The sequence below is a fragment of the Rhizobium sophoriradicis genome (assembly GCF_025200795.1).
GTDB classification, from domain to species: domain Bacteria; phylum Pseudomonadota; class Alphaproteobacteria; order Rhizobiales; family Rhizobiaceae; genus Rhizobium; species Rhizobium sophoriradicis.
In genome coordinates, this window is the sequence record NZ_CP104152.1 from 3347672 (window position 1) to 3710000 (window position 362329).

Below are 362329 nucleotides of genomic sequence, written 5' to 3' on the forward strand. Positions count from 1 at the left end.
GTCGCGGCGATCTTCCAGAAGGATCCGCAGGTGCTGATCGCCCACCCGGACGCCGGCATCGAGAAATTCGAAGACCTCGCGAAGCTGAAGACGCTGTTTCTCGGCAAGGACGGCTACCTCACCTATTTCGAATGGATGAAGGCGAATTTCAAAGGCTTCAAGGACGAGCAATACAAGCCCTACAATTTCAGCCCGGCTCCGTTCCTCGCGGACAAGGAGTCCGCGCAGCAAGGCTACCTCACCTCGGAGCCCTATGAGATTGAGAAGCAGGCCGGCTTCGAACCTAAGGTCTTCCTGCTCGCCGACAACGGCTACTCTCCCTATTCGACGATGATCACCACGACGCAAACGATGATCGACAGTAAGCCGGATGTGGTTCAGCGCTTCGTCGATGCCTCCATCGAGGGCTGGTACAACTATCTCTACGGCGACAACCGCAAGGCGAACGAACTGATCAAGAAGGATAATCCTGAAATGACGGATGGTCAGATCGCCTATTCGATCGCCAAGATGAAGGAATACGGCATCATCGAGTCCGGCGACAGCCTGGACAAGGGCATCGGCTGCATCACCGATGCCCATTACAAGGCGTTCTTCGAAGAGATGGTCGCGATCAAGGTCTTCAAGCCGGAGACGGATTACACCAAGGCGTTTACGACGAAATTCGTCTGCAAGAGCACCGGCATGGCGATGAAGAAGTAGGCTGGCCGCACCCCCCAATGATCCGCCGCGGGTCGCGGCGGATTGCAACTTCCCGCATGAACGAGACAGGCAATGCCGTTAGCAGAAGCCCAGGCCGTATTCCCGCAAGAGACGCGCAAGCGGCCACTGGTCGTCATGCGCTCGGTTTCGAAGGTCTTTTCCAGCGGAACCGTCGCACTTTCGGACATGTCGCTCACCGTCGAAAGCGGCGAATTCGTCAGCCTCCTCGGCCCTTCCGGCTGCGGCAAGTCGACGGCGCTGCGCATCATCGCCGGCCTCGGCGACGTGACATCGGGGGCGATCGACTGGCCGAGTTCGCGCATCAATTCGAAAGGCCTGCCGGAGGGCGATATCGGCTTCGTCTTCCAGGAGCCAACGCTGATGCCCTGGAAGAACGTATTCGACAATGTCCACCTGCCGCTGAGGCTGAGGCGTGTTTCGAAAGCGGCAGCCTCCAAGCGGATCATGGATGTACTGACCACGGTCGGTCTGCAGGATTTCGCCAAGGCCTATCCGCGCGAACTTTCCGGCGGCATGAGGATGCGGGTCTCGATCGCCCGCGCGCTGGTGACGAAACCGAAACTTCTGCTGATGGACGAGCCCTTCGCCGCACTCGACGAAATCACCCGTCAGAAGCTCAACGACGACGTGCTGCGGCTCTGGAAGACGACCGGCATCACCGTCATCTTCGTCACCCATTCCGTCTTCGAGTCGGCCTATCTCTCGAACCGCATCGTCGTGATGAAGGCAAGGCCCGGCCGGGTGCACGCAGACGTCCCGCTAACGACCAGCCTGGAGCGCGATGCCTATTACCGCAGTTCCGAAGAATACAGGAAGGCCTGCGAGACGGTCTCCCATTCGCTCATCGGCGCAATCAATTCGGCTGGAGATCATTGATGAGCGACGAGACCGGCGCATCGCCCCATCCGGATGCCGCGAGCGCCAGGCGCCGCGATCTCGCCTTGCGGATCGCCGTTCCATTGCTCGTCATCGCTCTCCTCCTTCTGATCTGGTACGCCTATGTGAAACTGTCAGACGTGCCGCCTTATATCCTGCCGGGGCCAGCGGCTGTGGCGAACGCCTTCGTGACCGACTGGGCCACGCTTGCGCCCGCCTTCTGGGTCACCACCAAAATCACCTTCCTGTCGCTGATGCTGGCACTTGTCGGCGGCGTCGGCTTTGCGATCTTCCTCGTGCAATCGCGCTGGATCGAACTCGCCTTCTATCCGCTCGCGGTCATTCTGCAGGTGACGCCGATCGTCGCGATCTCGCCGCTGATCCTGATCTATGCGCCCTCGACGCAGGTGGCGCTTTTGATCTGCGCCTTCCTCGTCGCCTTCTTTCCGATCCTGTCGAACATGGTCCAGGGGCTGAAAAGCGTCGACCACAATCTCATCAATCTCTTCGAACTCTACGGCGCCTCCCGCTGGCAGACACTGCTCTATCTCAAGCTGCCCGCCGCCCAGCCCTATTTCATGACAGGCCTTAGGATCGGCGGCGGCCTGGCGCTGATTGCCGCCGTCGTCGCGGAATTTGCGGCAGGATCGGCGGGTGCGGGTTCCGGGCTCGCCTTCCGGCTTCTCGAAGCTCAGTACCGGCTCAACATCCCCCGCCTCTTCGCCGCGCTGCTGATGCTTTCGCTTCTCGGCGTCGCGATCTTTGCCCTCACCTCGTTCATTTCCTGGCTTGCCCTGCACCGCTGGCACGAGAGCAGCCTGAAACGGGAAAACTGATGACCTATCCCTTCATCTCTCCGCCCAATGCCGGCCGCTTCGCACTGTGCAACGCGACGCTTCCCGCCGCCGCCACCGTCGGATTTGACGCGCCTGCCGTCGAAGGTCTGATCAAGGCCGATATCGTCATCACCAATGGCGTCATCTCCGCACTGCTGCCGGCGGGCGGAACGCCGGCGGAATTCGCGAGATCCGACCTGAAGGAGGGCATGGTCTGGCCGTGTTTCGCCGACATGCACACGCACCTCGACAAGGGGCATATCTGGCCGCGCAACGCCAATGCGGACGGCACTTTCATGGGCGCGCTGGAGGCCGTGCGCACGGACCGCGAAGCGAACTGGTCAGCGGCGGATGTCTGGAAACGCATGGAATTTTCGCTGCGCTCGGCCTATGCGCACGGCACCAGCCTGATCCGCACGCATCTCGACTCGCTGGCGCCGCAGCACCGCATTTCCTTCGAGGTTTTTGCCGAGATGCGCGAGGCATGGAAGGACCGGATCGCGCTGCAGGCTGTAGCGCTCTTCCCGATGGAAAATATGGCGGATGCGGCCTTTTTCGCCGACCTGGTTGCTGTCGTACGCGAAAAAGGCGGACTGATCGGCGGCGTCACCCGGATGACCGCCGATCTCGACAGCCAGCTCGACGTGCTTTTCAGGGCTGCCGCCGACAACGGCCTCGATGTCGACCTCCACGTCGACGAGACCGACGATCCCGCTGCCGAGACCTTGAAGGCGATTGCCGAGGCCGTGCTGCGCAACCGGTTCGAAGGCCAGGTAACGGCCGGCCATTGCTGCTCGCTCGCCCGCCAGGACGAGGAGGCCGCAAAGCGCACGGTCGAGCTCGTTGCAAAGGCCGGCATTTCCATCGTCTCGCTGCCGATGTGCAACATGTATCTGCAGGACCGCTACCCCGGCCGGACACCGCGCTGGCGCGGCATTACTCTCTTCAAGGAACTGGCCGCGGCCGGTGTGGCAACGGCGGTCGCCTCCGACAATACTCGCGACCCCTTCTACGCCTACGGCGATCTGGACCCGGTGGAGGTATTCCGCGAGGCGGTGCGCATCCTGCATCTCGATCACCCATTGGATACGGCCGCGCGCATCGTCACCACTTCGCCCGCCGATATTCTCGGCCGCTCCGATATGGGCCGCATCGCCGTCGGAGCCCCGGCCGATCTCGTGCTCTTCAGCGCCAGGCGCTGGAGCGAATTTCTTTCCCGTCCGCAGTCAGACCGCGTCGTCCTTCGCCGCGGCAAGGTGATCGACCGCAGCCTGCCGGACTATCGTGAACTCGACAGCGTCGTTGGAGCCTGACATGCCGGATTATCAGACGATCAAGAAGGAACTCGAAGGCATCGCCGTCGAGGACAATCCGGCGCTGGTGCGCCAGAAGAGCCGGGACTTCTACTGGTATTCGCCGATCCTGAAGGCGCAGCTCGACAATGTGACGGCCGATCTCGTGGTCACGCCAAAGAATGAGGAAGAGGTCATCCGCACGCTGAAGGTTGCTTTCGCCCATGGGGTGCCGGTCACTCCCCGCGGCGGCGGCACCGGCAATTACGGCCAGGCGATGCCGCTCTCCGGCGGCATCGTGCTGAACCTTGCGGCCATGAACAAGATCAAGGAAATCCATCCCGGCCGGGTGATCTGCGAGCCGGGCATCATCATCGCTCAGCTCGACAAGCAGACCAAGGCCCATTCCGGGCAGGAGCTACGCTTCCACCCTTCGACCGCGCAGATGGCGACCGTCGGCGGCTTCATCGCCGGCGGCTCCGGCGGCGTCGGCTCGATCACCTGGGGAGGCCTGCGCGATCTCGGCAATATCCTGCGTCTGCGCGTCGTCACGATGGAAGCCGAACCTCGGGTGCTCGACCTCACCGGCTGGGACCTGCAGAAGGTCAGCCATGCCTATGGCACCAACGGCATCATCACTGAAATCGAAATGCCGCTGGCGCCCGCCTATGACTGGGTCGACGTGCTTGTCGGTTACGACGACTTCATGGCGGCCGTGCGCTTCTCGGATGCGCTCGCCAAATGCAACGGCATCCTCGTCAAGGAGATCGCGCCGATCGCCGCACCCATACCGCATGATTATTTCACGCGCCACAAACCCTATATCCGCAAGGGACAGTCGGTCGTGGTGCTGATGATCGCGCCGCATTCAATGGATGCTTTCCTGGCCTTCGCCGCCGCGCATAAGGGCGAGGTCGTCTTCCGCTCCGACACGGTCGAAAGCATGAAGGGCATTCCGCATGCCTATGAGCTTGCCTGGAACCACACGACGTTGCGCGCCCTGAAGGTCGATCCCAACTTCACCTATCTGCAGGTTCAGTATCCGGGGCCGGATCACGTGGCCAAGGTCGCCAAGATGGTCGAGATCTTTGGTGACGAAGTGCCGGGCCATCTCGAATTCATCAGGTTCGACGGGCAGATCCAGTGCTCCGGCCTGCCGCTGGTGCGTTACACCTCGGAGGAACGCCTCGAGGAGATCATCAGGATTCACCAGGATCACGGCTGCCCGATCTTCAACCCGCACCGCTACACGCTCGAGGAAGGCGGCATGAAACGCACCGACAAGGTGCAGCTCGCCTTCAAGCACGAGACCGACCCGAGGGGGCTCCTCAATCCCGGCAAGATGATCGCCTGGGAGAACCCCGATTTCGATTTCGATGCCGGCAAGAACTATCTCTTCCCAGGGCTTGCGAGCGTCATGGAGGCCTCATGAGAGTTCTCGTCCTTCACTCGCATCCGGTCGAGGAAAGCTACGGCAAGGCGCTTTACAAACAGACGCTGGAAAGCCTTCGCAAAGCCGGTCACGAGGTGGATGGCTGCGATCTCTATGCCGAGAAATTCGATCCCGTGCTGTCACGCAACGACCGGCTCGCCTATCACGACTATCCCGGCAATTCCGCACTGGTGAAGCCCTATGTCGATCGGCTGAAGCAGGCTGAAGGACTGGTACTGGTGACACCCGTCTGGAACTTTGGCTTCCCGGCAATCCTCAAAGGCTATTTCGATCGCGTCTGGCTTCCGGGCGTCTCTTTCGACCTTGTCGACGGCAAGGTGGAATCGCGGTTGCGCCATATCACCAAGCTCGCCGCCGTGCTGACCTACGGAACAACCCCATTCCGCGCCCTCGTGGCCGGCAACCCGCCGAAGAGGATCGTCAAGCGCGTGCTGAGGGCGCAGATCAATCCGCTGCGGCCGGTTACCTTCCTTGCTCATTACGACATGAACAATTGCACGCCTGAAACGCGGGCGCGGTTTCTGGAAAAGGTGCAGACATCGATGGAACGGTTCTGAAACGGGTCGCCCCAGAGACGTCACAGTACTTTGGCGGCGGTGACCTCGACTTCGACGAGGAAATCCGGCCGAGTGAACCCGCCGACGATGATCAACGTAGAAACCGGCTTCGGATCGAGCGTGTAGCGATCGCGCACCGCCATATAGGCCGGAAAATCCTCGCGCTTCGTCACGAATGCCGAAATGCGGATGACATCCGCAAAACTCATCTCCGCATCGGCAAGAATGGCCTTGATCGCTTCGAAACAGAGCTCCGCCTGCTTGCCGATATCTTCCGGCACCTTCTCGTCGAGACCGATGCCGAGCTGGCCTGAAACGACGAGCAGCGACGCGCCCGGCGGCACCAGCAGCCCATGATTGTAATTTCCAAACGGACGGCGGACGGACGGCGGATTGAAAATCTTCTTCATCGGCATTTCCATAGCGCGATTTCCTTCAACTCCTCAGCCAAACCCTCTCCGACGTCAAGCGCCTCGCTCTTTCCGCTCGGCAGCGGCCGCAAAGACGGCGCTGGCGTCGCTGACGATTTCCACATGGGCATAGGCCGCGCGCGCGGCGGCCGCGCCGTCGGCGCGCATGATCGCCGTCACGATCACGTCGTGCTCGTCATAGGATTTCGCCAGCCGGCCGGACAGCCGGAACTGCGCGCGGCGAAAAGGCGCAAGCCGGGCCCTGCTCTGCGTTACCAGCTCATAGATGTGCTCATTGTGCGCGCCGCGATAGAGCCGGCTATGAAATTCGGTATTATAGGCAGCATACTCTTCGTCGGCGCCCTGACGCACGAGCCGGGCGGAGGCGCGGTGCTCGATTTCCAACAGGCGCCGCTCCTCGATCGTCATCCGCTCGGCGGAAAGCCGAGCGCAAATGCCCTCGAGCTCCGCCATCGCCTCGAACATCGAATGCAGATAGGTTTCCGTCACATTGGTGACGACGGCGCTGCGGTTCGGCTCGCGCTCGACAAGCCCCATCGCTCCGAGTTCCCGGAGCGCCTCGCGCACAGGGGTGCGCGACACATCGAACCGGGCGGCCAGCGAAATTTCGTCGAGCTTGTCACCCGGCAGCATCTGCCCGGTCACGATCATGTCGGCGATTGCCCGCACCATCTGCTCGACGGTCGTTCCTGCCCGGATGATTTCCCGGCGCCGGATCTGCTTCGATGGGTCACTCTGGTCGTTGGTCATGCTGCATACACATGCATTGCCCACGACACAAAGTCAAATATGGAGCAATACACTGTTTTCATTTGCAAAATTGAATTAATCCGCGACCGGAAACAAGTCCACTTTCTATATAATGTGGAATTTTCGCCAACTTTATAGGCTTTGCATAAATTTTATACTGTGAGTCCGTTAAATTGCATACACTTGCGACATCCGTCAAACGGCTTCGAAATTTCCATCGTAAAATCAATCCCTTAATACCTGGCACATCCATTGCATACACTTTACCGTATCCAATGAACCGGCAGAACGCCATAAGGGGAGCATTCCAGTGACCAAACTCCTTTCCATGAACCGCCGCAATTTTCTTCAGGCCTCTGCTGCCGCTGCCCTTGCCGGCGCTGCGCCCGGCCTGCTTTCCTCGCGCGCCCTTGCCCAGAGCGCCCTTACCGTCGGCTTCATCTATGTCGGTCCGAAGGACGACTATGGCTACAACCAGGCCCATGCCGAGGGTGCAGCCGCCGTCAAGGCGCTGCCTGGCGTCACCGTCGTCGAGGAAGAGAACGTGCCGGAGACGGTCGACGTCCAGAAGACGATGGAATCGATGATCAACCTCGATGGCGCGGCTCTGCTTTTCCCGACCTCCTTCGGTTACTTCGATCCGCACATGCTGGCGATGGCCGCCAAATATCCCGATACCCAGTTCCGCCATTGCGGCGGCCTCTGGCAGGAGGGCAAGCATCCGGCCAATACCGGCTCTTACTTTGGTTACATCTTCCAGGGCCAGTATCTGAACGGCATCGCGGCCGGCCATGCGACGAAAAGCAAGAAGATCGGCTTCGTCGCCGCCAAGCCGATTCCGCAGGTGCTGCAGAACATCAATGCCTTCCTGCTCGGCGCACGCACCGTCGATCCGACCATTACCTGCCAAGTGATCTTCACCGGCGAATGGTCGCTCGCCGTCAAGGAAGCCGAAGCCACCAACGCGCTGGTCGACCAGGGCGCCGATGTCATCACCTGCCATGTCGACAGCCCGAAGGTCGTGGTCGAGACGGCGGCGGGCCGCGGCGCCGTCGTCTGCGGCTATCATGCCAACCAGAGCCCGCTCGCGCCCGAGAAGTACCTGACCGGCGCAGAATGGGCCTGGGGCAATGTCTACAGCGACTTCGTCAAAAAGGCGCAGGCCGGCGAAAAGCTCGGCAACTTCGTGCGCGGCGGCCTGAAGGACGGCTTCGTCAAGATGAGCGCACTCGGCCCCGGCGTTTCCGTAGCCGGGCGCAAGGCCTTCGAGGCTACCCATACCGAGATGATGAAAGGCGGCTTCTCGGTCTTCAAGGGACCGCTCAAGGACAACAAGGGCGGCACGGTCGTGACCGCCGACAAGAGCTACGCCGAAGACGCGATCGAGCTCGAAAGCATGAACTATCTGCTCGAGGGTGTCGTCGGATCCACGGCGTAAACCGCGAAGGGGAAGCGCCATGACCGTCCAGGCCAATGATCCCGCAATATCCATCGCCGAAAACCCGGCTTCGCTGCGTCCGATCCTCGAATGGATCGCGCGAAAAGCTGAACCTCTTGCCATCGGCTTTGCCGCCATCCTGATCGGTCTTGCGCTCTTCTCCCTGTTCATCCTGGCGATCGGCAAATCGCCGGCAGTGCTTTTCCAGCTCATGTATACCGGCGGCTTCGGCAGCTGGTTTTCGGTGCAGAACAGCTTAAGCCGTGCCGCACCCCTGCTCCTGACGGCACTCTGCGTCGCCCTGCCCGCCCGCCTCGGCCTCGTCATCATCGGCGGGGAAGGAGCGGTCGTGCTGGGCGGCGCTGCCGCCGCGGCCATGGCCATGCCGCTCGCGGGTTCGGCGCCGGTCTTGCTGACGCTCGTTCTCATGGGAGTTGCCGCCATGGTGGTCGGCGGCATCTGGATCGGCCTTGCCGGTTTCCTGCGCCATTACCGCGGCGTCAACGAGACCATCTCGTCGCTGCTGCTCTCCTATATCGCCATCGCCTTGATGAACCAGTTCGTCGAAGGGCCGCTGCGCGATCCTGCAAGCCTCAACAAGCCGTCGACCAAACCGCTGCCGGCTGAGTACATGCTCGGCAACATCCCCGGCATGGACGTGCATTGGGGCCTTGTCATCGGCATTGTCGCCTGCATTCTCTCCTGGATCCTGATCGAAGTGACGAGCTACGGCTTTGCCGCCCGTATTGCTGGCGGCAACGTCCGCGCGGCCCAGATTCAAGGCTTGCCCGTGGGCAGGCTGATTTCCGGCTTCACGGCGATCGCCGGCAGCTTCGCCGGGCTTGCCGGCATGATCGAGGTCGCCGCCGTCCAGGGCAGCGCCAACGCCTCCCTTGCCGCGGGCTACGGCTATACCGGCATCCTCGTCGCCTTCCTGGCCAGACACAATCCGCTGGCGATCGTCCCCGTCGCGATCCTGCTCGGCGGCATCGACGCTTCGGGAGGCCTGATCCAGCGCCGCATGGGGCTGCCTGATGCCACCGTGCTGGTGCTGCAAGGCATGCTCTTCCTCGTCATCCTGTTCTGCGAGACCTTCTACGGCCGCTTCAAGGTCTTCAATCCCGACCTCTGGAAAAGGAGCCTGTGATGGAAGAGACAGGCATCGGCTTCTGGGGCGTGCCCCTCGCCATCCTCGCAGGCGCCATCCGTGTGTCCACCCCTTTCATTTTCGTCAGCCTGGGCGAGACGATCACCGAGCGCTCCGGCCGCATCAATCTCGGCCTCGAAGGCACGCTCGTCTTCGGCGCGATGACGGCCTATGCCGTCGCCGTCATGTCCAACTCCCCCTGGCTCGGCGTGCTCGCGGCCATGGCGACAGGCGCGGTCTTCGGCCTTGTCCACGGCTGGATCTGCAAATGGCCGAAGGTCAACGATATCGCGATCGGCATCGCCATGATGCAGTTCGGCCTGGGGCTCGCCTTCTTCCTCGGCAAGCCCTTCATCCAGCCGGCAGCGCCGCATCTGCCGGCAATTCCGCTCGGCTCCTGGTCCAGTTTGCCGCAAATCCAGGCGGCGCTGAATATCAACGTGCTGTTCCTCCTCGGGGCCGCCCTCGCCTTCGTTCTCTGGTGGGCGTTCAAGAATACCCGCGTCGGTCTCGTCCTGCGCGTCGTCGGCGACAGTACGGATGCAGCACGGGCCATGGGCATCGATCCGGATCGCGTGCGACTGCTCGCCACCGCTGTCGGCGGCTCGCTGGCGGCGATCGGCGGCGCCTATCTCTCGCTCTATTATCCCGGCTCCTGGAACGAGGGGGTCTCCTCCGGTCAGGGTCTGATGGCCGTGGCCCTCGTCATCTTCGCCCGATGGAATCCTATCGGCTGCTTCCTTGCCGCCCTGCTCTTCGGCGGCGCCGGCGCGCTCGGACCGGCGCTGCAATCGGTTGGGGTGAGCGAGGGCTATTATCTCTTCTATGCCGCCCCTTACGTGCTGACGCTGGTCATCATGATCGCGACCTCTTCGCCGACACGTTCGCTCGCCGGTGCGCCCGGGGCGCTTTCCCTGACAAAGTAGCATGAAAGGAGCCAAGCCATGAACGGTCTCGGCGGATTGAACAAATCGGAACATGGCGTCGCCATCGGCCTCGTCCAATTGCAGCTTCCCGTTACCGTCACGAGAGAAGACCTCGCCCGCCAGACACAGGTGATCGTCGATCTCGTCGGTAAAGCGCGACGCAACCAGCCCGGCATGGATCTGGTTGTTTTCCCTGAATATGCCCTTCACGGCCTGTCGATGGATATCAATCCCGCGATCATGTGCACGCTCGACGGGCCGGAGGTCGCAGCCTGCAAGAAGGCTTGCAAGGGGAACGCGATATGGGGCTGCTTCTCGATCATGGAGCTGAACCCTGAAGGCATGCCCTACAATTCCGGCATTGTCATCGACGATAAGGGCGAGCTGAAGCTCTATTATCGCAAAATGCACCCATGGGTGCCGGTCGAACCATGGGAGCCTGGCAATGCCGGTATCCCGGTCATCGACGGGCCAAAGGGTGCAAAGCTCGCGCTCATCATCTGCCATGACGGTATGTTCCCGGAGATGGCGCGCGAATGCGCCTACAAGGGTGCGGAAATCATGATCCGCACGGCCGGTTACACCGCGCCAATCCGCGAAAGCTGGAAATTCACCAATCAGTCGAATGCCTTCTGCAATCTGATGGTTACGGCGAGCGTCTGCATGTGCGGCTCGGACGGCACCTTCGATTCCATGGGCGAAGGCATGGTCTGCAATTTCGACGGCACGATCATCGCTCACGGCGCCTCTGGGCGCGTCAACGAGATCATCACTGCCGAAGTCCGTCCCGATCTGGTGCGCGAAGCACGCCTCGGCTGGGGCGTCGAAAACAATATCTACCAATTCGGCCATCGCGGCTATGTCGCTGTCTCCGGCGGCGCGGGTGACGCGCCCTATACCTACATGCACGACCTCGTCGCCGGCAAATACCACCTTCCCTGGGAGGATCGGGTGAAGGTCACGGACGGTACGTCCTGCGGCTTCGAGAAGCCGACGCGGCGCTACGGTGAAACATTCAAGCTCGCGGGCGAATAGGAGAAGAAGACGATGGACGCCATGGTCGAACCCAAAGGACATTATATCAACGCGGACCCCTATGCCTGGCCCTATAATGGCGATCTGAGACCTGATAACACCGCTCTCATCATCATCGACATGCAGACGGATTTCTGTGGCAAGGGCGGCTACGTCGATCACATGGGTTATGACCTGTCGCTCGTCCAGGCGCCGATCGAGCCGATCAAACGCGTGCTGGCTGCCATGCGCGCCAAGGGCTATCACATCATCCACACGCGCGAAGGCCATCGGCCCGATCTTGCCGACCTGCCGGCCAACAAACGCTGGCGCTCGCAGCGGATCGGCGCAGGGATCGGCGATCCGGGTCCTTGCGGGCGCATCCTGACCCGCGGCGAACCCGGATGGGACATCATCCCCGAACTCTATCCGATCGACGGCGAGACGATCATCGACAAGCCGGGCAAGGGCTCCTTCTGCGCCACCGACCTTGAACTGATCCTCAACCAGAAGCGCATCGCAAACATCATCCTGACCGGGATCACCACCGACGTCTGCGTCTCCACCACGATGCGCGAGGCCAATGACCGCGGTTTCGAATGCCTGCTTCTGGACGATTGCTGCGGCGCGACCGACTACGGCAACCATCTCGCCGCCATCAAGATGGTGAAGATGCAGGGGGGCGTCTTCGGCTCGGTCTCCAATTCCCAGACGATTGTGAGCCAGCTGCCATGAGCACGGTCCGCGACACACCGCTCCCACAGGCGGGCCGAGCCGTCGGCATCGATACGCTCGACATGACGATGCGCTTCGGCAGCTTCACGGCGCTCGACCATGTCTCGATCAAGGTGCCCGCCGGCAGCTTCCATGCTTTGCTCGGCGAAAACGGCGCGGGCAAATCGACCCTCGTCAAATGCATCATGGGCTTCTACCACGCCACCTCAGGAGCGCTTTCCGTCGACGGCCGCGAAGTGGCCATCGCCTCGCCCAAGGACGCCGCCATCTATGGCCTCGGCATGGTCTATCAGCACTTCACGCTCGTCCCGTCGCTGACCGGCGCCGAAAACCTCGTCATCAGCCGCGCCGAAGTGCCCGCCATCATCAATTGGGCGAAGGAGCGGAAGGACCTTGCCGCCTTCATGGAGCGCATGCCGTTCAGGATCCCGCTCGACCGGCCGGTGAGCGAGCTCGCCGCCGGCGAGAAGCAGAAGCTGGAGATCGTCAAGCAGCTCTATCTCGGCCGCTCCTTTCTCATTCTCGACGAACCGACCTCGGTTCTGACCCCTGCCGAAGCCGATGAGATGCTCGGTCTCATCCGGGGGATGACCGAGCGCGGCGAACTGACCGTGCTGATGATTTCGCACAAGTTCCACGAGGTGACGAAGTTCGCCGATGCCGTCTCGGTCCTGCGACGCGGCAGGCTGGTCGGCACCGGCAAGGTCGGCGACCTCTCGACATCGGAGATGGCCGCCATGATGATCGGCGACGTGAAGCTTGCAGAGCTCGACAGCCGCGTTCCCGTTTCCGAAAACGCCAGGCCCGTCCTTGCGGTGGAGCAGGTCAAGGCGCCGGACCGCTCTGGCCTCAAGACCATCGCGATCGACAATCTCATGGTCCGCTCCGGCGAGATCGTCGGCATTGCCGGCATTTCGGGCAACGGTCAGAAAGAGCTGACGGAGATCCTTGCCGGCCAGCGGCCGGCCGACAGCGGCCGCGTGAGCGTCAATGGCAACACCTATGGCGCGACGCGCCCCGAGACCCGCAGAAACAATGTCCGCTTCATCCCCGAGGAGCCGCTGCAGAACGCCTGCGCCCCGCGCATGACGGTGAGCGAAAACCTCGCCTTCCGAACCTTCGACCTGAAGGCGGACGGCAAGGATGCGATCTGGCTGAACAAGGGCAAGATGAAAAAGCGGGCGGCGGCGCTGATTTCGGACTTCAAGGTGAAGACCGCCTCCTCATCCTCGCCGATCGCGGCACTTTCAGGCGGCAACGTGCAGCGCGCCGTGCTCGCTCGCGAATTGACCGGAAAGGTTGACCTGCTGATTGTCTCGAATCCCTGTTTCGGCCTCGACTTCTCGGCTGTCGCCGAAATCCGGGCTCGCATCATGAAGGCCCGCAATTCCGGCACGGCCGTCCTGCTGCTGTCCGAAGACCTCGACGAGCTCCTCGAGATGTCCGACCGCATCATGGTCATTTCCGAAGGCCGGCTGGTTTACGAGACACCGGCGCGCGCGGCCGATATCGCCGTGATCGGCGCCCACATGGCGGGGCATCATTGATGGCCGAGATCAAGGCAGAACCCTTCGCTTTCCCGGTAAAGCACGATCATCTCGCCCTTATCGTCATCGATATGCAGCGCGATTTCGCCGAGCCCGGCGGCTTCGGCGCAAGCCTCGGCAACGACGTCAGCCGCATCGGCAGGATCGTACCGGATGTCAAGCGGCTCATTCAGGGCTTCCGCCATGCCGGGCTGCCGGTCATCCATACGATGGAATGCCACCGCCCCGATCTTTCGGATCTGCCGCCAGCAAAACGCGACCGCGGCAATCCCATCCTCAGGATCGGCGACGAAGGCCCCATGGGCCGCATCCTCATCGCGGGCGAGCCGGGAACGGCGATCCTGCCGGAGCTTGCTCCGATCGACGGCGAAGTGGTCATAGAAAAGCCCGGCAAGGGCGCCTTCTATGCCACTGGCCTCGGAGAGATACTGCAGCAGAAGGGCATCAAGCAGCTTGTCTTTGCCGGCGTGACGACGGAGGTCTGCGTACAGACGACCATGCGCGAGGCGAACGACCGCGGCTATGAGTGCCTTCTCGCTGAGGAGGCGACGGAAAGCTATTTCCCCGAATTCAAGGCGGCAACAATCGCCATGATCCGCGCCCAGGGCGCGATCGTCGGCTGGACCGCCCATGTCGACGACATTTTGGAAAGCATCGCCCATGCCTGAAACAACCCGCGACCTGCTGACGTCAGGCGGCTGGAAGGAACTGGAATTCGGCCCCTTTCGCGACGACGTCACCATCCATTGGATCCGCCCCTTCGAAGGCGACCAGCCGGGCGTGGCGCTCCTGAAATACGGGGCCGGCGCCAGCGTTCCGCGCCACCGGCATTCAGGGCTGGAAACGATCCTGGTTCTGGATGGCATACAATCCGATGAAGCTGGCAACTACGGCCCCGGCAGCTACATCGTCAATGCGCCTGGCACCGAACATTCGGTCTGGAGCGATACCGGCTGCGTCGTTCTCATCCAATGGGATCGACCGGTGAAGATCTTAGAAGAGCCCGCAACGCCTGGGCCCTAACGTCATGTTGCATTGAGATCCGCCCAGACAAACCTGCTCTCACCTCGAAGTTGTTCGCTTCTGAATCTCGCGCCGCCAAAAAAAGACGCATTGGAATCAGGGCGCTAATGAGGACTCGGAAAGCGAGCATGAGCGGCTTGCTAAGTCGTTGAAAAATGATTCGTTTCGCTCGGAACGATTCGCCGCCGAATCACTTGAATCGCTTGAGTTGTGTCGGGAGCATCCCAAGCCATGGCGGGTCCGAGAGCGAATTGGAAGGGCTATATCAGATTCGGGGAGGTGTCCTGCCCGGTGGCGCTCTATACGGCGGCCTCCTCGTCGGAACGCATCGCTTTCAACACCCTTAATCGTAAAACCGGAAACCGGGTCAAACGCGAATTCATCGACAGCGAGACCGGGGATCCGGTCGAGCGCGACGACCAGGTCAAAGGCTATGAGGTCGAGAACGGCCAATATGTCGTGCTTGAGCCCGACGAGGTTGCGGCAGCGATCCCTGAGAGCGACAAGACATTGAAGATCGAGGCCTTCATTCCCTGTTCGCAGATCGACACCACCTACTTTGACAAGCCCTATTATCTCGCCCCCGACAAGATCGGCACGGATGCCTTTCTGCTCCTGCGGGACGGCATGAAGAAGGAAGGGGTCGCGGCAGTTGCCAAGACCGTGCTCTTTCGTCGGCTGCGCACCGTTCTCATCCGGGCGCATGGCAAGGGCCTGATCGCCTCGACCCTGAACTTCGACTACGAGGTCCGCTCGTCCGAAAAGGCGTTTGAAGAGATGCCAGACCTGAAAATCGAAGGCGAAATGCTCCAACTCGCCGAACATATCATCGGCACCAAGAAGGGCAGCTTCGACGCCAGCACCTTCGATGACCGCTATGAGGCTGCAGTCGCCGAGCTGGTCAAGGCGAAGATCGAGGGCCGCACGCTGCCGAAGCGGAAAGCGCCGGCCGCCTCCAAGCCGAGCGACTTGCTGCAGGCCTTGCGCGAGAGCGCCGGTATCGGCGCGAAGGAAACGAAGCCGAAGCGGACGGCGGCGAACGCCAACAGAGGTGCTGGCCGTCAGAAGGCAGCCAAGCCTGCCGCGAAAACGAAGCAGGCTTCGGCACCGAGGCGCCGGGCCGGCTGATCGGAGGTCACAGTCATGGCTCTACGTCCTTATTGGCGAGGTTATCTCAAGCTCTCGCTCGTCACTTGCCCGGTGCAGATGATGCCGGCCACCTCCGAAAGTGAGAAGGTCCGCTTCCACACGCTCAATCGCCAGACCCAGAACCGCGTCGTCAGCCACTACGTCGATTCCGTTACCGGCAAGGAGGTCAAGGAAGAGGACGAGGTTAAAGGCTATCAGCGCGGAGAGAACGAGTACGTCATTCTCGAGGACGAAGAGCTCGAGAACGTTGCTCTCGAAAGCACCAAAACGATTGATATCTCTACCTTCACGCCCCGCGAAAGCATCGATTGGATCTGGCTCGACACGCCTTATTATCTCTCGCCGAATGATCCGGTCGGGCAGGAAGCCTTCTCCGTCATCCGTGACGCGATGGAGGCCCAGAATATGGTGGGGATTTCCCGCCTGGTGATCTCGCGACGCGAGCGCGCCGTCATGCTCGAGCCGCGCGGCAAAGGTATCGTCCTGTGGACGCTGCGCTACGGCGACGAGGTCCGCGATGAAGACAGCTATTTCGAGGCAGTCGGAGACGAAAACGCCGATTCCGACATGATGCCGCTCGTCCAGCAATTGATCAAAAAGCAGACGAAGGACTGGAGCCCGAAGATGGTGGCCGACCCGGTACAGGAGCGCCTGCTTGAGATCATCGCCGCCAAAAAGAAGAGCCTCAAGAAACCTGCCAAATCCAAGGGCAAATCTGCGCCGTCGGCTCCGCCGACCAACGTGGTCAACATCATGGATGCTTTGAAGAAATCGGTTGCAGCTGAAAAGCGGACCGGCAGATGACCCGCCGCGCCAAACCGTTGCTCCAGGACGCGCACCTTCTCAAGTCGAAGCCGGCGCGGCGGCGCGATCCCACACAGCCTCATCTTCCGTTCGACCCGATGCCCGATCGGGTAGAGCCATGCCTGGCGCTGCTGAAGAAGGTGCCGCCCAAAGGACCGGATTGGGCATTCGAGGTGAAATGGGACGGCTATCGACTTGCCATTCACATCGAGCCGAAAGGGGTGCGGATCATCACCCGCGGCGGCCACGATTGGACGCACCGGTTTCCGACGATCGCCGAGGCGGCGAGGAAGCTCGGCGTCGGAACCGCCATCCTTGATGGCGAAGCGATCGTGCTCGACAAGGAGGGGCATTCGGATTTTGGCGCCCTGCAGCGCTCGCTCGGTGGACGGGGTGGGAAACGCTCGTCGACCGAGTCCGTGTTCATGGCATTCGACCTTCTCTATTTTGACGGCCATGATCTGACGGGAACGGAACTCTCGGTCCGCCGCCACCTGCTGGAAGATTTTCTCGATGGCGTCACCGGCGCAATTCGGCTGTCGGACGAAGTCTTTGGCGATGGCGCCGAGCTTCTGGCGAATGCCTGCTCGATGGGGATCGAGGGCATCATCGCCAAGCATCGGGATCAGCCCTATCGCTCCGGCCGCACCGGCGACTGGCTGAAGATCAAATGTGTCCAGAGCGAAAGCTTCATGATCATCGGCTACGAGCAGTCGACAGTTGCGCGCGGTGGGATCGGCAGCCTGCTTCTTGCAGCGCGCAAGGAGCATGACTGGGTCTATGTCGGCTCGGTTGGAACGGGGTTTAATGCCAGGAATGCGGCGCACCTGCGCATGTCACTCGATAAACTCAGAACCAAGCGGCCGGCTGTAGCACTCAAGGGCAAGAACCTGGTCTTCGCCCAGCCAACATTGATTGCGGAGATCGAGTTTCGCGGATGGACCGATGACGGCAGTTTGCGCCATGCATCCTATAAGGGCCTCCGTGAAATCCAGGACAATGCGGCGGTTTTCGACATGAATGAGAAACCGCCTGAATGAACTTCCAGCGGTGGCGATATGGCTCAAGACTTCGGCACCGTGCTACCCAAGGGAGTTCCTAAGGAGGCGCACGGCCTAAGCCATCGAAAAGCGCGGGCATTAGCCCACACCTGAGAATAGTTTGAAGAAAAACGTGTGGTAGCGGAGGAGGGATTTGAACCCCCGACACAAGGATTATGATTCCTCTGCTCTGACCTACTGAGCTACTCCGCCACTGGTCAAACGATACCTGCTCGCGAAGCGCTGCGGGCTCGTGGGATGAGCGGCTTATAAGGTGCGCTTCGGCTTTGTGTCAAGCGCATGATGGAGAAAAACGCTGGGGCTTGGCCACCCGCCCTCTCCTATCGATTTCAGGCGGCGACGGGGCTGGCCAAGAGGGCCTTGAGCGAGGCCTCGGCCGAGGGTTCACGCTCGGAACGCTCGATGAAACCGCCGCCGAAGACGCGGGCGTCGTCGCCGGGTGCGGAATAAAGCGCGCAAGCCTGGCCGGGAGCAATGCCGGCCTCGCCGACCGTCAGGTCGACATAGGTGCCTGTGGCATCGACATGCAGCACGGCGGGTGCCGGTGCCCGTGTCGATCGGACTTTGGCGTAGCAGGCAAAGCCATTGCCGGAAGCGGCCTGCACGAGCGTCTCGTCGCCCAGCCAATTGACGTCGCGCAGATAGACGCGGTGGGTTTCCAGAGCCTCCTTCGGACCGACGATGACGCGGCGCGAGCGGGCATCGAGATAGACGACATAGAGTGGTTCGCCGGTGGCGATGCCGATGCCGCGGCGCTGGCCGATGGTGAAATGCAGGATGCCTTCATGGCTTCCAAGCACGCGGCCGTCGAGATGGACGATCTCACCGGCGAGCGCCGCATTCGGCTTCAGCTTTGTGATGATATCGGAATATTTGCCCTGCGGCACGAAGCAGATATCCTGGCTGTCGGCCTTCTTGGCGACGACGAGGCCCATCTCTTCGGCAAGGCGGCGGGTCTCGGCCTTCGGCAGGCCGCCGAGCGGAAAGCGCAGATAGTCGATCTGCTCCTGCGTTGTGGCGAACAGGAAATAGCTCTGGTCGCGGTCGGCGTCGGCCGGACGGAACAGCGCGCGGCGGCCGGGATGTTCGGGCGAAGGGTTCGGCCGCGAACGGATATAATGGCCGGTTGCCAGCGCATCGGCGCCGAGTTCCTTGGCCGTTGCCAGGAGATCGGCAAACTTGACGGTCTGGTTGCAGGAGACGCAGGGAATCGGCGTTTCGCCTGCCACATAGCTTTCGGCGAAGGGATTGATCACCGTCTCGCGAAAGCGCTTCTCGTAATCGAGCACATAATGCGGAATGCCGAGCGTTTCGCAGACGCGGCGGGCATCGTCGATATCCTGGCCGGCGCAGCAGGACCCGGCGCGGTGAACGGCGGCGCCATGATCGTAAAGTTGCAGCGTAATGCCGAGCACGTCGTAACCCTGCTGCTTGAGAAGGCCGGCCACGACGGAGGAATCGACGCCGCCCGACATGGCGACGACGACACGGGTCTCTTCCGGCTTCTTGTCAAAATCCAGTGTGTTCAACGGTGGTGCCAAATTCTGCGCGCTCATCATCCGCCCTTGCGCTGCAACTGCGGCGGATTGCTGTATCAGGCGGGATCGGCCGCCTTTCGATCAGCGATCGATATAGAAAGGATTGTATCGGGACGCAAGGGGCGGCTTCGGGCGGCCGATCGTTTCGCCCGCGAGAAAGGAAAGGCGCGGCCGAGGCCACGCCTTAAAGCGGGGTGCGGCTCAGGTGCCGATCAGCTTGTTGCAGGCGAATGCGATGCCTGGATTGGCGATGACCGCGGTCATGAACGCCAGTCCGATTATCGAGAATGAATAGCGTTTCATATACATCCTCCTTCCAGCCCGTGCATTATGCCGCGCCGGCCGCCGTTCTCAAAATAACGAATGCTTGAGCACCGACCGGCTCAACCGGAAATCGTCGAGCGAATAATTATCGCCCTATGGAACTATTCTTTCGATCATGCGTTTGCTGCTGGCATCAATGTCGCAATCGAATGCTGCGGAGGGTTTCATGGCCAGGTTCGGCACGACGGCGGATTACAACAGGATCAGACACTGGATCGAAGAGCGAGGCGGCCATCCCGCTCGCATCAAGGACGCGACCGACAGCGAAACCGTCCGCGTCGATTTTTCCTCGGAAACGCAGGAGGAGATTTCCTGGGACGAATTCTTCCAGGGTCTCGACGGCAGCAGGCGCGCCTTCCTTCATCGCACCAAGGCTGACGACGATAGAGCCCGTTTCGGCAAGATCGTCCGCCGCAAGCGCTTGCCTCACTGAAATATACCCATTGCTGACGCAGAAAACCCGGCGCCGTTTCCCGCGCCGGGTTTCCCTGTTTCCTTGGGAGGAGGAAACTCAGTCGATGTTGAATGTCAGCAGCTTTGCCTGGCGGATTGCCTGGTGGGCCGTCAGCTGTTCGAGCACGCCATCCTCCACCTCGCCGTCGACATAGAGCAGCGCGATGGCGTCGCCACCCTGCTTGTCGCGCCCGAGCTGGAAGTTGGCGATGTTGACGCCGGCACCACCAAGCGTCGTGCCGATGAAGCCGATCATGCCAGGAACGTCGGTATTGGTGATGTAGATCATGTGCGAGCCGACATCGGCATCGAGATTGATGCCCTTGATCTGGATGAAGCGCGGCTTGCCGTCCGAAAACACCGTGCCGGCGATCGAACGTGTCATGCTCTCGGTCGTCACCGTCAGCTTGATATAGCCGTCGAAGACACCCGTCTTGTCGCGCTTGACCTCGGAGAGAACGATGCCCTTTTCCTTGATCATGATCGGCGCCGAAACCATGTTGACGTCGGCGACCTGCGGGCGGATGAGGCCGGCAAGCACCGCACTCGTCAGCGCCCGCGTGTTCATGTTGGCGGTGATGCCGTCATAAAGGATCTCGATTTCCTTGATCGGCTCTTCGGTGACCTGGCCGACAAAGGCGCCGAGAACATCGGCAAGACGGATGAAAGGTTTCAGGATCGGCGCTTCTTCCGCGGTGATCGACGGCATGTTGATGGCGTTGGAGACCGCACCCTTGACGAGATAGTCCGACATCTGTTCGGCCACCTGCAGGGCGACGTTTTCCTGCGCTTCGGTCGTCGAAGCGCCGAGATGCGGCGTGCAGACGACGTTCGGCAGGCCGAAGAGCGGGCTTTCCTTGGCGGGCTCGACCTCGAAGACGTCGAAAGCAGCACCCGCGACATGGCCGGACTTGATGGCTTCGGCGAGAGCCGCTTCATCGACCAGGCCGCCGCGGGCGCAATTGATGATGCGCACACCGGGCTTGGTCTTTGCCAGCGCTTCCTTGTTGAGGATGCCGCGCGTCTTGTCGGTCATCGGCACGTGCAGCGTGATGAAATCGGCGCGGGCGAAAAGCTCGTCCAGCTCGACCTTGGTGACGCCCATTTCCTCGGCGCGCTCCTTGGAGAGGAACGGGTCATAGGCGACGACATGCATCTTGAGGCCGATGGCGCGGGCGCAGACGATCGAGCCGATATTGCCGGCGCCGATGACGCCGAGCGTCTTGCCGGTAATCTCGACACCCATGAATTTCGACTTCTCCCACTTGCCGGCCTGCGTCGAGGTATCGGCGGCCGGAAGCTGGCGGGCGACGGCGAACATCAGCGCGATCGCGTGTTCTGCCGTGGTGATCGAGTTGCCGAAGGGCGTGTTCATGACGATGATGCCGCGGCGCGAGGCAGCCGGGATATCGACATTGTCGACGCCGATGCCGGCGCGGCCGACAACCTTGAGGTTCTTCGCCCCTTCGATGATCTTTTCCGTCACCTTGGTGGCGGAACGGATGGCAAGGCCATCATACTTGCCAATGACTTCGAGCAGACGATCCTTGTCCTTGCCGAGCTGCGGTTCGAAATCGACTTCGACGCCGCGGTCGCGGAAAATCTGGACGGCGGTTTCCGACAATTCGTCGGATACGAGAACGCGAGGTGCCATTGTGGCCTCCTTCAAATGTGTTCAGCGATGAATGAATGGAGATACGGGCTCCGCCCTGTGGCGGAGCCGGATGCGATCACGTCAAGCTGCCGCCTGAGCGAGCTGCGCCTTCTGCGTTTCGAACGCCCAGGAAAGCCAGGGCATCAGCTTCTGCATGTCGGACGCCTCGATCGTAGCACCCGCCCAGATGCGCAGCCCCGACGGCGCGTCGCGGTAATGGCCGATGTCATAGGCGACACCTTCCTTTTCCAGGAGGCCGACCAGGCCCTTGGCGAAATTCGCCTGGCCGTCGGCGTCGAGAGCCGCGATGTCTTTGTCGACGATCTTCAGGCAGACGGAGGTGTTGGAGGCCGTTTCCGCCTTGACGGCGAGATTGGCGATCCAGTCGTTTGCCGCGACGAAATCGTGAATGACCTTGGCATTGGCATCGGCGCGCCCGATCAGCGCCCTGAGGCCGCCGAGCTCCTTGGCCCAAAGCAGCGCATCGATATAGTCCTCGACGCAGAGCATCGACGGCGTATTGATCGTCTCGCCCTGGAAGATGCCTTCCGTCAGCTTGCCGCCCGAGGTCATGCGGAAGATCTTCGGCAGCGGCCAGGCCGGCGTATAGGTGGTGAGGCGCTCGACGGCGCGCGGCGAAAGAATGATGACGCCATGTGCGCCCTCGCCGCCCAGAACCTTCTGCCAGGAGAAGGTGACGACATCGAGCTTGGCGAAATCGAGTTCCTGCGCGAAAGCCGCCGACGTGGCATCGCAGATCGTCAGGCCCTTACGGTCGGCGGGAATGAAATCGCCGTTCGGCACGCGCACACCCGAAGTCGTGCCGTTCCAGGTGAAGACGACGTCGCGATCGAAATCGACGGCGGAGAGATCGGGAAGCTCGCCGTAACCGGCTTCGAGCCTGCGCACATCCTTGAGCTTCAGCTGCTTGACGACATCGGTGACCCAGCCGGCGCCGAAGCTTTCCCAGGCGAGCATGTCGACGCCGCGTTCGCCGAGCATCGACCAGAGCGCCATTTCGACGGCACCGGTGTCGGACGCCGGAACGATGCCGATGCGGTAATCCGCCGGCACTTCGAGAATTTCACGGGTAAGGTCGATCGCCTGCTTGAGCTTGGCCTTGCCGACCTTCGCACGGTGCGAACGGCCAAGGGCCGCGTCGGAAAGGGCTTCGAGCGACCAACCGGGGCGCTTCGAGCAGGGGCCAGAAGAGAAATGGGTATTGTGCGGACGGATGTCCGGCTTTGCGGTCTTCGCCATGATGCTATCCTCTCAGATAGAAAGCCCTTCGTTGGGGAAGGGTGTCCCGCCGCCGTGTGTATGGATCGGAGACGTCATAGTCAAGATCGAAGTGTCGCAACCGGTAGATATTTTGACGCAGACGGGGTGGCGGATATGAAAAAAGCCGCCCGGGTCGGGGCGGCTTTTTCATGCGAAGGGTTCGGCTTTACTTGTAGACCGGCTGCTGCAGCGGGATTTCCGGCGGCGGTTCGTAGCTCGCCTGGGCGCAGCCGCCGAAGAGATAGCGGGCACCGACGCGGGCTTCGTGGACGCTCAGACCCTTGTCGCGGCCCGGGCCGCCGTTATCGGCATAGCCGAACATGTTGCCGCCGTCGATATGCAGGTAGCGGTAGCCGACATCGGCCTTGATGTTGCAGGTGACGTCGACCGAGGCGCCGGCCATGAGGGCGTAAGTAAAGCGCCAGTTGCCCTTGCCGCCATGAGTAACCTGATCGTCGCAGAAGCTGCCGTCATCGGCGCAGGCGACGTTGCGCAGGTTCTTCCACTTGACGTAGGAACCGCCGATACCGGCGCCGACATAAGGCGTGACATAGCCGTAGGTGCCGAGATCGACATAGGCGTTGGCAAGCAGCGTGTAGGCCGTCAGCGAAGAGCGGTCGCTCGAGGTGCAATCCACCAGCGGGAAGCCGCACTGACCGACCGTCGAGCCGCGGAAATCGGCCTGGGTGAGATAATCGAAGGTCAGATCGGTGCGCAGGTAGCTGTTGATCTGGTAACCGACACCGCCGCCGATCGTCCATGCGTCGTCGAGGTCAGCGTCGTCGAAATCGACCTCCGTCGCATTGCTGCCCTGGAAATAGCGGGCGCCCCGCAGATCGGTGAAGGCATAACCGACATCGCCGCGCAGGTACCAGCCGGTTGCCTCGGTGACCGTCACTTCCGGCGGCTGCTCCGGGATCGGCTCAGCAGGGGCGAAGTCCGCGGAATAGGCGTTTGTCGCGATCAACAATGCCGCAAAGATGCCGGACAAGCTTCTTTTCATGGATCCCACTCCAAAATCCGTTGCGTCGGCAGGCACACATCGCCGCCAAACTGATACGCTTCGGATGGATAATGAATGGGAAACGTTAAAAGCTGCTTAACCACGATTATTTACTTTAGGAAACAGGGATTGCCGCAGTAAAAGTCTTCGAGGCTGCGACCTGACGAACCATTGGGCTGGAAAGCGCACCCAGCTCTTCCGGTAGTCTTCGCCCGGCCGCGACACGGCATATGATCATCACCAGCGGTGATAAATTGGCGAGGACGTTCGCCCCACCCACTCTCACCAAGTCAGTTTAGGCCGTGACTGGCATTGTCTGGTTTCGCTAGCGGATGGCGTCGCGGACACGGGCGTCTGCGCTGTGAATGGGTTTCTCCTGCCCACCCCACCCTCCGTCCTGCTCGGCCTTGAGCCGCGCATCCACACCGCATCCATCAGCAGCAGTCGCATGGATCCCAGGCTCAGGGCCTGGGATGACGGAGAGTGTGGTGGCATTCTCGCCAAACGCGCCGTCAGCGTACAGAGACACACCACAACGGGTGCTTCATTAGGTCGGCACTTACTACACCCTTCATTCCTGTGCCCGTCACAGGAATGAAGGGTGGATGGGCTGATACTTGCGCTAGATTTTCTGCCGTAGAGCGTAGTGTCGAACGAATTTTCCCAAGCAAAGCACGCCGACCAGCCCATCAGCCACACGGCATGCCCTTAGCCCTCATCCTGAGGGGCACCTCAAGATGAGGGCTTAAGAGAGTGCCTCGCTCATTCTCTAAGCATCAGCCCAAACACCCAATGAATGTCGCCAAGCCTAAGGTCGAGCCCAATGTGGCCTCACAGGATCAAGCGGCCGTCCGGACGTTCGAGATCGTGCCGATCAGCTCGTTGACGATGCGCTCGATCTGGGCGCGATCGTCGCCCTCGGCCATGACGCGGATCAGCGGCTCGGTGCCGGAGGGGCGGATGACAAGCCGGCCGGTCTTGGCAAGCTCGGCTTCAGCATCGGCGATTGCCTTCTGCACCTGGATATCCTCCAGCGGCTTGCCGCCGCTGATGCGGACATTGCGCAGCAGCTGCGGCACCGGCTCGAAGCGGCGGCAGACCTCGCTGACGGTCCGGCCGGTGCGCTTGACGGCGGCAAGGATCTGCAGTGCGGCAACCAGTCCATCGCCCGTCGTGCCATAATCCGACAGCACGATATGGCCCGACTGCTCGCCACCAACATTGTAATTGTGCTGGCGCATATGCTCGACGACGTAGCGGTCGCCGACCTTCGTGCGGGCGAGCGCCATGCCGCGGTCGTCGAGAAAGCGCTCGAGGCCGAGGTTGGACATGACAGTGGCGACAATGCCATTGCCACGCAGCTGCTGGCTCTCGGCCCAGCTCTCGGCAATGACCGCCATAAGCTGGTCACCGTCGACGATCGAACCATTCTCATCGACGATGATGACGCGGTCCGCGTCGCCATCGAGCGCAATGCCGATATCGGCACGCACCTCATCGACCTTCTTCTGCAGCGCGACCGGGCTGGTGGAGCCGCAATTAAGATTGATATTGGTGCCGTTCGGCTCGTTGCCGATGGTGACGACGTCGGCGCCGAGCTCCCAGAGCACGGCAGGCGCCACCTTGTAGGCGGCGCCGTTGGCGCAGTCGATGGCGATCCGCAGGCCCTGAAGGGTGACGTCGCGCGGCAGGGTGCGCTTGGCGTGTTCTATATAACGATCATGCACGCCATCGACGCGCTTGGCGCGGCCAATGTCGTCGGACTTGGCGAGCTGCGTGCTCAGGTCCTTTTCGAGCAGCTCCTCGATTTCGGCCTCGATGTCGTCGGACAGCTTATAGCCGTCGGGACCGAACAGCTTGATGCCGTTATCCTCGTAAGGATTGTGCGAAGCCGAAATCATCACGCCGATATCGCAGCGCAGCGAGCGGGTCAGCATGGCAACCGCAGGCGTCGGGATCGGGCCGAGAATGAAGGCATCGAGGCCGGCGGCGGTGAAGCCTGCGACCATGGCGTTTTCGAGCATATAGCCGGAAAGACGCGTATCCTTGCCGATGACGACGCGATGGCGATGATTGCCGCGGCGGAAGATGGTACCGGCGGCAATGCCGACCCGCATGGCGAGATCCGGTGTCATCGGGAAGACATTGGATTGGCCGCGAATGCCGTCGGTCCCGAAATAGCGTCTTTTCATCTGCACTCCTGCGCTTTCCGCGCGCCATTCAAGGCAGCGCACCGTTCCAAGCGAATCCGGCTTCAATGGAATGTCGTCAATCCACGAGCGTGATTCATGCTTGCCTCAATTCAGCGGAATGCCACAAAATGCGGCGAACGGCACGTAAATTAGCAAGAAAAATGATTATATCCCGTTACCAAATAGAAAAGGCCGGATCTCCCGCTTGGGAAATCCGGCCTTGTTCAAGATGGCGCTAGCGGCTCAATGCGGCTGCGGTTCGAGGCCGGCTTCGGGCTCGTCACCCTTGGTGGCCGGCCGCGCGCCCGCCTTTGGAACAGCCGAGCCGCGGCTTGGCGGTGAATCATCCCCGAGATCGCGAGACGGCTTCTCGCCGCGGATCAACGCCTTGATCTCTTCGCCGGTCAGCGTCTCGTATTCCAGCAGGCCTTCGGCGAGAGCGACGAATTCGTCGTGCTTTTCCGTCAGGATCGTACGGGCCTGCGTATAGGCTTCGTCGATCAGGCGGCGCACTTCATTGTCGATCTTCTGTGCGGTCGCTTCCGAAACATTCTTCGACTGCGAAACCGAGTGACCGAGGAAAACTTCCTGCTGGTTCTCGCCATAGGCGACCTGACCGAGCTGATCGGAGAAGCCCCATTGCGTGACCATGGCCCGGGCAAGCTTGGTCGCCTGCTCGATATCCGAGGAGGCACCCGACGTGATGTTTTCCTTGCCGAAGGTGAGTTCTTCGGCGACACGGCCGCCCATCATGATGCAGAGGCGCGACACCATCCACTTATAGCTCATCGAGTAGCGGTCGCCCTCGGGAAGCTGCATGACCATGCCGAGCGCACGGCCGCGCGGAATGATCGTCGCCTTGTGCAGCGGATCGGCGACAGCGACATTGAGCGCGGTAATGGCATGGCCGGCTTCATGATAGGCGGTGAGCTTCTTCTCCGCCTCGGTCATCGCCGAGGAGCGGCGCTCGGCGCCCATCATGATCTTGTCCTTGGCGTCTTCGAACTCCTGCATGGTGACGACGCGCTTGTTGCGGCGGGCGGCCATCAAGGCGGCTTCGTTGACGAGGTTCATCAGGTCGGCGCCGGAAAAACCGGGCGTGCCGCGGGCAAGAACCTTGAGATCGACATTCGGTGCCAGCGGCACGTTGCGGGCGTGCACCTTGAGGATGCGCTCGCGGCCGACGATGTCGGGGTTCGGCACCACGACCTGACGGTCGAAACGGCCGGGGCGCAGCAGCGCCGGGTCGAGAACGTCGGGACGGTTGGTGGCAGCAATCAGGATCACGCCTTCATTCGCCTCGAAGCCGTCCATTTCGACCAGCAGCTGGTTCAGCGTCTGTTCGCGTTCATCATTGCCGCCGCCGAGGCCGGCGCCGCGATGGCGGCCGACCGCATCGATTTCGTCGATGAAGATGATGCAGGGGGCATTTTTCTTCGCCTGTTCGAACATGTCGCGTACGCGGCTTGCGCCGACGCCGACGAACATTTCGACGAAGTCGGAACCGGAAATCGTGAAGAACGGCACATTGGCTTCACCGGCGACCGAGCGGGCGAGCAGCGTCTTGCCGGTACCCGGAGGGCCGACGAGCAGCACGCCGCGCGGGATCTTGCCGCCGAGACGCTGGAATTTCTGCGGATCACGCAGGAATTCGACGATTTCCTCAAGATCCTGCTTGGCCTCGTCGACGCCGGCGACATCATCGAAGGTCACCCGGCCATGCGCTTCGGTCAGAAGCTTGGCCTTGGATTTCCCGAAGCCCATCGCGCCGCGCGAGCCACCCTGCATCTGCCGCATGAAGAACAGCCAGACGCCGAGAATGAGAAGCATCGGCAAGAGCGTGCCGAGATAGCTCAAAAACCCCGAGGAACCGTCCGTTTCCGGACGGGCGGAAACCAGGACATTCTTCTGCTGCAGGCGATCGAGGAGGCTGTCGTCGATTACAGGGGAATAGGTCTGAAAGGTGGTGCCGTTTTCAACATAGCTTCCGGAAACACGGTTGCCCGTGACCACGACATCCTTCACGCGGCCCGCATCGACCTCACGCAGAAACTGCGAATAGGGAATTTCGCGGGAGCCAGTCTGTGCCGGAGCCGTCTGAAACATACTGAACAAGGCGATCAGCAGAAGCGCGATGATCGCCCACAAGGCAAAATTACGTAAGTTAGGGTTCATTGAACTCCCCAGCACTGGAACAGCCGCCTCATGGCGACGGTCTTATTCTTTCTAACATAGGGTTGCGCCGTGCTGTTGCCAAGGCAATCCCCCAGGTCAGATGGTTTTTCCGTCAATACTTCTAAAAGGCAGCCCCGCATAGGGCGCCATCGCGAAAACCGCCGAAAGCCTGTCGGCAAAGATGAAATTGAATCGTGTCAAAAAGCGGTCGAAGGGTGCGAAATAGGGTGTCAGATGGATCGAGCCGACAGATTGCAGAGATAGAGGGTGTCCATCGACGGCAAAAGCCGGCGCGGAGGCGACGGCACGTTTCCACGCCGCCTTGGGCAGGCCCCTGCTCCACTCCCCCTCATTCCTGTGCTCGTCACAGGAATCCAGCGCGCCCAAGTCCTTGGGCGCGGAAGACTCGTCCTGTTTTGTAGAGTCATCCACCGCGCCGACGCGCGGTGGCTGGATTCCTGTGACATCCCTCGGGCGAGGCCCTGAGGACACAGGAATGAGGGAGTAGTGAGTGGCCTGCGCCTCTATCGTTACGGTCTCTCCGGAGCCGTTTACGGCTTCAAACCTCCCATCCCACACCCCCGCCTCTCCCGGCCGTAAAATCATCGGTACGATCCCCCGGCTCTCCCGCGTGAAATAAAGCCCGTCCCGCCTGCGATCGAACACGACTCGACCGATAGTCATCCGACCCGGTTCCCCGCCGGTGGCAAATGAGAGAAGGCGCGCCATCTGCGCCCTCCCCGGCACGAATGGCTGTCCGCCGAAGACGGCCGTCAGGCGGCCGAGCGCATAGTCCAGAACTGCGCGATCCTGCCGCAACCCATCAACAGATACCTGCCCAAGCAGGCCACCATGAAGCCTGAAATGGCGGTCCAGCCAATCAGCGGCCCGGGACGACAGAGCCCGCCGCGCTTCCCAGGCCGCGCGAATATCCGTCTCCATCGCAGGATCGGCCGACCGCCGCCGGCGGATCCGCACGCGCTCATACTTCACATCCTCATTACTGGGATCTTCGATCCAAGGCACGCCGCGCTCTCTTAGGAAAGCCCGAATGTCGGCGCGGCTGGAAAAGAGGAGCGGCCGCAAAATCCAGAACCGCCGGTTGAAGAGCACCGCATCGGCGATACCTGACGAAACCTGCTCGGTTCGCATGCCGCGCATCTGCAATGTTTCGCGCTGATCGTCGAGGGTATGGCCGGTGGCGATGAGATTGGCGCCGAGCCTCTCCGCCGATTCCGCCAAGAGATCGTATCGCGCTTCACGGGCCGCGGCCATGACGCCGGTTTTCGGCTTGTCGCCCTGCCAGGCTGCGATGATGTGGGGAATGCCGAGCGACGCGCAGAGCGCGGCAACCTGTTGCGCTTCGTCCGCGGAGCCGGCCCGCAGACGGTGATCGACGGTGGCAGCACAGAGGGAAATCTTGAGATGAGGCGCGGCCTTCACGGCTTCGTCGAGGAGGAGAAGCAGGCCGGTGGAATCGCTGCCGCCCGAGATCGCGACGAGAATGCGCGCAGGACTTTGAAGCGATGCTAGAAACTGGAGGATCGCCGCATGAGGCGATGCGGCTTCCGGAGACATTCCGGAAGACCTCAGCAGGCGAGGCGTTTCTGTTCGCTCGCAACCTTGCTTATGACGGCGCGTGACGCTTTGGGGTAGCGCTTCGAGACTTCGCGCAGCGTCGCGCAGGCCGTTTCCTTATTGTCGAGGGCAGCAAGCGACATGCCGAGTTTCAGCAGCATTTCCGGCGCCTTTTCCGAGCTGCCGTATTTCTGATGCGCGTTGAGGAAAGTCTTGGCCGCCTCGTTATATTTACCCTGCGAATAAAGCGCTTCGCCGAGCCAGAAGTTGGCGTCGGCCGCCCGCGCGCTGCTCGGGTAACGGGCAATGTACTGGTTGAATTCCTGCTCTGCGGTGCCGTAATCGCCCGACAAGACGTGGCCGTAGGCTGCCTTGTACTGATCCGCCTCACTGCCGAGCGATGCCGTCTGCTGCGGTGTGCGGCCACTGGCATCGGGAATCGGGCCGGAGCCGATGCTGGCATTTTCGTCGACGGTTCCACCGACCGGGTTGCCGTTCTGATCGAACTCGATCGAGCCGAGCTGCTTCGGCGGCTGGCCGAGGCCGGTATTATCAGGCACGTCGGTGGAGGGAGCCGTTTCGGCCCCCTGCGGTGCTTGGATTACCCTGGCGACATCATCCCCGCCGGAAGCTGCCGGAGCGGCATCGGTCTCGCTCTTCTTGACAGGAGCCTTGGCGCCACCGCCGCCGGCTCCGGTTTTCTCGAGCTGCTGGAAGCGGAATTCATTGTCTTCCTGCTGCTTGCGGATCGTCTCCTGCATCTGCAGCAGCTGGAAGCTCATCTCCTCGATCCGGCCGTTCAGCTGCCGCAGCTGCTCTTCGAGCTGCTGCACGCGAACCTCGGCGTCGCCGCTCTGCACCTTGACAACAGGCGCCGCCGCCTGGTTTCCCGCGGATCGACCGCCAAGATGCAGCCCGAAGAACGAGGCCGAATAGGCGGCCCGCTCGCTCCCCGTCATAGCCGCGAGGCACAGCATGCCTGCCACGACAAGTTTCTTCATATGTATCGTCCTGTCCCAGTGATTCTTCGCGCTTTAAGCGCGAACAGGAGATTTTTCCAATTGCTGTCAAAAAGCAACGGAGTCTGGCCAAAGTGTGGTCAAAAAGAAAGGCGGCCCCTCGCGGGACCGCCTTCCGAAAACGAATTGTATCCGAAGATTACATGCCGGCGCCGCCGAGCACGGTGACCGCGCGGCGGTTCTGCGACCAGCAGGAAATATCGTCGCAGACGGCGACCGGACGTTCCTTGCCGTAGGAGATCGTCTTCATGCGCTGCGCCGGAACACCGCGCGAAGCGAGGTAATCCTTGGCGGCAGCAGCACGGCGGGCGCCGAGCGCGAGGTTGTATTCGCGCGTGCCGCGTTCGTCGGCATGACCTTCGACGGTGATCTGGTAATTCGGGTAACGGCCGAGCCACTGCGCCTGACGGTCGAGCGTCTGCGAGGCATCGGCGCGGATCGACGAAGAGTCGGTATCGAAGAAGATGCGGTCGCCGACATTGACCGTGAAGTCCTGGGCCGAACCCGGCGTTGCAGCCCCACCCGCGCCGGCGCCGAGGCCGAGATCACCGGCGCTGTTCGGCGGCTTTTTGGCGCAGCTTGCAAGCGCGAGACCGGCGACAAGCGCGATCATGACGGGGTTGCGGGCGAAATTCTGCATGCGGCTCATTGCCGGGGTGTGAATTCGGCTCATGGCCGGGTCTCCTTGCGATTTCAGGGTTTCCGGACAGTAACCGCACTCGGTTAACCGCCCCTCAAAGATTATGGTTAACAATTTACTGATTTGTCCCGTAGCAGCCCGGTTTCCATGATTCTGGGGCGACAAGAAGGCACTGCCGCATTCTTACTCCAGAAGCGGCGACCAGGCCGGGTCGGAACCGTAGGTCGGTGTCTTGACCAGTTGTTCGTTGTAGCCGGTCAGATCGATTGAATAGAGCTGCGGGCCGCCAGAGCCTGCTGCCTGGCGGAAGAACATCAGCACGCGGCCGTTCGGCGCCCAGGTCGGCCCCTCATTGTGGAAGCCGGTCGTCAGGATGCGCTCGCCCGAACCGTCCGGCTTCATCACGCCGATCGAGAACTTGCCGCCGGACTGCTTGGTGAAGGCGATGAGATCGCCGCGCGGCGACCAGACCGGCGTCGAATAGGAGCCGTCGCCGAAGGAGATACGGGTCTGGCCGGAACCATCGGCATTCATCACATAGATCTGCGGCTTGCCGCCGCGGTCGCTTTCGAAGCTGACACGCGCACCATCGGGCGAATAGGAGGGCGAGGTGTCGATCGCTGCCGTCGAGGTCAGCCGCGTCGTCGTGCGCGAGCGCAGGTCCATCGTATAGATGTTGGAATTGCCTTCCTGCTGCAGGCTCATGATCACCTTCTGGCCATCCGGAGAAAAGCGCGGCGAGAAGGTCATGCCCGGGAAGTTGCCGACGACCTCGCGCTGCCCGGTTTCGAGTTGCAGCAGATAGACGCGCGGCTGCTGGTTGGCAAAGGACATGTAGGTGACTTCCTGCCGGCTCGGCGAGAAACGCGGCGTCAGCACGAGATCGCTGCCGTCGGTCAGCATGCGCACGTTGAAGCCGTCCTGATCCATGATCGCCAGCTGCCGTTTGCGCTGCTGCTTGGTGCCGGATTCCGAGACGAAGACGACGCGGGTGTCGAAATAACCCTCTTCACCGGTGATCTGTTTGTAGATCGCATCGGCGATGATATGGGCGACACGGCGCCAGTTCTCCGGCTGGGTATAGAATTGCTGACCGGTCATCTGCTGGCCGGCAAATGTATCCCAGAGGCGGAACTCGGCGCGCAGGCGGCCGTCTGCCTCCTGTGTGACACGACCAGTTACGAGCGCCTGTGCATTGATGACCTTCCAGTCCTCGAAGCGCGGCGAAGCGTCCGGATTAGAAATCTTCTCGATGAAGGCTGTCTTGTTGATCGGCGCAAACAGACCGGAACGCTGCAGGTCGGCGGCGATCACCTGCGAGACCTGCGCGCCCATGTTGCCCTGAAGGAAATCCGTCACAGCAATCGGCAATGGCTGGACGTTGCCCTTGTTGATGTTGATCTCGACCAGCGCATTCGCCGGTGTCGCGAACGCAGCAATGGTCATGAGACCGGCAGCGACCACAATCGCGCGGAAGAAGGAACACTTGTTCATGGAGTAAAAGCCTTTCAGCATTTAAATTCCCAGATCGCTCGGGTCGAAATTGACGACGACTTCGCTCCAGGCATCGTATTTGTCTTTTGGAAGGGAGGAGAAAGGTGCCGATTTCATTATGGCGCGATAAGCGCCGCCGGCGAGTGCCCGGCGCGTCGACTCATTATCACCACCGACTGCTTCGACCTCCGGCTCGCCGACAATATTGCCGTCCTGGTCGAGATTCATGTGGACCTTGATGCGAACGTCGCCCATGCCTTCCATGCCGGGGATGACCGTCCAGTTGCCGGCGATGGCGCTCTTCAACGCATCCATCTCGCTCATCGACAGCTTGGAACCACCATTGCTCTTCTTGGCGCCCAGCGATGCCTCCTGCGTCGAACGCTTGGCGCCGCCGGCGGAAGGATCGGTCTTGTTCAGCAAGGCTGAAATCTCGTCCGCATTGAAATCGCTTTTCATCGATGAAGCCGATTTCGCCGTTTCCTGCTTCTGGTCTGCCTTCTTCTTCTCGGTCGGCTTGTCAGCGGTCTTCGGCTGATCCTGGGCTTTTTCCGGCGGTTTTTCGGCTGGCTTCTGGGGTTCCGGCGGCTTCACCTGCGGCTTGGCGACGGGGGTCGGCACGTTGTCCGGCAGCGCCTCGGCTTCCGGCTTCGGCGGCTCCTCGGGCTTGGCCTGTTCTTCCGGCGGCTTTTCCTCCGGCTTGGGCGGCGTCACGTCGACGGGTTTCGGCGGCGGAATGGAGGCGACTTCTTTCGGCTGCTCGACTTCTGTTTCCTCCTTGACGATATCCTTGACATCGTTCGGGACAGGATCGGTCTTCGGCAGCGGCTTATCGCTCGAATTCGCTGCCGCAGCTTCCGTATTGCTGGGCTTGGCGTTCGGAACCGGCGGCGTCTTCAGGTCGATATTGTTGTCGCCGGCATTTTCGGCCGGCTCCGCGATCGGCGGCCGTGTGGTGGGCACCGGCGCGGAAGTCTCCCTCTTCGGAGCCTTCTTGTCACCCTGCTGCATCTGGGTGATGGATTCCACCGGTACGAGATCGACTGGCATCGCCTCGAAATCCTCCACCTTGAAGGATTCCGGCGCGCCGAGCGATACCATCGCCCAGGTCAACACCAGGCAGTGCAGTACAGCAGATGTGACGACGCTGGTCTTCATCTTGAACGCTATTGGTCCTTTTTCTGCTGCGTCACGAGGCCGATATTCTTGAAACCGGCCCCCTGGATGCGAGCCATGACGTCGGCGATGACGCCGTAGGGCGCTGTCGCGTCGCCGCGCACGAAGATACGTTCGTTATAGCCGGTCGTGGCGATCGCCTCGAGTTTGGCGGCGATCTCGGCGGCCGGGATCGGCGTTTCCTGCAGGAACACCTCGCCGTCATTCTTGACGGAGATGGTGATCGGCTGCGTCTCGGAATTCAGCGCCTTGGCCTGCGTTTCCGGCAGATCGATCGGCACGCCGACGGTCATCATCGGTGCCGCTACCATGAAGATGATCAGAAGCACCAGCATGACGTCGACGAGCGGCGTCACGTTGATTTCGGAGATCACGGCCTTGTTCCGACCGCCGCGACGGCGGCGTCCGCCGCCCCCGCCGCCATTGCCTCCAACAGCCATACCCATGTCAGAATACTCCGTTGGTTACTGAGCAGCAGCGCGCGGCTGCAGCTTCTCGTCGATCTGGCGCGAAAGTATGGCGGAGAATTCGTCCGCGAAACCTTCCATGCGCGCCGAGAGCTTGCCGGCATCGGCGGAGAACTTGTTGTAGGCAATAACCGCCGGAATAGCGGCGACAAGGCCGATCGCGGTGGCAAGCAGCGCTTCGGCAATGCCGGGCGCGACGACCGCGAGGTTGGTCGACTTCGAACCGGCGATCGCCTGGAACGAGGTCATGATACCAACGACGGTGCCGAACAGGCCGATGAACGGACCGGCCGAACCGATCGTCGCAAGCGACCCGAGGCGGGCACCGAGATATTCGGTTTCACGGGCGAGCGTCACATCCATCGCGCGATCGATACGCATCTGCAGGCCGATCGGCGAGCGGGCGCCGCGTTCGAAGGATTTCTTCCACTCGCGCATGGCCGCGACGAAGATCGACGCCAGACCGGTATTGTTGCGCTCCGACAGGGAGCGATAGAGTTCTTCGAGCGACTGGCCTGACCAGAAGACCTGTTCGAATTTGTCGAACTGGCGCCGTGCGCGGCCATAGGCCAGGTATTTGTCGATGACGATCGCCCAGGTCCACACAGAGGCTGCGATGAGCCCGAGCATGACGAGCTTGACGACGATGCCGGCCTGCATGAAAAGCGACCAGAGGCTGACGTCCGTCGTGGCTGCTGCCAATCCTACTTGTTCCATTGATCCAAAATCCCCGAATCCAAACGCCCGGTGCTGGACCGGGCGGCACAAAGTGATCTCGCAAGAAGTGTCCGGCGGCCGCCGCCCAAAGCCCTGGTCAAGCTTCCAAGCTCATCTCCCGCCTTCTTGCCGTCAAATTTGGTCAAAGGAAGGCGTGCACCGCACAAACTCCGACTTTCCCAGTAAGACACTATTATGGTTAATAGATCGTTAGTGCCGGACTATGACAGCAAGCCTGTATTCGGGAGATTTTATTCCTGGATTACTTGACCGGAGCAGATCCGGCAGCCGAAAGAGCGTGCATCCTCCGGCGCGGGAATTCCTTCACATAAAGCTCAAGTTTTTACAAGGCCGAATCTCGGCCGATTCGGCGCTATAGCGGCGTGCTGCCTTCCAGGAATTTCGCCGCCAGCGTCTCCGGCAGCCGCCGCGGCCGCCCTTTGGCATTGATGACGGCGATGATCACCTTGGCGGCGATCAGCAGCGTCTCGCCCGCGCGGATCTGCTGATTGAGCACCATCTTGGCGCCGCCGGCCTTCTCCGTGTGCGTCAGGATCGTCAGCACATCGTCCATGCGCGCCGGGCTCTTGAAGTCGATCTCCATCCGGTGGACGACGAAGACGAGGCCCTCCTCGTCGGCGCTGACGAGCTCGCGCTGCTCGACGCCGAGGCAGCGCAGATAATCGGTGCGGCCGCGCTCGAGAAAATGCAGGTAGCGGGCGTGATATACAAGGCCGGAGAAATCCGTGTCCTCATAATAGACCCGCTGGACGAGACGATGTCCGGTCTCCGTCAGCTCTCCCGAAATGGAAAAAGGGCGTTCCGTCATAATTTTCTCCAAACTGCGGGGCCCTCTTTGGCGCAACGCCTCTCGGCAGGCAAGCATTGATTGCCCGGTAGGCATGCATTGAATGCGCCGCCGGCAGGCATTGAATGATTGTCATAATTCCTAACTATTCCCGATAATGAGCGAACGATCAGGAGACGATGTGATGAAGATTGCGGTTATGGGCGGAGACGGTTTCATTGGTTGGCCAACCTCGCTGCATCTCTCCGATGCCGGTCACGACGTCCATATCCTCGACAATCTGTCGCGCCGCTGGATCGATACCGAGCTCGGCGTTCAGTCGCTGACACCGATGGATTCGATCCAGGAGCGCACCCGCATCTGGCATGCCGAAACGGGGCGACGCATCCACTTCAATCTGATCGATCTCGCCAAGGATTACGAACTCCTGAAGAACTGGCTCTCAGAACATCGCCCCGATGCCATCATCCACTTCGCCGAACAGCGTGCCGCGCCCTATTCGATGAAGAGTGACCGCCACAAGAATTACACTGTTAACAACAATGTAAGCGCCACGCACAACCTTTTGAACGCGCTGACCGAGCTCAACCTCGACGCCCATCTCATTCATCTCGGCACCATGGGCGTCTACGGCTATTCGACGGTCGGCGCGGCGATCCCGGAAGGGTACCTCCCAGTCGGCATTGAAACGGCGGGCGGCGAGACGGTCAGCCAGGAAATCCTCTATCCCTCCAATCCCGGCTCGATCTACCACATGACCAAGTGCCTGGATCAGCTTCTCTTCCAGTTCTACGCCAAGAACGATAGCTTGCGGATCACCGACCTGCACCAGGGCATCGTCTGGGGCACGCATACAGAACAGACGCGCCGCCACGCGCAGCTCATCAACCGTTTCGACTATGACGGCGATTACGGCACGGTGCTGAACCGCTTTCTCATCCAGGCGGCGATCGGCTATCCGCTGACCGTGCACGGCACCGGCGGCCAGACCCGCGCCTTCATCCATATCCAGGATTCGGTGCGCTGCATCGAGCTGGCCCTCAAGAATCCTCCCGCCCGCGGCGCCCGCGTCGAGATCTTCAATCAGATGACGGAGACCCACCGGGTACGCGACCTCGCCGAAATGATTGCGAGGATCAGCGGCGCCAAAATTGCCTGGCTGCCCAACCCGCGCAAGGAAGCCGCCGAAAACGAACTGATCGTCCGCAACGAAAAGTTCCGCAATCTCGGCCTCGAACCGATCACGCTGGAAACAGGCCTGCTCGGCGAGATCGTCGACGTCGCGAAGAAATTCGCCTATCGCGTCGACCGTGCCCGCGTGCCGGCCGTCTCCGCCTGGACCAGGGATATTGCCGCGACGATCAACCACGATCCGGAAGGCAAGCGGCTGAAGTCGGTGTCATGAGTGCTGAGCGGTGACGAAGGCTAGAAAGGCCCCGGCTTGCTCCCTCTTCTCCCCAGCGGGGAGAAGAGACATGCAGCAACGCCTTGCCGTCTATCCTCCGCCGGAGCAAGACATATCGAGGCAGTCGAACCCGATGAACCGCTCGTCCGTATTCGCCTACGTCACCCTCGTCACCAACGCCGACTACGCCATGGGCGCCACCGCCCTGGTGAACTCGCTTCGCCGAACCGGTACCACCGCCGACATCGTCGTCCTCCATACCGGCGGCGTCGATGCAACCGCCCTCGCCCCACTGGAAGCCCACGCCTGCCGCCTCATCGAAGTCGAGCACCTGCCGCTCTCCGACGCCTTCAACCAACGCCACGCCCGCGGCCAACTCCATTCCGCCGCGCCTTTCACCAAGGGCCGTAAGCCCGCCTTTCATTCGCCGCTCGACAATTTCTGCAAGCTCAGGCTTTGGCAGCTCGTCGAATACGAACGCTGCGTCTTCATCGACGCCGATGCCGTGGTGCTGAAGAACGTCGACAGGCTCTTCCTCTATCCGGAATTTTCCGCCGCCCCCAATGTCTATGAAAGCCTCGCCGACTTCCGTCGCATGAACTCCGGCGTCTTCGTCGCCACGCCGTCACATGACACATTCCGGCTCATGCTCGAAAGCCTGGACAGACCGGACACCTTCTGGCGGCGCACCGATCAGACCTTTCTCGAGACGTTCTTCCCGGATTGGCACGGCCTGCCGGTTTATTTCAACATGCTGCAATATGTATGGTTCACCATGCCGGCGCTTTGGGACTGGAAGAGCGTTTCGATCCTGCACTACCAATATGAAAAACCGTGGGAAAAGGATCATCCCAAGGCAGCACAGCTACAACCCTTGATCGATTTGTGGCATCGTTTCTACAATGATAGCTATGTGCCGGAGATCGCGGCGCTAGACAATCCGGAAGGGGCAGCATGAAGGTATTGGTATCCGGCGGAACCGGTCTCGTCGGCCGTTATGTCGTCGAGGAGCTCCTGACCGCCGGCTATCAGGTGATCGTCGGTGGACGCCGTGCGCCGCGTGCCCGCCTCTTCTCCCGCCCGGTCGAGTTCGCAGCGCTTTCGCTCGATCCCGATAAGGACCAGATCGACATTTTCGACGACGCCTATTTCTTCGTCCACGCCGCCTTCAGCCACGTTCCCGGCAAATATCGCGGCGGCGAGGGCGATGACCCGAAGAGCTTTCAGAGGTTGAACCTGGATGGCACTGTCCGGCTTTTCGAAGCGGCCAAACGCGCCGGTACGCGCCGCTGTGTCTTCCTGTCCAGCCGGGCGGCCTACGGCGAACACCCTGCGGGAACCGAGCTTACCGAAACGATGCTGCCGAAGCCGGAGACGCTCTACGGCCAGATCAAACTCGACGCCGAAGGTGCGCTGACCCATCTCTCGGCACCGGGTTTTGCCGGCGTCAGTCTGAGGGCAACCGGCATCTATGGCGATCTCTCGCCGAACAAATGGGACGGCCTCATCGACGATTATCGCGCCGGCCGACCAGTCGCTCCCCGGGCAGGCACGGAGGTTCACGGCCGCGACCTCGGGCGCGCGGTGCGGCTGATGCTGGAGACGGAAAGCACGCGCATCTCCGGCGAGATCTTCAACGTGTCGGACATCGTCGTCGACACCCGCGACATCCTTGCCCCCATCCGCCGTGAGACGGACTGTCGCCATGCGCTGCCGGCTCCGGCCGACGGCACAAAGCTCAATCCGATGAGTACGGCGAAAATTCGCGCGCTCGGCTGGATGCCGGGCGGAATCCCTCTGTTCGAGGAAACGATGCGGCGGCTGGCCGCCGCGCTGGCGACGTCGCCGGCCTGCGAATCGGCGCAGGAACGATAGGCATCCCCTGACGATCGGCGGCCGCGGGCTGACACGGCGTGAAAACGCCGCGCCCGTGTACCCTGCATTTGCATCGGGCCTCCAGCCGACTATGCTCGGCCGACCCTCTCACATCTGGCAGATCAATGACCGCACGAGAACTGAAAGCGCAGTTGCGCAATGAACGGCTGGCCGCCCGCGACGCTATCGCTCCTGAGGAGCGCATCTCCAAAAGCCTTGCAATGGCGGATCATGCCGGCGAGGCCGTCGCCTTTGCACCCGGCACTATCGTCTCCGGTTTCCTGCCGATCCGGTCCGAGGCCGATCTGCGGCCGCTGATGGCCCGGTTCGCAGCGCGCGGCGCACGGCTGTGCGTGCCGGCGATCCTCGACAAGCAGACCATCGCCTTTCGGGAACTGAAGGAAGGGCTGCCTCTCATTGAGACCGGCTTCGGCACGGTGGCCCCCGGCGCGGAGGCTGCCATTCTCCACCCCGAGATCATGCTGGTGCCGCTTTCGGCCTTCGATGCCCGCGGCCATCGCATCGGCTACGGCGCAGGCTACTATGACCGTGCCATCAGCCGGCTAAGAGAGAAAGGCCTGCATCCGAAGCTGATCGGCATTGCATTCGACTGCCAGGAAGTGGCACATGTGCCCGACGAGCCGCACGACATAAGCCTGGATGCCATCCTGACAGAAAGCGGCCTGCGCTTTTTTGCCTCTTGGATTGGATAGGGAATGCGGCTGCTTTTTTTGGGTGACATGGTCGGCAAGACGGGACGCACGGCGGTCTGGGACCGCCTCCCCGGCCTGATCTCCGACCTCAGGCTCGATTTCGTCGTCGTCAACGGCGAAAATGCCGCCGGCGGCTTCGGCATCACCGAGGACATCTTTCTGGAAACGATCAATGCCGGCGCCGATGTGGTGACGACAGGCAATCACGTCTGGGACCAGAAGGAAGCAGTCGCTTTTGCCGGGCGCCACGATCAGTTTCTGCGGCCGGCCAACTATCCCCAGGGCACGCCCGGCCGCGGCTCCGGTCTCTTCTATGCCAGGAACGGGGCGCGCGTGCTGGTTGCCAATGTCATGGGCCGGGTCTTCATGCATCCGGAACTGGACGATCCCTTCAAATCGGCGGAGGTGATCCTCGACGCCTGCCCGCTGAAGGAGCAGGCCGATGCGATCATTTTCGACTTCCATGCCGAAGCGACCAGCGAGAAGCAGTGCTTCGGCCATTTCGTCGACGGCCGCGCCAGCTTCGTCGTCGGCACCCATACCCATGTGCCGACCGCCGATGCACAGATACTGAACGGCGGCACGGGCTATATGTCGGATGCCGGAATGTGCGGCGACTATGATTCCTCCCTCGGCATGGACAAGGAGGAGCCGCTCAACCGCTTCATCTCCAAGATGCCGAAGGGCCGCATGGAAGCGGCGAGCGGCCCGGCGACGATCTGCGGCGTCGGCGTCGAGATTTCCGACACGACCGGACTGGCCGAAAAGATCGCGCCGCTCCGGCTCGGACCGCGCCTGGCCGAGACGGTTCCGGAGTTCTGGCGGTAAGGCTGCCTCGACACAGACCCCACACACGATTGTGAGCATTCACGGTCTGGACCGCTGCGACCTCTTGCCGCATTCTCCGGCCTTCTCGTGAAAGCGCCGGAGGGGTGGCATGAAGCCGCAACATCTTGTTCTCGCGATCGCATGCATAGCCGCCCTTGTCGTGTCGGGTCCCGCAGCAAGGGCGCAGCAACAGCGGCCGCCCGTCAGCCAGTGCCAGGCAATCGCGCAGACCATCCCGAAGGCGACCTTCGCCAGCTTTTCCGGCGCCCAGCCGGTCGTACCGGCCGGCTCCGAGGGCGAGGACGTCAAACTGACCTTCCTCGGCCACTCCACCTTCGAGATCGACACTCCCGCCGGCATCATCATCGCGACAGATTATAACGGCTGGTACCGGCCGGCGACGCTTCCGGACGTCGTCACGATGAACAAGGCGCATACGACCCACTTCACCTTGACGCCTGAGCCGGGCATCAAGCATGTGCTGCATGGGTGGAGCGATGTTCCCGGCGAGGCAGCCAAAATCGATCTTGTGGTCGGCGACACCCATATCCGCAACGTCACCACGGATATCCGCTTCAGCTATGGCCTCGGCGGCTCGCAGCAGAATGGAAACTCGATTTTCGTCTTCGAAATTGCCGGCCTTTGCATCGGCCATCTCGGCCATCTGCATTACGAACTGACGGATACCCATTATACCGAGATCGGCCGCCTCGACGTCGTCATGGTGCCGGTCGACGGCGGCCTGACCATGGGCGCCGACAGCATGAGCCGTGTGATCAAGCGCCTGCGCTCGTCGCTGATCCTGCCGATGCACCGCCGCGGTCCGCCGGTCAATTCCTTCGTCTCCATGTTCGGCAAGGACTTCGATGTCGCTTATGCGCCTGATGACAGCATCACCGTCTCCATCCGCACGCTGCCGAAGAAGCCACTGATCTACGTGATGAAAGGCGTGCAGTAAAAAAGGTCCGGCGGGTCCCGCCAAACCTTGCGCATCAGGCAAATTGCAGGTGACGTTTCACGCCGACGTCGGGCATCTTGTCGTCGTCAAGATTGGCCTTGGCGATCTCCCACCCGAATTTCAGGGTGCTGCCGGTGGAAACCCAGATGTCGGCATCGTCGACATGCAGGGAAAGCATAGTGAGTTTCGGATCTTTCTTGCCGCCGTCATACCAGGCCGCAACCATCGAACTCCAATATTCCTCGATTTTGGAAGGGTCGGGGCGTATCTCGATCACGCCGGAGAGGCAGGCGTGGTAGTCGTGATCCTTGCCGATGACGCAGAAATGCGCGCGGCTGCCGGGCTTGATCACGCGCACGATATCGGCGTCGGTCTTGGTGTAGAACCAGATCGTGTTGGTGGTGGGATCGGCATGCGGCGCCATCGGCTGCATGTGCATATCCAGTCCGGAAATTCCGAGCATGCCGGCATGAACGCCGTTGACCTGATCCCAAAGCTGACGTGCCGGTTGCTCCCGCGCCTCGCTGAGACTTGCCATGACCGTTCCTTTCCGTTGGATGGAGTTCGATTGAAAACGTCATCCTTTCGCCTTTGTTCCGAACTGCTTTTCCCTTGAACGGGTGCCGTTTCGCTCTTATAAGGCGCCCCATTCCGAACAATGAGACGTGAACAGGGGTGCCATGGCTGGCCATTCACAGTTTAAAAACATCATGCACCGCAAAGGCCGTCAGGATGCCGTGCGGTCGAAAATGTTCTCCAAGCTCGCGCGCGAAATCACCGTTGCCGCCAAGGCCGGCCTGCCCGACCCGTCTATGAACGCCCGTCTTCGCCTGGCGATCCAGAACGCCAAGGCCCAGTCCATGCCGAAGGACAATATCGATCGCGCCATCAAGAAGGCAGCCGGCGCCGACGGCGAAAACTATGACGAAGTCCGCTACGAGGGCTACGGTCCCGGCGGCACGGCGATCATCGTCGAAGCCCTGACCGACAATCGCAACCGCACCGCCTCCAACGTCCGCTCGATCTTCACCAAGGCCGGCGGCGCTCTCGGCGAGACCGGTTCCGTTTCCTTCTCCTTCGACCATGTCGGCGAAATCACCTACAAGCTTTCCGTCGGCGACGCCGACAAGGTGATGGAAGCCGCGATTGAAGCCGGCGCCGACGATGTCGAGACCGACGAAGAGGGCCACTACATCACCTGCGCCTTCGAAGCCCTCGGCGAAGTGGCGAAAGCGCTGGAAACGAGCCTCGGCGAAGCCGAAACCGTCAAGGCTGTCTGGCGCGCCCAGAACAATGTGCCGGTGGACGAAGAAAAAGCCCAGTCGCTGATGAAGCTGATCGACAGCCTGGAAGATGACGACGACGTGCAGAACGTCTATTCCAATTTCGAGGTCTCGGAAGAAGTGCTGGCCAAGCTCTCGGCCTGACTTTTCAAAACGATTCCATGAAAAACCCGGCCTCGGCGCCGGGTTTTTTGTGCCGAGCTGCGCGTTGCCTACGCAGCCACCCGCATGAAATTCTCCAGTCCCGCAAACAGCTCCACCGACCTCAGCCGCGCCTCGATATCATGGATCGGCATCGAGATGATCACCTCGTCGGCCTGCGTTTCCTTAATGAATTCCGTCAGTTTCGCCTCCGCCGTCCCCGGTGATCCCACAACGGCATAACGCAGCGTGTGTTCGACGTTCATCTTCTCCATCGGCGACCAGAAAGCCTCCATATCGGCCACCGGACGCGGGAACGGACCGCGGACATTGCGGCGCAGGTTGACGAACTGCTGCTCGGCGGAGGTGAAATGATAGCGCGCCTCCTCGTCCGTCGCCGCCACCGCGCCCATGACGCCGACCATCACATAGGGCTTCTCGAGCGTTGCCGAGGGCTGGAAGCGATCGCGGTAGATCGCGATCGCATCGAACAGCATGCCGGGCGCGAAATGCGAGGCGAAGGCGTAGGGAAGCCCGAGCATGGCGGCAAGCTGAGCGCTGTAGAGGCTGGAGCCGAGCAGCCAGATCGGAACATGTGAACCATTGCCGGGAACGGCGAGGATGGCCTGGTTCTCGACCGGCGTGCCGAGCAATTGCTGCAGTTCGACTACGTCGTTCGGAAAGCTGTTGGCGCCTGCCTCAAGGTTGCGCCGTAGCGCCTGTGCCGTGCGCATATCCGTCCCCGGCGCACGTCCGAGGCCGAGATCGACGCGGCCGGGGAAGAGCGCCTCCAATGTGCCGAACTGCTCGGCGATGACGAGCGGAGAATGATTGGGCAGCATTACGCCGCCGGAGCCGATGCGAATGCTTTGCGTCGCCGCCCCGACATGACCGATGACGACTGATGTGGCCGCACTGGCGATGCCCGGCATGCCGTGATGTTCGGCGAGCCAGAAGCGCTTGTAACCGAATTCCTCAGCCTTGCGGGCCATTCGCGCCGAGCTTTCGAGCGACTGGCGCACGGTGCTGCCTTCGGCAACGGGGGAAAGGTCGAGGATGGAGAAGGGAACCATGGAAAACCTGCCGGCCAGTTGAAGGATGCAGCCTATGTAGGTTCGCACCCGCACCATTCCAAACCATGCAGGCAAAACAAAGGGCCGCGCGAACGCGACCCAGGCCGGATGCCGGAAGCAATGCCTAGCGGTGACGGCGCAGCACATGCACCTCGGCGCTCGGCCTATGATCGCCGTGCGGCAGCGTGAAATTGCCGAGCTGGCGATCCATTTCCAGGGCCTCCGTCGCCAGCCGGTGGATCGCTTCCGTCGTCTCCTCGACCATCGAGGCATTCTGCTGCGTCATCGCGTCGAGTTCGGCGACGGCGCTGTTGATCTCCCGCAGTGTGTTGGCCTCCTCGCGGGTCGCACCCATGATCTCGTGGATCTGACCGTTGATTGCCTCGACATGCGCGCCGATGCCGGTCAGCGCGACCCCTGCCCTTTCCACAAGCGACACGCCGCTTTCGACCTCATGCGTCGATTTCTGCAGCAGGCTGGAGATCTCCTTGGCCGCGCTCGACGAACGCTGGGCGAGCTCGCGCACTTCCATGGCGACGACAGCAAAACCCTTGCCCGATTCACCGGCGCGGGCCGCCTCGACACCGGCATTCAGTGCCAGAAGGTTGGTCTGAAAGGCGATATCGTCGATGACGGAGATGATCGTATTGATCTGGCGTGAGGAGGTCTGGATCGCCTCCATCGCCGCGATCGTCTCGCGCATGATCTGGCCGGAGCCGGTGGTCTCCTTCTTGGCGTCGCGGGCGATGCGCTCGGCCTGTTCGGCCCGCTCGATCTGCCGGCGCACGGACTGGGTGATGGCGCTGATTGCATTCGCCGTCTCGGTGATCGAGCCGGCCTGACGCTCGGTGCGCCCGGCAAGCTCGTCGGCGCCGGTACGCATCTCCTCGGAGCTGGCCCGCACCGCCATCGAGTTACCGCCGATGGCGGTCATGGTTTCGCTCAGCGTCGCGAGCGCCTCGTTGAAATTGATGCGCAGGCTTTCGAGCTCGTTCGGGAAGCGCCGCTCGATCTGATAGGCGAGATCCCCGCTCGCCAGATGATGCAGGCCCTCATCGATCGCCTCGACCACCTGCTGCAGCGTCTTCGCCTCGGCCTCGCGCTCGGCAAGGTTCTGCTGGCGGTCTTGCTCTGCCTGTAGGCGCGTCTCTTCGCTGGCGGCTTCCAGTTCACGGCTTTCGATCAGCGACTGCCGGAAACGAGCGAGCGCATTCGCCATCGTACCGATCTCATCCTTGCGGTTCAGGCTGCCGATCTCGCTGTCGAGCTTGCCATCGGCGACATCGCGGGTGACGCCGGCAAGCCGCGCAAGCGGCGAGAACAGAAGATTGGTGACAAGCCCGGTGGCGATCGCCATGACGACGAGCACGCCGATGCCGATCATCGTCAGCAAAGCGGCGATCTCGATCGAGCCGGCGTTGAGCTCGCTCAGCAGCACGCTTTCGACCACGAGGAAGCGGTCGCCGCGATAATCGATGCCGCGAACATAGGCGCGCGCGGAGCCGTCCGCCCTGTCGAAATCGGCCACCGTCATCGCCGAACTGGCAAGCGCATCCTTGATGAAGGTGAAGGGGGCGGCATCGAGCGTCGCAAGCTTGCCGCCGGCATCGAGACCGATAGCGGAACCATCGGCGGAGACGATCGCCGCCCGCGCGGTGCTGCCCTGAACGATGCCCTTTGCAAGGATGCTGGTGACGATGTCGTCACGCACCTTGAACAGGATGATGCCCTTGGCCGCGCCGAGCTTGACGATCGGCACGGCATAGAAGATCGCCGACCTGCCGCTGGCGGCATCGACGCGCAGCCCCGAAAAGCCTGTCGGCGCGGCATCATCGGTCGCCTTGGCGGTATTCTCGATCGCCTTGGCAAAAGCGATGCCGGCGCCGGTCGTCTTCCAGGCGTCCGTCTTCAGATTCTCGGCAAAGTCGTCCAGCTTCTTGTAGGAATAGAGGACGGTACCGTCGAGATCGGCGATCAGCAGATCGCTGAACGCGGTATCCTCGAGGTCGCGGGCGACCTCGCCCTGCGTCTTTTCATGATTCGAATAATAAAAACCGCTCGGCCCTTCCGGCTTCATCAGCTTCTCGCGCTGATCGGCCGGGTTGGGATTGGCCGTGATAAAAACCTTCTTCAGCTCGGCACGGGCATCGCCGGAGGTTTTCTCGATGGTCTTCCAGCCGCTCTTCAGACTGGTGATCGACATCTGCAGCGCCTCGATGCGGGCGATGGAATTGGCCTGGTTCTCGAGCTGCGCCAACTGGTCCTGCAGCATGTCGCCGCGGAAGATCAGCACGCTCTCCTTGGCCTTCAGCGCCTGCTCATCGGAGATGCGGCTGCTGGCGAAATAGGCGAGCACGTCGATCACCGCGATCGACAGCACGGTCATCAGGATGAATGTGGCAATGACCTTGAAGGACAGGGATTGAAATCTCCGAGCCATGTACGACGAACCCCTTCTGAACGCGCCTGCCGGCGCGGGCAGGCAACGCATGCCTGATCGACCGGTCTTCAAACAGAACATCGGGGGCTTATCTCTTTGCGACACGAGACCCCCTTCGTATTTGACACTAGAATTCAAGCATCTGTTTTAATTCGCGGTAAATGGAGCGGCTTAAATCCGAGAGTGTTTTTGTTTTGTTCACATATCGATGGCAGTTATTTCGCAGTCGCTATAGGTTGAACCATGCAAAATACGATTCGCATCGTCGGCATCGATCCCGGCCTTCGCCGCACCGGCTGGGGAATCATCGATACACTGGGCAATTCCCTGCGGTTTGTGGCCTCCGGAACCGTGACCTCCGATGGAGACATGGATCTCGCCTCCCGCCTCTGCCAGCTGCATGACGGCCTGGCGGAGGTCGTCCATACTTACAAGCCGGATGAAGCCGCCGTCGAACAGACCTTCGTCAACAAGGATGCGGTAGCGACCCTGAAGCTTGGCCAGGCCCGCGGCATCGCCATGCTGGTGCCGGCCCGCGCCGGGCTGCGGGTCTCCGAATATGCGCCGAACGCGGTGAAGAAGGCCGTCATCGGTGTCGGCCACGGCGAAAAGCACCAGATCCACATGATGCTGAAGATCCTGATGCCAAAGGTCGAATTCAAGGGCGACGATGCCGCCGACGCCCTGGCGATCGCCATTTGCCACGCCCACAATCGCGGCAGCAATCGGATGCGGCAGGCGCTGGCCGGCTAATCCGTTCTTGACTTGTTCCGGCGGCAAGGATAATTCTTACTTTGAAGGAGCAATAAGATGCGCGTCACGTCCAAAGGCCAGGTCACTATCCCCCGCGACCTCAGAGAGCTTGCCGGCATCGAGGCCAACAGCGAGGTCATCTTCTCGATCGAGGGCGGCAAGCTCGTTCTCGCGCCGAAGAACGGCAAGCAGGAGATCGAGGATCGAGGTCGGCTCGACCGTTTCCTGCAGACAATCCGTCGTCTCGAAGGAACCGGTGATCAGGAGATCGATGCCGAAGGCCTCATGTCGATGACCCGTGATCGCTGATGGCGACCCTTGTCGATACAAACATCCTTGTCGACCTGGCCGTGGTCAGTTCGGACTGGCATGGCTGGTCGCGTCAGAAGATGCTCGATGTCTTCAGAGAGGGGCCAGTGCTCATAAACCCGATCATCTATTCCGAATTTTCCGTCCGCTACGGCGATGTGGATGAGGTCGATCGCCTGCTTCCCCAGGATGAATTCCGCCGTGAGAATCTGCCTTGGCCGGCGGCTTTTGCCGCGGCTCAAGCCTTTCGGCTTTACCGTCGCGCCGGCGGGGAACGCGAACGGATACTGCCCGATTTCCTCATCGGCGCCCATGCGGCGATCCGGGGCTATAGAATTTTGACCCGGGATCCCAGCGGATACAGGTCTTATTTCCCCTCCGTGGAACTTATCACGCCCGAAACGCACTCTTGAGAGACCGCGCCCCATGATCGGCAAGCTGAAAGGCACAATAGACGAGATCGGCGAAGATTATGTGCTCGTCGATGTGCACGGCGTCTGCTACGTCGCTTACTGCTCCGCCCGCACGCTATCCAAGCTCGGCTCGGCCGGCGAGGCCTGCGTGCTCTTCATCGAGACCTATGTGCGCGAGGACCAGTTGAAGCTCTTCGGCTTCACGACCGCATTGGAGCGGGAATGGTTCAACCTGCTCCAAAGCGTCCAGGGGGTCGGCGCCAAGGTGGCGCTTGCCGTGCTCTCGACCTTGACGCCGGGCGAACTCGCCAATGCGATCGCCCTGCAGGACCGCGCCGCCGTTTCCCGCGCGCCGGGCGTCGGCCCGAAAGTGGCGATGCGCCTCGTCACCGAACTCAAGAACCGGGCTCCCGCCTTCGCCGGGGAAGCGATCAATATCGCCCTCAAACAGGAACTCGGCGAAGGCGTCGCCGCCGCACCCGTGGCCGACGCGGTTTCCGCGCTGACCAACCTCGGCTACAGCAGAGACCAGGCGGCAAATGCCGTTGCTGCGGCGATGAAGACGGCCGGCGAAGGTGCAGACAGCGCCAAGCTGATCAGGCTGGGATTGAAGGAACTGGCGCGGTGACTTCCTTGAATATATCGCAATTCCTTACTAAACTTGAATGGTAAGGAGATCCGAATGAATATCTACTACGGTACAATGACATCGAAGGGCCAGACAACAATTCCGGCGGAAGTTCGTGAATTGCTCAATCTGAAGTCTGGTGACAGGATCCGCTACATCAATCGCGATGGCGAAATCATCATGAAGGCCAAGAACAAGCGCGCCATTGACCTTGCCGGCAAATTTCACGATCCGAAACGGCGGGCGATCACATTGAAGGAAATGGACGAGGCTATCGGAGAAGCCATCGCCGCTCATGTGAATAGTGCAGGATGATTGGCCTCGACACCAATATCCTGCTGCGCTTCCTCCTGAAGGATGATGCCGCCCAGACAGAAAAAGTCACAGCACTGTTTGAGAACCTCTCCGATACCGCACCTGGCTATATTAGCTGCATCACGCTGATAGAATGCACGTGGTTCCTGCGGCAACGGATCAGGCTGAAGAGGGAACAGATCGTGGAGGCAATTTCGGATTTGTTGGACTCAGCGGATCTGATCCTTGAAGATGAAAGAGTGGTCGAGGAGGCGCTCGGAATCATGGTGCGAACAAATGCCGAATTTGCGGATGTCTTCATCGCTCTTCGCAACCGTGACGCCGGTTGCGTGACAACCAAGACATTTGACGCCCAAGCTGCAAAAACGATACCTGGAATGGAACTTCTTTGATGAGCGAACCCGCCCGCCTGATATCGCCGGAAAAGCGGGGCGAAGACCTTGATGTCACGCTGCGCCCGCAATCGCTGGACGAGTTCACCGGCCAGGCGGAGGCGCGCGCCAATCTCAAGATCTTCATCGAAGCGGCGAAGAACCGTGGCGAGGCGCTGGACCATGTGCTCTTCGTCGGCCCGCCCGGCCTCGGCAAGACGACGCTGGCGCAGATCATGGCAAAGGAGCTCGGCGTCAACTTCCGCTCGACATCAGGCCCTGTCATCGCCAAGGCCGGCGATCTCGCGGCGCTGCTGACCAATCTCGAAGAGCGCGACGTGCTCTTCATCGACGAGATCCATCGCCTCAATCCCGCCGTCGAGGAAATCCTCTATCCGGCCATGGAAGACTTCCAGCTCGACCTCATCATCGGCGAAGGCCCAGCCGCCCGCTCGGTGAAAATCGATCTGTCGAAATTCACGCTGGTGGCCGCGACCACCCGCCTCGGCCTGTTGACGACGCCGCTGCGCGACCGCTTCGGCATCCCGGTGCGCCTGAGCTTCTATACCGTCGAGGAGCTGGAACTGATCGTGCGCCGCGGCGCGCGGCTGATGAACCTGCCGATCACCGAAGAAGGCGCCCGCGAGATCGCCAGACGCGCCCGCGGCACGCCACGCATCGCCGGTCGGCTGTTGCGGCGCGTGCGCGACTTCGCCGAGGTGGCAAGGGCGGAAGCCGTCACCCGCGAGATCGCCGACGAGGCGCTGACCCGCCTTCTGGTTGACAATGTCGGCTTCGACCAGCTCGACAAACGTTACCTCAACATGATCGCCGTCAATTTCGGCGGCGGCCCGGTCGGCATCGAGACCATCGCCGCCGGCCTTTCCGAGCCGCGCGACGCGATCGAGGACATCATCGAGCCCTATATGATCCAGCAGGGTTTCATTCAGCGCACGCCGCGCGGCCGTGTTCTGACCGCAATCGCGTGGAAACATCTGGGAATGCAACCGCCCAAGGAAATGGAGGCTGCGCAGTTCCGGCTGTTCCAGGAGGACGACTGAGTGATCACCCGCCGCGGTTTTTTCAAATTTGTCGGCGGCGGTATCGCGGGCGTCATGTCGCTGGGTGGTTATGCCTTCGCCTATGAACCGCTGGCGCGGCTCGGCATCGCCCGTTACCGGCTGACGCCGCCGGGATGGACACCGGGGCTGAAACTCCGTGTCGTCGCACTCGCCGATATCCATGCTTGCGAACCTTGGATGTCGGCAAGCCGCATCACCGCAATCTGCCACAGGGCGAATGAACTCGAAGGCGACGTGACCGTCCTGCTCGGTGATTATGCCTCGGGCATGAACATGGTGACGCAATACGTGCATTCGAGCCAGTGGTCGAAGGCGCTGGCCACTCTGCGAGCCCCTCTCGGCGTCCATGCGATCATGGGCAATCATGACTGGTGGGAGGACAGGACTGCCCAGAAGAACGGCGGGATGGAAACATTCGGGCACCGGGCGCTTGCCGAGGTCGGCATCCCGGTCTACGGCAACCGCGCCGTTCGGCTCGAAAAGGATAGCCGCGGCTTCTGGCTCGCGGGCCTTGAAGACCAGCTGGCGCTGCTGCCCGGCAGGAAATGGGGCCGCACGCGCATGCTCGGCCTCGACGACCTTGATGGAACGATGGCGCAGGTGACCGACGATGCGCCCGTCATCCTGCTCGCCCATGAGCCCGATATCTTTCCGCGCGTGCCCGAGCGCGTCTCGCTGACGCTGTCCGGCCACACCCATGGCGGGCAGATCCGTTTCCTCGGCCGTTCGCCGATCGTCCCCTCGCGTTACGGCAATCGCTACGCCTATGGCCACATCGTCGAGGAGGGCCGGAATATCATCGTGTCCGGCGGCCTCGGCTGCTCCATCGCGCCGGTCCGTTTCGGCGTGCCCCCGGAAATCGTCGTGATCGATCTCGGATAAGAATGACATGAGCAAGCGCACTCACATCCGCCTGACTGTGGGCGCTGAACGTTTCAACCATCGCATCGCCGGCCTCGCCTTTCGCGACGGCCATGTGCTCGTCCATCGTGCCGTGCACGAGCCCTTCTGGACCTTTCCTGGTGGGACGGCGGAAATCGGCGAGAGCTCGGAAAAAACGCTGAAACGGGAGATGATGGAGGAACTCGGCGTCAACGTCACAGTCTCGCGCCTCCTCTGGATCGTCGAGAATTTTTTCCACTACGAACAGCGCGACTGGCATGAACTCGGCTTCTATTATCTGATGGAAATTCCGCCGGAATTTCCCTTTCGGCCGCGCGAGATCATCCATCGCGTCGAAGACGGTGACAACCATCTCGAATTCAAATGGGTGGCGGCAACGCGCACAGCCCTGACCGCGCTCGACATCCCGCCCTATTTCATCGCCGATGAAATCGAGAGCCTGCCCGCAGCACCCCGTCATCTCGTCTGGCGCGACGGCGATCTCGATGAGAAGAGCTGACGCAAGCAATTCAAAGCGCGTGAAGAGGAGATGCGCCGATGCCGACTTTCGACCCCGTCAGGCCATTCCGCAAACTCGCCTATAACAACGCCCTTGCCAACCGCCGCCTGCTGCAAGCTTGCGCGGCATTGACGCCCGGTGAATTCGAAGCGCCTCGCACCGGCTTCTTCCCTTCGATCAAGGAAACCTTGAACCACATCGTCACGGTCGACTGGTTCTATGTCGATGGCCTGGAAGGTGGCACGCTCGGGTTCCAGGCCTTCGAGGTCGACCAACCCTTCGACGACGTTTCCTCGCTGGCAGAAGCGCAGGCGAAGGTCGATCAGCGCCTGGTGGCACTTTGCGAGGCCCTGACGCCAGAAAAACTGGTCTCGACCGTGAGCCTCCACCGCGGCGACCGCATCCAGCAGGAGCGGATGGAAGACGTGCTCGCCCACCTCTTCCAGCACCAGACTCATCACCGCGGCCAGGTGCATGCGATGCTCGCCGGCACCAGCATCGCCCCGCCGCAGCTCGACGAATTCATCGTCGCCGATGATGCGAAATTTCGCGGCGGGGAACTCGCCGGACTCGGCTGGAGCGAGGAAACGCTGATGCGTTAAGGTCTTTCCTGGTCAGGATGCTTCAATCTGACCAGGAAAGCTCTAGTTCCGAAGCCGCTTTTTCAGCCCGTCGATGATCGTCTTGGTGAGAAGGTCGTAATTCTCGTCGAAATGGTGGTCGCCGGGCAGCTCGATGACCTCGGCGCCGCTGTCCTTCAGCGCCGGACAGGCGACGTCGTCGTCATCGTCCTTGCCGTAGATGCATTGCACGAGTTTGGGATCGACGTTCTTCAGATCGGCGACCGGATCGCCTCCCGCCCCGCCCGTCTTCTGGCCGAGCCAGCCGAGAACGGAGATGACGTAGTCGACTTCGTGCGAGAGCGACAGCAGCGACATTTGCGCCACCGCCGACTTCTCGGCCGGTTTCAGCAACTGGTAGGTCGCAGGCACGACATCGGCGCCGAAGGAATACCCGACGAGCAGCACATGCTTCACCTTCCACTGTTTGCGGTAGAAATCGATGATCTTCGAAAGATCGCCGGCGGTCTCCTCCGGCTTGCGCTCCGACCAGAAATAATGAAGCGAATCGACGCCGACGACGGGAATGCCTTCCTTCTGCAGGGTGCCGCCCACCTCCTTGTCGATGTCTCGCCAGCCGCCGTCGCCGGAATAGATCACCGCCATCATATCGAGGGCGGGGGTGGCCTCGAGGATCGCCAGCGGCAGACCGAGCGGATTGCCGAAGGCGCCGGAGGCGGTAACGAGGTCATCGAGCGTATCGGCAAAGACCGTCTGCGCGTCGTCGGTGGAATCGCGGATCTCGATCGCGGAATGGACTTTCTTCAGCGCTTCGGCATGCGCCCTGCCATCCTTGTCGGCGTTGGGCGTAAAGACCGCTATAACCGGATCCGGCAGCGCGCCGTCACTCAGCCCATAGACCATGCGTTCGCCGACGGCCTTCTTGGAAGCGGGCGTGCAAAGTTCCTTGGTTAGCGGAATTCCGGCCTTCGGATCGACGGCGAGCGTCTGACCGATCGTCGCATCCGGCGTCTGCGCCGCAATCGCCAGCGCCAAGGCCCCGCCCTCGCCGATGCCGGCGACAATCGGCAAATGATAGGCGTTGTTGCCGGTCGCACGCTGCACCTGCTGGCTCAGCGATTCGATATCCGAGACCATGTAGAGGCAGCCGTCATTGAGGCTGACATCATATCGGCTGAGCGCCTGGATATAGGAAGGAAAGTCGACACCGATGACGACGGCGCCTTCGGAAACCAGCCTGTCGGCCTCGGCCTTCTCAAAATCGCCCCAGCCGGCGGCATCGGAAATCAGCATCACCGTGCCCTTCACCTCCCCTTCCGGCAGGAAGATGTGAGGCGACGGGATGAGCCCGCTTTCGAAGCTCTGCGTGGTTTCCTCGGCGGCATCAGCCGGTGCGGCCGCGAGCATGCAGGCGCATGCCGTGGCAAGAAGGATTGTCCTGATCATTTTCTCACTACCCCTTTCAACCCGCCCCCGATCAGAAATGTCGCGTCCATCAACGCGATCATCGGATTGCCCCCTCCGGAGACCGCAAGATAGCGCGGTTGCCAGTGCGGATGAAACTTGGATTTGAATGCCCGAAGGCCTTTGAAGTTGTAGAAGCGCTCGCCGTGCTCAAAGACGGTGCTGCCGATGCGGTCCCAGACGGGTGCCGCCTCGCGTTTCGACATGCCGGAGAGAGGCGCCATGCCGAGATTGAAGTGGGTGAAACCCTGGCCGCGCAGATACTCCATGATCTGCACGAAGAGAAAGTCCATCGAGCCCTTCGGCGCGTCCGGGGAGAAACGCATGAGATCGATCGTGCCCTCCTCCCGCGATTCGGTGACGAGGATATTGGCAAAGGCAACGATCTTGCCGTCCTTCTTCAGAATGCCGACCGGTTGCGAGGAGACATAATCGGGATCGAAGGCGCCGAGCGAGAAGCCCTTTTCCTTGGCGTTGTGGTGCTCGAGCCAGGCCGAGGAAACCGCGGCGAGATCATCGATGACCACGGGCACGTCCTGCGGTTCGATTACGGCGAATTCCAGCCCGTCGCGCTGCGCCCGGCTGGCAGTCTGCCGGAGATTTGCCCATTTGCCGCCCTTCATCTCGAAGGTCCTGAGATCCGCCACCGCCAGTTCGCCGAGCTTGAAGGCACGCAGGCCGGCATCGGCGCAATGGGAAAGCAAGGCCGGCGAGATTTGGTAAAAAACGGCGCGGCAGCCCGCCGCCCGCGCCGCCTCGACGAAACGCCAGACGAGTTCCTGCACGGCGCGATGATCGCCTACAGGATCGAACAGCGCGATCCATGAGCGGCCCTGCCGGCCGTACATGATGAAGGCGTCGCCTTTCTCCGAAAACATGATGCTCTTGTCGGCCATCCGCACCAGATTGGCGTCGGCATTGCCCTGCTTCCTGACGATATCGACGGCACGCGCCAGCGCCTCCTCCGTCGCCGGCTCCGGCCGGAAGGCCGCAGGCCGAAGCAGGCTGAAGATGGCAATGGCCGACGAGATGATGGTGATGCCGAGCACGGCGCGCAGTCCCCGTGGCGCTTCGGCGGTGAATTCGAACTGCCACCAGAGCTGGTTGCTGTATTCGACATCGCGATAGACGAAGAGCAGGATGACGACGGCGCCGACGACGATGACGGCGATTGCCATCAGCCAGGATGCCGTCATTGCCTGGTTGAGCAGCGACGCATGGCGGGTAAAGAGCCGGCGGCTGACGAAGAGCCCGAAGATGAGGAAGGCGAGAAGAGCGGCTTCGACCAGCGCAATCGCCTTCAACAGCGACAAGGTCAATGCCGCAACGGCCGAGAACACGGCCACCCACCAGGCGCCGTCGAGCCTCTGACCAAGGCCGCGCGCGGCGACCACCAGCGCCAGTCCGAGCAGGCTGGAGAGGAAATGCGCGCCTTCGACCATCGGCAGCGGCAGATAGTTGGACAGAAATTCCAAATTCTGATCCGGCGTCGGTGTGACGCTCGAAAACACCAGCATGACACCGAGCAGCAGGGCCAAGGTCGAAAGCAGCTGCGGCATCAGCCGACCACCGATGCGCCGGACGCTGGAGGCGGCCGGGTGATCCACAAAACGACGCAGCTCCGTCGCTGAGACCGCGAGCACGGCGATCAACAGCGGCAATACATGATAGATGAGCCGGTAGAGCACCAGCGATCCGAGCACCGCATCGATATTCACCGCGCTGCCGAGCGAGGCGATAATCACGGTCTCGAACACGCCGAGCCCGGCCGGAACGTGGCTGAGCACGCCGAGACCGACGGCGATCGCATAGACAGCCAGGAAGGCCGGCCAGCCGATGGCCGTCTGCGGCAAGAGCACATAGAGCACCGAGGCCGAGGCGGCGATATCGAAGGCCGTAACCAGGAATTGGCGCGACCAGGTGCGCGAATCCGGCAGGCGGATCGCGACCGCGCCGAGATCGAGCACGCGGCCTTCGCGGCCGATGATCAGCACAGCCCCGAGAATGGCGAGGATCGAGCCGGCAATCAGCCGGAGAAGGAAGGCGCTGACACCGATCAGCGGCCCGATCTCGCTGGCGATGATAATGAGGGCGATCGCCGCGACCCCTGCAAGCCCGAGACCGAAGGACAGGGTAACGAAGGCGATGATCCGACCGATATCCTCTGGCGACAGACCAAGGCGCGTATAGGCGCGATAGCGGATCGCGCCGCCCGAAAGGGCGCCGAAACCGGCGGTATTGCCGACGGCGTACGCACTGAAGGCCGTCAGCGCCACATGCGGAAACGGCAGCTTCTTGCCGATATACTCGATGGCGTTGAGATCATAAAAGACCAGCGAGAGGAAGCTGAGCGCGGTGAAGAATAGCGCAAGCAGGATCGCGCTCGGCCTGGTCGCCGCCAGCGCACCGACGACATCATCATAGCGAACCTCGTTGGTGAGCTGCATGATCGCATAGCCGACGAGACAGAAGACAATGAGTGTTGCGGCTGCCGTCAGTGGCGTCCTGTACCGCCTGAAAAGCGCGCGAAAAGAAAACCCGTCCGTCGCTTGCATCTCTTCCAAATTGCCGTGACCCGACATCTCGTACCTGCGCAATTTCCAAACTCGGCGGGAATCATTTTTCGAAGACGTAACATGACAGGCATATAAGCTCTATGAAGCCATGCCGCCGCTACCCCAGCCCCGCCGCCTGCGCCTCAATCATCCTCAATTGGGGCGAATTTGCGCAGACAAACTGTATTGGCACATTGCATTTTCGTAAGCTTACGAAGAGTTTGCGGTGATGACCAAAATTTTAGACGCGAGCGAAGGATGAGACATGCAGGGTGACTTGGCCTTCCTGATCCTCATCCTCGGCAGATTGCTGCTCGGCGTCTTTTTCGTTGCCGCCGGTATCCATCATTTTTTCGTCATCGTGCCGATAACCGACGCCATCGAAGCCCGCGGCATACCTTGTGCGAAATGGGTGCTGCTGTCCGGCAGCGTCTTTCAAATTGCTGCCGGCCTCCTCATGATGCTGGGTCTCTTCGTCGCCGCGGCAGCGTTCGGCCTCATCATCTTCACGCTTGCCGCCTCGGTGATGCTGCTGAATTTCTGGGAGATGGAAGGCACAGCTCGCGACAGCGCCATCAACAGCTGGAAAAGCAACATGGCCATCGTCGGCGGCCTGCTCACCGTAGCTGCCGGAGCGATGTAAGGGCTCACGTGGCCGGCTCACCGCCGGCCCGTGCATAAGCAGCGTAGCGTGCCGCGGCGGCATCCACCTCCACCGTGCGATCGCCGGCCACCTGCACCGTCGGCACGGCGAATTCGATGCCGTTTTCCTTGAAGGCATTGCGGATCATCGCCAGTGCGTTGCGGCGGATAACGAACTGTTCGCCGGGCTTCGTCATCATCGACAGGCGGAGCTCGATGGCGAATTCGCCGAACTGCTCGACGCCCTTCATCTTCAGCGTTTCGATGATGTGCGGGCCGAATTCCGGGTTTTCGAGCAACGTCTGACCGATCTGCTTGATCACCTTCTTCGCTTTAACGAGATCGGTGTCGTATGTGACGTTGAGGCTGATCTTGTCGATCGTCCAATCGCGATTGAGGTTCTTCACCGCGCCAAGTTCGCCGAACGGCACGGTGGTCAGTGGCCCGCGATGATGCCTGAGCTTCACCGAGCGCAGGCTGAAAGCCTCGACCACGCCCTTGTGGCTGCCGCTTTCGATATATTCGCCGACACGGAAGGCATCGTCCCAGAGATAGAACATGCCGCTGATGACATCCTTGACGATCGTCTGGGCACCGAAACCCACAGCGACGCCAACGACGCCCGCGCCGGCAATCAACGGCCCGATCTCGATGCCGAGGCCCGAGAGCACCATCAGAACCGCAATGACGGCGATGACCACGGCAAGGATATTGCGGAAGATCGGCAGCAGCGTCTGAAACCGCGCATGTCTGGCCTTCTCCTCGTCCGTCGCGCCGCCCTCCAGGGGCGAGCCGAGCAGCTTGCCGTCGATATAGGCTTTGACGACGTGCCAGAGCAGATCGGCAGCAAGCAGGATGACGATTCCACCGATGACGCCGCGCGCGATCTTATCGACCATTTTGTCGCCGGCCGCCATCGTGTCGGCGCCGACACCGAGCAGCTGGCCGAGCCAGATGGCGGCGAATGCGATGATCAGTGCCCGCACGCCGCGGTCGAGCAATACGGTGGCGATCCGCCGCGTGGCAAGGAAGCTTGCCTCGGTCTGCTGCAGCGACTTCACCGCAATCGTCGAGACGGCGAGCACGCGCGGCAGCATCAGCACATAGATGCCGAGCCAGAGCAGCCAGTTGAACCCGGTGACCCACAGCCCCCAGAGCAACAGGAAATACACGGTGAGCGCCCAGGAAATCCCATGGCCGCGTTTGTCGTCCTTCTGAGGCCGCGACCAGACAGCTTCGATCGCGATCAGCAGCAGCCCGATGCCGAGGATATAGCCGACGAAGAGCCGGGCGCTCGGAGAAAAGCCGAGCGGCTCCATCGACTGGATGGCTGCCCAGCCAAGCATGAAATAGATGACGAAGATCGCAGAGCGGCGATACCAGAAGAGCGCGACGGCGCGTGAGGGCATGGTCAGCGCGATCACGCCTTGCCGCTCTTCCTCGGCCCGCGCCAGCCCGATGAGATCGACCAGAACACCACCCAGGCAGATCGTAAATCGCTGGACGACGAGCGCGACGACGCAGACGATGGCGATGCTCTGGCTGAGCGGCGGCCAGCCGAGGCTGAGAAGCGTGAGCATCGTTGCCGCAGCGAAAATCAGCGCCGGAATGACGCGCGGCGCCAGATGCATGCCCGCCATATGCGCCAATCGCTCGCGGCGGCGGCGGAAAGCGTAGCGGGCAAAGCTTTCGACGATCCCGCCGAGCAGAAAGATCGCCAGGAACTGCGCCCACATACGCGCAAGACCATTGGCGGCGATTTCGCTGGAGAACAGCGAGGAGGCATTGCCGATCTGCGAGGGCAATGTCATCGCCGCGTCAGACACCATCGAGATGTGCCGACGGGCGTGCTGCAGCAGACCCGACAGCACCGACATCTGGTTTTGGGTCGCCGAATTGGCGGCGGGCGTTGCGGCCATCTGCGTCGCCATCCACTGCTTGACCTCGGGCGTCTGCATGAGTTGCATCATCTCGCGCACCTGCGCCGGCGGGGCAGCCGCGGCCGGTGCTTGCGCCTGAGCTGTCTGGGCGAAGCCTGGCGAACCCGCCGCGAAAATCATAACGAGTGCCAACATGCCCGATATGGCGGCCTTCAAGGCCGCCGCCGCGCCACGCTCCATGACCGCCTCCAATGGAGTGTCGGCCACTTGGATGGAAGCAGCCCCGACATTTCCCTTTTTAGCAATGGATACTCGTGACCGCTGCCGCCAGCAAGCGGTAGGAACACCATACCGACGGCTAGGAAAGGCAGGGGCGGCGCGGGACGCCTGGCTTCAGGATTTGGGAGCCGGCTTCTCCACATGGCCGCCGAAGCCGGCGCGCATTGCCGACAGCACCTTGTTGGCGAATTCGTCGTTATCGCGCGAGGAGAACCGGCCGTAGAGCGCCGCGCTTAGAACCGGCGTCGGCACGCTCTCGTCGATTGCCGCCATGATCGTCCAGCGGCCCTCGCCGCTGTCCGAGACGCGGCCGGCAAATTTCGACAGCGCGGGGTCGGCATGCAGCGCATCGGCCGTCAGATCGAGCAGCCAGGAGGTGATGACGCTGCCGCGACGCCAGACTTCGGCGACATCCTGCAAATTGAAATCGTATTGGAAATGTTCGGGATGGGCGAGCGGCGCCGTCTCTGCATCGGCCTCATGGGAGGCAGCGCCGATATTGGCGTGTTTCAGAATGTTGAGGCCTTCGGCATAGGCGGCCATCAGGCCATATTCGATGCCGTTATGCACCATCTTGACGAAATGGCCGGCGCCGTGCGGGCCGCAATGCAGATAACCCTGCTCCGCCGTGCTGGCCGCTGCCGCTTCGGCTGTGCGGTTCGGCGATGCTTCCGTCTTGCCGACGCCGGGGGCGAGCGTCGCAAAGATCGGAGAAAGATGCTCGACGGTGCCCTTTTCGCCGCCGATCATCAAGCAATAGCCGCGCTCCAGGCCGAAGACGCCGCCGCTGGTGCCGACATCGACATAATGGATGCCCTTGGTGATGAGCTCGGCGCCGCGGCGGATGTCGTCGTGGTAATAGGAATTGCCGCCGTCGATGACGATATCGCCGTTCTGAAGCAGCGGCACCAGGCTCGAAAGCACCTTGTCGACGATCGCCGCCGGCAGCATCAGCCAGATCGCCCGGGGGTGGTTAAGCTTCGAGACGAATTCCTCGAGCGACGCACTCCCGGTCGCACCGAGACCCGCAAGCGCGGCAACGCTTTCCGGCCTGGTGTCGTATACGACGCATTCGTGACCGCCCCGCATCAAGCGCTGGACCATGTAATTGCCCATGCGGCCCAAACCAACCATGCCAAGCTGCATATCAATCTCCTGGAACCGAAATGAAGTATCGACTCCGGAAACTAGCACCCGCAGTGTGACAGGCAAGCGAAGTCTCGGCCATATCCGCGCCTGCGACGATCGCGCCGCGGCGGGACGACGTCGGACCGAAGCGCCCGATGCCCGCTCATTCCTCACTCATCGGGCGCGCTGGCCGGTTCACCCTTCATCTCACTGAGGAACATGCCCTCGCGCAGGTTGATGCCGTACTCGACGAATGCCTTCATGCAGCAAAGCATCTGCGTCCAGCCTTCACAATTGAGATAGGTGCCGCGCCGGCCGGCTTCGTCCTCGCGCCAGCCGTTTTCGGCAATCGTCACCAGCGTGCCGCCATCCTCCAGCGGTTGGAAATTCATCTCCACCAGCGTTTTATAGCTCGTCTTGTCCTCGCCGGTTCCACCGTCCCAGCGAAGCACGATGCGGCTTTCCGGCACGAGTTCGACGACCTCGACCGGCGCGTCCTTCCACCAGGTCACCGTCGTGCCTTGGACGAGCGGGGCGCTCGCCCCGCCGATCGTGGTGAAATAGCTGCTGAGCTTCTTCGGATTGACGACGGCGTCGAACACCTCTGCGACGGGACGGCCGATGCGGCCGGAAATGCGGATTCCGAGAGACATGGCATTGCTCCTCTTCTTCATTGTGTCTGGACCCATTATGTTATAAAAATATAACATGTCAAGCGAATCAACCGATGACCCTGTTTTCAAGGCGCTGGCGCATCATCGCCGCCGCGAGATCCTCGATCTGCTCAAGGATGGCCCCCGCACCACAGGGGCCCTTTGCGACATGTTTCCTGACATGGATCGCTGCACGGTGATGCAGCATCTGAAAGTGCTGGAAGAAGCCGATCTGGTCATCGCCAGGAAGGAAGGGCGCGAACGCTGGAACCATCTGAACAGCCTGCCGATCAAGCAGATCTACGATCGCTGGATCAGCGCCTACGCCGGCCATGCCCTGTCGATCCTCGATCGGCTGAGAAGCGATCTCGAAGGCCAGCCGGAACAATGACCGGGCACCCCACCTTGCCTCCCGGCCGGCCGCAATCCTATGCTGACCAAAAGACAAGAGACGGGACAGAGATGACGATATCGGGGGCCGGCATACGCCGCATGCGGCTGCTGCGCAGCATGAAGCAGCAACACCTCGCCGAACTCCTCGGCGTCAACCAGGCGACCGTCTCGCGCTGGGAGCGAGATCAACGTGCCCTGTCGCCGGAGCAGGCCGTCAGGCTGGAACGAATTTTCGCCGCGCCGCACCATGCCGTGGCCGATGCCGCATTGAAACGGCTGGTCGAGGACTGCCTCCGGCCTGTGCATCTGATCTGCGACAGCACCCACCGGCTGCTGCCCGCCTCCCGTCCTCGGCAGTCGGAATGGCGTGCACCGATCGGCGCTTTTCTCGGCCGCTCTCTTTTCCCCTACGCCTCCGCCGAGATCGCCGCCGCCGAACAATCGCTGGAGGCATGCGGCTGGCATGACGGCAGGCTCATGTCGTTGACATTCGATACCGGTGCCAACGGCAATGCGCGCCTGCCCATTGCCGCCGGCCGCGTCATCTGGGAACGGATCATGTTTTCCGACGGCAGCGCCGGTCGCCTCGTCACCACAGTCACCGAGCCTGCAGCTTTCCTGCACCCTCATGCATAATTTATGCGTTGTCTGAAAATGCCGGTCTTAATAGCCTCCGCCGTGGAAACGGTCTGGAGAAAATGCGATGACGATACTGGTGACGGGAAGCGCCGGCCACCTCGGCGAAGCGCTGGTGCGCGTCCTGAAGGCGCAAGGCCGATCGGCGCGCGGCGTCGACATCAAGCCTTCGGATTTCACCGACGCGGTCGGTTCCATCGGCGACCGCGCCTTCGTCCGGCAGGCGATGTCGGGCATCAGCTACGTCATCCATGCCGCCACACTGCACAAGCCGCATGTGGCCACTCATGGCAATCAGGAATTCGTCGACACCAATATCGGCGGCACGCTGAACCTGCTTGAAGAGGCGGCGGCCGCGCGCGTTGAAAGTTTCGTCTTCACCAGCACCACTAGCACCTTCGGCGCGGCATTGACGCCGGCCGCCGGCCAATCGGCCGCATGGATCACCGAGGACGTGCTTCCGATCGCGAGGAACATTTACGGCGTAACGAAGCTCGCTGCCGAAGGTCTGTGCGAACTCTTCGCTCGCAAATTCGGATTGCCGGTCGTTATTCTGAGGACGTCGCGTTTCTTTCCCGAAAGCGACGACGATCCCGACATTCGCAAGGCCTATTCGCCGGCAAATGCCCAGGCCAACGAGTTGCTCCATCGCCGCGTCGATATCGCCGATGTGGTCGGCGCCCATCTGATCGCCCTCGAAAGGGCACGTCCGATCGGCTTCGGTCGCTACATCATCTCGGCCACCACGCCGTTTTCACCAGACGATCTCGCCGACATCAGGCGCGACGCGCCTGCGGTCGTCGAGCGGCTCTTTCCGGGAGCCCGCGGCCTCTATGCCGAACGCGGCTGGAAGATGTCCCCGGCACTCGACCGCGTCTACGTCAACGAGCGCGCACGGCGCGAACTCGGCTGGCAGCCGCGCTATGATTTCCGCTTCGTGCTCGATTGCCTGGGGGAGAATCGCGAATGGCGCAGCCCATTGTCGCTCGAGGTCGGCTCCAAAGGCTATCACGACGAAATTTTCGCCGAAGGCCCCTATCCGGTCGATTAATGCATGTCGCCCGGAAGTGTGCAGCGGTTCCGGGACAACGACATGCATCAGCGCGTCGCATGAATCAAATTTGATGCGACGCGCTTTAGGACGCTGAATCGCCGAAGCGAGAATGCGTCCTCCAGATATCACGATGCCGTCATAAAGGAAGTAGTCGCACCTGCGAAAAAAAGGCGGACGCGCGCCGCGTCGCCTGTCGATCTGCTGCCTTTGCCGGCGATGGAGAGAAAGTGCGATCCACGACGACCGATGGATGTTTACGATCCTGGGCGCCTACAAACGTAGGTGGGCACCGTGTGTCCAGGCCCACGGGCCTGGCCAGGGACAGCTCCCTTTGGATCGAGTATGGCCCCAGGGATTGTGGTTCCTGTCGAGAGGCGCAGACCGCATCGCGATATATAAGGTCGTTTGCGCCGGCGCGCCAGTGGCGACCGCAGGCCGCGCCGATTTAATTGAGATCAGTTGAGCTCGGGGGCGGTGCGGCCGTTCAGCTTGTCGGTGATGCCCCGGATGCGGCTCGACACCTCGCTGAGTGCCGCCGCCAGCGTTTCCTCGGTGCGGGCGGTTGCGGCAAGCACGGTATCGCGGTTGCCGCGCAGCGACTCGAGCTCGGATTCCAGCCCGGCGATGCGGCGCGTCAGCTCGGCAATCTCGTCCATGATCATGATGCCGGCCATGACGGTGATCCGGAGGTCGCCGATCTCGCCGAACTGATCCTTGAGATGGCCGACATAGCGATCGAAACGAGTGGCGAGGTCGGTCAGATGATCCTCCTGCCCTTCCTCGCAGGCCATGCGATAGGCCTTGCCGTCGATCGTCACCGTCACCTGCGCCATGTCATATTCTTTCTCATCAGCGATCCAGAACCGCGCGGATCGTTTCCATGGCCGTCACCAGCCGCCGCGATACCTCGCGGTTGACCTCTTCCAGCCGGTTGGCACGGAATTCGGCCTGGTCGAGCTCCTGCGCCAGCCGGGATCGGTCGGCGTGCACGCGCCGGACCTCGCCCTCGATCTCGCCCTGCTCGCGCTGCCGCTCGATGCGCATGTCGACGGCGTTTTCGAGGCTCGAAATCGCCTGTCTCAGCTCGTTGAGCGCTGCTTCCATGGTTTTGCCTGTGGGCATCATGCCTTTCCGATTCCCGCGCAGGATCCGCGAATCGGCACTCTGCACCGATCCTGTGATTTCAAAAAGGATATGCAGCTCGCCAACGGCCCGTCAATAAATCTCCCCACCCGTCCGCCGGCCTATCTTGTGGATGAGCGTTTTATCGGTGCCTCCCGCATAAAATTTGTCTTTTGTATAATCGCGCGAGCAAATGTCAAAAATCGCCGCAACCCCGCCGGATTCGGCCCGCCATTTATTGACTCGCCCGTCTTAACTGCTATGTCTCTGCCGCTTTCACTTGATGGTCTTGGAGGCTCGAGGCCATCCCCCGACACCCGAGCTTGCGGAAAAGCGATGACCTCTCCCGAACAAAACGACCGGATGGCGAATGCGATCCGTTTCCTCGCCATGGATGCCGTTGAAAAGGCAAATTCCGGCCACCCCGGCATGCCGATGGGCATGGCTGACGTGGCAACGGTCCTGTTCACCAAATATCTGCGCTTCGACCCCAAGAAGCCGCACTGGCCGAACCGCGACCGCTTCGTGCTGTCGGCCGGCCATGGCTCCATGCTGCTCTACTCGCTGCTCTATTTGACCGGCTATCCCGACATGACGGTCGAGGATCTGAAGCAGTTCCGCCAGATCGGCTCGAAGACTGCCGGCCACCCGGAATACGGCCATGCCACCGGCATCGAAACCACCACGGGCCCGCTCGGCCAGGGCATCGCCAACGCCGTCGGCATGGCGATCGCCGAACGCAAGCTGCGCGATGAATTCGGTCCGGAGCTGCAGGACCACTACACCTACGTCATCAATGGCGACGGCTGCCTGATGGAAGGCATCAGCCATGAAGCCATCGCCCTTGCCGGTCACCTGAAGCTGAACAAGCTGATCCTCTTCTGGGACAACAACTCGATCACCATTGACGGCGCCGTCTCGCTGTCGGATTCGACCGACCAGATCGCCCGCTTCAAGGCGGTTCACTGGAACACGATCGAGATCGACGGCCACGATCAGGCCGCCATCGCCGATGCGATCGAAGCCGCCCACAAGTCCGACCGCCCGACCTTCATCGCCTGCAAGACGGTCATCGGCTTCGGCGCTCCGAACAAGGCCGGCAGCCACAAGGTTCACGGCAGCCCGCTCGGCGCCGATGAAATCGCAGCGACCCGCAAGGCTCTGAATTGGGATTACGAGCCCTTCGTCGTTCCCTCCGATGTTCTCGACGCATGGCGCGCGGCCGGCACCCGCTCCGACAACATCGTCAAGGCGTGGGAAGAAACCCTCGCCAATTCACCTGTCAGGGCCGAGTTCAGCCGCCGTATTGCGGGCGATCTGCCGGAAGGCTTCGACGCGGCGATCACCGACTACAAGAAGAAACTCGCCGAGACCAAGCCGACCGTCGCCACCCGCAAGGCGTCTGAGGATGCGCTCGAAATCATCAACGGCTTCCTGCCGGAGACGCTCGGCGGCTCCGCCGACCTGACGCCGTCGAACAACACCAAGACCAGCCAGATGGTCTCCATCACCCCGACGGATTTCAAGGGCCGTTACATGCACTGGGGCATCCGCGAGCACGGCATGGCATCCGCCATGAACGGTATCTCGCTGCACGGCGGCCTCATCCCTTATGGCGGCGGCTTCATGATCTTCTCGGATTATTGCCGCCCGCCGATCCGCCTCTCGGCGCTGATGGGCATTCGTGTCATCCACGTCCTGACGCATGACTCGATCGGCGTTGGCGAAGACGGCCCGACCCACCAGCCGGTCGAGCAGATCGCCGGCCTGCGTGCCGTTCCGAACCTGCAGGTCTTCCGTCCGGCCGACGCCGTCGAGACGGCGGAATGCTGGCAGATCGCCATCAAGAGCAAGAACCGCCCGTCCGCGCTGGCTCTCACCCGCCAGAACCTGACGACCGTCCGCACCGAGTATAATGAGAAGAACCTCTGCGAGCTCGGCGCCTATACGCTCGCCGGCAACGCCGATGCCAAGGTGACGATCTTCGCTTCCGGCTCCGAGGTCGAAATCGCCGTCGCCGCCCGCGCGACCCTCGAAGCCAAGGGTGTTTCGGTGCGCGTCGTGTCGGTCCCCTGCACGGAGCTGTTTTTCGAGCAGCCGGACGCCTATCGCAAGGATATTCTCGGCAACTCGCCGGTCAAGATCGCCGTCGAAGCCGCCGTCCGCGAAGGCTGGGACGCTTTCATCGGACCGGAAGGCAGCTTCGTCGGCATGAAGGGCTTCGGCGCCTCCGGCCCGGTCAAGGACGTCTACAAGCATTTCGGCATCACTGCCGACGCCGTCGTTGCGGCTGCGGAAGCAAAGCTTTAAAGAGGGCGCCTGAGGCGCTCTCCATCTCCTCAATTCCAGGCCCTCTCTATCGGGCCCTATTCTATCGGGAGTGAATGAACATGACAGTCAAGGTTGCCATTAATGGTTTCGGCCGCATCGGCCGTAACGTCCTCCGCGCTATCGTCGAATCCGGCCGCACCGACATTGAAGTCGTCGCCATCAACGACCTCGGCCCGGTCGAGACCAACGCCCACCTGCTGCGCTACGACTCGATCCACGGCAAGTTCCCGGCAAACGTGAAGGTCGAAGGTGACACGATCACCGTCGGCAACGGCAAGCCGATCAAGGTCACGGCGATCAAGGATCCGGCGACGCTTCCGCACCGCGAACTCGGCGTCGACATTGCCATGGAATGCACCGGCATCTTCACCGCCCGCGACAAGGCTGCCGCCCATCTGACGGCCGGGGCCAAGCGCGTTATCGTCTCGGCCCCTGCCGACGGGGCCGATTTGACGGTCGTCTACGGCGTCAACCATGACCAGCTCACCAAGGAGCACATGGTCATCTCCAACGCCTCCTGCACCACCAACTGCCTGGTGCCGGTCGTCAAGGTTCTCGACGACGCCGTCGGCATCGACCACGGCTTCATGACGACCATCCACTCCTATACCGGCGACCAGCCGACGCTCGACACGATGCACAAGGACCTGTATCGCGCCCGCGCAGCTGCCCTCTCCATGATCCCGACCTCGACGGGTGCTGCCAAGGCCGTCGGCCTCGTGCTGCCGCACCTGAAGGGCAAGCTCGACGGCACCTCGATCCGCGTTCCCACCCCGAACGTCTCGGTCGTCGACTTCAAGTTCGTCGCCAAGAAGGCGACCACGGTCGGCGAAATCAACGAAGCCATCCAGGCTGCGGCAAACGGCAAGCTGAAGGGTATCCTCGGCTACACCGACGAGCCGCTCGTCTCCCGTGATTTCAACCACGACAGCCACTCCTCGATCTTCGCGACCGATCAGACCAAGGTCATGGAAGGCAACTTCGTGCGCGTCCTGTCGTGGTACGACAACGAGTGGGGCTTCTCCAGCCGCATGTCGGACACGGCTGTCGCCTTTGCCAAGCTCATCTGAGAGCCTGACGAACGAATAATCGCAAGCGGCCCGGGAAACCGGGCCGTTTTGTTATAGGCGCCACGCCGGATCGATTGCGAAACCTGATATGGTGCACCAAGCCCTAACCGCATTGCGGCCGGGCAGATAGGGAGAGATGCATGGATTACTTTACCGTTGAGATCGCCGGCCGCGCCATTGCCAGCTTTCGCTCGAAAAACCATGAGGAAGCGACACATTTCTTCGAGGCGGAAGATTTTCGCGACGACTTGACCATCCTGGAGTCCGAGGGCAAGCCCCTGTGGGATCGCAAGGCCGCGCTCAGCCTGCGCAAGGCGACCGCCGAGGAAGCCAGTGAAGTCGAGCACGCCTATGAATTCGATGACGATCCGCAAAGGACCATCGACGACGAATTCGTCGTTTTCCTGGTTCCGGTCGAGGATCTGACTGACGATGGTGACGACACCTCAGACTGAGCATCGTCTTCCTGTTTTGAAAGCCACTTCGAAGCGACGGGTTCGGTAGCCGCCAGGATGGAATCACGGTTGGCAATCCGCTGTCCAATCGTGATAGACTGAGGCTGAAATGACCCAAGCGGAGGCGATAAATGGCAGTGCCGCAAAAACGCTTGTCCCACACCAGCCTCAAGCGACGGCAGCGGTTTCATCCCAAGCGGGACGTCCGACCTGCCGTGCTGGCAAAGGCTGATCGTCTGGTGATCCGTTTTGTCGCGGCGATCGGCCTTGCGTTTCTCGCCGTCATCATACTTCAGGCAGTGTTGGGATAGCACTCGCTCAATCCGGCGCTGCAATCCCCTCCTCCCGTCATCGGGCAAGACGAACGGGGCGTGAACGCAGGAGCGTGCCTTATCCTGTCGCCATTCGCAGATAACGGCAGGAAAAATCGATCTTCCTGGCTTTCGCCCTGCTCTTGCCTGATTTGCTTATACATTCTTTGTAGAGAATTTCTCCCGTAGCATTTCCGTGTCGGTCGCCGTCCGGCAGCCGTTCAGCAGCATGATGCAGAACGAGACGAGGTTAAGCCGCAAGGCCTACCCTTCTCTGCCGTTTTGCCGTTTACTGATGGACCGACGCGCGTGGTGGAGGGTGGAAATAGACGGATCGGCCGGAGGGTGGCCATATCCGCGAAGTGGAAAGGGGCGGGCATGGAAGCGTTCTATATCGTGGTGCTGGTTGCGACGGCGCTCGTGCTTATGGCCGCTTTTTCCAGCCTTCTCGCCTTCCGCTTCGGCGCGCCGCTGCTGCTGCTGTTCCTGATGATCGGCCTTGCCGCCGGCGTCGATGGCCTTGGCATCGAGTTCAGCAACAACTATCTCGCCTATATTCTCGGCTCCATAGCGCTCGCGGTCATCCTCTTCGATTCCGGCTTCGGTACACCGATACAGGCCTTCCGGCTCGCGGCCGTTCCCTCTCTCACGCTCGCCTCTGTCGGTGTGCTGATCACCGCCTCGCTCTTTGCCGTCGTCGCCATGTGGCTTTTGAATTTCACCTGGCTCGAAGGTCTGCTGCTCGGCTCGATCGTGGCGTCGACGGATGCCGCCGCCGTCTTCTTCCTGCTGCGCATCGGCGGCATCAATATCCGCGACAAGGTGCGCTCGACGCTCGAAGTCGAATCCGGCACCAACGATCCGATGGCGATCTTCCTCACCATCGCCCTTGTCGAAGTGCTGGCGAGCGGCGAGCGTTATGCCGGCATCAATATCGGCATGCTCGCCATGTTCGTGCAGCAGATGGGCCTTGGCGTCATCCTCGGCCTGCTCGGCGGCATGATGATCGTGCTGATCGTCAGCAAGCTCGATACCGATCGCGGCCTGACGCCGATCTTCGTGCTGGCTCTCGCCCTTCTCGTCTTCTCCTTTACCGGCGCGGTCGGCGGCAGCGGCTTCCTTGCCGTTTACGTCGCCGGCATCTACGCCGGAAACCGCAAGATGCAGGCGATCGGCACCATCAAGCGCTTTCAGGACGGCATGACCTGGCTCGCGCAGATCATCATGTTCCTGGTGCTCGGCCTGCTCGCCACGCCGTCGCAATTCCCGGTGATCATCGTGCCGGCCATCCTGCTCGCCCTGTTCCTGATCTTCATCGCCCGGCCGCTGGCGATTTGGCTGTCGCTGCTTCCCTTTGATTACACCCAGCAGGAAATCGGTTTCGTCGCCTGGGTCGGTCTGCGCGGCGCCGTCTCCATCCTGCTCGCCATCATGCCGATCCTCGGCGGGCTGGAAAACGGCCAGATCTTCTTCAACACGGCCTTCATCATCGTGCTGGTCTCGCTGCTGCTCCAGGGCTGGACGATCAAACCGGTTGCCAAGAAGCTCGGCCTGATCATTCCGCCGCGCATCGGCGCCGTCGACAAGGTCGAGGTCGACCTGCCGGGTGCCGCCAACCATGAACTGCTCTCCTATCGCGTCATCAAGGATAGCCCGGTGCTGCGCGGCGAGCGCATTCCTCGCTGGGCAACCCCCTCGCTTGTCATCCGCGACGGCAAATCGATGCGCTATCAATATGCCGGGCGGCTGCGCGAGAACGATCTCGTTTATCTTTTCATCGTACCGAGCTATTCCCGCCTGCTGGACCGGCTCTTCGCCAGCCGTGCACCGGTGGACGAAGACGATGCCGAATTCTTCGGTGCCTTCGCGCTCTCGCCTGCCCGCCCCGCCGCCGATCTCGACGCCGCCTACGGTCCCGGCCTGCTCAACGAATCCGAAAAGGGCCTGACGATCGCCGAATTGATGCGCCAGCGCCTCGGCGGCAAGGCCGATTATGCCGACCGCGTCCGTCTCGGCTCGATCATTCTCATCGTCCGCGATCTCGACGAGCACGACCACGTCACCTCCGTCGGCATGTCGCTCGAAGCGGTCGAACCGGCAATCACTCTGCCGATCTTCATCAATCTCAAGGACATCATCCAGCGCATCCGCGACCGGCTGAAGGGACGCCGGAACCGCGATGCGGCGGCCTCCGAAAACGCGCCGAAAGCATCGGCCGGACGCGAGGAAGCCAGACGCGAAAACGGCCGTTGAACGCCTTGCGTCACGAATGATCCTTGCTATGGTCGGCGCAACTTCCGCCAACCAAGACTGGATCCTCCCCATGCCTGCTTTCAAGACCCTCGACGATCTTTCCGACATCAGCGGCAAGCGCGTGCTCGTCCGCGTCGACCTCAACGTTCCGGTCAAGGATGGCAAGGTCACCGATACGACGCGCATCGAGCGTGTGGCGCCGACGATCCTCGAATTGTCCGACAAGGGCGCCAAGGTGATCCTGCTCGCCCATTTCGGCCGGCCGAAGGATGGCCCGTCGCCTGATCTGTCGCTGTCGCTGATCGCCCCTTCCGTCGAGGAAGTGCTCGATCATGCCGTGCTGACTGCCTCCGACTGCATCGGCGACGCCGCCGCCTCGGCCGTCGCCGCGATGAATGACGGCGATATTCTGCTGATGGAAAACACCCGCTTCCACAAAGGCGAGGAGAAGAACGAGCCCGACTTCACCAAGGCGCTTGCCGCCAACGGCGATATTTATGTCAACGACGCCTTCTCCGCCGCTCATCGCGCCCATGCCTCGACCGAGGGCCTTGCTCACCATCTGCCGGCCTATGCCGGCCGCACCATGCAGGCCGAACTGGAAGCACTGGAAAAGGGCCTCGGCGCCCCGGCCCGCCCGGTGGTCGCCATCGTCGGCGGCGCCAAGGTCTCCACCAAGATCGACCTCCTGATGAACCTGGTGAAGAAGGTCGACGCGCTGGTCATCGGCGGCGGCATGGCCAACACCTTTATCGCCGCCCGCGGCACCAATGTCGGCAAGTCGCTCTGCGAGCATGATCTTGCCGAAACCGCCAAGCAGATCATGATCGAGGCGGCGACATCAGGCTGCGCCATCATCCTGCCGGAGGACGGCGTCGTCGCCCGCGAATTTAAGGCGGGTGCCGCCAACGAGACAGTCGATATCGACGCCATTCCCGCCGATGCCATGGTGCTCGACGTCGGGCCGAAATCGGTCGAGGCTATCAACGCCTGGATCGAGCGCGCCGCAACGCTCGTCTGGAACGGGCCGCTCGGCGCCTTCGAAATCGAGCCCTTCGACACCGCAACGGTTGCTGCCGCGAAATACGCCGCTGAGCGCACTGCAGCCGGAAAGCTCACCTCGGTTGCCGGTGGCGGCGACACCGTTTCGGCGCTCAACCATGCCGGCGTTGCCGACGATTTCACCTATGTCTCGACCGCCGGTGGCGCCTTCCTCGAATGGATGGAAGGCAAGGAGCTCCCCGGCGTCGCCGTCCTCAACGCCGCCAGATAAGACCGAGCGCCTTGGCGCGAAAAAACGCATTCGGCGTCGCACCTTGCAATAGGCGGTGCGGCGCCGCCAACGCAATTTGGCAGGTTTTACATGTGGATAGACCGCGGTGGCGAGGAGCCTTCCGTGGTCTTTTGCTCAAGCGTCGGAAAAAATCCCATTTTTTCAAACGATTGAATTGATTTCAATCGTTTCAATGACTTAGCCTTCCATTTTCCTCACTATAAACTTCTGTTATCGCCGTCCTATATTCTTAAACCGCCGATGTTAACGCTGTGGAGAGATCGAATGAGCGAACGACTGGAAGACATTGCAGTGCAGATGGTTGCGGGCGGCCGGGGACTGCTTGCGGCTGACGAATCGACCTCCACCATCAAGAAGCGTTTCGACACGATCAATCTCGAATCGACCGAAACCAGCCGCCGCGACTACCGCGAGATGCTCTTCCGCTCCGACGAGGCGATGAAGAAATATATCTCCGGCGTCATCCTTTTCGAAGAGACGCTTTTCCAGAAGGCCGCCGACGGCACGCCTTTCGTCGACATCATCCGCGCTGCCGGTTCCATTCCCGGCATCAAGGTCGATACCGGCGCCAAGCCGATGGCCAAATTCCCCGGCGAAACCATCACCGAAGGCCTCGACGGCCTCGGCGAGCGCCTTGCCCGCTATTATGAAGCCGGCGCCCGTTTCGCCAAATGGCGCGGCGTCATCGCCATCTCGTCCTCGCTGCCGACCCGCGGCTCGGTCCGTGCCAACGCTCAGGCGCTCGCCCGCTATGCAGCTCTCTGCCAGGAAGCCAAGATCGTACCGATCGTCGAGCCGGAATGCCTGATGGACGGCAAGCCGGGCGACCACAATATCGACCGCTGCGCCGAAGTCACTGAATCCACCCTGCGCATTGTTTTCGAGGAACTGGCCGAAGCCCGCGTCAGCCTCGAAGGCATGATCCTGAAGCCGAATATGGTCATCGACGGCAAGAACGCCCGCAAGGCATCGGTCGAGGAAGTTGCCGAGCGCACCGTCAAGGTTCTGAAGGCGACCGTTCCCTCCGCCGTTCCCGGCATCGCCTTCCTTTCCGGCGGCCAGACCACGGAAGAAGCAACTGCCCACCTTTCCGCGATCAACGGCCATGACCTGCCCTGGCTCGTCACTTTCTCCTATGGCCGCGCCCTGCAGGACAGCGCCCTCAAAACCTGGAACGGCAAGCCGGAAAATGTCGCCGCCGGCCAGCGCGAATTCACCCACCGCGCCGAGATGAACAGCCTTGCCGCCAAGGGCAGCTGGAAGAAGGACCTGGAAAAGGCCGCTTGATTTTTGGACTTGGTTCGGGCGGGGGCAGCGAACGCAGCGTTGCCGCTCCCGCCCGGTCCCCTCGCCTCCCTCATTCCTGTGCACCTTAGGGCTTCGCCCAACGGAGGTCACAGGAGGGAGCATATGGTGAGTGCCGGCCGAATGAAGCACCCGGTGCGGTGTGCCTGTGTACGCCGGCCGCGAGTTTGGCGAGAACGCCAACCTCACCCTCAGTCATCCCAGGCCTTGAGCCTGGGATCCATGCGACTGCTGCTGACGGATGCGGTGTGGATGCTCGGCTCAAGGCAAGCTCAAGGCGGAGCATGACGGACCGTGGGGTCGGCACGAGAAACCATTCACAGCGCACGCCCGTGTCAGCGACGCCATCCGCTAGCGAAACCAGACAATGTCACGGCCTCAACTGACTTGTGAGGGGAACGTGGAGAGACGCCGCCCTCTCCATTGCCGCCGAGGAAGTTGCGGGGACAATCAGTCCGGCGCGTAAGACGCTCACCCTCTCATTGTCACGGCGACAAGAAACCGCTTCATTCCCTTAAAAACCATGCTTACTCATAACGGCCCGTCACCACTGGAGCCGCCATGAACACCCTCTCCTACGTCACCGTCGACGTCTTCACGTCCACCCGCTTCGAGGGCAATCCGCTTGCCGTCATTTCCGATGCCCGGGGCTTGAGCGATGCGGCGATGCAGAAGATCGCCACCGAGTTCAACTATTCCGAAGTCACCTTCGTCCTGCCGCCGGAAGATCCGCGGAATTCGGCCCGCGTGCGCATCTTCACGCCGACGATGGAAATACCCTTCGCCGGCCATCCGAATGTCGGCACCGCCTATGTGCTCGGCCGGCAGGCGGAGATCTTCGGCAAGCCGGTCGGCGACAGGCTACGCTTCGAGGAAAAGGCCGGCATCGTCGAAGTCGACCTGAAACGCAACCACGGACAGATCGAGGCCACCGCCATCCGCGCGCCGCGGCCGCTGACGGTCGGCGATACTATTGCCGAGGAAACCGTCGCCCGCTGCATCTCGCTCGATCCCAGCGCCGTCGTCACCACCACCCACGCGCCGGTCTTTGCCTCCGTCGGCCTGAATTTCGCCGTCGCCGAATTGAAGGGGCTCGAAACCCTGGCCGCCGCCCGCCCGAACCTCGCCGGCTTCCAGGCGGCCGCAGGCCGCCATACGACGAGCGGCCACGACTTCTCGCTCTTTGTCTATGCCAGATCGGCCGAGAACCCGTGGAACATTTGCGCCCGCATGTTCGCGCCCCTCGACAACGTGCCTGAGGACCCGGCTACCGGCAGCGCTTCGGCCGCACTCGGCGCCTATCTCGTGTCGCTTGCGCCGGAAGCCGATATGGACGTCCGCATCACCATCGAACAAGGCGTTGAAATGGGCCGCCGTAGCATCATTGACCTTGATGTCTTAAAATCGCGGGGCATCGTCACCGATGTCGTCATCTCGGGACGCTGCGTTGCCGTCATGTGCGGAGAAATCATCCTGCAAGACTGATTGCCCCGGATAGAGTACCAGCTCACATCAGGAAATCGCGCGATAAGAGCGCCACGGCCCAAACGCCGAAGGCGATCAGCGCGATCTTCCAGAAATCCATGCGCCGCCGGAGGCCGGGGAACCCGAGGGGCTTGATCACCTGTATCGCCATGGCAAGCATGAGCAGCAAGGCTATCAGCTTTGTCATGCTTTATTTTTTCCATTTTTCGGAATGTCACAGGACGGACATTTTTCCGCGCGAACAAGAGCATCTCGACACGCCGTAAAGAGATTCCGGGGCACAATCAATCATCTTGAGGCTGGCCAGACGCAGGTCTCGCCTTATGTCCGTTTACAATTGCTGAGACCGAGCTGGGGAAATGAAGAGAAATCTGCTGTCCGTCGCCGCGTTGCTGTTTGGCACGCTCTTCCTTTTCATGGGCAACGGCCTACAGGGCATCCTGCTCCCGGTGCGCGGTAATATCGAAGGATATACCACGACAACGCTCGGCCTGCTTGGCACCTCATGGGCCGGCGGCTTCGTCATCGGCTGCCTGGTGGCGCCGAAACTGGTGCGCCGCGTCGGCCATGTCAGAGCCTTTTCCGGCTTCATCTCGATCATCGCCATCATCGCGCTGGTGAGCGGCATCATCATCGATCCAATCTGGTGGGTGGTCCTGCGCACCGTCACCGGTTTCTCCACTGCCGGCACGTCGATGATCATCGAAAGCTGGCTGAACGAGCGTGCGAGCAACGAAAGCCGCGGCGCAATATTCTCCCTCTACATCTGCATCACGCTGATCGGCGTCGTCGCCGGCCAGATGATGATCCCGCTCGAGGACGTGCGTACGCCGGTGCTGTTCATGATCTGCGGCATATTCTATTGCATCGCCATGCTGCCGACGACGCTTTCGACCGCCGCCTCGCCGCAGCCGCTGAAGGCCGTTCGCCTCGACCTGCCGGCGCTCTACCGCAATTCGCCCGTCTCCTGCCTCGGCATCCTGCTCGTCGGCATCGCCAACGGCGCCTATGGCACGCTGGGCGCCGTCTTCGGCGCCGGCGCCGGTCTTTCCGACACCAGCATCGCCGTCATGATGAGCGCCACCATCTTCGCCGGCGCCATGATGCAGCTGCCGGCCGGCCGACTTTCCGATCGGATCGACCGGCGCTACGTGCTCGCCGCCATGTCGGCGATCGCCGCCCTCGCCGGCCTGCTGATCTTCATGCTCCACCCGACATCGCCCGCCTTGCTGATCGGGTTGGTTGTCCTTTACGGCGCGGTGGCCAATACGCTCTACCCGATCGCCGTCGCTCACGCGAACGACTTCGCGGCATCGGAGGATTTCGTCAAGGTCTCCGGCGGACTGCTGCTCCTCTACGGCATCGGCACCGTCATAGGCCCGACGCTCGGCGGCCCCGTGATGTCGGTCATCACCCCGCACGCGCTGTTCCTCGTCACCGCCGTCGCCCATGTGCTGATCACCGTTTATGCCATTATCAGAAGCCGCATCCGCGCCGCCGTCCCGGCCAGCGACCGCGACGCCTATACGACGATCCCGACCGGCACTTCGCCGATGCTGACGCCGCAAAGCATGTCGCTCGCCGATCGCGGCACCGGCAAGTCTCCCGAAAGCGGCGATTCTGCTGTAAAGTTCGGATAAAGCGTCCCGCAAACCGCGCCCGCGATTTGCTCCGTGGCTAGCCAAACCAGAAATGCTCTCGGTACGGGTGGACTTGCGCCAGATCGGCCTAAATCTCGATTCCGTATCGCCTGTATTTTCCGGCATCATGTTGCCAACAGCACGGAGGAGAACCAATGAGCTTTATCGATGACGACAGACCGCAGAAGAAAACCGCCCACGAGGTCGGCGCCGATCTCTCCATGCTGTCGGTGGATGAGCTGAAGGCACGGGTGGAATTGCTGAAAGCAGAGATCGCCCGGCTCGAAGCCGAAGCCGCCCGCAAGGCCTCCGGACGGCAGGCGGCTGAAAGCTTCTTCCGCACATGATCGGTTAAAAGCCTCGAAAAACAAGACCATAGGCAGGCAAAATGAGCCTGCCTCAAGTCTTCATTCGGCACAATGTTAATAAATTATTAAGCTTTATAAGGTATTACTGTATTCATCCAGAATTTCTCTGGATTTCAGACAGTTTTCCACGCGGTGAATTGGTCTGATTTTTCTCCCTGTTTTACCTTGAGAGCCGCTTTTGCGGCTCTTCTTTTTGCTGCGGCCGGCGCATTTCCATGAAACTGTGGAGATTAACCCTTTCTTAAGAAACGGCTTGCGCATTTGCGCTAATGATACCATCTTAAAGTCATAAAGACCGGACGCGGAAACTTTTCCGTCGGAGCCGGCGTTACCTGACCATAAGTAGCTGCGTGCAACAGGGACTATTGCGATGTCGGAAGTTGGATTGAACACGATCAGTTTTGCGGGCCGCGCGGCTGCATCCTCGCAGTTCAAGGCGCTTTATGCCGAAGGCATGTCGCTGGTCGAAGAGACCGCCGCCTATCTCGACGGCCAGGGCCGCGCAGCCTCCAAGGTTTTGCCGCGCATGGCGTCTGTCCTCTACGCCGCTGAATCGATGCGGCTGACCACCCGCCTGATGCAGATGGCCTCCTGGCTGCTGCTGCAGCGCGCCGTCAACAACGGCGAGATGTCCCGCGACCAGGTGCTGGCCGAAAAGAACAAGGTTCGCCTCGACGGCTTCAACGTCGACCGCGCCGCACCGGGCTGGGGCGATCTGCCGGAATCCTTCCGCGATCTCGTCGAGCGCTCCCTGCGCCTGCAGAACCGCATTGCCTTGCTTGATCGCGAAATCTATCGTCCGGCCGAGGCCGTGATCGTTCACGATAATCAGAATAGCGTCCAGGCTCAGCTTTCCCTGCTGCAGACGGCTTTCGGCAACAACTGACCAGTTCATGAGAGAATTCATATGTAACCGGCTGCGCTCCGCGCGGCCGGTTTTTTGTTGCCGATGTGCCTCAGCATTCGTACAACGCAAAAAAGCCCGGCAAAGCCGAGCTCTTTCAAATTCCGTCGAGCAGAAGCGATTAGAGGCCGAGGCCGCCGAAACGCTTGTTGAACTTGGAGACGCGGCCGCCGCGGTCCATGAGCTGCTGGTTGCCGCCCGTCCAGGCCGGGTGCGACTTGGAATCGATCTCGAGATTCATGACAGCGCCTTCCGAACCCCAGGTCGAGCGGGTTTCGTATTCGGTGCCATCGGTCATGACTACCTTGATCGTGTGATAGTCGGGATGGATGCCTGCCTTCATAACAATCTTCCTGCGATACCGGAGTTCAATTTGCCGCATGCAGTTGCGGCCACCGAACCGATTGAATAAATGAAGCCGCAGTCGTGATGGCTACGGCTTCCCATTAGGATGGCGTGCCTATACATGAAGGACGCCGGGATAACAAGTGCCAACAGGCCGCATTAGCGGGTCCTTGAGGCGATCGGAGACGATTTGGCAGAACAGGCACAAGCTGGGGAAAACAAAAGGCGCTCGCTGCGTCCGCTTGGGCGGCTGACGCCTTATGTCATGCGCTATCGCGGCTTGGTGGCCGGAGCGCTGATTTCACTGGCGCTTGCTGCCATCACCTCACTGGCGCTGCCGCTCGCCGTGCGCCGCATGATCGATCATGGCTTCACCCAGTCCGATGGCCGCTTCATCAACAGCTACTTCGCCATGCTGATGGTCATGGCCATCGTGCTCGCGATCGCCAGCGCGCTACGCTACTATTTCGTCATCACCATTGGCGAGCGCATCGTCGCCGATCTTCGCCGCGATGTCTTTGCCCATGTGACACGGCTGTCGCCCTCCTTCTTCGACGTCAACCAGTCCGGCGAAATCATCTCGCGGCTGACGGCCGACACGACGCAAATCAAATCCGCCGTCGGCGCCACCGCCTCGGTAGCGCTCAGGAACCTCATCCTCTGTCTCGGCGCCATGGGCATGATGGTCGTCACCTCGCCGAAACTTTCCAGCCTCGTCATCGGGGCGATCCCGCTGATCGTCTTCCCGCTCGTCGCCTTCGGCCGCTCGGTGCGCAGGCGTTCCCGCGCCGCTCAGGATACGCTTGCCGAAGCCTCCGCCTTCGCCAACGAGACGATCGCCGCGACCCGCACGGTACAGGCTTTCAACGGCGAGGATGCCGCAGCGACACGCTACGGCGGCGCCGTCGAATCTGCCTATGACGCTGCCCGCGCCGCCATCCGCTCGCGTGCCTTGCTGACGGGTATCGCCATCACGCTGATCTTCGGCAGCGTCGTCGCGGTCCTCTGGGTCGGCGCTCACAGCGTCCTTGCCGGCACGCTTTCGGCCGGCACGCTCGGTCAGTTCCTGCTCTATGCCGTCATCTCCGCCGGATCGCTTGGCGCACTGTCGGAGGTCTGGGGCGAACTCTCGCAGGCGGCCGGCGCTGCCGACCGTCTGACCGAGCTTCTCGACGAGGTCTCGCCGATCGCCGCCCCTGCCAGCCCCGAAGCCCTGCCCTCGCCCAGCCGCGGCCGCGTCGAATTTTCCGGCGTGCATTTCGCATATCCCTCGCGCCCCGGCAAATCGGCATTGCACGGCTTAAGCTTTGCGATCGCGCCCGGCGAGACCGTCGCCATCGTCGGCCCCTCCGGCGCCGGCAAGAGCACCGTCTTTTCGCTGCTGCTGCGCTTCTACGATCCGCAGCAGGGCAGCGTGACGATCGACGGTGTCGACGCGCGGCTGACGACACCGGACGAGTTGCGCCAGCGCATTGCCATCGTGCCGCAGGACGTCACCATCTTTGCCGCTTCGATCCATGACAACATCGCCTTCGGCCGCCCCGGCGCCTCGCCGGAGGAGGTCCGCGCCGCAGCCCTTGCCGCCCAGGCCGACGAGTTCATATCCCGGCTGGAGAGCGGCTATGAGACCGAGGTCGGCGAACGCGGCGTCACCCTGTCGGGCGGCCAGCGGCAGCGCATCGCCATTGCCCGCGCCATCCTGAAGAACGCGCCCGTACTGTTGCTCGACGAGGCGACGTCTGCCCTTGACGCCGAAAGCGAGACCCTGGTGCAGAAGGCGCTCGACGGGCTGGTCGATGGCCGCACGACGCTCGTCATCGCCCATCGCCTGGCCACCGTCTTGAAGGCCGACCGCATCCTCGTCATGGACCAGGGCCGCGTCGTCGAGGAAGGCACGCATCAGAGCCTGATCCGCCACGGCGGCATCTATGCGCGGCTGGCGCGGCTGCAGTTCGACGCCGCGAACGAAGATGTACTCGCCGCCGCGAAATAGCCGGCAGCCGCTTTTCTGAGGACAGCAACTAAAGTCTGACCTCTCTTGAACCTTCTCGCGGTTGTCTTTCGCACCGCCCGCCCTACCCTCTTCATGCCCCTGGGTAGGGGATGGTTGTTGAAATCCTTGGGAGGAGATAGGAATGGCGCTTTCCGATATGACGCGACGCACGGGCCTTGCGCTCGCTTTCGGCCTGGCTGCAACGCTCGGTCTCGGCACGGCTTCCGTTGCCGCGGATTTTCCGGATCGCGCGATCACCATGGTCGTGCCCTTCGCGGCCGGCGGCTCGACCGACGTCGTCGCCCGTATCGTCGCGCAGAAGATGTCGGAGGATCTCGGCCAGCAGGTGATCGTCCAGAATGTCGCCGGCGCCGGCGGCAATCTCGGCGCCGGCAACGTCGCCCGCGCCGACCCCGACGGCTACACCATTCTAATGGGCACGGTCGCAACCCACGCCCTCAATCCGCTGATCCTCAAATCGACCCCCTATGATCCCGAGAAGGATTTCGCGCCGGTCTCGCTGCTCGTCGTCGTGCCGAACGTGCTGGTCGTCAATCCGGAACTGCCGGCAAAGACAGTGCCGGAACTGATCGCGCTCCTGAAGGCCGAGCCCGACAAATACAGTTACGCCTCGTCGGGCAACGGCACGCCGCTGCATCTGTCCGGCGAACTGTTCAAGAGTATGGCCGGCGTCAGCATGCAGCACATCCCCTATAAGGGCGCCGGCCCCGCCTTGAACGATGTCATCGGCAATCAGGTGCCGATCATGTTCGACAACCTGCCCTCGTCGTCCAGCCACATAAAGGCTGGCACGCTGAGGGCGCTGGCGGTGACGACGGCTGAGCGCGCACCCTCCTTCCCCGACGTGCCGACGGTCGCGGAATCCGGCATTCCAGGCTATGAGACCTATACTTGGAACGCCCTCTTCGCGCCGGCAAAGACGCCGAGCGAGGTGGTAACGCGCCTCAACGCCTCGGCCAAGAAGGCGCTCGCCGATCCCGCCGTTGCCGAACGGATGAAGGAGTTCAGCGCCACCATTGTCGGCTCCACGCCGGAGGAACTCGCAGCCCATGTGAAAGCCGAGCTCGCCAAATGGGGGCCGGTCGTCAAGGGCGCGAACATCCAGATGGAATGACGCGGCGGCGTTCGCCGCACATCACGGGCGGCCAATGGAAACCATGTTGATGGACGCTGCCGCGCGGCATGTCTTCCACGCACAAGAAAGCGCGCCGACCTGGCGCATCATGCTTTGCGAAAATCGACGACGATTTTCGGGCGATTGCGTCAGGCACCCCAATTCTCATTAAGGTAGTGGAAAAGCTCGCCATTTTGCTCTAGCCTCCTCAATGCTGATGGTACAATTCAGCGTTTCGGGAGACATCCATGTACAAATTCGAAGTTTACAAGGATAAATCAGGCGAATTCCGCTTCCGCTTCAAGGCATCGAACGGGGAAACCATGTTCCTGTCCGAAGGCTATAAGGCGAAGGCCTCGGCCATGAGTGCCATTGAATCCATCAAGAAGAACACGCCAGGCGCCGACATCGTCGATCAGACGAAGGCCGAAGCCTGAGCAGGACGGCACGGGCGGCGTAAGCGCCGCCCTGCCTTTTTTGCGCCCTTGAGCGGCGCTGGTGCCTTTGAGCCCGGCTCACCTGCTATCGGATTTCCGGCGCCGTTTTCTTTTTCAAGTATTTTTCAAAGCCATGTCGAAAGGACCGCCGCTCGCGCCTCATTGTCTTGGAACGGCAGAGCCGCTCCACCGGGCATAACGGCTTTCGTCGGCCTGCCTGGAGCAAGCCAACAACGAGATCAGGAGTTTTCCATGCAATATGCTCTCATCATTCGCGAAGCCCCCGAAGATTTCGCCCGCCGCAGCGATCCTGCCTATCGCGACGGTTGGGTCGCCTACAGCAAGGCGCTCGCGCAGGCAGGAATCATGACCGGCGGCGCTGGTCTGACAGCTCCCGAGACCGGCACGATCCTGCGCCGCAAAGGCGAGGATCACGATGTCCAGGACGGGCCCTATCCGGAAGGCAAGGAACAGCTCGGCGGCTTCTATCTGATCGAGGTCCCCGATATGGACACCGCGTTGGAATGGGCGACCCGTGTTCCGATCTCCGACAAGGGTTCGGTCGAGGTGCGCCCGCGCCTGCAGATGTGAGGCGGGAATGTCAGCCGATGCCCGACGCGCTGCCGAACAGGTGGCGCGTCAGTCCTATGGCAAACTGATCGCCTTTCTCGTCGCCCGCTCGCGTGATGTGCCGGCGGCGGAAGACGCGTTGTCGGAGGCGTTGGCGTCGGCCTTGCGCGTCTGGCCGGAGCGCGGCATTCCTGGCAATCCCGAAGCCTGGCTGCTGGTGGCCGCTCGCCGCAACCTCATGCAGGCGGCCCGCCACCGCATCGTCGCGGCCAACGCCCAAACGACGATATCGCTCGCCTTCGAGGAAGCGGAGGAGCGCATGAACGAGGCTGGCAATTCCGTCTTTCCCGATGAGCGGCTAAAACTGCTCTTTGCCTGCAGCCATCCCGCCATCGACAGCTCGGTGCATACGGCGCTGATGCTGCAGACTGTTCTCGGCATCGAGGCGAGGACCATCGCACGGGCCTTCGTTGTTTCGCCGCAAGCGATAAGCCAGCGGCTGGTGCGGGCCAAGGTGAAGATCCGCGATGCCGGTATTCCCTTCACCGTTCCGCCTCGGCCCACCCTGCCGGAGCGGCTGGCCGCCGTGCTTTCTGCGATCTACGCCGCCTATGGCATCGGATGGGATGGCCTTGACGGCGAGGAGGCGCACCAGTCGCTTGCCGCCGAAGCGATCTGGCTCGGCCGGGCGCTGCTGACGCTGCTGCCGGACGAGCCGGAAGCGATCGGCCTCCTGTCGCTGATGCTTCACTGCGAAGCCCGCCGCAATGCCCGACGCCGCGGCGACGGCCGATATGTGCCGCTGGACGAGCAGGATACGGCGGTCTGGAACGCGATCATGATCGCCGAGGCAGACGCTCTGCTGCGCAAAGCCGGAGGCTTCGACCGTTTCGGCCCCTTCCGGTGTCAGGCGGCAATTCAATCGGTGCATGCAACCCGCCGCCTTTCCGGAACGACCGACTGGCAGGCGCTGACGACGCTCTACGCCGCGCTGTTGGTGATGAAGCCGACGCTCGGCGCACGCGTCGCCGAGGCGGCGGTGATCGGCAGGGCCTCGAGTGCCGACGAAGGCCTCGACCGGCTCGACAGGATCGATGCGAGCGCCGTCTCGGCCTATCAGCCGTACTGGGCCGTGCGTGCCTTTCTTCTGGCACGGGCGGGCGACAATACCGCCGCGGCTGACGCTTACGTGACGGCGATCGGCCTCAGCGACAGTCCAGCCGTTCGAGCCTTTCTCGCCGACAGGCTCGAGGAGTGCCGGCAGACAATATAAAGCTGATTATTTCTCGGTCAGCTTCAGCTCGATGCGGCGGTTGGTGGCGCGCGCCTCCGGCGTATCGCCGGGTGCGATCGGCTGGAACTCGCCGAAGCCGGCGGCAACGAGCCGATCAGCCGGCACGCCTTGACCGATCAGGAACTTGACGACCGACGTCGCACGCGCCGAGGAAAGCTCCCAATTGTCGCGATACCGTCCCGTTCCGCCGAGCGGCACGTTGTCGGTATGGCCGTCGACGCGCAGCACCCAGTTGATCTCAGGCGGAATTTCCTTGGCGAGGTCGAGCAGGGCGGTCGCAAGCTTTGCCATCTCGGTCTGCCCCTCCGGATTGAGATCGGCGCCGCCCGAGGGAAACAGCACTTCCGATTGGAAGACGAACCGGTCGCCGACGATGCGGATATTCTCGCGGTCCGAAAGGATCTCGCGCAGGCGGCCGAAGAAGTCGGAACGGTAGCGGTTCAGCTCCTGCACGCGTGCGGCGAGCGCCACGTTGAGGCGGCTGCCGAGATCGGCAATCTTGGTCTGCGAGACCCGGTCTTTCTCCTCCGACGCCTGAAGGGCTGCTTCGACGGCGGCGATCTGGCTGCGAAGTGCGGCGATCTGCTGGTTCAACAGCTCGACCTGGCTGAGGGCCCGCTCGCTCACCTGTTTCTGCTCGTCGAGCTCCTGCGTCATCGCGCCGATCCGCTTCTGGGCCGCGTCCTGGCCGCCCGAACCGGCGTTCAGCAGCGCCTGCAGCCGCGAACGGTCGCCCTCGGCAGTGGCAAGCGAGGCCTGCAGGTTGGCGACCGAATCCTGGAGATCCTGGTTGCTGCCCTTTTCGAGCGCCAGAAGCTGCGTCAGTTCGTTGATCTGGCTGTTGAGGCGATTGAGCACCTCATCACGTCCGGTGATCTCGCGGCTTAGGATGAACTGCCCGACGACGAAGACCGTCAGCACGAACATGATCGAGATCAGCAGCGTCGACAGCGCATCGACGAAACCCGGCCAATAGTCGACCGTGCGTTCGCGGCGGCGGTTGCGGGCAAGAGCCATGGCTACTTGCCCTCGCTCTTCTCTGTGTGGCTTGTGCGGTCGCGGTGGCGTTCGGCCTTGTCACCGGCTCGCTCCTGCAGGCCGATGCGTTCGGCCAGCCGGTCGAGCGTGCGGCGCATTGCTTTGGCCTCGTCCTGCTGTGCCTCGATCCAGTCGCGCAGCATCTGCTGCTCGTTGCGCATGTTCTTGACGAGCCCCTGGATGCCTTCGGCAAGGCTCGCCATGGCGGCGACCGAGCGCTGGCTGCCGACGCCGCCCTCTTCGGAGGCCTTGCGCAGATATTCGGTGAGCGCACGCATGTCCTCCGAGGACGAGCCGGATACGGCGTCGAGCGCCGGCGCAAGATCGGAACCGACATCGGTAACGGAGGAGAGCCAGTTTTCCAGCTCCGTGTAGAAGCGGTTCTGCGCGCGGCCGGCCTGCAGGTCGAGGAAGCCAAGAATGAGCGAACCGGAAAGACCGAGCAGCGACGACGAGAAGGCCTGGCCCATGCCCGAAAGCGGCGCGGACAGCCCCTCCTTCAGTGCCGAAAGCACGTCCCCCGTACCGTTCGAACCGGCATCCAGCGATTGAATGACGTTGCTGATCGAACCGATCGTGCCGATGAGGCCCCAGAAGGTGCCGAGCAGGCCGAGGAAAACCAGGAGGGCGATCAGGTAGCGCGAGACGTCACGCGATTCATCGAGGCGCGTCGCGATCGAATCGAGGATCGAACGCAGCGCCGTCGTCGATAGCGCCAACGACGTCTTGCGATTGCCGATCAGAGCCCGCATCGGCGCCAGCAGCCGCGGATTGCGATTGACCTTGTCGGCGCTGCCGGCGGCGCGGAAGGAGTTGAACCAGCGCACTTCGGGGCGAAGCGCCAGCACGTGATTGAAAACAAGGATGATGCCGACCGCGAGAACGCCGACGATCAGGCCGTTGAGGCCCGGATTGTGCATGAAGGCGGTCTGCGTCTGCCGGAAGAGGATGGCGGCAATGAACCCGACGATGACGAGGAAAAGCAGCATCGTCCAGAGGAAGGGCATGGGGCTCGAAAGCCTGTAGGCATAAGCGCCGGGAGTCTTTTCGGCGGAGCCGATCTCCGCCACATTCACATTTTCCATAGGTTCAGCAGCCTCCGAACTCATTGCTGGCGGAGACTAGAGCAACATTGTGCCGAATTGAAGTATCTGGAGGCGAAAACCGTGACTTTACAACAGCCGCGTTTTCCTTCGCCTACTTGGCGGGAATCGGTCGCTTGATGACATCGATCAGCGCCTTGTGGATGTGCTCGTTGCCGGCGACGATCGCGCCACCCTCCAGAATGGCCGCTCCGCCGTCCCAATCGCTGGCAAAGCCGCCGGCTTCGCGGATGAGCAGAATGCCCGCCGCCATGTCCCAGGGTGCAAGTTCCGCCTCCCAGAAACCATCGAAACGTCCGGCGGCGACATAGGCGAGATCAAGCGTCGGCGAGCCCAGACGGCGAATGCCCGCCACTTCGCCCATCACGTGGCGAAGCTCGACCAGGAATTTGCCGTGATTGCGCTTGCCGAGCGCCGGCACGCCGCAGCCGATGACGCAATCCGACAGCACCCGGCGCGCAGCGACGCGCAGGCGCCGGTCGTTGAGGAAGGCGCCGCCGCCGCGCTCGGCAGTGTAGAGTTCGTCGGTCGCCGGATTGAACACGACGGCCGCAACGATCTCGCCGTTGCGTTCGAGCGCGATCGAGACGGCGAAGGCCGGGATGCCGTGCAGGAAGTTGGTGGTGCCGTCGAGCGGATCGACGATCCAGCGATGCGCGCCGTCGGTGCCCTTGATCTCCTCGCTCTCCTCACCGAGGAAACCATAAGTCGGGCGCGCCTTCAGCAGTTCTTCCCGAACGATCTTTTCGGCCTTGCGGTCGGCGGTGGACACGAAGTCGCCCGGTCCCTTCACCGAAACCTGCAGGTTCTGCACTTCGCCGAAATCACGCCCCAGCGTTTTTCCTGCCTTGAGGGCAGCCTGAACCATGACATTGAGAAGAGCTGAACGGGCCATCGGCGCATTTCCTTGGGACTGATACGGGACGCGCGCTGCCAGGGGCGGGAAATGTCCCTGAACATGCATGACAGGCAGCGCTGCAAAGATTGGCGGCCTCAAGACCACAAAATCGTGGAAATTTCAAGAGGAGGCGCGCAAGGCGGCTTGCCGGCCTGGAAACCGGCATTTATTCCGGCCGCATCGGTTCACAACGTGCCTCAGAATTTCTGCTGCGTCATCATCACTTCGCGAGCGATCTGATCGAGCGGAAGGATGCGGTCGACGCCGCCTCTGGCGATCGCCTCCTTCGGCATGCCGAAAACAATCGAGCTCGCCTCGTCCTGCGCCACCGTGTAGGCGCCGGCCTGATGCATTTCCAGCATGCCGCGCGCGCCGTCATCGCCCATGCCGGTCATGATGATCCCCATGGCATTCGAGCCGGCGGACCGCGCCGCCGAGCGGAAGAGTACGTCGACAGAAGGCCTGTGGCGCGACACCAGCGGCCCCATCTTGACGCTGACATGGTAGCGCGCGCCCTGGCGTTCGAGCAGCATGTGCTTGTCGCCGGGCGCAATCAGCACATGCCCGCGCAGCACCGGGTCACCGTCGACAGCTTCCTTGACCTCGACCTCGCAGAGGCCGTTCAGCCGTTTGGCGAAAGCGTCGGTGAATCTCTCCGGCATATGCTGGACGATCACCATGCCGGGCGCATTGGCCGGCAATTCCTCCAGGAATTCGCGCAGCGCCTCCGTGCCACCGGTGGAGGCGCCGACGCAGACGACCATCTCGGTCGTCTTCGCCATGGCCCGCCCCGTCGGCGGCGGCAGCATCGCATCCGCCGTCAGCTTTTTGGTCGGCCCGTCGGCCGAAGCCGAGCGGATCGTTCCGGCGGCGCGGCGGACGGTGGTAAGCCGTGCCTGCGAGGCACTCTTGACGATTTCGCGAATGCGTATCGCATCATCGGAAAGACTGTCGGCGGCCCCGATCTTCGATTTCAGAATCACGTCGACGGCGCCGGCCTCCAGCGCCTGGATCAGCGTTTGCGAACCCGCTTCGGTCAGCGACGAGCACATCACGACGGGGATCGGCCGCTGCGCCATCAGCTTGCGCAGGAAAGTGATGCCGTCCATGCGCGGCATCTCGACATCGAGCGTGATGACGTCGGGGACCTCCTCCAGCAGCTTGCGCGCCGCCACGAAGGGATCGGAGGCCACCGCCATGATCTCGATATCGGGATCCTGCTCCAGCACATGCGTCAGCGTCTGACGGATGCTGGCGGAATCGTCGATGATGAGAACGCGGATTTTCTTAGCCATGAATGCCCCTAGAGCAATTCCAGGAAAAGTGTGAAGCGATTTTTGCGTACACTAGATACGCTGAAATACCGTGTTGGAAACCTGCTTCAATGGCAGATCGAAACCGGTGATCGATTCGGAATGGCCGATGAACATGTATCCGCCCTTCGCCAGGCAATCGCAGAGGCGGTTCAGCACGCCCGCCTGAGTCTGCTTGTCGAAGTAGATCAGCACATTGCGGCAGAAGATGACGTGCATCGGCTCGCCGATCGGATATTTCTCATCCATCAGGTTCATGCGGGCAAAACCGATTCTGCTGCGCAGTTTCGGCGTGATCCGCACCTCCCGCCGATCCGGCTGCTTGGCCGTCAGCACATATTTGCGCTGCAGGTCTCGCGGCACCGGCGCGATGAGATCTTCCGGATAAATACCCCGGCGCGCCGTCTGCAGCACGTCGGTGGAAAGATCGGTCGCCAGTACGCTGTAGGAGACATCGTTGCGGCCTTCGGTGAATTCGGCCAGCACCATCGCCATCGTATAGGGCTCGGCTCCTGTCGAGCAGGCGGAACTCCAGGTGCGAATGGTGCGAACGCCGCTGCCGGCGATCACCGGCAGCGCCACGCTCTGCATATAGTCGAAATGTTTGGCTTCGCGAAAGAAGTCGGTCTTGTTCGTCGTCACCACGTCGATCAGGTAGACGGTTTCCTGGGCAAGACCGTCTTGATTGAACAGGAAGTCGCAATAGTCGTCGAAGGTCGCATGATTGGTCGCCCGAAGGCGGCGCCTCAGCCGACCCTCGAGCATCGTCAGCTTGGTCGGCGGCATCTTGATGCCGCTATAGTCGTAGATGAACCGGGCAAGCCTGTCGAAATTGCGCTTGCTGATCCGGTCGCCCGGCAATTGGGTTTCCACCGCTGCTGCCATACTCATAAGACGCAGTACTCCGGGTTGACGCGCGGTCAGGCCGCCGATTGCAGTGCAGAGGCGTCCTCGCGCGACAGCAGCCGCGCGAGATCGATGATGACGACAAAGCCGTTTTCACGGCGAACGACGCCGGCAATATAGTCCGAACGCCAGCGCACGCCGATATCGGGCGCCGCCTCGATCTGGTCACGCCGAAACGGCGTGACCTCGAAAACGCGGTCGGCAACGAGGCCGAGAGTGAGAAGCCGGCTTTCCATCGGCACGTCGAGGACGAGCACCCGCGTATGCGGTGTCGGCTCGGTCTTCGTCATGCCGAGTTTCAGTCGAAGATCGATGGTCGGCACACCCTGCCCGCGCACATCGCGCAGGCCGAGCAGATAGTCGGGACCATTCGGAATCTTGAAAGCTTCCGCATAGTCGAGGATTTCCCGGACGACCTCGACCGGTACGGCGAAAATCTCCTCGCCGAGGCTGAAGGTCACGAATTGCGCTTCAAGAGATGTTGGAGCCATGATCAGGCGCTTTCCTTGAATTCGACGTCCCCGTCATCGGGACCGCCCATGGAGAGATCGAGAGCGAAGCCCTTTGCCCGCGCCTGCTGACCGGTGACGCTGTTGGCGGCGAGCTTCCTGCCGCCGAGGCTGCGGCCGGCGACGGGCGCCGAGCTGCGGACCGTCACCCTGGCGGTCGGCATACGGGTTTGGCGACCGCCTGTTGTATCGACCTTGAAGAAGGCGATCGACGTCTGCAGCTCTTCCGCCTGGCTCGCGAGTTCTTCCGAGGTCGCAGACATTTGCTCGGAGGCGCCGGCATTCTGCTGCGTCACCCGATCGAGCTGCTGGATCGCCTCGTTGATCTGGCCGGCACCGATATCCTGTTCGCGGCAGGCGGCGCTGATCTCCGAAACCAGCTCGGCCGTTTTACGGATATCGGGCACCAGCCGGCCGAGCATGTCGCCGGCATCCTGGGCGGCCTTGACCGTGTCGCTCGACATCGAACTGATTTCGGCGGCGGCCGATTGGCTGCGTTCGGCAAGCTTGCGCACTTCCGAAGCGACGACCGCAAACCCCTTGCCGTGTTCGCCGGCACGCGCTGCTTCCACCGCGGCGTTGAGCGCCAGTAGGTCCGTCTGGCGGGCGATTTCCTGGACGATGCCGATCTTCTCGGCGATGGTCCGCATCGCCTGTACGGCGCGCGAAACCGCTTCGCCGCTCATCTCCGCATCCTTGGCCGACTGACGGGCGATCTTTTCGGTCTGCGCGGCATTATCGGCGTTCTGCTTGATGTTGGCGGCCATCTGCTCCATCGAGGCGGAGGCCTCTTCGGCCGAAGCCGCCTGTTCGCTGGCGCCCTGCGATACTTGCTCCGAGCTTGCCGAAAGTTCCTGGCTGCCGGCCGAAACATTTTCTGCGGCCGTGATCGCATCCGCAACGACGCCGCGCAGGCGCTCGACCATCTGCTCGAGCGCGATGCCGAGCGTATCCTTCTCCGAGAGCGGCTTCGGGGACACCGTCAGGTCGCCGTCGGCGATCTGCCTGGCAATGCCGGCGGTGACGCGAAGATTATCCGTCATGACATTGATCGTGTTGACCAGATCCTTGATCTCGTCGTTGCTCCTGATCTCTACCTTCTGGTTCAGGTCGCCGATCGCCACAGCGCTGGCAACGTTCATGATCTTGCTGAGGCCGCTGTTGACCCCGAGCGCGATCCAAAGCGCTGCCCCGAAAGCAATGACGGAAGCCCCGATCGCTACACCGATCAGCGTATTCTTCGTCGAACTGTAGAGGATGTCGGTGTCATTATCGGCCTGGGCCATCGCTTTCTGCTGAAGCGTGACGAGCGTCTCGAAAACGTCTTCCAGCTCCAGGACGAGGCGGCGAACCTCTCCTGAGGACAGCGCCACGGCTCCTGCCCTGTCGCCGCCTTCCTGGATAGAGGCGACTCTGTTGGAGCCTTCGTCGAAGCGTTTGGCGAGATCGAGCAGCCTGTCCCAACTCGGCTTGCCCTCAGGAGTTGCGAGCTGCTGGCCGCTTGTCACGAACGCGATCATTTCGTCTACGCTCTTCGCGGCATTCTGATAGTTCTTCCTGACCGCTTCGGGATCCATTTCGAGAAGGGCGTTCTTCTGCCAGCGAACGGCATCGAGCTCGGCGGTCTTTGCTTCCAGAGCGATTTCCAGCCTTTTAGCGGGACCGGAAATAAGGTTGCCGACGGCGTCGTTCAGTGAACCGAGGCTCAATATCCCATATGCCGCGCTGCCCACCAGCAACAATATGACAAAGCCGAATGCAGCCGCGAGTTTTAGTTTGATCGTAATACGCATCTCAATATCCCTCTCAGAGAGCGAAGCAATAAATATGGTCCAATTGGCGCGGCATCATGCAGCAAAGAAATTCCATCCGGCGAAAGCCGACGGCAGAAATGAATAAGCGTCCATATCGCTTCCCCAAGCGCCGAAAGCGCGTCGCGGGCCGTGCCAGCCGGCCCACAACAGTTATCGAAGGGGAACGCCTAAGCGTCCCCCGGGAAGGGCTCACGCGCTCTCCCGAAACTCGTCATCAGCGGTGTCGGGACCGCCCATCGACATGTCGAGGGCAAATCCTTTCACGCGCGCCTGCTGGCCGGCGACCGTATTGGCCGGTGCCTTGCCGCCCGTTTTGCGCGGTGCGGCTTGGACCCGGCTGCGAGCAGTGAGTTTCGCGGCCTGCGCGCGCTCGCGTTGCCCGCCCGTCGTGTCGACCTTGAAAAAGGCGATCGACGTCTGCAGCTCTTCCGCCTGGCTCGCGAGTTCTTCCGAGGTCGCAGACATTTGTTCGGAGGCGCCGGCATTCTGCTGCGTCACCTTATCGAGTTGCTGGATCGCCTCGTTGATCTGCGAGGCGCCGATATCCTGCTCGCGGCAGGCGGCGCTGATTTCGGAAACCAGCTCGGCCGTCTTGCGGATATCAGGCACCAAGCGGCCGAGCATCTCGCCGGCATCGGCTGCAGCCTTGACCGTGTCGCTCGACATCGAACTGATTTCGGCGGCGGCCGATTGGCTGCGTTCGGCAAGCTTGCGCACTTCGGAGGCGACGACTGCAAACCCCTTGCCGTGTTCGCCGGCACGTGCTGCTTCCACCGCGGCGTTGAGCGCCAGCAGGTCGGTCTGGCGGGCGATTTCCTGGACGATGCCGATTTTCTGAGCGATTGTACGCATGGCGTCGACAGCACGCGTCACCGCCTCGCCGCTCGCTTCCGCATCCTTGGCCGACTGACGGGCGATCTTCTCCGTCTGGGCGGCATTGTCGGCGTTCTGCTTGATGTTGGCGGCCATCTGCTCCATCGAGGCGGAGGCCTCTTCGGCGGAAGCCGCCTGCTCGGTGGCGCCCTGCGATACCTGTTCCGAACTTGCCGAGAGCTGCTGGCTACCGGAAGAGACGTTATCGGCAGCCGACAAGGCGTCGGCGACGACGCCGCGCAGGCGTTCGATCATCGTGTTGACGTTGCCGAGAAGCTCGCCGATTTCGTCGTGGCTGGTGATATCGGCCATCTTGGTCAGATCGCCTTCAGACACTTCGCGAACCACGGTGTTGGCGCGTTTGAGGCCCTTGCTGATCGTGCTGGCGATCCAGAAGGCGGTAATCGCGGCAATCAGCAGTGCAACGGTGGCAACGGCGATCATCGTCGTGCGTGTCGTCGTATACTGCGCGTCGGCATCGGCGTCGGCGGCCTTCATGCGCTGTTTTTCCAGCGCCAGAATCTCGGCCAGTGTCGCGTCGATATCATTGGCGGCCGCACGCGCTGCGGTGATGGAGACCGTGTTTGCGCCGTCCGCATTGCCGGCCTTCAGGTAGTCACGGATCTGGTCGTCGGCCGCGTTGAAGGATTTGGAAAAGTCGGCGATACGCGCCCAACGCGCCTTGCCTTCTTCCGTGGCGAGCGTCAGCACTTGATTGAAGGCGTCACTGAAGTCCTTGCGCGCCTGGTTGCCTTTTTCAATTGCCGCGGCGGCTTCATCGGCGCCGCGGGCGGTGAGCAGGTTCTTCTGTTGGCGGATGGCTTCGAGCTGCGCGATGTTGATCTGCTGCGCAAGGTCGAGGCGGGCCGCCGGACCGGCAAGAAGATTGCCGATCGTATCGTTCAGCGATCCAAGGCTGAAAATTCCATAAGCGGCGGTGCCCAATAACATCAGAATGATGAAGGTGAACGCCGTCACCAGTTTCGTCTTTATTGTCAAGCGCATGTCAAACCCCCAAGTTTGAATTCATCCAACGTCAGCTGACGGCTCCCGCCGCCTTGTGCCTCGATGAAAAAATCGCCTGCAGATTGGGGAGAATGATGAACTCTCCACCCCTCTTCACCAGGCAGTTGATGTAGTCGGCGCGCCAGCGCATGCCGATGCTCGGCGGCGCCTCGCTCGCTGTCTTTGCCAGCGTCGTCACCTCGTTCACCTTGTCGGTTCTGAGGCCGACCAGCGTCGGCTCGCCCTGCAGATCGATCTCGATGACGATGATACGGCTGTCGATCGTGGCTTCCGCCGCCTCCATCCCGAAGGCGAGACGCAGATCGGCCAGCGGAATGACCTTGCCGCGAAAATTGATGACGCTGGCGACGAAGGGCTGGCTTCCCGGCACCGCGGTCTCCGGAAGCAGGTCCAGGATTTCCTGGACGATGACCGCTTCCAGCGCGAAGGTCTCGCCGTTGAGATCGAAGGTCAGCACCTCGACTTCCTCGGCATAGTTCCAGTGATTGTCGAACCGTTCGGCTGTTGCTGCTGCACTCATCCTGCTACCCGCAATTGCGCCTCCTGTTGCTGACCCGCGGCCACCAGGTGCCCGACGTCGAGAATGAGGGCGACGCTGCCGTCGCCGAGAATGGTGGCGCCCGAAAAGGTCGCCACGTCGTTATGCAGTTTCGACATCGACTTGATGACCGTCTGGTGGTCGCCGATGATCTGATCGACGACGAGGCCGACGCGCTCCGTGCCGGTCGAGATGACGACGACCTTCTGATGCACGTCGGGTTTCGTGCCGGTGCGGAAAAGATCGCGCAGGCGCAGGAACGGCACCAGGCTGTCGCGCAGCGAGATGAAGCTGCGGCCGCGCGAGCGGAGATCTTCCTCGAGTGACAGTTCGAGGCATTCCTCGACTGCCGAAAGCGGGATGACGTAGCGGCCGGAACCGACACGCACCAGCAGGCCGTCGATGATGGCAAGCGTCAGCGGGATGCGCAGCGATACTTCCGAACCCTGCCCCGGCACGCTGACGATGTCGATCGCGCCGCGCAGCTCTTCGACCGTTTTCTTGACCACGTCCATGCCGACTCCGCGCCCGGACAGATTGGTGATCGCCGCAGCCGTCGAGAAGCCCGGAGCGAAGATCAGCTGCAGCAGCTCGGAATCGGAGAGCGGCTGGCCGGGATGGATAAGGCCGGAGGATTCCGCCTTGGCGCGAACCCGTTCGCGATTGATGCCGCGGCCGTCGTCCTTGATCGAGATAATCACCTCGCCGCCGGCCTGGCGGGCCGAAAGGACCACCGTGCCGGCTTCGGTCTTGCCGGCAGCAAGGCGGTCGGCAGGCACCTCGAGACCATGATCGATCGAATTGCGCACCAGATGCACCAGCGGATCGGCCAGCCGTTCGATCACCGTCTTGTCGACTTCGGTGGTCTCGCCCTCCATCACCAGCTCGATCACCTTGCCGGTCTCGCGGGCGAGATCGTGGACGAGGCGGCGGAAGCGGGAGAACAGGGTTGCGACCGGCACCATGCGCAGCACCATCATCGTGTCGCGCAATTCACCGGACAGGCGTTCGATTTCTTCCGAGACGGAGCGCAGCGCAATATCGGCGCTGGCGCTGGCAAGCTGGCTGAGACGCGATTGCGCGATGACAAGCTCGCCGACCCGGTCCATCAGCTCGTCGAGACGCTCGGCCGGAACGCGGACATTCTCGGCCGTCTTCGCCTGGCTGGCGGCGGCGGGCGCCTCGCGCCGGGCCGGAACCGCCTCGACCGGGCGAAACTCCGGAACGGCAGCCGGCGGAACGGCCACCGATACTGCGGCGACCGGTGCAGCTGCGGCCCGCTCCACGGTCGGAGCAGCGGTTGCCGGCCCGGCGATCTCCTCGACGCTGAGTTCCATATCGTCGAGCACGAAGATGAAGACGTCGTCGATCGCCGAGCGGTCCTGCTCGCTAGTCAGCATCACGTCCCAGGAAATATGGAGTTCCGTCGGCGTGAGCTCGTCAAGCGGCGGAATGGCCGAGGTGTTGGCGCGCACCGTGCATTCGCCGAGATCGCGCAGCTCGTCCAGCAGGCCGAGCGGGTTGGTGCCGTTGGCCATCGAGTTGGCGGGCAGACTGAAGCGGATACGCCAGCTGTTCTTCTTCTTCGCCGATATCTCACGCACGACCACGGGCGTAGCAACAGCGGCCGGTCCGGCCGCAGGCGCCGCCGGCTTGCCGCCGACGGCCGCCTGCAGCTGCGCCAGAAGCTTGCTGCCGGTATCGCCGTGATCGGCATCCGGCCGGTCGACGAGGGCGCGCATATGGTCCTGGGCGGCCAGAACGGCGGCGACGAGTTCGCTGGTCGCCGCCACCTCGCCCTTGCGGACGCGGTCGAAGGCGGTTTCGCAATGATGGGTGAAAGCGGCGAGCGCCTCGAAACCGAACATCGCGCCGGATCCCTTGAGCGTGTGGAGCCCGCGGAATACGGCATCGACAAGATCCTTGTTGTCGAGCTGGTGGGTGAGGTCGAGAAGACCGACCTCGATCGCTTCAAGGCATTCGGCAGCCTCCATGCGGAACACGGCAACGGGATCGAGCGTGCTCATCGTCCGAGAACCTTCTTCACGATCTTCACGAGATTTTCCGGATCGAAGGGCTTGGTCAGCCAACCCGTAGCACCCGCGGCCTTTGCGCGTGCCTTGAGATCGGCATCCGATTCCGTCGTCAGGAAGATGATCGGAACGCCGGCCTGCCCGGGCAGCTTCCTGAGCTCCTCGATCATCGTCAGCCCGTCCATAACCGGCATGTTGAGATCGGTCACAATCAGATCGAAGCGGCTGCCCTTGGCAGTCGCGAGGCCTTCGGCCCCATCTGCGGCCTCGGTGACGATGTAGCCGGCATTGGTCAGCGTGACCTTGGTGGTCAGGCGGATGCTGGCGGAATCGTCAACGGTCAGGATGTTTGCAGTCATAATATCATACCCCTTTATGCAACCAGAACTTGGAATCTTCGTGATCGAAGGATTCGATAAAACCTGCGCGCTCAAGTACCTTCAGGACCGAGCCGCGAGCAGGTGTAGAAAGCTTAAAGGTCTTTCCGTCAGCTTTTGCTTGGCGACGCGATGACTCGATGAGTTGAATGAAACTCAGATCCGCTTCCGCACTTTCGGGGATGTTGACAACGATTGTATCACGCTCATGAAATTCGGCTGTAAACTTTGAATATAGTTCAGAAACAGAGCGAATGCTCAGCGAGTCCGGTAAATTTATAGATTCGTAATATTGTTTAGGAGTGTCCAACGCAGCCTCCCCGGCCCGAGAAATACTTGACGACCCCAGAAGGACTCTCACGGCAGCGTTAATGCAGGGTAAACACCGGTTGTATGAAACTACCGTATAACGAGTCTTGAGACTCCCAATTCTCATCCGGAATAAGTTGTATCTTTCCTCAAAATTTAGAAACAAATAAAATAAAAGCAGTGAGTTAAGCGATATTAACCGACCACGAGGTCGCGACGGCGCCCAATCCCCATCTTTCGTTAATTACAACGCTGACGAGTCCGGCGCGTTTACCGGACGTTTCCATCCTGCGCGTAAAAATGGTGTCAGATAAGCCTGTGTTTTAAGAAAAGGTATAAAAGTTGGCACACGCTCTGGTATCGCCGACCGCTGCAGCCTACACATCCGGGCGGGACATCGGCCGGACTCTGGAATCCGCCCGCAGCCGGGTCGAGGAACGTTTTCTCGAAGGCGGCACCGTGCTGCTGTCGGTGATGGATGTTCTCAACCGTTTGTTGAATTCTCTTGAGAGTGTCACGGCGGCGCTCGACAATGGGGAGGCGAGCGATACCGGCGCCGATCTCCGCGCCACGGTGGAGAGCCTGACGGCGCTGCCGGTCACCGAAGAAAACCGTCAGCAGGCGCTCGTCTCACTGGCGCAAACCGGCAGGGATCTGCGCAAATATGTCTCCGACATGCAGGAGACGATGCGGTATCTTAGAACTTTCGCCGTGACCGTGAAGATCACCGGCGCCGGCCTTGCCGAATTCGCCGGCTTCGCACAGGAAATCCTGGAGCGAATCTATTCCGGCACTGATGAAGTCAATCGTTTCGCGACGCATCTCGACAGTCTCGACAAAGAGGTCAAACTTGCCGCCGCCTTCGGCGCCAGTGTCTCCAAGGGCTACGCCGATACCGTTCCGGCCGTTGCCGCCGCCCTGCGCGACGACGCCGCCAAGATCGCCGAACACCGCAAGCATCTCGGCGTCGTCGCCCGCGAGGTCGGCGCGATTGCACGCGGCGTCCAAAGCAAGGTCGCCTCAACGCTCTCCGCCTTGCAGATCGGCGATATTACCCGTCAGCGCATCGAGCATGTACAGGCCACCCTATCGCTGCTTGAGGAGTTCTTTGCCGGCGAGGAGGGCGCGAAGCTCGACGCCGGCGCACGCAAGCGTCTTCAGAACGTCATTCACCATCTGACCGCAGCGCAGATGAGCGACATGTGCATAAACTTCCAGCGGGAATCGGAAAACGTCGTCACGACGATCGCCAGTTTCGACCACGACATGCGGGAGATCCTCAAGCTGCGCGACCAGATGAGCGGCGCGAGCGGCGAATCCGGCGGCAATTTCATGCGCGCGCTGGAATCAAGCGTTTCAGCCGCCCACGAAATCGTCCGGCAGGTCGATACGGCAAGCCGGCAGGCCGACCAGGTGAGCCAGTCGACGATCGGCACCGCCGCCAAGCTCTCCGAAGCGATTGCCAACATCCGCGCCGTCAAGACCGACATCCATTATATGGCCCTGAACACCAACCTGCGCTGCAGCCGTCTCGGTGAGGAAGGCAAGTCGATCAACGTCGTCACGGCCGAATTGCGCATTTTCGCCGGAAAGCTCGATGAATCCGCCGACGCCATCGTCAGCGGCCTGCCGGCGCTCGAAGCCGCGGCCGGGCGCGTCACTCCGGCCACGGATGCCAGGGCGGGCGGCCTGGGAGAAAGCCTGACCTCGGCCGTCGGCAATATCCGCTCCGCAGCCGATATGATGGAAAAAGAGCTGAAGGTGCTCGCCGAAAACGGCCGCGAGGTCGCCACCAAAATCGGCCTGCTGATTGGCAAGCTCGATTTCCAGCGTGACCTCGGTGAGGTCTTTGCCCGCTGCGCCGATGTCCTTAATGAGGCCGCCGGCTCCGAGGTCGCCGATATTTCCGATCTCGCGGAGGCGATCGCGCCGCTCGACCGCAAGATCTTCAGGCACTATACGATGGTTCAGGAGCGCAACATTCATCGTGACATCATTCCGGCAAGCGAAGTCAGCGCTCCCGCCTCTGCTCCCGCCGAGCCTGCCAAAATCGAAAACGACGAGGATCTTTTCGCCGACGCGCTGTTTTGAAATCGCCCGGCTGGGACGCGCGGCGCTATTATTTAGCGCCGGCGGAACTTGTTGGCGGCATCGATCGCCGCCTTCTGCTGGCCGTCCTCGATGCCCAGATAAAAATCCTCGAGCGCCGGATCGGCAAGCCCGGCGCGGCGCGACAGCACGTACCACTTCGCCGCCTCGACCGGATTGGGCGGCGTGCCGATGGCATTGACATAGAGGTGGGCGAGTTTGTTCTGCGCGACGACGTTGCCGCCATTGGCGGCAAGTTTCAGCCATTCGAAACCTTTGACATAATCCTTCGGGCCGCCGACACCGTTGACGAGCCAGATGCCGAGATCGAGTTGAGCCGTGTCGAAGCCGGCGCGCGCCGCGCGCGCCATCCACTCGCGGGCGAGCTGTTTCTTTTCTTCCGGCAGGTCTTTCAGCGTCGCGTAAAGCTGCGCCACCGCATATTGCGAATCGGCAATGCCCTGCTCGGCCGATTTCTCATAGAATGGCAGCGCCAGCTTCAGCCCCTTCTCGCCGGGATTGTCGGCCACGAGGATCTGCGCCCAATTGAATTCCGCTGAAGGATTGCCGGCTTCGGCTGCCTTGCGCATGTAGTCGTCGGCCTTGACCTTGTCGCGCGGCACGCCTTGGCCTTCCATCAGCATCAGCGCATATTTGAACATGGCCGCCGGATCACCGCCTTCGGCGGCCTTGCCGTACCAGAAGGCCGCGTTCTTAACGTCCTTCTTGACGCCGAGACCCTGGGAGAGGATTTCGCCGATCAGCGTCTGCGCCGCCGGATCTCCGAGCTGGGCGCGCGGCAGCGCCTTATCCATTGCTGTGAGGTAATAACCGCGCTGGTAGGCGCCGTAAGCCTCGTCGATCGGTCCCTTGTAATCCTTCTCCGGCGGCAGGTCCGGCAGCTTCGCGCCCATCCGGTCGAAAACCCCGACGCCATTGGAGGGGCGCACGCCGGGACCGGCGGGCCGATCGGTGCGAAAGGTCGAAGCCGGCGCCGTGCCCGGCTGGCTGATGACGCGGTCGGCCGCCTGCGCCAGGGCGACATCAGGCCCGGCCGCAAGGAGGCCGGCTATGCTGGCGAGCAGATATTTCAAGAGACGAGCGGGCGGGATCGGCATGAGCGCGATTTCAATCCTCAAACCGTGGCGCTTTTTCGTCAAGCAATGCGTTGATCTCGGCAATGATTGATGGCGCCCGGGCGGGATCGTCGAAGACCGCCAACCGCAGCGCCACGAACTCCGCTCCGGTCTCCGCAACGGCGAGCGCCGATGCCGGATCGGTGCCGCCCATGACGATGCAGGGGATTTCGATCATCGAAGCCCACCATTCACCAAGCGCAAGGTTCTTGGGATGTGCCTCCGGCTTGATGTCGCCATCGAGCTTGCCGAAGAAGATATAGTCCGGCCTGGCTTCGCCGATCTCCAACGCCGTATGCCGGTCGGCCGCATTGCCGCCGCCGACGATCAGCTTCGGCGCGTGCTTGTCGATCGCCTCCGACAGCGCCTCGGCATTGCCGGAAAGATGCAGGCCATCGGCCTTGGCCCGTCCCGCCACGCGGCTGTCGCCCGCAATCAGCGCTGCGGCGCCGGCATCCTGAATGACAGGCACCAGCTTTTCGGCATGTTTCTGGAAGGTGCCGTCGTCGAGCCCGTATTGCGGCACGATCACCGAGGCGACATCGCCGCCCTTCAGCGCGTCGGCGACGATCCTTGCGTGTTCATCGGCGTCGGCGATATCAGGGGCGATGAGCACCAGGCGGCAGCGGTTTTCGGGTTCGGTCATGAGGTCTTTCCGTTTCCTGCGGATTCCCTCTTCGAAAGGACGGATCCGCACTCGTTTTGTGTGAGTAGTTCCGTTAGAGGAGGCTTGCAAGGGGAGGACGCCGAAAGCATGCCGCAGGATTTGTCATTCTACTACGCCGCTGTGCCCGCCGTGCTCCTGATCGGCCTCGCAAAAGGCGGCATGGGCGACGCTTTGTCGCTGATCGGCTTGCCCTTTCTCGCGCTCGTCGTCTCGCCGGTCGAGGCGGCGGCGATCCTGCTGCCGATCCTGGTCTTCATGGACATGATCTCGCTCGTCGTCTGGCGCAAGCACGGCGACTGGACGACGCTGAAGATCATGCTGCCCGGCGCGATCTTCGGTATCGGCCTCGGCTGGGCGACCTCGGCGCTGGTTCCGGGCAACATCCTGCGCATCGTCATCGGCGCGGTGACCATCTTCTTCTGTCTGCGCTATTTCTGGAACAATTTCGGCCCGGGCGCCGGCAGGGTGATTCCGCCGCGCGGCCAGCGGCCGGTCGCCGCCGGTTTCTGGGGCACGTTCTCGGGTTACGGCAGCTTTGTCGCCCATGCCGGAGGCGCGCCCTTCCAGATCTATGCCCTGCCGCTCAAGCTGCAGCCGCGCGAATATACCGGCACCAGCGTGCGATTTTTCGCGATCCTCAACGCCGTCAAGCTGATCCCCTATTTCGCGCTCGGCCAGCTCGACACGCAGAATCTCGCAACCTCGGCGACGCTGCTGCCTTTCGCCCCGCTCGCCACGCTTGCCGGCGCCTGGTGCGTGCGCCGCATGAAGCCGGAGATTTTCTATCCCTTCATGTATGCAATGGCCCTGATCGCCGCCTTGCTGATCGTGCGCGAGGGCGTTGGCGGCTAAGGGCGGCAAGCACCACGCTGCATTGCACAATTTCCTTGCTGGAACGGCCGGTTTGACGTAGCTTTCCCGCCATGTCGAACACGGACCCCTTCTCTGCGATTGCCGATCCGAACCGGCGCTTTCTGCTGGAGGAATTGCGGCGCGCGCCGCGGACAGTCAACGAGCTTGCCGAGGGCCTGCCGATCAGCCGTCCCGCGGTTTCGCAACACCTGAAGGCGCTGCTTGACAGCAACCTCGTCTCGGTGACGTCGGAAGGCACGAAACGCATCTACGCGGTCAATAACCGCGGCTTCGACAAGCTCAATCTGTGGCTGGATCAGTTCTGGGCTTGAGGCATGCTTCTGGATGTCCCAGGATCGGAACGATGGAATAGAAGCGGGTCCTAGTCCGCGATGGGAACAAACATCCCGACTTTGATATCCTTCAACACGACATTCGTGTGAATGCTTTTGATCTGAGGATTCTCGGACATTAGGTTGGCCGTGATCTCATCATATTGTCCAACATCGCGCGCAGTGATAATTGCGACCAGATCGACTGAACCGGTCACGTAGTAGACCTGCTGAATGTGCGCCTGCTTCGCCAACCAGACTCGGAACTTGGAAAGAGCGTCATAATTCTCCCGCTCGATTTCCATCCCCGCGATGAACATCATTGGGGTTCCGGCCGCCTTGCGATCGACAAGGGCAATCTCGGCCGTGATGATTCCGGAATCGCGCATCCGTTTCAGACGCCGCTGCACGGCAGAGGCCGAGAGGCCGACGAGATCGCCTATGATCTCGGCCTTCATCTGACAATCGATCTGGATAATATCCAGAATCTTGCGGTCTAGCTGGTCAATAGTTTCCATAAGGATCGTCGCTATCGGTCGTTTTCCCGCATACTATCCCGATGAGGCGCGGTGAAACTGCATATTTCTGTCTGTTTTCACTTATTGCCTTCACCCACTATCGATCTTCGCGGGAAATCTGCACACTATGGCCGATGCCTGGCAGAACGACCATCAATTTGGTCGTTCTGCAAGCTTCCCGCTGACCTTCTGTAACGTCATCCTTTTCTCGTCACCTATGATGAGGAACCGGGATGGTACAATACAATATCGCACTTATAGGATTTGGTGGGGTCAACCGTGCCTTTGCCGAACTTGTGGCCGAACGAAACAACCGCTGGCGCACTGAACTTGGTTTTCAGCTCAACATCGTCGCGGTTACCGACCTCAATCTCGGCTCCGTCGTGTCGGCCAACGGCATCGACGCTCGCATGCTCATCGAGACTAGATTCGAGAGGGGTGGGTTCGCGAAGCTGTCCGGTGGGTCAGCGGAAGCGGACAACGAGCAAGTCATCAGGCAAGCGCCCGCCGACATCGTCGCGGAGGCAACCTTCACCAATCCCTACGATGGCGAACCGGCCGTTTCCCATTGCCGCTGGGCGCTTGAAAGCGGCAGGCACGTAATCACCACCAATAAGGGCCCGGTCGCCCTCGCCGCCGCCGATCTCAAGGCGCTCGCCCGCCGCAACCACGTTTCATTCGAATATGAAGGCGCGGTGATGAGCGGTACCCCCGTCATCCGCATGGCGAAAACCATGCTTGCCGGTTCTGGGCTCAACGGTTTCGAAGGTATTCTGAACGGCACCTCGAATTTCGTTTTGGGTCGCATGGAGAGCGGGCTCGGCTTTTCCGAGGCCATCGGTGAGGCGCAGGCACTTGGATATGCCGAGGCGGACCCAACTGCAGACGTCGAGGGCCATGACGTGCGGCTCAAAGTGGTCATTCTCGCGAACGAACTGCTGGGCGCCACGCTGACGCCGGGTGACGTTTCCTGCCGCGGTATCTCGTCGCTGACCGTCGGGGACATCGAGTCTGCGGCAAAGGAGCGATGCCGTTGGAAGTTGATCGGCTCGGCAATTCGTGGCGAGGACGGTCGGATCGAGGCCTCCGTGGCGCCACGGCGCTTGGCTCTCGACCATCCGCTCGCAGGGGTGGCCGGTGCCATCAATGCGGTTTCCTTCAATACCGACCTGCTTGGTGCCGTGACCGTCACCGGCCCGGGAGCTGGGCGAGTCGAGACGGCCTATGCGCTTCTCTCCGACATTGTCGCCATCCATCGCGCCGTCCACATGAACAAGGAAGCTGCCGAATGACTGCTGTAAAGCGCCAGATCGCCTCGACCGCCGCAGAGATCGCCGTTTTAAATCCCTATGATGGCTCCCTCGTCGAGATCGTTTCGGCCAGCGGTCCGAACGACATCGACGCGCTCCTTGCCCGCACCAGACATGGCGCCACGCTGTCGCGCGCATTACCCCGGCATCGTCGTGCAGCGATTCTGGAAAAGGCGGCACGGCTCGTCGAAGAACAGTGCGAGGCTTTCGCCCGTACCATCGTCAGCGAAGCAGGCAAGACGATCGTACAAGCGCGCAAGGAGACGTTACGCTGTATCAACACGCTGAAGCTCTCCGCAGAAGAGGCCAAGCGTAATGCCGGGGAGATCGTGCCGTTCGACGCCTATGCGGGCTCCGAGACCCGTCAAGGTTGGTTCACACGCGAACCCCTTGGCGTGATCGCCGCCATTACACCCTACAACGATCCTCTGAACCTCGTCGCGCACAAGCTCGGCCCTGCCATTGCCGGCGGCAATTCGATCCTGCTGAAGCCTTCGGAGTTAGCGCCGCTTTCGGCCCTGAAGCTCGTCGAGACGCTGGTTGCCGCGGGTCTCCCGGAAACGATCGTCACCGTCGCCATCGGGGGCGCCGACCTCGGACACGCCATCGTTTCTGCTCGCGATATTCGAATGGTGTCGTTTACCGGCGGATTTGTGACCGGCGAGGCCATTGCCCGGTCTGCCGGGCTGAAGAAGCTTGCCATGGATCTCGGCGGTAACGCACCAGTTATCGTCATGGCGGACTGCGATATCGCCAAGGCGGCGACGGGGTGCATTTCGGGTGCCTATTGGGCGGCCGGTCAAAATTGCATCGGCGTGCAGCGCATTCTTGTCCAGGCCAGTTGCTATGAGCGTTTCCGCCAGACATTCGTCGCTGGCACCGCCAAGCTTCTCGCCGGCGATCCGAGCCGTGAGGAGACGGATGTTGGCCCGATGATTTCGCCGACCGCGGCCGAACGCGCCGAAACCGCGGTTGAACAGGCGATCGGAGCCGGAGCCCGGCTTTTGTGCGGACACCAGCGCGATGGCGCGCTCTACAGCCCGACGGTGCTTGAGGGCGTTGGGCGCCAAAGCAAACTCTGGCGGGAAGAGATATTCGCGCCGGTGGTCATGCTTGAGCGCTTCGAGACGCTTGCCGACGCTATTTGCATGGCGAATGAGCCGGATTACAGCCTGCATGCCGGGATATTCACCAGCAACCTCGCCGATGCGCTGGAGGCTGCCACGGGCATCGAAGCGGGCGGGGTCATGATCAACGATTCCTCGGACCATCGTTTTGACGCGATGCCCTTCGGCGGTTTCAAGCATGGGAGCATGGGGCGGGAGGGCGTTCGCTTTGCCTATGAGGATATGACGCAGCCGAAAGTCGTCTGCATCAATCGTGCATAAGCCGTAAAACTGCGAGGTTTGAAAATATACGCGGGGGAATGCCTTAAGGACGGCAAACTGCGCGGCCGAACCCCAGCAGACAGCGGTTAAACTCCTTGACCATAAGCCACGCAAAAAGTGGGGAACGAAGTGGATGACGAATGATATCTCCTGCGCTTTGCGGGTCGACGACGTGCACAAAAGCTACGGCGCTCATCAGGTGCTGAAAGGAATTTCCCTCACCGCGAGAAAGGGAGACGTCATATCGCTGATCGGCTCCTCCGGCTCCGGGAAAAGCACCTTTCTGCGTTGCATCAACTTTCTGGAGATTCCCGATCGGGGGCGCTTCGTCGTCAACGGTGAGGAAGTGGTCTTAAAGGCAGGATCGGACGGGCGCGCCCACCCTGCGAATTGGCGGCAAGTGGAGCGCATTCGCACCGGCCTCGGCATGGTGTTCCAAAGCTTCAACCTCTGGGCCCACATGACCGTTTTGGAGAATGTCGTCGAAGCGCCGATCCATGTGCTCGGCATAGGCCGCAAGGAGGCGACGGAAAAGGCGGAGGCGCTGCTGCAAAAGGTCGGCCTATATGAGAAGCGCAACGTCTATCCGGCCTTCCTGTCGGGCGGCCAGCAGCAGCGCGCCTCGATTGCGCGGGCGCTGTGCGTCGACCCCTCCGTGATGCTGTTCGACGAGCCGACCTCGGCGCTTGATCCCGAACTGGTAGGGGAAGTGCTCAAAGTCATTCGTGATCTCGCCGACGAGGGTCGGACGATGCTGCTCGTCACCCACGAGATGAAGTTCGCGCGCGATGTTTCGAGCCATGTGATGTTCCTCCATCAGGGTCGTGTTGAGGAAGAGGGCAGGCCGGAGCAGGTCTTCGGCGCCCCCAGTAGCGTCCGATGTCGCGAATTCACAAGCTCTTCACGCCACTGAGCACCGTTACCGGCCAATCAAAAACAAAGGGAACTGACATGAAAACTACAATCTGCCTCATTGCCGGAGCCACTCTTCTCGCCTCGGCCGCCGGTGCGAACGCGGAGATCCGCTTTGGCATCATGAACGAAGCCTACCCACCGTTCTTTACGAAGGACGCGAGCGGCAATTGGGTCGGCTGGGAAATCGACCTGATGAACGCCGTTTGCTCCGAAATGAAGGAAACCTGCTCGGTCGTCGACATGTCGTGGGATGGCCTAATTCCCGGCCTCCAATCGAAGAAGTTCGACGTTATCTGGTCTTCCATGTCGATCACCGACGAACGCAAGAAGACGGTCGCTTTCACCAACAAGTACTACAACACGCCGAGCAAGCTGATCGGCGCGCAGGATGGAAAGACCGGCACCGCGGTCGAGGATCTCGCCGGCAAGACGATCGGCATCCAGGTTTCCACGATCCAAGCGGATTACTACAAGAAATATTATGCGAGCGTTGCCTCCGAGAAGACCTATGCCACGCTCGACGAAGCGTTTCAGGATCTGGCCGTCGGCCGCATCGATTACGTCTTCGGTGATTCCATCCCGCTGATGAGCTTTCTCCAGACGGATTTTGGCAAGGGCTGCTGCGAGGACAAGGGCAACGTCAAGGATGACCCGCAGGTTCTGGGACAGGGTATCGGCGGCGGCTTGCGCCAGGAGGACACCGAGCTTCTGGCAAGGCTGAACACTGCCATCGCCGCTGTTCGAGCGAACGGAAAATACGCTGAAATCTCCAAAAAATATTTCGACTTCGACCCCTACGGCGAATGAACGGAGTGCTCAGGCGCGGCTGACGCGCCTCGCTGCGTCTATCCAACCCGATACCTTCTCAGAGAGAGAAAAGCGTTCGAGCCGCAGGGCCCTCGGTCGAACGCCAAGGAGCTGTTTTCATGGCGACAAGCTCATCCATTGTGGAACTGCTTTCCCCATATCCGCCTGGGTGGGGTGGGGTGCTGCTTGCCGGCGCTGCCTCAACCATCCTGATTTCGCTCGGTGCGTACGTGTTCGGCATACTGATCGGGCTGACCGGTGCGACAGGTAAACTCAAGGGCAGCCGTGCCGTCGTTACCCTGCTGGATTTTTATACGACGGCGGTGCGCGCCATTCCCGAGCTGATCCTGATAATCGGTCTTTATTACGCCGGGACGGACGGCATCAACAGGATGCTGTCCACGCTCGGCTTCCCATCGATCGAGATCAACGGCTTCCTTGCCGCGGTCGTCGTGCTGGGCATCGTCCAAGGCGCCTACATGATTGAGGTATTGCGCGGCGCGATTCTCGCCATTCCCATTGGCCAGATAGAGGCCGCGAGCGCCTTCGGCATGCGACCCTGGTTGCGCTTCCGGCGGGTCGTGCTGCCGGCGCTGATGCCGAACGCCCTGCCCGGCATGGCCAATTTGTGGATGTCGGTGACCAAAGACAGCGCGCTGATTGCCGTCGTCGGCTACCAGGAACTGGCCTTGGCGACGCGGCTCGCCGCCGGTAACACCAAGCATTACTTCCTGTTCTTCTTGGCCGCCGCCGTCCTCTACCTGGCGATCACGCTCGTCTCCAATGTCGTCTTCGGAGGCCTTGAGACTCATTTCCGGCGTGGTCAGCCGAAATCAGCCTGAGGGGGATAGGCAGTGAATTTCTCATGGGTTTCCAACTATTGGCCGCTTCTCGCCGCAGGCGCGACGCAGACCGTAATGCTGCTTGTCATCTCGGTCGCTCTCGGCTTCGTCCTGGCGATTGGTCTTGCGCTCGCGCAGATCGGCGGACCCCACTGGCTGCGATGGTGCGCCAAGAGTTACTGCACCTGCTTGCGCGGCACACCTTTGCTCATCCAATTGTGGTTGCTCTACTACGGTGTCGGATCCTTGCTGCCCATGATCCCGGGTCTGCGCTCAAGTTTCGTTTGGCCGATCGTGCGTGAGGGCTTCTTCTTCGCGGCGGTTAGCTTCACGCTCAACTACGCGGCCTACGAGGCCGAGGTATTGCGCGGTGCGCTACTTGCCGTGCCGAAGGGCGAACTGGAAGCCGGTCGCGCCTTCGGCATGACCCACTGGACGCTTCTGCGACGCATATGGTTGCCGCGGGCGATCCGCATCGCCCTGCCGACGATCGCCGGCGAAGTGGTGCTGCAACTGAAGGCAACGCCGCTCGCCTTTACCGTCACAGTGATGGATCTCTATGCCGTCGCCTACAAGATCAGGCAGGATACGCTGCTCGTCTACGAGCCTCTGATCGTCGTCACCATCTTCTATGTCTGCCTCACCATCGTCATCACCCGCGCCTTTCGCATTGTCGAAAGGCAGGTGCCGGCGAGGCGCTGACGCTCTTTTGCAATTATCGGAGAATGCAATGTTCAAAGGATCGATCACGGCGCTCGTCACGCCCTTTCTCGACGGCAAGGTTGACGAGGAGGCCTACACTTCGCTGGTGGAGTGGCAGATCGCGGAGGGCAGCCATGGCGTTGTTCCCTGCGGGACGACCGGCGAGAGCCCAACCCTCTCGCATGCCGAGCACAAGCGGCTGGTCGAACGAACTGTAGAAGTGGCGAGGGGGCGAGTTCCCGTGATCGCTGGCGCTGGTTCGAACAGCACCGACGAGGCGATTGATTTTTCCCGGCATGCGCAGGCGGCGGGTGCCGATGCGCTGCTCATCGTCGCGCCCTACTACAACAAACCGACCCAGGAAGGCCTCTACCAGCATTTCCGAGCCATCGACGCAGAAGTCTCCCTACCGATCATTGTCTACAATATTCCTCCACGCAGCGTCATCGACATCTCCGTGGATACCCTTGCTCGGCTCAGGCGGGATTGCCGTAACGTGGTCGGCGTGAAGGACGCCACCGCAAATCTGCTGCGTCCGTCTCTGGAACGCATGGCGTGCGGCCGCGATTTCAACCTGTTGTCCGGGGAGGACGGCACAGCACTTGGCTACATGGCGCATGGCGGCCACGGCTGCATTTCAGTGACCGCCAATGTTGCGCCCCGGCTTTGCGCTCAATTCCAGACGGCATGCCTTTCGGGTGATTTCCGCCGTGCACTGGAGCTTCAGGATCGGTTGATGCCGCTCCATCGCGCGCTTTTCCTGGAGACCAATCCGGCAGGGCCGAAATATGCGCTCTGGCGCCTGGGCCGGATGCGACGCGATATGCGCCTGCCGTTGGTCACCGTCTCGCTCGGGGTGGAGGCCGAAATCGATCTGGCCATGCGCCATGCCGGCCTTCTGACTGATTAGCTCCATTGCCGCGCAGACAACTCCTCCGCACGCCTCAAGCGGCTAGCGAGATTACACGGCTGAAAACGACGCCACCTCCCTCAATTCAAGGGAACGAAATTGCAGGAGAATGCGATGACCGCAACAAGACTCTCAGATCTGCCCGCGCGCGGCATCGACCAGCACAAGGTGGTGCCTGCCGCAAACGCTGGGCAACCTAGTCGAGAAACCCTGGCGCTGAACGGCGGGCTCGTCATCGACCCGGCGACGAAGGCGATCGCCCCGAACATTTCGATGTCCGTCAACAATGTGTTGACATCTGGCGACGGCCCATTTTCCGCCGATGGCGTCGACGACCTGACGGCGCTGCCCTTTCTCTATGCGCGCTGGACCAACCCGACCGTGCGCCAACTGGAACAGCGCCTCGCCGCGCTCGAAGGGGCCGACGACGCGGTGGCCACAGCGACGGGCCTCGCCGCGATCGGAGCCACCTTCTTCACCTTCCTCAAGAAGGGCGACCATCTGATCCTAAGCGATATTTGCTACGCCGGCGCCAACGAGCTCGCCCGGCGGATATTGCCGGACTACGGCATTGAGGTTACGCCGGTCAACATGTCCCGCCCCGAAGATGTGGCGGCCGCCTTCCGGCCCAACACGCGGCTCGTCCATTGCGAAAGTCCGTGCAATCCGATCCTGCGCCTGACCGATCTTGCGGCCATTGCCGAGCTTGCGCGAAAACACGGGGCTTTGATGTCGGTCGATTCGACGCTTGCCACCCCGGTGGCCACGCAGCCGCTCTTGCTTGGCGTGGATCTCGTCATCCATTCGCTGACGAAGTTCATCAACGGCCATGGCGACGCATTGGGCGGGGTTGTCTGCGGACGGAAGGAATTGGTGGAGAAAATCCGCTCGCGCGCCGGCGTCTATCTCGGTGCGGCGATGCCGGCCATGAACGCCTGGCTGATCATGCGTGGCATCGATACGCTGTTTCCCCGAATCCGCACGATCTCGGAGTCGGCCGCGAAAATCGCGGCCTTCCTTCAGGGCCATTCCGCTGTGGAGGCGGTGACCTATCCCGGACTTGCCTCCCATCCCCAGCATGATCTGGCGAAGCGCCAGATGGGCATGTTCGGGGGCATCTTGACCTTCCAGGTGAGGGATCCCGGCCAGATGGCGCAACAACTCGCTGAGCGCCTCAAGGTTGTCCATTATGCGTTTTCGCTCGGTCATCAGCGCTCGATTGTCGTGTTGCTCGACACGCAAGAGATCATGAAATCCACTTACCAGCTTACCGGCGAGCAGCTTGAGGATTATCGCCGTTTTGCGGGCCACGGCGTGTTCCGCCTGTCGGTTGGGCTGGAAGCGACGGACGATCTGATCGTGGATCTCGACCAGGCTATTTCCGTCTGAGCGAGAAAGGAGAAGGGGCCATGGCGATAACGCGCATCGAGACAGATCTCTTGGGTAGCCGGGAATTGCCGGCCGATGCTCTGATCGGTATTCATACACTTAGGGCTGTCGACAACTTTGATATTTCCGGCATTAAACTCCAGAATTTTCCGGAGTTCCTCCAATCTTTCGCAATGATCAAGAAAGCTGCCACCGCAGCCAATCTGGAGCTAGGGTTGCTCGATCCCGTAATCGCGAGGGCGATCGATCGAGCCTGCGACAGGCTGATCGCCGGTGAAATCCTGGCGCCGCATTTTCCGATCGATATGATGCAAGGCGGGGCCGGGACCTCGACCAACATGAACGTCAACGAGGTCATCGCCAATCTGGCCCTTCAGGGCATTGGCCGGTCGGCTGGCAGCTACGACACCGTCAACCCGAACGATCACGTAAACCTTTGCCAGTCAACCAACGACGTCTATCCGACTGCGATCCGGCTGACGATATTGCGGGAAAGCGAGACACTCTGCTCGGCGCTATCTGCTCTGGTCGCCGCCTTCCGGCGCAAAGGGGAAGCCTTCGCCGATATTGTGAAGGTCGGAAGAACGCAGCTTCAGGACGCTGTACCAATGTTCCTTGGTCAGGAGTTCGAAGCCTTCGCCGAAACGCTGGAAGAGGACATCGAGCAATTTCTCAGCGCGGCTGAGTTGATGCGCGAGGTCAATCTGGGCGGAACGGCGATCGGCACCGGCGTAAACGCACCGGTGGGCTTCTCGGCTGTGGTCTGTGCGCACCTATCCACGATCTCCGGCATTGCCGTTCGTCCGGCGCGAAATCTCGTCGAGGCTACTTCCGATACTGGCGCTTTTGTTTCGGTATCGGGCATGCTCAAACGGATGTCGGTGAAGCTCTCCAAGATCTGTAACGACCTTCGCCTCCTGTCGAGTGGTCCGCGGGCCGGCTTTGGCGAGATCCGTCTTCCGGTTATGCAAGCGGGCTCTTCAATCATGCCGGGCAAGGTCAACCCGGTGATCCCTGAATTGCTGAACCAGATCAGCTTCCAGGTAATTGGCAACGACCTGACGGTCACACTCGCCGCCAGCGCGGGGCAACTGCAGCTGAACGCCATGGAACCGGTCATCGTGCTCAACATTCTGCAATCCATGCGGCTATTGGCGAGAGGAATGGATACACTTCGCACTCGCTGCATCGACGGAATCGAGGCGGATCCGCAGCGATGCCGGGCGCTTCACGACGGTGCTCTCATTCTTGCCGCAGCACTCAATCCCTTCGTTGGATACGCCCGGGCAGCCGCGCTTGCCCGAACCGCGCTGGCGGAAGGAATTCCGCTGCGAGAGGCGGTCGAGCGCGACAGCGGTTTGCCTACGGCTCAGATCGAGATGATCTTCGGCATGAAAACCATCGAAACTAACGAGTCGGCGCGGCATTGAAGGGAAGGGAAATGGCTGTTTTCACGGATCTGTCGGAGGCGGACTGTGGCCGGATCGCGACAGCCTATCGCCTAGGAAGCCTTACATCGGTAATCGGCATTGCCGATGGCGACGCCGAAACCACCTACCTTTTCCGCTCCGGGCGCGGCGAGTTCATCGTCACCCTGTTCGAAAGCGGTGCCGAACCATTTGACGTCGAACGCGCCTTCCAGACTATGGAAACGCTCTCCGGCGCCGGCATTCCTTGTCCGGCAACCTTGCGCACTGATGTCGGTGCGGCCACGATCACCGTGGCGGGCAAGCTTGTCGCGGTTGTCGGTTTTGTGCCAGGTTCTCGACTAAGCGAAGCCACTCCCGGCAAATGCCATGCCCTTGGCACCTGTGTCGCGCGGATCCATCAGACGCTGGGGCGCTCAAGGAATAGAGTGCCGCTCGGCCTGCCGACGGGCCCCGTGCACGGTGCGCTTAATCGCGATAACGTCTTCTTCGTCGACGAGATGGTGAGCGGTGTCATCAATTTCCGCTTTCGCCATAATGATGTTCTGATCGCCGAACTCGCTGAGGTCATTTTGCATTGGGCTGTGACAGCAGACGGCACTCTCGAAAGGACGCTGGTCCGCGCATTGCTCGCTGGGTACGAAGACATCAGGTCCCTCAACGAAGCGGAGTGGCGGGCCGTGCCGGCTTTCGTCATGGCAGCGGCCGCCACCGTATTTGCGCGGGATGGCAGGCTAACCGATCTCGAAGCCGCCACACAGCGGGTCTTTCTCTCCGCCAAGAATTGCATTGAGGAAATCCGGCCATGAAGCGAACCCTCGACCGATCCGACGAGCGCATCCTCACCGAGCTAACCCGCAATGGGCGGATTCCCCACGCGGAACTGGCCGAAAAAGTCCACCTGTCGCGCAACGCCGTTCGCCAACGCATCGAGCGATTGGAACGCGACGGGCTGATTCAGGGCTATACGATTGTCGTGGGCGAGGGAAAACCGCGGGCCGCAGCCATCACAGCGATGATCTTCGTGTATCGCCACGACCGCATGCGCGGCGGCGACGTCATTCAGACGCTCAAAGGGATACCGGAGGTCATCTCCTGCGACATTATGAGCGGTGAATTCGACCTGGTAGTGCGGGTTGAAGCAAGCGCGGCAGACCGCATCCGCGAAATCTGGCAAGAGGTTTCGGCGCTACAAGGCGTGCGCGACACGCTGACGGCATTTGCCCTGTCTTCGATGATCAAGCGTTGAGCGAAGTGGGCGGCAGGTCAATGGCATAACCAATACACGGCACGCTTGCGATTTGACGGCATCGGGATTCTGTCATTGAAGGGATGTAGTTACATTTTTTCGGCCACTACAGCGCCGAGTTCGTCCTCGCAAAAGCGCCAGCCGCGATGCCGCGAGCATCGGGCTGGCGCAATTCTGGTGTCAAATCACCGGGTCTTGCAAATTTTAGGCGGAATGGATGGATTTACCTCTTCATACGCAAGATGATCGGCCGGCGACCCTTGGGAAGATCAGTGGACGGATGACTTGAGACGCTGAATCTCGTCCTTGATGCGCAGCTTGCGGCGCTTGCATTCGGCAATTTCCGTATCGGAGATAGAGGGAGCTGTTCTGAGCGCGTGCAGCTCCTCTTCGAGAGCAACATGCTTTTTCTGGAGTGATTCAAGATGAGCTTGAACTGTCATTTGACCCTTCCTTCCTCTTACCCTCCCCGGCCATCATCGTCGGGGATCAAGGTGTCAACGCGCCGGACTGTGACATATTTTTGAAGGCTTGTCGAAGGCGAAAAGATGAAGATGAGATGGCAAATTCATGATCAAGACTAACTAGCCGTTACCCGTATTTGGTGATAGGAGCTTGCGGAAATCATCGGCAGATCGGACAACATCCGAAGACGACAACGGGGAATGCATATGGCCGATCAGGAACAGGCGGAAATCAGGCTCATCGTGGCGCGTCTGCGTCAGGAGCACGAGGATTTCGACGCCGCGATCAACGCCATGATCGAGACCGGATGCGACGCTCTGCGAATCCAGCGCATGAAAAAGAAGAAGCTCGTTATCAAGGACAAGCTCTCCAAGCTGGAAGATCAGATCGTCCCTGATATCATCGCCTGATCGCATCGCCCGATCGCATCGCTTGGAGGAATAGCGGCAACGATGACAGACAGACCACCCGTCGCCATTATCATGGGCAGCCAATCCGATTGGGAAACCATGAAGAACGCGGCCGACACTCTGGAAGCCCTGGAAATCCCTTATGATGCGCGCATCATCTCGGCGCACCGCACGCCCGACCGCATGGCGAATTTCGCCAAGGGCGCACGCGCCGAGGGCTTCAAGGTCATCATCGCCGGTGCCGGCGGTGCCGCCCATCTGCCGGGCATGACCGCATCGATGACGCCCCTGCCGGTCTTCGGCGTCCCGGTCCAATCGAAAACCATGTCCGGCCAGGACAGTCTGCTGTCCATCGTACAGATGCCGGCCGGCATTCCTGTGGGAACGCTCGCCATCGGCAAGGCGGGCGCCGTCAACGCCGCCCTTCTCGCCGCCGCCGTACTTGCCCTTTCCGACGAAGAAATCGCCGAGCGGCTCGACGAATGGCGCGAACGTCAGAGTGCCAGCATCGCCGAATACCCGATGGACGACCAATGACTGTAAGAACGATCGGCATTGTCGGCGGCGGCCAGCTCGGCCGCATGCTGGCGATCGCCGCCGCCAGACTGAATTTCCGCACGGTCATTCTCGAGCCGCAGGCGGACTGCCCGGCCGCTCAGCTCGCCAACCGGCAGATCACCGCCGCCTATGATGATCCGGCGGCGCTGGCCGAACTTGCCGCCGCCTGCGATGTCGTCACCTACGAATTCGAGAATGTGCCCGTCGCGGCCGCAGAAACGCTTTCGGCAAGCATTCCCGTCTATCCGCCGCCGAAGGCGCTGGAAGCCGCTCAGGACCGCCTGGTCGAAAAGCGCTTCCTCAACGATTGCGGCATCACCACCGCCGGCTTTCACGCGATCGACAGCCAGGCCGATCTCGAGGCGGCACTGAAGGATTTCGGCGGTCAGGGCGTATTGAAGACCCGCCGGCTCGGTTATGACGGCAAGGGACAGAAGGTTTTCCGTTCAGTGGCCGACAGCCCTGATGGCGCCTATGCCGCGCTCGGCGGCGTGCCGCTGATCCTCGAAAGCTTCGTCGCCTTCGAACGCGAGGTCTCGATCATCGCCGCGCGCACCGCGGAGGGGACGGTCGTCTGCTTCGATCCCGCCGAGAATATACACCGCAACGGCATCCTCCATACCTCGACGGTTCCCGCCGCGATCTCCACAACGACGGGCGAAGCCGCACGTCGTTCGGCCGAAAAAATCCTCGCGGCATTGAACTATGTCGGCGTCATCGGCATCGAATTCTTCGTGCTTGCCGACGGCGGCCTGATCGCCAACGAGATGGCACCGCGCGTCCACAATTCCGGACATTGGACCGAGGCGGCCTGCGCCGTCAGCCAGTTCGAGCAGCATATCCGCGCCGTCGCCGGCCTGCCGCTCGGCGATGGCGCCCGCCATTCCGACTGCGTCATGCAAAACCTGATCGGCGACGATATCCTTGCCGTTCCCGACTGGCTGCGACGCCCCGATACGCTGGTCCATCTCTACGGCAAGACGGAGTGGCGCCCCGGCCGCAAGATGGGCCATGTCACCACATTGGCGCCGAAATTGCCGCTTTGACGGTGACAAAACGGTCTTGCAGCTTGGGAAAAACACCGCCACGTGGTTGACACGGAAAAGGTGACGGGGTATCTGCACCCCCACCTAAAGAGCGCGCCCCGACGGCGCGCTTTTGATTGTTAAAGTTACGGGCGAATGTGAATTCCCCCATAGAGATCGCGGATCAGAAAAATGAAGATCAAGAATTCGCTCAAGTCGCTCAAGGCTCGTCACCGTGACAACCGTCTGGTTCGTCGCAAGGGCCGCATCTACATCATCAACAAGCTGAACCCGCGCTACAAGGCTCGTCAGGGCTGATTGCGCACATCCGGATCGCCGCGCCGCGCAGATTGCGCCGTCCGACATCCGGTAGGTCGCTGCGGTGATCACGTCAAATTTGTTTGATCTTCGGCGTTGGCGGGCTAATATGTCCGCCATGCGCTTTTTTGCTTTGATGCCGGCGGCATTGCCGCTCTTCCTCGTCCTCTCCACCTCTCCGCTTCCTGCCATCGCGGCGGAAAAGGATGTCATCGTCGAGCAGAGGAACACCGACAATTCGCCGAAGCAGCGCCTCGACCAGCTCTTCAGCCAGCTGAAGCGCGAGCGCGATCCCGACAAGGCCAGCAGCATCGCCAACGAAATTCGCCTGGAATGGAATGATTCCGGCAGCGCGACCGTCAATTTGCTGATGCAGTGGGCCGACAAGGCGATTGAGGAAAAGCGCAATCCAGCCGCTCTCGATTTTCTCGACGAGGCAATAGCGCTGAAGCCCGATTACGCCGAAAGCTGGAATCGGCGCGCCACACTGAATTTCGTCATGGGCAATTACCGCAAGTCGATGTCCGACATCGAACACGTGCTGGATCTTGAGCCGCGCCATTTCGGCGCGCTCTCCGGCATGGCCGCGATCCTCAGCAATGCGGGGAACGATCAACTGACGTTGAAAGCCTGGGAGCGGTTCCTCGACATCTATCCCGCCGAGCGCACCGCGCAGGAGCAGGTTAATACGCTGTCAGAAAAACTTGCCGGCAACCGCACTTGATGTCGACCGCACAAGTTTAGAATCCTCGAGGGGCCACGCGGCGCTTCGCCCACCCCTCTCGAGAACCGCCGCGACCATCGCCCGTAAAGATCATGCTTGCAGAAGTTTCCGTTCTTCTCGCTCCCCTTGCCGCCGCCATCGGCTACTCCTCCTACAAGGCGCGGCGGCTCGAACAGACCTATCCCAATATCGGTGAACTGACGGATGTCGGCGGCTACCGCATGAATGCCGTCCATATCAAGCGTCCGCAACATGCGGATCTGCCCCCTCTCGTCTTCATTCACGGCGCCAGCGGCAATCTGCTCGACCAGGTCGTCGCGTTCCGCACCGCACTCGAGGGCCGGGCCGAAATGCTGTTCGTCGATCGTCCCGGTCACGGCTATTCCGAACGTGGCGGCCCTGAAAACGCGGTCCCTTCCGGCCAGGCGGATGCGATCGCCCGGCTGATGGAGGCACGCGGCATCGAGAGGGCGATCATCGTCGGTCATTCTTTCGGCGGCGCGGTCACTGCAACCTTCGGCCTGCGCCATCCCGAAAAGACATCCGGCCTGCTCTTTCTGGCACCCGCCACCCATCCCTGGCCGGGCGGTATCGACTGGTATTATCATGTCGCGACGGCGCCGGTCGTCGGCTGGCTGTTCAACCACGCCATCGTCGTGCCGCTGGGACTCAGCAGGCTGGAACGCGGCACGCTGAATGTCTTCCGTCCCAATGCGCGCCCGCTCGATTACATCGAAAGGACCGGCCCATCGCTGGTGCTGCGGCCCCGCACCTTCCGCAACAACGCCGCCGATTTCAAAAGGCTGCTTGCCTATCTTAAGGAGCAATCGCCGCTCTATTCGCAGATCACCGCGCCGACCGTGATCATAACCGGCGACAGCGACGAGATCGTCTGGGAACACCTTCATTCACGCGGCCTTGCCCGCGATATAGCAGGCTCCGAACTCATCACCGTGCGCGGCGTCGGCCACAAGCCGGATTATCTTGCGACCGATGTCGCCATCGCCGCCATGGAAAAGATCGCCGGCAAGCCGCGCGACCTGCAGGCAATCGCCCGCCGGGCCGAGCAGCGGCTCGCCGCGGCGTCACCCGATCGGACATCGCTGCCATCACTGGAGCCAGGCGCCCCGCCCAGGCATGACCCTTCAGCCGGAAACTCGATCGAACGCCTCGCATAAAGCCGATCGCTGCATTGCCTCGCGCCGGCGCAGCCCCATATGTTTTTCCGTTGTTGTCCATAGGAGGGGAAATCATGGGCCGCCTGCATATCGGGACGATCTCGGTCATATCGGCATTGTCGCTCTGCCTGACCTCGGCTTTCGCGGCCTCGCCCGCACCTGTTGAAGCCGAACACGGCATGGTCGTCACCGCCCAGCATCTGGCCACCGATGTCGGCGTCGAGGTGCTGAAGAGCGGCGGCAACGCCGTCGATGCGGCCGTCGCTGTCGGTTACGCGCTGGCGGTCGTCTATCCCTCGGCCGGCAATCTCGGCGGCGGCGGCTTCATGACCATCCGCCTGAAAGACGGCACCAAGACCTTCCTCGATTTCCGCGAACGCGCGCCGCTCGCCGCAACGAAGACCATGTATCTCGATGCCAAAGGCGAGATCGTGCCGCGCGCCAGCCTCGACGGTTATCTCGCCGTCGGCGTTCCAGGCTCGGTCATGGGTTTTGAAACGGCGCGCGAGAAATACGGCACCCGCTCACGCCAGGATCTGATCGCGCCGGCGCTCCGCTTCGCCAAGGAGGGCTTCACCCTGGAACAAGGCGATGCGGCCATCCTCGCCGGCAGCGCCAAACGCCTCGCCAAGGATGAGACGGCGGCGAAAATCTTTCTGAAGCCGGATGGCCAGCCCTATGCATCGGGCGAAAAACTGCAGCAACCGGATCTCGCCGCGGTCCTGGCCGCCATCTCCGAAAAGGGGCCCGACGCCTTCTACAAGTCCGCTCCCGCCGAGGCGATCGTCACGGCGAGCCAGTCCAAGGGCGGCATTCTCGCCAAGCAGGATTTCGAGCAATATGCCGTGCGCGAACTGAAGCCGATCGAGTGCAATTACCGCGGCTACGACATCATCTCCTCGCCGCCGCCCTCCTCCGGCGGTATCATCATCTGCGAAATCCTCAACGTCCTCGAAGGTTATCCGCTCTCCTACCTCGGCTATGCCTCGGCCGAAACGGTGCACGTGATGGTCGAGGCGATGCGCTACGCCTATGTTGACCGCAATGCGGCGCTCGGCGATCCCGATTTCGTCGAGAATCCGGTCGGAAAACTGCTCGACAAGAACTACGCCAAGGAGATCGCGGCAAAGATCGACCCTTACAAGGCCGGCACATCGGCGGATTTAAAGCCGCTCGGCGGCAAGGAAAGTAACGAGACGACGCATTATTCGATCATCGACGACGAGGGCAATGCGGTTGCTGTCACCTACACGCTGAACGGCTCCTTCGGCGCTGCCGTCGTAGCACCCGGCACCGGCGTCCTGCTCAACAACGAGATGGACGATTTCACCTCCAAGCCGGGCGTGCCGAACCTCTACGGTCTGGTGCAGGGCGAGGCGAACGCCATCGCCCCGAAAAAGACGCCGCTCTCCTCGATGAGTCCGACGATTATTACCCGCGACGGCAAGCCCTTCATGGTGATTGGCAGCCCCGGCGGCTCGCGCATCATCACCATCACGCTGGAGGCGTTCCTCAATGTCGTCGATTTCGGCATGGACATCCGCCAGGCCGTCAACGCGCCGCGTTTCCATCACCAATGGCAGCCTGACAAGATCTTCCTCGAGCCCTATGCGCTTTCGCCGGATACGGAGAAGGCCCTCGCTGCCATGGGTTACAGTTTCGACGGCGGCAATGATGCGCCGCTCTGGGGCCAGGCTGCCGGCATCCTGGTCGGCGGCAAAAGCCTCGCCGCCATCGCAAAGGGCGGCGGCGCCCGCTATAACGGCGCCATGGACGCCCGGGCGGCGGAAGGGTCGGCCGGCGGCTATTGATGGCGCCAAAAAGGTTCAGGCGGCGGATCTCCATTCATGTCACGGTGACAAAGTCGACGTTCACAAACGGCGTGCCGCATCCTATGCATGTGCGAACTCTCCAAGCAGGACGATTCCCGAATGGCAAGCATTGAAATGATTGTCGCCGCCCGCGCTCGTCTGCGCGGCCATATCAGGCGCACGCCGCTTCTCTCCTCCCCCTTCCTCAACGACATCGCCGGCCGGCGCCTGTTCGTGAAGGCGGAATGTCTGCAGCATTCCGGCTCCTTCAAATTTCGCGGCGGCTGGTCTGCCGTCTCCGGCCTCGATCCGGCCGTGCGCGCCCGCGGCGTCATCGCCTTTTCCTCCGGCAACCATGCCCAGGGTGTGGCGCTGGCTGCCAAGCTGCACGGCGTGCCCGCCGTCATCATCATGCCGAGCGATGCGCCGAAGCTGAAGATCGCCAACACCCGCGCCTTCGGCGCCGAAGTCGTGCTCTACGACCGCGCCAACGAGGATCGCGACGAGATCGGCGCCCGGCTCTCGGCCGAGCGCGGCCTGACGCTGATCAAACCCTTCGACGAACCGCTGGTCATCGCCGGCCAGGGCACGACCGGCCTCGAGATTTCCGAACAGGCCGAAGAAGAGGGCGTGACATCAGCCGACGTTCTCGTGCCCTGCGGCGGCGGCGGATTGACCTCCGGCATCGCCCTTGCCCTCGAAGCCAGTGCCCCCGGCCTTCGCGTCCGGCCCTGCGAGCCCAGGGACTTCGACGACACGACCCGCTCGCTCGCCTCCGGCAGGATCGAGCGCAACGCGTCGATATCAGGCTCGATCTGCGATGCGATCCTGACGCCCCAGCCGGGCAACATCACCTTCCCGATCCTCAAGCGCCTTGCCGGCGCCGGTATCGTCGTCACCGACGACGAGGCGCTGCGCGCCATGGCGCTCGCTTTCGTCAGGCTGAAGATCGTCGTCGAGCCCGGAGGCGCCGTGGCGCTCGCCGCCGCGCTCTTCCATGGCGAGGCGCTGGAAAGCGACGCGGTCATCGCCGTCACTTCCGGCGGCAATGTCGATGCCGATATCTTCGCTATGGCTCTCGAACGTTTCGGCTGAATATCATGCGAATGAACGCCGTTCGCCATCCGCGCAACAGCCGCGGATGGCCTTTGCCCATGGCAATCAGGCAATGTTGTAGCGCTTCGCCGGCGCGGCGCGCGACAGATTCGGCATCAGTGCCTGGCGCGCCTGCTCGTAGGCGGCAAGCAGACCGGCATCCTCAAGCGACGGGATCGTCGCGAATTCGCCCTGCTCCAGGCCGGCGAGCGACGCATCGACCATGTCTTCCGCCGACATTACGATCTCGTTGGGCAGATGCTCGACCGGCGTGCCGGCGATGCCCCAGAATTCCGTTGCCGTGGCGCCGGGCAGTACGGCCTGGATGCGGATGTTCTTCTCCGCCAGCTCATGCTTCAGCGACTGGCTGAATGCGTGCACGAAGGCTTTCGTACCGCCGTAGACGCCGTTCAGAAGCTCCGGCGCGATCGCGACGATGGAGGCGATGTTGATGATCGTGCCGCCGCCGCGTGCGACGAAGCCGGGAACCGCGGCATAGGTCAGCCGCGTCAGTGCCGTGACGTTGAGCTCGATCATCTCCTGCATCTTGTCGACATCGGCGGAAAGCAGCGGCGCCGTTCCGCCGAAGCCGGCATTGTTGACGAGAAGCGTGATGCTCCGGTCTTGCCTAAGCACGCCTTCGACGCGGGCAAGGTCTGCCCTGTTGCCGAGATCGGCGGTGACGGTCTCGACGGTCCGGCCGGTTTCATCGGTCAGCCGGCTTGCCAGCGCCTTCAGCCGCTCGCCGTTGCGGGCGACGATGATCAGGTCGTAACCCTGCTTCGCCAGCCTATGGGCATAGATTGCTCCAATGCCCGAAGATGCGCCGGTTATCAGCGCCGTGCCCCTATGCTCCGGTATATTGCGTTCCTGCGTCATGGCCCGTCTCCTTCAATTGCGCCGGCCCGATGCCTTGCGCTTGAGGAGAGTCTTACGCCCGATTGCGAATGACCTGAATGTCATATATACCACCTTTCAGGACATCCTCTTTTCAGGACTCGATGACCATGCAGCGAATCGGCTTTCTGCTCTATCCCGGCTTCCAGATCATGAGCCTGGCGGCGATCTCAGCCTTCGAGTTCGCCAATCTCGAACTCGAGGAAAAGGTCTACGAGATCCGCTACCTCTCCGAAAATGGCGGGCCGATTGCAAACTCGCTTGGTATGGTGATGGAGACGGAGGCCTTCGGCGAGCCGAACTTCGATACGCTGATCGTGGCCGGAGCACCGGGTATCAGGCTTCCGAATGCTGCGGAAGCCGATTTCATCCGCGCCGCCCTGCCCGCCACACGTCGTCTGGCCTCGATCTGCACCGGCGCCTTCTTCCTTGCCGAAGCCGGTATCCTCGACGGCCGCCGCGCGACCACGCACTGGTATGTCTCCCGCGAACTGCAAAGCCGTTATCCCAAAATAAAGATGGAAGAAGACCGGATCTTCATCGTCGACGGATCGGTCTGGACTTCGGCCGGCATGACGGCCGGTCTCGATCTGGCTTTGGCGATGGTCGAGAAGGACCATGGTTTCGAGGTAGCGCGCGCCGTTGCCCGCACGCTCGTCGTCTATCACAGGCGCGCCGGCGGTCAGTCGCAATTTTCAGCCCTGCTGGAACTGGAGCCCAAATCCGACCGCATCCAGAAGGCGCTCGCCCACGCCCGCGGCAATCTGAGATCGACGCTTTCCGTCGAAGAATTGGCGGAAGCGGCCCACCTCAGCCCTCGCCAGTTCAGCCGCGCCTTCCGCGCCGAAACCGGACAATCACCGGCCAAGGCCGTCGAGAACCTGCGGCTTGAAGCAGCCCGCCTGATGATGGAGCAGGGCCGGCACCCGATCGACGTCGTTGCCCGCGAAACCGGTTTCGCCGACCGCGAGCGCATGCGCCGCGCCTTCCTGCGCGCTTTCGGCCAGCCGCCGCAGGCGATCCGCCGCAGCGCCCAGCAGCAACATCAGGCTTGAGGCATCCGGCCCTTTCAAGCCGGATGCCACGATCAACCGTCAGCAGGAAGGGTCAATGTGCAGAGACCAACGCCCCATGCACGGATTGCATCACCAGTTCGCCAAGCCGCGCCGCCGCCGGTTGCAGTTCGGCTTCGGCCCGATGCAGGACCAGACCAAGCTTCGGCAGGTCGGGCAGGCCGAGCGTCTCGGGCGTCAGCGGCCGGAGCTTCGCCGGCAGGCCGATTGGCGTGCGGATGGTGAGACCGAGGCCGGCTGCCGTCGCCGCCCAGAGGCCGCCGAGACTGGCACTGACGAAGGCGAGCCGCCAGGAAATGCCGGCCGCATCAAGCGCCTTTGTCGCCGCGGTGCGCAACAGGCACGGCGCCTCCAGCGAAGCGAGCGGCATCGGTTCGCCGCTGGCCGCATGCCAGCCGAGCGGCCCCTCGACAGGCCCGATCCAGCACATCGGCACTTCGCCGATTCGCTCGCAATGTGCCGTCATCGCGCCGTCGCTCCAGGCAAGCGCCAGATCGAGCTTGCCTGATGTGACGCGCTCGAGCAGTTCGGTATTGCGTGCCACCCGCGCCTCGATGCGGACCTTCGGATGGGCGCGGGCGAAACGGCCGAGCACCTCGGGCAACAAGGTCTCTCCGAAATCCTCCTGCAGCCCAAGCCGCACCCAGCCCTCCAGCTCGATGCTGTGCACGGCGGCGGCCGCCTCGTCGTTGAGTTCCAACAGCCGCCTGGCATAGCCGAGCATCGTCTCACCGGCATCGGTCAGCGCCAGCCCGCGCCCCGCCTTGCGGAAGATCGGCGTGCCCGCCTGTTCCTCCAGCTTCTTCAGCTGCGCGCTGACCGCCGAGGTCGAACGCCCGAGCCTTTCGGCCGCCTTGGCAAAATTGCCGAGCTCCATGCCGGTCGAAAAGGTTCGAAGCACGTCAAGATCGAAGATGGTCCGCCGCATCACACAGTCCAGATTTTCGGGATTATTTATCCAAAATATTCTGATTTTCAGCATCATCGTGCCGTGCGATGGTGCTGTTGTCAAGGCCGCCGGACGGCCCCAACAATGGAGATCCCGATGCCCTTTGTTCGCATTTCCCTTCGCAAAGGCAAGTCGCCGGACTATCTCGCGGCACTCGCCGACGCCATCCAGCGCGCCCTGGTCAAGACCTTCGACGTGCCTGAGGACGATCGCTTCCAGGCCATCCACCAGCATGATGAGAACGAGCTGATCTTCGACAGCAGCTATCTCGCCGGCCCGCGCTCCGGCGATTTCGTCTATATCTCGATCACCATCGGCCGACCCCGAACGGCCGAGATGAAGGCGGCGCTCTATCGCCGGCTTGTCGATCTCCTGGCGCAATCGCCGGGTCTTCGGCCGGAAGACGTGATGATCGTCATCAGCACCAGCGCCCCGGAAGACTGGTCCTTCGGCAACGGTATCGCGCAGATGACGGATCCCGACTGGCGGCTGCGGGCTGCAGGGGAACGCTCATGATTGCCATGCAATACAGCTTCACCCTGCCCGCCGATTACGACATGTCGATCGTCGACCGACGCATCCGCGACAAGGGGCCGCTGCTAGACGGTTTTCCCAATCTCGGCTTCAAAGCCTATCTCGGCGCCCGCCGAGGCGAATGCGCCAGCCGCGACAATCTCTATGCGCCCTTCTATCTCTGGCAGAAACCGGAAGGGGCAAGCGACTTTCTCTGCGGCGCGGGATTCGAAGCCCTGACCGGCGCCTTCGGCTGGCCTACGGTCAGAACCTGGATTGTCTGGCAGGCCGAGCTTTCGGCTGAGATCGCTGCTGCAAGATTCGCGACCCGCGATATCCTGTTGACTGAGCCTTACGCGCCCCTCGCTGATATCCGGCGGGCCGAAAGCGCGCAGGCTGAAGCCGAGGTTGCGGCAGGCGGCGCGCTCGCCTCCGTCTCCGGCTTCGAACCGACGACATGGACGCGAGTGCGCTTCAGGCTATGGCGAGAGATTCCAGAGATCGGCGCGCAGACGCAGGCCTATCGCGTCGGTCACCTGTCCCTTCCCTGACGCTGACGTCAAACGGTCGCTCGGCGATAGAAGGCAAGCGAGCCCGCAAGCGCCAGGAGCGCGCCGCCGCAGGCCCGCTCCAGCCAAAGGGTGCCTGAGCTCTTCAGGAAACGCACCGCCTGCGAACCGAAGAACGCGTAGCCGAACATGATGACGAAATCGAGCGCGGCAAAGACCAGCGCCAGCAGCGCATATTGCCCTGCCTGCGGCTGGGTAGGATCGATAAACTGCGGCAGGAAAGCCGAGAAGAACAGATAGCCCTTCGGATTGGTCGCCGCGACCATGAAACTCTTCAGGCCGATCGAGAAAGTCGACGCCGCGCCGGCCGGCGCACCTGCTTGCAACGCCGCATCGATCCCGCCTCTCGAGCGCAGCAGCATGATGCCGAGAAAGGCAAGGTAAGCAGCACCCGCCCATTTCAGCATCGAGAACCAAAATTCGGATGCCGCCAGCAGCGCGCCGAGCCCGACCGCCACGGCGCCGATCAGCACGAAATCGGAAAGCACCGCGCCGATCATTCCGGCAATTGCCCGGCGCAGACCATGCCGCGAACCGTTGGTCAGGGCCAGCAGCACTGTTGGCCCCGGCGTCGCAATACCGACAAAGGAAACGGCTGCAAAGGCGGCAAGCGTGACGATATCCATGACGATCCCTCCCAATCCACCGGTCGAAACTTGCACGCCCAGGAGCTCTTGGCAATGATACCCTATCAACGAAAAAGCCCGCCGCCTCCTCGAGGCAGCGGGCTTTCGAACGGACGCGATCGGATCAGATGCCGCTCTGGCCGTCGGAACCGATATAGGCAATGCGGATCATGTTGGTGGCGCCGGGCGTGCCGAGCGGCACGCCGGCCGAGATGATGATGCGGTCGCCCGGCTTGCCGAAGCTTTCGTCCGCAACGATGCGGCAGGCGCGGTTGACCATGTCGTCGAGATCGGTGGCGTCATGGGTGACGACGCAATGCAGGCCCCAGACGATGGCAAGCCGGCGCGCCGTCTTGATGATCGGCGACAGCGCCAGGATCGGCACCTGCGGACGCTCGCGCGAGGCGCGAAGGCCTGTCGTGCCCGACGAGGTATAACAGACGATCGCCGACAGCTTCAGCGTTTCGGCGATCTGGCGGGCCGCAAGCGAGATCGCATCGGCGCCGGTCGCTTCCGGCTGGGCGCGCTGGGCATAGATGATGCCGGGATAATGCGGCTCGCGCTCGATGGCCGTGGCAATCGACGCCATGGTCGAGACGGCTTCGATCGGATAATCGCCCGAAGCCGATTCGGCCGAGAGCATGACGGCATCGGCACCTTCGAAGACGGCGGTCGCAACGTCCGACACTTCGGCGCGCGTCGGCACCGGCGCCGAGATCATCGATTCCAGCATCTGCGTGGCGACGACGACCGGCTTGCCCGAACGGCGGCAGGCGCGGATCAGCTGCTTCTGGATGCCGGGAACCGATTCGAGCGGCATTTCGACACCGAGATCGCCGCGGGCGACCATCAAGGCATCGGAAAGCTCGATGATTTCCTCGATGCGCTCGAGGGCCTGCGGCTTTTCGATCTTCGACATCAGGCCGACACGGCCACGGGCGATCTTGCGCACTTCGGCAAGGTCGTCGGGACGCTGGACGAAGGACAGCGCCACCCAGTCGACATCGTCCGTGGCAAGCACGGCGTCGAGGTCGGCGCGGTCCTTGTCCGTCAGTGAGCCGACGCCGAGCAGCGTGTCGGGAAGGCTGACACCCTTGCGGTCGGAAATGCGGGTACCGGATATAACCGTCGTGACGATGCTCTTGCCGTCGCATTTTTCGGCGCGGAGCGCGAGCTTGCCGTCGTCGATCAGCAGGCGATGGCCGGGCTGCACCGATTCCAGGATTTCCGGGTGCGGCAGATAGACACGGGTCTGGTCGCCGAGCGCTTCGTTGTTGTCGAGCGTGAAAGTCTGGCCGGGCTTCAGATCGACCTTGCTGTCGACGAACTTGCCGACGCGCAGTTTCGGCCCCTGCAGGTCGGCCAGAATGCCGATCGGCCGGCCGGAGCGGGCCTCGACCGAGCGGATACGCTGGATGAGCGTACGCATCAGGTCGTGGCTCGCATGGCTCATATTGATGCGGAAGACATCGGCACCGGCCTGGTGCAGCTTCTCGATCATCGATTCCTCGGAGGAGGCGGGCCCGAGGGTGGCGAGGATTTTAATTTTGCGATTACGCTTCATCAATTCTGGCTTTCTTGCGTCCCTGGGGTGTCGGAGAGTTGGACCATCCAGCTGCCCTGACGGCCGGTGTCGTATTCCTTGAATCCCATCTTCTGGTAACCGCGGGCATAACAATCCTGCACACCCGAGATCTTGAACTCATTTTCCGCCACGCACATCTGGACATCCCCCGTCCATCGTCCTCCCCGGGCGGCGTCCTCTGCGTAGAGGTAATAATAACGCGACTGCAGTTCTCCCTCGATCAGCGTGGCGCAGGTCGTTGCCGGCACTTGCCACCAGCCTTCCGTGACCCAGCCATCCTTGGCCCTGTATCCGATCGCAACGCCGACGAGATTCTGTGTTCCGTTGCAGACGCGAAAATCGGCGCGTGCGGCATCTGCGATGAAGAACGGCATAAAAGCTGCAAGAGCGAACAGAGCGAGTCGGACCAGCGGTCCGGACCGCGTGCGGAAACTTGGCGCGGCTTGAATCAACACGGCTCCCAAATAGCTCCACGGTTATTCGTATCCGTGTCTTCTTGCGCCGCCGTCATGCGAAAGTCAACGCGATGCTAATTGATTATATTTCCTTTCATAAACTGCGCGTCAAGGGTCGTCTCCGTTCTCGCCGCTTGTCGCGCTTGAACCGGCGGCAGCCCCATGCGATCAGTGAGGCCGACTGCGCAATGACGAATGGCAAATCCTTCATGGACGACTTCCAATCCTTCGAAATCCTACCCGGCAAACATGACAAAGGCATGGTGATCCTCGCCGATCACGCGATGAACCGCCTCCCCGCGCGATATGGCCGGCTCGGCCTGCCCGATGCGGCCTTTGCCCGCCACATCGCCTATGACATCGGGATCGAGGGCCTGACGCGGCAGCTCTCGGCGAGACTCGGCGTGCCCGCGGTGCTTGGCGGCTTCTCGCGCCTGCTGATCGACCCGAACCGCGGCGAGGATGATCCGACGCTGATCATGAGGATTTCCGACGGGGCCGTCATCTCGGGCAATCATCCGATCGGGCGGCAGGAGTGGGAGTATCGTATCGAGACTTTCCATCGCCCCTATCACAATGCCGTGGCGGCAACGATCGATAAGGTGGCGAATGCCGCCGGCCGGGCGCCGCTGGTGCTGTCGCTGCATTCCTTCACGCCGGCATGGAAAGGGATCCCCCGTCCCTGGCATGCCGCAGTCCTCTGGGACAGCGACCGACGCGCCGTCGGCCCGCTGCTCGACATGCTGCGCGCCGATCCGGACCTCTTCGTCGGCGACAACGAGCCCTATGACGGCGCCCTGAAGGGCGATACCATGTACCGGCACTGCATGATAACCGGCATCCCGCATGCGCTGCTCGAAGTGCGCCAGGATCTGATCGCAGACGAGACCGGGATTGCTGCATGGGCCGAACGCCTTGCGCCGATCTTTGCGGCGATGAACGCCGATCCTGCCCTGCACGAATACGACGTCCATCCGTCGCGCACCGGCCCCTATTGAATGAAGGAAAGCGAGATGACCGCGCTCAGCAAAGAACAGCAGACCGAATTCGAAGCCGCCGCCTTCCGCCGCCTCGTCGCGCATCTTCGTGAGCGCAGCGACGTGCAGAACATCGACTTGATGAACCTGGCCGGCTTCTGCCGCAACTGCCTGTCGAACTGGTATCGCGAAGCGGCCGAGGCCGAGGGTGTGGCAGTGACGAAGGACGAATCGCGCGAAATGGTCTACGGCATGACTTACGAGGACTGGAAAAATCTCCACCAAAACGAGGCCTCGCCTGTGCAAAAGGCCGCTTTTGAACTGAACAACCCGCACAAATAGCCCATCACGCGGCGAATAGGCTTGACCCTCGCGCCGCTTCGCGGCAGTCACGGGCATCCAAAATGATCATCCCAATCAGGAGAACACGATGTCTGATGCTCATGGCGTCGCCCGCGACCAGCTTCGCGCTTTCATCGAGCGCATTGAACGGCTGGAAGAAGAAAAAAAGACAATCGCCGACGACATCAAGGACGTCTACGGCGAAGCCAAGGGAATGGGCTTCGACACCAAGATCCTGAAGAAGGTCGTGGCGTTGCGCAAAAAGGACGAGCAGGAGCGCATGGAAGAGGAAGCGATCCTCGACACCTACCTGCACGCGCTCGGCATGATCGAGTCCCCGCCGGAAGGCTGATCCGACTGGTATCGCTGATATGTCGACAAGCCGCTGGAGCAATCCGGCGGCTTTTCTTTTGCGGAAAACGCGCCGGGCCGAACATCGACAGAGTCCGATCGAACCAACCAAAAGAAAAACCGCCGGATTGCTCCAGCGGTTTTTCGATATTCCGATGATCGGCACGCTCAGTTCGTGTTGAACTTGCGCACTTCCATGAAGTTGACGGCCGTGCCACTAAAGCGAGCCGGATCGACCGAAGCGGTCTTGACGTTGAAGCCTTCGGCATAGACGGCGGTCGGCTGGGCGCGCATCGTCTGGCTGACGAAGCGCGGCGCCTTGACCTGCTTGGAGGCCATTTCGAGACGGGCATTGGTCAGCGCCCACTGCGAAATCATCTTCTGCGTCAGCTTCGGCTCGGTACGCACCGTCGCGCGGCTGGCGTCTGCTGCGGCGGCCTGCTTCTGCGTCGGGCGGCCACCCTTGGTGGGAAGAGCCGGCACCACGGCGTTTTCGGCGGCCGGTTCGTCGAAGGCGTCGCCGAAGCTTGCCGACTTTGTTGCTGGCGCCAGGGCTGCGAGTTGAAGCGACGGTTTCTGGGCAGGCGTCTGTTGCGGCATCGCCGCGTTGATCGCCTGCTCCACCGTCATCTCGGGCGCATGCGCGGCGACCTGGTTTTCGTCACCCTTGTTCTGCTGGTCGAGCGCATCGGCAAGGGCAGGAGACAGTCCGCCGTCCTGATCGGCCTCGTCGGCCTCTGCTTCCGGATCGGCATTGGCCGCAGCGAGAAGCTTCTCGGCAAGGGCAGGACGTTCGACCGGCGTCGGAACCGGCATGCCGTTCGACATGGCGGGATCGGTCGACGCGACTTCGGCATCGCCGGGCGCGCGGCGCTGACCAAGAAGCGAGGGAACCGGGATGCTGTAGGCGCTGAGATCGGCGAATTGCTGCGGCTGGGCCTGATCGGCCGGGAGCGCGGCGGCTAGAGCCTGCTGCGCGGCATTACCCGAAGACGGCGCGACCAGCGCGTTTGCCACTTCGCTGCCGGCCGGCTGGTTGCTGAATGCCGGACGAACCTGCGGCACCGGCGCGTTCACATCGGCGACCTCGGTCTGCTGCGGCTCGGCAGGGGCAGGCTCGGCCTTCGGCGGCGTTGCCTTGGCGACGGCGACCGGGGCCGAATCGTCGGAATCGTCTTCCTGCTCGTCGGCTCCGCCACCGAAAAGCGCCTCAAACAGCGTCTTGTGCTTCGGTGCCGATTCGGAAGCGCTGGCGATCTCGATCTGCGTGCCGCTGGCGCGGCGCTTGTAGTCGGCCATTGCCTGCTGATAGCCCGGCAGCGGCTTGCCGTCGGCCGGAATATGGATGGTATTGCCGTTCGGGAAAAGCCGGACAAGCTCGTCGCGGCTCATGCGCGGCCAGGCGCGAACACCGCCGACGTCCATGTGCACGAAGGGCGAACCGGACTTCGGATAGAAGCCGACACCGCCGACCTGCATCTTCATGCCGATGGCGCGAAGCGTCGCCAGCTTGACGTCGGGAATGAAGAAGTCCATCGCCTTGCCGAGCATGTGCTGGCTCTTTTCGGCAACGCCGGATTTGCGTGAGCGGCCGCGCAGCATTTCATTGGTCGCCGGCGAGCGGAAACCGCAGACGACGTTGATGTAGTCCCGTGAACCGCTCTGGCGATAGACTTCCCAGATCAGGTCGAACAGGCGTGGATCCATCTTCGTCGGCTGGTTCTTGCGCCAGTCGCGCAGAAAGCGGTTCAGCTGCTCCAGACCCTTGGGGTCGAACTTGCCGTTGCGCTTGTAGGTGATGACGGCTTTTTCGCCGGTATGGATGAAATAGAGCTTGAGGCTGCGGGTGTCGCCCGCTGCCTGAGACGGCGTACTGACGAATACCGGCGAGGAAACCGCAAGCGCAAGAAGGGCGGCCGCCGCCGTCCTCACTGCCTTTCCGCAGATGTCGGCGCACAAAGAACGCCAGCTCAAGCGCGAAGGCTTGGAATTCCCATTCAGATTCGGCAACTCGATCCCCGTCAGACAGACAATGTCCCGTACTGTCTCAGATGACTGTCAAATGCGGTCACACGATGGCAAAAATGCCACACATGATCAACCTTTTCTTTACATAGTGAACGAGCCACTAACAAGTGGTTTATGATCAGTAACAAATCGTGGTTGCCTGAGTCTTAATAAATAGGGCTTAAGCCGCATCTTTCTGGGGATTATCGGGGTCGATGCCGTAATCTTTGAGTTTGCGATAAAGTGTGGATCGTCCGATGCCAAGCTTGCGCGCCACTTGACTCATCTGTCCGCGATAGAATTTGAGTGCGAATCGGATGAGCTCCTCCTCGACATCGGCAAGCTTGCGCACGTCGCCTGAGGGGTTGACGCTGGCGATTGCATTTTCGGGGGTCTCGGACAGGCGGTGGTGGTGAACCTCCCCCTGCATCGGCGCCCGGTATTCTTCGCTATAGGCTTCGTCCGGGTCGAGGCCGGTATTGTCGGCGACGAGCGCCAGGTGATCCACCACTTCATATTCCGGAAGCTGGGCGGCGATCTGCGGGAAGTCCGCCTCGGTCAGCTCCGGCCCCTCGGCGAGAACGACCGCGCGGAAGATCGCGTTTTCGAGCTGGCGGATATTGCCCGGCCAGTCATAGGCGGTCAGCAGCGCCAGCGCGCCTGAGTTCACCGTCATGCGGCGGCCGTTCTTCTGCTCGCTGGAGAAGCGGTCGGCAAAGACGCGCACCAGGTGCGGAATGTCTTCCTTGCGCTTGCGCAGCGCCGGGATGGTGATCGGGAAGACATTGAGGCGATAGTAGAGATCCTCGCGGAAGTGGCCATTCTTGACCTCTTCGATCAGATCCTTGTTGGTCGCCGAGATCAGCCGGACATTGACCTTGTGGGCAGTGCGCGCACCGACGGTCTCGATCTCGCCCTGCTGCACCGCGCGCAGCAGCTTCACCTGTACTTCGAGGGGCAGGTCGCCGATCTCGTCGAGGAAGATGGTGCCGCCGTCGGCCTCCATGAACTTGCCGATGTGACGTTCGGTCGCGCCGGTGAAGGCGCCCTTCTCGTGGCCGAAGAGAATGCTTTCGACGAGGTTGTGCGGGATCGCCCCGCAATTGACGGTGACGAACGGCTTGTTCGAGCGTTCGCCGCCGGACTGGATGGCGCGTGCCACCAGCTCCTTGCCGACGCCGGATTCACCTTCGAGCACGACGGGAATGTTGGATTGAGCCGCCCGCTGAGCGAGATCGATGACGCGGATCATCGCCGGGCTTGCCGAGACGATGTCGTCGAAACCTACCGCGCCCGAGCGCGACCGGCGTCCAGCCCGTGCCTTGACCTCGCGCTGGTCGAGCTTCATTGCATTGGAGATCGACGTGGCGATGCGTTCGGGAGAGACCGGCTTGACGACGAAATCGAAGGCGCCGGCGCGCATCGCCTGTACCACGGTTTCGATGCCGCCTTGGCCCGTCTGCACGATGACCGGGATCTGCGTGCCGAATTCGTGAAGCGCGTCGAGGAATTCAAGGCCGGTCATCTCCGGCATCATCAGATCGAGCACGATGACGTTGAAAAGGCCGCTGTCGCGCTTGACCATTTCCAGGCCGATCCGGCCGTTCTCCGCCTGGTGCACGACATGGCCGTGACGCTCGATTGCGTTTTTGAGCAGGCGGCGCTGCACCGGGTCGTCTTCGACCACGAGTATTTGCCCTGCTCCCTTGAGCTCATTGTAACCGGTCATTGTCGCTCCACTTCATGCGAAACCTTGGAGGGCACTCTGGCAGAAAGGCTTGAACATCCAGTTTTGAGAAATAATTGCATTTTAACGATTGCGACGGCCGTTTTTCGTGCCGAAGCGGGGCCTTCGATGGGCCGAAAGGCCCTTGATGCGGCGCCTTCTCACGCTTATTCAAACAGACCTGTAATAAAGTGGAGAGGAATTGCGTTCATGAAAATCAAGCTCCAGCACGCCAGCCTTCGTTTGTCGCCTGCAGCCCCAGCCGGGCCCGCCGATCCGGCGCTCGGCGATCTGCCGGTCTGGAAGCTGCAGGACCTTTACCCCTCCGCCACGTCAACCGCCTTCGTCGCCGACATGGAAAAGGCGGGCAAGGCCGCAATCACCTTCGAGGAAAGGTGGAAGGGCAAACTTGCCGAGGCCGCGACGAAAACCGGCACCGAGGGCATCGGCGCGGCGCTGAAAGAATATGAAGCGCTTGATGACATTATGGGCCGGCTCGGCTCCTTTGCCGGCCTAACCTATTTCTCCGACACCACAAACCCGACCAACGGCAAGCTCTACGGCGACGTGCAGGCCAAGCTCACCGAATTCTCGGGCCATCTCCTGTTCTTCGCGTTGGAGCTGAACCGCATCGACGACGCGGTCATCGACGCCTGCATCGCCAGCGACCCCGATGCCGGCCATTATCGTCCCTGGCTCATCGATCTCAGGAAAGACAAACCGTATCAACTCGACGACAGGCTGGAGCAGCTCTTCCTCGAGAAGTCGATGACTTCGGCCGCCGCCTTCAATCGCCTGTTCGACGAAACCATGGCGGAACTCCGCTACGAGATCGATGGCGAGAAAGTGCCGCTCGAGGTCGCCTTGAACATGTTGCAGGAGAAGGATCCGGAAGTGCGCCGCAAGGCCGCCATGGCGCTCGCCGAAACATTCAAGGCCAATATCCGCATCTTCACGCTGATCACCAACACGCTTGCCAAGGACAAGGATATTTCCGACCGCTGGCGCGGCTTCGAGGACATTGCCGACTCCAGGCACCTCGCAAACCGGGTCGAACGCGAGGTCGTCGACGCGCTCGCCGCCGCCGTTCGCGAAGCCTATCCCCGCCTTTCGCACCGCTATTATAAGATGAAGGCTAAATGGCTCGGCATGGAGCAGATGAACTTCTGGGACCGCAACGCGCCGCTTCCGGAAACCTCCAGCGCCGTCATCTCCTGGTCCGACGCGAAGGACACGGTGCTGTCGGCCTACGGCAATTTCGCTCCTGAGATGGCTGATATCGCCAGGCGCTTCTTCGACGAACAATGGATCGACGCCCCGGTCCGCCCCGGCAAGGCGCCCGGCGCCTTCGCCCATCCGACGGTTCCCTCGGCCCATCCCTATGTGCTCGTCAATTACTTGGGCAAGCCGCGCGACGTGATGACGCTTGCCCATGAACTCGGCCACGGCGTGCACCAGGTTCTGGCCGGCGCGCAGGGAGCGCTGATGTGCCAGACGCCGCTGACGCTTGCCGAAACCGCCTCCGTCTTCGGCGAGATGCTGACCTTCCGCGCGCTCCTCGAAAAGACCACCGACAAGCGTGAGCGCAAGGCGATGCTCGCCCAGAAGGTCGAGGACATGATCAACACGGTCGTGCGCCAGATCGCCTTCTACGAATTCGAGCGTAAGCTGCACACTGCCCGCAAATCAGGTGAACTCACCGCCGACGACATCGGCGAACTCTGGCTCTCCGTCCAGTCCGAAAGCCTCGGGCCGGCGATCAGCATCTCCGAGGGCTACGAGACCTATTGGGCCTATATCCCCCATTTCATCCACTCGCCCTTCTATGTCTACGCCTATGCCTTCGGCGATTGCCTGGTGAATTCGCTCTATGCCGTCTACCAGAAGGCCGAGACGGGTTTCCAGGAGAAGTATTTCGAACTGCTGAAGGCCGGCGGCACCAAGCATCATTCGGAACTTTTGAAGCCTTTCGGCCTCGACGCCACCGATCCGTCGTTCTGGAGCCACGGCCTGTCGATGATTGAAGGGCTGATCGACGAACTGGAAGCTTTGGATAAGGCTTAAGAGAGCGAGTCCCTTCTCCCCTCGGGGAGAAGGTGCCGGCAGGCGGATGAGGGGGCTGCACGGCAGCCGCTCTCCTTCGCATATGCTCAGGACGTCGCTTCGCTCCACCCCTCATCTGCCCTTCGGGCATCTTCTCCCCGAGGGGAGAAGAGAGAAAATGTCTGACGCTCCCGATCGCATCCGAGCCATGGGGAGCAGAACAACTGAAAGCGTTGCGTGTCCGATCAACCCTATATTCTCTTCCGCGACGACACGACCGGCCAGGTGATGCTTTTCGCTAAGCCGTCGGAACTCATCGTCGCCAGGACGAGCACCGAATTCTTTGCCGGCCTCGCCCGCATGGAAGAAGCAAAGGCCGCAGGCAAATGGCTCGCCGGTTACATGGCCTACGAGGCCGGATACCTTTTCGAGGACAAACTCGCCTCCTTCGCCGACGAAATCCGCGAAACACCGCTTCTCCTTTTCGGCGTCTTCGAAGCGCCGCAAGCGGACACACACCCGCTTGCCCAGCCGAAACAGCGTCTGGAAAACGAGGAATTCCTCACGGCCCCGAAAGCCGCTTGGGATTTCCCTATATATAAAGAGCGTTTCGACCGTCTTCACGAGCATCTCAGGCTCGGCGACGCCTACCAGGCGAACCTCACCATGCCAGTCGAGACCCGCTGGAATGGCGATCCGCATGCCGCCTTCTGGTCGCTGATCGAACGCCAACCGGTCAAATATGGTGCGCTGGTCGATCTCGGCGGCCCCGTCATCCTGTCGCGCTCGCCCGAACTGTTCTTCCGCACCGATGAGCAAGGCTGGATCGAGACCCATCCGATGAAAGGCACGGCCAAACGCGGCGCCACCGCCGCCGAGGATGCCGAAATTATCGAAGCCATGCGCAATGATATCAAGACGCAGGCCGAAAACCGCATGATCGTCGATCTGCTGCGCAACGATATCTCACGCATCACCGAGGTCGGCACGCTCGATGTCCCGAAGCTCTTCGATGTCGAGACATATCCGACCGTCCACCAGATGGTCAGCCATGTGCAGGCAAGGCTCATCCCCGGCCTTTCGATCCGCGACATCTTCTCCGCCCTCTTTCCCTGCGGTTCGATCACCGGCGCACCGAAGATGCGGGCGATGGAAATCCTCCACGCGCTGGAGGATGCTCCCCGCGACGCCTATTGTGGCGCGATCGGCATGATCTCGCCGAGCGGCGCCATGCGTTTTTCCGTCGCGATCCGCACCATCACGCTTTTTGACGGCGGCAGGGCTGTCTTTAATGTCGGCGGCGGCATCGTCTTCGATTCGACCGCCGAGGCCGAATATGAGGAATGCCTGCTCAAGGCCCGCTTCGCCGTCGGCGACCAATGGATCGCGCGATGACGGATTTTTCGTTGATCGAGACGCTGCGCTGGCAGCCTGGCGACGGCTTCATCCGCCTGCGGCTGCATTTCGCCCGGCTTTCCCGCTCCGCCCGTCGCCTTGGCTTCCCGCAGCCGGTCGATGCCGCCGCCAAGCTCGAGGACGCCGTTGCGGGCGCCGCCGGTCCGCTGCGCATCCGCCTGACCTTCGACGCGCAGGGTCGCATCGAGGTAACGAGCGCGGCTTTCGTGCCGCTGGCGCCGGAGACGGTCTGGACGGTGCGCATCGCCGAGACCCGTCTTGATTCCACCGACAGGCTGCTACGCCACAAGACCACCCGCCGCGCCGTCTACGAGGTGGCGCGAGCCGAATATGCGCCGGATGAGGCCGACGAAGTCATCCTGCTGAACGAGCGCGGCGAGGTTTGCGAGGGCACCATCACCTCCGTCTTCCTGGATGACGGAACCGGCACGCTGCGCACTCCGCCGATCTCCTGCGGCCTGCTTGCGGGCGTGCTGCGCACCGAACTCATTTGCACGCGCAAGGCGCGTGTCGGCCGCCTCACACTGGCCGAACTCGATGCCGGCACGCTTTATATCGGCAACTCGCTGCGCGGCCTGATCCGCGCCAAACTTGTCAGGAACTGAAAATGTTCATTCTCTCCCTCACCTATCGTAAGTCCAACGAGGAAGCCGACAGGCACATGGAGCCGCACATGGCCTGGGTGAAGGAGGGTTATGCCAAGGGCTGGTTTCTCGCCTCCGGCCGCAAGGTGCCGCGCACCGGCGGCGCTATCCTCGCAATCGGCGAGCGCGCCGCAATCGAGGCTTATGTGGCAGCGGACCCCTTCACCATCCACAACGTCGCTGAATACGAGATTACCGAGCTTGCCATGACGACGACCGCCGAAGGGCTTGAAATTCTGAAACGTTGATTTTCGGTTAGATGATCTCGTCCCGATATTCGACCTTTCCCGGTCAACACTCTTTATTGTGACGCCGTTTTGTGGTTAGAGCCGGTCACCTCGCATTTCTGCGGCAATTTCAAAAAAGAATTCTTCAGGCTGAACGCCTTCGTCCCCTTCCACAGGAGAAAAGAATGACGGACAAGAACCACCCGGTATATGCCGAAATTACCGGTCCGATCGTGATGATCGGCTTTGGCTCCATTGGCCGCGGCACCCTGCCGCTGATCGAGCGCCACTTCAAATTCGACAAAAGCCGGATGGTCGTCATCGACCCACGTGAAGAACCCTCCGACATGGAAATTCTGAAGAAGCACGGCGTCCGCCACATCAAGGAATATGTCACCAAGGACAATTACAAGGAGCTGCTGAAGCCGCTCCTGACGGAAGGCGAAGGCCAGGGTTTCTGCGTCAACCTCTCGGTCGACACTTCCTCGCTCGACATTATCAAGCTCTGCCGCAAGCTCGACGTCCTCTACATCGACACGGTCGTCGAGCCCTGGCTCGGCTTCTATTTCGACAAGGGCATGAGCAACGCCGACCGCACCAACTATGCGCTGCGCGAAACCGTGCGCAAGGAAAAGGCCAAGAACCCGGGCGGCGCCACCGCTGTCTCGACCTGCGGCGCCAACCCGGGCATGGTTTCCTGGTTCGTCAAGCAGGCGCTCGTCAACCTCGCCAATGACATCGGCCTGAAGTTCGAGGAACCGGACCAGCACGATCGCGAAGGCTGGGCGAAGCTGATGAAGAAGCTCGGCGTCAAGGGCATCCACATTGCCGAGCGCGACACCCAGCGCACCAAGCATCCGAAGCCGCTCAACGTCTTCTGGAACACCTGGTCCGTCGAAGGCTTCATCTCAGAAGGCATGCAGCCGGCCGAACTCGGCTGGGGCACCCATGAAGAATGGATGCCGAAGAACGCCAAGCAGCACAAGAAGGGCAACAAGGCGGCGATCTACCTGGAGCAGCCGGGCGCCAACACCCGCGTGCGCACCTGGTGCCCGACGCCCGGCCCGCAGTACGGCTTCCTCGTCACCCATAACGAGTCGATCTCGATCGCCGATTATTTCACGGTCCGCGACAAGGACGGCGAAGTGACCTTCCGCCCGACCTGCCACTACGCCTACCATCCGGCCAATGACGCCGTGCTCTCCCTGCACGAGATGTTCGGCAATGGTGGCACGCCGCAGCCGGTCCATCACGTTCTCGATGAGGACGAACTGGAGGACGGCATCGACGAACTCGGCGTTCTGCTCTACGGCCATGAGAAGAACGCTTATTGGTATGGCTCGCGACTATCGCTCGAGGAAACCCGCCGCATCGCGCCCTATCAGAACGCCACCGGCCTGCAGGTCACATCAGCTGTTCTCGCCGGCATGGTCTGGGCGCTGGAAAACCCGACGGCCGGCATCGTCGAAGCCGACGAGATCGACTACAAACGCTGCCTCGAAGTGCAGATGCCCTATCTCGGCCCGGTCGAAGGTCATTACACCGACTGGACCCCGCTCGACGGCCGTCCGGGCCTCTTCCCAGAGGATATCGACACCAAGGATCCGTGGCAGTTCCGCAACATTCTCGTTCGCTGAGAGTGCTCGCACAAGCTCGATGATGCCCGCCGCAAGGCGGGCATTTTTGTAACGCTGGCTGTATAAATGGCGCCCCCGCCGCGCCAAGCCTTGCCATCATGGCGGGCGCACGCCATGTTTTGCCCGAACTTGGCGGGTGACCGCCACGCCGAATCGCCGGGAGAAGCCTTATGAAAATCAGAACTGGTCTCGTTCTTGTCGGAGCCGCGGCCGCTCTTGCCGCCTGCGTTTCATCGGAGCCGCGACAGAGGGTGGTTGCAGCCGCCCCACCCGTTACGAATTCTGTTGAAGGCGAATGGACGGATGCCAATGGCTTAACCTCCACCTTCACAGGTGGGCAGTTTGTAACTCGCACAAGCGACGGAACAAACACGCAGATGGCATCGGGAACTTATACGGTCGGACCTGATCAAATTATTCAGATTAACCTTTACTCGAATGTGAAAAAAACAACCTCTCTCGTCAATTGCGCCCTCATTGGACCAACCCAGCTTAATTGCACCACCGCAACAGGGTCCCAATTCACGCTTTCCCGCCGCGGCTGAAGCGTGAGGCGATAGGCCGAGCACACCATCCGGGCCATCGCCGGTTACCTCATTCTGCTGCTCGCAATGCCGCTTGCCGCGTTGGCCGTCGTTTTGCCGGCCAACGTCTATCGCGCCCGCTGCAGTTTGGTCTTCGCCTTGCCGGTCGTGCTGATCTATGGCGTCGGCGCGCTTCCTTCGGTTCCGAATATTTCCGAGGCTGTGCACGAACTCCACCGTAATGACGCCGGTGGCGAATGCCGGAGATAGCAGCCGGCTTTTTTGTCCCGCCCCTCTTGGAAAGAGTGCCGCCTGGCCCAGCTTTCCCTTGCAGACCTATGCCGTGTCATGGAACATCGGCAAGCCGGGTACCGCCCCGGCGGACTATGGAAGGGATCGGCGAGGGGGATCTTTCGCCTCAATCAGGAGAACAGGGATGACGAAGTCTTTCAGCTTCGGTCTTTTGACCGCGTCCATGCTGGCGCTGAGCGCGGGCGCCGCCTTTGCGGATTACGAACTCAATATTCTTCATATCAACGATTTCCATTCCCGCATCGAATCGATCAACAAGTTCGATTCCACCTGCTCGGCCGAGGAGGAAGGCAAGAAGGAATGCTTCGGGGGCGCTGCCCGCCTGAAGACCGCGATCGACCAGCGCCGCCAGGCGCTATCGGGCAAGAATGTCCTTCTGCTGAATGCCGGCGACAATTTCCAGGGCTCGCTCTTCTACACCACCTATAAGGGCGCGGCCGAAGCCGAATTCCTCAACCTGATGAAGTTCGACGCCATGACCGTCGGCAACCATGAATTCGACGACAGCGAAGACGGGCTTGCCACCTTCCTCGACAAGGTGCAGTTCCCCGTCGTGACGGCCAACGTCAAGGCGACGGCTGCCTCCAAGCTCGGCGACCGCATCAAGCCCTCGCTGGTGCTCGACGTCGGTGGCCAGAAGATTGGCATCGTCGGCGCCGTCACCAACGATACGCCGGAGCTGTCTTCGCCCGGCCCGAACGTCACCATCGAAGATGACGTTCAGACCATCACCGCCGCGGTCCAGGACCTGAAGGGCCAGGGCGTCAACAAGATCATCGCGCTGACCCATGTCGGCTATCCCCGCGACCTCGCTTTCATCGCCAAGATTCCCGACGTCGATGTCGTCGTCGGCGGCCATTCGCACAGCCTGCTGTCCAACACCGATCCGAAGGCCGAAGGCCCATATCCGACGATGGTCGACAATCCCGGCGGCTACAAGGTGCTGGTCGTCCAGGCCGCCTCCTACAGCAAATATCTCGGTGATATCGTCGTCAATTTCGACGATAACGGCGTCGTCAAGGATGCCAAGGGCGACCCGATTCTGATCGACTCGTCCTTCACGCCCGATCCGGCTGTCGTCACCCGCGTCGCCGAACTGGCAAAGCCGATCGAGGAATTGCGCAAGAAGGTGATCGGCGCCTCCGAAGGCCCGATCGAGGGCGATCGTAAGGTCTGCCGCGTCAAGGAATGCTCGATGGGCAATCTGGTGGCCGACGCCATGCTCGACCGCACGAAGAACCAGGGCGTCACCATCGCCGTTCAGAACGGCGGCGGCCTGCGTGCGTCGATCGATGGCGGCGATGTCACCCAGGGCGAGGTCATCACCGTCCTGCCTTTCCAGAATACGCTCGCCACTTTTGAGGCCACCGGCGCAGACATCGTCAAGGCGCTCGAAAACGGCGTCAGCCAGATTGATCAGGGCGCCGGCCGCTTTCCGCAGGTCGCCGGCCTGAAATTCTCGTTCGACCAGTCGAAGCCCGTCGGCAGCCGCGTCAGCGATGTCCAGGTGAAGGAGGGCGACAATTTCGCTCCGATCGACCAGGCCAAGACCTATAAGGTCGCCACCAATAACTTCATGCGGGCCGGCGGCGACGGCTATTCGATCTTTAAGGAAGGCAAGAACGCCTATGACTACGGTCCGGATCTTGCCGACGTGACAGCCGAATTTTTGGCCGCCCACTCTCCCTATAAGCCCTATACCGATGGCCGCGTCACAGAAATCGGCGCGACCATAGCACAGGCACCCGCTGCCGAACCGGCTACTCCCGCTCCCGCGCCGGCAGCACCTGCACCGGCAACAGAGCCCGCGCCTGCCCCTGCGACACCCGCACCGGCTACCGAGCCCGCCCCTGCGGCACCGGCCACGCCAGCACCAACCACCGAGCCTGTCCCTGCTGCGCCAGCCCCGGCCACGCCAGCAGCACCCGCGCCTGCTCCGGAACCAGCGCCGGCTGCCTCCGCGCCTGCCACCACGACGCCGTCCACCCACGTCATCGCGGCGGGCGACACCTTCTGGGACCTCGCCGTCACCTTCTATGGCGATGGCACCCTGTGGCGGAAGCTCTCGGAGGCGAACGGCAGTCCGAACCCGCGCCACCTGACGGTTGGCAAGGAGATCGAAGTTCCAGCGAAATAAGACAATTTGTCCCGATTGCAACGGCCGGTCCGGGGTTTCCCGGGCCGGTTTTTCTTTCTATAGGGTGAACCATGGTCTTCCGGCTGCGTATGAGCCGACGAGACAGACGAGAGCGTTGGGGCCAGAATGACAGCAGATATTTCTCTCCGCCCGGCCGACCATCCGGCGGTCAAGTCAGGCAAAATCGGGGTCCTGCTGGTCAATCTCGGCACGCCTGACGGCACCGACTACACGTCGATGCGTCGCTATCTCAGGGAATTCCTGACCGATCGCCGTGTCATCGAATGGTCTCGCTGGAAGTGGTACCCGATCCTGTTCGGCATCGTTCTCAACACCCGCCCGCAGAAGGTCGGCAAGGCTTATGAGCTGATCTGGAACAAGGAAAAGAACGAAAGCTATCTGCGCACCTACACGCGCAATCAGTCAGAACTGATGGCCGGGCGCCTCAAGGATCTTGAGAACGTCAAGGTCGACTGGGCAATGCGCTACGGCACGCCGTCGATCGCCTCGCGCATCGAGGCGCTGAAGCAGGAGGGCTGCGATCGTATCGTACTCTTCCCGCTTTATCCGCAATATGCCGCGGCGACGACCGCAACCGTCAACGACAAGGCCTTCCATAAGCTGCTGTCCATGCGCTGGCAGCCGGCGCTGCGCACCGTGCCCGACTATCATGACGACGAGACCTATATCGAGGCGCTTGCCCAATCCGTCGAAAGTCATCTCTCGTCGCTCGACTGGAAGCCGGAGATGCTGCTCGCCTCATTCCACGGCATTCCGATGTCTTATTTCAAGCAGGGCGACCCTTATTACTGCCAGTGCCAGAAGACCGGCCGGTTGCTGCGCGAGCGGCTCGGCCTCACCCAGGAAAATTTCATGGTCACCTTCCAGTCCCGCTTCGGGCCGGAGGAATGGCTGCAACCCTATACCGACAAGACGGTGGAGAAACTCGCCCAGGACGGCGTCAAGCGCATCGCCGTCATCAACCCCGGCTTCGTTTCCGACTGTCTGGAAACGCTGGAAGAGATCGCCGAACAGGCCGCCCACTCCTTCCACGAAAACGGCGGCGAGAAATTTGCGCATATTCCCTGCCTCAACGACAGCGATGATGGCATGAAGGTGCTGGAAAAGGTCGTCCGCCGGGAATTGCAGGGCTGGGCCTGAGAATAACGGCGCCGCAGGGATAACCGGCGGCAGCCCGCGGATCTTAGCGAGAGGAAACCTGCTTTTCACGTGGAGGTGGAAGTGTGGCATCCGTGTGGCATTTCTTCCTCGCGAAGAACGTGCTAACTCCCCACATCAGTGAGTGGGCGCACGCGCCGTTGGGAGGAATTTTTCATGCTGTTCGGCGGCTTCGACATCGTCGTGATCGTGCTCGTCATCTTCGTCATCCTGGTGCTTTTTGCCGGGATCAAGACCGTGCCGCAAGGCTACCGCTACACGATCGAGCGCTTCGGGCGTTATACCCGCACGCTGGAGCCTGGTCTGAACCTCATCACCCCCTTCATCGAGCGCGTCGGCGCGCGGATGAACGTGATGGAACAGGTGCTTGATGTGCCGACGCAGGAGGTGATCACCAAGGACAATGCATCGGTTTCCGCCGATGCCGTCGCCTTCTATCAGGTGCTGAACGCCGCCCAGGCCGCCTATCAGGTTTCCCACCTCGAAAACGCCATCCTTAATCTCACCATGACCAATATCCGCTCGGTCATGGGTTCCATGGATCTCGACGAACTGCTTTCCAACCGCGATGCGATCAACGACCGCTTGCTGCGTGTCGTCGACGAGGCCGTGCAGCCCTGGGGCATCAAGGTCACCCGCGTCGAAATCAAGGACATCCAGCCGCCACGCGACCTCGTCGATGCCATGGCCCGCCAGATGAAGGCCGAGCGCGAGAAGCGCGCCCAGGTCTTGGAAGCCGAAGGCTCGCGCAACGCGCAGATTCTGAGGGCCGAAGGCGCCAAACAATCCGCCATCCTGCAGGCGGAAGGCCAGCGTGAGGCCGCCTTCCGCAATGCGGAAGCCCGCGAGCGGCTTGCCGAGGCTGAAGCCAAGGCGACGAGGATGGTCTCCGAGGCGATTGCCGCCGGCGACGTTCAGGCGATCAACTATTTCGTTGCGCAGAAATACACAGAAGCGCTCGCCTCGGTCGGTTCGGCGCCCAACTCCAAGATCGTGCTGATGCCGATGGAAGCCTCCTCTATCCTCAGTTCCCTCGGCGGCATCGGCGCCATTGCCCGCGAGGTCTTCGGCAATGCCGGCAACAACTCGGCAACGCCGCCGCCGCCGCATCCGCGCCCCGCACCCGTCCGCTCGACCCCGCCGATCAATCCGCCGAGCCCCAATCCCTTCAATCCCGATCAGGAGCGCTAAGCCATGCTGGCGAAGATCATCGCCGAACTCGGTCCGTGGAGCTGGTGGGTTGTTGGCCTGGTTCTGCTCGCCGCCGAAATGATCGTGCCCGGCTTCTTCCTGGTGTGGATCGGCCTCGCCGCCTTGATCGTCGGCGCATTGTCGCTGCTCTTCTGGGATAGTGCCTTCTGGGTCTGGGAGCTGCAGGCGATCTTTTTTGCCCTGCTCGCCGTTGCCACGACCTTCGCCGGCCGCAGGCTGATGCTACGCAATGCCGCCACCGACGAGCCCTTCCTCAATCAGCGCGGCGCGAGCCTGGTCGGCCGTACCGCGACGCTGCACGAGCCGATCCGCGAAGGCCGCGGCCGAATCCGTCTCGACGATACATTGTGGCAGGTAATGGGGCCTGATCTGCCCGTGGGCACACAGGTGAAGGTGGTGGCGAGCAACGGCCGCGACCTCAGGGTCGAACCCGTCTGATCAAACAGCGCCGATCAGGCGACGCCGATCCGCAGCAGGTCATGGAAATGCACCAATCCGAGCGGCCGTCTGTCCTCGTCGATGACGATCAGCGCGCCGATGCTGTGCTGATTGAGCAGCGCCAGGGCCGCGGTCGCCAGCATCGTCGGCTTCACCGTCTTCGGCGTCTTCGTCATGATGTCGTCGACGGCAAGCTCGCCGAGATTGCGGGTCAGGTTTCGCGCCATGTCGCCTTCGGTGACGATGCCGCAGAGCCGTCCCTCTTCGTCGAGCACGCCGACGCAGCCGAAGTGCTTGCGCGATAGCACGGTGATCGCTTCCGGCATCGGCGTGCCCTTGGCCACGAGCGGCACCCGCTCGCCGGTATGCATGATGTCGGCGACATGCGTCAGGCTGGCGCCGAGTTTGCCGCCGGGATGGAAGACGTGGAAATCGGTGGCGGTAAAGCCGCGCGCCTCCAGGAGCGCTACTGCCAAGGCATCGCCAAGCGCAAGCTGCATCAGTGTCGAGGTCGTCGGCGCCAGCCCGTTGGGGCAGGCCTCCTGCTCGTTCGGCACCAGAAGCACGATATCGGCGGCCGTGGCAAGCGAGGAGTGTTCGCCGCAGGTGAGCGCAATCAGCGGAATGGAGAAGCGCCGCGTGAAGGAAATGATGCTCTTGAGCTCGGCGCTTTCGCCGCCTTTGGAAATCGCCAGCACGACGTCGTCGCGCGCGATCATGCCGAGATCGCCGTGATTGGCTTCGGCCGCATGCACGAAGAAGGCGGGCGTCCCGGTCGACGCGAAGGTCGCCGCCAGCTTGGCGCCGATATGGCCGCTCTTGCCGACGCCGGTGACGATCACCCGGCCGGAGATATCGCCGATGACTTCGATCGCGCGGGTGAACGGGCCGGCCAATCCATTGTCCAAGGCCTGTTCGAGCGCTTCAAGACCGCGTTTTTCAATTTCAATCGTGCGTTTTGCTGATTCGAGCACGCCGTTTTCGACCAGTTTTATCGCTCTTCTGTTCATGGAATTGCGTTAGACCTTTTCACTTTCCAAGTCCACCCCGGCCTCTTTCCGAATTGTGAACGGCGCCCACCGTCGGCAACGAATGATTAACCACGAGGCTTTACCTTTGGGTAAGAACCGAAAGCATGTCAGGCGCGAATTGCATGGGCCAGCCAAATCAGACGAGCAGTGTGACGCCGCTCCGCGCCATGAGCCGTGCCGTCTCCTTTGCTGCGTTCGGCAGTCTGCTGCTTAGCCAGGTAGCCTTTGCACAATCCGCCTCGCAGCAACCGGCAAGCAGCGGCTCCGCGGCCTCTCAGGACAATCGCACCACCTACATCGCCGCGTCCACCGAGAGCGACGACGGCGCCATTCCCGCGGCGAACGGCACGACCGAGAACGCGGATGATGCTTCGCAGAGGCCCGCCATACCGGATTCGCAAGCCGGCAACGACATTACCGGCTCCATCCTCGACGAGGACATCCGCCGGCTGAACACCCGCGAAGCGCCGGTCGACGAAATGCCGCGCCGCCGGGCTGCTGAAAGTGCGTCAACGGCGGAAACGCCGGGCATTCCGCTCGGCACTTTCGTGCTCCGTCCGAGCGTCACCCAGAGCATCAACACCGAAACCACCAAGGATGGCGACACTAGGCAGCGGCGCGCCTTCCTCGAAAACGATGCGGCAGCGACGCTGACCTCCGACTGGGGCCGCCACCAGCTGAGCGTCACCTCGGAAGGCGCATGGCAGAGAAATATCAGCGGCGAAGGCGAGGAGCAGCCTTCCTTCAAGATCAACGGCGATCTCAGACTGGACCTTCCCCAGGAGACGGTCGCGCACCTCACCGCCGGGTATAATTTCTACCGCGAAGATACGGACGACCCTGACGCGGTCGCCAACGCCACGCAGCAATCCGATGTGCAGGAGTTTTCGGCCGGGGCCTCCGTAGAACGCGATTTCGGCATCCTGCGCGGTACGACGGCCCTGGCGCTCACCCGTTCGATCTATTCCGACGCCACGCTGGCAAGCGGCGCGACCGTCGCGCTCAGCGACCGCAATCAGACGACGGGCACGCTGCGCGGCCGCGTCGGCTACGAGCTGTCGCCCGCGCTGATCCCCTTCATCGAGGCCACGATCGGCCGGACGCTCTATGACGAGACACGCGATTCCGCCGGCTACGAGCGTTCGGGCCATAGCTACGGCGTCAAAGCCGGCGTCGAGGTCGATCTCGGTGAAAAGCTGAAGGGAGAAGTCGGCATCGGCTACGCGAGGGCGGACTTCGAAGATAACAGGCTCTCGTCGATCGACACGGCCACGCTCGATGCGAGCCTGCTCTGGTCGCCGATCCGCGGCACCGATGTTAATCTCGACCTGCAGACGAGCATCCAGCCTACGACTACGGCGGGCGAGAGCGGTTACGTCTCGCACGCGCTGACGACGACGGTCACGCATCAGTTGCGCGACAATCTGGTCGGCACGATGATCGGCGGGGTCATCTGGCGCGATTATCCCACCGACAGCACCATCAACGATGAGCTCGTCTATACCGCGGCGACCGGCCTGACCTGGAACATCAACCGCTATCTCGATCTGACCAGCACGCTTGGCTACGAGCTGACGACGCGCAAGGAAGGCACCGATTCGCAGCAATGGCGCGCCGGCGTCGGCCTTAAGCTCAAACGCTAAGCCTGATGTTGAAGTGTGAGCGGTTTGCGGACGACATCAGGCTACAACATTAATAAAGAGCGCCGCGCATCTGGGAGGATACGCGGCGCTCGTCATTCATATGCTGTACGGAAAACTTACCTCAGGCCGGCAAGCAATTCCTTGAAGCCACCTTCGACGGTCGGGCGGATATCGGCGCGTTCGAGGGCGTAGGCGACATTTGCCAGGATGAAGCCGTCCTTGGCGCCGCAGTCGTAGGTCGTGCCGCGGAAGTGATACCCGGCGAAATCCTGTTCCTTCAGTAGCTTGAGCATGCCGTCGGTGAGCTGGATCTCGTTGCCGGCGCCGCGCTCCTGGGTTTCGAGGATCTTGAAGATCTCCGGCTGCAGGATGTAGCGGCCGTTGATGAAGAAGTTGGAGGGCGCCGTTCCCTTGGCGGGCTTTTCAACCATGCCGGTGATTCGGAAGCCCTCGCCGATCGCTTCGCCGACGCCGACGATGCCATATTTATGCGCCTGGTCGGGCGCGCATTCTTCAACGGCGATGATATTGCCGCCGCTCTGGCCGTAAAGGTCGATCATCCCCTTCATGCAGCCCTTGTCGCCCTTCATGATCATGTCGGGCAGCAGCAGCGCGAAAGGTTCGTCGCCGACGATTTCGCGGGCGCACCAGACCGCATGACCTAGGCCGAGCGGCTCCTGCTGGCGGGTGAAGCTCACCGTGCCGGCCTTCGGCAATTGCTGCTGCAGGAGAGTAATTTCCGCCTTCTTGGCGCGCTCCTTAAGCGTCTGCTCAAGCTCGAAATGAATGTCGAAATAATCTTCGATGACGTGCTTGTTGCGCCCGGTGACGAAAACCAGATGTTCAATCCCGGCTTCGATCGCCTCATCGACGACATATTGAATGATTGGCTTGTCGACGACGGTCAACATTTCCTTCGGAACAGCCTTTGTCGCCGGCAGGAATCGCGTCCCCAACCCGGCAACCGGAAATACTGCTTTACGAACTTTGTTATGCTGAGCCACACCCGGCCTCCTGCTTCGCCATATCGCTTTGGAAAAAGAGCCTTTTGGCTCTACCTAGTATAGAATTGCTACTGTTTTGCAATGGTGACCGCAGCCGACCGCCATGGTAAAGAATTTGTTGACTCCGTTCCTGTAGTCTCGGGTCTGGGCGGACATGACGCCTCTGCTGCACCGAAAACTGAAGATGACGGATACGACTGTCGATGATCCAGAATCACAAAAACTCCCTTCGTGGTCTTGCTCTCGCCCTCGTTGTCGCCGCCCAGGTAGGCCTGGTTCCCGACAGCGCGAAAGCTGATTCCCGGTTCCAGAAATGGATCGCGGATTTTTACCAAACAGCCGCTCAGAGTGGCATCAGTAAGGCAACCTATCAAAAGGCCTTTTCCGGGGTGAGCGAGCCCGATCCCACCGTGCTCGAGAAGGCGGCCTATCAGCCCGAATTCACCTCGAAGATCTGGGACTACGTCGATTCGCGCGTCAATCCCTACACGGTCAGGATCGGCCGCGAGATGGCCGCCAAGCACGCCCGCACGCTCAATGCGATCGAGCAGCGCTTCGGCGTCGACAAGAGCATTCTGCTCGCCATCTGGTCGATGGAATCGAACTATGGTGCGATTCTCGACAAGGATGACCGGCTGCACTACGTGCCGCGCGCGCTGGCGACGCTTGCCTATGCCGACCCGAGCCGCGCCAAATTCGCCAAGAAGCAGCTGGTTGCCGCGCTGAAGATCCTGCAGAACGGCGACGTGCCGGCACGCGAGATGACCGGCTCCTGGGCGGGCGCCATGGGCCACACCCAGTTCATCCCGACAAGCTACCTGCTTTACGCCGTCGACGCCGACGGCAACGGCCATCGCGACATCTGGAATTCGGTGCCGGATGCGCTGGCGACCTCGGCCAATCTCCTGATGAAGAACGGCTGGGATACCGGCAAGACCTGGGGCTACGAGGTCGTCGTTCCCGCTGCCGCCGCCAAGCAGGCCGGCAAGACCCATACGCTTGCCCAATGGGCGGAGCTCGGCCTGAAACGCCCAAACGGCAAGGCCTTCCGCGAAGGCGCCACCAAGGCCGTGCTGAAGATGCCGGCCGGACCGAACGGCCCGGGCTTCCTGATGACCGCCAACTTTTTCACCATCAAGAACTACAACGCCTCGGATAGCTACGCGCTTGCCGTCGGCCTGCTGGCCGATCAGATCGCCGGTTATGGCGGCATGCAGCAGCGCTGGCCGCGCCCGGACGGCGCCCTTGATATCACCGAGAAATTCGAGCTGCAGACCCGCCTGAAGACCCTCGGCTATTACAATGGCGAGGTCGACGGCAATTTCGGCTCGGGTTCGAAGGCGGCGATATCGGCGGTGCAGGAGCGCATCGGCATGCAGCCGGACGGCGAGCCCTCGCTGCCGCTCCTGAATGCACTTCGCCGCTAGAACAGGATGTCGTCCGAAAGCCGCTGACACTTTTCGGCATCATGCTCTAGCGCCATGCCGAAAAGTAAGCCCTGATTGGAAGCGGCAGAACCGTGACCTACATGAATAGCGGGAGTGGACGCTGACCTATCCTGCGTGCAAGATGCCGGCAGATGCGGAACTGCCCATGATGAAGAAAACTGATCGGACCCCGAAAATCCGTTGGCTGGTGCTCGCCTTGACGGCGGCTTCGTTGTGCGTCGGCGCGCTTGCGCCGGTGCATGTCGCCGAGGCCCAGGAACAGCGCTACGAGCGCCGGTCGATCCTCGATTTTTTCCTTGGCCGGCGCTATCTCGATGACGGGCCGCAGGCCCCTGATGCCCAGCAGCCGAGGCGCCAGCAGCAGCGCAAGCGCCCGCCGGCGCAGAAGGCGGTGATCAATACCCGCACCGCGCCGCCGGTGCGGCCGCCGGTGCAGGAAGAGCCGGTCGTGCAGAAGCTCGGCGACGCCAAGAAGATACTGATCGTCGGCGATTTCCTCGCCAGCGGCCTCGGCGACGGCCTGACCGCCGCCTTCGAGACCTCGCCCGGCGTCGTCGTCGAAGCCCGCGGCAACGTCTCCTCAGGCCTTGTCCGCGACGATTATTACGACTGGCCGGGACAGCTGCCGAAGATGATCGACGAGCTGAAGCCGGCAATGGTCGTCGTCATGATCGGCGCCAATGACCGCCAGCAGATGGTGACCGACACCGCCAAGGAAAAATTCCGCACCGACGGCTGGTTCGCCGAATATCGCCGCCGTGTCCTTTCCTTTGGCAAAGAAGTCACCGACCGGAAGATCCCGCTGCTCTGGGTCGGGCTGCCCGCCTTCGAATCCGATCAGATGACGGCCGACGCCGTCCAGATGAACCAGCTCTACCGCAACCAGGTCGAAAGCATCGGCGGCGAATTCGTCGATATCTGGGATGGCTTCGTAGACGAAAACAGCAACTTCATCGTCACCGGTTCGGATGTAAATGGCCAGCAGGTGCGCCTGCGCACGTCCGACGGCATCAACCTCACGCAGGCCGGCCGCCGCAAGCTTGCCTTCTATGTGGAAAAGCCGGCCCGCCGCATTCTCGGCACCCAAGCAAGCCCGGATCTGGTGCGGCTGGACGAAAGTGCCCTGCCCGGTCTCGGCCTTCCCACCAATCCAGTCGAACACACCGTGCCGATCAGCCTCTCCGATCCCAATCTCGACGGCGGCACCGAGCTTCTCGGCGCAAGGCCGCCGCCTATCACGCTGACGAAATCGCCGCGCGATCTGCTTGTCGAGCAGGGCGAGATGACGCCGGCCCCAATCGGACGCGTCGACGATTATCGCATGCCGGCGACCAAGACGCCGGCCGAAGTCTCGGTGAAATGAGAAAGTCGGTGCAAGCATGATGCTGAAAAGTGTCGGCGGTTTCGGACCACAATAAGAAGTCCGCCTTTGAACTGACCCCCGAAAGTTGAACAACAACATTCGGGGGTCAGTTCACAGGCGGAGTTCGTCTCTTCCTGAGCCTGCGTGAGCCGACCGTCAGTTCGGCAGCACGCTCGAGCCCATCAGAGCCTCGTCGATGGCGCGAGCAGCCTGGCGGCCTTCGCGGATCGCCCAGACCACCAACGACTGGCCGCGGCGCACGTCGCCCGCCGTCCAGAACTTATCGATCGAGGTCTTGTAGTCCCGGTCGTTGGCGACGACGTTGGTGGAACCGCGCTTATCGGTATTGAGCGTCAGCTTGCCCTCGAGCTCCTTCAGCACGCTCGTCGTAAACGGGCCGCGGAAACCGATGGCGATGAAGGCGAGATCGGCGCGGATGACGAATTCCGTGCCTGGAACCGGCCGCCGGCGCTCGTCGACCTCGCAGCACTTGACGCCGGTCAGCACGCCGTCTTCGCCGACGAATTCAAGCGTTGCCACCTGGAACTCACGCACGGCGCCCTCGGCCTGCGAGGAGGAGGTACGCATCTTCGTCGCCCAGAAAGGCCAGACGGCGAGCTTGTCTTCCTTCTCCGGCGGCTGCGGCCGGATGTCGAGCTGGGTGACCTTGACGGCGCCCTGGCGGAACGCCGTGCCGACACAGTCCGACGCCGTATCGCCGCCACCGACGACGACGACATGTTTGGCGCCGGCAAGGATCGGATCCGACGGCCAACCGACGCTGTCGATGTTCTCGCGCCCGACACGGCGGTTCTGCTGCACCAGATAGGGCATGGCATCATGCACGCCGGCAAGGTCAATGCCCGGAATGCCCGCCTCGCGCGGCGTCTCGGAGCCGCCGCAATAAAGCACGGCGTCATGATCGGCGAGCAGCTGCTCGACCTTGACATCGACGCCGACATTGACACCGCAATGGAAGGTGACGCCCTCGCCCTTCATCTGCTCGACACGGCGGTCGATGAAGTTCTTTTCCATCTTGAAATCGGGAATGCCGTAGCGCAGCAGACCGCCAGGCTTGGTCTCGCGCTCGTAGACATGTACCTCATGGCCGGCGCGGCCGAGCTGCTGGGCGGCCGCCATGCCGGCGGGACCAGAGCCGATGACGGCGACCTTCTTGCCGGTATGGACGGTGGCCGGTTGCGGCCGGATGAAGCCGAGCTCATAGGCCTTGTCGGCGATCGCCTGCTCGACCGTCTTGATGGCAACAGGCGCATCTTCGAGATTCAAAGTGCAGGCTTCCTCGCAGGGCGCCGGGCAGACGCGGCCGGTGAACTCCGGGAAGTTGTTGGTCGAATGCAGGTTCTGGATCGCCGCTTCCCAGTTGTTGTTGTAGACGAGGTCGTTCCAGTCGGGAATCTGGTTGTGCACCGGGCAGCCGGTCGGGCCGTGACAATAGGGGATGCCACAGTCCATGCAGCGCGCGGCCTGTTTCTGCACTTCCGGATCCGACATCGGGATCGTGAATTCGCGGAAATGGCGGATACGATCCGACGCCGGCTGGTACTTCGCCACCTGCCGGTCGATTTCCAGAAACCCTGTTACCTTACCCATCTCTTCGTCCCTTACCCTCATGACCGGCTCATCCGCGGCCAATTGTCTGTCGTCAGTCCCGGCATTCCGGGCGGGTTACTTCTCTTGACCGTCATTGGAACATATCCCCTGAAACTTCCGGGCGATCTCGACGGCCGTCGGCCGTCGCATGATCGTCACGGATCATCGAGACGTTTCCGATATTCGCCACCCGCAATCAGCACGTGGCGAATATCCCGGTGCAAATCACTCCGCGGCGATGCCCATCCGGCTGCGTTCCATTTCCTCGAGCGCACGGCGGTATTCGACCGGCATGACCTTGCGGAACTTCGGACGGTAGTCGGCCCAGTGATCGAGGATCTGCTTGGCGCGGGTGGAACCCGTATAGTGCAGATGATTGGAGATCAGCTGGTAGAGGCGCTCCTCGTCGTGGCGGGTCATGTCGCCCGAGACGTCGACGCGTCCCTTGTGCATGAGATCGCCGCCGTGATGATGCAGCTTCTCCAGCATGTCGTCTTCTTCCGGCACCGGCTCGAGTTCGACCATCGCCATGTTGCAGCGGCTGGCGAAATCGCCGGTTTCATCGAGCACATAGGCGACACCGCCGGACATGCCGGCCGCGAAATTGCGGCCGGTGGCGCCGAGCACCACGACGACACCGCCGGTCATATATTCGCAGCCATGGTCGCCGACACCCTCGACGATGGCGATCGCGCCGGAATTGCGCACAGCAAAACGTTCGCCCGCCACCCCGCGGAAGTAGCATTCGCCCTCGGTAGCACCGTAAAGCACGGTGTTGCCGACGATGATCGAGTTTTCGGCGACAATCCTCGAATTCTCCGGCGGCCGGATGATGATCTTGCCGCCCGAAAGGCCCTTGCCGACATAGTCGTTGCCGTCGCCGATCAGGTTGAAGGTGACGCCGCGCGCCAGGAAGGCGCCGAAGCTCTGACCTGCCGTGCCGCGAAGCGTCACGTTGATCGTATCTTCCTTCAGCCCGCGGTGGCGGTAACGCTTAGCGACCTCGCCGGACAGCATCGCGCCCGCCGAGCGGTCGACGTTCTTGATGTCGACCTCGAAGGCGACGGGCGTCTTGTCGGTCAGCGCTGGCTGCGCCTGTTCGATCAGCACGCGGTCGAGAATGTCGTCGATCGGGTGCTGCTGCCGGCTCGTCCAGAAGGTCTCCTCCTTGGCGGCATCGACTTTGTGGAAGATGCGGCTGAAGTCGAGACCCCTCGCCTTCCAGTGCGCCAGCATCTCGTCCTTCTCCAGCAGCTCCGAAGCGCCGATGATATCGTCAAGCCGGGTAAAGCCGAGCGAGGCGAGGATTTCACGCACTTCATTGGCGACGAAGAAGAAGTAGTTGATGACGTGTTCCGGCGTTCCCTTGAAGCGCTTGCGCAGCACCGGATCCTGTGTCGCCACGCCGACTGGACAGGTGTTGAGATGGCACTTGCGCATCATGATGCAGCCGGCCGCGATCAGCGGCGCGGTGGCGAAGCCGAATTCGTCGGCGCCGAGCAGCGCCCCGATGATGACGTCACGGCCGGTCTTCAGACCGCCGTCCACCTGCAGCGCAACACGCGAACGCAGGCCGTTCAGCACCAGCGTCTGCTGGGTTTCGGCAAGGCCGATCTCCCAGGGGCTGCCGGCATGCTTGAGCGAGGTCAGCGGCGACGCACCCGTGCCGCCGTCGAAGCCGGCGACCGTGATATGGTCGGCGCGCGCCTTGGCGACGCCGGCGGCAACCGTGCCGACGCCAACTTCGGAGACGAGCTTGACCGAGACATCAGAGGTCGGGTTGACGTTCTTCAGATCGTAGATCAGCTGCGCCAGATCCTCGATCGAATAGATGTCGTGGTGCGGCGGCGGCGAGATCAGGCCGACACCCGGTGTCGAATGGCGGGTCTTGGCAACCGTCGCATCGACCTTGTGACCGGGCAGCTGGCCGCCTTCGCCGGGCTTGGCGCCCTGCGCCACCTTGATCTGCAGCACATCGGCGTTGACCAGATATTCGGTTGTGACGCCGAAACGACCCGACGCGATCTGCTTGATCGCCGAACGTTCCGGGTTCATCGAACCATCGGAGAGCGGCATGTAGCGATCGGATTCCTCGCCGCCCTCGCCGGTGTTCGACTTGCCGCCGATCCGGTTCATGGCGATCGCCAGCGTCGTATGCGCCTCGCGGGAGATCGAACCGAAAGACATCGCTCCGGTCGAGAACCGCTTGACGATATCGGCGGCCGGCTCGACCTCGTCGATAGACACTGGCTTGCGGCCAAGCGCCTCGGCGCTCTTGATGTTGAACAGCCCGCGGATCGTGTTCATCCGCAGCGCCGAATTGTTCACCATCTCGGCGAATTCGCGGTAGCGGTCCTCGGCATTGCCACGCACGGCATGCTGCAGGGCGGCGACCGCATCCGGCGTCCAGGCATGGCTTTCGCCGCGCATGCGGTAGGCGTATTCGCCGCCGATATCGAGCGTCGTCGCAAGCAGCGGATCCTTGCCGAAGGCGGCGTTGTGGCGGGCGACGGTCTCTGCGGCGATTGCCTCGAGGCCGATACCTTCGATCATCGTTGCGGTACCGAAGAAATACTTGTCGACTAGTTCCGACGACAGGCCGATCGCATCGAAAATCTGCGCGCCGCAATAGGACTGATAGGTCGAGATGCCCATCTTGGACATCACCTTGAGGATGCCTTTGCCGACCGCCTTGATGTAGCGGTAGACGATTTCCGAGGCATCGACTTCCTTCGGGAATTCGCCCTTGGCATGCATGTCGAGCAGCGTGTCGAAGGCGAGATAGGGGTTGATCGCCTCGGCGCCGTAGCCGGCGAGCAGGCAGAAATGATGCACTTCGCGCGGCTCGCCCGTCTCGACGACGAGACCGACGGAGGTGCGAAGCCCCTTGCGGATCAGGTGATGGTGGACGGCCGCTGTGGCGAGCAGTGCCGGAATGGCGATTCGATCAGGCCCGATCTGACGGTCGGAGAGCACGATGATGTTGTAGCCGCCCTTGACGGCCGCTTCCGCGCGCTCGCAGAGCCGGTCGAGCATCTCGGGCATGCCTTCGGCGCCGCGCTCGATATCATAGGTGAAATCGAGCGTCTTGGTGTCGAACCGGTCTTCCGTATGGCCGATCGAGCGGATCTTTTCGAGATCGCCATTGGTCAGGATCGGCTGACGCACCTCGAGACGCTTGGCGTTCGCCATGCCTTCATGGTCGAGAATGTTCGGACGCGGACCGATGAAGGAGACGAGGCTCATGACCAGCTCTTCGCGGATCGGATCGATCGGCGGGTTGGTCACCTGCGCGAAATTCTGTTTGAAATAGGTGTAGAGCAGCTTCGGCTTTTCCGACATCGCCGAGATCGGCGTATCCGTGCCCATCGAGCCGATCGCTTCCTGACCCGTCGTCGCCATCGGCGACATCAGGATGCGGGTGTCCTCGAGCGTGTAGCCGAAGGCCTGCTGGCGGTCGAGCAGCGACACGTCGCGGCGCAGCGCCCGCGGCTCCACCGGCTTCAGCTCTTCGAGGATCAGCTGGGTCCGGTCGAGCCAGCTGCGATAGGGATGCGCGGTCGCCAGCTGCGACTTCACCTCGTCGTCGGAGATGATGCGGCCTTCTTCCATGTCGATCAGCAGCATCTTGCCCGGCTGCAGGCGCCACTTCTGGATGATCTTCTCCTCCGGAACCGGCAGCACCCCGGCCTCGGACGCCATGATGACGCGGTCGTCATCGGTGACGAGATAACGCGCCGGCCGCAGGCCGTTGCGGTCGAGCGTCGCGCCGATTTGCTTGCCGTCGGTGAAGGCAACGGCAGCCGGCCCGTCCCACGGCTCCATCAGTGCGGCATGATATTCGTAGAAGGCCTTGCGTTCGGCCGCCATCGACTGGTTGCCGGCCCAGGCTTCCGGGATCAGCATCATCACCGCATGCGCCAGCGAATAGCCGCCGCGCACCAGGAATTCGAGCGCATTGTCGAAGCAGGCGGTGTCCGACTGTCCCTCGTAGGAAATCGGCCAGAGCTTGGAAATATCCTCGCCGAACAGCGGCGAGGAAACCGACGCCTGGCGCGCCGCCATCCAGTTGACGTTGCCGCGCAGCGTGTTGATCTCGCCGTTATGGGCGACCATGCGATAGGGGTGCGCAAGCTTCCACGACGGGAAGGTGTTGGTCGAGAAGCGCTGGTGCACCAGGGCGACCGCACTTTCGAAACGAGGGTCCGACAGGTCCTTGTAATAGGCGCCGACCTGATAGGCCAGGAACATGCCCTTGTAGACCACCGTCGCCGACGACAGCGACACTGGATAGAAATTGCTCTCCTCGCCGTCGAACTCGTCATAGATGCGGTTGGAGATCACCTTGCGCAGCGTGAACAGCCGGCGCTCGAACTCGTCGTTGTTTTCGGCATCCTCGCCCGCACCGATGAAGACCTGGACGTGATGCGGCTCTGTGGCGGCAATGGCTGGCGCCTTGGAGAGCGAGGAATTATCGACCGGCACGTCGCGGAAGCCGATCAGGACTTGGCCTTCCTCTTCAATGACGTCCTTGATCACCTTCTTGAAGTGCTCGATCTGCTTTTCATCGCGCGGCATGAAGATATGGCCGACACCATATTCGCCGGCCGGCGGCAGGGTGATACCCTGTGCGGCCATCTCCTCGCGGAAGAAGCGGTCGGGAATCTGCACCAGAATGCCGGCGCCGTCGCCCATCAGAGGATCGGCGCCGACGGCGCCGCGGTGCGTCAGGTTTTCGAGGATGAACAAGCCGTCCTTGACGATCTGGTGCGACTTCTCGCCCTTCATATGCGCGACAAAGCCGACGCCGCAGGCATCATGCTCGTTGCGGGGATCGTAGAGGCCCTGTTTCTTCGGCAGACCGGAGGCGGATTTGGACATATTGGCCGTCGCGCGCATCTCAGCAGCGGCAAACCGGTCAAATTCCATGGATGGCGTCTTCGTCATCGTCTTTCCTCCTGTCGAAACCCGCGGGCCGCGGGCGGCTTTTCGTCCCGCACCGCAACCCGAAGATAGGTTCGGCGCATGACAGCGCTGTTGCATTGTGAAGATCGCCGCAGACATCTGCTTTTAGGGAAAGCAAACCGTCGCGTTCCGCGCCTGCCATTCGCCTCCGTGCACCGCCCGTCCTGGGGCTTGGCGCTCGGAAGAACTATAGCGTGAAAGCCCGCCTGTTCCAGGGCTTTCGGCGCCTCTTCGGCCGCAAAGGCCAAAATAGGACAGCAACACTGTCCTAATTCAGCTGTTCTATGCCAGAAAGCATTTGGCTTCGCAAGAGCACCGGGGCAAAAATCGTCATTTTGCGACGTAAGATTACCAAATCAGTCGCAATCACGAAATAAAATTACGCTACTCCGGCTTATTTTATTTATTGATTGCGCCGGTCAATTTTCGTGATGGATTATGGGCAATAGCCTTGATCCCGTAAAGGATTGACGTAATGTCCGCTGCGACCCTCCCAATCTGTTTCACTCCCCACGGTCTCCGCTATGTTCTTTGCATCCGACAATTGGGCCGGCGCCCACAGATCCATTGCCGAACGCCTGCTGGCGGAATCGGCTGGTTTTGCCCCTGCCTATGGCGCTGGCGATCTCGACAAAAAAGTCGAGACCCGCTTCTGCGAGATCTTCGAACGTAAGGTTTCCGTCTTCTTCGTCGCCACTGGCACGGCCGCCAATTCCCTGTCGCTGGCAAGCGTCCAGCGCCCCGGCGGTATCACCTTCTGCCATTCCGAGGCCCATGTGATCGAGGATGAATGCGGCGCGCCGGAATTCTTCTCCGGCTCCGCCCGCCTCGTTGCCGTCGACGGCGAAGCCGGTAAGATCGATCCGGCGAAACTCTCCGCAAAAATCGCCAACTTTCCAGAGGACGCCCTCCGTCACGGCCGTGCCAGCGCCGTCACCATCACCCAGGCAACCGAGATCGGCACCGTCTATTCCCTGCCGGAGATCGGCGAAATCGCCGCCATATCACGAAAGCGCAACCTGCCGCTCCACATGGACGGCGCCCGCTTTGCCAATGCGTTGATTGCGCTCGGCGCCACCCCGGCCGAAATGACCTGGAAGCGCGGCGTCGACATGCTCTCCTTCGGCGGCACCAAAAACGGCTGCTGGTGCGCCGAGGCGATCGTCTTCTTCGATCCCGAACGGGCGCGCGAAATGCCCTTCATCCGCAAGCGCGCCGCGCAGCTCTTCTCCAAGTCGCGCTTCATCGCAGCCCAGTTCGACGCCTATTTCGAAAAGGGCCTCTGGCTCGACCTCGCCCGCCATTCCAACGGCATGGCCGATCGCTTGCGCGCCGGTATCGGCGCCAGCAACGCCGCACGGCTCGCCTGGCCGACCGCGTCAAACGAAGTCTTTGCCGTCATCAGCAAAAGTGCGGCGAAAACCGCCGAGGAAAAGGGTGCGAAATTCTATGAGTGGCCGGTGCCTGCGGCAACGCCCGAACTCGTCTCCGAAGGCGAAACCCTGATCCGCCTCGTCACCAGCTTTGCGACCACGGACGCGGATGTGGATGGTTTCCTGAAGTGCCTGGCCGCCTGATCGGTCGAGCCCGCCTGCCGGGCAGGCTCCGGGTGCCGACGGTGGCTCACGCCGACCTCAGCCCCCTCACCTTTTGCAGAATATCGTCCGAGAGTGCGGCGACCAGCGCCTGATCGGCGCCCTTGCGCGGCACAAGCACGAATTCCACGTCCTCCAGCGCCGGCAGTCTTCCCGCGGCGATCTCTTTCAGCCCCGATGGCGCCATGCTGCGCGGCTGCACCAGCACGCCCATCCCGGCCCGCGCCGCCGCCGTCAGCCCGCTGAGACTGCCGCAAGTACAGACGATCCGCCACGGTACGCCGTTGCGCCCGAGCGCTTCCAGGGCGATCGCCCGTGTCACGCTCGGCGGCGGGAAAGCAATCAACGGCAGTGGCCCGGCGGCCAGCAGCCGCTCAGGATCACGCGCCAGCCAGACGAGCGGCTCGCGATAGACGAGCTGTCCGCGTGAGTCACCGAGCCGGCGCTTGGCAAGCACCAGATCGATGTCGCCATTGTCCTGCATCTCGTAGAGGACGCCGGAGAGCGCCACGGTCAGCTCCAGGTCGACGGACGGGTGCGACCGAACGAAATCCTCCAGCGCCGCCGGCAACTGGCTGGTGACGAAATCCTCCGAGACGCCGAGCCGCAGGCTGCCGCGCAAGCTGTTGCTCTTAAACAGCGACTGCACCTGCCCCTCGATCGAAAGCATGGCGCGCGCATGCGTCAGCAGCGCTTCGCCGTCGCCTGTTAGCATGACCTTGTGTGTGTCGCGCGCCAGAAGTTTGCGACCGAGCGTCGCCTCCAGCCGCTGAATATGCTGACTGACCGTCGATTGCCCGAGACCCAGCCTGTCCGCGGCGAGCGTGAAACTGCCCATCTGTTCGACGGCGACGAAACTGCGCAACTGCGAAAGGTCCAGCATGACATCCGGATTCTTGATAACTGTTATTTCTTGCATCCTGGATCATAATGGATGACAGAACAATCACCAAACTTGTTTTTGCCGCGAGACCGCTATGCGCCGCTTTCTGCCCGATACATTCACCAGCCTGCTTGTCTGCACCGTCATCCTCGCCTCGCTGTTTCCGGCAAGCGGCACCTTCGCGGCTTATTTCGGCCTCGCCACCGATCTCGCCATCGCCGCCCTGTTCTTCCTGCACGGCGCCCGCCTCTCCCGCGATGTCGTCATCTCGGGCCTCCTGCACTGGCGCCTGCATCTCGTCATCCTGCTGACGACCTTCGGCATCTTCCCGCTGCTTGGCCTGGCGCTCGGCTTCATTCCGGACGCGATCCTGCCGCAGCCGCTCTATCTCGGCATCCTCTTCCTCTGCGTCCTGCCGTCGACGGTGCAGTCATCCATCGCCTTCACCTCGATGGCCGGCGGCAACGTGCCCGCCGCCATCTGCTCTGCCTCCGCCTCTAATATCTTCGGCATGTTTCTGACGCCGCTGCTCGTCGGCCTGCTCTTTTCCGTCGGCGGCCATGGCGGCTTCTCCCTCGACGCGCTTCAGCAGATCCTGCTGCAACTGCTTGCCCCCTTCATCGTCGGCCAGATCCTGCAGCCCTGGATCGGCGACTGGATTCGCGCAAAGAAGAAAATCCTGATGCCCGTCGACCGCGGCTCGATCCTGATGGTCGTCTATCTCGCCTTCTCGACGGCCGTCGTCGAGGGCCTCTGGCATACCTTCTCGCTCGCCGATATCGCCGTCGTCATCCTTGCCGACATCGTGCTCCTGGCGCTCGTGCTCGTTTTGACGATGTTCGGCAGCCGCTGGCTGGGCTTCAACAAGGCCGACGAGATCACCATCACCTTCTGCGGCTCCAAGAAAAGTCTCGCAAGCGGCGTGCCGATGGCAAACGTCATTTTTGCCGGCCAGTCGATCGGCGCGATCGTGCTTCCGCTGATGCTCTTCCACCAGATCCAGCTGATGGTCTGCGCCGTCATCGCTCAGAAATACGCCGCCGCCGCGGCCCGCCGCGCAACGGAACAGCAGATCAAGGATGCCGCCAGCCCCGCCTGAACAGCAACAAGCGAACGGCAATAAAAAACGGCGCCCCAAGCGGAGCGCCGTCCTTTATCCACGTGGGATAATGATCAGTTGTTGACGACCTGCGCCTCGATGGCCTTCGGAGCCTCGACCGGCTCTGCGGCAATCGCGATCCTGCGGGGCTTCATGGCCTCGGGAATGTTGCGCAGAAGGTCGATGTGAAGCAGGCCGTTCTTCAGCGAAGCGGCGGTCACCTCGACATGGTCGGCGAGCTGGAAGCGGCGCTCGAAGGCGCGCTTGGCAATGCCGCGATAGAGGAATTCGCCGCTTTCGGCGGTATCCTCGTTCTTTTCACCCTTCACGGACAGCACATGGGCATGGGCTTCGATTGAAAGTTCGGTCTCGTCGAAACCGGCAACAGCCATGGTGATGCGATAGGTGTTTTCACCGGTGCGCTCGATATTATAGGGCGGATAGGTCTGCGCCTGCTCCGGCTGAGCGAGGCTGTCGAGCATGGTGAACAGCCGGTCGAAACCGACCGTCGAACGATAAAGGGGAGAGAAGTCTACGTGACGCATGATGTCCTCCTGTGGAAGCGACGTGTTGCGATAAATGTCCCTGAAACCCCATGTTCGGCGGCCCCGGAACGGTTGCGCGGGCCCTTCTTGGCACCCGCAGCAAGGAGATGGTGATGGGATTTGCGAAGTTCAAGACCGTTTCGAACTCGCCCTGAACGGCCCGTGAACCCTGCATGAACGGCCGGTTCGGAACGCATTCAGACGCATGCGCCTAGAAATAGCAGCGTCGGGTAAAATCTGGTCCCGGCGGCTGAAGTGCATCGTCCCTTCTTCTTCAGCCTCAACTTAGGCCGGCTGCGGGCACCCTCATGCTCCTGCCGGCCCTTTTCTCCCGCCGCTTTGCGGACGCCGCCGCTTTCCAAGGCGGGAGCCATGCGTTATCCCTGATAGCGAAGCAGTCAGCAGCGGCGCATTGGCAAAGTCATGGATCAGGTTCTCTATTCGACGCCCGACAATCCCGCCCCGGAAAACCGCACGGAAGGGTATTTTGAAACCCATGACGGCCACCGGCTGCGTTACGCCGTCTTTCGCTCCGGCGCCCAGGTCGCCAGGGGCACGGTGGTCATTCTCCATGGCCGCAATGAATATATCGAAAAGTACTTCGAGACCATCCGCGACCTGACGGCGAAAGGCCTCTGGGTCGCGACCTTCGATCTGCGCGGCCAGGGCGGTTCGCCGCGGCTGATGAAACGCCGTAATCACGGTCACATCCGCCGCTTTGTCGATTACGAGCACGATCTCGACACCTTCCTCGAAAAGGTGGTGCTGCCGGATACGCGCCTGCCTTTCTACCTGCTCGGCCATTCCACCGGTGGGCTGATCGCGCTGTCGGCCGCCCCTTATCTGACGACCCGCATCGACCGCATGGTGCTGTCGGCTCCCTTCATCGGGCTGACCGGCCAGGCGGCCTCGCCCCGTGCCATCCGTGCCCTTGCAGGCACGCTGACCGCTCTCGGCCTTGGTTTCCTGCCGTTGACCTCGAAATTGAAGGAGCCGGACTTCAGCCACAACCCGCTGACCTCGGACGAACAGCGTTTCGACCGCAATGCCGCGATGATGACGGCGCATCCGGAGCTGACGCTCGGTCCGCCGACAGCCCGTTGGCTCAGCGAGGCGTTCCGGACCATAGATCGGGTCACCTCGCCCAACCATCTCTTTTCGATCACCATCCCGACCATCGTCATCGCCCCGACCCGTGACGGCGTCGTGCCCTATACGGCGCAGGAGCGGCTCTCGCGTTATTTCCGCGCCGGTCAGCTGGTGCCGATCAACGGCGCCCGCCACGAGATCTTCCAGGAACGGGATATCTACCGCGCCGCCGCGCTCGCCGCCTTCCACGCCTTCATTCCTGGCAGCGATGCCGAGGAAAACCAGGATGTCGCAGCCCTCGGCACGTGAGGCCGGATCAGTGGGGCTGACCGGGGGATTGGCCCGGTCAATCCTCGGGATCAGCGTTGCAGCACGGCGACTGCCTGCTCGTAGACCGCCCGGCTGCCGGCGGCGATGATCGAGCCGCCATTTTCCGGCCGGCCGCCGTCCCAGGTGGTGATGATGCCGCCCGCCCCCTCGATGACGGGAATGATGCCGCCGACATCATAGGGCTTCAGGCCGTTCTCGATGACGAGATCGATATGGCCGGCAGCAAGCAGCGCATAGGCATAGCAGTCGCAGCCGTAACGGAAGAGCCGCACCTGGCTCTCGATCTCCCGGTATTTCTCCATCTCCGCGCCGGCGAAGAGATGCGGCGAGGTGGTGAACAGGATGGCGTCCGAAAGCCTGTCGCACTGGCGCGTCACCAGCCGCCGCTCGCCCTCGGGCCCGCTATAGATCGAGCCGTTTTCGTCGGCGAAATAACGCTCGCCGGTAAAGGGTTGTTCGATCATGCCCATGATCGCCCGGCCCTCCTTCTGCAGGCCGATCAGCGTTCCCCACACCGGCACGCCCGCTATGAAGGCGCGGGTTCCGTCGATCGGATCGATTACCCAGACATAGTCACGGTCGAGCCCGACATTGCCGTGCTCCTCGCCGAGAATGCCGTGATCGGGGAAATTCTCCTCGATCAGCGCTCGGATGGCGAGCTCGGCAGCCCGGTCGCCTTCCGTCACCGGATCGAACCCCGAGGAAAGCTTGTTGGTGACATCAAGGCCGGAGCGGAAGCGCGGCAGCGTCTCGGCGCGGGCGGCCTCCGCCAGACGATTGAAGAACGAACGGTCAGGAAGCATGGTGGCACCATTTGGCTGGCGGGAACGGGGTTTCATAGCGAAACGTGACGGGAATGCAAACGCAGAGGGCAATTTCGGACGAATTGCCCAAAGATATCGCAGCGCAATATATTGCTTGACATTTGTGCAATGCAATAGTAGCGTCGTCGGTACAGTCTTCTGACTGTAAATACCCTCCTTGGGTGTTTCCTCCCTAGACTTAGCCGCGCTGACCAGCGCGGTTCTTTTTTGGCCGTTACGAAAGACGACGGCCACACGAATATCGCCAAATTGAAAAGAAGATTATTCGGCGGCCAGCGCCCGGTCGCCGGCGAACTTTTCGACGTAATCGGCCATCTGCTGCATGAAGGCCGTCACGGCCTCGGCCACCGCGGCAAAATCCTCGCGCTTCTCCAGCGTCACCTCGTCGACATAGATCGCCCGGTTCACCTCGATCTGCAATGCATGCAGGCCGCGCGCGGGGCGGCCGTAATGTTCGGTGATGAAACCGCCGGCATAGGGCTTGTTGCGGATCGCCGCGAAGCCCATTTCCTCGAGGATGGCGATGGCGGCGCGCGAAAGTTCTGCCGAAGCGCTGGTGCCGTAGCGATCGCCGATGATAAAATCGGGCCGCCCGGTGCAGCCGGCGACGCGCACATTGCCGGGCATCGAATGGCAATCAATCAGCACGCCGAAGCCGAACTGTACATGGGTGCGCGCAATCAGCCGGCGCAGCGCCGCATGGTAAGGCTTGTAGACCGCTTCGACCCGATCCAGCCCCTCCTGCACCGGCAGGCGCCGCGCATAGATCTCCATGTTCTCGGCGACGATGCGCGGAATGGTGCCGAGTCCGCCGGCGACCCTCAGCGAGTTGACATTGGCATAGGGCGGCAGCAGCCCGTCGAACATCCTGGGATCGAGCTCGTAAGGCTCGCGGTTGACGTCGAGATAGGCGCGCGGAAAGTTGGCGGCGAGAAGCGGTGCGCCGAGGGTGACGGCCGAACCGAAGAGCTCATCGACATAGTGATCCTCGGAACGGCGGATGGCGATGCCTTCGAGCCTCGACTGGGCGATGAATTCCGGTGGATAAATGCGGCCGCTATGGGGGGAGTTGTAGACGAAGGGAATGGTCTGCGACACGGGCTCATGGACTTCAAAAAGCTCGTATTCGCGGATTTCCGGCACTTTCTGCCCTCTTTACCATGTCATGAACTGACTGCTTCGGCCATGTTGCCAGTTGCCCGGCCTCAAGTCCATACTATGTAGAAGGGATGGCAATCACGCACAGGCAATTCACCGGTTGTTTACCGGGCAAAGACTAGTGTAAACGGCTGGCAGCCCCACCCAAAACCTATTGATCAGCGGTCTGGATTGATGACTCAGAAGATACTTCTCGCCGAAGACGATAACGACATGCGCCGCTTCCTGGTGAAAGCGCTGGAAAAGGCCGGTTACAAGGTCCTTTCTTATGATAACGGCGCCAGCGCCTACGACCGGCTGCGCGAGGAACCGTTTTCCCTGCTGCTGACCGATATCGTCATGCCCGAGATGGACGGCATCGAACTGGCGCGCCGCGCCACCGAACTCGATCCCGACCTCAAGGTGATGTTCATTACCGGTTTTGCCGCCGTGGCGCTGAACCCTGATTCGAAGGCGCCGAAGGATGCCAAGGTCCTTTCCAAGCCCTTCCACCTGCGCGACCTCGTCGACGAGGTCAACAAAATGCTTGCCGCGTAAGGCTTGCCGGGCGGCGCGTCACAAAACTGAAAAAAGCCTATTGACGGCTCCGAATGTTTTGTGATCTATGCGCCGCCATCGGATGGGCGTGTAGCTCAGCGGGAGAGCACTACGTTGACATCGTAGGGGTCACAGGTTCAATCCCTGTCACGCCCACCATCCAGATTGCTTGATCTAGAAGGCCTTTCGAGAAATCGAGAGGCCTTTTTACATCGCCGCTCGCGGGTGTGATCCACCTGCACCAGTAGGAGTTCTAGACTTGGCCCAGGTCATCAAACGACGCAAAACTCTTGTGGTTTCCAACGACAAGATTTCCCTCGCAAAAGGTATCAGCCTTCCTGAGGGACGCTACCCCGTCACTGCCGAGTACGTCGTCTCCCATATGCGCGGCAGACCGGTCGAGCAGGCCGGCCGGATCATGCTTCACCTGACGCGTCAGAACCTCCTGGACTACGGTGTCGATCTGACCGGCAGCGCGATGTTGGGCAGTGATATCGATGTGAGCGGCAATGTCGCCCGCAAGGAAGCCACCCTGGAGTGAATTCTTGGGGCACAGGTGTTCGTCACGGCGTCAAGGCAGCAATTCAAGCCGAGAACACCCCCAATTACGTCGCAGCACCATGCGAATACCTGACCTTCCAGCGCACGGCGGTTCGCCGGCGCAGACAGCGTTGGGAGATCTCTCGCCCGGCAGCCGCCGCCCTTGTTTCCCCGTCCTCGCCTTGCCGGCCTTTGCCGCGCCTGAGACACTTCCCGGCACCGCTGGCGTCATTACGCTTTCCGGCAAGCGCGCCAAACTGGTCGTCGCCACTCCTCTCTCCCCGGCAGCTTATTAGCCATCCCCGGATTCGCACAGATTGCGGTTATGGCGTGTGCGCATATGAGGACATGCTTACGCGAGCACGAATTGCATATTGTTTTCGTGGCTCAGCCCACCGTTGTTCACGGCAAGATTTGCGACAGACACGTGACAGATTCGTGACAAAATACGTGTTATTTCAGCAACATAGCTGCGCCAGCCTGCTGTCATGAACAACATCCTTATTGCGACGCAACATCCGCTATGTAACGTCCGCGGCGAGGCAGGCACCTGGTCAAAAAGGCGCCGCTTCGCTCACACGGGGTGAAGATCCGTAGGGACTGCCGATGGCAACGGTCTTCATCCCCTCGCATCTGAACTGGAGGTTATTCCATGAACATCAAGAGCCTTCTTCTCGGCTCCGCTGCTGCTCTCGCAGCAGTATCCGGCGCTCAGGCGGCTGACGCTATCGTTGCTGCCGAGCCGGAACCGGTTGAATACGTCCGCGTCTGCGACGCTTACGGCACCGGCTATTTCTACATCCCCGGCACCGAAACCTGCCTCAAGATCAACGGTTATGTCCGTTTCCAGGTTGACGTTGCTCCGAACGCCAGCTCGATCGGCGCCGGCGGCGGCGGTTCCGTTGCCAACGACTCGGACTGGGATGCCCGTACGCGCGGCCAGGTTCAGTTCACGGCCAAGAGCGACACCGAATATGGTCCGCTGACCGGCGTTATCGTCATGCAGTTCAATGCTGACAACGCTTCGGCCCAGAAGGCCCAGCTCGACTCCGCTTACCTCGACATCGCTGGCTTCCGCGCTGGTCTGTTCTACAGCTGGTGGGACGACGGCCTCTCGGGTGAAACCGACGATATCGGCTCGCCGGTCACGCTGCATAACTCCATCCGTTATCAGTACGAAACCGACGGATTCTACGCTGGCATCAGCGTTGACGAGCTGGAAGACAGCCCGTTCTACAACGGCGAAACCGCCAACAACTTCGGCGTAGCCGTCGGTCTCGGCGGCAAGGCTGCTATCTTCAGCTACCAGATCACTGCCGGTTACGACACCGACAACGAAGAAGGCGCCGTCCGCGCTATGGGTACGGTTGCCGTCGGTCCGGGTACGCTCGGCCTCGCAGTCGTCTACGCATCCAACCCGAACGCCTACTACAACAAGGCTGAATGGGCGATCGCTGCCGAATACGCCATCAAGGCAACTGACAAGCTGAAGATCACCCCGGCTGTTCAGTACTACGACAACTACGGCATCACCGCTGGCGAGTTCAACGATGACGTCAACGCCTGGAAGGCCGGCGTAACGATCGACTACCAGATCGTCGAAAACTTCTCGGCCAAGGTTTCGGTTCAGTACCTCGATCCGGACAATGCCAGCGACGTCACCTCGGGCTACTTCCGCCTGCAGCGCGCGTTCTAATGAAAAGGGCTGCCGGCTCGTCCGGCAGCCGCAAATTCCTGATCCGACTGACCTCCGATCGGGAAAGAATGGGTCTGGACTTCCCTGCCTGGACCCATTCCCCCCGATCAGACAGTGCATTCAAGACGGCAGGCGCTCGATGAGTGCCTTGCCACCGTCATATCATGCCGGCCTGTTGTCGATAACTGGCAGCTGCGCCATTGCCGAGCCTTCCGGCCAGCAAGTTCAACGGGCTTGTTCAAGATCGCCCGCAGCCGGTGATAATCTTGTTAAGCGGGAATGGCGGAACCAAATTCGGACACAGAACCATGCCATGGCGAATCGAGGATGAGGCAGTGATTCGCCTCGCCAGCACATGGGGTTTGAAATCGAAATGAACTTATCCGCGCTTGCCGCCGCCGCATTTTTGTCCGCTGCCTTTGCATTGCCGGCGACCGCCGCGCCGGCCTCTCCCGCCGAAACTTTTCCCGGCGCTCCCGGCGTCATTACGCTTTCCGGCAAATGCGCCAAGCTTGTCGTCGCCAAGTTCGACGCCACCAAGGGCTGCAAGAACGAGCTTGCCAGCGTTACGCTGGCCAACGGCTTGGTGACGTTCATCTTCACGTCGGATGGCAAGGCGCTCGGCTTCCAGGGCGATGGCGCCGGGATCAAGCCCGCGTCCAATGGCAATGCCCGCCTCCCGCTCAGCCTGGTCACGACAGGCGTCGGCAACAAGATGACCGGTCAGGTCAAGGTCGCCGGATTCTGCACTTTCGGCAATCCCTATGCCGGCAAGCCGATCGCGATCGAATGCACCGCCGAAAGCAAGGATTCCTCCTTCACCGGCAGCTTCCGTACCGGCGGCAAACTGGTGAAAAAGGGCAAGTAGCTTCCGTCAGGCGGCGCACCAGGCGCCGCCGGCAGCCCCTGGCTTGTGCGCCAGTCCCTCATTGATCAGTTGCACGCCGAAAGAGCGCCCGTCACGCGAGACCACGCGCGGCGCGCCTGCAGGGTCGGTCTTTCCAGCCGCATTCATGGTGAAGGGTCCGGCGTTCAGCAGCGACAGCAGACGCAACTTGGCGGCAAAGGCCACCCGGCGTTCGTCATCGCAGCGCGCCCGGTCGGCCACCGGGCTTTCCATGTCGGCAATGACGATCTTTTCGCCCTTGTACCAGAAGACACCGCCGTCGCCGACGCAATTGATGTGGGCCCCCTGCCCGCAATAGCCGAAGGCGCCCGTACCGGTTTGCGGGGTCGCGGGAGAAGAAGCAGACGGCGTCGCCTTTACCGGCTGAGCCGTCGGCGTGGGAATGGCCGCCGGTGGCAATGGTTGCGCGGGCGGCGTCACTTTCGGCGCCGGCGCGGCAAGCGCCACCTGCTTCGGTGGCGCATCCCTCCTGATTGCGGGCTTCGTCTCCGCGCTCTCCCGCATCGCCACAGCCGGCTGTTTGCTCAGCATCGGCTTGATACTCTTCCAATTGTCATAGGCGGCGATGCCTGCGAATGCGGCAACGCCGATCACCATCCACGGCAGCAGTCCGCCACCGCCGCTGCGCGCCTTGCTCTTTCCTCTCGCCGGCGCCTTGCGGCGGCCGCGTGTCGCTGTCTTGGCCATCTGTCCGAATCCCGTGAGGCCGGGATTATCGCCGCCCAATCCTTTCCGAAAGGTTGGCGCGACAGAAGGATAATGTATCCTCCACCGATCCTTCCCTCCGGCGGCCAGGCTCGATCATGAATGTGGGCGCAGAAGTCGAAACGCGTGGCCGGCAAAAGCCGAACAAATCCCGCGCTACGACGTTAGCCAGCGAAGAATCCGATACCCCTGAAGGAATTTCCATGGATCTTATTATCGCCGATATGATACCGGCATCGCGCATCCACTATCCCGTTATCTTCGCCCGCCTGCTCGGCGCCATCGTCTTTGGCGGGCTCATCGGTTTCGAACGTGAGGCGCGCGATCGCCCTGCCGGCTTCCGTACGCATATTCTGATCAGCCTTGCCGCTGCCCTCTTCGCCATAATTTCCATCGAGGCCGTGCATATGCCGGGCTTCGCCGATGGCCAGCAGGTCCGCATCGATCCGCTGCGCGTCATCGAAGCCGTGACCGCAGGCGTCGCCTTCCTGGCCGCGGGGATGATCGTCTTTGCCAGGGGTCGCATCCATGGACTGACGACGGGCGCGGGCATGTGGCTCTCCGGCGCGATCGGCCTCGCCATGGGCTTCGGCTATTGGCCGGTTGCCTTCTTCACGACGCTTGCTGCAATTTGCGTTCTCTTCGCCTTCGGCAAGCTCGAGCAGTGGCTCGGCTATAATTCCGGGCAACGTGTCGACCGGGATGAGAGGCGATAGACAAGCAAAACGCCCGGCTTCATGCCGGGCGCCCATGCTGAGATTATTGTCTGCTGCCTACTCGGATCGTGCGGCCGAAGCATCGCCTTTCCCAACCGATGCCGGGTGATTGCCGGATGTGCCGAACGGTCGCTGGCGCTTGCCGATATCGATGCGTTCGTCGGCCGCTTCACGAACGGCCTTCCATTCATTTTCGTGCCGGATGAAGATATCGCGGGGCACAAAGTTCACAGTCATATGCTTCTTATCCTCTTTCGATTTGCCGGAGTGCCAAAGGGCAGCTTCATTTTTTGCTTTTGATGTCGGGGCCGCCCTTGGAGAGGTCGGCACCGGTCACATGGGCCGGCACATGAATGTCGTGGATGACGCCGGGCGTCAGGGTCAGGTCGACATGATGCGGCGGCAGCACCTGCGCTTTCTGCATGCGGTTCGGCCGTGCCCGCTTCATGCGGTCGGACGCTTCCGTGCGTTTGTCAGGAACATGGGTCGAGGTGTGCATCATCGGCCTCCTTCAAGCTCAACCGAAGTCTAACGGGCGGGGGGCCGGATGGTTCCCTAAAAAATGCCGATTTCTGTGTCGCGATTGGGCTTGACTGGTATGGGAAGTTCATTACCTAGGGCATATCCGCAGCCTCCCAGACATCGGCTGCGGGGAACATTGGTGCCGGGCCCCTCTGGCGAGAGTTTTTACGGCGCTCTCGTGATGTCGGTACCGCCTGCAGCTCAGCCGGCGGATTTTTCATCGATGAAAAAGCTCACCATGCCTTATCCGCATGCCTATTGTGGCGTGCTTCGTTTTTCCCTCTTCACCCTTCCCAGCAAGATTTGCGGCCGCGAGGTGCGGCCATGAATCAGATCGGGACCGATAAATCCTCGCTCAGCTATTTTCGCTGGGCGTTCATCGTCACTGCCCTAGGTCTCGTTCTCGGCGCCGTGCTCGGATGGCAGACAACAGGCACGATCGGCGGCATGGCGACCGTCTTCTTCATCTGTGCCGTGCTTGCGGTGCTGGAGATTTCACTCTCCTTCGACAATGCCATCGTCAATGCCAACAAGCTGAAGGAGATGACGCCGGTCTGGCAGCACCGATTCCTTACCTGGGGCATCATCATTGCCGTCTTCGGCATGCGCATCGTCTTTCCGCTGGCGATCGTCGCCATCGCGGCGCGGATCGGCCCCTGGGACGCGCTGGTGCTGGCTGCCCGCGAACCCGCTGAATATGCCCGCATCATGAACGATGCGCATCTGCCGATCGCAGCCTTCGGCGGCACCTTCCTGATGATGGTCGGCCTCAGCTATTTCTTCGACCACGAGAAGAAGATCCATTGGCTTCGCGGCCTGGAAAAGGTGATGGCGCGCTCGGCCACCATCAGGGGCATTGAAATCGCCTTCGTGCTGGCGCTGATGCTTGTGTTCTCCTGGCTGATCGGCGGCGAGGAAGCCAGCGTCTTCGTCCATTGCGCCATTTACGGCCTGCTCACCTTCCTCGCGGTCGAGGTCGTCGGCGAACTGCTCGATGCGTCGCAGCAGACGATGAGCGCTGCCGCCAAGGGCGGCCTCGGTGCCTTCATCTATCTGGAGGTGCTGGATGCCAGCTTCTCCTTCGACGGGGTCATCGGCGCCTTCGCTTTGACGCAGAACCTGTTTGTCATCGCCATCGGCCTCGGCATCGGCGCCATGTATGTGCGCTCGATGACGATCATGCTGGTGGAAAAGGGAACGCTTGCCGAATACCGCTACCTCGAACATGGCGCCTTCTACGCCATCCTGATCCTCTCGGTGATCATGTATGCGCAGACCCTGGTGCATATTCCCGAGGTAATCACCGGCCTCGGCGGCGCGGTCCTGATCGGCCTGTCGCTCTGGTCGTCCATCCGCCACAACAGGCGCGTACGGGTGGAAGATCACGCCAGTAACCGAGAAGAACTGCACGCCTGACGCGGCATTTGATTGAGGTCGCAACGCGCTTCAGCGTTGCGGCTGTCAGTCGGACAAAATAAAGCCCGCTACCAACCGGTTGCGGGCTGTTTCATTCGTGCATGCCGTGCAAGGCTTAACGGATGACCTGACCGAAGGAGGCCGGGTCGATGCCAAGATCCTGAAGGTCACGGGCGCGCGGACGGCGACCGGCTTCGACAGCGGCACTGACGGCATTTGCGGCGCTCAGCGTAGCAAATGCCCGGCCCAGAAAGCCGGCACGGATTGAATTACGGATGGCGGACATTGTCCTTTTCCTCTTTCTCTATGATTGACCACTGATAGATGGCAGCGCACGGACCGATCCACAATGCACGTAAAATCACCTCAGCTATGCAAAAAGAAGAGGCCGGCGCATGTCTCCATGGCCGGCCTTGAGGCAGGGGTAAGTTTGTCTTTTTAGTCTTCGTTTGCGGCCAGCTGCGCAAGCACCTGTCCCCGGCCGCGCAGCCGCAGGATCAGCGGGATGAGGAAGGCGGCTGCGGCGACAACGAGCAGACCGGCTGCGATCGGCGACATGACGAGGGTCGTGACGTCGCCCTGGCTGATCGCCAGTGCCCGGCGCAACTGTTGTTCGGCCAGCGGCCCGAGGATCAGGCCGACGACCGTCGGCGCAATCGGATAGCCGAAGAGCCGCATCACGTAGCCGAGCAGGCCGAAAGCCAGCAGCATGCCGAGTTCGAACACCGACGGGTTGGCGCCGATCGTCCCGAGCGTCGCAAACAGCAAGATGCCCGCATAGAGCCACGGCTTTGGAATGGTCAGCAGCCGCACCCAGAGGCCGATCAGCGGCAGGTTCAAGACCAGGAGCATGGCATTGGCGATGAGCAGGCTGGCGATCAGGCCCCAGACGAGCTGCGGGTTGGTGGCAAACAACAATGGCCCGGGCTGCAGGCCGTATTGCTGGAAGCCGGCCAGCATGATCGCCGCCGTCGCCGTCGTCGGCAGACCGAGCGTCAGCAGCGGCACCAGCGTCCCGGCCGCAGATGCGTTGTTCGCTGCCTCCGGACCGGCCACGCCTTCGATCGCGCCATGGCCGAACTCCTCGGGGTTCTTCGCCAGCCGTTTTTCCGTCGCATAGGACAGGAAGGTGCCGATTTCGGCACCGCCCGCCGGCATGGCGCCGATCGGAAAGCCGATCGCCGCGCCGCGCAGCCAGGCTTTCCACGAGCGCGCCCAGTCCTGCGCGTTCATCCACAGAGAGCCCCTCACGGCCTCGACCTTGTCCGCAAGGCGGTTGCCCTGCGCGGCGATATAAAGCGTCTCGCCGATCGCGAACATCGCCACCGCGAGCGTCGTCACCTCGATACCGTCAAGCAGATCTGGTATGCCGAAGGAAAGCCGCGCCTGCCCTGTCTGCTGGTCGATGCCGACCATGGCGAGCGCAAAGCCGATGAACAGCGAGGTCAGCCCCCGCAGTGCCGAATCGCCGAAAGCCGAGGAGACGGTGACGAAGGCGAGCACCATCAGTGCGAAATATTCACGCGGCCCGAAGACCAGCGCCAGCTTGACGATATAGGGCGCGATGAAGGCGAGCCCGAGTGTGGCGAGCAACCCGGCGACGAAGGAGCCGATCGCCGCTGTCGCCAGCGCCGGCCCGCCGCGCCCGGCGCGCGCCATCTTATTGCCCTCGAGCGCGGTGACGATCGAGGCGCTTTCTCCCGGTGTATTCAAGAGGATCGAGGTGGTCGAGCCGCCATACATGCCGCCGTAATAAATGCCGGCGAACATGATCAGCGAACCGCCGGGGTCGAGCTTATAGGTGGCGGGCAGCAGCAGCGCCACGGTGAGTGCGGGTCCGATGCCGGGCAGCACGCCGACGGCAGTGCCGAGCGTCACGCCGACCAGCGCATAAACCAGGTTCATCGGCTGCATCGCAACCATGATCCCCTGCCATAGGAATTCGAATGTGCTCATCTTGATATCCCAAGCGCGTTCCCGGCCGTGCGTTACGCGATCCGGCACTGCGCAAAAATAAAAAGTGCTGACAGCGCGCGCCGTCAGAAGAACAGGCGTTCGAGCGGGCCGGCCGGCAGCGTCAGCTGCAGCAGCTGCGAGAAGATCGCCCAGACGACGAAGCTGAAGACGATGCCGAACGGCAGCGAGATCCAGAGCTTCCGCTTGCCGAAACCGCGTGCAGTGAATGCAAACAGCAGACCGGTGGCGATCGAGAAGCCGGCAAGACGCAGAAGCAGCATCTGTCCGACAAGACCGGCAATGATCCAGATGACGGGCGCCACTTCCTGCCGATCGCGTTCCGGAAACTCGCCGCGCCAAGCTTCGGCGATGGTCCAGATCCCAAGACAGAAGAGGCCGAAGGCCACCACTTGGGGCATCGTTGCCGGGCCGATGCGGTCATACTGCGCGATTGTCTTCAGATGCGATGCATCCCAGAACATCACGCCGGCGACAACAAAGAGGAAAGCGGCAATGATGAACGCCGCCCAATCAGGGCGGCGCGTGGTTGCCGAGGAGTTATCCCCGCTCATTGAACAAGTCCGATCTCTTTGAGAATGCCTTCAGTGGCAGCGACATCCTTTTCAAGCTGCGCCTTGAACGCGTCGCCGGACAGATAGGTGTCGGCCCAGCCCTTGGTCTTCAGAATTTCCTGCCAGGTGGCGGAGCCGTGCAGTTTCTCGAAATCGGAGGTGATGGCCGCGACCTGCTCTGCCGACAGGCCAGGAGCAGCGGCAACCATGCGCCAGTTCTGAATGCTGACATCGGTGCCGGCTTCCTTCAGCGTCGGGGCATCAACGCCGTCGATACGCTTGTCGCTCGACACGGCAAGAAGACGCAGCGTGCCCGCTTTCACCTGCGATTCGAACTCGCTGTAGCTCGATACTCCGGCAGTGACCTGGCTGCCGAGAATGGCTGCAAGCGCCTCGCCGCCGCCGGAAAAGGCGACATAGTTGATTTTGGTCGGGTCTACACCGGCTGCCTTGGCGATCAGACCGACGGTGATGTGGTCGGTGCCCCCGGCCGAACCGCCGCCCCAGGAAACCGAGCCCGGATCCTTCTTCAGCGCGGCGACCAGATCGGCCATGGTCTTGATATCGGACGAGGCGGGAACAACGACGGCCTCGTATTCGCCGGTAAGGCGGGCGATCGGCGTAACGTCCTTGAGGGTCACCGGCGACTTGTTGGTGAGGATGGCGCCGACCATGACATAGCCGCCGACGATCAGCGAGTTCGGGTTGCCGGCAGCCTGGCTGCTGAACTGCGCCAGCCCGATAGTGCCACCGGCGCCGGGAACGTTCTGGACCTGCACGTTGCCGGAGATCTTCTCCTGCTGCAGCGCGGTCTGCAGCGAGCGGGCCGTCTGGTCCCAGCCGCCGCCGGGAGCGGCCGGCGCGATGATGGTGTAGTCGGCCGCATAGGCCGGCAGCGCGATGGCCGCTGCGATAATGGTTGCGATGAACGTATGCTTCACGATGTGTCCTCCGTGGGCGGCTGAGCGCGCCGCCTGTTATTCTCCAGGGAATCGGGAGGGTAGCCGGCCGGCGGACACAATTGTCCTGAATGACGAACGGAAGACCTCCCAAGACTTCAGTTCTCCGCCTCCACGGAGAAGAAGTAGCCAAAGCCACCACAACAAGCTGTCATTTAGCTGACATCGGCAAGATATCCAGGAGGAAAGGACACTTTTTTGCCGTAATTGCCCGCGCGGCGGATCCGCCGTGTTGCTTTCAGCTGCTCACCGCTCCCGGCATCACATCCGTCGGGATCGGGCAGATGTAAGGCTTTCCACCGGTCTTCTCCATCCATTCGGCCTTGGCCGCCTTCATCAGCTCCGGTGATTTCACCAGGGAAAGACCGGTCAGGGCGAGAGCCTTGGCTGCATGCGCCATGGCCTTATGCGCAGCGGGCGCCTTTCCTTGCGCAACGACCTGCCATGTATGCGGGTTGGTGCCGATGGCCCAGGCAGGAGCCCAGCATTGGGCCGTGGGGGTCACCCAGCTCACATCGCCCACATCGGTCGAGCCCGCCCGAAAGTGCGAATGGCCCTCGAAATGCCGCAGCCCGAGATGGAGCGGCATCGCGCCATCGATCTTGGCAGCGGAGAAAACGTCGCGCCCGATCTGATACAGCCCGATGCTGCTGGCGATGGCTTCGTCGGTAAACGTCTTCTGGATGCGACGCGCAAAGGCGATATCGGTTTCGTCGAAGGCGACGGGGCCGAGCGCCATCATGTTTTCATGCATCGTCGTTTCCAGCGTAATATTCGGGAGAAGGTTCGTGGAAGCCGTATCGAAGACGATCTCCACGTCGGTCTCCGTCATCATCGCGGCGCCGCGCGCGACTTTTTCCACGCGCGCGGCGAGATTGAGAGCCTGTGGCATGTCCGGCGCCCTGATGAGATAAAGCACCTCGGCCTGCGCCTGCACGACATTGGCAGCCCGGCCGCCGGCATCGGTAATGGCATAATGCACTCGGCAGTCCTGTGGCATGTGTTCGCGCAGGAAATTGACGCCGACATTCATAAGCTCGACAGCATCGAGGGCGGACCGGCCGAGATGCGCAGCATTGGAAGCGTGGGCCGCAACGCCCTTGAAGCGGTAATAATATTCTAGCACCGCAAGATTGTTTGTGGAGCGGACACCGTTGAACGGTGCGGGATGCCAGGTGAGCGCCGCGTCCACGTCGTCGAACGCTCCCGCACGCACCATAAAGGTCTTGCCCGAGCCTCCTTCTTCGCCCGGGCAACCATAGCAACGGACGGTTCCGGAAATGCCTTTGTCGTTTAGATAGTTGGCTAGCGCGACGGCCGCCATCAACGACCCGACGCCCAGAAGATTGTGACCGCAGCCATGTCCGGTCGCGCCAGTCGTAACCGCACGCTGCTCGGCGATGCCTGCAACCTGGCTCATGCCGGCAAGTGCGTCGAATTCCCCAAGAAATGCGATGATCGGCTTGCCCGCGCCCGCTTCTGCGATAAAGGCGGTCTCGATGTCGGCAACGCCGCGACGCACAGCAAAGCCCTCCTCCTCAAGGGCCTTTGCCAGCAGACCGGAAGAGCCCTTCTCCTCGAATTTCAGTTCGGCTAGATCCCAAATCCTGTCGCTCAGCACCTCGCAGGCGGGCCGCATACGCTCGATCGCCGAAACGATCTCGTCCAATGCTTCTTTGCTCATCGCTTATCCTTGCTTTCTTCAGGCATGAGATATCGGTCCGGCAGGCGAGCCTGCCGGTCTTGTCGAGTTGCCAATGTCAAGTGCCGCGCTCCGCCTCGGCGCCGCAAGATTTTCAGTCGACCGAAACTTCCCAGAGGCGGGCGTTCGACTGCCAGACCGGCTGGCCCTTCAACGTCTTCGTCGCACCCCACACGTCGACCATGTCGTAAAGGAAAATGCCCGGCATCTCCTTCAGCATCAGCTCATGGAACGTGTCGAAGATCCTTTGACGCTTGGCCGGGTCGGCCTCGATGTAAGCCGCCTTCATCAGTTCCACGGCCTTTGGATCGTCCCACATCAGCGAAGCATTCTTGTCCTTGTTGCCGACATAGAAACTGTACATCAGAGCCGGGTCGAGCCGCGGGGCGACGGATTGCGAGATCACCTGATAGTTGCCGGACCGGCGGCGGTCGACTTGCGTTGCGTAATCGAGAACTTCGATCTGCACATTCAATCCGGCCTGCTGCATCATCGCCTGCGCCATAACCGCGGCGGGAAAGCTTGGAACATTGCCCCGCTTGTTGGCAATGATGGTGATCGGCTCGCCCTTGTAGCCGGCATCGGCCAATTCCTTCTTCGCCGCCTCGATGTCGTAAGGCAGCCTCTGCTTCTGGGTATCGTCGAAATAAACAGAATCCTGCGACACCATCGAGCCGTTCGCCTCGCCGGTTCCATTTGAGGCGGCTGCGACAAGCTCGCCAAGGTCGAGCGACATTGCCATCGCCCGCCGCACGCCGGGCTTGCTCAATACCTTGTCGCGCGTCTGGATGTAGAACAAGTTCTTGCCGTTGTTGCGGGCGACGATCAGCTGCAGCTTATCGCTCGCCTTGATTTCCGGAATAAGGTCCGGAGATATCTCTGCCGTGTCGAGGACGCCGGACTCCAGTCCCGCCTTGACGGTGGATGCGTCAGGAATGACCATGAACTTGATGCCGTCGGCCAAAGGCCGCTTTGAGCCAACCATCCCGTCGGGCTTGCCGTCATTTTCGGGCGAGATGTAGTCAGTGAATTTGGCAAGGCGGATGTACTCGCCCTTTTTCCATTCGTCCCACATGAACGGACCGGTCCCGACCGGTTTGACGAAACTGCCGTCCGCAGCGAGAGAATCGGGAGAGATGATGGCCGTGTAGCCGCATTCCGGACGCGACATCAGACCCAAAAAAACGGCCGAGGGCTTCTCGAGCGTGATCTGGACGGTCGATGCGTCAACGGCCTTCACACCTGTCACGGGGGCGGCGCCACTTGGCGCAAAATCGGAAAGGCACGTCCATTTCGTCTCGGGCTTGAGATAGCGGTTCCAGTTCCAAACGACGTCGTCAGCCGTCAACGCCTTGCCGTTGTGGAATTTCGCATCGCCGCGAAGGTGGAATGTATATGTAAGGCCGTCGCCACTGACGTCGAAGCTCTTGGCGAGCAGCGGCTTGACCTCGCCGCTGTTATTGTAGCCGACCAGGCCCTCGACGATATGCAGGATAACACCATCGGTATTTCCGTCCCGGTTGACGCCGGGATTGCTGCTGCGCAGATCCGAACTCTGGGCAATGACGATGTCACGCGTGTGCCCGAGACTTGCCATGCCGAGCAGTATCGTGCCGGCGAGAAGAATTTTCTTCATTGTTCCACCCTCTTTGTTTTGCTGATGATTACCGTTGAAAATTGTCCCAGCAGGCCCGCGAGAGCCGGCCAATGGTTTCGAGCGCGATCGTATAACCCGGCGTGCCGTCAGGCATGACCTGGGGTACCTCATCCGTGAATACGGCAATCGCATAGAAGGGCTCTTCGCCCCGATAGACGATGCCGGCGTTCATACGGCCGCGCTTGCCCGTGCCGCCCTTGTGCGCGACGACTGTACCGAAGGGCAGCCTCGACGGGATCGCATAGCGCAGGATCTGGTTCTTCAGGGTCTCGAGCGCATAGCGGCAGAGCGCTTGCGAGCAGCGCAATGTGTCGGCCGCTTGTTGCGAGAACTGTGCGTCGAGGATTGCCTGCAGAAGAAAAACCTGGTCGCGCGCCGTGGTCGTGGTGACGGATCGCAACGAGTGGTCCGGCGATAGCGCCAAGGGCGGGATCAGAAAGCGGTGGTGGGTGCCGCTCATGCCGATCGACTTGCAATAGCCATCGACCTCCTCGAGCGTCAGCCGCTCGAAAACCATCTTGGTGCACACATTGTCGCTCAGCACCATCATTCCGGTGATCGCATCACGCAACGAGATCACGATGCCCGGCGTCAGATAGCGAAACATGCCGCTCGCCACCTCCTGGGCAAAACGAGCCTCGTAGGTGATCGGCTCCTCGAGATCGAGTCGGCCTTCATGAACGGCCCTGAGCGCCGCCATCATGATTGAGGTCTTGCGGGTACTCGCCGAAGGCGTTTCTTCATCAGCGCCACGCTTGATCGTTTCACCCGAGCGTAGATTGCGCACCATAAACCGCGTCACGAATGGCTGTGCATCGCAGATTGCATGAAGTTGTTCGGCCGCATCAGCCGTTGTCGTTACGATCGCCACGCTAATTCTCCAAACGCCATTTGAGTGTGACACCACCGCTTGCATTGTGGTCGAGCGCGGGGATGGCCGAGAGGAGACGACGCGTGTAGGGCTCCTTCGGGCTGTCGAAGATCGCGCCGCGATCGCCTTGCTCGACGATGCGGCCCTCCTGCATCACCACCACGCGGTCAGCCACCTGCTCGACCACGCCAAGATCGTGGCTGATGAAAAGGCAGGAAAAGCCGTAGCGTTTCTGCAGATCCGAGAAGAGGTCGAGCACCTGTGCACGGACGGTGACATCGAGGGCTGACACCGGCTCGTCGGCGATCAGGAATTTCGGCCGGCGCGCGATGGCGCGGGCAATGGCGACGCGCTGCCGCTGGCCGCCTGACAATTCATGCGGATAGCGGCTGGCATAGTCTTTCCCCAGGCCCACTTCCTCGAGCGTTTCGAGGGCCCGTCGTCGCTTGCCCTCGCCGTTCAGGTTCGGCACCAGACGCAAGGCCTCTTCGACAAGCGCGAGAATGGTCATGCGCGGATCAAGCGAGGAATAGGGGTCCTGGAACACCATCTGGCAATCCAGCCGGTAGTTCCTCCAATCTTCGTCGCGGGACCGGCCCTGGAATTTGATCGTTCCGCCGCTTTCCTTGACAAGGCCGGCGATCGTGCGGCCGAGCGTCGTCTTGCCCGAACCCGAGCCGCCGACGAGCGCCACCACCTCGCCTTCGTGGATATGGATGCTGACGCCATGCAGGGCCCGCTTTCCCCGCCCCTTTTTCAGGAACGACCGGCGGCCGGGATAATCGACGACGATGTTCTGCGCCGACACCATCGGCGCTTTGCTCTTGTCGATGGCACGCGTTTCACCGCGATAGGGAAGCGAGGAGAGGAGCTTGCATGTGTAGGGATGCTGTGGCGTCGCGAGGAGTTCGTCCGCTCTCCCCTGCTCTACAATCGCCCCCTTCTCCATGACGATGATGCGATCGGTATATCGAGCAACCATCGGCAGATCGTGGCTGATCAGGAGGACGGCCGTCCCTTCCGCAGTCGTCAAATCGACCATCAACTCCATCACGTCGCGCTGGATCACCGCATCCAGCGCCGTGGTCGGCTCGTCGGCGATCAGCAATGCCGGCTTCAGCAGCATGACGGAGGCCAGCATGATGCGCTGGCGCATGCCGCCGGAAAACTCATGCGGGTAGGAAGTGAGGGCGCCTTCAGGGTTGAGAATGCCGACGCGCTTCAGCATGTCGAGGATGCGCGCACGCCGCTCTGCCGGCGCCAGCTTCGTGTGCAACAAAAGCCCCTCCTCCAACTGACGGCCGATGGTCATGGATGGATTGAGGGACGTCATCGGTTCCTGGAATACGACACCAATCTCCAGGCCCCGCATAGCGCGAAGATCGCTGTTGCTCATTGAAAGCACGTCGCGGCCCTTGTAGCGCACCGTTCCGCCAGTCACGCGGACCGCCGCCGGCAGCAGCGATATCAGCGCGCGGGTCGCCAGCGTCTTGCCTGAGCCGCTCTCGCCGACAATGCCGACAATCTCGCCTGGCGCTATGTCGAAGCCGACGTCCTTGACGACGTGCAGGCCGGTCCCTGCAACCTCAAGCGAGAGACCGCAAACGTTCAAAAGCGTGTCGCCGGTCATTTCAGCCCCCTCATACGCGGATCCAGCTTGTCACGAAGGGCATCGCCCAGAAGATTGATGCCGAGCAGCGTCAGCGCGATGCAGAGGCCGGGAAATAGGCCGAGCCACACGGCCTGCTGGATGAAAGGGCGGCCAGCGGCCAGCATGTTGCCCCAGGTGGGCGCCGGTGGCGGCACGCCAAGACCCAGGAAACTCAGAGCGCTTTCCGAGAGAATGGCCCAACCGAACATCGACGTGGCAAGCACGGTGATCGGGGCAAGGCAATTGGGCAGGATGTGGCGGACCATCGTGAAAAGCTCGCTGTTGCCCATCACCCTGGAGGCCTCGATGAACTCCCGCTCCCGCAACGACAGAACCGCGCCGCGCACCACCCGCGCCATGGACGGCGTGTAGGCAATGCCGAGTGCGAAGATGATGCCGTATTGATTGGCGCCGAATACAGCCAGCAGACCCAACGCCAGCAGAATGCCGGGGAATGCCAGTAGCGCATTGTTGATCGCCATGATGACGCCATCGACCCAGCCGCGAACATAGCCACTGACAACACCGATCAACGTGCCGAAGAAGGTCGCGAAACCGACGGTCAGCGTCCCGATCCATACACTGGCCCGCGCACCGACCATCAAGCGGCTGAGTACATCGCGCCCGAACTCGTCGGTCCCGAGCAGATGAGCGCCGCCGGGAGCAGCAAGCCTTACTGCAAAGCCGAGTTTCATCGGATCATACGGGGTCCAGAACAGACCAACTGCGGCGGTGATCAGCAGGCTGGCAATCAAAATGCTGCCGATGAGGCCGTTGAAAGTGAACTTTTTCATTCGGCAACCACCCGCGGATCGAAGAAGGGATAGAGGAGATCGACCACCAGATTGACCAGAACATAGGATAGCGCCACGAACAGCAGGCACCCCTGGATGACCGGGTAATCACGGGCAAAAATGCTATCGACCATCAGACGGCCAAGACCCGGAATGGTGAAGACGGTTTCGATCACCGCGATGCCGCCAAGCAGATTGCCGAGGATCAGGCCGATAACCGTCCATGTAGGGCCAAACGCGTTCTTGAAGGCATGGCGCCAGAGGACCGCGCTTTCCGAAAGGCCTTTCGCCCGCGCATGCGTAATGTAATCCAGGCGCAGAACTTCCAATGTCGAAGCACGCGCCATGCGGATCAGAACGCCCATTTCATGGATCACCAGTGTCATGATCGGCAGGACCAGATACAGCATTCCGCCGGCTATGTTGTCGCCGACCGAGACATAACCGAGAACCGGCAACCAGCCGAGCTTCAGGCCGAAAAACAGCAGCAGCAGGAGGCCAAGCCAAAAAGTCGGAATGGAAAGCAGTACTGTTGCCGTGCCCACCAGAGCCAGGTCCGTCAGACTGTTCTGTCTCCACGCCGCGATCACGCCGGCGGGCACTGCGATGACGCTCGCCAGCAATACGGCAATGACGACAATCTCGGCACTGACCATAAAGCGGGAAGCGACAAGCGGTAGCACCGCCTCGCCATTGACAATGGAACGGCCGAAATCACCCTGCAGAACATTCCCGGTCCAGATGACGAATTGCTGAATCATCGATTTGTCGAGCCCAAGCTCGATGCGCATCGCCGCCACCTGGTCAGGCTGTGCCATGTCACCCAGCATCAGGGCGGCGGGATCGCCGGGGATCAGTCGGATAAGTGCGAAAACAGTGACGGCCACAAGGGCGATCGTCGGCAATGCCATCAACAGGCGGTTAAGAATGAAGCGTATCATGTGTTCCCCATCGGCAGAGCCTACGCCGCCATCGGTTTCGTTAGGGGAGACTATGACGGAATGAAAAAATCTCCGCAATATTATGCGTAACCGTCATAGGTTTATGCAGAATGATAGGCTGACAGAAACGGTGCGCCTCACAAGTCCTGGCGGAGCAAGGGTCTGATTCATATGTCTTTTTGCGACAGCTGGATCTGCCGTTTCAATGCGTCGCTGAGGGCTTGAGCTGCAATCGACAGTGGAACACCTGCAGCACGTGCAAGCCCGAACTGCTGACGTGCATGCGGAATGAACGGGCGATGCACGACGGGGAGATGGCGATAGAGATTTGCGTAGAAGCTGCTGATAATGGTGACACCGAGGCCGTGGGCGACATAGGAACAAGCAGAACTGTTCGTATGGGTTTCGATCTTGACGATCTGTTTCACGCCTGCCTGTTTGAAGCTCTGATCAAGCGCCATACGATTGGGCCTTTGTCGGCCGATCAGAACCAGCGGTATGTCGCGCAGGTCTTTGGCGGAAATCTCCGCCAGTTCTGCCAGCCGGTGATCTCTCGGGATGACGCAGACGCTTTCCCCGCTCGCCACCTGCTCGACTTCAATGCCGAGGCCGATTTCCCCTTCCATACGCAGGAAGCCGATATCGAGCACACGCTCCTCGACCAGCTTGTTGATGGCGATGGTCGTGTCGAAAAACGTCTCGATCCGGACGCTGGGGAAATCCCGCACGTAATCCACCAGCATGGCCGGCGCGAAGTTCTCCCACATGCTGCTTGGCAGACCGATCCGCACGATTTCCGGCCCCGCAGCGCCGCTGCGAAGATCTTGGGCATGCCCGGACATCCGGTCCACGGCCAAGAGGATATTCTCTGCATCCCGGGCCAGAATGGCCGCCTCGGGGGTAGGGATCAGCCGTCCCTTGTCGCGCACAAAAAGTGCGATGGACAAGTCCGCCTCGAGTTGCTGCAGGAGCCGGCTTACCCCCGACTGGCTGAGGCCCATTGCTTTGGCCGTCGCAATGGTCGATCCGGTGGACATCAGCGTCCGCAAGACCTCGAGCTGTCTGATGTTCATCGTGAAGCATCCTCTGCACCGGCGGCCCAGCGCCACTCGGCGATGCTTTCCAGAAAGAGGCCTGCGGATTTGGCCAAGGGATACTTCTCACCGCTGACGAGGCAATAGGTCACCGGCACTTCCGGCGCCAATGGCACGAAACGCAGCGGCAGGGTCGCGTATTCGCGCGCGATGATGTCGCCCACCAGGGCGATCCCCAAACCATTGGCAGCCAGCGCACATGCACTGGCCACTGAATGTGCCTCGAGCAGCGGGCGCTGGCGTAGGCCGCCCTGATAGAAAAGTGCCTCCAGCTCGTGCCGAACAGGCCTCTCACGGTTGAGGACGATGAGGTCCTGCCCTTTAAGGTCCGATATTGTCAGAGCGCTCTGTTTTGCCAATGGATGATCGGCATGAAGAGCGCAGACGATGCGGGAGAAGAGCTGTTTCTCCTGCCGCAGTCCGGGCGTCGCCAGCGGCAGGCGAGCGAAGCCGATATCGGCCTCTCCATCCGCCACCATCCTCTCGATCGCCAGATAGCTGCCGGAAGCGAGCTCCACGCGCACCGGACCATGGGCGCCGAAGAAGGCCTTGATCATGTGGGGAAGCACGGTGGATGACAGGCTGGCCGGGAAGGCAAGGCGCAGCAGCATCTCGCGTGAACGACCGCTTTCCAACTCCACCGCCGCCGTTTTCAGCTCCCGCAACCGATCCGAAATAGCGCGGATATCCGGCCCGAGCTGCCGGCCTTCACGGGTCGGAGACAACCGGTTCTTGTCACGTTCGAACAGACGGACGCCGAGATAGTCTTCAAGCTGCTGCAGCAGCCGGCTGGCATTGGATTGTGAAATGCCGAGTTCCAGGGCGGCGGCGATCGTCGATCCCGTTGCCGCGATCGCGTCATAGGCCTCGATATGCTTGAGGCTGATCCCTGCGCTGACTGCCCTAACCATGTGATGACTTTCCTCGGTAGCCTTATTCGAGAACTGCATAAGATTGCAGCGCTGTCAAAAGCAGAACAATTTCCAGTCTCGACCGAAGACCATGGAAAGAGTTTCGTCAATGACCACCGTTCTGCAGCGCATCGCGGCCCAGCTTTCATCCCGAAAGCATTTCTCTGAAACTTCCATTGAACGGGCAATCGATGCCGTCGCCGATACTTTTGGCTGCATGATCGCCGGCGCTGGAGATCCGGCCGTCACCGGCGTAACCACGGCTTTCGCAAGCGAAATCGCAGGCGGAGGAACCGCCTGGCTCGTGGCCGGCGGCGGCGCGCCCACCTCCATTGCCGCGCTCGTCAATGGAACTGCAGCGCATGCACTGGATTTCGACGACAATTTCCATCCTGCCCGCGCCCATGCATCCGCGGTCCTCGTCCCTGCATTGCTGGCCACGGTTACAGCAGGTCGCCCGGTAAGCGGCGGCGCTTTTCTCGGAGCATATCTTGCAGGCCTGGACGCGCAGGCCGCCGTGGGTTTCGGCGTCAATCCCTCGCATTACAACAGGGGCTGGCATGGAACGGCGACGGTCGGCGCAATCGGCGCCGCTGCGGGCGTGGCTGAGTTGCTGGGCGCAGGCGAGGAGGAGACGGCGCAGGCGATGAGCCTTGCAGCGTCGCTCGCCTGCGGCCCCAAAGGTCAGTTCGGTACTCTGGCCAAGCCGCTTCATGCAGGCATTGCAGCCCGAAATGCGGTTGAGGCGGCGCGGCTCGCCATCGCTGGCATCAGAGGCCGGCTCGACATCCTGGAAAGGCCGCAGGGATTTCTGGATCTTTTTGGCGGAGACGACCCGCGGGCATGGACCGATCTGCGACCGGAGCCGGACCATATCATCGAAAGACGCGGCTTGGTCACCAAGCGACATCCATGCTGCGCATCGACCCACCGGGCAATCGATGCGCTGCTCGAGCTTAAACGAGACTATGGACTGACGGCGGACGACATCGTGTCGATCGACACCAAGGTCGGCGTCTCCGCCTTTCGCAACCTCGCCTATGCGGAGCCCGCAGACGAGATGCAGGCCCGCTTCTCGATGCAATACTGTCTGGCGACAGCCTTCCTGAAAGGATCCGTCAGCCTTGGCGATTTCACGCGTTCTGCCGTTTCGCGAGCGAATGTGAGGATGCTGGCAAAACGCATAACGATGGAATCCTATTCAGCCGACGAAGAAAGAGGAAATGAGCGGTTGCCGCATATTGTGACCGTGCGGCTGTCGGACGGGACGACGCTGCACCGACAACGTCTCCATGCAAAGGGTTCAGTGCAAGACCCGCTGAGCGCGCAGGAGCGCCGCGAAAAATTTGAAGACTGCCTGAAATGGGGAAATCGTCAACCGGGCTGCGATCTCTACGCGCGGCTCAGGAGATTGACTGAGGCCGCAGACCTGTGGACCGAGCTTGATATGGCGAACCACAGCCGGAAAGCTGAATTGCTTGCGGGACCACAGGCCATTTAACCCCTGTCAACCCTGGCTTTTCGAAAGAACACGCCTTCCTTCACTGCGCCCGCAGGACCTCGTTCCAGTGCGCGATCAGCCGCGCTCTCTTCACCTGGTCGAGATAGACCATCAACCCGGGGCTGACAGGCACTGGCCGAAGTTGCGCGCCGAGCAGCTCCTGCAGCGTATTGGCGGTGTTCTCGCCGGCCACCTCGGGGCTGACAGCGGGGATCTGCAGCTCGCGCGCCATGATCGTCTGGCCCTCCTTCGACATGAAAAAGGCAAGGTAGCGACGCCCGAGCTCCGGCTCGGCGGCCGCCTGCGGCACCAGCCCGATCCGCGACATCACCACCGTATAGTCCTTTGGCAGCACGATCCCGACATCGGGATGCCGCGAAGCCCAGTCGGCGGCGTAGGAGCCGAGGATATTGTAGCCGAGCACGAAGCGCCCGTCGGCGATGCGTTCGAGGATCGCCGAGCTCGTCGAGTAAAGCTTGACGCCGGCCGCGCCCATCGCGCCGATCACCGACCAGATGTCGCCGAACTGCTCCTGGTCGCGGGCCATGAACAGAAAGCCGACACCGGACCGCTCGATATCGTAGGTGCTGATCCGGCCATAGACCGCATTGCCCTTGCGCTTCAGATAATCGACGAATTCCGCCCGCGAGCTTGGCACCGGCTCATGCGCGAAGCTCGGCTTGTGATAGACGAAGACCGCCGGCTCGAAGGTCAGCGCATAGGCGGTGTTGCGCCAATTCGCCCATTTCGGCCATGCGGCGCTCATAGGCAGATTGCTGACCTGCGCATAGCCGTCATTCGAAAGCTTCACCTGCAGGTCCATCGCCGAGGAGAAAGCAAAATCCGCAGTCTTCTTGCCGGCATCCGTCTCCCCGACGATCCGGTCATAGATTTCGCCGGTCAGCATATCCTCGTATCTGACGGCGACATCGGGATTGGCCTCCTGAAAACCCCGGATCATTGGCTGCGCCAGCGGCTCGTCGAGCGAGGAATAGACGGTCAGCACCGGCGCCTCGGCCTTGCCCGATTTCGCCGGATAGAAGGCCTGATCAGCCAGGGCAAAACCCGGCCAGAACGCCAGCAGTAAGATGAAAATACTCCGCATGCCGCAACAATGCCCGAGCGTGCGGATGGGAGCAAGGGCGCGCCGGAGCGGGACCCTCGATCAGGCCGGGCGCAACTCGATCACTAATGGTTTTCGATGCCAACCGGCAAGCTTTCACCAAGCCGTATATTTCGTTTCCGCCGACGCGCACCCTTGTTCACCACAAAGGATTAGCAATCGAGGCCATCCTTCACCCTTTTAGAGTATTGATGAAGATTGGCGACGATATAGGGTGCGCTACCGCGTCAAACCGTCGAAACCGCCCGAATTTCTATTTCGGGGGACGACTCTGCGCGACAAAAACTCTATAAAAAGCTGGGTTATTCTGGGAAGATCCATGGGAGGGGTCATGGAACGACGACTGAGCGCTATTCTCGCTGCGGATGTCGTCGGCTACAGCCGACTGATGGGCGTCGATGAGTCAGGCACGCTGCAGGCGCTGAACCGCCATCGCTGCGAGCTGGTCGATATCAGGATTTCGGACTACAAGGGCCGGATCGTCAAACTCACCGGCGACGGCATCCTTGCCGAGTTCCAGAGCGTGGTGAATGCGGTCGCCTGCGCCGCCGAAATCCAGCGCAGCATGTCGACCCGCAACGAGAACGTTCCTAAGGATGAGCGCGTCGAATTCCGTATCGGAATCAATCTCGGCGACGTTGTCGTCGAAAACGGCGACATCTTCGGCGACGGCGTCAATCTTGCCGCCAGACTCGAGCGTATCGCCGCGCCCGGCGGCATCGCCGTGTCGGCTTCGGTGCGCGATCAGGTCGGCTCGCGCCTCAATCTTGGCTTCGAATTTATCGGCGAACACATGCTCAAGAACATCCGGCAGCCCGTGCAGGTCTATACCGTCACCCTCACGCCGCCCTCTTCCGCCAGGCTCACCGCGCAGAACCGCAATACCTGCTTCATCGCGGTGTTGCCTTTCACCAATATGAGCGGCGACGCCGACCAGGATTATTTCTCCGATGGCATCACCGAAGACATCATCACCGATCTCTCCAAGATTTCCAGCCTGCACGTCGTGCCGCGCAATACGATCTTTACCTACAAGGGCATATCGGTGAAGTTGAAGCGGCTCGCCCAGGAACTCGGCGTGCGCTATGTGCTCGAAGGCAGTGTGCGCATCTTCGACAAGCGCGTGCGCATCTCTGGCCAGCTGATCGATACCGCCAACGGCGATCATCTCTGGGCCGAGCGCTACGACCGCGACCTCACCGACATCTTCGCCATCCAGGACGAGATCACCCATGCGATCGTCGGCCAGTTGAAGGTGCGCCTGCTGCCGGAAGAAAAGAAGGCGATCGCCAACGAGCCGACGGCCAATGTCGAGGCCTATACCTATTATCTCCGGGGCCGCCAGCTTTCCCACACCTGGACGAAATCCTATCTGCAGCTCGCCAGGCGCATGTTCTGCAAGGCAGTCGAGCTCGATCCGGATTATGCCCGCGCCTATGCCGGCATCGCCGATTGCGACGCCGCGATCCGCGACTGGGCGCCGGACGATGTGCCGCTGGGACGCATCCTCGAGATGAGCGCCCGCGCGCTCGCGCTCGATCCGGATCTTCCGGAGGCCCATGCCTCGCACGGCTTGGCCCTGCATCAGAGCGGCTACGACGATCGGGCTGCGGCGGCTTTCGAACGAGCCCTGACACTCGACCCGAACCTCTTCGAGGCGAATTTCCATTATGCCCGGTTCTTCTTCATGCACGGAAACTTTGCCGAATCCGTTCAATATTTCACCCGCGCCGCCGAAATCCGCCCTGACGACTATGTCTCGCCGATCCATCTGATGGCCGCCTACCATTCGCTCGGCCGCGGGGTGGACAGGGAAAACTGGGCGCGCCTCGGCTTGCTGCGCGCCGAACGTGCGCTCAATCTCAATCCGGAAAATTCCGGCCCCGCCCATCGCGGCGCGCTGGCGCTTGCCCATCTCGGCGATGTCAAACGTGCACGCGACTGGGCGGCGCGGGCGATCGCCATCGATCCCGACGATATTGTCGCCCAGTATAATCTCGCCTGCGTCTATTCCGTCCTCGGCGATGTCGACCAGGCGATCGACCTTTTGGAGAAGCTGCTGCCGCACAGCTCCGTCTACCATATCAAATGGTTCAACAATGATTCCGACCTCGACAACATCCGCGACGACCCGCGCTTCCAGAAGCTGCTCGCCGCCGCGATGACTCAGCGCGAGGAGATGGAGCGGGCGGGCAGCTGAGATCGGTCTCATCCGGCCCGTTCACCAATCTTCAAAATCGCTGTGACAACCCGTCTTCACCCCTGTAACGTCGCTTGAAAAACAGGGGAACATCCGTGCGCATCCTGCTCACTGAAGACAATATCGCGCTGGCCGACGGGCTCTCGGCGATCTTGCGCGGCACAGGCCATGCCGTCGATGTCGTCCATGACGGGGCCTCCGCCAATGCCGTCATCGCCGCGGAAAATTTCGATCTTGTCATTCTCGACCTCAATCTGCCCGAGATGGACGGGCTCGACGTGCTGCGCGCCATGCGCGCCCGGCAGAATCAGGCAGCCGTGCTGATCCTGACGGCGCGCGGCACACCGGAAGAACGGGTGAAGGGTCTCGATCTCGGCGCCGACGATTATTTGATCAAACCGTTCGATATTGCCGAATTCGAGGCCCGCGTACGGGTGCTGCTGCGCCGCCAGGCCGGGCTGCGTTCGGCAACGGTCAGCTTCGGCGGTATTTCTTTCGACCTCAATTCCCGCACCTTTTCATCAGGCGACACCCCTCTTGATATTCCCGCCCGAGAACTTGGCCTGCTCGAAATCCTGTTCATGCGGGCCGGCAAGGTCGTCGCCAAGGAGGCGATCATTCAGTCGCTGACGGCCTTCGATGATGACATTTCCGCAAACGCCATCGAACAATATGTCAGCCGGCTGAGAAAGCGCCTCTCGCCGCACGGCCTGACGGTCAAGACTGCCCGCGGCATCGGCTATTATCTCGACAAGCTGCCCGAGGCTTCATGAAATCCGCCTATTCTCTCAGGCGCCGGCTGCTCTTCTGGCTGCTCGTCTCCACGGCCGTCATCGGCATGCTGGCGCTTGCCGACACCTATCGCGAGGCTGTGCAGACTTCGAACATCGTCTCCGACCGTGTTCTCGCCGGCTCGGCGCTCGCTATCGCCGAACGCGTCGTCGTCGCCGAAGACGGCACGCTGCAGGTCGATATCCCTTATGTGGCGCTCGAAATGCTGACCTCGGCCGCGCAGGACCGTGTCTTCTACCGCGTCGACGGCCCACCGGGCCAATTCATCACCGGCTACCAGGCTCTGCCGGTCCTGCAGAAGACGCCGAGCGGTGCGGCCGCCTTCGCCGACGACACTTTTCGCGGCGAGCCGATCCGCATCGCCACGCTCGAACGTTCCGCCTCGACCGGCATCCGCTCGGTGCCCTTCGTCGTAACGGTCGCCGAAACCACGATCGCCCGCCGGCAGTTGACCCAGGCGATCCTCGTGCGCTCGGCATTGCGCCTCGCCGTCATGATCGCCGGAGCGGCGGTCATCGTCTGGATCTCGGTGACGATGGCGCTCCGTCCGCTCTACAAGCTCGGCGACGCGATCGGCGAGCGCAATCCCGACGATTTGCATCCGATCGAACAGACCGTTCCGAGCGAGGTCGAGCCGCTGGTCGATACGGTCAATTCCTTCATGGTCCGCCTGCAGTCGGCGCTCGATGCCCTGCGCAATTTCACCGGCAATGCCAGCCATCAGCTGCGCACGCCGCTGGCGATCATTCGCACCCAGCTTGCGCTTTCGGTCCGTGCCGGCTCGCTCGGTGAAGCCCAGGCGGCGGCGCTGAAGGGCGATCAGGCCGTCGCGCATGCCGAACGCATTCTTGCCCAGCTTCTGCTGATGGCGAAGATCGACGCAGCCACCGCCAAGGAGGCGCTGACCGCCTCCGCCATCGATCTCGCCGCCATCGCCCAGGAAATCACCGGCGAACAGATCCCGGCCGCTGCCGTCGCCGGCATCGATCTCGGCTTCGAGGGCGAGAGCCCGGCAATGATCCGCGCCGAGCCGCTGTTGATCGGCGAAATGCTGCGCAATCTTGCCGGCAATGCCATCGCCTATGCCGGAAAGGGGGCTGAAGTCACCGTCCGCGTCATCGCCGCCGCCGAGACGATCCGCCTCGAAGTCGAGGACAACGGCCCCGGTATTCCGCGCGAGAAGCTGGAGGCGGTGCGCCGCCGTTTTTCCCGCGGCAATGATTCCGCCGCGCCCGGCGCCGGCCTCGGCCTTCCCATCGTCGAGGAAATCGCCAATCTTTTCAATGCCGTCCTGATTTTGGAGCCCGGACCAAGCGGCAGCGGGCTGAAGGTGGCCGTCACCTTTGCCAAGGCGCCGTAAAAGCCATCGCCACGCCGGCCATTGCACCTTGCTTTCTTTCGCTGCATTGCACAGACTGGTTTTGGGAACAGCAAGCCGCACGACGATGCGCGCCGGATAAAAAGAGAAATATGTCGATCAAAGCCAGCATCTACCACCTGACGCATTACATCTATGACAAGCCGGTCCGCCTCGGCCCCCAGATTATACGGTTGAAACCGGCCTCGCATTCGAAGACACGGGTGCTCAGCCACTCGCTGAAGGTCACGCCTTCCAACCATTTCGTCAATCTGCAGCAGGATCCCTACGGCAATTATCTCGCCCGCTACGTCTTTCCCGATCCGGTGACGGAGTTCAAGATCGAGGTCGATCTCGTCGCCGACATGACGGTCTACAACCCGTTCGACTTCTTCGTCGAAGAGGAAGCGACCAAGTGGCCCTTCGATTATCCTGAAACGATCCGCGAGGATCTGTCGATCTACATGACGCCCGAGCCAGCCGGCCCGCGCCTGAAGGCGTTGCTGCCGACGCTCGATTGGTCGCCGGGCCAGGCGACGATCGATATGGTCGTCGGTTTGAACGCCCGCCTGCAGCGCCAGATCGGCTATGTCATCCGCATGGAAGCCGGCGTGCAGACGCCGGAGGAGACGCTGGAAAGCGCCAAAGGCTCCTGCCGTGACACCAGCTGGCTGCTCGTCCAGATCCTTCGCCATCTCGGCCTTGCCGCCCGCTTCGTCTCCGGTTACCTCATCCAGCTGACCCCGGATCTGAAGGCGCTCGACGGCCCCTCCGGCACCGAAGTCGATTTCACCGATCTGCATGCCTGGGCGGAAGTTTATCTACCGGGCGCGGGCTGGGTCGGCCTCGACCCGACCTCCGGCCTCCTGACCGGCGAAAGCCACATCCCGCTGGCCGCCACGCCGCATTACCGCAATGCCGCGCCGATCTCCGGCGGTTACTTCGGCGAGGCCGGCACCGAATTCGCTTTCGACATGAAGGTCTCGCGCGTCGCCGAACACCCGCGCATCACCAAGCCCTTCTCCGATGAAAGCTGGGACGAGCTCAACGAGCTCGGCGAGAAGGTCGACCACGTCCTCGAAGCAGAGGACGTACACCTGACGATGGGCGGCGAGCCGACCTTCGTCTCGATCGACGATTTCCAGTCGGCCGAATGGAATACCGACGCTGCCGGCCCGACCAAGCGTGAAAAGGCCGACAGCCTGATCCGCCGGCTGCAGGAGCGCTTCGCCCCCGGTGGCTTCCTGCATTACGGCCAGGGAAAATGGTATCCGGGCGAAAGCCTGCCGCGCTGGACCTTCTCGCTCTACTGGCGCCGCGATGGCAAGCCGATCTGGCAGAACCTCGATCTGGTCGCCGCCGAAGGCAAGGATACCGGTGTTGCGGCCGAAGATGCCGAACAGCTGCTGACGGCGATTGCAAGAGAACTGGCGATCAAGCCCGACATGGTGCAGCCGGCCTTTGAGGATCCGGCCGACTGGATCATCAAGGAAGGCAATCTTCCCGAAAACGTCGATCCGACAAATTCGAAGCTGAAGGATCCCGAGGAACGCAACCGCATCGCCCGGGTCTTCGATCGTGGCCTCACCGTCCCCACAGGCTACATCCTTCCGGTCCAGGCATGGAACGCCAGGGCCGCTGAAAGCCGGGTCTGGGTCAGCGAGAAATGGCGCACCCGCCGCGGCAAAATCTTCCTTGTGCCGGGCGACAGCCCGATCGGCTACCGCCTGCCGCTCGGCGCTCTGCCCTATGTCCCCCCGGCACGCTATCCCTATATCCATCCCGCCGATCCGACGATCCCGCGCGAGCCGCTGCCCGACGTTTTCGTACCGGCCGGCCGCGCCATGCCGGAAGCCTCCTTCCAGGCCGGCGAGAGTAATCGCAGCCGGATCGAACAGACGCTTGAGATCGGCGGCGCGGTGCGCACCGCCATGTCGGTCGAGCCGCGCGACGGCAGGCTCTGCGTCTTCATGCCACCGGTCGAGCGCATCGAGGATTATCTCGAGCTGATCGCCGCGGCCGAAAACGCCGCCGCCGAACTCAAGCTCCCCGTCCATATTGAAGGTTATCCGCCACCGCAGGACGAGCGCATCAACGTCATCCGCGTCGCTCCCGATCCCGGCGTCATCGAGGTCAACATTCATCCGGCCTCGAACTGGAGGGAATGCGTCGACATCACCACGGCGGTCTACGAAGAGGCGCGCGCCACCCGGCTCGGCGCCGACAAGTTCATGATCGACGGCCGCCACACCGGCACCGGCGGCGGCAACCATGTCGTCGTCGGAGCAGCCAATCCGAACAACAGCCCCTTCCTGCGCCGTCCGGATCTGTTGAAGAGCGTCGTCCTCCACTGGCAGCGCCACCCCTCGCTCTCCTACCTCTTCTCAGGCATGTTCATTGGCCCGACCAGCCAGGCGCCGCGCATCGACGAAGCGCGCCACGACACCCTCTACGAGCTGGAGATCGCCATGGCGCAGATCGCGGCTCCCGGCCGTGGCCAGCCGCCGCTGCCCTGGCTCGTCGACCGGCTGTTCCGCAATCTGTTGACCGATGTCACCGGCAACACTCACCGCGCCGAGATCTGCATCGACAAGCTGTTTTCGCCCGACGGCCCGACCGGCAGGCTCGGCCTCATCGAGTTCCGCGGCTTCGAGATGCCGCCGAATGCACGCATGTCGCTTGCCCAGCAATTGCTGGTGCGCGCGCTGATCGCCCGCTTTTGGGTCAACCCGGTCGACGGCAAATTCGTTCGCTGGGGCACGACCCTGCACGACCGTTTCATGCTGCCGCATTTCGTCTGGGCCGATTTCCTCGACGTGCTCGCCGACCTTCGCGAAAACGGCTTCGACCTCAGCCCGGAATGGTTCAAGGCCCAGCTCGAATTCCGCTTCCCCTTCTGCGGCGAAGTCGAATACGAGGGCTCGAAGCTGGAACTGCGCCAGGCGCTCGAGCCTTGGCATGTCATGGGCGAGGAAGGCGCGGTCGGCGGCACCGTCCGCTATGTCGACTCCTCCGTCGAGCGCCTGCAGGTGCGGTTCGAGACCAGCAATACGAGCCGCTACACCGTGACTTGCAACGGCCGCACCCTGCCGCTGACGCCGACCGGCACGGCAGGCGTGTCGGTCGCTGGCGTCCGCTACAAGGCATGGCAGCCGGCTTCGGGTCTGCATCCGGTCCTGCCGGTCAACACGCCTTTGACTTTTGACATTTATGATACATGGTCGAAGCGTTCGATCGGCGGCTGCATCTATCATGTTGCCCATCCGGGCGGCCGGACCTATGACACCTTCCCGGTCAACGGCAACGAGGCGGAAGCAAGGCGGCTCGCCCGCTTCGAACCGTGGGGACATACGGCAGGCGGTTATATCCCGCGCGCCGAGACGGGTTCGCTTGAATTCCCGCTGACGCTGGATCTGCGGCGGCCCGTCGGAATTTGAGCCGGGGTTGGGATGTGAGTTTTGATGGGTAAAAGGCCTGCAGCGGAGCGCAGGGGCGAGGCAGAGGATCGCATCGGCAAGCATGCGGCCTTCGACTATGCGCCGCTTCCCGGCACTGCCGACGAGATGGTCGACAATAATGGCGTCGTCCGCCCCGTCTGGCAGCGTTTCCTCTCGCATCTCGGCGCAATGCCGGAAAAGGATCTCACCGAACGTTTCGCTCGCGCCGACCGCTATCTCAGGGATGCCGGCGTCTTCTACCGCGCCTATGGCAGCAAGGGCACCGGCGAGCGCGCCTGGCCGATCTCGCATATCCCGGTGCTGATCGATGAGCGCGAATGGCAGGCGCTGTCGGCGGGCCTCGTCCAGCGCGCCGATTTGTTGGAAGCGATCGTCGCCGATATCTATGGCGACAACCGGCTGGTGAAGGAAGGCGTCCTGCCGCCGGCGCTGATCGCCGCCAATCCCGAATTCCAGCGCCCGCTCTCCGGCATCAGACCGGCATCCGGCCACTATCTGCATTTCTGCGCTTTCGAGATCGGCCGCGGCCCTGACGGTAACTGGTGGGTTCTCGCCGACAGGACGCAGGCGCCGTCGGGCGCCGGTTTCGCGCTGGAAAGCCGCGTCGCCACCACCCGTGCCTTCTCGGATATCTACGCCGAGACCCCGGTCCACCGCCTCGCCTCCTTCTTCGGCGCCTTCCGAGATGCGCTGCAGGGCATGAAACATTCCGGCGACGACCGCATCGCTGTGCTGACACCGGGCCCGGCCAACGAGACCTATTACGAACACGCTTACATCGCCCGTTATCTCGGCTTCATGCTGCTGGAGGGCGAGGATCTGACCGTGGTCAAAGGCCGCGTCATGGTGCGCACCGTCGCCGGCCTGAAGCCGATCGGCGTGCTCTGGCGCCGTCTCGATTCCGCCTTCGCCGACCCGCTGGAATTAAACCAGAATTCGCATATCGGCACACCCGGCCTCGTCGAAGCCTTGCGCACCGAAAGCGTCACCATCGTCAATGCGCTCGGCACCGGCATTCTCGAAACCCGGGCGCTTCTGGCCTTCATGCCGATCATCTGCCGCCGTCTGCTCGGGCAGGATCTGCGGCTGCCCTCGATTGCGACCTGGTGGTGCGGCCAGGAGGAAGAACGCGAGCACGTCGCCAAGAATATCGAGAAGATGGTGATCGGCCCGGCCTATTCCCGGGCGCCCTTCTTCGACGACGACGGCGAATCCGTGCTCGGCTCGTCGCTGCGGGCGACCGCCAGGGATTCCATCACCGACTGGCTGAGTTCGGACGGCCCCAAGCTTGTGGGACAGGAGGTCGTCACACTCTCGACGACGCCCGCCTGGGTGGACGGCAAGCTGGTGCCGCGGCCGATGTCGCTGCGCGTCTTCGCTGCCCGCACCGCCAATGGCTGGCAAATCATGCCCGGCGGTTTTGCCCGCATCGGCTCCGGTGCCGATGTCGCGGCGATCGCCATGCAGTCTGGCGGCGCAGCCGCCGATGTCTGGATTGTCAGCGACAAGCCCGTCGAGCGTCACACGCTGCTGCCGGCCGAAGGCAGCTTCACCCGCAACATGCCGGGCAGCCTTCCGAGCCGGGCAGCCGACAACCTGTTCTGGCTCGGCCGCTACATCGAACGCGCCGAAGGGGCGTTGCGCATCTTGCGCGCCTGGCACTCGCGTTATGCCGAGGTCGCCGATCCGAGCCAGCCGCTGCTCGCTGATGTCTCCGCCTATCTCGCCGCCGTCGATATCGATACTGCCGAGGCAGTGCCGGAAACGCTGTTGCGCAACATCGACAGCGCGGTTTATTCGGCAAGCAACATTCGCGACCGTTTCTCGCCGGATGGCTGGCTGGCGCTCAACGATCTCGCCAAGACGGCCCGCCGTTTCCGCGTCACCGTCACTGCCGGCGACGACGCCAGCCACGCGATGACCATTCTTCTGCGCAAGCTCGCCGGTTTTGCCGGCCTCGTGCACGAGAACATGTACCGCTTCATGGGCTGGCGCTTCCTCTCGCTCGGCCGCTATATCGAGCGCGGCCTGCACATGACCCGCCTGCTCGGCCACATGTCCGGCCCGGAAGCGCCCGACGGCGCGCTCGACATGCTGCTCGAGATCGGCGACAGCGTCATGACCCACCGCCGTCGCTACAACGTCAATACGGCGCGGCTGACGGTTACCGATCTGCTGGCGCTCGATCCGCTCAACCCGCGCTCGGTGCTCTTCCAGGTGAACGAGATCCACCACGAGGTCGAGCAATTGCCGAATGCCCTGATCAACGGCCAGATGTCGCCCTTCTACCGCGAGGCGATGCGGCTTCATTCCGGCCTGGCGGTGATGACGCCGGAGGGCATGGGGCCTGAGGTCTATCAGCGGTTCGAACGCGAATTGGAGCAGCTTTCCGACCTGCTCGCCCAGACCTATCTCGGGTGACGGCAGTGCTTTACGACCTCTCGCTCCGCATGGGTTACAGCTACGACGTGCCGGCCTCCGGCGCTCGCCACATCATGCGCCTGATGCCGCTGTCGCTGACCAACCGGCAACGCCTGGTCGCCGGCTCGATCACGATTTCGCCGACGCCGGACGAGCAGTCGCATTTCGTCGATTTCTTTCAACACTCCGCCACCGCCTTCATGCTGCGCGCGCCGCACGAGGCGCTCGACATTCGCATGCAGGCCCGCGTGCAGGTCGAAAGCCAGCCGATCGCCGCCGATTTCTCGCCGCTGCTTGCCGATCTGCCCGAGGAAATAGCAGGCATCTGGTCGCTGGCGCCGGATTCGCCGCACCACTTTCTCGGCGAAAGCCCGCGCCTGATGCAGACGCGCGAGATCGCCGACTATGCACGAAGCTGCGCCAAGCCCGATCTGACGGCGATGCAGATCGCTCATGCGCTCTGCACCCGCATCAACAAGGATTTCACCTACGATCCCGACGCGACGACGGTCGATACCACGCCGCTCGAGGCTTTCAAGCTGAAGCGCGGCGTCTGCCAGGATTTTACCCACGTCATGATCCTGGCGCTCCGAAGTCTCGGCATTCCGGCCGGTTACGTATCCGGTTTCCTGCGCACCATACCGCCGCCCGGCAAGGAACGGCTGGAAGGGGCCGATGCCATGCATGCCTGGGTCAGGATCTGGTGCGGCGAGACGATCGGCTGGATCGAGCTCGACCCGACCAACGACATATCAACCGGCACCGACCACATCGTCGTCGCCTATGGCCGCGATTATTCCGACGTCGTCCCCGTTATCGGCGTGTTGAAAAGCTATGGCGGCCAGCGCGCCGTCCAGGCGGTCGACGTGATCCCGCTGAAATAAGCCAATCCCAAAACTGGAAAAAACCGCCGATTCGTTAAAATTATATTGACGCCGTAAGGACGGCGTAAAGAACCAGCATGCGTTAATCACCTGACAGGGTTTCCAGTTGGGTGAACATGATGAGCACCTTCTTTTTGCATCCCTGCCTGCGACGCATGTTCAGCGATCGAGGCGGTAATTTCGGTATCATGACGGCGATTTTGGCGCCGGTTCTTCTCGGTGCCGCCGGCATGGCGGTCCACGTCGGCGATATGCTGCTCTCCAAGCAGCAACTGCAGGAAGCCGCCGACTCGGCGGCGCTTGCGACCGCCACCGCGCTGGCGAATGGCAAGATCCAGACCTCTGAGGCCGAGGCCTACGCGCGGAATTTCGTCGCCGGGCAAATGGCGAATTATCTGCAAAGCGGCGTCGATATTAAAAGCGCGACGGGCGTTAGCGTGCAGACAAACACATCGGGAAACTCGACATCCTACCAGGTAACGGTTTCGCCGAGTTTCGACCTGACAGTCAATCCGCTGATGCAGGCGGTCGGCTTCACCACGCAACACCTTTCGACATCAGGCACGACGATCGGCGGCGGCCATTCCCAGACCCAGGGCCAGGGCTCCATCTCGATGTATCTGGCGCTCGATAAATCAGGATCGATGGGAGAAGACACGGGGACCGTCAACGAGGAGGATCCCACGGAATCCTATACCTACCCCTGCAATCCTCACTATAACAAAAAGGGCAAGGAGGTCTGGGACACCTGCACCGGCAGCCGCGCAAACTACTATACAAAAATAGAAGCGCTGAAGATGGCCGCCGGCAATCTCTTCGTCCAGTTGAGCGGCGCCGATCCCAACGCCCAATACGTCCGCACCGGCGCGGTATCTTACGATATCGTTCAATACGCACCCAGCAGTCTCGCCTGGGGAACTATTGGTGTTTCGAGCTATGTCAATGCGCTTCAGGCGGGAGGCGGCACGAATTCCAGCGGCGCTATGAGCACCGCCTATTTGTCCCTGACGGCAAAGAATGCTGCGGGGAACGACGCCGAAGACTCCGCCCACAAGCTGAAGAGCGGGCAGATACCGCAGAAGTACATCGTCTTCATGACGGACGGCGACAATAACAACGACAGCAGCGGCGGCCGTTCATATGACACGCTGACCAAGGCGACATGCGACACTGCCAAGTCCAAGGGCATCGAGATCTATACGATCGCCTTCATGGCGCCCCCGGGCGGACAAGCGCTGCTGCAGTATTGCGCCTCAGATGCCTCGCACTATTTCCAGGCGGAAAAAATGGAAGACCTTTTCGCCGCATTCAAAGCGATCGGAGCGAAGGCGTCCACTCAAGTGACGCGCCTGACGAACTGACGATCCTGCCAACCGAGAGCCGACCAAAAGAGCCGAGCCGGAACAAACCGGCGCGGCCTTTCGCTATCGCTACCCCATCCATCTGTCGGGAAAAACGTTTGTAATCAATCCCTTTGAACCCCGTGAATATGAAGGTTTCGCAAATTTTTCGTTTGCCCAAATCCTTTGTTGCAAGTGCTTCCTAACGATGCATAAACTGTGGTCCGCGCAAGCGACAAATCGATTAAATCAGGCATAACACCCTGAAACCAAATTAAAATTGGCGAGATCTGACCATGAACACCGTTTCCAAGCCGGTTATCCCTTCTCCCGCTCCCCGCAGTTCAAGGCCGGAAATTCTCGCTGAAGAAATCATCGAACGTTTGACCTACCGCATCGGCAAGGACGCCAAGGTGGCAAAGCCGCATGACTGGTTGACGGCGACTATTCTGGTGGTGCGCGACCGCATCATCGACAAGTGGATGGCCTCCACCCGCGAGGTCTATGCGACGGGCGCCAAGCGCGTTTATTATCTATCTCTCGAATTCCTGATCGGCCGCCTGATGCGCGATGCCATCTCGAACCTCGGCCTGATGGAAGAGGTGCGCGATGCGCTCGCCTCGCTCGGCGTCGATGTCAATGTCATTGCCGGCCTCGAGCCGGATGCCGCTCTCGGCAATGGCGGCCTCGGGCGTCTCGCCGCCTGTTTCATGGAGAGCATGGCGACGGTCAACGTCCCGGCCTATGGCTACGGTATCCGCTATGTCCATGGCCTCTTTCGCCAGCAGCTGGCCGATGGTTGGCAGGTAGAACTGCCTGAAAACTGGCTTGCCCACGGCAACCCGTGGGAGTTCGAGCGCCGCGAGAGCTCTTATGAAATCGGCTTTGGCGGTTCCGTCGAATTCATCACCACCCATGACGACCAGCCGCGCTACGTCTGGAAGCCGGCCGAGCGCGTCATCGCCGCAGCCTTCGACACGCCGGCGGTCGGCTGGCGCGGCAAACGCGTCAACACGCTGCGCCTGTGGTCGGCGCAGCCGATCGACCCGATCCTCCTCGATGCCTTCAACGCCGGCGACCACATCGGCGCCCTGCGCGAAAGCAACAAGGCCGAAAGCCTGACCCGGGTTCTCTATCCCGCCGACGCAACGCCGGCGGGCCAGGAATTGCGCCTGCGCCAGGAGTTCTTCTTCTCCTCCGCTTCGCTGCAAGACATCCTGCGCCGCCACCTGCAGCAATATGACGATTTCACCTCGCTGCCTGATAAGGTGGCAATCCAGCTGAACGACACCCATCCGGCCGTCTCCGTCGCCGAACTCGTGCGTCTGCTCTGCGACGTGCACGGCATGGATTTCGAACAGGCCTGGGAGATCACCCGCCACACTTTCTCCTATACAAATCACACGCTTCTGCCCGAAGCGCTGGAAAGCTGGCCGGTGCCGCTGTTCGAGCGCCTGCTGCCGCGCCATATGCAAATCGTTTATGCGATCAACGCCAAGATCCTGCTTGATGTGCGCAAGACCAAGAACTTTTCCGACAGCGAAATCCGCTCGATCTCGCTGATCGAGGAAAGCGGCGAACGGCGCGTGCGCATGGGCAATCTCGCATTCATCGGCTCCCATTCTATCAACGGCGTCTCGGCGCTGCACACCGATCTGATGAAGGTCACGGTCTTTGCCGACCTGCACAAGCTCTATCCCGACCGCATCAACAACAAGACCAACGGCATCACGCCGCGCCGCTGGCTGCAGCAGTGCAATCCCGGCCTCACCGGCCTGATCCGCGAGGCAATCGGCGACGAGTTCCTCGATGATGCCGAAAAGCTGCGCCCGCTCGAGGCGCATGCTTCCGATCCGGGCTTTCAGCAGAAGTTCGCAGCGATAAAGCGGGCCAACAAGGTGGCGCTCTCCAATCTCGTCGCCAGCCGCATGGGCGTAAAGCTCGATCCGTCGGCCATGTTCGACATCCAGATCAAGCGCATCCACGAATATAAGCGCCAACTTCTGAACATCATCGAAGCCGTCGCGCTCTATGACCAGATCCGCTCGCATCCTGAAATGGACTGGGTGCCGCGCGTCAAACTCTTCGCCGGCAAGGCGGCGCCAAGCTACTACAACGCCAAGCTCATCATCAAGCTGATCAACGACGTCGCCCGCACCATCAACAACGATCCATCGGTGCGCGGCCTACTTAAGGTCGTCTTCGTGCCGAACTACAACGTCTCGCTCGCCGAGGTCATGGTTCCGGCCGCCGATCTCTCCGAGCAGATCTCGACCGCCGGCATGGAGGCATCCGGCACCGGCAACATGAAGTTCGGCCTCAACGGGGCGCTGACGATCGGCACGCTCGACGGCGCCAATGTCGAGATGCGCGACAATGTCGGCGAAGACAACATCGTCATCTTCGGCCTCAGGGCCGACGAGGTCGCCAAGGTCCGCAGCGACGGCCACAATCCCCGCGCCATCATCGAGGGCTCTCGCGAACTTTCGCAGGCGCTTGCCGCCATCGGCTCCGGCGTCTTCTCGCCCGACGACCGCAACCGCTACGCGGCGCTGATCGACGGCATCTATTCGCACGACTGGTTCATGGTCGCCGCCGATTTCGACGCCTATGCCCAGGCTCAGCGCGACGTCGACCAGATCTGGATCAATCAGTCCGCCTGGTACACCAAGACGATCAACAATACGGCGCGGATGGGCTGGTTCTCTTCCGACCGCACGATCAGGCAATATGCAGACGAAATCTGGAGAGCCGGATGAAAACGCCGAAAACACTCCCTGAAGTAAAGCTTTCCTGGGAAATTTCGGCAGATGAAATCAAGGCGATCCTGGCCGGCTCGCATTCCAATCCCTTTGCCGTTCTAGGCGTGCACCAGGCCGGCGACGCCTTGGTCGCCCGCTGCTTCATCCCGGGCGCCGAAGACGTGACCGCCATGACGCTCGACGGCGGCGTCATCGGCGAACTGAAGCAGCTGCATGCTGACGGCTTCTTCGCCGGCCCGGTCTCATTGACCAGGCTGCAGCCGGTGCGCTACCGCGCCCGGCGCGGCGATGCCGAATGGGCCGTCACCGACCCCTACAGCTTCGGGCCGGTGCTCGGGCCGATGGACGATTATTTCGCCCGCGAAGGCTCGCACCTGCGTCTGTTCGACAAGATGGGCGCCCACCTCATTCGCCACGACGGCGCCCAAGGCATACACTTCGCCGTCTGGGCCCCGAATGCGCAGCGCGTCTCGGTCGTTGGCGATTTCAACAATTGGGACGGTCGCCAGCACGTCATGCGGCTGCGCGCCGACAGCGGCATCTGGGAGATCTTTGCCCCTGATGTGCCGATCGGCGTCGCCTACAAATTCGAGATCCGCGGCCATGACGGCGTCTTGCTGCCGCTGAAAGCCGATCCGTTCGCCCGGCGTAGCGAGCTGAGGCCGAAGACCGCCTCGGTCGCCGCCGCCGAACTGGAGCAGGTTTGGGAGGACGAGGCCCATCTGAAGCATTGGCGCGAGACCGACAAGCGCCGCCAGCCGATCTCGATCTATGAAGTGCATGCCGCCTCCTGGCAGCGCCGGCAGGACGGCACCATGCTTTCCTGGGACGAGCTCGCCTCGAGCCTCATTCCCTATTGCGTCGACATGGGCTTCACCCATATCGAATTCCTGCCGATCACCGAGCATCCCTACGATCCCTCCTGGGGCTACCAGACGACCGGCCTCTACGCACCGACCGCCCGCTTCGGCGAGCCGGAGGGTTTTGCCCGTTTCGTCAACGGCTGCCACAAGGTCGGCATCGGCGTCATCCTCGACTGGGTGCCGGCGCATTTCCCGACCGACGAGCATGGCCTCGGCTGGTTCGACGGCACGGCGCTCTACGAGCACGAAGACCCGCGCAAGGGCTTCCATCCCGACTGGAACACGGCAATCTATAATTTCGGCCGCACCGAGGTCGTTTCCTATCTCGTCAACAACGCCCTCTATTGGGCCGAGAAGTTCCATCTCGACGGCCTGCGCGTCGATGCCGTCGCGTCGATGCTCTATCTCGATTATTCCCGCAAACACGGCGAATGGATCCCGAACGAATATGGCGGCAACGAGAACCTCGAAGCTGTCCGCTTTCTGCAGGACCTCAATATCCGCATCTATGGCCAGCATCCCAATGTCATGACCATCGCCGAGGAATCGACCTCATGGCCGAAGGTCTCGCAGCCCGTCCACGAAGGCGGCCTCGGCTTCGGCTTCAAGTGGAACATGGGCTTCATGCACGACACGCTGAGCTACATGAAACGCGATCCGGTACACCGCCGGCACCATCACAACGAGCTCACCTTCGGCCTGCTCTATGCCTATTCGGAAAATTTCGTCCTGCCGCTATCGCATGACGAGGTCGTCCATGGAAAAGGCTCGCTGATTGCCAAGATGCCGGGTGACGATTGGCAGAAATTCGCCAATCTGCGCGCTTATTACGCCTATATGTGGGGCTATCCCGGCAAAAAGCTGTTGTTCATGGGGCAGGAATTCGCCCAGTGGAGCGAATGGAGCGAGGCGAAGTCGCTCGACTGGAACCTGTTGCAATACCGTATGCATGAAGGCATGCGCCGTCTGGTGCGTGATCTGAATTTCACCTACCGCAGCAAGCCGGCGCTGCATGAGCGTGACTGCGAGGGCGACGGCTTCGAATGGTTGGTCGCCGACGACCGCGAGAATTCCGTCTTCGCCTGGCTGCGCAAGGCGCCGGGCCAGAAGCCGGTCGCCGTCATAACCAACTTCACGCCCGTCTATCGCGAGAATTATTCCATCCGCCTGCCCCTGGCGGGCCGCTGGCGGGAGATTCTGAATACCGATGCCGATATCTACGGCGGCAGCGGCAAGGGCAATGGCGGGCGCGTGCAGGCCGTCGATGCCGGCGGCAACATCACCTGCTCGATTACGCTGCCGCCTTTGGCAACGATCATGCTTGAACCTGAAAATTAAGACTGGTGGGAGGAGAAAATGGTAGAAAAGCGTATTCAGCCACTTGCCCGCGATGCAATGGCCTATGTTCTGGCGGGCGGCAGGGGGAGCCGTCTCAAGGAACTCACCGACCGGCGTGCCAAGCCCGCCGTCTATTTCGGCGGCAAGGCCCGCATCATCGATTTCGCCCTGTCTAATGCCCTGAATTCAGGCATCCGCCGCATCGGCGTCGCGACGCAATATAAGGCGCATTCGCTGATCCGCCATATGCAACGCGGCTGGAACTTCTTCCGCCCGGAGCGCAATGAGAGTTTCGACATCCTGCCGGCCAGCCAGCGCGTTTCGGAAACGCAATGGTATGAAGGCACCGCCGACGCCGTCTATCAGAACATCGACATCATCGAGGATTACGGTGTCGAATACATGGTCATTCTGGCGGGCGACCACGTCTACAAGATGGACTATGAGTGGATGCTGCAGCAGCACGTCGATTCCGGCGCCGACGTCACCATCGGCTGCCTGGAAGTGCCGCGCATGGAAGCGGTGGGCTTCGGCGTCATGCATGTCAACGAAAAGGACGAGATCATCGCCTTCGTCGAGAAGCCGGCCGATCCGCCGCCCATTCCCGACAAGCCGGATTTCGCTCTCGCCTCGATGGGCATCTATGTCTTCCACACCAAGTTCCTGCTCGATGCGCTGCGCCGCGACGCCGCCGACCCGAATTCGAGCCGCGATTTCGGTAAGGACATCATCCCCTATATTGTCCAGCACGGGAAGGCGGTCGCTCACCGCTTCGCCAAGTCCTGCGTCCGCTCCGATTTCGAGCATGAACCCTATTGGCGCGACGTCGGCACGATCGATGCCTATTGGCAGGCCAATATCGACCTGACGGCGATCGTGCCGGAGCTCGATATCTACGACAAGTCCTGGCCGATCTGGACCTATGCCGAGATCACCCCGCCGGCAAAATTCGTCCATGACGACGAGGATCGCCGCGGCTCGGCCACGTCTTCCGTCGTGTCGGGCGACTGCATCATCTCCGGCGCCAGCCTCAACAAGAGCTTGCTCTTCACCGGTGTCAGGGCCAACTCCTTCTCCAAGCTGGAAGGGGCGGTCATCCTGCCGAATGTGAAGATCGGACGCCGCGCGCAGCTCAAGAATGTGGTGATCGACCACGGCGTCGTCATTCCGGAAGGTCTTGTTGTCGGCGAGGATGCCGAACTCGACGCCAAACGCTTCCGGCGGACGGAAAGCGGCATTTGCCTGATCACGCAACCGATGATCGACAAGCTGGATATCTGACGTATGAAAGTTCTTTCGGTTTCGTCCGAAGTCTTCCCTTTGATCAAGACAGGGGGCCTGGCCGATGTGTCAGGCGCCCTGCCGATTGCCCTGAACGCCTTCGGGGTCGAAACCAAGACTCTCCTGCCCGGCTATCCCGCCGTCATGAAGGTCATTCGCGACCCTGTCGTCAGGCTCGAATTCGCTGACCTGCTCGGAGAAAAGGCGACCGTGCTCGAGGTCCAGCACGAGGGCCTCGATCTGCTCGTCCTCCATGCCCCGGCCTATTACGACAGGCCGGGCGGCCCCTATCTCGATCCGCTCGGCAAGGACTATCCGGACAATTGGCGCCGTTTCGCCGCCCTGTCGCTCGCCGCCTCCGAGATCGCCGCCGGTCTGCTGCCCGGCTGGCGGCCGGATCTGGTCCATTCGCACGATTGGCAAGCGGCGCTGACATCCGTCTACATGCGCTATTATCCGACGCCGGAACTGCCGAGCGTGCTGACGATCCACAACATCGCCTTCCAGGGCCAGTTCGGCTCCGAGATCTTTCCCGGCCTGCGCCTGCCCGATCATGCCTTTGCCATCGACGGCGTCGAATATTACGGCACGACCGGCTTTCTGAAGGGCGGCCTGCAAACCGCGCATGCGATCACCACTGTCAGCCCCACCTATGCCGATGAGATCCTGACGCCGGAATTCGGCATGGGACTCGAAGGCGTCATCGCCACCCGCATCGACGATCTGCACGGCATCGTCAACGGCATCGATACCGATATCTGGAACCCGGCAACCGATCCCGTCGTCCACACCCATTACGGCCCGACGACGCTGAAGAACCGCGACGAGAACCGCCGCTCGATCGCCGAGTTCTTCCATCTCGACAATGACGATGCCCCGATCTTCTGCGTCATCAGCCGTCTCACCTGGCAGAAGGGCATGGATATCGTCGCCAATGTCGCCGACGAAATCGTCGGCATGGGCGGCAAGCTCGTCGTGCTCGGTTCCGGTGAAGCCGCGCTGGAAGGCGCGCTGCTCGCATCCGCCAGCCGTCATCCCGGCCGCATCGGCGTCTCGATCGGCTATAACGAGCCGATGTCGCATCTGATGCAGGCCGGCTGTGACGCGATCATCATTCCCTCGCGCTTCGAGCCGTGCGGCCTGACCCAGCTTTACGCTCTGCGCTATGGCTGCGTGCCGATCGTCGCCCGCACAGGCGGGTTGAATGACACGGTGATCGATGCCAATCACGCCGCGCTTGCAGCGAAAGTGGCAACCGGCATACAATTCTCACCCGTGACGGAAACGGGCATGCTGCAGGCAATCCGCCGTGCAATGCACTTTTACGCGGACCGAAAACTCTGGACCCAATTGCAAAAGCAGGGCATGAAATCGGATGTCTCCTGGGAGAAGAGCGCCGAACGCTACGCTGCCCTCTATTCAAGCCTCGTCTCGAAAGGCATGTGACCTAAAATGATCAAGTCCGTACCCACCACGCCCTACCTGGACCAGAAGCCCGGCACGTCAGGCCTGCGCAAGAAGGTTCCGGTCTTCCAGCAGCCGAATTATGCGGAGAACTTCATCCAGTCGATCTTCGATTCGCTGGAAGGCTACCAGGGCAAGTGCCTCGTCATCGGCGGCGACGGACGCTATTACAATCGCGAAGTCATTCAGAAGGCGGTCAAGATGGCCGCCGCCAACGGCTTCGGCAAAGTGATGGTCGGCAAGGGCGGCATCCTGTCGACGCCGGCCGCCTCTCACATCATCCGCAAGTACAAGGCCTTCGGCGGCATCATTCTGTCTGCAAGCCACAATCCCGGCGGCCCGACCGAAGATTTCGGCATCAAATACAACATCAACAACGGCGGTCCGGCCCCGGAAAAGATCACCGACGCGATCTATGCCCGTTCTAAGACGATCGACAGCTACAAGATCGCCGATTTCGCCGACGTCAACCTCGATCGCATCGGCAAGGACGAACTTCCCGGCGGCATGATCCTCTCCGTCATCGACCCGGTCGAGGACTATGCCGCACTGATGGAGGAATTGTTCGATTTCGGCGCTATCCGCAATCTGATCAGCCTCGGCTTCCGCATCGCCTTCGATGGGATGAGTGCCGTCACCGGCCCCTATGCCAAGGAAATCTTCGAAAATCGCCTCGGCGCCCCCTCGGGCTCTGTGCGCAACTTCATGCCGCTGCCGGATTTCGGCGGTCATCATCCGGATCCGAACCCGGTTCATTGCAAAGAACTCTTCGATGAGATGATGAGCGACGACGCGCCTGATTTTGGCGCCGCTTCCGACGGCGACGGCGACCGCAACCTGATCATCGGCCGGGGCATCTTCGTCACTCCCTCCGACAGCCTGGCGATCCTCGCCGCCAACGCCAATCTCGCTCCCGGCTATTCCGGCGGCCTCGCTGGCATCGCCCGCTCGATGCCGACCTCAGGTGCGGCCGACCGTGTCGCCGAAAAGCGCGGCATCGGCATGTATGAGACGCCGACCGGCTGGAAGTTCTTCGGAAACCTGCTCGACGCCGGCATGGCGACGATTTGCGGCGAGGAAAGCTCCGGCACCGGATCGAGCCACGTCCGCGAAAAGGATGGCCTCTGGGCGGTGCTGCTGTGGTTGAATATTCTTGCCGTGCGCGGCGAGAGCGTCGCCGATGTCGTCACCCAGCACTGGCAGACCTACGGCCGCAACTATTATTCACGCCACGATTACGAAGGCCTCGACACCGATGCTGCGAACGGGCTTATGGACAACCTCCGCAGCCAGCTTTCCACCCTGCCCGGCAAGAGCTTCGGCAGCCTGAAGGTCGAGAAAGCCGACGATTTCGCCTATCACGATCCGATCGACAAATCGGTGAGCGAGCACCAGGGCATCCGTATCCTCTTCGAGGGCGGCTCCCGTGTCGTCTTCCGTCTCTCCGGTACCGGCACGTCTGGCGCAACCTTGCGTGTCTATATCGAGCGTTACGAGCCGGATTCGACTCGCCACAACATCGAAACGCAGGAAGCGCTCGCCGATCTGATTACCGCCGCCGACAGCGTGGCCAGCATTCGGGAACGCACGGGACGCGACGCGCCAACCGTGATCACCTGATCCGGGGGAAACATGCGCGGGAACAATGCGGCGCAGGCCGGAGCAATCGTCTTCGAAACCGGCGTCGAATTTGCCGTGTGGTCGCATCATGCCGCACAGATCGAACTCTGCCTTTTCGAAGATGACGGCGCCAGAGAATTCGCGCGCCTGCCGATGGCGCGCGACAGCAACCACATCCATCGTCTCTTTGTCGACGGGCTGAAGGCAGGCGCGCGTTACGGCTATCGCGCCGACGGCATCTATGCGCCCGACAACGGCCTCTGGTTCGATCCTTCCAAATTGCTGATCGACCCCTACGCCAAGGAGATTGACCGACCGTTCCGCTACGATCCCCGCCTCGGCGTCTATGGCGAAGACAGCCAGGACCTGATGCCGAAGGCGATCGTCACCTCAGATACGCGCGCCGTCATCGCCAAGCCACTCTTCAAACCGGGCGGCTTCATTTACGAAGTAGCGGTGCGGCCCTTTACCATCCTCCATCCCGACATACCGGAGGCCCAGCGCGGCACCATCGCCGCCCTAGCCCATCCCTCCGTCGTCGCCCATCTGAAGCGGATCGGCGTCGATGCCGTCGAACTGATGCCGATCACCGCCTGGATCGACGAACGCCACCTGCCGCCGCTCGGCCTCACCAACGGCTGGGGCTACAATCCTGTCGCCTTCATGGCGCTCGATCCGCGGCTCGCCCCGGGCGGCATGGCGGAGCTGCGCGAGACCGTTGCCGCCCTGCATGCCGAGGGCATCGCCGTCATCCTCGACCTGGTCTTCAACCATACCGGCGAGAGCGATCGTTACGGCACGACGCTGTCGCTGCGCGGCCTCGACAACCTGCATTATTTCCGCCATGTCCAGAATTGCCCGGGCGAACTGGTCAACGATACGGGAACCGGCAACACGCTTGCCTGCGACCATCCTGAAGTTCGCCGTCTCGTCATCGACAGCCTGCGCCATTTCGTGCTCAATTCAGGCGTCGACGGTTTTCGTTTCGATCTCGCCCCGGTGCTCGGCCGAACCACGACAGGCTTCGAGCGCGATGGGGGAACACTTGCCGCCATTCTGGCCGACACCGTGCTTGCCGACCGGATCATGATCGCCGAACCCTGGGATATCGGCCCGGGCGGTTACCAGCTCGGCAACTTCCCGCCGCCCTTCCTCGAATGGAACGACCGCGTCCGCGACGACCTGCGCTGTTACTGGCGCGGCGACCAGTGGAAGACCGGCGCGCTGGCAACCGCGCTTGCCGGCTCTTCCGACATCTTCTCCCGTCACGACGGCAAAGGAACGCGCAGCGTCAATTTCCTTGCCGCCCATGACGGCTTCACGCTGATTGACCTCGTCTCCTATGCCGGGAAGCACAACGACGCCAATGGCGAGCACAATCGTGACGGTCACAATGAAAACCACTCCTGGAACAACGGCGTCGAAGGCGAAACGCTCTACCCCTCGATCCGCAAGCGCCGGAAAAACGATGTCATGGCGCTGATATCAACGCTCTTTGCCAGCCGCGGCAGCATTATGCTGACCGCCGGCGACGAAGGCGGACGCAGCCAGCGCGGCAACAACAATGCCTATTGCCAAGACAACGAAATCACCTGGCTCGACTGGAAGGCATTGGATGAGGATCTCATCGCCCATACCGCCTTCGTCGCCGGACTGCGCCGCCGCTTCACCGTCTTTTCAGAAACGGGTTTCCTGTCGGGAAATGGCGACGTCGAATGGATCTCGGTTTCGGGCGAACCGATGACAGTCGCCGAATGGGAGACACCGTCGCTCCCGACCCTTGGCATGCTGCTGGCAACCGGCGACCGCGCCTCAGGCGGCAGGCGGACCCGGCTTGCCGTGCTCTTCAATCGTTCCGAAAGCCGCGAGCTCTTTACGCTTCCGTTGGAAGGCGAAGCGTCCTGGCGTCAATTGACGCCGGCCGGTGCGAAGAAGGCCGGCCCCCGAGTCACCGTCGAGCCACGCTCCGTCGCCTTTTTCATAGAAAAATGACCGGCGCCTCCCATTGGCGCAAATCCTTGTCGCAATCGTCATAAATGCACGATAAGGCTTTGGCGCGGCGGGCTTATCTGACGAGGAAATGCATGGGCACGGAAATTTCACTCTCCGACGTGCGGGGATTGATCGGCATGGAAACGGGCCTGTCGGATTGGATCACCGTCGACCAGACGATGATCGACGCCTTTGCGGGGGCAACGGATGACCATCAGTTCATTCATGTCGATCCGGAGCGCGCCGCCGCCGAGAGCCCTTTCGGCGGCACCATCGCCCATGGCTTCCTGACACTGTCCCTGCTCTCGGCGATGAATTACAACTGCCTGCCCAAAGTGCGCGAGCAGACCATGGGCATCAATTACGGCTTCGATCGCGTCCGCTTCATGACGCCGGTCAAAAGCGGCGCCCGCGTGCGCGGCCGCTTCCTGCTCTCCGACGCCCGCTTCCGCGGCGGCGGCATGCTGATGACCACCTACGACGTCACCATCGAAATCGAAAACGAGAAGAAGCCGGCGCTGACGGCCAAGTGGATCACCATCATCCAGTTCGACCCGAAGGATCGTCCCGAGGACGTGTAAGCCCGGATGCGGCTATGATTCCGCGGAATTAAGAACCGCTTCAAGCGCGTGGCCGTCCGGATCGATGACGAAGGCGGCATAATAATGCTCGCCATAATGGGGTCGAAGACCGGGACCGCCATTGTCACGGCCGCCATGCGCGATTGCCGCGTCATGAAACGCATCGACCGCCGCACGGCTCAGGGCGGCAAAGGCCAGATGAAATCCGGGGCCGGCCGGGCGCTGGCCCTCTGGCCGATGTTTGATCGCCAGTTTGTCTCCGCCGCCGGGAAGGCCGTAGCCGACCGCCTGTCCCGTCTGGCCAGGCCTGATGTCATCCCAGACCCTGACATAGCCGAGCGCGCCGAGGGCGGCATCGTAAAATGCCGCCGACCGCTCTATATCGGAAACGCCGAGGGAGGCATGATGCAGCATTCGTCCTCCCTCGGATGGGCGCCCTATGCAGTCAGGATTCGTCCCGCTCAATGGCCGGCATCATGGGCCGCCTCGTTGAGCAGGCCAAAGACGAAGTCGGAAAATGACCGCCAGCATTCTACCCGGAACGTCTCTTCATCGGTGCGCAGAAGCACGATCTCGGCCTTGCCGAAAATGGTCCGCGAAGCGGCGCCGACCGGAAAGGCCGAAAGCGACAGGTCCTGCGGGCAGCCGGCCGCAAGCGTGAGCTCCGCACCCGGTCCCGAAACGATGATTGCCACATTGCGGTGGGAAACGTCGGTCGCCGAATGCAGCGCGCCGGCGCTTGAACACGCCGCCATCAAATCGCCGCCCGCCTCGTCGATCAACAGCCACTCGTCCGGCCCAAGCCAGAGCGCCGATCGTGCACCGGCGCGGCCGGATGTTTTCGGCGTGGTCGGTACGGACAGGCCGAGAGCCAAAGAAAGTGCTGCGAGCGATTGCGCCGGCGCGCGTAGCGCCACGCGGGTCGCGGCCGGTGCGACCGTCAGGCGCACGGTGGCGGAGCCGCCGAGACGGCCGGCAAGCGCCGGTTTGCGAATTGCAACATCAGCCATGGATGCGGCCTCCTTCCTTGTCAAAAAACACCAGGTCCGTCACCTCGACGGCGATCGTCCGGTCCGGCATCGGCACGTAGAGCGTCTCTCCCATCCGCGCCCGGCCGCCAGCGACGAGCGCGAAGGCGATCGACCGGCCGCAGTTTTCCGACCAGTAGGCCGAGGTGACGTGGCCGAGCATCGTCATCGGCTTCGGCTCGTTCGGGTTCGCGACGACCTGCGCGCCTTCCTCAAGCACCAGCTTCGGATCCTTGGTGATAAGCCCGACAAGCTGCTTGCGTCCCTCCTTTACGAGGTCCGGCCGCTGCAGGCCGCGAATGCCGACGAAGTCCTTCTTCTTCTTCGAAACGGCCCAGGCAACACCCGCATCGTCGGGAGTAACCGTCCCGTCAGTATCCTGGCCGACGATGATGTAGCCCTTTTCGGCGCGCAGAACGTGCATCGTCTCGGTACCGTAGACGCAGGCGCCGAGCGGCTCGGCATTGGCCCAGACGGCTTCGAGCACCGACTGGCCATAATCGGCAGGCACGTTGATTTCGAAGCCGATTTCGCCGGTGAAGGAGACGCGGAAGAGCCGCGCCGGCACACCGCAGACCGTGCATTCGGCAACGCTCATATGCGGGAACGCCACGTTTGAAAGGTCGACCCCTTCGACCAGCGGCTCGACGATCGCGCGCGCTTTCGGTCCCTGCACGGCAATGACGGCCCATTGCTCGGTGACCGACGTCAGCCATACCTTCAGGTCCGGGAATTCCGTCTGCAGGTAATCTTCCATGTGGTGAAGAACGCGCGGCGCTCCGCCGGTCGTCGTCGTGACATGGAAACGGTCCTCGGCCAGTCGCCCGACGACACCGTCGTCATAAACGAAGCCGTCTTCGCGGGTCATGATGCCGTAGCGGGCCTTGCCCGGCTTCAGCGTATCCCAGGCATTGGTGTAGATGAGGTTGAGGAACTTCGCCGCATCCGGCCCCACTACCTCGATCTTGCCAAGTGTCGAAGCGTCGAAAATACCGGCCGACTTTCGGGCTGTGCGGCATTCGCGCGCGACCGCCTGATGCATGTTCTCGCCGGCACGCGGATAGAACCAGGCGCGTTTCCAGTTGCCGACATCTTCAAAAACGGCGCCGTGGGCTTCTTCCCAGCCATGCAGCGGCGTCTTGCGCGTCGGATCGAACAACTCTCCGCGCGAATGGCCGACCAGCGTGCCGTAGGTGACCGGCGTGTAGGGGGCGCGGAAGGTGGTGAGACCGACCTGCGGAATTTCCTTGCCGAGCATTTCGGCGGCGATCGCCAGGCCATGCATGTTGGAAAGCTTGCCCTGGTCCGAGGCCATGCCGTTGGTCGTAAAGCGCTTGATGTGCTCGATCGAATGCATGCCCTCGCGCACGGCAAGGCGGATATCCTTGGCACAGACATCGTGCTGGAAGTCGATGAAAGCCTTGCCGTTGGTTTTCGGCCCGGCGCCTTCGGCAGCACCGATCATGCCGCCTGTCCATTCAAACGCCTGCTCGGCCGACATTGCGATCTTCTCGCCGCTGCTTCCGCCGGTGGCCTGCGCCATCAGCTCGCCGGCGGCAAGCGATTCCTCGATCGTCTGCTGCAGGTCGTCGGTGCCGTTGCAGGCGCCGACCGACAGGCAGTCCTGCGCGTAGGAGCCGGGCAGGAAACGCTGGCTTTCAGCGTCGAAGGCCACTTTGCCGCGCGACTGCGAGAACAGATGCACGGACGGTGTCCAGCCGGCCGAAACCAGCAGCGCATCGACGGCGATCTTGCGCGGCGAACCGCCGCCGTTGCGTGCCACCGTCATCGACGAGATGCGCAGCCGCCCCGCGGTATTGATGACCGACTGGCCGGCCAGCACGTCGATGCCGAGCGCACGTGCCTCCGCCAATACCGCCGCACCCGGCGCCTGCCGGCAATCGACGATCGCAGCGATCGAGACACCTGCTCGTTTCAGATCGAAGGCCGCTTCATAGGCCGAGTCATGCGCCGTGTAGATGCCGACATTCTTGCCGACGGCGACGCCGTAATGGTTGAGATAGGTCCGCGCCGCCGAGGCCAGCATAATACCCGGCCGGTCGTTGTTCGGAAATACCATGTGCCGTTCGATCGCGCCGTTGGCGAGGATCACCCGCTTGGCACGGACCTGCCAGAGCCGTTCGCGCGGCAGATCATGGGCGGGATTGGCGAGATGGTCGGTGACGCGCTCTGCAAGGCCGACGAAATTGTGGTTGTAGTAGCCGAAAGCCGTCGTGCGCAGCAGCACTTGGACATTGTCCATCGCCTTCAGCTGCGCCACGGTCTTCTGCGCCCAGGTGAAGCCGTCCTGCCCGTCGATCTTGGCGCCGGCATCGTAGCGCAGCGCACCGCCCGCTTCCGGCTGCTCGTCGCAGAGGATCACCCTGACGCCGGTTCGGGCCGCGGCCAGCGCCGCCGAAAGCCCGGCAACGCCGCCGCCAACCACCAGCACGTCGCAATGCGCGTAACGGCTGGCATAATGGTCCGGATCGCCTTCCGTCGGGGCAACACCGAGGCCGGCGGCGCGACGGATGAGCGGTTCATAGACGTGCTTCCAGGCGGCGCGCGGCCACATGAAGGTCTTGTAGTAGAAGCCGGCGGCGAAGAACGGCGACATCAGATTGTTGATGGCCCCGACATCGCGGGCAAGCGAGGGCCAGCGGTTCTGCGAGCTGACGATCATGCCATCGAAGACTTCCTGCACGGTGGCGCGCACGTTCGGCTGCTTGCGTGCGGCATCGCGAGCGACGTCGATGAGGGCGTTCGGTTCCTCGGCGCCAGCTGACAGAATGCCGCGCGGCCGATGATATTTGAACGAACGTCCCAGAAGATGCACGCCGTGGGCGATCAGCGCCGAGGCGACGCTATCGCCTTCGAGCGCCGTGTAGCTCTTGCCGTCGAAGCTGAAGCGCGCGGTTTTGGCCGGCGTCAGGCGCCCCCTACCGGCGATACGGTTGACGCCGCTCATTGCGCCTCTCCTTCCAGTGCTTCATATGTCTCGACGGGTGCGTGCTTCTCGGCAGCAGCGCCGACCACGGGCTTCGGCTCACCGGCCTTGTAGGTCATGAGGAACTTGTCGCTCACCGTGTCGCGGACTGCATTGAAGAAACGTCCGCAGCCATGGATGTGCCGCCAGCGTTCGAATATCAGCCCCTTCGGATTGTCGCGCAGAAAGAAATAGGCTTCGAATTCCGCGTCCGAGATCGAGGCAATATCTGCGGGCCGCGCAATATGCGCGTCACCCGCGCCGCGGAACTCGAGCTCGGAGCGCTCTTCCTGGCAGTAAGGGCAATGGATCAGCAGCATGTAGGATTTCCTTCTCCTCCACTTCTCCCCAGCGGGGAGAAGGTGCCTGAAAGACGGATGAGGGGGTGAGCGACGAAAGGAGCGAGCGTTAGCACGAAAACACCCATCATCAGTGCGCCACCGCCGCCGCCGCCGCCTCGTCGATCAGCCGGCCGCTGCGGAAACGCTCCAACGTCAGGCCGGCATTGAACTTGTGCGGTTCGTCGCGGGCGATCAGATGGGCGAAGAGATTGGCCGAACCCGGCGTCGCCTTGAAACCGCCGGTGCCCCAGCCGCAATTGACGTAAAGACCCGGAACCGGCGTCTTCGACTGGATCGCCGAACGATCCGGCGTATTGTCGACGATGCCGCCCCATTGGCGCATCATCTTGACGCGCCGGAACATCGGGAAGAGTTCGCAGATGGCATCGAGCGTATGGGTGATGATCTGCAGCCCGCCGGTCTGTGAGTAGGAATTATACTGGTCGGTGCCGGCGCCGATGACGAGCTCTCCCTTGTCGGACTGGGAGATATAGGCGTGTACGGTGTTCGACATGACGACACAGGGGAAGATCGGTTTCAGCGGCTCGGAAACCAGCGCCTGCAGCGGGCTCGACTGCAGCGGCACCCGCACATCGGCCATCTTCATGATCGTGGTCGTATGGCCGGCCGCCGACACGCCGATCTTTCTGGCGCCGATGAAACCGCGCGTCGTCTCCACGCCGGTCACGCGCCCATCGGGCGCACGGCGGATGCCGGTCACCTCGCAATTCTGGATGATGTGGACACCGCGATCCGACGCTGCGCGCGCATAACCCCAGGCGACCGCATCATGTCGTGCCGTGCCGCCGCGCCGCTGCAGTGCCGCACCATTGATCGGGTAGCGCGCGCTGGCGGAGATATCGAGCGGCGGACAATAGGCCTTCGCCTGTTCCGGCGTCAGCCATTCATTGTCGATGCCGTAGAGCCGGTTGGCATGGATATGCCGTTTAAACGACTGCTGGTCGTGAATATTGTGCGAGAGCATCATCACGCCGCGCGGCGAATACATCACATTGTAATTGAGCTCCTGCGAAAGCCCCTCCCAGAGCTTCATCGAATGCTCGTAAATGTGCATGCTCTCTTCATAGAGATAGTTCGAGCGGATGATGGTGGTGTTGCGGCCGGTATTGCCGCCGCCGAGCCAGCCCTTTTCGATCACCGCCACATTGGTGATGCCATGCTCCTTGGCGAGATAATAGGCGGCGCCCAGGCCGTGCCCGCCGGCGCCGATGATGACGACGTCGTATTCGGCGCGCGGTTCCGGCGACGTCCACTGCTTCTCCCAGCCTCTGTGGCCACGAAGGGCCTCTCGCGCCACGGCAAAAACCGAATATTTCCGCATCCGCCTTCTTCTCCTTCGGGCAAGGCCATTCTCCGTGCCCATACAAATCGCAAATCCAAATGCGGCACAACGGCTCTTTTGCGACGCGCGAGAGCTTTGGTTTTGACACTGAGCGACATGATGTCGAAAAGCGCCCTGCCTCCAGGACACGCGCTCCGTTTCCTCGGAAGTTGGCACAACCAGCAATCGATCGGCCGCCGGCTAGCCCTCACCCAAGAGGGCGAGAAGACAAGCAGTTACTAAAATGTTAACTCTCCCCCTGTTTCCAGGGTTCTTGTATCATGTGGGGTCGGCGTCCATTCTTCCACGCGCTTCTCATCGCGTTTTGCAGCGCCCAGGCGTCGCCCGCCGCCGAGCCGGTTGGTCAGGCTGTCCTCATCAAGACCGAAGTCACCGGACAGGCCGGACCGATTGCGGTCAATACCAGCGTTCACCGCGACGAGCGTATCCGAACATCGCCATCCGGGCTTGGCCAGTTTCTGTTTCGTGACGGCACCAAACTTGCGGTCGGCTGGGGCTCGTCTGTCGTCATCGACAAATATGTCTTCGACGACACGCAATCGGTTAGAAAGCTCACCATCAAAGCCGCCAAGGGGACCTTCCGCTGGGTCAGCGGCAATTCCAAATCGTCAGCCTATCAGATCCTGACTCCGGCCGGAACAATCGGCGTGCGCGGCACCGCATTCGATTTCTATGTCGGCCCGGACGGCACCACCGCCGTCGTACTCCTGAACGGCGCGGCCAGCTTTTGCGGCCCCGGCGGCTGTCGCCAGCTGCAGCAACGCTGCGATTGCGTTGTCGCCAAACCGAATGGCGATATGACGCCGGCGCGCCGGGTCGATCCCAGCGTTCTCGATACGCTTGGAAATCTCCGCGCCCTCCCCTTCCTCTCCGGCAACCAGCGGCTTGCCGGCGGCATCGGTATGCTCGGCGGCTGCAATATGGCCTCCGTTATGCCGGAAAGAAAAGACAGAACACGGCCTCCGCCGGCAGTTGCACCTGCTCCGCAGAGGCAGGATCCGCCACAGAGACAGGCCGAGCCGCAAAAAGAGCGACCGAACAAGCCCGATAAGCCTCATCACGACAGGCCGCACCACGACAAGCCACATCACGACCGGCCGCACTATGATAAGCCCCACCATGACAAGCTGGATAGACCCGACAAGCATGAGGGCCATGGGCGCCATGACGATGACGGAAAGCCCGGAAATCACGGTTTGGATCATCGGGAGCACGGGCGCCACCATGATGGAGATCGCGATCATAAGAATGATCGAAACCACGACCGAAATCCGGATTTCAAGCGCGGCCGGTGAGGCTGTTTTCGGGATCCTCGCAAGTCAAGGCGTCGGCACCGCTATATCCGCCTCGCAATGAGGTAGTGCGTCAACGAGCATTGCAGGGCGGCGAGGACTGTCGGCGTGTCGGGTAATGAAGGTGATATCCTTCCCAAGAAGGGCACTCCGAAAATCGCTTTTACTTTTCGGTATCGGCAGCCCTCTTTTCGATCCCCGCAGGCAATTCCCGAAAATGATCGGTCCTGCTGGGTATCCGCCGATAGAATTCCACCAAACCGCCCACCACCTCATCCGCCCTGAGCTTTGCCGTATCCATAAGTTTGCGGGTGTTCCTTGAATGCGAATGCAGGGCTTGCATCAATTGCCGGTGAACGGCATTGAGCGCGGCGAATTCCCGGGATGCCGCTACCTGCTCATCGCCGAGGACGGCAAGAATCTTGGTGCGGCTGCTCTTGCCCTTCAGTGGAATGGCGCCGGCGTCGATCAGCGCCATTCCTTTCACTGACCGTGCAGTACTGTCGGAGATGAGGATATCGAAGCCTACTTCTTTGCACGACGACTCGATGCGGGCGGCGACGTTGACGGCATCTCCGACGGCCGAATAGTTGAAGCGGGTCTTGGCGCCCATATTGCCGACGCAGGCAATGCCGGTATGGATGCCGATGCCGATGTCGACCTGCTGATCGGGACCGAAGCCGAAGGCGTCGCCGGCGTTCAGTTCGGCGAGTGTCTCGCGCATGGCCAGGGCAGTGCGAACCGCCTTGGTTTCATGATCCGCAACATCAACCGGCGCGTTCCAGAACGCCATGATCGAATCGCCGATAAACTTGTCGAGTGTGCCTTCATTGGCCACGACATGACGGCTCAGCGCGTCGAGCAACGTGTTCAGGAAGGCGACGACATCCGTCGGCGCCAGCCGTTCACTCATCTCGGTGAAGTTCCTGACGTCGACGAACATGACCGTCAGCTCGCGGTCGTCGCCGCCGAGGCGCAATGCATCGCGGTTATGCTCGATGCGATGGAGCAGCGACGGAGACAGATAATGCCCGAAGGCGCGTCGCACCTCGCGCCTTTCCCGATCGATCACGAGAATGCGGAACGAGGTCGCGGCAAAATGGGTGATCGATCCGCTGACGATCGGAGCCAGCGGATCGAGGAGAAGCCCTGCATAGAGAAAGGAGAGCCAGGAGGCCACGAGCGCCATTGCGGTAATAAGCAGGCCGCAGACCAGTGCGACGGCGGGACTGACGAAGGTCGTGACCACGACGAGCAGGCATCCGAGCACCGCGATCGTAAGGATTTCCAGCCCATCCGCCCAATCGGGACGCGACAGGAAACGGCCGGAGAGAATCTGCTCGACGGCCTGCGCATGCATCGAAACACCGGGAACATTCTCACCGAGCGCCGTGACGCGGATGTCCTGCAGGCCTGCCGCCGACGTGCCGATGAAGACGATGCTGCCGCCAATGGCGGCAGAGACCTCGGAAGAGGCGCCTTCGGCGGCGAGCACCCGGCGGACGGATATGTAGCGCTCAGCCCGGTCGGGGCTGACATAGAGCCAGAATTCACCCGCCGCCGTCAGCGGCACGACGAAATCGCCGATCTTTGCCGATGTCATTACGCCAGCACGATCGGGGGCGCCGGCCAATACATAGGTGGAAACGCCCTGCGCGACGCGTAGCGCCTCGACCGCGAGGTTGGGGTAGAGCTGCACACCATCGGTCAGGAACAACGGCACCGTCCGCACCACCGGCGAAGGATTGCCGGGATTGAGGCTGATGTGGCCGAGCCCTGCCGCGTTGGCTTCCAATTGTGGTCTGAGCGGCGTCGATGCGGTAAGATGAGGCGGCGCCGAGACAGGGCTTTCGCCGGTGAAAGCAAAGCCCGCCTTGACAGGCGGCCGGTAACTGCCCTCATTGGAAAGCCCGAAGCCGAGCACGACAGGCTTGCCAGAGATTGCCTGGGCAAATATCTCGTCATTATCAGGAAGTTTCTCGGCCAGGGACGGATCGACCCCGGTGACCTCGCGCACGACATTGCGCGGCGACAGCCGATCCGGCTCGGAAAAGAGAATGTCGAATGCAATGGCCGCAGCGCCCATCTCCGAAAGCCGGTTCACCAGCAGGGCCAACCGGTCTCGTGGCCAAGGCCATTGGCCGAATTCGCGCAGCGACGCCTCGTCAATATCGATCACACGGACCGGCATCGGCTCGAAGGTTCTCGGAAGAAGACGCTGATATTCGTCGAAGGTCACGCCACGGATCAGCTTGAAAATCCCGGGATCGTCTGCCCGGAGCATCGTCAGCGCGGCCACGATCACCAGGCCGATAATGACACCGATTTGCTGCACGCGAGTCATCATCTCAACCGGCGTTCCCTCCCACGGCCGATCGAGCGGCCACGCACCTGCCGCCCGACAGGCTACGCCGCTTTCTGTCCGAACACCATTCGCACATACGCTACGGACGGTTCTTTTCGCTTCCGCGCCCTCCGCTTTCCATCGATCAGCGCAACAACGCCGTCAGTTCGGCCACGCCTTTGCTTCAACGACATGGCTTCGATCTTGCCGCGCGCGCGGCGAAATGATCTTGTACCGAGCGAAGCGCGAATGCTTTTCAAATAAGAGAGTGGGGGCTCCCGTGATTTCCGAAACCGCCGTGCGCCGCAGCGGCTATTGGCTGATCGTCGTCGTGCTGGCGATGCTTGCAGGACTGCCGCTTGCCGTCTGGCTCGACATCAGCGATCTCTCCGGAAATACTCTCAGACGCCAGGCGCGCGACATGAGCTCGCTGATATCGAGCATCCGCTCCTACTATTCCGCCAATGTCGTAGGACGCGTCCTGGCCGCCCATGCCAGCGGCACAACGGCGGGCACGGTCGTTTCGCACAACTACGCCAATATACCAGGCGCCATTCCGCTGCCGGCGACACTCTCGCTGGAACTCGGCGACGTCATCAAGGAGCAGCAGGCCAATATCACCTACCGCTTCGTCTCCGACCTGCCGTTCAAGAGCCGCGCGTCCCACGAGCTCGACGATTTCGAGAGACGAGCGCTTGCCGCGTTGCGCGCCAACCCGCAACAGACGCTGAACGATCTCACGCGTGTCGGACTGACCGATACCCTGCGGTTCATCACGCCCGTTGTCATGGGGCAGGCCTGCGTTGCCTGCCACAACAGCCACCCGGAAAGCCCGAAGACCGATTGGAAGGTGGGCGATGTGCGCGGCATCCAGGAAGTGATCATCCGGCAGCCCTATGCGAGTAACGTCTTCGCCTTCAAATACCTGCTGTGTTATTTTCTGTTTGTCGCCATCATCGGCCTCAGCTTCATTCTGCTGCAGCGGCAGCAGGCGCGCGCGATCCATAACGCCAACCAGGATCTGGAAGCGGCCAACGAATTCCTCGCCAGCGTCTCGCTGAAGATTTCACGCTACCTCTCGCCGCAGATCTACAAGAGCATCTTCAGTGGGCAGAAGGACGTGGTGGTCCATACCGAGCGCAAGCGCCTGACGATCTTCTTCTCCGACATCAAGGATTTCACCGCGACCACCGAGCGGCTACAGCCGGAAGCGCTGACGGAGATGCTCAATGAATATCTCACCGAGATGTCGAACATTGCCTTGGCGCATGGCGGCACGGTGGACAAGTTCATCGGCGACGCCATGCTGGTCTTCTTCGGCGACCCGGAAACGAAGGGGCCGGAGGAGGATGCGAAAGCCTGCCTGCGCATGGCCGTTGACATGCAGCGCCGCCTCGGCGAACTCAAGGACAGATGGCGCAGAAACGGCACCGAAGAGCCTTTCGTCGTGCGCATGGGCATCAACAGCGGCTATTGCAACGTCGGCAATTTCGGCAGCAGTGACCGCATGGACTACACGATCATCGGCGCCGAGGCCAATCTGGCAGCCCGGCTGCAATCGATCGCCCAGGGTGGAGAAATCGTCGTCAGCTACGAAACCTATGCGCTGGTAAACGAAATCGTCGCCGCTCATCCGCTGCCGCCGATCACGATGAAGGGCATACAGCGTGAGATCGTGCCCTATGCCGTGGACGGGCTGACGCTCGGCACGGACCATAAGAGCCGCGTTCTGAGCGAACACCTCTCCGGCCTCGACCTGCATCTGGATATGAGCCGGGTGGAGCCTGCCGACCGCCTTCGGGTCAGAACGGCGCTCAAGGAGGCGATTGCCGCTCTGGATGAGGCCTTACCTGAGGCGGCGCGGTCGAGACAGGATGCCGGTCAGGTGTGATTTTTCCGGCTGCTTCCCATATCCATCTGGACTTCCCCTACTCGATCTGCTATCCCGCATCACCAATCGCAAGGCTGCGGCCGCGCGAACGTTATTTTTTTGCCCCTGGCGCTGCGCCGCCTCAGGCATCAACCAAACCAAAGGAACGTGATTCTCGTGCAGGTACTTGTCCGCGATAACAATGTCGATCAGGCTCTCCGCGCTCTCAAGAAGAAGATGCAGCGCGAAGGCATTTTCCGCGAAATGAAGATGCGCGACTACTACGAGAAGCCGTCGCAGAAGCGTGCTCGCGAAAAGGCCGAAGCTGTTCGCCGCGTTCGCAAGCTGGCCCGCAAGCGCGCCCAGCGCGAAGGCCTGGTCGCACGCTAAGCGTTGCCGTCGTTTTTTCGACGTTTTCAGATGCATTGTGGCGGGGGCGATTGGTTCGCCGCCGCCTTTTTAGTTTGTCGCTGAAGATCGCATATCCCGGTCTCGGATATGCCGCATGGGGAAAGCGAGCCCGAATGGCTGATACCACCTTCAATTTGTCCCGCGCCTGGCGCTTGCAGAAAACCGCATTGCTGCCCGCTGTGGCATTGGCCGCCGTGTTCGGCCTCGCCGGTTGTGAGACGACCAACACCACTGACGCCGTGATCCGCATCGACAAGGCTCAAGGGTCGGAAGAGAATATCGCGTCGCTGACGGCTGTTATCAACGCCAACCCCAGGGATCCCGAGGGCTACAACGTCCGCGGCTCCGCCTATGGCCGCGGCGGTCAGTTCCGCCAGGCGCTGAACGATTTCAACACGGCTTTGCAGATCAATCCGCGCTTCTTCCAGGCCTATGCCAACCGCGCCCTTGTCTATCGCAACATGGGTCAACAGCAGCAGGCGATTGCCGACTACAATGCCGCGCTGCAGATCAATCCAAGCTACGACGTCGCCTATATCGGCCGCGGCAATGTCTATCGCATGGCCGGTCAGGACGATGCGGCCTTCAACGACTTCAGCAAGGCAATCCAGCTCGGCACCACCGACGGGCGCGCCTACCACAATCGTGGGCTGATCTATCAGAAGCGCAATCAGCAGGATAAGGCGATCGACGATTTCTCGAAGGCGATCTCGCTCGCGCCGAATTCGGCCGAACCCTATAATGGCCGCGGCATTTCCTATTTCGCGCTGAACGATGACGACAACGCCTTTGCCGATTTCAACCATGCAATCGAGCTCAACGGTAACATCGCCGAATCCTGGGCCAACCAGGCGCTTGTCTACGAACGCCGCGGCGATAAGGCGAAGGCTGCCCGCTCTTACCGCCATGCAGTCGGGCTTGATCCGAAATACCAGCCGGCCCGAGATGGACTCGCCCGAGTGGGCGTCGCCCCAGCCGGCTAAGGATGTGCATTGGCGCGGCCGCCGATGACAGCGACGCTGTCATGAAGGCGGCCGCATCGCCTTGAAAAGAGAGGCGGAAAAAACATCCGTCATCGTCGATGGCGTGTCATACGATGTTGCAACCGGCTCATGCTCCCCATAACATGTCGCTGCTTCGATGGCCCGCTGTCGGGCATGGAAAAACGTGTTGAGGGCGTTTTGCGAGAGATGCGAATCTTTGCGTTCCTGACCGCGAGCGAAAACTGTTGCGGGCAGCGCCCGCCTCAGCGCCGCGCATCTGCCGAACGGCGCCAGCGGTACGGCCACGTTCTCTGCCCCGCGATTTTATCCTTCGCTCGAGTGGACCTGATGGATTGTGCGATGGTACAGGCGGCGCGGCACATTCAATGAAGATCGTCGCGCTGTTCTTCCCAAAGGCTTCGATCGGCACTTATCTCGTCGCCATGGCGGTGGCGATCGCGCTGCCGATTTTCGCCTTCGTGGCGCTGCTTTTATTGCAGCTGGAGGATAACCAGCGCTCGACGCTGAAGCGCGAAACGGCGCAGGACGCGCTTGCCCTTTCACGCATCATCGACCGCCAGCTTCAGGACATGGCGACAACGCTGCGGCTGCTGTCGAGCTCGCCGGAGCTTGAAAACGGCGATCTCGCCTCCTTCCACGAGCGCACGGAAACGGCTCTGCGGAACAATACGCTCTACGTCCTCGCCGTCGACCGCAGCGGTCAGCAACTGCTGAACACGCGCCGGCCTTTCGGCACGCCGCTCGAAAAGACGGCAAACATCGCCGCGCTCGATGCCGCCATGAAATCCGGCCGCATCGAGGCTTCGGATGTTTTTCGCGGCAGAACTAGCGGCGAATGGGTCTATAATGTCACCCTCCCGCGGGCGGATGATCCGGTCGCCGCCCTCATCATCACGCAGGATGCCAAGGATCTCGGCAGGCTGGTCACGACCCAGGGCCTTGCCCCCGGCTGGTCGGCAGCCGTCGTCGATCAAAGCGGTCACGTGGTCGTTGCTGCCGGCCCCGCAGCCCCGGAACCCGGCACGCCCTTTGATCCGCGCATCCTGCCGGCGCTGAGCTTCTCCCGCGGCGTCTTCGAAGATGAGGCGATCCTGCCGCACATGCTTCTCGGTTATGCCCAGATCCCCGGCTGGTCATGGAAAACAGTGATCTGGGGGCCGGTCGCGCAGGCTTCGATCCTCAGCACCTGGCGCTTCCTGATCATCGGCGGCGTGGCGCTTGTGCTCGTCGCAGTGCTCGCCGCCTATGCCGTCGCAAGGCAGGTGCGCACCACCATCCGCGATATCGCCGAAATGGCAAAGCGTATGGGCGACGGCCACATTGTCTCGCCGGTCGAGACCAGCGTCATAGAGGCGAACCAGGTGGCGATCGCTCTGTCGAATGCTTCCTTCGACCGCAGCCAGACCGAGGACCGGCTGCGTTTCGTCATGCACGAGCTCGTCCACCGCACGAAAAATCTTCTGACGCTCGCCCAGGCAATGATGCGCCAGCTCGCCAAGCAGGCCGACAGCGTCGAGACCTTCCAGTCCGCTGTCGCCGATCGCCTCGACGGGCTGGTGCGTTCGATCGAGCTCCTGACCAGCGAGCAATGGGGAGGCGTATCGCTTCGGCGGGTCGTCGACATCCATCTGCAGGCCTTCCCGCAATCGCGCGAACAGATCGAAATCACAGGTGAGGATTTCGTCCTGAAGCCGGATGCGGTGCAGAATCTCGGTCTGGCGCTGCATGAGTTGGCCACCAATTCGGTGAAATACGGCGCACTTTCCGTTCCGCAAGGCCGTGTCCGCTTCGAATGGCGAGATGTCAGGGAGGAAGACAAGCCGGATGCCCTGCTCCGCTTCACCTGGGAGGAGCGCGGCGGCCCGCCGGTGGTAGAGCCGTCACGCACGGGCTTCGGCACGACCGTTATCAAAGCCCATGCCGCCGCCGCCTTCCGCGGCACTGTTGAGATCGATTTCCGGCTTGAAGGTCTCTTATGGGTGTTGACGGCGCAACGCGCCACGCTGGAGCGGGCCTGACGCATGTCGCCCGCAAGGGCTGAGCGTTTCCGGGGAAATCAAAGCGCGAGAACGCATCCCATGCATCACGTTTGATGCGGCGGGCTTCAGCCTCCCGGAACAATCGCCACCGGCACCCGTTTCGAACAGGTCGTTCCCAAGGAGAAAGACCATGTTCAAGCAAACCACGATCGCAGCCGTGGCTCTGACGGCCGCGGCCTGGGCAAGCCCGGCAGGCGCCGAAAGCTATGTCACGCTTGGCCGCCTGGTCTGCGGATCGGATGGCGGCCAGGGTCTGATCATCACGTCGCAGAAGAACCTGATCTGCACCTACACGCCGGCATCCGGCGGCGCCAAGGCGGTCTACGCCGGCAAAATCGAGAAATTCGGCCTCGATATCGGCCAGACCGGCAAGAGCGTGATGATCTGGCAGGTGCTTGCGAAAACCGGCACGGATATGCCGCAGTATGCCCTGGCCGGCGAGTACTACGGTGTCGGGGCGGATGCGAGCATCGGTGCAGGCGCCGGCGCCAAGGTGATCGCCGGCGGCACAAACAAAGCCTTCATGCTGCAGCCATTGAACGTCCAGGCTCAGGAAGGACTGAACCTGGCGATCGGGGTCGAGAAGATGACGCTGGTGCCGGGCGAGGTATGACGGAAGACTTGCTTGCGGCAAGGCGACACCGAGCCGGCATGGCACAGACCGGCCGGCATGAATCGAACAGCCGCCCGATGGGCGGCTGCATCTCGCTCGATCAATGCGAAATCGCCTTGTTGATATCCTCGGTCATTTTCTTCGCATCGCCGAGCAGCATCATCGTGCCGTCCTTATAGAACAGCGTATTGTCGATGCCGGCATAACCGGAGCCGAGCGAGCGCTTGACGAAAAGGCAGGTCTTTGCCCGGTCGACGTCGAGGATCGGCATGCCGTAGATCGGCGAGGTCTTGTCGTCGCGCGCGGCCGGATTGGTGACGTCGTTGGCGCCGATGACATAGGCGACGTCGGCCTGAGCGAATTCCGAATTGATGTCCTCGAGCTCGAAGACCTCGTCATAGGGGACATTGGCTTCGGCAAGCAGCACGTTCATATGGCCCGGCATGCGGCCCGCGACCGGATGGATCGCATATTTCACCTCGACGCCGTTCTTCTTAAGATTGTCGGCGAGTTCGCGTAGCGCATGCTGGGCCTGGGCCACCGCCATGCCATAACCCGGCACGATGATCACCTTCGAGGCGTTGGCCATCAGATAGGCTGCATCCTCGGCCGAGCCGAGCTTGACGGTCCGGTCCGACGTATCGGGTCCGGCGGAGGCCGCCTCGCCGCCGAAACCGCCGAGGATGACGGAGACGAAGGAGCGGTTCATGCCCTTGCACATGATGTAGGAAAGGATCGCGCCGGAGGAGCCGACGAGCGCGCCGGTGATGATCAGCGCCAGATTGCCGAGCGTGAAGCCGATTCCGGCCGCGGCCCAGCCTGAATAGGAATTCAGCATCGAAACGACGACGGGCATATCGGCGCCGCCGATCGGCACGATCAAAAGAACGCCGAGCGCCAGCGACAGCGCCACGACGGCCCAGAAATCAAAATGGCTTTCGGTGGCGGCAAGCCCGATGATGAAGAGAATGATCAACGCCAACAGCGCCGCATTGATCACATGCCGGTAGGGCAGCAGGATCGGTTTGCCGGACATGCGTCCGTCGAGCTTCAGGAAGGCGATGATCGAGCCGGTGAAGGTGAGCGCTCCGATCGCCACGCCGAGCGCCATCTCGATACGCGCCTCGGTGTGGATCTGGCCGATCTCGCCGATGCCGAAGGAAGCAGGCGTATAGAGCGCCGAGGCGGCGACCAGGACGGCTGCAAGGCCGACCAGCGAATGGAAGCCGGCGACGAGCTGCGGCATCGAGGTCATGGCGATGGTGCGGGCGACATAGGCGCCGACGCTGCCGCCGATGGCAAGGCCGAGGATGATCAGCACGAAGCCGCCGAAATTAGGCGTCGCCAGCACGAGCGTCGTCAGAATGGCGATCCCCATTCCGACCATGCCGTAGAGATTGCCTTTGCGGCTGGTGGCCGGATGCGACAGGCCGCGCAGCGCCAGGATGAACAGAACGCCGGAAACGAGGTAGAAGAAGGCTGCAATATTGGTCATCGGTCCCTCACCGGTCCTTCTTGCGGTACATCGCAAGCATTCGCTGCGTGACGAGGAAGCCGCCGAAGATATTGACCGAGACGAGCACCAGCGCGACGAAGCCGAAGCCAGTCGCAAGTCCGCTTGTGGAGATGCCGACCGCCAGAAGCGCGCCGACCACAATGACCGAGGAGATCGCATTGGTGACGGCCATCAGCGGCGTATGCAGCGCCGGCGTCACCGACCACACGACATAATAACCGACGAAGATCGACAAGACGAAGATCGCGAATTGAAAGACGAAGGGATCGATCGCCCCACCGGTCGCGGCACTTGCCGCCTCCGGCGCCTGGGCCGCCGCCGTAACGACGGCCGTCACCGCCTGGTCGAGCTGTTCAAGCGCTCTGTCCATTGCTTCACTGGCCATCACATGTCCCCCTTCTTCGCGCCGCCGAAGGCGGGATGAACTACGTCGCCGGCATAGGTCAGCATCGTCGCCTTGACGAGTTCGTCGTCGACATTGACGACCACGCTCCCGGTTTCCTTGTTGACCATGGTCTCGAGGAAGGTGACGAGGTTTTTGGCGTAGAGCGCCGAGGCGCTGGCCGCAACCCGGCCCGGCATGTTGGCGAAACCGATCACGCTCACGCCTTCGACATCGGCGATTTCACCGGCAACGACGCCCTCGATATTGCCGCCGCGCTCGACGGCAAGGTCGACGGCCACCGCTCCCGGCTTCATCGAGGCGAGCATAGCGCGTGAGACGAGACGCGGCGCAGCGCGACCAGGGATCAGCGCCGTGGTGATGACGATATCCTGCTTGGTGATATGTTCGGCCACGAGTGCGGCCTGCTTGCCCTGATAGTCGGCCGACATTTCCTTGGCATAGCCGCCGGCCGTTTCCGCCGCCTTGAACTCCTCGTCCTCGACGGCGATGAACTTGGCGCCGAGCGAGGCGACCTGTTCCTTGGCGGCCGGGCGCACGTCGGTGGCCGAAACCGCCGCGCCGAGACGGCGCGCGGTGGCGATCGCCTGGAGGCCGGCGACGCCGGCACCCATGACGAAGACCTTGGCGGCCGGCACGGTGCCGGCGGCCGTCATCATCATGGGCATGGCGCGGTCATAAACCGCTGCCGCTTCGATGACGGCCTGGTAACCGGCGAGATTGGCTTGGGACGACAGCACGTCCATCGATTGGGCGCGTGTGATGCGGGGCATCAGCTCCATCGCAAAAGCCGAAAGCCCGGCGCTGGCGAGACCCGCAATCGCCTCGTCATTGCCATAGGGGTCCATGATGGCGATCACAACCGCGCCGCTCTTATAGCCTGCGATTTCCGACGCGCTCGGGCGGCGCACCTTCAGCACCACATCGGCCGAAGCGGCATCGGCCAGACTGCCGATCCTGGCGCCGGCAGCCTCGAACTCTCCGTCCGGAATACGTGACGCCGCCCCGGCACCGGCTTCGACGACCACATCGAAGCCGAAACTCTTCATTTTCTTCACGGTTTCGGCAGAAGCCGCGACCCGCGTCTCCCCGTCCGTGACTTCGCTTGCAACGAAAATAATATTGCCCAACTGCCCCCTCCTCCGGGTCAGCCAGACCGCCGCAGGCGCGCCTGCGCAGGCCAAGCACCTAAGCATGTCGCGCAAAACTGTACGGCGGTTCTGCGATAACGACGTGCGAGAAAATAAAGACCTGAAGCGCGAGGAGCGAATCTGAACGATCGCGACGCGCCTCAGTCACAAAGCTGCGGAAAAGCCCCCTCCTCCCCTTACCGCAATCAGCGGACCAGGAAGATGCCGGCAGCGAGAAGAATGATGAAGACGAAGAGACCGCCGAGAAGGCCGGCGCCGCCGAAGAAACCGGCAGTCATCGCAAGCAGGAGGACGATCAGAAGCATCGAGCCGTATTTCGTGGCCGCGATGAACATGTCGTAGGTTTTTTCATGTTCTCTGTAATCCATCGGCGCGCCGGTCTCGACCGGTCCGGTATGATGTTCGGCCATAAATATCGTCTCCCTGAAATGCCTCTGCGCTGCCTGATTCCCCCGCTTAGACCGAGGGAATTCTTGCTTGCAGGAATTACACAATGACAGGCGAAAGCGCAATGCATGAGAATGCCGCAGCCACAGTTCCAAACCACCCATCTCCCACGGAGGAAAGAGCATGGCGGGACATCGGCTGCGGATCTTGTCATCGCCCCTATGTCGCCCCCGTACGGCGGCAGGAGAAATCAGAGCGGCAGGTCCGTGCCGAGTTCACCCGGCGGCACGAAACGCGCCGTCGGAATAATGGTGAGCGGCGGCAACGTGTCGTTGGGATTGCGCGAGAACATCATGCGCTGCTCGCTGGCGCTGGAGATGAAGAAGGGGTAGCGCGTCAACAGCTTGCGCCCGACCTCGACCACATTCGTCGCCATCAGCGTCATGTCGATCCCGTAATTCTTCGCCAGCCGGCCGGGGACGATCGTGTCGGCATAGAAGACCCGCTTATAGAAAGCTGCATGCGGCGGTCGAACAAACTGAAGCACGCGGTCTGCGCGGAAATAAGCTGCCGCAACGATGGTGGGTCTCAGCGTCAGGTAGGGAACCCAGGGCAGATCCGCGGTGAGTTCCGGGTCAGCTGCGAAACGCGCCGGATCAATCAACGTCAGCCCGGCGTCCAGGAGTTCGTCCATCGCCTCAGGAAAAGCGCCACCGGACTGGCTGAGACGATGCTCGGGTGTCACATAATGAACTCGGATCGTGCTGATCAGCTCACCATAATAGTACAACCCGAAAATATAGGCGTGGCTGTCGAAATCGCTGTCATCAAGCAGCCCTTTCGGAGCGAGCGCCAGGACGTCATGGGCCTTGTAAGCCTTGTAACGCAGGCGTTCCACCTGTTCCATGTCTTCGCTGCTTTCGACGCGGCGATATTCGACATGATCCAAAATATCCAAAATTTTCGTGCTGAAATCATTACGCTTGAACAGTGTCTCTGACATTCTCTCGATCCGCTCGTTAACGGATCATTAATCATACGCGGGTGAAATTTAGGCAAGGAAATCCGATAATTCGGGCCGTAAATAAACTATTAAGGTTAACGGTGCGGGGGATTGTCAGTGGAAGAATTGGCGCTCACAGAGCGCTCAGGCGACCTTATTGCGGCGACGTTGCACAGGGCGGCGGCCGATGCCCTGCTGCAGCAGCGGGATGTTTTGGGACGGCACCGGCTGCGAGAAAACATAGCCCTGCACCAGATCGGTGCTGCGGTGCTTGTTGAGCAACGCGAGCTGCTCCTCGGTCTCGACGCCCTCGATGACGATCTTCAGGCCGAGTTCGCGGGCGAGATGGACTGTGCCGCGCAACAGCTTGAGACGGCGGGTATCCTCGACGATGTTGCGCACGAAGGAACGGTCGATCTTGACGATATCGAGCGGCAGCGTGTCGAGATAGCTGAGACTGGAGAAACCGGTGCCGAAATCGTCGATGGCGATGGTGATGCCGCGGGCCCTCAGTTCCGCCAGGATGGCGCGCACGGCCTGCGGCTCGTCGATCAGGCAGCTTTCGGTGACTTCGAGATGCAGCCGCGCCGCATCGAGACCGGAATGAGCAAGCGCATCGGCGACAACCGAGAGAATATCGGCATCACGCAAGTCACGCGCCGAGAGGTTGACCGAGACGGCGATATGGTCCGGCCAGCTCATGCACTCGCTGCAGGCCTTGAACAGGACGAAACGGGTGATGTCGGAGATAATGCCCATCTCTTCGGCAAGCCGGATGAATACGTCTGGCGGAATCGAGCCCTTCTCCGGATGCACCCAGCGGGCCAGCGCTTCGGCGCATTCGATCCGTGCGCCATCGGCCCGGAACATCGGCTGGAAGACGAGGTGCAGCGCCTGCGCCGAAACCGCTTCGCGCAGGTCAGCCTTCAGCTTCTGCTGCTCGATATAGCGCCCGTCCATCTCCCGCTCGAATCCTGAAATGCCGCCCTTGAGGCGGGACTTGCTTTCGAACAGGGCAAGATCCGCCTTGACGCTCCACTCGTCCATTGCAAAGGCCGAACTTTCGAGGACCGCGTAACCGGCGCTGAGCGACACGAGGAAGGTCAGCTCGTCGACCTCGTAATGGCCCTGGATCGCAGCGTGCACGCGGCGAATCGAGAGCTCGAGCGATGTGGGCTCCTTCGCATGCGGGAAGAACAGGATGAACTGATCGCCCATCAACCGGCCGAGGATGGCATTGCCGCAAGCCTGCTTGATACGGGCGGCGATGGCGCAAAGCAGATGGTCGCCGGTGACGTGACCACGCATGTCGTTGACATGTTTGAACTCGTCGATATCGAGAACCATGAAGCCGAGCGGTCCTGATTTGCGCGGGTGCCTGGCGAGATATTCCTGGACCAGCTGCCCGAAATATTCGCGGTTCGGCAGACCGGTCAGCGCATCGAAGCGGACCATGTGCATGATCTTCTGCTCCGCCTTCACCCGGCTCGACACGTCTTCGAAGATCAGAACGGCGCCGCCGTCGGCCCTGCGGCTGGCGGAGAATTCGAGCGACAGGTTCTCAGGGAAATGAATGAGCGTACGTGACAGGTTGCCGTCGGCGACCTGGGTGAGCTGGCGCAGGATGAGCTCCGGCTGCGAGGCATCCATAAAGCTGTAACGCGCGCCATAACGCAGCACGGCGCCGAGATCGCGGTCCTTCAGCCGCTCCGGCGCACCGATCTTCAAAAGCTCGCAGGCCTTGCGGTTGACGACCTGAATCCGGTTTTCCACATCCACCATGACCAAGCCGTGCGGCATGTTGTTGAGCGCCGTATCGAAACGGTCGGCGATCATGGTGATTTCCCGACGCGCAATCACGTTCTCGTATAGGAAATCGCGCACGCCATTGGCCATTGCCCGCGTCGTCAGCCAGAAGGGGATAAGGAAGATCGACAGTAGACCCCGGTAGAAATCCAGCGCCAACAGGCTGCAGATTATCATCGGCAGGCAACAGGAGAACGTCTGAAGGTCGACCGCGAGGCGCGAACCGTAGTTGCGGCCGACGACCGAAACCATGGTTGCCATAGTGACGGCAATGCAGGCAAGCTCGGCAAAGGAATCGCGCACGACGAAGATCGCGTAGCCGCTGGCGATGCCGAGCAATGCCGTGGTGCAGGCAGCACCGGCAACCAGAATCCGCTCCCAACGCTCGATGCCGGCGTGCGACAGTCTCTCCTTGTCGACGCGGTCAAACTGCCGGAAGATGGCCATGCGCACGCTGAAGACCAGAAGGAAGGCGGCAGAGAGGAGAATGTAGACGGAAGACTGTGTCTTGGCGGCGACGGCAAGGCATGTCGCCACGTGGACGATTACGCCAGCAAGAAGCGTCATGCGGTTCCCGGAAAGGGAACTCACAAACGACAGATACACATCTAAAGGGACCCTGTTCGGGCTATCTGGCTTCATCCACACTTTCCCTGTGCGCGGGAATTCTAGTGGCAACCCTTTAAAAATTGATTTCAATCGAATCAAACATTTGGGCAAATTTTCTAAAACCACAGGATGAGCATCACAGCCGCGGGATGATATTGCAGCCTTATCGCGAGTTTTTTGAAAAAATCATCCACGCCAAGGTTGTCGAAAAATGTGCTGATTGTGCGGACCGGCCATCTTGATGCCGAAAATCGGAATCGTTTTCGGAAAAACCCGAGCCCCGCGCGCGAGAGGACGAGGGCAGCGCTGTACGACTATGCGCCTATGCACGGCATTTATCCTTCCAATTTCAAAGGCCGTAGTCTACACCGACTTCAAAGAGGGAAAGCTGCCGAAATAACGGCAGGACAAGAATAAGGGAAACGAATGTCGGGACTTCTGGCGGCAAGCCGGCTGATCGATTCGCTCAGCCGGATCATGGGCAAACTTTCCGAATATATGGTGCTGTTCTGTTGTCTGATCAGCGCCGGAAATGCCATCGTACGTTATGCCTTCAACTACAGTTCGAACGGCTGGCTGGAAATCCAGTGGTATCTCTTCGCCTTCGTCGTCATGCTCGGCGCCTCGCATGCGCTGCGCAACAATGAGCATGTCCGCGTCGACCTGATCTACGGCGCCGTGTCAGACAAGGCGAAGATCTGGATCGACATCGTCGGCCTCATCCTGTTCCTCATCCCCGTCTGCATCTTCCTCACCTGGCTCTGCTGGCCATTCTTCGCGCTGTCTTACACGCAGGGGGAAATATCGGGCAATGCCGGCGGACTGATCCGCTGGCCCGTCAAGCTGATCCTGGTCGCAGGCTTCGCACTGCTGTCCCTTCAGGGCGTTTCCGAGCTGATCAAGCGGATCGCCGCCCTCACCGGCCAGATCAGCATCGACACGAAATACGAAAAGCCGCTGCAATAGCGCCCCGGGAGGAACGGATTTGTTTGATTTCGGCATTATTCCGCCGGCCATGTTCCTGGGCATGGTCATCTTCATGCTCTACGGCTTTCCGGTCGCCTTTTCGCTCGCCGCCGTCGGCCTGTTCTTCGGCATCATCGGCATCGCCACTGGCCATTTCAGCGAAGCCTTCCTGCAAGCGCTGCCCCTGCGCTTTTTCGGCATCGTCTCCAACGACCTGCTGCTCGCCATTCCCTTCTTCACCTTCATGGGCGCGGTGCTGGAACGCTGCGGCCTTGCCGAGGATCTGCTCGAAGGCACCGGCAAGCTCTTTGGCGGCATTCCCGGCGGTCTCGCCTATGCCGTCATCCTGGTCGGCGCCGTGCTCGGCGCCATCACCGGCACGGTGGCCGCCTCCGTCATCACCATGGGCGTGATTTCGCTGCCGATCATGCTGCGCTACGGCTACAGCCCGCGCCTTGCCACCGGCGTCATCGCCGCCTCCGGCACCATCACCCAGGTGATCCCGCCTTCGCTCGTGCTCGTCGTCCTCGCCGACCAGCTCGGCAGATCGGTCGGCGACATGTATCTCGGCGCGATCGGCCCCTCGATCCTGCAGGTTTCGATCTTCGTGCTCTTCATCCTGGTGATGTCGATCATCAGGCCAAAATCGATGCCGCCGCTGCCGAAGGAGGTGCGCGGGGACTTCAACTGGGCGCTGCTGGCAAAAGTACTGATGGGCATGGTGCCCTCGATCGTGCTGATCTTCCTGGTGCTCGGCACGATCTTCATGGGCCTTGCGACGCCGACGGAAGCCGGCGCGCTCGGCGTCGTCGGCGCCATGGCGCTCGCCGCGATGAATCGACGTCTCACCTGGCCGCTGATCCGCGAAGCGATGACGTCGACCACCCACATCACCTCGATGGTGGTGATGATCCTGATCGGCTCCACCTGTTTCAGCCTGGTCTTCCAGGGCATGGATGGTTCGCGCTGGATCGAGCACATGTTGTCGGGCATCCCGGGCGGCCCGGTCGGCTTCCTGATCTTCGTCAACATCTTCATCTTCGTGCTGGCCTTCTTCCTCGATTTCTTCGAAATCGCCTTCATCGTCATCCCGATGCTTGCCCCCGTCGCCTCCAGTCTCGGTATCGACCTGATCTGGTTCGGCGTGCTGATCTGCGTCAACATGCAGACGAGCTTCATGCATCCTCCCTTCGGCTTCGCGCTCTTCTATCTGCGCTCGATCGCCGGCAAGGAGGTCAAGACCTCGGATATCTACATGGGCGCGCTGCCCTGGGTCGGCATGCAGCTGATCCTGGTAGCAATCGTGATCTTCTGGCCGCAATCGGTCACCTACTGGCTCGACCATGGCCCGAAGGTCGACCCGAATTCGATCAAGATCGAAGTGCCTGGCTTCGGCGGCCAGCTCGGCCTGCCGCCGGTCGGCAATGGCGCACCGCAGATCCCAGGCCTGAACCTGCCGCCGCTCGGCTTGCCGGGAGCCCCGCCGCCACCCGCGAAATAACCCCAAATAACAGGGCCAAAACAAAACCCCGGACCAAGCGATCCGGGGTTTTCGTATGCGTTCGATGCGCTGGTGGAAGCGCTTAGAGCTTGCCGGCCCGCTGCTGGATCATCATGAACGTATCGAAGGTGTATTCCGAAAGCTGCATCCACAGATAGGCGTCGCGCTTGAAAGCGGTCTGATCGTCGTAGATCTTCTTGAAATACTGGTTGTTGGCCGAGATTTCGCCGTAAATGCCCATAGCCGCCTGGAAGCAGGCTTCCATGATTTCCTGGCTGAACGGACGCAGTGTTGCGCCTTCGGCGACGAGCTGCTTCAGCGCCGTCGGGTTCTTCGTGTCGTATTTCGCCAGCATGTTGGTGTTGGCGAAGGCGCACGCGTCGGTGAGCGCTGCCTGGTAGTGCTTCGGCAGGTTGCTCCATTTGTCGAGGTTGAAGAACGCATGCACCGTCGGGCCGCCTTCCCACCAGCCCGGATAATAGTAATATTTCGCCACCTTGTGGAAGCCGAGCTTCAGATCGTCATAGGGACCGACGAATTCCGCCGCATCGATCGTGCCCTTTTCGAGCGCCGGATAGATGTCGCCGCCGGCGATCTGCTGCGGGATGACGCCGACCTTCTCCATGACGCGGCCGGCAAGGCCGGCGATGCGCATCTTGACGCCCTTGAGGTCGTCGAGCGTGTTGATTTCCTTGCGGAACCAGCCGCCCATCTGGGCACCGGTATTGCCGGCCGGCAAAGCATACATGCCCTGTGTGGCATAAAACTCGTTCATCAGCTTGTTGCCGTTACCGTCGTTAAACCAGGCATTGGTCAGGCGGCTGTTGAGCCCGAACGGAATGGCCGTTCCGATGGCGTAGGTCGGATCCTTTCCGACGAAATAATAGGAGGTGGTGTGGGCTGCCTCGACCGTACCGGCAGCCACCGCATCGACGGCCTGAAGTCCCGGCACGACTTCACCGGCCGCGAAAGGCTGGATGGTGAAATTGCCGTCCGTTGCGGCGGCGACATGCTTGGCGATGTCTTCGGCACCGCCATAGATCGTGTCCAAGCTCTTCGGAAACGACGACGTCATGCGCCACGCGATCTTCGGATTCTCCTGCGCGATCGCAGGCGCTGCCAATGCCGTTGCGGCAACCGCGCCGGCCCCGGCGGTTCCCGCCTTCTTGAAAAACGAACGACGATCCATCAAAAACCTCCCGTATAGATGGCACTGCGCGGCCAATCTTCACCCCTACCCGCAGCGAGGGCAGAGCTAAGCATGGCGAGGGCCGCGATTCAAGCTTTAGTCTATTAGCCTTTGGCATCAAGTCGGCAATAAGGCAACAGGCAGGCACCCATCAAAATCAGCAGCTTAGCCGCGAGACCAGACGCCACGGCAAGGCGCTGGCGGAAATCGGCCGCCAGTTGCAGCCAAACGTTGACTTCGCGGCCATTCTGGCGGCAAAAACGACAAGCAGAAGATTTCACCGGGGCGAACATGACGAAACCGATCGTTGCCATTCCTGCCGATATTCGCAGCTTCGACGGCGCGACCTGGCACGCCGTGCAGCATCAATATCTCAGTGCCGCATTGAATGCAGCCGGCGTCATGGCCTTTGTCATCCCGGCTTTCGAAGCGGGCTACGACACCGACGCAATCCTCGACCGCGTCGATGGTCTGCTGGTATCGGGCTCGGCCAGCAATGTGCATCCTTCGCTTTACGGCGCCGTGGCGAACGACAAGGACGGCCCCTTCGATCCCGCCCGCGACGCCACAAGCCTGCCGCTCATCCGCCGCGCCATCGACCGCGCCATCCCGCTGCTCGCCATCTGCCGCGGCATTCAGGAGCTGAACGTCGCTCTCGGCGGCTCGCTGGCAAGCGAGATCCACGAACAGCCCGGCATCTGGGACCACCGCCGGCCGGAAGGCGTCGACCGTGACGGCATGTACGCCATTCGCCAGACTGTCCACGTCAAGGAAGGGTCCTGCATTGCCGGCATCCTCGGCCCGGGCGATATCCGCGTCAACTCGCTGCACCGCCAGGCGATCGCCAGGACCGCGCCACGCCTGCAGGTGGAAGCCACCGCCGAAGACGGCACTGTGGAGGCCGTTTCCGTCATCGATGCCAAGGCCTTCGCCGTCGGCGTGCAATGGCATCCGGAATATTGGGCCGAAACCGACAAGATGTCGAACCGGCTGTTTGCCGCCTTCGGCGACGCCGTCCGCAGTTATGCCACCGCGAAATTGCCAGCGACCGCGGCACAGGCAATCGCCTGAAGAGGCAGCAGGCTGGGTGTCCTCAGGCCTTTTGCGGCGTCTCCGGCACCGGCGTCAGCGCCGATCCCTTCTCGAACCAGGCGATCAGATTGTCGGCGACGAGATCGGCCATTGCGTTGCGCGTCGGCACCGAGGCCGAGGCGACATGGGGCAGCAGCACGGCATTGGCCGGTTCCAGCAGCGTGGCCGGCACGGTCGGCTCTTCATAGAAGACGTCGAGGCCGGCCGCACCGAGCGCGCCTGATGCAAGGGCGGCACTCAGCGCCTCTTCATCAACCGTCCAGCCGCGGCCGACATTGACGAGAATACCGTTTGGACCGAGAGAAGCCAGAATATCGGCATCGATCGTCTTATGCGTCTGCGGCGTCTTCGGAACGATGGCGATCAATGTGTCCACCGCCTCGGCCAACCCGCTCAACGAAGGGTAATAATCATAGGGCGCATCGGCATGGCGCGAGCGTGTGTGATAGCTGATCTTTACCTTGAAGGGCTCCAGCCGCTTGGCGATTTCAAGGCCTATGCGGCCGAGGCCGTAAAGGCCGACATGGCGGCCTTTGAGCGAGAAACGCGACAGCGGATAGGCCGTGCCCGGCTTCCAGTTGCCCGCGCGCAGCCATGCTTCGGCCCGCGGCAATTCGCGGATCGTATTCAAAAGCAGGCCGATCGCCGTATCGGCCACCTCGTCATTCAGGACATCGGGCGTATTGGTGACGACGATACCCTTTTCGGCTGCACGCTTTACGTCCATACCGTCATAACCGACGCCGAAACTGGCGATCACCTCGACACCGGGCAGCTGATCCATCCAGGCGCCGGGAAAGGCGCCGGAGACGGCGACGCCGCGGATGCGGGCGGCAGTCTCGTCCTCGAGCCCCAGCTTTTCCTCTCGGGTGACGGCGATGATCTCAAAACGATCCTTCAGTCTTTCGAGAACACGCTCGTGTATCTTCCCAGGAATGAGAATGGCGATGCGGGACATGGCTTTTCCTCTTGGATGGGCTTTTGGTTCAGGCGCGGGGCCGATGGGGACTGGTCGACTGGCGAATGCGCATCTCCGGCTTGATGAGATGCATGCCGTCAGGTTCGTGGCTGCCGGCAAGACGATCGAGAAGCGCGCGCGCCGCCAGGCGGCCGACTTCGGTCTGACCGTTCCAGACGGTTGTCAGTGCCGGCGTGGCGATCGAGGCTTCCTCGAGGTCGTCATAACCAGTGACGGAAATGTCGCGCCCCGGTACCAGCCCGGCACGCGCAATGCCGTTCATCAGGCCGATGGCGACGAGATCGTTCCAGCAGACGGCCGCCGTCGGCTGCTGCGGCAGCGAGAGGAAATGCACCGCGGCCTCGAAACCGCCCTGCTTCGAGCGAGGGCCGGGAATGCGCAGGTTCGGATCGACTTCGATGCCGGCCTTGCGCAGCGCATTGACATAACCCTGGTAGCGGTCGCGGCCGGTGGACGTCTGGTCGGTGCCGCCGATCATCGCGATCGAGCGATGACCGAGACCGATCAGGTGGTTGGTGGCGAGCGAAATGCCGTAGCTGTCGTCGCCGCGATAGGTCGGCAGCTCCAGACCGTCCATCGAGCGGGCGACCAGGATTGCCGGCATGCCGTTTTCCTCCGCCAGCTGCAGATCTTCCGGCGGCGTGCCGATCGCCGGCGACATGATGACGCCGTCGCCGCCGAGCTGTAGCAGCGTCTCGATGAAGGTGCGCTGCTTTTCGACGTTGTCGTAGTGGTTGGACAGGATGAAGGTGTGACGGCTGCGATCGAGCTCGCTTTCGATCGCCTTCAGGATCTCGCCGTAGAACGGGTTCATGATGTCGTGCACGACGACGCCGATAATGCCGGAGCGCGAGGTGCGCAGGCTGGCGGCACGGCGGTTGTAGATATAGCCGAGCGCGCGCGCCTGTTCCTTGATCTTCTCCCGCGTGTTGCCGGCGACGAGCGGACTGTCGCGCAGGGCAAGCGATACGGTCGCCGTTGAGATGCCGAGCGTTTCGGCGATTGTCGAAAGCTTGATCTTCTGGACCACGTGTCCTCCTCCCCTAGGCAGCACGCAAGACAGCAGACCGCGTCGGAAAACTGGTGCGGCCCCTTAAAATGTTTAATTAAAAGATTTAACAGGTGGAGGCAATTCGTCTTTTTTGCGAAATTTCACTCTTCGTCCGGTTCCTCCAGAGGAAGCGCTTCGGCCTGCAGATTGGCGTCGATCGCCTTCAGCAGACGCACGAGATTGCGGATTTCCTTGTCTGAAAACTCCAGTGTCGCCAGTCTGTCGCAGGCGGACGCCGCCATCTCGATCGCCTGCACGCTGTCGCGGCCGAGCGGAGTGAGATAGACCTTGGTCAGGCGCGCATCCTCGGCGTCGGGCTTGCGCTCGAGAAAGCCCTGCGCTTCCATGCGGCCGATCGTGCGCGTCATCGTCGGCGCCTTGACGCCGAGCTTCTGGGCAAGAGCGCCCGCCGTCATGCCGTCACTCTCGGCGAGCGAGAGAATGACGCCGTCCTGGCCGGCATAAAGGCCGCTTTCGAACAGGTTGCGCGAGAGCACCGTACGCATGGAACGAGCCGCCTGGGTCAGCGCCGGCGAGAGATCGACGAGCGTATACTCCGTCTGGTCCTTCTTCTTGGACTTGCTCTTCTTGCCGTCCTTACGCTTCTTTCCCATAGCCATCCCTTTGATCTTTAAGCACCGACGCCGCTGCGATATGACATTGCCCATGATCTCGTCATAAACAAGAGGCAACGACCGGATGATGACGCCTTCGCCACGCTTCGAGGACAGCGACCCGGCCTCCGCCGCCGGCAGGCGCTGCCCGATCGCCGTGCTGCCGCTGGGCGCGCATGAGCAGCACGGCCCTCACCTGCCCTTCGAAACCGACACGCTGATTGCCGAAGGCATTGCCGGACGGTTGAAGGCGGCCCTGCCCGCCGGCCTGCCGGTCACCTTCCTACCGGCCGAATCGGTCGGCTACTCCATAGAGCATATGGATGTTGAAGGAACGAAGACGCTCACCTTCGACGAGGCCGTCCACCGCTGGCTCGGCATCGCCGAAGGCCTTGCCAAGCAGAATATCCGCAAGTTGGTGATGCTGAACGCCCATGGCGGCAACTCGCCGCTGATGACGATCGTCGCGACGGAGGCGCGAGTCCGCTTTGCCATGCTGGCCGTGGCGACGAGCTGGACCCGCTTCGGCCTGCCGGATGGCGTGATCCCTCCCGTGGAAAAGGCGATCGGCATTCATGGCGGCGATATCGAGACCTCGGTGATGCTGGCGCTTCATCCTGACAGGGTTGATATGGCGAAGGCTGCAGATTTCCCTTCGCGACAGACGGAATTTGCCAAACGCTTCAAACATCTGCGCGCCTACGGGCCGCACGCTTTCGGCTGGAAAATGTCGGATCTCAATTCGCAAGGCGCGGCGGGCAACGCCGCGGCCGCGACAGCCGAAAAGGGCGAGGTGCTGATTGCCCATGCAGCGAAGGGGCTGATGGAATTGCTCGAGGATGTCGATGCCTTCGACCTCGGCGAGCTCCGGTGAGGGCGACCGATCCGCGCCCGCAGATGATGTGATCTTATAACATTATAAAACCCTTTGAACTGCCGCACCCATGCCATTATATGAGACCAACCGTTTCAAGCAGCCGATCCAAAGCCGCCCGGCCGCACGCCTAATTCTAGAGGTTCCCATGACCGACGCGATTGCCACCCAAAAGCCCATTCCCGTTACCGTGCTCACCGGTTATCTCGGCGCCGGCAAGACGACGCTGCTCAACCGCATCCTGTCGGAAAACCACGGCAAGAAGTATGCGGTCATCGTCAATGAATTCGGCGAGATCGGCATCGACAACGACCTGATCGTCGAGTCGGACGAAGAAATCTACGAGATGAACAATGGTTGCGTCTGTTGCACCGTGCGCGGCGACCTGATCCGCGTCGTCGAAGGCCTGATGCGCCGCCCCGGCCGCTTCGACGGCATCATCGTCGAGACGACGGGCCTTGCCGATCCGGTGCCGGTCGCCCAGACCTTCTTCATGGATGACGACGTGCGCGCCAAGACCGAGCTCGACGCCGTCATCGCTCTCGTCGACGCCAAGCACCTGCCGCTGCGCCTGAAGGACAGCCGCGAGGCCGAAGACCAGATCGCCTTCGCCGACGTGGTCGTCATCAACAAGAGCGACCTGGTGACGGCGGAAGAACTTGACGTGATCGAGGACATTGTCCGCGCCATCAACCCGGCCGCCCGGGTCTACAAGACCAGCCGCTCGGGCGTCGACCTCGCCCGCGTGCTCGACCAGGGCGCCTTCAACCTGGAGCGGGCGCTCGAAAACGATCCGCATTTCCTCGAGCACGGCCATGACGACCATGTCTGCGGCCCGGACTGCGATCACGATCATCACCATCATGATCACGATCACGGCCATCATCACCATGGCGCGATGTCGGCGATCCATGATGTGACGGTGCAGTCGGTTTCGCTGCGCGGCGGTGAGATGAACCCGGAGCGCTTCTTCCCCTGGATCCAGAAGATCACCCAGGTTCAGGGCCCGAATATTCTGCGTCTCAAGGGCATCATCGCCTTCAAGGACGATCCCGAGCGTTACGTCGTTCAGGGCGTGCACATGATCATCGAGGGCGATCATCAGCGGCCTTGGAAGGACGGCGAGAGACATGAAAGCCGTCTCGTCTTCATCGGCCGCGATCTCGACCGCGAAAAGCTCGAGGCCTCCTTCAAGGCCTGCGAGGCAGCCGCCTGATGCCGACAGTTGCACCGCTTGATCTCGACGGCCACGTCCTGGCCGTCGAATTTTTAGGTGACATTCCCTTCTTCGCAAACGCAAACGGCACGTTTCACCGGCTGGACGGCGGCGAGAAGGTTTGCGAAGCCCATCAGGGCATGCTCACCGCCATCCGCGATCCTTATAGCGAAAGCCTGATCTCCGGCGGCGAGGACGGCAAGGTTCTGCGCATTGCCGCCGATGGCAGCGTCAGCGAACTCGCAACGGCGCCACGCAAGTGGATCTCGCAAGTCGCGGCCGGCCCGCAGGGCGCCGTCGCCTATTCTTACGGCAAGAGCTCGCTCGTCCGCCTCGCCGACGGCACCACCAAGGAATTCCCCGAGGAGCGCACGGTCGAAGGCCTCGCCTTCGCGCCGAAGGGCCTGCGCATCGCCGCCGCCCGTTACAACGGCGTGTCGCTGCATTGGGTCGGCACGAGCGCCAAACCGGTCGATCTCGAATGGAAGGGCGCGCATACCGGCGTCACCTTCTCGCCTGACGGCAATTTCCTCGTCACCTCGATGCAGGAAAATGCCCTGCACGGCTGGAAGCTCGACAGCAAACCCGGTGCCGAGGCCCGGCATATGCGCATGACGGGCTATCCCGCCAAGGTGAAATCGCTTTCCTGGTCGATCAAAGGCAAATGGCTCGCCTCGTCGGGCGCGCCCGCAGCGATCGTCTGGCCCTTCCAAGGCAAGGACGGGCCAATGGGTAAGTCGCCGCTCGAACTCGGCACCCGCGCCAATATCATGGCGACCTCGGTGAGATTCCACCCGTTGGAAGACATTCTTGCCATCGGCTTCATCGACGGCATGATTCTGGCCGTACGCATCGCCGACAGCAAGGAAGCGCTGCTGCGCCGCCCCGGCAAGGGCGCGATCACGGCGATGAGCTGGAGCGCAAACGGCAAGCTGCTCGCCTTCGCCTCCGAAGCCGGCGATTGTGGCGTTATCGATATTTCGGCGTGAGCCGCATCCCGGCAATGGACGACGCCGTGATGGAACCGGAAATCGTGGCGCTTGGCGCCGAGCACATGCAGGCGGCGGCAAGAATCAGGCGCGTCGCCCTGTGGCAGCGCCTGCCCTGGCTGCTCGATATCCACACCCCAGACGAAGAAGAGCAATATTGGCGCATGCATCTCCTGCCGAATTGCACCATCCTCGGCGCCGCCATGGGAAATGACCTTGTCGGCGTCATCTCCTATGGCGATGGCTGGATTGAGCAGCTTTACGTTCTCCCGGATTTCCAGGCAAAGGGTATCGGTTCCCTGCTCCTCGGCTGCGCCAAGGAAGAGATGGACGAGATCAGGCTCTGGACGTTCCAGCGCAACAGGGGCGCCCGCGCTTTCTAAGAGCGGCACGGTTTTTCCATCGAGGAAGAGACCGATGGCAGCGACAATGAGGAAAAAGAGCCTGACGTGCTTTATCGTTGGCGCCGGTTTACCGAGCTGACGCCTGGCTTGAACCCGTCTGACTAGGACACGCGCCAGGCCCCCGAATCCATCTTGCCAAATGCTTTGCATGGGCCAAACATGAAAAATCACGCAGGTATTCCTGCGCGTGGGTGACAGAGGAAATGCCAATGCCGAAATCGACCGGCCTCGGTGTAGCCGAGCAACAGCCGCCGCCTTTGGGTGATGCGTCCGTCTGGAACGCCATCCGCGCCGAGGCAGCCGAGCTTGCGGCGCGAGAGCCGATATTGCGGCGGCTGCTTGCCGCAGAGGTGACGGATGCCATCGGCAATAATGAGATCCTTGCCCGGGTACTCGCCGCCCGGCTTTCCGTGACGCAGGTGGAAACAGGCAATCTGTTGGATCTCATCCTGTCGACCCTGAGCGACGACATCATGCGGAAGGTCGAGGCGGACCTCGCAGCCGTGCGCCAGCGCGATCCCGCTTGCACGACATTTCTGCACGCGCTCCTCAACCTCAAGGGCTTTCATGCGCTGCAGACGCACCGCGTCGCCCACGCGCTCTGGAACGCCGGCCGGCCGGAGATCGCCACCTGGCTCGCCAATCTCGCCTCGCTGGTCTTCGGCCCCGATATTCATCCGGCCGCACGAATCGGCGCTTCCATCATGCTCGACCACGGCTCGGGAATCGTCATCGGCGAAACGGCCGTGATCGAGGATGAAGTATCAATCCTGCAGGGCGTCACGCTCGGCGGCACCGGCAAGGAAACCGGTGACCGCCACCCGAAGATCCGCCATGGCGTCATGATCGGCGCCGGCGCCAAGATCCTCGGCAATATCGAAATCGGCGCCTTCAGCAAGATCGCCGCCGGCAGCGTCGTGCTGAAGCCGGTTCCCGAACATTGTACGGTCGCCGGCGTGCCGGCCACCGTCGTGCGCATCCACCGCGCCGACGAAATCCCGGCCGAGACCATGGATCAAAATATCTAGATCTTTCCGAAATGTGCTTCGGTCGTTATGCGGCCTGCTGATTGTCCAAGATGCACGGGCGCTTTAATCAGGCGGCCCGCACCGCGCCGATGATGTCAGCCAACAGACCGTGCAGCAGATCCCGGTAGCCATTTCGGGCGGACGGACCGCTCTCTTCCGAAGTCATGACGACCGTCAGATCGAGCGACGGCACGATATAGAGCATCTGCCCGCCGTAACCCCAGGCGAAATGCACCTGCTCGCCGCCGATCTGCCGCGTGAACCAGCCATAGCCATATTCGTCGCCCGAAAAGCGTGAGTTGGTGCGATGCTGCCACGATCGGGAGATCCAGTCGGCGGGGATGACCTGGCGGCCTTCGGCGGTCTTGCCGCCGTTGCGATAGAGTTCGCCGAAGGCAAGCAGGGAGCGGGCGCTCATCGCCATCTGGTTGCCGCCGAGATAGATGCCCTGCGGATCGCGCTCCCATGCGCCGATGCGGAAACCGTCGACCGGACCCAGCCATTCCTGCGCCAGGGCCAGCGTCGACCGCCCGCTGACCTTGGTGAGAATGGCCGACAGCAGATGCGTGGATGCGGTGGAATAGAGCATTTCTCCACCGGGCTGATCGACGAAAGGCTGCGAAAGGGCAAAACGCACCCAGTTACGCGAGGAGACCCAGCGGCCGTAATTCGGCCCCGACATGCGATCGAGCCCAGTCTGCATGGAGAGAAGATTGCCGATGGTGATGTCGTTGAGGCGCGGATCGGGTGTTTCAGGCAGATCGGCCTTCAGGATCGGTGCGATCTTCTGATCCGGCCCCCTCAGCAGGCCTTTGTCGATAGCGATACCGACCAGCGCCGAAATGATCGACTTCGAAGCGGATTTGATATTGGTCGATTCTGCCGGTGAATGACCGTGGAAACCGCGTTCGGCAAGCACCCGCCCGCCGCGCGCGACGATCACCACCTTGAGCGGCCGCATCGCCGGGTCATCAGCCGCCTGATCGAGACGCGGGTCAAGCCCGGTGCTGGCGCGGGCTACGCTCTGGGCAGTGGCCGGCGCCGTTGTGGCAAGCGGCAGAGAGAAAAGAAGCAGAAAGGAGAGAACACGGAGCATGCGGCGCAAGATAGGATATCTCAGCGATATCTTCGCGGGCCGGCGGCACTTTTCACGCGATTGTGTTGCCGCGTGCGCCGGTGATCATGCGCCGCGTCGGCCGCCAAAAGGACAATCCGCGCCGCAACCACGGCAGGCCCGCCTGCCTCCATGATCAAACGGCGCGGATATTGCCGGCCGGGGTAAGGACGTTCCACCCCCGCCAGCCGATCGGCACAGCCTCAGGCGGCGCGGCGAACCGGCGCGCCGGTCAGCATGCGCCCCGAGGGGACGATCATGCCGGCCGCGCCGTCAAGCCAGCCTTCCGTGAGCTCGAGCGCCAGAAAGCGCGAGCGTTCGAACGGACCCGGCATGACAAGATGGCGAGCCTTTTCGGCGAAGAAGCCGAAACGCTCGTAATAGGCGGCGTCGCCGACGAGCAGGACAGCGCCGTGCCCACGGTTCTTCGCCTCCAGGATCGCCGCGCGCATCAGCGCCGCGCCAATGCCCTTGCCGCCGTGACGGCCATCCACGGCGAGCGGACCGAGCAGCAGCGCATTGATCGGCGTGCCTGCATCATTGACGCCGGCCTCGACGTTCCAGAGCCGCACCGTGCCGATGACATGACCGTCGCGGTCACGCGCGACGAGCGCCAAGCCCTCGGCCGGGACACGGTTGCGGCGAATCTTCTCCGACGACTTCTTGCGGCGGTCCGGTCCCATGACGCGGTCGAGCAAGTTTTCACGGGCAACGACATCCGAGGGATTTTCGGCGTCGATGGCGAAGGTGGTGGGCGCAAAGAATGCGCGGACAGAATCAAGAACAGCGGCCATCTTGGCCTCCCGTACCCAATACCGTTATCAGCGGCGATGAATGAAAATTGTGAAGTTGCCGCCCCGGCTGGTTACGGGGCCGGCGGAAACGACCTTAGATGACGTAGGCCTTCAGCGGCTCGAAGCCGTTGAAAGCGACCGCCGAATAGGTCGTCGTATAGGCGCCGGTGCCTTCGATCAGGACCTCGTCGCCGATCGAAAGGGAGATCGGCAGCGGATAGAGGTTCTTCTCGTAGAGCACGTCGGCCGAATCGCAGGTCGGGCCGGCGATGACGCAGGGTTCCATCTCGTCGCCGTCGTGCTCCGTGCGGATCGGATAGCGGATGGCTTCATCCATCGTCTCGGCGAGACCGCCGAACTTGCCGATGTCGAGGAAGACCCAGCGGGCATCGTCATTGTCCGACTTCTTCGAAATCAGCACGACTTCCGCCTTGATGACGCCGGCATTGCCGACCATGCCGCGGCCCGGCTCGATGATCGTCTGCGGGATCTGGTTGCCGAAATGCGTGCGCAGCGCCTGGTAGATCGACTTGCCGTAAGCCTCTGCCGACGGAACGTCGCGCAGATACTTCGTCGGGAAGCCGCCGCCCATGTTGACCATCTGCAGGTGAATGCCCTGCTTGGCAAGCGATACGAAAACGCGCTTCGCATCGGCGAGTGCCGAATCCCAGGCATCGACCTTGGTCATCTGCGAACCGACATGGAACGAGACGCCGTAGGACTGCAGGCCGAGCTGGTGGGCGTAGACGAGAACGTCGACGGCCATCTGCGGAACGCAGCCGAACTTGCGCGACAGCGGCCATTCGGCGCCTTCGCCATCGGTCAGCACCCGGCAGAAGACACGGGCGCCGGGAGCGGCGCGCGAGATCTTCTCGACTTCCTCGTGGCTGTCGACGGCAAAGAGGCTGACGCCGAGCGCATGAGCGCGAGCGACATCACGCTCCTTCTTGATCGTGTTGCCGAAGGAGATGCGGGCAGCGGCCGCACCGGCGTCGAGCGCCATTTCGATTTCGGCAACGGATGCGCAATCGAAATTGGAGCCGAGACCTGCGAGCAGCTTCAGCACCTCAGGGGCCGGGTTGGCCTTGACGGCGTAGTAGATCGCGCTGTCCGGCATGGCGTGACGGAAGGCCTGGAAATTGTCGCGAACGACATCGAGGTCAACCACGAGGCAGGGACCGTCGGGACGTCGGGTTGCGAGAAAGTCGCGGATGCGCTGGGTGGTCATATCGATTCCCTCTTCCAGTTCCAGAGCTCCGGCATGAACCGGAGGACAAAGGGCATACGAGAACTCGCATTGGAACCAGCCGGTGGAGACCCCGGAACCATAGCAAGCGCTCGATGCGCGGATAGTGAACCAACGCCGCGATGCGGTGTAAGTTCGGCTTTGTCTGCCATGGATTGGAGGGAGAATCCCAACCGCACTTCCGGCAATGATGGTGTGCCTCTTCAGTAACCCCCGCTGATGGAAAGCAGGGAGAGAACAAAAAGGCCCGCACCGTCGTTGCTTCAGGCGTCCTCGCATTTTCCGGTTGGCCGGAATAGCGACTGGAGGGGTTAATTCCAGGTACCTTACCGATTTCCTCACCAATTCGAGGGCTCGGCGGACACCCATGGGCACGTGCGACTTTGGGCTGAGGTGGAAATAAGAATATTCGCCTTCACAATCAAGCGTTTTTTTGATCTTGGGGTCAAAAAAATAATTGAACAGCTCGGGCCAATTTGTTCAACGTTTCGAAACAGCTTGGGGAAGGCCATGGACACTCTGACCCGCATACGCGCCTTCATCGATGTCGTCGAGGCCGAAGGCTTTTCCGCCGCCGCGCGCCGGACCGGCCGCTCGAAGGCACTGCTCTCCAAATACGTGCGCGAACTGGAGGATGAGCTCGGCGCGCTGCTGCTCAACCGTACCACCCGGCAGTTCTCGATGACCGAGGCCGGCCATACCTACTACCGCACCGCCTCCGATATCCTCAAGGAGATCGACAACCTCGCCGATCTCGTGCGCGAAAACAATGCGCAGCTCAAAGGACGGCTGCGCATCTCGGTGCCGCGCACCTTCGTCGACGCCGATGTCGGCCAGTCGCTGATCGATTTCGCCAGTGAGAACCCCGAGGTTTCGCTGGAGATCGCCGCCGACGACCGCTTCGTCGATCTGATCGAGGAAGGTTTCGACGTGGCGATCCGCATCACCAAGCTCGAGGATTCCGGCATGATCGCCCGCAAGATCTCCGATTTCCGGATCCATCTCTGCGCCACCCCGGAGTTTCTCACCCGCTATCCGAACATCGAGCATCCGAGCGATATTTCCAACGTCCCTTTCATCGTCGACACCAACGCGCGCAGTCAGGCGAGCATCCGCTTCTACAATCCCGACAACACCTCGTTCGCGGTCGCCGTTTCCGGGCCGATAGAGGTCAACAGCCCGCATGCGACATTGCGCGCGGCCCTTGCCGGCATCGGTATTGCCTTCATTCCGGATTTCATCGCCCGCAAGCCGATCGAGAGCGGCGAACTGGTGACGCTGTTCAACGACTACATCCCGACCGACCGCGGCATCTATGCCGTCTATCCGCACCGGCGCTACCTGCCGGCCAAGGTGAGGATCTTCGTCGACTACCTGCACAACTGGTTCAAGAAGCATCCGTGAGGCTGCACCAAATGATCCGCGCGGCCGGACGATCGGGTGATCCCGGGCAAGTTCAGCCGGCAGGCCGTCCCAATTCCGTCCCAATTTCTGGCAAGAACTCGGGTCGAGCGAATAAGGCAGCGGGACGCATGAAAAAATCCATACCATTGATGACCGCGCTTCTTTCGCTGGCGCCAGCCGCCGCCTTTGCGCATCCGCACATCTTCGTGGAGGCGCGGCTCGAAGTCGTTGCCGGCGCTGACGGCAGCGTCGAGGAACTGCGCAATGTCTGGCGCTTTGACGAGGTCTTCTCCTCCTCGGTCGTCATGGATTTCGACAAGAACACCGATCTGAAGCTCGAGCCGAACGAACTCGCGCAGGTCGGCAAAACGGTGAAGCAATCGCTTGCCGATTACGATTACTACATGAACCTGACGGTCAACGGGAAAAACGTCACCGTCCAGCAGCCCGACATCATCCATGTCGACTACAAGGATGGCCAGCTGCTGATGTTCTTCGCGGTGAAGCCGGCGGAGAAGATGCCGCTCAAGGGCAGGCTGAGCTTCGGCGTCTACGACCCGACGCTCTATACGTCGATCGACTTTCCGACCGACGCCGAACTTTCAATCGTCGGCGACGGCTTCAAGGCGTGCAAACACCAGGTGGTCAGGCCCGATGCCGACCAGGTGATCTCGGAAAACAAGCAGTCGTTGACCGATGCCTTTTTTAACGATCCCACCGGCACCAACATGTCCAAACTCTTCGCCACCCGGCTGGAGGTTACATGCTGACGAAACGCCCGTCCTTCATCCTTTCCGCAGCCCTTCTTGCGCTCGTGATGGCGGCAAGCCTCGCCCATGCGCAATCGCCCCTCGGCATCGGCACGGCCGAACCGAGTTTTCAACCGACTGGCGGACCGTTCGCACCGCTTTTGCTCTATGTGAACTATGAGCAGCAGGCCTTTTACCGGGCGCTGACGGATGCCTTGAAGGGCATGCGCGAGGATCCGTGGCAGCTGACATCGCTGATCGGTCTTTCCTTCGCCTACGGCGTCTTCCATGCCGCCGGCCCCGGCCACGGCAAGGCGGTCATCTCCTCATACATGATCGCCAACGAGGTCGAGCTGAAGCGCGGCGTGGTGATTTCCTTCATTTCGGCGTTCATCCAGGGCGTCGTCGCCGTCGCCCTGGTCGGCGGCGCCTGGCTGGTGCTGCGCGGCACAGGCATCACGCTGACGGCTGCGACCCATGCGATGGAAATCGCCAGCTTCGTCATGGTCATCTTCTTCGGCGGCTGGCTGCTGTTTCGCAAACTGCGCTCCATGGCGGGCAATTTGCCGCGCCGCCGGCTGATGGCGACATCCGCCGGCCCGGTCAGCATGATGCTCGATTGGAAGGACAACGCGTCCGAACGCCAGGCCTATGCCTTCAACGGCAAGGCGCAGGCCGTCGGCGCCGGCCATACCTTCGTTCCCGGCATGGTCTGCGAGACCTGCGGCAATGCCCATTTGCCGGATCCGGCCCTGCTCGCCGGCGACAAGTTCAGCGCCCGCGAGGCCTGGTCGGCGATCGTTGCCGTCGGCCTTCGCCCCTGCTCCGGCGCGCTCCTGGTCATGACCTTCTCGCTGCTGAACGGGCTTTATCTCGGCGGCATGCTGTCGGTCGCCGCCATGTCGCTCGGCACCGCGATCACCGTTTCCGTGCTTGCCACCCTCGCCGTCACCGCCAAGGGTGCTGCCGTCCGCCTCTCCGGACGCGGCTCGACCGCCTCGATCTGGATCGGCCACGCCATCGAAATCCTCGGCGCGCTTCTCGTCATCCTGATGGGCGTCTTGCTGCTCGGCGCCTCCCTGCAGGGCTGACCTTATTTTTCTCGGCCGCGCTGGTAACGCGCCCTGAGCCAGAAGACCGCGAAAAACGCCATGATCAGGCAGACGCCGACGGCAATTCCCAGCACCGGCGAGAAATTGCCGATCCATAAGACGATGGTCGGCAGAAAATAAATGACGAGGCCGGCGCCGAGCAGAATGATGGCGGCGGCGATCGCCTGCGAGCGGCTCTCCTGATTCACGCGAGCCTTTCCTTTTCCAGATCGGCGCGGATATCCTGCAATCGCCGGATCTGGTTGCCGGCGGCGTCGAAATTATGCGGCGAAAGCCAAGCCTCGAAGGCAGCGTTGATCAGCGGCCATTCGGCATCGATCATCGAGAACCAAGCGGTGTCGCGGTTGCGATGTTTGGAAATCATGTGCTGGCGGAACACGCCTTCGAAGCTGAAGCCGTACCGCACCGCCGTCGTCTTGCTCGCCTCGTTGTTATTGTCGCATTTCCATTCGTAGCGACGGTAGCCGAGATCCTCGAAGACGTGTTTGGCCATCAGGTAATGCGCCTCGGTGGACAGCGGCGACCGCTTCATGTCGGCGCCATGCGCCACCCCGCCGATCTCGACGACGCCGTTTGCCGGGTCGGCGCGCATATAGTTCGCCATGCCGACAATCTTGCCGGTGGCGTTGTCGCGGAAAATATGGGTGAGCCAGCCGGACTTGGTGTTGACGGCTTCCAGCCAGTTGGCGAAATCCTCGATACCGGAGAAATCGTCCTGCGCGAAATAAAGCAGCAGCGGGTTGATGCCCATGCCGCCGAGACCTTCCCACAGCGCTTCGAGATGCTCCGCACGCTGATAGGGCTCGACGGTGACGAAACGGCCCTTCAGCATCACCGGCTCCGGCGCCGGGCAGCCTTTGAAATTTGCAAGATCGCGCATGTTCACTCCCTTATGTAGGAGTGGGATAGGCCAGCCGCCCCATAAAGGCAACCGGCCGAGGTGTCACTGTGACAAGGTCGTCTTGGCGGAAGACACCGTCGCCTCGATATGGTCGACCAGCTGGTCGGCGAGGCCGAGCCTCCCGGCGAGCAGATCGAGGTAGCCGCGTTCAGCGCGCGAATCCGGTTCGATGGTGAGCCGCGAAGCGGTGTAGAGCTCAACACGCTGTTCTTCCGTCACCGCCGCTGCGACGAGAGCATCGATATCCGTCGGCGACGCGAGTTCATGTTCGATGAAGGCCGCAGCCTCGCCGCTGACATCGGCGGCCTTGACCTTGTCCATGATGAGGGCGCGTTCGGCATCGTCGATATGGCCGTCGGCCTTGGCGGCGGCGATCATCGCACGGATCAGCACCAGCACGAATTCGTTGCTGCCGGCAGGCGACGCCGGCCCGAAACCGGATTCGACAGGCGGCGGCAGAAGAACCGGATTGTTTGCCGAGGGTGCATCCGAGGGGGCTGCAGGCGCCTGCCCCGCCTGGTAATTCTTGTAGGCCTGGTAGCCAAGGCCGGCAATGGCGGCAAGACCGCCGATCGCCAGGGCATTGCCGGCAATACTGCGGCCGGTCTTGGTGCCGAGAAGTGCGGCGGCGATCGCACCGGTCTTCATCGGGTTGTTCTTTGCCGTCTGCACGGCATCGCCCGCCCTATCGCGGACCGATCCGCCGAGACCCGGCACCTGCGAACCCAAGAATTGGTCGAGAAGCTTCTTCGCGTCGAACATTCCTCGTCATCTCCCTGTTGAGGCTGGAGGAGAACATAGGTTTGCGACGGCTGAAATACAAATATGGGGCTCGCCAAGAAGCGCACCCCTAAGAAAATCCAATGTCAGGCCTTCAGAGCTGCCGCCTCGGCCGCAAGCTTGGTAATGCCTGCCCAATCGCCGGCGGCGACCAGTTCCTTCGGCGCCACCCAGGAACCGCCGACGCAGATGACGTTCGGCAGCGACAGGTAATCATTGGCGTTTTTCAGCGAAATACCGCCGGTCGGGCAGAACAGCGTGCCGGCAAGCGGTGAGGAAAGCGCCTTGAGAAAGGCGGCGCCGCCGGCCTGCTCGGCCGGGAAGAACTTCAGCACCTGGTAGCCTTCTTCGCGCAGCGCCATGACTTCGCTGGCGGTGGCAGCGCCCGGAAGCAGCGGCACGTCGGAATCGGCGGCGGCATCGAGCAGCTCCTGCGTCGTGCCCGGGCTGACGATGAACTTCGAACCGGCCTCGACGGCCGCTTCCCAATGGGCAGCATTGAGAATCGTACCGGCGCCGACTTCGGCGCCTTCGACCTCGGCGGCGACGGCGCGCACGGCTTCAAGGGCGGCCGGCGTGCGCATGGTGATCTCGATCGCCTTCAGGCCACCTGCGACGAGCGCGCGGGCCAGCGGCACCGCCGACTTGGCATCGTCGACGATCAAGACCGGGACGACCGGCTGGAGTTTCAGGATGGAAAGGAGCTTCTCTGTTTTCTCGCCCATGGCCGTGCGACTTCCTTGAAACGATTGAATTCGACCCCGAATAACGCCCTTGCGGAACCTTGTCGAGATAAAACCAATTCATATGACAGGTGGGTATGAAATACCGGGAAAGTGGGATACCGTGCCGCACTCGTCACAAAAGGTTCACCGATATGGCGAAAGAGATCGAGCGGAAGTTTCTGGTACGCAGCGATGGATGGCGGTCCGCCGTCGAAACGAAGTCCGTTCTCAGGCAGGGTTACATCGCCTCGATGGACGACCGTTCCGTTCGGGTGCGCACCCTTGACGGCAGGAACGCGAAGCTGACGATCAAGATCGGCCGCAGCGCCATCACCCGTGACGAATTCGAATATGACATTCCGATCGCCGATGCCGAGGAGCTGTTGCAGAACGCGGTCGGCATCGTCATCGAGAAAACGCGCTACCGCGTTCCGCATCAGGGCTTCGTCTGGGAGGTCGACGTTTTTGCCGGCGAGCATCGCGGACTTGTCATCGCTGAGGTGGAAATGGCGGCGGAAACCGACAACCCGGCCCTGCCCAGCTGGCTTGGCCGCGAAGTGACCGGCGATTTCCGCTATTCCAACCAAGCCCTTGCCACGGAGTATGGGCACGATAGGCATGGCCTATCGCATACGGCCTGACGCCGATTTCACCGAGGCGTTCCGGAGCGTCGCGACCGAGCAGCTGGAAAGCGCCATCACGGTTCTTGAGGAGCGACCGGACGGCGCGCATGAGGCGATCCATTCCTCCCGCAAGAACCTGAAGCGATTGCGCTCGCTCTACGGGCTCGTAGCGCGCGAGGCGCCGGAATTCCAAGAACATGAAAATACAAGGCTGCGCGATGTCGCACGCTCGCTGTCGGCAATCCGCGACGCAGCCGCTCTTATCGGCACGGCGCAATATCTGCAGCAGTCGGCCCGTGAGCCGGATGAGAACGAAGCGCTCGGCCGGATTGTCACTATTCTCGAAGGGCGGCGTGATTGGATGGCGGAGGCCGAAAGCGGCCTGGAGCAACGGCTCGCGGAAACCTCTGACGTTCTGAAAGAAGCGATTGCCGCCCGCGCTACAGTCTCATTTGATGGCGATCACCGCAAGAATGCCCGCAAGCTGGCAAACAGCTGGCGCCGCACCGCGCGCAAGGCCAAGGCTGCGCTCGCCGCCTGCCATGGCCAGGCAGCGCCGACGATTTCCACGATCTCCGCAAACGCACCTACGATTATCGACTCTATCACGCCCTTTTGCGCGACATCTGGCCGGGCGCGATGAAGGCCAAGCGCGATGTGGCCAAAGAACTCGTCGAGGATCTCGGTCATATTAACGACCTGGCCGTGCTCTGCGAACTGGTGGAAGCCGAGCCGCAGCTCTTCACCCGCAATGATGATCTGGCGCATCTGCTCGACGCCATCATCTTCCGCCAGCAGGAGGACCGGCGGCAGGCGCTTGTCAAAGCAGAAGCCATTTTCGCCGATGATCCCGACGAGGAAGCACAGGCGCATCGAGCTCCTCTGGCTGACGGTCGCAGGCTGAGCGGCGACGTCATTATTGCGATTGCGCCAGCGCCTCGTAAATGTCGAAAGAAAGCCCATTGACCTCAACCAGACTTGGGGTCCTACCCTCCGGCAACCGACCAAGCAGACCTGACTGCGAGGAAACAATGATTGCCGTAAATGCTGCTATGCCAAAGCTGCTCGGGCTCTACGAGACGCATCTGACCGTTGCCGACCTCAAGACCTCCACGGATTTCTACCGGGATGTCGTCGGACTCGAACCGGCGGCGTCATTCGAGGAGCGCAAAGTCGCTTTCCTCTGGGTGGACGACAGGAAGACTGGCATGCTCGGCCTTTGGGAAACCGGAACCGGACCCCTGAGGATGCGGCTGCATATTGCCTTCCGCATGACTGTCGAAGGTGTGCTGCAGGCGCCCGCCGCTCTCAAGGCAAAGGGTGTTGAACCTCTCGGCTTTACCGGCGAGCCGGCGACGGAGCCGGTGGTTCTCGGCTGGATGCCGGCCCTGTCGATCTATTTCAAGGATCCGGATGGACACTCGATCGAGTTCATCAGCATTCTCGACGACACTCCCGACCGAAGCTTCGGCGTGCGGCCGTTTTCGGAATGGACGGCGAAAGCATAATCGGTAACCGTCAAAGCCGCTACCGGCGAAGGCAATTGCGCAAGCCGCCGATTTTCTGTATTTCCCGGCCATGACCGACAGCCTGACACACACCGGCCCGTTCCTCGTAGCGGCGCTCTACCATTTCGTTTCCGTACCGCGCTTTGCCAGCCTGCAAGCGCCGCTGCAGGCGCTTTGCGAAGAGAACGGCGTCAAGGGAACGCTGCTTCTGGCGCATGAGGGCATCAACGGCACGATCGCGGGACCGGATGCCGGCATTGGCGCCGTGCTCGCCTTCCTGCGTGCCCAGCCGGAATTTGCGGGGCTGGAGCACAAGGAAAGCCGCGCGTCGAAAATGCCTTTCCTGCGTCTGAAGGTGAAGCTCAAGAAGGAAATCGTTACCATGGGCGTCGAAGACATCGACCCCAACAAGGTGGTCGGCACCTATGTGGCGCCTCAGGACTGGAACGCGCTGATTTCCGACCCCGATACGATCGTCATTGACACGCGCAACGATTATGAAACGGCGATCGGCACGTTTCGCGGCGCGCTCGACCCAAAGACGAAGACGTTCCGCGAATTTCCGGACTGGGTGCGTCAGAATTCCGGCCTGCACAACAAGCCGAAGATCGCCATGTACTGCACCGGCGGCATACGCTGCGAGAAGGCCACGGCCTTCATGAAGGCTGAGGGCTTCGACGAGGTCTATCATCTCAGGGGCGGCATCCTGAAATATCTGGAGGACGTGCCGCCGGAAGAAAGCCTCTGGGACGGCGCCTGCTTCGTCTTCGACGAACGCGTCTCCGTCGAGCATGGGCTGAAGGAGGGCGAACACAAGCTGTGCCACGCCTGCCGCAATCCGATCACTTCAGAGGAAATCACCTCGCCGCTCTATGAGGAAGGCGTTTCCTGCAGCCACTGCTATCACGCGCGCACCGAGGAAGACCGGCTGCGCTACCGTCAGCGGCAGCACCAGATCGCGCTGGCAAGAAAACGCGGCCAGCGGCATATCGGCAGCTGAGCCTGTTCCGTTGGACGGGTTTGCTGCCCGCGAATTCGCCGTCAGGCGGCCCCGAGACGGCGCCGGTTCGACGGCTCCGCAGCACGAAGCTCGTTGAGCATGTCGGTAATTCGCTCGGCCACCATGGGCTTTCCGAACAAGTAGCCTTGCAGACAGTCGCAGCCGAACAGGCGCATGGCGACGGCCTGACCTTCGGTCTCGATGCCTTCAGCTGTCACCGGGATATCGAGCGAACGGGCGAGCGCCACCGTCGCCTGCAGCATTTCGCGCTGGCGCTTGTCCTCGTTGACCCCCATGACCAGCGAGCGGTCGATCTTGATGCGGTCGAAGCCGAACTGCCTCAGATAACCTATCGAGGAGAAGCCGGAACCGAAGTCGTCGAGCGCCACTTTCACTCCCAGCCCCTTCAGCCGTTCGATCGACTGGCGGGTGCGCTGCGGATTCTGGATCATGTAACCTTCGGTGATCTCCAGCGTGATGCGGCTGGCCTCGATCTCCGTCTGCTTCAACACGTAGCGCACATAGTCGGTGAAGGCGGGATTGCGGAACTGGCCGGGCGAGACGTTGACTGAGACATTGAGTTCCGGCCATTGCTTGGCCGTCTCGCAGGCTTTGCGCAGCACAAACAGGCCGAGCGATTCGATCAGCCCGCTGGTCTCGGCGATTGGAATGAATATTTCAGGCGAAACAGGGCCGTGGCCCGGGCGGTTCCAGCGCACCAGCGCTTCGACGCCGTTCAGCGCATGCGTGGTTGCATCGACCAGTGGCTGATAGGCGAGCGTCAGGTCGCCGCTTTCGATGGCGATCCTGAGATCGAGCTCCAGCGCATTGCGCTGCTCGCGGTCCGCATCCATCGACGGATCGTAGAGCGTCATGCGCGCGCGACCGGCCTCCTTCGCCTTGTACATGGCAAGATCGGAACGGCGCACCAGCTCTTCGCGGTCGATCGCGCCGGCAGGCGACATGGCGATGCCTATGCTGGCCCCGACGACGACGACGCGGCGACCGATCTCCAGCGGATCGACCAGAAAATCGAGGATCTGCTCGGAAAGCTGCAGCGCCGCGGCATTCTCGCCGTCGGAGAGAAAGGCGATCGCAAATTCATCGCCACCGATGCGGGCGAGAACCGCACCTTGTGGAATCAACACCTTGAGCCCGGCCGCGACCGCGCGGATCAACTGGTCGCCGGTGCCGTGTCCATAGCTGTCATTGACTTCCTTGAAACCGTCGAGGTCGAGATAGAGGAGCAGCACATTGCGCCTGCTCTGGCGGGCTTCGGCGACAAAGCGGTCGACAGCCAGCCCGAGACCCTCGCGATTGGACAGCCCGCTCAGCCTGTCGCGCAGCGCCTCCTCGCGGGCCCTGTTTTCCTCCGCCTTCAAGCGGCGGCCGGCGAGCCAGCCGATGGCCAGCAGCACCACGAAAAACAAGCCGACCAGACCGAGCGCCTCGAGGACCATCGGCCGCACCTGCGCATAGGCCACATTCCCCGGTGAGCGCGAGGTCCAGACCAGCTTGCCGAGCGTGGCCCCCATCGGATCGACGATGGGCACCAGATAACCGGCGTTGAAGGTCGGCGGCGCCAGCCGCAGGCCACCGATGACATAGGTCTGGCCGAGCGCGCTCACCCTGTCGTCATCGAGATGACGGGCGAAAATAAGATAGCGATGTTGACCGGCCGGCACATCGAGTGCCCCGGATTTCTGCCGCACCAGGGCCACGCCGGCAGCTGCAATCCCGCGTTTGGTGCTGATGAAGCCGACGGCCTGAGGCCTGTCGACTGGGCCGGCCGCCTTCGCTGTATCGAGCAGCTTCCAGAGAGAAGGCCCGAAGAAATCTGCGAGCGGCTCCTCCATCGGCTTGCCGTCGCGATAGGCTATAATCGCATTCCTCGCATCATCGATGACGATCGCCATGTCGAAAAGCGAGCTATTGACCGACATCTCGCCGTAGTTGCTGATCGTCCACCCCATCCCATCTGGCGCGTAGACGTTGGCGGCGGCGTCGTCCCAGGCGGCATAATCGTCGAGCGTCGCGCCGAGCTGATCCTCGAAGGTCCTCAACGCGCCGATCGTCGTTTCGCGCGAGCGCTCGTCATCAAGGACATTGGCATTTTGAGCGACGCGTTCGATTGCCGTCAACACCATAATGGTGGCGACCGCAACGATGACCGCAAAGGAAAACAGCACGCCGGTAACGGTGATGTGACGGCCTATTCCCGATCCTTTGCGCTGCAATTTTCCGAGTATCTGCATTACCGCTCCCTGACCATCGGACTTTGCCAGCCAAGGGTTCAGAAACGTTTAAGCACGCGGCTGTTGCAGATCTTGTCGGTTCATTTTTTGCCCCGCTGCCGGCAGGATTCGCGCTCAGACAAACCGCTGACCCGGCTTGTGGTTTCCTTTCGGAAATTGCTCCGCGAGGTCGCGATACCATTTGCCGCTCTTCTTCACCGTGCGCAGCTGCGTCTCATAATCGACATGGACGAGGCCGAAGCGCATGCGGTAGCCTTCCGCCCATTCGAAATTGTCCATCAGGCTCCAGGCGAAATAGCCGCGCATCGGATAGCCGTCCATGATGAGATCTGCGACGACGTCAAGATGGTCGCCAAGATAGTCGAGGCGCATCGTGTCATTGACCTCGCCATCGGCGAGACCGGCATTGTCGCAGGCACCGTTCTCGGTGATGTAGCATTCCGGCAGATCGTAGCGGCGATAGAGACCCTCGACGAGGAGCTTCAGGCCCGGCGCATAGATTTCCCAGCCGATGTCGGTCTTGACGTCGGTTGCCGGCGGCGCTTTCACGGTCCACGGAAAATCGCCCTTGCGGTCAGCATCGTCGGCGACGCGCTCGGGCGTGTAGTAATTCAGACCCCACCAGTCGAGCTTCTGGCTGATCAGCTTCATGTCGCCGTCCTCGATGACAGGCATCCGGTCGCCGAGCGCCTCGACGAATTCCTTCGGATATTCGCCTTTGAAGACGGGATCGAAGAAGGCGCCGTTGTGGAACTGATGCGCGCGTTCGGCGGCGGCAAGATCGGCCGGGCTGTCCGAGCCCGGGATGATCGAGGCGGCATTGAGCACCAGGCCGACGGGTACGTTCGAAGCTTCCGAGCGGATCGCCTCGACCCCGAGGCCGTGGGCGAGGTTCATGGTGTGCATCGCGTGAAGGGCAGCCTGCATGTTGCGCTCGCCGGGAGCATGGATGCCATAGAGATGGCTCAGCCAGACGATGCACCAGGGTTCGTTGAAGGTCGCGACGGCGTCGAGACGGTCGCCGAGGCGGCTTATCACCGTCTTGGCATAACGCTGAAAGGCGTAAGCCGTCGAGCGCGCCGTCCAGCCGCCATCACCGGCAAGCAGCAACGGCAAGTCCCAATGGTAGAGCGTCGCAAAGGTCTTGATCCCCCGCGCCTTGCAGCCGTCGACCAGTCGGTCGTAGAAATCGAGGCCCGCTTCGTTCACCGGGCCTGTGCCATCGGGGATGATGCGCGGCCAGGCGATGGAGAAGCGATAGGCTTCGACACCCATCTCCTTGATGAGATCAAGGTCCTGCTCCAGCCTGTTGTAATGGTCGCAGGCAATTTCGCCATTATCGCGGTTATGGACGCGGCCGGGCATGTTGCAGAAAGCGTCCCAGATAGACGGCTTGCGGCCGTCGGCCTTGCTCGCGCCTTCGATCTGGAAGGCGGCGGTGGCAACGCCGAAGGTAAAGTCACCGGGAAAGCGGCTTGCAAGCGTCTTGGCATCGATCATCTCTAATCCCCGTCTCTGAGCATATGGACTGGCCATTGGGCCGGATTTAGCCAAGCCGAAAAGCAAAGTACAGGTCTCGGCCAAGAAAAGCTGCAACGTTGCAGTAGGAAGGGCGGAACGGCCATGACCGGCATCATTTGATCGCTTCGGACATCACGTTCCGACCGCAACGGATCTCATAACGCGAATGTCAGCAGTCGTGACTTGCTGCCGAGGCGGCGATCACTACACAGCGAAGACATCGCAAACATGAAAGGAACCCAATGCTGTCTTCGATCCATCTGCTGCAGCCGCATCTGCTGAGCCTGCTGCGCATCATCTCCTCGCTTGTGCTTTTCAGCTACGGCACGCAGAAGATCCTGCATTTTCCCGCCGCGGCAAGCGTGCCGCCGATGGGCTCGCTCTCCTGGATTGCCGGGCTGATCGAACTCACCCTCGGCTTCCTCGTCCTGGTCGGATTCCAGACCCGCATCGCGGCCTTCGTGCTTTCGGGCCTGATGGCCTTCGCTTATTTCATCGGCCATGCGGGAAAGAGCTTTTATCCCGCGCAGAATGGCGGCGTCGCGGCGATCCTGTTCTGCTTCGTATTTCTTTATCTGGTGGCGGCAGGCGCTGGGCCGCTCAGCGTCGACAGCTTGACGAAGCGCAACCGCGCTGCGGCCTGACGAATGACGGACAGGCCGAGGCAGCCAATGGCCGCCTCGGCATTTTCGCGGGCTCCGCCAATTTCACGCGGATCGCCAAGCCTCAGAGCTTGACCCAGGCGCCGTTTCTCTTCGACGAGGCAACACAGGCTTCGACGAAGGCGACACCCTTCACGCCGTCATCGACTGTGGGATAGACTACCGCCTTGTCGACCGCCTTGCCCTTCTTGCGGGCGTTGATCGCATGCGCGGCTTCCGTATAGATCGTCGCGAAGGCCTCGAGATAACCTTCCGGATGCCCTGACGGCACGCGCGTAACCCGGCCGGCAGCAGCTCCGGCGCCGGCGCCGCCACGGGTGATCAGCCGCTTCGGTTCACCGAAGGGCGTGTACCAGAGGTAATTCGGATCCTTCTGCGTCCATTCCAGGCCGCCCTTGCTGCCGTAGACGCGGACCATCAGGCCGTTCTCATGGCCGGGTGCGACCTGGCTGCACCAGAGCATGCCCTTGGCCGGCTTCTCCGAGCCCTTCGCCTTGAAACGCAGCATGACATGCGCATTGTCGTCCAGCCGGCGGCCGGGCACGAAGCTGTCGAGATCGGCGGCCAGGCTGTCGAGTTCCAGGCCCGATATGAACGAGGCCAGGTTATAGGCATGGGTGCCGATATCGCCTGTGGAGCCGCCGACGCCGGACTGGGCCGGATCGGTGCGCCAGGCGGCCTGCTTCTGGCCGGTCTGCTCGACCGCTTCGGTCAGCCAGTCCTGCGGATATTCGGCCTGGACGACTCTGATATCGCCGAGTTCGCCGTTCGCGATCATCTCGCGCGCCTGGCGGACCATCGGATAACCGGTGTAATTATGCGTCAGAATGAACAGCGCGCCGTTTTCGTCGGCGACCTTTTTCAGCTTCTTGGCATCGGCAAGGTTCGAGGTCAGCGGCTTGTCGCAAATGACGTGAATGCCGCGCTTCAGGAATTCCTTGGCCGCATCATAATGCACATGGTTCGGCGTGACGATCGCCACCGCCTCGATGCCGTTCTTCAGCTTCGCCTCGCGGATGGCCATCTCGCGGTAGCTGGAATAGGTCCTGGACGGATCGAGGCCGAGGTCGCGGCCGGACTGAACGGCCTTTTCAGGCGTCGACGACAGTGCGCCGGCAATGAGATCGTATTGATCGTCGATGCGCGCCGCGATCCGGTGCACCGCACCGATGAACGCGCCGGCGCCGCCGCCCACCATGCCGAGCCGGATGCGCGGCTCGCGGGTCTGTTCCGATGATGCTTCGATTGCCATTCTTGTCCTCCTGAAATTTGAACTTGTGCGGATGCGCCCCTCATCCGGCTGCCGCCACCTTCTCCCCGTTCTGACGGGGAGAAGGGGATATGCCGCGACCTCTCCATCCCTCGCTAACGTCTCGCAAGGCAAGTCCCCTCTCCCCGTCAGATCGGGGAGAGGGTTAGGGTGAGGGGCAGCCTCCATGCATGCCCGAAGTCTCAGAGCCCCAGCATCCGCCGGTTGGCCTCCTGATCCGTACCGCTGCCGGCAAAATCGTCGAAGGCTTTTTCGGTGACGCGGATGATATGGGCGGCGACGAATTCAGCGCCTTCGCGGGCGCCGTCCTCCGGGTGCTTCAGCGCGCATTCCCATTCGACCACGGCCCAGCCGTCGAAATTATTGGCCGTCATCTTCGAGAAGACGGCGCCGAAATCGACCTGGCCATCACCGAGAGAACGGAAGCGCCCGGCGCGTTCCACCCAGCCCTGATAGCCGCCATAAACGCCCTGGCGCCCAGTCGGATTGAATTCCGCATCCTTGACGTGGAACATCTTGATGCGGTCCTTGTAGATGTCGATGTTCTCGAGATAATCGAGGCACTGCAGGACATAGTGTGAGGGATCGTAGAGCATGTTGGCGCGCGGATGGTTCTTCACCCGCTCCAGGAACATCTCGAAGGTGATGCCGTCATGCAGGTCTTCGCCCGGATGGATCTCGTAGCAGACGTCGATGCCGTTTTCATCGGCATGGTTGAGGATCGGCATCCAGCGGCGGGCAAGCTCGTCGAAGGCGGTCTCGACCAGACCGGCGGGACGCTGCGGCCAGGGATAGATGAACGGCCAGGCCAGCGCGCCGGAGAAGGTCGCATGCGCCTTGAGGCCGAGATTCTTCGACGCGGTCAGCGCCATCTTGACCTGCTCGACCGCCCATTCCTGGCGGGCCTTCGGATTGCCCCGCACTTCGGGCGCTGCGAAACCATCGAATGCTTCGTCATAGGCCGGGTGAACGGCAACGAGCTGGCCCTGCAGATGTGTGGAAAGTTCGGTGATCTCGATGCCGTTTTGACGGGCCTTGCCGGCGAACTCGTCGCAATAATCCTTGGATGTCGCAGCCTTCTTCAGATCGATCAGCTGGCTCGCCCAGGTCGGCACCTGAACGCCCTTGTAGCCGATATCGGCTGCCCATTTGGTGATTGCGTCCCACGAATTGAAAGGCGCTGCATCGCCCGCGAATTGGCCAAGGAAAAGGCCGGGGCCCTTGATCGTCTTCATGTCAGATTCCTCCCTGAACATCGACCGTAAACGTTTCTGATAACTTGTAGCACGCAATTTTGCGGGAGCAAGGCGCTTCCTTGCTTGCTGTCGTATTTGGCGCAGAGCCGGATGGTGTATGGCTGCGAACTAACCATGATGGGCATTGGCGGGCAAGAGGTACGTGCAGCATTTTCGCCTGCTCGCCAAAACGACGGCAAAAAAATGCGCCCATCCTTACGAATGGGCGCGCTTGCATAGCGGATCAATCAGAACGGAGAATCCGGGAAGTAGAAGTCCTTGGCATTCTCCTTGGTGACGAGCGTCGCGTCGAGGATGTAGTTGCCGTGGACGGGAACCTGGTCGTAGAGAGCAGCCGCCGTCAGCTCCATCGCCGTGCCGACCATTGCCGGCGGATAAAGAACGTCAACCGGGATCAGCTTGTCGCCGTCCATGACCTTCTTGATCATGTCCTTGGAACCGGCACCGGCGACGACATACTGGATGTCGGTGCGCTTGGCCTGCTCGATCGCCTGAAGAACGCCGACGGCCATGTCGTCGTCCTGGCACCATACGACATCGATTTTCGGGTACTTGGTCAGATAGTCCTGCATGACCTTGAAGGCGTCGTCGCGGTTCCAGTTGCCGTACTGGCGATCAAGAACCTTGACTTTCGAGCCGGCGATGCCCTTGTCGAAACCGTCCTGGCGCTGCTGGTCGATGGGGATCGGCAGGCCGCGGATGACGACGACTTCAGCCTCCGGGGTTTTTTCGGCAATGTATTTGCCGGCGACTTCGCCGAGCGCCGGATTGTTGCCGGCGACATAGAGGTCGCGCACGGAGTTGTCGTTGTTCGACGGTGCACGGTCGACCAGCGCCACGAACTTGCCCTTGTCCTTGACTTCCTTGATGGCGTTGACGAGCGGATCCGGATCCGAGGGCAGGATGACGAGCGCATCGATGCCCTGCGTATCGAGGTCCTGCACAGCATTGGCCTGCGTCGCAGCATCCGGCGAAGTCTTGACGATGACGTTCAGACCCGGATGTTCGGCCATCAGCTTCTTGGCAATACGCTCGGCATGGAACACGACCCCGGAAGTCCAGCCGTGATCGGCCGCCGGAATGGATACGCCGATCGTGTAGTTCTTGTCCTGGGCGTAGGCTGCGCCGGCAAAAGCCACCCCCGCAACCGCCAGACCCAACATGAGCTTGCGCATGCTATTTCCTCCCAAAAATATCAGGGACTTTTCCAATCCGAGCCGGGTGCCCTGTAAAGCCCGGCCAATCCGAGAACCGCCTGCCTTACGATTTGCGCACCAGCGACCGCTGCACCAGCATGGCGATGATGATGATCGCACCCTGGATCGCGCCGATCAGATACTCGCTGATGAAGTTCGAGAGCAGCATGATGTTGCCGACGAGTTCGAGAATGAAGGCGCCGCAAATCGTGCCCCAGACGCGGCCGGCGCCACCCTTGAGGGCCGTGCCGCCGACGACGACCGCGGTAATGGCCTGCAGTTCCCACAGAATGCCGGTCGTTGCCGAGGTGGAGCCGAGACGCGGCACATAGAGCAGCACGGCGATCGCCACGCAGAGGCCCTGGATGACAAAGGCAATGGTGCGCACGCGATTGACCGCGATGCCCGAATAGCGCGCGACGTCACTGTTCGAACCGACAGCGACGACATGGCGGCCGTAACGCGTGCGGTAGAGGATAAAGGCCGCAATCGCGGTCACGACGAGGATCACCACGATCGGAACCGGAAGACCGAGAATATTGCCGAAATAGGCCGGCCGGTAGAGCGTCTGGATGTCGCTCGAGCGCAGCGTGATCGCGCCGCCCTGCGACAGCCAGGTGGTCAGGCCGCGATAAATGCCCATGGTGCCGAGCGTGGCGATGAAAGGTTCGATTTTGCCGACGGTGGTGATGAGGCCGTTTGCGAGGCCGCAAAGAGCACCCGCAATGACTGTGAAGAGCACAGCCGCCGTCAGCATCAGCACCGGATCGGCAATGACGCCCGAATTGATCAGCAGGATCATTAGACTGGCGACAAAGGCCACCATCGCGCCGACGGAAAGATCGAGATCTCCGGCCGAGATCACGAAGGTCGCGCCGACAGCGATAATGGCGATGAAGGCGCAGCGTGTCGCGACGTTGGCAAGATTGGTGATGCCGATGAAATTCGGATTGACCAGTGCGCCGACGATGAGAAGCAAGGCCAAAGCGGCAAAGGGTGCAACTGCGCGCAGATCAACGTCACGCCAGGACCTGCGCCGGATTTCCCTGGTCTCCTCGTTAACACTCATGTCCAAAACCAACCTCCCGTCCCAGACTGCCTGGGCCTTTATCTATTGTCCGCGTCGGCAAAGTCCCGCCCGCTCTCAGCTCTTAATTCTCTGCTGTCGTCTTCCGAACCCGCGGCATGCTGTTGGGCGACATGCATTTAGGCCGCCGCCTTCTTCTTGAGCCCGGCGGCGTAGCGCATGATCTCCTGCTCGGAAATCTCGTCTCCCTCGAGCACGCCGACAATATGTCCCTCGCGCATCACCACCACCCGGGTGCAGAGTCCGATTACCTCGGGCATTTCCGAGGAAACGACGATGATCGACCGGCCGTCGCGGGCGAGCGCCGAGATGAAATGATAGATCTGCTGCTTGGTGCCGACGTCGATGCCGCGGGTCGGCTCGTCGATGATGATGATGTCAGGCTCGGTCTCCATCACCTTCGCCAAGAGCAGCTTCTGCTGGTTCCCGCCGGACATGCGGCCGGCAATGATATTGCCGTCGCGAACCCTGATGTCGAAGCGGCGCTTGGCCGTCGCCAGCGCAGCCGCTTCACTGCCGGGGCTGAGATAACCGTGGCGAGAATGCCGTCCGAGCGATTGCAGCGTCAGATTAGTCATCATGCCGGAGCGCAGCAGCAAGCCCTTCGACTTGCGGTCCTTGGTCATGTAGGCAAGCCCGCAGCGGTTGGCCGCATGCACATCACCGGAGGGAACGTTTTGCCCCTTGATGACCACTTCCCCCTCAAGGCGGGTTCGCAGGCCGGCGATCGCCTCCATCAATTCGGTGCGGCCGGAGCCGATCATCCCGGAAAAGCCGATAATCTCGCCCTTGCGCACCTCAAAGCTCGCATCCCTGACATAACCAGTCGACACCGAGGAGACGCTCAAGACGATTTCCTCGTCGACATCCGGCTCGACTTTGGCGGGATAGAGGCTGGAAAGCTCGCGGCCGACCATCAGCTGCGCAATCGATTCCCCGTCGAGGATTGATGTCGGTGACGTCTTGACCCACTGGCCGTCGCGCAGCACTGTCACCCGATCGGTCAATTCCATCACTTCGTCGAGCTTGTGGGAGACGAAGACGAAGCTGGTGCCCTGGTCGCGCAGCTTGCGGACCTGCTTGAAGAGCATATTCGTCTCTTCCCGCGACAGCACGGCCGTGGGTTCGTCCATGAACACGACACGCGCGTCGCGGCTGATTGCCTTGGCGATCTCGACCATCTGCTTGTCGGCGATGGAAAGCGTGCTGATCAGCGCATTTTCGTCGACATGCGAGCCGAGCACATCGAGGACCTTGCGCGTTTCCGACCGCATGTATTTGCGGTCGAGCACGCCGAAACGCGTCACCTCACGCCCGAGAAAGAGGCTCTCCGTCACGGTCAGGTGTTCGGCAAGATTGAATTCCTGGTGGATGATGACGATGCCGAGCGCCTCCGCCGCGCCATTGGGCGGCAGCACGACAGGCTTGCCGTCGAGCAGGATTTCACCGGAACTCGGCTGCTCGAAGCCCGACAACACCTTGACAAGGGTGGACTTGCCGGCACCGTTCTCACCCATGAGGGCATGGATCTCGCCGGCGCGGAGATCGAAATTGACGCTGAAGAGGACCTGCACGCCGCTGAAAGATTTGCATATTCGCCTGGCGGACAGCACCACGGGTGCGGTGTCGGCGATTTCCACGGTCATCATGCCTCCCCCAGAGCGCTGTGCAATCGGCAGAATGCACCGGCAACGCTCCATCACCTTGAACTAGCGCAGATTCCGTTTCTGAAAACAGCTTTCGCTTTTCCGGCGTTTGCGCTGGCGGCTCCCGTCCGCTTTGAACCTTATGTAAACCTTTACATCAGCCATGTAAAGGTTTACATCGTGGATTAACACAGATCCGTTGAAGCCTGCCTTTGACCTCTCGACAAGTCTGTGTAGTGTCGCGGCGAAGACAGCCCCAAGGCAGAGCCCAGTGTCGAATTCCACGCCCGCAACAATCGAAGACGTCGCCCGGATCGCCGAAGTCTCCATCGCAACGGTTTCGCGGGCGATCCACACGCCGGAGAAGGTCGCCAACTCCACACGGCTCAAGGTCAACCAGGCAATCGCCGTCACCGGCTACACCACCAACGCAATGGCGCGCAGCCTGAGGCTTGGCCGCTCCAATATGATCCTCGTGGTGGCGCCCGACATCGGCGACCCCAATTTCTCCAATATCCTCGTCGGCCTGGAGAACGAGGCGCGGGCGCACGGCTACGGCGTGCTGATCGGCCACACGCAGAACGATGCCCAGCGCGGCCTGGAATATCTGAAATTCTTCAACTCCAACCAGGCGGCCGGACTGATCCTTTTCACCGGCATCCTGCCCTTCGGTCATCAGACCATGACCGCGCGGCTGCCGCCAAGCGTCGGCGTTTTCGAACCGGTCTTCAACGGCGGCATTCCCTATGTCGGCGTCGACGATACCGAAGGCGCGCGAAAGGCGGTGGATCTGCTGCTGGCCGAAGGCCACCGCAAGATCGCCTTCATCGGCGATTCCCGCACCAGGCTCGCCTATATCAGGCGACGCCTGGGTTACGATGCCGGCCTCGATGCCGCCGGCATCCCGCCGGATCTCAGGATCGTGCTCGAAGGAGACGGCACGATCGAAAGCGGCCGGCATGCGGTTGAACAGCTTTTCATGCGCGACACGCTTCCCACAGCCTTCATGTGCGTGAACGATCAGACGGCGATCGGCGTGATGATCGGGCTCGGGGCGCGCGGCTACGATATTCCGCGGGATTTCTCGGTGACCGGTTTCGATGACGTGCCGCAGGCCGTCTTCATATCCCCGTCGCTGACGACGATCCGCCAGCCGCGAACGGCGATCGGCAAACAGGCGATGGCGCTGCTGTTGGAGCTCTTGTCCGATGGCCGGCCGGCCGAGACGGAGATCCTGCTGAGGCCGGATCTGGTGGTTCGAAACTCCGTCTCCGCGCCGTCGCGCAATTGGCTGAAGCGCTGACGCCAACCGAAAAAGGTAGCGCCGGCGACCGATGGCCGCCGGCGTCTGTCATCAGACGTAACGGTTGACGACGTTTTCGAGCAGTTCCTGCTTGCCGGATCTCGGCTGCGGGTTGACGTCCTTGGTCTCAACCCAGCTGGTGATCTCGTCAAGCGAGTATTCGCCGCGGAACAGTTTCTGCGCCTCGGCCGATTCCCAGCCGGCGTAGCGATCGGCGAGCGGCTGCGACAGGGCCTTGTCCTCGATCATCTTGGCGGCGGCCTTCAGGCCGCGGGCGCAGCAATCCATGCCGCCGATATGGCCGATCAAAAGGTCCGCCGGATCGAGCGACTGGCGGCGCAGCTTGGCGTCGAAGTTGGTGCCGCCGGTCTTGAAGCCGCCGCCGGCCAGAACGTGGTAATAGGCAAGCGCCATTTCCGGAACATTGTTCGGGAACTGATCGGTATCCCAGCCGGACTGGTAGTCGTTGCGGTTCATGTCGATCGAGCCGAAGATACCAAGCGCATTGGCGAGCGCCAGCTCGTGTTCGAAAGAGTGGCCGGCGAGGATCGCATGGCCCTGCTCGATATTGACCTTCACCTCGTTTTCCAGGCCGTGCTTCTTGAGGAAGCCGTAGACGGTCGCGACGTCATAGTCATACTGGTGCTTGGTCGGCTCCTGCGGCTTCGGCTCGATCAGGATCGTGCCCTTGAAGCCGATCTTGTGCTTGTATTCGACGACGAGGTTGAGAAAGCGGCCGAGCTGGTCGAGCTCGCGCTTGAGATCGGTATTGAGCAGCGTCTCGTAACCTTCGCGGCCGCCCCAGAGCACGTAGTTCTCGCCGCCGAGCTTCTGCGTGGCGTCGATGCAGGTCTTGACCGTCGCGGCTGCGAAAGCAAAGACATCGGGATCCGGGTTGGTCGCCGCACCCGACATATAGCGCCGGTTGGAGAACAGGTTGGCCGTACCCCAGAGCAGCTTGGTGCCGGTCGCAGCCTGCTTCTCGGCGAAATAGTCGACGATCTCGTTGAGGTTTCTGGTGTTTTCGGCAAAATTCTTGCCTTCAGGCCGCACGTCGGCGTCGTGGAAGCAGTAATAGGGCGCGCCGAGCAAGGAGAAGAATTCAAACGCGACGTCGGCCTTGAGCTTGGCCGCCTTCATCGTGTCTTCGAACCAGGGGCGCAGGAAGGTCTGGCCGCCGAAGGGATCGCCGCCCGGCCAGGTGAAGGTGTGCCAATAGGCCACCGCAAAACGCAGATGGTCTTCCATGCGCTTGCCCATGACGATCTCGTCCGGCTGGTAATGGCGGAAGGCCAGCGGATTGGTGCTGTCGGGGCCTTCATAATTGATCTTCTGGATATCGCCGAAAAATCCGGTGCTCATGTCAGGTCTCCTTGGGTTCTCGTAGTTCATTTTAATCGTTCGTGCCGTTCAGCCCCCTCATCCGACCCTTCGGGCCACCTTTGCCAGGGGCGAGCCGCGGGTCTCGCCCCGTCCTTCGGACCCCCCAGGGGAGAAGGTGCCGGCAGGCGGATGAGGGCCCGCTGGCTCCAGTTTCAATGCGCCAGCGACTTGATCGCCGGATAGAGTGCACGGTAGCGCGCATAGGCATCCTCGTAAGCGCCGCTCAGCGAAGCCACCGGCTCGATCGTGTCTGATGTCACCGGCGGCGTGCAGACGGCGATCGGATCGGCACCCGTTGCCGCGATCAGGCCGAGGCGGGCGGCACCGAAGGCCGCGCCGAAATCGCCGTCGGCGGGCAGATCGACCGGAACGCCGAGCGCGGTGGCGATCGACGCCAGCCAGTAGCGCGAGCGCGAACCGCCACCGATCGCAGTGACGCGGGAGATGCCGGTGCCGGCCGACCGCAGCGCTTCGAGATTGTCGCGGATGGCGAAGGCGACACCCTCGAGCACGGCCTGGGTGAGCACGGCGCGGCTGCTTTCATGTTCCAGCCCGATGAAAGCGCCGCGGATGACGGCATCATTGTGCGGCGTACGCTCGCCGGAGAGGTAAGGCAGGAAGGTGACTCCGGTCGGCGCCTTCAGCGTCTCGCCGAGTTCGCCGGTGAGATCGGCGGCCGACTTGCCGGTCACGCCGGAATGCCAGTTGAGCGCATCGGTCGCCGACAGGATAACGCCCATCTGATGCCAGGTGTTCGGCAGAGCGTGGCAGAAGGCATGTACGGCGCTTTCCGGCTTCGGAAGATAGGAGCCGTTGGCAGCAAAAAGCACGCCCGACGTGCCGAGCGAGACGAAGGCCGCACCATCGCTGACCGTGCCCATGCCGCAGGCAGAAGCGGCGTTGTCGCCGGCGCCGCCGGCAACGACGACATCCCCTGATATGCCCCATTGCGCCGCAAGTTCCGCCCGCAGCTTGCCGGCCTGTGCAGTGCCTTCGACGAGCGTCGGCATCTGCTCCTCGGAAAGATCGGTGGCGGCGAGCAATTCGGACGACCAGGCGCGTTTGCCGGTGTCGAGCCAGGAGGTGCCGGCCGAATCCGACATTTCGGAAATATAGTCGCCGGTCAGCCAAAGACGCAGGTAGTCCTTCGGCAGCAGCACCTTGGCGACCCTGGCGAAAATGTCAGGCTCGTGCTTCCTGACCCAGGCGAGTTTCGGCGCCGTGAAGCCGGGGAAGACGATATTGCCGGTGAGTGCGCGGAAACGCGGATCGGCGTCGAGCGCCGCGGCCTCGACATGACTGCGCGTATCGTTCCAGAGGATGCAGGGGCGCAGCACCTTGTCGGCGGCGTCGATCAGCGTCGCGCCGTGCATCTGCCCGGAAAGGCCAATACCCCTCACCGCGGCCAGCTCTTTCGGATGTTTTGCCTTGAGACCGGCGACGGCCTCTTGCGTGGCGCGCACCCAATGGGTCGGCTCCTGTTCCGACCAGCCGGAATGCGGGCGCGAAACGTCGAGCGAACCGTTAGCAGAGCCGACGATCGTCTGATCGCCGTCGATCAGCATTGCCTTGACGCCGGAGGTTCCGAGATCGAGACCGAGATACATGGGAATGCTCCTTTGCCGTTACGGCAGATTGTCTTTCAGGAATATGTCGAGACGAATGCGCTCCTGCGCGTCGATGACTGGGAGCCCGTCCGCCTTGGCTTTCAGCACGCGGATCGCACTGCGCACTTCATGGCCGGCGTCCTGATTGAGGATAGCATCGATCGTATTATCGATGAGCGCCGCCCGCGTATGCACGGTCAGTTCATGGGCGATGACGGTCAGCGTCCGATCGACAGCCTTCTCCTTCAGCGCCCGGATGAGGCCGCGATTGCCGGCGCCGAGACTATAGACGCCGACAATACCGGCGTTCCGGGAGAGCGCGTCGGCAACGAGCATATGGGCGATCTCCGGATCGTCACGGCCTTCGAGCACCGGCAGGATCGCCAGATCGGGAAATTCCTCGGCCATGACTGCAGTGAAGCCCTCCAGCCGCTCGCGATGGTCGCGCACCAGCATGGATCCGGCGAGCACGGCGATCTCGCCCTTTCGCGGACCGAGAAAGCGGCCGAGCAGACGCGCCGCCGTGCGGCCGGCCGCGATATTGTCGACGCCAGCATAGTGGTGGCGCAGCGAGCCCGTGAGGTCGGACACCAGGGTGACGATGGGAAAGCCCGCATGCACCAGCTTGTCGACGGTGGCGCACACCTCAGGTGCATCGGTGGCGACCATGGCAACGCCGCAAGGCTTTTCCCGAGAGAGCTCTTCGAGCATAGCGACTAGAGCAGCCGGATCGAAGGCCGGCACCTCGATGGTGCGAATATCAGTGCGTTCGGCAGCCGAACGGAGGATCGCTTGCCGGATTTCCCCGTTGAGCCCGTGCATGAAGGAATTGTCGCTGGCCGGCAGGATGAACACCAGCGGATAGGTGCGGCCCTTCGCAAGATTGGCGGCAGCCACGTCCCTGATGTAACCAAGCTGCCGAATCGCGGTCTCGACCTTTTCGCGCGTCACATGGCGCACACCCGGACGCCGGTTGAGCACCCGGTCGACAGTCGCAAGGCTGACCCCGGCGGCGGCAGCGATATCGTGAACTGTTGGCCTCATCATTCCTCCTGATGAGACCATTAACGCCAATTCTGATGTACGTAAATCAAAAAATCGAAGGGGGTGACTCGCGCATTGCGTTTCCGCATCGCCGCCGGCCTGGAGCCGGTCAGCAGGTCGATTTTTGGCTGATCGCATAGAGGCTGGAAAACTGCAAACAAAAAGGCCCTCCGGAGAGGGCCTTTTCGAGGAGCGGAGGCCGGAGGTCAGTGGCCGCCGCCACCTCCACCGCCGCCTTGCGGCGCGGGTTTCTTGATCATTGCTACACCGAGGATCATTGCGAGAAAGAGCACGGTCAGGATCAGGAACACGTCACTGAAGGAGAGGATGACCGCCTGTTCGGTGGCAAGGCCGACCATCTGCTTGATCGCGACCGACGCCCCGTCCATGCCATAGCTGTTGAAATTGGCAGTCATATTGTTCATCTGGTCGATCGCCGCCGGGTTGCCCCAGTCCATATTCTCCCGCAGCCGCTCATAGTGCACGTCCTGCCGGTTGGTGAGCACGGTATTGATGACGGCAAGGCCGACGGCTCCCCCAAGGTTTCTCGTCAGATTGAACAGGCCGGACGCACCGCGAATGCGCGAGGGCGGCATCGTGCCGAGCGCGATGTTGTTGATCGGCACCATGCACATCATCAGTCCGAAACCGCGCAGGATCTGCGGAATGAAAAGCTCGTAGAAATCCCAGTCCGCGGTCAGGTGCATCATGATATAGGTGCCGGCGGCGAAGCTGACGAAGCCGATCACCATCATCAGGCGCAGGTCCATCTTGGTCGACAACCGGCCGGCGATCGGCGCGGTGAAGAACATTGCCAGGCCGGAAACGAACATCGTCTCGCCGATCATCAAAGAGTCATAGCCGCGGATGCGGCCGAGATAGACCGGGTAGATATAGGTGAGGCCATAGAGGCCGATGCCCATGACGAAGGAAAATACCGATCCGAAGGAGAAATTTCGGTTGGCGAAAGCCTTGAGGTCGACGACCGGAAAATCCACCGTGAAGGCGCGATAGAAGAACACGATGGCTGCGGCGCCGGAGGCAACCGCGGCGATGGCAATGGCACTGTCGTTGAACCAGTCGTTGGAATTGCCCTCTTCGAGCACATATTCCAGGGCGCCGAGGAAGACGCCCATCGAAACCAGCCCCCACCAGTCGAACTTTTTGAAGAGCGACAGTTCCGGCTTGTCGAAATCGATGAAGTTCCAGGTGACGATCGTGACGACGATGCCTGGAATGATATTGACGAGGAACAGCCAATGCCAGGAGAAGGCGTGGCTGAGATAGCCGCCGACGGTCGGGCCGATGGTCGGTGCAAGTGTTGCGATCAGGCCGATGATCGGCGAGACGATGCTGCGCTTCGAAGGCGGGAAGATCGTAAAGGCGGCCGCGAAAACCGAGGGGATCATGCCGCCGCCAATGAAGCCCTGAATGGCGCGATAGACGATCATCTGGTCGATATTCGTCGCCGTTGCCGCAAGAGCGCTCGCCATGGTGAAGCCCGCGGCTGAAATCGCGAAGAGATAACGTGTCGAGATGATGCGCGCCAGCGTACCCGAGAGCGGGATCATGATCACTTCGGCGATCAGATAGGATGTCTGGACCCAGCCGATCTCATCGCTACCGGCCGAAAGGCCGGCCTGGATCTCAGCAAGCGAAGCCGAGACGATCTGGATGTCGAGGATCGACATGAACATGCCGAGTACCATCGCGAAGAAGGCGATGAGTTTCCTCGGATCCATGCGGTCCTCGGCGTGAGCAGGCGCTGCCGGGATCGAACCCGCTGTCGCTGTCGCACTTGCGGCCATGGGACCACCTCCGCCTTTTATAAGGCTTACTTGCTGGGCGCCGTGCGGGTATCGACGTCGACCACGACGCTGAGGCCCGCGCGTAGCCGCCCGCTGTCGAGCGCATCCTGCGGCAGCGCGATGCGCACCGGCACACGCTGGATCACCTTGGTAAAATTGCCCGTCGCATTTTCCGGCGGCAGCAGCGAAAAGACCGAGCCGGACGCCGGCGAAATCGATTCAACGGTGCCGACGATGGGATGGTCGTCATAGGCATCGACATGGACGTTGACCTTCGAGCCCGGGACGAGATGCTGGATCTGCGTTTCCTTGAAATTGGCGTCGATATAAAGCTGGCGCACCGGAACGAGCGCCATCAGGCGCTGGCCGGGCGAGACGAGATCGCCTTCCTGCACGGACCGGTTACCGACGATGCCATCATAAGGCGCCTTGAGCACGGTGAAGGAGAGATCACGGGCGGCTTTGTCCCGGGAAATTTCCAGCGAACGGACCGAACCCTCCGCCTCCTTGCGCTGAGCCTGAAGGATGGTGATGTTGGCCTGCGCCGCGGCAATATTGGCGTCACCGGCAGCAAGATTGGCCTTGGCTTGGTCGAGCGCGATATTGGCATTGTCGAGATCGGCAGCAGTGCCGACCGACTTTGCCTGAAGCTCGCTCTGGCGCTTCTGGGTTATTTCGGCACCGCGAACGGCCGCTTCGAGTGCCACCTTCTGCGCCTGCGCTTGAGCGAGGCTCGCATCGGCGCCTTCGATCTGCGCATCGATACGCTGCAACGAAAGCTTTTCGGTGGCGATCTGGGCCTGGGCCTGATCGAGCGCGTTCTGGTAGTCGCCATTGTCGAGCGTGGCGAGCACGTCGCCTGCTTTGACTTCCTGGTTGGCGACAACGTTCACCTTCGCGACGTAGCCCGTGACCTTCGGCGAAATCGTTGCGATATCGCCCTCGATATAGGCGTCGTCCGTCGACACCATGAAGCGGCCGTTCGTCCACCATTCGTAACCATACCAGGCACCGCCTGCGAGAATGGCGAGCACGACAATCGGCAGCACTGGGCTGCGGCGCTTCTTGGCAGCCGCGGGTGCTGCGACCGAAGCCGGCGCCGACTGCGCGGGAGCAGGCGGCGCCTCGCGTGCCTCAGCCGTCGGAGCTTCCGCGACGGCGGCGACCTTTGCCTCTTCGGCTTCGGCGTTTTCGCTGACGATACGCGCGACGCTGCTTTTTGAATTGCTCGACATGGCCATTACCGATCTTGGTGCAATTGATCGAACTGAACGGTTCGGTTCAGTTGACATAAACCTGTTTTGTCGTCATATCAAGATGCATAGAACCCATCGGTTCGATTTCTTTTAAGGGAAAGGCGAAACCGTAAACACGGTTAAGGAGACATGACGCTGAAATCCGACAATGCCGCCGTATTCAGTCCTCCCGCTGCCGGAGGCCGGTTTGCCGCAGGCGAAGATCCGGCCAAGCGCCAGCAGATCCTCGACGGCGCCAAGCGCGTCTTCATGAAAATGGGCTTCGATGCCGCCAGCATGAACGATGTGACGCGTGAGGCCGGAGTTTCCAAGGGAACGCTCTACGTCTACTTCACCAACAAGGAAGAACTGTTTTCGGCGATGGTCGAAACCGAGCGCGCCGCCTTCGTAGCCGCTGTGCGCACGGCGCTTGCCGAACACGACGACCCCGAATCCGGGCTGTATGAATTCGGGATAAGCTTCGTCACCCATATGACCGACGAGAAGGTCATCACCGCCATGCGCACCGTTCTCGGCGTTCGAGAGCGCATGCCTGCGCTCTGTCAACGCTTCTTCAAGGGGCCGGTCAATCTGCGCACCATAATGCGCGATTTTCTCGAACGCCACATTGCCGCGGGCACACTTGAGATCGATGATATCGATCTCGCCGCCGGCCAATTTCTCGATCTTGCCAGCGGCAGTTTCTTCAAGCTGCGCCTGTTCGGCAGCATGGAAGAACCGCCGAGCCGCGAAGAAATCGACCGCGTCATCCGCGGTGCGATCAAGGTCTTCATGGCGGCCTATGGCGCCCGCCGGCCCGCCACCGTCTGACGTCCTTTCTTGACGGCCGCCCTCCATCGGCCAAAACTCCGCAACAACGATCAAACCCGGCCGGCAGCTTTTTTCTAAGAAGGAAGCCGCAACCAGGAGAGATAAGGGATGAGCGCCATCGCACGGGCGATCTGGTTCATAGAGAGCCATTTCGAAAGCGATATATCGCTGGAAGAGATATCGGAAGCAGCCGGATTGTCGCGCTACCATCTGTCGCGGGTCTTCGGGCTGGTCACCGGCCACTCGATCAGCGGCTATATCAGGGGGCGGCGCCTCAACCGCGCCGTGCCCGGCTTGGTCAGCGGCTCATCCACCATCCTCGAGGTTGCGCTTTGCGCGGGCTACGGCTCCCACGAAGCTTTCACCCGTGCCTTTCGTGACCAGTTCGGCATGACGCCGGATGCGGTGCGCAGACAGGGGCACACCCGTAACCTCGTCTTACTGGAGCCGATCAGAATGGACCCCGCCCACCTCAGCGACCTCGAAGCGCCCCGCTTCGAAACCCTTCAACCACTGCTTCTTGCCGGCTTGGAGGAAACCTATCCCTATGGCGGCAATGCCGCCATCCCCTCTCTCTGGCAGAAGTTCAATGCCCATTTCGGCCATATATCAGGCCAGAAGGGCAACGTCGCTTACGGCATCTGCACACATATCGACGGCGAAGCGGAGAAATTCCGCTATATGGCCGCGGTCGAGATCTCCGATGCCGGCGATCTGCCGGCAGATTTTGCCACACTCAAGCTGCCGGGCCAGCGCTACGTCGTCTTCAACCATCGCGGCCATGTCTCCGGCATTTCGGCGACGATGAACCGGATTTTCGGCACATGGTGGCCGACCTCCGGCCTGGAGCACGGCGAGACGCCGGACATGTTCGAACGCTACGACGAGCGCTTCGACCCCTATAGCGGCACGGGCGTCACCGAAATCTGGTTGCCGATCAGAGCATGATGCCGAAAAGTGCGAGCGGTTTTCGGACGAAAGCATGCTCTAACTCTTTAACTTAGAACGGGATTCAAATTTAAGGCCGACCCGGCCTTAAATCATCCCGTTCTAGGGAATAAAAGTCACATCGATTTCGTATATCCCCTTGCGGCGCTTGCGCGGCCAGCCGCCGACACTACATTGCGGGGCGTCATCGCTCATGTGACGCAAAGGGGAAATACGCTGATGCAGGAAATTATGACGCTCATTCAGGATCCGGCCGCCTGGGTGGCGCTCATCACGCTGGTGGTGATGGAAGTCGTTCTCGGCATCGACAATCTGATCTTCATTTCCATCCTCACCAATAAGCTGCCGCCCGAGCATCGGGAGAAGGCACGCAAGATCGGCATCGGTCTCGCCCTCATCATGCGCCTGGCGCTGCTGGGCACCGTCGCCTGGATCGTGCAACTGACCGAACCGCTTTTCGAGGCCTTCGGACACGGCTTCTCCTGGAAGGACCTGATCCTGATCGCCGGCGGCCTGTTCCTCGTCTGGAAAGCCACCAAGGAAATTCACCACAGCGTCGATCCGATCGATCATGAGGAGGATTTTATCGCCACCTCGGCCACAACAGGCTTTGCATCGGCCATCGGCCAGATCCTGCTGCTCGACCTGGTCTTCTCCGTCGACAGCATCATCACCGCCGTCGGCATGACACCGCATCTGCCGATCATGGTGATCGCCGTCATTGCCGCCGTCACCGTGATGCTGGTCGCGGCAACTCCGCTCGCCAACTTCATCGAGAGGAATCCGACGATCGTCATGCTAGCACTCGCCTTCCTGCTGATGATCGGCACGACGCTGATCGCCGAAGGTATGGGCTTCCACGTGCCCAAGGGTTACGTCTACGTCGCCATGGCCTTCTCGGCGCTGGTCGAGGTGCTGAACATGTTCGCGCGCAACGCCCGCAAGCGGAAACGCGAAGGCGCTCACTGAGAATGGGATTGGGAGGGCGCGTCGCAATCGCCGCGACCCTCCCTCGCCGTCATCGGGCCTGTGCGGGCGCGGTTTTTCTTGACGCGCCGAATTGAATATGGCCTAAGGCCAGCCGAACGGACGATCGGCGGATAGTGCGGGCGCATGCCCTTTTTCCGGCCGGTTTGCCGAAGATATCTGCATCCTTCCGGCCGAACGTCGCTTTCCCGTGAAAGCAGTCCGGCATTCATTGACGGGCACACACAATGACAGTTTCCGGCACAGCTACCGGCGTTCGCGTCCGCATCGCTCCCTCGCCGACCGGCGAGCCGCATGTCGGCACCGCTTACATCGCTCTCTTCAACTACCTTTTCGCCAAGAAGCACGGCGGCGAGTTCATCCTGCGCATCGAGGATACCGATGCGACGCGCTCGACCCCTGAATTCGAGACGAAGGTGCTAGACGCGCTGAAATGGTGCGGGCTGGAATGGAAGGAAGGCCCCGATATCGGCGGTCCCTATGGCCCCTATCGTCAGTCCGACCGCAAGCCGATGTACCAGCCTTACGCGCAGGAGCTCCTCGACAAGGGCCACGCCTTCCGCTGTTTCTGCACGCCCGCGCGGCTGGAGCAGATGCGCGAAGCGCAGCGCGCCGCCGGCAAGCCGCCGAAATATGATGGACTCTGCCTCAGCCTGACGGCGGAGGAAGTGACGTCGCGCACCGCTGCCGGCGAAGCCTCGGTCATCCGCATGAAAATCCCGGCCGAAGGCTCCTGCGATTTCACCGACGGCGTCTACGGCGATGTCTCCATCCCCTGGGATTCGGTCGACATGCAGGTGCTGATCAAGGCCGATGGCATGCCGACCTATCACATGGCCAACGTCATCGACGACCATCTGATGCAGATCACCCATGTGGCGCGCGGCGAGGAATGGCTGGCGTCGGTGCCGAAACACATCCTGCTCTATCGCTATTTCGGCTGGGACCAGCCGGTCTTCATGCATCTGTCGCTGATGCGCAATGCCGACAAGTCGAAGCTGTCGAAGCGCAAGAACCCGACCTCGATCTCCTATTATTCCGCGCTCGGCTATATCCCCGAAGCGCTGATGAACTTCCTCGGCTTGTTCTTCATCCAGATCGCCGAAGGCGAAGAGCTGCTGACGATGGACGAGCTGTCAGAAAAGTTCGATCCTGAGAACCTCTCCAAGGCGGGCGCGATCTTCGACATCCAGAAGCTCGATTGGCTGAACGGCCGCTGGATCCGCGAAAAGCTCTCGGAAGAGGAGTTTCAGGCGCGCGTGCTGACCTGGGCGATGGAAAATGAGCGTTTGAAGGAAGGCCTCCGCCTGTCGCAGACCCGCATTTCCAAACTCGGCGAACTGCCCGACCTCGCCGGCTTTCTGCTGAAGTCCGATCTCGGCCTGCAGCCATCCGACTTCGCCAAGATCAAATCGCCGCCGGAAGAGATTCTGGAGATCCTCAACACCGTTCAGCCGGATCTCGAAAAGATTCTGGAATGGAATGTCGAGACGATCGAGGCGGAACTGCGCGCCATCTCCGACCGCATGGGCAAGAAGCTGAAGGTCGTGGTCTCCCCGCTCTTCGTCGCCGTCTCCGGTTCGTCGCGCTCGCTGCCGCTCTTCGATTCCATGGCGATCCTCGGCCGCTCGGTCGTGCGCCAGCGCCTGAAGCTCGCCGCGCAGGCGGTCGCCGCCCTCGTCGGCTCGAAGTAAGAACAGTCAGAGGATTTCGACAGTGGCTGACAACAAGACCGAAAACACTCTTTCCTCCGACGCGACCGAGGTGCGCGCCCAGAAGCTGAAGCTGCTGCGCGAACAGATCGGCGACGTCTATCCGGCGCATTTCCACCGGACGATGACCAATGCCGAGCTCGGCACCAAATACGAGTCCCTGGAACCGGATGTCGAGACGCAGGATGTGGTCACCGTCGCCGGCCGCGTCTATTCCTCGCGCAATTCCGGCATGTTCATGGATATCCATGACGCCTCGGGCAAGATCCAGATCTTCTCGCACAAGGACGTCACCGGCGAGGAAGCCCGCGCCCTGCTGCCGATGATCGACATCGGCGACATCATCGGCGTCACCGGCGTCGTGCGCCGCACCAAGCGCGGCGAGCTGACGATCAACGCCCAGAAGATCGAAATGCTGACCAAGTCGCTGCTGCCGATGCCCGAGAAGTGGCACGGGCTTTCCGACATCGAGCTGCGTTATCGCAAGCGCCATCTCGACATCATGACCAACGAGGATTCGAAGCTCCGCTTCCTGCAGCGCTCGAAGATCGTCTCCGGCATCCGCCGTTTCATGGAAAATGACGGCTTCATGGAAGTCGAGACGCCGATGCTGCAATCGATCTATGGCGGCGCCACCGCCGAGCCGTTCAAGACGCATCACAACACGCTGAAGCTCGACATGTATCTGCGCATCGCGCCGGAACTGTTCCTGAAGCGCACGCTGGTTTCAGGGTTGACCGACAAGGTCTTCGAGATCAACCGCAACTTCCGCAACGAAGGCGTCTCCACCCGGCACAATCCGGAATTCACGATGATGGAGTGTTACTGGGCCTATGCCGATTACGAGGACATGATGGACCTCGTCGAGCGGCTATTCGAGACCCTGGCGCTCTCCATTCACGGCACGACGGAATTCGACTTCGGCGACAAGCGGTTGTCCTTCAAGGGACCGTTCAAGCGCGTGCCGATGCCCGCTGCCGTCAAGGAAGCGACCGGCATCGATTTCCTGGCGATCAAGACCGACGAGGAAGCGCGCGCCGCCGCCAAGGCTGCCGGCTTCGCGGTCGAAAAGGATTGGACCTGGGGCGAATGCCTTGCCTTCATTTTCGAGGAAAAGGTCGAAGCCACGCTGATCCAGCCGTCGCATGTCATCCATTTCCCGAAGGACATCTCGCCCTTCGCCAAGGAAGTGCCGGGCGAGCCGCGCCTGGTCGAGCGGTTCGAAACCTATTGCAACGCCTGGGAACTCGGCAACGCCTTCTCGGAACTCAACGATCCCGAAGAGCAGCGCCGCCGCATGGTTGAGCAGCTCGAACAGGCGCATGCCCGCGGCGAAAAGGAAAAGCAGCTGGATGAGGAATTCCTCGATGCGATCGACCAGGGCATGCCGCCGGCCGGCGGCCTCGGCATCGGCGTCGACCGCCTCATCATGCTGCTGACCAATGCACCGTCGATCCGCGACGTCATCCTCTTCCCGGCCCGCCGCAGCAAGGCCGACTGACCCTCAGAAACACGGAAAAATAAAGCGGAGTGCCGGCTGGAGCTCCGCTTTTTTCATGCCGCCGGTTCAGTGTGTCTTGGGGGCATCCGCCGGCGGTTCTTCTGCCGGCGCTTCGGCTGGGGCGTCGGCACCGTGGCCGCCTTCGGCGGCAGGCGCCGCTTCGGTTTCGGCCGCTGGCGCTACGCCATGCCCGCCGCCTTCGGCCTTCTTCGCCTTCTCTCCGCCCTTGGTGGAGGCAACGGCAACCGGATCGACGCAATCCTCCGGATCCTTGAAGGAAGCGCTGATCATGGCAATCTCGTCGGCCGGCATGTCGATGCGCTCGCCGAAGAACAGCCCATTTTCGCTGGCCTTGCCGTCGTAGTAGCGCGCCGTATAGGGTTTGTCGTCGAGGCCCGGAACGGTCTTGTCGGGATGCGGGATATAGACGACGTCGGCGCCGATTGCCCGGCCGCGAATATCGGCGCGCAGCGTCGGGCCGTTCTCGTCGAGCACCACCACCTGTACCAGATCCGGTTTCTGCGCGGCATAAACGGCCTGGGCGACACGCAGCGCGGTCCTGACACGCGTAATGCCGTCGGTCGGTTCGGTCTTGATGTATTTCCGCACCCAGACGCGATCCTGCTTCTTGATCGTCACCAGGTTGACGTCGGAGCATTCGAGCCCGGAACCGCCGCCGGCGGCACCCATCAGCCTGTCCTTGCCAACATAGACGGCTGCGCCGCCGGAAACGCCCATGAGAAGAGCGACTCCACCGATGATGATTGCCAATTTCCGGGAAGGCCGGAATATGCGCAGTAAGGCCTTCACGCCAACTGCTCCGCCATCTCAAACTCCAACGCAGGACAGGTGCTGGGAATGCTAGAGAAATGACGTTTCCGAAAGTTTAAGTGAGCAGCCAAGCCTGCCCCATTTTGAAAAAACACCAAAAAAGGTCCGCCTTTTTCAACCGCTTGCCACTGCACATTCCGCCATGCTCTAAACGCTGATGGCCTTCACGCTTCGCCAGATCCAATATTTTGTCGCCGTCGCCGAACAAGGTTCGGTGACACGCGCCGCGCAGAACCTTTCGATCTCGCAATCCTCGGTGACCGAGGCACTGAAGGAGCTCGAAACCGACCTCGGCGTCGAGCTCTTCGAGCGCCATCCGCGCGGCCTAACGATCACCCACAACGGACACCAGTTCCTCCGTCACGCGACGAAGATCCTAGCCTCGGTTTCCGACGCGCGCACCAGCTTCTCCGGCCGGCAGAGCGCCCTTTCCGGCACTTTGAACATCGGCGTCACCTCGCTGGTCGCCGGCTACGTCCTCTCCGATTTGCTGGCGCGATACCGGCGCGCCTGTCCTGGAGTCGAGGTCAGTGCGATCGAGGACAATGGCGGCTATCTCGAACACCTCCTGGTCGGGGGCGAACTCGATGTCGCGGTCATGGTGATATCGAACCTGCGCGACCGCATGGCGCTGCAGGCGGAAATCCTCGAAACCTCGCCCTATCGTCTATGGCTGCCGATGGGCCATCCGCTGGTCTCGGCCGATATTATCTCGGTCGCCGATATCGCCCGCGAACCGCTGATCATGCTGACAGTCGACGAAATCGAGGAAAATACCGGCAAGCTGCTGTCGGCCCTTGGCGCCCGCCCGCATGTCGCCTTCCGCACCCGCTCGGTGGAGGCGGTGCGCAGCCTGGTCGCAACGGGCGCAGGCGTGGCGTTGCTTCCCGATCTCGTCTACCGCCCATGGTCGCTGGAAGGCGACCGCATCGAGAGCCGCGACGTCTCCGGTTCGTTGCCGGTCGTGCAGGTTGGCATGGTCTGGCGCAAGGGCTCCAGCCTGCCGCAGGCGGCACGGGATTTCGTTGGTATTGCCGAAAGCATGCGCTCCGGCCGCATGCGTTGAAATCGGAATTTCCGATATCGCCTTTCTGATAAATGAATTTGCGAAAGCGGCTTTTTCGGATCACCTTCGTAATCGGGAACGAACGGCCACGAAAAGTGGCACCAAACCGGGAGACGGATGATGACGAATCTCTTGAAATCCTGCACGGCAGCGCTCGCCTGCCTGAGCTTCGCGACACAGGTGGTCGGAGCCGAACCGCTGAAGGCCTTGGGCAAGGGTGAAGGCGCTGTCAGCATCGTCGCGTGGGCCGGCTACATCGAACGCGGCGAAACCGACAAGAATTACGATTGGGTCACCGGCTTCGAAAAGGAGACCGGCTGCAAAGTCTCGGTCAAGACCGCCGCCACCTCCGATGAAATGGTCTCGCTGATGAACGAGGGTGGCTTCGATCTCGTCACTGCATCGGGCGACGCATCGCTCCGCCTTATCGCCGGCAAGCGCGTCCAGCCGATCAACACCGACCTGATTCCGAGCTTCAAGAATGTCGACCAGCGCCTGCAGGACGGCCCGTGGTACACGGTCGGCGGCGTGCATTACGGCGTGCCCTATCTCTGGGGCCCGAATGTGCTGATGTACAATACCGATGCCTTCAAGGACAAGGCGCCGACCAGCTGGAACGTCGTCTACGAGGAGCAGACCCTGCCGGATGGCAAATCGAACAAGGGCCGCGTCCAGGCCTATGACGGCGCGATCTATATTGCCGATGCCGCCATGTATCTGATGGCCCACAAGCCGGATCTCGGCATCAAGGACCCCTACGAGCTGACCGAAGATCAGTACAAGGCCGCTCTCGACCTGCTGCGCGGCCAGCGCAAACTGGTCTCGCGCTATTGGCACGACGCCATGATCCAGATCGACGACTTCAAGAACGAAGGCGTCGTCGCCTCCGGCTCCTGGCCCTTCCAGGTCAACCTTCTGCAGGCAGACAAGCAGAAGATCGCCTCCACCTTCCCCGAAGAAGGCGTCACCGGCTGGGCCGACACGACGATGCTGCACGTCGACAGCGAACATCCGAACTGCGCCTATATGTGGATGGAACACTCGCTGCAGGCCAAGGTCCAGGGTGACGCAGCCGCCTGGTTCGGCGCCGTGCCCTCCGTTCCCGCCGCCTGCAAGGGCAATGAACTCATGGGCGAAACCGGCTGCGCCAACAACGGCTTCGATCACTTCGACAAGATCAAGTTCTGGAAGACCCCGGTCGCTAAATGCACGACGCAGGGTGAATGCGTGCCGTACCACCGCTGGGTCTCGGACTATATCGGCGTGATTGGCGGGCGGTGAGCTAATTCCCCTTCTCCCCAGCGGGGAGAAGATGTCCGAAGGACAGATGAGGGGTGAGCGACGAAGGAGCGAACGACCGAGCCAAGCGAGGTCGTACATGCCTCACCGTTCCCCTTGTATCTGCACGTTAGTAATTTCGTGCGATGGAAGCGATTGAGCCTCTGGCCGGGTGGCCACCCGGCCAGAGGCTTGACGAAGTCGCCCGTCCCCCCTCCGGTTACAACCGTGGATGAGCCTGGGATCTTCGTCATCGTCACGTACGACCGAATAGTCGCTTGGCTCCAATCGCACGCACAAGGCAGGTTACCGTGAACAGAATTATATGTGGAGTGGATGTTTCGAAAGACTGGCTGGATGCGTTCATCCGCCCGTCCGGGACGTTTGAACGGTTCAGCAATGACGCCACCGGCATTGGCGCGCTGGCCGATCTTTGCCGGGCCGAGAATGTCGAGCTCCTCGTCATGGAGGCTTCCGGCGGTTATGAGCGGACGGCCTTCCTGCTGTTGTGGGAATTGGGCATCGCCTGCGCGCTTGCCAATCCGCGCCATGTGCGCCGCTTTGCCGAATCCATGGGCTTTCTGGAAAAGACCGACCGCATCGATGCAGCGATGATCGCCCATTATGCCGAAACCAGGCGGCTGGCTGCCCTGCCGCCGCCGAAAGCCGCGCAGATGCGGCTGTCGGCGCTGATGGCGCGGCTGTCCCAGGTCACGAGTGATCTGACCATCCAGATGCAGCGCCGCAGTGCAGCCCGCGATCAGCAGTGCGAGGCAAGCCTCAACGAGGTGATCGCACTTTTGGTGCGCCAGAGCCGCACCCTCGAAGGCGAGATTGCCTCGATGATAGACGACGATCCGCTCTGGGCCTGTCTCAACCAGGCCTTTCGATCAATCAAGGGCGTGGCCAACCGTACAGTTGCCCGGTTGATGGCCCAACTGCCTGAGATCGGCCAGATCTCCAATAAGGCGATCGCCAAGCTGGCCGGCCTGGCGCCGATTGCCAACGACAGCGGCAAACGCAGCGGACACCGGCCGGTGCGCGGCGGGCGCTCCGGACCACGCGCCATTCTGTTCCTGGTCGGCGCCATCGCAGCCCGACACGATCCGCACCTGGCCGCCTTCCAGCAAAGGTTGCAAAGCGCCGGCAAACCCAAAATGGTCATCCGCATCGCACTCGCCCGAAAACTCCTGGTTATTCTCAATGCAAAAGCACGAGACGCGCGAAGAGAATTCGAATATGCAACTTGACAATCCAGATAGTCGCTCATCCGACCCTTCGGGCCACCTTCTCCCCGCTGGGGAGAAGAGGAAAGCCCAGCACTCCCTCGGCGTTCAGCTCTCCTACCAGGGAGAAGCCAGATGACAATATCCGGAGCTCCAATGACCTCAGCCGTCCGTTTCCAGCAGGTATCGCGCTATTTCGGCCAGGTTCGCGCCGTCGACGACGTCGACCTTGAGATCGCGTCCGGCGAATTCTTCGCCATGCTCGGCCCCTCCGGCTCCGGCAAGACGACGTGCCTGAGATTGATCGCCGGCTTCGAGCAGCCGAGCGCCGGACATATCCAGATCTTCGGCGAAACGGCCGATGGCGTGCCGCCCTATCGCCGCAACGTCAACACCGTGTTCCAGGACTACGCCCTCTTCCCGCATCTGAACATCCTCGACAATGTCGCCTACGGGCTGATGGTCAAGGGCGTCGGCAAGGCGGAACGGCTGAAGGCGGCGAACGATGCGCTCGAGCTCGTCAAGCTGCCGGGCTACGGCGCCCGCAGGCCCGGACAACTGTCCGGCGGCCAGCGGCAGCGCGTGGCGCTCGCCCGCGCGCTCGTCAACAAGCCGAAGGTACTGCTGCTCGACGAGCCGCTCGGCGCCCTCGACCTGAAGCTGCGCGAGCAGATGCAGGAGGAATTGAAGAGCCTGCAGCGCGCGCTCGGCATCACCTTCGTCTTCGTCACGCATGATCAGGGCGAGGCATTGTCCATGGCCGATCGCGTTGCCGTCTTCAACGACGGCAACATCGTCCAGCAAGGCACGCCTCAGGATATTTACCGCCGCCCGAGGACGCGCTTCGTCGCCGATTTCGTCGGCTCCTCGAATGTGATCGCGCCGGATCTGATGGCCGCGCTCGGCGGCCAGAAACGCTGGGCGAGCCTGCGGCCCGAGGCGATCCACCTGGCAGGCGACGGCATCGAGGCCACAGTCGAACATGCGAGCTTCCTCGGCGCCGCCACCCGTCTCGGCGTCGATCTCCGCGGCAGCCGGCTGCATGTGATGCTGCCGGCCGGCGCGCCCGTGCCCGACGTCGGCGCCGGTATCCGCCTTGCCTGGCAGCCTGCCGATATCCACTATATGGACGATGCGGCATGACCGCGCTCACCCTCTCCAGCGCCAAGACATCGATCCTGCCGGGACGCAGCGGGCTCTTCGGCCGTCTTTCGGATGTCTTCTGGCGGCATCCGAAGCTCTTACTCTTCCTGATGCTGACGCCGCCGCTGCTCTGGCTCGGCATCATCTATATCGGCTCGTTGATTGCCCTGCTGCTGCAGAGCTTCTTTTCGATCGACGATTTTTCCGGCCTGGTGAATTACGAATTCACCCTTGCGACCTATGCCCAGCTTCTGAGCCCAACAAATTTCGACATCATCATCCGCACCGTCGTCATGGCCGCGCTGGTCACCATCGCTTCCGCGCTGATTGCCTTCCCGATTGCCTATTACGCGGCGCGTTATGCGCAGGGTAAATGGAAGGCGCTCTTATATCTCGGCGTCATGCTGCCGCTCTGGTCGAGCTATCTCGTCAAGATCTACGCCTGGAAGCTGATCCTCGCCAAGGAAGGCATCCTCACCTGGATCTTCGAGAAACTCTCCCTCTCCTGGCTGCTCGACGGCATCCTTAATCTGCCCGTCGTCGGCGGCAATTCGCTGTCGGTGAGCTACATCGGCACCTTCATCGTCTTCGTCTATATCTGGCTGCCCTATATGATCCTGCCGACGCAGGCGGCCCTCGAGCGTGTCCCCCGCAACCTGATCGAGGCCTCGGCCGATCTCGGCGCAACGCCGCGCCAGACCTTCCGCACCGTGCTCCTGCCGCTCGCGCTCCCCGGCATCGTCGCCGGTTCGATCTTCACCTTCTCGCTGACATTGGGCGATTACATCATCCCGCAGATCATCGGCTCCTCCAGGCTGTTCATCGGCCAGGCCGTCTATGCCCAGCAGGGAACGGCCGGCAACGTGCCGCTCGCCGCCGCCTTCTCCGTCGTGCCGATCGTCATCATGGCACTTTATCTGTCGCTCGCCAAAAAGCTGGGAGCCTTCGATGCGCTCTGATCTCAAGACATCGCCGCTGCCCTTGAAGATCGCCGCCGCCAGCGGACTGCTCTTCCTGCACCTGCCGATCCTGCTGATCTTCGTCTATGCCTTCACGACGGAGGAAAAGAGCTATCAATGGCCGCCGCCCGGCCTGACGCTGCAATGGTTTGCCGTCGCCTGGAATCGGCCGGATGTCTGGTCGGCGCTCGGTCTTTCCGTCCAGGTCGCCGCCATCGCCACCGCGATCGCGCTGGTGCTTGGCACGCTCTGTGCGGCGGCCGTCAGCCAGACGAAGTTCTTCGGCCGCGAGGCGATCTCGCTGCTGGTCATTCTGCCGATTGCGCTTCCCGGCATCATCACCGGCATTGCGCTGCGCTCCGCCTTCAGTCTGTTCGACATCCCGTTTTCGGTCTGGACCATCGTGCTCGGCCACGCCACCTTCTGCGTCGTCGTCGTCTACAACAATGCCGTCGCCCGCTTCCGCCGCACTTCCGGCTCGCTGATCGAGGCCTCGATGGACCTCGGCGCCGACGGCTTCCAGACCTTCCGCCATGTCATCCTGCCCAATATCGGCACCGCCCTTCTGGCCGGCGGCATGCTGGCTTTCGCGCTTTCTTTTGACGAGGTCATCGTCACCACCTTCACCGGCGGCCAGCAATCGACCTTGCCGATCTGGATGCTCGAAGAACTCATCCGCCCGCGCCAGCGCCCGGTCACCAATGTGGTCGCCATGGTCGTGGTGCTCGTCACCTTCCTGCCGATCCTGGCAGCCTATTACCTCACCCGCGACGGCGACCAGATCGCCGGCGGCGGCAAATAACAGGGAGAACGTCATGGATACCCAGATGCTGATCGGTTCCCGCTTCGAAAAGGGCACGGAGACGGAAGAGCACATCCTGAACCCGAAGACGGGCGAGACGGTGATCGACCTTCCCGAGGCCTCGCTGTCCCAGATCGACGCCGCCGTCGATGCCGCCGAGAAAGCCTTCGCAGGCTGGTCGCAGACGACACCGGGCGAGCGCTCCGCCTACCTCCTGAAGATCGCCGACGCCATCGAGAAGGATGCCGCAGGCTTCGCTGCGCTGGAGGCTTTGAACTGCGGCAAGCCGATCAATTCGGTGCTGAACGACGAAATCCCGGCGATCGTCGATTGTTACCGTTTCTTCGCCGGCGCCGTGCGCAATCTGCACGCACCTGCCGCCGGCGAATATCTGCCCGGACATACCTCGATGATCCGCCGCGATCCGATCGGCATTGTCGGCTCGATCGCGCCGTGGAACTATCCTCTGATGATGATGGCCTGGAAGCTGGCGCCGGCCATCGCCGGCGGCAACACCGTCGTCTTCAAGCCATCGGAACAGACGCCGCTGACGTCGCTGAAGATGGCAAAGCTGCTCTCGGAAATTCTCCCCGAGGGTGTCGTCAACGTCATCCTCGGCCGCGGCGAAAGCGTCGGCAACGCGCTGATCAATCATGCCAAGATCGGCATGATCTCGATAACAGGCGATATCGCCACCGGCAAGAAGGTGCTGCAGGCCGCCGCCAAGACGGTCAAGCGCACCCATCTGGAACTCGGCGGCAAGGCCCCCGTCATCGTCTTCGACGATGCCGATATCGATGCCGTCGTGTCAGGCATCCGCACCTTCGGCTATTACAATGCCGGCCAGGACTGCACCGCCGCCTGCCGCATCTATGCCGATGCCAGGGTCTACGACAATTTTGTCGCCGATCTCTCCTCGGCCGTCGCGAGCATTCGCTTCAACCAGGCCGACGATACCGAAAACGAAATCGGCCCGCTGATCTCCAGGCGTCAGCGCGACCGCGTCGAAAGCTTCGTCGCCCGCGCTTCCGAACACAAGCACATGGAGATCACCACCGGCGGCAAAGTCTCCGGCGACAGAGGCTTCTTCTTCACCCCGACCGTCATTGCCGGCGCCCTGCAAGACGACGAGATCGTCCGCCGCGAGGTCTTCGGCCCTGTTGTCTCGGTCACCCGCTTTTCCCAAGCCGACGATGCCGTCGCCTGGGCAAACGACAGCGATTATGGCCTCGCCTCCTCGGTCTGGACCAAGGATATCGGCCGCGGCATGAAGACGGCCGCCCGGCTGCAATATGGTTGCACCTGGATCAACACGCATTTCATGCTGGTCAACGAGATGCCGCATGGCGGCGTCAAACAGTCGGGCTACGGCAAGGACATGTCGGTCTATGCACTGGAGGACTACACCGCCGTTCGCCACGTGATGATCAATCACGGCTGACAGCGGAAGGCAGGGGAGGCTCGGGGGCGGCCTGGCTGTGAACGCTGCGCAATAGCCGGCCGCCGCGCAAACACATTGTCCGGCAACATCGAGACTCCGCCAGCATCATCCGGCCGATCGCCTGGCGACGATCTGGAACAATTTCCCGGCTGCCGCGTCTTCTCATGCAAAAGCAAAGGATTACGCCATGCTGAAATGGGCTCTGATATTTTTCGTGATTTCGATCATCGCCGGCTTCTTCGGTTTCTCCGGCGTTTCCGCAGCCACTGCGACCATCGCCCGCGTGCTGTTCGGCATCGCCCTGGTGATCTTCCTGATCTTCCTTGTCCTTGCACTGATGGCTGGGCAGGCAGTTCTGTAAGCGCTTGCGGCCCGGCATTTGGCAAGCCGCCGGCCTGAAGCCACGCCAGCCTTTCTATCGCAGCGGGCATGATCCCGCCCCCTATATCATCGCCCTCAGCCAGCGGGGCATACGCTCCGTCCCCTTTTTCAGCAGATGGCCGATCGATATCGATCCGGCGCCCGCAGCCACCAGGACGAACATGCCGCCGGCAATCGCCAGATCCTTCTCGAAATGCAGGAGTTCGTTCTGGCTCGCCAAGTCGGTGTGGAAGAGAAAGGCGGTTGCCAGACAAAAGAGCGCCAGCGCCAAGGCGCCGAGCCGGCTGAGGAAACCGGTCGCGATGCAAAGGCCAGCGCCGATCTGAAGGACGATCGTGGCAAAGGCAATAGGCGCCGAAAGACCCAATTTCTCGAAGATGTCTATGGTCGCGGCAAGATTGGCCGCAAGCGAAAATCCCTCGTGCAGGAAGATCAGCGACAGCAGAAGCCTGCCCAGGAGAAGAATGAGATCGGCCGGCCAATGCCGGCTTGAGGCACTTTCCATCTTTCCCTCCGGTCGAAGTGCGGCGATCGGCCAGCCGCTCTTTCCTCGTGGCCCAGCCGGTTCTCCGATTTTCGCAGCCGCTGCGACACGCGCATTATAGCAGGCTTGCGCCAACATTGATCGCCAGCGCCAGGATCGTCGTATTGAACAGGAAAGACAGCACGGCATGCAGCAGCGTCAGCTTGCGCATGCCGGTCGACCCGACGGCGACATCCGCGGTCTGCGCCGCAACACCGATGGTGAATGAGAAATAGAGGAAGTCCCAATAGCCGGGCTCTTCGATTCCGTCGGGAAACTTCAAGCCGCTCCCTTCGTCCATCCCGCCATAGAAATAATGGGCATAGTGAATGGTGAAGAGCGTGTGCAGAAAAACCCAGGAGATCAGGATCGTCAGCACCGCGCCGCCTGCCCGTGCGAGCGCCATGTCGGGTGTAGCCTCCTTGATCGAATGAAGCTCGAGGCCGATGCCGGCGATGCTCGCAAGGGCTGCGCCGATCGAAAGCGCCAAAAGAACCGTATCGGAAAAATCGAGATCTTCGGCGCGTTCGCGAATGCTTTCGACCGTTGCCCGCAGCATCTTGCGCCAACTGAGCACGATAAACACGCCGGCGCTCGCATTCCATCCGAACAGGATGTTGCGGGCGCTGACCTCACGCGATGTCATCAGCAAAAAGACCGCCAGCCCAGCCAGGAAAGCGATGATGAAGCTTGCATGTCTTCGGAAAAATGTCGCCAAAGGAATTGCCCGCTCCTCTCGCACTATCGTCGCCTCCGGCCGCATAGGCCGTTGATATCAGCACGAAAAGGCGCGGAGGCCAGCCGGCCTCCGCGCCTCCAATTGTTTGCGCGCCTCGATCAGGCGGCGGCGAGCTGCAGTTCTTTCTGCACCATGGTGCGCAGCGTCGTCAGGTCCTTGGCGAAGGCACGGATGCCTTCGGCGAGCTTTTCCGTCGCCATCGCATCTTCGTTCATCATCCAGCGGAAGGTCTTCTCGTCAACCGAAACCTTGGCGTCGGGCTTGCGGCTCTCCGGCGAGAGCTTGCGCTCCAGCTTGCCTTCATCCTTGGAAAGCTCGTCGAGCAGGGCCGGGCTGATGGTCAGCCGGTCGCAGCCGGCAAGGGCTTCGATTTCACCGGCATTACGGAAGGAGGCGCCCATGACGATCGTCTTGATATCGTTCGCCTTGTAGTAGTTGTAGATATCACGGACGGAGATGACGCCCGGATCTTCCTCGGCGGTATAGTCCTTGCCCGTCGATTTCTTGTACCAGTCGAGAATGCGGCCGACGAAGGGCGAGATCAGGAAGACCTTGGCATCGGCGCAAGCGATCGCCTGGGCCTTGCTGAAGAGCAGCGTCAGGTTGCAGTCGATGCCTTCCTTCTGCAGCACTTCGGCGGCGCGGATGCCCTCCCAGGTGGAAGCGAGCTTGATGAGAATGCGGTCCCGTTCGATGCCGCGATCCTTGTAAGCGGCAATGATCGAGCGCGCCTTGGCAAGTGAAGCCTCGGTGTCGAAAGACAGATCGGCGTCGACCTCGGTCGAGACACGGCCGGGGACGAGCTTCACCAGCGCAGCGCCAACCGAGATGGCGAGGCGATCGGCGACGGCGGCGGAGACGGCTTCGGGATTACCGCTCTGTTTCTTGCCCCAGGCGACGGCTTCCTTGATGGCGTCCGCGAACATCGGCGTGCCGAGCGCCTTCAGCACGATGCTCGGATTCGTCGTGCAATCCACAGGCTTCAGGCGCGCGACGGCCTCGATGTCGCCGGTATCGGCGACGACCGTGGTAATCTCGCGGAGTTGGTCAAGCTTGGATGTCATGGTCAATAATCCTTGTTGAACTTGGGCTGCGACCGGCGCGAGTTCCGCCCGGCAAAGGTGATCTACCGACAGGTTGTCTGCATGCTGCAGGCGAAATTGCGCACATCCGTCTCGGATGATTCATAAACGTCAAGGACAGTGGCCGTGTTCCCGCAGGCAAACCGCAGGCCGAACGCAAGCGATATCGCCTGCGGCCGGAAGGCCGGTCGTGACTTTCGGCATGCCCGCACTATGTCCTCCTCGGACGGACAGAACGACTTCGTGTCGGCCGGACTATCGCCATTCGCCCGATGAAAAGTCAAGGACATTTGTGCATTTCAATTGACATAAGTGTCACACCCGTCATTATCCCGGCAACAAACGCGCCGCGACAGCCGTTCATCCCTGATGGGATTTAGGGCAGGAATTCGGCTGGAGGAGAAGTGGTCAAGCTCAAACGCGGCACGCACACGGCCTATTCCGAGGCATCCTCGCTGCGGCTGCGAGCCGCATGGCTCTATTACAACGAGGGCCTGACCCAGAAGGATGTCGCCGAACAGCTCGGCATCAGCCGCACCACCGTCATCCGCCTGCTCGACGAGGCGATGAAACGCAGCGAAGTCCAGATCTGGATCAACGATTCGATCGGCGACTGCGTCGAGCTTTCGGTGAAGCTGGAGCGCGCCTACGGCCTCGACGAGGCGATCGTCGTCCCGGCGACCATCCAGGGCGACGTCGATTCGCTGGCAAAGAATGTCGGTCTGGCGCTTGGCCAGTTCCTCTCCGAAGCCATCCCCGATGACTATACGATCGGCGTCGGCTGGGGCCGCACCATGACCGCCTCGCTGGCGAGCTTCCGGCCGCCGCGCCGGACCAATTGCAAAGTCGTCTCGCTGCTCGGCGGCATTGTCGCCGTCCACCAGACGAACCCGATCGATTACACGTGGCGGCTGGCAAATCAGCTCGGCGCCGAATGTTATATGTTCCTGGCGCCGCTTCTGGTCGATTCCGTCGAAACCAAACGCAATCTCATCGAGAAGTGCGGTTTGGACACGATCTACCGTCTCGCCGAAAATCTTGACCTGGCGATCGTCAGCTGCGGCGATATCGGCCCGCATTCGACCTCGCTGTCGGAAGGCTGGATATCGAAGGCGGAACTGCAGGAACTGATCGATGCCGGCTGCGTCTGCGACACCATGTTCAACTTCCTCGACAGAGATGGCTATTCGGTCGACCACTCGATCAATCGCCGGGTGATGTCGGTCGACCTCGACACGCTGAAGGAAGCCAAGCACATCGTGCTCTCCTCCGGCGGCGCCCACCGCGCCGTCGCCATCCGCGCCACGATCAAGCGGATCGGCTGCAACACGCTGATCACCGACGAAAGCGCGGCGCGAGCGCTACTGGAATTGGCGGAGCGATAGGCGACGAACGACCTGCGCTCGCTCAGGCGTGCGCCGATTCCCAGCCGAGCATGGCCCGCTTGCGAGTGAGGCCCCAATGGTAGCCCGTCAGCGCGCCGTTCTTGCCAAGCGCGCGATGGCACGGCACGACGAAGGAAATCGGATTGGCTCCGACGGCGGCGCCGACAGCGCGCATCGCGGTCGGCCGGCCGATATCCCTGGCGATATCGCTATAGGTTACCGCCTTCCCGAACGGGATCTTCAGCAGGCTCTGCCAGACGCTGACTTGGAAATCCGTGCCGATCAGGACGACCCGCAACGGCTGGTCCGACGTCCAGCGGCCCGGCTGGAAGATGCGATCAGCATAGGGAGTTGTCGCCTGCCGGTCCTCGATGTATTCCGCGTTCGGCCAACGGCAGGTCATGTCTTCCAGGCAAGCCTTTACGTCGCCGCTGTCGCTGAAGGCGAGGCCCGTCAGGCCGCGATCCGTGACCATAACGAGAGCCACGCCGAAGGGGCAATTGTGGAAGCCGTAGCGGATCGTCAGTCCGCCGCCCTTCGCCTTCCATTCGCCCGGAGACATCGCCTCATGGGTGACGAAGAGATCGTGCAGGCGGCTCGGGCCGGAAAGCCCGACCTCGATCGAGGTTTCGAGCAAGGGCATCTCTTCCTTGCGCAACAGCCGCTTGGCATGGTCGAGCGTGACGGCTTGCAGAAAGGCCTTGGGAGAGAGGCCGGCCCACCGGGTGAAGGTCTTCTGAAGCTGCGTTGGAGACTGGTTCAGCCGCGCCGCGATCGCTTCCAGCGAGGGCTGGTCGCGATATTCTTCGCTGATGAGTTCGATGACCCGACGGACGGTGTCGTAGTCGGGGCCGCCGGGGGTGATATCTGTGTCGAGCTTCGCGATCATATTCATCGTTTTTCTCCTTTAGACAGGAGATAATCAAGGGCCGGCGGCCAAACCACCCGATTCTTGCGCCTCTGGTGATCGGTTCAGAGACGCTGCTTGACCGTGGCAAGCGCCCCTTTGAAAGCCTTGGCGAAACTCTCGCGATCATCAGGGTTCAGGAAGGAGCCGATATCCGTGCGCCGGCCCTCGCCGAAAATATGCATGGAGAGGATGCCGATTTCCTGATGCCGGCGGACGAGGAAACGCGCCCAGAACGGGTTGAAATGATGCTCCACCATCCGCCCCGACGGCGCAAACTTACGCACCGATACGTCGGTGCGCGACACCGTGACTTCCTCGCGCGCCCTTCCGGAGCGGTAACTCAGCCAGAAAGCACCGTAAAGCAGGAGGAAATCCAGCCCGAAGAAGAAGCCGATCGGCCAGGCGCCGGTCGCGGTGAAGAACATGCCGTAGAGAAAGCAGACGGCGCCCGACAAAAAAAGCAGCACCTTGAAGCCCTTGCGCCCGAGCGATCGGTGGGGAAAGAGTTCGGCTGCGAAAACAGGCTTTTCGTTGAAGCTGTTGGCGTTGCTTTCCATCATGGCCGTTGAGTATAGATTCTCCATGGCGAATCCGAAACTCAAATCCGTTGGCAAACCCTCGCAAAACTCGAATGTCATCACACGCCGCAAACCGGCAGCGGCGGTGAAAACCGCCTATTCCGTGGCTGAGCGGGAGGAGATCTTCCGCCGTTTCTCGGTGCAGCGGCCGGAACCGAGGGGCGAACTCGAGCACACCAACCCATTCACCCTCGTCGTCGCCGTGGCGCTCTCCGCCCAGGCTACCGATGCCGGGGTCAACAAGGCGACGCGAGCGCTCTTCAAGGTCGCCGATACGCCGCAGAAAATGCTCGAACTCGGCGAAGAGAAGGTCCGCGACTACATCAAGACGATCGGCCTTTATCGCAACAAGGCCAAAAACGTCATCGCGCTCTCGCAGATGCTGGTCGACGAATTCGCGGGCAAAGTACCGGAAACCCGCGAGGAACTGGTCCGCCTGCCCGGCGTCGGGCGCAAGACCGCCAATGTCGTGCTGTCCATGGCCTTCGGCCAGGCGACGATGGCGGTCGACACCCACATTTTCCGCATCGCTAACCGCATCAGGCTCGCCCCCGGCAAGACCCCCGACGAGATCGAGGCGCGGCTGATGAAGGTGGTTCCGAAACAGTACCTCTATCACGCTCATCACTGGCTGATCCTGCACGGCCGCTACACCTGCAAGGCACGCCGCCCCGAATGCGAGCGCTGCGTCATCGCCGACATCTGCAAATCGCCGGAGAAAAGTTGGGATATTCCGGCGCCCCTCGTCGAGCTACCGCCGCAGGTGATCGGCGAGGCCGTCGAGTAAGACGGCGATCGCCCGCTCGTAATCCCGCCTGTCCCCGCCGGCGTCGATCGCGATCGCGGCGCGGTCGAAAGCCGCCGACAGCAGCGATGTCAGCGGGTCGAGCAAGGCGCCTGCCTCCGGCAGAAACGCCGCAAGTCCTTCGCGTAAACTCTTTTCCGCATTCTCCGCATCCAGTGCGGCGGCCGCCGGCAATCCGAGAACGGCAGGCGCCTCCATCAACAGCAGCTGTGTTCGTCCTGGCTGCCCCATTGCGGCGAAATAGGCCGAAGCGCCGGCGATCAGCGCAGCCCGCGGCCCTTGTTTCGGCGCCGAAGACGCTTCGATTGCCTTGGCCACGTCCTGGGCCTCGCACTTTATCACCGCTTGAAACAGTGCCTTCTTGTCTTCGAAATGATGGTACAGCGCCCCGCGCGTCACCCCTGCCGCCGCGACGATCTCAGGTGTAGCCGTTTCGGCATAACCCTTCTCGACGAAGATGCGCCGCCCGGCGTCGATTAGCGCCTGCTTTGTCTGCTCGGTTCTCTCGCGATTGCTGCGGCTCATACCGTCTCTTTACATACAAACCGCATGTATGTTAATACGCAAAAACATACAGACTGTATGTAAAAGGAGGGAAGCAAGAGATGAAATCGACCAGCTACTATCCTGTCATCATGACGCGCGACGTTGAGGGCACCGCCGCCTTCTACTGCGCCCACTTCGGCTTCAAGGCGCTTTTTGAAAGCGACTGGTACGTTCACCTGCAATCAGCCGAGGCGGAGCATGTCGCGCTCGCCATCCTCGACGGCAGCCACGAGACCATCCCTGCCGCCGCGCGTGGCGAGGTTCGCGGCTTGCTGCTCAATTTCGAGGTCGAGGATGTCGATCGTATCTACGAGGCCTGCCGGAACGCCGGCCTGCCGATTTTGAGAGAGATCCGCGATGAGGATTTCGGCCAGCGGCATTTCATCACCGCTGACCCCAACGGCGTGCTGATCGACATCATCAAGCCGATCCCGCCGAGCGCGGAATTCGCCGCGATGTACGACGCCTCCGCCCTGCCCGGCTGAGACTCAGGCTCGCGAACCGGTGTCGCGAGCCGCAATCAGCTTGTGCAGATGCACCATCATGCCGGCGGCAAACAGCGGCGTCAGCAGATTGACGAAGGGGATCATCAGAAACAGTGCAATCAGCAGCCCGCCGAGAAACACGGTGGGCGCATGCTTGGCGCGAAAAAGCCGCGCCTCCTGCGGCGGACGGAAGCGCATGGCGGCGAATTCGAAGAATTCCCGTCCAAGCAGGTAGCCGTTCACCAGAAAGAAGGCGACCAGATTGACGCCGGGGATGAACAGCAGCAGCAAGGCGACGATATTGCCGAGGATCACGACGCCGAGGAACTTGATCGAGCTTGCCATGGCAGGACCGAGCGGCATGGCGGTGCCCGGCGCGTCCGTGGGATAATCGCGCTTCTCGATGACATCGGCGACGTCGTCGAGAAACAGACCGGCGATCAGCGCCGTTACCGGCGACAGCAGCAGCGCTAGCATCAGCGCAAGGCCGATGCCGGCAAGGATTGCGAAGATCAGCGCGAACCACCCCGCCCAGTCCGGCATATCGGGAAAGAAACTCGTCAGCCAGGGAAAGAGGAAGGCCATGAAGACCCCGCGCAATGCAAACCAGAGACCGACCAGCACCAGAATCGTCAGGCCGAGCACTTTCCAGAAGACCGAACGCGTTTCCGGCGCGAACAGGTTGGCGAGCGATAGTCGAGCGGCGTCAAGGATCATTTCTTCAGCGTCTCCAGTTGCGCAGAAGATGTAGGAAAGGCGAATGCCACCGACAAGAGAGAATAAAATTGCAGGCAGTAATAGAAACTTGTCGCAATATAAGTGCTAATATAATATTATGCCCCATAGAATTAAGCATGGGCCTGAGAAGCAGCTTCCGAAAATAGTTGCAAAGACAAGGGATCGCCATAGCGCATCCACGGAACGCCTCTGAGGGAAGACGGGGGAGGCTGATGTGGAAGATTTTGTGCACAAACTCAGGCAATACGTTAAAAGCGGCACACCGGCCGAGCGTCGTATTGCGAAATATTTCTCCGAACACCTGAATGACCTGCCGTTTGAAACGGCCGCGTCGGTTGCCGACCGGCTGGACCTGTCGCCCATGACCGTCGGGCGTTTCCTGCGCGCGCTCGGTTACCAGGGCCTGGACAGCGTCAAGGTGGAGATCCGCGAGACCGTGACGACATCGCCGGCGCAGTTGCAGAGCGCCATGAGTGAACTGCATGCGGATGCTGCGGAAGGCAAACCGCTCGCCGTGCTGGTCGCCGAACAGATCCAGGCGCTCCATCATATCTATCATCTGACGGCGCAGCCGCACTGGTCCGAAGCTGTCAGCCTGATCAGTACCGCTCGTGAAGTCTCGATCGCCACCCACGCGCGGCTTGCAAGCCTCGCCAATCACTTCTGCCAGCGGCTGATACAGGCCCGCGACGGCGTACGCACGCTCGACGGCGCCGACAACCGTTTTGCCGACCTCTTTGCCCGGCCGGCGGTCGACGACGCCCTGCTCGTGATCATCGACTGTCGCCGCTTTGCCAAGGCGCGCCTGCTTGCCAGAACCGCGCGGCGCTACGGCTACAAGGTCGTCCTGATTTCACCGCAGCAGGCGGATTGGATGGCGGATCAATCCAACGTCATGCTGCCCCTGCCGCCCGCCCGCGCCCCCGATCTCGACAATCTTCCGCCGCTGATCGCCTTGCTCGATTGCCTGTCGGAGTCGGTCATCCTCGAAGTCGGGGAAGAGGCCGCGCTTCGCCGCCGCCGCATGCTGGAATTCGCAACCGTCCTCGGCGAGACGGCCAACCACTGATACAGATTTAAACTGCGCTTTCGGCGGCTAGAGCATGATGCCGAAAAGTGTGAGCGGTTTTCGGACGACATCATGCTCTAACTCTTTAATTTAGAACAGGATGATTTTAGGCCGACCGGGCCTAAAATCATCCTGTTCTAGCGCATCGCTTCGAGTTCCGCGCGGTGTCGATACATCGCCAGAAGACGGCGATAATCGTGATCGTAGAGCGCCTGCTTCGCCCTGTCGGGCAGCCGTTCCTGGCCGCCCGGATACATCGCCTCGCCGGCTGCCGCCAAATCCTTGTGCAGGCCGCAGGCGACCGATGCGGCGATCGCAGTGCCGAGCAGCACCGCCTCATTCATCTTCGGCACCACGACCTTGCAGCCGGTGGCGTCGCTATAGAGTTCCATCAGCACCGGGTTTTTCACATGCCCGCCGGCGACATGCAGTGTATCGGGCACATAGCCATATTCCTTCATCTTCTCCAGGATATGGCGAATGCCGAGCGCAATGGCCACTGCCGACCGCCAATAGAGTGCACACAGCCCATCGAAGGAGGTATCGAGCGTCAGCCCGCTGATGGCGCCGACCGCATGCGGATCGGCGCGTGGTGAACGATTGCCGTGAAAATCCGGCAGCACGAAAATGCGCTCCCCGAAAGCATCGCCTTCCTCGGCCCGCAATTCGGCAATGCGTGCGACGATCCTCTGGTGCAGCGCCGCTGTCGGCTCGCCGCCCGCCGCATGCATGCGGACCATATGGTCGAGCAGTGCCCCGGTCGCCGATTGTCCGGCCTCCACCAGCCAGGACTGCGGGAAGACCACTTCGTAATAGGGACCCCACATGCCATGGCTCGGTTTGCGGTCCTGCGAAAAGGCGACAATACAGCTCGACGTACCGGCGATCAGCGCCAGCTGATGCTCGCGTTTGATGGGATCGGCCGCATAACCGCCAAGTGCGCCGAGCGCGCCGGCATAGGCGTCGATCATCCCGGCCGAGACGTGGCAATCGGTGGTCAGCCCAAGGGCCGCCGCCGCCTCCGGTGTTAGCCGGCCGACGCTGCCGCCGACCGGCGTCGTCTCATCCGGCAGGCGCCCGCGCGCCTGAAGATCTTCGAGACCGATGCGCTGCAGGAAATCTTGCTGCCAGCCCTTTTCGAGATGGGCGAGATAATTCCATTTTGCCGTCAGCGTGCAGCGCGAGCGAGCCGGCGATCCGGTCGATTTCCATGTCATGAAATCGGCGAGATCGAAGAAGTAACCGGCCTTTTCCCATGTGGCGGGCAGCTTCTTCTTCAGCCACATCAGCTTCGGCATTTCCATTTCCGGCGACATCACGTGGCCGGAATGCTCAAGCACCGCATGCTCCGTCGCCGTGCAGAAATCGGCTTCCTTCAGCGCCCGATGGTCGAGCCAGACGATCGTATCGAAACGCTGCTCGCCGCCGGTGGAAACGCTGATCTGCCGGCCCTCGACGTCGCGCACGACTAGCGAACAGGTGGCGTCGAAACCAATCGCGCCGATCGAGGCGGCGGCAATGCCGGATTGCGCCATCGCGCTGCGCACCGCCGTGCATGCGGCCGACCAGATGTTTTCGGAATCGTACTCGGCGTGGTTTTCGCGCGGCCGGTTCATTGCAATCGGATGTTCGGCCTTGGCGAGCAGACGGCCGGCGGCATCGAAGACACCGGCGCGCGCGCTGCCGGTGCCGACATCGACCGCAACCACATGATCACGCATCAAATCTTGGTCCCGTCCAGCTTATGGTTGCGGACAAGGTGTATCAAATCCGGCATCGCGTCAAACACCACTTCCGGCGAAAGCCGGTCGAGTTCGGCACGATATCCGGCGAAATTCGCGTGCGATCCGCCGGTGAAGGCAAAGACAGTCATACCCGCCGCCTTGGCGGCGGCAATGCCGGCCGGACTGTCCTCGACGACCACGCAGGAGTGGGGTTCGACCTGCATCTCGCGCGCCGCATGCAGGAAGAGATCGGGCGCCGGTTTGCCGCGCTTGACCATCGTTGCGCTGAAGATGTCGGGCAGCCTGTCGAGAAGGCCGGTGACCGAAAGCGACAGCCGGATTCGCTCCATCTGGCTGGACGAGGCGACGCAACAGGGAATGCCGAGCCCGTCGATCGTCGCGGCGATGCCGTCGATCGGCTTCAATTCCGTGCGGAAGCGTGCGTAGAGATCGGTGCGGATTCGTTCGAGGAATTCCTCGCTGGCATGGATGTTGAATTCGGTTTCCAGCGTATCGATGAGCGTCGACAGACTGCGGCCGAGAAAGCGCTCATAGGCCTGATCTTCGTTGATCGAGACGCCGAGATCGTTCATCGCACCGACGAGGACGCTGATCGAGATCGGCTCGCTGTCGACGAGCACACCGTCGCAATCGAAGATGACCAGCCGTGGTTCAGCATCAGCCATGGAAGATCCAACCTGGGTTCAATTCGGACGCGCAGCAGATGCCGCCATCCAGTTTCCCTTACACTGCCAGCTTGCCGTCGAGATAGAGTTGCAGCGTCTCCCGCGTGCCCTTTTCCCACAAGGTTTTGAGTGCATGGGCGAAACGCTTGCGGAAGAGTTCGGATTTCGCCACCTCGCCGAAAATATCGTCGAAGACGAGAAAGGCCGACGGATCGTCCTTGGCCTTCAGCGCCGCCGCATGCAGCCGCTCGGCGCTGGCGTCGTTGAAGACGATATCCTTGCCGCTGTCGGTCTTGCCGGCGAAATAGCGGCACCAGAGTGCCGAGACCAGCGCCAGGCCGACGACGTCCCTGCCCTGACGCAGATTGTCGAGCGTTGACGGCAGGATAAATTTCGGCTGGCGGTTCGAGCCGTCCTGCGCCAGACGCGGAATTGTGTCGGCAATCTTCGGATTGAGCAGGCGATGCTCGATCAGGGCGAAATAATCCGTCAGCGACGTGTTCGGCACCGGCGGCACGATCGGAATGATCTCATCTTTCTCGAGCTTGGCCAGGAAGGCGCGAATCAACGGATCTTCCATGGAGTCATGAACGAAATGAATGTCCATCAGCGCCGCCGGATAGGCGATCGCCGCATGTCCGCCGTTGAGGATTCGGATCTTCATATGCTCGTAGGGTGTGACATCGGGTACGAAGGTCACGCCGACTTTTTCCAGCGCCGGACGGCCGGCGGTGAACTTGTCCTCGAGCACCCACTGCTTGAATTCTTCGCAATAGACCGGCCAATTGTCTTCGATGTCGAAATTGTCCCTGAGGAAATCGACCTCCCGCTGGCCGGTCGCCGGCGTGATGCGGTCGACCATCGCATTCGGGAAGGCGACGTTTTCCCGGATCCAGTTGGCGAAGGCCGGATCCGAAAGTGCCGCCGTGCCGACCACCGCATTGGCGGTGACGATGCCGTTGTGGGGAATATTGTCGCAGGACATGACGGTGAACGGACCGACGCCCTTTTCCCTACGCGCCTTCAGACCGGCGACAATCAGGCCGAAGACCGTCTTCGGCGCGCCGGGATTTTGCCCATCGGCGGCAATATCAGGATGGGCCGGATTGAACGTGCCCGACGCGTCGATGAAATAACCGCCCTCGGTGATCGTCATCGAGACGATGCGGATCTCAGGATCGGCAAGCCTGGCGATGATTGCGGCGGCATCGCCGACCGGCAGGATATCGATCATCGGCGCGGTGACGCGTGCCGCCGTCTTGTTGTTGTCCTGCTCGACCACCGTCGTCAGGAAATCCTGGGCCGCAAGCTTCTCCCGCATGGCGGCATCCGACGGCAGCACGCCGGCGCCGACGATCGCCCAGTCGTGATCCGTGCCCGCGTTGAAGAGATCGTCGAGATAGATCGCCTGGTGGGCGCGGTGGAAGTTGCCGACCCCGAAGTGCACGATGCCGGCTTTCAGCGACGCCCTGTCATATCCCGGGATGGCGGCAGTGCGCGCCGCGTCCGGAAGCGTTGCCAGCGATAATTTGCACGTCATGTTTCAGTCCTCTTGAAGGTCTTGCCGAAACGGCCGGGCGCCATCGCCCGGCTCGCATGCCTGCCCCCAGCCGGTTGCCTGCCTCAGACGGCGAGGCCGCCCTCGTTGAATTTATGAATGCGTGAACGGTTCGGCGTCAGATAGACCGTATCGCCGGCCTTGGCGGCAAAATCGCCGCTGCCGCGCGCCGTCACCATGCCGATGCCGTCGACATCGATATGCAGGAAGGTGTCGGAGCCGAGATGCTCGGCGACCACCACCCTGCCCTTCCAGTCACCGCTCTCCATCGACAAGAGCAAATGTTCGGGACGGATGCCGATCGTATGGGCGCCGAGCTGGAAAGCTGGCGCGGCTTGCGCTCCAGATAGTCAGTGAGGTTAAGCACGCGGGCGGCATCCGTCACCTTGCGGTCGATCTCGGCCTTGTCGACGCCCGCCATCTTCAGCGGGAAGGCGATGTTGTTGCGCACGCTCATATGCGGATAGAGCGCGTAGGACTGAAACACCATGGCAAGGCCACGTTCCGACGGCGCCTTTTCAGTGGCGTCCCTGCCGTCGATGACGATCTTGCCGCCGGAAACATCCTCGAGACCGGCGATCAATCTCAGCAGCGTGGACTTGCCGCAGCCCGACGGGCCGACGAAGACGACGAACTCGCCGTCCTTGATGTCGAGATCGATCGAAGGGATGACCTTGGCTTCGCCGAAGACCTTGGAAACCTTCTGAAGGGTAATGCTGCCCATGTTTGTCTCCCTTTTCTTATTTCACTGCGCCGAAGGTCAGGCCGCGGACGAGTTGCTTCTGGCTGAACCAGCCGAGGATCAGGATCGGCGCGATCGCCATGGTCGATGCCGCCGAGAGCTTGGCGTAGAACAGGCCCTCCGGGCTGGAATAGGAGGCGATGAAGGCGGTCAGCGGCGCCGCCTTGGAGGCGGTGAGGTTGAGCGTCCAGAAAGCCTCGTTCCAGGCAAGGATGATGTTCAGGAGCAGCGTCGAGGCAATGCCGGGCACCGCCATCGGCGTCAGCACGTAGATGATCTCCTTCATCAGCGACGCTCCGTCCATGCGCGCCGCTTCGAGGATCTCGCCGGGGATTTCCTTGAAATAGGTGTAGAGCATCCAGACGATGATCGGCAGGTTGATCAGCGTCAGCACGATCACCAGCCCGGTGCGTGTGTCGAGCAGGCCGGAATTGCGGAACATCAGGTAGATCGGAATCAGCGCGCCCACTGGCGGCATCATCTTGGTCGACAGCATCCACATCAGCACGTCCTTGGTCCGCTTGGTCGGCGAAAACGCCATCGCCCAGGCGGCCGGGATTGCGATGATCAGGCCGATCAGCGTCGAGCCGAAGGAAATGACCACCGAATTCATGAAGTGGCCGAGATAGTTCGACCGGCTCTGCACCTCCGCATAGTTCTCCGTCGTCCAGTGGAAGAACAGGAACTGCGGCGGCGAAGCGATGGCGTCGGCTTCCGACTTGAAGCTCGTCAGGAAGGTCCAGAGGATCGGGAAGAAGATCAGGATGCCGAGCGTCCAGGCAATCGCGGTGACGATGACCTTGCGCTGCGTTGTGACTTTTCTGGCCATCTCAAGCCTCCAGATTCTTGCCGACGAGGCGCACGAGGAAGATCGCGACGATATTGGCAAGCACGACCGCGACGATGCCGCCCGCCGACGCGCCGCCGATATCGAACTGCAACAGCGCCTGCGCATAGACGAGATAGGTGAGGTTGGTACTGTCGGTGCCCGGCCCGCCATTGGTGGTGACGAGGATTTCGGCAAAGACCGAAAGCAGGAAGATCGTCTGGATCAGGATCACCACGGTGATGGCGCGGGCCATGTGCGGCAGGATGATATAGATGAATTTCGAGATCGCCCCGGCGCCGTCCATCTCGGCCGCCTCCTTCTGCTCCTCGTCGAGCGACTGCAGCGCAGTCAGGAGGATGAGGGTGGCAAACGGCAGCCACTGCCAGGCGACGATGAGAGTGACCGACAACAGCGGCGCATTCGCGAGCCAGTCGATCGGCTGCAGGCCGAACGCCTTGGCCAGATGCGCGAAGAGGCCGTTGACCGGGTTCATGAACATATTCTTCCAGACGAGCGCGGCGACCGTTGGCATGATGAAGAACGGCGCAATGACAAGGATGCGCACGATGCCCTGTCCGTACATCGGCTGGTCGAGCAGCAGCGCAAAGGCGATGCCGCCGATAACGGTGATGACGAGAACGCCGGCGACAAGCAGCAGCGTATTGATCAGCGCGGCGACAAAGGCCGGATCGGACAGGAAATATTCGTAATTCAGCAGACCGACGAAGCTCTCCATGCCCGGGCTGAGCAGATTGTAGTTCAGCGTCGAGAAATAGATCGTCATCGCGAGCGGAACGATCATCCACGCAAAGAGGAACAGCACGGAGGGCGCAATCATCAGGCGCGCGGAAGAGCGAGTGTGCAAGGTTGCCATAGCAATCACCGATCTGGTCTGAAGCGGGGAGCGGCCGCAGGAAAGCTTTGTCTGGAAAAGAGGCCGCCGATGCGGTTCGGGCGATCGGCGGCCAGAGGGGCGGATTGTCAAGGATCCGCCTCTTCTCAGGAGGTTTTATTTGATGTAACCGGCCTTGGTCATTTCCCGGGTCGCCAGCTGCTGTGCGCTCTTCAGCGCCTGATCGACCGAAATCTGGCCGGCAAGCGCTGCCGAAAACTGCTGTCCCACCGCAGTGCCGATGCCCTGGAATTCCGGGATCGCCACGAACTGAACGCCGACATAGGGGACCGGCTTGACGGTCGGCTTGCTCGGATCGGCCGCATTGATCGAGTCGATCGTCGTCTTGGCGAAGGGCGCTGCCTTCTGGTACTCCGCATTCGCATAGAGCGAGCTGCGGGTGCCGGGAGGTGCATTCAGCCAGCCTTCCTTTTCAGCGACGAGGTTGGTGTAGTCCTTGCTCGTGGCCCAGGCGACGAATTTCTCGGCAGCTTCTGCCTTCTGCGAACCAGCCGGGATGGCGAGGCTCCAGGCCCACAGCCAGTTGCCGCGTTTGCCAAGACCCTTGTCCGGGGCGAGCGCGAAGCCGACCTTGTCGGCGACGGTTGATTCCTTGGGGTTGCTGACGAAGGACGCCGCAACGGTCGCATCGATCCACATGCCGCACTTGCCGGTCTGGAACAGCGCCAGGTTCTCGTTGAAGCCGTTGGAAGAAGCGCCCGGAGGGCCGGCATCCTTCATCAGCTTGACGTAGAAATCGAGCGTATCCTTCCACTCGGGCTGATCGAACTGCGGCTTCCAGCTTTCATCGAACCAGCGGGCGCCGAAGGAGTTGGACATGGCCGTCAGGAAGGCCATGTTCTCACCCCAGCCGGCCTTGCCGCGCAGGCAGATGCCGTAGACTTCCTTGTCCTTGTTGGTGATCTTGCGGGCAGCGTCGGCAATGAAATCCCAGGTCGGAGCGTCGGGCATCTTCAGGCCGGCGGCGTCGAACAGGTCCTTGCGGTACATGACCATCGAGCTTTCGCCGTAGAACGGCGCCGCATAGAGCTTGCCGTCCATGGTCAGGCCGCTGCGGATTGCCGGCAGCAGGTCGTCGACGTCGTAATTGGCGCCGAGATTGTCGAGCGGCAGCAGCCAGCCCTGTTTTGCCCAGATCGGAACTTCATAGGTGCCGATCGTCAGAACATCGTACTGGCCGCCCTTGGTCGCGATGTCGGTCGTGACCTTCTGGCGTAGCACGTTTTCTTCGAGGGTGACCCATTCGAGATCGATGCCAGGATTCTTCGCCTTGAAGTCATCCGTCAGCTTCTGCATCCGAATCATGTCGCCGTTGTTGACGGTCGCGATTGTCAGCGTCTCGGCCGAAGCCATGCCGGCAAACGCCAATACTGAGCAGGCGCCCAGCAAAAAGGTTCTCAATGTCATATCTTCCTCCCAGAAGACGAGATGTGAGCATTCGCTTTGCTCATGAGCAATTACTCACCAAGAGGCAATAAATGTCAATCGGCAATCGTTGCTGCGATGCCGAACAGCTTACCTATCCAATTGATTTAGAAAAAGAATTTTTTGCTCAGTTCTTGAGCAAAAACTCAGCAGTCTCTTCGTCTGTGATTAATCCATTGATCTGATGGCCGACGACGGCAGCCTTGATCGCCTTGAATTTACGTTTGCCCTTGGCGAGCCCGATAACCATCGACGCCTCGCGGGACGGGATCGGCGCCGACGCGACACGCTCGTTAATCGGGTTGTCGAGCAGCCGCCCGTCTACGTCGAAAATCCAGCCGCAAATCTCGCCGACCGCGCCACCGCGCATCAGCTCCATCATCTCGTCCTTCTCGAGAAAACCATCGACGCAGAGCGGCCCGTCGATGCCGAGTTCGCCGATGCCGACGAAGGTGACGTCGGCCTGTGCGCTCATGTCGAGCGTCGAACGCACAAGCTGCTGGCCGTGCAGCAGTTCCCGCTCCTCGGCTGAGGTGACGAGAACCGGCAGCGGCATCGGAAAATGCCGCGCCTTCACCGCATCCGCCATGCTGAAGATGACGTTGTAATAGGCGGCCGAGCCGTCTGGCGCGATATTGCCGGTCAGCGAGACGATACGGTGATTGGGACATTCGATGGCCGGAAGCTGGTCCACGGCCGCCTTCAGCGTACGGCCGGTGCCGACCGCAAGCACGATCGGCTCCGGCCGCTTCAGCCAGCGCTCGATCTCGGCCGCCGCCGCCTCGGCGATGCCGATGGTGGTCGACGAGGAGCCCGGATCGCTCGGCACCACCTCCACATGTTTCAGTCCGAATTTCCGCCGCAGCTGATTGGCAAGCTCGAGGCAGGCGGCAATTGGATGATCGAGCCGCACCTTGATCAGACGCTCGGCAACCGCAAGCGACACCAGCCGCTGCGCCGACTGCCGCGAAATGCCCATTGCGGCGGCGATTTCATCCTGCGTCCGCCCGGCGACGTAATAAAGCCAGCCGGCACGGGCCGCATCGTCGAGCCGTGCAGGGGTCTCGGATCTTTTTGCCATATGATGCCTACCGCGCAAAATGAGCCGGCTTGCCGACGCCGGGCATGAGGTGAGTCTCTGTCGCGCCAGATCAAAACAAAATTCGCGAAAATGTCGAGCCTGTTGAGACCGACACTCAAGCGAACCATTGCATGACGAAAAAGATCGACGCCTTGGCGAGACCGTAAATCACGCCGCCGGCGATGACTAGCGACACGGTTGTCATGATAAAGCCGATAAGCGCGAAGAGCCCGTCACGCCCCATGATGCCGAAAGCGAAAACCGAGATGGTGATCGCCGGCAGGATGTTGCCGAGCGGAACCGGCAGCACCAGCACGATCGAAAGCAGCAGGCAGGCGAGGCCGGCGAAATATTCCGCCGGCGGCTCGGCGAAAATCGCAAGCCTCGGCTTCAGCATGCGTTCCGCCCAAGCGAGCCAGCGGTGGATGCGGCCGACGATGGTCTCGAAGTCTTCCCGCCGCATCGAACGGTTTGCAATCGCCTTCGGCAGCCAGGGTTTGAGTCCGAAGGTCAGCTGCACCGCCAGGAAGACCAATGGCGCACCGAGCACGGCAGACGTGCCGGGCGGCGTCGGGAACGCATTTGGCAGGGCAAAAATCAGCATCAGAGCGCTGATCGCCCTGTCGCCCATCGTCTCGAACAGATCGCCGATCGAAACCCATTCCCGGCTTCGGTCGCCTGCCAGCTGCCGCAGGACGGCTGAGAGGCGGCGACCCTTGGGGCGTGGTGGACGTGGTCTTCTGCGTCTATCGGAATCGGCGTTTTCGGTGGTCATGTTACCGGTGAATGATGGAAGTGCAGGTTCTGATTTTGGCCGCGCAATATGCCAATTGAATGACTTGTGGGACGAATAGCTGCTGGAGGCGATGCCGCTTCTCTTTTAGCAACAAGTCCACGGCGGGCGGCGGAATGAAGGCTTGTAATTCCCCGCCAACAGTGCGAGCACCAAAGACCAGAGAAACGGCAGAGTGGCAATGATCATTTCATTCGATATCGGCGGCTCCGCCATCAAGGGCGGCATCGCCCACTCCGAGACGGACATCGTTCCCCTCGGCCGCCGCCCGACGCCCAAGAACGATTTCACCGCTTTTGTCGAGACCCTGCGCGCCATCATCGCCGAAACCGGCGAAGCGCCGAGCCGCATTGCGCTGTCCATCGCCGGCGTCGTCGATCCCGATACGCAGCGGCTGATCTGCGCCAACATTCCCTGTATCCATGGCCGCACGCTGGCCGCCGATCTTGAAGCCGATCTCGGTCTGCCGGCTCTGATCGCCAACGACGCCGACTGTTTTGCAATGGCCGAGGCCGGGCTCGGCGCCGGCGTTGGCCACCGCATCGTTTTCGGCGCCATCCTCGGCACCGGCGTCGGCGGCGGCCTGGTTGCCGATGGGCGCCTCGTCAACGAAGCCGGCGGCTTTGCCGGCGAATGGGGTCATGGCCCGATCATAGCGTCCGCGGCCGGCAATCCGCCTGTCGCCATTCCCGCCTATGCCTGCGGCTGCGGCCAGAAAGGCTGCGTCGATACCGTCGGCGGCGCCCGCGGTCTGGAGCGGCTGCACAAGACGCTGCACGACCTCGACCTTTCCAGCGAAGAGATCATTGGCCAATGGCGGCAAGGCGAGGAAAAGGCGACACGGACCATCGACGTCTATGTCGATCTCGTCGCCTCGCCCCTGGCGCTGACAATTAACATTACCGGCGCGACCATCGTGCCGGTCGGCGGCGGCCTGTCCAATGTCGAACCCTTGCTTGCCGAACTCGACCACGCCGTGCGCGCCCGCATCCTGCGCAAGTTCGATCGCCCGCTGGTGGTGCGCAGCCAATGCCGCATCGAACCCGGCCTGATCGGCGCCGCGCTGCTGGGACTGAAGGCTGAAGCAGCCGCTCTTTAAAGTACCGGCCACATCCGCACGATCGCTGCAAAGCGATCCCAATCCTTGCGCGTCAGAGGCGTCCACGCCGCTTCGGCGATTGCCGGCAGACGCGGAAAAACCAGCCGGTTGAAATGGGCGCGCGAGGCGACATTGCCGCTCCAGATGCAGGCCTGGATGCCGCGTATCTTGTCCCTCAATGCCTCCGGCAGTTCCGCCTCGGCCTCATAAGCATAGCTGCGTTCCGGCGGCGTGAACCCGGCCCAGCTGGCGCCGGGCTCGGCCCAAGCTTCCGATTGCGCCATGTCGAGATAATAAACCTGCCCCGGAGACATCACCACGTCGTAACCATCCTCAGCCAGCGCAAGACCGACGTCGGGCTTTTCCCAGGCCATCAGCAGCGTGCCGTCGCGATCAACGCCGCCGCCGCGTGAGACCTCGTTCCAGCCGGCGAGCTTCTTGCCGCGCTCTGACAGCATGGTCTTGATGCGCTTCAGGAAATGGGATTGCAGCGCGGCGGTGCCGGCAAGCCCCTCCCGCTCCATCAGCGTCTTGCAGAGCGGCGAGGAAAGCCACGCCCCCTCGGCCACTTCGTCGCCGCCGATATGGACATATTCGCCGGGAAATAACGCCACCATTTCGTCGAACACCTTGCCGAGGAATTCATAGGTGAATTCGACCGCCGGGTTGAGGGCGTTGCTGGCATAGCCCTGCGGCGAGCGGTAACTGTCCGGCGGCTCCTGCCGGTCGACGAGATCGGGCAGCGCAGAGAGCGCCGCGGTGCTGTGGCCGGGAATATCGATTTCCGGCACCACCTCGACATGGAGCGAGGCGGCATGCGCAACGATGCGCCTAACGTCGTCCTGCGTGTAGTGTCCGATGCGCGCGTCCTGCCCATCGCCGAAGTCAGGTACGAGCGCTTCATCCAGTCTGCGCTTTGCACTCGCTTCCGTCAGTTCGGGATAGGCCTTGATCTCCAGCCGCCAGGCTTCGTCGTCGGTCAGGTGCCAGTGGAAGATATTGAGCTTGTTCCAGGCGAGGATATCGATCAGCCGCATGACATCAGCCACCGGATAAAACTGCCCTGCCACGTCGAGATGGCAGCCGCGCCAGCCATAGTGCGGCTGGTCGGCGATCGTGCCGAAATTCGGGAATTTGAAGACGTCGCGGTCGGCGCGGGCGCCGTGCAGCAGTTGCGCCAGGCTGATCAGCCCATAGTGCCGCCCCGCTGCATCCGCGCTCGAAAGCACGATCTCCCGCGCGCTGAAACGCAGTTCGTAAGCAAAGGCTGCGATCGACGATTCGGTGACGAAACGAATGGCCCGCCCGCCCTTGACGGCAGCAAGCGAGAACGGCGCGGGCTCGCCAGGATAGAGCCGCTGGTAAAGCGCAAGAAGCAGAGAGAGCGCCTTGATCGCATCCGGCCGGGTCTTTTCAGCGGGATAAAGGACGGAGGGCAGATCTCCCGCCTTCAGCCCGAGCGACAGCGGCCAGGGTAACAGCGCATAGGGTTCCTCGATCTGGCCCGGCGGCAGCAGCGGCGGCGCCATACCGCCATCCCGGCCTTCGAGCATGAGATCGCCAAAACCGACTGCAACGCGGCGGCCGTCGCCGAGCGTCAGACAGGCCGATTTGATGCCGTCGGTCCGATGTTTCGGTTCGTCCGCCAGCCCCTCGACGGTGAACCGCCAGCGTCCGCCCGCAGGAATGCTCAGCCCCTCGGGCGGCAGGAACTCATGAAAGCTCGCGACCTGCCGCCGCATGCTGGCTCCGTCGCAGACATGGGTATCGGCAATCCGCGTCGGTGATCTATAGGCAAGCGAGAAGCCGGAAAGTGGTTCGGACGAAAGATTGAAAAGCGTCAAGGTCAAGCGGCCGGAACCACCCTCGACCGGGTTCCAGCTCGCTTCAAGATGGTAATCGGCCATGGTCGTGCCTCTCTCCGCGAATGGATCCGCGGCAATGCTTTCGCAAGCTTAGCTTTTTCGAGACGGCAATGGAATCGGCCGCCCGAGTCGGAACGGCCTGCGCAGGTTGCAGGAATTACGCGCCATAAAGAATTGGGCGGTCCGCGTTTCCGTGAACCGCCCCAGATTTGACAGGATTACGACCAGCAAAGGAAAACGGCGCGGCTTTCGCCGCGCCGCCTTCACTCGGCTGCCAACGCCGGCGGATGTCGGTCATCCGCCTCTTCCTGGATGGCGTCGGCATCCCGGCCTGGCTCATCCTTTGCCTTCGGCTCGCGGCCGAAGAAAAGCGCGTAACCGGCGGGCAGAACCAGAATGGTGAGCACTGTCGCAACGAGAATGCCGCCCATCATCGCGTAGGCGAGCGGGCCCCAGAAGACGCCGCGCGAGATCGGGATCAGCGCCAGCACCGCGGTCAGCGCCGTCAGCATGATCGGCCGGAAACGCCGCACGGCCGCACCGACGATCGCCTCCTGGCGGTGCATGCCGGCCTTGATATCCTGGTCGATCTGATCGACGAGGATGATCGAGTTGCGCATGATGATGCCGAGCAGCGCGATGACGCCGAGGATCGCCACGAAGCCGAAAGGCGCGCCGCTGATCAGCAAGGCGGCGGCCGCGCCGATAATGCCGAGCGGTCCGGTGGCGAGCACCAGCATCGCCTTGCCGAAATGCTGCAGCTGTATCATCAGCAGCACGATGATGACGGCCAGCATGATCGGCGCCTTGGCGGCGATCGACATCTGGCTTTCCGCCGCATCCTCGGCGCCGCCCTGGATTTCGACGTTGTAGCCGGCCGGCAGGCTGTCGCGCAGGTCCTTCATCTCGGCATACATCTTCATCACCACGTCGTTCGGCTGGACGCCATCCGGCAGCGTCGCCCGCACGGTGATCGTCGGCAGCCTATCGCGCCGCCATTCGATGCCCTGCTCCATGATAGGCACGACCTTGGCGACCTGCGAGACCGGCACGAAACCGCCGAAATCGGTGGGAACATAGACCGAATTGACCGCCGACAGCAGTGAGCGGTTGGCATCCGGCTCGCGGGCGACGATCGACACCGTCTCCTCGCCGTCGCGGAAATCGTCGAGCGCAGCACCCGACATGGCGGTCTGCAGCATCTGGCGCACACGCTGCGAGGTGACGCCGAGCGCACGGGCGCGGTCCTGGTCGATCACCAGCTTCATCGCCGGCACCTGTTCCAGCCAGTCGTCATGAATGGCGCCGAGCATCGGATTGGCCTGGAACCGCGCTTTCACCTGATCGGCGATCTCACGCACTTCCTTGCGGTCCGGCCCCATGACGCGCATCTGCACCGGCCAGCCCGTTGGCGGCCCGAGGAACAGGCGGTCGACCTTGCCGCGGATGTCAGGAAAATCTTCCGCAAGGATCGTGCGCAGCTTGACGATCAGCCGTTCACGCGCCGGTTCGTCATTGGCCATGACGAGAAGCTGGGCGAAGTTCGGATTGCGCAGCTGCTGGTCGAGCGGCAGGAAGAAGCGCGGCGCGCCTTCGCCGATATAGGTGGCGATGAACTTCTTGTCGGGATCATCCATCATCTTGGCTTCGAGCGCCTTTGCCTGCACCTCGACTTCCCTAATGCTGGTGCCCTCGGGCAGCCAGAGATCGACGAGGATTTCCGGCCGCGAGGATTGCGGGAAGAAATTCTGCGGAATGAACTGGAAGGCCCAGAGGCTGGTGGCGAAGGTGCCGAGCGTCAAGACCAGCACGATGACCCGGTGGCGAACCGCCCAGCCGACCGTGCCGCGCAGTCGGCGATAGAAGCCGGTGTCGAAGGCATCATGATGCTCGCCGCCGGCGTGATGGCGCTGCTTGAGGATCATGTAGCCGAGCCATGGCGTGAAATAGACCGCGACGAACCACGAGGTCACCAGCGCGATGCCGACGACATAAAACAGCGAACGCACATATTCGCCGGCCGTCGATGCGGCGAAGCCGACCGGAATGAAGCCGGCCGTGGTGATCAACGTTCCCGTCAGCATCGGGAAAGCGGTCGAGGAATAGGCAAAACTTGCCGCTTCGATCTTGACGAGCCCCTCCTCGAGTTTTCGCTCCATCATCTCGACGACGATCATCGCATCGTCGACGAGCAGGCCGAGCGCGATGATCAGCGCCCCGAGCGAAATGCGCTGCAAGTCGATGCCGAGTTCGTACATCAGCGCGAAGGTGGCGGCGAGCACCAGCGGAATGGCGATGGCGATGACGAGACCCGAGCGCCAGCCGATCGACAGAAATGAGACGACGAGCACGATGACCAGGGCTTCGCCGAGCGCATGCATGAATTCGCTGATCGCATCCGTCACCACGTCGGGCTGGTTGGCGATCTGGTCGACGGCGACGCCGTAGGGCAGCGCCTCCTCGAAGCGCTGATAGGTCGCCTCCACATCCTTGCCGACATCGGTGACGTTGAAGCCCTTGGCCATCACGACGCCGACCTGAACGCTGTCATGGCCGTTGAAGCGGTACTTGCGCTGATAGGGGTCCTCGAGGCCGGAACTGACGGTTGCGATATCGCCGAGGCGCGTCACCTGGCCGCCGGCACGAAGGCGCAGCTCGCGGATATCGGTCGCCTTCTTGACGTCGCCCTCGACGGAGATGCGGACCGAGCGCAGGCCGGTATCGACGGAGCCGGCCGGATCGACATTGTTCTGGCCCTTGACGGCATTCTGCAGGTCGAGGATCGTCAGGCCGCGCTCGGCGAGCGCCTTGGACGAGACGTCGATATAGATCTTCTCCGGCTGGTCGCCGATGATGACGGCCTTCTCCACGCCCGGCGTCGTCAGCAGCATGTCGCGCGCCTGGATGGCGAATTTCTTCAGTTCCGGATAGGAGTAGCCCTCGCCGCTGATCGAGTGCAGCGTGATGAAGGTATCGCCGAATTCGTCGTTGAAATAAGGGCCGAGCAGGCCCTGCGGCAGCTCGCTGGAGATATCGCCGACCTTCTTGCGCACTTGGTAGAAGGCATCCGCCACGTCTTTCGAATTCGTGTCGCCCTTGACCTGCAGGGTAATGATCGCGCTACCCGCCCGCGTATAGGACTTGACCCAGTCGATATGCGGGGTTTCCTGCAGCTTGCGCTCGATCTTGTTGACGACCTGGTCTTCCATCTCCTGGATGGAAGCACCCGGCCAGATCGCCTGCACGACCATGACGCGGAAGGTGAATTCCGGATCCTCGCGCTGGCCCATACGCATCAGGCCGAGTACACCGGTGATGATGATGAGGCCGAAGAGGAAGCGGGCGATGCTCGGATGGCCGATCGCCCAGCGCGACAGATTGAAGGGCCGCTTTTCGGTGGTGTTGGCGTCCATGGTCATGTTCCCTTTACGACGCGATCAGCGGACGGTCTGGTCCGTGGCGGCCAGGGCCGACTGCTGGTCCGGCACCTTCACCTTCAGGTTCTCGCTCATGAATTGCGTGCCGGCAGCAACGACGAGATCGCCGGTATCGAGGCCTTCGGTCACGTGCACGCCGTCGCCGGTGAAATCGGCGACCTTGATGTCGCGGCCATGCACGGTCGCCGTGTCGCGGTCGACGGTCCAGACCATCTGCTTGCCGTCCTTTTCAGCAAGCGCGCTGAGCGGGATCGAGACATATCTGTTGCCATTGCTGATATCGGCCTCGATCGTCGCCGTCATTCCGAGAAGCACGCGCGGATCGTTCGGCAGGCTCACCCGAACCGCAAAGGTGCGCGACTGCTGGTCGGCGCTGCCGGAGACTTCACGCACCGTGCCGTCGAGTACCAGTTTGTCGTCGGCCCAGAAGCTTGCCTTGACCGTCTTGCCGGGCTTGAATTCGGCGATGTCGTTTTCCGGAACCGCGATCTGCACTTCCTTCTCACCATCGACGGCAACAGTGATAACGGCGGTGCCGGAGCCGACGACCTGGCCGATGTCGGCATTGATTGCGGTCACGATGCCGTTCTGGCCGGCCTTGAGATCGGTATAGCTGACCTGGTTCTTCGCCTGGTCGAGCGCCGAAAGCGCGGCATCGCGCTGCGAAACTGCTTGGTCATGGCTGAGGGCGGCCTGTTCGAGCTGCGACTTCGGAGCGACGCTCTTGTCGAAGAGCTGCTCGGCGCGTTTGTTGGCAAGATCGGCGGTTTCAACGCCCCTTTCGGCTGCCGCGAGATTGGCTTCCGCCGTCTTGACCGCCAGTTGGTAGTCCGTGGCATCGATGCGGGCGAGAGTGTCACCCGGCGTCACCCGATCGCCAATATCGACGAGGCGTTCGGTGATCTTGCCGGCGACCCGAAATCCGAGGTTCATTTCCGTGCGCGCCTTGACCGAGCCGGAATAATCGAGTTTGCGGGTGTCGCCGGCCCTGGCGATCTCGACGACCTTCACCGGCCGGATGACCTCTGTCACCTCGGCCTTCTCCTCCGAGCAGGCGGAAAGGCCGATGCCGAGGGCGCTGACGAGCACGAGGCCGGCGGCGGACGGCATGCGGTGGCTGAGGGTCTTGAGCGAAAACATCTTCCGCACTCCTGGATCGTTTCGGGGATTTGACGGCGGCTGCCGTCCACTATTTCTTCAGCGCCCTGATCACATAATCGATCAGTTCGTCGACGCTCGCGCGGTTGGTTTTGGCAAGACATTGCGCCACCATCTGCGGGTGGACGAGATTGATCGTCGCGGCACCGAAGCAACGCGAGGCAACGACCGGGTCCTGCTCGGCAAACTCACCGGCAGCGATCCCTTCGGCAATGATTTCGGCAATGAGATCATGGACGCGATCGATATGTTTTTCGATGACATGCCAGTCGCGCTCGATCGCGACGATAATCATCTCGTGCACCTTCATCTCGTCGAGCATCAGATCGAGCGTCAACTGATGCTGGGTCTTGACATAACGGCGCAGCCGCTCGCTGGCGCTGACCGGCTGATGGCGGATGTCGTAGGCGATCTGATATGCGGTCGCGAGCATGCGCCCGCAAAGTGCCTGGTGGATCTCCACCTTCGACGCGAAGAACCGATAGATATTGGCCGGCGACATGCCGAGATCACGGGCAATGTCGGCCACCGTTGTCTTGCTGTAGCCATAGTGGCGAAACAGCCGCTCGGCCGCATCTAGAATGCGCGTGACATTCTCCTGCCGCGTGACGTCGAGTGTATTTTCCGCGATGTCGTTCATGGTTTTCGGCGTCCGAATTACGAATGACGATTTTTGAATTTCGTCAGTCGTAAAATATCAATCGTCATTTGTCAACATACGGGCGCGAATGCGGCGCGAAGGGCTGCTGCCATCGGAGCAGCAAAGCTGCATCAAACATAGCGAAGTTTCGGAAGGGTGAAGATCGGCGCCGGGAAATTGGAAAGTGCCGCGACAACTGAGCGCGGCACCTCGTCGGCGGCAGAGGAATTAGGCGAGCTTGACGTCAAGCGTAATCGGAACGGCGGCGAGCGCCTTGGAAATCGGGCAGCCGGCCTTCGCCTTATTGGCGAGTTCGGTAAAGGTCGCCTCGTCAGCGCCGGGGATGCGACCGGAGAGCGAAAGATGGATGGCGGTGACGGCAAAGCCGCCCTCGACGCTTTCGAGCGTCACCTTGGCGGAGGTCTCCATATGTTCGGCTGTGAAACCGGCTTCACCAAGGATCAAGGACAGCGCCATGGTGAAGCAGCCGGCATGGGCAGCTCCGATCAGTTCTTCCGGGTTGGTGCCGGGAATGCCTTCGAAGCGGCTGGCAAAGCCGTATGGATAATCCTTCAGGGCGCCGCTCTGCGTCGAGATCAGCCCTTTGCCATCCTTGAGACCGCCGCTCCAATGAGCCGAAGCCGTGCGATTGATCTGCATGCCGTCCTCCTGTTTTCGATTGTGCTCTCAGCAAGCGGCAGGGCGCCGCTCCGTGCCTGCGGGAGATCAGATAGCCCCCGACGGGCAATATAATGCTCTATCTCGAGAAGACGACAGGCTTGTAAAAATCGACGCGCCTGAAGCGTTCAGACGGAATGCTGTAGGACGCTGAGGCCACCATCGATCGTCAGGCAGGTGGCATTCATGAACGGGCATTCGTCGGAGATCATGAAGACGGCCGCCATGGCGATCTCCTCCGGTGTGCCGATCCGCCCGCCCGGATGCAGTTTCATCGTCTCGGCCTTGGCGCCCTCCGGATCGGGGAAGCTGTTCCAGTAATCGACCACCTTCTGCGTCGAGACATAGCCCGGCGCCAGCGCGTTGACGCGGATATTGCGGGCCGCATATTCGAGGCCGAGCGATTTCGTCATGCCCAGCAATGCATGTTTTGCCACCGGATAAGGAAATGTGTGCGGGATGATGGTGAAGGCATGGGTCGAAGCAATGTTGAGAATGACACCGCCGCCCTGCTCGATCAGGCCCGGCAGCACCGCCTTGCAGCAATTCCATGCGCCCTTTAGGTTGATATCGAAACAGCGGTTCCATTCGTCGTCGCTCGTCGCGAGCGGCTCGGCAAAAACATTGACCCCTGCATTGTTGACGAGCGCATTCAGCGGACCGATCTCCTCATTCGCCTCGGCGACCACCCGCGTGATCGTTCCGGCATCGGTTATATCGGCTGGAAGATAACCGAGCCGGGCGCCGGTGCTCGCGAGATCCGCCGCTGCCCGAGCCAGCAGCGCCGCATCGCGGTCAATGAGATAGACGGCCGCATTTTCGCTGATGAACGCCTTCGCGATCGCAAGGCCGATACCTTGCGCAGCGCCCGTTATCAGGATGTTCTTGCCCTGCAGGCGGTTGCTCATCATCTTCCCTCCGGCTGAACCGGCAGCGCCGACAGCTCGATCGTGACCTTGCCGGAAAGAATCTCACCCGGCGAAAGCGGTATGAGGCCTCCGAGCTCAGGCAGGTGATGGCCGTTCGGCAGATGGCTCATCGGCTCGAGGCAGAAGAAATCGCTCCGGTCGGCCGGCATATAGAGCATGAAGCGGTCGAGCGCGCCGTCGGCTTGCAGTGCCGCCTGAATTCCAAGCTCCGGCCAGGTGATGGCCGCCCGCCCGTTCCAGCCCTCGAAGGCATTGTTCATCCATCTCTGCGGCAACAGCCTTTCCGATCTGAAATCGAAATAGCCAGGCACGGGGCCTAGCACATCAGGCAGATGGTCGGGCCGCTCGCTCCAATAGCGATCGGCCGCAATGGTCATTCTCGTCTCTGGCGTCCGCACGAAGAAGGGATGCTGACCGAGACCGAATGGAAGCGCCGCTTCGCCGCGGTTTTCCACCGAAAGCGTCAGCACCAGCGCATCGCCGGCGAGACGAACCTCCTGCCGGGCAAGATAGGCATAGGGGGAAATCCGATCGGCGCGGCGGGAAAAGGCAAACTGCGCATGCGCTGGACTGCGGTCTTCAATCTGCCAGAGGCCGAGCCAGCCGTCGCCGTGCCGATAGAGCGGCTCGGCAGTATTCGGCTGGAAGGCATAGTCGCGTCCGGCAAAGGACATCGCGTTGCCGTTTACGCGGTTGCCGAAGGGAACCATAGGAAAATTCGCGAACGTCCCGTCCAGCCCTCCGGCCGGAACGAGAAAGGGTATATTTCGAAACGTCGCGGCGACAACCGCCGCACCCCGGGAGCTGACCCGGACGGCGACATCTCCGTTCTCCAGTTCAATGTCGCTCCCGGCTCGTTCCTGGTTCATCCACGTCGTCTGCGGCCGAAGACCGCAAATTGTCGAGCAGCACCGCGATCAGCAGGATCAGCCCGCGCACGACATACTGATAGAATGCCTGGATATTGAGGAGATTCATAACGTTTTCGGCAATGCCCATGATCAGCACGCCGACAATGACGCCGCTCATCGCCGCCCGGCCGCCGGCCAGCGAAACCCCGCCAAGAACGCAGGCGGAAATCACCGACAGCTCGAGCCCGGTCGCCGCGTTCGGCTGGCCGGAGGTGATGCGTGAGGCAAGCAGGATGCCGGCAATGCCACAGATGAGGCCCTGCAGCGCAAAGATCCAGATGCGGGTGTTGATAACATTGACGCCGGCAAGCCGCGAGGCCTCGGGATTGCCGCCGATCGCCAGCGTGTTCTTGCCGAAGACGGTGCGATTGAGCACGAAGCCGAAGACGACGAACAGGATGAGCATGATCCAAATCGGCGTCGGCACGGTAAGGAAGCGCGACAGGGCAAGCTGGTAGAAGGCGGGATCGTTAATGCCGACGGCACGGCCATCCGAGGCGATCAGCGCCAGCCCGCGCACGATCTGCATCGTCGCAAGCGTGGTGATCAGCGCATTGACGCGAAAGCGGGCAATGACAATCCCGTTGACGAAGCCGACGATGGCGCCGCACAGTAGGGCGGCCAGCAGACCGACCGGAATGGAGCCCGTGGCGTTCGAGACCATCACGGCGATCATGCCGGAGAAGGCGACAATCGAGCCGACCGATAGATCGAAATCGCGCGAAGCCAGGCAGAACATCATCGTGCAGGCGACGATGCCGATCGTGACGACCGACTGCAAAAGCCCCAGCATGTTTCGCTCTGTCAGGAAGTTCGGGACGAAGAGCGAGACGATCACGAAGGCGGCGGCGAAGATCACTACCAGCCCCTGTTCGCCGAGAAGGGTTTTTTTCAAGGCATTCATTGTCCGTATTCCTGATCCTAAGTGGTGCCGGCGGCATTCTTGTCGGGCAGTGCCGCCGTCAGGATGCTGCGCTCGTTGAAATCCGGCCGGGCGACATTCGCCGCCACCCTGCCCTGGCACATCACCATGATGCGATCGCAGATGCCCATGACCTCGGGCAACTCGCTTGATATCACCACGATCGCCATGCCGTCGGCCGCCAGCTCATAGAGGATGTCGTAGATTTCCGACTTCGCCCCGACATCGATACCGCGAGTCGGCTCGTCGATGACGAGGACCTTGATGCCCTGCTCGGAAAGCCAGCGCCCGAGAATGACCTTCTGCTGATTGCCGCCGGAGAGATTGACGATGTCCTGCCGGCGCGTCGGTGTGCGCACTCGAAGCCTGGCGATAAATCGGTCTGCCTGTGCGGCCTCCATCTTCGGCTTCAAAAGGCCGAAGGATGAATAGTGCCGGCGTGAAGAAATGGCGATATTCTCTTCGACCGACCGACCTTGGATGATGCCGTCGAACTTGCGATCCTCGGGGCAGAGCACCATGCCGGCCTTGATCGCCGCTTTCGGATTGTCAGGAGAGACGGCAATGCCGTCGATCGTAACTTGGCCTTGATGTCTGGCATCGGCGCCGTAAAGCAGCCGCGCCATCTCGCTGCGGCCGGCGCCGATCAGCCCGAAGAAACCGAGGATCTCGCCTCGGCGGACTGAAAAGCCGATAGGGGTGCGCAGTCTCGGCCCGGACAGGCCCTTGACCTCCAGCCTGACGTCGCCGAGCGCGCGTTGGCGCCATCCCCAGACATTGCTGATTTCGCGCCCGACCATTTCCGAAATGATCTGTTCGCGCGTCGTCTCGGCAATGGCGGGATGATGGGCGGCAAGCCTGCCGTCGCGCAGCACCGTCAGGCTGTCGCAAAGACGAAAAATCTCGTCCAGCCGATGCGAGACGTAGAGAATGACCGTCCCCTTTGCCTTCAGCCTGTCGATAAGCGAGAACAGGATTTCACTTTCACGCGAGGAAAGCGAGGAGGTCGGCTCGTCGAGCGCGATCACTCGCGCGTCGAGCATGATGGCCTTGGCGATCTCGATCATCTGCCGAGCGCCGATCGAAAGCGAGCTGACCTTTGCGGAAGGATCGACGTCGATGCCGATCTCCTCGAGCTTCACCCGCACCGTCTCGATCAGCGTCTTCGAATTGATGACGCCGCCCTTGGCCGGAAAGCGGCCGAGCCAGAGGTTTTCGGCAACCGTCAATTCCGGAACGAGCTGCAGCTCCTGGTGGATGACGACAATGCCGGCGTGGAAGGCGTCGCGCACTGAGCCGTATTTTTGCTCCTCGCCGTCGATGAAGATGTCACCGTCATCGGCGGCCTGATCGCCTGAAAGCACGCGGATCAGCGTTGATTTGCCGGCGCCGTTTTCGCCCATCAGGCCATGGACGGCGCCCTTCTCGACGGTGAAGGAAACATTCGCCAGCGCCTGCACGCCGGGATAGCCCTTGGAGATGTTGTTGAATTCGAGGAAAGCCATCACCGCTCCGCCGAGAAGGATCCGGCAGCACGCTCGGGTGCTGCCGGATTGACATCATCTGGAGATGGTCACTCGATGCCAAGATCCTTGCGGACCTTCTCGTAATCGCCGCGCAACGCCAGCGAGCCGGAGGTCAGCGTCAGTTTTGCCGGCTCCTTGCCGTTGGCGATCCACTCATACATGTTCAGCGCCGTTTCATAGCCGTGACGCTTCGGCGAGATGATGACGGTGCCGAAGAACCCCGTCGCTGCCGGCTTCTTGAATTCGTTGATCGCCGATTCCGCTCCGCCTATGCCGACGCCGATGATGTTGGTCGCCGGAATGCCGACGGATTCGGAAGCACGGACGGCGCCGAGGACGGCTTCGTCGTTGAGGCCGAAGGCAACCCAGTATTTTACATCGGCATGTTTGTTGAGAACCGTGGTCGCGGCATTGAGCGCCGCTTCCGTATCGGTCTTCGCCTGCGGCGCGTCATAAATATTCTCGGCAGGGAAGCCGGCGGACTTCAGCACCGAAATCGCGCCCTCGACGCGGTCGACCGCGGTCGGCAGCTGATCGTAAGAAACCCGGATCGCGCCGACATTCTTCATGTCCCAGCCGCGCTTCTTGATTTCGTCGACGATGGCCTGACCGACGGTCTCGCCGATCTTGGTGGCCGAGATGCCCATATGCGGAACCTCTTCCAACGGCTTGCCGTCGGCGCTGACCAGGCGGTCGTCGACCGTCATCAGCTTCAATTGGTTGGCTTCCGCCTTGGCGACGATGCCCGGGCCGAGCTTGACGTCGGGCGTGCAGATGATGAAGCCCTGCGCGCCCTGGGCGCCGAGATTGTCGATCGCCGACTGAACCTTCTCGCCGTCTTCAGCGCCGATCTTGACGACGGTGAAGCCTTTTTCCTTTGCTGCCTGGTCGGCGAATTTCCACTCGTCCTGGAACCACGGCTCCTCGGGCTGCTTGACGATGAAGCCAATCTTCACGTCCGCGGAAAATGCCGAGCCGGCCGCCAAAACGGCGAAAGCGCCAGCCACGATGGCTGCTTTGAACAAGCGCATGTCTCTCTCCCTAAACTCTGAAATCGAGCAACTGCCTCCCCGGCAGTGCCCAATGAATTATGTTAAATCATCATACCAGTCAATTGCCAATGTATGATGATTGGAATAAATAGGATAACAGCGAGAGTCGGGAGGGCCCGTCGTAAAGCCGATCGAATTCGGATAATGAGGTTCGGTTTCTTTCGCGGAAGAGAGTTGCGGAGAGGTGAAGTTGGAATCTGAGGGACAAAGCCGAGCGGAAACCTCCAGAAGCAGCGAACGCCGGCCGCGCGTACGCCGTAACGTTACGGCGGCGATCGCTCAGGATATCTGTGCGGATCGCTATCCCTCGGGCTCACCGCTGCCCCGTGAGAATGATCTCTGCGAACTCTACGGCGTCAGCCGCACCGTCATTCGCGAATCATTGAAAGTGCTGGAGTCCAAGGGGCTCGTTCGCGGCAAGCCGCGGGTCGGAACGACCGTTTGCGACAGGGACGAGTGGAATATCCTGGACGCCGAGGTGCTCGACTGGATGGGGCCTTACATCAAGGACTTCGACCTGTTGGGCTGCATTCTCGAAGCCCGGCGCACCATAGAGCCGGCAGCCGCCGAATATGCCGCCGAACGCGCCAGCGCCCAGGAGATCGCCGATCTCGACAAGGCCTGGCGGCAGATGCGCGACAGCGCCGGCGAACCGGAAAGCTTCACCGACGCCGATGTGATGTTTCACACCGTGCTGCTCACCGCCAGCCACAACCAGGTCTTCCGCCGCCTGTCGAGCGCCATCCATGCGGCGCTGAAATATGCATTGCATGCCTCCAACATCGCCGTCGAAAACCGGGAGGATGCGGTACTCGTTCACGGCCAGCTGGTCGAGGCTTTGCGCATGCGGGACAAGACCGGCGCCCGCGAATGCGCCAACCGCATGCTCGATCTTGCGGTACGCGACCTTGCCGCCGCCGAGAAGGTGATCGGCAGAACGAAGTAATCGATCCCACCCACCTCTGCGGAAATGCCGCCGATCTCAACTACAGGAAAAGCTGAAGAACCGCGATGAAGATCACCAAACTCACTACCTATATTGTTCCGCCGCGCTGGCTGTTTCTGAAGGTCGAGACCGACGAAGGTATCGTCGGCTGGGGTGAGCCGGTTGTCGAAGGCCGCGCGCTGACCGTCGAGGCCGCCGTCCACGAACTCGAAGACTACCTGATCGGCAAGAATCCCTTCCTGATCGAGGACCACTGGACGGTGATGTATCGCGGCGGCTTCTATCGCGGCGGTGCCGCCCATATGAGCGCGATCTCCGGCATCGATCAGGCGCTCTGGGATATCAAAGGCAAGGCCCTTGGACAGCCGATCCATTCGCTGCTCGGCGGCCAGCTGCGCGACCGCATCAAGGTCTACTCCTGGATCGGCGGCGACCGTCCCGCCGATGTCGCCAACAATGCCAGGGAGGTGGTCGCCCGCGGCTTCAAGGCGATCAAGCTCAACGGCTGCGAGGAGATGCAGATCGTCGACACCAATGAGAAGGTGGAGAAGGCGGTCGAGACGATCGCCGCCATCCGCGAGGCGATCGGCCCGCATATCGGCATCGGCGTCGATTTCCACGGCCGCGTCCACAAGCCGATGGCCAAGGTTCTCGCCAAGGAGCTCGAACCTTACAAGCTGATGTTCATCGAAGAGCCGGTGCTCTCCGAAAACAAGGAAGCGCTGCGCGATATCGTCAACCACACCTCGACACCGATTGCGCTCGGCGAACGGCTTTATTCCCGCTGGGACTTCAAGCAGGTGCTTTCCGACGGTTACGTCGACATCATTCAGCCGGATCTTTCGCATGCCGGCGGCATCACCGAATGCCGCAAGATCGCAGCCATGGCTGAAGCCTATGACGTGGCGCTGGCGCCGCATTGCCCGCTCGGCCCGATCGCGCTTGCCGCCTGCCTGCAGGTCGACGCCGTCAGCTACAACGCCTTCATCCAGGAGCAGAGCCTCGGCATCCATTACAATACCGGCAACGACATCCTCGACTACATCTCCAACAAGGAGGTGTTCCACTATGCGGATGGTTTCGTCTCGATCCCGCAAGGGCCGGGCCTCGGCATCGAAGTGGACGAAGCCTATGTCATGGAACGCGCCAAAGAGGGCCACCGCTGGCGCAACCCGGTCTGGCGCCACGCCGACGGCAGCTTTGCCGAATGGTAAAAGGGAAAGGGTCGCGCGAGCGGCCCTTTTTTATTCGCCGTGTCGGAGATCAGGCCGCTCATCCGTCATAGTGGAAGCCCAAGAGGAGGTTTTCATGGCCAGAGCAATCGCAATATTCGCCGCCCGCATCATCTTCAGTTTTATCTTCTTCATGGCCGCCGGCTTCAAATTCGCCGATATCGGCGCGACTTCCGGCTATATCGCCGCTGCCGGTTTCCCGATGCCGACCTTCCTGACCTGGATCGCAGCCTTCTTCGAGATCGCGCTGGCCCTCGCCTTCATATCGGGCGCATTCTTCCGCGAGGCCAGCCTGCTCGCAGGCATCTACGTGATTTTTCTCGCATTCGCCTTCCACGGGCCATCCCATTGGCAGCAGAACCAGGCCGAGTTCGGCTTCTTCGTCGATCACTTCACCTTCCTCGCCGGCCTGCTCTTTGCCGCCGTCCATGGACCGGAGAAATGGGCCTTCAAGCAGACGCTTCTCAGATAAGCGCGACAAACTCTCATCCGGAACCAACTGCCGCGCCGGACATTGGCATACGGCAGAACGTCAAGGAGAGCGTCCATGGAGCTGAAGGGAAAGATCGCGTTGGTAACCGGCGCCGGTTCCGGCATCGGCAAGGCAGCCGCGTTGAAGCTCGCTGCCGAGGGAGCAAGGGTAGCGGCTTTGAGCCGGACGGCAGACGAAGTCGAAAAGACCTGCGCCGAGATCAAGTCGGCCGGCGGAGAGGCGATCGCGCTGACGGCCGATACCAGCGACGAGGCTCAAATGCGAGCCGCGGTGCAGAAACTCACTGATACCTTCGATGGCCTGGACATCGTCGTCGCCAATGCCGGGATCAACGGTGTCTGGGCTCCAATCGACGATCTGAAGCCGGACGAGTGGGACAAGACGATCGCCGTCAATCTGCGGGGCACCTATCTGACCCTGCATCTGACGGTTCCGCTTTTGAAGCATCGCGGCGGTTCGATTATCGTCGTCTCCTCGATCAACGGCACCCGCACCTTTACCACCCCGGGCGCCACCGCCTACACCGCCACCAAGGCCGGCCAGGTGGCCATGGTCCAGCAGCTCGCTCTGGAGCTCGGGCGACACGGCATCCGCGTCAATGCCGTCTGCCCCGGCGAGATCGAAACCAATATCAACGCCAATACCGCCAGTCGTGGTCGTGAAGAAACCGAGGTCCCGGTCATCTGGCCGGAAGGCGATATTCCGATCGCCGGCGGCAAGGCGGGCAAGAGCGAGGATGTCGCCGAAACCATCCTCTTCCTCGCCTCCGAGCGCGCCCGGCACATCACCGGCACCCCCATCTGGATCGATGGCGGCCAAGGCCTGCTGCGATAGCACCTCGCGACGTCAGACGGTCAGTCTCTCAGCCGTGCGCTGTCCAGTGTGTAAAGTTCCTGGGCGCGCTGCACCCCACGAAGCGCATAGCGCCCGACGCACGCAAGCGCGGCGCGCTGTTCCTCCGGTATCGCCGCTGCGAAATCGGAGGAGATCAACAGGTTGAGATCGACCGAACGGCACATCGAGGCAATCCGGCTGACTTCGTTGACGGCCGGGCCGATGACGGTGAAGTCCAGCCGGTCCTGGCTGCCGATATTGCCATAGAAGACATCGCCGATATGCAGGCCAATATAGACGTCCGTCGTCGGCCTGCCGTCGGCCGCGCGCGCGGCATTCAGCGTAACGAGCTTCTCCCGCAGCAGCGATTCGGCGCTGAGCGCCGCCCGGCAGGTCTCGGCCGGCACCTCGCCCTTGAAAATGGCGAGCACCCCGTCGCCGATCAGCTTCAGGACATTGCCGCCGGCCTCATGGATCGCCGAGATCGCCACCTCACTGTAATCGTTGAGCAGCGGGATGATTTCCTCCGGCGGCACACGGTCGGAGATCTTGGTGTAGTTCAGGAGATCGGAAAACCAGAGGGCGGCCGAAATCCGCTCCGATTTGCCGCGGCTGATCTTGCCCTCCATCACCTGGCGCGCCGCGTCCTCGCCGAGATAGACTTCCGCGATGGTGCGCGCGATGCGTCCAAGCGCAATGCATTTGATCGCCAATCCGAGAACCGGCACCAGCTTGCGCAGGATGGCAAGATCATGATCGGAAAAACCTTGCGGGTGTTTGGTTGCGAAATGCGAGAAAAAGCAATCCATTTCGCCGATCGTGCCGGCTTCGCTGAAACGATGCATCATCGCCACGAAATCCGTGTGGCCGGCTTCCGCAATCTTGTCGAGCATGGCGAAATCGATCGGATCGCCAAAGCCCAGGCGTCGGCGCACCTCCCGCTCGTTACCCGACCAAAGATGATAGAAGGCCGAGCGCTGCCAATTCGCCGCCGCTTCGCCCGAGATCGTCGGACCATACTCGAATTCGACTTCGATCTCCTCCACGCTGTCCCAGCGGAAGGCACGGCCTTCATGCACGGGGTGCAGCGTATCCATCAGCGCCAGGCCGCGGTCGAGCGGCAGGCCGGCCTTGCGGCAGGCCGCGCAAAAACCGGTCATCAGCTCTGCTTCAGAAACGCCCTTCAGCCCCTGTTCCGTAACCCAGGCCGCAATCGTGCTGACGTCGCTGTAATCCATGGCGCTCACCTTCGCTGCTGCCTAAGCTGTAGCCCAAATTCGGCTTCGAGGGAAAGCCAATTGGCTCAACCGCCACCGGCATAGTGTAGGGCGTAATGACTTCCAGCGACGGCGATCTCCTTGACGAGAAAGACATGCGCCATAGGAATCCTTCTGATGGTTTTTTGATGGATTGCTGATCTATATCACCGCGCATCGCGGCGTATAGTGCCTCCATCGGAAGAGGGAGGAGCCCATGATGAAAACCGACAACCTCAGGAAAATGCGCGCCGACCGTGTTTGGCTTTCCGAAGACGCCTGCGATCTTGCCGATTTTCGCCACCTGGCGGAAAAGACGACCGCGCTTGCCGACTATCCCACCGCGTCCGCGGTCGAGAAGAACATCCTGATCTATGACAGCCGCAAGGTGACGGCGGTCGCAACGGTAGAAGACAAACGCGCCGTGCGGGCTGAAATCTGCGAAGCCTTGGGCGAAGGCCCCGGCGTCATCGTATTCAAACATGCTTACGAGGATACCGGCGTCATCGACCGCGCCAGCGCGATCTTCGACGCCATCATTGAGGAGCAGCATCGCACCTCGACCGGCGGCGGCGATCACTTCGCCAAGCCGGGCGCCAACGACCGCATCTGGAATTCGCTGGAGAAACATTGCCTCGCCGACCCAATGAATTTTGCCAAATATTACGGCAATGCCATCATTGCTCTGGCAAGCGAAGCCTGGCTGGGCCCAAGCTACCAGATGACGGCGCAGGTCAACCGCGTCAATCCGGGCGGCGCGGCACAGTCGGCGCATCGCGACTACCATCTCGGCTTCCAGTCGTCTCAGGTGATCGAGCAGTTTCCGGCGCATGTGCACCGACTCTCGCCGGTATTGACGCTGCAGGGTGCGGTCGCCCATTGCGACATGCCGCTCGAAAGCGGCCCGACGCTCTTCCTGCCGCATAGCCAGACCTATGTGCCAGGTTATCTTGCGCTCAAACGGCAGGAGTTCCGGGATTATTTCGACGCCAACCATGTGCAGCTGCCGCTCGAAAAAGGCGACGTTGTCTTCTTCAACCCCGCACTCTTTCACGCTGCCGGCACCAATCGCTCGGCCGATATCAAGCGCGTCGCCAACCTGCTGCAGGTTTCCTCGGCCTTCGGCCGGGCCATGGAAACCGTCAACCGCGAAAGAATGAGCGCCAGGCTCTTTCCCGCTCTGAAGACCTTGCAGGGCAGGTTCTCCCCCGATGAAATCGCCAACGCCGTCGCCGCCTGCGCCGAAGGCTATTCCTTCCCCACCAATCTCGATCGCGACCCGCCGCTCGGCGGCCTGGCGCCGAAGACGCAGGCACAGCTGATGCACGAGGCGCTAAGGGAGGGCTGGAGCGACGAAGCCTTTGCGGCAGCGCTTGCAGAGCAGGCGCGGAAGAAGCTGAGCTGAACTTGTAGACTGGAGCCCCCTCATCCGCCTGCCGGCAGGCGGATGAGGGGGCCTCACGCAGTAACATAACCGCCCCCCCACCCGCGGGGAGGCCGCCGCATATCATCACAAGGAGGAACCCCATGAGCACAGACCACGGCCGCCTCGATGGCAAGATCGCCATCGTCACCGGCGGCACGCAAGGCTTGGGCGCTACCATTGCCCGGCTCTTTGCCGAACGCGGCGCGGCAGGCATCGTCATCTGCGGGCGCAACGAAGCCAAAGGCAAGGCGAAGGCTGCCGAGATTTCCGCCGCCACCGGAGCGCGGGTCGTCTATGTCAAGGCCGATCTCGGAAAGGTCGAAGACGCGCGGAATGTCGTGCACGCCTGCGACGACGCCTTCGGCCGGGTCGACGCGCTGGTCAATGCCGCCGCCATCACCGATCGCGGCACAATCCTCGATACGAGCCCGGAACTCTTCGACGCCATGTTCGCCGTCAACGTGCGGGCGCCGTTCTTCCTGATGCAGGAGACGGTGAAGGTCATGCGCCGCGAAAAGATCGAAGGCACGATCGTCAACATCGGCTCGATGTCGGCCAAAGCCGGCCAGCCCTTCATCGCCGCCTATTGCGCCTCCAAGGGCGCGTTGGAAACGCTAACGAAGAACACCGCCTATGCGCTCCTGCGCAACCGAATCCGCGTCAACGGCCTCAATATCGGCTGGATGGCGTCGGAAGGCGAGGACCGCATCCAGCGCGAATATCACAATGCACCGGCCGACTGGCTGGAGAAGGCGGCAGCGAACCAGCCCTTCGGCCGCCTCGTCGATCCGCATGAGGTGGCGCGGGCCTGCGCTTATCTGTCGTCGGCCGAATCGGGGCTGATGACCGGCTCGGTCATCTGCTTCGACCAGTCGATCTGGGGTGCTTACGACGGCTCGCCGCATCCGGTCGCCGCCCTCTGAAAAAACTGGAGCCCGGCATTTCCGATCGTCGGGCTCTGGCACCTCCCTCCGTTTGTCGCTAGGAAAGTGACGGCATATTCTGGGAGGAACTGGCGTGGCCGACAATCCGCTTTATGACATCCGCGATGAACGTTTCGGCGCTCTGGTTATCGGCAGCGCAGCCCTTGAGGAGCTCTATTCCGGCTGCCGCTGGACGGAGGGCCCGGTCTGGTTTTCCGATCTGAACTGCCTTCTCTGGAGCGATATCCCGAACGAACGCATGATGCGCTGGACGCCCGACGGTACGGTCTCCGTCTTTCGCTCGCCGTCCAACTACGTCAACGGCAACACTCGCGACCGGCAGGGCCGGCTCATCTCCTGCGAGCATGGCGGCCGCCGCGTCACCCGCACCGAGCCGGACGGCAGCATCACCGTTCTCGCCGACAGCTATAAGGGCAAACGGCTGAACTCACCGAACGATGTCGTCGTTAGTTCCGACGGTTCGATCTGGTTCACCGATCCGACCTACGGCATCCTGTCGGACTACGAGGGCCATAAGGCCGAGCCCGAACAGCCGACCCGCAATGTCTATCGGATCGATCCTTCAAGCGGCGCGATCGAGGCCGTCATCGAGGATTTCATTCAGCCGAACGGGCTTGCCTTCTCGCCCGACGAGACGCAGCTCTACATCGCCGATTCCGGCTCGGCAAAACATGAAGTGCCGCGCCATATAAGAGTTTTCGACGTCGTCGACGGCACAAGGCTTACCAACAGCCGCTATTTCTGTAGCCTCGATGTCGGCAATCCTGATGGTTTCCGTTTCGATGTCAGCGGCAATCTCTGGACGAGCGCTGGTGACGGCGTACATTGCTTCTCATCCGACGGCACGCTGCTCGGCAAGATCAGGGTGCCGCAGACGGTCTCCAACCTCACCTTCGGCGGCCCCAAGAAAAACCGGCTGTTCATAACCGCGACGCGCTCGGTCTATTCGATCTATACGAAGACGAACGGCGCACAATATCCGTGAGGATCAGGCACCGGCTTGAAGATCGCCGTTCCGGGATGACGACGTGCATAAAAAAAGCTAAAGCGCGTCACACGAATGAGATTCGATGTGCGTGCTTTAGAGCATGTGGCCGAAACCTGTGAGCGGTTTCGGACAACATCCTGTTCTGGCAGCCCGCGCATCCATTGCATCAAGAAGGGATGTCCCGATGACCCGATTTTCACGCGCCGAAGGGCGCCGCACCACTTCTGATGCCATGACCGGGAGAGCCTGAGATGCGTTCCGTCGTTTCCTTCAACGAAGGCTGGAGTTTCCATGAGGGCTTCGGACAGCGTCTGCTCGAAAGCTTCGACGCCGCCAAGTCGGTCAGCCTCCCCCATACCGCCATCGAACTGCCGTTCAACTATTTCGACGAGACCAGCTACCAGCGCGCCTTCACCTATCAGAAGGTACTGCGCTGGCTGCCGGAATTCGAGGGCCGCGAGGTCTCGCTCGTCTTCGACGCCGCCATGGCCGACAGCGTCGTCTATCTGAACGGCGAAGAAATCATCGCCCACAAGGACGGCTACACCCCCTTCGAGGCCCGCCTCACTGGCAAGCTCCTGAAGGGCGAGAACCTCATTACCGTCAAGATCGACGGTAGCGAAAACCCCGCCATTCCGCCCTTCGGCGGCCGCATCGATTATCTCACATATGCCGGCATCTACCGCGACGTTTGGCTGAAGGTCACCGATCCGGTGTCGATCCGCAATCTCAAGATCGAAACCACCGACGTCCTCGCTCCAGAGAAATCGGCAACCATCCGCGTCGATATCGCCAATCCCGAGGGCCGCAGCTTCTCGGCGACCGTCACCGCCACGCTGAAGCAGTCGGACGGCGCGGTGATCGCCACCGCAGCGACCGAGACGATCGGCGACCGCACCAGGCTTTCCTTTGGCGGCCTTACCGGCATCGCGCTCTGGGACATTACCGATCCCACGCTCTACGAGGTCACCGTCGAACTCCGGACAGAGCACGGCTCCGACCGCGTCTCCTCCCGCTTCGGCTTCCGCACCGCCGAGTTCACGCCGGAAGGTTTCCTCTTGAACGGCAAGCCGCTGAAGCTGCGCGGCCTCAACCGTCACCAGTCCTTCCCCTATATCGGTTATGCTGCCGGCCGGTCCGCCCAGGAGCGCGACGCCGACATCATGAAGAGCGTGCTGAAGTGCAATATCGTCCGCACCTCGCATTATCCGCAGTCGAAATGGTTCCTCGACCGCTGCGATGCGATCGGCCTGCTGGTCTTCGAAGAGATCCCGGGCTGGCAGCATATTGGCGACGCCGACTGGCAGAAGGAATCGATCGAGAACGTCCGCCGTATGATCGAGCGCGACTGGAACCATCCCTCGATCATCATCTGGGGCGTGCGCATCAACGAATCGCAGGATAATCACGACTTCTACGCCGAGACCAATCGCCTCGCCCGCGAACTCGACAGCACTCGCCAGACCGGCGGCGTGCGTTATATCACCGAGAGCGAGCTGCTCGAGGACGTCTATACGATGAACGACTTCATCCTCGGCAACGAGGAACTGCCGGGCGCCAACCGCCCGCGCACCGCATTGCGCGGCCAAGAGGAAAATACCGGGCTGTCGAAAAAAGTGCCGTATCTCATCACCGAGTTCAACGGCCACATGCACCCGACGAAGATCTATGACCAGGAGCAGCGCCAGGCCGAGCATGTGCGCCGTCACCTAGAGGTGCTGAATGCCGCCTATGGCGACCCCGATATCTCGGGCGCGATCGGCTGGTGCATGTTCGATTACAACACCCACAAGGATTTCGGCTCGGGCGACCGCATCTGCTATCACGGCGTCATGGACATGTTCCGCGAGCCGAAATTCGCCGCCTATGCCTATATCAGTCAGTGCGACCCGTCCGATGAGATCGTCATGAAGCCGGTGACCTTCTGGGCGCGCGGCGAGCGCAATATCGGCGGCGTGCTGCCGCTGATCATCCTCACCAATTGCGACGAGGTGGAACTGCAATATGGCGGGCTCAGCAAGCGCATCGGCCCGGACCGCGAGAATTATCCGCATCTGCCGCATCCGCCCGTCGTGCTCGATCATCGCCACTTCACCGCCGACGAGCTCGGCACCTGGGGTCTGGAATGGATCGACGGCACCTTGACCGGTTATATCGGCGGCGAGCCGGTGGCGAGCCTGACGTTTGCCGCCGATCCGCTGCCGACGACGCTGGAAATCGTCGCCGACAGCCACACGCTGAAGGCCCGCGAACGCGACAGCACCCGCGTCATCATTCGCGCCCTCGACCAATGCGGCCAGCGCCTGCCCTTCATGAACGACAGCATTGCGCTGAAAGTGCATGGACCCGGAAAAATCGTCGGCCCGGCCAATGTGCCGCTGCAGGGCGGCACCGCCGGCTTCTGGCTGGAGGCGACGGGTCTGGTCGGCGAGATCACCGTCGAAGCGATCTCCTCGCGTTTCGCGCCGGTGACCCTCACTGTGACGGCCGCCGCCTGACGGCCATCACGCGATCCGCACTTGGCTGTCTGGATCGAAGAACACGGCCTTGTCGAGATTGAAGGCAAGCCGGGTGTTCTGGCCCGGCGCGATGCCGGCATCGGCGCGCAGGCGGGCGACGACGGATTTGCCGCCGAGCTTGGTGACGGCGAAGGTGTCGGAGCCGGCCGGTTCGACCACTTCGATCAGGCAATCGTCCTCGGTCAGCGAGCGCGCCTTGCGGTCGGCGCCGTCAGGATCGGTCAAGGCTTCCGGGCGGATGCCGAAGATCACCTGCTTGCCGGCATAGGCCGACAGGCCGTGATTGCCGGAGACCACCGGCAATCTCAGCGGCGCGCCATTCGGCCGTTCGAGTGCGACGGCGATCCCGGACGCACTGGCCTCGACGGTGGCGTTGAGCAGGTTCATCGCCGGCGATCCCATGAAGTCGGCGACGAAGAGATTGGCCGGGCTGTTATAGATCTCGGCCGGCGTGCCGAACTGCTGCAGCACCCCGTCCTTGAGCACGGCGATCTTGGTCGCCAGCGTCATCGCCTCGATCTGGTCGTGGGTGACATAGACGAAGGTCGTGCCCATGCGCTGGTGCAGCCGCTTGATCTCGGTGCGCATGTCGACGCGCAGCTTGGCGTCGAGATTGGACAAGGGCTCGTCGAACAGGAAGACCTGCGGATTGCGCACCAAAGCCCGGCCCATGGCGACGCGCTGGCGCTGGCCGCCGGACAGCTGGCTCGGCTTGCGATCGAGCAGATGGCCGATCTGCAGCATGTCGGAGACCTGTTTGATCGCCTTGGCCCGCTCCTCCTTCGGCACGCCGCGGATCTCCATGCCGAAGGCGATATTGCCCGCCACCGTCATATTCGGATAGAGCGCATAGGACTGGAACACCATGGCGATGTCGCGCTTGGACGGATGCAGACCGTTGATGGCGCGCCCGTCGATCCGGATATCGCCCGCGGTGATCGTCTCCAGCCCCGCAATGGTGTTGAGCAGGGTCGACTTGCCGCAGCCGGACGGGCCGACCAGCACCAGGAAGCCGCCCTTTTCGAGTTCGAGGTCGATGCCCTTGAGGATGTCGACGGCGCCGAAGCGCTTTCTGAGACCGGAGATTTCCAGGAAGGCCATGACTTACCCTTTGACTGCGCCCGCCATCAGACCGCGCACGAAGTAGCGGCCGGCGAGGATGTAGACGATGAGCGTCGGAACGGCGGCGATCATCGCCGCCGCCATGTTGACATTGTATTCGACCACCCCGGTCGAGGTGTTGACGACATTGTTGAGCGCCACCATCATCGGCATGGAGTCACCGGTGCCGGCGTAAGCCGAGGCAAACAGGAAGTCGTTCCAGATATTGGTGAACTGGTAGATGACGGTGACGACGATGATCGGCAGCGAGTTCGGCAGCATGATGCGGCGGAAGATCTGGAAGAAGCTGGCGCCGTCGACCTGGGCGGCTCTGACCAGCTCGGTCGGAAAGGCTTCGTAGAAGTTGCGGAAGAACAGCGTGGTGAAGCCCAATCCGTAGACGACATGGACGAAGACCAGGTTGACGGTCGGATTGCCGAAGCCGAAGTTCCAGCCGGTGGCGTTCTGCAGGGTGACGCCGAAGCGGCCGAGCGAGCCGAGGATGGTCGCCATCGGCAACAGCACCGACTGGAACGGGATGAAGCAGGCAAACAGCATCAACCCGAACACCAGCATATGGCCGGGGAAACGCCATTTGGTCAGGATATAGCCGTTGAGCGCCCCCATGATGGTGGAGATCGCCACCGCCGGTACGACCATCTTGATCGAGTTCCAGAAGTAGCCCTTGATGCCGGCGCAGGTCAGCCCGACGCAGGTCTCGCCCCAGGCCTTGATCCAGGGATCGAAGGTCGGCGATTGCGGCAGCGCCAGCATGTTGCCGCCCTGGATCTCCTCCATCGTCTTGAACGAGGTCACCAGCATGACGAAGAGCGGCATCAGATAGAGGATGGCGAAGATCAGCAGCAGGCCGTAGATGACCAGGCGGCCGATCCAGCGGGTGTTGCTGCTCTGGTCGCTGTTGTCGCTGCGCTGCGAGAGCGTTGCGGTCGGGGTGGCGATGGGAGAGGTGACGCTGCTCATCGCGCCTTCTCCTTCAGTTCGGAATAGAGATAGGGCACGATGATCGCCGAGATCGTCATCAGCATGATGATGGCGCTGGCCGAGCCGACGGCCATCTCGTTGCGCTTGAAGGTATATTCATACATGAAGTTGGACGGCAGCCAGGCCGAGCCGCCCGGCCCTCCCGAGGTCAGCGCCACCACCAGGTCGTAGGACTTGATCGCCATATGGGCGAGCACGATGAAGGCGGAGAGGAAGATCGGCCGCAGCAGCGGGATGACGATGCGGCGGTAAAGCTGGAAGGGCGAGGCGCCGTCGATCTCAGCCGCCTTCATGATCTCGCCGTCGATGCCGCGAAGCCCGGCCAAAAACATCGCCATGACGAAGCCCGAGGCCTGCCAGACGCCGGCGATGACGACGGTGTAGATGACGAAGTCCTTGTTCTTGATCCAGTCGAAGTGGAAGCTCGTCCAGCCGAAGTGATGCAGCGTCTGCTCCAGCCCGAGGCCGGGATCGAGGAACCATTTCCAGGCCACCCCTGTGACGATGAAGGACAGCGCCATCGGATAGAGGAAGATTGGTCTCAGCAGCCCCTCGCCGCGGATCTTCTGGTCGAGCAGGATGGCGAGCAGCAGGCCGAGTGCCAGGCAGATGCCGACATAGAGAAAGCCGAAGATCGCCATGTTGGTGATCGAGGTGTACCAGGAGGATGGCGGATCGCTCTCGAAGGTCCAGCGCCACAGCCGTTGATAGGCGCGCGGTCCCGTCAGCGCATAAGACGGGAAGGTCTTGGAATTGGTGAAGGAGAGATAGGCCGTCCAGACGATGAAGCCGTAGACGAAGACCAGGGTGATGACGAAGCTCGGCGCCAGCACGATCTTCGGCAGCGCATCCTGCAGCCGGCCTCTGAGCGAGATCGGCGTCGTCTGCCCGGGGGTCAGAACCGGATCGGTGGTCGCAACTGTGCTCATGGATATCATCTCCCTTCCTGCAGGATCGGCTCGGCAATGATCGTCGCGGAGCCTGACGCTTCCCCGGCCCAAGAGACGGGGAAGCCTTGTTCATCGACTGATCTCAGCGGGCGTCGTCGATCGCCTGGACGAGCTGGGTGACGGCTTCGTCGGAGCTCTTGATCTGGCCGTGGACGAACTTCGAGACGACGTCCTTATAGGCATTGGCGATCGCCGGCGGCGCGCCATAACCCTGGGCCAGCGAACCGAACAGCGTGCCGCCCTCATTGGCCGCCTTCAGATCGGCGATGCCCTTCTTGCCGCAGGCGTCGAAGTCGGTGTCGGGAACGTCTGTGCGAGCCGGCACCGAACCCTTGACGACGTTGAAGGCCGACTGGAAGCTCTTCGACAGCGTTGCCGTCGCCAGCGCCACCTGCGCCGCCTTGCGGTCGTCCGGGACGTTGAACATGCCGAACATGTCGGAGTTGTAGATGACGCTGCCGTCGGTGCCGGGGAAGCGGTAGCAGAGGAAGTCGGTGTCCGGCGTCTTCTTGGCGGCGACGAATTCGCCCTTGGCCCAGTCGCCCATCACCTGCACCAGCGCATCACCCTTGATGACCATGGCGGTCGCGAGATTCCAGTCACGGCCGGAGAAGTTCGGATCGACATATTTGACGATCTTCGCCAGGTTGTCGAAGGACTTCTTCATCGTCTCCGACTTCAGCGATTCCTCGTCGAGGTCGTTCATCGCCTTCTTGTAGAATTCCGGGCCGCCGGTCGACAGCACGATGGAATCGAACATCGTCGCCTCCTGCCAGTTCTGGCCGCCGAGCGCCAAGGGGATCACACCCGCAGCCTTCGCCTTGTCGAGCAGCGCGATCAGGTCGTCGAAGGTCTTCGGCTCCGTGCCGCCGATCTTGTCCATCACCGCCTTGTTGATCCACAGCCAGTTGACCGAGTGGACGTTAACAGGGGCTGCCACCCATTTGCCGTCATAGACGGAGAACTTCTGCAGGGCCGCCGGCACCGACTTGTCCCAGCCTTCCTTCTTCGCCGTCTCGGTCAGATCGCCCATGACGCCGGCCTCGGCATAATCGAGCACGGTGTAACCCAGCATCTGCGAGGCGGTCGGATAGGTGCCTGCCGCAACCATCGCCTTCAGCGCCGTCATCGCCGCATCACCGCCGCCGCCGGCAACCGGCACGTCCTTCCAGGCAAAACCTTCCTTCGACAGATCCTCCTTCAAGACGTTCAAGGCAGCCGCCTCGCCGCCAGATGTCCACCAGTGCAGCATCTGCACCTCTTTTACGTCGGCGGCCCGCGCCGCACCGAGGCCAGCCATCATCACGACGGCAACAGCCGCCGAGCTCAAAAACTTGCGCATGAAATTCCTCCCATTGAAAATCGGCGGCGGGCCCTCCCTGCCGCCCGATGCTTTCCGCCTTGCGGCGGTCAACATTCGGCCGCGCTCCTCCGCACGGTTGCTAATTTAAAACGTGATAAGCCTCTGATCGTCAAGTCCTTTCTCGACTCCCGAGAAAAATATGCCTTTTCTATTATCCTATTGAATTAATTAGTTTATTAATCCTTCTATTCACCAGTCCACCTATACGCCTTTGAGATCCGGACGCGGTCTCCATGTCGCCCGCGAGTGCGATCTCATCCGCAGCCGACGTATATCGATTGCGCGCCAACCCCATCCACGAGGATCGGCCGCTGATCAATTTTCCGATCATTAGGACCCGCCTATTTCCCTGAGGCGAGATTTGCCGTAGAAGCACGCCGTAATCCGGTCGCAGCCCACCCGGTCAAAACAAGGGAATCCAACATATGAAGACTATCGTCGTCTGCTCTGGCGGACTCGACTCCGTTTCGCTTGCCCACAAGATAGCAGCGGAACAACAGCTTATCGGCCTCGTCTCCTTCGACTACGGCCAGCGGCACCGCAAGGAACTTGACTTCGCCGCCCGGTGTGCCGCGCGTCTCTCAGTTCCTCATCATATCATCGATATCGCCGCCATCGGCGGCCATCTCAGCGGATCGGCGCTGACCGATAATGTCGAGGTCCCGGACGGCCACTATGCCGAGGAGACCATGAAGGCCACCGTGGTGCCGAACCGCAATGCCATCATGCTGGCGATCGCCTTCGGCCTGGCGGCCGCGCAGAAGGCGGATGCCGTCGCCGTCGCCGTGCATGGCGGCGACCACTTCATCTATCCGGACTGCCGGCCGGGCTTCATCGACGCCTTCCAGCGCATGCAGAACGAAGCACTGGACGGTTATGCCAGCGTCAGACTGCTGGCGCCGTATGTCGATGTGCCCAAAGCGGCGATCGTCGCCGACGGCGCAAAACACGGTACGCCGTTTGCCGAGACCTGGTCCTGCTACAAAGGCGGCAGGCTCCATTGCGGGCGCTGCGGAACCTGCGTCGAACGCCGCGAGGCTTTCCATCTTGCCGGCATTTCCGATCCGACGGACTATGAAGACCGGGATTTCTGGAAAGCGGCGGTGTCGCAATATTCCGCCGCGGAGGTGCGTTGATGTATCGCATCACTAAGGAATTTCACCTCTCCGCCTCGCACCAGCTGGATCATCTGCCGGCCGACCATCAATGCGCCAGGCTCCACGGCCATAACTATATCGTCGTCGTCGAGCTCGCCGCCGAAAGCCTGAATGACGACGGCTTCGTTCGCGACTATCACGACCTCTCGCCGCTCAAGCGCTATATCGACGATGCTCTCGATCATCGCCACCTGAACGAGGTCTTCGGTCATTCGAAAGTCACGTCCGAATTCCTGGCAAAGCACTTTTACGACTGGTGCAAGCAGCGTTTCCCAGAGACATCGTCCGTTCGCGTCAGCGAGACGCCGAAGACCTGGGCGGAGTACCGGCCATGAGCGGAGAGACCATTCGCGTCAGCGAGATCTTCGGCCCGACCATCCAGGGCGAAGGCGCCTTGATCGGGCTGCCGACGGTGTTCGTCCGGACGGGCGGCTGCGACTACCGCTGCTCGTGGTGCGACAGCCTTCACGCGGTCGATAGCGCCTTCCGCGATCAATGGAGCCCCATGTCGGCCGAGGCGATCTGGCAGGAGGTCACGAAGCTCTCCGGAGGCAGGCCGATGACGGTTTCTTTGTCCGGCGGCAATCCGGCGATCCAGCCTTTGGGACCGCTGATCGAGCTCGGCCACTCCCAGGGATACCGCTTCGCGCTGGAAACGCAGGGAAGTGTGGCCCGGAACTGGTTTCGCGATCTCGATATCCTGGTCTTGAGCCCCAAGCCGCCGTCAAGCGGAATGTCGACTGATTGGGGCGAGCTCGACAATTGCCTTCGGCTCACCGCCGGCGGGCCGGAGATCGCATTGAAAATCGTGGTCTTCGACGATGCCGACTACGCGTTCGCGCGACAGGTGGGGGAGCGCTATCCCTATATTCCCTTGTTCCTTCAGCCCGGAAACCACACGCCGCCGCCACCCAATGATGACGACGCGCGTATCGATATCGAGGGCGTGATGGATCGGATGCACTGGCTCGTCGAGAAGGTGACGGCCGACCGATGGTTTGCGCCGCGCGTGCTGCCGCAGCTGCACGTGCTGCTGTGGGGAAACAAACGCGGCGTCTGAACCTGTCTGCGCCTACCGCTCAGGAAAAGCGAAGACATCGACCGGTTCGCCGAGCCCGCGCAGCGGGAAGGTGCCGAGACTGTCCATCTCTTGCGCGCAGCCCGCCATTTCGACGAAGGCCCGCGACAGGAGCACCGGACGCTTGACCTCCTTGGTCAGGCTTTCCAGCCGCGAGGCGACATTGACCGCCGGGCCGATGACGGTGAAATCGAGCCGCCGGCGCGAGCCGATATTGCCGTACATGACATCGCCGACATGCACGCCGACCCCGTAGCGCAGCGGTTCACGCCCGTTGCCCGCATACTGCTGGTTCAGTTGCGCCATCAACGCCTGCCCCTCGCGGATCGCCTGCAGCAGATCATGGCAGGCCGTTTCCTTGGCTAACGGGAAGATCGCCAGCAATCCGTCGCCCATGAACTTCAGGATCTCGCCGCCATAGCGCTCGATCGGGTCGGACATGGCGTCGAAATAATCGTTGAGCAGATGGATGACATCGTCGCGCGGCCAGAGATCGGAGATCCCCGTAAAGTCGCGCAGGTCGCAGATCATGATCGCCGCGCCGACGGTGGCGCCGCTGCCGCGCGTCGTGACGCCCGACAGGATATGTTCGCTCGCATGCGGTCCCACATAGGTCTGCAGCAGCGTGCGCGCCATGATATTCTTCAGCCGGATTTCGCTGACAAGCGTTAGCGCTGGCAGGAGATCGCGCAGGAAATCGACATGTTCGCGCTCGAAGCCGCCCGGCCGGCTGGTGGAAAATGTCACGACATGCCGCTTGCCGAAGGTGTGCTCGACCGGCCAGGCGATATACTCGGTCAAGCCGTCGTCGCGCAGGTCCTGATAGAATGAATCCATCTCGCCGTCGGCTGCGCCTTCCAGCTGCCTGTGCACCTCCTCCGCACCCTGATGGATCGCGTTGACCGGACTGGTCAGGAACTCCGGCGTGTTTTCGACGCCATAGGCGAATGTATCGATCTTCGCCTCCGCCAGTCCCTCCTTCCAAAGAATGCGGGCACCGACCCATTGCGGGTGGTTCACCCTGAAATGCAGCGTCGCCCGCGCCACCGGCACCCCAGCCGCCAGCAGCTTCTCACACATCTCCACCAGGATGTTGTCGATGAAGCGCTCGCCGCGCGTCTCGTTCACCAGCCAGTCGAGAACGCGTCTCCTGCGGATCGGCCAAACGCCGTCGTTGGCTTCGACGGCAATCCCGGCCTTGTTTGGAAAAGACGACATCAAAAAACTCCGCTACATCGCGTCATCGGCGAGGATCGATTTCAGTTTCCGCTGAATGTGGGCGACAGGGAAGCAAATGATAAGGGCAAATGGCGATAAAACCTCAGAAATCCCAGTCCTCATCCTCGGTCGCCACAGCCTTGCCGATGACATAGGACGACCCGGAGCCGGAGAAGAAGTCGTGGTTCTCGTCGGCATTCGGCGAAAGCGCCGACAGGATCGCCGGATTGACCTTGCAGGCCTCGGCCGGGAACAGCGCCTCGTAGCCGAGGTTCATCAGCGCCTTGTTGGCATTGTAATGCAGGAATTTCTTGACGTCCTCGGTCAGCCCGACGCCGTCATAGAGCGCCTCGGTATATCGGGCCTCGTTGTCGTAGAGCTCGAGCAGCAGGTCGAAGGCGAAATCCTTGATCTCCTGCCTTCTCTCCTCGGAAAGCCGCTCCAACCCGCGCTGGAACTTGTAGCCGATATAATAGCCGTGCACCGCCTCGTCGCGGATGATCAGCCGGATCATGTCGGCCGTGTTGGTCAGCTTGGCGCGGCTCGACCAGTACATCGGCAGGTAGAAGCCGGAATAGAACAGGAAGCTTTCGAGGAAGACGCTGGCGACCTTCTTCTTCAATGGATCGCCTGAACCATACTGCTCCATGATCAGCGCCGATTTCCGCTGCAGGAACTCGTTTTCCTCCGACCAGCGATAGGCATCGTCGACATCGGGCGTCGAGCACAGCGTCGAAAAGATCGAGGAATAGGAGCGCGCATGCACCGCCTCCATGAAGGAGATATTGGAAAGCACCGCCTCCTCATGCGGGGTTATCGCATCTTCCATCAGCCTGATCGCGCCGACGCCGTGCTGGATCGTGTCGAGCAGCGTCAGCCCGGTGAAGACGCGGATGGTCAGCTGCGGCTCGGCCGGCGTCAGCGTCGCCCAGGACGGGATGTCGTTCGAAAGCGGCACCTTCTCCGGCAGCCAGAAATTGCCGGTCAGCCGGTTCCAGACTTCGAGATCCTTATCGTCCTCGATACGGTTCCAGTTGATGGCGCGCACGCGGGAAACGGATTTGAGTTGCATGTTCATTGAGCGGTCCCTCTTGAGGAATTTGTCTGAGTTTGCCCCTCATCCGCCTGCCGGCACCTTCTCCCCGCTTGCGGGGCGAAGGAGGCACGCCGCAAGCTCTCCATTCCCCACAAACCTCTCGCAGGGCACGTCCCCTCTCCCCGTTTTTACGGGGAGAGGGTTAGGGTGAGGGGCATCTTGCCGGTCCGGAGCGAAATCAATTCACAGCGTACAAGACACGCAGCCCTGCACCTCGGTGCCGGATAGCGCCATCTGGCGAAGGCGGATGTAGTAGATCGTCTTGATGCCCTTCCTCCAGGCGTAAATCTGCGCCTTGTTGATGTCGCGCGTCGTCGCCGTGTCGCGGAAGAACAATGTCAGCGACAGGCCCTGATCGACGTGCTGGGTCGCCGCCGCATAGGTGTCGATGATCTTCTCCGGTCCGATCTCGTAGGCGTCCTGATAATAATCGAGATTGTCGTTGGTCATGAACGGCGCCGGATAATAGACGCGGCCAATCTTGCCTTCCTTGCGGATTTCGATCTTCGAGACGATCGGATGGATCGAGGAGGTCGAATGATTGATATAGGAGATCGATCCGGTCGGCGGCACCGCCTGCAGGTTCTGGTTATAGAGGCCGGACGTCATGACAGCCGTCTTCAATGCCGCCCAATCGTCCTGTGTCGGAATATGGATTCCTGATTTGTCGAACAGCGTCTGCACCTTCTCCGTCGCCGGCTTCCATTCCTGCTCGGTATATTTGTCGAAATAATCGCCGGAGGCATATTTCGAATTTTCGAAGCCCTTGAAGCTTGTGCCGCGTTCGACGGCCAGCAGGTTCGAGGCGCGGATCGCGTGGTAGGTCACCGTATAGAAATAGATATTGGTGAAATCGACGCCTTCCTCGGAGCCGTAGAAGATGCGTTCGCGAGCGAGATAACCGTGCAGGTTCATCTGGCCGAGGCCGATCGCATGGCTCTCGTCGTTGCCCTTCTCGATCGAAGGGACCGAGGCGATGTGGCTCATGTCGGAGACGGCCGTCAGCGCCCGGATGGACGTCTCGATCGTCCTGCCGAAATCGGCGGAGTCCATCGCCGCCGCAATGTTCAGCGAGCCGAGATTGCAGGAAATATCCTTGCCGAGATGCTTGTAGGAGAGGTCGTCGTTGTATTCGCTCGCTTCGCTGACCTGCAGAATCTCCGAGCAGAGATTGCTCATCGAAATACGCCCGGCGATCGGGTTCGCCCGGTTCACCGTGTCCTCGAACATGATGTAGGGATAACCGCTCTCGAACTGGATCTCGGCGATCACCTGGAAGAATTCGCGCGCCTTGATCTTCTTCTTCGAGATGCGCGCATCCGCCACCATCTCCCGATACTTTTCCGTCACCGAAATCTCGGTGAAAGGCACGCCATAGACGCGCTCAACGTCGTAAGGCGAGAACAGGTACATGTCCTCATTGTTTTTCGCGAGTTCGAAGGTGATGTCGGGCACGACGACGCCGAGCGACAGCGTCTTGATGCGGATCTTCTCGTCGGCATTTTCGCGCTTCGTGTCGAGGAAGCGCATAATGTCGGGGTGATGGGCGTTGAGATAAACGGCGCCGGCTCCCTGACGGGCACCGAGCTGGTTGGCATAAGAGAACGAGTCTTCGAGCAGCTTCATCACCGGAATGATGCCCGAGGATTGGTTCTCGATCTGCTTGATCGGCGCGCCGGCCTCACGGATGTTCGTCAGCGACAGCGCCACGCCGCCGCCGCGCTTCGACAATTGCAGCGCCGAATTGATCGACCGGCCGATCGATTCCATATTGTCCTCGACCCGCAGCAGGAAGCAGGAAACTAGTTCGCCGCGCTGCTTCTTGCCGGCATTGAGGAAGGTCGGGGTCGCCGGTTGGAAACGGCCGGAAATGATCTCGTCGACCATATCGCGGGCAAGCCCCTCGTCGCCGCGCGCGAGCGTCAGCGCCACCATGCAGATGCGGTCCTCGTAGCGCTCGAGATAGCGCTTTCCGTCGAAGGTCTTCAGCGTATAGCTGGTGTAATATTTGAAGGCGCCGAGGAAGGTCGGGAAACGGAATTTTCGGGCATAGGCCTGGTCAAACAGGTCGCGTACGAAATTGAAGGAGTACTGGTCGAGCACCTCCTGCTCGTAATAGCCCTCGGTCACGAGATAATCGAGCTTTTCCCTGAGATTGTGAAAGAACACCGTGTTCTGGTTCACATGCTGCAGGAAATACTGCTTGGCCGCCAAACGGTCCTTGTCGAGCTGGATCTTCCCCTCGTCATCATAGAGGTTCAGCATCGCATTCAGCGCGTGGTAGTCGAGCGCTTCTGCTGCCTTCAAAGTAAGATGCGGCTTTGCGCCCGCATCCCGCGTCAGAGTTGTTCCCGTATCCAAAATCGTTCCATCCCGTGTTTGACGTTGGCGACGTCGTCTTCGGTGCCCAAGAGCTCGAATCTGTAGAGGTAAGGCACCCGGCATTTCTGCGAGATCACGTCGCCGGCGAGCCCGTATGTCTCGCCGAAATTGCTGTTGCCCGCGGCAATCACCCCGCGGAGATGTCCTCGGTTTTCCGCATCGTTCAAAAAACGGATCACCTGCTTGGGAACGGCCCCCTTGCCGCCGTCGCCGCTATAGGTCGGCACAACAAGCACGAAGGGTTCGCGGATATGGAACGCCACCTGCCGGAATGCGCGCCGCGCGCAGTCCGAGCTTGGCGACGAAGCGATGGGTATTTTCGGATCGGCTGGAATAGTAGACGATCAGTCCCATCGCTTTTCCCGATCAGGAGAGCGCGCTGATCATGTCGGGGCGGAAGCCCGCCCAATGCCGCTCGCCGGCGATAACGACGGGCGCCTGCATGTAGCCGAGGCTGCGGACGCGATCGAGCGCTTCGGCATCCTCAGAGATATCGACGATGTCGTAATCGACACCCAGACGGTCGAGGGCGCGGTAGGTGGCGGTGCATTGGACGCAGGCCGGTTTGCTGTAGACGGTAATGGTCATGATGTTCCTCGTGACGATGCGATCGAGACGCGCGATATCGATCGGAAATCTTTCGATATCCGTCGAAACATTCTCGGATGGTTTGAGCGATGAACCTGCTCAGCCGCCGGGCGAGATCAGCCGTCTGCGTAGCGCGGGTGGCGGCCTGAACTGCGATACTGACATGACTTCACCCCGAAGTGGCTGATGCGGAGGTTCGGCCTGCGAAACGCGATGCGGATAGATCCGCAGTCATGCAACGCGACCTTCCGGACACCCCGCCGGTGGACGTTTCGTTCGAGGCAGGTCTCCTGGCTTGCGGGTCAAAGCATCCTGCCCAGCCTTCCCGAGGCATCATGCCTCAGTGACCTGAAATCGAACAGTTGCTCGCCGCTTACAGTTGCGGGGGCAGCTCCGGATTTGTCGCACCATCATGGCGAAACGCACCGTATTCCCGTCTTAGCCCGCGATCTTGACGAATCGAAGGAACCTCTGAACACTAGATATAGTACGCGAATCCAAAATAACGTCAACGGATGGTTTGTACATCGCCTTACGGCAGGTTTGAAATCACTGCGTTCCTGTGAAGAACATGGATAACGAAGGCTTAAAGAAAACAGGCTGCCGGAGCCTCTTCCCTGCGTCATCCTCGGCCTTGTGCTGTCCGATTCGGATCGATGTGTGCCCCTCACCCTAACCCTCTCCCCGTAAACGGGGGAGAGGGGACGTGCCTTGTGAGAGCCGTGAGAGGGACGGAGAGGTCGCGACTATCTCCCTTCGCCCCACCTGCGGGTAGAAGGTGGCGGCAGCCGGATGAGGGGCGGGCGGCGATCTCTTAAGGCGACAATCTTTTACTGCTCGTGCGTCCTTTGTCAGCGGCCTGAGAGTCGGCCTGTAGCCGCTCCCTGCGATTTGCGATTCCCGGTCAGGCCCAAATCGTCATTATCCCCTTACCCGAAGCAGCCTGAGCGCATTGATCGTCACCAGCACGGTGGCGCCGGTATCGGCGAGAATCGCCGGCCAGAGGCCGGTGATCCCCATGATCGTCGTCACCAGAAACACCGCCTTCAGCCCGAGCGCGATGGTGATATTCTCTAAGATATTGCGCATGGTTCGTTTGGACAGTTTAATCATCCGCGCCACGTCGCCAACGCGACCGTGAAGCACGGCGGCATCGGCCGTCTCCAGCGCCACATCGGTGCCGCCTCCCATGGCGATGCCGATATCGGCGGCGGCCAGCGCCGGAGCGTCGTTGATGCCGTCGCCGACCTTGGCGACGATGAAGCCCTGACGCTTCAATTCGCCGACGACCCGCTGCTTATCCTCAGGCATCATCTCGCCGCGCCAGTCGATGCCGAGCATGCCGGCAACGGCTGCCGCCGTCCGCTTGTTGTCGCCCGTCAGCATCATCGCCTTGACACCGGCCGATTTGAGCGCGGAAAGCCCGGCTTCGGCATCCTCGCGCGGCTCATCGCGCATGGCGATCAGGCCGACCGCAACGCCATTGACGAGCAGCACCGATACGCTCTTGCCTTCGTCGTTCAACGCGATGATACGCGCATCCTGATCTCCATCGAGCGCCCCGCGCTCGCGGGCCGCGGACGGAGACAGTAGATCGAGCCTCTCACCGCCCACCTTGCCACTAACGCCCTTGCCCGGCAGCGCTTCCAGCTCGAAGGCCGGCGGCACGGGAACGCCGTCCGCCCGAGCACGGTTGAGGATCGCCAGCGCCAAGGGATGGCTGGAGCCCTGTTCCAGCACCGCCGCGCGCGACAAGACCTGCGCCTCGCTCAGTCCGAAGGAAACGATATCGGTCACCTGAGGCTTGCCTTCCGTCAACGTGCCTGTTTTGTCGAAGGCGACCATGGTCACCTGGCCGAGGCTCTCCAGTATCGCGCCGCCCTTCATCAACAGCCCGCGCCGTGCGCCCGCGGAAAGCGAGGCGGCGATCGCCGCCGGCGTCGAGATGACGAGTGCGCAGGGGCAGCCGATCAGCAGGATGGCAAGGCCCTTGTAGACCCATTCGCCCCACGCGCCGGAAAGGAAGCTCGGCGGAACCACCGCGACCAATGCTGCAACCACCACCACGCCGGGCGTGTAATAACGAGAGAACCGGTCGATGAAGCGTTCCGTCGGCGCCTTCGATTCCTGCGCTTCCTCCACCAGCTTGACGACGCGGGCGATGGTGTTGTCGGCCGCGGCTGCGGTGACGCGAACCCGGAGCACTGCATCGCCATTCACTGTTCCGGCAAAAACCGCGGCATCGACACCCTTGCGCACCGGCGTGCTCTCGCCCGTCACCGGCGCCTCATCGATCGCACTCTCGCCCGATACGATGACGCCATCCGCCGAGATGCGGTCGCCGGGTCGCACCATGATGATCGCACCGACGGCAAGGCTCTCCGCCGGCACCTCCCGCGTTGCACCATTTTCTTCGAGCAGCGCATTCTTCGGCACCAGTGCCGTCAGCGATTGGATGCTTTGGCGCGCCTTGCCCGCCGCCACGCCCTCCAGCAGCTCGCCGACGAGGAACAGGAACACGACCGTCGCCGCTTCCTCTCCCGCATTGATAATGACGGCGCCGACAGCGGCGATCGTCATCAGCATCTCGATCGAAAACGGCGTACCGGCCATAGCCGCCATGACGGCGCGCCGCGCGATCGGCACCAGCCCGACCAGCATGGCAATGATGAAGACATAGGATGCAATCGCAGGCACCAGATGACCGACGGCATAGGCCGCGACGAGCGCCACACCCGAGAGGATCGTCAGCCGGCCCTTCCGGCTCTGCCACCATGGGCCGGCCATCGGCCCATGGTCGTGCCCGTGCAGGCCCTTGATTGCCTTATCGGCATTGCCATGATCGTGATCATGACCTTCGTGGTCGTGATCACCATGGTCGTGCCCCGCGTGATCATGGCCGTGATGATCGTGCGATCCGTGGTTTTGCGCCGGCGCGAAGCTTCCGGCAAAGGGAGAGAGCGAATAACCGAGCCCCGTCACCCTCTTCTCGATCGCCCTGAGGTCGCTGCTGCCGTCATGCCGGACGGTCATCGTGCCCGCCACCACCGAGACGGACACATCGGCGACACCCGCCACGCGCCTGACCGCCGTGTCGATCTTCGTCGCACAGGCGGCGCAATCCATGCCGCCGACCCGGTATCGTGTCTCGCTCGTCTCAGCCATGATCCGCTTCCTTGTCAAACAGAAGCACCTCTCCTACATCCTCTAGCGACTAGAGGTGCAAGAGGAAGATCATGAAAAAGATCACGATCGGCGAAGCCGCTCGCCGGAGCGGAGTCAAAGTGCCGACGGTGCGTTATTACGAGAGCATCGGCCTGCTCGCGGCCCCGAGCCGCAGCGAAGGCAACCAGCGCTCCTTCGAACCCGCCGATATCAGCCGCCTCACCTTCATCCGCCATGCCCGCGAACTCGGCTTCGAGATCGAGGCGATCCGCACGCTGCTCACCCTGCAGGATGATCCGCACCAATCCTGCGCCTCGGCCGACGCCATCGCCAAGGCTCGCCTCGTCGAGGTCGAACAGCGCATCCGCAGCCTGATGGCGCTGAAGGCCGAACTCGAAATCATGGTGGAAGGCTGCGGCCACGGCCGTGTCGATCAATGCCGCGTTATCGAGGTTCTCGCCGATCACGGTCAGTGCACGCATTCGCATCACTGATCCCGCCCTTGCGGGCAATCGATGCCCGCGCCAAAACTGCGGGCAGACAGAATCGGGCGAAGATATCCATGGACCAGAAGCGAATTGCGATCATCGGCGGTGGCCCGGCGGGCCTGGCAGCCGCCGAACTGCTTTCGCTCTCCGGCCATGCGGTAACGGTCTACGACGCCATGCCGACCTTCGCCCGCAAGTTTCTGCTGGCCGGCAAGTCGGGGCTGAACATCACCCATTCCGAGGATTATGCCCGTTTCGGCACACGCTTCGGCGCCGCCTCTGCCCGACTGCGCCCCGCTCTCGATGCCTTTACCCCTGGCGATATCAGAGATTGGGCAGCAGGGCTCGGAACCGAGACTTTCGTCGGCTCGTCCGGCCGGGTTTTCCCTGAGGTGATGAAAGCCTCTCCCTTGCTGCGCGCCTGGCTCAAGCGGCTGGAGGCGCAGGGCGCTACGCTGCGCCCCCGCCACCGCTGGGTCGGTTTTGCCGAAGAGGGCTATGTTTTCGAAACGCCGGAAGGGCCCAGCATCGTTCATTGCGATGCCGCCCTGCTGGCGCTCGGCGGCGCTAGCTGGCCGCGCCTCGGTTCCGATGCACGCTGGCTGCCGTGGTTATCGGAGAAGGGCGTCGAGATCGACGCCTTCCGGCCCGCCAATTGTGGCTTCGTCGTCGGCTGGAGCGAAAGCTTCCGCGAGCGTTTCGCCGGCGAACCGGTGAAATCGGTCACCGGCACCTCCGATGCCGGCACCTTACCCGGCGAATTCGTCATCACCGCAAACGGCATCGAGGGCAGCCTAGTCTATGCCCATGCGGCAAGCCTTCGCGACCAACTGCTGAACCGCGGCAGCGCTGCCCTGACGCTCGACCTCGGCCCGGGCCGGACGGTTGAAAGGCTGACCCGCGACCTCACGCGGCAGGACGCCAAATCGAGCTTTTCAAACCGGCTGCGCAAGGGCGCCGGCTTCAACGGCGCCAAGGTGGCGTTGCTGCGTGAACTCGCTTCCGAGCGTGACCGAAGCGATCCGGGACGTCTCGCCGGCCTGATCAAGGCCCTGCCGGTGCCGGTCCTCGAAACGAGGCCGATCGCCGAGGCCATCTCCTCGGCCGGCGGCATCCGCTGGAGCGGCATCGACGAAAACTTCATGTTGAAGGCGCTGCCGGGCACTTTCGTCGCCGGCGAGATGCTCGACTGGGAAGCGCCGACCGGCGGTTATCTCCTCACCGCCTGCCTGGCGACCGGCCGCGCCGCCGCACGCGGCATCGATGCCTGGTTGCGGCGCTGAAATCGCCATAGCCAAAGGTCTAGGCGATCGCCAATGCCGGCCATTTGCAAACCGGCCGCTTTTCCATCAGACTATTCTGACGTTCCGTGGGAGGAGCCGATGCACGAACACTCAGCACACGCCGAGCATGTCTACAGCTCTGCCCAGCGCGATTCGGCCGCTGCCAGCTCTCCCGTTGTCGCCTCCTGGCGGCGATGCATGACCATGCACCAGCTCGCCCCCGAGGATGAACGTGCGCCGATCCGCCTGACCGATGAGGAATTCCGGCGTGCCCGCGAGCAGTCCGGGCAACTGATCGCCAGTGCCACGGAAGAGCTCGATCGTCTCTTTACCAGCGTTGGCAAGGCGGGCTGCTGCCTGCTTCTCACCGACAAGAACGGCATCGCTCTGGAGCGCCGGGGTGCTGCCGGCGACGACAAGGAATTCCGCGAACTCGGCCTCTGGACCGGCTCGATCTGGACGGAGGCGAGCATCGGCACCAACGGTATCGGCACCGCGCTTGCCGACGAGCGGGCCGTCGCCATCTTTCGCGATCAGCATTTCTTCTGCGCAAATACCAGCCTCAGCTGCACGACGGCGCCGATCCGCGACCATCGTGGCCGGCTGGCCGCGGCCCTCGACATCTCCACCTGCCGTGAAGACGTCAATGAAATGACGCTGGCGATCCTGACGCAGACCGTGCGCGATTCGGCGATGCGCATCGAGCTCAACCTCTTCCGCGCGGCCTTTCCCAGCGCCCGTTTCCTGATGGTGCCGGCCGGCGTCAATTCGGCCGCCGCCCTGCTGGCCGTCGACCGGCACGACCTCGTGCTCGGCGCGACGCGCGCCGCCCGCATCGCGCTGCAGTTGGACGACAGGCGGATTGCCGCCGGCATTCCGGCCGCCGATGCCCTGCATGAGGCCGGCGTCTCCCAGGAAGATGAGATCGTCGAGGCGGAGAAGGCGGCATTGCTGCGGGCGCTGTCGCGCGCCGGCGGCAACGTCTCGCAGGCGGCGGTCGCGCTCGGCATCAGCCGCGCCACCCTGCACAGGAAGATGAAGAAGCTCGACCTCCACTGATCGGCTTAAGGGTTCCGCCGCGACGGTAATCGTGACTGGATCCTGTCGCAAGTTTGCGACACTGTGCACTGCGGTATCGAAGAGCCGCCCTGTTCCCTTCGCCGGAACCCGCACATTTTCCTCCCACGGGTTCGCTTGGGAACCTGGATCATCAAGGGAGGATGACATGCTTCATCAGAAAATCGTCGAATCGCCGTTCAAGCTGAAGTACGGCAACTATATTGGCGGCGAATGGCGCGACCCGGTCGAAGGCAAGTATTTCGAAAACCTGACGCCGGTTACCGGCGGCAAGCTCTGCGACATTCCCCGCTCCGATGAGAAGGATATCAATCTCGCGCTCGACGCCGCTCATGCGGCCAAGGAAAAATGGGGCCGCACTTCCGCTGCCGAGCGCTCCAATATCCTCATGAAGATCGCCCAGCGCATGGAGGACAAGCTGGAATTGCTCGCCCAGGCCGAGACCTGGGACAATGGCAAGCCGATCCGCGAAACCATGGCGGCCGACATTCCGCTGGCGATCGACCATTTCCGCTATTTCGCCTCCTGCATCCGCGCCCAGGAAGGTTCGATCGGCGAGATCGACCACGATACGATCGCCTATCACTTCCACGAACCGCTCGGCGTCGTCGGCCAGATCATTCCCTGGAACTTTCCGATTCTGATGGCCACGTGGAAACTGGCTCCGGCGCTGGCGGCCGGCAACTGCGTCGTGCTGAAGCCAGCCGAGCAGACGCCGGCCTCGATCCTGCTCTGGGCGGAACTGGTCGGCGATCTGCTGCCGCCCGGCGTGCTCAACATCGTCAACGGTTTCGGCATCGAGGCCGGCAAACCGCTGGCGACCAGCCCCCGCATCGCCAAGATCGCCTTCACCGGCGAGACGACGACAGGCCGGCTGATCATGCAATATGCCAGCCAGAACCTCATTCCGGTGACGCTGGAGCTTGGCGGCAAATCGCCCAACATCTTCTTCGCCGATGTGATGGCCGAGGATGACGACTTCCTAGACAAGGCGCTCGAAGGTTTTGCGATGTTTGCCCTCAACCAGGGCGAAGTCTGCACCTGCCCGAGCCGCGCCCTCGTCCAGGAATCGATCTACGAGCGCTTCATGGAAAAGGCGGTCAAACGTGTCGAGGCAATCAAGCAGGGCAACCCGCTCGACAGCGCGACGATGATCGGCGCCCAGGCTTCGACGGAGCAGCTCGAAAAGATCCTCGCCTATCTCGACATCGGCAAGCAGGAAGGCGCCGAAGTCCTGGCTGGCGGCACCCGCAACGATCTCGGCGGCGACCTGGCGAACGGCTATTACGTCAAGCCGACGATCTTCAAGGGTCACAACAAGATGCGCATCTTCCAGGAGGAGATCTTCGGGCCGGTGGTCTCGGTCACGACTTTCAAGGACGAGAAGGAAGCACTCGAAATCGCCAACGACACGCTCTACGGTCTCGGCGCCGGCGTCTGGAGCCGCGACGCCAATCGCTGCTACCGTTTCGGCCGCGAGATCCAGGCCGGCCGTGTCTGGACCAACTGCTACCACGCCTACCCCGCCCATGCCGCCTTCGGCGGCTACAAGCAATCGGGCATCGGCCGCGAAACCCACAAGATGATGCTCGAGCACTACCAGCAGACCAAGAACATGCTGGTAAGCTACAGCCCGAAGGCGCTTGGCTTCTTCTGAGATGGTTCAGCTAGCGGGAGAGCGTCAATTCCCCAGGGGGAGGGGCTTAAAGTGCCGCCCCGACAATGAAGCAGTTCAACGAGTTAAGCCCCTCCCCCTTGTGGGAAGGGGTTGGGGAGGGGACTTCTTCCTCCCGAAAACCTGGAGGAAGACCGATGGAAACCACCGTCAACGGCGAACCGCGTGTTCTCGCAACCGACGCAGCCCTCGACCTGATCGCTGAGATCAAGCGCGATCATCCCGATATCCTCTTCCATCAGTCAGGCGGCTGCTGCGACGGCTCCTCGCCGATGTGTTACCCCGCCAATGAATTCATGGTCGGCGACAGCGACGTCAAGCTCGGCGAGATCGGCGGCGTCCCGGTCTATATCAGCGCCAGCCAGTTCGAGGCGTGGAAACACACACAGCTGATCATCGATGTCGTGCCGGGCCGGGGCGGCATGTTCTCGCTCGACAATGGCCGCGAGAAACGCTTCCTCACCCGCTCGCGCCTCTTCAGCGGCGGTGAGGCCTGCGCCGTGCCGGATTTGACGTCCCGCGCATAGTTTAGGGATGTCTCTTCTTGTCTCGGCGGCGGGCTTAAGCTACCGCTGTCGTCAGCGCGGAAGCAGGGCGACATCAGTCAACAGCCAGGAGATCGATTGTGATAAACGATCAGAAAGCCGTGATCGTCACGGGAGCCGGCGGCAACCTTGGCAGCGCCGTTGTCCGCGAGCTTGCCGCCGGCGGCGCCAAACTCGTCTGCATGAACCGGTCGAGCCAGGAACTGGAAGCCTTGGCCGGCGAGCTTCCCGCCTCCACCGAGTTCCTGTCGATCGCGGGAACGGATCTCACCGATTATGGCTCTTGTGCTGCCGCCGTCGCGCGGGCTGACAAGCGCTTCGGCGGCGTCAGCGCCCTCATCAATACGGTCGGCGGCTTCCAGATGGGGCCGGTCGGGCCGGATGCGCCTTCCCAATGGGACACGATGATGAGCGCCAATGCCCGCACTGCGCTGACGATCAGCGCTGCGGTGCTCCCGACCATGAAGGCGGCCGGCTACGGCCGCATCATTCATGTCGCCGCCGCCCCCGGCCTGAAGGCCGGCGCCAATCAGGCGGCCTACGCCGCTTCGAAAGCCGCCGTCATCCGGCTGACCGAGGCGATTGCGGCGGAAAATCGCGAACACCGCATCACCGCCAACTGCATTCTGCCCGGGACGATAGACACGCCTGAAAATCGCGCCGCCATGCCCAATGCGAAGACGGACGGCTGGGTATCGCCGCAATCGATCGCCCGCCTCATCGCCTTCCTGATTTCGCCAGCCGCAGCTATCGTTACCGGCGCGGCGATCCCGGCGACCGGCCGCGAATAAAGCAAGGTCTTACACGTGTTGTACGGTTACATGCCGCTCGGCTTGCGGTACGTTTCCTTCTCTTAGGGGGCGCGGACAGCGGGCGGGCGCGATGATGTTCATGATCGCTTTGCGGCGGCATTTGCCGGAAGGCAGGTGGTTCCGATGACGGATGGTCCTGCATTGCGCGCTGTCAGTGCCACCAGCCTGCTGCGCGAGGAATGGTTCCTCGGCGTCAGCGTCGCGACGAGCTTGGTATTTCTGGCTTTCCAGGAGCAGCTTTTCGGGCGGCTTTCCCACCCGCTTTGGTTCACCGTTGTTTTCGTGTGGCTGTTTGCCGTCGTGCTCGGCTCCGCCCTGTCGGTCGTGCGGCACGCGGATCATTTGGCGGAGCGGCTGAAGGAGCCTTACGGCACGCTCATTCTGACGCTTGCCATCACCTCGATCGAGGTGATGGCGATTTCAGCCGTCATGCTTCACGGCGAAAACAATCCGACGCTTGCCCGCGATACGCTGTTTGCGGTCGTCATGATCATCCTGAACGGCATGGTCGGCCTGTCGTTGCTACTCGGCGCGTGGCGTCGGCCGGAACAGCAGCACAATCTGCAGGGCGCCAACGCCTATCTCGGGGTGATCGTGCCGCTGGCCACCTTGAGCCTGGTCATGCCGACATTTCTGGCAGGCCCGGACGGACAGGATTCATCGGCGCCGAGACAACTGATCCTGGGCATAATATCGGTCGGCCTTTATGGCACGTTCCTGATTCTGCAGGCCGGCCGCCATCGGGACTATTTCACCGACGACAGCAACCGCCACGAGCCCCCCGGCGAACGTCACCCTCACCATGGACCGGTCTGGCCGCATGCCATTCTGCTTTTCGCCTATATGGGTCCGGTCGTCTTCCTGGTCGAACAGCTTGCGCGGCCGATCGATTACATTATCGAGACCCTGCATGCTCCGACCGCATTTGGCGGTGTCGTAATGGCGGTCCTCGTCGCGACGCCCGAGGCAATCAGCGCCGTGCGCGCATCCATCGCCAACAATCTTCAGCGCTCCGTCAACATCTTCCTTGGTTCGGTATTGTCGACGATCGGACTGACGGTGCCGGCGATGCTCGTTGTCAGTCAGCTCTATGGCCACACAGTGACACTCGGCCTGGAGCGCGGCGATCTGGTGATGCTCCTGCTCACACTTGCCGTCAGCATCATTACCTTTGCGAGCGGCCGCACGCATCTCATGCAAGGTGCCGTGCATCTGGTGCTTTTCCTGGCTTACGTGCTGCTCATTTTCCAGCAATGACGCCCGCCCGGCGATATCTTGCCGACCGAAACCCACTCGAAAAACGGCGCTAAAAGACCGGGAAAGTAAAAGTTCCGCGCCCGGCCAGTCTTCCGTTATGATCCGGGAGCTATTGCACGGCGTGCAAACAATCGCAGTGGCTGAAGCACTCAAAGTCCTACAGCGTCCTTTGCCCGTCTGAAAAGACGCGCGCGGCGCTGAAGGCGATACGGAGACCGGACTTGGGCTCACTGTTACTTGGCGGGCTTGTATTTATGTTTCTGTCGACCGCAACGGCGATCGGATTGATCGTGCGCGGCCGCTTGCCGGATCATCATCTCACTGCCGAATCCAAGGACGTCATCAGGCTGGCGACCGCGGTGGTGGGGACGCTGTCGGCCTTAGCGGTCGGCCTTCTGATCGCCTCGGCCAAGTCCACCTACGACAACGCCGAAGTGGAGATGAGAACGGCGGCCGCACGGGTGCTCTTGCTTGACCGCGTCATGGCCCAATACGGGTCGGAAACCGACAAGGCGCGGCAGTTGCTGCGTGAATTGATCGAGAAACGGCTAAGCCACGGCTGGTCGGCCGAAACCACCGACGAGGCATCCGGCAAGGCGCTGGGGGAATACCAGGATATCGAGGCGGTTCAGGGCGACCTTCGGGCCCTTTCGCCGAGGGATGCCGTGCAGCTTTCTCTCCAGGCCCGTGCTCTCGAGGTGAGCGGCATGCTGGCCGAGACCCACTGGCTGCTGGTCGAATCCGGCAAAGAGGGTTTGCCCTGGGCCTTTCTCGCCGTTCTCGTCTGTTGGCTTGGCCTGCTTTTTGCGACCTTCGGGCTGCAGGCGCCGGCCAATCCGACGCTGCTGTCAATTCTGCTGGTCTGCGCCCTCTCCGTCGCCGGCGCGATCTTCCTGATTACGGATATGGCCAACCCCTATGTTGGCCTTATCCATGTTTCCGATGCACCTTTGCAATCGGCTATCGAACGGCTCGGGAAACCCTAAGCATGTCGCGCAAAGGTCAGCGCGCAACAGGAATACGACCTGCAGCGCCGCTCGGAATCGATCAGAACGCCCAGGAGTCCGTCGCCGTCCTGTTCTGTCGCCCGCAAACGCAAAAAAGCCCGCACGAGGCGGGCTTTTGTTTATTTGGTTGCGGGGGCAGGATTTGAACCTGCGGCCTTCAGGTTATGAGCCTGACGAGCTACCGGGCTGCTCCACCCCGCGGTGTTATATTAACACGAAAGGCCGCTTGATGGGCGGCCTTTTGATCGGCTTTGGGCCGTTGGATGTGATGAGAAGATTATAGTTGCGTTTTGCAGACCTGGCAGCGACCTACTCTCCCGCGTCTTAAGACGAAGTACCATGGGCGCAGGGGCGTTTCACGGCCGTGTTCGGAAAGGGAACGGGTGCAGCCACCCCGCCATAACCACCAGGTCGGCAAAGCGCAACTTTGTTTTGAGAAGCTGGATTTGGTTTTGAGCGAATAGGGAGTAGCGAATAGCGAATAGGACTATTTGTTTCTCTTTCGCTGGTTTTGAACACGTCTTTGGAGCGATTTGGGAGCAACTATTCGCTACCCCCTATTCGCTTTTCGCTCACCGGACGAACACTTCGTGTTCGCCGGGAGATGAGCACAGTCAATGAGAACGATCAAGCCGATCGAGCTATTAGTACCGGTAAGCTTCATGCGTTGCCGCACTTCCACACCCGGCCTATCAACGTGGTCGTCTTCCACGGCTCTGATAGGGAACACTCGTTTTCAGGTGGGTTTCCCGCTTAGATGCCTTCAGCGGTTATCCCGTCCATATATAGCTACCCTGCTATGCCCTTGGCAGGACAACAGGTCCACCAGAGATATGTCCATCCCGGTCCTCTCGTACTAGGGACAGATCCTGTCAATATTCCTACACCCACGGCAGATAGGGACCGAACTGTCTCACGACGTTCTGAACCCAGCTCACGTACCGCTTTAATTGGCGAACAGCCAAACCCTTGGGACCTGCTCCAGCCCCAGGATGCGATGAGCCGACATCGAGGTGCCAAACAACCCCGTCGATATGGACTCTTGGGGGTCATCAGCCTGTTATCCCCGGCGTACCTTTTATCCGTTGAGCGATGGCCCTTCCACGCGGGACCACCGGATCACTATGACCGACTTTCGTCTCTGCTCGACTTGTCAGTCTCGCAGTCAGGCGGGCTTATGCCATTGCACTCGACGACCGATTTCCGACCGGTCTGAGCCCACCATCGCGCGCCTCCGTTACTCTTTCGGAGGCGACCGCCCCAGTCAAACTACCCACCATACACTGTCCCGGACCCGGATGACGGGCCGCGGTTAGACATCCATGACGATAAGGGTGGTATTTCAAGGATGGCTCCACGGAAACTGGCGTCCCCGCTTCAAAGCCTACCACCTATCCTACACATGCCGACACGAATGCCAGTGTAAAGCTATAGTAAAGGTGCACGGGGTCTTTCCGTCTGACCGCAGGAACCCCGCATCTTCACGGGGAATTCAATTTCACTGAGTCTATGTTGGAGACAGCGGGGAAGTCGTTACGCCATTCGTGCAGGTCGGAACTTACCCGACAAGGAATTTCGCTACCTTAGGACCGTTATAGTTACGGCCGCCGTTTACTGGGGCTTCGATTCAAAGCTTGCACCTCTCCTCTTAACCTTCCAGCACCGGGCAGGCGTCAGACCCTATACGTCGTCTTGCGACTTCGCAGAGCCCTGTGTTTTTGATAAACAGTCGCTACCCCCTGGTCTGTGCCACCCCATCATACTTGCGTAAAATGGGGTCACGCTTCTTCCGAAGTTACGCGTGCAATTTGCCGAGTTCCTTCAACATAGTTCTCTCAAGCGCCTTGGTATACTCTACCTGACCACCTGTGTCGGTTTCGGGTACGGTCTATACGGTGGAGCTATTTCCTGGAACCGCTCCGCTGCCCTGATAATCCAATAAACCAGAACAACTTGTGCAATCCGTCACTACCACCAGGCCCACGAATATTAACGTGGTTCCCATCGACTACGCGTGTCCGCCTCGTCTTAGGGGCCGGCTAACCCTGCTCAGATTAACTTTAAGCAGGAACCCTTGGTCTTTCGGCGAGAGGGTCTCTCACCCTCTTTATCGTTACTCATGTCAACATTCGCACTTCCGATACCTCCAGGAGCCCTCACGGGTCTCCCTTCATCAGCTTACGGAACGCTCCGCTACCACGTGTATTGCTACACATCCTCAGCTTCGGTGCATGGCTTCAGCCCCGTTACATTTTCGGCGCAAAGACCCTTATTTAGACCAGTGAGCTGTTACGCTTTCTTTAAATGATGGCTGCTTCTAAGCCAACATCCTGGTTGTTTTGGGATCCTCACATCCTTTCCCACTTAGCCATGACTTGGGGACCTTAGCTGGAGGTTAGGGTTGTTGCCCTTTTCACGACGGACGTTAGCACCCGCCGTGTGTCTGCCGAGTAGTACTCCCCGGTATTCGGAGTTTGGTTAGGATCAGTAAGACGGTGAGTCCCCATAGCCCATCCAGTGCTCTACCCCCGGGGGTATTCGCTCGACGCTCTACCTAAATAGATTTCGCGGAGAACCAGCTATTTCCGAGTTTGATTGGCCTTTCACCCCTAGCCACAAGTCATCCCAATCTATTGCAACAGATGCGGGTTCGGTCCTCCAGTTGGTGTTACCCAACCTTCAACCTGCTCATGGCTAGATCACTCGGTTTCGGGTCTAATGCAACAAACTATATCGCCCTATTCAGACTCGCTTTCGCTGCGCCTACACCTACCGGCTTAAGCTTGCTTGTTACACTAAGTCGTTGACCCATTATACAAAAGGTACGCCGTCAGGGTTGCCCCCTCCGACTGTTTGTAGGCATCCGGTTTCAGGTTCTATTTCACTCCCCTTGTCGGGGTGCTTTTCACCTTTCCCTCACGGTACTTGTTCGCTATCGGTCATGCACGAGTACTTAGGCTTGGA

Annotated in this window: 326 protein-coding genes, 3 tRNA genes, 2 rRNA genes, 1 other RNA gene, 4 pseudogenes and 1 riboswitch (2 of these 337 cut by a window edge); of the genes and pseudogenes, 182 read left to right on the plus strand and 154 right to left on the minus strand. The window is 61.7% G+C overall.

From position 1 onward, the window contains the following. The 6 genes from N2597_RS16515 to N2597_RS16540 all read left to right on the plus strand — a co-directional run. On the plus strand, positions 1–702 hold the 3' portion of the coding sequence (locus tag N2597_RS16515) for an ABC transporter substrate-binding protein (RefSeq protein WP_077990464.1). It extends 315 nt beyond the left edge of the window; 702 of the gene's 1017 nt are visible here — the last part of the coding sequence; its start codon lies beyond the left edge, outside the window; it ends in the stop codon at positions 700–702. Positions 703–774: 72 nt separating this feature from the next. Next, positions 775–1599 (plus strand): ABC transporter ATP-binding protein, encoded by an 825-nt coding sequence (locus N2597_RS16520; protein ID WP_106795985.1) that lies wholly within the window; start codon positions 775–777, stop codon positions 1597–1599. Then, entirely contained in the window at positions 1599–2435 is an 837-nt protein-coding gene (locus N2597_RS16525) for an ABC transporter permease (protein WP_086156363.1), read from the plus strand. The genes N2597_RS16520 and N2597_RS16525 overlap by 1 nt, the downstream gene beginning before the upstream one ends. Continuing rightward, a complete protein-coding gene (locus tag N2597_RS16530; RefSeq protein WP_096764358.1) occupies positions 2435–3748 on the plus strand; it encodes a cytosine deaminase in 1314 nt (437 codons plus the stop codon). Before N2597_RS16525 ends, N2597_RS16530 begins: the two co-directional genes overlap by 1 nt. A gap of 1 nt (position 3749) precedes the next feature. Next, complete coding sequence (locus N2597_RS16535) at positions 3750–5159, plus strand: FAD-binding oxidoreductase (RefSeq protein ID WP_077990473.1); 1410 nt, start codon at positions 3750–3752, stop codon at positions 5157–5159. Further along, on the plus strand, positions 5156–5737 hold the full coding sequence (locus N2597_RS16540) for an NAD(P)H-dependent oxidoreductase (protein ID WP_183598309.1): 582 nt from the start codon (positions 5156–5158) through the stop codon (positions 5735–5737). The genes N2597_RS16535 and N2597_RS16540 overlap by 4 nt, the downstream gene beginning before the upstream one ends. Before the next feature lie 20 nt (positions 5738–5757). Here the strand turns inward: N2597_RS16540 and N2597_RS16545 are convergent, their stop codons facing one another. Both N2597_RS16545 and N2597_RS16550 read right to left on the minus strand, forming a co-directional pair. Further along, positions 5758–6147: a RidA family protein gene (locus tag N2597_RS16545; protein ID WP_077990843.1), complete on the minus strand. Its 390-nt coding sequence runs from the start codon at positions 6145–6147 to the stop codon at positions 5758–5760. 54 nt (positions 6148–6201) lie between these two features. After that, positions 6202–6918, minus strand: coding sequence for a GntR family transcriptional regulator (locus N2597_RS16550; protein ID WP_064686068.1), 717 nt, complete (start codon positions 6916–6918; stop codon positions 6202–6204). A 310-nt stretch (positions 6919–7228) separates the two neighbouring features. Between N2597_RS16550 and N2597_RS16555 the strand changes: the two genes are divergently transcribed. The 11 genes from N2597_RS16555 (at position 7229) to ligD (ending at position 17741) form a co-directional block, all read left to right on the plus strand. Next, positions 7229–8356 carry a BMP family ABC transporter substrate-binding protein gene (locus N2597_RS16555; protein ID WP_183598307.1) on the plus strand — a complete coding sequence of 376 codons (1128 nt, stop codon included), beginning with the start codon at positions 7229–7231 and terminating at the stop codon, positions 8354–8356. 19 nt (positions 8357–8375) lie between these two features. Continuing rightward, positions 8376–9503 carry an ABC transporter permease gene (locus tag N2597_RS16560; RefSeq protein ID WP_183598305.1) on the plus strand — a complete coding sequence of 376 codons (1128 nt, stop codon included), beginning with the start codon at positions 8376–8378 and terminating at the stop codon, positions 9501–9503. Next, entirely contained in the window at positions 9503–10429 is a 927-nt protein-coding gene (locus N2597_RS16565; RefSeq protein ID WP_077990481.1) for an ABC transporter permease, read from the plus strand. Before N2597_RS16560 ends, N2597_RS16565 begins: the two co-directional genes overlap by 1 nt. An 18-nt stretch (positions 10430–10447) precedes the next feature. Beyond that, positions 10448–11464, plus strand: a complete 1017-nt coding sequence (locus N2597_RS16570; RefSeq protein ID WP_183598303.1) for a formamidase — start codon at positions 10448–10450, stop codon at positions 11462–11464. A gap of 12 nt (positions 11465–11476) precedes the next feature. Beyond that, positions 11477–12178 carry a biuret amidohydrolase gene (gene biuH, locus N2597_RS16575; RefSeq protein WP_183598301.1) on the plus strand — a complete coding sequence of 234 codons (702 nt, stop codon included), beginning with the start codon at positions 11477–11479 and terminating at the stop codon, positions 12176–12178. Then, positions 12175–13725 carry an ABC transporter ATP-binding protein gene (locus tag N2597_RS16580; protein ID WP_106795979.1) on the plus strand — a complete coding sequence of 517 codons (1551 nt, stop codon included), beginning with the start codon at positions 12175–12177 and terminating at the stop codon, positions 13723–13725. Before biuH ends, N2597_RS16580 begins: the two co-directional genes overlap by 4 nt. Then, positions 13725–14393, plus strand: a complete 669-nt coding sequence (locus N2597_RS16585) for a cysteine hydrolase family protein (protein WP_106795978.1) — start codon at positions 13725–13727, stop codon at positions 14391–14393. Before N2597_RS16580 ends, N2597_RS16585 begins: the two co-directional genes overlap by 1 nt. After that, complete coding sequence (locus N2597_RS16590) at positions 14386–14748, plus strand: cupin domain-containing protein (RefSeq protein ID WP_106795977.1); 363 nt, start codon at positions 14386–14388, stop codon at positions 14746–14748. Before N2597_RS16585 ends, N2597_RS16590 begins: the two co-directional genes overlap by 8 nt. A gap of 231 nt (positions 14749–14979) precedes the next feature. Further along, positions 14980–15876: a non-homologous end joining protein Ku gene (gene ku, locus N2597_RS16595; protein ID WP_106795976.1), complete on the plus strand. Its 897-nt coding sequence runs from the start codon at positions 14980–14982 to the stop codon at positions 15874–15876. 15 nt (positions 15877–15891) lie between these two features. Further along, on the plus strand, positions 15892–16701 hold the full coding sequence (gene ku / locus N2597_RS16600; RefSeq protein WP_077990496.1) for a non-homologous end joining protein Ku: 810 nt from the start codon (positions 15892–15894) through the stop codon (positions 16699–16701). Continuing rightward, positions 16698–17741: a non-homologous end-joining DNA ligase gene (gene ligD / locus N2597_RS16605; protein ID WP_183598299.1), complete on the plus strand. Its 1044-nt coding sequence runs from the start codon at positions 16698–16700 to the stop codon at positions 17739–17741. Before ku (N2597_RS16600) ends, ligD begins: the two co-directional genes overlap by 4 nt. Positions 17742–17877: 136 nt before the next feature. Here the strand turns inward: ligD and N2597_RS16610 are convergent. Both N2597_RS16610 and mnmA read right to left on the minus strand, forming a co-directional pair. Beyond that, positions 17878–17954, minus strand: a tRNA-Met gene (locus N2597_RS16610). Between the two features lie 137 nt (positions 17955–18091). Beyond that, positions 18092–19291, minus strand: coding sequence for a tRNA 2-thiouridine(34) synthase MnmA (gene mnmA, locus N2597_RS16615; protein ID WP_106795974.1), 1200 nt, complete (start codon positions 19289–19291; stop codon positions 18092–18094). Between the two features lie 499 nt (positions 19292–19790). On the opposite strand from mnmA, the gene N2597_RS16620 reads away from it, so the two are divergent. Then, the gene (locus N2597_RS16620) at positions 19791–20057 is read left to right on the plus strand and encodes a hypothetical protein (RefSeq protein ID WP_039623497.1); all 267 of its coding nucleotides are present in this window, start codon (positions 19791–19793) and stop codon (positions 20055–20057) included. Positions 20058–20135: 78 nt separating this feature from the next. Here the strand turns inward: N2597_RS16620 and serA are convergent, their stop codons facing one another. The 13 genes from serA to ybgC all read right to left on the minus strand — a co-directional run bounded on the left by serA (position 20136) and on the right by ybgC (position 36302). After that, entirely contained in the window at positions 20136–21731 is a 1596-nt protein-coding gene (gene serA / locus N2597_RS16625) for a phosphoglycerate dehydrogenase (protein ID WP_039622028.1), read from the minus strand. An 81-nt stretch (positions 21732–21812) separates the two neighbouring features. After that, positions 21813–22991 carry a phosphoserine transaminase gene (locus N2597_RS16630; RefSeq protein ID WP_096769863.1) on the minus strand — a complete coding sequence of 393 codons (1179 nt, stop codon included), beginning with the start codon at positions 22989–22991 and terminating at the stop codon, positions 21813–21815. Between the two features lie 187 nt (positions 22992–23178). Next, a complete protein-coding gene (locus tag N2597_RS16635; protein ID WP_183598297.1) occupies positions 23179–24015 on the minus strand; it encodes an outer membrane protein in 837 nt (278 codons plus the stop codon). A gap of 839 nt (positions 24016–24854) precedes the next feature. Beyond that, positions 24855–26207 carry a phosphoglucosamine mutase gene (gene glmM, locus N2597_RS16640; RefSeq protein ID WP_038691072.1) on the minus strand — a complete coding sequence of 451 codons (1353 nt, stop codon included), beginning with the start codon at positions 26205–26207 and terminating at the stop codon, positions 24855–24857. Positions 26208–26450: 243 nt separating this feature from the next. Then, positions 26451–28382 (minus strand): ATP-dependent zinc metalloprotease FtsH, encoded by a 1932-nt coding sequence (ftsH, locus tag N2597_RS16645; RefSeq protein WP_038691074.1) that lies wholly within the window; start codon positions 28380–28382, stop codon positions 26451–26453. Positions 28383–28478: 96 nt separating this feature from the next. Continuing rightward, positions 28479–29960 carry a tRNA lysidine(34) synthetase TilS gene (gene tilS, locus N2597_RS16650; RefSeq protein WP_106795971.1) on the minus strand — a complete coding sequence of 494 codons (1482 nt, stop codon included), beginning with the start codon at positions 29958–29960 and terminating at the stop codon, positions 28479–28481. A gap of 11 nt (positions 29961–29971) precedes the next feature. Then, positions 29972–30961, minus strand: a complete 990-nt coding sequence (gene ybgF, locus N2597_RS16655; RefSeq protein ID WP_106795970.1) for a tol-pal system protein YbgF — start codon at positions 30959–30961, stop codon at positions 29972–29974. A 157-nt stretch (positions 30962–31118) separates the two neighbouring features. Further along, positions 31119–31652: a peptidoglycan-associated lipoprotein Pal gene (pal, locus tag N2597_RS16660; RefSeq protein WP_009994607.1), complete on the minus strand. Its 534-nt coding sequence runs from the start codon at positions 31650–31652 to the stop codon at positions 31119–31121. A gap of 150 nt (positions 31653–31802) precedes the next feature. Beyond that, entirely contained in the window at positions 31803–33113 is a 1311-nt protein-coding gene (gene tolB / locus N2597_RS16665) for a Tol-Pal system beta propeller repeat protein TolB (RefSeq protein WP_096764390.1), read from the minus strand. A gap of 21 nt (positions 33114–33134) precedes the next feature. Next, positions 33135–34271 carry a cell envelope integrity protein TolA gene (locus N2597_RS16670; RefSeq protein WP_096764374.1) on the minus strand — a complete coding sequence of 379 codons (1137 nt, stop codon included), beginning with the start codon at positions 34269–34271 and terminating at the stop codon, positions 33135–33137. A gap of 8 nt (positions 34272–34279) precedes the next feature. Then, positions 34280–34735 carry a protein TolR gene (gene tolR / locus N2597_RS16675; RefSeq protein WP_003566333.1) on the minus strand — a complete coding sequence of 152 codons (456 nt, stop codon included), beginning with the start codon at positions 34733–34735 and terminating at the stop codon, positions 34280–34282. An 18-nt stretch (positions 34736–34753) separates the two neighbouring features. Beyond that, a complete protein-coding gene (gene tolQ, locus N2597_RS16680) occupies positions 34754–35473 on the minus strand; it encodes a protein TolQ (RefSeq protein WP_004671617.1) in 720 nt (239 codons plus the stop codon). A gap of 373 nt (positions 35474–35846) precedes the next feature. After that, on the minus strand, positions 35847–36302 hold the full coding sequence (gene ybgC, locus N2597_RS16685; RefSeq protein WP_096764375.1) for a tol-pal system-associated acyl-CoA thioesterase: 456 nt from the start codon (positions 36300–36302) through the stop codon (positions 35847–35849). Between the two features lie 163 nt (positions 36303–36465). On the opposite strand from ybgC, the gene N2597_RS16690 reads away from it, so the two are divergent. From N2597_RS16690 to N2597_RS16715, 6 genes are all read left to right on the plus strand, one after another. Further along, positions 36466–37686: an NAD-dependent epimerase/dehydratase family protein gene (locus N2597_RS16690; protein ID WP_096769868.1), complete on the plus strand. Its 1221-nt coding sequence runs from the start codon at positions 36466–36468 to the stop codon at positions 37684–37686. 133 nt (positions 37687–37819) lie between these two features. Further along, positions 37820–38644 (plus strand): glycosyltransferase, encoded by an 825-nt coding sequence (locus N2597_RS16695; protein ID WP_183598352.1) that lies wholly within the window; start codon positions 37820–37822, stop codon positions 38642–38644. After that, positions 38641–39561 carry an NAD-dependent epimerase/dehydratase family protein gene (locus N2597_RS16700; RefSeq protein ID WP_183598295.1) on the plus strand — a complete coding sequence of 307 codons (921 nt, stop codon included), beginning with the start codon at positions 38641–38643 and terminating at the stop codon, positions 39559–39561. The genes N2597_RS16695 and N2597_RS16700 overlap by 4 nt, the downstream gene beginning before the upstream one ends. Positions 39562–39686: 125 nt before the next feature. After that, positions 39687–40274 carry a 5-formyltetrahydrofolate cyclo-ligase gene (locus N2597_RS16705; protein WP_183598293.1) on the plus strand — a complete coding sequence of 196 codons (588 nt, stop codon included), beginning with the start codon at positions 39687–39689 and terminating at the stop codon, positions 40272–40274. Positions 40275–40277: 3 nt separating this feature from the next. Next, on the plus strand, positions 40278–41102 hold the full coding sequence (locus tag N2597_RS16710; protein WP_183598291.1) for a TIGR00282 family metallophosphoesterase: 825 nt from the start codon (positions 40278–40280) through the stop codon (positions 41100–41102). Between the two features lie 109 nt (positions 41103–41211). After that, complete coding sequence (locus N2597_RS16715; RefSeq protein WP_183598289.1) at positions 41212–42060, plus strand: MBL fold metallo-hydrolase; 849 nt, start codon at positions 41212–41214, stop codon at positions 42058–42060. A gap of 34 nt (positions 42061–42094) precedes the next feature. On the opposite strand, the gene N2597_RS16720 is transcribed toward N2597_RS16715, so the two are convergent. Continuing rightward, positions 42095–42598, minus strand: coding sequence for a pyridoxamine 5'-phosphate oxidase family protein (locus N2597_RS16720; RefSeq protein ID WP_038691094.1), 504 nt, complete (start codon positions 42596–42598; stop codon positions 42095–42097). A 142-nt stretch (positions 42599–42740) separates the two neighbouring features. Here N2597_RS16720 and N2597_RS16725 point away from each other — a divergent pair, with 142 nt between their 5' ends. Further along, the gene (locus tag N2597_RS16725) at positions 42741–43487 is read left to right on the plus strand and encodes a YebC/PmpR family DNA-binding transcriptional regulator (RefSeq protein WP_038691096.1); all 747 of its coding nucleotides are present in this window, start codon (positions 42741–42743) and stop codon (positions 43485–43487) included. A gap of 68 nt (positions 43488–43555) precedes the next feature. Here the strand turns inward: N2597_RS16725 and N2597_RS16730 are convergent, their stop codons facing one another. Both N2597_RS16730 and N2597_RS16735 read right to left on the minus strand, forming a co-directional pair. Then, positions 43556–44557, minus strand: coding sequence for an LLM class flavin-dependent oxidoreductase (locus N2597_RS16730; protein WP_183598350.1), 1002 nt, complete (start codon positions 44555–44557; stop codon positions 43556–43558). A gap of 124 nt (positions 44558–44681) precedes the next feature. Then, entirely contained in the window at positions 44682–46997 is a 2316-nt protein-coding gene (locus tag N2597_RS16735; protein WP_183598287.1) for a methyl-accepting chemotaxis protein, read from the minus strand. 243 nt (positions 46998–47240) lie between these two features. Between N2597_RS16735 and ruvC the strand changes: the two genes are divergently transcribed. From ruvC to N2597_RS16785, 10 genes are read left to right on the plus strand one after another with little or no spacing between them, the layout of a single operon-like run. Beyond that, on the plus strand, positions 47241–47750 hold the full coding sequence (ruvC, locus tag N2597_RS16740; RefSeq protein ID WP_183598285.1) for a crossover junction endodeoxyribonuclease RuvC: 510 nt from the start codon (positions 47241–47243) through the stop codon (positions 47748–47750). A 57-nt stretch (positions 47751–47807) separates the two neighbouring features. Further along, positions 47808–48059, plus strand: coding sequence for an AbrB/MazE/SpoVT family DNA-binding domain-containing protein (locus N2597_RS16745; protein ID WP_096769873.1), 252 nt, complete (start codon positions 47808–47810; stop codon positions 48057–48059). Further along, entirely contained in the window at positions 48059–48472 is a 414-nt protein-coding gene (locus N2597_RS16750) for a type II toxin-antitoxin system VapC family toxin (protein ID WP_183598283.1), read from the plus strand. The genes N2597_RS16745 and N2597_RS16750 overlap by 1 nt, the downstream gene beginning before the upstream one ends. 13 nt (positions 48473–48485) lie before the next feature. Then, complete coding sequence (gene ruvA, locus N2597_RS16755) at positions 48486–49100, plus strand: Holliday junction branch migration protein RuvA (RefSeq protein WP_039622061.1); 615 nt, start codon at positions 48486–48488, stop codon at positions 49098–49100. Positions 49101–49154: 54 nt separating this feature from the next. Continuing rightward, entirely contained in the window at positions 49155–49415 is a 261-nt protein-coding gene (locus tag N2597_RS16760) for an AbrB/MazE/SpoVT family DNA-binding domain-containing protein (RefSeq protein ID WP_009994747.1), read from the plus strand. After that, positions 49412–49807 carry a type II toxin-antitoxin system VapC family toxin gene (locus N2597_RS16765; RefSeq protein WP_183598281.1) on the plus strand — a complete coding sequence of 132 codons (396 nt, stop codon included), beginning with the start codon at positions 49412–49414 and terminating at the stop codon, positions 49805–49807. Before N2597_RS16760 ends, N2597_RS16765 begins: the two co-directional genes overlap by 4 nt. Continuing rightward, positions 49807–50847, plus strand: a complete 1041-nt coding sequence (ruvB, locus tag N2597_RS16770) for a Holliday junction branch migration DNA helicase RuvB (RefSeq protein ID WP_009994750.1) — start codon at positions 49807–49809, stop codon at positions 50845–50847. Before N2597_RS16765 ends, ruvB begins: the two co-directional genes overlap by 1 nt. Next, a complete protein-coding gene (locus tag N2597_RS16775; protein WP_039622066.1) occupies positions 50848–51750 on the plus strand; it encodes a metallophosphoesterase in 903 nt (300 codons plus the stop codon). Positions 51751–51757: 7 nt separating this feature from the next. Continuing rightward, on the plus strand, positions 51758–52270 hold the full coding sequence (locus N2597_RS16780; protein WP_039622067.1) for an NUDIX hydrolase: 513 nt from the start codon (positions 51758–51760) through the stop codon (positions 52268–52270). 38 nt (positions 52271–52308) lie between these two features. Next, positions 52309–52872, plus strand: coding sequence for a DinB family protein (locus N2597_RS16785; RefSeq protein WP_009995246.1), 564 nt, complete (start codon positions 52309–52311; stop codon positions 52870–52872). Between the two features lie 42 nt (positions 52873–52914). Here N2597_RS16785 and N2597_RS16790 read toward each other — a convergent pair whose 3' ends face one another. Together N2597_RS16790 and mprF are read right to left on the minus strand one after the other, a co-directional pair. Then, on the minus strand, positions 52915–54297 hold the full coding sequence (locus tag N2597_RS16790; protein WP_183598279.1) for a virulence factor family protein: 1383 nt from the start codon (positions 54295–54297) through the stop codon (positions 52915–52917). After that, the gene (mprF, locus tag N2597_RS16795) at positions 54294–56897 is read right to left on the minus strand and encodes a bifunctional lysylphosphatidylglycerol flippase/synthetase MprF (RefSeq protein WP_183598348.1); all 2604 of its coding nucleotides are present in this window, start codon (positions 56895–56897) and stop codon (positions 54294–54296) included. The genes N2597_RS16790 and mprF overlap by 4 nt, the downstream gene beginning before the upstream one ends. Positions 56898–57135: 238 nt before the next feature. Here mprF and N2597_RS16800 point away from each other — a divergent pair, with 238 nt between their 5' ends. Next, a complete protein-coding gene (locus N2597_RS16800) occupies positions 57136–57513 on the plus strand; it encodes a DoxX family protein (RefSeq protein ID WP_009997004.1) in 378 nt (125 codons plus the stop codon). A 4-nt stretch (positions 57514–57517) separates the two neighbouring features. Here N2597_RS16800 and N2597_RS16805 read toward each other — a convergent pair whose 3' ends face one another. From N2597_RS16805 to N2597_RS16815, 3 genes are all read right to left on the minus strand, one after another. Then, the gene (locus N2597_RS16805; RefSeq protein ID WP_106795961.1) at positions 57518–59632 is read right to left on the minus strand and encodes a mechanosensitive ion channel family protein; all 2115 of its coding nucleotides are present in this window, start codon (positions 59630–59632) and stop codon (positions 57518–57520) included. 153 nt (positions 59633–59785) lie between these two features. Beyond that, the gene (gene gnd, locus N2597_RS16810; RefSeq protein WP_106795960.1) at positions 59786–60817 is read right to left on the minus strand and encodes a phosphogluconate dehydrogenase (NAD(+)-dependent, decarboxylating); all 1032 of its coding nucleotides are present in this window, start codon (positions 60815–60817) and stop codon (positions 59786–59788) included. A gap of 152 nt (positions 60818–60969) precedes the next feature. Continuing rightward, a complete protein-coding gene (locus tag N2597_RS16815) occupies positions 60970–61452 on the minus strand; it encodes an SRPBCC domain-containing protein (RefSeq protein WP_183598277.1) in 483 nt (160 codons plus the stop codon). Positions 61453–61507: 55 nt separating this feature from the next. On the opposite strand from N2597_RS16815, the gene N2597_RS16820 reads away from it, so the two are divergent. The 3 genes from N2597_RS16820 to N2597_RS16830 all read left to right on the plus strand — a co-directional run bounded on the left by N2597_RS16820 (position 61508) and on the right by N2597_RS16830 (position 63532). Continuing rightward, positions 61508–61843 (plus strand): ArsR/SmtB family transcription factor, encoded by a 336-nt coding sequence (locus N2597_RS16820; protein WP_039622078.1) that lies wholly within the window; start codon positions 61508–61510, stop codon positions 61841–61843. A gap of 71 nt (positions 61844–61914) precedes the next feature. Continuing rightward, entirely contained in the window at positions 61915–62481 is a 567-nt protein-coding gene (locus N2597_RS16825) for a helix-turn-helix transcriptional regulator (protein ID WP_183598275.1), read from the plus strand. Positions 62482–62548: 67 nt separating this feature from the next. Next, positions 62549–63532 (plus strand): NAD-dependent epimerase/dehydratase family protein, encoded by a 984-nt coding sequence (locus tag N2597_RS16830; protein ID WP_106795957.1) that lies wholly within the window; start codon positions 62549–62551, stop codon positions 63530–63532. A 230-nt stretch (positions 63533–63762) separates the two neighbouring features. Here the strand turns inward: N2597_RS16830 and ssrS are convergent. The 3 genes from ssrS to N2597_RS16845 all read right to left on the minus strand — a co-directional run bounded on the left by ssrS (position 63763) and on the right by N2597_RS16845 (position 64660). Next, a non-coding RNA gene (gene ssrS / locus N2597_RS16835) (6S RNA) lies at positions 63763–63921 on the minus strand. Positions 63922–63990: 69 nt separating this feature from the next. Next, entirely contained in the window at positions 63991–64368 is a 378-nt protein-coding gene (locus tag N2597_RS16840) for a cell division protein ZapA (RefSeq protein WP_010054570.1), read from the minus strand. A 16-nt stretch (positions 64369–64384) separates the two neighbouring features. Further along, positions 64385–64660: a DUF4164 domain-containing protein gene (locus N2597_RS16845; protein ID WP_009994078.1), complete on the minus strand. Its 276-nt coding sequence runs from the start codon at positions 64658–64660 to the stop codon at positions 64385–64387. 333 nt (positions 64661–64993) lie between these two features. Between N2597_RS16845 and tkt the strand changes: the two genes are divergently transcribed. The 8 genes from tkt (at position 64994) to N2597_RS16885 (ending at position 75161) form a co-directional block, all read left to right on the plus strand. Next, the gene (gene tkt / locus N2597_RS16850) at positions 64994–66967 is read left to right on the plus strand and encodes a transketolase (protein ID WP_183598273.1); all 1974 of its coding nucleotides are present in this window, start codon (positions 64994–64996) and stop codon (positions 66965–66967) included. An 80-nt stretch (positions 66968–67047) separates the two neighbouring features. Then, positions 67048–68058 (plus strand): type I glyceraldehyde-3-phosphate dehydrogenase, encoded by a 1011-nt coding sequence (gene gap / locus N2597_RS16855; RefSeq protein ID WP_039623503.1) that lies wholly within the window; start codon positions 67048–67050, stop codon positions 68056–68058. Between the two features lie 140 nt (positions 68059–68198). Beyond that, positions 68199–68513, plus strand: a complete 315-nt coding sequence (locus tag N2597_RS16860; RefSeq protein WP_010057399.1) for a hypothetical protein — start codon at positions 68199–68201, stop codon at positions 68511–68513. 131 nt (positions 68514–68644) lie between these two features. After that, on the plus strand, positions 68645–68824 hold the full coding sequence (locus tag N2597_RS16865) for a hypothetical protein (protein ID WP_096764337.1): 180 nt from the start codon (positions 68645–68647) through the stop codon (positions 68822–68824). A gap of 378 nt (positions 68825–69202) precedes the next feature. After that, positions 69203–71077 carry a potassium/proton antiporter gene (locus tag N2597_RS16870; RefSeq protein ID WP_183598271.1) on the plus strand — a complete coding sequence of 625 codons (1875 nt, stop codon included), beginning with the start codon at positions 69203–69205 and terminating at the stop codon, positions 71075–71077. A gap of 70 nt (positions 71078–71147) precedes the next feature. Beyond that, on the plus strand, positions 71148–72350 hold the full coding sequence (locus N2597_RS16875; protein ID WP_183598269.1) for a phosphoglycerate kinase: 1203 nt from the start codon (positions 71148–71150) through the stop codon (positions 72348–72350). 285 nt (positions 72351–72635) lie between these two features. Beyond that, positions 72636–73658: a class I fructose-bisphosphate aldolase gene (locus N2597_RS16880; RefSeq protein WP_183598267.1), complete on the plus strand. Its 1023-nt coding sequence runs from the start codon at positions 72636–72638 to the stop codon at positions 73656–73658. A 579-nt stretch (positions 73659–74237) separates the two neighbouring features. Beyond that, entirely contained in the window at positions 74238–75161 is a 924-nt protein-coding gene (locus N2597_RS16885; RefSeq protein ID WP_183598264.1) for a PhzF family protein, read from the plus strand. A gap of 22 nt (positions 75162–75183) precedes the next feature. Here N2597_RS16885 and N2597_RS16890 read toward each other — a convergent pair whose 3' ends face one another. Beyond that, complete coding sequence (locus tag N2597_RS16890; RefSeq protein WP_009996623.1) at positions 75184–75348, minus strand: hypothetical protein; 165 nt, start codon at positions 75346–75348, stop codon at positions 75184–75186. A 172-nt stretch (positions 75349–75520) separates the two neighbouring features. On the opposite strand from N2597_RS16890, the gene N2597_RS16895 reads away from it, so the two are divergent. From N2597_RS16895 to rcdA, 3 genes are all read left to right on the plus strand, one after another. After that, complete coding sequence (locus N2597_RS16895; RefSeq protein ID WP_009996625.1) at positions 75521–76801, plus strand: MFS transporter; 1281 nt, start codon at positions 75521–75523, stop codon at positions 76799–76801. 155 nt (positions 76802–76956) lie between these two features. Continuing rightward, positions 76957–77148, plus strand: coding sequence for a DUF1192 domain-containing protein (locus N2597_RS16900; RefSeq protein ID WP_096764332.1), 192 nt, complete (start codon positions 76957–76959; stop codon positions 77146–77148). Between the two features lie 391 nt (positions 77149–77539). Further along, a complete protein-coding gene (gene rcdA, locus N2597_RS16905; protein ID WP_004679442.1) occupies positions 77540–78055 on the plus strand; it encodes a protease adaptor protein RcdA in 516 nt (171 codons plus the stop codon). A 139-nt stretch (positions 78056–78194) separates the two neighbouring features. Here rcdA and rpmE read toward each other — a convergent pair whose 3' ends face one another. Next, complete coding sequence (rpmE, locus tag N2597_RS16910; RefSeq protein WP_009990270.1) at positions 78195–78416, minus strand: 50S ribosomal protein L31; 222 nt, start codon at positions 78414–78416, stop codon at positions 78195–78197. 192 nt (positions 78417–78608) lie between these two features. On the opposite strand from rpmE, the gene N2597_RS16915 reads away from it, so the two are divergent. The 5 genes from N2597_RS16915 (at position 78609) to N2597_RS16935 (ending at position 83826) form a co-directional block, all read left to right on the plus strand. Next, positions 78609–80411 (plus strand): ABC transporter transmembrane domain-containing protein, encoded by a 1803-nt coding sequence (locus tag N2597_RS16915; RefSeq protein ID WP_096764331.1) that lies wholly within the window; start codon positions 78609–78611, stop codon positions 80409–80411. A gap of 142 nt (positions 80412–80553) precedes the next feature. Beyond that, a complete protein-coding gene (locus N2597_RS16920) occupies positions 80554–81546 on the plus strand; it encodes a Bug family tripartite tricarboxylate transporter substrate binding protein (RefSeq protein WP_038691157.1) in 993 nt (330 codons plus the stop codon). 248 nt (positions 81547–81794) lie between these two features. After that, positions 81795–81983 carry a YegP family protein gene (locus tag N2597_RS16925; protein ID WP_009990299.1) on the plus strand — a complete coding sequence of 63 codons (189 nt, stop codon included), beginning with the start codon at positions 81795–81797 and terminating at the stop codon, positions 81981–81983. Between the two features lie 252 nt (positions 81984–82235). Continuing rightward, complete coding sequence (locus N2597_RS16930; RefSeq protein WP_012485138.1) at positions 82236–82574, plus strand: YciI family protein; 339 nt, start codon at positions 82236–82238, stop codon at positions 82572–82574. Between the two features lie 7 nt (positions 82575–82581). Next, positions 82582–83826, plus strand: a complete 1245-nt coding sequence (locus N2597_RS16935; RefSeq protein ID WP_183598262.1) for an RNA polymerase sigma factor — start codon at positions 82582–82584, stop codon at positions 83824–83826. A gap of 6 nt (positions 83827–83832) precedes the next feature. Here N2597_RS16935 and N2597_RS16940 read toward each other — a convergent pair whose 3' ends face one another. From N2597_RS16940 to N2597_RS16995, 12 genes are all read right to left on the minus strand, one after another. Beyond that, the gene (locus N2597_RS16940; protein WP_038691162.1) at positions 83833–84864 is read right to left on the minus strand and encodes a peptidoglycan -binding protein; all 1032 of its coding nucleotides are present in this window, start codon (positions 84862–84864) and stop codon (positions 83833–83835) included. A 2-nt stretch (positions 84865–84866) separates the two neighbouring features. Then, positions 84867–85970, minus strand: coding sequence for a MotA/TolQ/ExbB proton channel family protein (locus tag N2597_RS16945; protein WP_038691164.1), 1104 nt, complete (start codon positions 85968–85970; stop codon positions 84867–84869). Positions 85971–86082: 112 nt separating this feature from the next. After that, the gene (locus tag N2597_RS16950) at positions 86083–86883 is read right to left on the minus strand and encodes an inositol monophosphatase family protein (protein ID WP_183598260.1); all 801 of its coding nucleotides are present in this window, start codon (positions 86881–86883) and stop codon (positions 86083–86085) included. Positions 86884–87083: 200 nt separating this feature from the next. Continuing rightward, entirely contained in the window at positions 87084–88181 is a 1098-nt protein-coding gene (locus tag N2597_RS16955; protein WP_096769899.1) for a protein-glutamate methylesterase/protein-glutamine glutaminase, read from the minus strand. 51 nt (positions 88182–88232) lie between these two features. Continuing rightward, positions 88233–89090, minus strand: a complete 858-nt coding sequence (locus N2597_RS16960) for a CheR family methyltransferase (protein ID WP_038691170.1) — start codon at positions 89088–89090, stop codon at positions 88233–88235. A 29-nt stretch (positions 89091–89119) separates the two neighbouring features. Then, on the minus strand, positions 89120–89596 hold the full coding sequence (locus N2597_RS16965) for a chemotaxis protein CheW (RefSeq protein WP_003590275.1): 477 nt from the start codon (positions 89594–89596) through the stop codon (positions 89120–89122). A gap of 2 nt (positions 89597–89598) precedes the next feature. Continuing rightward, entirely contained in the window at positions 89599–91407 is a 1809-nt protein-coding gene (locus N2597_RS16970; RefSeq protein ID WP_077990851.1) for a methyl-accepting chemotaxis protein, read from the minus strand. A 210-nt stretch (positions 91408–91617) separates the two neighbouring features. Continuing rightward, positions 91618–93306, minus strand: coding sequence for a methyl-accepting chemotaxis protein (locus tag N2597_RS16975; RefSeq protein ID WP_183598258.1), 1689 nt, complete (start codon positions 93304–93306; stop codon positions 91618–91620). Between the two features lie 31 nt (positions 93307–93337). Continuing rightward, positions 93338–93847, minus strand: a complete 510-nt coding sequence (locus tag N2597_RS16980; protein WP_009986416.1) for a chemotaxis protein CheW — start codon at positions 93845–93847, stop codon at positions 93338–93340. Further along, positions 93844–95892 carry a chemotaxis protein CheA gene (locus N2597_RS16985; RefSeq protein WP_096769901.1) on the minus strand — a complete coding sequence of 683 codons (2049 nt, stop codon included), beginning with the start codon at positions 95890–95892 and terminating at the stop codon, positions 93844–93846. The genes N2597_RS16980 and N2597_RS16985 overlap by 4 nt, the downstream gene beginning before the upstream one ends. Then, entirely contained in the window at positions 95889–96257 is a 369-nt protein-coding gene (locus N2597_RS16990) for a response regulator (RefSeq protein ID WP_077990584.1), read from the minus strand. Before N2597_RS16990 ends, N2597_RS16985 begins: the two co-directional genes overlap by 4 nt. Positions 96258–96261: 4 nt before the next feature. Continuing rightward, positions 96262–96585, minus strand: coding sequence for an STAS domain-containing protein (locus tag N2597_RS16995; RefSeq protein ID WP_080711013.1), 324 nt, complete (start codon positions 96583–96585; stop codon positions 96262–96264). A 341-nt stretch (positions 96586–96926) separates the two neighbouring features. Between N2597_RS16995 and N2597_RS17000 the strand changes: the two genes are divergently transcribed. Further along, positions 96927–98675, plus strand: coding sequence for a methyl-accepting chemotaxis protein (locus N2597_RS17000; RefSeq protein ID WP_096769903.1), 1749 nt, complete (start codon positions 96927–96929; stop codon positions 98673–98675). A 32-nt stretch (positions 98676–98707) separates the two neighbouring features. Here the strand turns inward: N2597_RS17000 and N2597_RS17005 are convergent, their stop codons facing one another. After that, a complete protein-coding gene (locus tag N2597_RS17005; RefSeq protein ID WP_077990854.1) occupies positions 98708–99790 on the minus strand; it encodes a tetratricopeptide repeat protein in 1083 nt (360 codons plus the stop codon). A gap of 10 nt (positions 99791–99800) precedes the next feature. After that, positions 99801–100454, minus strand: coding sequence for a thiamine phosphate synthase (locus tag N2597_RS17010; protein ID WP_183598256.1), 654 nt, complete (start codon positions 100452–100454; stop codon positions 99801–99803). A 108-nt stretch (positions 100455–100562) separates the two neighbouring features. Here N2597_RS17010 and N2597_RS17015 point away from each other — a divergent pair, with 108 nt between their 5' ends. Further along, on the plus strand, positions 100563–101327 hold the full coding sequence (locus N2597_RS17015; RefSeq protein ID WP_077990593.1) for a sulfite exporter TauE/SafE family protein: 765 nt from the start codon (positions 100563–100565) through the stop codon (positions 101325–101327). A gap of 71 nt (positions 101328–101398) precedes the next feature. Then, positions 101399–101659, plus strand: a complete 261-nt coding sequence (locus N2597_RS17020; protein ID WP_003552646.1) for an ArsR/SmtB family transcription factor — start codon at positions 101399–101401, stop codon at positions 101657–101659. 50 nt (positions 101660–101709) lie between these two features. Here N2597_RS17020 and N2597_RS17025 read toward each other — a convergent pair whose 3' ends face one another. Then, positions 101710–102177, minus strand: a complete 468-nt coding sequence (locus N2597_RS17025; protein WP_009994841.1) for an Lrp/AsnC family transcriptional regulator — start codon at positions 102175–102177, stop codon at positions 101710–101712. 233 nt (positions 102178–102410) lie between these two features. On the opposite strand from N2597_RS17025, the gene N2597_RS17030 reads away from it, so the two are divergent. The 11 genes from N2597_RS17030 (at position 102411) to N2597_RS17080 (ending at position 113116) form a co-directional block, all read left to right on the plus strand. Beyond that, positions 102411–103469 (plus strand): homoserine dehydrogenase, encoded by a 1059-nt coding sequence (locus N2597_RS17030; RefSeq protein WP_077990596.1) that lies wholly within the window; start codon positions 102411–102413, stop codon positions 103467–103469. Next, positions 103466–104875: an aldehyde dehydrogenase family protein gene (locus N2597_RS17035; RefSeq protein ID WP_183598254.1), complete on the plus strand. Its 1410-nt coding sequence runs from the start codon at positions 103466–103468 to the stop codon at positions 104873–104875. The genes N2597_RS17030 and N2597_RS17035 overlap by 4 nt, the downstream gene beginning before the upstream one ends. Before the next feature lie 133 nt (positions 104876–105008). After that, positions 105009–105788: an ABC transporter ATP-binding protein gene (locus N2597_RS17040; RefSeq protein ID WP_096764318.1), complete on the plus strand. Its 780-nt coding sequence runs from the start codon at positions 105009–105011 to the stop codon at positions 105786–105788. 38 nt (positions 105789–105826) lie between these two features. Further along, complete coding sequence (locus N2597_RS17045; protein WP_096764317.1) at positions 105827–106597, plus strand: transporter substrate-binding domain-containing protein; 771 nt, start codon at positions 105827–105829, stop codon at positions 106595–106597. Positions 106598–106716: 119 nt separating this feature from the next. Continuing rightward, the gene (locus N2597_RS17050; RefSeq protein WP_038691195.1) at positions 106717–107439 is read left to right on the plus strand and encodes an ABC transporter permease; all 723 of its coding nucleotides are present in this window, start codon (positions 106717–106719) and stop codon (positions 107437–107439) included. Between the two features lie 12 nt (positions 107440–107451). Continuing rightward, positions 107452–108141, plus strand: a complete 690-nt coding sequence (locus N2597_RS17055; protein WP_038691197.1) for an ABC transporter permease — start codon at positions 107452–107454, stop codon at positions 108139–108141. A gap of 28 nt (positions 108142–108169) precedes the next feature. Next, complete coding sequence (gene dapA / locus N2597_RS17060) at positions 108170–109051, plus strand: 4-hydroxy-tetrahydrodipicolinate synthase (protein ID WP_009994922.1); 882 nt, start codon at positions 108170–108172, stop codon at positions 109049–109051. Between the two features lie 114 nt (positions 109052–109165). Then, the gene (locus tag N2597_RS17065) at positions 109166–110440 is read left to right on the plus strand and encodes a trans-sulfuration enzyme family protein (RefSeq protein ID WP_077990605.1); all 1275 of its coding nucleotides are present in this window, start codon (positions 109166–109168) and stop codon (positions 110438–110440) included. 20 nt (positions 110441–110460) lie between these two features. Further along, entirely contained in the window at positions 110461–111870 is a 1410-nt protein-coding gene (locus N2597_RS17070) for an aspartate ammonia-lyase (RefSeq protein ID WP_096764316.1), read from the plus strand. An 11-nt stretch (positions 111871–111881) separates the two neighbouring features. Then, complete coding sequence (locus N2597_RS17075; RefSeq protein ID WP_183598252.1) at positions 111882–112676, plus strand: phosphotransferase; 795 nt, start codon at positions 111882–111884, stop codon at positions 112674–112676. After that, positions 112673–113116, plus strand: coding sequence for an Lrp/AsnC family transcriptional regulator (locus N2597_RS17080; RefSeq protein ID WP_009996780.1), 444 nt, complete (start codon positions 112673–112675; stop codon positions 113114–113116). The genes N2597_RS17075 and N2597_RS17080 overlap by 4 nt, the downstream gene beginning before the upstream one ends. Before the next feature lie 269 nt (positions 113117–113385). Here the strand turns inward: N2597_RS17080 and N2597_RS17085 are convergent, their stop codons facing one another. Then, entirely contained in the window at positions 113386–113559 is a 174-nt protein-coding gene (locus N2597_RS17085) for a YdcH family protein (protein ID WP_009996782.1), read from the minus strand. Between the two features lie 228 nt (positions 113560–113787). On the opposite strand from N2597_RS17085, the gene N2597_RS17090 reads away from it, so the two are divergent. The 8 genes from N2597_RS17090 (at position 113788) to N2597_RS17125 (ending at position 120700) form a co-directional block, all read left to right on the plus strand. Continuing rightward, a complete protein-coding gene (locus N2597_RS17090) occupies positions 113788–113991 on the plus strand; it encodes a YdcH family protein (protein WP_009996784.1) in 204 nt (67 codons plus the stop codon). Between the two features lie 42 nt (positions 113992–114033). Then, positions 114034–114528, plus strand: a complete 495-nt coding sequence (gene purE / locus N2597_RS17095; protein WP_004679370.1) for a 5-(carboxyamino)imidazole ribonucleotide mutase — start codon at positions 114034–114036, stop codon at positions 114526–114528. Then, entirely contained in the window at positions 114525–115595 is a 1071-nt protein-coding gene (locus N2597_RS17100) for a 5-(carboxyamino)imidazole ribonucleotide synthase (RefSeq protein WP_009996790.1), read from the plus strand. The genes purE and N2597_RS17100 overlap by 4 nt, the downstream gene beginning before the upstream one ends. 171 nt (positions 115596–115766) lie before the next feature. After that, the gene (gene ykgO, locus N2597_RS17105; protein WP_003582204.1) at positions 115767–115892 is read left to right on the plus strand and encodes a type B 50S ribosomal protein L36; all 126 of its coding nucleotides are present in this window, start codon (positions 115767–115769) and stop codon (positions 115890–115892) included. Positions 115893–116001: 109 nt separating this feature from the next. Further along, the gene (locus N2597_RS17110) at positions 116002–116616 is read left to right on the plus strand and encodes a tetratricopeptide repeat protein (RefSeq protein ID WP_009996795.1); all 615 of its coding nucleotides are present in this window, start codon (positions 116002–116004) and stop codon (positions 116614–116616) included. Positions 116617–116708: 92 nt separating this feature from the next. After that, a complete protein-coding gene (locus tag N2597_RS17115; protein ID WP_183598250.1) occupies positions 116709–117794 on the plus strand; it encodes an alpha/beta fold hydrolase in 1086 nt (361 codons plus the stop codon). 74 nt (positions 117795–117868) lie between these two features. Then, positions 117869–119605: a gamma-glutamyltransferase gene (gene ggt / locus N2597_RS17120; RefSeq protein WP_183598248.1), complete on the plus strand. Its 1737-nt coding sequence runs from the start codon at positions 117869–117871 to the stop codon at positions 119603–119605. Positions 119606–119725: 120 nt separating this feature from the next. Next, positions 119726–120700 carry a threonine ammonia-lyase gene (locus tag N2597_RS17125; RefSeq protein WP_077990614.1) on the plus strand — a complete coding sequence of 325 codons (975 nt, stop codon included), beginning with the start codon at positions 119726–119728 and terminating at the stop codon, positions 120698–120700. 66 nt (positions 120701–120766) lie between these two features. Here N2597_RS17125 and N2597_RS17130 read toward each other — a convergent pair whose 3' ends face one another. Next, positions 120767–121579 (minus strand): SDR family NAD(P)-dependent oxidoreductase, encoded by an 813-nt coding sequence (locus N2597_RS17130; protein ID WP_038691217.1) that lies wholly within the window; start codon positions 121577–121579, stop codon positions 120767–120769. A 128-nt stretch (positions 121580–121707) separates the two neighbouring features. On the opposite strand from N2597_RS17130, the gene N2597_RS17135 reads away from it, so the two are divergent. Then, positions 121708–122652: a GlxA family transcriptional regulator gene (locus N2597_RS17135; protein ID WP_183598346.1), complete on the plus strand. Its 945-nt coding sequence runs from the start codon at positions 121708–121710 to the stop codon at positions 122650–122652. Between the two features lie 52 nt (positions 122653–122704). Here the strand turns inward: N2597_RS17135 and N2597_RS17140 are convergent, their stop codons facing one another. Beyond that, positions 122705–123598 carry a LysR substrate-binding domain-containing protein gene (locus tag N2597_RS17140; protein ID WP_183598246.1) on the minus strand — a complete coding sequence of 298 codons (894 nt, stop codon included), beginning with the start codon at positions 123596–123598 and terminating at the stop codon, positions 122705–122707. A gap of 117 nt (positions 123599–123715) precedes the next feature. Between N2597_RS17140 and N2597_RS17145 the strand changes: the two genes are divergently transcribed. After that, positions 123716–124135, plus strand: coding sequence for a tautomerase family protein (locus N2597_RS17145; protein ID WP_009994968.1), 420 nt, complete (start codon positions 123716–123718; stop codon positions 124133–124135). Next, positions 124132–124683: a DUF4865 family protein gene (locus tag N2597_RS17150; RefSeq protein WP_009994969.1), complete on the plus strand. Its 552-nt coding sequence runs from the start codon at positions 124132–124134 to the stop codon at positions 124681–124683. The genes N2597_RS17145 and N2597_RS17150 overlap by 4 nt, the downstream gene beginning before the upstream one ends. An 8-nt stretch (positions 124684–124691) precedes the next feature. On the opposite strand, the gene N2597_RS17155 is transcribed toward N2597_RS17150, so the two are convergent. From N2597_RS17155 to N2597_RS17165, 3 genes are all read right to left on the minus strand, one after another. Further along, the gene (locus N2597_RS17155) at positions 124692–125327 is read right to left on the minus strand and encodes a LysE family translocator (RefSeq protein WP_009994970.1); all 636 of its coding nucleotides are present in this window, start codon (positions 125325–125327) and stop codon (positions 124692–124694) included. 124 nt (positions 125328–125451) lie between these two features. Further along, positions 125452–126891 (minus strand): pyruvate kinase, encoded by a 1440-nt coding sequence (pyk, locus tag N2597_RS17160; RefSeq protein WP_183598244.1) that lies wholly within the window; start codon positions 126889–126891, stop codon positions 125452–125454. After that, positions 126891–127376, minus strand: a complete 486-nt coding sequence (locus N2597_RS17165; RefSeq protein ID WP_086156370.1) for a DUF1036 domain-containing protein — start codon at positions 127374–127376, stop codon at positions 126891–126893. The genes pyk and N2597_RS17165 overlap by 1 nt, the downstream gene beginning before the upstream one ends. Before the next feature lie 200 nt (positions 127377–127576). Between N2597_RS17165 and N2597_RS17170 the strand changes: the two genes are divergently transcribed. The 3 genes from N2597_RS17170 (at position 127577) to N2597_RS17180 (ending at position 129038) form a co-directional block, all read left to right on the plus strand. Next, positions 127577–128365, plus strand: coding sequence for an N-formylglutamate amidohydrolase (locus N2597_RS17170; RefSeq protein ID WP_077990856.1), 789 nt, complete (start codon positions 127577–127579; stop codon positions 128363–128365). Between the two features lie 15 nt (positions 128366–128380). Further along, positions 128381–128686: a DUF1244 domain-containing protein gene (locus tag N2597_RS17175; protein ID WP_009996634.1), complete on the plus strand. Its 306-nt coding sequence runs from the start codon at positions 128381–128383 to the stop codon at positions 128684–128686. A gap of 88 nt (positions 128687–128774) precedes the next feature. Further along, positions 128775–129038 (plus strand): DUF2312 domain-containing protein, encoded by a 264-nt coding sequence (locus N2597_RS17180; protein ID WP_003585771.1) that lies wholly within the window; start codon positions 128775–128777, stop codon positions 129036–129038. Between the two features lie 167 nt (positions 129039–129205). On the opposite strand, the gene N2597_RS17185 is transcribed toward N2597_RS17180, so the two are convergent. Next, a complete protein-coding gene (locus tag N2597_RS17185) occupies positions 129206–131047 on the minus strand; it encodes a peptidoglycan L,D-endopeptidase MepK (protein WP_077990619.1) in 1842 nt (613 codons plus the stop codon). A 178-nt stretch (positions 131048–131225) separates the two neighbouring features. Beyond that, a complete protein-coding gene (locus N2597_RS17190) occupies positions 131226–132773 on the minus strand; it encodes a sigma-54-dependent transcriptional regulator (protein WP_077990622.1) in 1548 nt (515 codons plus the stop codon). A gap of 207 nt (positions 132774–132980) precedes the next feature. Between N2597_RS17190 and N2597_RS17195 the strand changes: the two genes are divergently transcribed. From N2597_RS17195 to N2597_RS17245, 11 genes are all read left to right on the plus strand, one after another. Continuing rightward, positions 132981–134834, plus strand: a complete 1854-nt coding sequence (locus N2597_RS17195; protein ID WP_077990625.1) for a M3 family oligoendopeptidase — start codon at positions 132981–132983, stop codon at positions 134832–134834. Between the two features lie 267 nt (positions 134835–135101). Next, positions 135102–136208 carry an aminodeoxychorismate synthase component I gene (locus N2597_RS17200; RefSeq protein ID WP_210281937.1) on the plus strand — a complete coding sequence of 369 codons (1107 nt, stop codon included), beginning with the start codon at positions 135102–135104 and terminating at the stop codon, positions 136206–136208. Then, positions 136205–136834, plus strand: a complete 630-nt coding sequence (locus tag N2597_RS17205; RefSeq protein WP_077990858.1) for an aminotransferase class IV family protein — start codon at positions 136205–136207, stop codon at positions 136832–136834. The genes N2597_RS17200 and N2597_RS17205 overlap by 4 nt, the downstream gene beginning before the upstream one ends. Before the next feature lie 2 nt (positions 136835–136836). Further along, positions 136837–137121, plus strand: coding sequence for a YciI family protein (locus N2597_RS17210; RefSeq protein WP_077990632.1), 285 nt, complete (start codon positions 136837–136839; stop codon positions 137119–137121). A 164-nt stretch (positions 137122–137285) separates the two neighbouring features. Continuing rightward, positions 137286–138737: a homospermidine synthase gene (locus tag N2597_RS17215; protein WP_077990635.1), complete on the plus strand. Its 1452-nt coding sequence runs from the start codon at positions 137286–137288 to the stop codon at positions 138735–138737. 170 nt (positions 138738–138907) lie between these two features. Next, the gene (omp10, locus tag N2597_RS17220; protein ID WP_077990638.1) at positions 138908–139282 is read left to right on the plus strand and encodes an outer membrane lipoprotein Omp10; all 375 of its coding nucleotides are present in this window, start codon (positions 138908–138910) and stop codon (positions 139280–139282) included. A 27-nt stretch (positions 139283–139309) separates the two neighbouring features. After that, complete coding sequence (locus N2597_RS17225) at positions 139310–139531, plus strand: hypothetical protein (protein WP_341356242.1); 222 nt, start codon at positions 139310–139312, stop codon at positions 139529–139531. A gap of 166 nt (positions 139532–139697) precedes the next feature. Then, positions 139698–141710, plus strand: a complete 2013-nt coding sequence (locus tag N2597_RS17230) for a 5'-nucleotidase C-terminal domain-containing protein (RefSeq protein ID WP_183598242.1) — start codon at positions 139698–139700, stop codon at positions 141708–141710. A gap of 126 nt (positions 141711–141836) precedes the next feature. After that, positions 141837–142871 carry a ferrochelatase gene (gene hemH / locus N2597_RS17235; RefSeq protein ID WP_183598239.1) on the plus strand — a complete coding sequence of 345 codons (1035 nt, stop codon included), beginning with the start codon at positions 141837–141839 and terminating at the stop codon, positions 142869–142871. Positions 142872–143045: 174 nt separating this feature from the next. Further along, complete coding sequence (locus tag N2597_RS17240) at positions 143046–144080, plus strand: SPFH domain-containing protein (RefSeq protein ID WP_183598237.1); 1035 nt, start codon at positions 143046–143048, stop codon at positions 144078–144080. Between the two features lie 3 nt (positions 144081–144083). Further along, entirely contained in the window at positions 144084–144539 is a 456-nt protein-coding gene (locus N2597_RS17245; RefSeq protein ID WP_038691241.1) for an NfeD family protein, read from the plus strand. Positions 144540–144553: 14 nt separating this feature from the next. Here N2597_RS17245 and N2597_RS17250 read toward each other — a convergent pair whose 3' ends face one another. Next, positions 144554–145549 (minus strand): KpsF/GutQ family sugar-phosphate isomerase, encoded by a 996-nt coding sequence (locus N2597_RS17250; protein WP_183598235.1) that lies wholly within the window; start codon positions 145547–145549, stop codon positions 144554–144556. 143 nt (positions 145550–145692) lie between these two features. Between N2597_RS17250 and N2597_RS17255 the strand changes: the two genes are divergently transcribed. Continuing rightward, the gene (locus N2597_RS17255; protein ID WP_183598233.1) at positions 145693–147213 is read left to right on the plus strand and encodes an outer membrane beta-barrel protein; all 1521 of its coding nucleotides are present in this window, start codon (positions 145693–145695) and stop codon (positions 147211–147213) included. A 116-nt stretch (positions 147214–147329) separates the two neighbouring features. Here N2597_RS17255 and galU read toward each other — a convergent pair whose 3' ends face one another. Beyond that, positions 147330–148217, minus strand: a complete 888-nt coding sequence (gene galU, locus N2597_RS17260) for a UTP--glucose-1-phosphate uridylyltransferase GalU (protein WP_038691247.1) — start codon at positions 148215–148217, stop codon at positions 147330–147332. Between the two features lie 203 nt (positions 148218–148420). On the opposite strand from galU, the gene N2597_RS17265 reads away from it, so the two are divergent. Then, positions 148421–149644, plus strand: coding sequence for a lytic murein transglycosylase (locus N2597_RS17265; RefSeq protein WP_038691249.1), 1224 nt, complete (start codon positions 148421–148423; stop codon positions 149642–149644). Between the two features lie 142 nt (positions 149645–149786). After that, on the plus strand, positions 149787–151028 hold the full coding sequence (locus tag N2597_RS17270; protein WP_080771718.1) for an SGNH/GDSL hydrolase family protein: 1242 nt from the start codon (positions 149787–149789) through the stop codon (positions 151026–151028). A 156-nt stretch (positions 151029–151184) separates the two neighbouring features. On the opposite strand, the gene N2597_RS17275 is transcribed toward N2597_RS17270, so the two are convergent. Next, positions 151185–152639 carry a glutamate synthase subunit beta gene (locus tag N2597_RS17275; RefSeq protein WP_038691253.1) on the minus strand — a complete coding sequence of 485 codons (1455 nt, stop codon included), beginning with the start codon at positions 152637–152639 and terminating at the stop codon, positions 151185–151187. Positions 152640–152864: 225 nt separating this feature from the next. Continuing rightward, entirely contained in the window at positions 152865–157586 is a 4722-nt protein-coding gene (gltB, locus tag N2597_RS17280) for a glutamate synthase large subunit (RefSeq protein ID WP_183598232.1), read from the minus strand. A gap of 542 nt (positions 157587–158128) precedes the next feature. Here gltB and N2597_RS17285 point away from each other — a divergent pair. Then, the gene (locus N2597_RS17285; RefSeq protein ID WP_077990666.1) at positions 158129–159181 is read left to right on the plus strand and encodes a threonine aldolase family protein; all 1053 of its coding nucleotides are present in this window, start codon (positions 158129–158131) and stop codon (positions 159179–159181) included. Positions 159182–159227: 46 nt separating this feature from the next. Here the strand turns inward: N2597_RS17285 and N2597_RS17290 are convergent, their stop codons facing one another. Beyond that, complete coding sequence (locus N2597_RS17290) at positions 159228–160082, minus strand: LysR family transcriptional regulator (protein ID WP_077990667.1); 855 nt, start codon at positions 160080–160082, stop codon at positions 159228–159230. A gap of 94 nt (positions 160083–160176) precedes the next feature. On the opposite strand from N2597_RS17290, the gene N2597_RS17295 reads away from it, so the two are divergent. After that, the gene (locus N2597_RS17295; RefSeq protein WP_183598230.1) at positions 160177–161181 is read left to right on the plus strand and encodes a bile acid:sodium symporter family protein; all 1005 of its coding nucleotides are present in this window, start codon (positions 160177–160179) and stop codon (positions 161179–161181) included. A gap of 74 nt (positions 161182–161255) precedes the next feature. On the opposite strand, the gene N2597_RS17300 is transcribed toward N2597_RS17295, so the two are convergent. Then, complete coding sequence (locus N2597_RS17300) at positions 161256–161726, minus strand: Hsp20 family protein (protein ID WP_096769926.1); 471 nt, start codon at positions 161724–161726, stop codon at positions 161256–161258. A gap of 423 nt (positions 161727–162149) precedes the next feature. On the opposite strand from N2597_RS17300, the gene N2597_RS17305 reads away from it, so the two are divergent. Beyond that, entirely contained in the window at positions 162150–163124 is a 975-nt protein-coding gene (locus tag N2597_RS17305) for an alpha/beta fold hydrolase (protein WP_009997121.1), read from the plus strand. A 50-nt stretch (positions 163125–163174) separates the two neighbouring features. On the opposite strand, the gene hisN is transcribed toward N2597_RS17305, so the two are convergent. Continuing rightward, positions 163175–163948 (minus strand): histidinol-phosphatase, encoded by a 774-nt coding sequence (gene hisN, locus N2597_RS17310; protein WP_009997125.1) that lies wholly within the window; start codon positions 163946–163948, stop codon positions 163175–163177. A 282-nt stretch (positions 163949–164230) separates the two neighbouring features. Further along, entirely contained in the window at positions 164231–165112 is an 882-nt protein-coding gene (locus tag N2597_RS17315; RefSeq protein WP_009997126.1) for an N-formylglutamate amidohydrolase, read from the minus strand. 189 nt (positions 165113–165301) lie between these two features. Between N2597_RS17315 and cpdR1 the strand changes: the two genes are divergently transcribed. From cpdR1 to N2597_RS17340, 5 genes are all read left to right on the plus strand, one after another. Continuing rightward, complete coding sequence (cpdR1, locus tag N2597_RS17320) at positions 165302–165664, plus strand: response regulator CpdR1 (protein ID WP_003542883.1); 363 nt, start codon at positions 165302–165304, stop codon at positions 165662–165664. 84 nt (positions 165665–165748) lie between these two features. Next, positions 165749–165823 (plus strand) — tRNA-Val (locus N2597_RS17325). 100 nt (positions 165824–165923) lie between these two features. Further along, positions 165924–166205: a hypothetical protein gene (locus N2597_RS17330; protein ID WP_009997131.1), complete on the plus strand. Its 282-nt coding sequence runs from the start codon at positions 165924–165926 to the stop codon at positions 166203–166205. 651 nt (positions 166206–166856) lie between these two features. Next, the gene (locus N2597_RS17335) at positions 166857–167900 is read left to right on the plus strand and encodes a porin (protein WP_183598228.1); all 1044 of its coding nucleotides are present in this window, start codon (positions 166857–166859) and stop codon (positions 167898–167900) included. Positions 167901–168273: 373 nt separating this feature from the next. Further along, positions 168274–168768: a hypothetical protein gene (locus N2597_RS17340; RefSeq protein ID WP_183598226.1), complete on the plus strand. Its 495-nt coding sequence runs from the start codon at positions 168274–168276 to the stop codon at positions 168766–168768. A 6-nt stretch (positions 168769–168774) separates the two neighbouring features. Here N2597_RS17340 and N2597_RS17345 read toward each other — a convergent pair whose 3' ends face one another. Then, positions 168775–169494 carry a hypothetical protein gene (locus N2597_RS17345; protein WP_106796006.1) on the minus strand — a complete coding sequence of 240 codons (720 nt, stop codon included), beginning with the start codon at positions 169492–169494 and terminating at the stop codon, positions 168775–168777. A 221-nt stretch (positions 169495–169715) separates the two neighbouring features. Here N2597_RS17345 and N2597_RS17350 point away from each other — a divergent pair, with 221 nt between their 5' ends. Continuing rightward, the gene (locus N2597_RS17350; protein WP_038691273.1) at positions 169716–170228 is read left to right on the plus strand and encodes an MgtC/SapB family protein; all 513 of its coding nucleotides are present in this window, start codon (positions 169716–169718) and stop codon (positions 170226–170228) included. Positions 170229–170285: 57 nt separating this feature from the next. Here N2597_RS17350 and N2597_RS17355 read toward each other — a convergent pair whose 3' ends face one another. Together N2597_RS17355 and N2597_RS17360 are read right to left on the minus strand one after the other, a co-directional pair. Then, entirely contained in the window at positions 170286–170465 is a 180-nt protein-coding gene (locus tag N2597_RS17355) for a hypothetical protein (protein WP_009983521.1), read from the minus strand. A 46-nt stretch (positions 170466–170511) separates the two neighbouring features. Continuing rightward, a complete protein-coding gene (locus N2597_RS17360) occupies positions 170512–170730 on the minus strand; it encodes a hypothetical protein (protein WP_009983518.1) in 219 nt (72 codons plus the stop codon). Positions 170731–171074: 344 nt separating this feature from the next. Here N2597_RS17360 and N2597_RS17365 point away from each other — a divergent pair, with 344 nt between their 5' ends. Continuing rightward, complete coding sequence (locus tag N2597_RS17365) at positions 171075–172166, plus strand: DUF475 domain-containing protein (RefSeq protein WP_038691276.1); 1092 nt, start codon at positions 171075–171077, stop codon at positions 172164–172166. A 115-nt stretch (positions 172167–172281) separates the two neighbouring features. Here the strand turns inward: N2597_RS17365 and N2597_RS17370 are convergent, their stop codons facing one another. The 12 genes from N2597_RS17370 to N2597_RS17425 form a co-directional block, all read right to left on the minus strand. Next, on the minus strand, positions 172282–172452 hold the full coding sequence (locus N2597_RS17370; protein WP_086156371.1) for a hypothetical protein: 171 nt from the start codon (positions 172450–172452) through the stop codon (positions 172282–172284). A 152-nt stretch (positions 172453–172604) separates the two neighbouring features. Continuing rightward, entirely contained in the window at positions 172605–174122 is a 1518-nt protein-coding gene (locus N2597_RS17375) for a tripartite tricarboxylate transporter permease (RefSeq protein ID WP_077990673.1), read from the minus strand. An 83-nt stretch (positions 174123–174205) separates the two neighbouring features. Further along, positions 174206–174694, minus strand: a complete 489-nt coding sequence (locus tag N2597_RS17380) for a tripartite tricarboxylate transporter TctB family protein (RefSeq protein WP_064683230.1) — start codon at positions 174692–174694, stop codon at positions 174206–174208. Further along, positions 174691–175635, minus strand: coding sequence for a Bug family tripartite tricarboxylate transporter substrate binding protein (locus tag N2597_RS17385; RefSeq protein WP_038691282.1), 945 nt, complete (start codon positions 175633–175635; stop codon positions 174691–174693). Before N2597_RS17385 ends, N2597_RS17380 begins: the two co-directional genes overlap by 4 nt. 256 nt (positions 175636–175891) lie before the next feature. Beyond that, on the minus strand, positions 175892–177337 hold the full coding sequence (locus N2597_RS17390) for a M20 family metallopeptidase (protein WP_183598224.1): 1446 nt from the start codon (positions 177335–177337) through the stop codon (positions 175892–175894). 112 nt (positions 177338–177449) lie between these two features. Further along, the gene (locus N2597_RS17395; protein ID WP_183598222.1) at positions 177450–178991 is read right to left on the minus strand and encodes an ABC transporter substrate-binding protein; all 1542 of its coding nucleotides are present in this window, start codon (positions 178989–178991) and stop codon (positions 177450–177452) included. 28 nt (positions 178992–179019) lie between these two features. After that, positions 179020–179802, minus strand: coding sequence for a serine hydrolase (locus N2597_RS17400; RefSeq protein ID WP_225881408.1), 783 nt, complete (start codon positions 179800–179802; stop codon positions 179020–179022). An 82-nt stretch (positions 179803–179884) separates the two neighbouring features. Further along, a complete protein-coding gene (locus tag N2597_RS17405) occupies positions 179885–181513 on the minus strand; it encodes an ABC transporter ATP-binding protein (protein ID WP_077990678.1) in 1629 nt (542 codons plus the stop codon). After that, a complete protein-coding gene (locus tag N2597_RS17410) occupies positions 181510–182328 on the minus strand; it encodes an ABC transporter permease (protein WP_077990679.1) in 819 nt (272 codons plus the stop codon). The genes N2597_RS17405 and N2597_RS17410 overlap by 4 nt, the downstream gene beginning before the upstream one ends. Then, the gene (locus N2597_RS17415; RefSeq protein WP_009995199.1) at positions 182325–183269 is read right to left on the minus strand and encodes an ABC transporter permease; all 945 of its coding nucleotides are present in this window, start codon (positions 183267–183269) and stop codon (positions 182325–182327) included. Before N2597_RS17415 ends, N2597_RS17410 begins: the two co-directional genes overlap by 4 nt. A 167-nt stretch (positions 183270–183436) precedes the next feature. Continuing rightward, a complete protein-coding gene (locus N2597_RS17420; RefSeq protein WP_183598218.1) occupies positions 183437–184342 on the minus strand; it encodes a LysR family transcriptional regulator in 906 nt (301 codons plus the stop codon). Continuing rightward, positions 184339–185274, minus strand: a complete 936-nt coding sequence (locus N2597_RS17425) for a LysR family transcriptional regulator (protein ID WP_183598216.1) — start codon at positions 185272–185274, stop codon at positions 184339–184341. The genes N2597_RS17420 and N2597_RS17425 overlap by 4 nt, the downstream gene beginning before the upstream one ends. A 109-nt stretch (positions 185275–185383) precedes the next feature. Between N2597_RS17425 and N2597_RS17430 the strand changes: the two genes are divergently transcribed. Beyond that, positions 185384–186775 (plus strand): MmgE/PrpD family protein, encoded by a 1392-nt coding sequence (locus N2597_RS17430; protein ID WP_009994636.1) that lies wholly within the window; start codon positions 185384–185386, stop codon positions 186773–186775. 40 nt (positions 186776–186815) lie between these two features. On the opposite strand, the gene N2597_RS17435 is transcribed toward N2597_RS17430, so the two are convergent. Then, positions 186816–187880 (minus strand): ABC transporter substrate-binding protein, encoded by a 1065-nt coding sequence (locus tag N2597_RS17435; RefSeq protein WP_038691285.1) that lies wholly within the window; start codon positions 187878–187880, stop codon positions 186816–186818. Positions 187881–188229: 349 nt separating this feature from the next. On the opposite strand from N2597_RS17435, the gene N2597_RS17440 reads away from it, so the two are divergent. From N2597_RS17440 to N2597_RS17505, 14 genes are all read left to right on the plus strand, one after another. Continuing rightward, positions 188230–190098, plus strand: coding sequence for an adenylate/guanylate cyclase domain-containing protein (locus N2597_RS17440; protein ID WP_077990683.1), 1869 nt, complete (start codon positions 188230–188232; stop codon positions 190096–190098). A 95-nt stretch (positions 190099–190193) separates the two neighbouring features. Further along, complete coding sequence (locus tag N2597_RS17445; RefSeq protein ID WP_038691288.1) at positions 190194–190871, plus strand: response regulator; 678 nt, start codon at positions 190194–190196, stop codon at positions 190869–190871. Then, complete coding sequence (locus tag N2597_RS17450) at positions 190868–192250, plus strand: sensor histidine kinase (protein ID WP_077990684.1); 1383 nt, start codon at positions 190868–190870, stop codon at positions 192248–192250. Before N2597_RS17445 ends, N2597_RS17450 begins: the two co-directional genes overlap by 4 nt. Before the next feature lie 110 nt (positions 192251–192360). Further along, a complete protein-coding gene (locus tag N2597_RS17455; RefSeq protein ID WP_183598214.1) occupies positions 192361–195684 on the plus strand; it encodes a transglutaminase family protein in 3324 nt (1107 codons plus the stop codon). 24 nt (positions 195685–195708) lie between these two features. Further along, positions 195709–198126, plus strand: coding sequence for a circularly permuted type 2 ATP-grasp protein (locus N2597_RS17460; protein ID WP_106795930.1), 2418 nt, complete (start codon positions 195709–195711; stop codon positions 198124–198126). After that, positions 198123–199010, plus strand: a complete 888-nt coding sequence (locus tag N2597_RS17465; RefSeq protein ID WP_183598212.1) for a transglutaminase family protein — start codon at positions 198123–198125, stop codon at positions 199008–199010. Before N2597_RS17460 ends, N2597_RS17465 begins: the two co-directional genes overlap by 4 nt. Before the next feature lie 119 nt (positions 199011–199129). After that, the gene (locus N2597_RS17470; protein WP_183598210.1) at positions 199130–200371 is read left to right on the plus strand and encodes a vWA domain-containing protein; all 1242 of its coding nucleotides are present in this window, start codon (positions 199130–199132) and stop codon (positions 200369–200371) included. Positions 200372–200646: 275 nt separating this feature from the next. Continuing rightward, complete coding sequence (locus N2597_RS17475) at positions 200647–203109, plus strand: glycogen/starch/alpha-glucan phosphorylase (protein ID WP_077990694.1); 2463 nt, start codon at positions 200647–200649, stop codon at positions 203107–203109. After that, positions 203106–205313 carry a 1,4-alpha-glucan branching protein GlgB gene (glgB, locus tag N2597_RS17480; RefSeq protein WP_077990695.1) on the plus strand — a complete coding sequence of 736 codons (2208 nt, stop codon included), beginning with the start codon at positions 203106–203108 and terminating at the stop codon, positions 205311–205313. Before N2597_RS17475 ends, glgB begins: the two co-directional genes overlap by 4 nt. A gap of 18 nt (positions 205314–205331) precedes the next feature. Further along, entirely contained in the window at positions 205332–206594 is a 1263-nt protein-coding gene (gene glgC / locus N2597_RS17485) for a glucose-1-phosphate adenylyltransferase (RefSeq protein ID WP_077990696.1), read from the plus strand. Between the two features lie 3 nt (positions 206595–206597). Then, positions 206598–208040 (plus strand): glycogen synthase GlgA, encoded by a 1443-nt coding sequence (gene glgA / locus N2597_RS17490; protein ID WP_038691307.1) that lies wholly within the window; start codon positions 206598–206600, stop codon positions 208038–208040. Between the two features lie 6 nt (positions 208041–208046). Next, the gene (locus tag N2597_RS17495) at positions 208047–209678 is read left to right on the plus strand and encodes an alpha-D-glucose phosphate-specific phosphoglucomutase (protein ID WP_096763696.1); all 1632 of its coding nucleotides are present in this window, start codon (positions 208047–208049) and stop codon (positions 209676–209678) included. A 12-nt stretch (positions 209679–209690) separates the two neighbouring features. After that, on the plus strand, positions 209691–211670 hold the full coding sequence (gene glgX / locus N2597_RS17500; RefSeq protein ID WP_183599515.1) for a glycogen debranching protein GlgX: 1980 nt from the start codon (positions 209691–209693) through the stop codon (positions 211668–211670). A 92-nt stretch (positions 211671–211762) separates the two neighbouring features. Further along, complete coding sequence (locus N2597_RS17505; protein ID WP_038691313.1) at positions 211763–212251, plus strand: MaoC family dehydratase; 489 nt, start codon at positions 211763–211765, stop codon at positions 212249–212251. Between the two features lie 12 nt (positions 212252–212263). On the opposite strand, the gene N2597_RS17510 is transcribed toward N2597_RS17505, so the two are convergent. The 5 genes from N2597_RS17510 to N2597_RS17530 all read right to left on the minus strand — a co-directional run bounded on the left by N2597_RS17510 (position 212264) and on the right by N2597_RS17530 (position 217948). Then, on the minus strand, positions 212264–212665 hold the full coding sequence (locus tag N2597_RS17510; RefSeq protein WP_183599516.1) for a VOC family protein: 402 nt from the start codon (positions 212663–212665) through the stop codon (positions 212264–212266). Between the two features lie 47 nt (positions 212666–212712). Then, positions 212713–213261 (minus strand): sarcosine oxidase subunit gamma, encoded by a 549-nt coding sequence (locus N2597_RS17515; RefSeq protein WP_183599518.1) that lies wholly within the window; start codon positions 213259–213261, stop codon positions 212713–212715. Continuing rightward, the gene (locus N2597_RS17520) at positions 213254–216247 is read right to left on the minus strand and encodes a sarcosine oxidase subunit alpha (protein WP_183599520.1); all 2994 of its coding nucleotides are present in this window, start codon (positions 216245–216247) and stop codon (positions 213254–213256) included. The genes N2597_RS17515 and N2597_RS17520 overlap by 8 nt, the downstream gene beginning before the upstream one ends. Then, complete coding sequence (locus tag N2597_RS17525; RefSeq protein WP_017967899.1) at positions 216244–216585, minus strand: sarcosine oxidase subunit delta; 342 nt, start codon at positions 216583–216585, stop codon at positions 216244–216246. The genes N2597_RS17520 and N2597_RS17525 overlap by 4 nt, the downstream gene beginning before the upstream one ends. 109 nt (positions 216586–216694) lie before the next feature. Further along, positions 216695–217948, minus strand: a complete 1254-nt coding sequence (locus N2597_RS17530) for a sarcosine oxidase subunit beta family protein (RefSeq protein WP_004668351.1) — start codon at positions 217946–217948, stop codon at positions 216695–216697. 281 nt (positions 217949–218229) lie between these two features. On the opposite strand from N2597_RS17530, the gene N2597_RS17535 reads away from it, so the two are divergent. Then, on the plus strand, positions 218230–219264 hold the full coding sequence (locus N2597_RS17535; protein WP_183599522.1) for a FecR family protein: 1035 nt from the start codon (positions 218230–218232) through the stop codon (positions 219262–219264). A gap of 160 nt (positions 219265–219424) precedes the next feature. Here the strand turns inward: N2597_RS17535 and N2597_RS17540 are convergent, their stop codons facing one another. Beyond that, positions 219425–221605, minus strand: coding sequence for a CHASE2 domain-containing protein (locus N2597_RS17540; protein WP_183599562.1), 2181 nt, complete (start codon positions 221603–221605; stop codon positions 219425–219427). A 268-nt stretch (positions 221606–221873) separates the two neighbouring features. Between N2597_RS17540 and N2597_RS17545 the strand changes: the two genes are divergently transcribed. From N2597_RS17545 to N2597_RS17565, 5 genes are all read left to right on the plus strand, one after another. After that, on the plus strand, positions 221874–223496 hold the full coding sequence (locus N2597_RS17545; RefSeq protein ID WP_183599524.1) for an adenylate/guanylate cyclase domain-containing protein: 1623 nt from the start codon (positions 221874–221876) through the stop codon (positions 223494–223496). 156 nt (positions 223497–223652) lie between these two features. Continuing rightward, positions 223653–223865 carry a 30S ribosomal protein S21 gene (gene rpsU, locus N2597_RS17550; protein WP_003585885.1) on the plus strand — a complete coding sequence of 71 codons (213 nt, stop codon included), beginning with the start codon at positions 223653–223655 and terminating at the stop codon, positions 223863–223865. Positions 223866–223999: 134 nt separating this feature from the next. Then, a complete protein-coding gene (locus tag N2597_RS17555) occupies positions 224000–224869 on the plus strand; it encodes a tetratricopeptide repeat protein (RefSeq protein ID WP_039622258.1) in 870 nt (289 codons plus the stop codon). Between the two features lie 386 nt (positions 224870–225255). Further along, on the plus strand, positions 225256–226908 hold the full coding sequence (locus N2597_RS17560) for a sensor histidine kinase (RefSeq protein ID WP_038691326.1): 1653 nt from the start codon (positions 225256–225258) through the stop codon (positions 226906–226908). A 151-nt stretch (positions 226909–227059) separates the two neighbouring features. Then, positions 227060–227542 carry a DUF992 domain-containing protein gene (locus N2597_RS17565; protein ID WP_183599526.1) on the plus strand — a complete coding sequence of 161 codons (483 nt, stop codon included), beginning with the start codon at positions 227060–227062 and terminating at the stop codon, positions 227540–227542. A 100-nt stretch (positions 227543–227642) separates the two neighbouring features. Here the strand turns inward: N2597_RS17565 and N2597_RS17570 are convergent, their stop codons facing one another. From N2597_RS17570 to N2597_RS17595, 6 genes are all read right to left on the minus strand, one after another. Beyond that, complete coding sequence (locus tag N2597_RS17570) at positions 227643–229037, minus strand: NAD(P)(+) transhydrogenase (Re/Si-specific) subunit beta (protein ID WP_183599528.1); 1395 nt, start codon at positions 229035–229037, stop codon at positions 227643–227645. Positions 229038–229044: 7 nt separating this feature from the next. Further along, positions 229045–229443 carry a proton-translocating transhydrogenase family protein gene (locus tag N2597_RS17575; RefSeq protein ID WP_010053318.1) on the minus strand — a complete coding sequence of 133 codons (399 nt, stop codon included), beginning with the start codon at positions 229441–229443 and terminating at the stop codon, positions 229045–229047. Next, positions 229443–230591: a Re/Si-specific NAD(P)(+) transhydrogenase subunit alpha gene (locus tag N2597_RS17580; protein WP_183599530.1), complete on the minus strand. Its 1149-nt coding sequence runs from the start codon at positions 230589–230591 to the stop codon at positions 229443–229445. Before N2597_RS17580 ends, N2597_RS17575 begins: the two co-directional genes overlap by 1 nt. Before the next feature lie 206 nt (positions 230592–230797). Then, positions 230798–231022 (minus strand): aa3-type cytochrome c oxidase subunit IV, encoded by a 225-nt coding sequence (locus N2597_RS17585; RefSeq protein ID WP_038691333.1) that lies wholly within the window; start codon positions 231020–231022, stop codon positions 230798–230800. A 227-nt stretch (positions 231023–231249) separates the two neighbouring features. Continuing rightward, positions 231250–232002 (minus strand): N-acyl amino acid synthase FeeM domain-containing protein, encoded by a 753-nt coding sequence (locus N2597_RS17590; protein WP_077990711.1) that lies wholly within the window; start codon positions 232000–232002, stop codon positions 231250–231252. A gap of 144 nt (positions 232003–232146) precedes the next feature. Next, positions 232147–234450 carry a putative bifunctional diguanylate cyclase/phosphodiesterase gene (locus N2597_RS17595; protein WP_039622270.1) on the minus strand — a complete coding sequence of 768 codons (2304 nt, stop codon included), beginning with the start codon at positions 234448–234450 and terminating at the stop codon, positions 232147–232149. 393 nt (positions 234451–234843) lie between these two features. Between N2597_RS17595 and N2597_RS17600 the strand changes: the two genes are divergently transcribed. Continuing rightward, entirely contained in the window at positions 234844–235383 is a 540-nt protein-coding gene (locus tag N2597_RS17600) for a TRAP transporter small permease subunit (RefSeq protein WP_039622271.1), read from the plus strand. Positions 235384–235402: 19 nt separating this feature from the next. Beyond that, positions 235403–236884, plus strand: coding sequence for a TRAP transporter large permease (locus tag N2597_RS17605; protein ID WP_183599532.1), 1482 nt, complete (start codon positions 235403–235405; stop codon positions 236882–236884). 82 nt (positions 236885–236966) lie between these two features. On the opposite strand, the gene N2597_RS17610 is transcribed toward N2597_RS17605, so the two are convergent. Both N2597_RS17610 and N2597_RS17615 read right to left on the minus strand, forming a co-directional pair. Beyond that, positions 236967–238073, minus strand: a complete 1107-nt coding sequence (locus tag N2597_RS17610; protein ID WP_039622275.1) for a TRAP transporter substrate-binding protein — start codon at positions 238071–238073, stop codon at positions 236967–236969. A gap of 104 nt (positions 238074–238177) precedes the next feature. Further along, positions 238178–238387 (minus strand): hypothetical protein, encoded by a 210-nt coding sequence (locus N2597_RS17615; RefSeq protein ID WP_125461989.1) that lies wholly within the window; start codon positions 238385–238387, stop codon positions 238178–238180. Here N2597_RS17615 and N2597_RS17620 point away from each other — a divergent pair. Beyond that, a complete protein-coding gene (locus N2597_RS17620) occupies positions 238365–239144 on the plus strand; it encodes a gamma-glutamyl-gamma-aminobutyrate hydrolase family protein (RefSeq protein WP_183599534.1) in 780 nt (259 codons plus the stop codon). The genes N2597_RS17615 and N2597_RS17620 overlap by 23 nt on opposite strands. 22 nt (positions 239145–239166) lie before the next feature. Here N2597_RS17620 and N2597_RS17625 read toward each other — a convergent pair whose 3' ends face one another. The 3 genes from N2597_RS17625 to N2597_RS17635 all read right to left on the minus strand — a co-directional run bounded on the left by N2597_RS17625 (position 239167) and on the right by N2597_RS17635 (position 241809). Continuing rightward, positions 239167–240123: a 2-hydroxyacid dehydrogenase gene (locus tag N2597_RS17625; RefSeq protein WP_096770602.1), complete on the minus strand. Its 957-nt coding sequence runs from the start codon at positions 240121–240123 to the stop codon at positions 239167–239169. Between the two features lie 28 nt (positions 240124–240151). Beyond that, positions 240152–241174, minus strand: coding sequence for a LacI family DNA-binding transcriptional regulator (locus N2597_RS17630; protein ID WP_029532233.1), 1023 nt, complete (start codon positions 241172–241174; stop codon positions 240152–240154). Positions 241175–241296: 122 nt separating this feature from the next. Beyond that, complete coding sequence (locus N2597_RS17635) at positions 241297–241809, minus strand: MarR family winged helix-turn-helix transcriptional regulator (RefSeq protein ID WP_009993768.1); 513 nt, start codon at positions 241807–241809, stop codon at positions 241297–241299. A gap of 85 nt (positions 241810–241894) precedes the next feature. Here N2597_RS17635 and N2597_RS17640 point away from each other — a divergent pair, with 85 nt between their 5' ends. From N2597_RS17640 to cysE, 5 genes and pseudogenes are all read left to right on the plus strand, one after another. Beyond that, a complete protein-coding gene (locus N2597_RS17640) occupies positions 241895–242683 on the plus strand; it encodes a creatininase family protein (protein ID WP_077990721.1) in 789 nt (262 codons plus the stop codon). 148 nt (positions 242684–242831) lie between these two features. Beyond that, positions 242832–243899 (plus strand): CobW family GTP-binding protein, encoded by a 1068-nt coding sequence (locus N2597_RS17645; RefSeq protein WP_077990724.1) that lies wholly within the window; start codon positions 242832–242834, stop codon positions 243897–243899. Next, a complete protein-coding gene (locus N2597_RS17650) occupies positions 243899–244888 on the plus strand; it encodes a WD40 repeat domain-containing protein (protein WP_183599536.1) in 990 nt (329 codons plus the stop codon). The genes N2597_RS17645 and N2597_RS17650 overlap by 1 nt, the downstream gene beginning before the upstream one ends. 14 nt (positions 244889–244902) lie before the next feature. After that, positions 244903–245397 (plus strand): annotated as a pseudogene (locus N2597_RS17655) (N-acetyltransferase family protein). 104 nt (positions 245398–245501) lie between these two features. Next, positions 245502–246320, plus strand: coding sequence for a serine O-acetyltransferase (gene cysE, locus N2597_RS17660; protein WP_038691363.1), 819 nt, complete (start codon positions 245502–245504; stop codon positions 246318–246320). 67 nt (positions 246321–246387) lie between these two features. On the opposite strand, the gene N2597_RS17665 is transcribed toward cysE, so the two are convergent. From N2597_RS17665 to odc2, 3 genes are all read right to left on the minus strand, one after another. Continuing rightward, the gene (locus tag N2597_RS17665) at positions 246388–247416 is read right to left on the minus strand and encodes a serine hydrolase domain-containing protein (RefSeq protein WP_183599564.1); all 1029 of its coding nucleotides are present in this window, start codon (positions 247414–247416) and stop codon (positions 246388–246390) included. A gap of 221 nt (positions 247417–247637) precedes the next feature. Next, positions 247638–248228 (minus strand): GNAT family N-acetyltransferase, encoded by a 591-nt coding sequence (locus N2597_RS17670; RefSeq protein ID WP_106795917.1) that lies wholly within the window; start codon positions 248226–248228, stop codon positions 247638–247640. A gap of 94 nt (positions 248229–248322) precedes the next feature. Next, positions 248323–249456 carry an ornithine/lysine decarboxylase gene (gene odc2, locus N2597_RS17675; RefSeq protein ID WP_183599538.1) on the minus strand — a complete coding sequence of 378 codons (1134 nt, stop codon included), beginning with the start codon at positions 249454–249456 and terminating at the stop codon, positions 248323–248325. Between the two features lie 528 nt (positions 249457–249984). Between odc2 and N2597_RS17680 the strand changes: the two genes are divergently transcribed. From N2597_RS17680 to N2597_RS17690, 3 genes are all read left to right on the plus strand, one after another. After that, a complete protein-coding gene (locus N2597_RS17680) occupies positions 249985–250878 on the plus strand; it encodes a LysR family transcriptional regulator (protein WP_183599540.1) in 894 nt (297 codons plus the stop codon). 128 nt (positions 250879–251006) lie between these two features. Next, positions 251007–251648, plus strand: coding sequence for a DUF1007 family protein (locus N2597_RS17685; RefSeq protein ID WP_077990744.1), 642 nt, complete (start codon positions 251007–251009; stop codon positions 251646–251648). Then, positions 251642–252718 carry a nickel/cobalt transporter gene (locus N2597_RS17690; RefSeq protein ID WP_096763712.1) on the plus strand — a complete coding sequence of 359 codons (1077 nt, stop codon included), beginning with the start codon at positions 251642–251644 and terminating at the stop codon, positions 252716–252718. The genes N2597_RS17685 and N2597_RS17690 overlap by 7 nt, the downstream gene beginning before the upstream one ends. A 2-nt stretch (positions 252719–252720) precedes the next feature. On the opposite strand, the gene N2597_RS17695 is transcribed toward N2597_RS17690, so the two are convergent. The 4 genes from N2597_RS17695 to N2597_RS17710 form a co-directional block, all read right to left on the minus strand. Then, positions 252721–252927: a hypothetical protein gene (locus tag N2597_RS17695; protein ID WP_010059443.1), complete on the minus strand. Its 207-nt coding sequence runs from the start codon at positions 252925–252927 to the stop codon at positions 252721–252723. Further along, complete coding sequence (locus N2597_RS17700; protein WP_183599542.1) at positions 252924–253619, minus strand: GNAT family N-acetyltransferase; 696 nt, start codon at positions 253617–253619, stop codon at positions 252924–252926. The genes N2597_RS17695 and N2597_RS17700 overlap by 4 nt, the downstream gene beginning before the upstream one ends. Positions 253620–253682: 63 nt before the next feature. Further along, a complete protein-coding gene (locus N2597_RS17705) occupies positions 253683–254402 on the minus strand; it encodes a tellurite resistance TerB family protein (RefSeq protein ID WP_039622297.1) in 720 nt (239 codons plus the stop codon). A gap of 104 nt (positions 254403–254506) precedes the next feature. After that, positions 254507–255145 (minus strand): 2-dehydro-3-deoxy-phosphogluconate aldolase, encoded by a 639-nt coding sequence (locus N2597_RS17710; protein ID WP_106795913.1) that lies wholly within the window; start codon positions 255143–255145, stop codon positions 254507–254509. 152 nt (positions 255146–255297) lie between these two features. Between N2597_RS17710 and N2597_RS17715 the strand changes: the two genes are divergently transcribed. The 4 genes and pseudogenes from N2597_RS17715 to trhO all read left to right on the plus strand — a co-directional run bounded on the left by N2597_RS17715 (position 255298) and on the right by trhO (position 258276). Further along, positions 255298–255786, plus strand: a complete 489-nt coding sequence (locus N2597_RS17715; RefSeq protein WP_009993598.1) for a CYTH domain-containing protein — start codon at positions 255298–255300, stop codon at positions 255784–255786. Beyond that, positions 255764–256734 (plus strand): annotated as a pseudogene (locus N2597_RS17720) (CHAD domain-containing protein). Before N2597_RS17715 ends, N2597_RS17720 begins: the two are co-directional and overlap by 23 nt. Before the next feature lie 65 nt (positions 256735–256799). After that, entirely contained in the window at positions 256800–257276 is a 477-nt protein-coding gene (locus N2597_RS17725; RefSeq protein WP_077990750.1) for a VOC family protein, read from the plus strand. Positions 257277–257346: 70 nt separating this feature from the next. After that, a complete protein-coding gene (trhO, locus tag N2597_RS17730; protein ID WP_077990752.1) occupies positions 257347–258276 on the plus strand; it encodes an oxygen-dependent tRNA uridine(34) hydroxylase TrhO in 930 nt (309 codons plus the stop codon). 41 nt (positions 258277–258317) lie between these two features. Here the strand turns inward: trhO and N2597_RS17735 are convergent, their stop codons facing one another. Together N2597_RS17735 and N2597_RS17740 are read right to left on the minus strand one after the other, a co-directional pair. Next, positions 258318–260531, minus strand: coding sequence for a putative bifunctional diguanylate cyclase/phosphodiesterase (locus N2597_RS17735; RefSeq protein ID WP_183599544.1), 2214 nt, complete (start codon positions 260529–260531; stop codon positions 258318–258320). A gap of 114 nt (positions 260532–260645) precedes the next feature. Beyond that, complete coding sequence (locus tag N2597_RS17740; RefSeq protein ID WP_106795909.1) at positions 260646–262031, minus strand: GH1 family beta-glucosidase; 1386 nt, start codon at positions 262029–262031, stop codon at positions 260646–260648. A gap of 263 nt (positions 262032–262294) precedes the next feature. Here N2597_RS17740 and N2597_RS17745 point away from each other — a divergent pair, with 263 nt between their 5' ends. Next, a complete protein-coding gene (locus tag N2597_RS17745) occupies positions 262295–262696 on the plus strand; it encodes a DoxX family protein (RefSeq protein WP_077990758.1) in 402 nt (133 codons plus the stop codon). Between the two features lie 82 nt (positions 262697–262778). On the opposite strand, the gene N2597_RS17750 is transcribed toward N2597_RS17745, so the two are convergent. The 5 genes from N2597_RS17750 to N2597_RS17770 form a co-directional block, all read right to left on the minus strand. Beyond that, a complete protein-coding gene (locus N2597_RS17750; RefSeq protein ID WP_077990760.1) occupies positions 262779–263966 on the minus strand; it encodes a Gfo/Idh/MocA family protein in 1188 nt (395 codons plus the stop codon). Between the two features lie 200 nt (positions 263967–264166). Further along, positions 264167–265219: a sugar phosphate isomerase/epimerase family protein gene (locus N2597_RS17755; protein ID WP_183599546.1), complete on the minus strand. Its 1053-nt coding sequence runs from the start codon at positions 265217–265219 to the stop codon at positions 264167–264169. 248 nt (positions 265220–265467) lie between these two features. After that, on the minus strand, positions 265468–266415 hold the full coding sequence (locus N2597_RS17760) for a substrate-binding domain-containing protein (protein WP_077990763.1): 948 nt from the start codon (positions 266413–266415) through the stop codon (positions 265468–265470). Positions 266416–266500: 85 nt separating this feature from the next. After that, positions 266501–267505: an ABC transporter permease gene (locus N2597_RS17765; RefSeq protein WP_039622312.1), complete on the minus strand. Its 1005-nt coding sequence runs from the start codon at positions 267503–267505 to the stop codon at positions 266501–266503. A 137-nt stretch (positions 267506–267642) separates the two neighbouring features. After that, positions 267643–269169, minus strand: a complete 1527-nt coding sequence (locus N2597_RS17770; RefSeq protein ID WP_038691393.1) for a sugar ABC transporter ATP-binding protein — start codon at positions 269167–269169, stop codon at positions 267643–267645. 271 nt (positions 269170–269440) lie between these two features. On the opposite strand from N2597_RS17770, the gene N2597_RS17775 reads away from it, so the two are divergent. Beyond that, on the plus strand, positions 269441–270472 hold the full coding sequence (locus N2597_RS17775; protein WP_039622316.1) for a LacI family DNA-binding transcriptional regulator: 1032 nt from the start codon (positions 269441–269443) through the stop codon (positions 270470–270472). 51 nt (positions 270473–270523) lie between these two features. On the opposite strand, the gene xylA is transcribed toward N2597_RS17775, so the two are convergent. The 5 genes from xylA to N2597_RS17800 all read right to left on the minus strand — a co-directional run bounded on the left by xylA (position 270524) and on the right by N2597_RS17800 (position 277549). Then, entirely contained in the window at positions 270524–271834 is a 1311-nt protein-coding gene (gene xylA / locus N2597_RS17780) for a xylose isomerase (RefSeq protein WP_183599548.1), read from the minus strand. 173 nt (positions 271835–272007) lie between these two features. Further along, positions 272008–273462 carry a xylulokinase gene (gene xylB, locus N2597_RS17785; RefSeq protein ID WP_183599550.1) on the minus strand — a complete coding sequence of 485 codons (1455 nt, stop codon included), beginning with the start codon at positions 273460–273462 and terminating at the stop codon, positions 272008–272010. 18 nt (positions 273463–273480) lie between these two features. Beyond that, positions 273481–274506 carry a LacI family DNA-binding transcriptional regulator gene (locus N2597_RS17790; protein ID WP_039622321.1) on the minus strand — a complete coding sequence of 342 codons (1026 nt, stop codon included), beginning with the start codon at positions 274504–274506 and terminating at the stop codon, positions 273481–273483. A 206-nt stretch (positions 274507–274712) separates the two neighbouring features. Then, a complete protein-coding gene (locus N2597_RS17795) occupies positions 274713–276314 on the minus strand; it encodes a DHA2 family efflux MFS transporter permease subunit (protein ID WP_039622322.1) in 1602 nt (533 codons plus the stop codon). A 26-nt stretch (positions 276315–276340) separates the two neighbouring features. Beyond that, positions 276341–277549 (minus strand): HlyD family secretion protein, encoded by a 1209-nt coding sequence (locus N2597_RS17800; protein ID WP_183599552.1) that lies wholly within the window; start codon positions 277547–277549, stop codon positions 276341–276343. Between the two features lie 150 nt (positions 277550–277699). On the opposite strand from N2597_RS17800, the gene N2597_RS17805 reads away from it, so the two are divergent. The 5 genes from N2597_RS17805 (at position 277700) to lysS (ending at position 283528) form a co-directional block, all read left to right on the plus strand. Further along, a complete protein-coding gene (locus tag N2597_RS17805; RefSeq protein WP_106795904.1) occupies positions 277700–278380 on the plus strand; it encodes a TetR/AcrR family transcriptional regulator in 681 nt (226 codons plus the stop codon). A 108-nt stretch (positions 278381–278488) separates the two neighbouring features. Further along, the gene (locus tag N2597_RS17810; protein ID WP_183599554.1) at positions 278489–279328 is read left to right on the plus strand and encodes an AraC family transcriptional regulator; all 840 of its coding nucleotides are present in this window, start codon (positions 278489–278491) and stop codon (positions 279326–279328) included. A 219-nt stretch (positions 279329–279547) separates the two neighbouring features. Next, on the plus strand, positions 279548–280297 hold the full coding sequence (locus N2597_RS17815) for a TerC family protein (protein ID WP_039622327.1): 750 nt from the start codon (positions 279548–279550) through the stop codon (positions 280295–280297). A 245-nt stretch (positions 280298–280542) separates the two neighbouring features. Next, positions 280543–282009: a glutamate--tRNA ligase gene (gene gltX, locus N2597_RS17820; protein ID WP_183599556.1), complete on the plus strand. Its 1467-nt coding sequence runs from the start codon at positions 280543–280545 to the stop codon at positions 282007–282009. A 22-nt stretch (positions 282010–282031) separates the two neighbouring features. Then, on the plus strand, positions 282032–283528 hold the full coding sequence (gene lysS, locus N2597_RS17825; protein ID WP_183599558.1) for a lysine--tRNA ligase: 1497 nt from the start codon (positions 282032–282034) through the stop codon (positions 283526–283528). Positions 283529–283594: 66 nt separating this feature from the next. On the opposite strand, the gene N2597_RS17830 is transcribed toward lysS, so the two are convergent. Continuing rightward, entirely contained in the window at positions 283595–284338 is a 744-nt protein-coding gene (locus N2597_RS17830) for a hypothetical protein (RefSeq protein ID WP_183599560.1), read from the minus strand. A gap of 178 nt (positions 284339–284516) precedes the next feature. On the opposite strand from N2597_RS17830, the gene N2597_RS17835 reads away from it, so the two are divergent. The 8 genes from N2597_RS17835 to N2597_RS17870 all read left to right on the plus strand — a co-directional run bounded on the left by N2597_RS17835 (position 284517) and on the right by N2597_RS17870 (position 292635). Further along, positions 284517–285425 (plus strand): LysR family transcriptional regulator, encoded by a 909-nt coding sequence (locus N2597_RS17835; protein ID WP_038691418.1) that lies wholly within the window; start codon positions 284517–284519, stop codon positions 285423–285425. A gap of 120 nt (positions 285426–285545) precedes the next feature. Then, positions 285546–286706, plus strand: coding sequence for an ABC transporter substrate-binding protein (locus tag N2597_RS17840; RefSeq protein ID WP_106795900.1), 1161 nt, complete (start codon positions 285546–285548; stop codon positions 286704–286706). A gap of 308 nt (positions 286707–287014) precedes the next feature. Next, positions 287015–287953, plus strand: coding sequence for an IS110 family RNA-guided transposase (locus N2597_RS17845; RefSeq protein ID WP_077992921.1), 939 nt, complete (start codon positions 287015–287017; stop codon positions 287951–287953). A 132-nt stretch (positions 287954–288085) separates the two neighbouring features. Next, positions 288086–289072 (plus strand): ABC transporter ATP-binding protein, encoded by a 987-nt coding sequence (locus N2597_RS17850; protein ID WP_183599870.1) that lies wholly within the window; start codon positions 288086–288088, stop codon positions 289070–289072. Further along, on the plus strand, positions 289069–290031 hold the full coding sequence (locus N2597_RS17855) for an ABC transporter permease (protein ID WP_106795898.1): 963 nt from the start codon (positions 289069–289071) through the stop codon (positions 290029–290031). The genes N2597_RS17850 and N2597_RS17855 overlap by 4 nt, the downstream gene beginning before the upstream one ends. Further along, positions 290021–290833 carry an ABC transporter permease gene (locus N2597_RS17860; protein ID WP_039622341.1) on the plus strand — a complete coding sequence of 271 codons (813 nt, stop codon included), beginning with the start codon at positions 290021–290023 and terminating at the stop codon, positions 290831–290833. The genes N2597_RS17855 and N2597_RS17860 overlap by 11 nt, the downstream gene beginning before the upstream one ends. 13 nt (positions 290834–290846) lie before the next feature. Next, a complete protein-coding gene (locus N2597_RS17865) occupies positions 290847–292274 on the plus strand; it encodes a gamma-aminobutyraldehyde dehydrogenase (protein ID WP_106795897.1) in 1428 nt (475 codons plus the stop codon). Between the two features lie 187 nt (positions 292275–292461). Next, a complete protein-coding gene (locus N2597_RS17870; protein ID WP_004678026.1) occupies positions 292462–292635 on the plus strand; it encodes a DUF1328 domain-containing protein in 174 nt (57 codons plus the stop codon). An 81-nt stretch (positions 292636–292716) separates the two neighbouring features. On the opposite strand, the gene N2597_RS17875 is transcribed toward N2597_RS17870, so the two are convergent. The 3 genes from N2597_RS17875 to tal form a co-directional block, all read right to left on the minus strand. Further along, positions 292717–293160: a DoxX family protein gene (locus N2597_RS17875; RefSeq protein ID WP_096763729.1), complete on the minus strand. Its 444-nt coding sequence runs from the start codon at positions 293158–293160 to the stop codon at positions 292717–292719. Positions 293161–293254: 94 nt separating this feature from the next. Next, positions 293255–293923: a DUF1345 domain-containing protein gene (locus tag N2597_RS17880; protein WP_183599874.1), complete on the minus strand. Its 669-nt coding sequence runs from the start codon at positions 293921–293923 to the stop codon at positions 293255–293257. A gap of 92 nt (positions 293924–294015) precedes the next feature. Continuing rightward, the gene (gene tal, locus N2597_RS17885; protein ID WP_096763730.1) at positions 294016–294981 is read right to left on the minus strand and encodes a transaldolase; all 966 of its coding nucleotides are present in this window, start codon (positions 294979–294981) and stop codon (positions 294016–294018) included. 422 nt (positions 294982–295403) lie between these two features. On the opposite strand from tal, the gene N2597_RS17890 reads away from it, so the two are divergent. Further along, positions 295404–296384, plus strand: a complete 981-nt coding sequence (locus N2597_RS17890; RefSeq protein WP_096763731.1) for a sugar-binding transcriptional regulator — start codon at positions 295404–295406, stop codon at positions 296382–296384. 22 nt (positions 296385–296406) lie between these two features. Here the strand turns inward: N2597_RS17890 and N2597_RS17895 are convergent, their stop codons facing one another. Together N2597_RS17895 and N2597_RS17900 are read right to left on the minus strand one after the other, a co-directional pair. Continuing rightward, a complete protein-coding gene (locus N2597_RS17895; protein ID WP_183599868.1) occupies positions 296407–297279 on the minus strand; it encodes a methylated-DNA--[protein]-cysteine S-methyltransferase in 873 nt (290 codons plus the stop codon). A 77-nt stretch (positions 297280–297356) separates the two neighbouring features. Continuing rightward, complete coding sequence (locus N2597_RS17900; RefSeq protein WP_096763733.1) at positions 297357–297854, minus strand: DUF2244 domain-containing protein; 498 nt, start codon at positions 297852–297854, stop codon at positions 297357–297359. Between N2597_RS17900 and nth the strand changes: the two genes are divergently transcribed. Then, positions 297853–298659, plus strand: coding sequence for an endonuclease III (gene nth / locus N2597_RS17905; RefSeq protein WP_170961445.1), 807 nt, complete (start codon positions 297853–297855; stop codon positions 298657–298659). The two genes, N2597_RS17900 and nth, sit on opposite strands and share 2 nt — an antisense overlap. Here the strand turns inward: nth and N2597_RS17910 are convergent. Then, complete coding sequence (locus N2597_RS17910) at positions 298624–299202, minus strand: TetR/AcrR family transcriptional regulator (RefSeq protein ID WP_183599866.1); 579 nt, start codon at positions 299200–299202, stop codon at positions 298624–298626. The two genes, nth and N2597_RS17910, sit on opposite strands and share 36 nt — an antisense overlap. 80 nt (positions 299203–299282) lie before the next feature. On the opposite strand from N2597_RS17910, the gene N2597_RS17915 reads away from it, so the two are divergent. Then, on the plus strand, positions 299283–299708 hold the full coding sequence (locus tag N2597_RS17915) for a VOC family protein (protein WP_096770572.1): 426 nt from the start codon (positions 299283–299285) through the stop codon (positions 299706–299708). Positions 299709–299711: 3 nt separating this feature from the next. On the opposite strand, the gene N2597_RS17920 is transcribed toward N2597_RS17915, so the two are convergent. Beyond that, positions 299712–300425 carry a sulfate transporter family protein gene (locus N2597_RS17920; protein ID WP_039622358.1) on the minus strand — a complete coding sequence of 238 codons (714 nt, stop codon included), beginning with the start codon at positions 300423–300425 and terminating at the stop codon, positions 299712–299714. A gap of 235 nt (positions 300426–300660) precedes the next feature. Between N2597_RS17920 and N2597_RS17925 the strand changes: the two genes are divergently transcribed. Next, positions 300661–301515 carry a MurR/RpiR family transcriptional regulator gene (locus N2597_RS17925; protein WP_038691442.1) on the plus strand — a complete coding sequence of 285 codons (855 nt, stop codon included), beginning with the start codon at positions 300661–300663 and terminating at the stop codon, positions 301513–301515. A 137-nt stretch (positions 301516–301652) separates the two neighbouring features. On the opposite strand, the gene N2597_RS17930 is transcribed toward N2597_RS17925, so the two are convergent. The 9 genes and pseudogenes from N2597_RS17930 to N2597_RS17970 form a co-directional block, all read right to left on the minus strand. Then, positions 301653–303236, minus strand: a complete 1584-nt coding sequence (locus tag N2597_RS17930) for an FGGY-family carbohydrate kinase (RefSeq protein WP_077990803.1) — start codon at positions 303234–303236, stop codon at positions 301653–301655. Next, complete coding sequence (locus tag N2597_RS17935) at positions 303236–303925, minus strand: HAD family hydrolase (RefSeq protein WP_038691446.1); 690 nt, start codon at positions 303923–303925, stop codon at positions 303236–303238. The genes N2597_RS17930 and N2597_RS17935 overlap by 1 nt, the downstream gene beginning before the upstream one ends. 58 nt (positions 303926–303983) lie before the next feature. Then, positions 303984–305465: a mannitol dehydrogenase family protein gene (locus N2597_RS17940; RefSeq protein ID WP_077990804.1), complete on the minus strand. Its 1482-nt coding sequence runs from the start codon at positions 305463–305465 to the stop codon at positions 303984–303986. A gap of 83 nt (positions 305466–305548) precedes the next feature. Next, positions 305549–306207: pseudogene (locus N2597_RS17945) on the minus strand (ABC transporter ATP-binding protein). A 16-nt stretch (positions 306208–306223) separates the two neighbouring features. Then, the gene (locus N2597_RS17950; protein ID WP_039622366.1) at positions 306224–307054 is read right to left on the minus strand and encodes a carbohydrate ABC transporter permease; all 831 of its coding nucleotides are present in this window, start codon (positions 307052–307054) and stop codon (positions 306224–306226) included. A 1-nt stretch (position 307055) separates the two neighbouring features. Next, entirely contained in the window at positions 307056–307928 is an 873-nt protein-coding gene (locus N2597_RS17955) for a carbohydrate ABC transporter permease (protein WP_038691454.1), read from the minus strand. A gap of 135 nt (positions 307929–308063) precedes the next feature. Beyond that, a complete protein-coding gene (locus N2597_RS17960) occupies positions 308064–309374 on the minus strand; it encodes an ABC transporter substrate-binding protein (RefSeq protein WP_077990808.1) in 1311 nt (436 codons plus the stop codon). Positions 309375–309519: 145 nt separating this feature from the next. Next, the gene (locus N2597_RS17965) at positions 309520–310473 is read right to left on the minus strand and encodes a sugar-binding transcriptional regulator (RefSeq protein ID WP_096763740.1); all 954 of its coding nucleotides are present in this window, start codon (positions 310471–310473) and stop codon (positions 309520–309522) included. Positions 310474–310588: 115 nt separating this feature from the next. Beyond that, complete coding sequence (locus N2597_RS17970) at positions 310589–311167, minus strand: exopolysaccharide biosynthesis protein (protein ID WP_170961448.1); 579 nt, start codon at positions 311165–311167, stop codon at positions 310589–310591. 280 nt (positions 311168–311447) lie between these two features. On the opposite strand from N2597_RS17970, the gene N2597_RS17975 reads away from it, so the two are divergent. Continuing rightward, on the plus strand, positions 311448–312365 hold the full coding sequence (locus N2597_RS17975) for an ROK family protein (RefSeq protein WP_077990811.1): 918 nt from the start codon (positions 311448–311450) through the stop codon (positions 312363–312365). Here N2597_RS17975 and N2597_RS17980 read toward each other — a convergent pair. The 10 genes from N2597_RS17980 to N2597_RS18025 all read right to left on the minus strand — a co-directional run bounded on the left by N2597_RS17980 (position 312362) and on the right by N2597_RS18025 (position 325462). Continuing rightward, complete coding sequence (locus tag N2597_RS17980; protein ID WP_183599864.1) at positions 312362–314272, minus strand: beta-N-acetylhexosaminidase; 1911 nt, start codon at positions 314270–314272, stop codon at positions 312362–312364. The two genes, N2597_RS17975 and N2597_RS17980, sit on opposite strands and share 4 nt — an antisense overlap. A gap of 221 nt (positions 314273–314493) precedes the next feature. Beyond that, a complete protein-coding gene (locus N2597_RS17985) occupies positions 314494–317643 on the minus strand; it encodes an efflux RND transporter permease subunit (RefSeq protein WP_096763742.1) in 3150 nt (1049 codons plus the stop codon). A 24-nt stretch (positions 317644–317667) separates the two neighbouring features. After that, a complete protein-coding gene (locus N2597_RS17990) occupies positions 317668–318807 on the minus strand; it encodes an efflux RND transporter periplasmic adaptor subunit (RefSeq protein WP_183599862.1) in 1140 nt (379 codons plus the stop codon). A gap of 49 nt (positions 318808–318856) precedes the next feature. After that, positions 318857–319465, minus strand: coding sequence for a TetR/AcrR family transcriptional regulator (locus tag N2597_RS17995; RefSeq protein WP_077990815.1), 609 nt, complete (start codon positions 319463–319465; stop codon positions 318857–318859). Positions 319466–319693: 228 nt separating this feature from the next. Next, on the minus strand, positions 319694–320125 hold the full coding sequence (locus N2597_RS18000) for an OsmC family protein (protein ID WP_004668726.1): 432 nt from the start codon (positions 320123–320125) through the stop codon (positions 319694–319696). A gap of 146 nt (positions 320126–320271) precedes the next feature. Beyond that, positions 320272–321051 carry an SDR family oxidoreductase gene (locus N2597_RS18005; RefSeq protein ID WP_096763744.1) on the minus strand — a complete coding sequence of 260 codons (780 nt, stop codon included), beginning with the start codon at positions 321049–321051 and terminating at the stop codon, positions 320272–320274. Further along, a complete protein-coding gene (locus N2597_RS18010) occupies positions 321051–321941 on the minus strand; it encodes an aldose 1-epimerase (RefSeq protein ID WP_077990817.1) in 891 nt (296 codons plus the stop codon). The genes N2597_RS18005 and N2597_RS18010 overlap by 1 nt, the downstream gene beginning before the upstream one ends. Then, complete coding sequence (gene araH, locus N2597_RS18015) at positions 321910–322887, minus strand: L-arabinose ABC transporter permease AraH (RefSeq protein WP_183599860.1); 978 nt, start codon at positions 322885–322887, stop codon at positions 321910–321912. Before araH ends, N2597_RS18010 begins: the two co-directional genes overlap by 32 nt. A 17-nt stretch (positions 322888–322904) precedes the next feature. Further along, positions 322905–324410, minus strand: a complete 1506-nt coding sequence (araG, locus tag N2597_RS18020; RefSeq protein WP_096763747.1) for an L-arabinose ABC transporter ATP-binding protein AraG — start codon at positions 324408–324410, stop codon at positions 322905–322907. A gap of 68 nt (positions 324411–324478) precedes the next feature. After that, positions 324479–325462 (minus strand): arabinose ABC transporter substrate-binding protein, encoded by a 984-nt coding sequence (locus tag N2597_RS18025; protein ID WP_096763748.1) that lies wholly within the window; start codon positions 325460–325462, stop codon positions 324479–324481. 205 nt (positions 325463–325667) lie between these two features. Here N2597_RS18025 and N2597_RS18030 point away from each other — a divergent pair, with 205 nt between their 5' ends. The 4 genes from N2597_RS18030 (at position 325668) to N2597_RS18045 (ending at position 328988) form a co-directional block, all read left to right on the plus strand. Beyond that, positions 325668–326429, plus strand: coding sequence for a FadR/GntR family transcriptional regulator (locus tag N2597_RS18030; RefSeq protein WP_406549687.1), 762 nt, complete (start codon positions 325668–325670; stop codon positions 326427–326429). Positions 326430–326494: 65 nt separating this feature from the next. After that, positions 326495–327643 (plus strand): galactonate dehydratase, encoded by a 1149-nt coding sequence (gene dgoD / locus N2597_RS18035; protein ID WP_096763750.1) that lies wholly within the window; start codon positions 326495–326497, stop codon positions 327641–327643. A gap of 94 nt (positions 327644–327737) precedes the next feature. Beyond that, positions 327738–328133 (plus strand): DoxX family protein, encoded by a 396-nt coding sequence (locus tag N2597_RS18040; protein WP_038691489.1) that lies wholly within the window; start codon positions 327738–327740, stop codon positions 328131–328133. A 75-nt stretch (positions 328134–328208) separates the two neighbouring features. Continuing rightward, the gene (locus tag N2597_RS18045; RefSeq protein WP_183599858.1) at positions 328209–328988 is read left to right on the plus strand and encodes an SDR family oxidoreductase; all 780 of its coding nucleotides are present in this window, start codon (positions 328209–328211) and stop codon (positions 328986–328988) included. 20 nt (positions 328989–329008) lie between these two features. Here the strand turns inward: N2597_RS18045 and N2597_RS18050 are convergent, their stop codons facing one another. Further along, positions 329009–330226: an adenylate/guanylate cyclase domain-containing protein gene (locus N2597_RS18050; protein ID WP_038691494.1), complete on the minus strand. Its 1218-nt coding sequence runs from the start codon at positions 330224–330226 to the stop codon at positions 329009–329011. Between the two features lie 238 nt (positions 330227–330464). Between N2597_RS18050 and N2597_RS18055 the strand changes: the two genes are divergently transcribed. From N2597_RS18055 to N2597_RS18070, 4 genes are all read left to right on the plus strand, one after another. Continuing rightward, a complete protein-coding gene (locus N2597_RS18055; protein ID WP_183599872.1) occupies positions 330465–331649 on the plus strand; it encodes a phytanoyl-CoA dioxygenase family protein in 1185 nt (394 codons plus the stop codon). Positions 331650–331771: 122 nt separating this feature from the next. Then, on the plus strand, positions 331772–332593 hold the full coding sequence (locus N2597_RS18060) for an SDR family oxidoreductase (RefSeq protein WP_183599856.1): 822 nt from the start codon (positions 331772–331774) through the stop codon (positions 332591–332593). 94 nt (positions 332594–332687) lie between these two features. Then, positions 332688–333599 (plus strand): SMP-30/gluconolactonase/LRE family protein, encoded by a 912-nt coding sequence (locus tag N2597_RS18065; protein WP_183599854.1) that lies wholly within the window; start codon positions 332688–332690, stop codon positions 333597–333599. A gap of 254 nt (positions 333600–333853) precedes the next feature. Further along, entirely contained in the window at positions 333854–336100 is a 2247-nt protein-coding gene (locus tag N2597_RS18070) for a glycoside hydrolase family 2 protein (RefSeq protein ID WP_096763754.1), read from the plus strand. 6 nt (positions 336101–336106) lie between these two features. Here the strand turns inward: N2597_RS18070 and N2597_RS18075 are convergent, their stop codons facing one another. From N2597_RS18075 to N2597_RS18090, 4 genes are all read right to left on the minus strand, one after another. Continuing rightward, a complete protein-coding gene (locus N2597_RS18075) occupies positions 336107–337222 on the minus strand; it encodes an ABC transporter ATP-binding protein (protein WP_183600200.1) in 1116 nt (371 codons plus the stop codon). Between the two features lie 3 nt (positions 337223–337225). Then, on the minus strand, positions 337226–338203 hold the full coding sequence (locus N2597_RS18080) for a carbohydrate ABC transporter permease (RefSeq protein ID WP_341356194.1): 978 nt from the start codon (positions 338201–338203) through the stop codon (positions 337226–337228). Next, positions 338200–339153: a carbohydrate ABC transporter permease gene (locus tag N2597_RS18085; protein ID WP_183600196.1), complete on the minus strand. Its 954-nt coding sequence runs from the start codon at positions 339151–339153 to the stop codon at positions 338200–338202. Before N2597_RS18085 ends, N2597_RS18080 begins: the two co-directional genes overlap by 4 nt. Positions 339154–339256: 103 nt before the next feature. Continuing rightward, a complete protein-coding gene (locus N2597_RS18090; protein WP_183747945.1) occupies positions 339257–340516 on the minus strand; it encodes an ABC transporter substrate-binding protein in 1260 nt (419 codons plus the stop codon). A 446-nt stretch (positions 340517–340962) separates the two neighbouring features. Between N2597_RS18090 and queC the strand changes: the two genes are divergently transcribed. Genes queC through queE form a run of 3 tightly spaced genes read left to right on the plus strand, consistent with a single transcriptional unit; the run spans position 340963 to position 342754 of the window. After that, a complete protein-coding gene (gene queC, locus N2597_RS18095; RefSeq protein WP_183600098.1) occupies positions 340963–341673 on the plus strand; it encodes a 7-cyano-7-deazaguanine synthase QueC in 711 nt (236 codons plus the stop codon). Further along, positions 341673–342029, plus strand: coding sequence for a 6-carboxytetrahydropterin synthase QueD (gene queD, locus N2597_RS18100; RefSeq protein ID WP_183600100.1), 357 nt, complete (start codon positions 341673–341675; stop codon positions 342027–342029). The genes queC and queD overlap by 1 nt, the downstream gene beginning before the upstream one ends. Then, positions 342026–342754 (plus strand): 7-carboxy-7-deazaguanine synthase QueE, encoded by a 729-nt coding sequence (queE, locus tag N2597_RS18105; RefSeq protein WP_183600102.1) that lies wholly within the window; start codon positions 342026–342028, stop codon positions 342752–342754. Before queD ends, queE begins: the two co-directional genes overlap by 4 nt. 12 nt (positions 342755–342766) lie before the next feature. On the opposite strand, the gene N2597_RS18110 is transcribed toward queE, so the two are convergent. From N2597_RS18110 to N2597_RS18135, 6 genes and pseudogenes are all read right to left on the minus strand, one after another. Continuing rightward, positions 342767–343990, minus strand: a complete 1224-nt coding sequence (locus tag N2597_RS18110; RefSeq protein WP_183600104.1) for an adenylate/guanylate cyclase domain-containing protein — start codon at positions 343988–343990, stop codon at positions 342767–342769. Positions 343991–344093: 103 nt separating this feature from the next. Then, a complete protein-coding gene (gene nrdF / locus N2597_RS18115) occupies positions 344094–345068 on the minus strand; it encodes a class 1b ribonucleoside-diphosphate reductase subunit beta (RefSeq protein WP_183600106.1) in 975 nt (324 codons plus the stop codon). Between the two features lie 201 nt (positions 345069–345269). Next, complete coding sequence (gene nrdE / locus N2597_RS18120) at positions 345270–347447, minus strand: class 1b ribonucleoside-diphosphate reductase subunit alpha (protein WP_183600108.1); 2178 nt, start codon at positions 347445–347447, stop codon at positions 345270–345272. Then, a pseudogene (gene nrdI / locus N2597_RS18125) lies at positions 347426–347822 on the minus strand (class Ib ribonucleoside-diphosphate reductase assembly flavoprotein NrdI). The gene nrdE and the pseudogene nrdI overlap by 22 nt, the downstream one beginning before the upstream one ends. 12 nt (positions 347823–347834) lie before the next feature. Beyond that, entirely contained in the window at positions 347835–348056 is a 222-nt protein-coding gene (gene nrdH / locus N2597_RS18130) for a glutaredoxin-like protein NrdH (protein ID WP_003582512.1), read from the minus strand. Between the two features lie 263 nt (positions 348057–348319). Beyond that, positions 348320–348545: riboswitch (cobalamin riboswitch) on the minus strand. Positions 348546–348977: 432 nt separating this feature from the next. After that, the gene (locus tag N2597_RS18135) at positions 348978–351221 is read right to left on the minus strand and encodes a heavy metal translocating P-type ATPase (RefSeq protein WP_183600110.1); all 2244 of its coding nucleotides are present in this window, start codon (positions 351219–351221) and stop codon (positions 348978–348980) included. A 71-nt stretch (positions 351222–351292) separates the two neighbouring features. Here N2597_RS18135 and N2597_RS18140 point away from each other — a divergent pair, with 71 nt between their 5' ends. From N2597_RS18140 to N2597_RS18175, 8 genes are all read left to right on the plus strand, one after another. Then, entirely contained in the window at positions 351293–351715 is a 423-nt protein-coding gene (locus tag N2597_RS18140; protein ID WP_183600112.1) for a MerR family transcriptional regulator, read from the plus strand. Between the two features lie 68 nt (positions 351716–351783). Further along, complete coding sequence (locus N2597_RS18145; RefSeq protein ID WP_183600114.1) at positions 351784–352992, plus strand: TIGR03862 family flavoprotein; 1209 nt, start codon at positions 351784–351786, stop codon at positions 352990–352992. A 99-nt stretch (positions 352993–353091) separates the two neighbouring features. Next, complete coding sequence (locus N2597_RS18150; RefSeq protein ID WP_183600116.1) at positions 353092–354051, plus strand: helix-turn-helix domain-containing protein; 960 nt, start codon at positions 353092–353094, stop codon at positions 354049–354051. A gap of 166 nt (positions 354052–354217) precedes the next feature. Then, positions 354218–355726, plus strand: coding sequence for an aldehyde dehydrogenase (gene adh, locus N2597_RS18155; RefSeq protein ID WP_096772241.1), 1509 nt, complete (start codon positions 354218–354220; stop codon positions 355724–355726). A 155-nt stretch (positions 355727–355881) separates the two neighbouring features. Then, positions 355882–356271, plus strand: coding sequence for a DUF779 domain-containing protein (locus N2597_RS18160; RefSeq protein ID WP_009986469.1), 390 nt, complete (start codon positions 355882–355884; stop codon positions 356269–356271). A 101-nt stretch (positions 356272–356372) separates the two neighbouring features. Next, a complete protein-coding gene (locus N2597_RS18165) occupies positions 356373–357080 on the plus strand; it encodes an SDR family NAD(P)-dependent oxidoreductase (protein ID WP_039622429.1) in 708 nt (235 codons plus the stop codon). Between the two features lie 144 nt (positions 357081–357224). Then, positions 357225–358358 carry a calcium:cation antiporter gene (locus N2597_RS18170; RefSeq protein ID WP_183600117.1) on the plus strand — a complete coding sequence of 378 codons (1134 nt, stop codon included), beginning with the start codon at positions 357225–357227 and terminating at the stop codon, positions 358356–358358. Positions 358359–358579: 221 nt separating this feature from the next. Then, positions 358580–359344: a bestrophin-like domain gene (locus N2597_RS18175; RefSeq protein WP_183600119.1), complete on the plus strand. Its 765-nt coding sequence runs from the start codon at positions 358580–358582 to the stop codon at positions 359342–359344. A 145-nt stretch (positions 359345–359489) separates the two neighbouring features. Here the strand turns inward: N2597_RS18175 and N2597_RS18180 are convergent. The 3 genes from N2597_RS18180 to N2597_RS18190 form a co-directional block, all read right to left on the minus strand. Then, positions 359490–359566, minus strand: a tRNA-Met gene (locus tag N2597_RS18180). A gap of 95 nt (positions 359567–359661) precedes the next feature. After that, positions 359662–359776: ribosomal RNA gene (gene rrf / locus N2597_RS18185) — 5S ribosomal RNA — on the minus strand. Positions 359777–359988: 212 nt separating this feature from the next. Beyond that, positions 359989–362329 (minus strand): 23S ribosomal RNA (locus tag N2597_RS18190); it runs 600 nt beyond the window's last position.

What these genes read in the sequence shown, in the direction of transcription:
- N2597_RS16520 (WP_106795985.1), top strand. Translation starts at nt 775, where the DNA reads ATGCCGTTAGCAGAAGCCCAGGCCGTATTCCCGCAAGAGACGCGCAAG.
- N2597_RS16525 (WP_086156363.1), top strand. Translation starts at nt 1,599, where the DNA reads ATGAGCGACGAGACCGGCGCATCGCCCCATCCGGATGCCGCGAGCGCC.
- N2597_RS16530 (WP_096764358.1), top strand. Translation starts at nt 2,435, where the DNA reads ATGACCTATCCCTTCATCTCTCCGCCCAATGCCGGCCGCTTCGCACTG.
- N2597_RS16535 (WP_077990473.1), top strand. Translation starts at nt 3,750, where the DNA reads ATGCCGGATTATCAGACGATCAAGAAGGAACTCGAAGGCATCGCCGTC.
- N2597_RS16540 (WP_183598309.1), top strand. Translation starts at nt 5,156, where the DNA reads ATGAGAGTTCTCGTCCTTCACTCGCATCCGGTCGAGGAAAGCTACGGC.
- N2597_RS16545 (WP_077990843.1), bottom strand. Translation starts at nt 6,147, where the DNA reads ATGAAGAAGATTTTCAATCCGCCGTCCGTCCGCCGTCCGTTTGGAAAT.
- N2597_RS16550 (WP_064686068.1), bottom strand. Translation starts at nt 6,918, where the DNA reads ATGACCAACGACCAGAGTGACCCATCGAAGCAGATCCGGCGCCGGGAA.
- N2597_RS16560 (WP_183598305.1), top strand. Translation starts at nt 8,376, where the DNA reads ATGACCGTCCAGGCCAATGATCCCGCAATATCCATCGCCGAAAACCCG.
- N2597_RS16565 (WP_077990481.1), top strand. Translation starts at nt 9,503, where the DNA reads ATGGAAGAGACAGGCATCGGCTTCTGGGGCGTGCCCCTCGCCATCCTC.
- N2597_RS16570 (WP_183598303.1), top strand. Translation starts at nt 10,448, where the DNA reads ATGAACGGTCTCGGCGGATTGAACAAATCGGAACATGGCGTCGCCATC.
- biuH (WP_183598301.1), top strand. Translation starts at nt 11,477, where the DNA reads ATGGACGCCATGGTCGAACCCAAAGGACATTATATCAACGCGGACCCC.
- N2597_RS16580 (WP_106795979.1), top strand. Translation starts at nt 12,175, where the DNA reads ATGAGCACGGTCCGCGACACACCGCTCCCACAGGCGGGCCGAGCCGTC.
- N2597_RS16585 (WP_106795978.1), top strand. Translation starts at nt 13,725, where the DNA reads ATGGCCGAGATCAAGGCAGAACCCTTCGCTTTCCCGGTAAAGCACGAT.
- N2597_RS16590 (WP_106795977.1), top strand. Translation starts at nt 14,386, where the DNA reads ATGCCTGAAACAACCCGCGACCTGCTGACGTCAGGCGGCTGGAAGGAA.
- ku (WP_106795976.1), top strand. Translation starts at nt 14,980, where the DNA reads ATGGCGGGTCCGAGAGCGAATTGGAAGGGCTATATCAGATTCGGGGAG.
- ku (WP_077990496.1), top strand. Translation starts at nt 15,892, where the DNA reads ATGGCTCTACGTCCTTATTGGCGAGGTTATCTCAAGCTCTCGCTCGTC.
- ligD (WP_183598299.1), top strand. Translation starts at nt 16,698, where the DNA reads ATGACCCGCCGCGCCAAACCGTTGCTCCAGGACGCGCACCTTCTCAAG.
- N2597_RS16620 (WP_039623497.1), top strand. Translation starts at nt 19,791, where the DNA reads ATGGCCAGGTTCGGCACGACGGCGGATTACAACAGGATCAGACACTGG.
- serA (WP_039622028.1), bottom strand. Translation starts at nt 21,731, where the DNA reads ATGGCACCTCGCGTTCTCGTATCCGACGAATTGTCGGAAACCGCCGTC.
- N2597_RS16630 (WP_096769863.1), bottom strand. Translation starts at nt 22,991, where the DNA reads ATGGCGAAGACCGCAAAGCCGGACATCCGTCCGCACAATACCCATTTC.
- N2597_RS16635 (WP_183598297.1), bottom strand. Translation starts at nt 24,015, where the DNA reads ATGAAAAGAAGCTTGTCCGGCATCTTTGCGGCATTGTTGATCGCGACA.
- glmM (WP_038691072.1), bottom strand. Translation starts at nt 26,207, where the DNA reads ATGAAAAGACGCTATTTCGGGACCGACGGCATTCGCGGCCAATCCAAT.
- ftsH (WP_038691074.1), bottom strand. Translation starts at nt 28,382, where the DNA reads ATGAACCCTAACTTACGTAATTTTGCCTTGTGGGCGATCATCGCGCTT.
- tilS (WP_106795971.1), bottom strand. Translation starts at nt 29,960, where the DNA reads ATGTCTCCGGAAGCCGCATCGCCTCATGCGGCGATCCTCCAGTTTCTA.
- ybgF (WP_106795970.1), bottom strand. Translation starts at nt 30,961, where the DNA reads ATGAAGAAACTTGTCGTGGCAGGCATGCTGTGCCTCGCGGCTATGACG.
- pal (WP_009994607.1), bottom strand. Translation starts at nt 31,652, where the DNA reads ATGAGCCGAATTCACACCCCGGCAATGAGCCGCATGCAGAATTTCGCC.
- tolB (WP_096764390.1), bottom strand. Translation starts at nt 33,113, where the DNA reads ATGAACAAGTGTTCCTTCTTCCGCGCGATTGTGGTCGCTGCCGGTCTC.
- N2597_RS16670 (WP_096764374.1), bottom strand. Translation starts at nt 34,271, where the DNA reads ATGAAGACCAGCGTCGTCACATCTGCTGTACTGCACTGCCTGGTGTTG.
- tolR (WP_003566333.1), bottom strand. Translation starts at nt 34,735, where the DNA reads ATGGGTATGGCTGTTGGAGGCAATGGCGGCGGGGGCGGCGGACGCCGC.
- tolQ (WP_004671617.1), bottom strand. Translation starts at nt 35,473, where the DNA reads ATGGAACAAGTAGGATTGGCAGCAGCCACGACGGACGTCAGCCTCTGG.
- ybgC (WP_096764375.1), bottom strand. Translation starts at nt 36,302, where the DNA reads ATGACGGAACGCCCTTTTTCCATTTCGGGAGAGCTGACGGAGACCGGA.
- N2597_RS16690 (WP_096769868.1), top strand. Translation starts at nt 36,466, where the DNA reads ATGAAGATTGCGGTTATGGGCGGAGACGGTTTCATTGGTTGGCCAACC.
- N2597_RS16695 (WP_183598352.1), top strand. Translation starts at nt 37,820, where the DNA reads ATGAACCGCTCGTCCGTATTCGCCTACGTCACCCTCGTCACCAACGCC.
- N2597_RS16700 (WP_183598295.1), top strand. Translation starts at nt 38,641, where the DNA reads ATGAAGGTATTGGTATCCGGCGGAACCGGTCTCGTCGGCCGTTATGTC.
- N2597_RS16705 (WP_183598293.1), top strand. Translation starts at nt 39,687, where the DNA reads ATGACCGCACGAGAACTGAAAGCGCAGTTGCGCAATGAACGGCTGGCC.
- N2597_RS16710 (WP_183598291.1), top strand. Translation starts at nt 40,278, where the DNA reads ATGCGGCTGCTTTTTTTGGGTGACATGGTCGGCAAGACGGGACGCACG.
- N2597_RS16715 (WP_183598289.1), top strand. Translation starts at nt 41,212, where the DNA reads ATGAAGCCGCAACATCTTGTTCTCGCGATCGCATGCATAGCCGCCCTT.
- N2597_RS16720 (WP_038691094.1), bottom strand. Translation starts at nt 42,598, where the DNA reads ATGGCAAGTCTCAGCGAGGCGCGGGAGCAACCGGCACGTCAGCTTTGG.
- N2597_RS16725 (WP_038691096.1), top strand. Translation starts at nt 42,741, where the DNA reads ATGGCTGGCCATTCACAGTTTAAAAACATCATGCACCGCAAAGGCCGT.
- N2597_RS16730 (WP_183598350.1), bottom strand. Translation starts at nt 44,557, where the DNA reads ATGGTTCCCTTCTCCATCCTCGACCTTTCCCCCGTTGCCGAAGGCAGC.
- N2597_RS16735 (WP_183598287.1), bottom strand. Translation starts at nt 46,997, where the DNA reads ATGGCTCGGAGATTTCAATCCCTGTCCTTCAAGGTCATTGCCACATTC.
- ruvC (WP_183598285.1), top strand. Translation starts at nt 47,241, where the DNA reads ATGCAAAATACGATTCGCATCGTCGGCATCGATCCCGGCCTTCGCCGC.
- N2597_RS16745 (WP_096769873.1), top strand. Translation starts at nt 47,808, where the DNA reads ATGCGCGTCACGTCCAAAGGCCAGGTCACTATCCCCCGCGACCTCAGA.
- N2597_RS16750 (WP_183598283.1), top strand. Translation starts at nt 48,059, where the DNA reads ATGGCGACCCTTGTCGATACAAACATCCTTGTCGACCTGGCCGTGGTC.
- ruvA (WP_039622061.1), top strand. Translation starts at nt 48,486, where the DNA reads ATGATCGGCAAGCTGAAAGGCACAATAGACGAGATCGGCGAAGATTAT.
- N2597_RS16760 (WP_009994747.1), top strand. Translation starts at nt 49,155, where the DNA reads ATGAATATCTACTACGGTACAATGACATCGAAGGGCCAGACAACAATT.
- N2597_RS16765 (WP_183598281.1), top strand. Translation starts at nt 49,412, where the DNA reads ATGATTGGCCTCGACACCAATATCCTGCTGCGCTTCCTCCTGAAGGAT.
- ruvB (WP_009994750.1), top strand. Translation starts at nt 49,807, where the DNA reads ATGAGCGAACCCGCCCGCCTGATATCGCCGGAAAAGCGGGGCGAAGAC.
- N2597_RS16780 (WP_039622067.1), top strand. Translation starts at nt 51,758, where the DNA reads ATGAGCAAGCGCACTCACATCCGCCTGACTGTGGGCGCTGAACGTTTC.
- N2597_RS16785 (WP_009995246.1), top strand. Translation starts at nt 52,309, where the DNA reads ATGCCGACTTTCGACCCCGTCAGGCCATTCCGCAAACTCGCCTATAAC.
- N2597_RS16790 (WP_183598279.1), bottom strand. Translation starts at nt 54,297, where the DNA reads ATGATCAGGACAATCCTTCTTGCCACGGCATGCGCCTGCATGCTCGCG.
- mprF (WP_183598348.1), bottom strand. Translation starts at nt 56,897, where the DNA reads ATGTCGGGTCACGGCAATTTGGAAGAGATGCAAGCGACGGACGGGTTT.
- N2597_RS16800 (WP_009997004.1), top strand. Translation starts at nt 57,136, where the DNA reads ATGCAGGGTGACTTGGCCTTCCTGATCCTCATCCTCGGCAGATTGCTG.
- N2597_RS16805 (WP_106795961.1), bottom strand. Translation starts at nt 59,632, where the DNA reads ATGGAGCGTGGCGCGGCGGCGGCCTTGAAGGCCGCCATATCGGGCATG.
- gnd (WP_106795960.1), bottom strand. Translation starts at nt 60,817, where the DNA reads ATGCAGCTTGGCATGGTTGGTTTGGGCCGCATGGGCAATTACATGGTC.
- N2597_RS16815 (WP_183598277.1), bottom strand. Translation starts at nt 61,452, where the DNA reads ATGTCTCTCGGAATCCGCATTTCCGGCCGCATCGGCCGTCCCGTCGCA.
- N2597_RS16820 (WP_039622078.1), top strand. Translation starts at nt 61,508, where the DNA reads ATGTCAAGCGAATCAACCGATGACCCTGTTTTCAAGGCGCTGGCGCAT.
- N2597_RS16825 (WP_183598275.1), top strand. Translation starts at nt 61,915, where the DNA reads ATGACGATATCGGGGGCCGGCATACGCCGCATGCGGCTGCTGCGCAGC.
- N2597_RS16830 (WP_106795957.1), top strand. Translation starts at nt 62,549, where the DNA reads ATGACGATACTGGTGACGGGAAGCGCCGGCCACCTCGGCGAAGCGCTG.
- N2597_RS16840 (WP_010054570.1), bottom strand. Translation starts at nt 64,368, where the DNA reads ATGGCGCAGGTGACGGTGACGATCGACGGCAAGGCCTATCGCATGGCC.
- N2597_RS16845 (WP_009994078.1), bottom strand. Translation starts at nt 64,660, where the DNA reads ATGATGCCCACAGGCAAAACCATGGAAGCAGCGCTCAACGAGCTGAGA.
- tkt (WP_183598273.1), top strand. Translation starts at nt 64,994, where the DNA reads ATGACCTCTCCCGAACAAAACGACCGGATGGCGAATGCGATCCGTTTC.
- gap (WP_039623503.1), top strand. Translation starts at nt 67,048, where the DNA reads ATGACAGTCAAGGTTGCCATTAATGGTTTCGGCCGCATCGGCCGTAAC.
- N2597_RS16860 (WP_010057399.1), top strand. Translation starts at nt 68,199, where the DNA reads ATGGATTACTTTACCGTTGAGATCGCCGGCCGCGCCATTGCCAGCTTT.
- N2597_RS16865 (WP_096764337.1), top strand. Translation starts at nt 68,645, where the DNA reads ATGGCAGTGCCGCAAAAACGCTTGTCCCACACCAGCCTCAAGCGACGG.
- N2597_RS16870 (WP_183598271.1), top strand. Translation starts at nt 69,203, where the DNA reads ATGGAAGCGTTCTATATCGTGGTGCTGGTTGCGACGGCGCTCGTGCTT.
- N2597_RS16875 (WP_183598269.1), top strand. Translation starts at nt 71,148, where the DNA reads ATGCCTGCTTTCAAGACCCTCGACGATCTTTCCGACATCAGCGGCAAG.
- N2597_RS16880 (WP_183598267.1), top strand. Translation starts at nt 72,636, where the DNA reads ATGAGCGAACGACTGGAAGACATTGCAGTGCAGATGGTTGCGGGCGGC.
- N2597_RS16885 (WP_183598264.1), top strand. Translation starts at nt 74,238, where the DNA reads ATGAACACCCTCTCCTACGTCACCGTCGACGTCTTCACGTCCACCCGC.
- N2597_RS16890 (WP_009996623.1), bottom strand. Translation starts at nt 75,348, where the DNA reads ATGACAAAGCTGATAGCCTTGCTGCTCATGCTTGCCATGGCGATACAG.
- N2597_RS16895 (WP_009996625.1), top strand. Translation starts at nt 75,521, where the DNA reads ATGAAGAGAAATCTGCTGTCCGTCGCCGCGTTGCTGTTTGGCACGCTC.
- N2597_RS16900 (WP_096764332.1), top strand. Translation starts at nt 76,957, where the DNA reads ATGAGCTTTATCGATGACGACAGACCGCAGAAGAAAACCGCCCACGAG.
- rcdA (WP_004679442.1), top strand. Translation starts at nt 77,540, where the DNA reads ATGTCGGAAGTTGGATTGAACACGATCAGTTTTGCGGGCCGCGCGGCT.
- rpmE (WP_009990270.1), bottom strand. Translation starts at nt 78,416, where the DNA reads ATGAAGGCAGGCATCCATCCCGACTATCACACGATCAAGGTAGTCATG.
- N2597_RS16920 (WP_038691157.1), top strand. Translation starts at nt 80,554, where the DNA reads ATGGCGCTTTCCGATATGACGCGACGCACGGGCCTTGCGCTCGCTTTC.
- N2597_RS16925 (WP_009990299.1), top strand. Translation starts at nt 81,795, where the DNA reads ATGTACAAATTCGAAGTTTACAAGGATAAATCAGGCGAATTCCGCTTC.
- N2597_RS16930 (WP_012485138.1), top strand. Translation starts at nt 82,236, where the DNA reads ATGCAATATGCTCTCATCATTCGCGAAGCCCCCGAAGATTTCGCCCGC.
- N2597_RS16935 (WP_183598262.1), top strand. Translation starts at nt 82,582, where the DNA reads ATGTCAGCCGATGCCCGACGCGCTGCCGAACAGGTGGCGCGTCAGTCC.
- N2597_RS16940 (WP_038691162.1), bottom strand. Translation starts at nt 84,864, where the DNA reads ATGGCTCTTGCCCGCAACCGCCGCCGCGAACGCACGGTCGACTATTGG.
- N2597_RS16945 (WP_038691164.1), bottom strand. Translation starts at nt 85,970, where the DNA reads ATGGAAAATGTGAATGTGGCGGAGATCGGCTCCGCCGAAAAGACTCCC.
- N2597_RS16950 (WP_183598260.1), bottom strand. Translation starts at nt 86,883, where the DNA reads ATGGCCCGTTCAGCTCTTCTCAATGTCATGGTTCAGGCTGCCCTCAAG.
- N2597_RS16955 (WP_096769899.1), bottom strand. Translation starts at nt 88,181, where the DNA reads ATGGCTAAGAAAATCCGCGTTCTCATCATCGACGATTCCGCCAGCATC.
- N2597_RS16960 (WP_038691170.1), bottom strand. Translation starts at nt 89,090, where the DNA reads ATGAGTATGGCAGCAGCGGTGGAAACCCAATTGCCGGGCGACCGGATC.
- N2597_RS16965 (WP_003590275.1), bottom strand. Translation starts at nt 89,596, where the DNA reads ATGGCTCCAACATCTCTTGAAGCGCAATTCGTGACCTTCAGCCTCGGC.
- N2597_RS16970 (WP_077990851.1), bottom strand. Translation starts at nt 91,407, where the DNA reads ATGCGTATTACGATCAAACTAAAACTCGCGGCTGCATTCGGCTTTGTC.
- N2597_RS16975 (WP_183598258.1), bottom strand. Translation starts at nt 93,306, where the DNA reads ATGCGCTTGACAATAAAGACGAAACTGGTGACGGCGTTCACCTTCATC.
- N2597_RS16980 (WP_009986416.1), bottom strand. Translation starts at nt 93,847, where the DNA reads ATGAGTGCAGCAGCAACAGCCGAACGGTTCGACAATCACTGGAACTAT.
- N2597_RS16985 (WP_096769901.1), bottom strand. Translation starts at nt 95,892, where the DNA reads ATGAGCACGCTCGATCCCGTTGCCGTGTTCCGCATGGAGGCTGCCGAA.
- N2597_RS16990 (WP_077990584.1), bottom strand. Translation starts at nt 96,257, where the DNA reads ATGACTGCAAACATCCTGACCGTTGACGATTCCGCCAGCATCCGCCTG.
- N2597_RS17005 (WP_077990854.1), bottom strand. Translation starts at nt 99,790, where the DNA reads ATGCCGATCCCGCCCGCTCGTCTCTTGAAATATCTGCTCGCCAGCATA.
- N2597_RS17010 (WP_183598256.1), bottom strand. Translation starts at nt 100,454, where the DNA reads ATGACCGAACCCGAAAACCGCTGCCGCCTGGTGCTCATCGCCCCTGAT.
- N2597_RS17015 (WP_077990593.1), top strand. Translation starts at nt 100,563, where the DNA reads ATGCCGCAGGATTTGTCATTCTACTACGCCGCTGTGCCCGCCGTGCTC.
- N2597_RS17020 (WP_003552646.1), top strand. Translation starts at nt 101,399, where the DNA reads ATGTCGAACACGGACCCCTTCTCTGCGATTGCCGATCCGAACCGGCGC.
- N2597_RS17025 (WP_009994841.1), bottom strand. Translation starts at nt 102,177, where the DNA reads ATGGAAACTATTGACCAGCTAGACCGCAAGATTCTGGATATTATCCAG.
- N2597_RS17030 (WP_077990596.1), top strand. Translation starts at nt 102,411, where the DNA reads ATGGTACAATACAATATCGCACTTATAGGATTTGGTGGGGTCAACCGT.
- N2597_RS17035 (WP_183598254.1), top strand. Translation starts at nt 103,466, where the DNA reads ATGACTGCTGTAAAGCGCCAGATCGCCTCGACCGCCGCAGAGATCGCC.
- N2597_RS17040 (WP_096764318.1), top strand. Translation starts at nt 105,009, where the DNA reads ATGACGAATGATATCTCCTGCGCTTTGCGGGTCGACGACGTGCACAAA.
- N2597_RS17045 (WP_096764317.1), top strand. Translation starts at nt 105,827, where the DNA reads ATGAAAACTACAATCTGCCTCATTGCCGGAGCCACTCTTCTCGCCTCG.
- N2597_RS17050 (WP_038691195.1), top strand. Translation starts at nt 106,717, where the DNA reads ATGGCGACAAGCTCATCCATTGTGGAACTGCTTTCCCCATATCCGCCT.
- dapA (WP_009994922.1), top strand. Translation starts at nt 108,170, where the DNA reads ATGTTCAAAGGATCGATCACGGCGCTCGTCACGCCCTTTCTCGACGGC.
- N2597_RS17065 (WP_077990605.1), top strand. Translation starts at nt 109,166, where the DNA reads ATGACCGCAACAAGACTCTCAGATCTGCCCGCGCGCGGCATCGACCAG.
- N2597_RS17070 (WP_096764316.1), top strand. Translation starts at nt 110,461, where the DNA reads ATGGCGATAACGCGCATCGAGACAGATCTCTTGGGTAGCCGGGAATTG.
- N2597_RS17075 (WP_183598252.1), top strand. Translation starts at nt 111,882, where the DNA reads ATGGCTGTTTTCACGGATCTGTCGGAGGCGGACTGTGGCCGGATCGCG.
- N2597_RS17080 (WP_009996780.1), top strand. Translation starts at nt 112,673, where the DNA reads ATGAAGCGAACCCTCGACCGATCCGACGAGCGCATCCTCACCGAGCTA.
- N2597_RS17085 (WP_009996782.1), bottom strand. Translation starts at nt 113,559, where the DNA reads ATGACAGTTCAAGCTCATCTTGAATCACTCCAGAAAAAGCATGTTGCT.
- N2597_RS17090 (WP_009996784.1), top strand. Translation starts at nt 113,788, where the DNA reads ATGGCCGATCAGGAACAGGCGGAAATCAGGCTCATCGTGGCGCGTCTG.
- purE (WP_004679370.1), top strand. Translation starts at nt 114,034, where the DNA reads ATGACAGACAGACCACCCGTCGCCATTATCATGGGCAGCCAATCCGAT.
- N2597_RS17100 (WP_009996790.1), top strand. Translation starts at nt 114,525, where the DNA reads ATGACTGTAAGAACGATCGGCATTGTCGGCGGCGGCCAGCTCGGCCGC.
- ykgO (WP_003582204.1), top strand. Translation starts at nt 115,767, where the DNA reads ATGAAGATCAAGAATTCGCTCAAGTCGCTCAAGGCTCGTCACCGTGAC.
- N2597_RS17110 (WP_009996795.1), top strand. Translation starts at nt 116,002, where the DNA reads ATGTCCGCCATGCGCTTTTTTGCTTTGATGCCGGCGGCATTGCCGCTC.
- N2597_RS17115 (WP_183598250.1), top strand. Translation starts at nt 116,709, where the DNA reads ATGCTTGCAGAAGTTTCCGTTCTTCTCGCTCCCCTTGCCGCCGCCATC.
- ggt (WP_183598248.1), top strand. Translation starts at nt 117,869, where the DNA reads ATGGGCCGCCTGCATATCGGGACGATCTCGGTCATATCGGCATTGTCG.
- N2597_RS17125 (WP_077990614.1), top strand. Translation starts at nt 119,726, where the DNA reads ATGGCAAGCATTGAAATGATTGTCGCCGCCCGCGCTCGTCTGCGCGGC.
- N2597_RS17130 (WP_038691217.1), bottom strand. Translation starts at nt 121,579, where the DNA reads ATGACGCAGGAACGCAATATACCGGAGCATAGGGGCACGGCGCTGATA.
- N2597_RS17135 (WP_183598346.1), top strand. Translation starts at nt 121,708, where the DNA reads ATGCAGCGAATCGGCTTTCTGCTCTATCCCGGCTTCCAGATCATGAGC.
- N2597_RS17140 (WP_183598246.1), bottom strand. Translation starts at nt 123,598, where the DNA reads ATGCGGCGGACCATCTTCGATCTTGACGTGCTTCGAACCTTTTCGACC.
- N2597_RS17145 (WP_009994968.1), top strand. Translation starts at nt 123,716, where the DNA reads ATGCCCTTTGTTCGCATTTCCCTTCGCAAAGGCAAGTCGCCGGACTAT.
- N2597_RS17150 (WP_009994969.1), top strand. Translation starts at nt 124,132, where the DNA reads ATGATTGCCATGCAATACAGCTTCACCCTGCCCGCCGATTACGACATG.
- N2597_RS17155 (WP_009994970.1), bottom strand. Translation starts at nt 125,327, where the DNA reads ATGGATATCGTCACGCTTGCCGCCTTTGCAGCCGTTTCCTTTGTCGGT.
- pyk (WP_183598244.1), bottom strand. Translation starts at nt 126,891, where the DNA reads ATGAAGCGTAATCGCAAAATTAAAATCCTCGCCACCCTCGGGCCCGCC.
- N2597_RS17170 (WP_077990856.1), top strand. Translation starts at nt 127,577, where the DNA reads ATGGACGACTTCCAATCCTTCGAAATCCTACCCGGCAAACATGACAAA.
- N2597_RS17175 (WP_009996634.1), top strand. Translation starts at nt 128,381, where the DNA reads ATGACCGCGCTCAGCAAAGAACAGCAGACCGAATTCGAAGCCGCCGCC.
- N2597_RS17180 (WP_003585771.1), top strand. Translation starts at nt 128,775, where the DNA reads ATGTCTGATGCTCATGGCGTCGCCCGCGACCAGCTTCGCGCTTTCATC.
- N2597_RS17190 (WP_077990622.1), bottom strand. Translation starts at nt 132,773, where the DNA reads ATGACCGGTTACAATGAGCTCAAGGGAGCAGGGCAAATACTCGTGGTC.
- N2597_RS17195 (WP_077990625.1), top strand. Translation starts at nt 132,981, where the DNA reads ATGAAAATCAAGCTCCAGCACGCCAGCCTTCGTTTGTCGCCTGCAGCC.
- N2597_RS17200 (WP_210281937.1), top strand. Translation starts at nt 135,102, where the DNA reads ATGCTTTTCGCTAAGCCGTCGGAACTCATCGTCGCCAGGACGAGCACC.
- N2597_RS17205 (WP_077990858.1), top strand. Translation starts at nt 136,205, where the DNA reads ATGACGGATTTTTCGTTGATCGAGACGCTGCGCTGGCAGCCTGGCGAC.
- N2597_RS17210 (WP_077990632.1), top strand. Translation starts at nt 136,837, where the DNA reads ATGTTCATTCTCTCCCTCACCTATCGTAAGTCCAACGAGGAAGCCGAC.
- N2597_RS17215 (WP_077990635.1), top strand. Translation starts at nt 137,286, where the DNA reads ATGACGGACAAGAACCACCCGGTATATGCCGAAATTACCGGTCCGATC.
- omp10 (WP_077990638.1), top strand. Translation starts at nt 138,908, where the DNA reads ATGAAAATCAGAACTGGTCTCGTTCTTGTCGGAGCCGCGGCCGCTCTT.
- N2597_RS17230 (WP_183598242.1), top strand. Translation starts at nt 139,698, where the DNA reads ATGACGAAGTCTTTCAGCTTCGGTCTTTTGACCGCGTCCATGCTGGCG.
- hemH (WP_183598239.1), top strand. Translation starts at nt 141,837, where the DNA reads ATGACAGCAGATATTTCTCTCCGCCCGGCCGACCATCCGGCGGTCAAG.
- N2597_RS17240 (WP_183598237.1), top strand. Translation starts at nt 143,046, where the DNA reads ATGCTGTTCGGCGGCTTCGACATCGTCGTGATCGTGCTCGTCATCTTC.
- N2597_RS17245 (WP_038691241.1), top strand. Translation starts at nt 144,084, where the DNA reads ATGCTGGCGAAGATCATCGCCGAACTCGGTCCGTGGAGCTGGTGGGTT.
- N2597_RS17250 (WP_183598235.1), bottom strand. Translation starts at nt 145,549, where the DNA reads ATGAACAGAAGAGCGATAAAACTGGTCGAAAACGGCGTGCTCGAATCA.
- N2597_RS17255 (WP_183598233.1), top strand. Translation starts at nt 145,693, where the DNA reads ATGGGCCAGCCAAATCAGACGAGCAGTGTGACGCCGCTCCGCGCCATG.
- N2597_RS17265 (WP_038691249.1), top strand. Translation starts at nt 148,421, where the DNA reads ATGATCCAGAATCACAAAAACTCCCTTCGTGGTCTTGCTCTCGCCCTC.
- N2597_RS17270 (WP_080771718.1), top strand. Translation starts at nt 149,787, where the DNA reads ATGCCGGCAGATGCGGAACTGCCCATGATGAAGAAAACTGATCGGACC.
- N2597_RS17275 (WP_038691253.1), bottom strand. Translation starts at nt 152,639, where the DNA reads ATGGGTAAGGTAACAGGGTTTCTGGAAATCGACCGGCAGGTGGCGAAG.
- gltB (WP_183598232.1), bottom strand. Translation starts at nt 157,586, where the DNA reads ATGACGAAGACGCCATCCATGGAATTTGACCGGTTTGCCGCTGCTGAG.
- N2597_RS17285 (WP_077990666.1), top strand. Translation starts at nt 158,129, where the DNA reads ATGTTCTTTGCATCCGACAATTGGGCCGGCGCCCACAGATCCATTGCC.
- N2597_RS17290 (WP_077990667.1), bottom strand. Translation starts at nt 160,082, where the DNA reads ATGCTGGACCTTTCGCAGTTGCGCAGTTTCGTCGCCGTCGAACAGATG.
- N2597_RS17295 (WP_183598230.1), top strand. Translation starts at nt 160,177, where the DNA reads ATGCGCCGCTTTCTGCCCGATACATTCACCAGCCTGCTTGTCTGCACC.
- N2597_RS17300 (WP_096769926.1), bottom strand. Translation starts at nt 161,726, where the DNA reads ATGCGTCACGTAGACTTCTCTCCCCTTTATCGTTCGACGGTCGGTTTC.
- N2597_RS17305 (WP_009997121.1), top strand. Translation starts at nt 162,150, where the DNA reads ATGGATCAGGTTCTCTATTCGACGCCCGACAATCCCGCCCCGGAAAAC.
- hisN (WP_009997125.1), bottom strand. Translation starts at nt 163,948, where the DNA reads ATGCTTCCTGACCGTTCGTTCTTCAATCGTCTGGCGGAGGCCGCCCGC.
- cpdR1 (WP_003542883.1), top strand. Translation starts at nt 165,302, where the DNA reads ATGACTCAGAAGATACTTCTCGCCGAAGACGATAACGACATGCGCCGC.
- N2597_RS17335 (WP_183598228.1), top strand. Translation starts at nt 166,857, where the DNA reads ATGAACATCAAGAGCCTTCTTCTCGGCTCCGCTGCTGCTCTCGCAGCA.
- N2597_RS17340 (WP_183598226.1), top strand. Translation starts at nt 168,274, where the DNA reads ATGAACTTATCCGCGCTTGCCGCCGCCGCATTTTTGTCCGCTGCCTTT.
- N2597_RS17345 (WP_106796006.1), bottom strand. Translation starts at nt 169,494, where the DNA reads ATGGCCAAGACAGCGACACGCGGCCGCCGCAAGGCGCCGGCGAGAGGA.
- N2597_RS17350 (WP_038691273.1), top strand. Translation starts at nt 169,716, where the DNA reads ATGGATCTTATTATCGCCGATATGATACCGGCATCGCGCATCCACTAT.
- N2597_RS17355 (WP_009983521.1), bottom strand. Translation starts at nt 170,465, where the DNA reads ATGACTGTGAACTTTGTGCCCCGCGATATCTTCATCCGGCACGAAAAT.
- N2597_RS17360 (WP_009983518.1), bottom strand. Translation starts at nt 170,730, where the DNA reads ATGATGCACACCTCGACCCATGTTCCTGACAAACGCACGGAAGCGTCC.
- N2597_RS17365 (WP_038691276.1), top strand. Translation starts at nt 171,075, where the DNA reads ATGAATCAGATCGGGACCGATAAATCCTCGCTCAGCTATTTTCGCTGG.
- N2597_RS17370 (WP_086156371.1), bottom strand. Translation starts at nt 172,452, where the DNA reads ATGTCCGCCATCCGTAATTCAATCCGTGCCGGCTTTCTGGGCCGGGCA.
- N2597_RS17375 (WP_077990673.1), bottom strand. Translation starts at nt 174,122, where the DNA reads ATGAGCACATTCGAATTCCTATGGCAGGGGATCATGGTTGCGATGCAG.
- N2597_RS17380 (WP_064683230.1), bottom strand. Translation starts at nt 174,694, where the DNA reads ATGAGCGGGGATAACTCCTCGGCAACCACGCGCCGCCCTGATTGGGCG.
- N2597_RS17390 (WP_183598224.1), bottom strand. Translation starts at nt 177,337, where the DNA reads ATGAGCAAAGAAGCATTGGACGAGATCGTTTCGGCGATCGAGCGTATG.
- N2597_RS17395 (WP_183598222.1), bottom strand. Translation starts at nt 178,991, where the DNA reads ATGAAGAAAATTCTTCTCGCCGGCACGATACTGCTCGGCATGGCAAGT.
- N2597_RS17400 (WP_225881408.1), bottom strand. Translation starts at nt 179,802, where the DNA reads ATGGTGCGCAATCTACGCTCGGGTGAAACGATCAAGCGTGGCGCTGAT.
- N2597_RS17405 (WP_077990678.1), bottom strand. Translation starts at nt 181,513, where the DNA reads ATGACCGGCGACACGCTTTTGAACGTTTGCGGTCTCTCGCTTGAGGTT.
- N2597_RS17410 (WP_077990679.1), bottom strand. Translation starts at nt 182,328, where the DNA reads ATGAAAAAGTTCACTTTCAACGGCCTCATCGGCAGCATTTTGATTGCC.
- N2597_RS17415 (WP_009995199.1), bottom strand. Translation starts at nt 183,269, where the DNA reads ATGATACGCTTCATTCTTAACCGCCTGTTGATGGCATTGCCGACGATC.
- N2597_RS17420 (WP_183598218.1), bottom strand. Translation starts at nt 184,342, where the DNA reads ATGAACATCAGACAGCTCGAGGTCTTGCGGACGCTGATGTCCACCGGA.
- N2597_RS17425 (WP_183598216.1), bottom strand. Translation starts at nt 185,274, where the DNA reads ATGGTTAGGGCAGTCAGCGCAGGGATCAGCCTCAAGCATATCGAGGCC.
- N2597_RS17430 (WP_009994636.1), top strand. Translation starts at nt 185,384, where the DNA reads ATGACCACCGTTCTGCAGCGCATCGCGGCCCAGCTTTCATCCCGAAAG.
- N2597_RS17435 (WP_038691285.1), bottom strand. Translation starts at nt 187,880, where the DNA reads ATGCGGAGTATTTTCATCTTACTGCTGGCGTTCTGGCCGGGTTTTGCC.
- N2597_RS17440 (WP_077990683.1), top strand. Translation starts at nt 188,230, where the DNA reads ATGGAACGACGACTGAGCGCTATTCTCGCTGCGGATGTCGTCGGCTAC.
- N2597_RS17450 (WP_077990684.1), top strand. Translation starts at nt 190,868, where the DNA reads ATGAAATCCGCCTATTCTCTCAGGCGCCGGCTGCTCTTCTGGCTGCTC.
- N2597_RS17455 (WP_183598214.1), top strand. Translation starts at nt 192,361, where the DNA reads ATGTCGATCAAAGCCAGCATCTACCACCTGACGCATTACATCTATGAC.
- N2597_RS17460 (WP_106795930.1), top strand. Translation starts at nt 195,709, where the DNA reads ATGGGTAAAAGGCCTGCAGCGGAGCGCAGGGGCGAGGCAGAGGATCGC.
- N2597_RS17470 (WP_183598210.1), top strand. Translation starts at nt 199,130, where the DNA reads ATGAGCACCTTCTTTTTGCATCCCTGCCTGCGACGCATGTTCAGCGAT.
- N2597_RS17475 (WP_077990694.1), top strand. Translation starts at nt 200,647, where the DNA reads ATGAACACCGTTTCCAAGCCGGTTATCCCTTCTCCCGCTCCCCGCAGT.
- glgB (WP_077990695.1), top strand. Translation starts at nt 203,106, where the DNA reads ATGAAAACGCCGAAAACACTCCCTGAAGTAAAGCTTTCCTGGGAAATT.
- glgC (WP_077990696.1), top strand. Translation starts at nt 205,332, where the DNA reads ATGGTAGAAAAGCGTATTCAGCCACTTGCCCGCGATGCAATGGCCTAT.
- glgA (WP_038691307.1), top strand. Translation starts at nt 206,598, where the DNA reads ATGAAAGTTCTTTCGGTTTCGTCCGAAGTCTTCCCTTTGATCAAGACA.
- N2597_RS17495 (WP_096763696.1), top strand. Translation starts at nt 208,047, where the DNA reads ATGATCAAGTCCGTACCCACCACGCCCTACCTGGACCAGAAGCCCGGC.
- glgX (WP_183599515.1), top strand. Translation starts at nt 209,691, where the DNA reads ATGCGCGGGAACAATGCGGCGCAGGCCGGAGCAATCGTCTTCGAAACC.
- N2597_RS17505 (WP_038691313.1), top strand. Translation starts at nt 211,763, where the DNA reads ATGGGCACGGAAATTTCACTCTCCGACGTGCGGGGATTGATCGGCATG.
- N2597_RS17510 (WP_183599516.1), bottom strand. Translation starts at nt 212,665, where the DNA reads ATGCTGCATCATGCCTCCCTCGGCGTTTCCGATATAGAGCGGTCGGCG.
- N2597_RS17515 (WP_183599518.1), bottom strand. Translation starts at nt 213,261, where the DNA reads ATGGCTGATGTTGCAATTCGCAAACCGGCGCTTGCCGGCCGTCTCGGC.
- N2597_RS17520 (WP_183599520.1), bottom strand. Translation starts at nt 216,247, where the DNA reads ATGAGCGGCGTCAACCGTATCGCCGGTAGGGGGCGCCTGACGCCGGCC.
- N2597_RS17525 (WP_017967899.1), bottom strand. Translation starts at nt 216,585, where the DNA reads ATGCTGCTGATCCATTGCCCTTACTGCCAGGAAGAGCGCTCCGAGCTC.
- N2597_RS17530 (WP_004668351.1), bottom strand. Translation starts at nt 217,948, where the DNA reads ATGCGGAAATATTCGGTTTTTGCCGTGGCGCGAGAGGCCCTTCGTGGC.
- N2597_RS17535 (WP_183599522.1), top strand. Translation starts at nt 218,230, where the DNA reads ATGTGGGGTCGGCGTCCATTCTTCCACGCGCTTCTCATCGCGTTTTGC.
- N2597_RS17540 (WP_183599562.1), bottom strand. Translation starts at nt 221,605, where the DNA reads ATGACTCGCGTGCAGCAAATCGGTGTCATTATCGGCCTGGTGATCGTG.
- N2597_RS17555 (WP_039622258.1), top strand. Translation starts at nt 224,000, where the DNA reads ATGGCTGATACCACCTTCAATTTGTCCCGCGCCTGGCGCTTGCAGAAA.
- N2597_RS17560 (WP_038691326.1), top strand. Translation starts at nt 225,256, where the DNA reads ATGAAGATCGTCGCGCTGTTCTTCCCAAAGGCTTCGATCGGCACTTAT.
- N2597_RS17565 (WP_183599526.1), top strand. Translation starts at nt 227,060, where the DNA reads ATGTTCAAGCAAACCACGATCGCAGCCGTGGCTCTGACGGCCGCGGCC.
- N2597_RS17570 (WP_183599528.1), bottom strand. Translation starts at nt 229,037, where the DNA reads ATGACCAATATTGCAGCCTTCTTCTACCTCGTTTCCGGCGTTCTGTTC.
- N2597_RS17575 (WP_010053318.1), bottom strand. Translation starts at nt 229,443, where the DNA reads ATGGCCAGTGAAGCAATGGACAGAGCGCTTGAACAGCTCGACCAGGCG.
- N2597_RS17585 (WP_038691333.1), bottom strand. Translation starts at nt 231,022, where the DNA reads ATGGCCGAACATCATACCGGACCGGTCGAGACCGGCGCGCCGATGGAT.
- N2597_RS17590 (WP_077990711.1), bottom strand. Translation starts at nt 232,002, where the DNA reads ATGTCAGAGACACTGTTCAAGCGTAATGATTTCAGCACGAAAATTTTG.
- N2597_RS17595 (WP_039622270.1), bottom strand. Translation starts at nt 234,450, where the DNA reads ATGAAGCCAGATAGCCCGAACAGGGTCCCTTTAGATGTGTATCTGTCG.
- N2597_RS17600 (WP_039622271.1), top strand. Translation starts at nt 234,844, where the DNA reads ATGTCGGGACTTCTGGCGGCAAGCCGGCTGATCGATTCGCTCAGCCGG.
- N2597_RS17610 (WP_039622275.1), bottom strand. Translation starts at nt 238,073, where the DNA reads ATGGATCGTCGTTCGTTTTTCAAGAAGGCGGGAACCGCCGGGGCCGGC.
- N2597_RS17620 (WP_183599534.1), top strand. Translation starts at nt 238,365, where the DNA reads ATGACGAAACCGATCGTTGCCATTCCTGCCGATATTCGCAGCTTCGAC.
- N2597_RS17615 (WP_125461989.1), bottom strand. Translation starts at nt 238,387, where the DNA reads ATGGCAACGATCGGTTTCGTCATGTTCGCCCCGGTGAAATCTTCTGCT.
- N2597_RS17625 (WP_096770602.1), bottom strand. Translation starts at nt 240,123, where the DNA reads ATGTCCCGCATCGCCATTCTCATTCCTGGGAAGATACACGAGCGTGTT.
- N2597_RS17635 (WP_009993768.1), bottom strand. Translation starts at nt 241,809, where the DNA reads ATGGGAAAGAAGCGTAAGGACGGCAAGAAGAGCAAGTCCAAGAAGAAG.
- N2597_RS17640 (WP_077990721.1), top strand. Translation starts at nt 241,895, where the DNA reads ATGATGACGCCTTCGCCACGCTTCGAGGACAGCGACCCGGCCTCCGCC.
- N2597_RS17645 (WP_077990724.1), top strand. Translation starts at nt 242,832, where the DNA reads ATGACCGACGCGATTGCCACCCAAAAGCCCATTCCCGTTACCGTGCTC.
- N2597_RS17650 (WP_183599536.1), top strand. Translation starts at nt 243,899, where the DNA reads ATGCCGACAGTTGCACCGCTTGATCTCGACGGCCACGTCCTGGCCGTC.
- cysE (WP_038691363.1), top strand. Translation starts at nt 245,502, where the DNA reads ATGCCGAAATCGACCGGCCTCGGTGTAGCCGAGCAACAGCCGCCGCCT.
- N2597_RS17665 (WP_183599564.1), bottom strand. Translation starts at nt 247,416, where the DNA reads ATGCTCCGTGTTCTCTCCTTTCTGCTTCTTTTCTCTCTGCCGCTTGCC.
- N2597_RS17670 (WP_106795917.1), bottom strand. Translation starts at nt 248,228, where the DNA reads ATGGCCGCTGTTCTTGATTCTGTCCGCGCATTCTTTGCGCCCACCACC.
- odc2 (WP_183599538.1), bottom strand. Translation starts at nt 249,456, where the DNA reads ATGACCACCCAGCGCATCCGCGACTTTCTCGCAACCCGACGTCCCGAC.
- N2597_RS17680 (WP_183599540.1), top strand. Translation starts at nt 249,985, where the DNA reads ATGGACACTCTGACCCGCATACGCGCCTTCATCGATGTCGTCGAGGCC.
- N2597_RS17685 (WP_077990744.1), top strand. Translation starts at nt 251,007, where the DNA reads ATGAAAAAATCCATACCATTGATGACCGCGCTTCTTTCGCTGGCGCCA.
- N2597_RS17690 (WP_096763712.1), top strand. Translation starts at nt 251,642, where the DNA reads ATGCTGACGAAACGCCCGTCCTTCATCCTTTCCGCAGCCCTTCTTGCG.
- N2597_RS17700 (WP_183599542.1), bottom strand. Translation starts at nt 253,619, where the DNA reads ATGCGCGATCTTGCAAATTTCAAAGGCTGCCCGGCGCCGGAGCCGGTG.
- N2597_RS17705 (WP_039622297.1), bottom strand. Translation starts at nt 254,402, where the DNA reads ATGTTCGACGCGAAGAAGCTTCTCGACCAATTCTTGGGTTCGCAGGTG.
- N2597_RS17710 (WP_106795913.1), bottom strand. Translation starts at nt 255,145, where the DNA reads ATGGGCGAGAAAACAGAGAAGCTCCTTTCCATCCTGAAACTCCAGCCG.
- N2597_RS17715 (WP_009993598.1), top strand. Translation starts at nt 255,298, where the DNA reads ATGGCGAAAGAGATCGAGCGGAAGTTTCTGGTACGCAGCGATGGATGG.
- N2597_RS17725 (WP_077990750.1), top strand. Translation starts at nt 256,800, where the DNA reads ATGATTGCCGTAAATGCTGCTATGCCAAAGCTGCTCGGGCTCTACGAG.
- trhO (WP_077990752.1), top strand. Translation starts at nt 257,347, where the DNA reads ATGACCGACAGCCTGACACACACCGGCCCGTTCCTCGTAGCGGCGCTC.
- N2597_RS17735 (WP_183599544.1), bottom strand. Translation starts at nt 260,531, where the DNA reads ATGCAGATACTCGGAAAATTGCAGCGCAAAGGATCGGGAATAGGCCGT.
- N2597_RS17740 (WP_106795909.1), bottom strand. Translation starts at nt 262,031, where the DNA reads ATGATCGATGCCAAGACGCTTGCAAGCCGCTTTCCCGGTGACTTTACC.
- N2597_RS17745 (WP_077990758.1), top strand. Translation starts at nt 262,295, where the DNA reads ATGCTGTCTTCGATCCATCTGCTGCAGCCGCATCTGCTGAGCCTGCTG.
- N2597_RS17750 (WP_077990760.1), bottom strand. Translation starts at nt 263,966, where the DNA reads ATGGCAATCGAAGCATCATCGGAACAGACCCGCGAGCCGCGCATCCGG.
- N2597_RS17755 (WP_183599546.1), bottom strand. Translation starts at nt 265,219, where the DNA reads ATGAAGACGATCAAGGGCCCCGGCCTTTTCCTTGGCCAATTCGCGGGC.
- N2597_RS17760 (WP_077990763.1), bottom strand. Translation starts at nt 266,415, where the DNA reads ATGCGCAAGCTCATGTTGGGTCTGGCGGTTGCGGGGGTGGCTTTTGCC.
- N2597_RS17765 (WP_039622312.1), bottom strand. Translation starts at nt 267,505, where the DNA reads ATGAGTGTTAACGAGGAGACCAGGGAAATCCGGCGCAGGTCCTGGCGT.
- N2597_RS17770 (WP_038691393.1), bottom strand. Translation starts at nt 269,169, where the DNA reads ATGACCGTGGAAATCGCCGACACCGCACCCGTGGTGCTGTCCGCCAGG.
- xylA (WP_183599548.1), bottom strand. Translation starts at nt 271,834, where the DNA reads ATGAGCACCGGATTTTTCGGCGATATCCAGAAGATCAATTATGAAGGC.
- xylB (WP_183599550.1), bottom strand. Translation starts at nt 273,462, where the DNA reads ATGTATCTCGGTCTCGATCTCGGAACCTCCGGCGTCAAGGCAATGCTG.
- N2597_RS17790 (WP_039622321.1), bottom strand. Translation starts at nt 274,506, where the DNA reads ATGAGGCCAACAGTTCACGATATCGCTGCCGCCGCCGGGGTCAGCCTT.
- N2597_RS17795 (WP_039622322.1), bottom strand. Translation starts at nt 276,314, where the DNA reads ATGGCCGCAAGTGCGACAGCGACAGCGGGTTCGATCCCGGCAGCGCCT.
- N2597_RS17800 (WP_183599552.1), bottom strand. Translation starts at nt 277,549, where the DNA reads ATGTCGAGCAATTCAAAAAGCAGCGTCGCGCGTATCGTCAGCGAAAAC.
- N2597_RS17805 (WP_106795904.1), top strand. Translation starts at nt 277,700, where the DNA reads ATGACGCTGAAATCCGACAATGCCGCCGTATTCAGTCCTCCCGCTGCC.
- N2597_RS17810 (WP_183599554.1), top strand. Translation starts at nt 278,489, where the DNA reads ATGAGCGCCATCGCACGGGCGATCTGGTTCATAGAGAGCCATTTCGAA.
- N2597_RS17815 (WP_039622327.1), top strand. Translation starts at nt 279,548, where the DNA reads ATGCAGGAAATTATGACGCTCATTCAGGATCCGGCCGCCTGGGTGGCG.
- gltX (WP_183599556.1), top strand. Translation starts at nt 280,543, where the DNA reads ATGACAGTTTCCGGCACAGCTACCGGCGTTCGCGTCCGCATCGCTCCC.
- N2597_RS17835 (WP_038691418.1), top strand. Translation starts at nt 284,517, where the DNA reads ATGGCCTTCACGCTTCGCCAGATCCAATATTTTGTCGCCGTCGCCGAA.
- N2597_RS17840 (WP_106795900.1), top strand. Translation starts at nt 285,546, where the DNA reads ATGACGAATCTCTTGAAATCCTGCACGGCAGCGCTCGCCTGCCTGAGC.
- N2597_RS17850 (WP_183599870.1), top strand. Translation starts at nt 288,086, where the DNA reads ATGACCTCAGCCGTCCGTTTCCAGCAGGTATCGCGCTATTTCGGCCAG.
- N2597_RS17855 (WP_106795898.1), top strand. Translation starts at nt 289,069, where the DNA reads ATGACCGCGCTCACCCTCTCCAGCGCCAAGACATCGATCCTGCCGGGA.
- N2597_RS17860 (WP_039622341.1), top strand. Translation starts at nt 290,021, where the DNA reads ATGCGCTCTGATCTCAAGACATCGCCGCTGCCCTTGAAGATCGCCGCC.
- N2597_RS17865 (WP_106795897.1), top strand. Translation starts at nt 290,847, where the DNA reads ATGGATACCCAGATGCTGATCGGTTCCCGCTTCGAAAAGGGCACGGAG.
- N2597_RS17870 (WP_004678026.1), top strand. Translation starts at nt 292,462, where the DNA reads ATGCTGAAATGGGCTCTGATATTTTTCGTGATTTCGATCATCGCCGGC.
- N2597_RS17875 (WP_096763729.1), bottom strand. Translation starts at nt 293,160, where the DNA reads ATGGAAAGTGCCTCAAGCCGGCATTGGCCGGCCGATCTCATTCTTCTC.
- tal (WP_096763730.1), bottom strand. Translation starts at nt 294,981, where the DNA reads ATGACATCCAAGCTTGACCAACTCCGCGAGATTACCACGGTCGTCGCC.
- N2597_RS17895 (WP_183599868.1), bottom strand. Translation starts at nt 297,279, where the DNA reads ATGAATATGATCGCGAAGCTCGACACAGATATCACCCCCGGCGGCCCC.
- nth (WP_170961445.1), top strand. Translation starts at nt 297,853, where the DNA reads ATGGCCGTTGAGTATAGATTCTCCATGGCGAATCCGAAACTCAAATCC.
- N2597_RS17900 (WP_096763733.1), bottom strand. Translation starts at nt 297,854, where the DNA reads ATGATGGAAAGCAACGCCAACAGCTTCAACGAAAAGCCTGTTTTCGCA.
- N2597_RS17910 (WP_183599866.1), bottom strand. Translation starts at nt 299,202, where the DNA reads ATGAGCCGCAGCAATCGCGAGAGAACCGAGCAGACAAAGCAGGCGCTA.
- N2597_RS17915 (WP_096770572.1), top strand. Translation starts at nt 299,283, where the DNA reads ATGAAATCGACCAGCTACTATCCTGTCATCATGACGCGCGACGTTGAG.
- N2597_RS17920 (WP_039622358.1), bottom strand. Translation starts at nt 300,425, where the DNA reads ATGATCCTTGACGCCGCTCGACTATCGCTCGCCAACCTGTTCGCGCCG.
- N2597_RS17930 (WP_077990803.1), bottom strand. Translation starts at nt 303,236, where the DNA reads ATGCGTGATCATGTGGTTGCGGTCGATGTCGGCACCGGCAGCGCGCGC.
- N2597_RS17935 (WP_038691446.1), bottom strand. Translation starts at nt 303,925, where the DNA reads ATGGCTGATGCTGAACCACGGCTGGTCATCTTCGATTGCGACGGTGTG.
- N2597_RS17940 (WP_077990804.1), bottom strand. Translation starts at nt 305,465, where the DNA reads ATGACGTGCAAATTATCGCTGGCAACGCTTCCGGACGCGGCGCGCACT.
- N2597_RS17950 (WP_039622366.1), bottom strand. Translation starts at nt 307,054, where the DNA reads ATGGCCAGAAAAGTCACAACGCAGCGCAAGGTCATCGTCACCGCGATT.
- N2597_RS17955 (WP_038691454.1), bottom strand. Translation starts at nt 307,928, where the DNA reads ATGGCAACCTTGCACACTCGCTCTTCCGCGCGCCTGATGATTGCGCCC.
- N2597_RS17960 (WP_077990808.1), bottom strand. Translation starts at nt 309,374, where the DNA reads ATGACATTGAGAACCTTTTTGCTGGGCGCCTGCTCAGTATTGGCGTTT.
- N2597_RS17965 (WP_096763740.1), bottom strand. Translation starts at nt 310,473, where the DNA reads ATGGCAAAAAGATCCGAGACCCCTGCACGGCTCGACGATGCGGCCCGT.
- N2597_RS17975 (WP_077990811.1), top strand. Translation starts at nt 311,448, where the DNA reads ATGATCATTTCATTCGATATCGGCGGCTCCGCCATCAAGGGCGGCATC.
- N2597_RS17980 (WP_183599864.1), bottom strand. Translation starts at nt 314,272, where the DNA reads ATGGCCGATTACCATCTTGAAGCGAGCTGGAACCCGGTCGAGGGTGGT.
- N2597_RS17985 (WP_096763742.1), bottom strand. Translation starts at nt 317,643, where the DNA reads ATGGACGCCAACACCACCGAAAAGCGGCCCTTCAATCTGTCGCGCTGG.
- N2597_RS17990 (WP_183599862.1), bottom strand. Translation starts at nt 318,807, where the DNA reads ATGTTTTCGCTCAAGACCCTCAGCCACCGCATGCCGTCCGCCGCCGGC.
- N2597_RS17995 (WP_077990815.1), bottom strand. Translation starts at nt 319,465, where the DNA reads ATGAACGACATCGCGGAAAATACACTCGACGTCACGCGGCAGGAGAAT.
- N2597_RS18000 (WP_004668726.1), bottom strand. Translation starts at nt 320,125, where the DNA reads ATGCAGATCAATCGCACGGCTTCGGCTCATTGGAGCGGCGGTCTCAAG.
- N2597_RS18005 (WP_096763744.1), bottom strand. Translation starts at nt 321,051, where the DNA reads ATGAGCAACCGCCTGCAGGGCAAGAACATCCTGATAACGGGCGCTGCG.
- N2597_RS18010 (WP_077990817.1), bottom strand. Translation starts at nt 321,941, where the DNA reads ATGAACCAGGAACGAGCCGGGAGCGACATTGAACTGGAGAACGGAGAT.
- araH (WP_183599860.1), bottom strand. Translation starts at nt 322,887, where the DNA reads ATGAATGCCTTGAAAAAAACCCTTCTCGGCGAACAGGGGCTGGTAGTG.
- araG (WP_096763747.1), bottom strand. Translation starts at nt 324,410, where the DNA reads ATGGCTTTCCTCGAATTCAACAACATCTCCAAGGGCTATCCCGGCGTG.
- N2597_RS18025 (WP_096763748.1), bottom strand. Translation starts at nt 325,462, where the DNA reads ATGCGCTTGTTCAAAGCAGCCATCGTGGCTGGCGCTTTCGCCGTTTTG.
- dgoD (WP_096763750.1), top strand. Translation starts at nt 326,495, where the DNA reads ATGAAGATCACCAAACTCACTACCTATATTGTTCCGCCGCGCTGGCTG.
- N2597_RS18040 (WP_038691489.1), top strand. Translation starts at nt 327,738, where the DNA reads ATGGCCAGAGCAATCGCAATATTCGCCGCCCGCATCATCTTCAGTTTT.
- N2597_RS18045 (WP_183599858.1), top strand. Translation starts at nt 328,209, where the DNA reads ATGGAGCTGAAGGGAAAGATCGCGTTGGTAACCGGCGCCGGTTCCGGC.
- N2597_RS18050 (WP_038691494.1), bottom strand. Translation starts at nt 330,226, where the DNA reads ATGGATTACAGCGACGTCAGCACGATTGCGGCCTGGGTTACGGAACAG.
- N2597_RS18055 (WP_183599872.1), top strand. Translation starts at nt 330,465, where the DNA reads ATGAAAACCGACAACCTCAGGAAAATGCGCGCCGACCGTGTTTGGCTT.
- N2597_RS18060 (WP_183599856.1), top strand. Translation starts at nt 331,772, where the DNA reads ATGAGCACAGACCACGGCCGCCTCGATGGCAAGATCGCCATCGTCACC.
- N2597_RS18070 (WP_096763754.1), top strand. Translation starts at nt 333,854, where the DNA reads ATGCGTTCCGTCGTTTCCTTCAACGAAGGCTGGAGTTTCCATGAGGGC.
- N2597_RS18075 (WP_183600200.1), bottom strand. Translation starts at nt 337,222, where the DNA reads ATGGCCTTCCTGGAAATCTCCGGTCTCAGAAAGCGCTTCGGCGCCGTC.
- N2597_RS18080 (WP_341356194.1), bottom strand. Translation starts at nt 338,203, where the DNA reads ATGAGCAGCGTCACCTCTCCCATCGCCACCCCGACCGCAACGCTCTCG.
- N2597_RS18085 (WP_183600196.1), bottom strand. Translation starts at nt 339,153, where the DNA reads ATGAGCACAGTTGCGACCACCGATCCGGTTCTGACCCCCGGGCAGACG.
- N2597_RS18090 (WP_183747945.1), bottom strand. Translation starts at nt 340,516, where the DNA reads ATGCGCAAGTTTTTGAGCTCGGCGGCTGTTGCCGTCGTGATGATGGCT.
- queC (WP_183600098.1), top strand. Translation starts at nt 340,963, where the DNA reads ATGAAGACTATCGTCGTCTGCTCTGGCGGACTCGACTCCGTTTCGCTT.
- queD (WP_183600100.1), top strand. Translation starts at nt 341,673, where the DNA reads ATGTATCGCATCACTAAGGAATTTCACCTCTCCGCCTCGCACCAGCTG.
- queE (WP_183600102.1), top strand. Translation starts at nt 342,026, where the DNA reads ATGAGCGGAGAGACCATTCGCGTCAGCGAGATCTTCGGCCCGACCATC.
- N2597_RS18110 (WP_183600104.1), bottom strand. Translation starts at nt 343,990, where the DNA reads ATGTCGTCTTTTCCAAACAAGGCCGGGATTGCCGTCGAAGCCAACGAC.
- nrdF (WP_183600106.1), bottom strand. Translation starts at nt 345,068, where the DNA reads ATGAACATGCAACTCAAATCCGTTTCCCGCGTGCGCGCCATCAACTGG.
- nrdH (WP_003582512.1), bottom strand. Translation starts at nt 348,056, where the DNA reads ATGACCATTACCGTCTACAGCAAACCGGCCTGCGTCCAATGCACCGCC.
- N2597_RS18135 (WP_183600110.1), bottom strand. Translation starts at nt 351,221, where the DNA reads ATGGCTGAGACGAGCGAGACACGATACCGGGTCGGCGGCATGGATTGC.
- N2597_RS18140 (WP_183600112.1), top strand. Translation starts at nt 351,293, where the DNA reads ATGAAAAAGATCACGATCGGCGAAGCCGCTCGCCGGAGCGGAGTCAAA.
- N2597_RS18145 (WP_183600114.1), top strand. Translation starts at nt 351,784, where the DNA reads ATGGACCAGAAGCGAATTGCGATCATCGGCGGTGGCCCGGCGGGCCTG.
- N2597_RS18150 (WP_183600116.1), top strand. Translation starts at nt 353,092, where the DNA reads ATGCACGAACACTCAGCACACGCCGAGCATGTCTACAGCTCTGCCCAG.
- adh (WP_096772241.1), top strand. Translation starts at nt 354,218, where the DNA reads ATGCTTCATCAGAAAATCGTCGAATCGCCGTTCAAGCTGAAGTACGGC.
- N2597_RS18160 (WP_009986469.1), top strand. Translation starts at nt 355,882, where the DNA reads ATGGAAACCACCGTCAACGGCGAACCGCGTGTTCTCGCAACCGACGCA.
- N2597_RS18170 (WP_183600117.1), top strand. Translation starts at nt 357,225, where the DNA reads ATGACGGATGGTCCTGCATTGCGCGCTGTCAGTGCCACCAGCCTGCTG.